General features: G+C 62.8%; 344 protein-coding genes, 3 tRNA genes and 2 pseudogenes (2 of these 349 only partly in view). 154 read left to right on the top strand and 195 right to left on the bottom strand.

All coding sequences use genetic code 11. The annotated features are described in order from the left end of the window. Window positions 1-1,260, top strand: the 3' portion of a protein-coding gene (locus N0P34_RS02890) for a M23 family metallopeptidase (RefSeq protein ID WP_275605527.1). It extends 708 nt beyond the left edge of the window; the window shows 1,260 of its 1,968 coding nt (coding positions 709-1,968); its start codon lies beyond the left edge, outside the window; it ends in the stop codon at window positions 1,258-1,260. Between the two features lie 69 nt (window positions 1,261-1,329). Here the strand turns inward: N0P34_RS02890 and N0P34_RS02885 are convergent, their stop codons facing one another. The 7 genes from N0P34_RS02885 to N0P34_RS02855 form a co-directional block, all read right to left on the bottom strand. Beyond that, window positions 1,330-1,671 (bottom strand): VOC family protein, encoded by a 342-nt coding sequence (locus N0P34_RS02885; RefSeq protein WP_275605526.1) that lies wholly within the window; start codon window positions 1,669-1,671, stop codon window positions 1,330-1,332. 150 nt (window positions 1,672-1,821) lie between these two features. Beyond that, the gene (clpB, locus tag N0P34_RS02880) at window positions 1,822-4,437 is read right to left on the bottom strand and encodes an ATP-dependent chaperone ClpB (protein ID WP_275605525.1); all 2,616 of its coding nucleotides are present in this window, start codon (window positions 4,435-4,437) and stop codon (window positions 1,822-1,824) included. Between the two features lie 200 nt (window positions 4,438-4,637). Beyond that, window positions 4,638-5,291: a DUF4167 domain-containing protein gene (locus N0P34_RS02875; RefSeq protein ID WP_275605524.1), complete on the bottom strand. Its 654-nt coding sequence runs from the start codon at window positions 5,289-5,291 to the stop codon at window positions 4,638-4,640. A gap of 333 nt (window positions 5,292-5,624) precedes the next feature. Further along, window positions 5,625-6,473, bottom strand: coding sequence for a peptide chain release factor N(5)-glutamine methyltransferase (gene prmC, locus N0P34_RS02870; protein ID WP_275607060.1), 849 nt, complete (start codon window positions 6,471-6,473; stop codon window positions 5,625-5,627). 14 nt (window positions 6,474-6,487) lie between these two features. Next, the gene (gene prfA / locus N0P34_RS02865) at window positions 6,488-7,564 is read right to left on the bottom strand and encodes a peptide chain release factor 1 (RefSeq protein ID WP_275605523.1); all 1,077 of its coding nucleotides are present in this window, start codon (window positions 7,562-7,564) and stop codon (window positions 6,488-6,490) included. 69 nt (window positions 7,565-7,633) lie between these two features. Then, window positions 7,634-9,901: a phosphoenolpyruvate--protein phosphotransferase gene (ptsP, locus tag N0P34_RS02860; RefSeq protein WP_275605522.1), complete on the bottom strand. Its 2,268-nt coding sequence runs from the start codon at window positions 9,899-9,901 to the stop codon at window positions 7,634-7,636. Window positions 9,902-9,966: 65 nt separating this feature from the next. Next, window positions 9,967-11,232: an aspartate kinase gene (locus N0P34_RS02855; RefSeq protein ID WP_275605521.1), complete on the bottom strand. Its 1,266-nt coding sequence runs from the start codon at window positions 11,230-11,232 to the stop codon at window positions 9,967-9,969. Between the two features lie 164 nt (window positions 11,233-11,396). Between N0P34_RS02855 and ubiG the strand changes: the two genes are divergently transcribed. Continuing rightward, window positions 11,397-12,134 carry a bifunctional 2-polyprenyl-6-hydroxyphenol methylase/3-demethylubiquinol 3-O-methyltransferase UbiG gene (gene ubiG, locus N0P34_RS02850; protein ID WP_275605520.1) on the top strand — a complete coding sequence of 246 codons (738 nt, stop codon included), beginning with the start codon at window positions 11,397-11,399 and terminating at the stop codon, window positions 12,132-12,134. Window positions 12,135-12,160: 26 nt separating this feature from the next. On the opposite strand, the gene N0P34_RS02845 is transcribed toward ubiG, so the two are convergent. Further along, window positions 12,161-12,532: a hypothetical protein gene (locus N0P34_RS02845; RefSeq protein WP_275605519.1), complete on the bottom strand. Its 372-nt coding sequence runs from the start codon at window positions 12,530-12,532 to the stop codon at window positions 12,161-12,163. 163 nt (window positions 12,533-12,695) lie between these two features. Here N0P34_RS02845 and N0P34_RS02840 point away from each other — a divergent pair, with 163 nt between their 5' ends. From N0P34_RS02840 to N0P34_RS02825, 4 genes are all read left to right on the top strand, one after another. After that, window positions 12,696-13,283 (top strand): hypothetical protein, encoded by a 588-nt coding sequence (locus N0P34_RS02840; RefSeq protein ID WP_275605518.1) that lies wholly within the window; start codon window positions 12,696-12,698, stop codon window positions 13,281-13,283. 84 nt (window positions 13,284-13,367) lie between these two features. Next, window positions 13,368-14,705 carry a hemolysin family protein gene (locus N0P34_RS02835; protein ID WP_275605517.1) on the top strand — a complete coding sequence of 446 codons (1,338 nt, stop codon included), beginning with the start codon at window positions 13,368-13,370 and terminating at the stop codon, window positions 14,703-14,705. Between the two features lie 178 nt (window positions 14,706-14,883). Continuing rightward, entirely contained in the window at window positions 14,884-16,737 is a 1,854-nt protein-coding gene (ilvD, locus tag N0P34_RS02830; protein WP_275605516.1) for a dihydroxy-acid dehydratase, read from the top strand. Between the two features lie 7 nt (window positions 16,738-16,744). Beyond that, window positions 16,745-17,131, top strand: a complete 387-nt coding sequence (locus N0P34_RS02825; RefSeq protein WP_275605515.1) for a GNAT family N-acetyltransferase — start codon at window positions 16,745-16,747, stop codon at window positions 17,129-17,131. A gap of 108 nt (window positions 17,132-17,239) precedes the next feature. Here the strand turns inward: N0P34_RS02825 and N0P34_RS02820 are convergent, their stop codons facing one another. The 5 genes from N0P34_RS02820 to N0P34_RS02800 all read right to left on the bottom strand — a co-directional run bounded on the left by N0P34_RS02820 (window position 17,240) and on the right by N0P34_RS02800 (window position 20,098). Continuing rightward, window positions 17,240-17,608 (bottom strand): MmcQ/YjbR family DNA-binding protein, encoded by a 369-nt coding sequence (locus N0P34_RS02820; protein WP_275605514.1) that lies wholly within the window; start codon window positions 17,606-17,608, stop codon window positions 17,240-17,242. Between the two features lie 68 nt (window positions 17,609-17,676). Next, window positions 17,677-18,099, bottom strand: coding sequence for a DUF1178 family protein (locus N0P34_RS02815; RefSeq protein ID WP_275605513.1), 423 nt, complete (start codon window positions 18,097-18,099; stop codon window positions 17,677-17,679). A 66-nt stretch (window positions 18,100-18,165) separates the two neighbouring features. Further along, a complete protein-coding gene (locus N0P34_RS02810) occupies window positions 18,166-18,996 on the bottom strand; it encodes a carbon-nitrogen hydrolase family protein (protein WP_275605512.1) in 831 nt (276 codons plus the stop codon). Between the two features lie 7 nt (window positions 18,997-19,003). After that, window positions 19,004-19,261, bottom strand: coding sequence for a glutaredoxin 3 (grxC, locus tag N0P34_RS02805; RefSeq protein WP_275605511.1), 258 nt, complete (start codon window positions 19,259-19,261; stop codon window positions 19,004-19,006). A gap of 30 nt (window positions 19,262-19,291) precedes the next feature. After that, on the bottom strand, window positions 19,292-20,098 hold the full coding sequence (locus tag N0P34_RS02800; RefSeq protein ID WP_275605510.1) for a ComF family protein: 807 nt from the start codon (window positions 20,096-20,098) through the stop codon (window positions 19,292-19,294). Between the two features lie 50 nt (window positions 20,099-20,148). Between N0P34_RS02800 and N0P34_RS02795 the strand changes: the two genes are divergently transcribed. Both N0P34_RS02795 and N0P34_RS02790 read left to right on the top strand, forming a co-directional pair. Then, window positions 20,149-20,979 carry an SAM-dependent methyltransferase gene (locus tag N0P34_RS02795; RefSeq protein WP_275605509.1) on the top strand — a complete coding sequence of 277 codons (831 nt, stop codon included), beginning with the start codon at window positions 20,149-20,151 and terminating at the stop codon, window positions 20,977-20,979. Next, the gene (locus N0P34_RS02790) at window positions 20,979-21,521 is read left to right on the top strand and encodes an AAA family ATPase (protein WP_275605508.1); all 543 of its coding nucleotides are present in this window, start codon (window positions 20,979-20,981) and stop codon (window positions 21,519-21,521) included. The genes N0P34_RS02795 and N0P34_RS02790 overlap by 1 nt, the downstream gene beginning before the upstream one ends. Before the next feature lie 51 nt (window positions 21,522-21,572). Here the strand turns inward: N0P34_RS02790 and N0P34_RS02785 are convergent, their stop codons facing one another. From N0P34_RS02785 to N0P34_RS02765, 5 genes are all read right to left on the bottom strand, one after another. Next, window positions 21,573-22,142 carry a CarD family transcriptional regulator gene (locus N0P34_RS02785; RefSeq protein ID WP_275605507.1) on the bottom strand — a complete coding sequence of 190 codons (570 nt, stop codon included), beginning with the start codon at window positions 22,140-22,142 and terminating at the stop codon, window positions 21,573-21,575. Window positions 22,143-22,501: 359 nt separating this feature from the next. Beyond that, window positions 22,502-22,840, bottom strand: a complete 339-nt coding sequence (gene fdxA / locus N0P34_RS02780) for a ferredoxin FdxA (protein WP_275605506.1) — start codon at window positions 22,838-22,840, stop codon at window positions 22,502-22,504. Window positions 22,841-23,018: 178 nt separating this feature from the next. Then, the gene (locus tag N0P34_RS02775) at window positions 23,019-23,429 is read right to left on the bottom strand and encodes an RNA-binding S4 domain-containing protein (RefSeq protein ID WP_275605505.1); all 411 of its coding nucleotides are present in this window, start codon (window positions 23,427-23,429) and stop codon (window positions 23,019-23,021) included. Between the two features lie 3 nt (window positions 23,430-23,432). Further along, window positions 23,433-26,456, bottom strand: a complete 3,024-nt coding sequence (locus N0P34_RS02770) for a helicase-related protein (RefSeq protein ID WP_275605504.1) — start codon at window positions 26,454-26,456, stop codon at window positions 23,433-23,435. 921 nt (window positions 26,457-27,377) lie between these two features. Beyond that, window positions 27,378-28,163 (bottom strand): DUF3108 domain-containing protein, encoded by a 786-nt coding sequence (locus N0P34_RS02765; protein ID WP_275605503.1) that lies wholly within the window; start codon window positions 28,161-28,163, stop codon window positions 27,378-27,380. A 227-nt stretch (window positions 28,164-28,390) separates the two neighbouring features. Here N0P34_RS02765 and rpmB point away from each other — a divergent pair, with 227 nt between their 5' ends. Together rpmB and N0P34_RS02755 are read left to right on the top strand one after the other, a co-directional pair. Then, the gene (rpmB, locus tag N0P34_RS02760) at window positions 28,391-28,675 is read left to right on the top strand and encodes a 50S ribosomal protein L28 (protein ID WP_275605502.1); all 285 of its coding nucleotides are present in this window, start codon (window positions 28,391-28,393) and stop codon (window positions 28,673-28,675) included. Between the two features lie 125 nt (window positions 28,676-28,800). Continuing rightward, a complete protein-coding gene (locus N0P34_RS02755; protein WP_275605501.1) occupies window positions 28,801-29,439 on the top strand; it encodes a VUT family protein in 639 nt (212 codons plus the stop codon). A 49-nt stretch (window positions 29,440-29,488) separates the two neighbouring features. Here N0P34_RS02755 and N0P34_RS02750 read toward each other — a convergent pair whose 3' ends face one another. The 5 genes and pseudogenes from N0P34_RS02750 to N0P34_RS02730 form a co-directional block, all read right to left on the bottom strand. Then, complete coding sequence (locus N0P34_RS02750; RefSeq protein ID WP_275605500.1) at window positions 29,489-30,196, bottom strand: hypothetical protein; 708 nt, start codon at window positions 30,194-30,196, stop codon at window positions 29,489-29,491. A 74-nt stretch (window positions 30,197-30,270) separates the two neighbouring features. Then, window positions 30,271-31,275 carry a murein L,D-transpeptidase family protein gene (locus N0P34_RS02745; RefSeq protein ID WP_275605499.1) on the bottom strand — a complete coding sequence of 335 codons (1,005 nt, stop codon included), beginning with the start codon at window positions 31,273-31,275 and terminating at the stop codon, window positions 30,271-30,273. Between the two features lie 227 nt (window positions 31,276-31,502). Beyond that, window positions 31,503-32,456, bottom strand: coding sequence for an acetyl-CoA carboxylase carboxyltransferase subunit alpha (locus N0P34_RS02740; RefSeq protein ID WP_275605498.1), 954 nt, complete (start codon window positions 32,454-32,456; stop codon window positions 31,503-31,505). Between the two features lie 220 nt (window positions 32,457-32,676). Continuing rightward, on the bottom strand, window positions 32,677-33,582 hold the full coding sequence (locus N0P34_RS02735) for a site-specific tyrosine recombinase XerD (protein ID WP_275605497.1): 906 nt from the start codon (window positions 33,580-33,582) through the stop codon (window positions 32,677-32,679). Between the two features lie 95 nt (window positions 33,583-33,677). After that, window positions 33,678-33,800: pseudogene (locus tag N0P34_RS02730) on the bottom strand (histidine kinase); the annotation flags it as partial. A gap of 181 nt (window positions 33,801-33,981) precedes the next feature. Here N0P34_RS02730 and N0P34_RS02725 point away from each other — a divergent pair. After that, window positions 33,982-34,557 carry a shikimate kinase gene (locus tag N0P34_RS02725; protein WP_345774449.1) on the top strand — a complete coding sequence of 192 codons (576 nt, stop codon included), beginning with the start codon at window positions 33,982-33,984 and terminating at the stop codon, window positions 34,555-34,557. Window positions 34,558-34,571: 14 nt separating this feature from the next. Beyond that, window positions 34,572-35,684, top strand: a complete 1,113-nt coding sequence (aroB, locus tag N0P34_RS02720) for a 3-dehydroquinate synthase (RefSeq protein WP_275605496.1) — start codon at window positions 34,572-34,574, stop codon at window positions 35,682-35,684. A 2-nt stretch (window positions 35,685-35,686) separates the two neighbouring features. Here the strand turns inward: aroB and N0P34_RS02715 are convergent, their stop codons facing one another. Further along, window positions 35,687-35,950, bottom strand: a complete 264-nt coding sequence (locus N0P34_RS02715; RefSeq protein ID WP_275605495.1) for a BolA family protein — start codon at window positions 35,948-35,950, stop codon at window positions 35,687-35,689. Window positions 35,951-35,997: 47 nt separating this feature from the next. Between N0P34_RS02715 and N0P34_RS02710 the strand changes: the two genes are divergently transcribed. The 4 genes from N0P34_RS02710 to N0P34_RS02695 all read left to right on the top strand — a co-directional run bounded on the left by N0P34_RS02710 (window position 35,998) and on the right by N0P34_RS02695 (window position 40,714). Beyond that, the gene (locus tag N0P34_RS02710; RefSeq protein ID WP_275605494.1) at window positions 35,998-36,618 is read left to right on the top strand and encodes a DnaJ domain-containing protein; all 621 of its coding nucleotides are present in this window, start codon (window positions 35,998-36,000) and stop codon (window positions 36,616-36,618) included. A 100-nt stretch (window positions 36,619-36,718) separates the two neighbouring features. Beyond that, a complete protein-coding gene (gene cobS, locus N0P34_RS02705; protein WP_275605493.1) occupies window positions 36,719-37,702 on the top strand; it encodes a cobaltochelatase subunit CobS in 984 nt (327 codons plus the stop codon). A 136-nt stretch (window positions 37,703-37,838) separates the two neighbouring features. Next, complete coding sequence (cobT, locus tag N0P34_RS02700; protein WP_275605492.1) at window positions 37,839-39,728, top strand: cobaltochelatase subunit CobT; 1,890 nt, start codon at window positions 37,839-37,841, stop codon at window positions 39,726-39,728. After that, complete coding sequence (locus N0P34_RS02695; RefSeq protein WP_275605491.1) at window positions 39,725-40,714, top strand: esterase-like activity of phytase family protein; 990 nt, start codon at window positions 39,725-39,727, stop codon at window positions 40,712-40,714. The genes cobT and N0P34_RS02695 overlap by 4 nt, the downstream gene beginning before the upstream one ends. Window positions 40,715-41,003: 289 nt before the next feature. Here N0P34_RS02695 and secA read toward each other — a convergent pair whose 3' ends face one another. Then, window positions 41,004-43,724: a preprotein translocase subunit SecA gene (gene secA, locus N0P34_RS02690; protein ID WP_275605490.1), complete on the bottom strand. Its 2,721-nt coding sequence runs from the start codon at window positions 43,722-43,724 to the stop codon at window positions 41,004-41,006. A 407-nt stretch (window positions 43,725-44,131) separates the two neighbouring features. Between secA and N0P34_RS02685 the strand changes: the two genes are divergently transcribed. Then, entirely contained in the window at window positions 44,132-45,055 is a 924-nt protein-coding gene (locus N0P34_RS02685) for a peptidylprolyl isomerase (RefSeq protein WP_275605489.1), read from the top strand. A 34-nt stretch (window positions 45,056-45,089) separates the two neighbouring features. Here N0P34_RS02685 and N0P34_RS02680 read toward each other — a convergent pair whose 3' ends face one another. Then, window positions 45,090-45,725 (bottom strand): TetR/AcrR family transcriptional regulator, encoded by a 636-nt coding sequence (locus N0P34_RS02680; protein ID WP_275605488.1) that lies wholly within the window; start codon window positions 45,723-45,725, stop codon window positions 45,090-45,092. Between the two features lie 99 nt (window positions 45,726-45,824). On the opposite strand from N0P34_RS02680, the gene N0P34_RS02675 reads away from it, so the two are divergent. From N0P34_RS02675 to mutT, 4 genes are all read left to right on the top strand, one after another. After that, window positions 45,825-46,055 carry a hypothetical protein gene (locus tag N0P34_RS02675; RefSeq protein WP_275605487.1) on the top strand — a complete coding sequence of 77 codons (231 nt, stop codon included), beginning with the start codon at window positions 45,825-45,827 and terminating at the stop codon, window positions 46,053-46,055. Between the two features lie 106 nt (window positions 46,056-46,161). Beyond that, complete coding sequence (gene argJ / locus N0P34_RS02670; protein ID WP_275605486.1) at window positions 46,162-47,397, top strand: bifunctional glutamate N-acetyltransferase/amino-acid acetyltransferase ArgJ; 1,236 nt, start codon at window positions 46,162-46,164, stop codon at window positions 47,395-47,397. 88 nt (window positions 47,398-47,485) lie between these two features. Then, entirely contained in the window at window positions 47,486-48,241 is a 756-nt protein-coding gene (locus N0P34_RS02665) for a GNAT family N-acetyltransferase (protein WP_275605485.1), read from the top strand. A gap of 8 nt (window positions 48,242-48,249) precedes the next feature. After that, the gene (gene mutT, locus N0P34_RS02660; protein WP_275607058.1) at window positions 48,250-48,657 is read left to right on the top strand and encodes an 8-oxo-dGTP diphosphatase MutT; all 408 of its coding nucleotides are present in this window, start codon (window positions 48,250-48,252) and stop codon (window positions 48,655-48,657) included. A gap of 219 nt (window positions 48,658-48,876) precedes the next feature. Here the strand turns inward: mutT and N0P34_RS02655 are convergent, their stop codons facing one another. Together N0P34_RS02655 and N0P34_RS02650 are read right to left on the bottom strand one after the other, a co-directional pair. Then, window positions 48,877-50,355, bottom strand: coding sequence for a M48 family metalloprotease (locus N0P34_RS02655; RefSeq protein WP_275605484.1), 1,479 nt, complete (start codon window positions 50,353-50,355; stop codon window positions 48,877-48,879). Next, window positions 50,352-51,161: a thermonuclease family protein gene (locus tag N0P34_RS02650; protein ID WP_275605483.1), complete on the bottom strand. Its 810-nt coding sequence runs from the start codon at window positions 51,159-51,161 to the stop codon at window positions 50,352-50,354. Before N0P34_RS02650 ends, N0P34_RS02655 begins: the two co-directional genes overlap by 4 nt. A 147-nt stretch (window positions 51,162-51,308) precedes the next feature. Between N0P34_RS02650 and N0P34_RS02645 the strand changes: the two genes are divergently transcribed. Both N0P34_RS02645 and N0P34_RS02640 read left to right on the top strand, forming a co-directional pair. Beyond that, window positions 51,309-52,136, top strand: a complete 828-nt coding sequence (locus N0P34_RS02645; RefSeq protein ID WP_275605482.1) for a DUF72 domain-containing protein — start codon at window positions 51,309-51,311, stop codon at window positions 52,134-52,136. 164 nt (window positions 52,137-52,300) lie between these two features. Beyond that, window positions 52,301-52,801, top strand: a complete 501-nt coding sequence (locus N0P34_RS02640) for a disulfide bond formation protein B (RefSeq protein WP_275605481.1) — start codon at window positions 52,301-52,303, stop codon at window positions 52,799-52,801. Here N0P34_RS02640 and N0P34_RS02635 read toward each other — a convergent pair. The 5 genes from N0P34_RS02635 to N0P34_RS02615 all read right to left on the bottom strand — a co-directional run bounded on the left by N0P34_RS02635 (window position 52,798) and on the right by N0P34_RS02615 (window position 55,362). After that, window positions 52,798-53,088 carry a type II toxin-antitoxin system RelE/ParE family toxin gene (locus N0P34_RS02635; RefSeq protein WP_275605480.1) on the bottom strand — a complete coding sequence of 97 codons (291 nt, stop codon included), beginning with the start codon at window positions 53,086-53,088 and terminating at the stop codon, window positions 52,798-52,800. The two genes, N0P34_RS02640 and N0P34_RS02635, sit on opposite strands and share 4 nt — an antisense overlap. Continuing rightward, window positions 53,088-53,351, bottom strand: a complete 264-nt coding sequence (locus N0P34_RS02630; protein WP_275605479.1) for a type II toxin-antitoxin system ParD family antitoxin — start codon at window positions 53,349-53,351, stop codon at window positions 53,088-53,090. Before N0P34_RS02630 ends, N0P34_RS02635 begins: the two co-directional genes overlap by 1 nt. A 62-nt stretch (window positions 53,352-53,413) precedes the next feature. Beyond that, window positions 53,414-53,971, bottom strand: a complete 558-nt coding sequence (locus tag N0P34_RS02625) for an HNH endonuclease (RefSeq protein ID WP_275605478.1) — start codon at window positions 53,969-53,971, stop codon at window positions 53,414-53,416. 87 nt (window positions 53,972-54,058) lie between these two features. Next, window positions 54,059-54,718 carry a prolyl oligopeptidase family serine peptidase gene (locus N0P34_RS02620; RefSeq protein WP_275605477.1) on the bottom strand — a complete coding sequence of 220 codons (660 nt, stop codon included), beginning with the start codon at window positions 54,716-54,718 and terminating at the stop codon, window positions 54,059-54,061. Then, window positions 54,715-55,362, bottom strand: a complete 648-nt coding sequence (locus N0P34_RS02615; RefSeq protein ID WP_275605476.1) for a DNA-3-methyladenine glycosylase 2 family protein — start codon at window positions 55,360-55,362, stop codon at window positions 54,715-54,717. The genes N0P34_RS02620 and N0P34_RS02615 overlap by 4 nt, the downstream gene beginning before the upstream one ends. 28 nt (window positions 55,363-55,390) lie before the next feature. On the opposite strand from N0P34_RS02615, the gene gluQRS reads away from it, so the two are divergent. After that, window positions 55,391-56,236 carry a tRNA glutamyl-Q(34) synthetase GluQRS gene (gene gluQRS / locus N0P34_RS02610; RefSeq protein WP_275605475.1) on the top strand — a complete coding sequence of 282 codons (846 nt, stop codon included), beginning with the start codon at window positions 55,391-55,393 and terminating at the stop codon, window positions 56,234-56,236. A gap of 78 nt (window positions 56,237-56,314) precedes the next feature. Here the strand turns inward: gluQRS and lysA are convergent, their stop codons facing one another. After that, a complete protein-coding gene (lysA, locus tag N0P34_RS02605; RefSeq protein WP_275605474.1) occupies window positions 56,315-57,574 on the bottom strand; it encodes a diaminopimelate decarboxylase in 1,260 nt (419 codons plus the stop codon). 158 nt (window positions 57,575-57,732) lie between these two features. Beyond that, window positions 57,733-59,181, bottom strand: coding sequence for an argininosuccinate lyase (argH, locus tag N0P34_RS02600; RefSeq protein WP_275605473.1), 1,449 nt, complete (start codon window positions 59,179-59,181; stop codon window positions 57,733-57,735). Between the two features lie 22 nt (window positions 59,182-59,203). Between argH and N0P34_RS02595 the strand changes: the two genes are divergently transcribed. Next, the gene (locus tag N0P34_RS02595; RefSeq protein WP_275605472.1) at window positions 59,204-59,866 is read left to right on the top strand and encodes a TlpA disulfide reductase family protein; all 663 of its coding nucleotides are present in this window, start codon (window positions 59,204-59,206) and stop codon (window positions 59,864-59,866) included. A 299-nt stretch (window positions 59,867-60,165) separates the two neighbouring features. On the opposite strand, the gene N0P34_RS02590 is transcribed toward N0P34_RS02595, so the two are convergent. The 5 genes from N0P34_RS02590 to N0P34_RS02570 form a co-directional block, all read right to left on the bottom strand. After that, the gene (locus N0P34_RS02590; protein ID WP_275605471.1) at window positions 60,166-60,348 is read right to left on the bottom strand and encodes a putative motility protein; all 183 of its coding nucleotides are present in this window, start codon (window positions 60,346-60,348) and stop codon (window positions 60,166-60,168) included. A 68-nt stretch (window positions 60,349-60,416) separates the two neighbouring features. Then, window positions 60,417-61,100, bottom strand: a complete 684-nt coding sequence (locus tag N0P34_RS02585) for a rhomboid family intramembrane serine protease (RefSeq protein WP_275605470.1) — start codon at window positions 61,098-61,100, stop codon at window positions 60,417-60,419. Between the two features lie 32 nt (window positions 61,101-61,132). Continuing rightward, window positions 61,133-61,726 (bottom strand): cob(I)yrinic acid a,c-diamide adenosyltransferase, encoded by a 594-nt coding sequence (locus tag N0P34_RS02580; RefSeq protein WP_275605469.1) that lies wholly within the window; start codon window positions 61,724-61,726, stop codon window positions 61,133-61,135. Between the two features lie 45 nt (window positions 61,727-61,771). Beyond that, a complete protein-coding gene (locus tag N0P34_RS02575) occupies window positions 61,772-61,978 on the bottom strand; it encodes a twin transmembrane helix small protein (RefSeq protein ID WP_275605468.1) in 207 nt (68 codons plus the stop codon). Window positions 61,979-61,983: 5 nt separating this feature from the next. Further along, a complete protein-coding gene (locus tag N0P34_RS02570) occupies window positions 61,984-62,898 on the bottom strand; it encodes a LysR family transcriptional regulator (RefSeq protein ID WP_275605467.1) in 915 nt (304 codons plus the stop codon). Window positions 62,899-62,985: 87 nt separating this feature from the next. Between N0P34_RS02570 and N0P34_RS02565 the strand changes: the two genes are divergently transcribed. Next, window positions 62,986-63,357: a DUF4260 domain-containing protein gene (locus tag N0P34_RS02565; protein ID WP_275605466.1), complete on the top strand. Its 372-nt coding sequence runs from the start codon at window positions 62,986-62,988 to the stop codon at window positions 63,355-63,357. Then, window positions 63,354-64,310 carry an NAD-dependent epimerase/dehydratase family protein gene (locus N0P34_RS02560; RefSeq protein WP_275605465.1) on the top strand — a complete coding sequence of 319 codons (957 nt, stop codon included), beginning with the start codon at window positions 63,354-63,356 and terminating at the stop codon, window positions 64,308-64,310. The genes N0P34_RS02565 and N0P34_RS02560 overlap by 4 nt, the downstream gene beginning before the upstream one ends. A 6-nt stretch (window positions 64,311-64,316) precedes the next feature. Here the strand turns inward: N0P34_RS02560 and N0P34_RS02555 are convergent, their stop codons facing one another. Together N0P34_RS02555 and N0P34_RS02550 are read right to left on the bottom strand one after the other, a co-directional pair. Further along, entirely contained in the window at window positions 64,317-64,727 is a 411-nt protein-coding gene (locus tag N0P34_RS02555; protein ID WP_275605464.1) for a response regulator, read from the bottom strand. Window positions 64,728-64,805: 78 nt separating this feature from the next. After that, window positions 64,806-65,720, bottom strand: coding sequence for a zinc-ribbon domain-containing protein (locus N0P34_RS02550; RefSeq protein ID WP_275605463.1), 915 nt, complete (start codon window positions 65,718-65,720; stop codon window positions 64,806-64,808). Window positions 65,721-65,934: 214 nt separating this feature from the next. Between N0P34_RS02550 and ftsE the strand changes: the two genes are divergently transcribed. From ftsE to N0P34_RS02530, 4 genes are all read left to right on the top strand, one after another. Continuing rightward, window positions 65,935-66,597 carry a cell division ATP-binding protein FtsE gene (gene ftsE, locus N0P34_RS02545; RefSeq protein WP_275605462.1) on the top strand — a complete coding sequence of 221 codons (663 nt, stop codon included), beginning with the start codon at window positions 65,935-65,937 and terminating at the stop codon, window positions 66,595-66,597. Continuing rightward, complete coding sequence (locus tag N0P34_RS02540; RefSeq protein ID WP_275605461.1) at window positions 66,590-67,537, top strand: ABC transporter permease; 948 nt, start codon at window positions 66,590-66,592, stop codon at window positions 67,535-67,537. The genes ftsE and N0P34_RS02540 overlap by 8 nt, the downstream gene beginning before the upstream one ends. A 72-nt stretch (window positions 67,538-67,609) precedes the next feature. After that, window positions 67,610-68,428 carry a lysophospholipid acyltransferase family protein gene (locus N0P34_RS02535; RefSeq protein WP_275605460.1) on the top strand — a complete coding sequence of 273 codons (819 nt, stop codon included), beginning with the start codon at window positions 67,610-67,612 and terminating at the stop codon, window positions 68,426-68,428. A 108-nt stretch (window positions 68,429-68,536) separates the two neighbouring features. Further along, window positions 68,537-68,872, top strand: a complete 336-nt coding sequence (locus tag N0P34_RS02530; protein ID WP_275605459.1) for a hypothetical protein — start codon at window positions 68,537-68,539, stop codon at window positions 68,870-68,872. Here N0P34_RS02530 and N0P34_RS02525 read toward each other — a convergent pair. Next, window positions 68,860-69,420: a gamma-glutamylcyclotransferase gene (locus N0P34_RS02525; protein ID WP_275605458.1), complete on the bottom strand. Its 561-nt coding sequence runs from the start codon at window positions 69,418-69,420 to the stop codon at window positions 68,860-68,862. The two genes, N0P34_RS02530 and N0P34_RS02525, sit on opposite strands and share 13 nt — an antisense overlap. 114 nt (window positions 69,421-69,534) lie before the next feature. On the opposite strand from N0P34_RS02525, the gene N0P34_RS02520 reads away from it, so the two are divergent. From N0P34_RS02520 to fumC, 3 genes are all read left to right on the top strand, one after another. Next, on the top strand, window positions 69,535-70,506 hold the full coding sequence (locus N0P34_RS02520) for a DUF2125 domain-containing protein (RefSeq protein WP_275605457.1): 972 nt from the start codon (window positions 69,535-69,537) through the stop codon (window positions 70,504-70,506). 262 nt (window positions 70,507-70,768) lie between these two features. Further along, window positions 70,769-70,948 carry a 50S ribosomal protein L32 gene (gene rpmF / locus N0P34_RS02515; protein WP_275605456.1) on the top strand — a complete coding sequence of 60 codons (180 nt, stop codon included), beginning with the start codon at window positions 70,769-70,771 and terminating at the stop codon, window positions 70,946-70,948. Window positions 70,949-71,075: 127 nt separating this feature from the next. Next, window positions 71,076-72,476, top strand: a complete 1,401-nt coding sequence (gene fumC, locus N0P34_RS02510) for a class II fumarate hydratase (protein ID WP_275605455.1) — start codon at window positions 71,076-71,078, stop codon at window positions 72,474-72,476. Between the two features lie 166 nt (window positions 72,477-72,642). Here fumC and N0P34_RS02505 read toward each other — a convergent pair whose 3' ends face one another. Together N0P34_RS02505 and N0P34_RS02500 are read right to left on the bottom strand one after the other, a co-directional pair. Then, entirely contained in the window at window positions 72,643-73,122 is a 480-nt protein-coding gene (locus N0P34_RS02505) for a VOC family protein (RefSeq protein ID WP_275605454.1), read from the bottom strand. 100 nt (window positions 73,123-73,222) lie between these two features. Beyond that, window positions 73,223-73,735: an MgtC/SapB family protein gene (locus N0P34_RS02500; RefSeq protein ID WP_275605453.1), complete on the bottom strand. Its 513-nt coding sequence runs from the start codon at window positions 73,733-73,735 to the stop codon at window positions 73,223-73,225. 248 nt (window positions 73,736-73,983) lie between these two features. On the opposite strand from N0P34_RS02500, the gene N0P34_RS02495 reads away from it, so the two are divergent. From N0P34_RS02495 to N0P34_RS02485, 3 genes are read left to right on the top strand one after another with little or no spacing between them, the layout of a single operon-like run. Beyond that, window positions 73,984-74,340, top strand: coding sequence for a metalloregulator ArsR/SmtB family transcription factor (locus N0P34_RS02495; RefSeq protein WP_275605452.1), 357 nt, complete (start codon window positions 73,984-73,986; stop codon window positions 74,338-74,340). Next, window positions 74,337-74,819: an SRPBCC domain-containing protein gene (locus N0P34_RS02490; protein ID WP_275605451.1), complete on the top strand. Its 483-nt coding sequence runs from the start codon at window positions 74,337-74,339 to the stop codon at window positions 74,817-74,819. The genes N0P34_RS02495 and N0P34_RS02490 overlap by 4 nt, the downstream gene beginning before the upstream one ends. 45 nt (window positions 74,820-74,864) lie before the next feature. Then, window positions 74,865-75,269 (top strand): DoxX family protein, encoded by a 405-nt coding sequence (locus tag N0P34_RS02485; protein WP_275605450.1) that lies wholly within the window; start codon window positions 74,865-74,867, stop codon window positions 75,267-75,269. Window positions 75,270-75,307: 38 nt separating this feature from the next. Here N0P34_RS02485 and N0P34_RS02480 read toward each other — a convergent pair whose 3' ends face one another. After that, a complete protein-coding gene (locus tag N0P34_RS02480; RefSeq protein ID WP_275605449.1) occupies window positions 75,308-75,988 on the bottom strand; it encodes a hypothetical protein in 681 nt (226 codons plus the stop codon). 78 nt (window positions 75,989-76,066) lie between these two features. Between N0P34_RS02480 and N0P34_RS02475 the strand changes: the two genes are divergently transcribed. Both N0P34_RS02475 and N0P34_RS02470 read left to right on the top strand, forming a co-directional pair. Beyond that, window positions 76,067-76,543 (top strand): hypothetical protein, encoded by a 477-nt coding sequence (locus N0P34_RS02475; protein ID WP_275605448.1) that lies wholly within the window; start codon window positions 76,067-76,069, stop codon window positions 76,541-76,543. Between the two features lie 113 nt (window positions 76,544-76,656). Continuing rightward, entirely contained in the window at window positions 76,657-77,106 is a 450-nt protein-coding gene (locus N0P34_RS02470; protein WP_275605447.1) for a hypothetical protein, read from the top strand. 39 nt (window positions 77,107-77,145) lie between these two features. On the opposite strand, the gene N0P34_RS02465 is transcribed toward N0P34_RS02470, so the two are convergent. Together N0P34_RS02465 and gloB are read right to left on the bottom strand one after the other, a co-directional pair. Further along, entirely contained in the window at window positions 77,146-77,397 is a 252-nt protein-coding gene (locus N0P34_RS02465) for a hypothetical protein (RefSeq protein ID WP_275605446.1), read from the bottom strand. A 209-nt stretch (window positions 77,398-77,606) separates the two neighbouring features. Continuing rightward, the gene (gene gloB, locus N0P34_RS02460; RefSeq protein ID WP_275605445.1) at window positions 77,607-78,374 is read right to left on the bottom strand and encodes a hydroxyacylglutathione hydrolase; all 768 of its coding nucleotides are present in this window, start codon (window positions 78,372-78,374) and stop codon (window positions 77,607-77,609) included. A gap of 114 nt (window positions 78,375-78,488) precedes the next feature. On the opposite strand from gloB, the gene N0P34_RS02455 reads away from it, so the two are divergent. Then, window positions 78,489-79,244 carry a methyltransferase domain-containing protein gene (locus N0P34_RS02455; RefSeq protein ID WP_275605444.1) on the top strand — a complete coding sequence of 252 codons (756 nt, stop codon included), beginning with the start codon at window positions 78,489-78,491 and terminating at the stop codon, window positions 79,242-79,244. Here N0P34_RS02455 and N0P34_RS02450 read toward each other — a convergent pair. Next, window positions 79,241-79,759, bottom strand: a complete 519-nt coding sequence (locus N0P34_RS02450) for a MarR family transcriptional regulator (RefSeq protein WP_275605443.1) — start codon at window positions 79,757-79,759, stop codon at window positions 79,241-79,243. The two genes, N0P34_RS02455 and N0P34_RS02450, sit on opposite strands and share 4 nt — an antisense overlap. A gap of 176 nt (window positions 79,760-79,935) precedes the next feature. Here N0P34_RS02450 and N0P34_RS02445 point away from each other — a divergent pair, with 176 nt between their 5' ends. From N0P34_RS02445 to N0P34_RS02425, 5 genes are all read left to right on the top strand, one after another. Next, window positions 79,936-81,636 carry an FAD-dependent oxidoreductase gene (locus N0P34_RS02445; RefSeq protein ID WP_275605442.1) on the top strand — a complete coding sequence of 567 codons (1,701 nt, stop codon included), beginning with the start codon at window positions 79,936-79,938 and terminating at the stop codon, window positions 81,634-81,636. 56 nt (window positions 81,637-81,692) lie between these two features. Next, window positions 81,693-82,091, top strand: coding sequence for a hypothetical protein (locus N0P34_RS02440; RefSeq protein WP_275605441.1), 399 nt, complete (start codon window positions 81,693-81,695; stop codon window positions 82,089-82,091). Next, the gene (locus tag N0P34_RS02435) at window positions 82,092-82,667 is read left to right on the top strand and encodes a hypothetical protein (protein ID WP_275605440.1); all 576 of its coding nucleotides are present in this window, start codon (window positions 82,092-82,094) and stop codon (window positions 82,665-82,667) included. It abuts the gene before it with no gap. A 136-nt stretch (window positions 82,668-82,803) separates the two neighbouring features. Beyond that, window positions 82,804-83,895, top strand: a complete 1,092-nt coding sequence (gene hisC / locus N0P34_RS02430) for a histidinol-phosphate transaminase (RefSeq protein ID WP_275605439.1) — start codon at window positions 82,804-82,806, stop codon at window positions 83,893-83,895. After that, window positions 83,895-84,866, top strand: coding sequence for a prephenate/arogenate dehydrogenase family protein (locus N0P34_RS02425; protein ID WP_275605438.1), 972 nt, complete (start codon window positions 83,895-83,897; stop codon window positions 84,864-84,866). The genes hisC and N0P34_RS02425 overlap by 1 nt, the downstream gene beginning before the upstream one ends. A gap of 100 nt (window positions 84,867-84,966) precedes the next feature. On the opposite strand, the gene N0P34_RS02420 is transcribed toward N0P34_RS02425, so the two are convergent. Beyond that, entirely contained in the window at window positions 84,967-85,680 is a 714-nt protein-coding gene (locus tag N0P34_RS02420) for a transglycosylase domain-containing protein (protein WP_275605437.1), read from the bottom strand. Between the two features lie 78 nt (window positions 85,681-85,758). On the opposite strand from N0P34_RS02420, the gene N0P34_RS02415 reads away from it, so the two are divergent. The 6 genes from N0P34_RS02415 to N0P34_RS02390 all read left to right on the top strand — a co-directional run bounded on the left by N0P34_RS02415 (window position 85,759) and on the right by N0P34_RS02390 (window position 89,657). Then, the gene (locus tag N0P34_RS02415) at window positions 85,759-86,661 is read left to right on the top strand and encodes a polyprenyl synthetase family protein (protein WP_275605436.1); all 903 of its coding nucleotides are present in this window, start codon (window positions 85,759-85,761) and stop codon (window positions 86,659-86,661) included. Next, window positions 86,658-87,299: an MOSC domain-containing protein gene (locus N0P34_RS02410; protein WP_275605435.1), complete on the top strand. Its 642-nt coding sequence runs from the start codon at window positions 86,658-86,660 to the stop codon at window positions 87,297-87,299. The genes N0P34_RS02415 and N0P34_RS02410 overlap by 4 nt, the downstream gene beginning before the upstream one ends. Before the next feature lie 7 nt (window positions 87,300-87,306). Then, the gene (locus N0P34_RS02405; protein ID WP_275605434.1) at window positions 87,307-87,774 is read left to right on the top strand and encodes a YbaK/EbsC family protein; all 468 of its coding nucleotides are present in this window, start codon (window positions 87,307-87,309) and stop codon (window positions 87,772-87,774) included. Next, on the top strand, window positions 87,756-88,397 hold the full coding sequence (locus tag N0P34_RS02400; RefSeq protein ID WP_275605433.1) for a 50S ribosomal protein L11 methyltransferase: 642 nt from the start codon (window positions 87,756-87,758) through the stop codon (window positions 88,395-88,397). Before N0P34_RS02405 ends, N0P34_RS02400 begins: the two co-directional genes overlap by 19 nt. Before the next feature lie 121 nt (window positions 88,398-88,518). Continuing rightward, window positions 88,519-88,956 carry a PACE efflux transporter gene (locus N0P34_RS02395; RefSeq protein WP_275605432.1) on the top strand — a complete coding sequence of 146 codons (438 nt, stop codon included), beginning with the start codon at window positions 88,519-88,521 and terminating at the stop codon, window positions 88,954-88,956. 101 nt (window positions 88,957-89,057) lie between these two features. Further along, window positions 89,058-89,657 (top strand): glutathione S-transferase, encoded by a 600-nt coding sequence (locus N0P34_RS02390; RefSeq protein ID WP_275605431.1) that lies wholly within the window; start codon window positions 89,058-89,060, stop codon window positions 89,655-89,657. A 121-nt stretch (window positions 89,658-89,778) separates the two neighbouring features. Here N0P34_RS02390 and ispG read toward each other — a convergent pair whose 3' ends face one another. Beyond that, a complete protein-coding gene (gene ispG / locus N0P34_RS02385; RefSeq protein ID WP_275605430.1) occupies window positions 89,779-91,020 on the bottom strand; it encodes a flavodoxin-dependent (E)-4-hydroxy-3-methylbut-2-enyl-diphosphate synthase in 1,242 nt (413 codons plus the stop codon). A gap of 181 nt (window positions 91,021-91,201) precedes the next feature. Here ispG and N0P34_RS02380 point away from each other — a divergent pair, with 181 nt between their 5' ends. Further along, window positions 91,202-91,501: a DUF1232 domain-containing protein gene (locus N0P34_RS02380; RefSeq protein ID WP_275605429.1), complete on the top strand. Its 300-nt coding sequence runs from the start codon at window positions 91,202-91,204 to the stop codon at window positions 91,499-91,501. Window positions 91,502-91,573: 72 nt separating this feature from the next. Here the strand turns inward: N0P34_RS02380 and N0P34_RS02375 are convergent, their stop codons facing one another. From N0P34_RS02375 to N0P34_RS02355, 5 genes are all read right to left on the bottom strand, one after another. Continuing rightward, window positions 91,574-93,469: an ABC transporter ATP-binding protein gene (locus N0P34_RS02375; protein WP_275605428.1), complete on the bottom strand. Its 1,896-nt coding sequence runs from the start codon at window positions 93,467-93,469 to the stop codon at window positions 91,574-91,576. Then, window positions 93,466-95,322, bottom strand: coding sequence for an ABC transporter ATP-binding protein (locus tag N0P34_RS02370; RefSeq protein WP_275605427.1), 1,857 nt, complete (start codon window positions 95,320-95,322; stop codon window positions 93,466-93,468). Before N0P34_RS02370 ends, N0P34_RS02375 begins: the two co-directional genes overlap by 4 nt. Before the next feature lie 354 nt (window positions 95,323-95,676). Continuing rightward, window positions 95,677-99,117, bottom strand: coding sequence for a pyruvate carboxylase (gene pyc / locus N0P34_RS02365; RefSeq protein ID WP_275605426.1), 3,441 nt, complete (start codon window positions 99,115-99,117; stop codon window positions 95,677-95,679). A gap of 108 nt (window positions 99,118-99,225) precedes the next feature. Further along, window positions 99,226-99,642, bottom strand: a complete 417-nt coding sequence (locus N0P34_RS02360; RefSeq protein WP_275605425.1) for a TIGR01244 family sulfur transferase — start codon at window positions 99,640-99,642, stop codon at window positions 99,226-99,228. A 225-nt stretch (window positions 99,643-99,867) separates the two neighbouring features. Beyond that, window positions 99,868-100,887, bottom strand: a complete 1,020-nt coding sequence (locus N0P34_RS02355) for a glycine betaine ABC transporter substrate-binding protein (protein ID WP_275605424.1) — start codon at window positions 100,885-100,887, stop codon at window positions 99,868-99,870. A 220-nt stretch (window positions 100,888-101,107) separates the two neighbouring features. Between N0P34_RS02355 and N0P34_RS02350 the strand changes: the two genes are divergently transcribed. Further along, the gene (locus tag N0P34_RS02350; protein ID WP_275605423.1) at window positions 101,108-102,316 is read left to right on the top strand and encodes an ABC transporter substrate-binding protein; all 1,209 of its coding nucleotides are present in this window, start codon (window positions 101,108-101,110) and stop codon (window positions 102,314-102,316) included. 75 nt (window positions 102,317-102,391) lie between these two features. Next, window positions 102,392-102,982: a class I SAM-dependent methyltransferase gene (locus tag N0P34_RS02345; RefSeq protein WP_275605422.1), complete on the top strand. Its 591-nt coding sequence runs from the start codon at window positions 102,392-102,394 to the stop codon at window positions 102,980-102,982. A gap of 128 nt (window positions 102,983-103,110) precedes the next feature. Here N0P34_RS02345 and N0P34_RS02340 read toward each other — a convergent pair whose 3' ends face one another. From N0P34_RS02340 to N0P34_RS02275, 14 genes are all read right to left on the bottom strand, one after another. Further along, window positions 103,111-104,430 carry a branched-chain amino acid ABC transporter permease gene (locus N0P34_RS02340; protein WP_275605421.1) on the bottom strand — a complete coding sequence of 440 codons (1,320 nt, stop codon included), beginning with the start codon at window positions 104,428-104,430 and terminating at the stop codon, window positions 103,111-103,113. Continuing rightward, window positions 104,427-105,434 (bottom strand): branched-chain amino acid ABC transporter permease, encoded by a 1,008-nt coding sequence (locus N0P34_RS02335; RefSeq protein WP_275605420.1) that lies wholly within the window; start codon window positions 105,432-105,434, stop codon window positions 104,427-104,429. Before N0P34_RS02335 ends, N0P34_RS02340 begins: the two co-directional genes overlap by 4 nt. A gap of 3 nt (window positions 105,435-105,437) precedes the next feature. Next, window positions 105,438-106,142, bottom strand: coding sequence for an ABC transporter ATP-binding protein (locus N0P34_RS02330; RefSeq protein ID WP_275605419.1), 705 nt, complete (start codon window positions 106,140-106,142; stop codon window positions 105,438-105,440). Between the two features lie 3 nt (window positions 106,143-106,145). Beyond that, a complete protein-coding gene (locus N0P34_RS02325; protein ID WP_275605418.1) occupies window positions 106,146-106,928 on the bottom strand; it encodes an ABC transporter ATP-binding protein in 783 nt (260 codons plus the stop codon). Window positions 106,929-107,030: 102 nt separating this feature from the next. Further along, complete coding sequence (locus tag N0P34_RS02320) at window positions 107,031-107,393, bottom strand: methylglyoxal synthase (protein ID WP_275605417.1); 363 nt, start codon at window positions 107,391-107,393, stop codon at window positions 107,031-107,033. A gap of 26 nt (window positions 107,394-107,419) precedes the next feature. Then, complete coding sequence (locus N0P34_RS02315; RefSeq protein ID WP_275605416.1) at window positions 107,420-109,021, bottom strand: globin-coupled sensor protein; 1,602 nt, start codon at window positions 109,019-109,021, stop codon at window positions 107,420-107,422. 139 nt (window positions 109,022-109,160) lie between these two features. After that, complete coding sequence (locus N0P34_RS02310) at window positions 109,161-110,876, bottom strand: methyl-accepting chemotaxis protein (RefSeq protein ID WP_275605415.1); 1,716 nt, start codon at window positions 110,874-110,876, stop codon at window positions 109,161-109,163. A gap of 314 nt (window positions 110,877-111,190) precedes the next feature. Then, window positions 111,191-113,593 (bottom strand): methyl-accepting chemotaxis protein, encoded by a 2,403-nt coding sequence (locus tag N0P34_RS02305; protein ID WP_275605414.1) that lies wholly within the window; start codon window positions 113,591-113,593, stop codon window positions 111,191-111,193. Window positions 113,594-113,847: 254 nt separating this feature from the next. Beyond that, on the bottom strand, window positions 113,848-115,866 hold the full coding sequence (locus N0P34_RS02300) for a methyl-accepting chemotaxis protein (protein WP_275605413.1): 2,019 nt from the start codon (window positions 115,864-115,866) through the stop codon (window positions 113,848-113,850). A 400-nt stretch (window positions 115,867-116,266) separates the two neighbouring features. Beyond that, a complete protein-coding gene (locus N0P34_RS02295) occupies window positions 116,267-118,777 on the bottom strand; it encodes a methyl-accepting chemotaxis protein (RefSeq protein ID WP_275605412.1) in 2,511 nt (836 codons plus the stop codon). A gap of 219 nt (window positions 118,778-118,996) precedes the next feature. Further along, a complete protein-coding gene (locus N0P34_RS02290) occupies window positions 118,997-119,386 on the bottom strand; it encodes a response regulator (protein WP_275605411.1) in 390 nt (129 codons plus the stop codon). A 114-nt stretch (window positions 119,387-119,500) separates the two neighbouring features. Then, a complete protein-coding gene (locus N0P34_RS02285) occupies window positions 119,501-120,547 on the bottom strand; it encodes a chemotaxis response regulator protein-glutamate methylesterase (protein ID WP_275605410.1) in 1,047 nt (348 codons plus the stop codon). After that, window positions 120,544-121,386 (bottom strand): protein-glutamate O-methyltransferase CheR, encoded by an 843-nt coding sequence (locus N0P34_RS02280; protein WP_275605409.1) that lies wholly within the window; start codon window positions 121,384-121,386, stop codon window positions 120,544-120,546. Before N0P34_RS02280 ends, N0P34_RS02285 begins: the two co-directional genes overlap by 4 nt. A 181-nt stretch (window positions 121,387-121,567) precedes the next feature. Beyond that, complete coding sequence (locus N0P34_RS02275) at window positions 121,568-122,158, bottom strand: chemotaxis protein CheD (protein ID WP_275605408.1); 591 nt, start codon at window positions 122,156-122,158, stop codon at window positions 121,568-121,570. 164 nt (window positions 122,159-122,322) lie between these two features. On the opposite strand from N0P34_RS02275, the gene N0P34_RS02270 reads away from it, so the two are divergent. Continuing rightward, complete coding sequence (locus N0P34_RS02270; RefSeq protein ID WP_275605407.1) at window positions 122,323-122,676, top strand: hypothetical protein; 354 nt, start codon at window positions 122,323-122,325, stop codon at window positions 122,674-122,676. A 140-nt stretch (window positions 122,677-122,816) separates the two neighbouring features. Here the strand turns inward: N0P34_RS02270 and N0P34_RS02265 are convergent, their stop codons facing one another. From N0P34_RS02265 to N0P34_RS02250, 4 genes are all read right to left on the bottom strand, one after another. Further along, window positions 122,817-123,305, bottom strand: a complete 489-nt coding sequence (locus N0P34_RS02265) for a chemotaxis protein CheW (RefSeq protein WP_275605406.1) — start codon at window positions 123,303-123,305, stop codon at window positions 122,817-122,819. Between the two features lie 106 nt (window positions 123,306-123,411). Continuing rightward, window positions 123,412-125,712, bottom strand: coding sequence for a chemotaxis protein CheA (locus tag N0P34_RS02260; protein ID WP_275605405.1), 2,301 nt, complete (start codon window positions 125,710-125,712; stop codon window positions 123,412-123,414). Window positions 125,713-125,742: 30 nt separating this feature from the next. Next, a complete protein-coding gene (locus N0P34_RS02255) occupies window positions 125,743-126,108 on the bottom strand; it encodes a response regulator (protein WP_275605404.1) in 366 nt (121 codons plus the stop codon). Next, entirely contained in the window at window positions 126,105-126,395 is a 291-nt protein-coding gene (locus tag N0P34_RS02250; protein WP_275605403.1) for an STAS domain-containing protein, read from the bottom strand. The genes N0P34_RS02255 and N0P34_RS02250 overlap by 4 nt, the downstream gene beginning before the upstream one ends. A gap of 150 nt (window positions 126,396-126,545) precedes the next feature. Between N0P34_RS02250 and N0P34_RS02245 the strand changes: the two genes are divergently transcribed. Continuing rightward, entirely contained in the window at window positions 126,546-127,862 is a 1,317-nt protein-coding gene (locus N0P34_RS02245; RefSeq protein ID WP_275605402.1) for an NAD(P)H-dependent oxidoreductase, read from the top strand. Between the two features lie 35 nt (window positions 127,863-127,897). Here the strand turns inward: N0P34_RS02245 and N0P34_RS02240 are convergent, their stop codons facing one another. Continuing rightward, window positions 127,898-128,869, bottom strand: coding sequence for a zinc-binding dehydrogenase (locus N0P34_RS02240; RefSeq protein ID WP_275605401.1), 972 nt, complete (start codon window positions 128,867-128,869; stop codon window positions 127,898-127,900). A gap of 120 nt (window positions 128,870-128,989) precedes the next feature. Here N0P34_RS02240 and N0P34_RS02235 point away from each other — a divergent pair, with 120 nt between their 5' ends. After that, window positions 128,990-129,796, top strand: a complete 807-nt coding sequence (locus N0P34_RS02235) for a siderophore-interacting protein (RefSeq protein WP_275605400.1) — start codon at window positions 128,990-128,992, stop codon at window positions 129,794-129,796. Here the strand turns inward: N0P34_RS02235 and N0P34_RS02230 are convergent. After that, window positions 129,754-130,695 carry a PfkB family carbohydrate kinase gene (locus N0P34_RS02230; RefSeq protein WP_275605399.1) on the bottom strand — a complete coding sequence of 314 codons (942 nt, stop codon included), beginning with the start codon at window positions 130,693-130,695 and terminating at the stop codon, window positions 129,754-129,756. The two genes, N0P34_RS02235 and N0P34_RS02230, sit on opposite strands and share 43 nt — an antisense overlap. Then, window positions 130,692-131,615 carry a pseudouridine-5'-phosphate glycosidase gene (locus N0P34_RS02225; protein WP_275605398.1) on the bottom strand — a complete coding sequence of 308 codons (924 nt, stop codon included), beginning with the start codon at window positions 131,613-131,615 and terminating at the stop codon, window positions 130,692-130,694. The genes N0P34_RS02230 and N0P34_RS02225 overlap by 4 nt, the downstream gene beginning before the upstream one ends. A 437-nt stretch (window positions 131,616-132,052) precedes the next feature. Here N0P34_RS02225 and N0P34_RS02220 point away from each other — a divergent pair, with 437 nt between their 5' ends. The 5 genes from N0P34_RS02220 to purU all read left to right on the top strand — a co-directional run bounded on the left by N0P34_RS02220 (window position 132,053) and on the right by purU (window position 137,444). Continuing rightward, window positions 132,053-133,144: a polyamine ABC transporter substrate-binding protein gene (locus tag N0P34_RS02220; RefSeq protein ID WP_275605397.1), complete on the top strand. Its 1,092-nt coding sequence runs from the start codon at window positions 132,053-132,055 to the stop codon at window positions 133,142-133,144. 59 nt (window positions 133,145-133,203) lie between these two features. Further along, window positions 133,204-134,355 (top strand): polyamine ABC transporter ATP-binding protein, encoded by a 1,152-nt coding sequence (gene potA, locus N0P34_RS02215; protein WP_275605396.1) that lies wholly within the window; start codon window positions 133,204-133,206, stop codon window positions 134,353-134,355. Continuing rightward, window positions 134,352-135,308, top strand: a complete 957-nt coding sequence (locus tag N0P34_RS02210) for an ABC transporter permease subunit (protein WP_275605395.1) — start codon at window positions 134,352-134,354, stop codon at window positions 135,306-135,308. Before potA ends, N0P34_RS02210 begins: the two co-directional genes overlap by 4 nt. A 1-nt stretch (window position 135,309) precedes the next feature. Continuing rightward, a complete protein-coding gene (locus N0P34_RS02205) occupies window positions 135,310-136,122 on the top strand; it encodes an ABC transporter permease subunit (RefSeq protein ID WP_275605394.1) in 813 nt (270 codons plus the stop codon). A gap of 470 nt (window positions 136,123-136,592) precedes the next feature. Next, a complete protein-coding gene (gene purU, locus N0P34_RS02200) occupies window positions 136,593-137,444 on the top strand; it encodes a formyltetrahydrofolate deformylase (protein WP_275605393.1) in 852 nt (283 codons plus the stop codon). Here the strand turns inward: purU and N0P34_RS02195 are convergent. The 5 genes and pseudogenes from N0P34_RS02195 to N0P34_RS02175 all read right to left on the bottom strand — a co-directional run bounded on the left by N0P34_RS02195 (window position 137,441) and on the right by N0P34_RS02175 (window position 143,428). Further along, entirely contained in the window at window positions 137,441-137,869 is a 429-nt protein-coding gene (locus N0P34_RS02195; protein ID WP_275605392.1) for an Rrf2 family transcriptional regulator, read from the bottom strand. The two genes, purU and N0P34_RS02195, sit on opposite strands and share 4 nt — an antisense overlap. Window positions 137,870-138,672: 803 nt before the next feature. Then, window positions 138,673-140,448: pseudogene (locus N0P34_RS02190) on the bottom strand (cation:proton antiporter); the annotation flags it as partial. Between the two features lie 154 nt (window positions 140,449-140,602). After that, window positions 140,603-141,691 (bottom strand): AAA family ATPase, encoded by a 1,089-nt coding sequence (locus N0P34_RS02185; RefSeq protein WP_275605391.1) that lies wholly within the window; start codon window positions 141,689-141,691, stop codon window positions 140,603-140,605. Continuing rightward, a complete protein-coding gene (locus tag N0P34_RS02180; RefSeq protein ID WP_275605390.1) occupies window positions 141,691-142,374 on the bottom strand; it encodes a fumarylacetoacetate hydrolase family protein in 684 nt (227 codons plus the stop codon). The genes N0P34_RS02185 and N0P34_RS02180 overlap by 1 nt, the downstream gene beginning before the upstream one ends. Beyond that, a complete protein-coding gene (locus N0P34_RS02175) occupies window positions 142,367-143,428 on the bottom strand; it encodes an aldo/keto reductase (RefSeq protein WP_275605389.1) in 1,062 nt (353 codons plus the stop codon). The genes N0P34_RS02180 and N0P34_RS02175 overlap by 8 nt, the downstream gene beginning before the upstream one ends. A gap of 96 nt (window positions 143,429-143,524) precedes the next feature. On the opposite strand from N0P34_RS02175, the gene N0P34_RS02170 reads away from it, so the two are divergent. From N0P34_RS02170 to N0P34_RS02140, 7 genes are all read left to right on the top strand, one after another. Beyond that, window positions 143,525-143,899 carry a GFA family protein gene (locus N0P34_RS02170; protein ID WP_275605388.1) on the top strand — a complete coding sequence of 125 codons (375 nt, stop codon included), beginning with the start codon at window positions 143,525-143,527 and terminating at the stop codon, window positions 143,897-143,899. 282 nt (window positions 143,900-144,181) lie between these two features. After that, window positions 144,182-145,048, top strand: coding sequence for an EamA family transporter (locus N0P34_RS02165; RefSeq protein ID WP_275605387.1), 867 nt, complete (start codon window positions 144,182-144,184; stop codon window positions 145,046-145,048). Between the two features lie 63 nt (window positions 145,049-145,111). Then, window positions 145,112-145,486 carry a YciI family protein gene (locus N0P34_RS02160; protein WP_275605386.1) on the top strand — a complete coding sequence of 125 codons (375 nt, stop codon included), beginning with the start codon at window positions 145,112-145,114 and terminating at the stop codon, window positions 145,484-145,486. Window positions 145,487-145,603: 117 nt separating this feature from the next. Beyond that, window positions 145,604-146,038: a hemerythrin domain-containing protein gene (locus N0P34_RS02155; protein ID WP_275605385.1), complete on the top strand. Its 435-nt coding sequence runs from the start codon at window positions 145,604-145,606 to the stop codon at window positions 146,036-146,038. Between the two features lie 2 nt (window positions 146,039-146,040). Beyond that, on the top strand, window positions 146,041-147,387 hold the full coding sequence (gene hemN, locus N0P34_RS02150; RefSeq protein ID WP_275607057.1) for an oxygen-independent coproporphyrinogen III oxidase: 1,347 nt from the start codon (window positions 146,041-146,043) through the stop codon (window positions 147,385-147,387). A gap of 291 nt (window positions 147,388-147,678) precedes the next feature. Continuing rightward, complete coding sequence (locus N0P34_RS02145; RefSeq protein ID WP_345774448.1) at window positions 147,679-148,977, top strand: GumC family protein; 1,299 nt, start codon at window positions 147,679-147,681, stop codon at window positions 148,975-148,977. A 132-nt stretch (window positions 148,978-149,109) separates the two neighbouring features. After that, window positions 149,110-150,549 (top strand): oligosaccharide flippase family protein, encoded by a 1,440-nt coding sequence (locus N0P34_RS02140; RefSeq protein ID WP_275605383.1) that lies wholly within the window; start codon window positions 149,110-149,112, stop codon window positions 150,547-150,549. A gap of 20 nt (window positions 150,550-150,569) precedes the next feature. Here the strand turns inward: N0P34_RS02140 and N0P34_RS02135 are convergent, their stop codons facing one another. Then, window positions 150,570-151,499 carry a glycosyltransferase family 2 protein gene (locus tag N0P34_RS02135; RefSeq protein WP_275605382.1) on the bottom strand — a complete coding sequence of 310 codons (930 nt, stop codon included), beginning with the start codon at window positions 151,497-151,499 and terminating at the stop codon, window positions 150,570-150,572. A 105-nt stretch (window positions 151,500-151,604) separates the two neighbouring features. On the opposite strand from N0P34_RS02135, the gene N0P34_RS02130 reads away from it, so the two are divergent. Next, the gene (locus tag N0P34_RS02130; protein ID WP_275605381.1) at window positions 151,605-152,948 is read left to right on the top strand and encodes an O-antigen ligase family protein; all 1,344 of its coding nucleotides are present in this window, start codon (window positions 151,605-151,607) and stop codon (window positions 152,946-152,948) included. A gap of 24 nt (window positions 152,949-152,972) precedes the next feature. Beyond that, window positions 152,973-153,758 carry a WecB/TagA/CpsF family glycosyltransferase gene (locus N0P34_RS02125; protein ID WP_275605380.1) on the top strand — a complete coding sequence of 262 codons (786 nt, stop codon included), beginning with the start codon at window positions 152,973-152,975 and terminating at the stop codon, window positions 153,756-153,758. Window positions 153,759-153,788: 30 nt separating this feature from the next. Here N0P34_RS02125 and nadE read toward each other — a convergent pair whose 3' ends face one another. The 6 genes from nadE to N0P34_RS02095 all read right to left on the bottom strand — a co-directional run bounded on the left by nadE (window position 153,789) and on the right by N0P34_RS02095 (window position 160,459). After that, entirely contained in the window at window positions 153,789-154,754 is a 966-nt protein-coding gene (gene nadE, locus N0P34_RS02120) for an NAD(+) synthase (protein ID WP_275605379.1), read from the bottom strand. 1 nt (window position 154,755) lies between these two features. Then, window positions 154,756-156,291: an AMP-binding protein gene (locus N0P34_RS02115; protein WP_275605378.1), complete on the bottom strand. Its 1,536-nt coding sequence runs from the start codon at window positions 156,289-156,291 to the stop codon at window positions 154,756-154,758. Window positions 156,292-156,308: 17 nt separating this feature from the next. After that, window positions 156,309-156,572 carry an acyl carrier protein gene (locus tag N0P34_RS02110; RefSeq protein ID WP_275605377.1) on the bottom strand — a complete coding sequence of 88 codons (264 nt, stop codon included), beginning with the start codon at window positions 156,570-156,572 and terminating at the stop codon, window positions 156,309-156,311. Between the two features lie 25 nt (window positions 156,573-156,597). Further along, window positions 156,598-158,544, bottom strand: coding sequence for an asparagine synthase (glutamine-hydrolyzing) (asnB, locus tag N0P34_RS02105; RefSeq protein WP_275605376.1), 1,947 nt, complete (start codon window positions 158,542-158,544; stop codon window positions 156,598-156,600). Window positions 158,545-158,640: 96 nt separating this feature from the next. Then, on the bottom strand, window positions 158,641-159,771 hold the full coding sequence (locus N0P34_RS02100) for a hypothetical protein (RefSeq protein WP_275605375.1): 1,131 nt from the start codon (window positions 159,769-159,771) through the stop codon (window positions 158,641-158,643). 34 nt (window positions 159,772-159,805) lie between these two features. After that, complete coding sequence (locus N0P34_RS02095; RefSeq protein WP_275605374.1) at window positions 159,806-160,459, bottom strand: HemK/PrmC family methyltransferase; 654 nt, start codon at window positions 160,457-160,459, stop codon at window positions 159,806-159,808. Between the two features lie 271 nt (window positions 160,460-160,730). On the opposite strand from N0P34_RS02095, the gene N0P34_RS02090 reads away from it, so the two are divergent. Further along, window positions 160,731-161,708, top strand: coding sequence for a glycosyltransferase family 2 protein (locus N0P34_RS02090; RefSeq protein WP_275605373.1), 978 nt, complete (start codon window positions 160,731-160,733; stop codon window positions 161,706-161,708). 32 nt (window positions 161,709-161,740) lie between these two features. On the opposite strand, the gene N0P34_RS02085 is transcribed toward N0P34_RS02090, so the two are convergent. Then, window positions 161,741-162,484 carry a polysaccharide deacetylase family protein gene (locus tag N0P34_RS02085; RefSeq protein ID WP_275605372.1) on the bottom strand — a complete coding sequence of 248 codons (744 nt, stop codon included), beginning with the start codon at window positions 162,482-162,484 and terminating at the stop codon, window positions 161,741-161,743. Beyond that, complete coding sequence (locus tag N0P34_RS02080) at window positions 162,477-163,403, bottom strand: DUF6492 family protein (protein ID WP_275605371.1); 927 nt, start codon at window positions 163,401-163,403, stop codon at window positions 162,477-162,479. Before N0P34_RS02080 ends, N0P34_RS02085 begins: the two co-directional genes overlap by 8 nt. 319 nt (window positions 163,404-163,722) lie before the next feature. On the opposite strand from N0P34_RS02080, the gene N0P34_RS02075 reads away from it, so the two are divergent. Together N0P34_RS02075 and N0P34_RS02070 are read left to right on the top strand one after the other, a co-directional pair. Further along, window positions 163,723-165,087 carry an exopolysaccharide biosynthesis polyprenyl glycosylphosphotransferase gene (locus N0P34_RS02075; RefSeq protein WP_275605370.1) on the top strand — a complete coding sequence of 455 codons (1,365 nt, stop codon included), beginning with the start codon at window positions 163,723-163,725 and terminating at the stop codon, window positions 165,085-165,087. A gap of 40 nt (window positions 165,088-165,127) precedes the next feature. Continuing rightward, window positions 165,128-165,724 carry a YigZ family protein gene (locus N0P34_RS02070; RefSeq protein WP_275605369.1) on the top strand — a complete coding sequence of 199 codons (597 nt, stop codon included), beginning with the start codon at window positions 165,128-165,130 and terminating at the stop codon, window positions 165,722-165,724. 59 nt (window positions 165,725-165,783) lie between these two features. Here the strand turns inward: N0P34_RS02070 and N0P34_RS02065 are convergent. Continuing rightward, a tRNA-Leu gene (locus tag N0P34_RS02065) sits at window positions 165,784-165,868 on the bottom strand. A gap of 57 nt (window positions 165,869-165,925) precedes the next feature. Further along, a complete protein-coding gene (locus tag N0P34_RS02060) occupies window positions 165,926-166,288 on the bottom strand; it encodes a GFA family protein (RefSeq protein ID WP_275605368.1) in 363 nt (120 codons plus the stop codon). A gap of 164 nt (window positions 166,289-166,452) precedes the next feature. Between N0P34_RS02060 and N0P34_RS02055 the strand changes: the two genes are divergently transcribed. The 3 genes from N0P34_RS02055 to N0P34_RS02045 all read left to right on the top strand — a co-directional run bounded on the left by N0P34_RS02055 (window position 166,453) and on the right by N0P34_RS02045 (window position 169,351). Beyond that, window positions 166,453-167,430, top strand: coding sequence for a complex I NDUFA9 subunit family protein (locus N0P34_RS02055; RefSeq protein WP_275605367.1), 978 nt, complete (start codon window positions 166,453-166,455; stop codon window positions 167,428-167,430). 87 nt (window positions 167,431-167,517) lie between these two features. Beyond that, window positions 167,518-168,711: a methyltransferase gene (locus N0P34_RS02050; protein WP_275605366.1), complete on the top strand. Its 1,194-nt coding sequence runs from the start codon at window positions 167,518-167,520 to the stop codon at window positions 168,709-168,711. Between the two features lie 211 nt (window positions 168,712-168,922). Next, window positions 168,923-169,351, top strand: coding sequence for a hypothetical protein (locus N0P34_RS02045; protein WP_275605365.1), 429 nt, complete (start codon window positions 168,923-168,925; stop codon window positions 169,349-169,351). 151 nt (window positions 169,352-169,502) lie between these two features. Here N0P34_RS02045 and N0P34_RS02040 read toward each other — a convergent pair whose 3' ends face one another. The 4 genes from N0P34_RS02040 to N0P34_RS02025 all read right to left on the bottom strand — a co-directional run bounded on the left by N0P34_RS02040 (window position 169,503) and on the right by N0P34_RS02025 (window position 173,825). Then, window positions 169,503-170,327 (bottom strand): sugar phosphate isomerase/epimerase family protein, encoded by an 825-nt coding sequence (locus N0P34_RS02040; RefSeq protein ID WP_275605364.1) that lies wholly within the window; start codon window positions 170,325-170,327, stop codon window positions 169,503-169,505. A 142-nt stretch (window positions 170,328-170,469) separates the two neighbouring features. Beyond that, window positions 170,470-171,639, bottom strand: a complete 1,170-nt coding sequence (locus tag N0P34_RS02035) for a dihydrodipicolinate synthase family protein (protein ID WP_275605363.1) — start codon at window positions 171,637-171,639, stop codon at window positions 170,470-170,472. A gap of 185 nt (window positions 171,640-171,824) precedes the next feature. Then, on the bottom strand, window positions 171,825-172,976 hold the full coding sequence (locus tag N0P34_RS02030; protein WP_275605362.1) for a Gfo/Idh/MocA family oxidoreductase: 1,152 nt from the start codon (window positions 172,974-172,976) through the stop codon (window positions 171,825-171,827). Between the two features lie 102 nt (window positions 172,977-173,078). Next, window positions 173,079-173,825 (bottom strand): sulfite exporter TauE/SafE family protein, encoded by a 747-nt coding sequence (locus N0P34_RS02025; RefSeq protein ID WP_275605361.1) that lies wholly within the window; start codon window positions 173,823-173,825, stop codon window positions 173,079-173,081. A 286-nt stretch (window positions 173,826-174,111) separates the two neighbouring features. Between N0P34_RS02025 and N0P34_RS02020 the strand changes: the two genes are divergently transcribed. From N0P34_RS02020 to N0P34_RS02005, 4 genes are all read left to right on the top strand, one after another. Continuing rightward, window positions 174,112-175,089 carry a tripartite tricarboxylate transporter substrate binding protein gene (locus tag N0P34_RS02020; protein WP_275605360.1) on the top strand — a complete coding sequence of 326 codons (978 nt, stop codon included), beginning with the start codon at window positions 174,112-174,114 and terminating at the stop codon, window positions 175,087-175,089. Between the two features lie 65 nt (window positions 175,090-175,154). Continuing rightward, window positions 175,155-175,679: a tripartite tricarboxylate transporter TctB family protein gene (locus N0P34_RS02015; protein WP_275605359.1), complete on the top strand. Its 525-nt coding sequence runs from the start codon at window positions 175,155-175,157 to the stop codon at window positions 175,677-175,679. A gap of 186 nt (window positions 175,680-175,865) precedes the next feature. Beyond that, window positions 175,866-177,389, top strand: coding sequence for a tripartite tricarboxylate transporter permease (locus N0P34_RS02010; protein WP_275605358.1), 1,524 nt, complete (start codon window positions 175,866-175,868; stop codon window positions 177,387-177,389). Further along, entirely contained in the window at window positions 177,340-178,029 is a 690-nt protein-coding gene (locus tag N0P34_RS02005; protein ID WP_275605357.1) for a TetR/AcrR family transcriptional regulator, read from the top strand. Before N0P34_RS02010 ends, N0P34_RS02005 begins: the two co-directional genes overlap by 50 nt. 409 nt (window positions 178,030-178,438) lie before the next feature. Here N0P34_RS02005 and N0P34_RS02000 read toward each other — a convergent pair whose 3' ends face one another. The 7 genes from N0P34_RS02000 to N0P34_RS01970 form a co-directional block, all read right to left on the bottom strand. After that, entirely contained in the window at window positions 178,439-179,251 is an 813-nt protein-coding gene (locus N0P34_RS02000) for an alpha/beta hydrolase (RefSeq protein ID WP_275605356.1), read from the bottom strand. A gap of 86 nt (window positions 179,252-179,337) precedes the next feature. Then, window positions 179,338-180,393 (bottom strand): sn-glycerol-3-phosphate ABC transporter ATP-binding protein UgpC, encoded by a 1,056-nt coding sequence (ugpC, locus tag N0P34_RS01995; RefSeq protein WP_275605355.1) that lies wholly within the window; start codon window positions 180,391-180,393, stop codon window positions 179,338-179,340. 9 nt (window positions 180,394-180,402) lie between these two features. Then, window positions 180,403-181,488: a Gfo/Idh/MocA family oxidoreductase gene (locus N0P34_RS01990; protein ID WP_275605354.1), complete on the bottom strand. Its 1,086-nt coding sequence runs from the start codon at window positions 181,486-181,488 to the stop codon at window positions 180,403-180,405. Then, a complete protein-coding gene (locus tag N0P34_RS01985; protein WP_275605353.1) occupies window positions 181,485-182,504 on the bottom strand; it encodes a Gfo/Idh/MocA family oxidoreductase in 1,020 nt (339 codons plus the stop codon). The genes N0P34_RS01990 and N0P34_RS01985 overlap by 4 nt, the downstream gene beginning before the upstream one ends. Before the next feature lie 3 nt (window positions 182,505-182,507). Beyond that, window positions 182,508-183,281 (bottom strand): carbohydrate ABC transporter permease, encoded by a 774-nt coding sequence (locus N0P34_RS01980; RefSeq protein ID WP_275607056.1) that lies wholly within the window; start codon window positions 183,279-183,281, stop codon window positions 182,508-182,510. Window positions 183,282-183,393: 112 nt separating this feature from the next. Next, the gene (locus tag N0P34_RS01975; protein ID WP_275607055.1) at window positions 183,394-184,308 is read right to left on the bottom strand and encodes a sugar ABC transporter permease; all 915 of its coding nucleotides are present in this window, start codon (window positions 184,306-184,308) and stop codon (window positions 183,394-183,396) included. Between the two features lie 29 nt (window positions 184,309-184,337). Then, window positions 184,338-185,636 (bottom strand): ABC transporter substrate-binding protein, encoded by a 1,299-nt coding sequence (locus N0P34_RS01970; protein WP_275605352.1) that lies wholly within the window; start codon window positions 185,634-185,636, stop codon window positions 184,338-184,340. A 429-nt stretch (window positions 185,637-186,065) separates the two neighbouring features. Between N0P34_RS01970 and N0P34_RS01965 the strand changes: the two genes are divergently transcribed. The 4 genes from N0P34_RS01965 to N0P34_RS01950 all read left to right on the top strand — a co-directional run bounded on the left by N0P34_RS01965 (window position 186,066) and on the right by N0P34_RS01950 (window position 193,114). Beyond that, complete coding sequence (locus N0P34_RS01965; protein WP_275605351.1) at window positions 186,066-186,989, top strand: LysR family transcriptional regulator; 924 nt, start codon at window positions 186,066-186,068, stop codon at window positions 186,987-186,989. A 72-nt stretch (window positions 186,990-187,061) separates the two neighbouring features. Continuing rightward, entirely contained in the window at window positions 187,062-189,980 is a 2,919-nt protein-coding gene (locus tag N0P34_RS01960; protein ID WP_275605350.1) for an FAD-binding and (Fe-S)-binding domain-containing protein, read from the top strand. 417 nt (window positions 189,981-190,397) lie between these two features. Further along, window positions 190,398-191,120: a PadR family transcriptional regulator gene (locus N0P34_RS01955; protein WP_275605349.1), complete on the top strand. Its 723-nt coding sequence runs from the start codon at window positions 190,398-190,400 to the stop codon at window positions 191,118-191,120. Between the two features lie 92 nt (window positions 191,121-191,212). Continuing rightward, entirely contained in the window at window positions 191,213-193,114 is a 1,902-nt protein-coding gene (locus N0P34_RS01950; RefSeq protein WP_275605348.1) for a hypothetical protein, read from the top strand. A gap of 188 nt (window positions 193,115-193,302) precedes the next feature. On the opposite strand, the gene pepT is transcribed toward N0P34_RS01950, so the two are convergent. Then, on the bottom strand, window positions 193,303-194,535 hold the full coding sequence (gene pepT, locus N0P34_RS01945; RefSeq protein ID WP_275605347.1) for a peptidase T: 1,233 nt from the start codon (window positions 194,533-194,535) through the stop codon (window positions 193,303-193,305). 152 nt (window positions 194,536-194,687) lie between these two features. Here pepT and N0P34_RS01940 point away from each other — a divergent pair, with 152 nt between their 5' ends. Continuing rightward, entirely contained in the window at window positions 194,688-195,446 is a 759-nt protein-coding gene (locus N0P34_RS01940) for an SDR family NAD(P)-dependent oxidoreductase (RefSeq protein ID WP_275605346.1), read from the top strand. Here N0P34_RS01940 and N0P34_RS01935 read toward each other — a convergent pair. Both N0P34_RS01935 and N0P34_RS01930 read right to left on the bottom strand, forming a co-directional pair. After that, entirely contained in the window at window positions 195,404-196,189 is a 786-nt protein-coding gene (locus tag N0P34_RS01935; protein WP_275605345.1) for a DUF1365 domain-containing protein, read from the bottom strand. The genes N0P34_RS01940 and N0P34_RS01935 overlap by 43 nt on opposite strands. After that, the gene (locus N0P34_RS01930; protein WP_275605344.1) at window positions 196,186-197,541 is read right to left on the bottom strand and encodes an FAD-dependent oxidoreductase; all 1,356 of its coding nucleotides are present in this window, start codon (window positions 197,539-197,541) and stop codon (window positions 196,186-196,188) included. Before N0P34_RS01930 ends, N0P34_RS01935 begins: the two co-directional genes overlap by 4 nt. A 216-nt stretch (window positions 197,542-197,757) precedes the next feature. Between N0P34_RS01930 and N0P34_RS01925 the strand changes: the two genes are divergently transcribed. Genes N0P34_RS01925 through N0P34_RS01915 form a run of 3 tightly spaced genes read left to right on the top strand, consistent with a single transcriptional unit; the run spans window position 197,758 to window position 199,414 of the window. Next, window positions 197,758-198,339, top strand: a complete 582-nt coding sequence (locus tag N0P34_RS01925; protein ID WP_275607054.1) for a sigma-70 family RNA polymerase sigma factor — start codon at window positions 197,758-197,760, stop codon at window positions 198,337-198,339. Beyond that, a complete protein-coding gene (locus N0P34_RS01920; RefSeq protein ID WP_275605343.1) occupies window positions 198,336-198,989 on the top strand; it encodes a ChrR family anti-sigma-E factor in 654 nt (217 codons plus the stop codon). Before N0P34_RS01925 ends, N0P34_RS01920 begins: the two co-directional genes overlap by 4 nt. Window positions 198,990-199,006: 17 nt before the next feature. Beyond that, window positions 199,007-199,414, top strand: coding sequence for a DUF2177 family protein (locus N0P34_RS01915; RefSeq protein ID WP_275605342.1), 408 nt, complete (start codon window positions 199,007-199,009; stop codon window positions 199,412-199,414). 226 nt (window positions 199,415-199,640) lie between these two features. Here the strand turns inward: N0P34_RS01915 and N0P34_RS01910 are convergent, their stop codons facing one another. Genes N0P34_RS01910 through N0P34_RS01900 form a run of 3 tightly spaced genes read right to left on the bottom strand, consistent with a single transcriptional unit; the run spans window position 199,641 to window position 202,615 of the window. Then, a complete protein-coding gene (locus N0P34_RS01910) occupies window positions 199,641-200,315 on the bottom strand; it encodes an ABC transporter ATP-binding protein (protein ID WP_275605341.1) in 675 nt (224 codons plus the stop codon). After that, window positions 200,312-201,514, bottom strand: coding sequence for an FtsX-like permease family protein (locus N0P34_RS01905; protein ID WP_275605340.1), 1,203 nt, complete (start codon window positions 201,512-201,514; stop codon window positions 200,312-200,314). The genes N0P34_RS01910 and N0P34_RS01905 overlap by 4 nt, the downstream gene beginning before the upstream one ends. Before the next feature lie 3 nt (window positions 201,515-201,517). After that, window positions 201,518-202,615 (bottom strand): efflux RND transporter periplasmic adaptor subunit, encoded by a 1,098-nt coding sequence (locus N0P34_RS01900; protein WP_275605339.1) that lies wholly within the window; start codon window positions 202,613-202,615, stop codon window positions 201,518-201,520. 217 nt (window positions 202,616-202,832) lie between these two features. Between N0P34_RS01900 and N0P34_RS01895 the strand changes: the two genes are divergently transcribed. From N0P34_RS01895 to glgX, 3 genes are all read left to right on the top strand, one after another. Further along, window positions 202,833-204,629: an alpha-amylase family glycosyl hydrolase gene (locus tag N0P34_RS01895; RefSeq protein ID WP_275605338.1), complete on the top strand. Its 1,797-nt coding sequence runs from the start codon at window positions 202,833-202,835 to the stop codon at window positions 204,627-204,629. Between the two features lie 8 nt (window positions 204,630-204,637). Next, on the top strand, window positions 204,638-205,234 hold the full coding sequence (locus N0P34_RS01890; protein ID WP_275605337.1) for a cysteine hydrolase: 597 nt from the start codon (window positions 204,638-204,640) through the stop codon (window positions 205,232-205,234). 157 nt (window positions 205,235-205,391) lie between these two features. Next, a complete protein-coding gene (gene glgX, locus N0P34_RS01885; RefSeq protein WP_275605336.1) occupies window positions 205,392-207,470 on the top strand; it encodes a glycogen debranching protein GlgX in 2,079 nt (692 codons plus the stop codon). A gap of 232 nt (window positions 207,471-207,702) precedes the next feature. On the opposite strand, the gene N0P34_RS01880 is transcribed toward glgX, so the two are convergent. From N0P34_RS01880 to N0P34_RS01835, 10 genes are all read right to left on the bottom strand, one after another. Beyond that, on the bottom strand, window positions 207,703-208,164 hold the full coding sequence (locus N0P34_RS01880; protein ID WP_275605335.1) for an Rrf2 family transcriptional regulator: 462 nt from the start codon (window positions 208,162-208,164) through the stop codon (window positions 207,703-207,705). Window positions 208,165-208,323: 159 nt separating this feature from the next. Beyond that, window positions 208,324-209,475, bottom strand: coding sequence for a serine hydrolase domain-containing protein (locus N0P34_RS01875; protein ID WP_275605334.1), 1,152 nt, complete (start codon window positions 209,473-209,475; stop codon window positions 208,324-208,326). Window positions 209,476-209,480: 5 nt separating this feature from the next. Beyond that, window positions 209,481-210,527: an extracellular solute-binding protein gene (locus N0P34_RS01870; RefSeq protein ID WP_275605333.1), complete on the bottom strand. Its 1,047-nt coding sequence runs from the start codon at window positions 210,525-210,527 to the stop codon at window positions 209,481-209,483. Window positions 210,528-210,539: 12 nt separating this feature from the next. After that, window positions 210,540-211,592: an ABC transporter ATP-binding protein gene (locus N0P34_RS01865; protein ID WP_275605332.1), complete on the bottom strand. Its 1,053-nt coding sequence runs from the start codon at window positions 211,590-211,592 to the stop codon at window positions 210,540-210,542. Window positions 211,593-211,595: 3 nt separating this feature from the next. After that, the gene (locus tag N0P34_RS01860; RefSeq protein ID WP_275605331.1) at window positions 211,596-212,378 is read right to left on the bottom strand and encodes an ABC transporter permease; all 783 of its coding nucleotides are present in this window, start codon (window positions 212,376-212,378) and stop codon (window positions 211,596-211,598) included. Then, the gene (locus tag N0P34_RS01855; protein ID WP_275605330.1) at window positions 212,378-213,070 is read right to left on the bottom strand and encodes an ABC transporter permease; all 693 of its coding nucleotides are present in this window, start codon (window positions 213,068-213,070) and stop codon (window positions 212,378-212,380) included. The genes N0P34_RS01860 and N0P34_RS01855 overlap by 1 nt, the downstream gene beginning before the upstream one ends. A gap of 390 nt (window positions 213,071-213,460) precedes the next feature. Continuing rightward, window positions 213,461-214,435 (bottom strand): MBL fold metallo-hydrolase, encoded by a 975-nt coding sequence (locus N0P34_RS01850; protein WP_275605329.1) that lies wholly within the window; start codon window positions 214,433-214,435, stop codon window positions 213,461-213,463. A 5-nt stretch (window positions 214,436-214,440) separates the two neighbouring features. Continuing rightward, entirely contained in the window at window positions 214,441-216,486 is a 2,046-nt protein-coding gene (locus tag N0P34_RS01845; RefSeq protein WP_275605328.1) for an ABC transporter ATP-binding protein, read from the bottom strand. Beyond that, window positions 216,483-217,313, bottom strand: a complete 831-nt coding sequence (locus tag N0P34_RS01840) for an ABC transporter permease (protein WP_275605327.1) — start codon at window positions 217,311-217,313, stop codon at window positions 216,483-216,485. The genes N0P34_RS01845 and N0P34_RS01840 overlap by 4 nt, the downstream gene beginning before the upstream one ends. Then, window positions 217,313-218,230 (bottom strand): ABC transporter permease, encoded by a 918-nt coding sequence (locus N0P34_RS01835; RefSeq protein ID WP_275605326.1) that lies wholly within the window; start codon window positions 218,228-218,230, stop codon window positions 217,313-217,315. The genes N0P34_RS01840 and N0P34_RS01835 overlap by 1 nt, the downstream gene beginning before the upstream one ends. Window positions 218,231-218,433: 203 nt before the next feature. Here N0P34_RS01835 and N0P34_RS01830 point away from each other — a divergent pair, with 203 nt between their 5' ends. Both N0P34_RS01830 and N0P34_RS01825 read left to right on the top strand, forming a co-directional pair. Then, window positions 218,434-219,525: a Zn-dependent alcohol dehydrogenase gene (locus N0P34_RS01830; protein ID WP_275605325.1), complete on the top strand. Its 1,092-nt coding sequence runs from the start codon at window positions 218,434-218,436 to the stop codon at window positions 219,523-219,525. A gap of 3 nt (window positions 219,526-219,528) precedes the next feature. Continuing rightward, window positions 219,529-221,022, top strand: coding sequence for an aldehyde dehydrogenase family protein (locus N0P34_RS01825; RefSeq protein ID WP_275605324.1), 1,494 nt, complete (start codon window positions 219,529-219,531; stop codon window positions 221,020-221,022). Between the two features lie 79 nt (window positions 221,023-221,101). Here N0P34_RS01825 and N0P34_RS01820 read toward each other — a convergent pair whose 3' ends face one another. From N0P34_RS01820 to N0P34_RS01795, 6 genes are all read right to left on the bottom strand, one after another. Beyond that, complete coding sequence (locus N0P34_RS01820; protein ID WP_275605323.1) at window positions 221,102-221,794, bottom strand: isochorismatase family protein; 693 nt, start codon at window positions 221,792-221,794, stop codon at window positions 221,102-221,104. A 79-nt stretch (window positions 221,795-221,873) separates the two neighbouring features. Next, the gene (locus N0P34_RS01815) at window positions 221,874-222,536 is read right to left on the bottom strand and encodes a GntR family transcriptional regulator (RefSeq protein ID WP_275605322.1); all 663 of its coding nucleotides are present in this window, start codon (window positions 222,534-222,536) and stop codon (window positions 221,874-221,876) included. Between the two features lie 96 nt (window positions 222,537-222,632). Further along, window positions 222,633-223,541 (bottom strand): amidohydrolase family protein, encoded by a 909-nt coding sequence (locus N0P34_RS01810; RefSeq protein WP_275605321.1) that lies wholly within the window; start codon window positions 223,539-223,541, stop codon window positions 222,633-222,635. Between the two features lie 22 nt (window positions 223,542-223,563). After that, on the bottom strand, window positions 223,564-224,307 hold the full coding sequence (locus N0P34_RS01805) for an enoyl-CoA hydratase-related protein (RefSeq protein ID WP_275605320.1): 744 nt from the start codon (window positions 224,305-224,307) through the stop codon (window positions 223,564-223,566). After that, a complete protein-coding gene (locus N0P34_RS01800; RefSeq protein WP_275605319.1) occupies window positions 224,304-225,686 on the bottom strand; it encodes an AMP-binding protein in 1,383 nt (460 codons plus the stop codon). The genes N0P34_RS01805 and N0P34_RS01800 overlap by 4 nt, the downstream gene beginning before the upstream one ends. Window positions 225,687-225,706: 20 nt before the next feature. Continuing rightward, window positions 225,707-227,299: an alpha/beta hydrolase gene (locus N0P34_RS01795; RefSeq protein ID WP_275605318.1), complete on the bottom strand. Its 1,593-nt coding sequence runs from the start codon at window positions 227,297-227,299 to the stop codon at window positions 225,707-225,709. Window positions 227,300-227,505: 206 nt separating this feature from the next. Here N0P34_RS01795 and N0P34_RS01790 point away from each other — a divergent pair, with 206 nt between their 5' ends. The 3 genes from N0P34_RS01790 to N0P34_RS01780 are packed head-to-tail and all read left to right on the top strand — an operon-like array spanning window position 227,506 to window position 231,378. Next, window positions 227,506-228,369, top strand: a complete 864-nt coding sequence (locus N0P34_RS01790) for an isocitrate lyase/PEP mutase family protein (protein ID WP_275605317.1) — start codon at window positions 227,506-227,508, stop codon at window positions 228,367-228,369. A gap of 32 nt (window positions 228,370-228,401) precedes the next feature. Next, window positions 228,402-229,790 carry an amidohydrolase family protein gene (locus N0P34_RS01785; RefSeq protein ID WP_275605316.1) on the top strand — a complete coding sequence of 463 codons (1,389 nt, stop codon included), beginning with the start codon at window positions 228,402-228,404 and terminating at the stop codon, window positions 229,788-229,790. A 10-nt stretch (window positions 229,791-229,800) separates the two neighbouring features. Further along, window positions 229,801-231,378, top strand: coding sequence for an FAD-binding oxidoreductase (locus N0P34_RS01780; RefSeq protein ID WP_275605315.1), 1,578 nt, complete (start codon window positions 229,801-229,803; stop codon window positions 231,376-231,378). A gap of 139 nt (window positions 231,379-231,517) precedes the next feature. Here N0P34_RS01780 and N0P34_RS01775 read toward each other — a convergent pair whose 3' ends face one another. Both N0P34_RS01775 and N0P34_RS01770 read right to left on the bottom strand, forming a co-directional pair. Then, window positions 231,518-233,023: an ABC transporter substrate-binding protein gene (locus N0P34_RS01775; RefSeq protein ID WP_275605314.1), complete on the bottom strand. Its 1,506-nt coding sequence runs from the start codon at window positions 233,021-233,023 to the stop codon at window positions 231,518-231,520. 296 nt (window positions 233,024-233,319) lie between these two features. Next, window positions 233,320-233,409: transfer RNA gene (locus N0P34_RS01770), tRNA-Ser, on the bottom strand. Window positions 233,410-233,678: 269 nt separating this feature from the next. Between N0P34_RS01770 and N0P34_RS01765 the strand changes: the two genes are divergently transcribed. The 18 genes from N0P34_RS01765 (at window position 233,679) to N0P34_RS01680 (ending at window position 248,254) form a co-directional block, all read left to right on the top strand. Beyond that, window positions 233,679-234,449, top strand: coding sequence for an MBL fold metallo-hydrolase (locus N0P34_RS01765; protein WP_275605313.1), 771 nt, complete (start codon window positions 233,679-233,681; stop codon window positions 234,447-234,449). 233 nt (window positions 234,450-234,682) lie between these two features. After that, window positions 234,683-235,174 carry a 50S ribosomal protein L21 gene (gene rplU / locus N0P34_RS01760; protein WP_275605312.1) on the top strand — a complete coding sequence of 164 codons (492 nt, stop codon included), beginning with the start codon at window positions 234,683-234,685 and terminating at the stop codon, window positions 235,172-235,174. Between the two features lie 11 nt (window positions 235,175-235,185). Beyond that, window positions 235,186-235,452, top strand: coding sequence for a 50S ribosomal protein L27 (rpmA, locus tag N0P34_RS01755; protein ID WP_275605311.1), 267 nt, complete (start codon window positions 235,186-235,188; stop codon window positions 235,450-235,452). Window positions 235,453-235,567: 115 nt separating this feature from the next. Then, window positions 235,568-236,098 (top strand): GNAT family N-acetyltransferase, encoded by a 531-nt coding sequence (locus N0P34_RS01750; protein WP_275605310.1) that lies wholly within the window; start codon window positions 235,568-235,570, stop codon window positions 236,096-236,098. Next, the gene (locus N0P34_RS01745) at window positions 236,091-236,615 is read left to right on the top strand and encodes a GNAT family N-acetyltransferase (RefSeq protein WP_275605309.1); all 525 of its coding nucleotides are present in this window, start codon (window positions 236,091-236,093) and stop codon (window positions 236,613-236,615) included. Before N0P34_RS01750 ends, N0P34_RS01745 begins: the two co-directional genes overlap by 8 nt. Next, window positions 236,606-237,130 (top strand): GNAT family N-acetyltransferase, encoded by a 525-nt coding sequence (locus N0P34_RS01740; protein WP_275605308.1) that lies wholly within the window; start codon window positions 236,606-236,608, stop codon window positions 237,128-237,130. The genes N0P34_RS01745 and N0P34_RS01740 overlap by 10 nt, the downstream gene beginning before the upstream one ends. Then, window positions 237,127-237,666, top strand: a complete 540-nt coding sequence (locus N0P34_RS01735; RefSeq protein ID WP_275605307.1) for a GNAT family N-acetyltransferase — start codon at window positions 237,127-237,129, stop codon at window positions 237,664-237,666. Before N0P34_RS01740 ends, N0P34_RS01735 begins: the two co-directional genes overlap by 4 nt. After that, window positions 237,663-238,706, top strand: coding sequence for a GTPase ObgE (obgE, locus tag N0P34_RS01730; protein WP_275605306.1), 1,044 nt, complete (start codon window positions 237,663-237,665; stop codon window positions 238,704-238,706). The genes N0P34_RS01735 and obgE overlap by 4 nt, the downstream gene beginning before the upstream one ends. Continuing rightward, window positions 238,706-239,854, top strand: a complete 1,149-nt coding sequence (proB, locus tag N0P34_RS01725) for a glutamate 5-kinase (protein WP_275605305.1) — start codon at window positions 238,706-238,708, stop codon at window positions 239,852-239,854. Before obgE ends, proB begins: the two co-directional genes overlap by 1 nt. Beyond that, the gene (locus N0P34_RS01720; protein ID WP_275605304.1) at window positions 239,841-241,118 is read left to right on the top strand and encodes a glutamate-5-semialdehyde dehydrogenase; all 1,278 of its coding nucleotides are present in this window, start codon (window positions 239,841-239,843) and stop codon (window positions 241,116-241,118) included. The genes proB and N0P34_RS01720 overlap by 14 nt, the downstream gene beginning before the upstream one ends. Window positions 241,119-241,178: 60 nt before the next feature. Continuing rightward, window positions 241,179-241,787, top strand: coding sequence for a nicotinate-nucleotide adenylyltransferase (locus N0P34_RS01715; protein WP_275605303.1), 609 nt, complete (start codon window positions 241,179-241,181; stop codon window positions 241,785-241,787). Window positions 241,788-241,969: 182 nt separating this feature from the next. Further along, window positions 241,970-242,362: a ribosome silencing factor gene (gene rsfS, locus N0P34_RS01710; RefSeq protein ID WP_275605302.1), complete on the top strand. Its 393-nt coding sequence runs from the start codon at window positions 241,970-241,972 to the stop codon at window positions 242,360-242,362. A gap of 10 nt (window positions 242,363-242,372) precedes the next feature. After that, complete coding sequence (gene rlmH / locus N0P34_RS01705; RefSeq protein WP_275605301.1) at window positions 242,373-242,855, top strand: 23S rRNA (pseudouridine(1915)-N(3))-methyltransferase RlmH; 483 nt, start codon at window positions 242,373-242,375, stop codon at window positions 242,853-242,855. Between the two features lie 192 nt (window positions 242,856-243,047). Continuing rightward, window positions 243,048-244,406 carry a peptidoglycan DD-metalloendopeptidase family protein gene (locus tag N0P34_RS01700; protein WP_275605300.1) on the top strand — a complete coding sequence of 453 codons (1,359 nt, stop codon included), beginning with the start codon at window positions 243,048-243,050 and terminating at the stop codon, window positions 244,404-244,406. A gap of 7 nt (window positions 244,407-244,413) precedes the next feature. Further along, window positions 244,414-245,805: a S41 family peptidase gene (locus N0P34_RS01695; protein WP_275605299.1), complete on the top strand. Its 1,392-nt coding sequence runs from the start codon at window positions 244,414-244,416 to the stop codon at window positions 245,803-245,805. An 89-nt stretch (window positions 245,806-245,894) separates the two neighbouring features. Then, window positions 245,895-247,013, top strand: coding sequence for a divergent polysaccharide deacetylase family protein (locus N0P34_RS01690; protein ID WP_275605298.1), 1,119 nt, complete (start codon window positions 245,895-245,897; stop codon window positions 247,011-247,013). Window positions 247,014-247,024: 11 nt separating this feature from the next. Continuing rightward, window positions 247,025-247,555 (top strand): RNA pyrophosphohydrolase, encoded by a 531-nt coding sequence (locus N0P34_RS01685; protein ID WP_275605297.1) that lies wholly within the window; start codon window positions 247,025-247,027, stop codon window positions 247,553-247,555. A 12-nt stretch (window positions 247,556-247,567) separates the two neighbouring features. Beyond that, entirely contained in the window at window positions 247,568-248,254 is a 687-nt protein-coding gene (locus N0P34_RS01680; protein WP_275605296.1) for an aspartate/glutamate racemase family protein, read from the top strand. On the opposite strand, the gene N0P34_RS01675 is transcribed toward N0P34_RS01680, so the two are convergent. From N0P34_RS01675 to N0P34_RS01645, 7 genes are all read right to left on the bottom strand, one after another. Continuing rightward, the gene (locus N0P34_RS01675; protein ID WP_275605295.1) at window positions 248,255-250,405 is read right to left on the bottom strand and encodes a methyl-accepting chemotaxis protein; all 2,151 of its coding nucleotides are present in this window, start codon (window positions 250,403-250,405) and stop codon (window positions 248,255-248,257) included. Between the two features lie 214 nt (window positions 250,406-250,619). Then, window positions 250,620-251,045: a F0F1 ATP synthase subunit epsilon gene (locus tag N0P34_RS01670; protein ID WP_275605294.1), complete on the bottom strand. Its 426-nt coding sequence runs from the start codon at window positions 251,043-251,045 to the stop codon at window positions 250,620-250,622. A gap of 70 nt (window positions 251,046-251,115) precedes the next feature. Next, entirely contained in the window at window positions 251,116-252,555 is a 1,440-nt protein-coding gene (gene atpD, locus N0P34_RS01665) for a F0F1 ATP synthase subunit beta (protein ID WP_275605293.1), read from the bottom strand. A gap of 21 nt (window positions 252,556-252,576) precedes the next feature. Further along, entirely contained in the window at window positions 252,577-253,464 is an 888-nt protein-coding gene (locus tag N0P34_RS01660) for a F0F1 ATP synthase subunit gamma (RefSeq protein ID WP_275605292.1), read from the bottom strand. Window positions 253,465-253,487: 23 nt separating this feature from the next. Next, complete coding sequence (gene atpA / locus N0P34_RS01655; protein ID WP_275605291.1) at window positions 253,488-255,023, bottom strand: F0F1 ATP synthase subunit alpha; 1,536 nt, start codon at window positions 255,021-255,023, stop codon at window positions 253,488-253,490. Next, a complete protein-coding gene (locus tag N0P34_RS01650; protein ID WP_275605290.1) occupies window positions 255,023-255,565 on the bottom strand; it encodes a F0F1 ATP synthase subunit delta in 543 nt (180 codons plus the stop codon). The genes atpA and N0P34_RS01650 overlap by 1 nt, the downstream gene beginning before the upstream one ends. Before the next feature lie 276 nt (window positions 255,566-255,841). Beyond that, window positions 255,842-258,010 (bottom strand): primosomal protein N', encoded by a 2,169-nt coding sequence (locus N0P34_RS01645; protein ID WP_275605289.1) that lies wholly within the window; start codon window positions 258,008-258,010, stop codon window positions 255,842-255,844. Between the two features lie 244 nt (window positions 258,011-258,254). Here N0P34_RS01645 and N0P34_RS01640 point away from each other — a divergent pair, with 244 nt between their 5' ends. The 5 genes from N0P34_RS01640 (at window position 258,255) to N0P34_RS01620 (ending at window position 263,784) form a co-directional block, all read left to right on the top strand. Then, window positions 258,255-259,373 (top strand): FUSC family protein, encoded by a 1,119-nt coding sequence (locus N0P34_RS01640; protein ID WP_275605288.1) that lies wholly within the window; start codon window positions 258,255-258,257, stop codon window positions 259,371-259,373. Window positions 259,374-259,406: 33 nt separating this feature from the next. Then, the gene (locus N0P34_RS01635) at window positions 259,407-260,336 is read left to right on the top strand and encodes a tyrosine recombinase XerC (protein WP_275605287.1); all 930 of its coding nucleotides are present in this window, start codon (window positions 259,407-259,409) and stop codon (window positions 260,334-260,336) included. A gap of 233 nt (window positions 260,337-260,569) precedes the next feature. Further along, window positions 260,570-261,517 carry a DMT family transporter gene (locus N0P34_RS01630; protein WP_275605286.1) on the top strand — a complete coding sequence of 316 codons (948 nt, stop codon included), beginning with the start codon at window positions 260,570-260,572 and terminating at the stop codon, window positions 261,515-261,517. Window positions 261,518-261,593: 76 nt separating this feature from the next. Then, complete coding sequence (locus N0P34_RS01625; protein ID WP_275605285.1) at window positions 261,594-263,138, top strand: hypothetical protein; 1,545 nt, start codon at window positions 261,594-261,596, stop codon at window positions 263,136-263,138. Between the two features lie 346 nt (window positions 263,139-263,484). Continuing rightward, a complete protein-coding gene (locus N0P34_RS01620; RefSeq protein ID WP_275605284.1) occupies window positions 263,485-263,784 on the top strand; it encodes a GIY-YIG nuclease family protein in 300 nt (99 codons plus the stop codon). Between the two features lie 457 nt (window positions 263,785-264,241). Here the strand turns inward: N0P34_RS01620 and N0P34_RS01615 are convergent, their stop codons facing one another. The 5 genes from N0P34_RS01615 to sdhC are packed head-to-tail and all read right to left on the bottom strand — an operon-like array spanning window position 264,242 to window position 267,965. Continuing rightward, window positions 264,242-265,024 (bottom strand): succinate dehydrogenase iron-sulfur subunit, encoded by a 783-nt coding sequence (locus N0P34_RS01615; RefSeq protein ID WP_275605283.1) that lies wholly within the window; start codon window positions 265,022-265,024, stop codon window positions 264,242-264,244. A gap of 56 nt (window positions 265,025-265,080) precedes the next feature. Beyond that, the gene (locus tag N0P34_RS01610) at window positions 265,081-265,368 is read right to left on the bottom strand and encodes a hypothetical protein (protein WP_275605282.1); all 288 of its coding nucleotides are present in this window, start codon (window positions 265,366-265,368) and stop codon (window positions 265,081-265,083) included. Beyond that, entirely contained in the window at window positions 265,368-267,179 is a 1,812-nt protein-coding gene (sdhA, locus tag N0P34_RS01605; RefSeq protein ID WP_275605281.1) for a succinate dehydrogenase flavoprotein subunit, read from the bottom strand. The genes N0P34_RS01610 and sdhA overlap by 1 nt, the downstream gene beginning before the upstream one ends. 5 nt (window positions 267,180-267,184) lie before the next feature. After that, window positions 267,185-267,577 carry a succinate dehydrogenase, hydrophobic membrane anchor protein gene (gene sdhD, locus N0P34_RS01600; RefSeq protein ID WP_275605280.1) on the bottom strand — a complete coding sequence of 131 codons (393 nt, stop codon included), beginning with the start codon at window positions 267,575-267,577 and terminating at the stop codon, window positions 267,185-267,187. A 1-nt stretch (window position 267,578) separates the two neighbouring features. Next, complete coding sequence (gene sdhC / locus N0P34_RS01595; protein WP_275605279.1) at window positions 267,579-267,965, bottom strand: succinate dehydrogenase, cytochrome b556 subunit; 387 nt, start codon at window positions 267,963-267,965, stop codon at window positions 267,579-267,581. Window positions 267,966-268,321: 356 nt separating this feature from the next. Between sdhC and N0P34_RS01590 the strand changes: the two genes are divergently transcribed. Next, window positions 268,322-270,355: a methyl-accepting chemotaxis protein gene (locus N0P34_RS01590; protein WP_275605278.1), complete on the top strand. Its 2,034-nt coding sequence runs from the start codon at window positions 268,322-268,324 to the stop codon at window positions 270,353-270,355. A gap of 119 nt (window positions 270,356-270,474) precedes the next feature. Here N0P34_RS01590 and N0P34_RS01585 read toward each other — a convergent pair whose 3' ends face one another. Continuing rightward, window positions 270,475-270,681, bottom strand: a complete 207-nt coding sequence (locus N0P34_RS01585) for a DUF1737 domain-containing protein (protein WP_275605277.1) — start codon at window positions 270,679-270,681, stop codon at window positions 270,475-270,477. 68 nt (window positions 270,682-270,749) lie between these two features. Between N0P34_RS01585 and N0P34_RS01580 the strand changes: the two genes are divergently transcribed. The 3 genes from N0P34_RS01580 to N0P34_RS01570 all read left to right on the top strand — a co-directional run bounded on the left by N0P34_RS01580 (window position 270,750) and on the right by N0P34_RS01570 (window position 272,517). Further along, window positions 270,750-271,388, top strand: a complete 639-nt coding sequence (locus N0P34_RS01580; RefSeq protein ID WP_275607053.1) for a carbonic anhydrase — start codon at window positions 270,750-270,752, stop codon at window positions 271,386-271,388. A gap of 432 nt (window positions 271,389-271,820) precedes the next feature. Further along, complete coding sequence (locus N0P34_RS01575) at window positions 271,821-272,069, top strand: hypothetical protein (RefSeq protein ID WP_275605276.1); 249 nt, start codon at window positions 271,821-271,823, stop codon at window positions 272,067-272,069. Window positions 272,070-272,202: 133 nt separating this feature from the next. Then, entirely contained in the window at window positions 272,203-272,517 is a 315-nt protein-coding gene (locus tag N0P34_RS01570) for a hypothetical protein (protein ID WP_275605275.1), read from the top strand. A 76-nt stretch (window positions 272,518-272,593) separates the two neighbouring features. On the opposite strand, the gene N0P34_RS01565 is transcribed toward N0P34_RS01570, so the two are convergent. The 3 genes from N0P34_RS01565 to N0P34_RS01555 all read right to left on the bottom strand — a co-directional run bounded on the left by N0P34_RS01565 (window position 272,594) and on the right by N0P34_RS01555 (window position 275,447). Continuing rightward, window positions 272,594-273,475 carry an EamA family transporter gene (locus tag N0P34_RS01565; protein WP_275605274.1) on the bottom strand — a complete coding sequence of 294 codons (882 nt, stop codon included), beginning with the start codon at window positions 273,473-273,475 and terminating at the stop codon, window positions 272,594-272,596. Then, a complete protein-coding gene (locus tag N0P34_RS01560; protein WP_275605273.1) occupies window positions 273,475-274,350 on the bottom strand; it encodes an EamA family transporter in 876 nt (291 codons plus the stop codon). Before N0P34_RS01560 ends, N0P34_RS01565 begins: the two co-directional genes overlap by 1 nt. Window positions 274,351-274,412: 62 nt before the next feature. Then, entirely contained in the window at window positions 274,413-275,447 is a 1,035-nt protein-coding gene (locus N0P34_RS01555; protein WP_275605272.1) for an aspartate-semialdehyde dehydrogenase, read from the bottom strand. Between the two features lie 385 nt (window positions 275,448-275,832). Here N0P34_RS01555 and N0P34_RS01550 point away from each other — a divergent pair, with 385 nt between their 5' ends. Further along, on the top strand, window positions 275,833-277,023 hold the full coding sequence (locus N0P34_RS01550; protein WP_275605271.1) for an NAD(P)/FAD-dependent oxidoreductase: 1,191 nt from the start codon (window positions 275,833-275,835) through the stop codon (window positions 277,021-277,023). A 192-nt stretch (window positions 277,024-277,215) separates the two neighbouring features. Here the strand turns inward: N0P34_RS01550 and N0P34_RS01545 are convergent, their stop codons facing one another. Both N0P34_RS01545 and N0P34_RS01540 read right to left on the bottom strand, forming a co-directional pair. Next, window positions 277,216-277,779 carry an acyloxyacyl hydrolase gene (locus N0P34_RS01545; RefSeq protein WP_275605270.1) on the bottom strand — a complete coding sequence of 188 codons (564 nt, stop codon included), beginning with the start codon at window positions 277,777-277,779 and terminating at the stop codon, window positions 277,216-277,218. A 76-nt stretch (window positions 277,780-277,855) separates the two neighbouring features. Next, on the bottom strand, window positions 277,856-278,419 hold the full coding sequence (locus N0P34_RS01540) for an acyloxyacyl hydrolase (protein WP_275605269.1): 564 nt from the start codon (window positions 278,417-278,419) through the stop codon (window positions 277,856-277,858). Window positions 278,420-278,620: 201 nt separating this feature from the next. Here N0P34_RS01540 and N0P34_RS01535 point away from each other — a divergent pair, with 201 nt between their 5' ends. Continuing rightward, complete coding sequence (locus tag N0P34_RS01535) at window positions 278,621-279,631, top strand: LLM class flavin-dependent oxidoreductase (RefSeq protein WP_275605268.1); 1,011 nt, start codon at window positions 278,621-278,623, stop codon at window positions 279,629-279,631. Window positions 279,632-279,710: 79 nt separating this feature from the next. Continuing rightward, entirely contained in the window at window positions 279,711-280,922 is a 1,212-nt protein-coding gene (locus N0P34_RS01530) for a GGDEF domain-containing protein (protein WP_275605267.1), read from the top strand. Here the strand turns inward: N0P34_RS01530 and N0P34_RS01525 are convergent. The 3 genes from N0P34_RS01525 to N0P34_RS01515 form a co-directional block, all read right to left on the bottom strand. After that, a complete protein-coding gene (locus tag N0P34_RS01525; RefSeq protein ID WP_275605266.1) occupies window positions 280,919-281,197 on the bottom strand; it encodes a hypothetical protein in 279 nt (92 codons plus the stop codon). The genes N0P34_RS01530 and N0P34_RS01525 overlap by 4 nt on opposite strands. 86 nt (window positions 281,198-281,283) lie before the next feature. Beyond that, window positions 281,284-282,096, bottom strand: coding sequence for a hypothetical protein (locus tag N0P34_RS01520; RefSeq protein WP_275605265.1), 813 nt, complete (start codon window positions 282,094-282,096; stop codon window positions 281,284-281,286). After that, entirely contained in the window at window positions 282,093-283,433 is a 1,341-nt protein-coding gene (locus N0P34_RS01515; protein ID WP_275605264.1) for a hypothetical protein, read from the bottom strand. Before N0P34_RS01515 ends, N0P34_RS01520 begins: the two co-directional genes overlap by 4 nt. A 211-nt stretch (window positions 283,434-283,644) precedes the next feature. Between N0P34_RS01515 and N0P34_RS01510 the strand changes: the two genes are divergently transcribed. The 4 genes from N0P34_RS01510 to N0P34_RS01495 all read left to right on the top strand — a co-directional run bounded on the left by N0P34_RS01510 (window position 283,645) and on the right by N0P34_RS01495 (window position 286,192). Then, complete coding sequence (locus N0P34_RS01510) at window positions 283,645-284,655, top strand: Gfo/Idh/MocA family oxidoreductase (RefSeq protein WP_275605263.1); 1,011 nt, start codon at window positions 283,645-283,647, stop codon at window positions 284,653-284,655. A gap of 15 nt (window positions 284,656-284,670) precedes the next feature. Beyond that, the gene (locus N0P34_RS01505) at window positions 284,671-285,699 is read left to right on the top strand and encodes an NAD-dependent epimerase/dehydratase family protein (RefSeq protein WP_275605262.1); all 1,029 of its coding nucleotides are present in this window, start codon (window positions 284,671-284,673) and stop codon (window positions 285,697-285,699) included. A 17-nt stretch (window positions 285,700-285,716) separates the two neighbouring features. Next, the gene (locus tag N0P34_RS01500; RefSeq protein WP_275605261.1) at window positions 285,717-286,058 is read left to right on the top strand and encodes a hypothetical protein; all 342 of its coding nucleotides are present in this window, start codon (window positions 285,717-285,719) and stop codon (window positions 286,056-286,058) included. Between the two features lie 58 nt (window positions 286,059-286,116). Next, a tRNA-Ala gene (locus tag N0P34_RS01495) sits at window positions 286,117-286,192 on the top strand. Window positions 286,193-286,222: 30 nt separating this feature from the next. Here the strand turns inward: N0P34_RS01495 and N0P34_RS01490 are convergent. From N0P34_RS01490 to N0P34_RS01465, 6 genes are all read right to left on the bottom strand, one after another. Next, on the bottom strand, window positions 286,223-287,035 hold the full coding sequence (locus N0P34_RS01490; protein ID WP_275605260.1) for a GNAT family N-acetyltransferase: 813 nt from the start codon (window positions 287,033-287,035) through the stop codon (window positions 286,223-286,225). Beyond that, a complete protein-coding gene (locus N0P34_RS01485; protein WP_275605259.1) occupies window positions 287,032-287,766 on the bottom strand; it encodes an aspartate/glutamate racemase family protein in 735 nt (244 codons plus the stop codon). The genes N0P34_RS01490 and N0P34_RS01485 overlap by 4 nt, the downstream gene beginning before the upstream one ends. After that, window positions 287,763-288,581: an ABC transporter permease gene (locus N0P34_RS01480; protein ID WP_275605258.1), complete on the bottom strand. Its 819-nt coding sequence runs from the start codon at window positions 288,579-288,581 to the stop codon at window positions 287,763-287,765. The genes N0P34_RS01485 and N0P34_RS01480 overlap by 4 nt, the downstream gene beginning before the upstream one ends. 1 nt (window position 288,582) lies before the next feature. Continuing rightward, on the bottom strand, window positions 288,583-289,440 hold the full coding sequence (locus tag N0P34_RS01475) for an ABC transporter permease (protein WP_275605257.1): 858 nt from the start codon (window positions 289,438-289,440) through the stop codon (window positions 288,583-288,585). 204 nt (window positions 289,441-289,644) lie between these two features. Then, entirely contained in the window at window positions 289,645-290,934 is a 1,290-nt protein-coding gene (locus tag N0P34_RS01470) for a PotD/PotF family extracellular solute-binding protein (protein WP_275605256.1), read from the bottom strand. A gap of 26 nt (window positions 290,935-290,960) precedes the next feature. Next, window positions 290,961-292,049 carry an ABC transporter ATP-binding protein gene (locus tag N0P34_RS01465; protein ID WP_275605255.1) on the bottom strand — a complete coding sequence of 363 codons (1,089 nt, stop codon included), beginning with the start codon at window positions 292,047-292,049 and terminating at the stop codon, window positions 290,961-290,963. Between the two features lie 249 nt (window positions 292,050-292,298). On the opposite strand from N0P34_RS01465, the gene N0P34_RS01460 reads away from it, so the two are divergent. Next, window positions 292,299-293,021 (top strand): GntR family transcriptional regulator, encoded by a 723-nt coding sequence (locus N0P34_RS01460; RefSeq protein WP_275605254.1) that lies wholly within the window; start codon window positions 292,299-292,301, stop codon window positions 293,019-293,021. A 31-nt stretch (window positions 293,022-293,052) separates the two neighbouring features. On the opposite strand, the gene N0P34_RS01455 is transcribed toward N0P34_RS01460, so the two are convergent. The 12 genes from N0P34_RS01455 to N0P34_RS01400 all read right to left on the bottom strand — a co-directional run bounded on the left by N0P34_RS01455 (window position 293,053) and on the right by N0P34_RS01400 (window position 307,159). Continuing rightward, window positions 293,053-293,820, bottom strand: a complete 768-nt coding sequence (locus tag N0P34_RS01455; protein WP_275605253.1) for a TIGR02186 family protein — start codon at window positions 293,818-293,820, stop codon at window positions 293,053-293,055. Beyond that, on the bottom strand, window positions 293,817-294,743 hold the full coding sequence (locus N0P34_RS01450) for a sulfite exporter TauE/SafE family protein (RefSeq protein ID WP_275605252.1): 927 nt from the start codon (window positions 294,741-294,743) through the stop codon (window positions 293,817-293,819). The genes N0P34_RS01455 and N0P34_RS01450 overlap by 4 nt, the downstream gene beginning before the upstream one ends. A gap of 45 nt (window positions 294,744-294,788) precedes the next feature. Continuing rightward, window positions 294,789-296,147: a guanine deaminase gene (gene guaD / locus N0P34_RS01445; protein WP_275605251.1), complete on the bottom strand. Its 1,359-nt coding sequence runs from the start codon at window positions 296,145-296,147 to the stop codon at window positions 294,789-294,791. Continuing rightward, entirely contained in the window at window positions 296,144-296,953 is an 810-nt protein-coding gene (locus tag N0P34_RS01440) for an ABC transporter permease (protein ID WP_275605250.1), read from the bottom strand. Before N0P34_RS01440 ends, guaD begins: the two co-directional genes overlap by 4 nt. After that, the gene (locus tag N0P34_RS01435; RefSeq protein WP_275605249.1) at window positions 296,953-297,741 is read right to left on the bottom strand and encodes an ABC transporter permease; all 789 of its coding nucleotides are present in this window, start codon (window positions 297,739-297,741) and stop codon (window positions 296,953-296,955) included. The genes N0P34_RS01440 and N0P34_RS01435 overlap by 1 nt, the downstream gene beginning before the upstream one ends. Further along, window positions 297,741-298,538 carry an ABC transporter ATP-binding protein gene (locus N0P34_RS01430; RefSeq protein ID WP_275605248.1) on the bottom strand — a complete coding sequence of 266 codons (798 nt, stop codon included), beginning with the start codon at window positions 298,536-298,538 and terminating at the stop codon, window positions 297,741-297,743. The genes N0P34_RS01435 and N0P34_RS01430 overlap by 1 nt, the downstream gene beginning before the upstream one ends. 96 nt (window positions 298,539-298,634) lie before the next feature. Further along, window positions 298,635-299,666 (bottom strand): ABC transporter substrate-binding protein, encoded by a 1,032-nt coding sequence (locus tag N0P34_RS01425; protein ID WP_275605247.1) that lies wholly within the window; start codon window positions 299,664-299,666, stop codon window positions 298,635-298,637. 442 nt (window positions 299,667-300,108) lie between these two features. After that, window positions 300,109-301,146: a LacI family DNA-binding transcriptional regulator gene (locus N0P34_RS01420; protein ID WP_275605246.1), complete on the bottom strand. Its 1,038-nt coding sequence runs from the start codon at window positions 301,144-301,146 to the stop codon at window positions 300,109-300,111. Window positions 301,147-301,194: 48 nt separating this feature from the next. Further along, window positions 301,195-302,715, bottom strand: a complete 1,521-nt coding sequence (locus tag N0P34_RS01415; protein ID WP_275605245.1) for a sulfatase — start codon at window positions 302,713-302,715, stop codon at window positions 301,195-301,197. Between the two features lie 43 nt (window positions 302,716-302,758). Further along, window positions 302,759-304,072, bottom strand: a complete 1,314-nt coding sequence (locus tag N0P34_RS01410; protein WP_275605244.1) for a sulfatase-like hydrolase/transferase — start codon at window positions 304,070-304,072, stop codon at window positions 302,759-302,761. After that, window positions 304,069-304,959 (bottom strand): formylglycine-generating enzyme family protein, encoded by an 891-nt coding sequence (locus N0P34_RS01405; protein ID WP_275605243.1) that lies wholly within the window; start codon window positions 304,957-304,959, stop codon window positions 304,069-304,071. The genes N0P34_RS01410 and N0P34_RS01405 overlap by 4 nt, the downstream gene beginning before the upstream one ends. 61 nt (window positions 304,960-305,020) lie before the next feature. After that, a complete protein-coding gene (locus N0P34_RS01400; protein ID WP_275605242.1) occupies window positions 305,021-307,159 on the bottom strand; it encodes an arylsulfatase in 2,139 nt (712 codons plus the stop codon). Between the two features lie 197 nt (window positions 307,160-307,356). Between N0P34_RS01400 and N0P34_RS01395 the strand changes: the two genes are divergently transcribed. Then, window positions 307,357-308,331: a nucleoside hydrolase gene (locus N0P34_RS01395; RefSeq protein ID WP_275605241.1), complete on the top strand. Its 975-nt coding sequence runs from the start codon at window positions 307,357-307,359 to the stop codon at window positions 308,329-308,331. A 77-nt stretch (window positions 308,332-308,408) separates the two neighbouring features. On the opposite strand, the gene N0P34_RS01390 is transcribed toward N0P34_RS01395, so the two are convergent. Together N0P34_RS01390 and argC are read right to left on the bottom strand one after the other, a co-directional pair. Continuing rightward, window positions 308,409-308,705, bottom strand: a complete 297-nt coding sequence (locus N0P34_RS01390; protein WP_275605240.1) for a GNAT family N-acetyltransferase — start codon at window positions 308,703-308,705, stop codon at window positions 308,409-308,411. A 24-nt stretch (window positions 308,706-308,729) separates the two neighbouring features. Continuing rightward, entirely contained in the window at window positions 308,730-309,683 is a 954-nt protein-coding gene (gene argC, locus N0P34_RS01385) for an N-acetyl-gamma-glutamyl-phosphate reductase (protein ID WP_275605239.1), read from the bottom strand. Window positions 309,684-309,859: 176 nt separating this feature from the next. On the opposite strand from argC, the gene deoD reads away from it, so the two are divergent. Together deoD and N0P34_RS01375 are read left to right on the top strand one after the other, a co-directional pair. Further along, complete coding sequence (deoD, locus tag N0P34_RS01380) at window positions 309,860-310,570, top strand: purine-nucleoside phosphorylase (RefSeq protein ID WP_275605238.1); 711 nt, start codon at window positions 309,860-309,862, stop codon at window positions 310,568-310,570. Beyond that, a complete protein-coding gene (locus N0P34_RS01375) occupies window positions 310,571-310,933 on the top strand; it encodes a DUF1304 domain-containing protein (RefSeq protein WP_275605237.1) in 363 nt (120 codons plus the stop codon). A gap of 217 nt (window positions 310,934-311,150) precedes the next feature. On the opposite strand, the gene N0P34_RS01370 is transcribed toward N0P34_RS01375, so the two are convergent. Then, window positions 311,151-312,542, bottom strand: a complete 1,392-nt coding sequence (locus tag N0P34_RS01370) for a M20/M25/M40 family metallo-hydrolase (RefSeq protein WP_275605236.1) — start codon at window positions 312,540-312,542, stop codon at window positions 311,151-311,153. Window positions 312,543-312,691: 149 nt separating this feature from the next. Between N0P34_RS01370 and N0P34_RS01365 the strand changes: the two genes are divergently transcribed. Then, on the top strand, window positions 312,692-313,456 hold the full coding sequence (locus N0P34_RS01365; protein WP_275605235.1) for a FadR/GntR family transcriptional regulator: 765 nt from the start codon (window positions 312,692-312,694) through the stop codon (window positions 313,454-313,456). Here the strand turns inward: N0P34_RS01365 and N0P34_RS01360 are convergent. Genes N0P34_RS01360 through ccmA form a run of 6 tightly spaced genes read right to left on the bottom strand, consistent with a single transcriptional unit; the run spans window position 313,453 to window position 316,696 of the window. Beyond that, a complete protein-coding gene (locus N0P34_RS01360) occupies window positions 313,453-313,911 on the bottom strand; it encodes an SRPBCC domain-containing protein (RefSeq protein WP_275605234.1) in 459 nt (152 codons plus the stop codon). The two genes, N0P34_RS01365 and N0P34_RS01360, sit on opposite strands and share 4 nt — an antisense overlap. A gap of 34 nt (window positions 313,912-313,945) precedes the next feature. After that, complete coding sequence (locus N0P34_RS01355; protein ID WP_275605233.1) at window positions 313,946-314,479, bottom strand: DsbE family thiol:disulfide interchange protein; 534 nt, start codon at window positions 314,477-314,479, stop codon at window positions 313,946-313,948. Continuing rightward, entirely contained in the window at window positions 314,479-314,637 is a 159-nt protein-coding gene (gene ccmD / locus N0P34_RS01350; RefSeq protein ID WP_275605232.1) for a heme exporter protein CcmD, read from the bottom strand. The genes N0P34_RS01355 and ccmD overlap by 1 nt, the downstream gene beginning before the upstream one ends. Continuing rightward, the gene (locus N0P34_RS01345; protein WP_275605231.1) at window positions 314,634-315,395 is read right to left on the bottom strand and encodes a heme ABC transporter permease; all 762 of its coding nucleotides are present in this window, start codon (window positions 315,393-315,395) and stop codon (window positions 314,634-314,636) included. Before N0P34_RS01345 ends, ccmD begins: the two co-directional genes overlap by 4 nt. Before the next feature lie 12 nt (window positions 315,396-315,407). Beyond that, window positions 315,408-316,073, bottom strand: a complete 666-nt coding sequence (ccmB, locus tag N0P34_RS01340; protein WP_275605230.1) for a heme exporter protein CcmB — start codon at window positions 316,071-316,073, stop codon at window positions 315,408-315,410. Continuing rightward, on the bottom strand, window positions 316,070-316,696 hold the full coding sequence (ccmA, locus tag N0P34_RS01335) for a heme ABC exporter ATP-binding protein CcmA (RefSeq protein WP_275605229.1): 627 nt from the start codon (window positions 316,694-316,696) through the stop codon (window positions 316,070-316,072). Before ccmA ends, ccmB begins: the two co-directional genes overlap by 4 nt. A gap of 158 nt (window positions 316,697-316,854) precedes the next feature. On the opposite strand from ccmA, the gene acnA reads away from it, so the two are divergent. The 4 genes from acnA to N0P34_RS01315 all read left to right on the top strand — a co-directional run bounded on the left by acnA (window position 316,855) and on the right by N0P34_RS01315 (window position 321,630). Further along, window positions 316,855-319,611 (top strand): aconitate hydratase AcnA, encoded by a 2,757-nt coding sequence (acnA, locus tag N0P34_RS01330; protein ID WP_275607052.1) that lies wholly within the window; start codon window positions 316,855-316,857, stop codon window positions 319,609-319,611. 165 nt (window positions 319,612-319,776) lie between these two features. Then, entirely contained in the window at window positions 319,777-320,514 is a 738-nt protein-coding gene (locus tag N0P34_RS01325; protein WP_275605228.1) for a DUF1223 domain-containing protein, read from the top strand. A gap of 253 nt (window positions 320,515-320,767) precedes the next feature. Beyond that, entirely contained in the window at window positions 320,768-321,166 is a 399-nt protein-coding gene (locus tag N0P34_RS01320) for a DUF2794 domain-containing protein (RefSeq protein WP_345774447.1), read from the top strand. Window positions 321,167-321,207: 41 nt separating this feature from the next. Then, the gene (locus N0P34_RS01315) at window positions 321,208-321,630 is read left to right on the top strand and encodes a GNAT family N-acetyltransferase (protein ID WP_275605227.1); all 423 of its coding nucleotides are present in this window, start codon (window positions 321,208-321,210) and stop codon (window positions 321,628-321,630) included. Here the strand turns inward: N0P34_RS01315 and N0P34_RS01310 are convergent. The 3 genes from N0P34_RS01310 to N0P34_RS01300 form a co-directional block, all read right to left on the bottom strand. Then, window positions 321,627-322,157 carry a GrpB family protein gene (locus N0P34_RS01310; protein ID WP_275605226.1) on the bottom strand — a complete coding sequence of 177 codons (531 nt, stop codon included), beginning with the start codon at window positions 322,155-322,157 and terminating at the stop codon, window positions 321,627-321,629. The two genes, N0P34_RS01315 and N0P34_RS01310, sit on opposite strands and share 4 nt — an antisense overlap. Window positions 322,158-322,169: 12 nt before the next feature. Beyond that, entirely contained in the window at window positions 322,170-322,667 is a 498-nt protein-coding gene (locus N0P34_RS01305) for a GNAT family N-acetyltransferase (protein ID WP_275605225.1), read from the bottom strand. A 97-nt stretch (window positions 322,668-322,764) separates the two neighbouring features. Next, on the bottom strand, window positions 322,765-323,490 hold the full coding sequence (locus tag N0P34_RS01300) for a Bax inhibitor-1/YccA family protein (RefSeq protein WP_275605224.1): 726 nt from the start codon (window positions 323,488-323,490) through the stop codon (window positions 322,765-322,767). Between the two features lie 199 nt (window positions 323,491-323,689). Between N0P34_RS01300 and thpR the strand changes: the two genes are divergently transcribed. From thpR to N0P34_RS01275, 5 genes are all read left to right on the top strand, one after another. Then, window positions 323,690-324,229 (top strand): RNA 2',3'-cyclic phosphodiesterase, encoded by a 540-nt coding sequence (gene thpR / locus N0P34_RS01295; RefSeq protein WP_275605223.1) that lies wholly within the window; start codon window positions 323,690-323,692, stop codon window positions 324,227-324,229. 213 nt (window positions 324,230-324,442) lie between these two features. Continuing rightward, a complete protein-coding gene (locus tag N0P34_RS01290; RefSeq protein ID WP_275605222.1) occupies window positions 324,443-324,964 on the top strand; it encodes an invasion associated locus B family protein in 522 nt (173 codons plus the stop codon). Window positions 324,965-325,065: 101 nt separating this feature from the next. Then, complete coding sequence (locus N0P34_RS01285) at window positions 325,066-325,572, top strand: invasion associated locus B family protein (protein ID WP_275605221.1); 507 nt, start codon at window positions 325,066-325,068, stop codon at window positions 325,570-325,572. Between the two features lie 136 nt (window positions 325,573-325,708). Then, window positions 325,709-326,917: a 23S rRNA (adenine(2503)-C(2))-methyltransferase RlmN gene (rlmN, locus tag N0P34_RS01280; protein ID WP_275605220.1), complete on the top strand. Its 1,209-nt coding sequence runs from the start codon at window positions 325,709-325,711 to the stop codon at window positions 326,915-326,917. A 70-nt stretch (window positions 326,918-326,987) separates the two neighbouring features. After that, window positions 326,988-327,365, top strand: a complete 378-nt coding sequence (locus tag N0P34_RS01275; protein WP_275605219.1) for a VOC family protein — start codon at window positions 326,988-326,990, stop codon at window positions 327,363-327,365. Between the two features lie 6 nt (window positions 327,366-327,371). Here N0P34_RS01275 and N0P34_RS01270 read toward each other — a convergent pair whose 3' ends face one another. Genes N0P34_RS01270 through N0P34_RS01255 form a run of 4 tightly spaced genes read right to left on the bottom strand, consistent with a single transcriptional unit; the run spans window position 327,372 to window position 329,782 of the window. Next, window positions 327,372-328,220, bottom strand: coding sequence for a 23S rRNA (adenine(2030)-N(6))-methyltransferase RlmJ (locus N0P34_RS01270; protein WP_275605218.1), 849 nt, complete (start codon window positions 328,218-328,220; stop codon window positions 327,372-327,374). Beyond that, complete coding sequence (locus N0P34_RS01265) at window positions 328,217-328,867, bottom strand: LysE family translocator (RefSeq protein ID WP_275605217.1); 651 nt, start codon at window positions 328,865-328,867, stop codon at window positions 328,217-328,219. The genes N0P34_RS01270 and N0P34_RS01265 overlap by 4 nt, the downstream gene beginning before the upstream one ends. 59 nt (window positions 328,868-328,926) lie before the next feature. Then, window positions 328,927-329,301: a GFA family protein gene (locus N0P34_RS01260; protein WP_275605216.1), complete on the bottom strand. Its 375-nt coding sequence runs from the start codon at window positions 329,299-329,301 to the stop codon at window positions 328,927-328,929. Window positions 329,302-329,314: 13 nt separating this feature from the next. After that, the gene (locus N0P34_RS01255) at window positions 329,315-329,782 is read right to left on the bottom strand and encodes an Lrp/AsnC family transcriptional regulator (RefSeq protein WP_275607050.1); all 468 of its coding nucleotides are present in this window, start codon (window positions 329,780-329,782) and stop codon (window positions 329,315-329,317) included. A 124-nt stretch (window positions 329,783-329,906) separates the two neighbouring features. Here N0P34_RS01255 and N0P34_RS01250 point away from each other — a divergent pair, with 124 nt between their 5' ends. Both N0P34_RS01250 and N0P34_RS01245 read left to right on the top strand, forming a co-directional pair. Further along, the gene (locus N0P34_RS01250; RefSeq protein ID WP_275605215.1) at window positions 329,907-331,130 is read left to right on the top strand and encodes an argininosuccinate synthase; all 1,224 of its coding nucleotides are present in this window, start codon (window positions 329,907-329,909) and stop codon (window positions 331,128-331,130) included. Window positions 331,131-331,276: 146 nt separating this feature from the next. Further along, on the top strand, window positions 331,277-331,849 hold the full coding sequence (locus N0P34_RS01245) for a chloramphenicol phosphotransferase (protein ID WP_275605214.1): 573 nt from the start codon (window positions 331,277-331,279) through the stop codon (window positions 331,847-331,849). On the opposite strand, the gene N0P34_RS01240 is transcribed toward N0P34_RS01245, so the two are convergent. Continuing rightward, the gene (locus N0P34_RS01240) at window positions 331,850-332,845 is read right to left on the bottom strand and encodes a GlxA family transcriptional regulator (protein WP_275605213.1); all 996 of its coding nucleotides are present in this window, start codon (window positions 332,843-332,845) and stop codon (window positions 331,850-331,852) included. It lies immediately after the preceding gene. A gap of 126 nt (window positions 332,846-332,971) precedes the next feature. Between N0P34_RS01240 and N0P34_RS01235 the strand changes: the two genes are divergently transcribed. Next, window positions 332,972-333,808, top strand: coding sequence for an alpha/beta hydrolase (locus N0P34_RS01235; protein WP_275605212.1), 837 nt, complete (start codon window positions 332,972-332,974; stop codon window positions 333,806-333,808). Window positions 333,809-333,983: 175 nt separating this feature from the next. Beyond that, window positions 333,984-336,110, top strand: coding sequence for an EAL domain-containing protein (locus tag N0P34_RS01230; protein ID WP_275605211.1), 2,127 nt, complete (start codon window positions 333,984-333,986; stop codon window positions 336,108-336,110). A gap of 12 nt (window positions 336,111-336,122) precedes the next feature. Here the strand turns inward: N0P34_RS01230 and N0P34_RS01225 are convergent, their stop codons facing one another. The 7 genes from N0P34_RS01225 to N0P34_RS01195 form a co-directional block, all read right to left on the bottom strand. Beyond that, window positions 336,123-336,674, bottom strand: coding sequence for a dihydrofolate reductase family protein (locus tag N0P34_RS01225; protein ID WP_275605210.1), 552 nt, complete (start codon window positions 336,672-336,674; stop codon window positions 336,123-336,125). Window positions 336,675-337,502: 828 nt separating this feature from the next. Next, entirely contained in the window at window positions 337,503-339,644 is a 2,142-nt protein-coding gene (locus N0P34_RS01220) for a sodium-translocating pyrophosphatase (RefSeq protein ID WP_275605209.1), read from the bottom strand. 175 nt (window positions 339,645-339,819) lie between these two features. Continuing rightward, complete coding sequence (locus tag N0P34_RS01215) at window positions 339,820-340,155, bottom strand: DUF167 family protein (RefSeq protein ID WP_275605208.1); 336 nt, start codon at window positions 340,153-340,155, stop codon at window positions 339,820-339,822. Then, a complete protein-coding gene (locus N0P34_RS01210; protein WP_275605207.1) occupies window positions 340,136-340,438 on the bottom strand; it encodes a YggT family protein in 303 nt (100 codons plus the stop codon). The genes N0P34_RS01215 and N0P34_RS01210 overlap by 20 nt, the downstream gene beginning before the upstream one ends. Window positions 340,439-340,728: 290 nt before the next feature. After that, window positions 340,729-341,337: a DedA family protein gene (locus tag N0P34_RS01205; protein WP_275605206.1), complete on the bottom strand. Its 609-nt coding sequence runs from the start codon at window positions 341,335-341,337 to the stop codon at window positions 340,729-340,731. Between the two features lie 131 nt (window positions 341,338-341,468). Continuing rightward, window positions 341,469-343,283, bottom strand: a complete 1,815-nt coding sequence (gene typA, locus N0P34_RS01200; protein WP_275605205.1) for a translational GTPase TypA — start codon at window positions 343,281-343,283, stop codon at window positions 341,469-341,471. 215 nt (window positions 343,284-343,498) lie between these two features. Further along, window positions 343,499-343,939, bottom strand: a complete 441-nt coding sequence (locus N0P34_RS01195; protein WP_275605204.1) for a MarR family transcriptional regulator — start codon at window positions 343,937-343,939, stop codon at window positions 343,499-343,501. 79 nt (window positions 343,940-344,018) lie between these two features. Here N0P34_RS01195 and N0P34_RS01190 point away from each other — a divergent pair, with 79 nt between their 5' ends. Beyond that, window positions 344,019-344,546, top strand: coding sequence for a cytochrome b/b6 domain-containing protein (locus N0P34_RS01190; RefSeq protein ID WP_275605203.1), 528 nt, complete (start codon window positions 344,019-344,021; stop codon window positions 344,544-344,546). A gap of 58 nt (window positions 344,547-344,604) precedes the next feature. On the opposite strand, the gene N0P34_RS01185 is transcribed toward N0P34_RS01190, so the two are convergent. The 3 genes from N0P34_RS01185 to N0P34_RS01175 form a co-directional block, all read right to left on the bottom strand. Next, on the bottom strand, window positions 344,605-345,498 hold the full coding sequence (locus N0P34_RS01185; protein WP_275605202.1) for a DUF3445 domain-containing protein: 894 nt from the start codon (window positions 345,496-345,498) through the stop codon (window positions 344,605-344,607). A gap of 69 nt (window positions 345,499-345,567) precedes the next feature. Then, window positions 345,568-346,101 carry an inorganic diphosphatase gene (gene ppa / locus N0P34_RS01180; protein WP_275605201.1) on the bottom strand — a complete coding sequence of 178 codons (534 nt, stop codon included), beginning with the start codon at window positions 346,099-346,101 and terminating at the stop codon, window positions 345,568-345,570. A gap of 94 nt (window positions 346,102-346,195) precedes the next feature. Further along, window positions 346,196-346,645, bottom strand: coding sequence for a universal stress protein (locus N0P34_RS01175; RefSeq protein ID WP_275605200.1), 450 nt, complete (start codon window positions 346,643-346,645; stop codon window positions 346,196-346,198). 89 nt (window positions 346,646-346,734) lie between these two features. On the opposite strand from N0P34_RS01175, the gene N0P34_RS01170 reads away from it, so the two are divergent. Continuing rightward, the gene (locus N0P34_RS01170; protein WP_275605199.1) at window positions 346,735-347,298 is read left to right on the top strand and encodes a hypothetical protein; all 564 of its coding nucleotides are present in this window, start codon (window positions 346,735-346,737) and stop codon (window positions 347,296-347,298) included. A 119-nt stretch (window positions 347,299-347,417) separates the two neighbouring features. Here the strand turns inward: N0P34_RS01170 and N0P34_RS01165 are convergent, their stop codons facing one another. After that, the gene (locus tag N0P34_RS01165; protein ID WP_275605198.1) at window positions 347,418-347,870 is read right to left on the bottom strand and encodes a TerB family tellurite resistance protein; all 453 of its coding nucleotides are present in this window, start codon (window positions 347,868-347,870) and stop codon (window positions 347,418-347,420) included. A gap of 238 nt (window positions 347,871-348,108) precedes the next feature. Here N0P34_RS01165 and N0P34_RS01160 point away from each other — a divergent pair, with 238 nt between their 5' ends. The 3 genes in view from N0P34_RS01160 to N0P34_RS01150 are tightly spaced (each overlapping or abutting the next) and all read left to right on the top strand, a layout consistent with a single transcriptional unit that may run on beyond the window. After that, complete coding sequence (locus N0P34_RS01160) at window positions 348,109-348,918, top strand: hypothetical protein (protein WP_275605197.1); 810 nt, start codon at window positions 348,109-348,111, stop codon at window positions 348,916-348,918. Further along, window positions 348,803-350,482 carry a DNA polymerase Y family protein gene (locus N0P34_RS01155; RefSeq protein WP_275605196.1) on the top strand — a complete coding sequence of 560 codons (1,680 nt, stop codon included), beginning with the start codon at window positions 348,803-348,805 and terminating at the stop codon, window positions 350,480-350,482. The genes N0P34_RS01160 and N0P34_RS01155 overlap by 116 nt, the downstream gene beginning before the upstream one ends. Continuing rightward, window positions 350,479-353,110, top strand: partial view of an error-prone DNA polymerase gene (locus tag N0P34_RS01150; RefSeq protein WP_275605195.1) — the 5' portion only. Its footprint extends 821 nt past the window's final position; 2,632 of the gene's 3,453 nt are visible here — the first part of the coding sequence; its start codon is at window positions 350,479-350,481; its stop codon lies off the right edge, out of view. The genes N0P34_RS01155 and N0P34_RS01150 overlap by 4 nt, the downstream gene beginning before the upstream one ends.

Below are 353,110 nucleotides of genomic sequence, written 5' to 3'. Positions count from 1 at the left end.
AGCCTGTCGAGCCTTGCCAGCCAGCCGGCCGGCGCCAACGGGTTGAGCGGCATCGCCGAGAATGTCACGGTCATGCCCAAGACCACCCAATTGGCCGACAAGGGCCAGGGGCGCACAGAACGGTTCATGACCGTGCGCGAACTGGGCCCGCTTGCCGATACGCTGGTGCGAAACGGCTTCACCCGGGCCGAAGTTACCAAGGTAGAGAACACCCTGGCCAATCTCATACCCGCCGGTGGCCTGCCGGCCGGCATTCGCCTGCGCATTCTCTACGGCGCGGTGAGCAATGATCCCAATAGTCTCGTGCCCTATCGCATGTCGATCTACCGCCCGGAAGGCGCGCAGGGCGACCAGCATATTGCCACCGTGGCACTGAGCGACAGCGGCCAGTATGTGGTGGGGCTGCAGCCCGACTGGGTGGAATTCCCCGCCGAGGACGTCGAACAGATCAATGTGGGCAATCTGCCCACCGTCTATCGTTCGATCTGGGAGACCGGTCGCAAGCACGACCTCGACAACGACACGATCCAGCGCATCGTCGCCATGTTTGCCTATGACGTGGATATGACCAAGCGCATCAGCCCGGGCGATACGATCGAATTGCTGTCCACCGGGGCGACTGAAGAAGCCAAGTCCGATCTGCTGTATGTGGCGCTTTCCCTGGGCGGCACGCGACGCCAGCTCTATCGGTTTGCCGCGCCGGACGGAACGGTCGATTTCTTCGACCCGGACGGCGAGACCGGCAAGCGCTTCCTCAATCGCCGACCGCTGGAAGGCGGCGGAACCATGCGCTCGCGCTTCGGCTATCGCGTCCACCCCATTTTCAAGACGCGCCGGCTGCATACCGGCGTCGATCTGGCCGCCCCGACCGGTACGCCGATCTATGCCGGCGGCGACGGCATCATCACCTATTATCGCTGGCAGTCCGGCTACGGCAACAAGATCGAAATCCAGCACGTCAATGGCTACGAAACCGCCTATGGCCACCTCTCGCGCTTCGTCGAGGGACTGGGTGTGGGCAGCCAGGTGCGCCAGGGCCAGGTCATCGGCTATGTGGGATCGACCGGCCAGTCGACCGGGCCGCACCTGCACTACGAAATCCTGATCAACGGCAATTATGTCGACGCACTCAGCGTCAAGCTGCCCAAGGACAATGTGCTGGCGCCCCAGAACCGCGCTGCCTTCGAGCAGACCATGACCCAGATCAACGAATTGATGGCGCGCGAGCCCGCCCCTGTCGCTGTCGCCGCCACCAATTAGAGCGTTTCCAACGCGACATTTGGAGTGATGTCATCGCGTCACCAACGCGGTGAACTGCTCTAGCGCCGTCTAGTCTTCGCGCGCCACCCAGACAGCCAGTTCATTGCCGCCCGGCTCGCGGAAGTGGAAGCGTCGCCCGCCCGGAAAGTCGAATTGCGCGCGGGTGATTACCCCGCCGGCGCTTTCCACCCGGCGCTGGGCCGCATCGATATCATCGGTGCGGATGATGGCCATGGTGGTCTGCACCCGCCCCTCTGCCTGATCGATGCCACCATCGATCCCGGCATCCTCGATACCGTCATAGTCAGGGCCATAGCTGGTCAGCCCCCATCCGAAGGCGGCCCGGAAGAAGGCTCCGCTGCGCGCCCTGTCGGTAGACGGAAACTCGATATAGTCGATCGTATCGGCCATTCCGCCGCTCCTCATTTCGTTCTTTGTTTGTTCTAATACTGCCCTCCCGGCGCTGCAACACAATTTTGGTGGAGCGGGACACAAGGCCAGGGATGGAGGGACAAAAAAACCGGCGCCCGAAGGCGCCGGCCTTATCGGCTGGTTATGACTTCAGGCGGCAGCGCTCGCCTCATTCTTGTCGCTCGGCCGCAGGACGATGCCTGTCTCATCGGCATCGACCACGACCCGGCTGCCGTCCGTGACCCTGCCGGACAGGATCTCGTCGGCGAGCCCATCCTGGACAGACCGCTGGATGACGCGCTTGAGCGGGCGGGCGCCATAGGCAGGGTCATATCCCTCATTGGCGAGCCATTCGCGCGCCTTGGGCGTGAGGTCGAGACTGATGTCGCGATCCCGCAGCAGGCTTTCGAGGCGTCCGAACTGGATATCGACGATCGAGCCCATGTGTTCCCGCCCGAGACGGTGGAACAGCAGGATCTCGTCGAGCCGGTTGAGGAATTCGGGCCGGAACGAAGCCTTGACCATGTCGAGGACCTTGCCCCGCACCAGTTCCACCGATTCCCCGTCCTTGAGGTCGACCAGATATTCGGCCCCGATATTGGAGGTGAGGATGATGACGCTGTTCCGGAAATCGACCGTGCGCCCCTGCCCATCCGTCAGCCGCCCATCATCGAGCACCTGGAGGAGAACATTGAACACGTCCGGATGCGCCTTCTCGATCTCGTCGAAGAGGATGACCTGGTAGGGCCGGCGCCGCACCGCTTCGGTCAGCACGCCGCCTTCGTCATAACCGACATAGCCCGGAGGGGCGCCGATCAGACGGGCCACGGAGTGCTTTTCCATGAACTCGGACATGTCGAGCCGGACCATGGCGGTCTCGTCGTCGAAGAGGAACTGCGCCAGGGCCTTGGTCAGCTCCGTCTTGCCCACGCCGGTGGGCCCGAGGAACATGAACGAGCCGATAGGCCGGTTCGGGTCCTGCAGGCCGGCGCGCGACCGGCGCACTGCCTTGGCCACGGCCGCGACGGCTTCGGACTGGCCGATGACGCGGGCGCCGAGCGAGCTCTCCATATGGAGGAGCTTTTCACGTTCACCCTCGAGCATGCGGTCGACCGGGATGCCGGTCCAGCGCGAGACAACACCGGCGATATCGCTGGGGGTGACCACCTCGGCCGCCATCAGCGGATCGGCTTTGCCATCAGCATTGGTATCGTCGGCCGCCTTGATGCGCTTTTCGAGATCGGGAATGACGCCATAGGCGAGCTCGCCGGCCTTGGCCAGATCACCCTGGCGCTGCGCGATTTCGAGCTGGCTGCGCGCCGCATCGAGTTCTTCCTTGAGCTTCTGGCTGCCCTGCAGGCGCTCCTTTTCCGAAAGCCATTTGGCCGACAGCGCCTGAGCCTGCTCTTCGAGGCCGGCCAGTTCATGCTCGAGCCGCTCGAGCCGCGTCTTGGAGCCGTCGTCGGTCTCCTTGCGCAGGGCCTCGCGCTCGATCTTGAGCTGCATGATGCGGCGATCGAGCTCGTCGAGAGCTTCGGGCTTGCTGTCGACGGCCATGCGCAGCCGCGCGGCCGCCTCGTCCATCAGATCGATGGCCTTATCGGGCAGGAACCGGTCCGTGATGTAGCGGTTGGAGAGCGTAGCCGCGCTCACCAGCGCCGAGTCGGCGATGCGAATGCCGTGGTGCAGCTCATACTTCTCCTTGAGGCCGCGCAGGATCGAAATCGTATCCTCCACGGTCGGCTCGGAGACGAAGACGGGCTGGAATCGGCGGGCCAGCGCCGGGTCCTTTTCGACATGCTTGCGATATTCATCGAGCGTGGTCGCACCGACGCAATGCAGCTCGCCGCGCGCCAGAGCGGGCTTCAAGAGATTGGACGCATCCATCGCGCCATCAGCCTTGCCGGCGCCGACCAGCGTATGCATTTCGTCGATGAAGAGGATGATCTGGCCTTCGGCCGCAGTCACCTCGTTAAGCACACCCTTGAGGCGCTCCTCGAACTCGCCGCGATATTTCGCGCCCGCAATGAGCGCACCCATGTCGAGGGCGAGCAGGCTCTTGTTCTTAAGACTCTCCGGCACGTCGCCATTGACGATGCGGATGGCGAGCCCCTCCGCAATCGCGGTCTTGCCCACGCCCGGTTCACCGATGAGAACGGGATTGTTCTTGGTGCGGCGCGACAGGACCTGGATGGTGCGACGGATCTCCTCGTCGCGGCCAATGACCGGGTCGAGCTTGCCCTCGCGCACGTCCTGGGTCAGGTCGCGGGCATATTTCTTGAGTGCGTCATAGGCGTTTTCGGCCGATGCAGTGTCGGCGGTGCGGCCCTTGCGCAGGGTTTCGATGGCGGTATTGAGCCCCTGCGGGGTCACCCCGGCGGAAGCGAGGATCTTGCCGGCATCGGTATCCTTTTCGACGACCAGCGCCAGCAGCAGCCGCTCGACCGTGACGAAGCTGTCGCCGGCCTTCTGGGCGGCGCTTTCGGCCGTGTCGAAGACCCGCGCCAATTCGCGGCTGAGATAGAGCTGGCCGGCATCTCCGGACACTTTTGGAATCTTGTTGAGCGCAGCCTCGACCCCGGCCCGCGCGGCCTTGGGATCGCCCCCGGCGCGTTCGATCAGGCCATTGGCCATGCCCTGCTCGTCATCGAGTAGAACCTTGAGCAGATGGATGGGCGAGAACTGCTGATGCCCCTTGCCCAGGGCACCGGTCTGGGCGCTCTGGATAAAACCGCGGGCGCGCTCGGTATATTTTTCGATATTCATTCAACTCTCCTGGATCTCGCCCGTCCTGCGGCCCGAAGCGGCACCTGCATGACGGCGGAAGCGTCGCGTGAGCACCGACGCCCGGCTTTCCAGCGCGTCGTCTCACACGAAGATATATGGGGCGGAGCATGCAGAGTTGAAGGGCAGAGACGGGCCAAAATGCAAAAAGGCCAGGCGCTGGGCCCGGCCTTTTGAAAGTCTTATTCGGCGGCGCTGGTGGTGCCGGCCGTAAGGAATGCCGGCAGTTCACCGACATCTGGCTGGGGCGCGCTTGCCGGATCGGCACCGGCTTCCCCTGCGGCGGGACGGCGGCGGCGTGGGCGACGCTCGCGCGGCTTGCGCGGCGCAGCTTCGCCATCACCGGCAGCCTCGGCGGGAGCCGCCTCTTCACCCGAAGCGGCTTCTTCGGCAGCAGCGGGTGCGGCCTCGGCCATTTCGCGGGCGGATGGCCTCGGAGCGGGCGCTGGAGCCGGAGCATCCTCTTCCGCCTCGTTCTGGGTCTGCTGCTGCACAGGCTGGGGCGAGGAAAAGCGGGAGTTCAGTTCCGAGACATCGTCATCGAAATCATCCTCCTGGCTCTGACCATCGCGCTGGCCCGTCAAGGCCTGCTGGGCGGAGGAGACGATGCGGAAATAATGCTCTGCGTGCTGCAGATAATTTTCCGCCATCACCGAATCGCCGGACGATTGGGCATCGCGCGCCAGCTGGAGATATTTTTCCGCGATGTGAGCCGCGTTGCCACGGACTTTCACGTCCGGGCCGTTGCTCTCATAATTCCTCGACAGCGGATTGACGTGCTTGCGCCCGCCATTACGGCCGCGCTGGCGGTTCTTGTTCTGGTTGTTTGGTCTCATCGGGTCGCTTTGTCTAACTCTAGTAGTTAAGCGTCACATATGGGCGGACCGGAACGCGTCCGGCCGGGCCCCTCATTCCTGCAAATTGTCGCTCGGGAATGGGGTTATACTGGTTTCATGAAGACCCAATGCGGTCTGGCAGCGCCCCGGATATGATCCGCCCTGATCAACCCCCGGCCCCTAACTTCAGGACAAGCACGGCATCTAGCCGCAAGATCAACAATCGGGTGTGGTCGCTGCGGCGCCCATGATGCGCCGTTGACAGCAAATTCAAATTAGCGGTTTTCGCCGCCCTTGACCAGCACAAATCTCTAGTTGGCCGGTTTCATGCGCTTATGCACCCCTCAAGTGGTGCGCACAAACCACACGATCAAGCCCGGCAAGGTCTTTGTGAACACGGATTTCGCCATATCCGGCATCCCCGAACAGCGCGCTGACGGCCTCGCCCTGGTCATAGCCGATTTCGACCATCACCGCCCCGCCCCGCTCCAGCCAGTCGCCGGCCTCGCGCGCGATGATCCGGTAGGGTGCAAGCCCGTCCGGCCCGCCATCCAGCGCCAGGCGGGGGTCGAACTCCCGGACCTCGACGCTAAGGTTTTCAACGACATGGCTCGCAATATAGGGCGGGTTGGAGACGATGAGATCAAAGCGACCATCGGCCGGCAAGAGGGCGCCGAACCAGTCGCCCCGGCGGAATTCGAGCCGTTCGGCGACGCCATTGCTGGTCGCGTTTTGCCGCGCCATGTCGAGCGCGGACGGATTGAGATCGGTGGCAATGGCCGTGGCGTCGGGGCGATTGGCGAGGATGGCGATGGGAATGCAGCCAGTGCCGGTACCCATGTCGAGCAGCCGCCCGCCCTTGCCGAGCGCAGGCAGCGCCAGATCGACAAGCAGTTCGGTATCGGGTCGCGGCTCGAGTGTTGCCGAACTGAGCGCGAATTCGAGCCCGTAGAATTCCCTGTGTCCGATGATTCGTGCCACCGAAAGGCCAGTGAGACGGCGGGCGAGGAGCGCTTCGGCCTGCGCCTGCGCCTCGGGGGTGACCGCATCGTTTTCGCGCGAGAAAAGGCCCAGCGCGTCGAGACCGAGCGCGTGACCGACCAGCAATTTTGCATCGAGCGCCGGAGTGTCAAACCCTGCCCGGGACAGCACATCGCGAAAATGCCGCCAGAGCGCGCCGATTGTGGGAGGCGTCGTCAGATCCCGCTCTCCATGGCGGCAAGCTGGGCGGCCTGGTTTTCGGTGATCAATGCTTCGATCAACTCATCCAGCGCTTCGCCAGCCATGACCTTGTCGAGCTTGTAGAGCGTAAGGTTGATGCGGTGATCGGTGACCCGGCCCTGCGGGAAGTTATAGGTGCGGATGCGCTCCGAACGGTCGCCCGAGCCGACCTGGCCCTTGCGCTCGGCGGACCGGGCGCTGTCGCGCTCCTCGCGCTGCATTTCATAGAGGCGGGCGCGCAGAACGATCATCGCCTGGGCGCGGTTCTGGTGCTGGCTCTTGAGCGCCGAGGTCACCACGATGCCGGTGGGCAAATGGGTGATGCGCACCGCCGAATCGGTAGTGTTGACGTGCTGGCCGCCGGCGCCCGAGGCGCGCATCGTATCGATGCGGATATCCTCGTTGCGGATCTCGATGTCGATGTCTTCGACTTCCGGAAGCACGGCGACGGTGGCCGCCGAAGTGTGGATGCGGCCCGAGCCTTCGGTGGCCGGCACGCGCTGCACGCGGTGCACGCCGCTCTCATATTTCATGCGGGCATAAACGCCCTTGCCCGACACATTGGCGATGACTTCCTTATAGCCCCCCATTTCACCCGGGCTTTCCTCCATCAGCGTCACCTTCCAGCCGTGGTTGGCGGCATAGCGCTCATACATGCGCAGGAGGTCACCGGCAAAAAGCGCGGCTTCGTCCCCACCCGTGCCACCGCGAATTTCGAGAATGATGGACTTTTCGTCCGCCTCGTCCTTGGGCAGCAGCAGGATGCGAATGGCCTGCACATGGGCTTCGAGCTTTTCGTCGAGTTCGGCGATCTCGGCTTCGGCCATTTCGATGAGATCCCTGTCGCCGCTCTTGAGCAGCGCCTCGGCCTCGGCGTGATCGCGCAGCGCCTTCTTATAGGCGGTGATTTCGGTGACGATGGGCGTGAGATCGGAATGCTCCTTGGAGAGCTTTGCGAACTCATCGGGGCTCGCCCCGCCCGACAGCGCCGCCTCGATATACTGGAAGCGTGTTTCGAGGGCGTCGAGTTTGTCCTGGGGCAATGCGGGCATGATCAGTCTTTCGCCGGAAGTCAGGTCCTGCGTGTAATGATCCGGACGAGCAACATCAAGGCCGCACGCTCACCCCATGGGCAGGTTCTGCCTGTCCACCCATTCGGTCAGCAGCTCGCGGATCGACACCCCATCGGCGCCATCGCTGAGCGCCGCCGCCACCGAAGCGCGGATAGGCGCCAGATCGAGGTTGAGGATCAGTTCCTTGATCGGACCGATCGAGGCCGGGCCCATGGACAGCTTGGTCATGCCGATCGCCATCAGCGCCAACGCCTCCATCGGCCGGCCCGCGAGCTCCCCGCACATGGTGACCGGCTTGTTGTGCCGGCGTGCCGCATCGACAATGAGCCTTATCGCCCGCAGGCGCGGCATGGCGATCGGATCGTAGTTCTTGGAGACGCGGGGATTGGCCCGGTCGGCAGCGGTCAGGAACTGGACGAGATCGTTCGAGCCGATGGACACGAAATCGGCCACGGGAAGCAATTGGTCCAGTTCGAACAGCAGCGATGGCACTTCGACCATGGCGCCGATTTCGACGCGCGTGGGCAGCACCTGCCCGGCGCGGCGCAGGCGCTCGATTTCCTTGTGGATCACAAGGCGCGTCTGGCGGAACTCGAAGGTCTCGGTGACCATGGGCACGAGGATCTTGAGAGGTTTGCCATTGGCGGCCATGAGCAGGGCCCGCACCTGGGTGCGCAGAAGACCAGGACGGTCGAGACCCAGCCGGATCGAGCGATATCCCATGGCCGGGTTTTCCTCGGCCATGGAGCGCAGATAGGGAACGACCTTGTCGCCACCGATATCGAGCAGGCGGAAGACGATCGGACGTTCGCCCGCCAGCGCGATGGCCTCGGCATAGAGCTCGACCTGCTCCTGCAGGCGCGGCAGCTTGGAGGCGATCATGAACTGCAATTCGGTGCGGAAAAGACCCACGCCCTCCGCACCGGTATCGTCCAGCATGGGCAGGTCTGCCACCAGCCCGGAATTGTGGAGCAGCGTTATGCCAACCCCGTCCCGCGTCACGCTGGGCTTGGTCTTGAGCGCTGCATAATGAGCGCGGCGCTTGGCCGAAACACGCACCTTGTCGACATAGGTCTGCTCGACATCGGGGGTCGGCCGCAGATGCACCTGCCCCAGGGGGCCGTCGATGATGATGTCATCGCCCGTCTCGCACATGGAAACGATCGATTCGGCCTGGCCCACGGCCACGATGCCCAGCGAGCGCGCCACGATGGCGACATGCGCCGTGGCCCCGCCCTCTTCCAGCACTACGCCGCGCAGCTTCTTGCGGTCATATTCGAGCAGTTCCGCCGGACCCATATTGCGGGCGACGAGGATGGCGTTGTCAGGCAGGACGCGCTGGGCCGGCTGGCCGGTATTGGTCAGGACCCGCAGCAGCCGGTTGGCCAGATCATCGAGATCATGCAGGCGGTCGCGAATATAGGGATCGGTCTGGCGCATCATGCGCGCGCGCGTGTCGTTCTGCACGCGCTCCACCGCAGCCTCGGCACTGAGCCCGTTCTCGATCGCCTCGGTCAGCCGGTGCACCCAGCCCCGGTCATTGGCGAACATGCGATAGGTTTCCAAAATCTCGCGATGGTCCGAAGAGGGCTGCATGTCGCCATGATCGAGCATGGCGTCGATCGAGACGCGCATGGTCTCGAGCGCCTTGTCGAGCCGGGACTTCTCCTGCTCGGTATCCTCGGCAATGAAATTGGTGACCACGACGCGCGGATCGTGCAGCACCACAGTGCCCAGCGCGATGCCATCGGTGAAACTGACGCCATTGAACATTCGGGGTCGCCTGAGATCGATATCGGACCCCGGCTTGATCAGATTGTCGAAGTCCGAGGTGGCGATCATTTCGGCCAGGATTGTGGCCGTAGTCAGCATCGCCTCGGTTTCGTCCTCGCCATAATGACGCCGCTCGGCATTCTGGACGACGAGAACGCCAAGGGTCTGACCGGCCCGCAGCACAGGCACGCCAAGGAATGAATTATATTTGTCCTCCCCGGTTTCGGGGCGGTAGGCAAAGCCGGGATGGGAGGGGGCATCGTCGAGGCTGAGCGGCTCCGCCTCGGAGGCGATAAGACCGACCAGGCCCTCGCCCAGCCGGAGCGTCGTCATGTGCACCGATTCGGCCTCGAGGCCCTTGGTGGCGAACAGCTCGAGTGCGCCGTCGTCGCGCAGCACATAGAACGAGCAGACATCGGCCCGCATGTTCTGGGCGATGAGCGATACAATCTTGTCGAGACGCGCCTGCGAAGCCAATGGCTCTGCCATGGTTTCGCGCAATTGCCGCAGCAGAACTCTCGGGCCGCCTATGGTCGTGACCATCTACTCCGGCGACCTGGTGTGGCCGCCCCCCTGTTCGGACGCGGCCCCATTCCCCTCAATCGAGCTCAGGCGTCCTTCTTATCCAAACCGTAATAGGTGTGGAGCGCCCGAACCGCAAGCTCGGCATATTCTTCATCGATCAACACCGAGGTCTTGATTTCCGAAGTGGTGATCAGCTGGATATTGATACCCTTGTCTGCAAGGGCCTTGAACATCGAAGCGGCAACGCCGGCATGACTGCGCATGCCCACGCCCACGACCGAGACCTTTGCCCCGCCGCGCGAGCCGGAAAGCCGGGCATATTCGAAGCGACCGCCATTGTCCTCGAGCGCCTTGACGGCCTTGTCGTACTCGCTGTCGGGCACGGTGAAGGTGATGTCGGTGGTCGCGCCATCGTCGGAAATATTCTGCACGATCATGTCGACGATGATACCCTTGTCAGCCAGCGTGCCGAAGATGGCAGCGGCGACGCCGGGATTGTCCTTGACGGCGCGCAGGGTGATCTTGGCCTCTGCCTTGGCGAGCGTCACGCCCGAAACGATCTGCTTTTCCATGATCTCTTCCTCATCGCAAACGAGCGTACCCGGGACCCCGGGCAAACCATCGGGGCCAATCTGGGCCGCATCCGGGTCATCGAAACTGGAGCGCACAGTCAGGCGCACCTTGTGGGCCATGGCCATTTCCACAGCACGGATCATCAGCACCTTGGCGCCGAGCGAAGCCATTTCCAGCATTTCCTCGAAGGAAATGCGGGTCATGCGCTGAGCCTTTGGCACGATGCGCGGGTCGGTGGTGTAAACACCGTCCACATCCGTATAGATATCGCAGCGATCCGCGCCCACGGCGGCCGCGACTGCAACGGCGGAAGTGTCCGAGCCGCCGCGACCGAGCGTCGTGACCCGGTTATGCGGGGAAATGCCCTGGAAGCCGGTGATCACCGGAACCCAGCCATCCTTCATGCGCTTGTCGAGCTCGGTCGGATCGATCTCGGCGATGCGGGCCGCGCCATGCGCGTCGTCCGTCCGGATCGGAACCTGCCAGCCGGCAAAGGAGCGCGACTGGATGCCCATTTCGGAAAGGACAATGGCCATGAGGCCGGCCGTGACCTGTTCGCCGGAGGCGACCACGGCATCATATTCGCGCGCGTCGTGGAATTTGCTGGCCTCGTTGACCCAGCCGACCAGTTCATTGGTCTTGCCCGACATGGCCGAAACCACGACGGCAACTTCGTTGCCGGCTTCGACTTCGCGTTTCACATGACGCGCAGCCTGACGGATGCGCTCGACATTGGCCACCGAAGTGCCACCGAATTTGACGACGATGCGGGCCATTTTTTCCCCGGTCTTCCGCCGAACCCGGCGGTACGCTCACTTGTTGGGCCGGGAGATGCCACAAAGTGCCGGCGCAATCAACTGTTCTCCCAAGACGCGCGACACTCCCGCGCCTTGCGTCTGGCGCGCCAGCGACGCATATCTCACCGTGAAAGGAGACCCCGATGACCCAGAGCACCATCAACGATGCCGAAGTCGCAAAATTCACGGCCATGGCCGAAGAGTGGTGGGACCCTAAGGGCAAGTTCAAGCCGCTGCACAAGTTCAACCCCGTGCGGCTCGCCTATATTCGCGAGCATCTGATCGGCCATTTTGGTCGGGATGGCAGCTCGATCCGCCCGCTGGAGGGCCTCACCATCCTCGACGTCGGCTGCGGCGGCGGCCTCTTGTGCGAGCCCCTGACGCGGTTGGGTGCGACGGTCACGGGCATCGATGCGGCAGAACGCAATATCGCCATCGCCCGCATTCATGCCGAGCAATCGGGGCTGGACATCGATTATCAGGCGACGACCAGCGAGGCTCTCGCGGCGGCCGGGAAAACTTTCGACGTCGTGCTCAACATGGAAGTGGTCGAGCATGTCGACAACGTCCCGCTCTACATGAAGAGCTGCGCTGATCTGGTAAAACCGGGCGGGCTGATGTTCACCGCCACCATCAACCGCACCGCACGCGCCTTTGCACTGGCGGTCGTCGGCGCGGAATATGTGCTGGGCTGGCTGCCCAAGGGCACCCATGACTGGAAGAAATTCCTCACCCCCGACGAGATCGGCAGCCTTATCTCCCGCAACGGCCTGCGCGTGACCGACCAGATCGGCGTCGTCTATCATCCCATCGGCGATGAATGGCGTCGCAGTCGCGACATGGGCATCAACTACATGATGCTGGCAGCACGGCCCGCCTGAGCGGACCGCGCCTGACGAGAAGGGCCTCAGACGTGCAGAAGGTCGGATTTTTCGACGTTCAGCACTACGCCTTCGGCGGTGACGCGATCGATATGCTCGGGAAAAATATAGCGATCCCGGGCAAAAAACCCATCCGCGTCAAGGCGGATGAAGCCTTCGCGCAGGGCCTTCTCCTGGATTTCCCGCGGCAGTCCGTCATCGGGCGAGAAGATGTCAGCGAGGATCCCCGTCAGCCCTGTCTCGTTTTCCTCCAGCACGGGGCTGACACCCGTCGCCTCGACGCCCGGGATGGATGGGTCCTCGTCGCTGATCCGGAACGTTTCCACGGTGCCGATGGCGTTCATCGTCCGGTCGTAAACCGTCATGCCTTCTTGGATGGAATTGGGAATTGCATGCATGAATTTTCTCCTCTTCGTGTGAAGAAGGAACGACACCGGACCCTGAGACGTTCCGCCCACTAAAGGCGGTGACGGGAAACAACTTTCCGTTTTGTTAACTATAATGAAACGCTGGCCGGATCAGGATTTCGGTCAATGTCCCCGCGCATAATTGAGGGTGCCAATGTCATTTGCGCGTCTTTTATCGATTTTCGCCCTTGGTAGTGCTGCTCTGGCTGGGCCCGCAATAGCGGAATCCGGCAATGAGCAGAATGTCTTCGTCATGGGTGGACCGTTTACGAGCGGTTACTTTTCCGACGCCTTCCTCGTCTGGGAAGACCATTACGAGTCCAATTTCTTTGCCGGGGTAGGCTACCAATATTTCATGTACGAGCACTCCGGTGGCTTCAAGCTGGGCGCCGAGGCGGGCCTGGGCGTCCGCGTCGGAGACCGGTCTTCGGCCGAGCTCTGGGCCGGCCTTGTCGGTCGCGTCGACATGTTCCAGTTCGGCGACATCCGCATTACCCCGTCGATAACCGCAGGCTTTTCGGTTGTCACCGACACGATCGGGGTGGAAACCCAGCGCGCGGACAAACTCGGGCACGATATTCCTTTCCTCTATTACCTTGGGCCGGAAATAGCGGTATCCCATGTCGCCTATCCCGGATTCGAGGCTTTTGGGCGCATTCATCACCGCTCGGGCGGCTTCGGCACCATCGCCGAAATCGATGGCTCCAACGCCGTGGTGCTCGGTCTGCGCCTGAAATATTGAGCGGCACTCTCTGACGGTGCGTTCCGCCCTTGACCCGGCAGACTGGGATTACTCCCTGAAACGAACGCACATGCCGGAGACGCAATGAGCATCCTACTGGGCCTGTTTTTTATTCTTGTGCTCATTGCGATGAGTATCTTCATCGCTCTTTCGGAGATCGCCTTCGCCGCCGCCCGCGAATTGCGCATCCGCACCCTGGCCGAGGCGGGCAACAAGCGCGCCCTTCGTTTCATCAATCTGCGGGCCAGATCCGGCAATGTCATCACCGCATTGCAGATCAGCACCAATGCCGTCGCCATCCTTGCCGGCATCGTCGGATCTGGCGCACTGGGCCCCATTCTCGCCTCCAGCCTTGCGACCTTCCTACCCCTCGACCTCGCCACTCTGACCGCCGACATCATCGCTTTCATCATCATCACCTCGGTCTTCGTCATGTTCGGCGATCTCGTCCCCCGCCGTGTGGCCATGATGATCCCCGAGCGCACGGCCCTGATGGTTGTCGGCTTCGTCGAGATGCAGATCCGCATCCTGCGCCCCATCGTGCTGCTGTTCAGTGCCATCTCGGACTGGATCATCTCGCTTTTGCGCATCGAGCCGGACCGCAGCGACGAGATCACGACCGAAGATTTCCGCATGATCCTGGCCGGCGGCGAGGCCTCGGGCGCGCTGATGAAGCGCGAGCACCAGTTGATCAACAATGTGCTGGCGCTCGAAATGCGCTCTGTCACCTCGGTGATGACCGTTCGCGACGACATCGTCTTTCTAGATATCAACGACACCCGCGAAACCCAGCGCGAAAAGGTCCGCTACTTTCCGTTTTCCCGCTATCCGCTCTGCGACGGGGGGCTGGACAATGTCATCGGCAGCGTCCGGGCCGAGGATGTGCTGGCCGATGCATTCGACACCGCAACAGAGCTTGAGCTTCAGAAGATCCGGCGCGACATGGCCTCCGTCCCCGACAGCCTCAATGTCTGGGAAGTACTGGCCGAGTTCCAGGCGCAGGACACGGGCGTGGCGCTCGTCGTCAGCGAGTATGCCAATGTCGTTGGCATCGTCACCTTCAAGGACCTCATGGCCCCGCTCGTCCTCGGCCTCGCCAATCCCTTCGAGGAACGCCAGATTATGCAGCGCGACGATCAATCCTGGCTCGTCGACGGCGTTACCCCCATTGTCGACGTCATGTCAGCGCTCGGGCTGCACCAGATCGGTTTCGAAGGCTCGTTCGAGACCATTGGGGGCTTCGTGGTCCACCGCCTCCGCCGCGCCGCACGCAAGGGTGATCGCGTCGACGCCGAAGGCTATCGCTTCGAGGTCGTGGACGCCGACAAGATGCGCCTCAACCAGCTTCTGGTCACCAAGATCCCTCCGGTAAAGCCCGCAGGCCCCGGCAAGCCGGCCGCTTCGAGCGAGACCAAGCTCTAGCCTGCAAAGCTCGGCCAAGCTTTTATCGGACAGCGCCCAATTCCCTGCCCGGCCGAATCTGCAGCGCAGCCGTACCCGTCGGTACGGTTTCTTGTTGTCCCCGCGCGCCAATGGGTTTATTGACATAAGATCATAGAAAAACCGGCCCCGACCGGCTTCCCTGCTCGAGGATAGAACCATGCCCGCCTATCGTTCCCGTACCACTACCCATGGCCGCAATATGGCCGGCGCGCGGGGGCTCTGGCGCGCGACGGGCATGAAGAACGAGGACTTCGGCAAGCCGATCATTGCCGTGGTCAATTCGTTCACCCAGTTCGTGCCCGGCCACGTGCATTTGAAGGATCTCGGCCAGCTCGTGGCCCGCGAGATCGAGGCTGCAGGCGGCGTCGCCAAGGAATTCAACACCATTGCGGTCGATGACGGCATCGCCATGGGCCATGACGGCATGCTCTATTCCCTGCCCAGCCGCGACATCATCGCGGACTCGGTGGAATACATGGTCAATGCCCACTGCGCCGACGCCATGGTCTGCATTTCCAATTGCGACAAGATCACCCCCGGCATGCTGAACGCCGCCATGCGCCTCAACATCCCGGTGGTCTTCGTCTCGGGCGGCCCGATGGAAGCGGGCAAGGCCATGCTCAAGGGCAAGCTGCAGGCGCTCGACCTCGTTGACGCCATGGTCATGGCCGCCGACGACCACTATACCGACGAGGAAGTGCAGGCCGTTGAAGAGGCCGCCTGCCCCACCTGCGGCTCCTGCTCGGGCATGTTCACCGCCAATTCGATGAACTGCCTGACCGAAGCGCTGGGCCTGTCGCTGCCGGGCAATGGCTCGACGCTCGCCACCCACTCCGATCGCAAGCGCCTGTTCCAGGAAGCTGGCCACCTGATCGTTGATCTGGCCCGCCGCTATTATGAGCAGGACGACGAAACCACCCTGCCGCGCTCGATCGCGACAAAGCAGGCTTTCGAGAACGCCATGGCGCTCGATATCGCCATGGGCGGCTCGACCAACACGGTGCTGCACATCCTGGCCGCTGCCCACGAAGGCGGCGTCGATTTCACCATGGACGATATCGACGCCCTGTCGCGTCGCGTCCCCGTGCTCTCCAAGGTCGCGCCGGCCAAGAACGACGTGCACATGGAAGACGTTCACCGCGCCGGTGGCATTTTCGCCATTCTGGGCCAGTTGGACCGCGCCGGCCTGATCAATCGCCAGGAACTGACCGTCCACGCCGCCACCATGGGCGACGCCATCGACAAATGGGACATTTCGCGCACCAATTCCGAAAGCGTGCGCAATTTCTATATGGCCGCCCCCGGCGGTGTGCGCACGACGCAGGCTTTCTCGCAGTCCAATCGCTGGACCGAGCTCGATCTCGACCGCCAGAACGGCGCCATCCGCTCGCCGGACAATCCGTTCTCCAAGGATGGCGGCCTCGCCGTGCTCAAGGGCAATATCGCGCTTGATGGCTGCATCGTGAAGACAGCGGGCGTCGATGAATCGATCCTCAAATTCACCGGTCCGGCCCGCGTCTTTGAAAGCCAGGATTCCACCGTCAAGGCGATCTTGTCCAACGAGATCCGCGAAGGCGATGTGCTCGTCATCCGTTATGAGGGTCCGCGTGGCGGCCCTGGCATGCAGGAAATGCTCTATCCCACGAGCTATCTGAAATCGAAGGGCCTGGGCAAAGCCTGCGCGCTTCTGACCGACGGCCGTTTCTCGGGCGGCACATCGGGCCTCTCCATCGGCCATGCCTCACCCGAGGCGGCAGAGGGCGGCGCGATCGGCCTCGTGCGCGAAGGCGACATGATCGAGATCGACATCCCCAACCGCACCGTCAATGTGCTGGTGACCGATGCCGAACTGGCAAAGCGCCGCGTCGAGCAGGACGCGCTCGGCTGGAAGCCGGCCCAGCCGCGCAAGCGCAAGGTGACCACCGCGCTCAAAGCCTATGCGGCCTTCGTGACATCGGCCTCCAAGGGCGCCGTGCGGGACGTGGACGCCATCAACAAGATGATGGACTGATCCCACCGTGCCTCTCTATCGGATCGATCCGTTTCCGACCGATCCGACACTCGACGAACTCTGGCGGCGCGCCTGGAATGCGCCGCTGGGGAGATCCTACCAGGGCATTCTTTCCCGCAGCCTCGGACATCTTTGCGCCTATGAGGCCGAACGACTGGTCGGCTTCGTCAACATTGCCTGGGACGGCGGCGTCCATGCCTTCATCCTCGACACCTGCACGGATCGCGATTTCCGCCGGCGCGGCATCGCCACAGAACTGGTGAAACGGGCTGCCGATCTGGCCCGGGAGCGCGGGGCGGAATGGCTGCATGTGGACTACGAACCGCATCTGCATGAATTCCACAGCGCCTGCGGCTTTGTCCACAGCGCGGCCGGTGTCATGAAATTGTCGTGACAATTCAAACATCGGGTGCTACCACCCGCTCAGCCAGTCAGCGGTCTGCCAAGATTGCTGTCCGGTCAGGTTCGATAGCGGGGATTCCACCCTCCCTATCGGACCGACCTAAATCCCCATGACATCGTCAGTGATCCCCAGCTCGGACCGCAGCTTCCGCGTGAGACCTTTTGCGACCAAGGCATAGGACCGGCCGATATAGGCCATGAGGTCCTCTTCGGTCAGGGGCGAACCCTCGGTGACCTCGACCCACATGCGCTTGGCAAAATAGGGCGCCTGCGCGACATTCTCGAGCTCTGTCAGCAGGTCAAAGCTGGTGTCGCCGCATTTGAAGACCAGGCGGAGCGGCGCAGTGTCGGACAACAGGCAAAACACCTTGCCGCCGACTTTGGCGATATGGGCCTCCCACTGGTCTTCAGTGGTCACACCCGGCCAGGCCAGGGCATCATCGAAACCCTTGCGGTCATAAAGCGACATTGGCACCTCCCATCACCAGACCGGTCATGGCTGCCACAAGCGTCATAAAATGTCAGGAGCCGAAGAGCTTAATTGTCCTCACCCACATCGGGCAGAGGCAGGAAATCCACCCCATCCTCGATGAGGCTGGCGATCTCGTCCTGGCTGGCCTGGCCATAAATGCCGCGCGCCTCCACTTCCTCGAAATGGATCTTGCGGGCTTCCTCGGCGAATTTATCGCCGACATTGTCCGCCTCATTCATCACCTTGCGACGATAGTCGCGCAGCATATCCCGGAATTTTGCCGCATCGGGATGATTGGAGCTGAGCGTGCGCCGCTCATTGTCGGTGCGGGCGACGGCGGGAGCCATCGGCGCCTTTTCGACCTCCGGGTCGCCGCAGATGGCACAGCTGACAATGCCACGCGCCTTCTGCTCGTCAAAAGCGGCCGCGTTCTTGAACCAGGCGTCGAAGCTATGCCCCTTCGCACATTGTAGAGAATACTGGATCACTTTTTCTGTCGTGGTCTGTGGCAGCGCCGACAGGCGCGCCCTCTCAGTGTCATATAGCGTCGACGCCTAGCCCCGCAATGGCTCGGGCGCAGCAAAATCCCGTGCATTGGCCAAAGCCGGCACACGATGGCGGGCTTCGGCCACCATGGCCGGATCGATATCGGCCAGGAGGACGCCAGGCCGGTCGTGGTCGAGTTCGGCGACGATCTTGCCCCAGGGGTCAATGATGAGCGAATGCCCGTAGGTGGCCCTGCCATTGGCATGCTGACCACCTTGGGCCGCGGCAATGACATAGGAGCCGGTTTCGATCGCCCGCGCGCGCAAAAGCACATGCCAATGGGCCTGCCCCGTCGGTACGGTGAAGGCCGCAGGAACAGCCAGCAGATTTGCTCCGGCATTGGCGAGCGCATTGTAGAGCCGAGGGAAGCGCATGTCGTAGCAGATGGAAAAGCCGAGCGTGAAATCGCCCAGCGGCGCCGTCACCGCGCGCTCGCCGCCCTTGTAGGTCGCGCTTTCGCGATAGGCGTTGAGCCCGGCAATATCGGCATCGAAGAGGTGGATCTTGTCGTATTGCGCCACCATTGCCCCATCCGGCCCGAACAGTACGGAGCGATTGGCGAAGCGCCCATCGTCGAGGGGAATGGGCAGCGAACCGATATGGACATGCATGCCATGCTGCCGCGCCAGCACGCCCACCTGCGCCAATTGCGGATGGTTTTCGAAGGGTGCCGCCACCGAGCGCAGCTGATCCCGGCTTTCCGGAAAAATCAGGGTGACTTCCGGCGTCAGCGCATAGGAAGCACCCGCCTCGGCCGCTTCGGCCAGAAGCGGTTCGAGCGCTGCAAGATTGGCATCCGGATCGAGCCCGGACTGCATCTGGATGGCGGCAATTTTCATGGTTCGGCTACTGGGTGGCGAGAAGAGGATCGAGACCGCCTTCGCGGTCGAGCGCTGCCATGTCGTCATAGCCGCCCACATGGGTCTCGCCGACAAAGATCTGCGGCACGGTGCGGCGGCCATTGGCACGCTTGGTCATGGCTTCGCGCAGCTCGGGGTCGAGCACGGTGATCTCGGTATAGTCGACGCCCTTCTCGTTCAGCAGCGACTTGGCCGCATGGCAATAGGGACAGGTGGGGGTGGTGTAGATTTCGACCTTGGCCATTGTCGGGCTCCGGAAAAATTCGTCTCGATCTTATATGGGGAGATCCGCGCCGATGACAACGCGGGCAAAGCTCAAGACGTCGATCCGCCCGGCCCCGCCGCGCTTGAGCGCCCTGGTAACGGCCTTGACGGTCGCCCCGGTGGTGTAGACGTCATCGATGATCACGATGGGGCGACCACCCAACCGGCGCGGGAGATCGCGGTGGGCGACAAAGGCCCCCTGCACATTGCGGGTGCGCGCATCGCCCGACAGCCCCACCTGCTGACGCGTCTGGCGGTGCCGCTGAACCAGATGCGGATCGATCCGGAGGCCGGTCAAGCGCGCGAGCTCTTGAGCCAGGAGGAAGGATTGATTGTAGCGCCGGAAGCGCAGCCTTTGCGGGTGCAAGGGCACGGGAACGAGGACAGTATCGGCAGCGAGCAAGTCGCGCCCTGCACCCGCCATCAGCCGCGCGCAGAGCCGGGCAAGCTCCGGCCGATCGCCATATTTGAGCTGGCTGACCAACGTTCCCACCATCTCGCCATAGGAGAGGGCCGCGCGCGCCCGGTCGAACGGCGGCGGATCGGCAATGGCTTCGGCTGATAGCGCGCCGTCCCCCTGATCACTGTCAAACGGCAACCCCAGCACCGGGCAGAGCGGCTCGGTGATCGGCCGCAATTGGGCAAAGCAGGCGCCGCAGAGTGCATCGCTATGCTCGAGGGGCGCCCTGCACCCGGCGCAAACCGGCGGATAGAGCTGGTCGAGGACAAGTGCGCCCAGCCGGCGCAGACCAGGGCCGAGCCAGTGCCGCTGCGTCCAGTCTTTGACTTCCCCTTCGCCCCTCGCCATAAGACCCATAATGGCACGCCCCGCAGCCGGGGCCAGCCCCCATTCGCGAGCATGTTTTTGTGTCCCACCAGCCCCGTCTTTTCGACACCGAACTGATCGCCCGCCATCTGGCGCGCCGCCGCGATACCTCAAATTTCGTGAGGGATCTGGTGGTGGAGGATCTGGCCGACCGGCTCGGCGCCCATATGCGAAATTTTTCGAGCGCGCTGGTCATCGCGCCCGACGCGCAATGCCTGCCCGAGACAATGGAGACCGGATCGGCGCCCTTACGCTTCACGCGCGTTGAGGCCTTTGCGGGGACAGAAGAGTTTCCCGCCCTGCCCGATGGTGAATTCGACCTCGTAATCTCGCTGCTGCATCTGCAGGCGGTCAATGACGTCCCGGGACATCTGGCGCGACTGCGCGCCCGCATGAAGCCCGATGGGCTGTTCATGGCGGCCCTGATCGGGGGCGAGAGTCTCACCGAATTGCGCGAAGCCTTCCTGTCGGCCGACCTGACGCTTTCGGGTGGCGCTTCGGCCCGTATTGCCCCGATGGTACAGGTGCGCGACGGTGGCGCGCTGCTGCAGCGGGCCGGATTTGCGCTGCCCGTTGCCGATGTCGAAAGTCACAAGGTGCGATACGCCAATCCCTTTGCGCTGATGGCCGAGCTCAAGGCGCTGGGCGCGGCCAACCCGCTGGCCGATCGGTCTCGCCGTTTTGCCACGCGCAGCCTGCTTTCGGCAGCGGCAGGGGCCTACGCGGAACGCGACAGCGACCCCGATGGCCGCGTGCGCGCCACGCTTGAAATCGTCTGGCTGGCCGGCTGGGTACCGCACGAAAGCCAGCAGAAGCCGCTGCGCCCCGGCAGCGCCAAGACGAGCATGAGGGATTTTCTGGAGAAAGACTGATGGACATGCCTGCCGGTCACATCCTGTTGCTCTCCGGCTCGCCCGGATCGGGAAAGACGACGATCGCCGAGCGCCTGGCTTTCCTGCCCGGCGTGCCGAAAGTTCATCTCCATTCCGACGATTTCTGGGGCTACATCAAGACCGGCAAGATCGATCCCTGGCTGCCTCAGTCAGACGACCAGAACCGCATGATCATGGGCATTGCCGCCGATGTCGCCGCAGCCTATGCGCTACATGGCTATTTCGTGGTGCTCGATGGGATCGTCCGCCCCTGGTGGTTGCCGGCTTTCACCGCCCTTGGCCTGCCGCTTCACTACATCATCCTGCGGGTCGGCGTCGCCGAGGCGGTCCAACGCTGCCGCAAAAGGGGCGGCGACAGCCTGACCGATCCCGACATCGTGGCGGCCCTGCATGCAGAATTCGTCGGGCTGGAGGCATGGGAAGCCAATGCACTCGATGTCGATGGCCTCGACCGGGAAACCGCGCTGGCCGCTGTTCGCGCGTGTGTGGCAAGCGGCAGCCACAGGATTGCCGCGCAATAAAAAAGGCCGGCATTGCTGCCGGCCTTGAAATGCTTGCCTTGCGAAAAACGCTTAGGCAGCAGCTTCCTCGTCGCTTTCGGCTTCCGCAGCATCTGCCTTGGTGCGCTTCGGGCTCTTGGCGAGCTGCTTTTCGATCAACTGCACGGCCTCGGTCAGCGTCAGCTTGTTGACGGAGCTGATTTCACGGCTCATGCGATCCATGGCCTGCTCGAAGAGCTGGCGTTCGGAATAGGACTGCTCGGGCTGGTCATCGGAGCGATAGAGATCGCGCACGACTTCCGAGATGGCGATCAGATCGCCCGAATTGATCTTTGCTTCATATTCCTGGGCGCGACGCGACCACATGGTGCGCTTGACACGAGCGCGGCCGGTAACAGTTTCCAGGGCTTTGTTGACCTCGTCCTCTTCGGCCAGCTTGCGCATGCCCACGGACTTGATCTTGGCGACCGGCACGCGAAGGGTCAGCTTGTCCTGCTCGAAGCTGATGACGAAAAGTTCGAGGACGAGGCCTGCGACCTCCTGCTCCTCGATGGCCACGATAAGGCCAACGCCATGCGACGGGTAAACGACATATTCACCCGTTTTGAAACCGAGCCGCTGCTGAGACTTCTTGGCTACCATAAGCTGGAACTCCTTTTTGACGCCCCAAAATGGTCGATTCCTTGCGGCAAGGACCGGCCACTCCTACTCTACTCAAGCCCGAACCACGGGCCTTTGGGCAGCACAAACCTCCTGGCCTTCGGGTCCGCTTCATCCGAAGAAGTGCCAGGCAACAGAGGATGTTATGTCAAAAAAATCGTGCCATCTGGCACGGCTTGGGTGACGGGCTGAGCTGCATATGGAGGGACCATAGCACAAAAATTCAGCAAAATCAAAAGGTACGAATCACGCAAGCAGGAACGGGCTGCTTAAGCCCGTATATCGCCCTTCGCAAGAGAACCCTTGGCTTGTCCAACGGTTCCGTACACCCATTTCCGAGATCAATCGCCCTCGCCGGGCTCCTCGGAAAAATACTTCTCGAGCTTGCCCGATTCGCCGTCGCGGTCCTTGGCCTCGGGCAAGGGATCGCGGCGTTCGGTAAGATTGGGCCAGGCCGTCGAGAATTTGCGGTTGAGCTCCAGCCACGCATCGAGCCCGCTTTCGGTATCGGGCTTGATCGCCTCGGCAGGGCATTCGGGCTCGCACACGCCGCAATCGATGCACTCATCGGGGTGGATGACCAACATGTTCTCGCCTTCGTAGAAACAGTCCACCGGACAGACTTCCACGCAGTCCGTATACTTGCAGGCGATGCAGTTGTCGGTGACGATATAGGTCATACGAAGCGATCCGCGTAAAGGAAGGGCTACCCCCGGAGGGACACGCCAGCCAGTCTCAACGGTCCGGTTGCTAAACCCTTTTGAGCGCCTCTGCAAGGCTGAGACGGGGGACGGATTGGCGCAGCGACGGGCCGCAGGCGAAAGTCTTGCTCACGCGCGCGCTGCAAGCCCAGCAAAGCTAGTCGTCATCGTCGCTGCGGAGCTTGTCGGTCTCCCGGCGCTCCTTCTTGGTGGGGCGGCCGCTGCCCATGGGGCGCTCGGCAATCGCAGCGTCATAGGGCGACATTTCGGCCTTGGGCGTCGGCGGCGGCGACATATCCTCGTAAAGCATGGCCGCTTCGGGCGCCGGGCCGCGACGGCCGCCGCAATCGATTATGCGCCAGACGAGGATGCGCCCATGCAGCGCCATGGTCAGGACGTCGCCCGCCCCGACCTTGTGGTCGGAGCGGTCTGTTTTCTCGGAATTGACGCGGATAGCGCCCGATTCGATGATCTTTTGCGCCAGGGTGCGCGACTTGACGGCGCGCGAGAAGAACAGGAACCGGTCGAGCCGTTCCTTGCGGAGCGGCTCAGCGCCAGTCCCGGCCAAGGCCTAGTCCTTCTTGCCGCGCAGGGCGGCGAGGGCAGCGAAGGGGCTGTCCGGATCGAAAGCCACCTTGCGCTCTTCGCGCTGGGGCGGACGACGATCGTTGCGCTCGGTCTTTTCCGGACGTCCGCGGCCTTCTTCGGCCTTCGGCCGCGTATTGGCAGGACGGGCGTTCTTCGGCCGCTCATTGCCTTCGGGGCGCGTGGCGCCTTCCGGACGCGTCGCGCCCTTGGGGCGCTGGCGATCGTTGCGACGTTCGCGCGCAGGTGCATCGGCATTGGCGCCATCGCGACGGCGCGGCTCATGGCGGCGCTGTTCGTTCTGGCGACGACCGCCGGGGAACCAGATCTCGTCGAACTCGGGCTCGGCTTGAGCCGCCGCAGCATCTGCGGAGGCCACGGCAGCAGGCGCAGCCACTTCTTCCGTCGGCGCCACCTCTTCGGTCGCGACCGCCTCAGGGGCAGCTTCGGCAGCCGGTTCGGCGGTCACAGGCGCGTCTTCCACCGCAGCCTCGACAGCGGGCGCTTCAGCGCTGGCTGCATCTTCAAGCACAGCGGCGTCAGTCGCTGCTACAGCCTCGACGGGCGCAGCCACCTTGGGTGTGCGGCGCAGGCGATAGCCCAACGAGCTCAGGATCGAGGCGAAGTCTTCGCCCGAGCAGCCGAGCAGGCTGGTCATTTCCACCGTCACGCGGAAACCATTGCCCTCGGCCGCGCCATTGGGCAATTCGCCCTGGTAGCGGCTGGGGTCGATTGCGATCAACGGGCGGATGATGTCGGCCAGACGCTCGAGAATGTCGACGCGCACGGCGCGCTTTCCGGCAACCTTGAAGCCGGCGATCTCGTAAAGCCGCGTATCGACTTCAGGATCGACGAGGAACGAGGTGCGGCCCGACAGAACGATATGGGGAATGTCGGTGACGCCCGGCTGGCGGATACCGCCGTTCTTGAGCGCAAACAGGATCAGCGCCAGTTCGCGCGGCGCTGGCTTCAGCGAAAGTGGCAGATAGATGTGGTAGGCGCCGAACTTGATGCCCAGCTTGCGCAGCTTGCCGCGCACGTCCTGGTCGAGCGCCTTGACCTCGTCGGCGACTTCGGCGCGGGGCAGAAGGCCCAGATGCTCATAGAGCCGATAGGCGATGCCACGGGCGCTGCCTTCGATGTCCGCCGGCGCTTCGAGCGACATGACCTGCTCGAGCGTGGTGTTGATATGGTGGCGCAGCCACAGGCTCAACCGATCCTGCACACGCTCCAGATCCGGCCCGGTCAGCGTCTCGTCGGCCAGCATGATGATGCGCGGGCGATAAAGCGTATCGCCCTCGGCCAGTTCCGCCACAATATCGCCGCGCCAGCGCAGGCGTCCATCTGTGGCCAGCACGAATTCTTCGTTGGGCGCACCGGCCAGGCGATCGGCCCGGTTGCTGATCTCGGGCGCGACCGCTTGATCGGCCGCGGCTCGGATGCCCTTGACGTCGACCTCGCCATCGGCGCGGGCGAGGGTGAAACGGAAGCCTTCGAGCGTGCCGAGCAAGTGGCCTTCAAGCCTGACTTCGCCGCGCTCATTGATCTCGGGGGATACCATACGTTTGTCTTTCAGATGGCGGAGCAGCACGCTGGTGCGCCGGTCGACGAATCTCTGCGTTAAGCGCTCATGCAGCGCGTCACTCAGGCGATCTTCAATGTCTCGGGTCTTTTCGCGCCAATGTGAAGGGTCTGCAAGCCAGTTTTTGCGGTTGGCGACAAAGGTCCACGTCCGGATCTGCTTGATCCGGTTGCTGAGCGTGTCGATATCGCCCTCGGAATTGTCGCAAAACCGCACCTGCTCGGCAATCCAGTCTTCATTGGCAGCCCCGTATCGTCGCAGATCGGTAAAAATGCGGGTAATTATTTCGCCATGCGCTGCAGGCGAAATCCCCTGATAATCCGGGGTCTGGCAACATTCCCAGAGCAGTTTGACCGCTTCATGGCCGCGCGCATAATTGGCCGCTTCATTGCGGGAAAGGAACTCGAGGGCCAATTGGTCGGTCGCAACCGGCACCCGCGTGAGAACCTTGTCGGTGGGCGCCACCTCGAGGCTGCGGCGCAAGCGCTCGATGGATGAGAAATCCAGCACGCTGTTGCGCCATTGCAGCACTTTTACCGGTTCGAAGTCGTGGGTTTCGAGCTGGACGACCAGTTCTTCATCGAATCCTTCAGTGCCGCCGGTCACCCCGAACGTGCCATTGCGCTTGTGTCGGCCGGCACGACCGGCAATCTGACCGAGTTCGGAGGGGGTCAGGGGCCGGGATTGGCGACCGTCGAATTTGGTGTCGTCGGCAAAGGCGACGTGGTGGATGTCGAGATTGAGCCCCATGCCGATCGCGTCGGTCGCAACGAGAAAATCGACATCGCCATTCTGGTAGAGCTCCACCTGGGCGTTGCGGGTGCGTGGCGACAGCGCGCCCATGACCACGGCGGCCCCGCCCCGCTCGCGCCGGATCAACTCGGCAATGGCGTAGACCTGGCGGGACGAGAAGGCGACGATGGCGCTGCGCGCCGGCTGGCGCGAAATTTTCTTCGAGCCGGCATAAGTCAGCTGCGAAAAACGTGGCCGCTCGATGATCTGGGCGTGCGGCAGCAGTTTGCGGACGACCCCGGCCATGGTCCAGGAGCCGAGCAGCAGGGTCTCGTAAAACCCGCGCGCCTTGAGGATGCGGTCGGTAAAGATATGGCCGCGGTCGAAATCGACGGCGGTCTGGATTTCGTCCACCACCACGCAGTCGACATGGATGTCCATGGGCATGGCTTCCACCGTCGCCACCCAATAGCGCGGCTTGGCCGGAATGATGCGCTCTTCGCCGGTAACGAGTGCCACCGCGCCCTCGCCCACCCGCTCGACGACACGCGCATACACTTCGCGCGCAAGCAGCCGCAGCGGCAGGCCGATCATCCCGGTGGGATAGGACAGCATGCGCTCGATGGCGAAATAGGTCTTGCCGGTATTGGTCGGGCCCAGAATGGCCTTGACCGTTTGGGAGGGTGCGATGGTCATTGGCGCCAATGTAGGGGCTCGGCAGCGACGATGCGAGGGGCGTTTGCGCTTGTCCCACAAATGAGCGCTTTTCGAACAGGTCGGGATCGCGCCTTAAGCTTTGGAACAGAAGCGAAACGAACAGGGGCAGAATCAGCGCAGATGTTGAAATCACGCTTTGTTCACGGCTAGGTCTTGTGGCCGCTTCTGCACGCAGCCACTAACCCAGCCCGCGATGCCGCCAAGGCCGTCTGAAAAGGGGCGCCGAGCGTTCACACCTCTTTCGATCCGGTTAATTTGGCGCTGGCGGGCCGATTTCCTGACGTCATGTAAATATCGGACATGCCACGAAATTATGCGGAATTAACCGATAGAGGCCCAGCGCCGCTGGGGCGGACGCACCCGATTTTCACACTTTATCTGTTGACGCTCCATTTTGGCACAGTCCGATCCCGCAAGGCCGCGAATTTCGCGCAAAATCCTGAAACGACACAGTTTTCCCGCCACCAGCACATGTCGTTAACACCGAGATCAAACCCGGAACGAACAGCGTTGGAATCAGGACGAAATCAGAAATCCGGCTTTGTTCTCTACCAGATGTGGTGCCGCTCGAACTGCTCACCACAAGTGCCCGAGCGCGCGCGGCAAAACGCTCAAAAATCCGTTCAGCAAGATTGCCAGGTGGTTAAGATGGGCTTGAATGCGCCTTTTCCTGCCAAGACATTAGCGACTGAAAATTCTGCCGGCCCACCGCATTAATTTCTCGACCCCGCCTGCGCCTGACGCGGCACATGCAAAATTGACAAAGTAGCGCTTGACCGTGCCGCTTCGGGACACGCCGTAAGGCACGCATTGGACGCGCCTTACGGCCTGTTAGGCCATGAAAAAGGGCCCGGATGATGTCCGGGCCCGCATAAAGGACGGCAATAAAGCGCTGTGCGCCTAGAGCTTGGTGCCCACCAGAACCATGGACAGATCGCCCATCGACGTCCCCAGCAGCACGCGATAGGGAATGTAGTAGCCGGTGTCACCCAGCGGCGCGTACCAGAGCAGGATGCGGCTGTTCTCAGCCAGATAATTGGTGATCTCCGAGGATGTATAGTGCCCCGAGATCGGCTGGTAATCGAGGCTGCAGGAGACGACCGGGCCCTGATAGCCGGTGCGCGGCGAGGTCGCCTCGTCATTGCGCGCAAAGCTCATGGCGATATTGAAGCGCTCCACCCCGGTGAAGATCTTCAGCCGCCGGTCACAGAGACTCTTGTCGAGCGCCTTGCCCTTGACCACGAAGGCGGAGAGGAAATCGCCGACCCCGCTGAGATGGCCGCGCTCGAGCGGCACCCGGTCATAGCTTTCAAAGACCGGCGGCTCGACCTTGAAGGCGCTGACATTCTGGCCTGCATAGGTAACGTCGACAGTGAAAACCTCGCCATTGGCGCGCGTTTCGAGATCGAACTCGTTCGAAACGAGACTTTGCCCATTGGACGCGCCCCGTGCGACCACCTTGGCCGTGCCGCTCGAAACCAGATTTCCGAGCCCGGCGACCTTGGCCGACAGATCGAGCTCATAGCGGCGCCCATCATCGCTGAGATCGACATCGAGCGTGGCGACATTTATGCCGCCCAGCGTCAGCACATAGCTGGCGCGGGCTTCGACCGGCGCGGCCATGCTCGGCGCCATGCTGGCAAGGAGGGCGGCGGCGACAAGGCTGGTGCGGATCAAAATTGGCATCTCACGTCGTAGGGGCGGCGGCCAGGGAAGGCACCGGCGAATCAGCAAATATGGATCAAAGTGCCGACCTCTTATGTCCCATGCAAGGCGCTCGCGGGCGTTTGAGCGGCCTCTTGGGTTGACTGCGCGGCCCATTTTCTCTAGGAAGCCCGCAGATCTCAACACAACCGAGGCCCGTTGCGGATTTCCCGCCACGCAGGACCTTTACACAAACAGGATATCTCACAATGGCACGTCGCTGCGAACTCACCGGCAAGGGCGTCATGGTCGGCAACAATGTCTCCCATGCTCTTAACCGCACCCGTCGTCGGTTCCTCCCGAACCTCGTCAACGTTTCGCTGATCTCGGACGCTCTCGGCCGTTCGATCAAGCTGCGCATCTCCGCAGCTGCTCTGCGTTCGGTCGAGCACCGCGGCGGTCTCGATGCCTTCCTGATCAAGCAGGCTGACGCCGATCTGAGCCCCCTGGCTCTCGGCATCAAGAAGGAAATCCGCGCAGCTCTCGCCAGCTAAGCGTCTTTCGACTAGAATTCGAGCCGCGTGGAGCACCTGCCCCACGCGGCTTTTCTTTTTTTGTAAGCTTCATCAAACGTCGCACCGGTCTTATGCCGGCCAGCGGCAACTAGAGGTGCATTCTGATGCTGTCTCGTTTCCTGGTGGCCGTGGCCGCCATGGTGGCCATTGTCGCCGCCTCCAATGTGCTCGTCCAGTTCCCGGTGATGACCGAAATCGGCCCGGTCAATCTTGGTGACATCCTCACCTGGGGCGCCTTCACCTACCCGGTCGCCTTCCTCGTCACCGATCTTTCCAATCGCACTTTTGGCCCGGCCAAGGCGCGGCTCGTCGTCGTCGCCGGTTTCGCCGTGGCGGTCGTGCTCTCGATCTGGCTGGCCACGCCGCGCATCGCTATCGCCTCGGGCTCGGCCTTCCTGGTCGCGCAATTGCTCGACATTTCCATCTTCCACCGCCTGCGCAATGCCGCATGGTGGAAGCCCCCGCTGGTCTCGTCGCTGTTCAGCTCGGCCCTCGATACTCTCATCTTCTTCAGCCTCGCCATGGCGCCGGCCTTTGCCGGCATCGACGGCTTCTTCGGCATGGCGGATTCGTCCCTGGCCTTCCCGGCTCCTCTGCTCGGCATCGGTCCTGAGGTCGAGTTGTGGCAGTCCCTGGCGCTGGGTGACTTCCTGGTCAAGCTGGCGCTGACCATTGCCATGCTGGCCCCCTATCGGGGCCTCCGTGACGTGCTGCTGCGCTGGACGGCCCCCAGGGCGGCCTAGCGTTTCAATGATTCCATCGCGTCAATGACGCGGTGGAATGCTCTGGTCGCTAGCAACTGACGCGGATTTCGGCAAATCCGGTCAGGCCTTCATCACCGCCGGAGGTGACCCCCAGCATGCAATTGGTCCCCGCCAGCGGCAAGGTGCCGCCAGAGGCGATGATATTGCCGTCCGACAGCGTCAGATAACCATTGTCCACGGCGCTGACGGTGATCGAGCCGGTCGTGCCGCAGATGTCGTAGCTATCGCCAGAAGCCACGAGGATGCGCATGCCCGGCGGCAGGCAATCGCCATCGCCTTCACTGGTCTCGGCGCCGCCGGTAATGGCAGGCAGGCCCGGCACGGACGGCGCGACCGCCCCGCCCCGCATATTCTGTTCGATGATGGATAGCCTGTTGGAAAGGTCCGACAGCTCGGCGCTGGTCGGCCCGCCCGATGCAGCGGTGGGCGCGGCCCCGCTCCGCTGTGCATAGAGATCCAGGCTGATGCGAAGCTGGGCAACGTCCGTGGCGAGCCGCAGCACCTCGCGATGGGTCTGGCTATACACCCAGCCCGATGCCGCAAGCGCAGCGACACCGACAAGGGCAGACACCATGCTTAGCAGCGTCGACGCCCGCATGCGCCGGCGTCGCCCACCCTTGGCCTTGTCACCCCGGCGTGGCGCGCGGGATTCCTCGGCAGGGCCAAGACGCATCTCCGGGGTCACACCGGGCAGCTGTTCAGCGCCGGGACCGGGTTCGGCGGGCTTGGGCTCCACTTTTGTCCTCCATTGGCGCATTTGGCGAGCCAAGACGACGCGCCTTCGGCAAGTCCCATCAAACTGGGGCCGAACTAGGACCGCGGCAAGGGCGATTGCGGCTGAGGCGCGGACTTGCCCGACATGACCGGGGCCACATTGGCGTCGCTGCTGCCGAACATGTTCCCGATGCCCGAGAAGAATCCGTTCACCGCCTCGCCGCGCGCCTTGATCGCTGCCTCTTCGGCCGCCTGCCGGTCCCGCGCTGCCAGTGCATTGGCCAGCGTCGCGTCATCGGCCTGCTGCTTTGCCATCAACCCCGCATCGGGGGTCGTGGTCGGGCATGGCCCCAGCGGGTTCAGCGGGCCGTTGGCGACGGCGTTGAAGATATAGCGCTTGTCGCAAACGTCCCAGGCCGGCGGGGTCTTGTTCACCTCGAACAGATCGTGGCCCTGCTTGATGTTCTTCCAGAATTCGAGATGCTGGCTGTCGGCATGTTGGGCCATGTTGGTGGCGGTCATGCGGAACGGAAAGATCTGCAGCTGGAAGCTGGGATTGCCGCCCTTGAACGTTTCGCGCGCCAGGGCATAGATTTCGGCAATTCCGGCATCGGTCATGGCGTAGCAGCCCACCGATTTACAATCGCCATGCACCATCAGATTGGACCCGGTGCGCCCATGGGCACGGTCGAACTTGTTGGGAAAGCCGGTATTGAAGGCCAGGTAATAGGCCGATTTCGGGTTCATCAGCCCGGGCGAGATCGTATAGAAGCCTTCCGGGCTCTGCCGGTCGCCTTCCTTGAATTTAGGCCCGAGATCGCCGGAATAGGAGCAGATCTCATAGGTTTTGAAGAGTTTGTACTGGCCCGAATTGGTGCGCTTCCAGACCTCGAGGACCTCTTCCTTCTTGTAGATGCGGACCACCATGCCCTCGCCCGGCGATGAGCCCATCGCCTTGAGCGCCGAGACCATGGAGGCCGGCATGGGAATATTGTGGCGGTTGTCACCACCCTTGATGAAGCCGGAACAGGCAGCCAGGCCCAGTGCAAGCCAGGCAAGGATGATGATGGCACCGAGGCGGTGAAACAATCTTGCGGTCACGAAGGTCAGGCCCGATCGATAAAACAGCCCCCTGTAGGGGAGCAATGGTTACCGCAGCATGATCCGGCTGGGTGAATGAAGCCTTTATCACGACCGTTATTTCCCCGGAAGCAGGGGCGCTCACGCATATTTGTGTGCGCAAACGTCCCTTGCCCCGCAGCCATCAGGCAACAAAAAATCCCCTGCGCCCGGTCCAGGGCGCAGGGGATGGAAATTGGGACCACCAGCTAGATATTGGTGCCGATCGCCAGGAATTTCTCGCGCCGATGCTCGCGCACTTCGAGGCGCGACTTGCCGGCGAATTCGGCGAGGAAATCTGCAATGGCCTGCCGTGTGGCATCCATCACGACTGCCGCATGGCGATGGGCCCCACCGGCCGGCTCGGCGATAATTCCGTCGATGACCTTGAAGCCGAGGAGATCCTGCGCCGTGATCTTCTGGGCTGTCGCCATATCCTGGGCCTTGGCCGCATCGCGGAACAGGATCGAAGCGCCGGCTTCCGGCGAAATCACCGAATAGATCGAGTTTTCCAGCATCAGCACGCGATTGGCCGTGGCGATGGCAATGGCGCCACCCGATCCGCCTTCGCCGATGATGATGGAGATATTGGGCACGCCCAGCTCCAGCCCCTTCTCGGTCGAACGGGCAATGGCCTCGGCCTGGCCGCGCTCTTCCGCACCGATGCCCGGATAGGCGCCGGCGGTGTCGACAAAGGAGATCACCGGGACATTGAACCGATCGGCCATTTCCATGATGCGGACGGCCTTGCGGTAGCCCTCAGGATTGGCCATGCCGAAATTATGCTTGAGGCGGGTTTCGGTCGAATTGCCCTTTTCCTGGCCGATCACGGCGACCGGCAGGCCATTGAAGCGGCCAAAGCCGGCCTGGAGCGCGGCGTCTTCACCATATTTGCGGTCGCCGGCCAGCGGCGTCCATTCGGTGATCAGGCGCTGCACATAGTCGGAAAAATGCGGCCGCTGCGGATGGCGGGCCACCTGTGTCTTCTGCCAGGGCGTCAGTTTTTTGTAGATCTCGACCAGTGCCTCATCGGCACGGGCAGAGAGCCGGTTGACCTCCTCGTCGATGGTGACAGCGGAATCGGTCGCCGCCAGAGACTTGAGCTCGACGATCTTTGCTTCGAGATCGGCGACCGGCTTTTCAAAATCGAGATAAGATTGCATCCCACCGCCCGTAGGGGTCATTGTTGCGGACCCGAAAATTCTCAGGCCTCGGCTCTTGCGCTCTAAAGTGGCCGGAAAGTGGCGGTGGCGCAATCGCAAGTCAACCCACGGGACGAAATTGCCCGGTTTTTTGCGCCCTATCCTTTAAAGGACGTGGACAAAGGCGCGGCACAACCCGCCTGGGCACCGAAGCTTTCGCCAAGCGGAGGGAGCGCGTCGCCTACCTCTGCGCCAGGGGATGATGGGTCTCGACCAGAGTGCGCAATTTTTCGTCGAGCACATGGGTATAGATCTGGGTCGTCGAAATATCGGCGTGACCGAGCAGCATCTGCACCACGCGCAGATCGGCTCCGCCGGCCAGCAGATGGCTGGCAAAGGCATGGCGGAGCACATGTGGCGCGACGCGGGACGAAGAGATGCCGGCGCGCGCCGCCAACCCCTTGAGATCGCGCGCAAAGACCTGACGGGCCAGATGTCCTTCCTCGCCATTGGCGGGAAAGAGGTAGGGGCCGGGCTCGAGACCGGCGATCCAGGAGCGCACGGCATCGCGCGCCCTGTCGTTCATCGGCACGACGCGTTCCTTGCCGCCCTTGCCGCGCACGGTGAGGAAACTGGCCTCGCGCATCACAGAACTGCGCTTGAGTTCCACCAGTTCGGACACGCGCAGCCCGGTGGCGTAGAGCATTTCGAGCAGCACATAGAGCCGCAGCGCCGCCTGCTGCTTTTTCGGCTCCGCGGACAGATTGGCTTCCTCTTCGGCCAGGGTCAGCAATCTGTCGACCTCGGCCACGGAAAGCACTTTTGGCAGCGGGCGCCGCGTCTTGGGGCTGGCAACGATGCGCGTCGGGTCGTCTCCACGTAGACCGTCGGCGCACAAAAACTTGTGGAATTGCCGCACTGCCGAGAGCCGTCGGGCGCTGGAGGAGGCGGACAGGCCCTCCGCCTTGAGCGCATCGAGATAGGCCATCACCGTCTCGCGCGGGCAGGTCAGCAGGGTCTGCTTTTTGCTGGCGACGAAGCCTGCATAGTCTGTGAGGTCGCGCCGATAGGCCGCAATGGTATTGGCTGCGGCGCCGCGCTCGGCGCTCATCATTTCGAGAAAGGCGCCGACCAGATGGGCGCTCATTGCCCTGGCGTCCCGCCCGCCGGCGCGCTGGTGACATTGGGGGTCGGCAGGCCGCCGGGACGGATCGGATCGGGCTCGCCCAGCAAATCCCGGGTCGGGATGCGCACGCTGACCGGTTTCGGTTCGGGCTGGACGAAAGACACCAGTGCGAACATTCCCGCATAGGCGAGGCCGCCCAGAAACAGCACGGTGATGAGAAGCCGGAAGAGAGTGGGCATTGAAATCCTGCTCGGTCGATCCGGACCAAAGGTGGCAGCAAAAGGTTTCGATCCGGTATGGGCCAGTCTTGCGCAAAACCGCCGCCGGGATCAACACCAAGGCGGGAATGGTCCGCACAGCTTCTTGACAGGCGGGGCCTCTACCGGTTCATACCGTTTCCGTGATCGGAGGGCGCAAGCGTTGAACAAGTCGGACAGTGCCGGACGGTCGAACCGCGCCAAGACCCTGATCGAACGCCTCAATGGCAAGCCCCTGGTCCTGGTGGGCATGATGGGTGCCGGCAAGACCACGGTCGGCAGGCGCCTGGCCACGCGCCTTGGCCGCAAATTCCTCGACAGCGACGAGGAAATCGAAAAAGCCGCGCAAATGACCATCCCCGAGATTTTTGCCCAGCGCGGTGAACCCGAATTCCGCGCCGGCGAGACGCGGGTCATTTCGCGCTTACTGCGCGAGACCGATCTGGTGCTGGCCACTGGCGGCGGCGCCTTCGTCAATGCCGAGACCCGCGCCATGGTCAAGGAACATGCGATCTCGGTCTGGCTCAAGGCCGATGTGGATATCTTGTTCGAGCGCGTCTCGCGCCGTTCCAACCGCCCGTTGCTCAAGACCGCCAATCCGCGGGAAACGCTCGAAAAGCTGGTCGAGGAACGCTATCCCATCTACGCCGATGCCGATGTCACCGTGCTTAGTCGCGACGTGCCGCAGGACGCGGTCGCCGCTGACATCATCTCCGCCGTATTGGCCTATCTGCGCTGAAAGGGTTCGCCACCATGGCTCAAATCGACCACACGGTTCACGTCGCCCTGGGCGATCGCGCCTACGACATCCTCATCGGCCCGCATCTGCTCGATGAAGCCGGCGACATCCTCAAGGACAAATTCCCCGGCCGCCGTTTCGGCATCGTCACCGACACCGAAGTCGCCAAGGCCCAATTGCCGCGCCTCGTGGCCAGCCTCGACAAGGCCGGACTGACGCACCAGACGATCACCCTGCCCAATGGCGAGAGCACCAAGAGCTGGGACCATCTTCAGACCGTGGTCGAGGGATTGCTTGCGGCCAGGCTCGAGCGCAATGATATCGTCATCGCCCTGGGCGGCGGGGTCATCGGCGACCTTGCCGGCTTTGCCGCATCCATCACGCGCCGCGGCATGGATTTTGTCCAGATGCCGACCTCGCTCCTGGCCCAGGTCGATAGTTCGGTGGGCGGCAAGACCGGCATCAATTCCCCACATGGCAAGAACCTCGTCGGCGCCTTCCACCAGCCAAGATTGGTGCTGGCGGATCTGTCGACGCTCGACACCCTGCCCGCGCGCCAGTTCGCCGCCGGCTATGCGGAAGTCGCCAAATATGGGCTGATCGACGATCCCGCCTTTTTCGAATGGCTCGATGCCAATCTCACGGAGATTTTCGAGGGCGGCCCGGCGCGCGGCGAGGCCATTGCCCGCTGCTGCGCCCACAAGGCGCGCGTCGTCATCGAGGACGAAAAGGAAATCGGTGTCCGGGCCCTGCTCAATCTCGGACACACATTCGGCCACGCGCTGGAAAAGGACACCGGCTATTCCGATCGCCTGCTCCATGGCGAGGGCGTGGCCATCGGCATGGTCCTGGCGCACCGGTTTTCGACCAAGCTCGGCCTTGCACCCGGCCAGGATGCGGGACGCGTCGCCGCCCACTTGCAGCGGGCGGGCCTGCCCACCACATTGGCTGAAATCCCTGGAACGCTCGGCTCCACCGAGACCTTGATGGCGGCCATCGGCCAGGACAAGAAAGTCTCGCGCGGCGCGCTGACCTTCATCCTCACCCGCGGCATCGGCCAGGCCTTCATCGAAAAGGGCGTCGCCCCCTCAGCGGTGTCGACATTCCTCGACGAGATGCGCGGCTGAACTCAGCCGGCTGGCAGAATTTCGATATTGAGGGCATGAACCCGGCTCTTGAGTTCCTCTGCCAGCGTCTCATTGACGGCGCGATGTTGCGCAATGCGGCTCAAACCGTCAAAGTCGCGGGTCGCGATTCTGACACGAAAATGGGTTTCACCCCCCTCTCGCCAACCGGCATGACCAAAGTGCTTGTTGGATTCATCGATCACTTCGAGGTGGAGGGGTGCAAATCGCTCGGTAAGCTTGGCTATTATCGTGTCCCTCATGGACATGGGTCCGGCTCCGTATTGGCTTTATGCACTAACTAGGCGTTATGAAATTGCAATCCAAGCTCTTCGATAACATCCGCATCCGTCCCCGCCGGGAAGAAAAGCCGGCCGAGATCGAGATCGTCTGTGATTGGGAAGGCTGCGAGCAGGCCGGCGAATACAAGGCGCCCAAGGGCAAGCGCTCGGACGGGCAGTATCACCATTTCTGCCTTGAGCATGTCCGCCACTACAATCAGGCCTTCAACTATTTCGCCGGCATGAGCCCGGACGAACTGGACGAGGCCCTGCACACCCCGCCCAAGGCCGAGTCGCGCTCGACCTTTGCCACCGGCAATCCGAACGCCGCAAAGGCGGCAGGGCGCACGGCCAGCGCAAATCCGGGCGACAAATATGGCGACCCCTTTGGCGTCTTTGCCCGCTATCGCTACCAGCAGTCCAAACGTCCGGCCACCGAGCGGGTCAAGCCGCTGAGCGAGCTCGACCGGCGGGCGCTGGAGACGCTCGGCTTTGCCAAGCACGCCAAGTCCGACGAGATCAAGACCGCCTACAAGAATTTGGTCAAGAAGCATCACCCCGACGTCAATGGCGGCGATGCCTCGTCAGAAGAGCGGCTGCGCAGCGTCATCGCGGCCTACAGCCACCTCAAGAAAATGGGCTTCGTCGTCAGATGACGCAGCCGTGACAACTTGGCTACCGAAGGGGCGACTGCTATAGAGCCCCCGGCGCCAAGCGTCTCCCACCGGAAAAATCATTCATCCACGAGCCCTTGCTATGACCGAATTCACCAATCTGCCCGACACCGAATACAAGGCGAGAGACCTTTTCGGCATCGATACCGACATGGTGGTCAAAGGTTATGCCGAGCGCACCAGCCATGTGCCGCCCGTGGACCCGGATTATCTTTTCGACCGCAACACCACGCTCGCGATCCTGGCCGGCTTTGCCTATAACCGCCGCGTCATGATCCAGGGCTATCACGGCACCGGCAAGTCCACCCATGTGGAGCAGGTCGCCGCCCGCCTCAACTGGCCGCTCGTCCGCGTCAACCTCGACAGCCATGTCAGCCGTATCGACCTCGTCGGTAAGGACGCTATCGTCCTCAAGGACGGCAAGCAGATCACCGAATTCCGCGACGGCATCCTGCCCTGGGCCGTGCAGAACAACATCGCCCTCGTCTTCGACGAATATGATGCCGGCCGCCCGGACGTGATGTTCGTGATCCAGCGCGTGCTCGAGCAGTCGGGCCGCCTGACCCTGCTCGACCAGAACCGCGTGATCACGCCCCACCCGGCCTTCCGCCTGTTCTCGACCACCAACACCATCGGTCTGGGCGACACGTCGGGCCTCTATCACGGCACCCAGCAGATCAACCAGGGCCAGATGGACCGCTGGAGCCTTGTCACCACGCTGAACTATCTTCCCCACGACAAGGAAGCCGGCATCGTGCTCGCCAAGAACAAGGCCTATGGCGAGACCGAAAAGGGCAAGAAGCTCATCTCCAACATGGTGCGCCTCGCCGACCTCACCCGCTCGGCCTTCATCAATGGCGATCTTTCGACCGTAATGAGCCCGCGTACCGTCATCACCTGGGCCGAGAACGCCCAGATTTTCGGCGGCGATATCGGCTTCTCCTTCCGTCTCACCTTCCTCAACAAGTGTGACGAGCTCGAGCGCCCGGTCGTGGCCGAGTTCTACCAGCGCGTCTTCGGCGAGGACCTGCCGGAAAGCTCCGCCAATCTGGCTGTGACGGCGTAATCCACATTCATCGGGTCATTCCCGCGAAAGCGGGAACCTCCGTTTCGGGATGTGTCAGCAAACAGGGGTTCCCGCTTTCGCGGGAATGACGCCGCGATAAAACCGGTGCGTCGGCGTCCGCACAATGGATAAGACCATGGCCACGCCTCCGCGCAACAAGCCGAACAAGCCCGACCAGACCCAGCTGTTCAAATCCGCCATGGGCGCGACCGTGCGCGCGATCGGCGCCAAGCCCGAGCTGGAGGTGAGCTTCACCTCCGACCGGCCGCTCCTGACCTCAGACAAGGCGCGTCTGGCCAACCTGCCGCGCCTGCCCACCCGGCGCGACATTGCCATTGCCCGCGGCCAGGGCGACGCCATGGCCATGCGGCTCGCCAGCCACGACCCCGACACCCATCGCAAGCGCAGCCCCATGGACCCGCAGGCGCGCGCCGCCTTCGATGCGCTCGAACAGGCGCGCGTCGAATCGCTCGGGATCGTGCGCATGCCCGGCATGTCCGGCAATATTGCCGAAATGCTCGAGGACCGGCTGTTCCGCTCCAATTTTGCCGAAGTCAGCGACAAGGGCGACGCCCCGCTGGCCGAAGCACTGGGCCTTCTGCTGCGCGAAAAACTTGCCGGCGTGCCGGTGCCGCCCTCCGGCCATGCCCTGGTAGACCTGTGGCGCGGCGAAATCGAAAGTAAGGCCGCAACCTCCATCGATGCGCTGCTGGGCACCTACGAGAACCAGGAGGCCTTTTCGAAGGCCGCCCGCGCCGTGCTGCGCGACCTCAATCTCATCGCCGAAAGCGAGATGGACGATCCCGACTCCTCGGACGAGGAGAGCGCCGACGACAGCCAGCCCGAGCAGGCCCAGGGCTCCGACCAGTCGCCGGAGCAGGGCGAAGGCGAGAGCGAGCAGGACGACAGCCAGGACGACCAGCAGTCCGGCGAAAGCGAAGAGACCGGCGACGTCGAAGGCATGGAAGCCGACATGGCCGATGTCGACGAGGATGCCGAGGCCGAGGCCGGCGAAGACGCGCCCATGCCCCCGCCCGCCAAGGATGGCGGCGAGCGGCTGACCAACCAGTTTAACTACAAGGTGTTCACCCAGAAATATGACGAGATCGTCAAGGCGGCCGAATTGTGCCCGCCCGACGAGCTCGATCAGCTCCGCGCCCTCCTCGACAAGCAGCTCGAAAACCTGGCCGGCGCCGTGGCACGGCTGGCCAACAAGCTGCAACGTCGCCTCATGGCCAAGCAGAACCGGAGCTGGCAGTTCGACCTCGAAGAGGGTCTGCTCGATACCGCCCGCCTCACCCGCGTCGTTACCGATCCGATGCAGGCGCTGAGCTTTAAGGTCGAGAACGACACCGATTTCCGCGACACGGTCGTGACGCTGCTGATCGACAATTCCGGCTCCATGCGCGGCCGTCCGATCACCATTGCCGCCATCTGCGGAGACATCCTCGCCCGCACGCTCGAGCGTTGCGGCGTCAAGGTCGAGATTCTCGGCTTCACCACGCGCGCCTGGAAGGGCGGCAAGAGCCGCGAAGCCTGGCTCGAAGCGGGCCGTCCGCCCAATCCCGGTCGCGTCAACGACATCCGCCATATCATCTACAAGGCCGCCGACGAGCCCTGGCGCCACGCAAGGCGCAATCTGGGCCTGATGATGCGCGAGGGGCTGCTCAAGGAAAACATCGACGGAGAGGCCCTCGAATGGGCGCGCAAGCGCCTGATGGCACGCCCCGAGCAGCGCCGCATCATGATGGTCATCTCCGACGGCGCCCCGGTCGACGACTCGACTCAGTCGGTCAATGCCGGCAATTATCTCGAAGCCCACCTTCGCCAGGTGATCGAGGACATCGAAACCCGCTCGCCCATCCAGCTGGTGGCCGTGGGCATCGGCCACGACGTGACGCGCTATTATCGCCGCGCCGTGACCCTGCTCGATGCCGAGGAATTGGCCGGCGCGCTCACCGATGAGCTGGCGGCGCTCTTTGACGAGGAAATGCCGGCCCAGACACGGCGTCGCGGCCGGAGATGAGAAGGGCTGCCGCCCTTGCGATCCTCTTGAGCGCCGTGGCGTTTCCCGCCGGGGCGGTGGACGCCACGGTGGCAGCGGCACAGGTGACGCGCTTCAAGGGCGTGGGGCTCGACCAAAGCGTCCAGGGCCTTGTCTTCAGGGGCGGGCTGACGCTGCAGAGCCAGGACGACACTTTTGGCGGCCTCTCCAGCGTCACTGTCACCGGGCCGGACCAGCGCATCGCCTTCGTCACCGACCGGGGACAGTTCGTCTCCGGCAGCCTTGCCTATGACGAGGACACCCGCCTCTTCGGCTTTATCGGCGTTACCATCGAACCCGTGCAGAATTCGGCCGGCGCCCCCCTGCCCCGCCAATATGCGCGGGATGCCGAAGGCATGGACACGGTCTGGCGCGACGGCGTTGCGGCCGCCGTCCGCGTCAGCTTCGAGAACCTCACCCGCGTCGCCGATTTCACCATCACCGATGGCCGTCCCGGTGGGCCGGCGCGCGAGATCGCCATTCCCGACTGGCTGACCGATCTGCGCACCAATGAATCGCTGGAATCGATCTGCATAGCGCCTCCCGCCTCCCCGATTGCCGGCTCGACACTGCTGATCACCGAGGAAGCGCTCGACGATGACGGCAATCATCGTGGCTGGCTGCTGGGCATCAACGACAAGGGCCCGATCGGCTATGTCAACAGCCCCATCGTCAATCCGACCGACTGCGCCTTCCTGCCCAATGGCGATCTGCTGGTGCTGGAGCGCGGCGTGGCGCTCTTCAGCTTCGTGATGAATCTGCGTCGGGTGCCCGCCGCCCAGGTGCGCCCCGGCAATCTCATGGAGGGCGAACTGCTGCTCTCCGCCGAGGGCACCGAGATCGACAATATGGAATCCCTCATGGTGCACACCGCCCCCAATGGCGAGACGCGCATCCTGATCGGCTCGGACAATAATTTCAACGACTGGCAGCGCAACCTGCTGCTGGAGTTCGCACTGCCTGAATAGGCTTTTTCATTCGTATCGCCCGAGTCATCCTATCCTCCCCCCTCCTCGCGGGTGAGTGGTTACAACTGAGCCCTGGCCTTAATCCCGTCCTCCGGACGGAGCTTCCCTCGGGCTTGACCCGAGGGCCTCCCTCCAGGAGCGAGGTACCCTATTGAGACTCTCGCAGTGCCCCTCGGGTCAAGCCCAAGGGAGATGATGGCGGCGCAGCCTCGCGCCCACCTCCGCCCCCCCCCAAAAATACAAAAAAGCCCCGGATCGCTCCGGGGCTTTTTCAATCTATTCAGTCGCCTCAGGCAAACGCGCCGTGGCAGTGCTTGACCTTCTTGCCCGACCCACAGGGGCAGGGCGCATTGCGGGACAGGCCCGCCAGCAATTTGGGATCGAGCGGCGCCAGCGATGGGTCGCTGCCGGTGGCACCGAGCGCGGCGGTCGCGCCATTGCCGGTGCCGGCATCGTTCTCGCCGGTGATCGGGTCGATATGGGTCTGCGCCATGCGCGCGAAATCGGGCGCCGGAGGGGGCTCGGGCTGCCGGATCTGCAACTCGATATGGCTCATCTGGGTGGTGACCAGTTCGCGCAGATTGGCCAGCAGCCCCTGGAACAGCTCATAGGCTTCCTGCTTGTACTCGGTCAGCGGATCGCGCTGGGCGATGCCGCGCCAGCCCACGACCTTGGAGAGGTGGTCAAGCATGACAAGATGCTCGCGCCACAGCCCGTCGATGGACTGCAGGAGGATCGACTTCTCCACCTGGCGCATGACATTGGCCGAGTATTTCTCTTCCTTGGCGGTGATGACGGCATCGGCAGCCTGACGCAGGCGGGTCTCCACCACTTCGGCGTCGATGCCTTCTTCCTTCGCCCACTCGGCGATGGGAGCATCGACATTGAGATAGGTCTTGGCGGCCGCCTCGAGCTGCTCGCTGTTCCACTGCTCGGGATAGGAGCGCGGCGGAATTGCCTTGGCGACGATGGTGTCGACAACGCCGTGACGCATTTCGGCCGTCGTCTCGCTGACATCCTCGGCGTCCATGAATTCGAGACGCTGCTCGAAAATCACCTTGCGCTGATCGTTCATCACGTCGTCATATTTGAGGATGTTCTTGCGGATGTCGAAATTGCGCGACTCCACCTTGCCCTGCGCACGCTCGATGGCCTTGGTGACCCAAGGGTGGGTAATGCTCTCACCCTGCTCGAGGCCCAGCTTGCCAAGCATGGAATCCATGCTGTCCACCGGGAAGATGCGCATCAGGTCGTCCTGAAGCGACAGGTAGAATTTCGAGTGGCCCGGATCGCCCTGGCGACCGGAGCGACCGCGCAGCTGGTTGTCGATACGCCGACTTTCGTGGCGCTCGGTGCCGATGACCATGAGGCCGCCTGCTGCCAGCGCCTTCTTCTTCTCTTCGGCGATAGTGGCCTTGATCTCGGCGATCTTGGCCTCGCGGGCATCGCCCTCGAGATCCTTGGCTTCGCGCTCGATACGCATTTCGAGATTGCCGCCAAGCTGGATGTCGGTACCACGACCCGCCATGTTGGTGGCGATGGTGATGGCGCCCGGCAGGCCGGCATCGGCGACGATGAAGGCTTCCTGCTCGTGATGGCGCGCATTGAGCACGTTCATCTGGCCCACATTCTTCTTGCGCAGGAGTTCGGCCAGCATCTCGCTTTTTTCGATCGATGTGGTGCCGACCAGCACGGGCTGGCCGCGCTCCTGGCATTCCTTGATCAGATCGGCGATGGCGTCGAATTTTTCTTCGGCGGTGCGGTAGATGGCGTCATCTTCGTCGATGCGCTGTACCGGCACATTGGTCGGGATGGTGACCACGCCCAGGCTGTAGATGTCGCCGAATTCCTCGGCCTCGGTCAGGGCCGTACCGGTCATGCCGGCCAGCTTCTTGTAGAGGCGGAAATAATTCTGGAAGGTGATCGAAGCCAGGGTCTGGTTTTCCGGCTGGATCTTGGCGCCTTCTTTGGCTTCCAGTGCCTGGTGGAGCCCCTCCGAATAGCGGCGGCCGGGCATCATGCGTCCGGAGAACTCGTCGATGATGACGACTTCGTCGTTCCGGACGATATAGTCCTTGTCCTTGCGGAACAGCTTGTGCGCCCGCAGGGCCGAATTGGCGTGGTGGACGAGGGCGACGTTTTCCACATCGTAGAGAGAATCGCCCTTGAGCATCCCGGCTTCCGCCAGCGCCGCCTCGAGCTTTTCGATGCCCTGGTCGGTATAGGTTGCGGCGCGCAGCTTTTCGTCGAGCTCGAAATCACCCTCGCCGATCAGCGGCATGAGGCTGTCGACCTTGATATAGAGATCGGAGCGGTCTTCGGACGGGCCCGAAATGATCAGCGGCGTGCGCGCCTCGTCGATGAGGATCGAGTCCACTTCGTCGACGATGGCGAAGGCATGGCCGCGCTGAACCATCTGGGCGCGCGTATATTTCATGTTGTCGCGCAGATAGTCGAAGCCGAATTCGTTATTGGTGCCGTAGGTGATGTCGGCCGCATAGGCGTCGCGGCGTTCCTGGTCGGAAAGGCCATGCACGATGATGCCGGTCTTCATGCCGAGGAACGAATAGATCTGCCCCATCCAGCCGGCGTCGCGCCGTGCCAGATAGTCGTTGACCGTGACGACGTGCACGCCCTCGCCCGTCAGCGCATTGAGATAGACAGCCAGCGTGGCCACCAGCGTCTTGCCTTCACCGGTGCGCATTTCGGCGATGGCGCGGTCGTTGAGCACCATGCCGCCGACCAGCTGAACGTCGAAATGGCGCATGCCGAGCACGCGCTTACTGGCTTCGCGCACGGTGGCGAAGGCTGGTACGATCAAATCTTCGAGCTTGGTGCCCTGGGCCAGCTGCGCCTTGAATTCGTCGGTCCGTGCCCGCAATTGCTCGTCGGTGAGCTTTGCCAGTTCTGGTTCCAGCGCATTGATGGCGGCGACCCTGCCCTGATACCGCTTGACCTGCCGGTCGGACGGTGACCCGAAAATCTTTCGGGCAAGCGCAGCAAGTGCCATTCGTCTGGTCCTTTGTTCTGGGCAGCGGTGCAGAATGAGGCGGCCGGCGTCTGCGGGCGCTCGGCCGGCCTATCCCGCCCCGTCACAACGTCGGAGAGCTCTTTCGGCTCCCCTTGTGAATTGATCCGTGGGCGCAAGGCGCGCGTGTCGCGCTGCTCTGTCCACGCTTTGGAAAAGCGGGTGAGATGTAAGAGTGGGGTCGTATCTTGTCAATGTTGCCCAAATCGGCGACACCTTTCCCGCCTCGAATATTTGGCGGCCAGCAAGTTTGCTGAAGCGGCCGGGTCAGGGCACAATTTGGCCCATCTGTCGTGTGAAGGCAGGGCCAACACTGAGGTGGCCACCGCCACCTGAACCGAACACGCCGGTTTCAGCCCCTGCAACCGGCAAAGGAGTTCCTGGACCCTATGAAGAATTTTACGCTGCGCCTGGTCCGCACCATCAGCCTGGCCGCCCTACTCGCATCCGTGCCTGCAATTGCCAGTTATGCCCAGGATGCCGCAACTCCCGCCGCTGAAGCCGCTGCCGTCACGCCCGAGACCGTCGTCGCCACCGTTGGCGGCGAGGCGATAACCGAGGCCGACCTCAGCTTTGCCGCCGAGGATCTGGCACAGGATCTGGCGCAGATGCCGGCCGAAGAGCGCCGCCCCTTCCTGCTGCGCGTCGTCATCGACATGAAGGTGATGGCCGGCGCCGCCAAAGAGGCTGGCATGGACCAGACCCCGCTCTTTGCCCAGCGCCTCAAATATCTCGAGGAACGCGCGCTGCGTCGGGCCTATTTCGCCGAAGCCATTGCCGGCGCCGTGACCGAGGAGGCCGTCCGCGCCGATTATGACGCCTTTACCGCCCAGTTCACTCCGCAGGACGAAATTCGCGCCAGCCATATCCTGGTTGAAAGCGAAGAAGAGGCCAATGCGATCAAGGCGGAGCTCGACGGCGGTGCCGATTTTGCCGCCATCGCCAAGGAGAAGTCGATCGATCCGGGCAGCGGCGCCAATGGCGGCGACCTTGGCTTTTTCGGCAAGGGCATGATGGTCCCCTCCTTCGAGGAAGCCGCCTTTGCTCTCACCGAGCCGGGCGAAGTCTCCGCCCCCATCCAGTCCCAGTTCGGCTGGCACATCATCAAGCTGGGTGAAAAGCGCCAGTCTCAGCCGCCGACCTTCGAGCAGGTCGCGCCGCAGATCCAGCAGCAGGTGCTGATGCGCAGCTTCAACGAAAAGGTCGAGGATTTGATGAGCGGCGTCGAGATCGACATCGCCGACCCGGCCCTGGCCGCTGCCATGGAAGCCCAGGACGCGGCGGCCCCTGAAGCCGAAGCCGCCGGCCAGTAATCCTTTCGGCCCCGGTTCGTCCGGGGCCGTTTTTCTATGTGGCCCGGTATCCTTCGAGGCCCTGCAGCACCATATCGACGACGATCTCGATTTCGTCCATCGCCGCCTCGATCCGGCCGATCAGCAATTGGTGCCAGGCAAACGAGACCACGAGGTCTATGGCGACAATGGCGTTTACGCCCTTGTCGATTTCACCCCGCCCCTTTGCCCGCTCGACGATCTGCGCCGCAAACGCCTGCCGCTCGCGATGATAGGCCTGCAAGGCCCCCGCTGCCCCCTGATCCACCTGCGCTTCTGCGATGATCGAGCGGTAGACCGTGCCGCAAAGACTGTCTTTCCAAAACCCGAGAAGCTGGTTTTCGAGGAAGCCGACAAGATCCCCCCTCAGCGTGCCCGTGTCGGGAAAGGGCCTCTGATTCTTGAACCGCTTATAGACATCGAGCAGCAGCGCCGCCCTGTTCGGCCACCACCGATAGATGGTCGGCTTGCCGGCCCGTGCCCGCCGCGCAACCGCCTCGATGGAAAATCCGGGAATGCCTTCTTCGCGCAGGATGGCTTCCGCAGCATCAAGGATCGCGTCCTGGCTGGCGGGATTGCGCCGTGCGCCGATAGAGCGGCGAGCAATGTCGCTGCCGTCATCCTCGCGTTCGATATCAACTGGCTGTGTCATGCTTCCAATATGGCCTCAAACAAACGCAAAGAAAAGACTTGAACGAAACGGCTCGTTTCGATTATAACGAAACGTACCGTTTCTATTGGATCATCCCAAATGAGCTTTTCCTCTCGCATCCGCATGGCATTCCTCATGACACTGGCCGTCTATCCCATCGTCGTCATCTATGCGGCGCTGGTCAGTCTCGCTACCCCCGGCTGGGAATTCTGGCAGCGCAGCTTCATTCTCGTGCCGTTCATGGCGTCGACCATCGTCTTTTTCATCGTGCCCTTCATCACCACCCGCTTTGGCGCCTTCATCGCCGGGCGCAAGTCCAATCCGGCCTGAGGCCCCAGGCCAAAGCTTTCGGTTGGCGCGAAACCCCGAACTCTTGCGCCCGCCACACCTTTGAGGCACACCACAGCAGTCATTCTGCCCAACAAGGTCTTGTGCCATGGCTGCTCATCCGGTTTCTCCCCTCGCTCCAAAATCCTATCCGGACCTGCCCCCGATCGCTGGCGTGCGCTTTGCCACGGCCGAAGCCGGCATCAAGTACAAGAACCGCACCGACGTTCTGCTCATGGCCTTCGACGAAGGCACGACTGTCGCGGGCGTGCTGACCCGGTCTAAATGCTCATCGGCCGCCGTCGAACTTTGCCGTGAAAATCTCGTGGGCGGCCTCGCCCGTGGCCTTGTGGTCAATTCGGGCAATTCCAACGCCTTCACCGGCATGAAGGGCCGCGAGAGCGTCCGCTACATTACCAGGGTCGCCGCCGAGGCGCTTGGCTGTGATCCCTCGGAGGTGTTCATTGCCCAGACCGGCGTGATCGGCGAGCTTATCGACGCCTCCAAATTCGATGGCGTCCTCGACGAGACGGCCACCCGCATGACCGCCCTGCCCTGGATCGATCCGGCCAAGGCGATCATGACCACCGACACGTTTCCAAAGCTCTCCGGCGCCGTGCTGGAGATCGACGGCGTTGAGGTCAGGATCAACGGCATTGCCAAGGGCTCCGGCATGATCGCGCCTGACATGGCCACCATGCTCTCCTTCGTGGTCACCGACATGCCCATCGCCGCGCCCGTGCTGCAGGCGCTGCTCGCCAAGCACAACCAGACGAGCTTTAATTCCATCACCGTCGACAGCGACACCTCCACTTCGGACACGCTGTTGGCCTTCGCCACCGGCAAGGCGCCAATCGACCCGATCGAGAGCCTCGAGGATCCCCGTGCCGAGATCTTCGGGCAGGCCCTCTCCGACGTGCTGTTTGAACTGGCCATCCATGTCGTCCGCGACGGCGAAGGCGCCACCAAGCAGGTTTCCGTCCACGTCGAAGGGGCCGTTTCCGATGAAAGCGCCTTCCGCATCGGCAAGGCCATTGCGGACTCACCTCTGGTCAAGACCGCCATCGCCGGCGAAGACGCCAATTGGGGCCGCGTGGTCATGGCCGTTGGCAAGGCCGGCGAGCCTGCCGACCGTGACCTGCTCTCGATCCGCTTTGGCGACCTGACCGTCGCCCGGAACGGCGAACGCGCCGCCGGCTACGACGAAGCCGCGACCAGCGCCTATATGAAGGGCGAGGAACTGGAATTGACCGTCAGCCTCGGCCTCGGCGAGGGCAAGGCTACGGTCTACACCTGCGACCTCACCCATGGCTACATCACCATCAATGGCGACTATCGCAGCTAGACTTCATCGATAGCCACCGGCCCAGTCCTCTTGCCCCTCCGGGGAGAGGATTAGGGTGAGGGGATGTCCCAAAAAGCCGGATGACACTATGTCCACCTCCCTCCCTGATACCGAAGCTATCGAACGGGCCGGCCTCAAGGCCTGGCCCGGCATCGAAGAAAAATGGGACGGCTCGTGGGTGCGCCGCGCTGCCGGCGGCTACACCAAGCGCGCCAATTCCGTCCAATGCCTTGATCCGGATGACTTTGAGGACGCCGACCTGCGTGTCATCTCTGCCTGCACCTGGATGATCATCCGCCAGGTCAAGCCGGTCTTCCGCATCACCCCGCTCGCGCCATATGAGTTGAGCGCCACGCTCGACGAATCCGGCTGGCAAACGATCGGCGCCAGCCATGTCTACGCCATGGCTCTCGACGATCGCGAAGCCGACCCGCAGGCCGAATTCTTGTCACTGGGCGACCCGCGTTTCCTCGCGGCACAGCAGAAATTGCGAGACTATGACGCAGCGACGCTGCAGGGTCTGCAAAACCTCACCGCCGCGATAAAGACGCCGGCCACTGGCATCGTCCTCACCCGCGATGGCGAAGCGGTTGCTTCCGCGATCATGGCAATCGCCGATGGCATCGTTGTCGCTGGCAATGTCATCACCGACAGCACCCGCCGCCGCCAGGGTCTGGGCAAGGCGATGATGAATTCAGGCTTCGCCTGGGCTCGGCGCGAAGGCGCGCATGCAGCCGCTGTCAATGTCGAAGCCGGCAATACCGCCGCGCTCGCGCTCTATTCCGGGCTCGGCTACGCGCATCAATATGATTACCACTACCGCATCCCCGGAGCGCCCAAGTGACTGAGATCGTGACCGACAAGCCTATCCTGCTCGTCGTCGCCTGCGCCCTCGTCGATGCCGATCGCCGCGTACTCATTGCCCAGCGCCCGGAAGGCAAGCACATGGCCGGCATGTGGGAATTTCCCGGCGGCAAAATAGAGCCGGGCGAAACGCCCGAGGCCGCGCTTATCCGCGAATTGCGCGAAGAGCTGGGGATCGAGACCAAGGAAGCCTGCCTGGCCCCGGTGTCCTTTGCCAGCCACTCCTACGAACACATGCATCTGTTGATGCCGCTCTATGCCTGCCGCCGCTGGCAGGGCACGCCCACCGCCAGCGAACACAAGGCCCTTAAATGGGTCCGCCCGCAGACCCTGCGCGACTACCCCATGCCCCCAGCTGATGAGCCGTTGATCGCCGCCTTGTGTGATCTGCTCTAGGACATTTGTCACGAGAGCGGCCCCCCTGTCGGAAGGCCAAATTCACTGTGGCCTTGTGATCCATTTCATTCCCACGCGCCGCGCTGCCCTCGGACTTGATCCGAGGGCCTGTCTCCACGCGTAGATCACTCGATCAGCGGCTCCAGGCCAGGCCCGAGAATAGAACGGCGTTTTGGACGAATATCGAGGCACGGCCAGCGCGGACGACGGCCATCCCCTCTAGTTCAGCGCAACGATCTTGTACTTCTGCCCGGTCGCCACGGGGTCGCCCGGATAGAGATTGTTGAGGATATAGAACAGCTCGCGTCCACCCGGGATATTGGCCATCTGCCGCGCGAGACTATCGGCATTGTCGCCGCTCTTGGCGGTAACGACGCGCGTCGTCAGCTTGCGGATCTGGTTGAGATCGCTTGCATCGGCACGGCGGAAGCTCTGGATCGTCGCCTCCGCGCCACTAGCAAAGCGCGCACTGTCGGCCTTGGCGGCAAAGATGAAGCGATAGACCGCCCCATCGAGCCGCATCACGGCCACGCGGAAAAACCACTGATCGGTCTGCGCCAGGCCCGAGGCCATGTCGATACCGTTGTAATTATGCGCCTTGACCGTCTCCGCCTTGAGCCCGGCGATCCAGCCCGATTTCAGATAATCGGTCAGCGCCATGCTCGGCTGCACATCGGCACTGTCGAACCGCACGGCCTCGCCGTCGCCCGCCACGCCAACCACGGCGCTTTGCGCCGATTGCAGCGTGTAACCCTGCGGCACGGTGAACGAGAATTTGGACCGCGGATGGATGAAGCGCTGCCCCACGATCGAACCCTGCGCCGGGCTGTCGCCGAAGGCCATGCCCGAAATCGCCGCCAGATAGCCGTCACGATCGGTTTCACCAAGGCCCGAGGGGCCGAACATGGATTGCGCCGTGTCCATTGCCTTGCTGATGCGCGCTGGCGTCGAGGGGTGGGAGGACAGGAACCCGTCCTCGCCCGCGCTGGTGCCGGCCGAAAAGGCCGCGAACCGGCTCATGACGCCAAGAAAACGCGCCGCCGCCTGGGGATCATATCCCGCCTTGCCGGCAAATTTGATGCCTTCACGGTCCGCTTCCAGCTCTTGGTTCTGCCCGAAGGCAGCCAGCGACTGACGGGTGCGATTGGCCGTGGCGTCGGTTGAGACGTCGCCGCCGAAAATGCCGGTAATCACCCGGTCGACGATCTGGGTGGTCCGTGTCTTGTCGGTGCGCGCCCGCGCATGGCGCAGCGTCACGTGGGCGATCTCGTGCGCCAGCACCGCAGCCAGCTCGCTCGTATCGGAGGCGAGAGCCAGGATGCCGCGCGTCACATAGATATAGCCGCCCGGCAGCGCAAACGCATTGACCTCGGACGTATCGAGAATCGTCACCTGGAACTGGGCATTGGGCTGGTCGGCGGCCGCCAGCAGCCGCCCGACAATGCGCGCCACCATGATTTCGGCCTGGCGGTCGGAATACACCCCACCATAGGCCGCGATGATGCGCGGATGCTCGCGTCGCCCGATGACCACGTCGTCGGGCTCAGTACCAGCCGGCACGACGGTTGGCGCCGGGCGGTCCCCGGTCTGGCTGACGCTGATGCCGGAGCCTGTCAGCGACGAGCAGGCCGACAGCGCCAGGAGGGACGTTGCCAGGATGCCGACGCGCAGGAATTTATGCAGGGAAAGCGCCGTCATTGCGTCGCCAAGACCTCAATCTGTTCGGGATGGGTAATTTCGATGCGCGGACCATCCCGATCGTCCACCCATCCACGGATACGCACCAGCGCCCCCTCAAGCGCCAATGGATCCAGCTTGTCTGCCGTAAACAGCCGCAACGCCGATGCCTCGATCACGGCCGTGAAGTCCTCTTTCCAGAACCGGCCGAAATTGAGATAGACGCGGCTGCCCTGGCGGTCGGCGAGGAGCACCCGGCCTTCCACCAATTCATAATGCCCTGCGCGTTTGAGCAGATCGTCCGCTTTGTCCGCCGCCCGAACGCTGTAATAGGGATCGGCCCAAATGCCAAGCCGCGCAGAGCGCGCACGGGCCTCGGCCGCCAGCAACACATCGAGACATTTGCGGTTATCGGGGAAAGAATAGACCCGCGCCATGCCTTTTTCGATCATGTGCAACTGCGCCCAGTGTTCCTGCGCGCCTTCGGCAACAAACATATGCGCCAGCACCCGCTCGTGGCGGTCCATTGCTTCGCCGCCAAAACCGAGGCGCACGGATTTGTTGAGGGCCAGCTCCGCCAGCACGTTCTGGGATTGGGGAGCCAGCGGCCAGATATCGAAATCCTCGCGTCCCAGCGGCAGTTTCGGCGCCTGCGTGCCGATCAGCCGCACCCGCCTTCCATCATCGAGCACAACCGTATCGCCGTCGGTCACTTCCACCACGGTTCCACCGGGGCGCATGTCGAGCACGTCGCAAGCCGTCGCGGCCTGCGACGCAGCCGAGACGAAGGCCAGGGCAGCCATGGAAACGAAATCGGGTCTTCGCAATCGAATCTGCCCCCGGCAAGGTTTCGTTCACCATGCACCCAAATACGGCAAAAAATGATTACCGCGCGCGCATGCCCCCCATTCACAACAGCGAGAGCTTGCCAAGGTCACTCCCCTTGTCCAAGCTTGAGGCCAAGGGAGAGCGCCATGACCACCAAGGGCACAATTCGCACAGGAACCGCCGGCTGGGTATTCGAGCCTTGGCGCGGCACCTTCTTTCCCGAGGGGCTGGTGCAGAAAAAGGAACTGCACCATGCCAGCCGCCACCTGACCAGCATCGAGATCAACGCCACCTTCCGCGCCAACCAGAAGCCGGCGAGCTTTGCCAAATGGGCGGGCGAGACACCGGACGGCTTCCAGTTTTCGATCAAGGGCCCGCAACTCGTTACCCATATCAAGCGCTTGAAGGATTGCGCGCCCGCCCTCGCCAATTTCTTCGCCTCCGGCCCACTGGCCCTTGGCGACCGGCTCGGGCCCTTCATCTGGCAATTGCCGCCCAATCTCGCCTTCGACGCGGCAAGCTTTGAGACATTTCTCAATCTCCTGCCACAGGATGTCGACGCCTATCTGCGCCTCGCCGCCGCCGCGGACGGCGTCAAGCAGCCGCCCTATCTCGAGCCAAATGGCGTCACATTGATCCGCCACGCCATCGAAATGCGCCACCCGAGCTTCGATGATCCGTCCGTCGACGCCCTGTTGCGCCAGCACAATATCGCCCGCGTCATTGCCGACACGCCGGACAATCCGCGTCGCGACCTCACCGCCGATTTCGCCTACTGCCGACTCCAGGGCCCAGCCCGTCCCGATGCTGCCGGCTATGAAAGTGCCGACATTGCCGATCTGGCAAAGACCATGGCCGGCTGGCGCGAGGCTGGCCACGACTGCTACGCCTATTTCGTCCACGAGGACAAACTGCATGCGCCGGCCAACGCCATGGCCCTTGCGCAAGAGCTTGGCGTAAGAGCCTATTCCTGATCTCGATCGCGGGCTTCCGTGATCTCGAGCACGGGTTTCCGTGATCTCGAGCACGGGTTTCCGTGATCTCGGGCACGGAGTTTTCGTAATCACGAGCACGTGCCCATCTGGCTTTTGCCTTAGAGCAAGGCTAAGGGCGAAGCAGCGTCACACTGAGGCCGATCATGGCAGCCACTCTCCGTCCCCTTGATAAACTCGCGTCCGGCCTGGCATTTCTGCTGGGTCTGGCAACAATCCTGGGGGCCCTCGCCTCCCAATATATTGGCGGGCTCTACCCCTGCGAGCTCTGCCTCGAGCAACGCATGGCCTATTATATCGGCCTGCCGATCCTTCTGGGGGTCCTGGTCCTGTGGAACCGGCTGCCCCTGGCGCTCTGGTTCGCATTGATGGCGATCGCCACCGCAATCTTTGCCTGGGGCACCTATATGGCGAGCTACCACGCCGGGGTTGAATGGGGTTTTTGGCCCGGTCCCACCGCCTGCACCGGCGTTGGCGAGAGCTTCAGCTTCGACCAGCTCAACAGCATGACCCCCGTCATCGGCTGCGACGTCGTGCAGTTCCGCTTCCTCGGCCTGTCGCTGGCCGGCTACAACGCGCTGATCTCGCTTGCCATCGTTGTCCTCCTCGCCTTCGCCATGGTCTTCCAGGCCCGCCGGAAGGGCTAGTCGATCAGCGCGTCGAGATCGCGTGCCGACGAGACAATCCGGACGATAAACACGGCTTCCGATCCGACGGTGTAGATGATCGAATAGTTTCCATAGGGCCTGCGGCGCAGTTCGCGATCCGCGTATCGATTGAGGACGGCGAACCGCTCCGGCTGATCGGCGAGCTCCTGGCACGCCAGCATCAGTTCGTCGGCAAAACTACTGGCCCTAAGCGAATTGTCCTGGGCGATATAGCGAACAATCTCAAACAAATCTTGCTTGGCGTCACGCGAGAAGCGCAAACGCATCACGACGCCTTCTTCTGTGCCAGCTCCGCGACCAGCAATCTCAACTCGGCAAAAACCTCTTCCGCCGGGATCGTCCTGCCAGCATCAATATCGTCAAGTCCGGCCTGGATCATCGCATCCATCTCGCGCAGCCGCGCCTCGCGCTCCTGCACCAGCCTCACGCCTTCGCGCAGGACTTCGCTCTTGGAATTGTAGCGCCCGTTCTCGACCAGATCGTTCACGACCTTTTCGAGCACCTGTCCCAGATCAGCGCTGATCGCCATGACAAATCTCCTATGACCGGCCCAAGCCAATAATAGTTATTAACGCCGCGACCAACAAGCCCTCAGGGCTCGAGCTCGATGTCCCAGTAGAGATAGTCGAGCCAGCTTTTGTGCAGATGGTTGGGCGGGAAGGCCCGGCCGTTATTGTGGAGATCATAAACCGTCGGCGCGTAGGGCGTCTGGTGCGGGAACATTTTGATCTCGCGCGGCAGCCGGTTGGCCTTCTTGAGATTGCACGGCGCGCAGGCCGCCACCACGTTCTCCCACGTCGTCAGGCCGCCCTTGGAGCGGGGAATGACGTGATCGAACGTCAGATCATCCCGCGACCCGCAATATTGGCACTGGAAGCGATCGCGGAGGAATACATTGAAGCGGGTGAAGGCCGGATGGCGAGCGGGCGTAACATAATCCTTGAGCGCCACGACGCTCGGGAGCCGCATCTCGAAGCTGGGCGAATGCACCACAGTGTCGTAGAGCGAGACGATATTGACCCGCTCCAGGCACACCGCCTTGATCGCGTCCTGCCACGACCATAACGAGAGTGGGTAATAGCTGAGAGGCCGGAAATCGGCGTTCAGCACGAGGGCGGGACAGGCCTCTGGCGACACATGTATGGTCACGAGAGTCTCCCGAAACGGGAAGCAAATAGGTCCATAGCTCGCTTATACTATGCCCTTTGTGTCAGGGCTGTGAAGCGGCTTTGTTAACTATTTCGCGGCTTGGTCGGCCAGGAATTGGGTCGCAAAACCAAGGCCATCGGGGGCGATGCCGTGCCCGACACCGCGGCTGACGTGATAGGCCACATCAACGCCGGCAGCTTTCAGTTCCGCGGCCGCTTCGGCGCTGCGCGCGGGCTCTACGACATCATCCATGTCGCCGTGCACGAGGCAAACCGGCGTGCCATTGGTGGCGCCGGGGCCAAAGCCCTCCGGGGCCAGAAACGCCCCGGAAAAACCGACAACGCCCATCAAACGCTGCGGAAGGGCCATGCCCACATGCAGCGCCATCATCGCGCCCTGGCTGAACCCCACCAGGACGGTCCTCTCCGGCTTGATGCCGGTCTGGGTCCAGAGGTCGTTGAGGAACTCTTCCAGCACCGGCCGAGCCTTCAGCACGCCAGTCTGGCGGCTGGCCAGCCGATCCCCACCAAAATCGATGGCGAACCACTGGAACCCGGCTCCGATCATCCCGGCCGGCTCGGGCGCATGGGGCGAAACGAAGATCGCGCCCGGCAACGCATCCTGCCAGTGTGGCGCGAGCCCGATCAGATCATTGCCGTCGCTGCCATAGCCATGCAGCAGCACCACCGCACTGTCCGGCGCTTCGCCATTGGTCGGTGCCAGCATGGGGCCTGAAAGCTTGGTCACAGCAGAATTCCTTCCCGGTCGCGCAGGGCGGCAAAATAGCGCCAGAACAGAAGCGCCGCCGCCGAACGGTGCGGCGCCCATTCGGCCGCGAGCGCGATCATCTCCTTGATCGTCGGCCGCGCGTCAAGCCCGAGCCCGTGATGCGCCGCCTTGAGCAGCGCCAGATCACCGGCGGGAAACACATCCGGATGCGCGGCGCAAAACAGCAGGTAAACCTCTGCCGTCCAGGGCCCGATGCCCTTGAGCGCGGTCAGCGCCGCAATCGCCTCCTCGGCCGGCAGGGCATCGACGGTGGCAAAATCCAGCGCTCCGGACACCACCGCCTCGGCCACGCCGCGCATGGTGACGAATTTTCCGCGCGAGAAGCCGATCCCGCGGACTTCCTCTTCGCTCAGCGCCAGATAGCCTTCTGGCGCGGTGGCGCCGGGTAGTTTTTCGAATCGCCCCCAGATTGCCGCCGCGCTCTGCACGGACAGCTGCTGCCCGCAGACAACCTTGGCCAGCCCCGCAAATCCGGTGGGATTGACGCGGGGTGAAACCACTCCGACCCTGTCCCGCATCGGCAGGAGGAGCGGCACCCGCTCGACAAGGGCGTCGAGATGCCAGGCCACGCCGTCTTCCGTGTCGATGCGCGGTGACGACACTGGTCCTGCAATGCTAGGGGATAAAATTATGTCCAAACCGCTTCTCCGTTTCGCCCCAAGCCCCAATGGCCGCCTGCATCTCGGCCATGCCTTGTCCGCGCTCATTACCTGGCGCGCCGCCGACCTTTTGGGGGGCACTGCGCATTTACGCATCGAGGACATCGACACCAACCGGTGTAAACCCGAATTTACCGCAGCCATCTTCGAGGATCTGCATTGGCTGGGCCTTTCCTGGCCCGAGCCGGTCATGCACCAGTCGGACCGGTTCGAGATCTATATGGACGCGGCCAATCGGCTACGCGCCATGGATCTGCTCTATCCCTGCTTTTGCAGCCGCACCGACATCGCCGCCCATGCGAGCGAACCCGATCCCGAAGGCGCGCCGCTTTATCCGGGGACCTGCCGGCACCTGTCCAATGCCGAGCGTATCGAGCGGCTCGAGCGCGGCGATCCCGTCCAGTTCCGCCTCGATGTCGAGGCCGCGCTGGAGATGACCCGTTCGCTCTCCTTTTCGGTAATCGGCCCGACAATTCTGGATCGACCGCAAATCCGCTATGCCCGGCCGCAGCGTTGGGGCGATGTGGTGCTGCAGAGGAAAGACATTCCGACGAGCTACCATTTGAGCGTCGTCATTGACGATGCGGCGCAAGGTGTCACCCATGTCACGCGCGGCCGCGACATGGAGGCCGCGACCGATATTCATGTGCTCTTGCAGATGCTCTTGGGCCTGCCCACGCCCTATTATCACTTCCACCGCCTGCTGCTCGATGACAGCGGCCAGAAGCTGAGCAAGTCAAAGGGCTCGCAAACTCTCGCCGACCTGCGCGCCCAGGGTGCCACCGCCGAGCAGGTTCGCCGGCAGCTCGGGTTTTAGCCCCGCCCCGCACACGCGATCGGTTCCTCCCCCTATCAGAGGGAGGTTAGGTGGGGGTTTTCGGTGATCAGGAAGCGCTCAAACCCAGTCTGGCACACTATCCAGCGCCAGCAATTCCTCGATGCTCTTGCGCGGGCGGATGACGTGCCAGCGGTCGCCATCCACCAGCACTTCTGGAATCAGCGGACGCGAATTGTAGGTGGACGCCATCACCGCCCCATAAGCGCCGGCGCTCATCACGGCCAGCAGATCCCCTTCCTTGACCCCGGCAATGGTGCGTCCCTTGGCCAGGTAGTCGCCCGTCTCGCAGACCGGGCCGACAATGTCGCCCGTGATCGGCGGCAGGTTCGACGGATTGACCGGCTGGATCTCGTGATGGGCCTCATAGAGCGTGGGGCGGATGAGATCGTTCATCGCCGCATCGACGATGATGAAATTGCTCTGCCCCTCCTTCACATATTCCACCTTGGTGACGAGAATGCCGGCATTGCCCACGAGCAGGCGTCCCGGCTCGATCACCAGCGAGCAACCCAGCTGGCCGACCCTGTCGCGCACGACGGCGGCATAGGCTTCCGGATGGGGCGGCGCTTCTTCGTCGACATTGTAGGGGATGCCGAGACCGCCCCCGATATCGACGTGATGAATGGTGTGCCCATCCGCCCGCAGCGCCGTCACCAGTTCGGCCATCAGCCCGAAGGCATTGCCGAACGGCTCGAGATCGGTGATCTGACTGCCGATATGCATATCGACGCCCACCGCCTCGATATTGGGCAATTGTGCGATCCGGGCATAAACCTCACGGGCGCGCTTATAGGAAATGCCGAACTTGTTCTCGCTCTTGCCGGTCGATATCTTGGCATGGGTGCGCGCATCGACATCGGGATTGATGCGCACCGAGACTTTCGCGGTCAGTCCCAGATCGGAAGCGACCATGGAGAGGCGCTCCAGCTCCGGCTCGCTCTCGACGTTGAAGCACTTGATCCCCGCCTGGAGCCCCTGCCGCATTTCAGCAACGGTCTTGGCCACACCCGAGAACACGATCTTCTCGGCCGGAATGCCAGCCGCCAGTGCCCGCTGTAGCTCGCCGCCCGAAACCACGTCGGCGCCACAGCCTTCCGAGGCCATGAGCTTGAGCACGGCCTGATTGGAATTGGCCTTCATCGCATAGGCCATCAGCATCGGAATGCCATCGAAGGCCTGGCGCACCACCCGCACATGGCGGCGCAGCGTAGCGCTGGAATAGACGTAAAACGGCGTCCCCACCTTCTCGGCGAGTTCGTTGACATTGACGTCCTCGGCAAAAAGCACGCCGTCGCGATGGTTGAAATGGTGGACCAATTTTTCGCCCCTGATTGGCCCAGCGCCCCAGATATCACCCGGCAAAGGCCGGGCCGATCCCGAGTAGAAGGGGCCGCGTTAAATCTATTTGCGGGCCGCCGCAAAAGCGGCAGCCCCGTTCTCAATGGCTCTAGCGCTCGAATTGAGCGGCAAACGCCCTATTCGATCCCGCCATCGCCATGGCCACCATGCTTCTTGCCCTTGAGGGCACGCGGCTCGTGAGCCTCGCCGGTGAGCAGGCTTTTCCAGCGCGCCGCCTGTGCAAACACATTGGCCGGCGCCGTACCGCCATAGGATTTTCGCGCCGCGACCGAGGCTTCGACGGTGAGAACCTTGTGAATGCGGCTGTCGATGCGCTCGTCGATGGTCTTGAAATCCTCGATCGTGAGGCCTTCGAGCCCGCAATTCTTGGCTTCGGCCAGCGCCACGACCTGCCCGGTAATATGGTGGGCGTCGCGGAACGGAATGTTGAGCTCACGCACCAGCCAGTCGGCCACGTCGGTGGCCGTCGAAAAGCCTGCGGAAGCCGACGCATGCATTTTTTCGCGGTTCGGAGCCATGTCGGCGACCATGCCGGTCATGGCCGCGAGCGAGAGGGACAGGGCGTCGAGGGCGTCGAAGGCGACTTCCTTGTCTTCCTGCATATCCTTGGAATAGGCGAGCGGCAGCCCCTTCATCACCACGAGCAGCGAGGTCAGCGCCCCCAGGATCCGCCCGATCTTGGCGCGGACCAGCTCGGCAGCGTCCGGATTGCGTTTTTGCGGCATGATCGACGAGCCGGTGGTGAACTTGTCCGAAAGCTTGATGAAGCCGAACTGGGCGCTCGACCAGATCACCATTTCCTCGGCAAGGCGGCTGAGATGCATGGCGCAGATCGAGGCGGCAGCAAGCGTCTCGAGGATGAAATCGCGATCCGATACCGCATCGAGCGAATTGGCGGTCGGCCGGTCAAAGCCCAGCGCCTCGGCCGTCATCTCGCGATTGATCGGATAGGGCGTGCCGGCGAGCGCGGCCGAGCCCAGCGGGTTTTCGTTGAGCCGCTTGCGCGCATCGACGAGGCGGCCGGCATCGCGGCCCAGCATTTCGACATAGGCGAGCAGATGATGGCCAAAGGTCACCGGCTGGGCGTTCTGCAAATGGGTAAAGCCGGGCAGGATCGTCTCGGCTTCCTCCTCGGCACGGGTCACGAGGCCAAGCTGCAGCGTTTCGATCTGGGTCACCAGCGTGTCGATGGTGTCGCGCACATAGAGGCGGAAATCGGTGGCCACCTGGTCGTTGCGCGAGCGCGCCGTATGCAGGCGCCCGGCAGCGTCGCCGATCTTTTCGCGCAGCCGGCTTTCCACATTCATATGAATGTCTTCCAGGGCCCGCGAGAATGTGAACGTGCCGTTCTCGATTTCGGAGAGCACCTCGTCTAGACCGGCGAGGATGGCGTCGCGGTCCTCTCGCGTCAAAATGCCCGTGGCTTCGAGCATTGTCGCATGGGCCTTCGATCCGGCAATATCCTGGCGGTAGAGGCGCTGATCAAATCCGATCGAAGCGTTGATCTCTTCCATGATGGCGTCGGGGCCGGTAGCGAAGCGTCCGCCCCACATCTTGTTGCTCATCGGATACCTTTCGGAGAAGTCCATGTCGAAACCCAGCACCACCCAATCAGCCGGTCGGAACAATATGCCGTTCGTCCTGGGGCTGGGTCTGGCCGGAATGGGCGTAGCTATAGCGGCGTGGTTTTATCTCGGCAATGCCGCCTCCGCCAACTCCTGCCCCGCCAATGTCGCAGCAGCCCAGATCGTCGATGCCGCGGCGGTAGGCGAACTGGCCGCGCTCAACGGGACGGGACAGGGCCGTGGCTATGCCGACATGGCGTTCAAGGACGAGACCGGCAAAGAGATGACTCTGGCCGATTTCTCCGGAAAATCGTTGCTGGTCAATTTCTGGGCCAGCTGGTGTGTCCCCTGCCGCGAGGAAATGCCGGCGCTCGACGAGATCGCCACCGATTACAATTCGGATCAATTCCAGGTGGTGCCGATCAACCTCGATATCGGCGAAGGCGGCCTCGCCAAGGCGCAGGAATTTCTGGACGAGGGTCAGTTCAAGAATTTGCCGCTCTATGCCGACAACACGTTCGCCGCCTTCGACAGGCTCAAGCGCGAAGCCGTGGCGGTGGGCCTGCCGGCAACCCTGCTGCTCGATCCCGAAGGCTGCGAACTTGCCGTGCTGCAGGGCCCGGCCGAATGGCACAGCAAGGACGGTCGCGCCGTCATCGAGGCACTGATCGGGTTGCGGGGATAGTTTGGGCGGGCACTTTTTGGCCGAGCACACCGGCCAAGTCCCCTCGCCCCACCGGGGAGAGGGTTGGAGCGTTTCCAGGAAAAGTGGACACCACTTTTCCGGTTCGGAAACGCGACAAAACAAGGACTTAGAGTGATTTCATCGCGTCAACGACGCGGTGAAATGCTCTAGGGTGAGGGGCTTACCGCCGGCCAGAGGCACAATCGCTCCAGTGGAAAGATTCCGGGAGACAAGGCCATGAGCGCTAAGCGCCAATGGCTGCGCCCTCAGACACGCCCCTGGGCGAAAGACCGAAAAACTCAAGCAGTCTTGTCCACATTGCCGCCCTGTCCGGGCGGCAACACCGCCTGGGCGGGCTGCAGCAGCATGTCGAGCAGCTGCGTCTGCATGTCGTGGGCCTTCTTGACCACCGCCAATTGTACGGAATGCTGCGTCATGTTCGAGCGCGCAGCAATAAGGGTCGAAGCGAGATCGGCTTCCATCGGCTATTGGTCCCAACGCAATACTAACTGCGATGAGCCTAGCCGATCGAGGGTAAACAAACCCCCTTCTATCGCCCACCCAGCAAGGGCACGCCCCGCCGCCGCAACACCGTGGCCAGCCCAATCCCGGCCACGAATCCCCCCACATGCGCCCACCACGCCACCGGCTCGTTCGATCCGATGAGGGCATAGAAAAGCTGGCTGGCCACCCAGAAGCCAAGCATCCAGAAGGCCGGCACCGGCAGCGGGATGAACCAGACGATTTTCGCCAGCACGAACACCCGCACATGGGGAAACAGCAGGATATAGGCGCCCATCACCCCGGCGACCGCGCCCGAGGCGCCGATCAGCGGCCCATTGCCGTCGAAATTAAACACCAGATGCGCCAGCGCCGCCAGAACGGCACAGGCGAGGTAAAACAGCAGAAACCGAAAATGCCCCAGCGCATCCTCGATATTGTCCCCGAACACCCAGAGGAACAGCATATTGCTCAGAAGGTGCAGCCAGTCTGCATGGAGGAAGGCGTAGGTGATCAAAGTCGCCCAGTCCGGCAGCCAGGGCAGCGGCTGGGGATAGAGATCCCGCACCACGATGGGGATCATGCCGAATTCGATCGTCGCCCGCTCGAAGCCGGACGGGGGCAGCAGGGACTGGATGAGGAAGACCAGTAACGTGATCCCGATCAACCCATAGGTCACATAGGGAAAATCGACATGACGGTGCGGGTTCAGATCATGCAGGGGCAGGAACAATTCGGCCTCTCCTCACGGGGGCCGAAAGGTGCTCAGCCTTTGTTGACGTCACCATAATTGCCCGGCACCCACAAGACGTCCTTTTCGCCATTGGCATTGGCGACGCGTCCGAGCACGAAGAGCAGATCCGACAGCCGGTTGAGATAGCGCAGGGCTTCCTTGCTCGTGTCCGGCTCCACCTCGACCAGCGCCGAAACCAGGCGCTCGGCCCGCCGCGTAACCGTGCGCGCGATATGAAGCGCCGCCGACAGCGCCGTGCCGCCGGGCAGGATGAAGCTCGTCAGCGGCTTGATGTCGGCGTTGAAATGATCGATCTGCTTTTCGAGCCAGTCGGTCTGCACTGCCCGCACCCGCAGCGAGGGGTATTCGGCGTCAGGCGTATCGGCCCCGGGCGTCGCCAGATCCGAGCCGACATCGAAAAGATCGTTCTGAACACGCGACAGCACATTGTCCACCTTGGGCATGGTGGTGCTGGCCAGCCGCGCATTGCCGATGAAGGCATTGGCCTCTTCTACCGTGCCATAGGCTTCAATGCGCAGATCGTGCTTGGTGCGGCGTGGCCCGCGCACCAGCCCGGTGGTGCCATCGTCTCCCGTCCGCGTGTAGATCTTGTTGATTTTGACCATTGAGCACGAGCGCCTTGACGAGAATGACGGGGGTGGGGAACGGCTTTAGCTGCCGCCGCCACCATTACCGAAAAAGAACAGCGCCCCCATCAGGAAGATCAGGGCGATGCCCTGCCCGATGACGCGCAGTCTCATGAGTTTCTGGCTGGTATTGCCCGGCCCGCCCTTGAGCATGTTCCAAAGTCCCATGCCGAGCACGATGACGACGAACAAAAGGGCGAGGGCAATGGCGATGTTGAGAAGTGTTTGCATAGCGCCTAACGACTCCCGGAGGAGGTTGAACTGTTCTTGATATAGTCGCTCAGTCCCGCCGCGACAGCATCATAGATGGCACGAATCCGATGCGAGGTGAACAACTCCCTGTGCGTGGTCAGCCATAGCGGCAGGGGCGGCACCTTGAGCGCGATCGGAAGCACCACCAGCCCGGGGGTCGCGCGGGCCAGATTTTCCTGCCCGAACCCGATGCCGAGCCCGGCGCGCACCAATTCCCACAAATGAGTCTGGCTGTCCGAACGCAGCGGAAAATTGTCCCGGCCGATGGCGAAGCCGAGGCTGCGGGCATGGGCGATAATGGCGTCCGAGCGGTCGAACCCGATGAGGTCATGGGTCCATAATTCCGCAAGACTGGTCGGCCGGCCGCGGCGCGCCAGATAGCGCTCATGGGCCACCGCCACCATGGCAATATCGCCGATATGGCGTGTCACGAGCTCCAATTGCGTCGGTCGGAACATGCGCAGGGCAATATCGGCTTCGCGCATGAGCAGGTTCTCGGCCGAATCGGAGGGGACGATTTCAAGCGCGATGGAGGGATGGAGCGCCCGCACGCTGACCAATACGCCCGGCAGCACATAATTTGAAATCATGGCGCTGGCCGTCAGCCGCACCGTGCCGCCCATGGCCTGCTGCGCCCCCTGGGCCAGGATCGTCGCTTCGGCCAACGCCGCCTGTGCGGTCTTGACCGGCTCATAAAGCCGCAGCGCCTCCTCATTGGGCTTGAGCCCGGCGAGCGTCCGGTCAAAGAGGGCTAGGCCGAGCTGGCCTTCGAGCGTCTCGATATGGCGTCCGACCGTCGGCTGGCTGAGACCCAGCGCCCGCGCCGCGCCCGAGAGCGAGCCCTGCTCCACGACCCCCGCAAAGCTGCGCCACAGCGCCCAATCCGGCTCCCCATTCATATTTGAATACCCGACACCTGAATTCAGTCAATCGCCATACGCATCTGTAGCGTCGATTATAGGCTTCAGCAATCAAGGGGAACAAAAATGCAATACGCAGTCACCTCGCAGCGCATTGAGGGCGCACTGGTCTTTCTGGCGGGGCTCGCCCTGTTCTGGCACGCCGATTCAGGCCTCCAATGGTGGGCGGCTCTGCTGGTCTTCTTCAGTCCCGACCTCACCTTCCTCGGCTATCTCCTCGGGCCGCGATACGGCGCCGCCTTCTACAATGGCGCGCACATCTATGCCCTCGGCATCGTCCTTCTGGCCCTCGGGATCGCGATCTCCATGCCGCCCCTGGTCGGCGTCGGGGCGCTGGTCCTTGCCCATTCCGGCTTCGACCGCATGCTCGGCTATGGCCTCAAATCTCCCGACAGCTTTTCCATCACCCATCTCGGTCGCATCGGACAGGTAAGATGACCTCATTCTCAGACAGATCCAAAGTCACTATTCTCGGCAGTAACGGTCATCTCGGTCACGCCGCCATGGTCGCTTTCGCCGCGGCGGGCTGGTCCGTCACCGGCCTTGGCCGCGCCAATCGCAAGCCCGTCCCCGGCACGACATTCATCGCCGGCGACGCCAATGACCTCGCCATTGTCCGGCGCGCCATCGCCGATGCCGATGTCGTGGTCCATGGCCTGCACCTGCGCTATGACCAATGGGGCAATGGCCGGGCCGAGGCCCAGCTGCAGGTCGTGCTCGACGCCATGGCCGGCACGGGCAAGACCCTCATTTTCCCAGGCACCATCTACAATTATCGGGCCGCCGACCGCACCATCTCGCCCGCGCTCCGACAGGAGGGCGAACAGCCCCGCGGCACGATCCGCATCCGGCTCGAAACCATGCTCGCCGAGGCGGCGGAAAAAGCCGGCTTCCAAATCCTCATCCTGCGCGCGGGCGATTTCTACGGCGGCGGCAATGCCGACGACTGGTACGGCCAGGCCATGCTGATGCATCTCGCCCGCGATCGCGTCTATCACCTCGGCGCGCTCGATCTGCGCCATTCATGGGCCTATCTGCCCGATCTCGGTCGGGCTTTCGTCACCCTCGCCGAGAAGCGGCAGGCGCTGGGCAAGTTCAAAAACTTCCATTTTGCCGGCCACTGGATTTCCCACCGCCAGATCATGGCGGCCATAGAGGCGGGCCTCGGTCGGCGGCTTTCGGTGAGGCCCTTCCCGTGGTGGATGATCCGCGCTGCGGGCCTCGTCAACCCGGTGATGCGCGATCTCTTCCGCATGCGCTATCTGTGGGACAACGAGATGGAGCTGGTCGATCCGCGGCTCGATGCCATGCTCGGACCCGACGCTACCACGCCTTTCGAGCAGGCCGTGGCGGAGACCGTGCACGCCCTGGCGACCGCCAGGGCAGCGTGACCGGCGCTAGTGCTCCAGCCCCTTGCGGGCAATCGAGACAACTTCCACCGGCCGCCCCTCGAGCGCGTCCTCAACCTTGGCCAGGAGGTCGGCCAGGGTGAACGGCTTGGTGATCACGTCATAGATCAGCGCGTCTAGCCCATGGGCCCGCTCGCGCTGGTCGGCAAAGCCGGTCATCAGCACGATGGTGATCTCGGGATAGGCAGCGCCCACATGCAGGGCCAGCGCGATCCCGTCCATCACCGGCATCTTGATGTCGGACAGCATGAGGTCGAACCGGCCGTTTTCCGCATCCGCGGTTTCGGCCGCCAGGCCACCATCTTCTTCGGCCACGACCTCATGGCCCTTCATCGTCAGCGCAGTGACCACGAAGGCGCGAACCGACGGATCGTCTTCTGCAACAAGAATGCGGGCCATGGGGTCTCCTGAAAAAATGCGTGCGTCCCGCAGGCCGCAAAATCATGCCATCATGCGGCCCGCATGGGCCACCAAAACTCAGTGCGCTGGAATTTGCGGCTGCGAGGAAACGGCCGGAGCGTGTTGGGGAGCCGCGCTGTCCTCGCGCGGACCGGCCTGGTTGGGTTCGTTGGCAGAACCACGCGCGGCCCGGCCATTGGTAAAGCTGAGGCGCACCCGCACCGCCTCACTCGGCGGCAGCGACAGGCGTGTATCGAACGTCGCCCGCTCCCCCGCCATCAGGTCGCGCACGCGCGGCGAGACGATCCACTCATAGACCGTGCGATCCTCGGCATCGAGCAGGCTCACCAATACGGGCGGCACGGCCACCGGGTCGGACATCATCCCCACGATCTGGGCCGAAACGGCGAGCGCTTCCTTGCCCTCGGCAACGCTGCGGCTCGATTGCAATTGCGCCAGGTCCAGCCCCACCACATTGACCCCCAGCCCCACGGCTGAATAGAGCCCCGCCAGGTCCGGATAGCGCTCCACGATCTGCACCCGGCCGAAAAAGCCGAGACCCACTATGCAGGCCAGGAGCCCGCCGGCCACGATCCGCGCCGTCCGGCGCATGCGCGCCATGGGCAGGCTCGAGAACATGGCGGTCTGGCGCCGCGAAAAGGCCTGCTGGCGCTTGCGCAACTCGGCCGCGTCGGCGGTCTTTTTCTTTTTTTCCGGTTCCTGGGCTCTTTCGGCCAATCTGCGGGCGCGCCGCTCCTCGGCCTCCTGCTGTGCCGCTTCGCGCTGTTCGGCCTGCAGCGCCTCGTCGAGCGCATCTTCGGCGATTTCCTCGAACAGCTGATCCGATTCGGGCTCTGGCGAGACCATCGGCGCAGGCGGCCGCTGCTGCCAGGATTGCTGACAGCTGGCGCACTGCACCTTGCGCCCTACCGAGCCGATGGCTTCGTAGGTCACCTGATATTTCGTCTGGCAATTGGGGCAGGTGATAATCATTGGATCGGAGAAACAGGTCCCGTTAACAGGCCCCAACCCTATCCCCGGTCCGGTTAATACTCCTCAAACCGACCCCACGATCACAATTGTGCCGCTTTCCCCCGTCCAAAGCGGCAGGCCGATGCCGCGATGGCGGCCCGTCGCTGCTATGATGGGCGCCACCTGATTCGCGCACGGCGCCAACACCACCGGACAAGCTGGGGAGCACCCGTCCTTGATCGAATTTTCCGACGTGGGCCTGCGTTACGGCAATGGCCCGGAGATCCTGAGGGACCTGTCCTTTTCCATCGAGCCCGGCTCGTTCCACTTCCTCACCGGCCCGTCCGGCTCGGGCAAGACCAGCCTGCTGCGCCTGTTGCTGCTGTCGCTGAAGCCCAGCCGCGGCAATGTCACCATGTTCGGCGAGGATGTCGGCCAGCTCACCCATGACCAGCTCCTGCAGATGCGCCGCCATATCGGCATCGTCTTCCAGGAATTTCGCCTTCTCGATCATCTGACCACTTTCGAAAATGTGGCGCTGCCCCTGCGCGTCCTTGGCCAGCCGGAGAGCGAATACCGGCCCAATGTCACCGAGCTGCTCGAATGGGTTGGCCTCGGCGAGCGCATGCACGCCCTGCCCACGGTTCTCTCCGGCGGTGAAAAGCAGCGCGCCGCCATTGCCCGCGCCGTCATCGCCCGCCCCAAAGTGCTGCTCGCCGACGAGCCTACCGGCAATGTCGATCCCGATCTGTCGAGCCGGCTGGTCCATCTCTTTGCCGAGCTCAATCGCACCCTGGGCATGACCATCATTCTGGCCACGCATGAACTGCCCCTGCTCGATCGCTTCCCCTATCCGCGCATGGTGCTCAACAAGGGGGAGTTGACCATTCATGACTAAGACCCTGCTGTCGCGACTGCCCCATTGGCTGCCCATCCCGCGTCGCAGCGGCGGCGCCCCCATCGTCCCCGAAAAAAGCGTCGCCGGCCGCACGCTCCTGCTGCTCATCACCATTATGAGCTTTTTGTCCGCCGTTACCCTGGGCGGCGTCGTGCTTGTCCAGAAATCGGCCATCGCCTGGTCGGCCGATGTCGGGCGCGAACTCACCATCCAGCTGCGCCCCGTCGAAGGCGAGGTGATGGAAAGCAATCTGCGCACCGCCGTTTCCCTCGCCCAGGCCACGCCCGGCGTTTCGGGCGCGCGCGCCCTCACCATCGAGGAGAGCCAGGCCCTGCTCCAGCCCTGGCTCGGCGCCGGCCTCGACCTTTCCGTCATTGCCATCCCGCGCCTTGTCGTCGTGCAACTGGCCGATCCGGTCGATGCCGATATCGCTTCGCTGGAGCGCAATCTGGGCGCCATCAAGGGAGCCAGCCTCGATACCCACGCCGCCTGGCGCCAGCAGCTCAACACCATGGCCGGCACGGTCGTCTTGTCCGGCCTGCTCGTCCTCGGGCTGATCGGAGTGGCCACCGTCCTCGCCATCGTCTTCGCCACGCGCGGCGCCATGGCCTCGAACCGCGAAATCGTCGACGTGCTGCACTTCATTGGCGCCTCCAACAAATTCATTGCCGGCGAGTTCCAGGGGCGGTTCCTGTCCATTGGCCTGCAGGGCGGGCTTTTGGGCGCAGTATTGGCAACGCTTTTCTTTGCGGCCATCGGCGCGGCCGCCGGCAGCGTCCTGCCCCACGAGGCGACGGCCCAGATGGGCGTGCTCTTCGGCCAGTTCGTGCTCGGGGTGGATGGCATGATCCTCACCGCCCTCGTCGTGCCGGTGATCGCCGTCCTCACCGCAATCACCTCGCGCGTTACCGTTCGGCGCTATCTCAGCGAAGCCTCCTGAGCCCTCCCCGCTCTCGCCAAGCCGAAATGCTGAGGCTATGAAAAGGGGCGCCCCAGGGTGTCGGGAGGATATATGACCATCAAGACGGCTATCCAGGCGATACGGACCGCCCTTTTCTACCTGGTCTTTATCGGGCAGACGGCGATCATCGCCATCATCATCGGAACGATCGGCCTCGTGGCGGGCCGCACCCGCCTCAGCTGGCATCTGGCGCGCTATTGGTGCGCCTCCAATATCGCCTTCCTGCGCACCATAGCCGGGGTCGGCACCGAAGTGACAGGTGTCGAGAACATCCCGGAGGGCGGCTGCATCATCGCGGCCAAGCACCAGTCCGATTGGGACGTCTTTGCCATCTTCCCCCACACTGGCCGGCCCGCCTATATCGTCAAGAAGGAGCTGATGCGCATCCCCTTCTTCGGCTGGGCCGCCCGTTCGCTCGACTGCATCGAGGTTGACCGGCAGCGGGGCTCGGAAGCCATCCCCCTGATGATGGCGCAGGCCCACAGCGCCATCGAGCGCGGTTGCCGCATCGTCATCTTCCCCGAGGGCACGCGCAAGGCCGCCCTCGCCCCACCGGACTACCGGCAGGGGATCGTCCGGCTCTATCGCGAACTGAACGTGCCGGTCGTGCCTGTGGCGCTCAATTCAGGCCTTTTCTGGGGACGCAACTCCCCCGTGATCTGGCCCGGAAAAGCCAAGGCGCGCTTCCTGCCGCCGATCCAGCCCGGCCTTGCTCCCGACATATTCCTTCTCCAATTGCGCGCTGCGATCGAAGAGAGCACTGACGAATTAGTGCTCGAAGCGGTGGAACAAGGACTCGATCGCCCCGTTGATCCCGGCCTCGCCGAGCGCATTCAGGCGCTCAAGGATCGCCAGACTACTAAATATTGACATAAATTGTATGAGACACCATACATCTAGTGCGCTAGCGAAGTTGTCTTGACTGATTCGCTTTTCCGTTCCACTTTTGTTCCGCTCCATCAAAGGAGGAACAGCCCGATGCCAAATAGCGACGCCCATTCCGCCGACCACGCCACGAGCTGGCAAGGCGTTTCCGGCCGCCTCTATGGCATCGTGTCGGAAAGCCTCGACGGCTTTACGCTTCGGGAAAATCATCTCTACCTGATCGCTGGCGCCAAGGCGGTGCTGTGGGTGGGATCGACAGCCGAACTTGTCGCCGATCCGCTCAGCCGTACCCGGTTCCGCCGCGCCCTTGGCGAGGCGCAGAGCATCATCCGCCTCACGGCCCCGACCGAAGAGGGCGAGCGGCTTTCGACCATTGTTGATCTTGAAGGCGGCGGCCCCGCTGCTTCGGCCTCGGCTCAGGCGGCCTGACCTTCGGCCGCCTTTTCTCCCAACTGCGCCACCAGTTGATCGAGCATGCGATCGCGAATGCCCAATAGTTGCAGATGCCGGGCCGTATTGACCACATAGTCGACATTGCGCCCGGAGATCCCTACCCCTGCCAGCACCATCTCTGCCTGCTGCTCGAGGCTGAGCGCCCCGGCAAACTGCGCGTGCCGTTCATCCACCAGAAAGGCCAGCGCGGATACCCTTCGGCCGTCATCGAGCCGAACCGGCCGCATCACGTCGCGATAGACCGAGGTCACCTGCTCACGCTCTTCGAGATAGGCCCGTACCGCCGGCCAGTCAGCCGCCGCCACCTCGAAAACCATGCCGCGGCACGAGCCGCCCCGCGTCAGTCCGAACACGAGCCCCGGCCGCTCCTGGGTGCCGCGATGATGGTGCGAAATGATCGAGAGCGAGCGATGCGCGCCACGCAGCAATCCCAATTGCGCGCTTGTGTGCACAAAGCCCGGATTCCAGATCAGCGATCCGTATCCAAACACCCAATGAGACTGGTTTTCGGTAAAGTCCTGCATCACAAATCCATGCCAGCCTGGTCCTGGCCCAACGGGCGCCTGCCAGTTTGCGCCCGAACCGCTGCGTCAAGCAATCCGCTTTTGCCCCGGCGTCCGCAAAGATAGAAGAGAACGATGAAGAAGCGAATCATTATTCTGGGCTCGATCGTCCTCCTCCTCGTCATCGCCTGGACGGCAGGCTGGTATTTTGTCACCGGCCAGATCCGCCAGCAGGTCGAGGCCCTCGCCTTTGCCGATGGCGAAACCAGTCCCCAGCTCACCTGTGCCACACTGGGCATGGGCGGCTATCCCTTCAATATCGACATTGATTGCACCGACGCCGTGATCGTTTCGGGCGATGTCATGGTCGAAATCCCCGAAGTGCGCGCCAGCGCGGTCGTGTACCGCCCCACCCATCTGATTGCGTCGGCGCGCGGTGCCGCCGAGATTTCGGACGCCTTCACCGGCCAGCGCTCCGCCCTGTCCTGGGATGGTCTCGAAGCCAGCCTGCGGGTCGACAATTGGCGCATTGCCCGCCTGTCCATCGTCGGCACCAATGTGAGCTGGAACGATTTGCTCTTCGGCGATGCGCTGATCGCTCGCGCCGGCACTGTGGAAATGCATCTGCTCGACATCCCCGAGCGCCACGACGCCCAAGAGGGCCTGGCCGATCTTGCCCTCTACGCCCGCACCACCGCCCTCGATTTCCCCGGCGCCGCAGTCCAGGCCGCCGATATCGAGCTTGAGAGCGAAATCACCCGCCTCCCGGACGATCTGCGCGACATCGACACCGCAACCCTGCTGCCGACATGGCAGCGCGCCGGCGGCCGGCTCGACGCCATCGCGCTGCGCTCCAAGGACGCAGGCTCCGATCTCGAAGCCAATGGCAACCTCATGCTCGACGAGGCCGGCCTGCTCAATGGCCAGATCGACATCACCTCCCATGGCGTTGCCGAGCGCATCGGCCCGATGATCGAGGAGCCCTGGCGCACCCTCGTGCTCGGCGTTCCCGGCAATGATGGGCGCCACGTCAATCAGGTCAATTTCCGCGCCGGGACAGTCTCTTCCGGCCTCGTCCCCCTCGGCGCCATCCCGCCTCTGTTCTAGGCCAAGGATCGCCCTGGGCAAGGGTGGCAAGCCACCAAAGGTCATCCCCCTCCTCCCGCGCGAATTGGGGGATGACCGGCACGACGGAGCCGGCCGCCGGAAAAAGGCGCAGCGCCTGTCGCGCTCATCGCAAATCCCGCACTGACTCGTGTTGCCAAAACCCGGCAAGTCATCTATAGACCGCGCCAATCCCCCATCAGAGACGAGATCTCTGAGCCGTCTCGCGGCGGCGGAAAATAATTGAATTCGGAAGGACCGGACCATGGCAGTTCCAAAACGCAAGACCTCGCCGATGAAGCGCGGCTTCCGTCGCTCGGCTGACGCTCTCGCAAACCCCACATATGTGGAAGACAAGGATTCGGGCGAGCTGCGCCGTCCGCACCACGTCGATCTCAAGACCGGCATGTATCGCGGCCGTCAGATTCTCGCCGTCAAGAAGTAAGCCCCGGGGCTTGCGGCGCTGATGCGCTCGAATTGAAAATTTCGCGGCCGATCCTGCACAAGGGTCGGCCGTTTTGTTTTACCCTCCCCCCGCCAAAAGAAGCGGCAGCAGCTTTGGAGAGCCAGGCATGACCACGCGCGTTGAATCGGACACCATGGGCACCATCAATGTGCCGACCGACAAATATTACGGCGCGCAGACGGCCCGCAGCCTGATGAACTTCGACATCGGCGGGGAAAAGATGCCCACCGAGATCGTCCGCGCCTTCGGCATTCTCAAGAAGGCCGCAGCCCTCGCCAATACCAAGCTCGGCCTCATGGACGAAGCTACCCGCGACCTCATCGTCGCCGCCGCCGACGAAGTGATTGCCGGCAAGCTCGCCGATCATTTCCCGCTGGTCGTCTGGCAGACAGGTTCGGGCACCCAGTCCAACATGAACGTCAACGAGGTCATCTCCAACCGCGCCATCGAGATGGCCGGCGGCACCATGGGTTCGAAAAAGCCCGTGCACCCCAATGACCACGTCAATATGAGCCAGTCCTCCAACGACACCTACCCGACCGCCATGCACATCGCGGCCGTGGAAGCGGTGGAAAACTATCTCTACGAACGCGTTGGCCTCCTACGCGACACGCTGGCCGCGAAGTCGGAAGAATTCATGGATGTGGTCAAGATCGGCCGCACCCATCTCCAGGACGCGACCCCGCTGACCCTGGGCCAGGAAATCTCCGGCTGGGTGGCTCAGATCGACTACGCGCTGGCCGCCATCAAGGCCAGTATGCCCCAGCTCAAGGAACTGGCCCTCGGCGGCACCGCCGTCGGCACGGGCCTTAATGCCCATCCCGACTATGCCGTGGCCGTGGCCAAGGAAATCGCCGACCTCACCGGCCATGACTTCGTCACCGGCCCCAACAAGTTCGCCCTGCTCGCCGGCCACGACGCCTTCGTCGGCACCTCGGGCGCACTGAAGCAACTCGCCGTAGCTTTCATGAAGATCGCCAATGACGTGCGCTGGCTCGCTTCCGGCCCGCGTTCGGGCCTCGGTGAAATCACCATTCCCGAGAACGAGCCCGGCTCTTCGATCATGCCCGGCAAGGTCAATCCGACCCAGTCCGAGGCCATGACCATGGTCGTCGCCCAGGTGATGGGCAATGACGCCGCCATCGGCTTTGCCGCGTCCCAGGGCAATTTCGAGCTCAACGTCTTCAAGCCCGTCATCGCCTATAATTTCCTGCAGTCCGTCCGCCTCCTCGCCGACGCGGCCAAGTCGTTCAACGACAATTGCGCCATCGGCATCCAGCCGGACCACAAGCGCATCAAGCAGCTGGTCGACCAGTCGCTCATGCTGGTCACCGCGCTCAACCGCAAGATCGGCTACGACAACGCCGCCAAGATCGCCAAGACCGCCCACAAGAACGGCTCGACGCTGCGCGAGACGGCAATCGAGCTGGGCCTGCTCACCGGCGAAGAATTCGACGCCGAGGTCAAGCCCGAACAGATGGTCGGCCCGCTCAACCTCAAGAAGTAGTTTGTGCTCAGACGGAGCGCATGACTGATGCTGTCGTAAAACACCTCCCCCCGGGGAGGTGTTTTCACATGTGCCGTCGTCTGAAGGGCCTATCGGCTCTAGCGCCTCCCTCCCCCTTGTGGGGAGGGATTGAGGGTGGGGGCTTCGCCCGGCAAAAACCCTGCCGCTACCCCCGCCGCGCAGCCTCGATCGCTGCGACATCGATTTTCTTCATATTCATCATCGCCTCGAAGGCCCGCTTGGCCTCCGCGCCGCCCGCCGCCATGGCTTCGGACAGGGCGCGCGGCGTGATCTGCCAGGAAATGCCCCATTTGTCCCGGCACCAGCCACACATGCTCTCCTGCCCGCCATTGCCCACAATGGCGTCCCAATAGCGGTCGGTCTCTTCCTGGCTGTCTGTCGTCACCTGCATTGAAAAGGCTTCGGTGTGCTTGAAAGCCGGGCCGCCATTGAGCCCGATGCAGGGTATGCCCATGACCGAAAACTCGACGGTCAGCACGTCCCCTTCCTTGCCCGAGGGATTGTCGCTGGGAGCCCGGCTGACCTTGCCCACATGGGTGTCGGGGAAGGTCTGGGCGTAGAAGCGGGCGGCCTCCTCAGCCTCCTTGTCATACCAGATGCAGACGATGTTCTTGGCCTGTTGCATGAATTCCTCCACTGCGCTGCCCGGTCCATCGCGTCCGGGCTTCGTCTACATGACGATCCAGCACGCCCCGATTGAACACCCCTCGAAGGGATTGGGCAAATCACCTGCTCTCATCCTCAGCCATGGCGGCTCCCGGAAGCTTCTTCTTCGCCGCCCCGATGACCGACAGCGTGATCAGCACCAATACACACGCCATCACCGCGAGCCCGATCTTGCCGATGCCACAGGCCAGCCCGATCGCGCCGGCCATCCACATGCCCGCCCCCGTCGTCAGTCCCATGACCTTGCCACCGGAAACGAGGATCGAACCGGCTGCCAGGAACGCCACGCCGGAGGTGACCGAGCTGATGAGTCGCAGCGGATCCGCCGAGTGCTCGCCCTCGATATCGGCGGAAAATTCGATGATCTCGAAGGCCAGCAGCGCAAAGAGGCACGCCCCCATCGAGATCAGGATATGGGTCCTCAGCCCCGCACTGCGGGAATTGGCCTCCCGCTCGAGCCCGATCAATCCACCCAGCACAACCGCCAGGATCAGCCGCGCTGCCGCCACCAGCGGCGGCGTCGCCTCGAACGAGGTCGCCACATCATTCCACACATCGACAAACGGGTTCATCCGGCTCTCCTGGTCATCACCTCTGGGGAACACCCCCGTGAAGACGAGGGTTCCGTCAGGCCCGGCCTGACGAGAGCTCTGTCGGGCCCGGCCGGCGAGCGCAGCCGCCAACGCTCCTGACGAAGTCCAGGAGCTTTCGCGCTCCACCCTCAGAACCCAAGGCATCAACGGCGATCGCGGCAAACACCGCACTTGCTTATATAACCGATTTGCTATATATTGTTCTTATTCTATAACGGATGTGCGATATGTCTGACCTCGATCGATCCTTTGCCGCCCTTGCAGATCCGACGAGACGCGCGCTCATCGAGAGGCTCGCCCAAGGCGAGGCCTCCGTCCAGGATCTGGCGCGTCCTTTTTCCATCAGCCAGCCGGCGATCAGTCGGCATCTCAAAGTGCTGGAAGAGGCCGGGCTGGTCCAGACCCGCATCGATGGCACCGCCCGCCCCCGCAGCCTCAACCCCGCCGCCGTCGCCGAACTGTGGGACTGGTTGGGCCGCTACCGTGCCCTGTGGGAGGCACAGTTCCAAAAACTCGATGCCGTACTAGATGCGCTCCCCGAGGATGACGGGAGTGCCGGGGACGCAGAAAGGAGCCAGGAATGAACAAGCAATTGGACATCGCCCCTTTGCAGGTGAGCCAGGTCGGCGAGACCGATATTATCGTCCGCCGCAGTTTTTCTCATGCGCCGGCCCGCGTCTGGCGCGCCATGACCGACCCGACGCTGATCCCGCAATGGATGGCCTCGAAGGACACCATGACCCGCTGCGAGATGGATCTGCGCCCCGGCGGCAGCTTTCACTACGAGTGGTCCGGCCCCGAGGGCGTCCTGTTCTTCTTTTCCGGGCCGATCATCGCCGTCGACGCGCCCCGGCACATGACCCATGTCGAATATTTCAACGGCGACGAAACTTCGGGCACGACGATCACCACCGATCTCGTCGCCCATGAGGGCGGCACGCGCATGACCATGGTGATGCGCTATGCCGACGCCGCTGCTCGCGCCGCTGCCATCGAGATGGGCATGACCGACGGTTTTGAAATCGTCTATGACAGCCTCGAGGCCTTGCTCTCAAATAGCTGATGCCGCACAATAAATACCGGCACGACAGCCAAAGGAAACAGCGCGATGAATTTTGCCAGGATAGCCTATTGGATCAGCACGGCTCTGTTGTGCCTGATCTATGCCTCCGGCGCGGTGATGTATCTGCTCCAGCGCCCGCTCATCGAAGAGGGTTTCGCCCATTTCGGCTATCCCGCCTATCTGGTGACCGTGCTGATCGTGGCCAAAATCGCCGCGCCACTCGCCATTCTCAGCCGCGTCTCGGTCCGCCTGAGCGACCTGGCTTATGCCGGCATCCTGTTCCACCTGCTGCTGGCCGCGTCTGCCCATCTCAATGTCGGTGATGGCGGCTACTTCCCTGCCCTGCTGGGCCTTGTCCTCGCGGCGATCTCCTTTCTCACCCAGAACGCCGCCCGCAGGAAACCCTCGCCCAATGTGCCGTCACTCCCGGGGGCCGCGGTTCAGGGCTGAGAGTAGGGCGGGCGCCGGCGATGGCGGCGCCCAATTGCTCATGCAGGCCAGATGGTGAGAAGAAGCGCAATCAGGGTCAGAACCTGCAGCGGTGCGAGTTCGGCCCCCGGCTGACTGAGAGGCGGCCAGCCGCTCGACCAGCGCCCCCGCATTCTCCGGGAAAACAGCCGCAACAGCATATGGCCGGAAAGGCCCGCCAGGGCGCCCACACCGGGATCGGCAAACCAGAGCGCGCCGGTCGCCGCGAGGACGAACATCGTCGCGCCGATTTCAACCGGCCGCAGCGCCCATATCCATTTGCCTGGCCTGATCTCGGCGTGGCAGCAGCCCGCAAGGGCGCAACTCACCTTGACGGCGAGATAGGCAAAGTTGATGGCGAGCGCGTAGCCGAGCAGCAGTCGCGCAGGGTCATGGCCGATCGCCATCAAACCCAAGGCGCCAAGAGTGCAGGCGATGGCGGATGCCGCAGTGGCGCCGGACCACGAAGCGGGCGCGGCCACGAGCGCGCGCATCCATACGGCGCGGATGATCCGATAGCCGGTGCCCCCGACAAAAAAAACACCGAAGACCAGGCCCGCCAGAATGGCCGCCGGCAGGTCGATTCCGGCCGCGTCGCTGGTCACGACCAAGCCGAAGATTGCCGAAGAGCCTATGGCTGCCAGTGCGCGCAGGCCGAAAATCACCCATGCCGTTGACGGGCTGCGGAAAGGCTTGGTCATGAATGGATTGCCAAAATTTGTGATATGACAGTGCTTTATATTCATGTATCCCCGCGGGCAACCGCAAGGAATGACACCATGAATAACGACAATGCAAAAGCCAGCCCGGTCCCCACCGGAGCCAAACTGCTCGCAATCCTTGCCATCGGCGCGGCCGGAGGCGGTTGCTTCCTGTCGGAGCCGGGCGAAACCATATTGAACCTTCCCGAGGAAAGCTTGCGGCTGATGGCCGAGACCGAGACGGAGGCTGAGTCACGATCGCCGAGCATCGAGGGGAGCGCCCCGGTCGTTGACAATGGCAGCGGGACAGGCGCCGGGACCGGCACGGACCCAGTACCGGAACCGGAAGCCGAGCCGGTAACCGAAACTGAAACTCAACCTGGTCCCGGGACTGGCACCGTGACCCCGCCGGATCCCGACACTGGCACTGGCACTGGCACCGGAACGGACACAGGGGCTGGAACGGGCGCTGGCGGCGGCGGCAATGGTGGCGGCGGCAACAACGGCAGCCAGCAGGGTTCCCAGGACCAGGGCAACCAGCAGCAACAGCAATAGGTCGATACCACCTCAACCCGCAGGGGCCGGACTGCAGCAACCCGCTCTGGCCCCTCCCCTTCCGCCCGCCAAATTCCTCTGGCATGGTGAGGCTCCATTCGGAGAGTTCGAGCATGACCGAGACCGTGATCCTGCCCAGCCGTCCTGCCCCACGGCGCAGCAACGGCTTCATCGTGCCCCTGCTGGTGGTGCCGCTGGTGCTCTATAATCTCGTGGTATTTCTGTTCTTTGGCGGCAATCCCGCCAATTGGGCCTTTGGCATGTTCTCGCTGCCCATGCCTTCGGGCATGCCATGGGCCATTACCGCCGGCGATCTGCTGCTGGTGGTCGGCATCGTGCTCTTGTTTTTCGAAGTGCTGAAGTCCACCGGCACGGCGCGCAATTCCATCATCGAGCACATGCTCTCAATGGTGGTCTTTGTGGTCTTCCTGGTGGAATTCCTGCTCGTCGGCGCCGCCTCGAGCTCGGTGTTTTTTCTTCTGATGGTAATGAGCCTGATCGACGTGGTCGCCGGCTTTACAGTGTCCATCACCAGCGCCAGCCGCGACGTGTCGATGAATTGAGCCGTTCCCGGTCGCCTCTCCGGCGACCAGGACCTGCCCTCAGGCCACGATCATCTTTCGAAAACCCTGCGGCATCCGGCGCTGGGTGATTCGCCCACCCTGTGCATAGGCGCCGAGTGCCCGGTCGAGGCTCGCCATCCGACGATCGCGCTGCGGCGGCAGCCGATCACGCGCCGCGAGCAATTGGCTGACAAATGCCGCGCTGGGTGCGGTGCGCACCAGCGAAGGCCGCTCCAGCGTGATGGTCAGCGGCACGGGCATTCCTGGACGATCTGTTTCGAAGTCGGGCATTCCTGGGCTCGCCTGTCCTGTTTTGGCTCGACCGTCCCGCTTTGGAACACTCGAACCATCCCTATGCCCCTTAAGGAGCAAGGCGCGTGCCAGATGTTAACATTCTGTTAACGAAATGCGACCCCAAAGTTACAAAATCGGCACCACGCCAGGACCAACGCGGCCCTTGCATCGTGGTTGCCGATTGTCAGTGATTCGTCTGGCGGACCTCAGAAATTATCCTTGCCCTTGCGGATGGCGCCGAACACCTCTCCGGCATCTTTGCCCTCGAGCCCGTAAAAGCGAGCCAGCTCCGGAGCATCGGCTCGCAGGAACGGATTGGCCTTTTTATCTTCGCCCAGATTGAACGGAATGGTCGGCTTGCCCTCGGCGCGCAATGCGCCCACCTCGGCCGCCCGGGCCTGCAGCGCAGTATTGTCAGGGTCGATGCTCAGGGCAAATTTGGCATTGGATTCAGTGTATTCGTGCCCGCAATAGACCATGGTTTCATCCGGCAGTTCGCGCAGGCGCCGGACCCCTTCCCACATCGGGCCAGGGGTTCCCTCGAACATCCGCCCCACGCCGAGCGAGAACAGTGCATCGGCCGAGAACAGTCGCTGTCCCACCGCATCGTGAAAAACGATATGGCCCAGCGTATGGCCCGGGGCGGCCATCACCGCAAACTCGGTGTCCCCAATTCGAACCCTGTCGCCATCCCCCACCAGCTCATCGAGGCCCTCGATCTTGTCTGCCTCCGCCCGGGGCCCGACCACCCGCGCACCGAACGCCGCCTTGAGTTCGGCAATGGCCTCGACATGATCGACGTGATGGTGGGTGATCAGGATATCGGTCAGCGTCCAGCCGCGGCGCTGCAGGGCGTTGCGAATGGCTGCGGCCTCGGGCGCATCGATGGCAGCGGTGCGTCCGCTGGCCTCGTCATGCACCAGATAGCCATAATTGTCGCTGCGCGCGGGAAACACATCCACGATCGAGGCCATAACCAAACTCCTGTCTTTCAAACTCATTTTTCGATTGGCCAGAAGCTAGGCAACCGTCTCGGCGAAAACAACCTCCCATTGGACAAGCCCCGCAAGCTTTGGCTAGATTGAGGCATGACCAGCGATGTCACGCGCCTGATTGCTTATTACCGATCACCCCTGGGCAGGATTTCGCGGGCCCTTGTGCGCGAACACGTCATGACCCTGGCCGGCGATCTCAGGGGCAAGCGCGTCATGGGCCTCGGCTTTGCCACACCCTATATGCGCTTTGCGCTCGAGCGGGCGGAACGGGTCCTGGCCTTCATGCCCGCCCGTCAGGGGGCTTCGGCCTGGCCGCGTGAGGGGCCGTCCCATACGGTCCTCTGCGATCCCCTGGAAATGCCGCTGACCGATTCGGCGATCGACCTGACCATTGCCGTTCATGCGCTCGAACACGTCGCCGACGCCGAAGAACTGATGCGCGAACTCTGGCGCATCACCGCGCCCAACGGTCATCTGCTGCTGGTCGTGCCAAGGCGCCGCGGCATCTGGGCTCAGCGCGACGACAACCCGTTCGGACAGGGCAATCCCTACTCCGCCGGCCAGCTCGAAAAGCTGCTGCGCGACCACAGTTTCGTGCCCGAAGCCTGGCGCGATGCCCTCTTCGTGCCGCCGGTGCAGATGTCACTCGTGCTGCGATCCACCCGGCTCTTTGAAAGGCTGGGGCGCCTGCTTGGCCCGGCCATGAGCGGGGTCATCTGCGTTCGGGCCCGCAAGGAAGCCTTCCCGGCCATCCCGCGCCGCAAGCGGGCAGAGCGTTTCGTGCGTCTTCCGGGCCTGTCCACTGCCACCGCGCGACAGGCCGAGGCCGGCCAGTCCGGCTCGGCCTAGTCGTCCTGTTCCGGGGCGACGGCGCCATCCTTGCCGAGCGCCCTGTTGCCATTGTCCCGCATCTGGATAAGCGCGGAGTAGAGCATCTCGATCTGCTCCTCGCTCATCCCCTTGTAGAACTCGTCATAAAGCTGGCCTGCCGCCTCGGGTATGAAGCCGAGCAGCACCTCGGTGGCCTCCGCCGAATAAACCCGGCGCAGGCGACTGTCGTTTTCATCCGCGCGCCGCTCGATCCAGCCCTTTTCCTCAAGGCGATCAAACATCTTTCCCGCCGCCGCACGCCCCAACTGCATTATGGCCGCCAATTCGGTTTGCGTTGAGCCAGGGTTCTGGCTCACATGCATAATTGCGGTCCACTGGGCCCGCGTAATTCCTTTCATGGCCACGAGCCGATCGAAGTAAACACTGATCAGCCGCGACACCTCGTGGATGCGATACATCGTGTCCGCGCGCCGATCCAGCGGGGCAATCTGGGGCTCATTACCTCGATTGGTATTCGCGTCTTGGTCGGCCATGGCACCCCCTGGAGCGATTGCCCGCCTCTACTAACCGCTAACGGAAAATTTTCCAAACGCGCCATGCCGCACACGCACGATCAGAAACTTGTTTCCTTGCATACAAGTTTGGACTAGATGTTTTGTATCCTATGATACAACACGCACGTCCAAGTGCAGTCCAAGGAGGAAAGTTCGTGTCTACTGAAAAGAGTCGCGTGTCCCGTCGCGGGTTCATGAAGGCCGCCGGTCTCGGCGCAGCAAGCACTGCACTCGGTGCGGTTACCGTGACCAGCGCCCAGGCGCAGGAATGGGACGAAGAGTTCGACGTCGTTGTGGCGGGCTCGGGTGGCGCCGCTCTCGCCGGTGCCATTGGCGCACTGGACAATGGCGCAAGCGTCGTCGTTCTCGAGAAGGCGGCCTTCATCGGCGGCACCACCGGAAAGTCTGGCGGCGGCTCCTGGGTCCCCAATAACCGCTGGATGGAAGCGCACGGCTATAAGGACAACAAGGAAGACTTCCTGCGCTACGTATCGCGCGTGTCCTTCCCCGAACTCTACCGGGACAACCACCCCCAGTTCGGCATGACCGATCACCATTGGGCCCAGCTCAATGCATTCTGGGACAATGCCGCCCGGGTGTTCCACACACTCAACGACGAAGGCGCGCTGCCTGTCTTCACCTTCCTCTCCTGGGACGGCAAGCCGGCCCCCGACTATCATGGCCAGATCGCCGAGAATAACGACATCCGTGGCCGCCAGATCGCCGTCAACAATGACGGCCAGACCGGTTTTGGCGCGCACATGATCGAGTTCATGTCGGCCTATGTCGAGGAAAAGGGCGGCGACATCCGCACCGAGAACCGGGTCAGCCGCATCATCAAGGATGACACCGGTCGCGTCGTCGGCGTCGAAGTCGACACTCCCGAAGGCACCACCCGCATCCGCGCCAAGAAGGGCGTGATCTTCGGCACGGGTGGCTTCACTCACAACCATCACATGCGCACGCAGTTCCTGCGCACCCCGGTCATGGGCGGCTGCGCCGTGCCGACCAATGAGGGTGACCTCATCAACATGTCGGCCGAACTGGGCGTCAAGCTGGGCAACCTCAACGAAGCCTGGAACCAGCAGGTCGTGCTCGAAGAAGTGCTTCAGTTCTCGAGCGTTCCGTCGGGCGTGTTCTTCCAGGGCGGCGACAGCTCGATCTCGGTGAACAAGTACGGCAAGCGCATGTATGACGAGAAATACGTCTATCCGGAGCGTACGCGGTCGCACCAGGTATACGATCAGTGGCGCGGCGACTATCCGAACCTCTACCAGATCTTCATCTTCGACGAAGAAGCCCGCAAGATGCCGGGCAACATGATCCCCAAGGTTGGCGCTGACCTGCCGGCCTATGTGATCACCGGCAATAATCTCGAAGAGCTGACCGCGAACATCCAGGCGCGCTTCGACTCGCTGGCCGAGCAGTTGGGTACCTACAAGCTCGCCGACGACTTCCTTGAAAGCCTCAAGGCCACCATCGAGCGCTATAACGGGTTTGCCATCGCCGGCAAGGACGAGGACTTCCACCGCGGTGAAGCCCCGATCGATGCCTACTTCCACGCCGTTCCATACGATCGCGGCCTGCCAAGCCCCTACATGGCGCCGATTGCAGACGAAGGGCCGTACTACGCGGTTCTGCTCGGCGCGGGCACACTGGACACCAAGGGTGGCCCGGTATTCGACGTCAACGCTCAGGTTCTGAACGTGCGCGACGAGCCGATCCCCGGTCTCTATGTCGCCGGCAACGCTTCGGCCTCGCCCTCGGGCAAGAGCTATCTTGGCGGTGGCGGCACGCTCGGCCTCGGCATCACCTTTGGCTACATAGCCGGCGAACACGCCGCCAAGCAGGCTTGAGACAAACCAACCTCCGGGGTCGGCCGGTCCGGCCCCGGATCACCAAGGAGCAGAAGATGAAGACGCTTCGCCTGGCGGCAACCACCGCGTTCATGATCATCGGCAGTTCGGCCGCCTTTGCCGCAACATGCCTCGAAACCTATACCGCCGAGGCCGAGCCGGTCTTGTCCAAGAAGTGCGTGGCTTGCCACAACAATGCATCCCCCGGCTCCGGCGTTTCGTTCCAGAAGGGCTCGGGCTACGACTATCTCGTCAATATCGCCAGCGCCGAGCTGCCGGACATGCCGCGCGTCACGCCCGGCGACACCGAACTCAGCTATCTGGCACACAAGCTTCTCGGCACCCACGAATCCGTTGGCGGTGTCGGCACACAGATGCCGCCCGCCGGAAGCCTGAAGCAGGCCGAGATCGACGCGGTCCTGGGCTGGATCAGCGCTTGCGAGGTCACCGAGTAAGTGTCCCGCAGCTTTCTCCACACAATCCGGACAGGCGCGCCCGACGGCGCGCCGTTTCTCATCCTCCATGACCGTTTTGAAGTCATGGAAAGCGCCGAGGCTCTCGGCGAACTTCTGGGCGACGAAACCACGAAAATCGCCATACGCTCGCCGCGTGCCCAGTCCGCTGGCGGCAGTGGCATCACCAAGGGCTATTTCTGGTACATCGGCCCCCTCGACCAGCCGGAATTGTCGACCCTGGGCGACGGCCTCTATCAGCTTGAACTGCTGATCGAGGAGACGTTCGAGCGCTATGGCCAGCGCAAGATCGGTCTGCTCGGAGCGGGCGAAGGCGGTTTCGTGGCGCTGATTGCCGCGTCGTTTTTCCCCGACAAGGTGCAAAGGGTCGTAGCCATTGACGCCACCCTGCCGCAAAACCTCAAGGATATGCCCTTCGAGCCATCACTGGCCGGCGTCGAAACCGTGCTCGCCTATCGCGACATGCCCTCAGCCGATCGGTTGGCGCAGCTCGAGCAGCTTGGCGCCTCGGTGACGCTTGTGCCCGAACCAGAGCTCGCGGCTTTCCTCCAATCCTGACGATACTCCAGCCCCCCGGCCAACCGGGGGCTTTTGCAAAAGCGTTGCACTCGCCTCGCGCCGCATAGAAGTTTTGCCTTTGGCTTCGGCTTTCACTATGGTCCGCCCGGCTTTTCCTTGCCTGCGCGAACCAGACATGTCCCTTCCGAACCATCCCCAGCCGCAGCCCGGCATCCTCGACATTGCCCCCTATGTGCCGGGAAAATCCGCCGCACCGGGCACCCATGCCGTCAAGCTCTCGTCCAATGAGAGCCCGCTGGGCGCCAGCCCCAAGGCTATCGAGGCCTATTCCGGCGTCGCGACCAGGCTCGAGATCTATCCCGATGGTGGGTCCCGTCTCCTCCGCGAAGCGCTGGGCGAAGTGCATGGCCTCGACCCCGCCCTGATCGTCTGCGGCAATGGATCGGACGATTTGCTGCACCTTCTGGCCCAGTGCTATCTCGGCGAGGGCGACGAGGCGGTCATGAACCGCTACGGCTTTTCGGTCTATCCCATCGTTACCCGCGCGGCCGGTGCGAGCATCGTGCTTGCCGACGAGAACGACTACACCGCAGATGTCGACGCTCTGCTCGCAGCGGTGACGCCGCGCACCAAAATCGTCTGGCTGGCCAATCCGAACAACCCTACCGGCACCTATATTTCCGACAGCGAAGTCAGGCGGCTCCATGCCGGCCTGCGCCCGGACATCCTTCTTGTCGTCGACAACGCCTATGCCGAATATGTCACCGCCGCCGATTTCTCCATCGGCGCCGACCTCGTCGCCGAGGCGAATAACGTCGTCATGGTCCGCACCTTCTCCAAGATGGGCCTCGCAGCCCTGCGCATTGGCTGGCTCTACGGGCCGGACCATCTGATCGACGCGCTGAACCGCATTCGCGGGCCCTTCAACGTCAATCTGCCGGCCCAGCTGGCGGGTGCGGCGGCGGCACGGGACGTCGAGTTCACCGTCAAGCTGCGCGAGCACAATGCAAGCTGGCGCGACTGGCTGGTTGCCGAACTCAATTCCAACCAGATCCGCATCGTGCCCAGCCAGGCCAATTTCGTCATGGCCCTCTTCGCCGATGAAGCCCTTGCCGCAAAAGCCTTCTCGACACTGATGGACGCCGGCTACATCGTCCGCGAGATCGGCCAGTCCTATTCCATTCCCACGGGCCTGCGCATCTCCATCGGCACCGAGGCAGACATGCGCGCCGTGGCGACGATCCTCAAATCCATGGTGGCTGGCTGATGAGTGCACATTTTCGCAAGCTGGCGCTGATCGGCATCGGCCTTATCGGCTCCTCCATCGCCCTGGCCGCCCGTCGTCAAGGACTGGTCGAGACCATTTCCATCGCTACCCGCCGCCAGGAAACGCTGGACGAAGCCCGCGAACTTGGCCTGGGGGACATCTACACGCTCGATGCGGCCGAGGCGGTTCGCGGTGCCGACCTCGTGATTCTCTGCGCCCCGGTCGGCGCCTATGACAGCCTGGCGAAGGCAATTGGCCCTGCTCTGGAGCCGGGCGCCATTCTTTCCGATGTCGGCTCGGTCAAGGAGCATGTGCTCAAGGTCGTCGGCCCACACGTCCCCGCCGGCGTTCATTTCATTCCCGGCCATCCCATAGCCGGAACCGAGCATTCCGGCCCTTCCGCCGGCTTCCCTGAGCTCTTTGCCGGCCGTTGGTGCGTGCTCACGCCCGGCCCGGAAGTGCCGCCCGAGGCAACGGAAAAGCTCGTCGCCTTCTGGAAGGCAATGGGTTCGATGGTCGAATGCATGGAAGCGGGCCATCACGACATGGTTTTGGCCATTACCAGCCACATCCCCCATCTCGTCGCCTATAATATCGTGGGCACCGTGGCTGATCTCGAAACCGCTACGCAGTCCGAAGTCATCAAGTTCTCCGCATCGGGCTTTCGCGATTTCACCCGCATCGCCGCCTCCGATCCGGTCATGTGGCGGGACATTTTCCTGACCAATCGCGATGCGGTTCTCGAAATGCTCGGCCGCTTCCTCGAGGATCTCTCCATGCTGCAGCGCGCCGTGCGCGTGGGCGACGGTCCTGCCCTGGAAGACCTCTTCACCCGCACCCGCGCCATCCGCCGCTCGATCATCAATGCGGGCCAGGAAACGGCCGCCCCTGATTTTGGCCGCCCCCATGAGCAGCCGCCGGCCCCTCAAACCCCAATCGTGCGCGAACACGGCGGCGGCGACGACGCCTAGAGCGTTTCCAGGAAAAGTGGACACCACTTTTCCGGTTCGGAAGCGCGACAAAACAAGGACTTGGAGTGATTTCACCGCGTCAACGACGCGGTGAAATGCTCTAGAGCGCCAGCCGTCCGTTCTCGCCGACACAGGACGCCCGCTCCCCATATTGGCGAGCCCGATCCTCGACGATCCCCGCGATCCGGCTAAGCCCATTATTCGGCCGGGCCGGGTTGCGCAGAAGCGGATTGGGCAATGTCACCGCCAGAAGCGACGCCGTCCGCCAGTCCAGATTTTGCGGCTCGCGCCCGAACGCCCTTCGCGCCCCTGCTTCGATCCCGAACTCTCCCTCTGGCCCCCATTCGGCGATGTTGAGATAGATCTCCATGATCCGCTTCTTGGGCATGACGAGGTCGATATAGAGCGCCAGCGGGATTTCCAGCGCCTTGCGAAAATGATTGGGGTGGTTGGTGAGAAAGAGATTTCGCGCCACCTGCATGGTGATGGTCGAGGCCCCGCGCGCCGGCCGGCCCCTGAGCACATTGTCCAGCTCTTCCCGAAGGGCGCCCACATCTATCCCCCAGTGCCGGCAGAACTGCCCGTCCTCGGAGAGAATGATCGAGGCCTTCAGCCGGTCGGAGATTGCATCGATATCGCGCCACTGGCGCACCACGGGCCGCCCGGTGAGATAGCGCTCTATCATCGGCACCGAGACAGGGTCGATGAAGATATAGGCCGGCGTCAGCACCAACGGAATTGCCCCCAGCACGGCGAGCGCGCCGATCAAAATGCGGATCGCCCGCCAAATTCCGCGTTTGCGTGCTCGTGCCATGCAGTTCTGATAGCCTCAGAAGCGCCAGCGGCCAAGTCCACCCTTGTCGCCCCCGTGCCAATTGGCTAGCAACATCTCATGTATGATTTTGCCGCCGACAGTGCCGATTGTGCTCGCGCCGTGGAAGCCGGGCTTTCCGAAATCCTGAGCGGACCCGGCCTGTCGGGCCCCGGTCCTGTCGCCGAGCGCCTAGTGGCCGCCATGCGCCATGGCAGCCTCGAGGGCGGCAAGCGGCTGCGCCCGCTGCTGGTTCGCCAGGCCGCAGCCATATTTTCGGTCCCGCGCGAGGCGGCCCTCCGCGCCGGGCTCGCCATCGAAATGGTTCATTGTTATTCGCTGATCCACGACGATCTGCCCGCCATGGATGACGATGACATGCGCCGCGGCCGCCCGACCGTGCACAAGGCCTTTGATGACGCCACCGCCATTCTTGCCGGTGATGCCCTGCTCACCCAGGCCTTTGCCATCCTCGCCGATCCCGCCACGCATCCCGACCCCGCCGTGCGCATTGCCCTTGTGACAGAACTGGCCTCCGGCAGTGGCTCGGGGGGCATGGTGGGCGGGCAGATGCGCGACATCGAGGGCGAACAGGGCGGTTTCTCGGAAGGCGACATCGCCATCATGCAGTCGATGAAAACCGGCGCTCTGATCCGCGCCAGCGTCCGCATGGGGGCAATCCTCGGCGGCGTCGAGCCACGTCCCCTCTCCGCCCTCACCGCCTATGCCGAAGCCGCCGGGCGCGCCTTCCAGCTGGCTGACGACATTCTGGACGTTACCGCCACGCCGGAGGCCATGGGCAAGGCTACCGGCAAGGACGAGGGCAAGGGCAAGCAGACCCTCGTGGCGCAGTTGGGCGTCGACGGCGCCCGGAAGCGGCTCGACGCCATCATCAACGAAGCTCTGGGATATCTCCGCACCTTCGGCCCCCGCGCCGACGGCTTGCGCGCCACCGCCCGCTATTTCGGCAGCCGCGAAAAATGAGCACCGGCCAGCTGATCGGCGTTTCCATCGGACATCCCCGGCCCATTCCCGGCCACCAGGCCAAAACCGGCATCTTCAAGGAGCCGGTCGCCGGCCCGGTCGTCATCACCGCGCAGGGCATCCCTGACGACGCTATCCTCGATCGCCGGCACCATGGCGGCCTCGATCAGGCCATCTATGTCTATTTCCAGGATGATTATGATTTCTGGGCAGGCGAACTCGGCTATGCGCCGGCTCCCGGCCATTTCGGCGAAAACCTCACTATTTCGGGTGCCGACAGCGCCACGATCTGCATCGGCGATCGCTTTACCATCGGCGAGGTCCTGCTCGAAGTCACCTATCACCGTACCCCGTGCATGACCTTTGCCGCCAAGATGGGCGATCCGCGCTGGGTCAAGCGCTTCCATCGTGCCCTGCGCCCCGGCGCTTATTGTCGGGTTCTCGCCCCTGGCCCGGTCGAGGCCGGTATGGCGGTGGATATCCTTCCCTATGGCGGCGAACGCATCAGCGTGGCCGAACTCATGTCCTATGATGTCGTCAAGGATATCCCCCTCGATTTCCTGCGCCGCGCGGTCACGACGCCAATCCGCGAGAAAACCCGCTTCAAATACGAAACCCGCCTTTCCAGCCTTTTCTGAGATTGTCATGAGCCTTCATTCCGTCCGCGACGACCTTGCCGTGCGTGCGCCCGATCTCGCAGTCATCACCACAGATGCCTCCACGGCCACCGTCCCGCTGGCGGCCGAGGTCCATGGGGTCGAGCCCGGCCAGATCGCGAAAACGCTCTGCATCCGTGTCCGCGACGAGGAATTTCTCCTGGTCACCCGCGGCGATGCGCGCCTCGATAATCAGAAATCGAAATCGGCCTTTGGCGGCCGCCCCCGCATGCTGGGCGCCGAGGATGTCCTGAGGCTGACCAGTCACGCGGTCGGCGGCGTCTGCCCGTTCGGCCTGCCTGCCCCTTTGCCGATCTTTCTCGACACGTCTCTCAAGATCTATGATCTTGTCATCCCGGCCGGCGGAGACACTCATGCCTCCGTAAAGCTCAGCGTCGAGCGGCTGGCCCAACTATGCGGCAACAAATGGGTGGATGCTTGCCAGCTGCCCGAATAGGCCTCTCACCGGACAATTTCATCCGCCAGCGCCTGAAACTGACGCCACTCCCCTTTCGCCCGGACATTTCGCTTTATCGCCCCACGCCACAGAGCCGGATCACAACCTGGTTGGGCGAACAGGGCCGGGAAGATATCGCGCCCTATTGGGCCTATGCCTGGGCAGGCGGCTCGGCCCTCGCCCTCTACCTCGCTGACCATCCAGAAGTCGTGGCGGGGAAGACAGTGCTCGATTTCGGCGCCGGATCGGGGCTGGTGGGCATTGCCGCCGCCAAGGCCGGCGGATCGGTCAGCGCCTTTGAGCCCGACCCCATCGGACGCATCGCCTGCCAGTTGAACGCTAAGGCCAATGGCATCGCCCTAACCTGCGTCGATGACCCGCTGGCCGAGGCGGACATCGTTTTGGCCGGCGATGTTTTCTACGATGCTGCGGTGGCCGCCACATCCCTGCCCCTCCTCCGCCAACACGCAGGGCGTGGCACAATAATTCTCATTGGTGATCCGTACCGCCGCGATCTCCCGCGCGATGACCTGACGCTGCTTGCCGAATATGAGGTGCCCGACATGGGCGCGCAGGCCCTTGTGCCGGCCGGTATCTTCGCCCTGCATCCCCAGACCATCTGACATGCCAAGCCCGGTCTTGCCGCCAATCTTCCCCCGTCCTATATGGTCCTGACAAGCGAGGACGACCTCCCCCATAGTGGGTAGCATCCCCGGGACGGCCCGGAAAACATGGAGCATTTCCATGCGGACCACCGCCGACCGTATCCGTCACGCCATTTCCTTCGAGCTTATCGGCATTCTGCTGGCCACGCCGCTTGCCGCCTTTGCCTTCCATCTGGAAGGCGGCGACAGCGTTGTCGTCGTGGTCGCCAGCGCCACCGTCGCCATGCTCTGGAACTATGTCTACAACCTCGGCTTCGATCATCTGATGCAGCACTTCCGCGGCACCACCGAGAAAACCAGGACGATCCGCGTCTTCCACGCCATCCTGTTCGAGCTTGGCCTTCTCGCCATCATGCTGCCGATGATCGCATGGTATCTCCAGATCGGAATCTGGCAGGCCTTCATCATGGATCTGGGCCTCGCCATTTTCTACATGGTCTACGCCCTGGTATTTAACTGGGCCTATGACCGGGTCTTTCCCTTGCCCGAATGGCACCAGGACAAGGCGGGGGCCTGATCACGCGACCTTGTGCCGCGATGGTGCTCTAGCTTGAACCTGCCCGATGACATATCTAGTCCGTGCCGCTCGCGCGGCTCGGACTTTCAGTTAGGTAGATTATGAAGCTCTTCTACTCTCCCGGCGCCTGCTCGCTGGCCTCCCACATTATTCTCCACGAAATCGGCAAGCCTTTCGAGATCGAGAAAGTCGATCTGCGCGCCAAGACCACCGAAAGCGGTGCTGACTTCTTCGCGATCAATGCGCGTGGCGCCGTTCCGGCCCTCCAGGTCGCCCCCGGCACTGTTGTGACCCAGGGCCCCGCCATTCTCCAGTATCTCGGCGACACCTCCGACAATGCTGCGCTCAAGCCCGCCCCCGGTACTGTCGAACGCGCCCGGCTCCAGGAAGCGCTTGGCTTTGTCGCCGACGTGCACAAGGCCTTTGGCGGCCTGTTCAAGCCGAACCTGTCGGACGAAGACAAGGCGGTCGTGATCGGCGAGATCAATCGCCGCGTCGGCCAGCTGGAAGCCATGCTGCCCGAAGACGGTCCCTACTTCCTCGGTGAGTACAGCCAGGCCGACGCCTATGCCTTCACCGTTGTCGGCTGGGGCCGGCAGTTCCTCGATTTTTCGAAGTTCCCGCGCGTTGCGGCACTGCTCGAAGCCGTCGGCGCGCGCCCTGCCACCCAGGCTGCCCTCAAGGCCGAAGGCCTGATCTAAATAGCGAAGGGCGCCGCCGAGGCGCCCCTCTTTACCCGAGCTGGCCGGTGAGCTTGAGGCCGCCCAGAACGAGAATGAGCAGGGCGAGCCAGAAAAAGCGCCGTTGGTTTCGCTCGTTCATTTATTCCGCCGCGTCCTGTTTGCCGGTGCCGAATTTCTTCTCGATATAGTCGGCCACCATGACCTTGAACTGGTCGGCCACGTCAGCGCCGCGCAGGGTCGCGACCTTATGGCCATCGACGAACACCGGCGCCGCCGGCGTTTCCCCTGTCCCCGGCAGCGAAATACCGATATTGGCGTGCTTGCTTTCGCCCGGTCCATTGACGATGCAGCCCATCACGGCGACCGAGAGCGTTTCCACACCCGGATAGCGCTCGCGCCATTCCGGCATCGAGACATTAAGGTGGTCCTGAATGTCCTTGGCCAGGGACTGAAACGTCGTCGAGGTCGTGCGGCCGCATCCCGGGCACGCAGCAACCACCGGCAGGAATTGGCGGAAACCCATGGTCTGCAGCAATTCCTGCGCGACCTTTACCTCTGTGGTGCGATCCCCGCCCGGCTCTGGCGTCAGTGAGATACGGATCGTGTCGCCAATGCCCTGCTGGAGGAGAATGCCCAGCGCGGCCGAGGACGCGACGATGCCCTTCGAGCCCATGCCCGCTTCGGTGAGGCCCAGGTGCAGGGCGTAGTCGCAACGCGCCGCCAGGTCCTGATAGACGGCGATGAGATGCTGAACGTCGGACACCTTGGTGGAGAGAATAATCCTGTCGCGACCCATGCCCAACTCTTCGGCGCGGGCCGCAGAGAGCAGCGCCGACTGGATGATCGCCTCCCGCTGCACTGCGGCGGCGGAAATCGGATTAGTCGAGACGGCGTTCTCGTCCATGAGGCGTGTAAGAAGCTCTTCGTCGAGCGAGCCCCAATTGACCCCGATGCGCACCGGCTTGTCATAGCGGTTGGCGATATCGATCAGCGTCGAAAACTGCGTGTCGCGCTTCGCCTTGAAGCCGACATTGCCCGGATTGATGCGATATTTCGCCAAGGCTTCGGCACAGGCCGGATGATCGGTGAGCAGCTTGTGGCCAATATAGTGAAAATCACCCACCAGCGGCACGTCATAGCCCATGAAGGCGAGACGATCGCGAATGATCGGCACCGCCGCCGCGCTCTCGTCCCGGTCCACCGTTATGCGCACGATCTCCGAGCCGGCCCGGGCCAACTGCATCACCTGCTTGACCGTCGCATCGATATCGGCGGTATCGGTATTGGTCATGGATTGCACCACGACCGGGGCACCCCCGCCAACGACGACGCCGCCCACATTGACACCCACCGATTGCCTGCGCGGCATTGGACCGGCCATGATCATCCCCGGAAATTCGCTTTCATTTTGAGATAGGCTTTCCCTTCTACGCTGGCAACTGAACATTGGCGTGACGTCTGGCGCGAAAAAATATCGCGTTCGCCGCCGACGTCCTTACAGGCCGAAAATAATGTGATCGCGCTCACCTTGAACCGGCTGAATTCAAGGCCATTTATAGGTCATGATCAACATGCTGCTTCCCCGCCTCGTCCTCTTCCGCAAGGAAGTTGTCCAGCTCTGGAAAGCCTTCTGGGCGCCCCAGACCCCGTTTTACCTGAAGGCGGCGACGCTGTTTGTTGCCTTCTATCTGTTCAACCCGTTTGACGTCGTGCCCGACTTCATACCGCTTTTGGGCTGGGTCGACGACATCGTTCTCGTGCCCCTGATGGTGAGCTGGATCGTCAGCCGCCTGCCCGTGCCGGTGCATGTCTATGCCGGTAAGCATGGCAAGACCGTCGACGGCACCGCCCGCCGCCTCTAGGCGGTATAGCCCAGAATTGAGAAAGGCGCCCGATGGGCGCCTTTTGTGTTTTCTGACAGCCTGCGCGAGGACTCAGGTGCTCGCGGCCTTGGCATTGGCCTGGGCCACCAGGTCGTCGGGAATATCGTCGAAACTGGCATAGTTCATGTTGTAGAGGCGCGAATAGAGCCCGCCCAGTTCCATGAGCTGGTCGTGATTGCCCTCTTCGATCTTCTCGCCGTTCTGTAGCACGATGATGCGGTCGGCCCCTCGGATCGTGGCGAGCCGATGGGCAATCACCATGCCCGTGCGCCCCTTGAGGAGAATTTCCAGCGCCTTCTGGATCTGCCGCTCGGTATAGCTGTCGATATTGGCCGTTGCTTCGTCGAGAACCAGGATTTTCGCATCCGCCACCAGAGCACGGGCAAAGCTCAGCAATTGCCGCTGGCCGAGCGACAAATTCGAGCCGCGCTGTTCGAGCACGCTGTCATAGCCATTGGGCAGCTTTTCGATGAATTCGTGCGCGCCGACCGCCTTTGCGGCCGCCACGATGTCCTCGCGGGTGGCAGACGCCTTGTTGTAGCGGATATTGTCCAGCACCGAGCCGGTGAACAGGAATGGCTCCTGCAGCACCATGGCGACCTGCTCTCCCAGGCTCTCCTGGGTGATGTTGCGCACATCGTGCCCGCCGACCAGGACGGCACCACCCTGCACCTCGTAGAACCGGTGCACCAGCGCCATGGCGCTGGTCTTGCCTGAACCGGTGGGGCCGACAACCGCCACCGTCTCGCCCGGATTGACCCGGAACGACACGTTCTTGAGCACAGGCCGATTGGGATCATAGCCGAACACCACATCGTGGAAGGCCACCGAGCCATCCATGTCGCGCGTCAGCTCGATCGCATCGGGCTTGTCCGAGATCGCCACGGGCAGATCCAGCACTTCGGTGATGCGGCGACCAGAGGTCATGGCCCGCTGCATGATCGAATATTGCATGGTGAGCGAGCGGATCGGGTCAAAGAAGCGCTGGATGTAGAAGAGGAACGTCACGATGACGCCAACTTGCAGCGATCCGTTGAGCACCAGCGAGCCGCCCACCAGTACCACAGTGGCCATGGAAATGCCGGTGAGGCTATCGACGATCGGCACCATCACCTGGGCGAATTTCGAGCCCGTCAGCTGCGTTTGCAGGTTGTGGTATGCCTTGTCGTCATAAAGGTCGAAATTGACCTTCTGGCGCTCGAGGTTCTGCACCGTGCGCACGCCATTGATGCCTTCGGCCATGGCGCCATTGGTCAGAGAATTGGTCTCATGCGCCGCCCAGAAAGCGCGCTTGGCCGGTGGCAGCCAGAAGATGCGCACGATGAACAGGATCGGCATGGTGACAAGTGTCAGCAGGCCCAGCCAAGGGTCGAGGGTCAGGATGACGACGATAATGCCGCCCAGCAGCACCAAATCGCCCACCGAAATGACGGAGGTTTCCAGGAATTCCTGCATGGAATTGACGTCGCCCTGCAGCCGGCTCATCAGCCGGCCAACTTCGGTCTTGTCCATGAAGCTCAGCGACACGCGCTGCAATTGGGCAAACATGGCCCGGCGCATGTCGAACAGCACGTTTTCGGCAACTTGGCCAACCTGGGTTTCCTGTATGTAGGAAGCGCCGAAATTGAGCAGCACAGCGACGGCAAAGGCGACGACGGCCCAGATCAGATTGGTGGTGTTCCCACCCGCCACCATGCCCCCGTCAATGGCCCAGCCAATGATCAGCGGAATGGCCAATTGCGTGGCGGTAAACACCAGGACGGCTGCGACCGAGAGGAAAATCTTGGTCCGATAGGGATGCACGAACGCCCAGATGCGCCGCACGGTCTGCGGATCATAGGCCTTGCCGAAAACCTCTTCCTCGATGCGATGGCTACCGACGCTCGCTCGCGGCGGGCGCTGGCCTGGAATGGTGGCTTCGCGCTCGTCTTCCTCGATCACGCTCATTGCACCGCCCCTTCGGTTTCGATGTCTTCGGTCGGTCTGGTCTGCAAATCGTAGAGCGCCTTGTAGCGTCCCCCCAGCGCGAGCAATTCTTCATGGCTCCCCTCTTCGGCAAGCTTGCCGCCATCGAGGAACAGGATGCGGTCGGCATGCATGAGCGAGCTCAGGCGATGGGCGATGATGATGGTGACGCGATCGCTGGCAAAACGCCTTATGGCGCTGCGAATGCGGTGCTCCGTGCCGGCGTCGATAGCCGCGGTGGAATCGTCGAACACCAGTACCGCCGGCCGGGTGACGAGGCTGCGCGCAATGGCGAGACGCTGGCGCTGGCCGCCTGAAAGCGAGACGCCCCGCTCTCCCACCACCGTGTCATATTCGGCCGGCAGGCCGATGATGTAATTGTGCAGCTGGGCGCTTTCGGCCGCCTTCTCGATCTTGGTTTCCTTGGCCCAAGGATCGCCATAGGCGATGTTGTTCTCGATCGTGGTGGTAAACAGGAAACTATCCTGCTGCACCACGCCTACCTTGCGCCGCAGGGACTGGACCGTGAGGTCGCGGATATCCTGCCCGTCAATGGTGATGCGCCCGCCATCGACATCGTAAAAACGGGGGATGAGATGGGCGAGCGTCGACTTGCCGCTGCCCGGGGCACCGACAATGCCGATGGTCTCACCCGCCCTTGCCTCGAAGCTCACGCCGTCCAGCGTCGGATGGTTGGCACCCGGATAGGTAAAGCGCACATCCTCGAACCGGAGTACGCCCTCGCTCAGCTCAAGCGGCTTGGCGCCCGGACGATCCTCGATCTCGATCGGCTCATCGATGAAGGCGAAAAAGCGCTCCCCGCAGGTCGAGGCGCGGGCAAAGCCGTTGACCATCATGCCGAGCTGGCGCACCGGCATCTGCAGAATAGTCATGAAGGTGAGAAAGCTCGCCAGCGTCCCGATGCTCATTTCCCCGGCAATGACCTTATTGCCCCCAACCCAGAGCACGAGGCCCATGGCGGCAAAGAACGAGAAGGTCATGATCGAGGTATTGCTGACGCGCACGATGACGCGCCGATGCGCCAGTTCGAGGGCAGCCTTCGACGCCCGGTCGAATTTGGCCAGCTCGAAGGCCTGTCCGGCAAAAGCGCGCACCACGCGAATGCCACTGAGATTTTCGTCCATCACCCGGGTCAGGATGGATAGCTTTTCCTGCAGCACATACCAGGTGTTTCGAAGGGTAAGTTGGGCCGCCGAAGATCGCCATGCCACGAATGGCACAAAGCTCAGCGCCAGCACGGCCAAGAGGGCGTCGGTGGTGAACAGCATATAGGCGCCCACCCCGATCAAGACGGTGAGCAGCACGACGCGCACGAGGCCGGTGGCAAAAAACATGCGCACGCCATCGAGGTCGAGAAGCCCCAACGTGATCAGATCGCCCGAATGCACACGGTCATGATAGGAATAGGAGAGCTTTTGCACCTTGTCGTAAAAGCCCAGGCGCAGCTCATAGCCGACATGATGCCCCACCGATTCCGAAAAATAGTTCTGAATCAGCGTGAAAAACCCGCGCGCCACCGAGACGCCGAGCAGCGTCAACGCAGTCCACATCAGGGCCTGTTCCGCCCCCTCTGCAGCCACGCTCAGCACATTCTGGGCTTGATCAACCGCCTGGCCCAGCAGGCGCGGGATCATCAATTGGAGCACCGACGCAACGATCGCGCCGCCAACGGCAAGACCGACCTGCCAATAATGCCGCAGGGAATAAAGCGTTATGCGAAGAAGGGGGCCCTGCCCCTTGCCACGATGGATGGCAGCAAGGTGGGCATTTGCATCGCCGCGCGAACGTTCGCGGCCAGCCTTGAGGGTGATCAAGGGAGTATCCAGACGTCAATAAGTGTGGGGCCCATCGGGGAGGCGGAGGTCCGTCGACCGGCGATCGGGCAAATCAAATCTCGCGGAGCTATAAAAGGCACAATCACACTGCCATTCAAGGTGCAATCTGCGCAAATATCGCAAGTTTTTCGCCGCTGTGCCTCGGCTTAGCGTTTTTGACGCCCAAAAGGCCGGAAAGCCAAGCGCCCGTACCCTAAACACCCTGCCCTTGGAGTGCCGGCAGTTGGTGACGTACCGGGTCCCCCCGATTGGGGGAGTTGCCGTCTCCCCGCCGAGCTTCCCTCGGATCAAGCCCGAGGGAAGATTGGCGCACAATTGAATGGGAAATCCCGCCTAGTCCAGCCGGACCAGAAGGTCCTTGGCGTCGATCTGGTCGCCCGGCTTGATCAGTAGCTCAGCCACCACGCCGTCGATTTCGGCATGGATTGCCGTTTCCATCTTCATGGCTTCGATAGAGCACAGCACGTCGCCAGCCGAGATCTTCTGGCCTTCCTTGACGGCGAGCGTCGAGATGACCCCCGGCATGGGCGCACCGACCTGCTTGGGATCGCCCTGAGCGGCCTTGGCGCGAACCTTGACCTCGCCCGCCTTGAGACGATCGGGCACGGTAATGGTGCGCGGCTGGCCGTTGAGGTCGAAGAACACGCGGACCTCGCCTTTTTCATTGGTCTCGGCGCGCCCCTGATAGGTCACGACCAGGGTTTTGCCCTTCTCGATGTCGACCAGCAGTTCGTCGCCTTCATCGAGGCCATAAAAATAGACCGGCGTGGGCAGCACTTCGGTCGGGCCGTAGCGCTCTTGGGTCTTTTCGAAATCCGAATAGACCTTTGGGTACATAAGGTATGAGGCAAGCCGGTAGTCATCGACCGGGTGGCCGACTTCTTCGGCAATCTTCTTGCGCTCGGCCTCGAGATCGACATCCTGCAAATAGGAGCCAGGCCGCTCGGTCAGGGCCGTCTTGCCCTTGAGAACCTTTTTCTGCAGGGCCTGGGGGAAGCCGCCGGGGGGCTGGCCGAGATCGCCGGCAAAAAAGCCGACGACCGAATCGGGGAAGGCGATGTCCTTGGCCGGATTCTCGACATCGGCGCGGGTAATTCCGGCCGACACCATGGCGAGAGCCATGTCGCCCACCACCTTGGAGGACGGCGTGACCTTGACGATATCGCCGAACATCTGGTTGACGTCCGCATAGGTCTGGGCGACCTCATGCCACCGGGTCTCGAGACCCAGCGAGCGCGCCTGTTCCTTGAGATTGGTGAACTGTCCACCCGGCATTTCGTGCAGGTAAACTTCCGAAGCACCGCCCTTGAGATCGCTCTCGAAAGCCCGGTATTGGGTGCGCACGGCCTCCCAGTAGAACGAGATCTGGCGAATGGCCCTGGCATCGAGCTGGGGATCGCGATCCCCACCGGAGAGCGCTGCGACCAGTGACCCCAGCGTCGGCTGGCTGGTGGTCGAGGACAGCGCGTCCATGGCCGCGTCGACGGCATCGACGCCCGCTTCCACTGCGGCCAGTACCGTCGCCGCCGAAGCGCCCGACGTGTCGTGGGTATGCAAATGGATCGGCAGGCCGATTTCCTGCTTGAGCGTTTCGACCAGTTTCTTGGCCGCGGCAGGCTTGAGCAGCCCCGCCATGTCCTTGATCCCGAGCACATGCACGCCGGCCGCCTCAAGCTCCTTGGCGAGGCCAACATAATATTTGAGGTCGTATTTGGACCGGTCGGCATCGAAGAGATCGCCCGTGTAGCAGATCGCGCCTTCAGCGACCTTGCCCTCTTCGGCAACCGCGTCGATCGAGACGCGCATATTCTCGACCCAGTTCAGGCAGTCGAAAATGCGGAAGATGTCGACGCCACCCTTGGCGGCCTGCCGGACGAAGAATTTGACGACATTGTCCGGATAATTCGTATAGCCGACGCCATTGCTGCCGCGCAGCAGCATCTGGGTGAGAATGTTTGGCGCGCTGGCGCGCACCTTGCTCAGACGCTCCCAGGGATCCTCGTTGAGGAAGCGCATCGAGACGTCGAAGGTCGCCCCGCCCCAGCATTCAAGGCTAAAGAGATTGGGCAGGCCGCGCGAATAAGCCTGGGCAATCTGGGTGATGTCGAAGCTGCGCATCCGGGTGGCGAGCAGGCTCTGATGCGCGTCGCGCATGGTCGTGTCGGTAAAGAGCACACGGCTCTGTGCCTTCATCCAATTGGCAAGAGCCACCGGCCCGTCTCGGTCCAGAATCTGCCGGCTGCCCTCGATGGCAGCAAGGGGAGCGAATTCCGGCACGATCGGGGCTGCTGCACCTGCAGGCGGGCGCGGTCGGTCGCGCACTTCGGGATGCCCGTTCACCGTCACGTCGGCAATATAGGACAGCAGCTTGGTAGCCCTGTCCTTGCGCGGCTTGAAGTTGAACAAATCCGGCGTCGTATCGATAAAGCGCGTCGTATAGCGGTTCTCGACGAAATCGGGATGGGTGATGATGTTTTCGAGGAAGGCCAGATTGGTCGAGACCCCGCGGATGCGGAATTCGCGGAGCGCGCGGTGCATCCGGGCAATGGCCTCGTCGGCGCTCGGCGCCCAGCACGTGACCTTTTCCAGCAGCGGATCGTAATAGCGTGTGATGATGGCGCCGGCATAGGCCGTGCCCCCGTCGAGACGCACGCCAAACCCGGTCGCGCCGCGATAGGCGGTGATGCGACCATAGTCCGGAATGAAATTGTGCTCGGGGTCTTCCGTGGTCACGCGGCACTGGATGGCGTTGCCGTTGAGGCGGATGTCCTGCTGCAGCGGCACACCTGATTCGGGCGTTCCGATCACGGCGCCATCGAGCAGATGGATCTGCGCCTTAACGATATCGATGCCGGTCACCTCTTCGGTGACGGTGTGCTCGACCTGGATGCGCGGGTTGACTTCGATGAAGTAGAACTTGTCGGTGTCTGCATCCATCAGGAATTCGACCGTGCCGGCGCCGCGATAATTGGCGGCATTGCCCAGGCGCACGGCCGCGTCGGTCAGGTCCTTGCGCACCGCATCGGAAAGGTAGGGCGCAGGCGCACGCTCGACCACTTTCTGGTTACGACGCTGCACCGAGCAGTCGCGCTCGTAAAGATGCACGAGATTGCCGTGATCATCGCCGATCAGCTGCACTTCCACATGGCGGGCGCGCTCGATCAGCTTTTCGAGATACATTTCGTCCTTGCCGAACGCCGCCTTGGCCTCGCGCTTGCCTTCCGAAACCTCGGCGATCAGGCTTTTTTCGTCCATGATCCGGCGCATGCCGCGCCCGCCGCCACCCCAGGAGGCCTTGAGCATCAGTGGATAGCCGATTTCGGCGGCGAGGCGCTTGATCGCTTCGGGGTCGTCGGGAAGCGCATCGGTGGCCGGAACCACCGGAACCTTGGATGCGATCGCCATGTTGCGCGCGGCAACCTTGTTGCCGAGGTCGCGCATGGTTTGCGCCCGCGGGCCGATAAAGGTGATCCCCGCATCCTCGCAGGCGTCGACGAATTCCGGGCTCTCGGACAGCAGCCCATAGCCGGGGTGGATGGCATCGGCGCCCGAAATGCGGGCAATCCGGATATATTCCTCGATCTGCAGATAGGCTTCGACGGGCCCCAGGCCCTTGCCGATCAGATAGGCCTCGTCGGCTTTGAACCGGTGCAGGGCCAATTTGTCTTCTTCGGCATAGACCGCAACGGTCTTCAGCCCGAGCTCATTGGCCGCCCGAAACACGCGAATGGCGATCTCGCTGCGATTGGCGACGAGGATTTTCTTGATTGGCATCGATTGTATTTCCGAGCGGGAGGGGTGGAGGACCGTTCATGCGGTCCGGCTCAGCACAGAGTCCGACTTCTGGTACGACTGCGCGTCCAGGCGTCACTTTGATAATATTCAGTTTCGGCCGAGATAGCCGGCCAGATGGCTCATGTCGTAGCCGGCCTCGGCCGCCTGCGAGATGATGTCCTTGGCCTCCGCCTGGCCAGCCTGGCTCAACGCCCACAGCGTGGTCGAGCGCGTACCCGAACGACAAAAGCAGAAAACCGGGCCATCGCTCCCCTCGATGACGGCCCGTGTCCGCTCGACCAGGTCGGGATTGACCCCTTCCCGTCCCAGCGGAATGGCGTGATAGGCAAGTCCGGCAGCCTCGGCAGCCGCTTCGATTTCGGCGCCTGCCGGTTGATCGGGAGATTCCCCGTCCGGCCGGTTATTGACGATGGCGACAAAACCGAGGGATTTGAGCGTTGCGACGTCCTCGGGCTGAATTTGCCCGGAAACGCTGACATGTTCATTGATACGCTTCAAGTCCAAGGTGCTACTCCCCACCGCGGTCCGACAGACTTCCGGCCACGTTTATATCCACCCGCTCGCCCCGCATGCAACTACGACATCCAGCTTGCGACCAAAGTCGCGGCGTAAAGCGCTGTGGCGGGGTCGAAAATAGGGCAATAAACTTGTGTCCTGGCGCCATTTTGCCGTTTTGGGCCGCAGTACGGCAAGAATTTTTCTCATCAGGAACCGCCCGACTCCCGCCGATCACTGTGGTTCCGCGACCCATTTGCTCCAGATATCGCGCCGCGTCGCCACGAACTGGTCGGCAACGCTCTCGATCGTGGCGCCCGGCTCGCTCGTCTGGGCGAGCAATGCGTTCATCTCGGAAAGGGGAAGGCTGGAGCGCTGGAAATAACTTGCGACCTGCGGCGCCTCCGAAAACACCCAGTCACTGAGCGCCACCACCACCATCTCGCTGGGATAGGCGCTGGGCCTGGGGTCGACGCAATTCTGGCGCGCCAGGCACTTGGCCGCCTCTTCGTCGAACGCTCCCATGTCGAGCGCCACGAAATCGAGCTGTTCGAGCACCGCATTGGGCTGCCAGTAGTAGAAAAAGAAAACGTCGCGCCGGTTGACCGCCTCGCCGATCAGCGTGTCCATCTCGAACCGGTTCGCCGGCTCGATCACCTCCACCCTTTGCTCCAGACCATACGCCTTGAGCAAATTGCGGTTGATCAGCGCACAGGCCCAGTCGGCAGGGCAGGAAATGAACCGCGTACGCTCGCCGGTTCCTTCAGCCGGAAGCGAACCGGCCAATCCTGCCGCCGATGGCACCGCCCCCGTCACCGAATAGCCCGGCATGAACCAGCCCTCGAAGGTGGTTTCGACATAGGTGGGGGCCGCGCTGCGCACCATCTGCGCCTCTATCGCGCCGTTCCACACATCGGCGATGCGCGTTACCCACATTTCCGGCGCCACGGCCGGCTGGCCTGACGAGCCCATGGACGATGTCGTCGCCGGCATGTCGCCGGGAGTGACACGCACCTCGCAGCCATATTCGCTGGCCAGTAGCCTTGCGTGGATTTCCGCAAGAAGAGCCGCCGAGGGCCAGCTCATGCGGGCGATGGCAATTGGCTGGGTGCCACAGGGAAGCGGCGCCTCCTGCTCGGCCGCGTTGGCGCCTGCCCCGGCCGGCCGGTCATCGAGAATTGTGAACTGGGCCATGGCGGGCTGGCCGGCCAAAGCCAACATCGCGCCGAGATAAGTCCACCGCACAAGCCGCATGCTGATCCCTTCCGTAACCGGCTCAGTCTATGCGCAAACCACCTGTGTTAAGCAACCGAAACGGCTTGCGGAATTGTCGCGCAAACCCCGGTGACTTTTAGTCGCAGAATGTGCAACAGTCCGGTCCAGAGAGGCGCGGGTCGCGCCTCCACATTCCGTTGCCGGTCGCAAGAGCGGGCCTTCAAGCCGCCCGGCAGGCAACGCAAGCAGAGGGACGTCTATGCGCAATTTCAAGAATACCCTGACCCTGGCTGTCGCCGCCGCAACCCTTGGCCTGGCGGCCCCGGCCCTTGCTCAGGAAGTCAAGATCGGCTTTCTCGCCGACGTGACCGGTCCGATCGCCGGCTTTGCTCCGGGCATGGTCGATGCCGGCAATCTGGCCATCGCCAATGTCAACGACCAGGGCGGCATTCTCGACGGCCAGACCCTGGCTTCGGTGCTTGCCGACTCGGCCTGTGACGGCGGTGCAGCCGGTCCGGCCGCCGACCGTCTGGTCAATGCCGAAAATGTCATCGCCATCTTTGGCGGTTATTGCTCGGGCGCAACCATTGCCGGTGCCAATGGCTCGGCCATTCCTGGCAACGTCGTCATGATCTCGCCCGCTTCGACCGCTCCGGCCGTTGCCGAACTCGCTGACAACGATCTCGTGTTCCGCGACGTGGTTCCCGACAGCATCCAGGGCGTCAAGGCCGCTGAACTGCTGATCGCCCAGGGCGTCACCGAAGTCGGCGTGACCTATGTCAACAACGACTACGGTTCGGGCCTGGCCGGCGCTTTCGAGGAAGCCTTCAAGGCCAATGGCGGCACCGTGCTTGCCAGCGTTGCCCATGAAGACGGCAAGGCTGACTACCGTCCGGAAATCGGCCAGATCGAAGCTGCTGGCGCCACCACCCTGGTGATCTACGGCTACGAAAACGCCGGCGGCGGCGCCATCCTCAACCAGGCTGTCGAAGCCGGTTCGTTCGACCTCTTCGTCGGTGGCGACGGCATGGCCGGTGAAGCCCTGCTCGCTTCGCGCAACGGTGCCGACCTCGAAGGCATGATCCTGACCCAGGCGGCTCCCGCTGCAGGTCCGGCTTTCGACGCGCTCGTCGCCCTTACTGCTGCCGCCGGCCAGGACGCCAATGGCACCTATGTGACCAACTCATACGATGCCGTGTTCCTCTTGGCTCTGGCCATCGAGAAGTCCGGCTCGGCTGATCGCGACGGCATCTCCGCCGCTCTGCGCGAAGTGTCCAACGCTCCCGGCGAAACCATCCTGCCGGGCGAATGGTCCAAGGCCAAGGAACTGATCGCTGCCGGTACCGACATCAACTACGAAGGCGCTTCGGGCACCGTCGAGTTCGATGACGTCGGCGACGTCGCCGGCGCCATCAACTACTTCGTCGTCGAAGGCGGCGCCGTGGTGAACAAGGGCCTGATCGACTGATCACGCGCCGGTCCCACAGACCAAAACAGCGGCCCGGGAGCGATCCCGGGCCGTTTTCATTTTCAGGAGGGTGCGATGGCCGACGACGACACGCTCAGATTCTACGCCGAAAATGCCGCGACCTATGTTCGGCATGCGAGCGGCTTGCCCTCGGAACAGCTCGTCGCTTTTGCCGATGCCCTGCCCCCCGGGTCCGCTGTGCTGGAACTGGGCACGGGGAGCGGCAAGGACGCGGCCTATCTGCTCTCACGGGGCCATGATGTGCACCCCAGCGATGGCTCGCCCGAGTTGGCCGCAGAGGCCGAACGTCTGCTCGGACGAACGGTGCGCATCATGCGGTTCGATCAGCTCGAGGAGGACCAGGCCTATGACGGGGTCTGGGCCAGCGCCAGCCTGCTGCATGCACCCGCACATGAGCTGACCGCTGACCTCACCCGCATCCATCGAGCGCTGCGAACCGGTGGCCTTGTGGTCGCCAGTTTCAAGTCAGGCTCGGGCGAGGGGCGCGACATGTTCGGCCGCTACTACAACTATCCCGATGCCGAGACGCTGGTGGCCCATTTCCGCGATGCCGCCGCCTGGGCCGACCTGTCCCTGAGCACACACATGGGTGGAGGCTATGACGGCAAGCCGACAGAATGGCTCTGGGTGACGGCACGGCGCTGAGGCATGCTGTCTTCGACGCCTCGGGCTCGTATCTCTGGTTTTAGGCCGGCATCCCATCGCAGCAGGACGGTGCACCACCCGGATGGACCGGGTGGTGATACTGGGAAAACGCCGTAAGGCGAAACCGCCTAGCCGCGCTTGACCACTTCGGGGATCAACCCCTTGGGGGCATAGCGCAGGGCGATGGTGATGACCACGCCGAGGACAAAGACGCGCATCTGCAGGGCACGACTGTCGATCTCGGGGATCGCACCCCAGCCGAGATTACTGGTCAATTGCGAGAGGTTGAGGAAGATCAGCTGCGCCAGCGGATCGGAAATGATCCAGACGATATAGATGAGGAATGCGCCCAGCACGACGCCCCAATTATTGCCTGCGCCGCCAACAATCACCATCACCCAGATCATGAAGGTGTGGTTGATCGGCTGGTAGCCGGAGGGGTCGAATATCTGCGAGAAGGTGGCCAGCATGGCCCCGCCGATACCCATCAGGATCGAGCCGAAGATAAAGAGCTCGAGCTGACGTCCGGTGACGTCCTTGCCCATGGAGCCGGCAGCGATGTGATTGTCGCGAATGGCGCGCATCATCCGGCCCCAAGGCCCGCCATAAGCCCGCTGGACGATGAGGAATGCCACAACCAGGATGATGACGGAGAGGACGAGGAAACCGAGGCGCGCATAGATGAAGCTCTCGGGAATCGAAAAGCCCATCGCCTGCAAATGCTGCGGCAGCGGTGTTGGCCAGGGCATGGGCGACACGGTCATGGTGCCGCGCGTCAGCCAGTCCATGTTCTTGATCAGGGCCCGCAGGATCTCGGAAATGCCGATCGTGGCAATGGCGAGATAGTCGGTACGGAGGCCAAGGCTGATCCGGCCGATGTAAAAGGCAATGACGGCCGAGACGAGACCGCCAAAGGCCCAGCCGAGCACGGGATTGAGGCCCAGTCCGCCGACAAAGCCGGCAGTGGATTCGATATAGGCGGCGGCCGGGTCGATCTGGCTGCGATAGATGACATAGGCGACGAACCAGGCGAGCACGACCAGCGCCGTGCGGGCCTTGTCGGTAATGCCGATGCGGTCGCTCTTGCGGGCAGCCATGACGAGGAGCAGCCCGAAGATGAAGGCGATCAGCACCCGCCCCAGCATCATCGGCCCTTCGCTGGCCCAGAAGGCCGGGTTGACCGGATAGGATAGGAAGACGGTCGAAGCCCCACCCACCATGAGGAAGCCCATGATGGCGAAGTTGAACAGCCCGCCATAACCCCACTGGATATTGAGCCCCAGTGCGATCAGCGCAAAGGCCGTCGCCTGGGTCAGGATCAGCAGGATCGAGGCGCCGCCCTGAACCATGCCCGTGATGACAATGATCACGAACATGGCGACAAACAGCGCTATGCCCCGCCGAAGCGGGCTCTGCAGGCTGGTCGCAATGGAAGAGGCCAGGCTCATGTCGAGGCTCCCTTGAAGATACCGGTGGGCCGGACGAGAAGCGTGACCACGAGGATGACGAAGGCGACGGTCAGCTTGTATTCGGTCGGAACGAGCGCCAGATTTGCCGGCAGGGCCATGCCTTCGGGCAAGATGGCATTGAGCGGGCGCAGCACCGCGGTCCAGTTGAAAACCGCCAGCGTTTCGGCAAAGGCGATGAGGAACCCGCCGACAATGGCGCCATAGGCATGGCCGAGGCCGCCCACGATGGCCGCCGCGAAGATCGGCAAGACGATGTTGAAGGCGAGGTCCGGCATCAGCGCCACGTCGAGCGCCAGCATGGTGCCGGCCACGCAGGCCAGTGCACCGGCAATGATCCAGGTCACACGCACGACCAGCGCTGTATTGATGCCCGAAACCTGCGCCAGCGCCGCATTGTCCGCCATGGCGCGCATGGCCTTGCCCAGCCGTGAGCGGGTCAGGAAGATATGAAGAGCTACGACGATCAGCGCGGTAACCACGAACATGATCAGCTGCGGCTCGGTGATGGAAATGGGGCGACTGCCGCCGGCCCAGCTCATGTCGATGCGGAAAATGTCCTTGGACTCCCCGGCGACATAGATCGATTTCGTGCCGGACCCGAAAATCAGGCGTAAAAGCCCCTGCATCATCAGGGTCACGCCGATGGAGGCAATCAGAAGTGTGACCGGCTTGGCGCCACGGGCGCGCAGTGGCGCATAAAAGCCTTTGTCGATCCCGAGTGCGAGGAGCGCCGTGATAATCATCGCGACGGGCAACACCACGAACGCCATGGGCAGTGGCAGGATAATGCCGGATGCGGCGAGTGCAGTCGCGAGCACGAAGGCGATAAAGGCTCCCATGGTCATCATGTCGCCATGGGCGAAATGGGCAAAGCGCAGAATGCCGAAGATCAGCGTGATGCCGATGGCACCCAGCGCATAGATCGACCCCAGCACCGTGCCTGAGATCAGCACGCGGTTGATAAAGAAAATAAGCTCGTCCAAGCCCTAGCCCCCCAGGAAACTCTTGGCCACTTCAGGATCGTCGATCAATTCCTGCCCGGTGCCGGTGAAACGGTTCTGGCCCTGGGCCAGCACGAAGCCTTTGGAGGCAAAGGCAAGGGCCTGGCGCGCATTCTGCTCGACCATCAAAATACCCACGCCCTCCTTGTTGACGCGAACAATGGTCTCGAAGATCTCGATGACGTAGCGCGGAGACAGCCCTGCAGAGGGCTCGTCGAGCATCAGGAGGGTCGGTTTGCTCATCAGGGCGCGGCCCATGGCCACCATCTGGCGCTGTCCGCCCGAGAGCTCACCCGCCGGTTGGCGCCGCTTTTCAGCCAAGACCGGAAACATCTCGTAGACCCAGTTCATGGTCCCGGAGAAATCGTCGGTACGGGTAAACGCGCCCATCTCGAGATTTTCTTCGACAGTCATCGAGGTGAAGACGTTCTTCTCCTGCGGCACGAAGCTGAGGCCCTTGGGCACCAGCTTGTCGGGGAGCGAATTGGCGATGTTCTCGCCGCCGAATTCGATCGTGCCGCCAGTGACTTTCAAAAGCCCGAAAATGGCTTTCAGCGTCGTCGATTTGCCAGCGCCATTGGGCCCGACAATGACGCCGATATCGCTCTTGTCGATGGCAATGTTGACGCCATTCAAGATCGGGGCGCCACCATATCCGCCGACCACATGCTTGAGTTCGATCAATGCCATTGTTTATGCGACCTCGGCCGGCGAGCCGAAATAGGCTTCGACGATAGCGGGATTGGCGCGGATTTCGGCCATGGGCCCCTCGGCGATCTTTTCGCCCTGCGCCATGACGATGACCGGATCGCAGAGCCTGCCGATCAGGTCCATGTCGTGCTCGATGACGAAGAACGTATAGCCCAGTTCCTTGTTCATCCGCTCGATATTGCTGGCCAGATCATTGAGCAGGCTCTTGTTGACGCCGGCGGCGACCTCATCCAGCAACACGACCTTGGCATCGACCATCATGGTGCGACCGAGCTCGAGCAGCTTTTTCTGTCCGCCCGAAAGATTGCCGGCCAGCTCATTGCGCACGTGGCCAAGCTTGAGGAAATCGATGACGTCGAGCGCCTTCTTGCGCACTTCGGTTTCCCGGCTGCGCACGAGTCCCGGCCGGAACCAGGTATCGAGCAGGCGCTCCCCGGGCTGGTCGCCCGGCACCATCATCAGGTTTTCGAGCGCCGTCATCTGCGAAAATTCGTGCGCGATCTGGAAGGTCCGCAACATGCCGATGCGGAAAAGACTGTGTGGCGGCAGGCCCGTAACGTCCTGACCGTCAAAGATTACGTGTCCGCCGTCGGGCACAATATTGCCGGCCACCATATTGAACAGTGTCGACTTGCCGGCGCCATTGGGCCCAATCAATCCGGTGATCGAGCCCCGCCTGACGGACAGAGAGCAATTATTGACGGCCAAAAGCCCGCCAAAGCGTTTTGTGACGTTGCGAACGTCAATAACCAAGTCGGTCGACACCGGTCCGCCCCGAGTTTCCTGAAGATACCATGGCGCCCGGTTGGTCCGGACATTTTGGCGGCATCTGTTCACAAGCAGGCGAAGCGGTCAACCGGAGGTGCGTCAAATGGAAGCCAAAACCGCGTCCGCTGTGGATTTGTTATTGGCGAACGGCACGTCGTAGAGCGTGGCCAGCCGGGTCAGCGCCTTGATGTCGACGTCATGGGGCTGGGCAGAGAGCGGATCGATAAAGAAGATCAGCATATCCAACCGCCCCTCGCAGATCATGGCGCCCAATTGCTGGTCACCGCCGAGCGGGCCACTCTTGAGCAGTGTCACCTGCAGTCCCGTAGCCGCGGTGATGCGACTTCCGGTCGTGCCGGTGCCCCACAATTGGTGCTGGCCAAGCTTGAGCTTATGCCGCTCCGCCCACGCGCAGAGATCGTCCTTCTTCTCGTCATGAGCCACAAGGCCGATATGGGCCATTGCTGTTCTCCCTGGCCGGCGTGACCCTAGAATTCGTTCCAATCCGACGAGATGCCGCCATTGACCGTGCGCAGGCCGCGCGCTTCCGCCGGACGGGTCGCGGGACGCTGGCTCGTCCCGATCCTATCTTGCCCAGAAATCTGGAACACGTCGACGATCCTGTCGAGCTGGCCGACCTGTCCATCGGTCTGTTCGATGGCGGCGTTGGTCTCCTCGACCAGTGCAGCATTGTGCTGGGTCATCTCGTCCATCTGACGCACCGCAACTTTGACCTCCCCGAGCGACAGCGCCTGGTTTCGGCTTGCCTGTGCAATGCTGTCGATCAAAACGGCGCTTTCGCGCGCGCCACCCAGAATGTCCAGCAACACTTCCGATGCGCGCGACACCAATTGGGCGCCCTTGCGCACTTCGGACGCGCTCGCTTCGATCAGTTTCTTGACTTCCGAGGACGCATTCGCAGCGCTCTGGGCGAGGCGGCGAACTTCGACCGCCACCACGGCAAAACCCTTGCCGGCGTCGCCTGCGCGCGCCGCCTCGACCGAAGCATTGAGGGCCAGGAGGTTGGTCTGGAATGCGATATCGTCGATCAGGCCGATAATGTTCGAAATCTTGGCAGACGAGGTTTCGATAGCGGTCATCGCCTCGTTGGCCGCCTCCATCGCTTCCCCGCCACTTGTAGCGTTTCGCGCCACGTTCTGAGCCTTCTCGCTGGCCGTGGCAGCGCGGCCGGCATTGTCATCGACAGCGCTCGCCAATTGCTCGATTGATGCGGTGGTCTGCTCGATCGTCGCAGCCTGGCGCGTGGTGCGGTCCGCCAGATCGTTGACGCCGGAAAGAATTTCCGTGCTGGCGACCTTGATGGAGCGGGAGGTTTGTTGGAGCTGCGAAACAATGGTGGTCAGGCGCTCGGCCACCGCATTGGTATCGTGCTTGATCTGCTCGAATTCTGGGTCAAGATTCTCTTCGACGCGTGAACGCAAATCGCCGCGGGCCACGTCCTGGAGCACGGAACCGGTCGCCGAAACGGCCTGCTGGATCTTGGCCCGAGCGCCGGCACTGGCCGCTTCAGTCTCTTGGCTGACCTTGGCGAAATAGGCGGACACGCCAATGTCGACATCGAGCATGATGGTCTTGAGGACGCTGATCAGCGTCTCCGAGAACGCGGCCATCTTCGTCTCGATCTCGGCCGAACTGGGCGGCACCGAGCGGCCGAAGGCGCCCTTTTTGGGTGTGAGAATCTCGGCAACCCCGTCAGCCATCAGGCCGCGGACCAGCGTTTCCATGATCAGGCTGTAGCCGCCGATATGCCAGCGTGGCTCAAGCCCAATGCGCGCGTGCACGAGGCCGACCTTGGTGCTTGCGGCGAAGTAGTCGTCGTCGAGCCGGCCCTCGGCGATCGCCTGCCAGTGGCCGACCTGCTTGGACTGTGCCCTGCCGACCTGGCTTTCGCTGCTGAAAAAACCGGCAACCGCCGGCTCTTCCTTCAGTTTCGAATAGAACCTGTCCAGCGCCGGTTCGAGATGGGACTTGATGCTGGCGCTGGCCGCGGAGAGACGATGGCGAGCGACCTCATCCAGACCGACGAAATCGAGGCGGGTCTGAAGATCGTTTTGAGAAAGTGCAGTCATGGTCCGTTCCGGAAGGGCACAAAGTCTAAGTCAGCTGATCCCGTCCACGGGCGGCACTGCCCCCCGGACCAAACTTTCCCTATCTCTATTCGGCTGTGGTTAACACTGCGTCTATTCGGCAGGGCCAGCGCTCTCGCGCCTACCCAGCCACCCTGAGAACCGGCGTTCGATGGCCCCGGCGGCCCGCCGTCGCATCGGCCTGGCGAAAGACATCGACGATCTGGTCGAGCTTGGTCGCCTGAGCCTCTGTCTGTTCTATGGCTGCGTTGGTCTCTTCTACCAGCGCCGCATTGTGCTGGGTCATTTCGTCCATCTGCCGAACTGCGACAGCAACTTCATCAAGGGCGCTGGCCTGCTCGCGATTGGCGCGGGCGATTTCCTCGATTAGGGTCGAGCTCTCTCCGGCCCCATCCAGAATCTCGCCCAGCTTGTGCGCGGCTTGACCGACCAGCTGCGCTCCATTGCGCACCTCATCCGCGCTCGCCTCGATAAGCACCTTGACCTCCGCGGAGGCCTGGGCGGCCGATTGTGCGAGCCGCCGCACCTCCACGGCCACCACGGCGAAACCCTTGCCCGCATCCCCCGCCCTGGCCGCTTCCACCGATGCATTGAGGGCAAGCAGATTTGTCTGGAAGGCGATATCGTCGATCAGTCCGATGATGTTGGAAATCTTGGCCGACGAGGTCTCGATGGCGGACATGGCCTGCGTTGCAGATCCCATCACCGCCCCGCCGTCCGCCGCATTGCTGGCCAGTTGGCGCGCCTTGTCGTTTGCCGTCCCGGCGCGGCGGGCATTGTCCGCCACCGTGCTTGCCAATTGCTCGACCGCGGCGGACGTTTCCTCGATCGTGGCTGCCTGGCGCGTTGTGCGCTGGGAAAGATCATTGGCACCGGTGAGGATTTCAGCGGTGGCGATCTTGAGCGACCCGGAGGTTTCCCTCAGTCCGCTGACAATATCGTCCAGCCGCTCGAGCGACTGGTTGAAGGCCTGGCGCAATTGCTCGTATTGCCCGGTGAAGCCCGTGTCGATACGCCCACCCAGATCCCCCTCGGCCATGCGGTCGAGACTTTGCGTGAGCAATGACAGAATGCCCTCCGCCCGCTTGCGCTCGGTGATATCGGTGGCGAATTTGACCACCTTGATCACCCGCCCGTTGGCATCAAAAATGGGATTATAGGAGGCCTGGATCCAGATTTCCCGACCGCCCTTGCCGAAGCGCTGAAACTCCGCCGCCACATATTCCCCAGCGCGCAGCTTGTCCCAGAACATCCGGTAGTCGGCACTCGCCGCGTAGGCAGGGTCGCAGAACATGGCATGCGGCCTGCCGATGATTTCATCCAGCTGGTAGCCCACCGTTGCGAGAAAATTGTCATTGGCCGTTATGACGCTGGCATCAAGATTAAAGGCAATCACCGCCTGAACACGCGAAATGGCGGCGACCTGGGCCGCGTGGTCGGCAGCGGTCAATACCTGACTGGTGACATCAGTTGCGAACTTGATGACTTTGGACGGCCTGCCACGCGCATCGAGCACAGGATTGTAACTGGCCTGGATCCAGACCTCACGCCCGCCCTTGGCTATCCGGCGATAGACCTGCGAGTGAAAATGACCCTGGCGAAGCTCCTGCCAGAATTGCCGGTATTCGCTACTCTGGACATGGGCAGGATCACAGAACAGGGAATGGTGCTTGGCGACGATCTCGGTGAGGTCGTAGCCCATGGCCTCGAGGAAGTTATCGTTGGCCCAGAGGATGTTACCGTCGAGATCGAATTCGATGACGGCTTGACTGCGCATCATGGCCGCCAGCTTGGCCTTCAACTCGTGCTGAGATCCGCCGAACGCTCGTGCCCACATGATGTTGCCCCTCTCCGGCCATCCGCATAAGGCCGTGCACAGTCAGGCTGTACGTTCGTGGCTAACAAAGACTTAACGAACCAATAATAACGGATACTAACAAAGCATGCGGGAAATTGAACACTCAAACATCGGGATCGAACCAAGCATCCACGCCACTGTCGAGAAAAACGTAAAAATACAGATGCAACAATTGTGTCGAGTTTAACGAGTCTTGTCCGATCTTGAGGCGTCGCTTCAGGCGGCGGGCCCCCCTACTCCTCCCAAAGGGGCTGAGGCGCAGAAATGCCCTCAGCCCCCGAGATGATCTCTTCTTAGAACTCGTCCCAATCGGCGGCCACAGCAGCGTTGCCGTGGCTGAGATAAGCCTGGGCCGCGGAAGGACGCACCGCGGGCCGACGGGCTGCGAGCTGGGCCTTCACCATCGATGCAGCGCCATCCCTTCCATCGGTGCGGAACACGGCCACCACGCGATCGAGTTCGCTCGCCTGTGCCTCCGTCTGCTCGATGGCCGCATTGGTCTGTTCGACCAGCGCTGCATTGTGTTGGGTCATCTCATCCATCTGCCGGACGGCGACGGTGACTTCCTCGATGGCAGCCGCCTGCTCACGGCTGTCACGCGCCATGCTCTCCATCAGCAGCGAATTGGACTTCGCGGCCTCGACCATGGCAGCAAGCTTGCTGGCCGCTTCTTCCACGAGGCGGGTGCCGGCGCTGACTTCGCCGGCCGAAGCCTCGATCAGCACTTTTACGTCCGACGACGCCTGTGCGGCCGATTGGGCCAGGCGCCGCACTTCGACAGCCACCACCGCAAACCCCTTGCCGGCGTCGCCGGCGCGGGCCGCCTCGACCGAGGCGTTGAGCGCCAGCAGATTGGTCTGGAACGCGATGTCGTCAATCAGCCCGATAATGTTGGAGATCTTGGCCGAAGAGGTTGAGATCTGCTCCATGGCCAGTGTGGCGCGGGACATCACCTCGCCGCCCGCTTCTGCGGTGCGACTGACCAATTGGGCGTCGTTATTGGCATCGCGCGCCCTTTCGGCGTTCTGGATGACCGTCTGTGCCAACTGCTCCATGGCCGCCGAAGTTTCCTCGATGGTCGCCGCCTGCCGCGTCGTCCGCTCCGACAGGTCATTGGCACCGGAGAGGATTTCGCCCGTCGCCGTCTTGATCGAAGAGGATGTGCTCTTGAGCTGGTTGACCACCTCGCTCAGCGTATCGGCCACGCCGTTTGCGTCGTTCTTGAGCTTGGCGAAAGCCCCGCGATAGTCACCCGTCATCCGCACGGTCAGGTCGGTGCGCGCCAATGCGCCGAGGACGGTTCCGGTTTCCGCAATGCCACGGTCGACGGTCTCCACCAGCGAGTTGATCCCCCCTGCCAGACTGTTGAGCTCGGGATCGGGGAACTGGGCATGCACGCGCTTGGAGAAATCGCCGTCAATCGCCGCGTCCACCACTTCGCCGAAAGCGGCCTGCAGATCGGTCATCATCGCCCGACGCTGTTGCTCGTCGCGAACGATTCGAGCAGCCTCGGCCTCGGTCATCTGGCTGATTTTGAGGCCGTTTTCGCGAAACACCTCAACGGCCCGGGCCATGTCGCCGATCTCATCCTTGCCGGACTGATTAGGCACATCGATGTCGTATTTGCCCTGCGCCAGCTCGCGCATGACCGCCGTCATCCGCACAATGGGCTTTGCCAAAAGGCCTGCCCCAAGCCAGACGAGCACCAGTGCCATTGCAAGCAGGACGCCAGAGGCCGCCATGGCCAGCGAACGCATGCGATCGATCCCCGCATATATGGTCGCCGATGGCACCTCCATGATCATTGACCACTGCTCGGCGACCCCGGGGAACTGGACGCGGGTGGTGATGACAAACTGCTCGACGCCCTCTGGATCGACATAGGTCATGCCCTTCATCAGCAGCCTTTCGTCCAGCAGTCCCGATGCAAATTCGGCAGGCATGGCCTGGCCCATTTGGGCGGGATCCCAATGGGCAACCCATTGATTGTCGTGGCTGACCAGCATGACCCGGCCGTCGCCGAACGGTTTCATGGCACTGATCATTCCCCCGATCGTCTCGAGGCTGATGTCCGAGGTGAGGATACCCGCAGGCTGGTTGTTCCTGTGCACGACGACGCTCACCGTGGTGAGCAGGACAGTCTTGCCATCGATCGGGTAGGCATAGGGTGGCGTCAGCACATCCCGGTTTTCCCGCATGGGCAGGTCATACCAGCTCTCCGTGCCGTTTTCGGGCGACATGTCGAGCAATTGCGTGTCTACGCCATTGGCGCCATTGGTAAAATAGGGAACGAAACGCCCAGATGCGTCGGAATAGGCGTGCCCGAGGTAAAGGTCGTCGAGACCGTCGAGGGCATTGGGGTCAAAGGCAAGCGTCATGCCGGTGAGCGAAGGGCGGTTCCCGAGGACGGAGATGACCATCTGGCCCAGCTCGTCTCGATCCACCTCGCCTTGGGCAATAGAGCCCTCAAGCGCCGATGCTACGCCCTGCGTGAGGTTGATGATCGAACCGAGTTCCCCGGCCGTCATCTGCGCGTAGGACGTCATCAACGCCCGCGCCCGCTCCTCGGCCTCCTCGCTGGCGGTGTCGTACATCAATGATGTGCCGCCCAGAACCACCGCGGCAAGGCTTGCCGCGAACAGGATGCCAGCTCCCGCCACCAGCTTCGTCCGAATGGATAGATCAGAAAATTTCATAATTATTCACTGCCCCCTGGGCCCAGATTTGTATGACCCACGCTCCGCCGAACAAAAGGAGGCGGATGACCGCTTGCCTGGATGCCTCCCGCAGACTTGTCGCCAAGTTGCATCCCATCCCTTTTCCTGCGGAAGCAAGCTGATCACGCCCGACCTTAAGCTCCGGTAAAGCACGCAGACCCCCGGACTGGGAAAATGCGCAAGGGGGCGCATGCGCCCCCTTGACAGATCCTCATTCGGACAGAAACAGCCTGCTAGAACTCGTCCCAATCCGCGGCAATGGCGGCATTGCCTTGCGATTTGAAGACCGGCGCTGGGCTGCGGCGCGCGGCCTGGCGGGTCAGCTCGGCCATTGCAGACCGCTCACGCCCGTCCGAGATCCGGAACACATCGACAATCCGGTCAAGCTCACTCGCCTGGGCTTCCGTCTGCTCGATTGCGGCATTGGTCTCTTCCACCAGGGCCGCATTGTGTTGGGTCATTTCGTCCATCTGCCGGACGGCCACGGTGACTTCGTCGATGGCACCGGACTGGTCACGGCTATCGCGGGCTATGGCCTCGAGAGACAGCGTGTTTTCCCGGATCGCGACCAGTACGCTGGCCAGCTTGCTGGCAGCTCCGTCGACAAGCTTTGACCCCGAAGAAACTTCGCCCGCGCTCTGCTCGATCAGTGCCTTGACGTCGGCTGAAGCGGTGGCTGCGCTTTGCGCGAGGCGCCGCACTTCCACGGCCACCACTGCAAAGCCCTTGCCCGCTTCCCCCGCCCGCGCCGCTTCGACCGAGGCGTTGAGGGCGAGCAGATTGGTCTGGAAGGCGATATCGTCAATCATGCCGATGATATTGGAAATCTTGGCAGAAGACTGTGTGATCCGCTCCATGGCCCGCGTCGCTTCTTGCATGGCGACCCCGCCCTCTTCGGCAGTCCGCGTCACCTGGGCGGCATTTGCGCTGGCATCGCGGGCCCGCTCTGCGTTCTGCATCACCGTGCGCGCCAATTGCTCCATTGCCGCCGAGGTTTCTTCGATGGTTGCAGCCTGCTTAGTCGTGCGTTCGGACAGATCGTTGGCGCCTGACAGAATTTCGCCTGTCGCCGCCTTGAGCGAACCGGACGTGTGCCGCAACTGGCCGACGACACCTGTCAGCTTGTCGGCCACGGCATTGATATCGTCCTTGAGTCGGGCAAACGCACCCTCGTAATCGCCTTCCATGCGATGGGTCAGGTCGGTATCGGCGAGAGCGCCGAGCACCTCGCCGATCTCGCTGACGCCGCGATTGAACGTGGCGACGAGCTTGTTGACGCTGCCGGCCAGACTGTTGAGTTCTGCATCCGGGAAGCGTGCCGGAACCTGACGCGAGAAATCGCCTGCAATGGCTGCGTCCACCACGTCGCCAAAGGCACTCTGCAATTCCGCCATCATCTGCTGGCGGGCATCCTGCTCGGCAATGATCCGCGCCGCTTCAGCCTCAGTCATCTGGCTGACGCGCTGGCCATTCTGTCGGAAGATTTCCACGGCGCGCGCCATGCCGCCCATTTCGTTGCCCAACTGCGTATAGGGGACTTCGGTGTCGTACCGGCCCTCGGCGATTGCCTCCATCGCATTCGCGAGGCGCGGCAAGGGTCGGGTGATAAGGCGGGACGCCACAAAGCCTATAGCGCCAAGCACGACGGTGACTGCAAGGCCAACGATCGCGATCAGGCTGAGGGCGCTGTTGGCGGCCGCTTCAACGCTCTTGAGCGTCTGGCCGACAAAAATGGCGCCCATGGCCTCGCCGCTCATCTTGACGATCGGCTGCAGCGCGGTGAAGTAGGACTGGCCTGCCAGCGTAATCGGGCCGATATAGGTTTGGCCGCTGGACAGGGCCTGGAAGGCTGCGGCGCTGTCAGGGCCAATGCGCAGATCCTCGAGACGCGTACCGTCCTCGCGCATCACGCTGGTGGTCTTGGATACGAACTCACCGCTCGCCGGGTCCATGACGAGAATGGCGGCGCCCTGCCGGGTGACGCGGGAGACGGAATCGATGATTTCGGTATCGTAGAAGGGCGGGATGGCCCAACTCTGGAATTTGGCGATCGAGCCATCCTCGTTCCATTCCAGCACGGAGCCAGAGATGCGACGCTCGAGAATGGTTGCGGTAACACCCAAATTCGTCTCCTGCTGCGCAACGCTGCTCTCCAGCGACTGCGCACGCAGGTTGAGATAGATCGACGCCGAGACCGCGCCGATTGAGGCGATAATCGCACCCATGACCAGAACCAGAATGGTCGTGGTCATGCGAATATTGCCCAAGGCCTTTCCCAATCTTCCCATTAGATTCCCCCTCTCATGCTTTTCCTCAGACCTTTTGGCCTGGCGCATGGAACGCGAATCCTAATGAAAAGCGGTTAACCGAACGTTTTTTTGCGATCGTTGCTCCGCATATTTACTGACTATCTCAGTAATACTTCAAGACTAGATCTTTGAAGTTGTCATATCTTCAGACAATTCCGCATGTGCCTGGAGTCGCACACTTCACATTTATCTACCGTGACGGCCGAGCACGGCCTCTGGATCCTTTTCGCGACGCACATGTCCAATCGGAATGCGCCCCTTGCCAATATTCCCCGCTGTCACACTCTGCGGCCAGGGGACAATATCGGTCTTCTCGGCCGCGGCCATCGTTAGCGGGCCAGTTTCAAAACTCCGACCAATCATCCTTTGGTACTGCGTTTCCCTGGCCGAAATAGCCCTGGGTCCCATTCTTGAGCTTTTTCTGCAGGCCGCGGGCACCCGAGGCGATGGCCGCGAGGGGGGCTCGTCCGAGCGCTCCATTGGATCGCTCCTCGATGGTGAAGACATCCACGATCCGGTCGAGCTTGTTGGCCTGGGCCTCCGTCTGCTCGATCGCCGCATTCATTTCTTCGACAAGCGCCGCGTTGTGCTGGGTCATCTCGTCCATCTGGCGGACTGCACTGTTGACTTCGTCGATGGCGGCGGCCTGCTCTCGGCTTTCGCGTGCGATTTCGCCCATCTGTGCATTAGAGGCGCGCGCGGCCTGAAGCATGGCTTCAAGCTTTCCGGCCGCCTCCGCGACGAGCCGCGATCCACCCCTGACTTCAGCAGCGCTCTGTTCGATAAGCTGCTTGACGTCGGCAGATGCGCTCGCAGCGGACTGCGCCAGGCGTCGGACTTCCACGGCAACCACGGCAAAGCCCTTGCCCGCCTCTCCTGCCCGCGCAGCCTCGACCGAGGCATTGAGCGCAAGCAAATTGGTCTGGAAGGCAATGTCGTCGATCATCCCGATGATGTTGGAAATCTTGGCCGAACTTTGCGTGATCCGCTCCATGGCGGTGTTGGCGTCGGCCATGACCTGACCACCCTCTTCTGCCGACCGGGTCACCTGTTCGGCGGTGCCGCTGGCATTCTGGGCGCGCTTGGCGTTTTGCATGACCGTCACCGCAAGCTGCTCCATTGCCGCCGAGGTTTCCTCGATGGTGGCGGCCTGCTTGGTGGTGCGTTCGGACAGATCATTGGCGCCGGAAAGGATTTCTCCGGTAGCGGTCTTCAGCGTGCCCGAGGTCTGCTGGAGATCGCTGATCACTTCGCTCAGCTTGTCAGCCACGGCATTGGTATCATCCCGCAGACGCGCGAAGGCACCCTGATAGTCGCCCTCTACGCGAAGGGTCAGGTCTGTATGGGCCAGGGCCGAAAGGACCGCGCCGGTTTCCCCCACACCACGATCGACCGTCTCTACCAACTCGTTCACCGAGCGCGCCAACCGGTTCAGCTCCTCATCGGGGAAGCTCATATCCACGCGGCGCTGGAAATCCCCGGCAATTGCAGCATCGACCACCACGCCGAAAGCGCGCTGCAATTGCTGCATCATCACGGCGCGTTCTTCCTGGTTTGCGACAATGCGGGCGGCCTCGGCCTCCGTCATCTCGGTCACCTTGAGCCCGTTTTCGCGGAAGACTTCCACGGTCCGGGCCATGGCGCCGATCTCGTCGCTGCGGCCAGTACCGTCCACCGCAATATCGTGGTCCCCATCGGCAAGGGCCTGCATGGTTTCTGTCAGGCGCGAAATTGGGCGACTGACCGTGCGGGCGAAGAAGTAGCCGACAAGGGCGGCGATTGCCATCAGCGCTGCAGCCATGGCCAAGATCATGTTGCGCATGTCGGTGACGGGTGCGTTCGCCTCCGCCTCCGGCTGCGCGGCAACGATCGCCCATTCCACATTGCCGACATTGACCTTGAGAGCCCGCACCAGCATCGTTTCGTTGCGGAAATCCTGGCTGACCCCTTCGCTGGCGAGGCCCGCCAACGCAGCGCCAACCGCCTCTGATGTCAGATTGGTCCGGAGCACGTCCGCGGCCTCGGTGCGCGGCGTTTCGGTGCGCAGCAGGCCATCTGCTCCCACCACCACCACCTCGCCGTTCCGACCCAGGCCGGAGAGCGCTGATATGCGTTCGCTGACAGCGTCAGGCGATATGGCGAGAACCATGACGCCCAGCCGGCTGTCCTTCTCGAAGACCGGCATGGCCATGAAGCTGAGGGCCTGACCGCCCGGCGCATAATCGGTGAAATCGACAAATGCCGCCGCGTTCGGAGCGAGATCCATGCCCAGGGCAAAAGCCTGTCCGAGGCCGGAGCTGGCCATGTTCGACCCTGATCCGACATTGGCGGCAAAATCACTATTCTTGACGACGGAATAGACGACGTCGCCGGCCAGGTTGAGCAGCAGCACGTCGCTATAGCGACGCTCGTTCATCAGGGTCCGGAAGCCCGGATGATAACGTTTGTGCGGCGCATCATAGGTGCCCGCCTGGCCGTTGGTGCTGTCCAGTTGCTCTCGCGCGGCTGGATTGGGATTGTCCGTCACATAGGCCTTCTGCAGAATCGCGCTGGCCCCGTCACCCATGCCCATGCGCAACTCGCTGAGGCCGCGATACAGGTTTTTCATCGCGGTGACGGTGTCCGCCCGTTCGACGAACAAGCGCAAATCGACTTCGACGTCGCCATAATAGTCGGTGATCATTGTCGCGCCGGAATGGAGCGCTGCCTGCATCGACTGCTCGCGCTGCTCGAGCACGGTGGCCTGTCCAATGAGGTAACTGGCGACACCCACGCCTGCGCTGACGATCAGCGCAGTCCCCATCAGCGCAAGAGGGAGTTTTTGGGCAATCTTGAGCCGCGGCAACAAAGGCATATTCATCCCCCCAAACAAAAACCGCACGCTTTACGGCGCATGCCGAAATGCGTCAGGTTAGCCCTCCCGGCAAAACACCAACGCAGCAGACGGATTATTTGACCGAAAAGGTATAGACTTAAGTTTAACTACTTATTACCCGTTGCTGCCCTGAAACACCGGCAAATAAAAAGGCGCCCTGGAAGGGCGCCTTGGACAATTCGTAGAAGAGAGTGGGCCCTAGGTCAGGGCACCGATCACAGCCTCGATGCGCTTTTTCATTGTCGAAACGTCGAACGGCTTGATGATGTAATTGTTCACGCCGGCAGAAATGGCTTCCTTGACCTGCTCGGCGTCGGAACGGCCCGTGGCCATGATAAACGGCATGGCCTGGGTGCGCGGATGCTTGCGGATCACCTTGAGCAGCGTCAGTCCGTCGATATCGTCCATGTTCCAGTCGGAAATAATCAGATCGACATTGGCCTGCTCGAGCTTGCCCAGCGCATCGCGCCCGCTCTTGGCTTCGATGATATCCTTGAAGCCCAGCTGGTTGAGAATGTACTTGCAGATGCCGCGCATCGACTGCTGGTCATCGACGATCAAAACGCTGACAGCGCTTGCTTTTGGCATAGACTTCTTACCCTTTACGCGCCCGGAACCTTGGCTCCGTTACTCTGGCTGCCATCCTAGGCAGCAAGCGTTACAATTCCCTCAACCCAGACTTGCGGATTTTCGAGGTTGGATTTACGCGGCGGACCGCATTTTGACGAGGGCATTGGCCAGCTTGGCGGCGATCTGCTCGAGCGGCGCCTGCTCGACGACGGCCCCTTCCTCGAAAGCGACGCGCGGCATGCCGTAGACGAGTGCGGAAGCCTGGCTCTGGCCTACTGTATAGGCGCCGGCATCGCGCATCATCTTCAACCCGCGCGCCCCGTCTCGGCCCATGCCGGTGAGGATGGCACCGACCGCCATGGGGCCGACGGCACGTGCAACGGATTCGAACAGCACATCCACGCTCGGGCGATGCCCGCTCGCCAGTTCGTCCTGGCTGAGACGACATTTGAGCTGCCCGGATGATCGCTCGACCCGCAGATGATAATCACCGCGAGCCACATAGGCATGGCCGGGTCGAAGCACGAGGCGGTCCTCTGCCTCGACAACTTTGAGCGTGCACAATTCATCCAGACGCGACGCGAAGCGCGCGGTGAAACCGGGCGGCATGTGCTGGGCAATCACGACGGGCGGGCAGTCCGACGGCATACCGGTCAGCACGGCGCGAATGGCCTCCACGCCGCCGGTCGATGCGCCGATGGCGATGAGGGCACCCTCGGGCGCTGCGGCGGTTCGAACCGCAACCTTGGGCGCCTCGGTGCGGACGGCCGCGCCCCGCACATCGGTGCGGGATGCAGAGCGGATCTTCTCGCGAAGATTGGCGCCGAAGGCGTCGAGGCCACCGGCAAATTCGGCGCTGGGCTTGGCCACGAAATCGACAGCGCCCAGTTCCAGCGCGAGCAGCGTCTCGCTGGCGCCTTTTGTCGTGAGGGTAGAGACCATCACCACCGGCGTCGGGCGCAGGCGCATGAGCTTTTCGAGAAAGGCCAGCCCGTTCATATTGGGCATTTCGATATCAAGCGTCACCACGTCGGGGTTCAATTGCTTGATCTTTTCGCGTGCGTCGATGGGGTCGGTGGCCGTTCCAACCACGTCGATATCCCCATCGCGCGTCAGCATGCGGGCCAGAACCTCGCGGATAAGCGCCGAATCGTCGACGACAAGGACCTTGATACTCATGCTGCTTCTCGCTTGGCCCCTGTACGGGACTGATAAATGGTTTTGCCGACAAGGCGGAAGCCGTCACCGCCCGAGCCCAGATTTTCCGAATGGCCGATATAGAGGAAGCCTTCCGGCGCCAGGAGCTTGCCGAAGCGGCCGAACACCATACCCTGGGTCGGCTTGTCGAAATAGATGGCCACGTTGCGGCAGAAAATGGCATCGAACGGCCCCTTCATGGGCCAGTCCGTGATCAGGTTCAGCTGCTTGAACGCCACCAGTTCACGGACGGCGGCCGGCACACTTACCGTGCCATCGCCCAGATGCTCGAAAGGTCGGGCGCGCGCGGCGCTCAGCCCGGTCAATTCGCTTTCCGGATAAATGCCACGTGCCGCCTTGCCCAGGACGGCCGTATCGATATCGGTGCCGAGGATCTTGAAATCCCAGCGCTTGAGTTCGGGATAGGCGGCCAGCAGATCCATCCCGATCGTATAAGGCTCGGGCCCGGTCGAGCACCCTGCTGACCAGATGCGCAAACGGGTGCCGCGCGGCTTTGTGCTGATCAGCGTTCCGACATAGTCGCGCAGATGATCGAAGTGATGATCCTCGCGGTAAAACCGCGTGAGGTTGGTGGTCAGGGCGTTGACGAAGTCCTGCTCCTCGATGGAGCTGGCGCCCTTTTCGAGATAGTCGACATAGGCGTCAAAGCCAGGCAGGCCTAGCGCCCGCACGATCTTGGAGAGCCGGGAAACGACGAGAGTGCGCTTGGCGTCACTGAGCGCGATGCCGGCCACCCGGTAGACGCGTTCCTTGATCCGTGAAAACTCGCGCTCGCTGAGGGAATATTCTCCCTGTTCCATATCTTGTTCCCTGACGACCACGGCCTTTGGCCTTATCTGGTCCCTGCACCACTATTCGGTTGGCCGGACGGCCTTTAGAGACCGGCCGATCTTGGTATTTGCATTCCTTAGATTGCGTAAATTCCGCGCCCGTATCCGGCGCGATATTTCGCCTCGCCGGCTTTTCCGGCGCCGCGGACGCCTAAAACAACTCGATATCGTTCGCCACGGATGGCAGCACGACGCGGCGCTTGGCCAGCGCCAGTTCCTGCGTCGCCACGCTCACGCCCACATCGCTGTCGAGGCGCTTGACGAAAGCGCGTCCGGAATGCGGCTTGAACAGAACCCGTCGCGCGTAGTTTCCCCCCAGATCCTCGCTGGTCGCCAGATAGCCTTCATCGGCCAGGAATTGCCGGACGAACTCGATGTTCTTGGCGCCCACATCATCGAGCGCCGAGTTGATCTTGCCGCCGCCGAAAATCTTGATTTCCAGATTGGCCTTGTTGCCCGAGCCCTGCGACAGCACCTTGTTGATCAACTGCTCCATGGCAAAAGCGCCATAGCGTGCCGAGGCGCCATATCGATCCTTTGCCGCGCCCGATTGCTCGGCGAGCAGAAAATGGTTCATGCCGCCAACCTTGGCGACCTTGTCCCGGACGCAGGCCGAGATGCAGGATCCCAGCACGGTCGAGAAGGTGATGTCGGCAGCCCCAGACACGTGGCAATCGCCCTGGTGGACGGTGGTCACGACGCCGCGGTCGAACTCGGGGGGCAGCGAGCTATTCAGGGCCATTTATCGTAATATACCTTTGACGGGCCTTAGGAACGCAACCCTATCGGCTGAATGTTAGCCAAACGCTAACCACGACCTACAACGGGGACCTTACCCAGATCGCTGGCAACACCCGGTTTAGGAATAAGGCGATAGTGTGTAGCGAGTTGTATGGGGTCACGTGCATGTCTTTGCAGAAATTGGCGAGAGAACTAGACGAAACTGCCCGTCAGTCTGCTGCCATGCTCGAAGGCATAACCGACGCGCTCGAACTGCTTTCCGACAGCGCCACGGCCACGGACGCCTCGACGCGCCAGGCCATCATGATGATTATCACTGCGTTGCAGGGGCAGGACCGCATCGAGCAGCGTTGCCGCAACATGGCCCTGGCCGCACGGCAATTCTCGCTGCTGCCACCGACCGCTCCCGAAAGCGTCTATGACGAGATCTGGGCGGGTTTGACCCTCGATGAACTGCGCGTGCCGGCCCTGTCGGGCGTTGCCAAACGCCAGGCGCATGGCGAGATCGAGCTTTTCTAGCCCAACACAACCAGATCACCAGACACAAAAAATGGCGCCCCTGGGCGCCATTTTTGTTGTCCCTTCGCCTTTCGACCCTGGCGCCAAATGAAAAGGACGCCTTTCGGCGCCCCCTCATTTCGCAATGTAGGAATTTTGGATCAGGCGTCGAGCTTTGCGCCGCTGACAACCGCGTGCAGATCGATCAATCCGACCATCCGGCTATCATGGGTGACGATGCCGTTGAGCAATTCGGTATCGATCGCGTTGCCCTCGGGAACATTGTGGATGTCGTCCCGCGACACGGTGAGGATATCCGACACCGCATCGACAAGGATGCCGACCCATTTGTCGCCGACACTCATGACCACCACGACGTGGTTCTTGGTGGGCGAGGTCTGACCGTCGCCGAAGCGCGCACGCAGGTCGAATATCGGCACGATCGTGCCGCGCAAATTGATGACGCCGCGAACGAATTCGCGCGTATTGGGAAGGGGCGTCGCGCCGTTCCACGCACGGATTTCCCGCACGGTGGTGATTTCGACTCCGTAGGTCTGCTCGCCGATGGAGAAAGCGATGAGCTGGAGCGTATTGGCGCCGACAAGCGCCGTCTTGTCCCCCATGTCGTCCCGGATCGCAAGGGCTTCCATTTGGTGCCTTTCTGCCGCCCCGTGGGCCGGCCTTACTCTAAACGCGGCTGGCGGCCGCTTTACTGGTTCTTGCGGGCGGCTGGCCAGAACCGCCCGTTATGGCCCCCTAGGCCGCGTTCTTGTGGAATTGCGTGACCTTGAGGCCCTGCACGTCCACGATCAGGGCAACATTGCCATCCCCGAGGATGGTGCCGCCCGCAATACCGTCCACCCGCTCGAAATTCTCTTCAAGACTCTTGATGACCACCTGCTGCTGGCCGATGATGTCGTCGACCACCAGGGCCACCTTTTGGCTGCCCTCGGTCTCGCACAACACCACGAAGCGATCGTCGGGCGCCTTGGTCGAAGTCATCTCGAAGCGCTGCGCCACATCGATGACCTGGACATACTCGCCACGCACCTGCAGCACCTGGCCACCGGATGGCACGCGCTCGAATATGGCGCCCGAGCATTGCATGGTTTCCACGATCGAAGAGAGCGGCACCACATAGGGGTTCTCGCCCACTTTGACGAGCATCACGTCGAGCACGGCCAGGGTGAGCGGCAGGCGCAGGGTCATGCGGGAGCCCTTGCCCGTCCAGGATCGGACATGCACCGAGCCGCCGATTTTCTTGATGTTGGACAGGACGACGTCCATGCCAACGCCGCGGCCGGAAATATCACTGACTGCATCAGCCGTAGAAAAGCCCGGAGCGAAGATCAACTGGTCGATCTGCTCGTCCGTCGGGGTGATATCGGGAGCGACAAGGCCCTTGTCCCGTGCCAGTTGCAGCACGCGCTCGCGGTTGATGCCGGCACCGTCGTCTTCGACGATGATGAGGATGTTTCCGCCCGCCTGCTCGGCCGAGAGACGAATAGTCCCCGTGTCCGACTTGCCGGCAACACGACGTTTATCCGGGCTCTCGATACCGTGGTCGGCCGAGTTGCGGATCATGTGGGTCAGTGGATCGGACAATTGCTCGATCACCGTCTTGTCGATTTCGGTGTTCTCGCCAATGGTCTCGAGCTTGATTTTCTTACCCGTCTTCGTCGCGAGTTCGCGGACGAGGCGCGGCATGCGCGAAAATACCGACTTTACCGGCTGGGCGCGAATGGCCATGACCGAGTCCTGCAGTCCGCGCGTCGTCTGCGCCAGCACTTCGAGGCCCCGCACCAATTCGGTGTACCGGGCGCGCAGCGTCTCATCCATCTGCTGGGTGAGCATGGACTGGGTAATCACGAGCTCGCTGACCATGTTGACGACACGATCGACCTTGTCGAGATCGACGCGGATCGACTGGACGCCCACCGAACGCCGATCGCCTTCTTCGCTCTCGCCGGCGGCCTTGGGCGCAGCGGCGGGAGCCGCCTTCGGCGCTTGGGGTGCAAGCGGAATGCGGGGGGGCGTTGCCGCGCTGATTTCTTCGGCAAGGTCGGCAAAGCTCAGGCTCGGCTCCTCGACGACGGGAGCGACTGGAGACACTGCCGGACGCGCGGCCACCTGGGCCACCTCGTCATCGGTCAGCGCCAGCAGATCGGCAGGCGCCGATACCGGCTCAGCTGCGTTGCTTTCGGGAATGGGCGCGTGATTGAGCGCTGGCAGAGAAAATGCGTCACCCAGCGGCACGATGGTGATCTCGCAATCACCCTCCACAAATTCAAAGACCTCACGGATCGCTGCCTCGGAGAGGTCAGGCGCCGAAAGCGTGATTTCCCAGGAGCAATAAACGCCGAATGGCTCGAAGTCCCCCAGCGCCGGCACATCCGTCAGCACTGCGCGGACATTCATTTCGCCGAGCACGCCAAGTTCGCGCAACAGCAGCAGCGGATCATTGGCCCGTGCATAGAGCTGGCGGAAGGGGGTGAAACGCACTTCCCAACTGCCCGGAGCAACCTCGAGCGGCAAGGCGTCGAACGTGTCCTCTTCGACGCTTTCCTCCGGCTCGTCGAACTTGAGCTCGACGCGTACCGGCGTAAAATCGATATCAAATTCCTCGATGACCTCTCCGTTGAGATCATCGTCTTCGCTGCCGGCGCCACTGCCGCCGCGCGCGATCAGGTCAAAGCGCGATTTTTCTTCGTGACCATAGTCCGCAGGCAATTCCTCGCCGGTCTTTGCGGCGTTGACATGGTCCGCGACAATGTCATTGGCCTTGATGCAAAGCGTGACGACATCGTCTGTCAGCTCGACCCGGCCATCGCGCACATAGTCGAGCAGCGTTTCATAGGCATGGGCAAACCCCACCAATGCCGAGAACCCGAAAGCACCCGCGCCGCCCTTGACCGAGTGAATGGCACGGAAGACCGCATTGAGGCGGTCGGCATCGCGCTCTCCGGCCTCGATGGCAGCAAACTGCTCCTCGAGTTCGGTCAGCAGCTCCGAACACTCGTCGAAATATGTGGCCTTGAAATCGTCCAGGTCGCTCATTTTTGGCTGACCAGCCCCGTAGTTTGATTGTTAGTGGACGACGCGGTGAATGACGCTGATCAGCTTGTCCGGATCGAAGGGTTTGACGATCCAGCCCGTGCCGCCTGCGGCCTTGCCCTGGTCGCGCTTGTCCTGACTGGTTTCAGTGGTCAGGATCAGGATCGGCAGGCTTTGATATTGTCCGCTGGCGCGCACATTCTTGATAAATTCGATACCGTCCATGACGGGCATGTTGATGTCGGTGATTACCACGTCGACATCCTGGCTCATGAGGACGTCGAGCCCCTGCTTGCCGTCTTCGGCCTGCAGCACCTCGAAGCCGGCATTGCTCAGCGTGTGATGCAGCATGGCCAGGATGGTCCGCGAGTCATCGACGGTCAGTACGCGCAATGTCATTTTCTTATCATCCCTGAAAACTGGCCTGCCAGGCCTAGGCGCTCAATGGCGGCCATCATCGAAGCGCTGGGGGCTTCGATGGCAAATTCGAAGTGGTTTCTCCGCGCCGTTTCCGCCGCGCTGACCAGCATGAGCAGCGCATTGGTCGAAACGCGCTCCACGGCGCCGGCTGCGACGGTGACCGGCCCCTCCTCAATGGCGTCGATCAATTTGTCGCGGATGGCATCAAGCGCGTCTAGATCGATCACCTCTGGCAAGGTAATCGAGTGTCTGTCTTGATTGGCCATGATCTGGCGTGCCCCCGGAGTTTTTCTCCAGCGCCATAATCAGCCGCAACGGTTTAAGAAGTGCTAACCCTGAACCGGCGGCAGACGCCAGCTTGCAGCGGAATGCTGCAGCCTGTAACCAGACCTGACCAAACTGACCGGACTGATGCCATGACCACCAAAATCGCCTTGACCGGACTCGCCCGCGATCTCGCTGCCCGGGCCGAGGCAGGCAACCCAATTCGGGTTGGTGTCATCGGTTCCGGCGAGATGGGAACCGACCTCGTCACCCAGATGAGTTTGATGGAGGGCATCGAGATGGCGGCCATCGCCACGCGCCGGCCGCACACGGCCCTCGATGCGATGACGATTGCCTATGGCGACGACAGCCGGGGCAAGGTTGCGGAGACGCCGAGCCAGGCCACTGCCGCCATCGAGGCCGGCAAGATCGCCATCACCTCTGCCGAAACCTTGGTCACCACACCAAATATCGATGTGGTGATCGACGCCACCGGCAAGCCCGGCGTGGCAGCAGACTATGACCTCACGGCCATGGAGCACGGCAAGCATCTGGTGATGATGAATGTCGAGGCGGACGTCACTATCGGAGCCTATCTGAAGGCCCAGGCCGACCGGCTCGGTGTGGTCTATTCCGTGGGTGCCGGCGACGAGCCTTCATCCTGCATGGAACTGATCGAATTCGTTTCTGCGCTCGGTCTCGATATTGTCGCTGCAGGCAAGGGCAAGAATAATCCGCTGAGGCACGACGCCGTCCCCGATGAATATCGGGAAGAGGCCGCCCGCCGGAACATGAACCCGCGCATGCTGGTGGAATTCGTCGACGGCTCCAAGACCGCCGTGGAAATGTGCGCCATTGCCAATGCCACCGGCCTCCTGCCGGACATTCCGGGCATGCACGGCCCCAGGGCCGATCGCGATGACATGGCCAAGGTGCTCATTCCAAAGGCCGACGGCGGCATCCTCAACTCATCGGGTGTGGTCGATTTCACCATCGGCAAGGGCGTTGCGCCGGGCGTGTTCGTCATCGTCAAGGCCGAGCATCCGCGCATTATCGAGCGCATGGACGATCTTCATATCGGCCACGGGCCATACTACGCCTTCTTCCGCCCCTATCATCTGACCAGCCTTGAAGTGCCGCTGACCTGCGCCCGCATCATGCTGACGGGCAAGCCGGACATGGTACCGCTGCCGCGCCCCGTCGCCGAGGTCTGCGCCGTCGCCAAGCGCGACCTCCTGCCCGGCCAAACCTTCGATGCCATCGGGGAAACCTCCTACCGCTCCTACACCATGACCGTCACCGACGCCCGTGCACGCGGCGCCGTCCCGGTTGGTTTGCTCGAAGGTGGAAAGGTCACGGCGCCCGTGGCGAAGGGCGATCTGCTGACCTTGGCCAACAGCCAGCCCGACACCACCACACGCCTTTATGCGCTGCGCCAGGAACAGGACCGGATGCTGCAAGGCCTGTAGGCCCCGACCGCCCCGGCGGTCAGGACGCGTTCAGGTCAGGCGCCGCGAAGGGCGATCTTGCCCTTGCGGCCTGGCTCGCCGCTGGCGCGCGCCGCCTCGGCGACCTGCTCGATCCCATAACTCGCCTCGATGGGCAGAACCAGCTTGCCCGATGCTGCATCCCGGATCAGCTCGCCCAGCAATTCACCAATCCGCTGCGGCTTGACCGGCGGCTTGGACCCCCAGAACCCTTTCACGGTAATGCCGCGAAACAGCAGGTCCGCCGCCGAAATCGACAGCGGCCGCTCGGTCATGGCCCCAAAACTGATGAGCTCTGCACCGTCACTGGCAATTTTGAGCAAGTGCTGTGGGCCGTCTCCACCGAGGGAATCGATCGCCCGGACAATCGGCGCTCCGCCTGTCAGCCCGCGCGCCGTTTCGACCCAGTCTGGGCTATCGGTTGCCACGACATTGTCGATACCCAGCGCCTTGAGCTCTTCGACTGCATCCTGACGCCGGACCAGGCCCAGAACCTTGATGCCACGCTCGGCGCCATAGCGTGCCACGAGCTTGCCCACGGCGCCATTGGCGGCGTTCTGGACGATCCACTGGCCTGCCGCGATGCCGAGGCTTTCGAGCAGCATCTTGGCGCTGAGCGGCATCGACACCAGCTGGCACGCGGTTTCGTCATCCACGCTGTCCGGCACCGGCACCAATCGTGACGCGTCGGCGAGATAATATTCCGCCCAGGTGTGCATGGCCCCGCCCGCGACCCGCTGGCCAATCGCCAGATTGCCGACGCCCTCGCCGAGCGCTTCGACAATTCCGACCGCTTCCGTACCCGGCACCGCCGGCAGACTTGGTCTATGGGCATACTGACCGGCAATGGTCATCAGGTCGTGATTGTGAATTGGCGAGAGCACCATCTTCACCAATACCTGGCCCGGCCCGGGTTCAGGCTTGGCGCGCTCCTCGCTGAAGAGAACATCTGCGGGCGAACCGATTTGCGAATAGACGGCGCTCTTCATGGAACGAGGCTCCTTGTGGCTGAACATCTGAGATAGGCCGATGACCACACGGATCAAGCCCTGCTTGCCATGAGGCGTCGCTGCCGTTAATTGCTGACAAAGCCATTCAGGAATATCCACATGACCGAAACGCTTGATCCCCGCGCGCCCATCCGTCAACGCCACGAGACCAGACTGCGCCTTCTCACAGTCGCCAATGTGACGGATATCACACCACTGATGCGTCGCGTTCGCCTGACCGGCGACATGGAGAACTTCGTCTCGCCCGGCCATGCCGACCACATCAAGGCGTTCTTCTTCCCCGAAGGCGTGGCGCCCAAACTGCCCCCGGTCGGCCCCAATGGCGCCGAATTCGCCCCCGGCGAGCGTCCGGAAATGCGTGATTACACGCCGCGTTTCTGGAATGTGGCGGAAGGCTGGATCGATCTGGACTTCGTCCTGCACGGCGACGGCCCCGCCGCGAGCTGGGCGGCAGCAGCAGCGCCGGGAAAGACGCTGGTGATCGGCGGCCCGCGCGGCTCGATCGTCGTGCCCATGGCCTATGACTGGTATTTGCTGGTCGGCGACGAGACCGCCCTGCCCGCCATCGGCCGGCGCATCGAAGAATTGCCCGAAGGTGCCAGGGTGCTGGCCATTGTCGAGGTCGACAATCCCGCCGAAGAGCAGCGCTTTGAGACCAGGGCTGAGCTGACGCTCACCTATCTGCACCGCAGCGGGGCCCCGGCGGGCACGACCACGCTGCTGCACGATGCGGTCGCCGCCGCCCGGTTCCCGCAGGGCGATGCCTATGCCTATATCGCCGGCGAAAGCCAGATGAGCAAGGCGGTGCGCGCCCATCTGACCGAACAGCGCGGCTTCAATCCCGAATGGGTCAAGGCCGCTGGCTATTGGCTGCTTGGCGTCGCCGATGCGCACGAACCGCATTGATCGTCCCGGGCAGCCTGAACGGGCTGCCCGCCGATCGTTTGTACCGCGGCCGCACCCTGGGCGATGCCTGCCGCAAGGCACTGGTCCATGCTCGCGCCGCGGACCAGACCAGCAACAAACCCGCCTGCAAAGGCATCGCCCGCTCCGGTGGAATCAACCACCCGCACCTTCGGCGCCGCCTGCTGATGGCTGATGCCGTCACGACCGCCCAGCGCCGCCCCCAGCCGACCGCGCTTGATGACCACGTGCTCGAACTGCTCGCCGAGAACGCGCATCTGCGTCGCGAGATCGCCTGAACCGGTGAGGGTTTTGGCCTCATCCTCATTGGCAAAGATCCAGTCGAGCGGGCCGATCCAGTCGCGAAAATTCTGCGCGCCGACGTCCTCGAGAAAACCCACCGATGCCGGGTCGATGCCAGAGGCTATGCCGCGCCGCCGCGCCTGCGCCATCAGCGCCTGCACCGCCGTGCGTGGCCCCGGCGCAAAAAGGCTGTAGCCCGAGACCATGACGAAGCCGACGCCGTCCAGCAGGGCGGGCGGAAGATCGTCCGCACCAAGGTTGAGATTGGCGCCCCGATCGGTGAGAAAACTCCGCTCGCCATCGGGCGCGACAATGGTGACCAGTACCCCGGATGGGAGGTCGGCATCGCCCGAAAGGGCAGGCGTTACCCCGAGTTCGCGGAAATGGCGGCCCAGATTGTCCACATCGGACGCCCCTACCCTGGCCGCAAAGACGACCTCTGCGCCGGCTGCACCGAGCCAGACGGCCTGGTTGGCGCCCGACCCGCCGGGCCGGGTGCGGATCTGGGCCCGACGGTCCGATCCCATCACGATCGGCCCCTCGGGCTTGACGATGATATCGGTCATCACGTCGCCGACGACGAGGACCCGGCTTTTCATACCCGTTGATTGACCAGTGCCACGGCGATATCGGCGGCAACCCGGGCATTGTTCTTGACCAGCGCAATATTGGACTGGAGCGACTTGCCCTCGGTCAATTCGAATATGCGCTGCAACAGGAAGGGCGTCGTCGCCTTGCCCGAAATGCCATTGGCGTCGGCATCGGCGAGGGCCTGGGTGATGAAGCGCTCGATGGCGGCGGCTTCCCAGGCGTCTTGCGCGGGAATGGGATTGGCGATGAGCACGCCGCCCATGCCCAGATCGTTCTGGATAGTAAGCATGCGCGCGACGCCCGCTGCATCATCGAAACGATGGTCCACCTTGAAGCCACTTTCGCGGGCCCAGAACGCGGGAAAATCGTCGGTGCCGAAGCCAAGAACGGGCACGCCGTTGGTCTCGAGCACTTCGAGCGTCTTGGCGATGTCGAGGATGGATTTGGCCCCAGCGCAAACCACGGCCACCGGGGTGCGCCCCAACTCCTCGAGGTCGGCGGAAATATCAAAACTGTCTTCGGCGCCGCGATGCACCCCGCCAATACCGCCCGTGGCAAAAACCCGGATACCGGCAAGCGCTGCGATCTGCATGGTCGTGGCGACGGTCGTGCCGGCCATGGCGCCATTTGCGAGGAGCGCCGCAAGATCGCGCCGGCTGGCCTTGGCCGCCTTGTGCCCCTCGCGCGCCAGAATCTCGAGATCGGCATCGCTGAGGCCGACCTTGAGCTGGCCGTCCATCACCGCAATGGTGGCCGGGACGGCGCCCTGCGCCTTGATGACGCTCTCGACCTCGCGTGCCATGGACAGGTTCTGTGGATAGGGCATGCCATGGGTGATGATGGTGGATTCGAGCGCGACGACGGGCGCGCCTTTTTCAAGCGCCGCCGCCACCTCTGCTGAAACGGACAGATAGGTCTTTTCGCTCATCGAACGGGTAACTCCTCGTCGCCATTTGCTGCCCCTGGCAGCTGCTTGGCCTCGGGTTGTGCGATGCGGCAATAGCTGTGGTCAAGTGCGCAAAATCTTCCGCGCCACTGCCTTGCCGCACCTCGCATTTGGCTATAATTTGCCGCGCACTGAAGAAGGAAAGGGCACTTCGCTGACTAGACCCACTGTTGATGGTGCTTGGTTTGTGCCTCGATGTGAGCCCGGACTCGGGCAAATTGCTGCGAAGATACCGGCCGCCCCAGGGCGCGCTTCCGTGACGCTCCCTCAGACCTCAATTTTTGATATTCCGGGTACTCAAAGATGAGCCCCCGGCACTGAGCCGCGGCTCCTTTCCGCGTCGGGGCACATTGCGCCCTGGAAGTCGTCTTTCGGGACGCTATTGCCTCCACCAATTATCCGCTGCAGGAGACACCCAAATGAACAAGTCGCTCGCCATCGCTCTGGGCGCAGTGCTGGCCGCCGGCCCCGCCCTCGCTCAGGAAGAGCCCGTCCTGAACGTCTACAATTGGTCCGACTATATTGCCGCTGATACCATCGCCAATTTCGAGGCGGAAACCGGCATCAAGGTCAATTACGACGTTTATGACAGCAACGAGATCGTGGACGCCAAGCTTTTGGCCGGCAATTCGGGCTACGACATCGTCGTGCCGTCGGGCAATTTCGTCGAGCGCCAGATCAAGTTCGGCCTGATTGCTCCGCTCGACAAGTCGAAATTGACCAATCTGGGCAATCTCGATCCCACGGTGATGGAAGCGGCGGCCCAGCATGACCCCGACAATGCCCACGCCGTGCCCTACATGATCAATACGATCGGCCTGGGCTACAATGTCGAGAAGGCCAAGGCCGCGCTCGGCGAGGATACGCCGCTCGACAGCTGGGACCTCCTGTTCAAGCCCGAATTCGCCGAAAAGCTCGCCACTTGCGGCATCACCCTGCTCGACAGCCCTTCCGAAGTCATGGGCATCGCGCTGAACTATCTGGGGATCGATGCCAATTCGGAATCGAGCGAGGATCTCGCCAAGGCCGAAGCCCTGTTGAACTCCATCAAGCCCTATGTCCGCTATTTCCATTCCAGCCAGTACATCGATGATCTGGGCAATGGCGAAGTCTGCCTGTCGCTGGGCTATTCGGGCGATATCTTCATCGCCGCCGATGCGGCTGCCGAAGCCAATCAGGGCGTTGAAGTCCAGTACATCATCCCCAAGGAAGGCGCCGCGACCCTGTTCGACTTCCTCGCCATCCCGGCCGATGCGCCGCACAAGGACAACGCCCACAAGTTCATCGACTACATCCTGCGCCCCGAAGTGGTAGCGGCGATCACGAACTATGTGTACTACGCCAACCCGAACATTCCGGCCACCGAGTTCGTGGATGAGGAAGTCAAGTCGAACCCCGGCATCTATCCGCCCGCGGATGTGCTGGCAAAAGCCTTCGTGATGTCGGCCCATTCGCCGGAATACGAAGAAGTCTTGACCCGCACCTGGACCCGCATCAAAACCGGTCAGTAGTAACAGGCATGAAAGGGGCGGCCGAAATGCCGCCCCTTCACCCATTTCAAGAGTCAGACATGGCCAAGAAGCCGCAGCTTGCAGTTGATACGCGCCCATGGCGTGACCCAGGCAACAACAAGCCGTTCGTGCGCATCAAGAACGTCACCAAGAAATTCGGCGATGTCACCGCCGTCCATGACGTTTCGCTGGATATCTATCGCTCGGAACTGTTCTGCCTGCTGGGCGGATCGGGCTCGGGCAAGTCGACGCTCCTGCGCATGCTGGCCGGTTTCGAAACACCCACATCCGGCGTCATCGAGATCGATGGCCAGGACATGACCGATGTGCCGCCCTACAACCGGCCGATCAATATGATGTTCCAGTCTTATGCGCTGTTCCCGCATATGACGGTCGAGCAGAACATTGCCTATGGTCTCAAGCGGGACCATTTGCCCAAGGCCGATATCGCGGCCCGCGTCGCTGAACTCCTGGCGCTGGTCAAGCTGCAGGACTACGGCAAGCGCAAGCCGCATCAACTCTCTGGCGGCCAGCGCCAGCGTGTCGCTCTCGCACGCGCCTTGGCCAAACGCCCCAAATTGCTGCTGCTCGACGAGCCGCTGGGCGCCCTCGACAAGAAACTGCGTGAAGAAACCCAGTTCGAACTGGTCAAGATTCAGGAACAGCTGGGCGTTACCTTCATCGTCGTGACGCACGACCAGGAAGAAGCCATGACCCTGGCGACGCGGATCGGCGTGATGAACCAGGGCGAAATCGCCATGATCGGCGAGCCCACCGACATCTATGAATTCCCCAATTCGCGCTTCGTCGCCAATTTCATCGGCTCCGCCAATATGGTCGAAGGCGTCGTGACGGCGGACGAGCCCGATCACATCCGCATCCGCTCAAGCGAGCTGGGCAGCGACATCTATGTCGGTCACGGCGTCGATTGCGCCCCCGACCAGATCTTGTGGTGGGCCATTCGCCCTGAAAAAATGGTGCTGAGCCGGGAGCGACCGGAAAGCCCATTCGACGCCAATGTCACCAGGGGCGTGGTCGAGGAAATCGCCTATCTCGGCGATATTTCGCTCTATCAGGTCAGGCTCGAAAGCGGCAAGCGCATCAGGGTCAGCCAGACCAACTCCGTGCGCGGCAATCCCGACGCCATCACCTGGGAAGAAGATGTCTATGTCTCCTGGCATGACAATGCCGGCTCGGTGCTGACAGTATGACCACGACCCACGAGCCCACCATCCCACCGCCCCGGCGCCTCCGCCCCTGGAACGTGGTGGAACGCCGCCTGGCCAAGGTCGGCATTTCGGGCCGCTTCCTGGTGTTGATCGCGCCGGTTCTGTGGCTGTTCGTGTTCTTTCTCGTGCCGCTTGCCGTGGTCTTCGGAATCTCGCTGGCCACCAAGCAATTTGGCCGCCCGCCCTATTCTCCCCTCCTCACCACCACCGAGGAAGGGACGGTGCAGCTGACCCTGCATCTGTCGAATTACATCCGCCTGTTCTCGGACAATCTTTATGTAGCGGCCTATCTGTCCTCGATCCGCATCGCGGCAATCGCCACGGTGATCACGCTGGTCGTGGGCTATCCCATGGCCTATGCGATTGCGCGGGCGCCGGACAAATGGCGCAACGCGCTGCTGATGCTGGTCATCCTGCCCTTCTTCACCTCATTCCTGCTGCGCGTTTACGCGCTGTCGGGCTTCATGCGCGGCAATGGCGTCATCAACCAGTTCCTGGGCCTTTTCGGCATGCAGCCTTTGGTGATGATGCAGACCGATTTCGCGGTCTATGTCGGTATCGTCTATACCTATCTGCCCTTCATGATCCTGCCGCTCTATACGACGCTGGTGAAGCTGGATGTATCGCTGTTCGAGGCGGCGGCCGATCTCGGCGCGCGTCCGTTGCGGACCTTCCTTTCTGTTACCCTGCCGCTGTCGCTCCCGGGCATCATCGCCGGCTCCATGCTGGTCTTCATTCCGGCGATCGGCGAATTCGTCATTCCCTCGCTTCTGGGCGGGCCGGAAACGCTGATGATCGGTCGCGTCCTGTGGGACGAGTTCTTCAGTGCCGCCAATTGGCCGCGCGCCGCCTCCGTCGCCGTTGCCATGCTCGTCGTTGTGGTCGTGCCGATCATGCTGCTGCAAAAGGCGCAGGGCGCCGTGGTGGAGAAGTAAGATGTTCTCTCGTGGCTGGTTTCTCCCCATTGCGGCGGCCCTGGGCTTTTCCTTCCTCTATGCGCCCATCATTTCGCTGGTGATCTTCTCGTTCAACGAGTCGAGCCTGGTGACGGTCTGGTCAGGTTTTTCGACGAAGTGGTACAGCGCCCTTCTCAACGATCCGCAATTGCTGGGGGCCGCCTGGCTCAGCCTCCAGATTGCCGCCTTGAGCGCCACAATCGCCCTGGTCCTCGGCACGCTGGCGGCAGTTGCCCTCGTGCGCTTCCGGCGCTTCAAGGGCCGGACCCTGTTTGCGGGCATGGTGTCCGCGCCGCTCGTCATGCCGGACGTGATCACCGGCCTCTCGCTGCTCCTGCTCTTCGTGGGCATGGAGAGCCTCCTGGGCTGGCCGCAGGGCCGTGGGATGATGACCATCGTCATTGCCCATGCCACCTTCTGCACCGCCTATGTCTGCGTCGTGGTGCAGTCGCGCCTTTCCGATTTCGATCGCAGCCTCGAGGAAGCGGCGATGGATCTCGGCGCTTCGCCGGTGCGCACCTTCTTTGACATCACCTTGCCGATAATCGCCCCTGCATTGGTGTCGGGCTGGCTCCTGGGTTTTACCCTCTCGCTTGACGATCTGGTCATCGCCAGCTTCGTATCCGGCCCGGGCTCCTCGACGCTGCCCATGGTCATCTTCTCGAAAGTCCGGCTCGGCGTGTCTCCGGACGTCAACGCCCTTGCGACCATCATTATCGGCATCGTGGCGCTCGGTGTCCTGGCCGCCACGCTCATCCAGCTCCGCGGTAGGCCAAAAAAGGCCCGCGCCTGAGCTCATCATTCCGCACTCCGGGACACCGGGGTGCGGAATTCTTTTCCGCCCAAATAGGGTCTCAAAACTCCTTCGCCGGCACGCCTTTCGCCCCCGCAGCATCGCCTCGCCGACCGCCCGCCCGACCCAGAATCGGCGTTGCAGGGATCGCCAATATTGGTCCTCGCAAACAGCGTGACTGTTTTGTGACTAGACAAGGACAGTCTTCGGGCTCAATCTGAGCCCATGTTCAACCAACGAAAAGGAGGTGTTCCAGTGTCTTATGAGATTTTGGTGCTCGAAGAAGGTCTGGGGTTCAAGGTGTTGATTGGGAGTGATCTCGGCTAGCACCCACCTCCTGTGCCCTCGAGGCCACTGACTCAGGGAAGGGCTGTCCATCGCGGGCAGCCCTTTTCTGTTTTAGTGTTACCCCTTGACGAAACTACCCAAGGCCTTGATACCGCTGGGCAGAATTCAAGGGAGCTGCCTGCATGTCGGCCAATTTCGTTCTCACCCTGTCCTGCACTGACCGCCCCGGCATCGTGGCGGCCATCACGACCGAACTGGCGGCGCTGAAAGCCAACATCGCCGAATCAAATCAGTTCTGGGACAAGGAAACGGGTCGCTTCTTCATGCGCCTCGCCTTCACCGCCCCCGGCGGTGTGGATCGCGACATTATCGAGAAAGCGCTGAAGTCCCCTATCGCCCGCTTCGACATGCAAACGGCACTGACCGACCAGAGCCAGCGCAAGCGCATCGTCATCCTGGTCTCCAAATTTGACCATACCTTGCTTCATCTGCTCTACCAGATCCGCGTTGGGTGGCTGGACGCCGATGTCGCCGCGGTCATTTCCAACCACGAAGATGCGCGCAAGATTGCCGAAGATGCCGGCATCGCCTTCCATTATCTGCCGGTGACCAAGGACACCAAGGCCGAGCAGGAGGCGCGCGTTCTTGAGATCGTCAAGCAGTCCGGCGCGGACCTCGTGGTTCTGGCCCGCTATATGCAGGTGCTTTCGGACAATCTCTCCACCCGCCTCTTCGGGCAGGTGATCAACATCCATCACTCGTTCCTGCCCAGCTTCAAGGGCGCAAAGCCCTATCACCAGGCCCATGAGCGCGGGGTCAAGATCATCGGTGCGACCGCGCACTACGTGACGCCCGACCTCGACGAGGGTCCGATCATCGAGCAGGAAACCGCCCGGGTGACCCATGCCATGAGCCCCGACGACCTCGTTGCCGCCGGCCGTGACATCGAAAGCCGCGTCTTGGCGCGGGCCGTAAAGCTGCACCTCGAAAGCCGGGTCATGCTCAACGGCAAGAAGACAGTGGTCTTCGGCTAAACCGGTAAGTCTTCGAGCCGCAGCGAATCGGCGAGGCTGGTGCGATCGAGCACGTCGCGGGTGGCCAGGGTCACCCGCTCGAAGACATGGCGGATTTCGCATGACGCCTCGTCCTGGCAGTCCGCGCATTTGCGATAGGCAATCTTGGAGAGGCAGGGAAGCGGGGCGATCGGCCCATCGATCAGCCGCAGCACTTCGCCATACATGATTTCTTCAGGCGCCTTGACCAGCTCATAGCCGCCCATGCGACCGCGCCGGCTCGAAACATAGCCGGCGCGCTTGAGCTCGAGCAGGATTTGCTCGAGGAATTTCTTGGGGATGGCCTGGTCCCGGGAAATCTCGCCGATCATTCGGCTCTCCCCCCGCCCGGCGCGCGCCAGCGATACCAGTGCCCGCAGCGCATATTTGGCCTTTTGCGAAATCATCGGTCCTCACACGGCCCAGCCCAAACCTAGGAAGGCTTGGGCTCAGGCATGACGGGCGGCACGTCCGCCCCGCTCTTGTTCTTTTCTTCGTCGGCAGTGCCCGGCTCTGTACCGCTGCCTTCAATTTCCTCTGGCGTGTCTTCGGACGCTGCGATCTCTGTCTCTGGCGGAGCTTCGGCCTCGGCAGGAGCCGATTGCTCTTCCTGCGGCACGGCGACCGAGGGTTCCGGCGCAGCCTCTGTGGTGGTTTGAGGCGCTTCGGGAACGACTGGCGGCACGACCGCCTCGGCATCCCCCTCGGCCTGAATTTCCGCTGCCGGATCGCGATTTTCCTCCGCGGGCAGGCTGTCGGGCGTCGGCGCATCGGCTTCTGCCGCTGGCGCAATCGGCAAGTCCGAAGCCGGCACAACCAGTTCATCGATCTCGGCCGGCGCTTCTCCGATGGAAGGGACGGGTTCGACCGCAACGATCTCGGCCTGCAACAGCACTTCGGCCTCGGCGTTGGGTGCCAAGGACGGCGTATCGTCCACAATTGGCGCGTCCAGCACCGTGATTGGCGCCATAGGGGCTGTTTCCGCCTCGGAAATCGCCTCCGGAGCGCTCTCCGGCACTGCTTCATCGGCAGTGTCTTCCGCAACCACCGCGACGGTCTCAACCGGCGCCGGCGCAGCGTCGATGGGCTCGCTCACCGCCACCGGCGCAATTACCGACGCGGCCGCCCGTGCCACAAGATTGTCCGAGGCCGGCAACCGGATCTCCGGCTCAGCGACGACTTCAAGGACCGGTTCGTCCTGGAGATGGGACAATATGCCCTTGCCGATCTCCTGCTCGCCGCGAATGACTGTGGTGGCGCCCAGATTGCGCAGGAAATCTTCCTCCTCGGCCGAATAGGCGCGCGCCACGACGGCGATGGAGGGATTGAGCTTGCGGCTCGTCTCAACGACCGAGCCCGCCTCGAAGGCGTTGGAAATGGCGATAATCAGGCTCTTGGCGGCCTCGAGATTGGCCAGCCGCAGCACCGGGGCACTGGCGGCATTGCCATAGACCACCTCAAAGCCTTCGGCACGCGCCGCGGCAACGTCATGGTCGCTATCCTCGATGACGACCACGCCGGTCCCTTCGGTCTTGAGCCCTGCCGCAACGATGCGCCCGACCTGGCCATAGCCCACCAGAACGGTGTGGCCGGTCAGGCTGGACGGCTCCCCAGTGTCGTCATCGGCACCCAAAGCACCGCGATCCACGGCGGCACTTGTTGGGATATCGGTCGTTGCCGGGCCTTCCGCCGCGCGTGAAAGCTCGCCCGGCTCGATCCGGCCCTCGCCTTCCGCTGCCCGCTTCTGGCCGTAGCGCGCTTCAAGTCCGGGCCGCATCGCCTCGGCCACCCAGAACACCACCGGGTTGAGCACGATGGAAATCAGCGCGCCAACGAGGATCAAATCCTGTCCTTCCTGCGGCAGGATGGCCAATGCAACGCCCATGCTGGCGAGGATGAATGAGAATTCGCCGATCTGCGCCAGGCTCGCCGAGATGGTCAGCGCCGTCGACACCGGTCGACGGAACAACAGCACGATACCAAAGGCCGCCAAGGACTTGCCGATGACGATGATGAAGACCGTGGCCAAGACCAGGAGCGGCTGGTTGAGCACGATCATCGGGTCGAACAGCATGCCGACCGATACGAAGAACAGCACCGCAAAGGCGTCGCGCAGCGGCAGGGTTTCGTTGGCGGCACGATGGCTGAGTTCGCTTTCCGACAGGATCATCCCCGCAAAGAAGGCGCCGAGCGCCAGCGAAACGCCGAAGAGCACGGAGGACCCGAGCGCCACGCCCAGGGCAATGGCCAGAACGGCGAGGCGGAACAGTTCGCGGCTGCCGGTATGCGCCGTGGCATGCAATGCCCAGGGGATGATCCGCCGCCCCACGATCAGCATGAAGCCGACGAAGGCGGCAACTTTGACCAGGGTCAGCGCCAGCACGCCCCAGATACCGATGTCGGTGCCCACAAGGCGCTCTACAAAGGAAACGAAGGGATCATGGATGCCCGTATCAGTGCCATAGAGGCTGGCAATGGCCGGCACCAGAACGAGGGCGAGGACCATGGCAAGGTCCTCGACGATCAGCCAGCCGACCGCGATCCGGCCGCGCTCGCTTTCGATGAGCCGTCGGTCCTGCAGGGCCTTGAGCAGGACAACCGTGGACGCCACTGACAATGCAAGGCCAAACAGCAGCGCCGCGCCGAGCGTCCAGCCGAGCAGCAGCCCAAGCCCGGCACCAAGCAATGTGGCAAAGCCGATCTGGACGATGGCACCGGGAATGGCGAGCGCGCGCACGCTCATCAAGTCCTTGAGGGAAAAATGCAATCCGACGCCGAACATGAGGAGGATCACCCCCAGCTCGGCCAATTGCGCGCCCAGTTCCTGGTCTGCGACAAAGCCCGGCGTATGCGGACCCACCAATATGCCGGCAAAGAGATAGCCCACCAGCGGCGGCAAACGCAGCCTATTGGCGATCATCCCGAATATATAGGCCAGCACCAGACCAGCGACGATTGTCGTGATCAGGGTGGTGTCGTGATGCATGGTGGGACTCCGGCCCGGGCGGGCAATGTCGATCATGATGATGTGGTATCGAAGCGCCCTGCGCAAGCGCTTCAAGCGCTTGGGACATCAGTCTTTTGCAGGGCGACTTCGCGCCATCTCTACAGAGCCGGTCAAGTTTGGCGCAATCGTGGCGTCAGCTGATGATCGTGATCTTCTCTGCCGCCCGGGTAATGCCCGTATAGAGCCAGCGCGCCCGCTCCTCGCGGAAGACGAAGCTTTCGTCGAAGAGATAGACATTATCCCACTGGCTGCCCTGCGCCTTGTGGACGGTGAGACAATATCCGAAGGTAAATTCATCGAACTGGCGGCGTTCCGGCCAGCTCATGGCATCCTCTTCGCCCGAGAAAAACGCCTTGTGCGTCATAACCTTGGCTTCACCCTTGCCCTCGTCGTCGGCCAGCATGAGCGACCATTTGCCATTATTGCGCTTGAGCGCCTCGGTGACGATCCAGATCTGGCCGTTGAGCAGGCGCTTTCGCGGATTGTTGCGGAGACACACCATGCGGTCGCCGACCACCGGCTCGTGGAAAGGCAGGCCCTTCAATTCCCGCAGCCGGTCATTGTAGGTGAGGCGGGTTTTGTTCCGGCCGACGAGGACCTGGTCGGCCTCGAGCACGGCGTCGCGATCAACCTTGTCGCGCCCGACAACCACGGATTCGCCGTAGCGGCCATGTTCGAGGAAGCCGCCCTCCCGCACTGCCATGGAAAGCTGGATGATCGGATTGTCCGCCGCCTGCCGGTGGATTTCGGTCAGCATGATGTCCGGCTCTTCGGTGGTGAAGAAGCCTGCCCCCTGCACCGGCGGCAGCTGGAACGGATCGCCCAGCACCAACACCTTGGTTCCAAAGGATAAGAGGTCCGCGCCCAATTGTTCGTCGACCATCGAGACCTCATCGATGACGATGAGATCAGCGTCGGCGGCCGGGCTTTCGGAATCGAGGACGAAGCGCGGTTCGCCCTCTTTTTCCGAGACCAGCGTGTAGATCAGCGAATGGATCGTCTGGGCGCCCTTGCAGCCGCGTTTTCGCATCACGAGGGCCGCCTTGCCGGTGAAGGCTGCGTATTTGACTGAGCGGATATCCTGCGCCAGATGCACGGCGAGGGTGGATTTTCCCGTTCCGGCCCAACCGAAGAGCCGGAACACCTGGGGCCCGTTCCGATCCTTGAGCCAATTGGACACGGCGACCAGCGCCGCATCCTGTTGGGACGACCAGACCGGCATCAGCCGATCCTCGCCGTGACCGTTCCGATGCCCTCGATGCGGCCTTCGAGGAGGTCACCGCGAACCACCGCACCTACCCCGGCAGGCGTGCCGGTCATGATGATATCACCCGGCGCCAGGGTCACGTAACGTGACAGATCGGTCAGCACACTATTCACATCCCAGGTCATTTCCGACAGCATTCCGCGCTGCCGGTTAACACCATTGACGTCGAGCGTGATCGCCCCATCTGCCGGATGACCGATGGACGAAACTGGCGCGATATCGCCGATGGGCGCGGAAGAATCAAAGCCCTTGGCCATGTCCCATGGGCGGCCCGACTTCTTGGCGAGCGCCTGGAGATCGCGCCGCGTCATGTCGAGCCCGGCGGCATAGCCGAAAATATGCCCTTGGGCATTTTCGGGGGCGATATTGGCCCCGCCCTTGCCGATGGCGACGACCAGTTCGATCTCGTGATGAAAATCGCTCGTCTGGGGTGGGTAGGGGATATCTTTTCCCCCTGTCACCACCGCATCGGCGGGCTTGGTGAAGAAGAAGGGCGGATCGCGCTCGTCATTGCCCATCTCGCGGGCATGCTCGGCATAATTGCGACCGACGCAGAACACGCGGCGAACGGGGAACAGCCCGCCACCCGCAACGGGAATGGTTACCACGGCGGGAGGGGAAAAGACGAAATCAGCCACGCTTGAATTCCTCTGCATAGGGAGCGATGAGATCGCGGTCCGCCGGACCCAGACGGTCCTGGGCGGAAAAGGATTGATGCCAATATGGATAGAGCAGCGGCGGGCGGCTCACGGCGTCCAGTCTTGCCCGCTCTTCGGCGCTCAGCACAAGACTTGTTGCTGCGATATTGTCGCGGAACTGCTCTTCATTGCGCCCTCCAATGATCGCCGAGGTGACGCCGGGCCGCCCCAACAGCCAGCTCAGCGCGATCTGCGCGCCCGACACGCCGCGGTTCTCGGCTATGCCGACGATTGCGTCGATGACGTTGTAGAGTTTTTCCCAGTCATAGACCGGCGGCTCGCGGAACCCACCGACATGCCGCCCGCTCTCGGGCCCGCCATCGCGGCGATATTTCCCCGAAAGCAGCCCGCCCGCCAACGGCGACCAGATGAGGATACCCAGGCCCTGGTCCTGCGAAATGGGCACCAGCTCATATTCGGCGTCGCGACTATGGAGCGAATAATGGATCTGCTGGGAGACGAAGCGCTCGCCCTGCCGCCTGTCGGCCGCCATCAGCGCCTTCATGATATGCCAGCCCGAATAGTTCGAGCAGCCGATATAGCGGACATGGCCATGGCGCACGAGCGTATCGAGCGCTTCCATCGTTTCCTCGATCGGCGTCATCCCATCCCATTCATGGACCTGATAGAGATCGATGACATCGGTCTGGAGGCGCTTGAGGCTGGCTTTGCATTGCTCGATGATGTGGTGACGCGACAGCCCGATCTGATTGGGCCCCTCGCCCATCTTGAAACGCACCTTGGTGGCGACCAGCGCCTTCTGCCGCCGCCCGTTCTCCTTCAGCACGGCTCCGAGAATTTCCTCGGAGACCCCGGCGTTATAGACATTGGCGGTGTCGTAGAGATTGATGCCGGCATCGAGGCAGAGGTCGACCTGGCGCGCCGCGCCCGCCAGATCGGTGTGGCCGATCCGCTCGCTGCCGCCAAAAGTCATCGTGCCCATGGTGAGAACCGAGACTTTCAGGCCTGAACGGCCGAGATAGCGATACTCCATCGGGCATTCCTCCTTTGTTCTTCTCTACAGGGCTAAAGAATTGCGCCATTTGGGTCAATCTGGCTTTATGGCTTGGACACCATCGGGAGGATTTTCATGGCGCAATCGGACGAGGAAGAAGGCATCTCCGCCACCTGCCATTGCGGAGCGGTAACGCTGCGCCTCTCCCGCGCACCAGCGGAAGTCACTCACTGCAATTGCAGCCTTTGCCGGCGCTATGGCACGCTCTGGGCCTATTATACAAAGGCCGAGGTCACCATCCTTTCGGCCCAGCCGACCGACACCTATGCCTGGAACGGCAGGCACATCGATTTCCACCGCTGCGCCCATTGCGGCTGCGTCACCCATTGGTACCCCCGCGCCGAAAGCCGGGACCGCCTGGGGATCAATGCACGGCTGCTCGAGCCTGCCGTGCTGGACCGGGCGCGGGTAAAGCAGGCGGATTCGGGCGGGACGGGGCTGTTTCACTAGGCAGGCCTGCGTGAGGGTAGACCCCCACCCGGCCTCCCCCTGGGAGGGGGAGGAGCCCGTCCGTGGGTGGGGCAACTTCTCGTCAAGAGAACCGGCCGGCCTCCCTCCCCCTCGCGGGGAGGGATTGAGGGTGGGGGGATGGGAGCCAGGATGGATGGGGGCCGCTCCGACACTTCCTCTCCATCCCAGACCTCTTCGCCGTAGAACCCCCGCTGTCGGACCAATGGGCATTCCCTCAAAACCCTGATAGAGCCTGCCTGTCCCTTCCTTCGAGCCCAAGCCGTGCGGCCCCAGACCATTCTTGTTCCCGTTCTTCTCGTCACGCTCGGCATGGTTTTCACCCAGACCGGGGCGAGCTTTGCCAAAATGCTGTTTCCGCTGGTAGGGGCATCCGGGGCAACGGCCCTGCGCCTGACCCTTGCCGCACTGGTGCTGGTCATCGTCTTCCGTCCCTGGCGATATCGGCCGGACGGACGGCAAAAGCGCGCGGTGCTGCTCTATGGCGTGGCCATGGGCTCGATGAACCTCTTCTTTTACTCCGCCCTCTTCCATATTCCGCTCGGCCTGGCGGTGGCACTGGAATTTACCGGCCCACTGGCCGTGGCGCTGTTCGGGGCGCGGCGCCCGCTCGACTTTTTCTGGATCGTGCTGGCCGTGGGCGGTTTTGCCCTGCTGCTGCCCTGGAGCGGCTTTGATGGCGATGTTTCCCTCATCGGCATTGTGCTGGCGCTCTGCGCCGGCGCCTGCTGGGCCGGCTATATCGTCTTCGGCCAGCGCGCCGGGACGGGCGGCGGCCCCCATATCGCCGCGCTCGGCGTCGGCACGGCCGCCATCATCGCCCTGCCCTTCGGCATTGCCGAGGCCGGAACGGCCCTCCTCGATCCGGCCATCTGGCCGCTCGGCCTCGGCGTCGCGCTGCTGTCGAGCGCCATTCCCTATGCGCTCGACATGGTCGCGCTGCCCAAAATTCCCTCGCGCCTCTTCGGCATTCTGATGAGCGGTCAGCCGGCCCTCGCCGCCCTGTCCGGCCTCGTCATTCTGGGGGAGCGGCTGAGCGCCATGCAATTGGCCGGCATGGCCGCGATCATCTTCGCCTCAATCGGCGCCACGGCCACCATCGCACGGCCAAAGGTGACGCCCGAGCCGTGATCGGACTGGATTTTCAGCCTTCTATGACGCAATAGTTCCCTCTCAAATCGGAGGAGGGGCCCCATGCTCTATGCCATTTTGTGCTACAATGACGAGAGAGCCGTCTCCCGGTGGACACCGGAGGAAGACGCGGCCTGCATGGAACGCCTCGGTGCGGTACAGTCGCGCATGAGCGAAAAGGGCAAGCTGGGGCCAGTCGTGCGGCTCTGGAACACCGACGAAGCCAAGACCCTGCGCAAATCCTCGGGCGAGCCTGTGGTCTTCGATGGCCCTTTCGCCGAGACCAAGGAACAGTTTTTGGGCTTTTACGTCGCCGATTGCGCGAACATGGACGAGGCGCTGGATTTCGCGCGCGACCTGGCCAAGGCCAATCCCGATGGCGGCTCCTATGAAATTCGACCGTTGCGACTCTACAATCCGAGCGGGCTGACCGAGTAAATCCCCGGCGGCGCTGCCCGTCGCGATGACCTCCTCGCGGCTTGATCCTGGTCAAGGGCCGCTCCTCAGGCCCGTGTTAGCTGAGCATCAGGAATTGTCCTGGTGCGGAGCACGAGAATGGCCATGCCTGGGGCCGATAGAGGCGCGCTGAACGCAGCCTATGATGACATGCTGGCGCTCTGCGAGGGGCTCGAAACCCTGGCCGATGCCCTGCCCAGCCGGATCGATGCCGCCCTTTGCCATCATCTCATCGAGCGGCTCGAACCCTCTTTGAAAAAGCTGCAGGCCGCCGAGCGCGTCCTTCTCTTTCCCCTTTTGGCCAGCGCCCCCGAAGCCGTGGAAAGGCGCGGGACGGCTCACGCGATAGACGCCGCCGCCGCCGCGGAAGTTGCCGACGCTCTGCGCGCCATGATGCGCGGCGAGGCTCGGCCTTCTCCCGATGCGCTCGGCTATCTGCTGCGGTCTTTTTTCGACAGCATGCGTCGCCACGTGGCGACCGAGCGCGAATGGCTGCGTCTCTTCGCACCCCCTCAGGGAAGGATCGCCAATTGACCATTTCGACCGACCTCATCGCGCGCTATTCGACGCCCGTGCCGCGCTATACCAGCTACCCCACCGCGCCCCATTTCCATGCCGGCGTGACCAATTCGACATATGCCGGCTGGCTGAAAGGCCTGCCTGCGGAAGCGACGATCTCGCTTTATCTGCACATCCCCTATTGCGACCGGCTGTGCTGGTTCTGCGGCTGCCACACCAAGCACACGCTGCGCTATGAACCGATCGCCGACTACCTCGTCGCGCTCCACGCGGAGATCGACTGGGTGTCGGCCCAGCTTGAGGGCCGCGGATTGATGACCGCGATCCACCTCGGCGGCGGCTCGCCAACGCTGCTCAGGCCCGCCGACCTCCTGGCGCTACGCACGCGGCTCGATGAGCGCTTCACCCTCGCAAGTGACGCGGAAATCAGCATCGAGATCGACCCCAACGACATCGACGCCGGGCGCTACGATGCCATGGCCGCGTTCGGGCTGACCCGCGCCAGCATCGGCGTGCAGGATTTCGACCCAAGAGTGCAAAAGGCCATCAATAGGCTGCAGAGCTTTGAGGACACGCGTGGCGTGGTCGAGGCCATGCGGGCGCGCGGCGTGCGCTCGGTCAATCTCGACCTGCTCTATGGCCTGCCCTTCCAGACCGAAGCGGGTCTCGCCAGGACCATTGAGGCTGCGCTGTCGCTCAATCCCGACCGGGCAGCGCTTTTCGGCTATGCCCATGTGCCCTGGATGAAAACGCACCAGAAAATGATCCCGGAAGAAGCGCTGCCCGACAAATTTGTCCGCTTCGCCCAGGCGCAATTGGCGGCTAACCTCTTGGCCCAAGGTGGCATGGAGCCGATCGGCTTCGATCACTTCGCAATGCCTGACGACAGCCTTGCCATCGCCGCGCGCACCGGAACACTCCGGCGCAATTTTCAGGGCTACACCGACGATGCCGCCGATGCGCTGATCGGTCTGGGCGCCTCGGCCATCGGGCAATTGCCGCAGGGCTATATCCAGAACATCACCGCCACGGGCGACTATTCCCGCGCCGTGCGCGACGGCGGCGTGGCCGTGGCGCGCGGCTTTGCATTGAACCCGGTCGACCGGCTGCGCGCGGAAGCCATATCCGCGCTTTTGTGCCGGTTCACACTCGCCCCCGGCGATGTCTCCCGCTTCGGCGCGGCCGGCAAGGCGCTGATGGACGAAGCGCGGCTGCTCGCACTGACCGATAGGGATGGCCTCACCGCGATGGCGGGCGACCGCTTTGTGGTGACCGAAACGGGAAAGCCCTTCGTCCGCACGATTGCCGCCCTGTTCGACACCTATCTCGCCGCCGGCACCGCAAGGCACTCGCTGGCGGTGTGATCGAGCTAAGGAAAGCATTAACGACGATGGCTAAAGATAGTCCTATCTATCTACGCCTTGTTAAATCTCATGTGGCATAGACACAGACGTAATGCACTGAACGGCATTAGTCGCACTCTGCGGCGCCTGCCGATGTGTTGAAGGTTAGGCCCCATGACTGTGAATGGAATTGGCTGGCAGACAACTGACAGTGCCAACTCCTGGCCTTATGTCCTGAGACGTCTTTACCAGGAAGCACTGGGGCTCATAGTCCCGATCTTTTTCTTGGTCCTGGCCTGTGCATGTCTCGCCATGCTGATCCGCACCGTCTCGCCCCAGACCTATCGCGCAACCGCCGAGATATTCGTCGATCCCCGCGGCCTCCAGGTATTCGAGAACGAATTGGTCAACGGCCAATATGACGCCAATGCCGGCGTCAACTATGTCGAAAGCCAGATGCATGTCCTCCTGTCCGGCCAGGTCCTGACACGGGCATTTCGCGCACTCGAGGCCGGTGGCAACCCGACGCCATCGGGCGCCGACAGTGCGACACCCGCGCCGAGCCTTTCTGCTACCGAACTCGATGCGCTGCGTCGGCGGATCAGCGTATCCCGGGCAGAGCGCAGCTATATCATTTCCGTGGTCGCGCGGGCGGACTCCCCTGAGGGCGCCGCGCAGCTGGCCAATGCCGTGGTCCAGGCTTATCTCGATGAAGACGTGACCAGCCAGACCAATATCGCGACGCGGCTGACCGACAATCTGCAATCCCGCCTCGAGCAATTGCGCCTGCGTCTCGCCGCCTCCGAGGAGCGCGCGGAAGCCCATCGGCGCCAGTACAACCTGGTCAGCACCGATCAGCAATTGCTGGTGGATCAACAACTGACCGCCGCCGTCCGGGCGCGGGGAGAAGCCGAGGAACGGCTCTCGGCGGCGCGCGTCCGGCGCGAACAGCTGATCGGCGCCGAACCGGCAACGATCATGACCCTGGCCGATATCAATGACCAGGCCCGGCTCAGCACCTTGATGGACCGGCTGAACGCGGCCCGCGAGGAATATGCCAGCCTTGCCACGCGCCTCGGCGCCATGCACCCCACGCTCCAGAGCGTTCAGGGGCAGGTCGCAGAGCTCGAACAGCGCCTCCGCGCAGAAATCAGCCGCATGCGGGATGCGGGGGCGATTCTCCTCCGTCAGGCCGAGCAGGAACTCGCCAGCGCCACTGCGGCGGTGGACAGGCTGATCGCACAAAGTGCGGAAGCGCGGGAATCCTCCATCGAACTGCGCACACTCGAAGAGCAGATCCGCTCGGACCGCGAATTGCTGGCCTCGTTCGAGACGCGCAGCCGCGAAATGTCGGAATTCGCCCGCATCGATTCGACCAATATTCGCGTCCTCTCCATGGCTTATGCGCCAGAACCCGGCCCCAGTGTCCTTGGCGTGATCCTGTGGGGCGTGGCCGGCGCCTTCGTCGCCGCCCTGTTCGGATTTGCTCTCGTCGTGTTGCGGGTTATGAAGGATTTGATATTTCCCTTTGGCGAGCGCATCGAAGCCGGCCCGCGCCCGGGCTCTCTCAATGCTCCCCGGGTCATTGGTCCCGAGAGCGCCTCCCCCTAGGGTCGACATGATCGCAAATCAGAGCCTGGTGCCCGAAGATCATAGAGGCACCGATGTCGCGCGCCAATTCTTGTGCCGGAGAGGCCAGCGCCTCTCCAGCGCCTTTGCCTGCTTTCTAGGCGCGTAAAATCCATGGCGAAGCCAAATCACATCCTTAAATGGGTCGGTTGGGCGGGGGCAGACGCCCTCGTTCGGCTTTTCTGTCTGGGTGGCACCACCATCGTCCTGTCGCGTCTGCTCGACCCGGCAGATTTCGGCGTCGCGGCCATCGTACTCGCGACGGCCGCCGCAGCCGGGCTTGTTGTCGGCGCCCCCTTTCAGGATGCGCTGGCGCAAAGACGTGTCCTGCGCAAGCTGCACCTGCAATCGGCGCTGGGCGTAAGCCTTGCCGTTGGCTTGGCGCTGATCGCCGCTTCGCTGCTTGTCGCCCCCATTCTGGCGAAAGCCTATGCCGCTCCTGAAATCCAATATCTCCTCCCCGTCACCATGCTGTCGATCCTCTTCAGCGGTCACGGTGAACTGGTCGGCGCGCGGGCCCGCCGGCAAAGACGCTTCACCGAAATTGCCGGGGCCGATCTGGTGAGCCATCTGGTCTCGGCGCCATTGGCCATCGCGGCGGCCCTGCTTGGCGCCGGCGTCTGGTCGTTGATCGTCTTGCGTCTGGCCGGCGTGGTCGTGCAATCGCTCATGCTGCAGACCCGCGTCGGCTATCCGCTCATGCCGCGCTTTTCCGGCCCCCATCTTGCCGATCTGCGGCGGATTGCCAGCATCGCCTCGCTCGACCGGATCACCGACAATCTGACCTATCTGCTGTTCAGCAATCTGGTGGCCAGCTTTTTCGGTCTTGCCGTGCTCGGGCAGATGAACATGGCCATGCGCGTGATCGAGCCGGTCCGTGGCGCGGTCATGGGCGCCCTCCACAATTTCACCTTCCCGACCTTCCGACGCATAGCGCTTCAAAAAGCGCCCGACAGCGAGCGCGACCAGCCGGTTCGGCTCCTGGCCAATGTCACGGCCCCGATCTTTGCCGGCCTTGCCTGCGTCATTCCCCTGCTACTGCCCCTGGTCACCGGGGCGGGCTGGGAAGATGCCGTTCCCATCGCCATTGGCCTGGCCATCGGCGCCGCGCTCTCCATGCCGGCGCAGCCAATCTTTACCGCCCTCTCCGCCCAGGGCGCGCCCGAATATGGCTTGCTGGGCAGCCTCGCCCGGCTTTCCATGACCGGGCTGGTCCTGGTGGCCCTGCGCGACTGGCCGATTTTGGCCGTCTGCCTGTCCCGGCTGGCCGGCGATGCCGCCGCCGCATTCCTGGCGCTTCTGTTTCCCCTCGGCCGCCGGCAATGGCCCGCAAGCGTGCGGATCATGCTCCTGCTGCCCGCCTGGGGCGTCACCGGGCTGATGAGCGCGGCCACCATGGCAGTGATTTTCTGGCTACAACCGATCAGTATCTGGGCGGCGCTGATCGGAGGCATTGCGACCGGGATCGTCACCCAGGCCATGCTGTTGCGCCTGCTGCGCCCGGAGGTCCTGACCCAACTCCTCGCGGCCGTGCGCCCGGCCCGAAACGCCTGACATCTGGCGGGATCGACCTGTCAGGAGACGAGGCCCCTGCCATAAAGGCGGGGCCGAAAGCGCCTTGCCCAGAACAGCTTGCCCCACCCGCCCCAGGCTTTTGAACGCGCCTCTTGGGCTTTGTTGCGATCACGGGAGATCAAGCCAAGAAGCGACCAGCACATGCCCTGCACAGCGCCTGCCAGCATCCAGAAGACGATGCGATCCCAGCGCGGCGGCTGGAGCATGGATTGCACGAAAGTCCGGATCTGCCCGCTGAGGAAACGCCGGCGCGTGACATAGTCCCAGTTGAGCCGCTTCTCGGGCACGAATTCGGTGACCGCGGCCTCGGCTGCCCAGGCAAAGCGACGCCCCTGCTTCACCAATTGCTGGAGCAGGAGGCTGTCTTCCCCGCCGGTCTCGTTGAGTGAAATGTCGAAGGGATTTTCTGCCCCGAGACAGGTGGCGCGCGCGAAAACCGAATTATTGGTGCCCAGATAGGCGGCCCTTGCAGTGATGTCGCTGCCCGGAGGCAAATCCATCCGCCGCTCGAAAAAGGCGATAATCGACGGGTCGCTGCTCGCGCCTGCCCCTTCCGCACGCGCCACGACCGGGCCAAAACTGCCATCGGCACCGCTGCGCCGGAGAGTGTCCAGATGCCTGGCAATCCAGTCCGGCGCGGCTTCCTCGTCGTCATCGAGAAAGGCGACCCAGTGCCCCGTCGAGCCATTGACCCCCGCATTACGGGCATTGGCGACGCCGGGGAGCGGCTCGGAGAGATAGCGCATCTGCGGAAAACTCTCGGACACCCACTGCGCCGAGCGGTCGGGCGAATTGTCCACCACCACAACGTCGAGCCCGATGCCCTCGGGCAGGCGCTGCGCCGCAACGCTGGCAAGGGCCCGGCGCAGGGGCTGCGGGCGGTTCAGGGTGGGAATGATGATCGAAACGCTTTCGGTGTGCTCTGCCATTCGCCTCTCAGCCCGCCTTCCCCGCTTAAAGGTCAGGGGTACACGAGAAATTATAATTTTCCAGCTATTTGCGGTGGGACGCCCGGCCCACGGAAATGCGCTAAAATGGACGTGCCATTCACCTCATCGGCTGTTCCACAGGAGAACCCGCAGGCGGGCGCGGCTGTTGCGCGCCTCAGCGCGGTCCTCCACGCAATCCTCACCGCCGCTTTCCTCGTCTTTGCGTTCATCGGCACCAGTCCGCTGAGCACGAATTCGCTCACCGATCGCGTTGATGGCAACCCGCTCAACCGCGCCCTTCTGCTCTCGATGGCAGCCCTCGCCGTCATGGTGCTGCTCCTCAACTATCGCGCCCTGCCCAGCCTCCTGTGGCGCGCGGCGGGCACCTGGGCGCTGGTCGCCTTCGCGACACTGAGCTTCCTGTGGTCCGATTTTCCGGACCTCACCCTGCGGCGCACCATCGTCCTCGCCTGCATGACCCTCACCGCCGCCGGCGTCGCCGTCGGCATCCACGATCTGCGCCGGGCGACAAAGATTTTCTGCCTCTTCGCCGCAGGCGTGATCCTGATCAATCTGGCGTCAATCGTGCTCGTTCCAGCGCGCGCCATCACCGAGATTGGGGTGCAGGGCATATATGCTCAGAAGAACGAGGCCGGCACCGTGGCCATGATCGCCGCTCTGGCCAATGCCGCCTGGCTCTTCGGCTGGAAGCACAGGCGGACAGAGGCTCTGGGCGCCATCGCCATGCTGGGCCTGTCCATGGCCTTCCTGGTCCTGAGCCAGAGCAAGACCTCGCTGGGTCTGGCGCTTCTGGGCATTGTCATGTTCGTCGGCTATGTCCTCGTGGCCAGGGGCGGTCCGATAGTGCTGCTTGCAGCGCTCCTGGCGGGCCTTGCAGCCTCCATTGGCCTCGTCATTGTTCTCACGCTCAACGAGTTCGACATCATGGCCGTCATCGGCCTCGTCCTCGCCGACACCTCCCTCACCGGGCGCGACGAATTGTGGGCCTTCGCCACCCGGGTGGCCATGGAGCGACCCTGGCTAGGCCATGGATATGCGGCCTTTTGGGACGTCGGGCCCGGTGCGGATCCCCTCTTGCGCGCCGACCCGGGAAGCTGGCTGGGCGATATCGAGGCCGGGATAATCAATCAGGCCCACAATGGTTATCTTGAGCTTTGGCTGCAGCTTGGCCTGCCCGCGACGATATTGGCCACTCTGGTCTTCTTTGCACTTTTTGCCAGAAGCCTCTTGCACTCTTTCATCAGCAATGTTGAATGCAGGCCCGCATTCGCGTTATTTGCAGTCATGGCTTTGATCTTCATTTTACACAATATCACAGAAGCATCTTTATTCATTCGCGGCATCCTTCTGTTCAGTGTCATGCAGCCGTTGATCTTCCTGGTGGCACGCGCCGACACGCTCCGCGCGACCCCGGCGGAAACGGCCTGACGCCTGGACGAAGGACGAGGATCCATGACCATCCTATTGGAGCAGGACGACCTGCTGACCGGCAGACGACTGCGTTTCCTGGGCGTGCACTATGACGCGCTCGAAGAAAGCGACATCCTCGACATCCTCATCCGCCGGAACGAAGGCGCCCCCTTCGCCAGCCTCGTGACGCCCAATGCAGACCATCTGGTGCGCATCGACAGGTCCGCCGAAATCGCGCGCGCCTATCACGAAGCCGATTTCTGCCTCAATGACAGCCGCGTGGTTTCCATTCTCGCCTGGCTGCGAGGGCTGGAGCTGACGACCACGACGGGCGCGGACCTTGTTCGGGCCCTGTTTCACGCGCCCGATTTCGATCCCGATTGGCCGCTGTTGCTTGTGGGCGGCGACCAGGACATCGCAGCCGCCTTGACCCGTCAATTCGGTCTCACCAATCTCACCCACTACGACGCCCCCATGGGCCTTCTGGCCGATCCGGAAAAGCGGGCGAAAATCGTCCGCTTCATCGAGGATCATCCGGCCCGCTTCACTTTCCTCGCCGTGGGATCGCCGCAGCAGGAACTGATCGCCCATGCCGTGGCCCAGCGCGGCAGCGCGGTTGGCGTCGGGCTGTGCATCGGCGCAGCGATGGAGTTTCTGGTCTACCCCGAGCGCCGGGCGCCGCAATGGGTGTCGCGCATCGGGCTTGAATGGCTGTACCGGCTCCTGCGCGAGCCGCGCCGGCTGTGGCGGCGCTATCTCGTGCACAGCCCCAAAATGCTTGGGCTGGCAGCGCGCGAATGGGCGACCGAGAGACGCGGCCGCAAATAGGCCGCCGCCCGGCTCGCCGTCGCCGGAAAACTACTCCACCAAGAGAGGCGGCAGGCTGAGATAGCGTGTTGCCACGCGCTTGCGGGCGATGTCGGCCCAGACGGCGTCGACCTGGTCTGCCGTCAGCCCCGCCGCCTCCGCCACTTCCTCACGCGGCAGATCGTGGCTGAGGCCATAAAGGCAAAGATCCATCCGGTCATAGGGAAGCGCGAAGTAAAACTCTTCCTGGCTCTGCGCCATCGACCAGGTGTCGGTGGTCGGCGGGCGCCGGCAGATGGCTTCAGGCACGCCCATATGGGCGGCCAGCTGATAGACCTGGGATTTATAGAGATGGGCGATGGGTTTGAGATCCGCCGCGCCATCACCGTTCTTGACGAAGAACCCCTGATCATATTCGAGCCGGTTCGGAGTTCCTATGACGGCATAATTGAGCCGGTCAGCGTGATAATATTCCATCTGCTTGCGGGTGCGCTGCTTCATATTGGTGGCAGCGATGATCCCCTGATAGGCCTCGGCCGTGAGCCGGATTTTTTGCATCTCGCCAGTGGGCGATTGCACCACCAGCGAGGAAATGGCGATGCCGCCGCCCGAGAGCGGATCGGCAATGACCACCTTGCAGCCCCAGCCGTCCCCGAACTCCGGGACCAGCGTGCGGATAAAGGTATCGCGGCGCGCGTAGCATCCCATCGCAGCCAGCGCCGGGCCGATGTCTTCCACCTCTGCCGCAAATCCGAATGTCTCGGCCACGGCCCGACCCAACTCGAGGCTTTCGGGGTCGGAGTCATTTTCCGGCATAAAAATCCCGAACACCCGCTCTGGCCCCACCGCCTTTACCGCCAGCGCGGCGCAGAGGCTGGAATCGATGCCGCCCGAGAGGCCCAGCACGAAGCCGCGCCGCTTGAGGTCGGTGCGCAATTGGCTGCGCATGGCGCTGGTGATGCGCGCGATTTCGGCCTCTGCGTCGATGAGCAGGGTTTGGGGTGAAAAGCGGCTCATCTCAGGACGTCTCCAGGCTTTCAGCGGCGAGCCGGCGACTGACCTTACCCGTATCGGTCTTGGGCAGGCTGTCACGAAACTCGATGGATTTGGGCACCATGAAATCTTCGAGGTGCCTGGCGCAGTGGCGGATCACATCCCGCTCGCCGAGATCGGGATCGGATTTCACCACAATGGCGTGGATGGCGTGGCCCAGCACGGGGTCGGCCCTGCCGACTACCACCGCTTCAACCACGCCCGGGCAGGAGACGAGCACCGCCTCGACCTCCTTGGGCGCAACCTTCTCGCCGCGCGTCTTGATGATGTCGTCAGTGCGCCCGACGAAATACAAAAAGCCCTCGTCATCGGCGTAAAAGAGATCGCCGGTATAGAGCACCTTTTCCCAGGGGTTCGGGCCCGGACGCAGCGCCTTCTCGGTCGCTTCCGAATTCTGCCAATAGCCCTGCATGACATGCGGTCCGCGAATGACCAGCTGGCCAATTTCGCCCGGCGCAACGCGCTGGCCATTGTCATCGACAACAAAGGCTTCGGTATTGGGAATGGCAATGCCCACCGAGCCCGGCTTGTCGTCCAGCCGCGACGGCGGCAGATAGGTGCAGCGCTTGCATTCGGTCAGGCCATACATCGAAAAAATGGTCGTGCCCGGCAGCAGCACGCGCAGCCGCTCGATATGGGCCGGCGGCAGCGCTGCGGCGGTATTGGAAATATAACGCAGATCCGGGAAGGAGCCGGGCACCAGATCCTTCATGGTAAGGATCATCGCCGCCATGGTCGGCACCAGCGGCAGACCTGTCACCTTCTCGCGCCGCATGATCTCGAAGATCGCAGCCGGGAAGGCGAAGGATTTTTCGATGATGAGCGTGGCGCCCAACTTGACCGCCATCAAGAGCTGATAGAGCCCATAGTCGAAGGCCAGCGGGAGCACATTGAGGATGATGTCGTGCTCGGTGTTTTCCAAATAGGTGGTGATCGAAGTCGCCGCCGCCTCGATATTGCGGTGGTTCATCATCACGCCCTTGGGCCGGCCGGTCGAGCCGGAGGTATAGATGAGCATGGCCAGGTCACTGTCGATGCCGCCATGGATCGGCGCCTCTACCGGGGCGGCGAGCAGCGTCTCGAGCTGCACGACCTCGGACAAAAGAGCACTGTCTCCAGCAGAGATGATCGCCGAAAACTGCGCCCCTTCCACAATCGCCTGCGCCACGCCCCCCGCGAGCCGGGACTGGGTGATAATGGCGCGCGCCTCGCAATTGCCGGCGATGAAGGCCAGCTTGTCCGGCTTGGTCGAGGGATTGATCGGGCTGAACGTCGCGCCGGCCTTGAGCACGGCAAAGATCGCCACGGCCGCTTCCCAGCCATTGTCGAGATAGATCAGCACCCTGTCATCCCGGCGCACGCCATTGGCCGCAAGTCCGGCCGCAAGGGACGTGCTCAGCCCATCCAGCTCGGCATAGCTGATCCGGCGCTCGCCGACGACAAGGGCGGTCTTGTCCGGCAGGCGAGCGGCGCTGTGGCGCAGGAAATCCTCGACGCGCATCGAATGGCCTTCCCGCCTCAGGCGGCAGCGCTTTGCTGCTTTTTCTCGATATAGGCCGCGATGGCGCCGACGCTGTCGAGATTGGCCGGCACGATCTCATTGTCGGCGACCTTGATCCCAAAATTCTGCTCGATGTGGAAGACAAGCTCGAGCACGCCGGTGGAATCCACATAGCCATTGTCGATCAGCGAGGTCGTGTCCTCGATGGGCTGGCTGGTGTCGCCGAAGAGGAAATTCTCGATGATGAAGCTGCGGATATTGGCCTTGATGTCGTCGCTCATATTGTTCTCATTCGCCGCTGGTTAATCACTCGGCCGCCTGGGCGGCATTGGCGCGCCGGGCAAATTCCCGGTGCCAGATCTGGGTTGAAAGCACCCCTACATAGGCGGTGTTGTCGCGAAAGCCCTCGACGCCGGACGTGCCGGCCTTGGCCACGAGTTTTGCCACTGCCTGGGGATTGAACAGGCCGGTTTCGGCGATGGCCTCGGGCGAGAGGCATTCGCCCACATAGTCCGGCGCGTTGGTCGTCGCAAAAGCCTGGCTGTCGGGTGCGCGATAGGGCTGCTTGGTGCGATTGCTGATCGCCTCGGGCAGCAAATGCCGCGTCGCGCGCCGCAAGATGTGCTTTTCGACGAGCCCCTTGAGCGTCACCCTTGGCGGCAGTTTCGCCGCCAGCGCCATCAGCCGGTGGTCGAGGAAGGGGAAGCGCCCCTCGATCCCATGGGCCATGGCCATACGATCGCCCTGGGAGGAAAGAATATAGCCGGGCAGGAGATAGCGGCTCTCCAGATATTGCGCCTGGTGCTGGGGATGCCAGCGGCCAAATCGCTGGGGCAGTGTTTCGGCCAGCGCCGCTGCGGCATCATAACCCGCGAGCGTCGCGCGCAGATCGCCCGAAAAGAAGATTTTTGCCGCTGACGTCGAGCGGAAACGCGGCCGATGCGAAGCCAGTGGATCGTTCAGAAGATCCGGCGTCACCCCGAAAAACGCGGTGAGATAATCGGCCGACTGGTTCTGGAGGCCCGGCAGATAGGGATAGAGCCGCTTGAACAGCAGCGGCCGCCGCGCCGAACCGGGCTGGCGGGCGGCAAAGCGGCGGACCTTGTCTTCCTTGAAGATGTCGTAGCCGGCAAAGACCTCGTCGGCGCCCTCCCCGGTCAGCACGACCTTGATGCCATTGTCCCGCACGAGGCCGGAGAGCCGAAACAGCGGCGCCGGCGCCGTGCGCACGATCGGGCGCTCGGTATGGGCGATGACGGCGGGGAAAGACGCTGCGATGTCGTCATTGCTGCAGGAAATGGAGCGGTGATCGGTGCCCAGCGCCGCCGCCATGATATTTTGAAATTCGGTTTCGTCATGTTCGGGGCTGTCGAAGCCCACCGAAAAGGTCGATAGCTTTTGGCTCGTATGCCTTTGGGCCAGCGCCGCGGTGATGGCCGAATCGAGCCCACCCGACAGATAGGCCCCCACCGGCACGTCGGCGCGCATGCGAATGCGGGTCGCGTCATCGAGCAACGCCAGCACTTCCTCGGCCATCGCGTCTTCCGAGCGCGGATCAGAGCCATCGGCCATATCGGGAAATTCGAAATCCCAATAGCGCTGGATACGGGTCTGCCCGTTCTCGACCACCATGAAATGGCCCGGCGGCACCTCGAGAATACCCTGGAAGCCGGTCAGCGGCGCCAGCGGCGCCCAGAGGGTGAAGATTTCATCGAGCGCATAGGGGTCGATCTCGGCTTCGATGCCGGGAACGGCGAGCAGCGCCTTGATCTCGGAGGCGAAGTAGAGCGCCCCCGACCGCCTGGCATAAAAGAGCGGCCGCACGCCGACCCGATCGCGGGCGAGGAACAGGCGCCTGCGCGCGCCATCCCAGAGCGCGAAGGCAAAATCGCCATTGAGCTTTTCGAGGCAATCGACGCCATGCTCGGCGTAAAGGTGCAAAAGCACCTCGGTGTCGCTGCCGGTGCGGAAGACGCGTCCCCGCGCCTCGAGATCGGCCCTGAGCTCGACGAAATTGAAGATCTCGCCATTATAGGCGAGCATCAGATCGTGGCCTTCCAGCCCCATGGGCTGCTGCCCATCGGCAAGCCCGACGATGGAGAGCCGCCTGTGCCCCAGCCCGATGCCGGGCGCGGCCCAGACCCCGCTCGCATCCGGCCCGCGATGGGCGATACGATCGGTCATGGCGTGGAGCAGCGCTTGCCCTTGTTCAGGGGCAAAATCGGTCCCGCAATATCCTGCAAGCCCGCACATGGGAATTTGCCTCGCGTTCCGCAATGGAGTGACAGAGCGCACGCCCCCTGCGCCAATGCAACAACTGCGCAGGACTGTTGCGAAGTGCAAACGACATTAAAGTTTAGGGTTAAGAAACTCGTCCCCGACAAGTCTAGACCACCTCTCGCCCACCACTCCATTGAAATGGGCATCACCCTTCTGGAAACGGGCGACCAAATCCCTGTCCGGGCTGGAAATGACGCTGGCGCCATGGCGGAACATCAGGCAGCGCCGCTCCAGCAAGGCGTCGAAAAGCGCCGGACTGGTCCGCCCACGGACGGCCACCGCGCCGCGCCCTGCTGCATCCTTGAGCAGGCTGTCAATGACCAGTCCCGCATTCCGGGGTGCAGCCAGGATATCGAGGACGCGCGCCGTTGCCCCCGCCCGCTCGTAATAGGCGAAGGCGCCGAGACGCATCCCGCCGCGGGCCACCACAGCCCCGAGACGCAACGCGCCCTGCGCCGATTTGCAGCCGATATCATCGCTCAATTGCGCCAGCGCCGCCGCGCTCCAGTCCCGGCTGATGGGAAAGCGCTCGGTAAACTCCTGCACTTCGGCGACGAACGCCGCGCGTGACAGCTCTTCGACGCCGATATTGCCCGGCAATTTGAAATCGTCCGGAAACGTCGCCCAGCGCAGATCATTCTTGCCCGCCCGCGAGCGGCGCAACTGCCCATCCACCCATCCCGTCACCCCGGACATGATCCCGAGGGCAGACATACGCTGGCGCCCGGTTTCGAGCGCGAAGCCGCCTGGCCGGATCACCCGGAGCCAGTCGAGGCTGTGCTGCGAGAGAACATCACCGCGCAATTGGCGCCACATAGCCAAAGTGGCGTCCCCCGCCGTTTCGCTGAGCGAGAGATCCTGGCTTCCCGAAAGAAAGGATTTCAAAAGCCGCGCGCCTGCCAGGGGATCGGCCTCCCGCCCATCCACCATCAGGGCGCCGCACACGGCTACATTGAGGGAATTCTCCCCGATTTTCATCGGCTGGGACGTAACCCCGATAAAGCCCGAGATCGCGCCATCCGGCCGCACATGCACAAGCGAGGGCATGGCCGGGTCGGCAAAAGGCCCCGACGAAAAGAGCTGGTCAAGATAGACGATCAGTTCGTGGGGCGGCTCCTGCGAAGACTTTCGAAAGTGCCGCATGAACAATTGCCCGACGGCCTTGATGTCATCCGCATCGAGCGGGCGAATTGTCGCCACTTCCATCATCTTCTCTTCGACCCATGCCGATGCGTTAGTTGAGCCGGGTATAGGCAACCCGGGGCCGTCCGAGATCGTCATTGGCAAAAGAGATGTCCCCAAATCGCCCGCTTCGCTTAAGCAGCAGGGCCACCTGCCGATCCTGGCCCAGCCCGAATTCAAAGGTCAGCCAGCCGCCCGGCTTGAGATAATTCGGCGCCTCGCTGACAAGGCGCTGGTGCACGGCAATGCCGTAATCGCCGCCGTCAAAGGCCTCTCGCGGCTCTCGCTCCAGCAAATGGGCCGCATCCCCAACCAGCTTGCTCGTCGAAATATAGGGCGGATTGCACACGATCAGGTCGACGCCTTGCCCTCCAAGCAGATCGGCGACACCGGCGAAGAGATCGCCCTGCCCGATCCGGACACGCGGCGACAGGCCCAAGCGATCCGCATTGCTCCGCGCCTGGGCTACCGTCTCATCGGTCAGGTCGGTGAGGTAGACTGTTGCATCCGGCCGGGCATGGGCGATGGCAAGGCCCAGATTGCCGGAGCCGCAACACACATCCACCACCACCGGTTCACCGATATCGGCCAGGAGCTCGATCGCCGTCCGGCCCAGCAATTCGGTTTCCGCACGCGGCGCCAACACCTTCGGCCCTGCGGCAATGTCTATCGACAGGAACGGATGGAGTTCGGAAGCATTCGACACGGAACCAATCCTTGCAAAGACCCTGGGCGTCACCGCCATCGAAATCGCCACCGCGCTTGTTGGGGGCATTGCCGGACTGCAGGGATGGACTCGTCCCTAGGCCTGCCTGGATGCCCAAACCCATTCGACGGTGCGACCCGAGATATAGGGCACAGTTCTTAGATTTGATTTACGATCAGCCCGGGAAAAAGCAGACAAACCCGTCGTTTTTCTTCACAGAGCATCATGCCTTCCGCGCGAGGGTGGCGCCCGGTCATGTGGAGACAAGCCGTTGAGCGATCAAAGCCCTCTCGATCTGACGATCGTGATCTGCACCTACAACCGCAATGCGCTCCTGGCCAAGACGCTGGAGAGCATCGCGGCGCTCCGCGATCCGGGCGGCGTAAACCTCTCCATTCTCGTCGTCGACAATAGCGATGACGGCAATGCGCTGCAGCGGGTCGAGGACATGCGCAGCGCCATGCCCTGGCCGCTCTCGGCCCTGTCTGCGCATCCCGCCAATATCTCGATTGCGCGCAATGCGGGTATCGCGGCCGCCCGATCCGAATTCATCGCCTTTATCGACGATGACCAGCAACTTGATCCGGGTTGGCTGGAAGCGGTGGCCAGGGCGCTGGCAACGCAACCATACGACGCCTTTTTCGGCCCCGTCGTGGCGCTCCACGAATGCCCTGAACAAGCCGATCCAACCATCGAAAAGCTCTTCTCCCGCACCCTCGATGCCCCGGACGGACACGAGCTCTACGCCATGGGCCCAAGACAAACGCGGAATATTGCCCTGGGAAGCGGCAATTCGATATTTCGGCGCAGCAGGGCGCTGACCGACCCGGCCCCGTTCGATCCCGCTTTCGGCAATAGCGGCGGCGAGGACAGCGATTTCATCTGCCGGCTGCAGCAGCGGGGCCTGCGTTTCGGCTGGATTGCGGCCGCCAGGGTCACCGAATTCGTGCCGGTTTCCCGCTACGACCCCGACTATCTGGAAAAGCGTCACTTCGCCGGGGGGCAGTCCTATGCGCTTGCCGTGTCCCGAAACAGCAAATGGCCCGCTTTGGCACGGTGGAGACAGCGCGCGATCGCCCTCATCCAGCTGATCTTGCTTCTGCCCCGGCAAGTGCGCCCCGGGCAGGATGAAGCCGAGCGCGCGGCCATTCGCTACCGGCGCGCCTCGATCTCGGGCAAGCTGTCCTTCGCGGACATGAGGCCGCTTTACCTGCAGGAGGCGCGCGAAGCGCGTGTCCAGAAGGCCTGAAACGCCCTGGCAAGATCCTCCGAGGAAATGTCTCAGCCCGCCTGCGTCCGGGCATAGGCCTCGGCGACGGGCAGGATTTCGACGCCCCCCGCCTTCAGCGTCGTGATCGCATGCTCCAGCATGTCGGGGCGCACCCCATAGGGCGTAGGATTGGCCGTGACATCATGGGTAAAGAAGATGAGCCAGGCGTTCTCGGCGATGGTCTGGCCGATGATTTCTTCGATGGCGCCGCTGGTCCAGGACTTGATCTCGAGACTAACGGCCTTGAGCTGCGCCGCATCGAACCAGCGTCCATTGACGCCTCGCCTGATGCCGCGCGCGGTCGGATAGAGCCGGCCATAGAGCATTTTGGTACGCGGAGACACTTCCCCATAGGGATAGGCAAAGCTGGTAATCGGCATGCTGGGCAGATGCGCCGAGAAAAAGCGCGCATTCTCGGCCTCGCCCGCGACAATCGCCGGATTGCTGAGGTCATAGACGCGATTGTGCTCGAAACTGTGCGAGGCAATTTCGTGGCCCTCATCGGCCGCCTCCGCCAGATCCTCAATGCGATATTGCTCGACCCCTTCGAAGGTGCCATCGGCGAAACCGCCCACGGTATAATAGGTCGCGCGGACCCCATGGCGGCGCAATATCGGCCCGCCTTCAATCCATGCCGAGCGCGGAAAATCATCGAAACTGATGCTCGCCATAGGGGCCCGGTGGCGATTGAACTTTGGCTTTACAGGCAGGCGCGCCGTAATCCGCCGGTTCCAGCGCGCATGGAACTCATGCATCGGAACGCTTCCTGTCCTGCCGCTCGGCCATCCCGGTCACCCTCTCGAACACCTCCCGCCGCCGCTCGATACTTTCAGCCAGTGTGGATTGGATAAGGCACGCGGCATGCTGCGGCTCGAGCGCATCGACGAAAGCGTCAATGGCGTCGTCGTTCTCGAAACTGCCGCTCCACATCGGATGGGAGAGGGACTGGGTTTCCGGCACATGGCCGGCCGCGTCCAAACCCAGGATCTTGTCTGCATAGACGCCGTAGAGAACATATTCGGCAAAATGCTGCGTCCGCGCGAGGGTCGCGACCCAATTGCGCCCCGATATTTCCTCTATCCTGCGCACAAGGCCACGGGCGACATCGGGCCGCCAGGTCACGAGCGGATCGATATATTCGCCCCCATGAAACCCAGTGTCGGGCAGACCCAGCAAGCGCCCGGCCGCGCGCTGCCAGCTTTGATGACTGGCCAGGCCACTCGGGACGGGATCCCGGTAGAGCCGGACGGAACCGCCCTTGAAAAGGCTGTCCCGTGAGAAGGGGCGAACGAAGGCGTTGTCACTATCGACATGGACGAGCACATCGGCGTCACTTTCTGCCGCAGCAGAAATTTTCATGATCTGCTGGGCGATCCAGCCGCGCACGGGCAGGCTGAACGGGGTCAGGTAGAGGTTTCGGCGCAGCCGCACGAGCCGCACCAGCCATCGTGGCACCGGCACGAACCAGTTCGGCAGCAAATCCTCCTGGGCAATCAACCTGCGCCGGCTATTGGCGAGGGAAGCGAACAGGTCGAGATCGGCCCGGGGCACGGCGAGCCGATGCTCGATATCCGCCGGCACGAAGCGGTCGACACTTTCGCAGAGCAGACGACAAACCTCGTAGTCGCCGCGATAGGACAAAGTCAGGAGTTCGACCTTTTCGAGAGCTTTCATTCGCCCACCTGTTCCGCGGCCCGTTGCGATCTGCAAATTGTTGCCCGCAATCAACTGAAGAAAGCAACAATCAAGAAAATGAGCGCCTTCAGGGGTTACCCTGCAGGATCCGGCGATACCGCTCCACTCATATTTGGCGTCTTGGCGTTTCCTTTTTGCGCCTTCTACAACGGGAAGCGTTAACACAGATTTCAGCCGGCGCTCCGCCAGCTGCACAAAAGATGCTAACAGTTCATCAGGGCCCTCCAGACTCGGCACAACGCTAGGTATGACCATCACTTTACGACCTGCCGACCTAAGGCGTCGAAGGCGCTTCCGGATGCCGGGGCGGGCGACGCTGGGAAATGGCATCGGCGCTTTTGAAGGCCTCGCGGCCGCGGCACTCAGCTTGATGTTGTCCTATGCGCACGATGCGCTGGTCGTCATGGCCGTGGCGGCCACGGCGGGGGTAATCTACGGCGTCCTCGCGGCCCGTGCGGCGCGCAAATTCGTCGGCTATGCCGATCTGCGCCAGCCCTATCTGCTGCATGCCGTGCTCAGCTGGCCGGTGGCGGCGGCCATGGCGTTTCTGGTTGCCCTCGCCGCGTCGCGATGGAATCTGGTCTGGGGCCGCACATTCTGGGTCTGGGTCTTCATCACACCCGTCTTGCTGACCATTCTGCGCGCCACGCTCTACGGCCAATTGGCAAAAATGCTGTCGCGCGGCCAATTGCAGGTCGAACGCATCGGCATTATCGGCGATGAAGCCGCCGTTACCCAGCTGCGCAGCGACCCCCGGATCTGGCAGCAGGGCGGCCAGGTCGTGACCAGCCTGACATTGCCCGAGGGCATTGGCGGCACCCTGCCCCCCAGCGAAGTGGTTGCCAGCTTCGCGCGCAATTGCGTCGACAAGAAATGCCAGCACGTCCTCTTGGTGGCCGATCTCGACAATCTGCAGGCCGTCGGCGAGCTCGTGGCCCCATGCCGGCCCTTCGACCTCAACGTCCTGCTCTATCCCCGCGCCGTGGCGACAGGCAGCAAGATCAATCTGGTCGATATTGTCCCGCTTGGCGCGGTCAATTCGCTGCGCGTGCTCAGCACACCGCTCGATGACACGGCGCGCCTGCTCAAGCGCAGTTTCGATATCGTCCTGTCGGGCCTCGGTCTTGTGCTGCTGTCGCCGATCTTTCTTGGCGTCGCCCTTGCGATCCGGCTCACCAGCCCCGGCCCGGCCCTTTACCGGCAGGAGCGGCGCGGCTTTAACGGGCGCAATTTCTACATCTACAAATTCCGCTCCATGCGCGTCATGGAAGATGGCCGCGCCATGCGCCAGGCCCAGGCGGACGATCCGCGCATTACCCCGATGGGCCGCTTCATCCGCCGCACCAGCATCGACGAACTGCCCCAGCTGCTCAACGTGCTCACCGGCGAAATGAGCCTTGTGGGCCCCCGCCCCCATGCCATTTCCCATGATGACGAGCTCTCTGGCAAATTCGAGCTCTACGCCCAGCGCCAGCGCATCAAGCCCGGCATCACCGGCTGGGCCCAGGTCAATGGCTATCGCGGCGACACCTCCACCCAGGACAAGATCGAAGGTCGCACCCTGCACGATCTCTATTATGCGGAGAACTGGTCGCTTCTGCTCGATTGCTGGATCATGCTGCTCACCGTGTTTTCCCCACGCACGCGCCAGAACGCGCACTGAACCGACGCCAGCGCCGCGCGGCCCGTGCTAAAGAGCGCCTATGAGCAATCTGAGCACACTCCTTGCGCCAGCCGAGGCAAGGCAGGAGATCAAGAAGAGCCGCTTTGTCGCCCATGCCGGCCCCGTCGGCGATGAGGCCGAGGCGAAAGCCTTTATCCTCGCCCATTCGGACGCCACCGCCGGCCACAATTGCTGGGCCTGGCGGCTGGGGCAGAACTATCGCTTCAACGATGATGGCGAACCCGGCGGCACGGCCGGAAAACCCATCCTCCAGGCCATCGAGGGCCAAGGCATCGACCGCGTCGCCATCGTCGTCTCGCGCTGGTTCGGGGGCATCTTGCTGGGCAGCGGCGGGCTCATGCGCGCCTATGGCGGCACCGCGGCCATCTGCCTGCGGGGCGCCGAGACGGTGCCGCTCATCGAAACCATTGCCGGGCTGGTCGATTGCTCCTTCGCCGACCTCGCCCTCGTGCAGTCCCGCCTCGCGGCACTTGCCGGCGTCCAGATCGGCGCGCCAGCCTTTCACGACCGCGGCGCAACGCTGTCCCTGGCAATCCCGAAGGCTGATCTGGAGAGTGCCGCTCGCCTCGTCACCGACCTCACCAGCGGCCGGGCCTGCCTCAAGTTTCCTGACTGAGGCCCAGAAACGCAAAAGCCGCGCTGCCTCGAATGAGGAGCGCGGCTTTTGCGAGAAATTGGTGCCCAGAAAAGGACTCGAACCTTCACACCTTGCGGTACACGGACCTGAACCGTGCGCGTCTACCAATTCCGCCATCTGGGCGACGGGTGTGTAACTAGGGGGCTCCCCGATCAATGTCAACGGGGCTAGCGAACGATTTTAGAAGTTTGCCCCATCCCAGTGTTTAATCGCGCTGCGATCCACAGCTACGGGCGGCTCGAGACAGTTAACATTGACCATGTAAAGGGTTTTCCCGCTCCCGTCCGAGCCGCGCGCAAACGATTCGATGCCGCAATTGCGGCAGAAGAGATGGTCGATCTTGTCGGTGTTGAACCCGTAGCGCACCAGCGCCTCCTCGCCCGAGTGCAGCGTGAACGCGCTCTCCTCGACCGATTTCATCACCCAGCCGAGCCGTCGGCAGCGCGAACAATTGCAGTCGGCCAGTCCTGAGAGATCGGTGTGAACCGTGTAGCGAACGGCGCCGCAATGGCACTGTCCCTCATAATCGGCTGCTTCTGTCATGTCATATCCTCCACGATAGATTGAACAAAAGAAGAACAACTACCCTTCAGAGTCAAGCGTCACCCCGCAGCATTGCCGGGCCGCCGGCACTCGACACGGCCCGCCCCCCTGCGCTAGAAGCGGAGCCAAACGCAAAGCCAGCCTCGCCCCTCTCGGAGTTCGTCATGGATCGCTTTTCCCCCAAGCTCGTCACCGTGTTCGGCGGTTCGGGGTTCGTCGGCACGAGTGTGGTGCAATTGCTGGCGGCCAGGGGATATCGCATTCGCGTCGCGGTCCGCCGTCCTGATCTGGCCGGTCCGGCCACGATGCTCGGCACGGTCGGGCAGATCGTCCCCATCCAGGCCAATCTGCGCAATGCCGCCTCGGTCGAGCGCGCCGTCGCCGGCGCCGATATGGTGGTCAATCTGGTTGGCCTCGGCATTGAATCGGGCAAGCAGAAATTCGCTTCCGTCAACACCGAAGGCGCCGCCACCGTGGCGCGCGCCGCCAAGGCTGCCGGCGTCAAGTCGCTGGTGCATATGTCCGCCCTCGGCGCCGACACCGCAGCCAAGGTCAGCGCCTATGCCAGGACCAAGCTTGAGGGCGAAAACGCCGTCCTTGCGGCCTTCCCTGAGGCGATCATCCTTCGTCCGTCGCTGATTTTCGGCCAGGGCGACGGCTTCTTCAATCTCATGGGCACGCTGGCGCGCATGTTCCCAATCATGCCGCTGATCTCAGGCACTTCGCGCTTCCAGCCGGTCTATGTCGGCGACGTGGCCGAGGCGATCGTCAAGGCGCTCGACGGCACGGTCCAGACCGGCCGTGTCTACGAGCTTGGCGGCCCGGAGGTGGAAACCCACCAGCAATTGCTCGAGCGCATCCTGCGTGAGGCCGGCCGCAAGCGGCCCCTGCTGCCGTTGTCCAACGGCATTGCCGGCATGTTTGCCTCGATCCTGTCCTTCCTGCCCTTCAAGCCGCTGATCACCAGCGACCAGGTCGCGCTTCTGGGCAAGGACAATGTCGTGTCCGAGGCGGCCATCAGCGAAAATCGGACCCTTGCGGCCTTCGGCATCACCCCGACCAGCATGGACACCATCCTGCCCAGCTATATGTGGCGCTTCCGCAAGCACGGGCAGTTCGATCGCGACAAAGTGGTCGCCTGAGCCCGCGCTCCTCTCGCCTGCGGCGAAAACCGCTTTGCACTTGGCAGAGCGATGGACTAAGTCCGGGACAGCAAGCCCCGGACCCTCATGACCCACACCATTACGATTTCGAGCCTCGGCCATAAGGGCGAGGGCATCGCCCTTATCGAGGACAAGCGCGTTTTCGTGCCCCTGGCCCTGCCGGGCGAAACCGTCGTGATCTCGGCCGAGGGCGAGCGCGGCACGCTGATCGACATAGTCGAGCCTTCGCCAGAGCGGGTGGAGCCTTTTTGCCCCTATTTTGGCGCCTGTGGCGGCTGCCAGATCCAGCATCTCGGCCCTGAGCTCTACCGTGCCTTCACGATCGGCCTCGTCGAAAACCCGCTGCGCCAGGCGGGTCTCGACGCCAGCGTCAGCCGCTTCATCGATGCAGCGGGCGCCGGACGGCGGCGCGCCACGCTCCATGCCCGCAAGGATGCGGCCGGCTATATGCGCCTGCGCAGCCATGACCTTCTCGACATCGAAGCCTGCCCCATTCTCGTGCCCGCGCTCGCCCGGGCGCCCGACATCGCCCGCGCCATTGGCGGGGCAATCGGGGACTGCGATGTCAGCTTCACCGCCAGCGATGCCGGCATCGACGTAGCGGTGCGCAATGCCAGGAAAGGCATCAAGGGCGAAAAGCTCATCGCCCTGGCGGCAAGACTGCCCGTCACGCGCCTCTCCTTCGACGGCCAGATGATGTTCCAGCGCCAGACGCCCAATATCACCATGGGGCGCGCCCAGGTGGAAATCCCCATCGGCAGCTTCCTGCAGGCGACCGCCCAAGCCGAAGCGGCGCTGGCCGATTATGTCGTCACGGCTGTTGGCAAGGCCAAGCTGGTGGCCGACCTCTTCTGCGGCATGGGGCCCTTTGCCCTGCGCCTCGCGGAAAAGAGCCCGGTCTTTGCCGTCGACAGCGACAAGGCGGCCCTCCAGGCGATGGACAAGGCGGCCCGCCACGCCAAGGGCCTCAAGGCCATCACCAGCAGGGCGCGCGATTTGTTCCGCGATCCGATGACCCAGTTCGAGTTCAATTTCGACGTCGTCGTGCTCGACCCACCCCGCGCCGGCGCCCTGGCCCAGGTCAGGGAGATTGCTCTCTCCAAGGTCCGGAAGGTGGTGATGATCGCCTGCGACCCCGCCAGCTTTGCCCGCGACGCCGCCATATTGGTCAAGGCCGGTTTTGCCATGCGCGACCTCGTCGCCGTCGATCAATTCGCCTTCTCGACCCATATCGAAGTGGCCGCGACCTTCGAGCGCTAAAACCCTTCTCCAGTCGCCAAAATGCGCCCTCTTGTCCGGCATTACGGCCGGACAAGGCCCGTTGACCAACTTTCCCATTCCACGAAACGGTGAAGCCCGCTCGACGCTCACAATGTCGATTGGGTGCAACCGTGGCCGCGTCGGCCCGTTACCTCTCCGTCAACAATGAAAAAGCGACTGCGTTGGGCGGGCGTCGTCGCGTGGAGAAACCATGCGAAATACGAATTATCTCTTTGCCATCGGGGCCCTCTGTGCAGGTCTTGTGGCCCCGGTCATGGCCCAGGAAGCCGTTACGGAAGCAGCACCGGGCGCCGAGCAGGCGGCACCTAATCCCGCCGGCACCTTCGTCGACGAATACGGCACCACATTCACATTCAGCCTCTGCGGCGAGAGCGGCACCGATCTTTGCGGCGTGCTCGATGTCCTCATGGGTGATTCTGCGACCGAAGAAAACCTCGCCTTTGTCGGCACCCAGATCATGCAGGCCGCCCAGAGCGCGCCCAACCAGTGGAAGGGTGCGATTGCGGCAGGCGGGCTCAGCGCCGATGCCACCATCACCCAGACGGGCCCTGATACGATCGAAATCGAGGGTTGCCGCGTCGGCATCCTTTGCCAGACGCTGGCCTATAACCGCGTCTAGAGCGTTTCCAGGAAAAGTGGACACCACTTTTCCGGTTCGGAAACGCGACAGAACAAGGAATTAGAGTGACTTCATCGCTTCAACGACGCGGTGAAATGCTCTACCAAAAAAAGAACCCCGGGCAGGACCCGGGGTTTTTTCTTATCTGGCCTCAGCAGACCGTCGCGACACGGTCCTTGATCACCGCCAGCACCTCATCGCCCGACCGCTTCCACCAATTGTCCTGGCTGAAGATCTCCACTTCCTGCGGCCCGTAAAAGCCCGCATCCTCGATCATCTTGCGGATCGCCGGCAAATCGATGACCCCATCGCCCATCATGCCGCGATCGAGCAGCATATCTTTGGTCGGCACCAGCCAGTCGCAGATATGGTGCGCAAAAATCCGCTTCATCCGCCCGGCCCTCGCAATCGCCTGCGCCAAATTCGGGTCCCACCACACATGATAGACGTCGATGGCAACGCCCACCGTCTCGCCCAGCATCTCGCAGATATCGAGCGCCTGATCGATCGTGTTCACGCAGGCCCGATCCGCCGCATACATCGGATGCAGCGGCTCGATGGCGATTTTCACCCCTGACGCCTTGGCATGCGGCAGCATGGCGGCAATGCCATCGGTCACCATCTGCCTGGCGCCGGGCAAATCCTTCGAAGATCCCGGTAGCCCACCCACGACCAGCACAAGGCAATCGGCATTGAGCGCCGCCGCCTCATCGATGGCCCGCAGATTGTCGTCGATCTGCTTTTGGCGTCCCTCGGCCGTCTCGGCGGGGAACATGCCGCCGCGGCAGACACCGGTCACCTGCAGCTTGTTTTCGCGCACGATCCGCGCCGCCTCGTCGAGCCCGATGGCGGCAATCTGGTCGCGCCAGGGCGAAATGGCGGTGATCCCGGCGCGCAGGCACCCATCCACCGCCTCGGCAAAACCCCATTGCTGGCGCGTCGTCGCCAGATTGAGGGAAATTTTGCGCTCGCTCATATTTTGTCTCCCCCCATCAGTTCATTTCCTCCCACCGCGTCATTCCCGCGAAAGCGGGAACCCCTGTTACCAAGGTGGGGAATTGAAACGGAGGTTCCCGCGTTCGCGGGAATGACATCGCGGAGGTGGCTGGCCGTGACGCTCATGCCCTCACCCCATGCACCGCCAGCACATCGCGCATCCGCGCTGTTGCCAGCTCCGGATCGGCAAGCACCCGCGCCTTGTCGGCGAGACGGAACAGTTCGGCCAGATGTTGCACGGAACGCGTCGATTGCTGACCGCCAATCATGGCGAAATGGTCCTGCAGCCCATTGAGATAGGCGAGGAACACCACCCCCGTCTTGTAGAACCGGGTCGGCGCGGCAAAGATATGCCGGCTCAACGGCACGGTGGGTTCGAGCAGCTCGAAAAACTCATTATTGTTCCCGCGCCCAAGCGCGGCCAGCCCCGCCGAGGCAGCCGGCGCGATGGCGTCGAAAATACCCAGCAGCGCGTGCGAAAAACCCTGATCGTCGCCCGCAATCAGCTCGGCATAGTTGAAATCGTCGCCCGTATACATCTTCACATTGGCCGGCAGGCGCCGGCGCATGGCGATTTCCTTTTCCGCCGAAAGCAGGGAAATCTTGATGCCGTCGACCTTGTCGGCATTGGCCGCAATGACGTCAAGGCACACATCCATGGCCGCGTCGTGATCGATATTGCCCCAATAGCCCTGCAGCGCCGGATCGAACATTTCGCCCAGCCAATGGAGGATCACGGGCTGCTTCACATTACTCAGCACATGGCCATAGACCCGCGCATAATCATCGGGTGATTTGGCCGCAGCCGCCAGCGCCCGGCTGGCCATCAGGATCACCCGGCCCCCCTCGCCTTCGACGAAATCGACCTGCTCGTCATAGGCGCGCAGAATGTCGTCGATTGTGACGTCCGGGCCCGGCGCGAGGTGATCCGTGCCGGCCCCATAGGCGATCAGCGCATCGTCGCGCGTCCGCGCCTCCGCCTGCGACCGGCGGATCAGCTCCTTGGCCTCGGCCCAGGTGAGGCCCATGCCGCGCTGGGCGGTATCCATGGCCTCGGCCACGCCAAGCCCCAGATCCCACAGGCGATGGCGGAATTTCAGCGTCGTCTCCCAGTCGATCGCCGGCGTCAGCCACGGATCATGCTCGGCCAACGGATCAGCCACCACATGGGCCGCCGCATAGGCGACGCGGGAAAAATCACGCGCCTTGAATTTGACGAAGGGGATCGGATCGCCGCTCAATGTGTAGGGCGTGATCGAACGATCCGGATTGGGCAGATTGATGGTCGGCATGGAAGGGTCCCCTCATCCGGCGCTACGCGCCACCTTCTCCCTCAAGGGGAGAAGGAAGCACCGTGCGCGTCAAATACTCGATGTCCCCCTCTCCCCTCGTGGGAGACTTCAAGGCGCAAGCTGGCGCTCCAGTGGAGCGATAGCGGCAGACGAAGGCCCGAAGGGCGGGTGAGGGGGACTGCGGATCAAAACTCCAGCTTCGGCACATCGAGCCAGCGCCGTTCGGCCCAGCTCTTGAGGCCGAGCTCGGCCAGCTGCACGCCCTTGGCGCCCGCTTCAAGCCCATATTCCCAGGGCGCGTCCTCGGCGACGTGGCGGAGGAACATCTCCCACTGCGCCTTGAACCCGTTATCGGACGGCCAATTGTCCGGAACCTCTTCCCAATCGTTGAAGAAATTCATCGTCTGCGGCTGGTCCGGGTTCCACACCGGCTTTGGCGTGTTGACCCGGTGCTGGGTCCAGCATTTGTGCAGCCCCGCCACGGCCGAGCCATGCGTGCCATCGACATGGAAAGTCACGAGGTCGTCGCGGCGTACGCGCGTCGTCCAGCTCGAATTGATCTGCGCAACAATCCCGCCTTCAAGCTCGAACGTGGCATAGGCCGCATCATCCGTATCGGCCTTGAAGCGCTTGCCATTCTCGTCGACACGCTCGGGAATATGCGTCGCACCGAGGCACGACACCGCCTTCACCTCGCCGAACAGATTGTCGAGCACATAGCGCCAGTGGCACAGCATATCGAGGATGATGCCGCCGCCATCGGCCTTGCGATAATTCCAGCTCGGGCGCTGCGCCTTCTGCCAGTCGCCCTCAAAAACCCAATAGCCGAACTCGCCGCGCACCGAGAGGATGTCGCCGAAAAAGCCCGAGTCCTTCAGCATCTTGATCTTCTGCAGGCCCGGCAGGAACAGCTTGTCCTGCACGACGCCGTGCTTGAGGCCGGAGGCGCGGGCCGTCCTGGCGAGGTTGAGCGCAACTTCCAAATCATCCGAAGTCGGCTTTTCGCAATAGACATGCTTGCCGGCAGCGAGCGCCTTTTCCAGCAGCCCCGCGCGCATCAGCGTTGTGCCAGCATCGAAGAACACCGTGTCATCGGGATTGGCCAGCGCCGCGTCGAGATCGCTGCCCCAGCGGGCAATATTGTGCTTTTTGGCCAGCCGCTCGATCTTGTCGGCGTCCCGGCCGACGATGATCGGGTCGACCACCAGCCGGTCGCCATTGGCGAGCGCGATGCCGCCCTGATCCCGTATGGCGAGGATCGACCGCACCAGATGCTGATTGTACCCCATGCGCCCGGTGACCCCGTGCATGATGATGCCAATCCGTTGTTCCGCCATATTGCCCTCCCCAGGCCGCAAATGTTGTAACTGGTTGGTTACTTCCTAGCCATAATGGCCCGGACGCGTCAAGCCCGCAGCATCAGGCATTTGGTGGGTAGGCTAGAGGCCAAGCACCATTTTGAGGCCGACAAGTCCGAGGAAGACGAGGATCATCCGATCGAAGGCCTGCCGGCTGAGCCGTCCTGCCAGCGCCTGTCCAACCGGCATGAACATCATGATCGGAACGAGCGCAAACAGCGCCTCCACCACCCAGATCGGCTGCATCACGCCGGAGACAATCAGCGCCGGAAGCTGGACGATGCCGAGCACCAGGAACATGGCCGATACGGCGTAGAGATGCGCGTCGCGCCCCAGCCCCATGGCATGGATGAAGGTCACGCCGATGGGCGCCGAAATGCCGGTTGCCCCTTGCAGCACCCCGCTCCCCAGCCCCGCTATCGGGCCATAGCGTCGCGCCGCCACCGGCCCCACAACGAGGTGCGGCTTGGTCAGTTTCAGTACGAAATAGCCAATCATCAGCAGGCCGAGCGCCAGGATCAGCACCCGCTCGGGGAGGTTCGTCAGCAGCCATGTCCCCGCCAGCACGCCGATAGCCCCGCCCACGAGAAAGAGCGGCAGGAAGCGGGTCGCATCGCTCCGCGACGCCGCCCGGAACTGCCAGGTCTGCAGGCTGTTGGTAACGATCTGCACCACGACCATGATGCCCACTGCATGCTGCAGCCCCAGCGTCGAAGCCAGCACCGGCAACGCGATCAGCGGCAGCCCCATTCCGGTCGCGCCCTTGACCACAGCCCCGGCCGCCAGCGCCGCTGCCATGATGGCGTAGCGGCCAATATCGATCTCCAATTCCTGTCCCCCAAGCCAAGCCCACCGCGACGACCCATGATCGTCCCACCCGAAACTGTTAGCATCGATTTAACCCCGGCAAACCGGTATTTTTGCCCTCGCCCGTAGCGAACACAAAATCACCGCACGGTTACTTCAGGCTTGACAGCGTTCAAACGCAATCGCAAGTTCGACACTCGAGGGCCACAAAAATCGGCCCCAAGCCACATTTTGGGAGGATGGACGATTGCAGAAATTGCATGGCGTCCTGGCAATGGGAGCTTCGCTCCTGGTGCTCGGGACTTCTTTGACTTTCGCTCAGGACTGGAAGCCGGATCGCCCGATCAATCTGATCGTGCCCTGGGGCGCGGGCGGCTCCACCGACCAGGTGACGCGCGTCACCGCGCCCATCCTCGCCGAGGCGCTTGGGGTCGAAGTGGTGGTGGTCAACCAGCCCGGCGCATCCGGCGCCATCGGCACCCAGGAAGTGCTCAACGCCCCGCGCGACGGCTACACCTGGACCGCCAATGCCATCGCCAATAATGCCACCTATGCGGTGACGGGCCTGCTCGAAGACACCGACATCGGCGATTGGCACATCTATCTCTCCGTCGCCAACGTGCCCGTGGTCTCCGTCCCCGCCGACAGTGAATTCACCGATTTCGGCCAGTTGCTGGAAGCCTTCAAGACGCGCGGCAATTCCGTCACCGTCGCCACGGCGGGCATCACCTCGTCCGGTGGCACCGCCATCGCCGCGCTCTCCGGCGCCGCCGACGGCTTTGACTACAACATGATCACCTATGACGGCGGCGGCCCCGCGGCCATCGCCACCGCCTCGGGCGAAGCCATGGTCACCACCCAATTGGCCGTCGAGCAGACGGAGCTGATCCGCGGCAAGCGCCTCCGCGCCCTGGCCGTCCTCTCCAACCAACCGCTGGTCCTCGATGGCGCGGATCCGATCCCGCCAATCACCAATTGGCTGCCCGACATGGAACTGGCGCCCGATTATTTCGGCATTTTCGTGCCCACCGGCGTGCCCGAGGAAGTCGTGGCTACGCTCGACAAGATCTGGGCCGAAAAAATTTCGACCTCCGAGGCGATCAAGACCTATGCCGAAACCTTCGGCGCGGTCTTTGCCCCATCCTATGGCGCCGAAGCCCGCGCCCTGGCCATGCCGGTCGTGATCCTCGAAGCCTGCGACGCCGTCGAACGCGGCGAGGCGGTCAATGATCCCTCCACCATCGGCATCGACTGCGCCACCCGCACGGAAGTCGGCGCGCAGTAAAGCCCTGGGGTGGCGGTCCCTCCCGGCCGCCGCCCCGTTCTGACGATGAAAGTCCCTCTGCCGTCATGACCCATCCTGCCTCCACCGAAGATGCCATGCGCGTCCGCGCCGATCTCATAACCTCAATTGTGCTGGTCGCCCTTGGCCTGGCGATCGTCTACGCCTCCTGGACCATGGATCGCCTCGAAGTCAGGCGCATTCACCCCGCCACCATTCCCGGCCTCGTGCCGCTGATCCTGGGCTGTGCCCTCACCCTTTGCGGCTCGCTGCTGTTTTTCCGCTCATCCCGCCTCGACCAGCGCGGCAGCGGCGCGACCCTTGCGCGCACGCTTGTGTCCTGGAGCGCCATCCGCGTTATCGCTGCGCTCGGCCTAGCGCTCGTCTATACGTTGCTGCTGGTCGGCAACCTGCCCTTCTGGCTGGCCTCGAGCCTCTTCATCTTCACTTTCACCACCCTCTTCGAGACCGTTTTGGCCGATCACCCCGGCTCGCTGGTCCGCACGCTCATCTGGGCCGCCATCGTCGCCCTTATCGGCGGGCTCGGCGTCTATTTCGTCTTCGAGCGCATCTTCCTCGTGCGCCTGCCATGAGGATGTCCATGACCAGTTTCAGTCCCTCTGTGGCTCGCATCCCCCCTCCCCACCCCTCCCCTCAAGGGGGAGGGTGTCTGGCCGGAGGCAGGGGCACGATTGACGCCAAAACCACAAATCGGCACCTCCCCCTTGAAGGGGGAGGCTGGGAGGGGGTGACCCCACTCCTCTGCCCGGAGCGCGCCCATGTTTGACGGCCTCATCCTCCTCGGCCAGGGCGTCGCCCATTTCCTCACGCCGGCTGGGCTCTTCAACGTCGCCTGGGCTACCCTCCTCGGCGTCACCATCGGCATCCTGCCCGGGCTCACCGCCACCATGGGCGTCGCCCTCTTGGTCACCCTCACCTACAAGATGGCCCCCGACCAGGCGATCCTGACCCTGATGTGCGTTTATCTCGGCGCCATCTATGGCGGCAGCCGCACGGCCATCCTGCTCAACATCCCCGGCACGCCGGCCAATGCCGCGGCCACGCTCGATGGCCATCCGCTGGCGCAACAGGGCAAGGCCGGGCTCGCCATGGGCCTTGCCACCACCTCGTCCACCCTTGGCACGCTGGTCGGCATTTTCTTTCTCGCCATCATCGCCCCGGTCCTCTCCGAAGCGGCGCTCAAATTCGGCTCCTATGAATTTTTCTGGCTGGCGCTCTTCGGCGTCGTCATTTCCGGCCAGATGAGCGGCACCGATACGCCGCTGAAAGGCTATATCGCCGGCATTCTGGGCCTGATGGTCGCCATGATCGGCATGGAGACGCTCCACGCCCACCAGCGCTTCACCTTCGGCATCCAGGGTCTCGGCGGCGGCATCGATATCATTCCGGCCATGGTCGGCGCCTTCGGCCTGGCCGAAATCCTCTCCACCATGAAGCGCACCGCAATCCCCCATATCGCCTCTGTCGAGGACCGCGTGGTGCCGCGCCTCAAGGAAATCTTCCGCTATTGGAAGACCATCCTGCGCTCCGGGCTGATCGGCACCTTTGTCGGCATCATCCCCGGCGTCGGCGAAGACGTGGGCTCATGGAGCTCTTATGCGGCAGCCAAGAAACTTTCCAAAAACCCCGAAGAGTTCGGCAAGGGCAGCCAGGAGGGCCTGATCGCCGCAGAAACCGGCGATAACGCCGTGGTGTCGGCCGCCATGATCCCGACCCTCACCCTTGCCCTGCCCGGTTCGGCCGCCGCAGCCGTCCTGATTGCCGCCATGATGATCCACGGCATCCGCCCCGGTCCCATGCTGATGGTCGAAAATCCGGCCTTCCTCTACCAGGTCGTGGCCATGCTGTTGCTGGCGACCCTCGCCAATCTCATCTTCGGCCTGTCGCTGACAAAGCTCTTCATCAAGGTGCTGACCGTGCCGCGCGAACGGCTGATGGCGGTGATCTATGTGCTCTGCGTCGTCGGCTCCTTTGCCATCACCCAGCGCATGTTCGACGTCTATGTCATGCTCGCCTTCGGCATTGTCGGCTTCATCCTGCGCGAGATGAAATACCCCATGGCCCCGCTAGTCCTCGGCATTGTCCTGGGCGATCTCCTCGACCTCAATCTGCGGCGCGGGCTGATGCTGACCAATGGCGATCCGACCCCGTTCTTTACCAGGCCGATCAGTGCTGTTATCTGCCTTGTCATCGTCCTCACCATCCTGATGTCCATTCCGGCGGTATCCAAGCGTGTCAGAGCCCTCTTCACCCGTGGCGGCCGGGCCCAAGCGCGCGGTTGACGCCGCGACGCGGCGACCGCGCAATTCGGTCAAGACCAAGGCCTCGATCCTTGCCGCCGGGCGCGTGGAATTTGCCGATCGCGGATTTGAAGGGGCGCGGGTGGACGCCATCGCCGAACGGGCAGGCGCCAATAAGCGCCTGCTCTATCATTACTTCGGCAATAAGGAGGATCTCTACCGGGCGGTTCTGCTCGACGCCTATCAGGAGATCCGCAAGGGCGAACGGGCGCTGAGCCTCGACCAATACGATCCCGCCCAGGCCATGGACCGGCTGGTGCGCTTCACCTTCCGGCACTTCCTCGCCAATCCCTGGTTCACCCGCCTCCTCGGCACGGAAAACATCGAGAACGCGCGCTTCTTAAAGACCCTGCCCGACATCAAGGCGCTGCATTCGCCCCTCGTCGGCCAGATCGAAGCCATCATCACCCGCGGCAATGAAGCCGGCATTTTTCGCCGCGACGTCGACCCGGTCCAACTCTACATCTCCGTCGCCGCGCTCGGCTTCTTCTACGTCTCCAACACCGCCACGCTTTCGGTCATCTTCGAACGCGATTTGACCAGCGTCGGCATGGTCCAGGAACGCGAAGCCCATGCGGTCCAGATGGTGCTCGATTATTTAAAGACCAAGCCGGTCGGCTAAAAACCCCCACCTAGCCTCCCCCTGAAGAAGGGGGAGGGACCCATCGAGTTTGGCAAGCCGCTTGAGAGCCACCGCCCTTCTCCTCCCCCTTCTTCAGGGGGAGGCCGGGTGGGGGTTGAGAGCCACAGATCTAGCGGCAATAGCTAAACCTGCATTGGCACACAGCCCGCCCAGAATACCGTCCTTCCCTCGGGCCTGACCCGAGGGCCAGCCTGAAAGCCCCGAATTTGATAGATAGCGCGCTGGGAGTGGCCCTCGGCCGCGCCCGAGGCTAGCGCGGTGCTGAAGCATACCCCCACCTAGCCTCCCCCTGAAGAAGGGGGGGACAGATCGAGTTTGGCAAAGAGCCGGAGAGCCACCGCCCTGCTCCTGCCCCTACCAGGGGGAGGCCGGGTGGGGGGTAATCCCCTCAGTGCACCACCACGCTGCCCATCTGGAAAAACACATTGAGCAGCGGCGCCAGCACCAGTGGATCGACATCATGGCTCTGGTCGGCCAGCGTGATCCGCTGCCCATTGTGGAGCCCCGAGGCCACCCAATCCGCGCCCGCCGCCATGAATGGAAAACTCTTGTCTCCGTCGATGACCAGCACCGGCATGATGGCGTTCTGCCAGCGCTCCGGCGGCGTATCGCCCTGCCGCGCATCGGCGAGAATGCGATAATCATGCTCGATGGTCAGCCCCACCGCCTCGAAGGCCGGCCAGGACGGGCTCTGTTGAAAGCCCGCGAGCGCCTCGGGGGACATGCCCACGGAGCCGAGGAAATTGCTCATCATCTCCCGGCCCTTCCCTTCGGCGGCGAGTTCGGCCATCTCTGCATGGTCCTGCTGATAGCTGGCAGCGCTGCGCGCGGGATCGATAGGCGGCTCATAAAGCGCCAGGGCCTTGACCGCGCGAGGCAGAATCGCCGCCGCCTCCAGCGCCAGCACCGCGCCCGAGGACATGCCGAACAGATAGGCCTCGCCCCCCATTGCATCCATCAGCGCGGCGATGTCTTCCACTTCGCGCTCCACCGCGTAGGGCCATGTGTCATTGGATTCGCCGCGCCCGCGCCGGTCAAAGGTGACGACGGTAAAATCGCTCGCCAGCGCCTGCACCATGTTCGGCGTGCGCATGTCGACGGCTCGATATTGCGTCGCTCCGCCCACGAGGATGACCAGCGGTCCGCTGCCCTGCCGCTCATAGCCGATATGGGTGCCGTCGCGCGAAATCACCTGGGGCATGAAAAATCCTCCGTTCGTCCCACCATGAGCACGACGAACGAAGGATCACAATTGCGACCGGCCGCTATCCTGGGGACCAGGCGATTTTACCGGATGGCGAGGCCCTCGGCGTTGAAGATATGGGCCTTGGCCGGATCGAGATAGGCCGAGACGGTCGAGCCCAGCTCGACCTGCCGCTGGCCTTCGAGCACGATATTGAGCCCCTGCCCGTCATTGGTCGTGGCGTAGACCACGGTCTGGCCACCGAGGTTTTCGACGAGGTCGACGCGCACATCGGCAAATTTCACCCCCGAACCCTCGGTGATGGTAATGTGCTCCGGTCGTATACCCAGCGTTGCGGCGCCGCTCGACGGACGGCCCAGAGACAGCGCATTGCCGGCAGTGTTGAGCTCCCCATTGGCTTCGGTCACGCTAAGGAAGTTCATCTTCGGCGAACCGATGAAGCCAGCCACGAAGAGGTTTTTCGGATTGTTGTAGAGCTCGAGCGGCGCGCCGGCCTGTTCGATGACCCCTGCCCGCAGCACCACGATCTTGTCCGCCATGGTCATGGCTTCGACCTGGTCGTGCGTCACATAGATCATGGTGTTCCCAAGATCATTGTGCAGCTTGGCGATCTCGACGCGCATGGCGACGCGCAGTTCCGCATCGAGATTGGACAGCGGCTCGTCAAAGAGGAAGATCTTGGGTTCGCGCACGATCGCGCGGCCGATGGCGACGCGCTGGCGCTGCCCGCCGGAAAGCTGCTTTGGCTTGCGCTTCAGCAACGGCTCGATTTTGAGAATTTCCGCGGCGCGCTGCACGCGCACCTCGATCTCGGCCTTGGGCATTTTCGCCGTTTCGAGGCCAAAGGCGAGGTTTTGGTAGACCGACATATGCGGATATAGGGCATAGGACTGGAACACCATGGCGATGCCGCGCTTGGCCGCCGGCACGTCGTTCATGCGCTGCCCGTCGATCAGCAGATCGCCGCCGGTGATCGGCTCGAGGCCGGCGATCATGCGCAGGAGAGTCGATTTCCCGCAGCCCGATGGTCCGACGAACACGGTGAAATCGCCGGGCTCGATGGTGAGGTCCACCCCGTGGATGACCTGGATTTCGCCATAGGCCTTTTCAAGTTTTCTCAGCTCGATACTGGTCGCCATGTCGGTCTCCTAGCTTTGCCGGAATGCGGCCGGCACCCAGCTCTGATAGAGCGGATGATCGGCCCCGAGCGGCAGGGCCACATCCTGGTGGGTGGTCGAAGAATGATAGAATGCGGTCACCAATTCCAGCGAGCGGCGCGAGTCCGCCGAGGTCACCGGCAGTTCCCCATCGCCGTTTAGCGCATCATAAAAGCGCGCCATCTGGGTCTGGAAGCGCGAGGGCACATGGGTCCAATTGGCCAGCAGCGCCTCGATTTTCGCCGCCGTCTCGTCATTGCGCGGCAATATTTTCCAGGGCTTGTTGCCCGGATTATAAGGCGCGTGATCGCTCTCGAAGGTGACGTTTTCGAATGACAGGCGAATGCGGCTGATCTCGTCGGCCGAGCCCAGCGTTGCCGTGAGGCTCGCCAGCGCGCCGCTCTTCATTTCGAGCGAGGCCGAAATCGTATCTTCCACCTCGATATCATTGACCCGCGTCGCCACGCGCCCGAACACCCGGGCAATATCGCCCATCAGATAGGTAAAGATGTCGTGCGGGTGGATGGCATGGCCCATCAGCACGCCGCCAAGCTCGGTCGCCCATTTGCCGCGCCACGGCACGGAATAATAGGCCGCCTCGCGCCGCCACATTGTCTCAACTGTGCCGACATAGGGCTTTCCGGCAATGCCGGCATCGATGATCGCCTTGGCCTGCTCGATGCCGTCGCCAAACCGATACTGGAACACTGGCATCAGCTTGCCGCTGGAGCGCTTCTCGGCCTCCATGACGGCGTCGACATCCTTGAGCGAGCCGACCAGCGGCTTTTCGCACACCACATGCTTGCCGGCCTTGAGCGCCGCCATCACCATGGAAAAATGCACGCCGGGCGGGGTGCAGACGTCGATCACGTCGATATCGTCCATGCCCAGCAGATCGTCGAAATTGACGACCCGGCGCTCGATGCCGAACTCCTCGCCGATCTTGTCGAGCCGCTCGGGGTTGAGGTCGCAGATAGCCGCAACCTTGAACTTGTCGGCATTGGGCAGATAGCCCTCGACGATATGGCTGCGCCCGATACCCCCGCCGACCACGGCAACATTATAGATCCGGCTCATTGGCCCCACTCCGTACCCTGCTCGCCCATGGCCTGCGCCGTCAGTGCCATCTTCATGGCGTTAAAGCACCGCTCCTGCGGCATCGCCGTCTCGGTGCGATTGCGCACGTCGTCGAGGAACTGACGCCCGAACGGCAGATCGACAGCCGAGCAATCGATATGGCGCGTGCCCTGTTTGTCGACGAGGAAGAGATGGTTCTCGCCCGGCCGTCCGGCGATATCGACATATTTCCGAAGCTCGATGAAGCCTTCGGTCCCCAGGATCGTCAGGCGCCCATCGCCCCAGGTCGGCAGGCCTTCGGGTGTAAACCAGTCGACCCGGACATAGCCGGTCGTCCGCTCGGTGCGCATATGCGCGTCACCCACATCCTGCAGCCCCGGCCGGTGCGGATGGTTGCGATTATAGACATTGGCCGAGAGCACCTCGCCATCCATGGCGTTCGCAAAGAACAGGAACTGCTCGAACTGGTGGCTGGCGATGTCGCACAAAATGCCGCCATAGCGGCTGCGGGTGAAAAACCAATCCGGCCGATTGTTGAGCCGCAGCGAATGCGGCCCGAGCCCCACCGTATTGACCACTTCGCCAATGGCGCCGGCGGCAATCAGATTGCCCGCCTCCACCGCCGCAGGCACCTCGAAATGCTCGGAATAGAGCACCGAGAAGATGCGGCCGGTTTCCTTCTGGACCCGCTTGATCTCGTCAAGCTGGGCAAAGGTGGTCATGCCCGGCTTGTCGGTCAGCACATCCTTGCCATGGCGCATGGCGGCGAGCGCGATTTCGGCGCGATCACCCGGAATGGCGGCCGTGACGATGATGGCAATGCTCTCATCCTCGAGCAGCACGCGCGGATCGCTCACGCGCGGCGCCTCGGGATATTTCGCCCCGAATGCGGCAGCGAGATCGTCTTCCACCGCATAAAAGCCGACAAACTCGGCTCCGGCGCGTTTGAGGCAATCCACCTGCCCATAAATATGGGCGTGGTTGATGCCGATGGCGGCAAATTTTATCTGCGTCATGGTCTAGCGTTTCATACCGGTGGTGGCGATGCCCTCGATGAGGAACCGCTGGAAGATGAGGAAGAAGAGGAAAATCGGCACGATCGAGAGCACGCTCATGGCAAACAGGCCCCCAAAGTCGCTTTCGCCGGTCGAGTCGACGAAGGTCCGCAGACCCAGCGTCACCGTGTAGTCCTGCATGCGATTGAGGAAGATGAGCGGTCCGAAGAAATCGTCCCAGGTCCAGATGAAGGTGAAGATGGCCGCCGTCACCAGCACGGGCGTCGACAGCGGCAGCATGATCTTCCAATAGATGCGCCAGGGCCCGGCGCCGTCCATGCGCGCCGCCTCGTCCAGCTCGCGCGGAATACCGCGGAAGAACTGCACCATCAGGAAGATGAAGAAGGCATCCACCGCGAGGAATTTCGGCACCACCAGTGGCAGGATGGTGTTGATCCAGCCCAGATCGCGGAACAGCACATATTGCGGGATGATGGTGACCTGGCTGGGCAGCATCAGCGTCATCAGCATCATGGCGAACCAGAAATTCTTGAACTTGAATTCCATGCGCGCAAAGGCATAGGCCGCCATCGAGCAGGCCATCAGATTGCCGATAATGCTGAGGATGGCGATGACGAAGGAGTTCATGAAGAACACCGAGAAGCTGACGCGCATGGCGTTCCAGCCTCGGAAATAGGCGTCGAGACTCCAATCCGCGCTCGGCCAGATGCCGGTGTTGAATATCTGGTTGTCCGGCTTGAACGACGCCGCCAGGAGCCAGAGCAGCGGATAGAGCATCAGGATCGAGGCGCCGATCAGCAGGGCATGGGCAAGCACCGAGAAGATGCGCTTGCGCAGGCGGGCCGCCGGGTCGTTCTCGGCCCCGGTCACCACCGTCAGCGTGTGTGCATCAGTCGTCATAGTGCACCCAATATTTGCTGGTGAGGAACGAGAAGGCGGTAAAGCACGCGATCAGGAACAGGAGGAACCAGGCGAGTGCGGAGGCATAGCCCATGCGGAAGAAGCTGAACGCCTCGTTGTAGAGATAGAGCGCGTAGAACAGCGTCGAGTTGATGGGCTGGCCGGTGCCGTTCGAGATGATGAAGGCCGGCGTAAAGCTCTGGAACGAGTTGATCGTCTGGATGATGGCGTTGAAGAACACGACCGGGGTCAGGAGCGGCAGCGTGATCTTCCAGAACTGGCGCCACTTGCCCGCGCCATCGAGGCTTGCCGCCTCATACATGTCCTGCGGAATCTGCCTGAGCCCGGCGAGGAAGATGATCATGGGCGAACCGAACTGCCAGACCGACAGGATGATCAGCGTCCACAGCGAATAATTCGGATTGGAAATCCAGCTCGGCCCGACAATGCCGAAATTGGCCAGGAACTGGTTGACGAGGCCGCTGCCCGAGAAAATCTGGCGCCAGAGGATGGCGATGGCGACCGAAGCGCCGAGCAGGCTCGGCAGGTAAAAGAGCGCCCGATAAAGCGGCAGGCCCTTCATGCCCCGATTGAGCAGGATGGCGATGACGAGCGCGAAGGCGAGCTTCAGCGGCACCGAGAACAGCACGAAGGTGAACGTCACCCGCAGCGAGGCCGCAAAATTGCGGTCATTGGTGAACATGCGCTGGTAGTTTTCGAGCCCCACCCAGCGCGCCGGCGTCAACAGGTCGAAATTGGTGAAGCTGAGATAGAAGGAAGAAATCATCGGCCCGACCGTGAGGCCGATAAAGCCGATCAGCCAGGGAAGCAGGAAGAGATAGCCGGGGGCGTGGTTTTCCCACGCCCTCGACCAGATCGACCTGCGGGATGCGGCATTGTGCATGGCCGCGTCTGCCGCATGTACAGTCATAGTCAGACAGCCGCCCGGTTGAGGATAGCAGTTGCTTCTTCGACGAAGAATTTGCCGGCGTCTTCGGCGGAACGGCCCCCGAAGGCCACTTCCTGGCTGAGGACACGCAGCAGCGACGTGTCGATTTCGCCGGCCGCATTCGGCGGGGAAGCCGGCAGCGGTCCAAGCAGATCGCCGAGATTGGCCACGAAATTGAGCGCGATCTGGTCCTGCGGGCTCAGCGTCGGAGCGACGGCGTCGCGTACCTTGGCCGAGCAGGGAATCCCGCGTTCGACGCCCAGGATCTTGCCGGCTTCGGTATCGTTGATGAAGAAGCTGAGGAATTCGGCAGCCGCTTCCTTGTTCTGCGAGGAGCCGGCGAGGGACCAGAACTGGCTGGGCTTGCGATAATGTCCGCCACCCACGCCCGCCGCGATGCGCGGATAGGAGGTGATGGTCAGATTGTCCTTGCTGACGGACTGGTGGATGACCAGCTGGTTGGAGTTGGACGGCAGCAGGGCCGCCTTGTTCATCGCAACCATGGAGGTTTCGGGTGCGCCGGTATCGAGGGCGTTGTCCTCTGCCGTCACGATATAGCCGGCGTCGCGGAACTCGTTCCACATGGTGAACCACTCGACCATGTCGTCGGCGTCGGGGCCCAGCTTGCCTTCGGGCGTATAGAGCGCCTTGCCGCGCTGGCGGATCCAGTTGTCCAGCATAGGTTCTGCGCCCGAGCCGTCCGACATGGCCCGCATGCCGCCGCGAATATTGGCGGCCTTGAAGCCCTCGCCGAGTTCGCGCAGCGTGTCATAGGTCCAGTCCATGCCCGGAACGGCAAGGCCGGCTTCTTCGAACGCGGTCGAATTGGCCAGCATGGCCACCGAATTGGCGCCGAGGCTGAGGCCATAGAGCTTGCCGTCCACCTTGCCGCCTGCGAGCTGGTCCTCGTCGAAATCGCTGAGGTCGAGCACGCCGCCGACATATTCATCGAGCGGGGCGATCGCATTGCGCGAGGCGTATTCGACGATGAAACGATAATCCATCTGCAGGATATCGGGGGCGGTGCCACCGGCCGTCTGGGTCGCCAGCTTGGGCCAGTAATCGTTCCAGCTGAGGAATTCGCCTTCCAGCGGCGTGATGCCCTTGGCGTCGGCATAGGCGTCCGCCACCGCCAGCGTGCGGTCGGCGCGGGCCTGGCCGCCCCACCAGATCATGCGCAGGGGGCTGCCCTGGGCGAAGGCCGGGCTGAAACCGGCGGCGCCGGCTGCGATAAGCGCCGAGCTTCCCATCAGGAACTGCCGGCGACCGATACGAAATGTCATGTCAAACCTCCCAAAGATTGTGCGTCCGGCCCTGCCGGCACGAGACGAAACAGCGACCTCCCCGTCGCTAAATCACCAACTGGTTACTAATGAGCCCAGGGCGCTCATTCATGGTTTATGCCCTGGACAGGCGTCGGCAGATGCCGAGTGCCCTCTAAATAACCAGCCAGTTACCCAACACCATATAGACGTACAATACCGCAATCAAGCTTGTATGGAAGACTGGAAAAGTTGATTTCTGGTCGCCGGAAACCGGCTCGCCGCCCTGGTGATGAAATGATTCCTCTGCGTTCGCGCCCCTCCGCTGACCCCCTCCGGCATGGCGTAGTGCGACTGTCGTGGCATCAGATTGGACCAAAAACACTCGTTGGAAAACTATGAAATTGCCGCGATATTATAGAGGCAATCTATAGCTGAGCGATTTTGCCCATGGACAAGCTGTTATCCCAATTCCTGGCCGTGGCCGATGCGGGCACGCTGAGCGGCGCCGCCACCGCGCTGCTCATCACCCAGCCCACGCTGACCATCAATATGCGCAAGCTCGAGGAGCATATCGGTGCGCCGCTATTCGAGCGCTCTTCCCGCGGCGTGACGCTGACCCGCTATGGCGAAACGCTCTATGAAAACGCCCGCCTCATGCAGCGCCTCTATGACAACACCCTCACCGCCATTATCGACCAGCAGCATGGCGCCGAACGGGGCCTCGCCATCGGCTCGGGCTATTCCTGGTGGAACATGTTCCTGCGCGACCTCATCGTTCGCTATCAGGGCGAATTTCCGAGGGCCCCGGTGCAGGTCAGCCTCGGCAATCAATTGCGCCTGATGGACCAGATGCTTTCGGGCGATATTTCCATGTTTCTGGCGCACGAGATCGACGGGCTGAGCCCCAATCTCGGCACCGATTTCGTGCCCCTCACCAGGGTCTACAATGCCTTCTTCGTCCATGCGGGCCATCCGCTCGCCGGCGCCCCGCGGACCCAGGCCGAAATCGACCGCTACCCCCGCGTCATCTCATCCCTCGCCGAGAGCCGACACGACCGCTTCTTCGACCCCTCCCGACGGCGCACCCGCGTCGAAACCGTGTTCGACCGCACCCATTTCGCCTTCCGCTCCAATTCGCTTGCGGCCTGCGTCGACTACACCCTCGCCACCGCCGCGGTGCTGATCCACACCCATGTCATGCGCGACATCTTCGCGGCCGATGGGCTGGTCGAGATCATCCAGAGGCAGGATCCCCGGCCGGCCATCGCCGGACTCTATGTGCTCAAGGACAGGCGCGGCGAAGACCGTATCGAGGACCTGATCGATCGCATCTCGCACGCCGCCAGGGCCACCCTGCCGCCGCTCCAGTGAAGGGGCTGCCGATTTCGCCTCTCGGAACGGGATTATCTCGCCACGCCGCTACTAACATGTTAGTATGGCGGGATGCAGCAAGCCCTTCTTTATTCGACTCAGCCCAAGGCGCCCGCGCCTGATCGTCAAGCCGCCGGTGAGCGCGTTGCCGCGCGCCTCAAGGGCCAGATCTCCGGTGCCATCCATACCGACCCGCTCATGACCTATGCCTGGAGCGGGGACGCCAGTTCCTATCGGCTCATTCCGGCCGTGGTCGTCTTCGTCAATTCCGAGGACGATGTCCGCGCCGTGTTCAAGGCCGCGCGCGCCGAGGGCTTGCCCGTCACCTTCCGCGCCGCCGGCACCTCCCTCTCCGGCCAGGCCGTCACCGATGGCGTCCTCGCCGTGCTGGGCGATGGCTGGCGCAAGATGGAGATCCATCCGGGCGCTGAAAAAATCACGCTTGGCCCCGCGATCATCGTCGCCGAAGCCAACAAGGCCCTCAAACCCTTCAACAAGAAGATCGGCCCCGACCCGGCCAGCCAGGCGACCTGCAAGATCGGCGGCGTGGTCAACAATAATTCGTCCGGCATGTGCTGCGGTGTTGCGCAAAACACCTATCACACCATGGCGCGGCTGCGGATCGTGCTGACCGACGGCACCATGCTCGACAGCGGCGATCCCGCCAGCTGCGACGCCTTCCGCATCAGCCACGCTTCCATGCTCGAGGAGCTGCACCGCCTCCACCACGAGATCATGGCCGATGCCGATCTCGTCGCCCTCATCCGCCACAAATACCGGATCAAGAACACCGTCGGCTATTCGCTCAATGCGCTGGTCGATTATCACGACCCGCTGGATATCCTGATCCATTTGATGGTCGGCTCGGAAGGCACGCTCGGCTTTGTTTCCGAGGTCAGCTACAACACCGTGCCGGAACATCCGTTCAAGGCAACGGGCCTCATCCCCTTCCCCAATCCGCAGGCTGCCGGCCGCGCCATTATCGAAATGGCCAATGGCGGCGTGCAGGTGACAACGGGCGTCACCGCCGCCGAATATATCGAGCGCCGCGCCCTCGCCACCGTCGAGCATCTCGGCCCCATGGCCCCGCTCCTGCCTTGGCTCACCGAGGATTCCCCGGCCGTTCTCATCGACGTCACCGCCCCCGATGCGGAAACCCTCTCCGCGGAAGTCGCCAAGGCCGAGGATCTCCTCCGTCGCCACGGCGCCACCCATATCGATCTCTCGACCGACGAACATCGCAGCCACGCGCTCTGGGATATCCGCAAGGGCTTCTTCACCTCCGGTGGCGCCGCCCGTCCCAAGGGCACATCCATGCTCACCGAGGACGTTGCCGCCCCGATCGACCGGCTGGCCGAATTCGTCGTCGACATGCGCAATCTCCTCGACGCGCACGGCTATGAAGACGCCATCATTTTCGGCCACGCGCTCGCCGGAAACCTCCATTTCCAGATGAGCGACGATTTCTCAAAACCCGGCGCCGCTCAAAAATTCGACGACTTCAACCAGGAACTCTCCGAGCTCGTCTCCGTCCGTTATGGCGGCTCGCTCAAGGCCGAGCACGGCACCGGCCGCGCCATCGCGCCCTTCGTCGAGGCGGAATGGGGATCCAAGGCCTATGGCATCATGCATGCCATCAAGGCCGCCTTCGACCCCGAGCGCCTGCTCAATCCCGGCGTGCTGCTCAATGACGACCCCAAGATTCACGTCAAGAATCTGAAGGTCATGCCGCTGGCCGACGAGCTTGTCGACCTCTGCATCGAATGCGGGTTCTGCGAGCCGGCCTGCCCCAGCCATCACATGACGCTGACCCCGCGCCAGCGCATCGCCGTCACCCGCGAACGCGCCCGCCTGCGCGAAAGCGGCGAGGATCCGGAACGCCTGGCCCGGTTCGAGGCCGATTTCCAATATGCGGGCATGGACACTTGCGCGGCCTGCAATCTGTGCTCCCTGCGCTGCCCCGTCGGCATTGAAACCGGCACCATGATCATGGGCGAACGCGCCCGCCGTCGCGGCAACACCGCCCAGTCGGTCGCCCGCTTCACCGCCGACCACACCGGCACCATCGAGAGCTTCATGCGCGGTGGCGTGGCGCTGGCTGACGCGGCCCGCACCATCATCCCGGCCCCGGCCGTCGAAGCCATCACCGAGACGGCTCGCCGCCTCACCAACAAGGCCATCCCGCGCGTTTCGCGCACCCTGCACCACGGCCCGGGCACGCCAAAAGTCCGCGACACTCGTCAGGACCCCAAAAAGTCCGGCTTCCCGGTGCCCATCGCCCAGACCGGCCGCGAGCAGATCGTCTATTTCCCGGCCTGCCCCAGCCGCATGTTCGGCGCGCCGAAAACCGAGCACAACCTGCTCGATACGCCCAATGCCATGGTGGCCCTGCTTGAACGCGCCGGCTACGAAATCATCATCCCGGAAAATCTCAACGGCCAGTGCTGCGGCCAGCCGTTCCAGTCCAAGGGTTTTCCGGAACAGGCCGCTGAAGTCGGCGGCGCCTTGGCCAAAAACCTCTCGGCCGCCTCAGACGCGGGCCGCCTGCCCGTCGTCACCGACGCTTCCACCTGCGCCAAGCACCTCAAGGACGTGCCGGGCGATGCGACTGTGACCGACTCGGCCCAGTTCCTCGTCACCCATGTGCTGCCGAAACTGAAGCTGACGCAAAAGCTGCCGGTAATTGCCGTGCACCACAATTGCTCGGCCCAGCGCCTCTTCGAACAGCCGGCCACCGAGACTATTGCCCGCGCCTGTGCCGAAGAGATCGCCGTGCTCTCCTCGATCACCTGCTGCGGTTATGCAGGCGACAAGGGGCTCTTCATCCCCGAGCTCAACGCCCACGCCACCCGCCGGGTCGGCAAGGACGTTCCGGCCAATTGCCAGCTGGGCGTTTCCACCGTCTCCACCTGCGCCTCCGGCCTCAGCGAACACGCCGGCATCCCCTTCGTCGGCCTTGCCAGCCTCCTCGAATGGGCCAGCCGCCCGTAATCCGGGCCTCGTAACCGCAACCACCCCCACCTAACCTCCCCCTCTCCAGGGGGAGGGACCGATCGCGCCCATGGCCGCTTCGGCGCAAAGCCTCCACCACCCACCGGCCCCACTCCTCCCCCTCCTACAGGGGGAGGCCGGGTGGGGGTCTGGGCCATCAGCTATCCCACATCCCTCAATCACCCACCGCGCTTCCCTCGGGCCCGACCCGAGGGCCATGTCGCGAGCCCCAAACTGACAATTTGCACCTTGGCCAGAGACCCTCGGGTCAGGCCCGAGGGAAGCACCGTGTGGCGCGGAGCGGTCCACACCCCTCGATCACATTTTCGAAACCACTCATAAGATATATCTTGAATCCCCTCTTACTCGCCCCAATCTCCTGATTACGGAAACAAAGACCTATCAGGAGATACAATCATGTCTTCCTACTGGCGCAATGGCGAACCCAATTGGCGGCGTTTTGAGCAGATGGCGCGCAAGGGCTGGGGACGCGTCCAGAACATCGACGATGAGATCGGCAATCTCGGCGGCAATTTTCGCATTGGCCGCATGCTGGCCTCGGGCGATGTGCGTCTCGTCGCCCTCTTCCTCATCGATCAGCAGCCCCGCCACGGCTACGATTTGATCAAGGCCGTCGAAGAGCGGTCCGGCGGCGTTTATTCGCCCAGCCCCGGCATCGTCTATCCGGCCCTCACCTATCTCGAGGAAGCCGGCTACGTCACCTCTTCCGCCGAGGCCAACAAGAAGCTCTATACCATCACCGATGAGGGCCGCACACATCTGGCGGAAAACCGCGAAGCCATTGCGGCTACGCTCGATTTCCTCGCCCGCACCGGAGAGCAGTTCAACCGGTTCCGCGAGTTCGTCCGGGCCGATTGGCCCTTCGGCGGTCAGCCGGAAGACGGCAATACCCGCCCCGAGCCGCCCCGCGCCCATGGCGGGGAACATGGCAATCCCTTCGAGCATGATCGCCCGATGAAGGATGCCATCCCCGAACTCGACGCCGCCCGCAAGGCGCTGAAAGCCGCCCTCAAGAAGGCTCGCCACGGCTCCGAGGAACAGCAGACCCGCGCCGCTGACATCCTCCGCCGCGCCGCCGCCGATCTCGACGGTCTGGCCGACGACGACATCGACCTCTAGCGGAACCCCACCCCGCGCCCCGTCGCAAATTGCGACGGGGTTTGCATAAAATTAACTACGTTGGCGCATTCTGACCGCTCAAAGAGGCGGCGATGCAGACCACATTTTTTCAGCGCAACGGCGCAATCGACTTTATCGGGTCCTTCGTCGCGGCCGTGGCGCCGCGCCTGCCGCGCATAGCCGGCATCACCCTTCTCGTCATGGGCCTCGCCTTTGTCGGCGTCCATCTCCAGCCGGCCAAATATCAGGCCCGGCTCGATCTGCCCTATAGTGGCGACGTGCCGGCCGACGAGCAAATCGCCGAGTTCCTCGATCCTGTCCACCTGGCCGATATCGTCGCGCGCCTGCCCCAGTCCGCCGTGCAGGAATTGCGCAGCGCCGATGCATCGCTCGACAGCATCACCCTTCTGCGCCGCACCCTGACCATTTCCCCCGGTGCCGATGGCAAGAGCCTCCGCGTCGAGGCGGTCGCGAGGACCGAGGCCAATGCGCGCGCCATCGCTGCAGCCATAGCCGCCAGCCACGCCCTCGCGCAGCCCATATTGGCCGCGCCCCCGATTGCCGAAACCCCGCAGCCCAGTGCCACGCCCGCAAATACCCCTCTGCCTCGGGCGCAGCTTGTGCCCCGGGCGCAGCTTGGCGATGCCGATATCGGCGTTCTCCAGCAGCGCATGACCCTGGCTTGGGAAAACCGCGTCACCCTCGAAGAAAAGGCGCGGCGCATCGAAAGCCTCGTCGCCAGCAATGATTACGCCGCGCTGGGGCTCCATGCCGAGAGCCTGCCCGCCCTCGCCCGCCGCCTCGATGATCTCCTGACGCTCGAGGCCGATCGCAAGAAGCTGGCGGTAACGCTCCTGCCCAATCACCCCAATATGCGCGCCCTTGCCGAGGAGATTGCGCTGGCCAATGCCGAAATCGGCGAGCAGGCCGGCCAATTGGTGGCCATGATGCGCGCCGATAGCGAGGCGGCCAGGAAGCTCGAAGCGACGTTGCGCGGCGAATATGAAGCCCAATTGGCCAGCCGCACCGTCGACGACACCATTCTCACCGGCTCGACCAATGGCGATCCCGCCCCCAGCGTCACCGCCTTGTCGCGCCCGGTCAGCACCACGCTGGCGCTCGGCCTTGCTGGCGGCTTCGCGTTTTTCGGCCAGCTCGGCCTGATTGCCCTGCAGCAGCCGGTCGCCGCCAGTGCGCCCCTGCCCGTCCGTGCCCCACGCGCACCGCGCCGGAAAAAGCAAATCGACCGGACCCTGGCAATTGCTGTCGAACCAAACGACGCCATGGCACCGGCGCCGATAATGCATGCCGTCGAACTGCCGCCCGCGCCGGCGCCCCAGGCCGAACGCCCACAGATCGCGCCCGAGCCGGTTCGTGCCGTCCCGAGCCCCGAGCACAATTGGTTCTCCGGCGATCTCTCCCAACCCCAGATCGCCATCGCGGCCAGCTGGATCGGCACGCCCGCCACCGAGCCGACGCGCGTCGAACGGGCAAGGCCCGCACCCGAAACTGCCCCTGCCGATAGCTACGAGCGCGTCGCCGACCTCCGCCTTGCCGATGCGCGCATTGTCGCCATCCGCTCGCGCGGCACGCCAGGGGACACCCGCGCCAAGGCGCGCGAACTGCTCGAGACCTATGCCGAGGATGGAAAGCGTGTGGTCTTGATCGACGCGGCCAGCCGCCGCCGTGGCAGTGCCCCCGGCATCAGCGATCTTTCCATGGGCAAGGCGCGCTTCGCCGACATCATTCACGGCACAGGCGCCGAAGAGGCAGCCCTCATTCCCTGGGGCCGTCAGGACATGCTCGATGCGTCGGCCCGGCCGGTCCGCACCCTGCTCCTCGCCCTTGTCGAACTCTACGATGTCGTCGTCATCACGCTCGATGCCGAGGCCGGTGGCTCGTCCCATCTCGCCGCCATGGCCGATCTGGTGCTGACCGCCACGCCGGCCCCAGAAGCACCGCGCCGCAAGCAGCGCGTCGCGCACTGGCAATAGGGCCCGACGACAAAGCGCCCCCTTTTGGGGACGCCTGGTTTTCCCGCATCACTCACCATCATCGGGCTTCCCTCGGGCTCGACCCGAGGGCCAATTCGCGCGCCCCACACCGACGATTGACACGGGGACGCAAACCCTTGGGTCAAGCCCGATTGTAGCTCTGGGGGTGACAGAGAACCCCTGGCCCCCTACGCCCGCTCTTCCCAGATCTTTGCCAGTTCAACGATCGTCGCTGCGGCCTTTTCCATGTCCTGCCGGCTCACCCATTCGAGCGGCGAGTGGAAGGCATGCCCGCCGGCAAAGATATTGGCGCAGGGCAGGCCCATGAAGGACAATCGCGATCCATCCGTACCCCCACGGATCGAGCCCTTGATCGGCTCCATCCCGGCCCGCCGCACCGCTTCCACCGCGTTCTCGACAATCTCGGGGTTCTGGTCGAGCACCTGCTTCATATTGCGATACTGCTCTTTCACGGTGATCGCATGGCTCGAGCGCGGATATTTCGCCAGCACCTCGCGGGCGATCTTTTCGACCATGCCCCGCTTTTCGACGAGGCCATCGTCGACAAAGTCGCGCACGATCATGCTAACGCTGGCCCGCTCCATCGAGCCGGAAATCCCCGTCGGGTGCACAAAACCCTGCCGGCCATCTGTCCCCTCGGGAGAGACCGCACGCGGCAGCAGCGCCACGATTTCACTGGCGATCTTGATGGCGTTTTCCATCCGGTCCTTGGCAAAGCCCGGATGCATCGCCGCCCCGGTGATCACCAGTTCCAGCCCGTCGGCCGAAAAGGTCTCGTCCTCGATCGTGCCGGCGGTCTCCCCATCCATCGTATAGGCGAAGCGGGCCCCGAGCCGGGCCAGGTCCACCTTGTCGACACCGCGCCCGATTTCCTCGTCTGGGGTGAAGAGGATCTTGATCGTGCCATGCTTGATCGAAGGGTCATCGACCAGCATCTTTGCCGCACTCATGATCTCGGCAATGCCGGCCTTGTCGTCTGCGCCCAGCAGCGTCGTCCCATCCGAGGTGACGATGTCATTGCCGATCTGGTTGGCCAGTTCGCCATGTTCGGACACGCGGATCACCCGGCTGGCATCGCCGACAAGGGTAATGTCCCCGCCCTGATAATTGGCCAGCACCTGCGGCTTGACGCCGGTACCGGAAAAATCGGGCGCCGTGTCCATATGGGCGCAAAAGCAGATGACCGGCACGTCCTTGTCGGTATTGGACGGGATGGTGGCGTAGATATAGCCATTCTCGTCCATGGCCGCGTCGGACAGCCCGATTTCGAGCAGTTCCTTGACCAGCAAATGCCCCAGATCCTTTTGCTTTTCGGTGGAAGGCTGGGTGGGCGAGGACCCGTCCGACTGGGTATCGATCACCACATAGCGCAGGAAACGGTCGAGAACAGTGTCGGTCATGGTCCTATCCGGAAACGGGAAAAAATCGTTCCCATCCTTAACCCGCCCGGCGCGGCGGGAAAATGGCCTTATCCACCGCCTTTCATCGGCCGCGCCCGATCCGATCGGCTCGCCCCTGCGTAGCAAAGGCGGAACAGTGTTTTGGAAGCGTCATGAGCAGATCGACAATATGGATCACCGGTGCCGGCAAGGGCCTTGGCCGGGCCCTCGCCCTCGAGCTGAGCGCGCGCGGCCATACCATCGCCGCCAGCGCACGCACCGAGGATGATCTCACAAGCCTCGCCGCCGAAGCCGCGGCAAAGGGCGGCGTGATAAAACCCTATGTGCTCGACGTCACCGACAAGGACGCCGTGCCATCCGTTGCCACCCAGATCTTCCGCGATTTCGGCGTGCCCGATCTCGTCATCCTCAACGCCGGCACCCATTCGGAGGTGACCGCCACCAATTTCGACCTCGCCGAGTTTACCGGCGTCATCGACACCAATGTCATGGGCGTCGCCAATTGCCTCTCGGTGATCCTGCCCGCCATGATCGCCCGCAAGACCGGGCGCGTCGCCCTCATGGCCTCCGTCGCCGGCTATCGGGGCCTGCCAACGGCTTCGGCCTATAGCGCCAGCAAGGCCGCGCTCATTGCGCTGGGCGAAGCCCTGAAGCCCGAGCTAGAGCCACACGGCGTCGGTCTCCACCTGATCAGTCCCGGCTTCGTCGACACCCCGCTCACGCGGCGCAATACATTCCCCATGCCCTTCCTGATGCAGCCCGACCAGGCAGCCCGCATCATGGCCGATGGGCTAGAGGCCGGCAAAAAGTTCGAGATCGTCTTTCCCTGGCCGATGAAGCTCGCCATGAAGTTTCTGGGCATCCTGCCCTATCCGCTCTTTTTCGCCATCACCCGGCGGCTGGTGCGCTGAGTTCGCGGCGCGACGGGAATGTGCGGGAAAATCCGAAACCCCTTGGCGACCAGCTTGATCGCCTCCCAGTAAATCCCGGCGCTCACCTTCAGCGTCATCAGCGGGTGCGCCAGCAGCGCCCGCAACAGTCCCCTGTCGGTCAGGGGGCTGAACGCCCCGGCAAAACTCGCGGTAAGAAGCGTGCCCGCCTCATCGGTCTCACGAATGCCAATGGACACCTTTTCCCCCGGCGGCAGGATGGAGAAATGATAGGTGCACTCCATCGGCATGAAGGGGGAGACGAAAAACGCCTTCTCCGCCGCCTGCTGCATCCTGCCCTCGGCGCTTTCCCCCGCCGGCAGCACATAGGCATGCCGCTCCTGGTGCGTATTGTGCACCTCGTAGATCATGGCTTTCAAACGGCCATCCTGCCCATGGCAGAAAAACACCGTCAGCGGATTGAACACATAGCCGAACATAGCGGGATAACAGAGAACCCGGATCGCCCCATCGGCGACGATCCCCGCCTCGCCGAGCTTGCGCGCCACCCAATCCTTGAGCGGCCCGCCGTCGCCATGGTCCTTCTCACGAAAACTCAGCACACCCCAGCGGTTGAACGCGAAGAGCTTCAGCCCCCGGTCCAGCGCCTCGAGCCTGTCGAGGTCGAGCAGCAGGCAAAATACCTTATAGTCCAGCTTGTGCGCCTTGGGGCGCAGCCGGGCGTGCACCACATGTCCGGTATAGATGCCGCTCTCCGCGTTCATTCCGCCGCCATTTCCGCCACCGGCTCGAGGCTGATGCGCCCCGACGCATTGGGCACGTCCCAGGGCCGCCGCACGCCGAAATTCTCGGCCACCGCGAGCCCGGACTGCAGCGCATCCTCGTGGAACCCATAGCCGAAATAGGACCCGCAGAACCAGCTGTTGCGCCGCCCCTGCAATTGCCAGAGCTGGCGCTGCGCCGTCAGCGCCGCCTGGTCGAACAGCGGATGGGTATAGTGGAATTTCCGCTTCATGGCGCTCTCGCGCGGCTCGCGGCCCGGATTGAGCGTCACGAACACGTTCTGCCGCTTGTCGAGCCCCTGCAGCCGGTTCATCCAATAGGTGACGCAGAGCTGGCTATCGGCTTCGGGCGCCCCATTGGCCACATAGTTCCAGCTCGCCCAGACATGGCGACGCTTGGGCATGAAGCTCGGGTCCTCGTGCAGCACCGCGACATTGTCCGTATAGCCGAACGAGCCCAGCAGGTCCTGCTCCAGCGGATCGGCGTCCCCCAGGAGCTTGAGCGAAATATCGGCATGGGTGGCCATCACCACATCGGTAAAGACGTCGCGCTCGCCCGTCTCGTCCTCGACGATCACCAGCCCGTTTTCGCGGATGACGCGCTGCACGCCCCTGCCCCGCTCCACCTGCGCGCCGAAGCGCTGCTCCAGCGCCTTGACATAGCTCTGGCTGCCGCCCTTGACGGTGCGCCAATTGATCCGCCGGCCCAGCGCGAACAGCTGGTGGCTCGAAAAGAAGCGCACGAAGGCCTGCATCGGGAAGGCGCGGATCTGCTCTGTCGAACTCGACCAGATGGCCGCGCACATGGGCAGGATATGGTGGTCCACCAGCGCATCGGAATAGGCATGGCGCTTGAGGAATTCGCCCAGCGTCATTCCGGCAATGTCCGGGCTGTCCAGCATCGAGGCCGCGTGGGTATAAAAGCGCGCTATATCGGCCAGCATGCGCCAGAAGAACGGCCGGACGATATTGCGTTTCTGCCCAACGATACCGACCAGATCGCTCGAATATTCGAAATGCCCGTCCCCGATCGACGCGGCAAACGACATGTTGGTCTCGACATTGTCGACCCCCAGATGGTCGAGCAGCGCCACGAAATTGGGGTAATTGGCCTCGTTATAGACGATGAAGCCGGTATCCACGCCGACCGGGCCGGCGGGCGTATCGACCGAAACACTATTGGCGTGGCCCCCGATCCTGTCCTCGCTCTCATAAAGGCGCACGGGAAAGCGCTGGCTGAGGAGCCAGGCGGCCGAGAGCCCGGCAATACCCGCACCGATGACGGCGATCCTGCGGCCTGTCGCGTCGTGAAGGCTGTGCGGATGGTGAAACAATTTGCAGGCTCCCTGTTGCCTCCTCTAATACGGGGTCGAGTACGGAGTGGATGTTGTGTCGAGGTTTTTTTCGTATCCGGTGATCCGGCCCGTCGGCCCTTGCGTAATCAGGGCATGTTGTCACCTGTGGTCCATATCGAGCGCCCGGCGCTCCCAAAGAGCGAAGGCACCGGCAAAAGCCGGAAACGCCGCGCTGGGAGACCTGTCGTGGGCGTGATGCCAGGGAGCAATGGCGAAAGTGAACGGGATGTTTTCGTCGCCCATATCCGCGCCATAGCAGAACGCGCCGACCGCGCCGCCTTCGAAATTCTCTTCGATCACTTCGCCCCGCGCGTAAAATCCTATCTCATGCGCCTGGGCGGCGGCGAGTTGATGGCCGAGGAACTGACGCAGGAGACCATGGTCCTCGTCTGGCGCAAGGCTGCGCTTTACGATCCGGCCAAGGCCAGCCCCTCGACCTGGATCTTCACCATCGCCCGCAACAGGCGCATCGACGCCTTTCGGCGCGAAAGCCATCCCGAGCTCGACGCCGACGAACCGGCGCTTCAGATCAGCGCCGTGCCGACCGCCGACCAGGCGCTCGAAACCAAGCAATCCAGTGCTCAAGTTGTCGAGGCCATGTCCAAATTGTCGGACAATGAACGGCAATTGCTGAACCTGGCCTATTACGAAGACAAGTCGCACAGCACCATCGCCACTGAACTCAAGATTCCTCTCGGAACGGTCAAATCGCGCCTGCGGCAAGTCTTCCGCAAATTGCGCTCCGATCTTTCCTCCAAACTGGGGCCACAGCTATGACCCACAGTCACCACGTCAGCGACGAACTTCTTTTGAGCTATGAGGCCGGAAGCCTTGCCGAAGGCTGGAGCCTTGCCGTCGCCACCCATCTTCATTCCTGCCCCGAATGCCAGACGCGCGCCCGTGCCGCCGCCAGCATTGGTGGCGCCATGCTCGAAGCCATCGACATCGCCCCGCTGCGCGCCGGCGCGCTTTCCGCCGCGCTCAAGGCGATCGATGCACATCCGCTCGAAACGGGAGAGAGCGTGCGGCGTCCGCCGGTCGCCGGCGACGTCCCTGCGCCCCTCCGCCGCTATATCGGGCCCAGCCTCGACACTGTCGCCTGGCGCAAGCTCGGCACAATGGCCCAGCAATTCGTCATCCCCACGGGCGACAGCGAGACCTCGGTCCGGCTGCTCCGCATTCCGGCCGGCACCCCCGTGCCCGAGCACGGCCATCGCGGCCTCGAGCTCACCGTTGTCCTGCGCGGCACCCTCGTCGACGAGGATGATCGCTTTGCCGTCGGCGAGATCGAGGAAGGCTATGACGGGCTCGAACACCAGCCTCGCGCCGGCGAAGAGGGCGAGTGCATCTGCCTCGCCGTCACCGACGCGCCGCTGCGCTTCAAGAGCCCGCTCCTGCGCCTCTTGCAGCCCATCTTGAAAATCTGACCCCAAGGGAGAGTGGAATGCCAAATTTTGCCATTGCCTATTTGAGTTCCGCTCTCGTCTTCTTTGCCGTCGATTTCGTCTGGCTGACGCTGGCCACGCGCTTCCTTTACAAGCCCCAGCTCGGCGATCTGCTCGCCGACAGCCCCAATCTCCTCGTCGCCGCGACCTTCTACCTCGTCTATCTCATCGGCCTCGTCGTCTTCGCCATCCTCCCTGCCGCCAACGCCAATTCCTGGGCGATGGCACTTGGCCTCGGCGCCCTTCTGGGCCTTGTCGCCTACGGCACCTATGATTTCACCAATCTCTCCACCATCCGCGACTGGCCGGTCCTCGTCACAATGGTCGACCTGGCCTGGGGCACCTTCCTCAGCGCCCTCGCCGCCACCGCCGGCTTCTGGGCCGTCCGCCACTGGGGCAATTTCTAGATTTATCCCCTCTCCCCGGCGTCATTCCCGCGAAAGCGGGAACCCCTGTTGACCGGCTTCCGAGCAGGACCTCCGCTCCATCGCGTCTCAGGACAGAAGGCGTGGTGAGGGGTGCGCGGAGCCCCTCCCTGGGGATCACGGACAAATAATTATCCGCCCAAATTCGGGAGCCACCATGCCTCCCTCCCTCGACCAGGGGGAGGCTGGGAGGGGGTCTCCCTAAAAACTAAGTCACCGCCCCATCCGCCACCAGCACCTGCCGGCGACAGGTCTGGGCGATCTTCTCGTCATGGGTCGAGATCAGAAACGTCGTCTTCTCGTTCTCGTTGATCTCCTTGATCAACTCCATCACCTGCGTCGCCGATTCCCGGTCGAGATTGCCCGTGGGCTCGTCGGCCAGCACCAGTTCGGGCTGGTTCATCAGCGCGCGCGCAATGGCCACGCGCTGCTTCTGCCCACCCGAGAGCGCGGTGGCCAGAAAATCCATGCGATGGCCCAGCCCAACCCGCTCCAGCAGTTCCTCGCCGCGCCGACGCGCCGAAGCCGTCTCCCGCCCTTCGCGCACTGCCATGGGAAAGATGACATTTTCGAGCGCGGAGAAGTCGGGCAGCAGATGATGGAACTGGAAAACAAAGCCGACGTGCCGGTTGCGAAACTCGGTCAGCGCCGCATCGGACGCCCGCGTCAGTTCTTCCCCCAGCATGGTGTAGGAGCCCGAAGTTGGCCGCAGCAGCGTCCCCAAAATCGTAAGAAGCGTGCTCTTGCCCGAGCCGGACGGTCCCAGCAGTGCCGCGAGTTCCCCCTCGTCGAGCGTCAGATTGAGCCCGCGCAACACGCGCGTTTCCGCCTCCCCCTCGCCATAGGTCTTGACCAGATCGCGGACCTCGATCAGCGCACTCATTGGCCGATCACCGAAACCGGATCGACCCGCGCTGCAGACCGCGCCGGCAGGATGGAGGCAAGGATCGCCCCGATGGCGGTAAGCGCAATGGCGAGCCCATAGGCCCCCTGCCGCACATCGACCGGCAATCCGCCGGGCGGGGCCAGTTCGGGCACCGGAAACGGCGACAGCGCTGCATAGCCGAGACCCGCCCCGATCAGCCCGCCCAGAATGCCGATCAGCGCTCCCTGCGTCACGAACACGAAAATGACGAACCGCCGGCTGGCCCCGAAGGCCCGCATGATCCCGATCTCCGGCCGCCGCCGATAGGTCGAGAGCAAGAGCGCGCTGGCCACGCCGATGACGATGGTGATCAGCGCAAAGGCCTTGATGAGATCGCCCGAACTGGCCTGCGCCCGCAGCCCGTCGAGCAATTGCGCATTGCCTTCCGTCCAGGGCGTTGCGTCGAGCCCGGTTTCGGCCTCGATCCGCTGCGCATAGGCCACCGCCGCATTGAGGTCGGTCAATTTGACCTCGATCCGCGAAATCCCCTGCGGCATCTCGAACAGGGTTCGCGCCGCCGCGATACTGACAAAGGCCGCACGCCGGTCGAGTGCATCGACGCCCAGCTCGAAAATCCCCGAAATCACCAGCGAGCGTTCCTCGCCCCGGTCCGACTGCATCCGCACGACCTGGCCGACGCCGATACCGAGATCGTCGGCCAGCGCCTTGCCCAGGATGACGCTGTTATTGGCCAGGAGCGTATTGCCCGCCACCAGCCCCTTTTCGAGATTGGCGATAGCGGAAACCTTGTCCGGCTCGACCCCGGTCACGCCCACCGGCGCGGTGACCTGGCCGCGCACCAGAAAACCATTGCCCACGATCTGTGGCGAAACGGCCTTTACTCCATCCATGCGCTCGATCAGCGGCAGGAAGGCCCCGGCCGTGCGCAATTGCTCGCGCTGGTTGGACGCCTGTTCGACCACGAGATATCCCGGATCCTCGGGCAGGATCAGCCCGGCGCTGCGGCTCGGCGCTTCGACGGTCACATGGGCAATGTCGCCCACCGTGCGCTGCACCAGAAACACCGCCAGCCCGCCGATCAGGGCGCTCATGAAGATGAAGACGAAGACGCCCACCGCCACGCCGGCGATGAGCAGGCCCGTCTGGGCCTTGTTGGCGGTGAGATAGCGCATGGCGATCTTGAGCCCGTAGAGCATGGCCTATTCGACCTTCACTTTTTGGCCCGCCGCCACCGCGCCCGGCTCGAGCACCACGAGATCGCCTGCGCTCAGCCCCTCGGTCACCATCACCCGCTCCGCCGGCCAGTCGGAGAATTCGATTTTGCGCGCCACCACGACATCGCCCTCGACGACGAAGACATGGCTCTCGGTCGCTTCGGTGATGATCGCCCCGCGCGGAATGGACAGGGCCTCCTCCACCTCGGCGACGATGATATTGGCATTGACCGTCAGGCCCACCGGCAAATTGGTCGGATCGTCAAAGGCGATCTTGACCATGCGCCCCCCGGTCGAAATGTCGACGCGCGGGGCCGCGAACACCACGCTGCCATGGCTGGGGACGCTATTGCCCACCGGCTGCAGCAGCACTTTGAGCCCCTCCTCGATGCGCGACGAATAAAGTTCGTCCACTTCCGTATCGACCAGCAGGGTCTCGATATCGGCGATGGTGAAGAGTTCGGATTGCAGGTCCACCAGCTGCCCCCGCTCCACCGAACGCGACAGCACCACGCCACTGAGCGGTGCGGTAATCGAATATTGCTTGAGCGCGGTTTCGGCCTCGTCGAGCGCGGCGCGCAGCCGGCTGACCTCGGTCGCAGCCGCAGTGAGTGCCAGATCGGCATCCTCACGGGTCGAGCGCGAGGCATTTTCGCCCAGCGCCGTGGCGCGATCGGCCGTCGCCTGGGCCTGCTGCTGGCGCACGATGCCGGCCTCGAGCGCCGCGCGCGCCTGGTCGAGCAGCGCCTTGGGCCGCGCCACATCGAGCTGCACCAGCACCTCGCCGGCCTTGACCACGTCACCCTCGGAGACATTGACCAGCAGCGCCGGTGCCGAAACCGCCGAGCGCACCTTGACCTCCTCGCGCGGCACGACCCGGCCATTGACAGCCAGAAGCTGGGACATCGGCCCCATTTCCAGCCGCTCCACCGCCACGCTGAGGGGCTTTTCCTCCCACGGCCGCGCGATGAAACCATAGACCGCACCCGCCGCCAGCACGAGGACCAGCACAAGCCACTTGCCCCATTTCCGCTTGCGCCGGGAGGATGGGCGAGAGGATTCCGCTTTCGAAGGTGCCGCCATGGCCTGACTATCTCACTTGTAACGCTGCTCTTGATACGCCGCCCGGGCTCAAACGGTTCTCGCCATCGGCAAAATCCCGCGGTCGCGCGCCTCCTGATTTCTATCACACGAAGGTGTGATTGCTATCATAGGAAGTCGCTTCCGCAGCCGGCCTGCTGCCCCATAACCGTTCGGAACCGAAATGGTCCGCTGCCGTTGCGGGCCTTGGAGGTATGCTATGGAACTGATCTTGGACACCGCGCCACCGGCCCGGACAGAGGAATTGACGCGCCACGGCCCGCTGCTTGGCGCCGATGGCACCACATTCCGCCTCTGGGCCCCCGGCGCAAAGGATGCACATCTCGTGCTTCGCGGCAAAGAGCCCATCCCCATGTCCCGCGCCGGAGACGGCTTCTGGCAGGTCACCGCCCCCGGCATCGGCCCGGGCACGCGCTACAAATTCCAGATCGGCGATCTCACTTTCCCCGATATCGCTTCCCGCCAGCAGGATGGCGACGCCACCGGCTGGTCCGTGGTCCGGGCTCCGCTGCCGCCCTCCCCGCGCAAAACCCCGCTCCGCCCCTGGCACGAAACCATCATCTGCGAAATCCATGTGGGGACCGCCTCGCCGGAAGGCACCTTCAAGGGTCTCGCCCGGCGCCTCGAGCATTTTCGCGATGCCGGCTATACCTGCCTTGAAATCATGCCGCTCAACGAATTCCCCGGCAAACGCAATTGGGGCTATGACGGCACGCTGATCTTTGCCCCCGAAAGCGCCTATGGCACGCCCGAGGACCTGCGCGCCCTCGTCGATCGCGCCCATGCGTTGGGGCTCTGCATGGTGCTCGACGTGGTCTACAACCACTTCGGCGAAAACGATAATTTCGTGCCCAGGGTCGCCCCCGAATTCCTCACCGACGAGATCGAGACCCCCTGGGGCCCCGCCGTCGATTTCACCCGCCCTATGGTCCGCCAGTTCTATTACGAGAATGCCCGCATGTGGCTCGAGGAGTATGATTTCGACGGCCTGCGCTTCGACAGCGTCCACGAAATGGGCACCGAGTGCCGCGATCTCTTCCTCATCGAGCTGGCGCACCACGCCCGGCAGGCCAAGCACCACGCCAAGCTCATCCTCGAAAACATGGACAATACCGCCACCTGGCTGGCGCGCACCCCGGACGACGAGCCGACGCTCTATGCCGCCCAGTGGAATGACGACATCCACCATGTGCTCAACCATCTGGTCACCGGCGAGCAGAAATATGGCTATGACGATCCGGCAAAGGACCCTTATGCCGATCTCGAAAAGGCTCTTGCCGATGGCTTCGTCCATGATGGCGAAGTGGACGGGCAATCCGATGGCACGACGCGCCACGAGCCGGCCAGCGTGCTGCCGCCCGATGCCTTCATCACCTATGTCCAGAACCACGACCAGATCGGCAATCGCGGCGATAACAAGCGCCTGCCCGAACGCATCTCGGCCGAAAAACTCGACTTCCTCTATTTCGTGACCCTGCTCGCCCCGCAGATCCCGCTGCTGTTCATGGGCGAGGAAGCGAGCCTGCGCACGCAGTTTCCCTTCTTTGTGGATCTGCCGGAACCCGCCGCCCAGGCGGTCCGCGACCAGCGCAACCGGCAGATGAAGGACATGTTCAAGGAAAAAACCCCGCCCCAGGGCCTGCCCGATCCCAACGCCGTCCAGACATTCGAGATGGCGCAGATCAATTGGAACGATTTTTCCGCGCCCGAGGCCGTTGCCGCATTGGAGCGGTTCCGCGAACTCGTCGCCTGCCGCCGGCACAAAGTCTGGCCCCTTGCCGCCAGTGTCTGCCTCGACGCGCGCACTGCCCGCCAGGGCAATGGCTTTATCGTCACCTGGCAATTCGAGGCCGGAACCTATGCCATGGCGCTCAATCCGCAGGACCAGCCGATCAGCCTTGCCTGCACGGTCGATCGGCCCGAAGTCAGCACCGGCACTTATGAGATCGAGGGGAATACCCTCCGCCTCGGCCCGTGGTCAGCCATTGTCTGGTAGGGGGCCAGATGGCTGAGGCCGCTCCCCGCCGGGTCCATCTTTGCATCGACGTCCAGACCATGTTCGCCACCGACACCGAATGGCACGCGCCCTGGCTCGACCGTACCCTTCCGGCCATCGAGGCGCTGGTCGAGCGCGACCCCGCGCGGACTGTTTTCACCCGCTTCATTCCCGCCCGCCGGCCCGAGGAAGCCATTGGTGCCTGGCAGGATTATTATCGGCGCTGGCCATCGATGACGGGGGAAAAGCTTTCCCCCGAAATGATCGATCTCGTCCCCAGCCTGAAAAGATATCTGCCGCCCGCCCATGTGCTCGACAAATCGGTTTATTCGCCCTGGCTCGGCACCCCGCTTCACGCGGCCCTCCAGAAGCGTGGCGTCGATACGCTGATCATCTCGGGCGGGGAAACCGATGTCTGCGTCATGGCGGCCATCATTGGCGCCATCGATCTGGGCTACCGCATCATCCTGCCCAGCGACGCCGTCTTCGGCTCGGCCGACGAGACCCACGACGCCGCCCTCACCCTTTTCCACTCCCGCTTCGGCCAGCAATTGACCACCTGCTCCACAAGCGAGTTGCTCGACAACTGGAAGGAATTTTCCTGACCGGCACCGGCGCGCGCCTCCCCTTCGCCATCGGCGCCTCTGACGCACCGCTCCCCCTGCTGGCTACTGACGCGGATTAGCCCGGTCCGGACAGACACAGAGGCGTGCAACCAAGCCCGATCCCTGTCCGTTGTCGGCGGGCAACGGAGACACATTCATGTCCACCAAGAAATCGCGGCACGCGGTCCTCCCCGGGGACCATCGTCGTCTGGGCGCACACTGGGACGGCGAGGGCACAAATTTTGCCCTGTTCTCCGCCTATGCGTCCCGGGTTGAATTGTGCCTCTTCGACAGTACCGGTCAGATCGAAATCGAGCACATCACCCTGCCTGAATATACCAATGAGATCTGGCACGGTTACGTTCCCGGTGTCGGGCCGGGCACGCTCTACGGCTATCGCGTCCATGGCCCCTATGAGCCCGCACATGGGCACCGCTTCAACCCCAGCAAGCTCCTGCTCGATCCCTATGCGCGCGAGATCGTCGGCGACGTCCAGTGGAACCCGGCCCTCTTCGGCTACAATGCCGATGCCGAGGACAAGGACCTCTCCTACAACGATGCCGACAGTGCCCCCTTCATGCCCAAGGGTCGGGTCATCGATCCCAGGGCCTATGATTGGGCCGGGGACACCAAGCCGGGCATAGAATGGGCGAAGACCATTTTCTACGAGACCCACGTCAAGGGTTTCACCCATCTCCATCCGGCGATCCCCGAGGAACTACGCGGCAAGTTCGAAGGCCTGGGCCAGAAGGAGATCATCGACTACATCAAGTCCACCGGCGTCACCTCGGTGGAACTTCTGCCCATCCACGCCTTCCCCGACGATGACTTCCTGCTGCAGAAGGGCCTGCGCAATTTCTGGGGCTATAACACGCTCGGCTTCTTCGCCCCGGCCAATCGCTATTACGGCCCCGATGGGCTCAATGGCCTGCGCAACACCATCCGCGCCTTCCACGATGCCGGATTGGAAGTCATTCTCGACGTGGTCTACAACCACACGGCCGAAGGTAATGAGATGGGGCCGACGCTCTCCTGGAAGGGCATCGACAATTTCTCCTATTACCGCACCATGCCCGGCGATCCGCGCTATTACATCAACGACACCGGCACCGGAAATACCGTCAACACCAGCCATCCGCGCGTATTGCAGATGGTCACCGACAGCTTGCGCTATTGGGCCGAGGACATGCATGTCGATGGCTTCCGCTTCGATCTCGGCACCATTCTGGGGCGCGAGCCCGAAGGCTTCGACCAGCGTGGCGGCTTCTTTGACGCCGTTGGCCAGGATCCCGTCCTGTCCCAGGTCAAGCTCATCGGCGAACCGTGGGATATCGGCCCCGGCGGCTATCAGGTCGGCGGCTTTCCGCCCGGCTGGGCCGAGTGGAACGACAAATATCGCGACACCATCCGCGACTATTGGAAGGATTCCGATCACACCGCCCAGGATTTTGCCGCCCGTTTCACCGGATCGGGCGATGTCTACGATTTGCGCGGCCGCCGGCCCTGGGCCAGCGTCAATTTCCTCACCGCCCATGATGGCTTCACCCTGCATGACCTCGTCTCCTATAACGACAAGCACAACGAGGCCAATGGTGAGGACAATAACGACGGCCACAACGACAATCGCAGCTATAATTACGGCGCCGAGGGCGAAACTGACGACGAGAACATCGTCGCCATCCGCGAGCGGCAGAAGCGCAATTTCCTCGCCACCCTCTTCCTCTCTCATGGCACGCCCATGCTGCTGGCCGGAGACGAGTTCAGTCGCACCCAGTTCGGCAACAATAATGGCTATGCCCAGGACAGCGAGATCAGCTGGGTCCATTGGGACCATAGCGACAACGCCAGATCGCTGACCGATTTCGTCCGTCGTCTCATCGCCATCCGCCAGGCCCAGCCCCTGGTCCACCGCGAGAACTGGCGCGATATGATGAGCGTCACCTGGTACAATCCGGGCGGCGGTGAACAGCAGACCGCCCATTGGCTCGATGGCGGCGCCACGACACTCGGCCTCCGGCTGTCCCGCGACGACCTCAAAGGTCAGGACGGCATCTGGTGGGAAGTGGTGATCCTCTTCAACCCCCATGACGGCGAAGTCGACTTCGTCCTGCCCGAGCGCGCCGACAAATCAGACTGGATCACCGAGATCGACACCGCCGCCCTCGAAGACCACCGCGCCACCCCCACCCGCGGCACCATCAAGATGGCCCCAAGGTCGCTCCTCCTCCTCCGCTGACATTTACTTGGGACGAAAACCCGTCCCCACCCCACCCACCGGCAGATCCCTCCCCCTATCAGGGGGAGGCCAGGTGGGGGTAAAGCCGCACCCACAAACCATTGGCCCTCTGCCAAGTCATGACCACGCCGTGGAAACTCATCCCCTCCCACCCACCGGCAGATCCCTCCCCCTACCAGGGGGAGGCCAGGTGGGGGTAAAGCCGCACCCACAAAAGCGGTGTCGCAAAACCTCAGGCGCTCGCCGCGTCCGGGGCGGCCACACCCGGCAGCGCACCCACGCCACCCATGGCTTGCATGTCGACGAGGCTGGTCTTGTCCAGCACCTCGGCAATGGCGTTTCGCACTTCGAGCATCAGATGGCGCACCCGGCAGGTGTCGACATCGCAATCATGGCAGGGTTGGAAGCGGGTCTTGCTGGCGCAGGGGATCGGGGCCAGCGGCCCGTCGAGCACGCGCACCACATGGCCGATCATGATCTCCTCGGCCGGACGCGCCAGATAATAGCCGCCATACTTGCCTTTTCGCGAATAGACGAAACCGGCATTGCGCAGCTCGGCGAGGATCGCGTCGAGGAATTTTTTGGGGATCGCATTGGTGGCGGCGATATCGCCGACCATGGCAAGGTCGCCCGGCTGGAGACCGGCAAGATGACCGAGGGCCTTGAGCCCGTATTTTCCCTTATTGGTCAGCATGTCTGGGGACCCTGCAAACAGACGCCGCGCAGGTTCTGCGCAGCGTGTTCATAATGTCCATTGAACTGCTGGACAAGGGTGTGCCCGATTTCGCAACCGACGGGTCGCAAATGCTAACAGTCTGCTAACCAACGCGCCCGTGATGCGACACTTTGCGGATCACGCAATCGAAGCGTAAGCCGCCTCGATGATCGCTGCCGCACGCGGCCCGATATCGCCGCCATCATGCATCTTGTTGGTCGTCCAGCACAGCGACAGACCCGCCACCGGATCGGCAAAAGCCTGCGAGCCACCGGCCCCGGAATGCCCGAAAGCCTCGGGATTGGGGCCCATTGGCCGATGCGGCGGGGAGTTGAGCATGAAGCCAACGGCCATGCGCAGCCGGCCCTTGTCGGCATTCTCGCCCCGCGCCCGTTGCTCGGTCACGAATTGCGCCAGCATCTCCTTGCTCACCAGCGGCTTTTCGCCATTGGGCCCAGGAGAGATAACGGCATTGTAAATCCCCGCCACGGCCCGCGCCGTGCCATGTCCGTTCACGGACGGAATTTCGTTTTGGCGCCAAAGGGTTGAGTTATAATCCTCCTCGACAGGCACCGCCTGCCACATGCGGTAGGCCACCGAATCCCGGGGCTCCCGCTTGGCGGCGTTGACCACATTATTGGCCGAAGCCACGATCGTCGCACAGCGCGCCCGCTCGGCCTCGGACATGCCGATGAAATAGTCAAACCCGCGAGGCGCACAGATTTCTTCCCGGAGGAAAGTGCCCAGCGTCTTGCCCGTCACCCGGCGGATCAGCTCACCGGCGATAAAGCCCAGCGTCGAGGAGTGGTAGACCTGCTGCTCGCCCACCGGCCAGAGCGGCTTCTGGTTGGCGATGGCTGGGATCATCCGGTCCCAGTGATAGAAATCACCGGGCTTGGCGAGATCGGTGACAGGGATCCCCGCCAGATGGCTAAGGGCTTCCCGCACCGTCACTTTTTCTTTGCCCTCGGCCGCGAACTCCGGCCAGTACTGGCTGACCGGGGCATCGAGCGAGAGCAATCCGCGATCGGCCACCATGGCCACGCAGATCGCGGAAATCCCCTTGGCGACCGACATCATCAGCGTGATGGTATCGGCCTGCCAGGGGGCCTTGCTTGCGGCGTCCCGGGTTCCCCCCCACAGATCAACGACAAGCCTGTTGCCGTGGTAGATCGCCACGGCGCCGCCAAGCTCTTCACGCTGCGTGAAATTTTCGCGAAAAGCTCTGGCGACCGGGGCGAAGCGGTCATCGGCAAAGCCGCTGATCATGGGAAGAGAACCGTTGGACATGGCGATTAACCCGAGATCACTTCCTGCTGCATGCGCTGGGTAATTTCGGTGAACTGGCTCTGGATCGACGGCCAGTCGATGCGCAGCAGCTGGTCCGCCGGGGCAATCTTGCTGGCCACGGCCGGGTCGAGAACCGCCTTGGAATTGGTGACGCCGGTCGGCATGGCATTGCCGAAGGCAGCCTGCTGTTCGGGCGCCAGGGCGAAATTGACGAACTCGAGCAGGAGGTCGCGGTTCGGGTGGTTCGCCGGCACGTGGTAGGACAGGACGCCCATCGGTGCGCCTTCAGACGGAATGACGAACTTGCCCGGCACGCCGCCATCGATCAGCGCATGGGAGCGGAAGCCGCCAAAACCGGCAGCCACACCGGCTTCCTTGCGCTGGATCAGGCCGTCGACTTCGTTCGAGGTGTTGAACCAGCGGGCGATATTGGGCTTGAGTTCCTTGAGCTTTTCGACGCCCTTGGTCCAGTCCGAGCCATCGCCGGCGAGCTTTGCGGCGATCATCACGAATTCATACATCGAGCCGGCCGAAGCGGCAGGCGCGAGGATCTTGCCGGCCAGGGACGGATCCCACAGATCGGCCCAGGACGTGATCGGCTTTTCGACCATGTCTTCGCGGTAGAGGATACCGTAGTCGACATAGTTGAAGCCGACGGCCTTGTTCTCATAGACGTCCCGGAAGATCGGGTGCACGTCTGCCAAATTCGGCACGTCGTTCGGGGTCAGCTCGAGGAAGAGGTCCGGCACGCGGATGGCGCGCATGGCGACCGGCAGCGAGAGGAACGGCAGGTCGATTTCGGGATCGTTGCGATTGACGATCGCATTGTTCAGCCATTCATCGGCCGAGCCGTATTTGATGACGAATTCAACGCCATGCGCGGCGGCAAACGGATCGAGCACGATGCGGCGATAGTGCTCTTCATAAGCGCCACCGAACAGCGTCGTCACGATGGTCTTGCTCTGCGCACGCACGATTGCGGGGAAGCCGGTGATGAGGCCCGCAGCAGCGGTCGTTGCCAGGAAATGGCGACGGGTCAATGAGATAGGCATTATTCTTCTCCCTTAAATATTCAGTAGTCGAATGGCCGAGCGATCGAAGGTCACAAAAACCGCGTCGCCGGGCTTGAAGCTGTCGGCCGAGGTGGAGATGCGGGCCACAATCGGCCCCACCGAAGTGTCGACAACAAAGGCGTTCTGCTCGCCAAGATAGGTCAGCGAATTGACCGTGCCGGCGATCCCCTCGCCCTCCTGCGCGCGCTTGAGCGCGACCCGCTCTGCGCGAATGGCAAAGCGGGTAGGACCAGTCCCCGATGGCGCGCGTGCATCGGCAAGGACACTCGTGTCGCCGATACGCAGGCGTGTCTGCCCATCGGCAACGCCTTCGATCGTGGCATCGAGAATGTTCTGGAACCCCATGAAGCTGGCCACGAACTCATTGGCCGGGTTCTCGTAGACCTCATTGGCCGGCGCGATCTGCTGGATCACGCCACCCTCCATCACCGCGACCCGGTCGCTGAGCACCACGGCCTCTTCCTGGTCGTGGGTGACAAAGATCGCGGTAATGCCGAGCTCCTTGGTGACGCGGCGCAGTTCCACCTGCAGCGCCTCGCGCAGCTTGCGGTCGAGCGCCCCAAAGGGCTCGTCGAGCAGCAGTGCCGTTGGGTTGGTGACGATAGCGCGGGCGATGGCAACGCGCTGCTGCTGACCGCCGGACAGCTCGTGCGGCATGCGGCTGACATAGGCATCTAGCCGCACCAGCGACAGCGCCTTCTTCACCCTTTCCTCGCGCTCGGCGCGGGCAACACCCTGCATCTTGAGCCCGAAGGCCACATTGTCCGCCACGCTCATATGCGGAAACAGCGCATGGGACTGGAACACCATGGCGATATGGCGCTTGTGGATCGGCGTGCGCGTCACGTCCCGCCCTTCGAGGACAATGCTGCCCTCGTCGATATCGGCGAGCCCGGCTATGGAGCGCAGGAGGGTGGTCTTGCCGCAGCCGCTGGGGCCGAGCAGCGTGACCAGCTCACCCTTGTTGATCGAGAGCGAGACATTGTTGAGCACTTTGAGGCGCCCATAGCTCTTGGAGATGTTCGAACAATTGAGTGCAGTCACGGACTATGCTCCCAGCGTCTTGCGCAGACCCGCAAAGCGCTCGAGCGCAATTGCGACGACAAGAGCCATCACGATGAGGAGGGTGGAAACCGCAGCAACCGACGGGTCGAGATTATATTCGACATAGCTCATCAGGCTGAGCGGAAGGGTGTTCATCCTGGCATTGGCCAGGAAGAGCGAGATCGACACATTGTCGAACGAGATGACGAAGGCAAAGACCATGCCCGCGATCAGGCCCGGCGCAAGGCCTGGCAGGGTGACCAGAAGGAAGGTCTTGATATTGTTTGCCCCGAGGGTCCGCGCGGCCTCTTCAGCCAGGGGATCAAGCCGCATCAGGCTGGCACTGACCGTGCGCAAGAGATAGGGCAGGACGATCAGCACATGCGCCACGATCAGGCGGGTGCTGCCGCCGCCAAAGCCGATGCGCGACGTCGCCAGGAGGATGGCCAGGCCGATGACGACCGATGGCACCACGAGCGGGGCGAGCAGGATCGTCTGGAACACCTCGCGACCCCTGATCGTGCTGCGGGTAATGGCCAGTGCGGCGACAATGGCGAGTGGCGTCGCGATTGCGGTCGAGACGACGGCCAGCCACAGCGAATTCCACGCGGCAGACAAGAACTCGGGCTTGGCGAGCGCGAAGAAATACCAGCGCAGCGTAAAATTCTGCGGCGGGAATTCCAGGATCTCGCTGGTGCCGAACGAGCTGAGGGCGATGACCACGGTCGGCGCGAGGATGAAAGTGAACAGCAGGGCGACAACCACCCCGAAAAGGATGCGGCCCATTATGCACGCCTCCGTGAAGGAGCCAGAAGATTGGTCAGCGCCCCCAGGCCGAAGACGGCACTGGCCGCCACGACCAGCAGCAGGAACGCCATTGCCGCGCCTGCGCCCCATTCATAGAGGCTGACAAAATTCTGGTAGATCAGGGTGGTGATGAAGTTCGGCCCGCTCGGCCCAAGCACGGCTGGCGTCACATAGGCCGAAATCGACAGTGAGAAGCAAAGGGTGACACCCGCCCCGATCCCCGGAACGCAGAGCGGCAGCAGCACGTGCCACCAGATGCGCGCCCGGTTCGCCCCGAGAGACGCCGCCGCTTCGCTGACGGCCATGTCGATGCGGTCCAGAGCCGCCACCAGCGACAAGACCATGAATGGCAGGACCACGTGCACAAGGCCGATGCCGATGGCGAGATCGGTGTAGAGCAGCTTGATCGGCGACTGGATGATGCCAAGGGCGATGAGCGCGTTGTTGATCACGCCATTCTGCCCGAGGATGACGATCCACCCATAGGAACTCGCCACCATGCTGACCAAGAGCGGGGACAGGACGACGATGGCGATCGGCGAACGCCAGACAGCCGGCGCGCGCCACATCAAGGCGGCCAGAGGAAACCCAAATACGAGCGCGGCCGCCGTTACGCCCAGCGATATGAGAAATGTCTTACCGGCAACGCCCAGAAAAAAAGAATCTGTCAACAGGTCAGAGAAGTTGCTCAGGGTTGGTCCCTGCAAGTCCTGAACTGCAAAGTCGCCGGTTAGCGTGCTGAAATTAAGTAGGTAATATAGGGGTATAGCCAAGCACACGCCGAGCAGCGCCATTGCGGGCACGAGCAAGACCGCGGCAAGGCGGTTTGACAAAAATGGCATTAGGGACTCCTCGACACCGAAGTTTCCCTATCAACAGTCATCTGTCAACAGTTTTCATGTAATCCTTTGTGACGCCCCGAAATTCGAGCAGGTGACGATGTCAGACCTTGCTGCAGCCCCTCATGCCTCCGCATGAACGAAAAACGGGCCCGAATAGCGTTTCGGGCCCGTCAAAGCTAACAGTCTGCTAACCAATTCGCCGCCAATGCGACACTTCTGTCAAAGCCCCTGGACGGGACCATAAAGGACAATTCCCGCGTCATTCACACGACGGGACAATTGCCCGCGCAGGGCCAGATAATTGGCCAGCGCCGGCATCATGTGGGGCATGCGGCTGCGCAGATGGGCCAGCGCCCTGTCGGAAAAGACGAGCGGAACCATGTCTGCGCAGCTCATCCACTCGGTCACCACAGCCTTGACGCGCTCGAGCCGCGCCAGATGGCCCTGGCGGATCCGGGTGATCGTCGCGCCGAGCGGCAGCTTCTGGCCATGCCCGGGCAGAACCATGGTGTCCTCCGGAAGGGCCTGCATTTGCTCAAGAAAATCGAGATAGGCGCCCATGGCGTCATAGTCGGGATCATCGCTCTGGACCACGATTTGCGGTCCCGACCCGGAGAGCAGCTGATCCCCGGCAATGAGGATTTTCCGCCCGCGCGAATAGAAACAGGCAGGCGCCAGGGAGTGCCCGCCGCCGATATGGACCTCAAAGCCAATGCCCCCGAGATCAACCTGGTCGCCATGGGCAAGAGGCTGGAAGCTGGTCGGAAAGGGCGCCATGACCGAATAATCCGACGGCAGCCGCGCGAGGCTGGCATCAAAGCCATTCCGGGCCCAGAGAGCCTGGAGTTCCACCAGTCGCTGGGCCGGCGTCATCCCGGTCAGCCGCACGGCATCGGCATGTTCAACCGCATTCATCAGGAAGCTCGCACCACTGCGCGCCAGCAGCGGGCCGGCCTGGCCAATGTGGTCGATATGCATATGGGTGCAGACGATCTGGCGCGCCCCACTGGCCCAACCCTCGTCTATCTGAGCCCAGACCTGTGCCGTTGCCGCATTCGGCAAGCCGGTATCGACAATGGCATGATTGCCCTTTTCGCCGATGAGCAGCGCGTTGACGCCGCCAAAGGCCGGCATGGGCAGGCGAAGGCTTCTTATGCCCTCGCCCCATTCTTCGACGCCCTCTCCCCCCGACACGCCCTCTATGCCCGGGCGAAGTGGCAGGCCGCCAGATGGTCCGCCTTGCCATGGGCCACAAGGGCCGGCTCGGACTGGGCGCAAAGTTCGACGGCCATCGGACACCGGGTGCGGAAAGCACAGCCGGATGGCGGGTTCATCGGATTGGGCAAATCGCCCTTGGCGATCAGCCCGTCAGTATCAGACCTGCCACCGATCTGCGGGATCGCGGCGAGGAGCGCCCGTGTGTAGGGGTGGGACGGGCTGTCGAACACGTCCTCGGTCTTGCCCTGCTCGATGATCCGCCCAAGATACATCACCACCACCTCGTCGGAGATGTGACGCACCACGGACAGATCGTGCGAGATGAACACATAGGTCAGTCCGAGGTCTTTCTGGAGCTTCATCAAGAGGTTGATGACCTGCGCCTGGATCGAAACGTCCAGCGCCGACACCGCTTCGTCCAGAATAAGCACATCCGGATTAAGCGCAAGCGAGCGCGCAATGGCGATACGCTGGCGCTGTCCGCCGGAAAATTCGGGCGAACGGCGCAGACCGGCCTCAGGCGGCAGACCCACATATTCGAGCAGCTCGTTGACCCGCGCACGGCTGTAATTACCCGAAATCCGCAGCGGCTCGGCGATCACGTCATGAATGGTCATGCGCGGATCGAGCGAGGAATAGGGGTCCTGGAAGACCACCTGCAGTTCCTTGCGCTTGTTACGCAGGGCCTGTCCGCGGAGCGTGAAGAATGGCTCGCCGTTGAGATAGACCTCCCCGCCACTGGCCTCGGCCAGGCGCAGCAGCACGCGCGCCAACGTGGACTTGCCGCAACCGGATTCGCCCACAATCCCGAGCGTCTTGCCGCTCTTGAGATCGAAGGAAATGTCGCGCAGGGCATGCAGCTTGTGCGGGCGGAATGCCTTTCCGCGCACGTTGAAGACCTTGTTGAGGTGCTCGACCTTGAGCGCCGATTTCAGCTGGGTATCCGCATCGTTTGCAGCGACATGATCGACCGGCGCGGCACTCAGTGCCCGCTGTTCGGCCAGCCAGTCAGGGGTCACCTCGGCGAAATGGCACGCCACGTTGCGATCACTGTCGGTGGCGCGCAATGCCGGGTCCGACGCGCTGCATTCGGGCCGGTTCTGGCCGATGGCGCAACGCGGCTGGAACGCACAGCCCTGCGGACGCTTGCGGGGATCGGGAACAAAGCCCGGGATCGAATAGAGCGCGGAAACCTTTTGGTCGACCTTGGGCAGGCTGGCGATCAGGCCCGCGGTATACGGGTGCTCAGGCGTATCGAACAGCTTGCTGCCGGGCGCCTGTTCGACGACGCGGCCGGAATACATGACCGCGAGGCGATCCGCATATTCGGAGACGAGTCCAAGGTCGTGGGTGATCAGCACCATGGCCGCGCCGGTACGGGCGCGCACTTCGGCCAACACTTTCATCACCTGGGCCTGGATAGTGACGTCGAGCGCCGTGGTCGGCTCGTCGGCAATCAGCAGGTCCGGCTCATTGGCCATGGCCATGGCGATGACCACGCGCTGGCGCATGCCGCCCGAAAACTCGTTCGGAAACTGGGTCGCACGGCGTTCGGGGTTGGGGATACCCACGAGCGACAGCAACTCGATGACGCGCGCCTGGATCTCGGCGCCCGATTTTTTCGGATTGTGCAGCCGGATCGCCTCGGCGATCTGGTCGCCGATCTTGAGCACCGGGTTCAGCGTGGTCAGTGGGTCCTGGAAGATGATCGAGACCGACTTGCCCCGGACCTTGCGCAGTTCGGCAAAGCTGAGGCTCGTCAACTCCTGGCCGCGCAGTACGATGCTGCCTCCGGCAATGCTGAGGCCGGGGCCAAGCAGGCCGAGCACGGCCAGCATGGTCAGGCTCTTGCCCGAACCGGACTCGCCGACAATGCCGAGGACTTCGTTCTCATAGACGTCGAAGGAGACATCGCGGACCAGTTCGATGACGCCGCCATCGGCCGCTTTGGCGTTGATGGAGAGGTTTCGAACGCTCAGGACGGTAGCAGGAGCCGTCGAAACGGCAGGCGCTGTTGCAAGCGTCATGACACCATCTCCAGATCGTTTTCCTTGGTGAAGGCCTGGGACAGGAACTGGAATCCGGCGACCAGAATGAACAGGGCGATACTCGGGAGCATGGCCAGGTGCGGCGCGAGGGAAAGATAGTTCTGCCCTTCCGAAACCATCATGCCCCAACTGGGGAGTGGCGGTTGAACACCGAGACCGAGATAGCTGAGAGAAGCCTCGAGCACAATGATCATGCCGAATTCGTAGGAGCCCACGATCAGCATTTGTGGCAGCACATTGGGCAGCAGATGCTGGCGTATGTTCCAGGTCGCGGACGCCCCCTGGACGCGGGCAGAGAGAATGAACTCACGCTCGCGCAGGCTCAGGGTCATCCCGCGCGCCACGCGGCCATAGGCGACCCAACTGGTCAGGCCAAGCAGAATGGCCAGGTTGAAAACACTCGGCCCGACGATGGCGGTAACAGCGATGAGCAGCAGCACCCGCGGGATGGAGAGCTGGAGGTCCGCAAGGCCCATGATTACGGCTTCGACAGGACCGCGAAAATATCCAGCGATGAGGCCGAGGGTGACACCCAGGACCAGGCTCACGGCCACGGCGCCAAGACCGATCAGCGTGGACACCTGACCGGCAAGAGCCAGCCGGGAAAGAAGATCGCGGCCCAGCGTGTCGGTTCCCAGCAGGAAGGTCTTCCCATCGAAGGAAGTCCCGCCCATGGGCAACAATGTCGCTCCCAGATCCTGGGTATAGGGATCATAGCCCGGCAGCAGCGGAATGAGGATGACCAGGATGGCCATAACAAGCAGCAGCACGCCGGCCGTCGCCTGGGAAAATGAAATTCGGGCCATCAATTGAGCCTCACGCGGGGATCGAGAAATCCGTAGAGGATATCGACGATCAGGTTGATGACGACAAAGACGAGCGAGATGAGGAACACCCCGGCCACAATGACGGGGAAGTCGCGCTGGCTGACCGATTGCACGATCAGGCGGCCGACGCCGGGCCAGCTGAAAACGGTCTCTGTAACCACCGTCCCGCCCAGCAGCATGCCCAGATTGATGCCGGCTACGGTGATCAGGGGCAGCAGGGCATTGGGCAGCATGTGCTTGAGAAGGACCTGGATGCGCCCCTGCCCCTTTGCATAGGCGGTGCGGACATAGTCGTTGCGCTGCTCGGCCGAGAGGGAGGCATTGAAGAGGCGCAGATAGAGCGCCAACTCGTACGTCCCCAGGGTCAGCGCCGGAAGTATGAGGTGCGCAAATGTACCGCGTCCGTAGGACGGCAGCCACCTGAGCCAGACCGAGAATATGAGGATCATCACCAGGCCGAACGAAAAGACCGGAATGGCCTGCCGCCCAAGCGCCGCCCAGGTAATGACGTCACGCACCCATCCCTGGCGCGTCAATCGCATCAAAATACCGAGGACAAACGCCAATCCGATGCCGACTGCAAATGATGCGACGGCGAGTTCCATGGTTGCCGGGACACGCTCGAGTACCAGATCCATGGCGGGCACGGCTTGTCGTAAGGACATGCCGAAATCACCGGTCATCGCATTTCCCATGAACAGCAGGTACTGGATGAACAGCGGCTGATCGAGGCCGAGCGCCGAGCGCAGTCGCGCGGCGTCTTCCGGCGATGCCTCCGGCGGCAAGAGCAAAACGGACGGATCGCCCGCCAGTCGCGTCAGGAAAAACGCCGCGGTAATCACTCCCGCTATCGTCAGAACTGACTGCAACAGCCGCTTGAAGATAAAGCCTGCCATATCGCCTCCTACACGCCAGCTGGACCGAAATTGCCTTTGCGCAATTCACTCCATGCCAAGCTGAACATGAGAAAGGCTAAAACGCGATCCGAAAACTGTCAACAGTAGACAATGACAGGTTTCGCCTTTAGCGTATTCCGGAGTGGTGAGCTGCCCCACAGGGGCATCGCTCAGAGCGACGGTCTACAGAAAAAGGACAGGACATGAAAGCAGCAGTCGTTTGGAAAGCTGGCGAGCCGATGACGATCGAGAACGTCACGATCGAGAAGCCGAAGAGCCGTGAAGTGCTTATCCGCACAGCTTACGCCGGCATCTGCCACTCAGATCTTCACTTCGCTGACGGCACCTATCCTCATCCAATGCCCTATATTCCTGGTCACGAGGCGTCGGGCATCGTGGAAGCGGTGGGCGAGGATGTTACCCACGTGAAGCCGGGCGATCATGTCGTTGGCTGTCTCTCTGTCTTCTGCGGCACCTGCGCGCAGTGCACCACCGGCCACCCCAGCCTGTGCGAATCCGACACACCCAAGCTGCCCGCCGGCGTTGCCCGCCGCATGTTCCTCAATGGCGAGGTGATTCATCAGTCCTCCAACCTCTCCGCCTTCGCCGAGCAGATGCTGGTGCATGAAAACGCCGTGGTGAAGATCGACCGTGACCTGCCGCTCGACCGCGCTGCCCTCGTCGGCTGCGGTGTCCTGACAGGCGTTGGCGCCGTGATCCATGCCGCCAAGGTGAAGCCCGGCTCGACTGTCGCCGTGATCGGTTGCGGCGGCGTTGGCCTCTCCGTTATTTCCGGTGCGCTGCTGGCGGGTGCCGGACGCATCATCGCCATCGACCGTCTGGACAGCAAGCTCGAGCTCGCCAAGCAGCTCGGCGCGACCGACGTTATCAACGCCACCGACATTGACCCCGTCGGCCAGGTGATGGAATTGACCAAGGGCGGCGTGCACTATTCGTTTGAAGCACTTGGCCTCCAGGTCACTGCGGACCAAGCCTTCCGCATGCTGCGCATGGGCGGCACCGCCACGCTGCTCGGCATGTTCAAGCCCGGCTCCAAGCTTGAGTTCGAAGGCTCGCTGTTCATCAAGGACCGGAAGATCCAGGGCTCGTCCATGGGTTCGAACCAGTTCCGCGTCGACATCCCGAACCTGCTCAACTTCTACAAGCAGGGCCGCCTCAAGCTCGATCACCTGATCAGCGACCGGATCGAACTGGAGCAGGTCAACGATGGCTTCAAGAACCTCTATGGCGGCACGCCTGTGCGCCAGATCATCGACTTTCACGCCGAGGTCTAATCCATGACTGCACAACTCCCCGAGTTGCAGCCGGCAACGCGCGCCTTTCTGGCGCGCCAGCTCGGCCACTTCATCAACGGCAAGATCGTCATCCCCGCCGGCGCAGCCCAGTCCAACGTCATGGATCCGGGTCGCGGCAGCCTGCTGACGCAGGTTCCGACCGGCACCAGCTCCGATGTCGACAGCGCCGTCAGCGCAGCGCGAGCCGCCTTCACCAAGGGCGCATGGCGGGATATGAAGCCCAACATGCGCTCGCGCGTGATGTGGAAATTCGCCGATCTCATCGAGGAACACACCCAGGTCCTGGCGGAACTGGAATCACTTAACGCCGGACTGCCGATCGGCGCCGCCAAGCTCGGTCACATCGGCACATCGGTGGACCTTCTCCGATATGCTGCCGGTTGGCCGACAAAGCTGCTGGGCCGCACCATTCCAGTGTCCGCTCCGGGCGAATGGCATGCCTATACGCTACGGGATCCCGTGGGCGTCGTCGCCCAGATCGTGCCGTGGAACGGCCCGCTCATGATGGCGGCGTGGAAGCTCGCGCCCGCGCTGGCAACCGGTTGCACCATTGTGCTCAAGCCGGCAGAGCAGACACCTCTTACCGCCATCTATCTGGCTGAACTGGCCATCGAAGCCGGCATTCCCGAGGGTGTGTTCAACGTCGTCCTCGGCGGCGCCGAAGTGGGCAGCGCCCTGTCGTCGCATCAGGACGTCGACAAGATCGCCTTCACCGGGTCGACCGGGGTCGGCCGCGCCATCGCCGTTGCGGCAGCGCAGTCCAATTTCAAGCGCGTCACCCTTGAACTGGGCGGCAAGAGTCCGGTCATCGTCTTTCCCGATGCCGACCTCTCAGCCGCCATCCCGGCCATCGCCGCGGGCATCTTCTCCGGCGCCGGCCAGATCTGCACCGCCGGTTCACGCCTTTACGTGCACGAGAAGGCCTTCGACCGCGTGCTGGAAGGCGTTGCAGAAGCCGCTGGCAAGCTCAAGGTCGGCTACGGCCTCGATCCCGCAACCAATATGGGCCCGCTGATCACTGCGGCGCACCGTGACCGCGTTGCCGGCATGACCGAGCGCGCGGTTCGGGATGGCGCTTCGGTTATCACCGGCGCATCCGCCATCGAGGGCGACGGCTATTACTATCAGCCGACCATCCTGGCCAATCTGACCCCTGACTCGAGCATTGTGCGCGAAGAAGTGTTCGGTCCGGTCCTATCGGCACTGCGCTTTGGCGACGACGATCTCGACGCCATCGCCGCAGAGGCCAACTCCAGCGTCTATGGCCTCGCTGCCAGTATCTTCACCAAGGATTTCTCCCTGGCACACAAGATGGCGGCACGGGTCCGCGCTGGCACGATCGGTATCAACCGGCACTTCGTCGGCGACAGTGCGCTGCCATTCGGCGGCTTCCGCCAGTCCGGCTGGGGGCGCGAGAAGGGCGAAGAGATGTTCAACGCCTATCTCGAAACCAAATCCGTGGCGGCGCCGCTCTAATCGGATCGGATCTCCAGTATGACAAAGGGCCCGGCAGATCACTCTGCCGGGCCCTTTTTATTTACTGTGTCCGCAAATGTTACGAGGCGGCATCGACCTTGGACAGGGCGGAAACAGCTTCGTCTGTCGACATGACGTCGGCATATTTCGCGTTCATGTCGAAAAGATTGACCTTATGAGATGTCAGCGAGCGGTCATAGACGGCGTCGTGTGGCACGACCACGCGATAATTATAGGCGAAGCCGTCGACTACGCTGCCGCGCACGCACCCGCTGGTGGTGCACCCGGTCACGACCAGCGTGTCGATGCCGCGCTCCACCAGATAGCTCACGAGAGGCGTGCCAAAGAAGGCGCTGGGGTGACGCTTGGGAAGGAGAATATCGCCGGGCTGAGGCGCCACTGGCGGCACGAATTCGTAGCCCTTGGCGGCAACACCCATCAGGGCAGGCACCTTGGCAGCGAGGCGACCGGTGTCGAAGTTCTCTTTTGGCGCAACATAGGGATAGATGATCGGCCAGCCCTTTTCGCGGAACTGGGCAACCAGCTTTTCGATCTGCGCGACGGCTTGCCAGCCGACTTCACCGCACGAGGTCGGGAATTCCTTGATCGATTCCCAGAACGGCTTTGGTTCGGTGCCGACGGTGCGGTACTGCACGTCGATAATCAGAAGCGCAGGCTTGCTGCCCACGCCACTCGCCCGTCCGAAGCCGGCGGCCTCATAGGCGTCGACTTCGTCCTGTGGAATGACCCCGTCCCAGATATTTTCGCTCACTGCTGACTCCATGAAATCGCGGCTAATGACTTGCCCGATTCAAGTGCCAAAAGTGTGAACTGTCAACAGTTATCAGGCGCTACTCGAACGCCGCCATGGCGCTCAGGCGGGCGTTGCGAAGATGCGTGCGCATCGCCTTCTCGGCCTGGTCGGGATCACGGGCTTCCATCGCCATGACGATATTCTCGTGCTCCACCAGGGCGGCACGCGCACGGCCCGGAAGTGTGCTCGATTTGCGGCGATGAATGCGAAGCTGATAATAGATCTGATCCATCAACAAGCGTTCGATCTGATCGCACTCCGCCGCTTTGATGATGGAGAGATGAAAATCGTCGTCCAGCGAGCGCGGCGAATAGGCGGCACCCGCGGCAACCTCTGGCTGCGCCCGATCCGTATTGAGCAATTCCCGCAATTTGGCGATCTCGTTGTCGGACAAGCGCTCGCACGCAAGCCGGGCACCCATCCCTTCAAGCGCCTCGCGGGCATAGAAAAGATCGATGATATTCTGCTTGGACAACTCGATGACCCGCACGCCGATGCGGGGCGTGCGCGTGACCAGACGACCTTCGAGACGACCGAGAGCCTCGCGCAGAGGTCCCCGGCTAATCCCGAGGCGCCGAGCCAACTCAGCTTCTGACAGGCGAGCCCCAGGAAGGAACTCGCCCGACGTGATCGCGGCAACCACCATGTCCAATGCCTCTGAACTCAGCGAGGCACCTACAATCGGTTGTATCGTACTCATACTTGCTCCCCCGATGGCAGCGCTTTTACGGGCGGCGCCATTTCCTGGCAGACTGTTTACTACAATCTATGGCGCCACCAAGTACAAAGTGTGGCGTCAGGCGACATCACCTGGCAAGTTGAAAACCTTCAAGGCGTTGTCGCGCATAACTTTTCGCTTGGAATGCGGCCGAAAATTCAGCTCGTCCACTTCCTTGACGGCACGTTCGGGGTCAATAACCCACCAATCTGTGCCGAACAGGAATTTGTCTTGGCCAAAAGTATTGGCAAAATGCACAGCCGACGCGCCCCAATGCTTGGGCGCATAGGCATCACCCGCCATATAGACATTCTTGTGCTTGGTCGCGACCGAGATCATCTCTTCGGTCCATGGGTAGCCCAGATGAATGCCGATAATGGTCAACTCGGGGAAGTCGATGGCAATCCGGTCGAGCATCATTGGCTTTGCGACCGTGGCAAGACGGTTATCCGTGCGGTAGACGAGGCAGTGCCCCACCTGCATCATGATCGGAATGCCCAGCTCGGCACAGCGCGCGTAATAAGGGTAGTAGATGGCCGCATCCGGCGCCTGGCCGAACCAATGCGGATAAAGATGAGCGCCGACAAAGCCGAGCTCGTTGACCGCGTAGTCGAGTTCCTTGAGTCCGGCGATACCAAGCAACGGATTGATGCCGGCGACGCCGGAATAGCGATGCGGATACTTCTGCACCGCCTCATGGACATATTCGTATGGGATCTCGGTGGAAGTGCTCATGCGGCGATCACCGCAACGGGCAGCGATCAGCAGCGAGCGCTCGATGCCTGCACGATCCATCTTTTCAATGTATTGCTCTGGCGTCAGGCCCCGGCGATGGTCGTCGGCCATGCGCACTTGGTCGCGGAAATTCTCGTCCGTCGGAACGCGCTTTTCCGCAATCACCTGCGGCGTGTAGAAATTGACCACGATGTCGATGGCCCCATAGCCGTCTTGGGTGGTGCTGGGGTCAAACTGGTATGTATCTGCCAAAGTGGCCTCCTATAAGCCGAAACTAAGAAATATCATCAATACTGTCGACTGTCGACGATTTAGCACTCAAGCGTGCTGCAAGATCGGCAGCTGCAAGCCGGTCGTGCACGCCAACCATGTCCGCAGCGAGCCGCCGCTGCATTCGCACCGGCGTCAATCCGGCGAGGACTGCGGTCAAGAACATGTCGATTGCAGCGTCCAGCTCTTGGCGCTCGCACAGCTCGTCGATCAATCCGGCAGTCAGCGCGGTGCGGGCGTCGATCAGGTCACCGGTACGGGCGCATTCGTCGAGAAACTCGTCCCGCGCCCGCCCGCGCAGCCCGGCGAGGGCCACATGCGGGATCATGCCATGGTGGATTTCAGGCAGGCCGTAACGCGCCGTCGGAACCGATATCGCATAGTCGCATGCACCCAGAAGCCCCATGCCCCCGGCAACGCACGAACCATTGAGACGCGCGATCAACGGAACCTCGAGACCAAAGGCAACGCGCAGGACCGCCCCGAGGCCTGTCGGCCCAGCCGACGCAATATCGGCCCGGATCGCATCCCGATCGGCCAGATTGAGGCCCGCACAAAACGCACGTTCCCCCTGCCCCGTCAGCACGACGACTTTAACATCGGGATCCGCCCCCACTGATTGCAGAAGCGCAGCCAGAGCATGAAATTCGCCGGGGTCGAGCGCGTTGGCGCGCTCGGGATGATTGAGGGTGATGGTGGCGACGGGGCCCTGCCGCCTCAGCAACAGGGCATCGCTTGGTGCGCTCATCGACCCTGACGGCGGTCGAGAATGCGGCGCGGCTTGGCCATCGTCACAGGATCGAAAATCTCGTCACGGGTTGCCAGCTCGATGCGGGGCCGCAGGTTTGTCAGCTTGGTGACCAGCGTTGCGATCTCGGAGCCAAAATTTTCGGCCGAACCCGCCACCGGGGCAAGGCGCACCAACAAGACGTCAGGAGAGAACGGATCGGTTTCCGACTCCGAAGTGACGACGATCTGGTACTCCTCAAGCTGCTCGATCTTGTCGAGCTCGGCTTTGAGATTGCCCAGATTGACCAGCGCGCCCTTGATCTTGATGATGTCGCCGGTGCGAACCGGCTTGGACGACAGGCGAACCGTGGTGCGACCGCAATGCGGACAGGCGGTGTGGTCGAGAGCACCCATATCGCCAACCTTGTAGCGCAGGAACACCGTGCCGCGGCGGTTGAGATGCGTGATCGCCAGCATGCCGTTTTCGCCATCGGGAAGGCGCGCGCCGGTCTCCGGATCGACCACTTCGTGGAAGACCTGATCGGGCAGCGAGCTATGGAAGCCCGAGCCATCACAGCATTCCACCATGGTGCCGCCCTGTTCGGTCGAGCCGTAGCGATTGACGATCAGGGTATCGGCGCAGTTGAGATTGCGCATGCGCAGACGGAGGTCTTCGCGCATCGCGGGAGAGGCGGCCTCGCCCGTGGTCATGACCATGCGGACATTGGTAAAGTCGGCCCCCAATTCTGCCGCGCGCAGCAGCACGCGGCGGACGAAGCCGGCAACACCCCAGACGACGGTCGCCTTGTGACGGGCGATGGCTTCGACAGCCTCGTCCGTGCTCCGGTTGACCGGGTAATAGTGGTCGACACGACCGGTATTGGCGATCAGCATCGCCGCACCGACTGCAGCCGCCTCGTCCGGGCCGCGCGAATAAGCGCCCATCGGGAAAGAGGTCTGGGGGAAGAGGTTGGCGATCAAATCGGTATTCTTGAGGCCGATCAGATCCTGCCGCGTGCGGAACAAATCCTGGTAGGCGAAGTGGTCATGGTTGGTCACGAAGATCGGCGCCGGACGGCCAGTGGTGGTGCCGGTGGTATAGATGATCTTCCACAAGGTCGCTTCGGAGGCCGGAAGGCCCTCGGGGCGTAGACGAAACGCTTCAGGGTCGGCGAGGAAATCGGTCTTCGAGGATGGGGGGAGCTTTTGCAGGTCATCGACATTCTGGATGTCGGCGGGCGTCAGTCCCAGATCACGCATCTGCTTGGAATAGAAGGGATGATGCTCGTAGCAAATCTCGACCATCTGGCGCAGCAAACTGTTCTGCAACGCACGCACTGCCTCCAAAGGCTGCCGCTGGATATCCGGCAATGTGTAGTTAGAGGCATCGATGGTCATGATATTCTCCGATGAAATTTCTATTCTGAAACGGCCGCGGGCACAGACCCGCTTGCAAGGCCGGCAGCAGTGCCGGCGAAAATGTCGCTGGGATCGACGATCACACGCACAGGCACCGAGATGCCGCCGAGTGCCGCACCCAAATCATGACCAAGCACAGCCTGCCAGATCGGCGCGTAATGCTCAGGCTGCTTGAGCAGGGTCACCGCCCGACGGGTGAGCCATGCAGGATCGATACGCGGCGGCGCGGTGCGGCGTGACGCATGATCCCTGCGGAAATGCGGATACCACAATTCCTGGTCGCGCAGATGGTGCCAGAGACGCAGCAAATAGCCGCCATCCTCACTCGGGGTGATATCGGGCGCATACTGGGCGCTGAACAGCGCGCGCTCGTCGGCAGAAAGAACTGGCGGCGAACGCAGGATGAGTTCTCCAACCTGATCGGCATGCCGACCAGCGAAATCGAGGGCGAGGGCCGCAGACGTCCCATGCGCATAAAGCGCCACTTCGCCCCAACCAAGGGTGGTCCGCACATCCTCGATCTGCTCGAGCCATATTGCATGGCTGGGCGCGCTTGCCACGAAGGACTCGCCATTGCCCGCCAGTTCCAAGGCAACCACCGGACGATCCTCGGCGAGGCGCTCGATTTCTTCGCGGTGCAGGTCAATGCCGCCCGGCAGGTCGTGCAGAAAGATCAGCGGCACGCCATCGCGCTGCAATCCGGCGCCAATGACCCGGACACAGCCGTGACGGGTAACGATATAGTCCTCAAGAGACATTGGCAGCGCCGAAGCCTCGAAGCCCGAGAAATAATCTGGAACGACACCTGCGGCCTTGTGCAGGCGCAGCAATTCGAGTTCCTGCTCAAGGGCAATCTTTGGATCCCGGTCCATGACATGGATGGGTGCGGCAGCGGGATAACGCGGAATGGTCTTGAACTGGCTATCCCCCGGGCGATTGCCCCAGAAGACGGGCACGTCCACCTTGTCGACCAAGGGTAAGGTCTCGTAGCGGAATGCGGCCTGATAGGTCTGGGCATAGGTATCGGCGGCCTCGAGCAACTCCACTGCACCGCGATGCAGGAACTGGACATCGGGCAGGTCGGCGTCGGCGCGGTGCTCCAGGACCGAATAATCCCACGGCCAGAACATGTGCTGCTCGCGATAGCGGAAATAGGCCCAGGTGAGATGCCCACCATCCCAACGCGGTTCGATCGGAGGAAGATATTGGGCAAGCCGCTCGTCGGTATAGGGCGCTGCAAAGATCGGCAGGCCGTCAGTCAGCAGCATGGAAACCATCGCTGGGTGGTTCACTGCCATCTCGAGGCAAACGCTGGCGCCGGTGTGCCGCCCGTACAGAGCAGCCTGCTCGATGCCGAGCGCGCGCATTCCAGCGATGATTATCTCGGCAAGAACCGGGATGGTGATATGCCCGTCTGGAGGCTGAGACAGTCCGAATCCCGGGAGGTCGAAGGCAAAGGTGGTGAACTCGGCTCCCCAGCGCAGCTGCAGGTCCGACATGACCTTTGCCGAACAGGGGCTGGCATGCAGCATGACAATTGCGGGGCCATTGCCCTGACGGATGTAGTGGAGGCGACGGCCATCGACCGTCACGAATCCTCGCACGGCGGATGCGGAGGCCCGAGGGTGCATCTCTAACACAGTCATGCGCTATTCCTCCGAAATTCGCCCTCACAAGGACCTCATGCGCCATCAACTGTTGACAGTTTACAACATACGTCAGAGATTGTGTCTAGTCATATCTAGATCGGATGCGCCGTTGTGGGAACGGCTCATTATGCGGACGCAAGGAGACAAGCGTGACCAAACCAGCGACACGGCTCAAAAGCATTTTGGCTCGCCGAGAAGCCGTGCTTATGCCGGGAGCGCCGAATGCGCTTTTCGCCAACGTAATCCAAGAGTTGGGTTATGAATGCGCCTATATCACCGGCGCTGGTGTTACCAATATGTATCTCGGTGTCCCTGACGTCGGACTCATCACCATGTCGGAAATGGCGCAGCACATCGCCGTCATCGCCGATACTGTAAACATCCCCTTGCTCGTTGACGGTGACACCGGCTTCGGCAATCCGGTGAACACCTACCGGACCGTGCGCACCTATGAACGCGCAGGTGCCGCCGGCATACAGCTCGAAGACCAGAACTTCCCCAAGAAGTGCGGGCACTTCTCCGGCAAGGGCGTCATTCCTGCCGATGAGATGATCCAGAAGATCAAGGCCGCCGCTGACGCCCGTCAGGACGGTGATTTCCAGATCATCGCGCGCACCGACGCGATCGCGGTCAACGGCATCGAAGATGCGATGGACCGTGCACACCGCTATATCGAGGCGGGTGCCGACGTAACCTTCGTCGAGGCCCCCGTGAACCTGCAGGATATCGAACGCGTGGCCCGCGAGCTTCCGGTCCCACAGATCTTCAACTACGTCTTTGGCGGCAAGACGCCCCCGGTCGACCAGGCGAAACTGAAGGAATACGGCTTCGGCGCCGGGCTCTATGCCAATGCCGCACTGCAGGCAGCGCTTTTGTCCGTGCACAATGTCCTGGGCGAATTGCTCAAGACCGGATCGCTGGAAACCGTCAAGGACCAGCTCGCAAGCTTTGAAATGCGCCAGAACGCCGTCCGCAAGGGCGACTTCGACGAAATGGAGAAGCGCTACACCTGAAGCGCAGGCAGTGGCCAGTTGAGGAGAGACACATGTATGATTTGATTATTCATGGCGGCATGGTTGCCTTGCCTGGCCAGCCTCCTGCCCTGCTCGACATCGCCGTGAGGGATGGTCGCGTGGCCGCAATCCTCGAGCCCGGCGGCGACGCGCAGGCAAGCGACCGCCTCGATGCCACCGGCCGCCTCGTGCTGCCAGGGGCGCTCGACGTTCACGTGCATCTCGGGCATGGCAACGACATCTCGTTCCCGCGCGAAGCCGCAGACGCCCAGAGCGAAACGTCCGCCGCTGCCAGCGGCGGCGTGACCACCATCATTCCCTACATACTCTCGGCCAAGGAACATTCGGAGATCTTCGACGAGATCCGGACTGTGACGGAAGCAGGCAGCCATATCGATTTCGGCTACCACCTGATTATTTCCACCGAAGAACAGCTGGCGCAGATCCCGGCCTATATCGCCGATTACGGCGTCCCCAGCTTCAAGATCTTCATGAACAATCGCGGCGGCGAGGGCCAGCGCCTCGGCCTGCCCGACATCGACGACGCCTTCCTCTTCCGTCTCGCCCAGGCCTGCGCCGAGCACGGCGGCCTCGTTTGCCCGCATCCCGAAAACATCGAGGTCGTGCACTTTCTGCGCAATCAGGTGATGGCAAAGGATCCTGAGGGCACCAACGGACTGGCATCGTGGAACGAGTCCCGTCCGCCCTTCGTGGAGGCCGATGCCATCCAGCGCTCCGCACGCCTCGCCCATGCCGCCGGCGCGCCGATCTATATGGTGCACACCTCTTCGGGCGAGGCCCTCGACGCAGCCATCGCAGCCCGCAGGGATGGTGTCGACATCACCGTCGAAACCTGCCCGCACTACCTCACCCACGACACATCCTGGGAAAAGGGCAGTGTCGGCAAGATCAACCCGCCGCTTCGCGAGGCAGAAGATTGCGATGCCCTGTGGCGGGGCATCCAGTCCGGCGCGATCGACACCATCGCTTCCGACCACGTCCATCGCGGCTTTGCCAGCAAGGAGGGCGGCATCTGGAAGGCCTCCCCCGGCTGCCCGGGCGTCGAGACTATCCTGCCGGTCATGCTGACCGAGGGACACCATCGTCGTGGCGTCTCCATCGAGCGCATCGTTTCGCTGGTCAGCGAAAAACCCGCCAAGGCAATGGGCCTCTGGGGCCGCAAGGGCGCCCTGGCACCGGGCTTTGATGCCGATATCGTGCTGGTCGATCTTGAAGCGACCTATACGCTGCAGCGGGACGACGTGAAGAGCAACGCCGGATACAGCATCTACGAGGGGCGCGAATTCACCGGCCGGGTCACCAACACGCTCGTTCGGGGCGTCGAGGTCTACCGTGACGGTCAAATGGTCGGATCCACCGCCGGACATGGGCGCTATTTGCGCCGCAGCCTCAACACCTAGGAAATCCTTCGTGAGCACCACCCCTGCCCCCGTGGCTCGCTTGATCGCCAGCCTGTCTAATGTTCCGGTCGTTACGGAAGATTTGGCGCTATACGCCACCGACGTCTTCTATAATGCCCCCCACGCCCCGGAAGCTGTGTTCCGCCCGCGTGACGAGGACGACGTCGTAAAGCTGGTGAGCGCCGCGCGGGATCTTGGCGTCGGGCTCTATGTCAGGGGTGGCGGTCTGTCCTACAGCTCGGGCTATCTGCCGAACCGCCCCGGATGCGCGCTCATCGACATGTCGGGGCTCGATGCCATCATCGAGCTCAACGCGACAGACCGCTATGTAACGGTGCAGCCCGGCGTCACCTGGTCCGCCCTGCGCGAAGCCCTGCGCCCTCTGGGCCTGACGACCCCGTTCTGGGGCACGTTCTCCGGACGCCACGCGACTATTGGCGCCTCGGTCTCGCAAGGCGCAAAATTCTTCGGCTCTGCCTCTCGCGGCAGCTCTGCAGAATCCGTCATCGGCATGCGGGTTGTCACAGGCGCGGGCGAGGTGGTGGTGACCGGATCCGCAGGGGGCGAAAACACCGGCCCCTTCTTCCGGAACTACGGCCCCGACATCACCGGCATCTTCCTCGGAGACTGTGGCGCCTTCGGCATCAAGACTTCGATCACCCTGCAGCTCATCCCAGCCTCGAAAGGCGAGGCTTATGTCAGCTTCTCCTTCGACGACCCGGCCGCCCAAATGGGCGCGATGGGCCAGATCGGGGCCGAAATGCTGGCCACCGAATGCCAGGGTATGGATCCGTTCTCGGCCCAGTCCCGCATGGTCAGCGAAGGCCTGATCGCTGACATCAAGATCGCTCTCGAGGTCGTCAAGGGCGCGTCCAGCCTCACCGCCGGCGTGCGTGACGCAACGCTGATCGCCTTGCACGGCCGGCGCTTTGCCAAGAAAATTGGCTACCTGATGAATACCGTGGTCGAAGGTGGCGACCAGCACGATGCAGATCGCCGTGCGCGGCGCGTGCGCGCAATAGCCCGCGATGCCGGTGGTCGGGAGATCCCCGCCTCTATCCCGCGCATCATGCGCAACATGCCTTTTCCGCCCATGTCGGGGCTCCTGACACCGTCGGGCAAGCGGATGGCGTGGTTGCACACAGTCGTGCCCAATTCCTCCGGGGGCGAGTGCTTTAACCGCACCGAAGCGATCTTTCAGCGCGACGCGGCAGACCTCAAGGCGCACGGGATTTCACACGGCTACCTGCTGTCGACCCACGGCCCCTCCGGCGTTGGGGTTGAAACTCTGATCCGCTGGTCGGACGCGCCACTGCCACTTCACCTCAGCTTCATGAGCGAGGCGCAGAAAGCTGCCCTGCGCCAACGGCCCGACAACCCAAAAACGCGCGAACGGCTGAAAATCCTGACCAAGGACATCTTGGCGGAATGGCGCCAGCTTGGCGGTGTGCACATGCAGATCGGCCGCAAATATCCCTTCATGGAGACGCGCTCTCCCGCTGTCCGGACGCTGTTCGACGCTCTCAAGAAGCAGTTTGACCCCAGCGGCATTATGAGCCCTGGCAATCTCTTCACCCTCGATCAATAGCTTCATCTTGATATCAAAAAGCCCGGCTCAGCCGGGCTTTTTTGTTTTTGTAAGCACGTGGCCTTTGCCACCCTCAAGGACCCCAAAGAAAAATGGGCTGGCACACGGCCAGCCCATTCGAGATCCAATTCGAGCAGAACTACTCGAATGTATAAAGACGCACGACCTCATCGGGGTAAGGCGTGTATTCGATGTCGGCCTTGACCGCGTAGACCTGCTGCATCTCGTAGAGCGGGATGAATTGACGCTCTTCGGCAGCGATCTGCCAGATCTGCGAGATCATCTCGTTCTTCTTGGTCTCGTCGAGCTCTTCGCGCTGCGCTTTGACGAGGACGTCGATCTCCGGGTTGATGCGACGGAGATGGCCGCCGGATTCGAACACGGTTGCGAGAATGTTCTCGGCGTGGAACTGCGACGAGCCGTAGGCAAAGTAGTAGATCGGGCTCATCTTGTTCTGGACCCAGGCGGGGAAGAACGCCGTGAACTCCATCGGGTTGAGCTGGACCTTGAGCCCTGCCTCGGTCAAATAGCCCGCAATGGCCTGCGCCACTTCATTGGCCATCGGATAGTTGTTGTTGGGGTAGTCGAGCGGGATGGGCGTGCCATCATAGCCGGCTTCCTGGACGAGCTGCTTGGCGAGTGCCGGATCATAGGCAGTCGGCTCGAGCGAGGCGTCGAAACCACCATTGGAGCTCGGGATAAGGCTGCCGGTTGCCTTGCCGGTGCCGCGCATCAGACGCTCGGCAATAGCCTGCCGGTCGATGGCAACGTCCACGGCCTGACGAATCTTGGCATTGTCGAACGGGGCCAGATCCGGGTTCATTTCAAGGAAGGTGACGCGGTAGCCCGGTGCAATGGCAACGCGCACATCCGGGTTTCCACCCACCATGTCCATCAGCGACGGCGCAATGCTAGGCACCAGGTCGATTTCGCCGGAGAGGACGGCATTTGCGCGGGCTGCGTCGGACGGGATTGGACGGAAAATGCCCTTCTTGACCGCTGGCTCGCCGCCAAAATAGTCCGGGAAGGCTTCCAGGACCATGCGGTCATCCTTGACCCATTCAGCCAGGCGGTATGGGCCGGTGCCGATCGGAGCGGTTGCGTAGCCGGTATCGCCGACCTTGTCGAAATAGGCGCGCGACATGACGTAGAGATATTTGATCTGGCGATCGAACATCGCATAGGGCTGGGTCAGCGAGAACTTGACGGTGTTCGCGTCGACGGCCTCGACGGTCTTGACCAGGCGCAGGAACGATCGCACCGGAGACGTGTCGTCGGCCAGCACCTTCTCCGTGGTGAAAACCACGTCGTCGGAGGTCATCAACGAGCCATCGTGGAACTTGATGCCTTCGTGCAGCTTGAAGGTCCACTCGATCAGATCGTCGCTGACGGTCCAGCTTTCGGCCATCTGGGGGATGACTTCGCCGTTGCGGCCGATTTCAGTAAGCGCGTTGAACACGTTCAAGCGCATGTTCAGCCCGATCGGCGATGTGTCCTTGCTCGGGTCGAGCGTCGGCATGTCACCGGAAAGCGCGATGGTGAGTTCTTCCGGCGCGGCAGATGCCGCTGCCGTCAGGGCCAGGAGAGACGAGGCGCCAAACAATGCTGCTACGGCCAGGCCGTGGATTCGCCCAAAATGCTTCATTTACGACATTCCCTTTGGTTTCGTGCACAGCCGGCCCGTCTGCTCCTCGCAGACCGCGACACCCCTCTCAGAGGACGTCCCAGCAAGTATGCAACTAAACTGATAACTGTCAACAGTTGACGAATATCCGCCAGAGTACGTGGCGCCGTTCAGGACGCTTCGCCCTTACCGATGCGAGGATGCAGAGCGTCCGGTCGTCAAAACCGTTGGCCGCGCCTCCTATGGGAATAGCAGAGCGCAACAGCATGACCCGGCCACGAGGCCAGGATAATCTGAAATTAAACAGGGAGGATAAGTGGCGGAGAGAGAGGGATTCGAACCCCCGATAGAGTTGCCCCTATGCCGCATTTCGAGTGCGGTGCATTCAACCGCTCTGCCATCTCTCCGCGAGATCGAAAGCGAACCCGAAAAAGGGATCGCGGCTGGTCGATACGGCGGGGCTTATGACATAGGGATGGACAGCCTGCAACACCCCTTGTGCGCGCTCGTCACAGGAAAAACGACATCTTTCCACTTAATCCCTGCGCGTTCGCTTACAGCAGGGGCGCCTGTCCTATCCTCGATCGCCCCTTCGCCTCACAATTGCGTGCAGCACCGTGCCAATGCCCACGCTTGGGCTAAGGTGCCGAACTGCATGCAAAACGGGAGATTTGTTGTGGTTACCAGACGCAGCCTTGTTGCCGGCCTGGCCGGCTTGCCTATTGTACTGTCAATAAGCCGCGCCGGGCCGGTGCTGGCACAGGAGACGGGCGTGTCCGACACGATTTCGACGAGCGCAGGAGACCTCATCATCCATCCGGTCGACCATGCGAGCCTGGTACTCGAATGGGGCGAGAAGGTTCTCTATGTCGACCCGGTAGGCGGCGCCGAACGCTATTCCAACCTGCCCGCACCGACAGCGATCCTGATTACACACGGCCACGGCGACCATTTCGATGTGCCGACCCTCGAGGCCATCGGCGGCTCTGTGCCGCTTGTCACCAATGCCGATGTCTTCGAGAAACTGCCCGAGGTCCTCAAGGCAAATGCCACCGCCATGGCCAATGGCGATGAGGGTGAAATCGACGGCGTACCAGTCAAGGCCGTGGCCGCACACAATACCACCGAGGACCGGATGCGTTATCACCCGGTTAACGTTGGCAACGGCTATGTGCTAAATTTCGGCGACAGCAAGATTTATGTCGCGGGCGACACCGAGCCGACCGAGGACATGCTGGGGCTGACGGACATCGCGGTGGCCTTCCTGCCGATGAACCTGCCCTTTACCATGACGCCCGAGCAGGCAATCGAGGCGGTCAATGTCTTCAAGCCCAGAATTCTCTATCCCTATCATTATGGCGAGAGCGATCTGTCACCGCTCGAAGCCGGCATCGGCGACCACACAGAGCTTCGCCTGCGGAACTGGTATCCGGACGGCCAGGGCTGAGCCCGCCGCAAGCGCCACGAACGGCCCGAAAGACCTTGACTCTCGGGCCCGTTTTCCCGATAAGCGCCCGATCCATGTGCACCGGTCCGTCCGGCGCACTGGTTTTGTTTGAAAACGCTGCTCGAGGCTGCCGGCCATTTGGCCCATCCGAGAAACCGCAACAGGCAGGCAAGCCGCGGTGCCGCAGGGCGCGACAGAAAAGGGACCGGATGTTTGAACCATTCGGTGTACATATGACTTTCGCTGTCATCAAGACGGGCGGTAAGCAGTACAAGGTTGCTGCGAACGACGTCATCAAGATCGAAAAACTCGACGCTGCCCCAGGTGACATCGTCACCTTCGACCAGGTCCTCATGGTTGGCGACACCATCGGCGCTCCGCTGGTGGAAGGCGCTGTGGTCGCTGCAGAGCTGGTTGAGACCAAGAAGCAGAAGACCGTCATCATCTTCAAGAAGCGTCGTCGCCATAATTCGCGTCGCCGCAACGGTCACCGTCAGCAGCTGACGACCGTTCGCATCACCGAAATCCTGACCGGCGGCGCAAAGCCGACCATTCAGGCCGCTGCCGCCAAGGCAGAAGCTCCGGCTGCTGTTGCTGACGAAGCTCCCGCCAAGAAGGCTGCTGCCAAGAAGCCAGCTGCGTCCAAGACCGACGACGCTGCCGCTGAAAAGCCGGCAAAGAAGGCCCCGGCCAAGAAGGCCGCCCCGAAGGCCGATAAGGAATAAGGAGCTAGACAATGGCACATAAGAAAGCAGGCGGTTCATCCCGCAACGGTCGTGATACCGCCGGCCGTCGTCTTGGCGTGAAGAAGTTTGGTGGCGAAGCTGTCGTCGCCGGCAACATCATCATCCGCCAGCGCGGCACCAAGTGGGCTGTTGGCAACAATGTCGGCCTGGGCAAGGATCACACGATCTATGCCCTGATCGACGGCAATGTTGCGTTCCGCACCCGTGCGAACAATAAAGTTCACGTGTCTGTCGTCCCGGCAGAGGCCGCCGAGTAACCCGGCAGGCCACAACCCGCCGGAGACCTTGTTCCCCGGCAGCGTTTGGCACAACCGAATAGCGAAAAGGGGAACCGGTCGTCCGGTTCCCCTTTTTCCGTTCTGGAGTTTTGCCGTGACCATCGCCAAGGACCGCCTGCCCCTCCGCATCGTGACGGACCGTCTGGTCCTCGCCACGCCGACCACAGCGGATATCCCGGCGATCGCCAAACACTGCAACAACAAGAACGTCCACAAATGGATGGCTCGCCTGCCATTCCCCTATGCGGAGGCCGATGCCCGCTTCTTCATCGAAGAGATCGTGCCCAGCGCCGAGGAGTTCTGCCTTGGCATCTATCATCACCACGTCCTGACCGGGATCGTCGGCCTGCACTTCTCCCAGAACCAGGCGCCCGAGCTGGGCTATTGGCTCGCAGAGGAGCACTGGGGACGCGGGTTTGCCACCGAGGCAGCAATCGCACTTGTTGCTGCCGCAAGGTCTGCCGGCGCCTCCGCGCTGCGGTCCCGCGCGCTGACCGACAATCTTGCCTCGCGCGCCGTGCTGCGCAAAGCCGGGTTCAAAGAGACCGGAACAATCGTCGAAAAGGAAAACAATCTCGCCGGCCGCGAGATGGTGACCCTGTTGCTGGAGTTCGACGATGATTGAGTTGCGCACCGAGCGGCTGACATTGCGGGCCGCCCGCCCCGAGGATGCGCCCTGCTATGCCTTGGGTATCGGCGAATATGCCGTGGCGCGCTGGCTGACCGCCCTGCCCTGGCCCTACACGCTGGGCATGGCTATCGATTGGCTGCGCCATGCCGCCGCGGCGCGGCCGGATTGTCCATTCCTCATTATCGAGCACCCTGAGAGGGGATTGATCGGGAGTGTCTCGCTGAACGAGGAACTCGGCTTCTGGATCGCCAGGCCCCATTGGGGGCGAGGCTATGGCAGGGAGGCGGTGCGTGGCCTCATAGACTGGCATTTTGCCGAGGGCGGCACGGAGATCATCGCCAGTGCCCAGCACGATAACGGCGCGTCCCTCCATTTGACGAACCAACTCGGTTTCCAGCCGGTGGCGCGGCAATATCGTTTCTCCCATGCGCTTCAGCACAATGTGGACCATATTGTCAGCAAGCTGGATCGTGCGCACTGGACAGCCGGAGACAAGCGCCGATGTGCCTGAGAGATGCCTTGCCCGCCGTGATCGAAACCGAACGGTTGCGCCTGCGCGCGCCCGTATCCAGTGATCTCGACGCCATTGTAGCCGGCGCCAACAACTGGAACGTCATCGAGCCCACCGCGTCCCTGCCCTTCCCCTATCTTGCCGAACATGGCCGCGCCTTTATCGCCAAGGGTGCGGCGCGGCGCCAGCAGCACCCCTATGCCATAGCCCTTGGCGAAAGCGACGAAGTGATCGGCATAGCGGGCCTTTACTTCGTCAGTGGAGTGCCCGTGGAGCTCGGCTACTGGCTGGCCGAACCGCAATGGGGCAAGGGCTTTGGCGCGGAATCGGCGGGCGCCTTGGTCGAGGCGGCGGGCCAGAGCGGGATCGACACCATCCGGGCCCGGGTTCTGGCCCACAATCAGGCATCGGCGCGGGTGCTCGAGAAAATCGGCTTCGTGCTGGTCGAGCGGACGCAGAGCATCGTGGAGCGGCATCGCGGCAAGCCTCTGCTCGTACTGGAGTGGCGGCGATGATCCTGCCGGTCTTGCGCGGCTCCAAAGTGTGCCTGCGGGCGCCCAGAGAGGATGACGCCACCCTTCTGGCGCGCTACCTCAATGATTTCGGGGTCTCGGGAAATCTTGCCCGCGTGCCGTTCCCTTATCACCTGGCCGATGCCCGCGCCTGGTTGCACTCACGCCGCCCCGATATTGCGCCCGATGACGCCAATTTCTCCATCGAGCTTGAAGGAGCGGGCTATGTGGGCCATATCGGCTTTCATCCCGGAACTGACGGCCCTGTCATCGGATACTGGCTCGGGCGCCCGTTCTGGGGCCAGGGACTGATGAGCGAGGCCGCCCAGATGTGCGTCGACTGGTTCTTCGAAAAGACCCAGGCGCCGGCGATTTACTCGGGCGCATTTCGTTTCAACGCCGCTTCCCTGGCGATCCAGGGCAAGCTTGGCTTTACTGAAACCGGCCGTTCCTGGCTTCTCTGCCTTGCGCGCGGCGCCGAGGTAGAGCATATCGACACAAAATTGACGCTTGGCGTCTGGAAGGCACGACGCACATGAAATTTCTCGATCAGGCCAAGGTCTATATTCGATCCGGAGCAGGCGGCGGGGGCTCGGTGAGCTTCCACCGTGAAAAATTCATCGAATTCGGCGGCCCCGACGGCGGCAATGGCGGACGCGGCGGCGATGTCGTGGCGGAGTGCGTCGATGGGCTGAACACGCTTATCGACTATCGCTACCAGCAGCATTTTCGCGCCGAGGTCGGCATTCACGGCATGGGCAAGAACCGGACGGGCGCCAATGGCACCGACGCGGTGTTGCGCGTTCCGGTGGGAACCCAGATTTTCGAAGAAGACCAGGAAACGCTGATCGCCGACTTCACCGAAGTCGGCCAGCGCGTCGTGCTGCTCAAGGGCGGCAATGGCGGTTTTGGCAATGCCTATTTCAAGACCAGCTCCAACCAGGCCCCCCGCCATGCCAATCCCGGGCAGGAGGGCGTGGAAAAGGGCATCTGGCTGCGGCTCAAACTGATCGCCGACGCCGGTCTTGTCGGCCACCCCAATGCCGGCAAATCAACTTTCCTCGCCGCTGTCTCGGCGGCCAAGCCCAAGATTGCCGACTATCCCTTCACCACCCTGGCACCCAATCTCGGCGTCGTTCGGGCCGGCGAGCGTGAATTCGTTCTCGCCGATATTCCGGGCCTCATCGAAGGCGCCAGCGAGGGCATCGGTATCGGCGACCGCTTCCTCGGCCATATCGAGCGTTGCGGCGTGCTGATCCATCTGATCGACGGCACTGACGAAGACGTCGCCCACAATTACAAGGCGATCCGCCATGAACTGGCGGCCTATGCCGATGTGCTGGCGGAAAAGCCCGAGATCGTCGTGCTGAACAAGATCGACGCGCTCGACCCCGAGGAGGTCAAGGCCAAGATCAAGGCGATCAAGAAGGTGAGCAAGGCCGAAGTGCGCGCCATTTCGGGCGCCACGGGCGAAGGCGTCCAGCAGATCCTGTTCGACGTCCTGGCCGTGATCGACGCCGAAAAGGCCGAAGAAGCGAAAGCCCAGACGAACAAGATCCAGGAAAAATGGACCCCCTGATGCGTGCCAATGCGCTGGCGCCATTCCGGCGCATTACCATCAAGATCGGCTCCGCGCTTCTGGTCGACAAGGTCGGGAAGTTGCGCAAGGCCTGGCTTGATGGACTGGCCGAGGATATTGCCGTTCTCAAGGAAGGCGGGCGGGAGATCGTTATCGTCTCCTCAGGCGCCATTGCCCTGGGGCGGGGCATCCTCGGACTTTCGGCCGTCGCGCTCACCCTTGAGCAATCTCAGGCGGCCGCCAGCGCCGGGCAAATTGCCCTGTCCCAGGCCTGGGCGGAGGCGCTCGGCCGGCAGAACATCGTCACCGGCCAGATCCTGATCACGCCCAATATCACCGAGGAACGCCGCTACTATCTCAATGCGCGCACCACGATAGCGACGCTTCTGAGCCTGGGCGCCATTCCGATCATCAACGAAAACGACAGCGTCGCCACGGCGGAAATCCGCTATGGCGACAACGACCGGCTTTCGGCGCGTGTCGCCACCATGATCGAGGCGGACTGCCTCGTCCTCCTCTCCGATATCGACGGGCTCTATACGGCGCCACCCGCCAAGGACCCGTCGGCAACCCATATTCCCGTGGTCGAGCGCATCACCCCTTCCATCGAGGCCATGGCGGGCGGAGCGGCCAGCCATTTGTCGCGCGGCGGCATGACCACCAAGGTGGAGGCCGGCAAGATCGCGACCCAGGCCGGCACTGCGATGATCATCGCCAAGGGCACCGAGGCCCATCCGCTGCGGGCGCTGATCGAAGGTGGCACCCACACCCTGTTTCTCCCCGCAACCACGCGCGCCCAATCGCGAAAACGCTGGATCATGGGCACGCTGGCCGTCTCGGGCACGGTGCAGGTCGATGCCGGCGCCGCAGGAGCCTTGCAGAACGGTCGCTCGCTGCTGCCGATCGGCGTGACCCGGATCGGTGGAGAGTTCGAGCGCGGCGACACCATTTCGATCCTCAATCCCGACGGCCGCGAGATCGCCCGCGGACTGGCCGGGCTCGACAGCGCGGATGCGCGCCTTGTCATGGGCAAGCGCAGCGATGTGAGCCAGGAGCTTCTGGGGACGGGCAACCGCACCGAAATGGTGCACCGCGATAATATGGTGCTGCTCGGCGCCAAGGAGGAGGCGAGCCATGAGCTTGGCTGAAGCCATCAATATTACCGATGTGATGGGCCAGATCGGCCGCCAGGCCCGCTCGGCCGCTCGGGCCCTCGCCAGCGCCACCGCCGAGCGCAAATACGCGGCCCTCATCGGCGCGGCCCACGCGGTGCGCGAGCGGCGCGACGAGATTCTGGCGGCCAACGCCATCGACATGGCCAATGCCAGGGCTAAGGGCATGACATCGGCATTCCAGGATCGGCTGCTGCTGACCGAGGCGCGGCTCGACGCCATTGCAGACGCGTTGCGCGCCATTGCCGAATTGCCGGATCCGGTGGGGCGTATCATCGCCGAATGGGACCGGCCCAATGGCCTCCATATCGAGCGCGTGCGGACGCCGCTCGGGGTCATCGGCGTCATCTATGAAAGCCGGCCCAATGTGACGGCCGATGCTGGGGCCCTATGCCTCAAATCGGGCAATGCCGTCATCCTGCGCGGCGGCAGCGACAGCGTGCACTCCTCCCGGGCGCTGGTCGAGTGCCTGCGGCTGGGCCTCAAGCAGTCCGGCCTGCCGGAGGACGGCGTGCAATTGGTGCCGACCACCGACCGGGAGGCCGTAGGCGAAATGCTGCGCGGCCTGTCGGGCAATATCGACGTCATCGTGCCCCGAGGCGGCAAATCGCTGGTGGCGCGCGTACAATCCGAGGCGCGGGTGCCGGTCTTTGCCCATCTCGAGGGCCTCGTGCATGTCTATATCGACCGCTCGGCCGATCTCGACAAGGCCGTGTCGGTGACCCTCAATGCCAAGATGCGCCGGACTGGCATCTGCGGTGCTGCCGAGACGCTGCTGGTGCACAGGGACGTTCTCGACACGCATCTCAGGCCCATCCTCGAGGCGTTGGCCGCCAAGGGCTGCGAAATCCGCGGCGATGCCGTCGTCCAGTCCATGATGGCAACTGTCCTTCCCGCCACCGAGGAGGATTGGAAGACCGAATATGAAGACGCCATCATATCGGTAAAAATGGTGGACAGCATCGAGGCGGCCATCGACCACATCGAGCATTATTCGAGCCACCACACCGAGGCGATCATCGCCGAGGACCCCGCTGCTGTCGAAAAATTCTTCAACGAGATCGACAGCGCCATTCTCGTGCACAATGCCTCGACCCAGTTCGCCGATGGCGGTGAATTCGGCTTCGGCGGCGAGATCGGCATTGCCACGGGCAAGATGCATGCGCGCGGACCGGTCGGGGTCGAGCAGCTGACCAGCTTCAAATATCGCGTGCGCGGCAATGGGCAATTGCGGCCGTGATGATGAAGCGCGTCCCGGCCTGACGCCGCAATGGTGAAGCGGCGGCGCCCGAAAGCAGCGATGGCGGGGATAACGGATTTGCCGCCGTCGGCCTCCGGCATGCGTATCGGCCTTTTCGGGGGGAGCTTCAATCCAATCCATGACGGGCATGTGCTGGTCATGGAGGAGACGCTGCGCCGGCTCGGCCTCGATGCGCTCTGGGTGCTGGTGACGCCCGGCAATCCGCTCAAAAATCACAATGAGCTGCAGCCACTGGACCAGCGCGTGCGGGCGGCGCGCGAAAAGATCGCCGATCCGCGCATTCGCGTCACCGGTTTTGAAGCGGCACACGGCTTTACCTACACATTCGAGACGCTGCACTTCCTTGCCGATACCATGCCGGATCGGAAATTCGTCTGGATCATGGGAGCCGACAGCCTGGCGGGCTTTCACCGCTGGGAGCGCTGGCGCGATATCGCCCGAACCATGCCGCTGGCCGTCTATGTGCGCCCGGGCGTCTCCACCCGGGCCCTGGTCTCAAAGGCCGCAATCGCCATGTCCCGCAGCCGTATCGACGAGGATCAGGCCGGCTGCCTCGCCGATCGCATACCCCCGGCCTGGGTCTTCCTGCGCGGACGCCAATCGAGCCTGTCTTCCAGCGCCATTCGGACCGGAAAACAGCCCCTCTAGCCCATCTTCGTCCTTGACCTTGCGAAAATCCCGCAGAAAGCGCATATTGGCCTCAGATCGCTGTCTCCGGAACGGAACCATAGCTTGCCGTTTGCCTGGGTACTGCAATATTTCGAAAAACAACCAAGGATGCTTACTCTGCGCATGACTCATGCAAGTGCATGGGCAGAAGGCCATTTGTGATGACCGTGCTGCCAGAAAATAATGTGTCTTCCGCCGCGGCTCCTGCCGCCACCTCCAACAAGCCCCTCATCGATCTCATCCTCGACATTCTCGAAGATGCCAAGGCCGAAGAGACCATTGCCGTCGACCTGACCGGCAAGTCCTCGCTGGCCGACCATATGGTCGTGACTTCCGGCCGCTCGCAGCGCCATGTTGGCGCCGTGGCCGACCAGATCATCCGGGCTCTGCGCGACAATGGGCACGGCAAACCCCGTGTAGAGGGCCTTCCGTACTGCGACTGGGTTCTGGTCGATGCCGGCGATGTCATCGTCCACATCTTCCGCCCGGAAGTGCGCGAGTTCTACAACATCGAGAAGATGTGGCAGGCCGACTTCACCGCCGACGCCCACTAATAGACAGGCGATGCGCGTTACCCTTGCTGCCATAGGGCGGATGAAATCCGGGCCCGAGCGAGAGCTCGTGGCCCGTTATCTTGACCGTGCAACCGCAAGCGGCAAGCCTCTTGCCCTGACCCATTTCGATTGTATCGAGCTGGCGGAATCGCGTGCGAGCTCCGCGCCGGCACGCAAGGCGGAAGAGGCCAAGGCGCTCAAGAGTGCCCTGCCCTCCGGCATCATCGTCTCGCTCGACGAGAGGGGAAAGGGCCTGGGTTCAGAGGCCTTTGCGGCGCTGCTCCTGCGCTGGCGCGACGAGGGCCGCCCGGCAGCCAGTTTCGTCATCGGCGGCGCCGATGGCCTCGATCCCGACTTCACCCGCGCCAGCGACCTCATGCTCAGCTTCTCGCCCATGGTGTGGCCGCACCAATTGGTGCGCATCATGCTCGCCGAGCAATTGTACCGGGCAACCACTATCCTTTCCGGCCACCCCTATCATCGCGGCGATTAACGTGCGCCAGGTCACAGTTTGGACCCAGCCAGGCTCTAATCGGCTCAGGCCTGATGCGCAAATTTATGGTTAAGCGGAATTAACCAGCGGTTTGCCGACCTGTTGGTAAGGTGCGCTGAGATGATTCGGGCCCTTTGGCCCCTGTAAGGAGTTGCCATGCCGGCAGGACCGGGAAGCATAGTCAGAGCTGCCTTGGCAGGCCTTGCCCTGTTCACGCTTGCCGCTCTGCCGCTTCTGGCCCAGACCGAGACGGCGCCGGCACCCGATAGGGCCGCGCCGACTGGCGATGTGCCCGAAACTGCCACCCAGGGCGCCACTCCGGACGCCGTCGTTCAGGAAGATATGGCTCAGGATGCCGGGCAGGCGACTGTCTCGGCCAGCGCAACCGATCTGGAAGAAGTTGAAGCGTCCCTGAACCTCAGCCGGGAGCGGATCGAAGCGCTCAAGGCCGAAATCGCGGAGATGGAAGGCGACCGCACCCAGCAGAATGCCGCTCTGATCGCCGCCGGGCAGCGGGTCAAGATGGCCGAAATCGAAGTTGCCGATGTCGAGGAGCGCATCTCGGAGCTGATCGTGGCCGAACTCGGGGTACGCGGACGCCTCGATGGCGCGGACGCCGAGATCGCCAACGTCCTGGCCGCTCTGCAGCGGATTTCCCTCAATCCCCCGCCCGCCCTTATTGTCGACCCCAGCGACGCCCTTGGCTCGGCTCGCGGCGCCATGCTGATCGCCGCGATCGTTCCTCAATTGCGCGCCAGAGCCGATAGCGTCGCTGTCGACCTCAAGGAACTGACCTCGATCAAGGAGCAGGCCCTGGCCGAGGAGGAAACGCTCAAGGCCAACCACGCCGTGCTCGAAGAGGAGCAATTGCGCATCGCCACGCTGATTGCAGCGCGTCGGCAGGGCATTTCCCAGCGCGGAATCGAACTGGACAGCCAGGAGCGCGAAGCGGTTGAACTGGCCGAGCGCGCCGCCACTCTGCGCGAATTGATCGATGCGCTCTCGGCACGGGCGGCCAATAGCGCCACGCCGCAACCGGCAGAAGACTTACCCGGTCTCTCGCCCGAGGCCATCAGGGTGGCGCTGGCCAATGCGGCGCGAACCGAACCGGCCGTGCCCTTCCCGCTGGCGCGCGGCTATCTCTCCCAGCCGGCCAATGGCGTGACCGTGCTCGAATTCGGTTCGGGCGATGGTCGCGGCGGTATTTCCCAGGGCCAATCGGTGGTTACCCGGGCCGAAGCGCAGGTCGTGGCGCCGGCAGATGGCTGGGTGCTCTATAAAGGCCCTTACCTCAATTACGGCCAGATCATCATCTTAAATACCGGACAGGGCTATACGGCCTTGCTGGCCGGCCTTGAAACCATCAGCGTGGATATCGGTCAGTTTGTGCAAATGGGGGAACCCCTGGGTCAGATGGGTTCACGCACAATTGGACGAACCGTGACGACCAGCGCTGGTAACGCCCAACCGACCCTTTATATTGAACTTCGACAGAACAACCGGCCTTTCGACCCGGATGGGTGGTGGGCTCCGAACGAACAGACGGGATAGAAAATCCATGCGCTTGTCCACACTCCGCGCTGCCGCTCTTGGCGTGGCGCTGCTCGTGCCGGCAACCGTGCTGATTGCACAGGATCAGACACCGGCCCCAGAGGCTCCGGTGGAGGCGCCGAACCCTAGTGGCGAAGAACCCGAGCCCACGGCCGCAGAGCGCAACGCCGCGCCGCGCGATCCGCTCGAAATCTATGCCGATCTCAATCTCTTCGGAGAGATCTTCGACCGTATCCGCGCCGAATATGTGGATCCGCCCGATGAAGAGGAGCTGATCCGCGCCGCCATCCAGGGCATGCTGACGTCTCTCGATCCCCATTCGGGCTATCTGCCGCCGGCCGATTACAACGACACGCGCGAAGATATTTCGGGCCAGTTCGGGGGCCTCGGGATCGAGGTGACGATGGAAGAGGGCGTCATCAAGGTGGTGTCGCCGATCGACGACACGCCGGCCGCCCGGGCCGGGATCATGGCCAACGATCTGATCGTCGAACTCGACGGCACCTCGGTTCAGGGTCTGTCGCTCGACAAGGCGGTCGACACCATGCGCGGCCCCATCGGCACCAACATCAAGGTCACGGTCGTACGCGAAGGCGTGGCAGAACCCCTGACCTTCGATCTGACGCGCGCGACCATTTCGATGCGCGCCGTGCGCTGGTCGATGGAGGGTGATGTCGCCCTGCTCAGGCTTTCCCGCTTTTCCGCCCAGGCCTTTGTGGGCATCGAAGCGGCCATCAAGGAAATCTACGAGGAGCGCGATGACGTCGCGCCGAAGGGCATCATCCTCGACCTTCGCAACAATCCGGGAGGCCTCGTCGATCAGGCCGTCTATGTTGCCGATGCCTTCCTCAACCGCGGCGCGGTCGTGTGGACGCGCGGTCGCTCGGAGCGCGAGAGTGCCCGTTACGATGCGCAGTCCGATCCGCTCGACAAGCGCCTGACCGACGTGCCGCTCGTCGTTCTGATCAATGGCGGCTCCGCCTCGGCCTCGGAAATCGTCGCCGGCGCCCTCCAGGATCACAAGCGCGCAACGCTGGTCGGGACGCGCTCCTTTGGCAAGGGATCGGTGCAGTCGATCATTTCGCTTGGCCCAGACGGGGCTATGCGGCTAACCACGGCCCGGTATTACACGCCGGACAACCGCTCGATCCAGGCACTGGGCATTACGCCCGATATCGAAATCAAGCAGGTGGTGCCTGAAGAATTCCAGGGTCGCGACGAAATCATCGGCGAGGCCGCCCTCGAAGGACACATCACGATCGAGGGCCAGGAAGAGACCAGCGTCGGCTCCTCGGTCTACGTGCCGATCGAAAAGACGGAGGACACTCAACTGCAATACGCCCTCCGCCTGATCAACGGCCAAGAAACACACGAGGCCTTCCCGCCCAAGGCCGAGTGACCGTTCACCTGTGCTAGACTTTCTGGCGTGGCAGCGTGATTCGCTGTCACGCCATTCTTGTAAGCATTCTCCAGGACCGCGCAGACCCGATGGCCAATGATCTCAGTACACCGCTGACCGGCCGGAGGCGCCTGAGGCGCGGTTCGGGCCGGCCGCACTTTCCGGTAGCCCGCCTGCTTTTCGGGGTCATCACGCTCATCGCCATTGGCGTCGTGCTGCGCCTGGTTCTCGTCGAGGAGCCCAATGGCGGCTTGCCCAGCATCGAGGCCGGTATCACCAATACCCAAACCGGCAACAGCGTGGCCGACAGCGCCGCAAGCGGACCGGTGACATTGACCGCGGACCCCGTCCAATATCCGGCCGGCGCCGCCGCACCATCCGGAGCCGCCCCCGCAGACAATGCCGGCGCGCCGACTACGGACACGACCATCCTTGCCGATCTCAGCGAAGAGACCAGCAACGGCCCCATACCCCGCATGTCGAGCAGCGGCGAAACCCCCTTTGCCGCCTACCGCTATCCATTCGACCTCGCCGCGGCCCCGGGGCCAAAGATTGCCATCATCGTGACCGGTCTCGGCATCAACGCGCAGGGATCGTACGACGCCATCAGCCAATTGCCCGATCTTGTCACCCTGGCCTTTGCCCCTTACGGCAAGGCGCTGGAGCGTACGGTTTCGGCAGCGCGCGGCGGCGGGCATGAAATCATGCTCGAAGTGCCGCTCGAGCCCTTCGACTACCCGCAGAACGATCCGGGCCCGCACACACTTCTCACCGGCGAACCGCCGCGGCAGAACCTCGACAAACTGTTCTGGCTGATGTCCCGTTTCGGCGCCTATACCGGGCTGATCAACAATATGGGCGCGCGGTTCACCGCCTCGGCGGCAGACTTCGCGCCGGTGATGGAGGAGCTCGGCTCACGCGGGCTGGGCTATATCGACGACGGTTCTTCAAACCGCTCCGTCGCCGAGCAATTGGCCGGGGCCAACAAGGTGCCATTCGCGCGCGCCGGCATGGTCATCGACGCCAATCCCGCCCGCGCATCCATTCTCTCAGCGCTTGCCAGCCTTGAAGCCCAGGCTCTGGACCAGGGCAGCGCGATCGGTATTGTCAGTGCTCTCCCCATTTCCGTTCAGGCCCTTTCCGAATGGGCAGCGGAACTGGATTCCAAGGGTATTGCGCTGGTTCCGGCCAGCGCCCTGATGAAATAGAGAAGCGCTTCATGTCTGCTGCACTCGATCGAGACGCCATGCCCTATCGCGATTGCGTGGGCATAGCGGTGTTCAATTCCACCGGGCAGGTGTTCGTCGGCCATCGCAAATCGGAAGGCGATCCCGACCAGTCTGCCGCGCGCGGCTTTGCCTGGCAGATGCCCCAGGGCGGCATTGACGACGGCGAGGACCCGTTGCGCGCCGCCCTGCGCGAACTGCACGAAGAAACCAATATCACCTCGGTGAGCCTGCTCGCCGAAGCCCCCGAGTGGATCTACTACGACCTGCCCGACGAAGCCCTGGGCGTCGCCTTCAAGGGAAAATATCGCGGGCAGCGCCAGCGCTGGTTCGCCTTCGCCTTTACCGGCCAGGAGAGCGAGATCGACGTCCATACCCCGGCCGGCGGCAAGCATGGCGCCGAGTTCAATGCCTGGCGCTGGGAACGGCTGAGCCGCACGCCTTCGCTGATCGTGCCATTCAAGCGGCCGGCCTACGAGAAGGTCGTGGAGGCCTTTGCCGAGATCCCGCAGCGCTTTGCCTGAGGATTTTTTGCGATGAAGACCATTGGCCTGATCGGCGGCATGAGCTGGGAATCCACGGCCCACTATTATCGTGTGCTGAACCAGGAAACGGCGCGCCGGCTGGGCGGCCTCCATTCCGCGCCGCTCCTCATCCACTCGGTTGATTTCGCGCCCATAGCGGCGATGCAGGCGGCCGGGGACTGGGACGGCGCCGGCAAGCGCCTCAATGGGGCTGCCAGGGGCCTGGTGGACGCCGGAGCCGAAGTGCTGGGCCTAGCCACCAACACCATGCATGTCGTTGCCCAAACCATGCTGGACGGGATCGATGTGCCCTTTGTCCACATCGCCGATCCCACAGCCGATGCCCTTCTGGCCGACGGCTTCGATACGGTGGGGCTTCTGGGCACACGCTTCACCATGGAGATGGGGTTTTATCGCGACCGGCTGACGGCGCGCGGGTTGGGCAACCTCATCCCCGAGGTGGATCGCACAAATCTCAATGGCATCATCTATGAGGAACTCTGCCGCGGCATTATCCGCGACGAGTCGCGCCGGATCTATGTCGGCGCCATCGAAAAGCTCGCCGCGCGCGGCGCCCAGGCGGTGATCCTGGGCTGTACCGAAATCGGCATGCTGATCGACGACGATGTCAGCCCGCTGCCGGTCTACGACACGACCGATCTCCACGCCAAGGCGCTGGTCGACGCGGCCCTTTCCTGATCACGCGGCCCGCGCCGGTGCCAGCGGCGGTTCATGCACATGAAAGATGTCGACGATCTGGTCCAGCGTATGGGTCTGCGCCTCGGTCTGCTCGATTGCGGCATGGGTTTCCTCGACCAGTGCCGCATTGTGCTGGGTCACCTCGTCGAGGAGCCGCATTGAGGCCGTGACCTCGCCGATGGACGCGGCCTGCTCGCGGCAGGCCCTGGCGATGGCGCGCACCAGATTGCTGTTCTCCTCGACCACGGCAAGCATATTGGCGAGTTGATCGCCGGCCGCCGCCACCAGCCCTGCCCCGCCTTTGACCTCGACGCCGCTCTGCTCGACCAGCGCCTTGACGTCGGCCGAGGCCTGAGCCGCGCTCTGGGCAAGCCGCCGCACCTCGACAGCCACCACGGCAAAGCCCTTGCCCGCCTCCCCCGCTCGCGCGGCTTCCACCGAAGCGTTGAGTGCAAGCAGATTGGTCTGGAAGGCGATATCGTCAATGAGACCGATGATGTTGGAAATCCGCGCGGAGGATCGAGTAATCCGCTCCATTGCCTCGGTAGCCTGGCCCATAAAGGCGCCACTCGCCGCAGCAACGCCCGAAACCGCCTCCGCCTTTTTCGCCGCGTCTTCGGCTCGACCGGCATTTTCCCCCACTGTATCGGCCAGGGCCTCCATGGCCGCGGAGGTCTGCTCGATCGTCGCGGCCTGCCTCGTGGTGCGGTCGGAGAGATCGTTAGCCCCCGACAGCAGTTCGCCCCCGGCGACACGCAGCGAACGCGCCGTGGTCTGGAGCTGGCCGACGACATCGGAAAAGCGCTCTATCGTCCCATTGAGGGCGATGCGAAGATCGTCGAACTCGTCCGGGAATGGCTTGCTGATGACCCCGGTCAGATCGCCCTCGGCCAGCCGCTTCAGCCCCGCGCCGATCGCAGCGACCGATTTCTTGCGGTCGGTCACGTCGCTGGCGAACTGCACCACCTTATAGGGCTTGCCCTCGGCATCGGCGATCGGCGTAAAAGTGCTCTGGATCCATACCTCACCGCCATCCCGCGTGCGGCGTCGATATTCACCGGTCTTGAAGGCGCCTCCGGCCAGGTCGATCCAGAACTGCCGGTAGTTCATGGTCGACGGGTCCACATCGAAAAGGAAGAGGGCGTTCGGCCGGCCGATGACCTCGGGGGCTTGATATCCCAGCAGGGCGAGAAAATTGTCGTTGGCCCGCGTCACGATACCCTCGAGGGTGAACTCCACCACCATTTGCGAGCGCGAGATCGCCTCGAGCTGGCCGGTGTGATCGGCAACTTCGGCGAGGTGCTGTCGAGCCTGGGCGTCGAGCGCTGCTTTCTCAAGACCATTTCGCCGAAAGATATCGACCGCGCGCGCCATGGCGCCGATCTCGTTGCGCCGGTCCCTGAAGGGTACGGCGAGGTCGAGATCGCCCTCGGCAATAGTCTCCATGGCGTTCGACAACTGCGGTATCGGGCGGGTCAGCAGGCGCGAAAGGCCGAAGGCAAGAAGCCCGAAGACCACCAGCGCCACACCACCAATGCCAAAGAGGATGAGCATCGAGCGCCCCAGTACCGCTTCGATGGGACCGCGATCGACCGCAACCATCATGGCGCCGAGGACAGTGCCATCCGCACGCGCAATGGGCTGGAAGCGGCGGATATAGTTGACGCCCTCAAACGCCCAAGGCTCTTCGAGGACAGTCTGCGCAAGCAGGGCGCGATGCGCGGCGGAGCCAGCGACAAGAGCATCGTCGAGCAGCCGCTCCCCCTCCGCATCGATGAGGCTCGTCGTGCCGATGGTGAAGTCGGGTGAAACTTCGGGGTCGTAGACATAGATCGCGACATCCTGGCCCGAAACGCGGGCAATGGCGTCGATGACCTCGTGACTGCGGAAGCGCGGCATTGAGCGAAGGTTCAGCGCAGCCACATTCCCTGTCGCGTCTGGCACGACTTCAAGGCTCGGCAGATTGACCCGCAGGATCTCGGCAGAAATCCGGGTGGCGGATGAAATTGCGGTTCTGGTGTCGGTCTCGACCGTGGAAGAGAGGCTGAAGAACAGCCCCGCGAGGACCGTGACAATGGCGATGGCAGTAGCCGCTACCGACATGGCGGCAATGGCAAAGGTCATGTTCAGATTTCGTAAGAAAGTCAGCATAGTCCCGGACCCCGCAAGTAACGGCGATGCAACAACTGCATTTTCTGGGGATAGACTGACGAACAAGGGTTAACGAGCCGTTGATCGACATGAAAATATAAGCATTGTCAGAGGCTTGCCTAAATTGTTGGCACGGCGCGGACAGAATAAGCAAAAAGGCCGCCTCCTTTCGGAAGCGGCCTTCAGATCGTTGATTTCCCCCGAGAGGGAACGATTAATGGATATGCGCGCCGCCGAGCTGCTGGGCTTCGATGGCGAGGTTCAACAGACCGGACACGAACTGCTGAGCGTAGGATTTGTCATCCGGCGTCGCGGCGCGCGCCAGCTCTTCCTCCGCCGACTTGATCTGCGCCTGCAGATCGGCATGGTCGAATTCGCTGAACGGAACGGACTCTTCGGCAAGAATCGTGAGGCCCGAGGTCGAAACGTCGACGAACCCGCCGCGGACGAAGTAGATTTCGGCCGGCCCACTGTCCTTGGTGACGGTGATGAAACCCGGACGCATCGTGGTCATGAAGGGCGCGTGGTCAAACATGACCGTGAAATAGCCCTCGGAGCCGGGCACCGTGACCGACTGCACGATTTCCGAAACCAAAAGCCGCTCTGGCGACACGATCTCGATCTTGAGGCCTTCAGCCATTTTTTGGGTCCCTTAGCATCAGATGGGGGACCCGCCTTACGGGCGGGTCCGACACGCAAAAAGGCGTGGCTTAGGCGGCCTGAGCGGCCAGCTTCTGGGCCTTCTTGACGGCATCTTCGATGGTGCCGACCATGTAGAAAGCAGCTTCCGGCAGGTGATCGTACTCGCCGTTCACCAGGCCCTTGAAGCCCTTGATGGTGTCTTCGAGCTGAACGAACACGCCAGGCGAGCCGGTGAACACTTCAGCCACGTCGAAGGGCTGGCTCATGAAGCGCTCGACCTTACGGGCGCGGGCCACGGTGAGCTTGTCCTCTTCGGACAGCTCGTCCATGCCCAGGATCGCGATGATGTCCTGGAGAGCCTTGTACTTCTGCAGCACTTCCTGAACGCGACGGGCAACTTCGTAGTGCTCCTGGCCAACAACGTTGGCGTCGAGGATACGCGAGTTGGATGCCAGCGGGTCAACGGCCGGGTAGATGCCCTTTTCCGAAATCGCGCGGTTCAGCACGGTCACGGCGTCGAAGTGGGCAAAGGACGTTGCCGGAGCCGGGTCGGTCAAGTCGTCGGCAGGCACGTACACGGCCTGAACCGAGGTGATCGAGCCCTTGTTCGTGGTGGTGATGCGTTCCTGCATCGCGCCCATGTCGGTCGCCAGCGTCGGCTGGTAACCCACAGCGGAGGGGATGCGGCCCAGCAGAGCCGACATTTCGGCGCCGGCCTGGGTGAAGCGGAAGATGTTGTCCACGAAGAACAGCACGTCCTGACCCTGGTCGCGGAAGTTCTCTGCGACGGTCAGACCGGTCAGAGCAACGCGGGCGCGGGCACCGGGGGGCTCGTTCATCTGGCCGAAAACGAGGGCGCACTTGGAGCCGGCGGCAGAACCACCATGTTCCTTGGGGTCCTTGTTCACGCCCGATTCGATCATTTCGTGGTACAGGTCGTTGCCTTCGCGGGTGCGTTCACCCACGCCAGCGAACACCGAGTAACCACCGTGCGCCTTGGCGACGTTGTTGATCAGTTCCTGGATCAGAACGGTCTTGCCAACGCCGGCGCCGCCCATCAGGCCGATCTTGCCGCCGCGAGCGTAGGGAGCGATCAGATCCACGACCTTGATGCCGGTGACCAGAACCTGAGACTCAGGGTTCTGCTCGGCGAAGGCGGGTGCCTCCTGGTGGATTTCGCGCGAAGCTTCGCCAACGATCGGACCGGCTTCGTCGATCGGCTCGCCGATGACGTTCATGATACGGCCGAGCGTGGCTTCGCCGACGGGAACGGTGATAGCAGTGCCCAGGTCGAACACTTCGGCGCCGCGGACGAGACCTTCGGTCGTGTCCATGGCAATGGTGCGCACTGCGTTTTCACCCAGGTGCTGCGCCACTTCCAGCACGAGACGCTGGCCGTTATTGGTGGTCTCAAGGGCATTGAGAATGGCGGGCAGGTGATCGTCAAACACGACGTCGACGACGGCGCCGATGACCTGCGATACGCGACCGGCCTTTTTATCTGCCATTTGTTCGTCCTCGCTGTGCGGTTAGAGCGCTTCGGCGCCCGAGATGATTTCGATAAGTTCTTTGGTGATCTGGGCCTGGCGCTGACGGTTGTAGCTCAACTGCAGCTTGCCGATCATTTCGCCGGCGTTGCGGGTGGCGTTGTCCATTGCGGACATCTGCGCACCGTAGAACGAGGCGTTATTCTCGAGCATGGCGCGGAAGACCTGAACCGAGATGTTGCGCGGCAGGAGATCTTCGACGATGGCCTCTTCGCTCGGCTCGTACTCATACGGCACGGTCGACACTGCGGCCTGGCCTTCGCCGGCGACAGCCTCGATGCGGGCCGGAATGATCTGCAGGGCCTGCGGCACCTGGCTGATCACCGAATTGAACTTGGCGTAGAACAGTGTCGCCACGTCGAACTCGCCGGCGGCGAACAGCGACTGCACCTTCTGGCTGATCTCGCTGGCCTGGGCGAAGCCGATATTCTTGACTTCGCGATAGCTCACCGTGTCGATGATCTTGTCGGCATACTGGCGCTTGAGAATGTCATGCCCCTTGCGACCAACGGTCAGGAACTTGACGGTCTTGCCTTCAGACAGAAGCTTGTTGGCATGATCGCGCGCCAGACGCGCGATCGAGGAGTTGAAGCCGCCGGCAAGACCACGCTCGCCGGTTGCAACGATCAGAAGGTGCACCTGGTCGCGGCCATTGCCGGCCAGCAGCACAGGGGCGTCGGTCTGGCCGTCATAGACGGCGGCCAGGCTCGCCAGCACCTGGCCCATGCGCTCGGCATAGGGACGGGCTGCCACGGCTGCTTCCTGGGCGCGACGGAGCTTAGCCGCCGCGACCATCTGCATGGCCTTGGTGATCTTCTGGGTCGACTTGACCGAGTCGATACGGTTCTTGAGGTCCTTTAGCGACGGCATGAGCCTAAAGTCTCCTTACCGGCTCAAGCCGCGTAGGTCTTCTTGATCTCGTCGAGAGCCGACTTGAGCTTGGAACGGGTGTCGTCGCTCAGGGCCTTTTCGGTGGCGATGGTCGACAGGATTTCAGCATACTTGCCACGCAGAGCGGACAGGATGTGCTTTTCGAAATCGCCGACCTTGTTCACCGCAACGCTGTCGAGATAGCCATTGGCGCCGGCAAAGATCACCGCAACCTGCTCTTCGGTCTTGAGCGGGCTGAACTGGGGCTGCTTGAGCAGCTCGGTGAGACGGGCACCACGGTTCAGCAGGCGCTGGGTCGAGGCGTCGAGGTCCGAACCGAACTGGGCGAAGGCGGCCATTTCGCGGTACTGCGACAGCTCACCCTTGAGCGAGCCGGCAACCTGCTTCATCGCCTTGACCTGAGCCGAACCACCCACGCGGGAAACCGACAGACCGACGTTCACGGCCGGACGGATGCCCTGGAAGAAGAGGTTGGTTTCGAGGAAGATCTGGCCGTCAGTGATCGAGATCACGTTGGTCGGGATGTAAGCCGAAACGTCGTTTGCCTGGGTTTCGATAACCGGCAGAGCGGTGAGCGAACCAAGACCATGGTCTTCGTTGAGCTTTGCAGCGCGCTCGAGCAGGCGGGAGTGCAGGTAGAACACGTCGCCCGGATAAGCTTCGCGGCCCGGCGGACGGCGCAGCAGCAGGGACATCTGACGGTAGGCAACGGCCTGCTTGGTCAGATCGTCATAGGCGATAACGGCATGCTTGCCATTGTCGCGGAACCACTCGCCGATGGCGCAGCCGGTGAAGGGCGCGATGTACTGGAGCGGAGCCGGGTCAGAGGCGGTCGCAGCGATAACGATCGAGTACGGCAGGGCGCCGGATTCTTCGAGCTGCTTGACGAACTGAGCGACGGTCGAACGCTTCTGACCGACGGCCACATAGATGCAGTAGAGCTTGTCGGTGTCCGACGCGTTGGCGTCGTGGGCCGGCTTCTGGTTGAGGAAGGTGTCCAGAATGATAGCCGACTTGCCGGTCTGGCGGTCGCCAATGATCAGCTCGCGCTGGCCACGGCCGATCGGGATCAGGGCGTCGATGGCCTTGAGGCCGGTGGACATCGGCTCGTGAACCGACTTGCGCGGCAGAATGCCAGGCGCCTTGACGTCGACGCGGCGACGCTCGGTGTGCACGATCGGGCCCTTGCCGTCGATCGGGTTGCCGAGGCCGTCGACCACGCGGCCGAGCAGGCCCGGACCGACCGGGGTATCCACGATGGCGCCGGTACGCTTGACGACGTCGCCTTCCTTGATCGAGCGGTCATTGCCGAAGATCACGACGCCGACATTGTCGGTTTCGAGGTTCAGCGCCATGCCCATCACGGCACCCGGGAACTCGACGAGCTCACCGGCCTGCACGTTGTCGAGGCCGTATACACGGGCAATACCGTCACCGACGGAGAGCACCTGACCAACTTCGGAAACCTGGGCTTCCTGGCCGAAATTCTTGATCTGGTCCTTGAGGATCGCAGAGATTTCCGCGGCTTTGATGTCCATTATCCGACCTCTTTCATGGCGATTTTCATCGCGGCGAGTTTTGTCTTGAGGGAAGAATCGATCAGCTGACTGCCGACCTTCACCTGAAGGCCACCGATCAGCGAGGGATCGACGAATTGATTGAGCGTGACGGTCTTGCCCAGCTTGGCCTTAAGCGTCTCGGCGAGAGCCTTAGCCTGATCGGCGCTCAGCGGGGCAGCGGAAGTCACTTCCGCAGTCGTCTCGCCGCGATCGGCTGCTGCCAGCTCGCGGAACACGACGATGATCTGATCCAGCGCGAAAAGACGTCCGTTCTGGGCCACGATGCGCAGGAAATTGGCAACGAGGCCATTGATCGACGTCTTGGCAAGGATGGCGTCGAGCGCCTGTGCCTTGACCTCGACATTGATCACGGGAGACCGAAGATAGCGCGAAAATTCTTCGCTTTCACCGATCAGCCGTGAGATGTCGGAAAGACCGGTTTCCACCTGGGCCAGCTGGTTCTCGCTCTTGGCGAGATCGAACAGCGCCGACGCATATGGCCGCGCGATCTGGGTAAGCACTGAATTCTGCGCTGCCAATGCCGCTTCACCCTCTCTTGGACCGGCCCTCTGGATGGTTCCTGTGGGGAACCTGGCCGGTGTGTCAACGTTGCGAACGTTTGTGGAAGAAGGGCCCAATTCGGACGATTCCTATCCGGACCCCTTTAAGTTGGGCTCGCTCTAACACAAGCCAAGCGGCCCTTGCAAGGCTGCCGGGCCGGATTCAATCGCGGTGAAAATGTCGCAGGATGCGCCTCCAATTGCCGCTTTTGCCGGGCGAGCCAGTGCAAAGGGCGCTTACATGAAGCTCATCGGGTCGATATCGACCTGTAACTTTATGTCGCCCTTGGGTTTTTCGCCGCTCGAAAGCCAGAAGCGAACATAGCCGGACAGATCGAAATCCTTGCCCGCCTGCGCCAGCAGCCGCACCCGGTGCCGCCCCCTGATCATGGCCACCGGCGCATCGGCCGGTCCGAACAGGCGCACCCCCTCCGCCATAGGCGCAAAAGAGAGCAGGCTGCGGGCGTAGGCCATGGCGGTCTGCTGCTCATTGGCCGAAACGATCAAGGCCGCCAGCCGACCGAACGGGGGCATGCCGCCGGCTTCCCGGGCGAGCAGCTCCTGGGCGTAAAAGGCCTCCCTGTCGCCCGAAACCATGGCTTTCATCACCGGATGCTCGGGATGATAGGTCTGGAGGAATGCCTTGCCGTGCTGGCTGGCGCGGCCCGCCCGGCCCGCCACCTGGGTGAGGATCTGGAAGGTTTTTTCGGCCGCCCGCGGGTCACCATGGGCAAGACCCAGATCGGCGTCGAGCACGCCGACCACCGAGAGCTTTTCGAAATGATGCCCCTTGGAAACGAGCTGCGTGCCGATGATGAGGTCGAACTCGCCCCGCTCGACCTCGGCAAAGCGCTCGCGCAGCTGGGAATGGCTGCCCATGTCGGTGGAGAGCAGCACGCGCCGGGCATCGGGAAAACGCGCCGCCGCTTCCACGGCCACCCGCTCAATGCCGGGGCCGACCGCCACCAGCGTGTCTTCCTGCCCGCAGGCGCCGCACACTTTTGGGACCCGCACTTCATGGCCGCAATGGTGGCACATGAGCACGCCGCGGAACCGGTGTTCGACCATCCAGGCCGAGCAATCCGGGCATTTATACTGGTGACCGCAGGCATTGCAGAGGGTGAGTGGCGCATAGCCGCGCCGGTTGAGGAACAAGAGAGCCTGCTCGCCCCGGTCGAGTGCCGCGAACACTTCCCGCGCCAGGCTCGGGGCAATCCACTGGCCCTTTTCCGGGCCGTCGATCCGCATGTCGATGGCGGTGATATCGGGCATGGCCGCTGCGGCGAAACGGCTTTCGAGCCGGACATGGGCATAGCGGCCGGTATTGGCATTGTTGCGCGATTCGACCGAGGGGGTCGCCGAGGAGAGGATGACCCGCGCCTTGGCCAGATGCGCCCTGACGATGGCCATGTCGCGGGCATGATAGGTGAACCCTTCGGACTGCTTGTAGGCGCCGTCATGCTCCTCATCGAGCACCAGCAGGCCCAGCTCGCGGAAGGGCAGGAAAAGGGCCGAGCGGGCGCCGACAAGGGCCCGGACCGTGCCATCGAGCACGCCGCGCCAGATTTTGGCCCGCTGCACCGGGGTCATGTCGGAGTGCCATTCGGCCGGGCGGGTGCCGAAGCGCTTGGTGAAGCGATCGATGAAGGTGTTGGTGAGCGCGATTTCGGGCAGGAGAATCAGCGCCTGTCGCCCGGCCCGAAGCGTGTCCGCCACCGCCTCGAAAAACACTTCGGTCTTGCCGCCACCGGTGACGCCATCGAGCAGGGCAACGCCGAAACTATTGGGATCTATGGCTAAAATCTGGTCGAGCGCCGCCTGCTGCTCTTCATTGAGCGTGGCGGGAAAGGCATCGGGATCGGGTGGCAGCACCACGGGCGGCGGCGGCATTTCGAGTTTTTCGAGCGCCCCGCATTTTTCGAGACCATCGATGACGGAGGTGGACACCCCGCTGGCGCCGACCAGCGCCGCCTTGGGCCAGGCCATGTCGTCATTGAGCGTATCGAGCACCCTGAGCCTGGCGGGCGTCAGCTTTTCCGGCTCAAAACCGGTCCGTCGATAGGCGACAACCGGACGGGGGGCATCGAGCGCCTCTGGTGAGCGCAGGACACCGCGCAGCACCTGGCCAGGCGCGGCCAATGTATAGCGGGCAACCCACTCGACCAGCTTTAGCAATTCCTCGCTGAGCGGCGGCACCTCATAGCAAAAGCTGATGTCTCTCAGGCGGTTATGGCCGATCTGCTCGCTCGGCACGCCCCAGACCACGCCAAGGGTTAGCCGGGGCCCGAGCGGCACGGCGACAATGGACCCGCGCTGGACCTCCATGTCCCTGGGCACGCGATAGGAATAGGGGCCCTCGACGGCGACCCCCACCATTACCGCGACGATTTCCCCGGGACCAAACATGTTTGTGCGCGTTCCGTTCTCATGCTCCTTAGATAGGATCGAGAAGCGATTCGGCTAGGGCAGGCATTGTCCCAACTGTCCCCCTTATCCCCAATCAATGCGAAATTCGGGGCTCGCGCCTGCGCATCGAATGCATCACCCCTGGGGTAGAGCGATGACGCAGATGTTACGGCCGCTTCTTGTGCCGGGGATAAGATGGGCCCATTACTGCCCCGACGATCATTCAAGCGACGCACGACCTCCAATGGACGACGAGCCTGACGACGCCCCGACGCCCCATGTGCGTCGCAGGGACGCTGCACGACATCTTTTTCACCCTGGGACGCTCAAGGGCGGCTTCCAGCTCAGTCCGCAGCCGCATCTTCATGTCTCGGCGCTGGCGGGGATTCAGGCCGGCCTGACGGCTGCCATCGCCCTGCCGCTTGTCTATCTGTCGCCGTTCGCTCATCTGATCGGCTTTGCCGCCCTCGGCACGCTGATCGCGCTGTTCGGCCGCTTTGCGCCGCCACGCCAGAGAAACCGCATCCTGTTCTCCTGCCTCGTAACGCAGACAATGACGGTTTTCGTCATGTCCACCCTCGCCTGGCTTGGGGTGTCGGAGCCGGTGCTGCTGGCCATTTTGTCCCTGGCTTGCGGTGTGCTCTATTTCATTACCGTCACCGCAAAATTCGGGCCGCCGGGGGTGTTGCTCTTCGTCTTCGCCGGTGGCGCAGCGATGGCGCCCCCGTCCAGCTTCGAAGCTGTGCTCGAGCGGACCATCGCCGTGATTGTGGTGGGGAGCCTCGCCTGGGCCATCTGCGCGGTGACCGAGCCGTTGCGGAGAAAAAAGCAAGCGGCCATCCCTTTTCCCGTGGAGCCAAGCCGTCCGCTCAGGAACCGTATCTTTGCCTGCATCGGGCTGGTCTTGGGTTCTGCCGCAGCCATTCTGGTCTCAAAATTAGCCGGCGCGGAGCATCCCTCCTGGGCCGCCATGGGCGCGATCGCCGTGATGACGGGGGCCCATCTGCGCATCTCCATGCATCGGGCCGCCCAGCGCATGGCGGGCACAGTGGTGGGCGCCCTGCTGGCCTGGGCCGTGCTGTCGCTCCACCCCGACACTTTCGTACTGATCGGCTTGATCGTTCTCCTCCAGATCGGCACCGAAGCGATCATCGGCTTCAACTACGGGCTGGGACAGATTCTGGTGACCCCAATGGCCCTGCTGATGACCTATATCGCCCTTCCCAGCGGCGCCGGGGCGGCCATGGCCCATGAGAGAATTCTCGACACCATGCTGGGCGCGGTGATCGGCATCCTGGCCGCGCTGGCCCTGTCGAGCGTGCGGGACCGGGACAAACTCGTCGACCATGAGAACAAGGGCTAGAGATTGCTAACCAGAGGGCGGTAATCTCAAGCCATGACCGACGCAGCCTTTGCCACCGATGCCTTCATTCAATCCCAGATCGCCGGCTGGATGCGGGAGCTTGGCTCGGTCAAACGCCTCGCGCCCAAGACGCTGGAAGCCTATTCGCGCGATCTCTCGCAGTTCATGAGCTTTCTGGCCGGCCATATGGGCGGGCCTATCACCCTGCAATCCTTGAAGGAATTGCGCGGCGCCGATATCCGCGCCTTCATGGCCCAGCGTCGCGAGGAAAGCCTCGGCTCCCGCTCGCTGGCGCGGGTTCTTTCGGCCATCAAGAGCTTTTTTGGATTTCTCGAACGGGAGAATATCCTCGCAACCGAAGCCCTGAACGTCATCCGCACGCCCAAGGTCGGGCGGTCCCTGCCCAAGGCGCTGACGGTGATCGAAGCCCGGCAAACCATTGCCGCCACGAACGAAATGGAAGAAGAGCCCTGGGTTGGCGCCCGCGATATGGCGGTGATTTCGCTCTGCTACGGGGCCGGGCTGCGTATTTCCGAGGCGCTGGCGCTGACCAAGGCCGATCTCGAGGCCGATGTGCTGCGGGTGACCGGCAAGGGGGGGCGGGTGCGCATGGTGCCCCTGATCGCGCCGGTGCGTCAGGCGATCGACACCTATCTCAAGCTAAGTCCTTATAAAACATGGGATGAAGACCCGATCTTTCGCGGGGTGAAGGGCGGTGTCCTGTCGCCGCGACTGATCCAGAAACGGATGGAATTGCTGCGCTCGGCCCTTGGCCTGCCGCCCTCGGCGACCCCCCATGCGCTGCGCCATTCCTTTGCCACCCACCTTCTCGGCAAGGGCGGCGACCTCCGCTCGATCCAGGAATTGCTGGGCCATGCGAGCCTTGCCACCACCCAGATCTATACCGCCGTCGACACCGAGCGCCTGCTCGAAAGCTATGCCAAGGCCCATCCGAGGGGGTGAGTGCAGCCGCCTGCGATCGACAGCATCAAGTGGCTATTGGTTAGCAGACTGTTAGCATTTGGACGGCCTTATTGCGCAAAGGGGAACACTTTGCCGCCGCGCGGACTTGCCTCGTCCGGACTTTCGAGATTGAGTCGCGCCCGCGCCGCAGGCCGGCCTCCAACCCCTGGTTGCATCGGCCCGCCGGGCGGGGCCAATCCTCGCCATGCGACGAGGAACAAGTAGACCCCACCATGACGACTGCCTCCAGTGAAAACGCCCCTGCCCCCTTCGACATGGTGGGCTATGGATATGCCCTTGCCGGGGCCGTGCTGTTTTCCACAAAGGGGATTTTTGCCAAGCTGGCCTATGCCGAGGGCGCATCGACCGAGATGGTGATGGCCCTGCGCATGCTGATCGCCGTGCCGGTCTATCTCGTCATCCTGGTCATGCTGCTGCGCCGCGGGGACAAGCGGCTTGGCCTTTTGACGCCGAAGCGCATCCTGCCCTGCATGGCCGTGGGAACCATGGGCTATTATGTCTCGAGCTATCTTGATTTTGCCGGCCTGGCCTTCGTCGACGCCCAATATGAGCGACTGGTGCTGTTCACCTATCCCTTCTTCGTCTTCTTCTTCGGGGTCTGGTTTTTCGGCGACCGGATGAAGTGGCGGCTGATCCTACCCATGCTCATCACCTATTCGGGGCTGCTGGTGATCTTCGGCTGGAGCCTTGCGGTGCGGCCCGATGGCCTGATGATCGGCACGCTGCTCGTCCTGGGCTCGGCCATTGTCTTTGCGCTCTACCAGCATCTGGCGCGGCGCGAGATGCTGATCGTCGGCTCGGCGCTGTTCACCTGCGTCGGCATGGCCACCGCCGGTGTCTTCGCCATCGGCCAGAGCCTCGTCATCTCGGGTGTTTCCGGCTTTACCGAACTCTCGCCCAGCATCTGGTTCTATGGGGTCATGCTGGGAGTGTTCGGGACCATATTGCCCTCCTTCCTGCTCAATGCCGGCATCGCCCGGATCGGGGCACGGGCGACCTCGTCGACCGCCTCGTTCGGCCCCATAGCCACCATCGCGCTGGCCGTCATCATTCTGGGAGAAGCCTTCACCATCTACCACGCGATCGGCACGGCGCTGGTGCTGCTGGGCTCCTCGCTCTTTGCCGGCAGCGAGAGGAAGGCAGCCTCGACGGGCAAATAATTCTGCTCTTGCACGCTCATGGCGGTCACAAAGCCGCTATAGTGTGCTTCCACAACACCAAGCGGGAGGACAGTCCATGCGCTTTTCAAGCAGGGTCATCGCCGGGTCGCTTCTCGGCCTGTTGCTGGCGAGTGCCGGCACTTTACCGAGCACGGCACAAACAAACGCCCCTTCCGCAATCGATTTTGGTGACGACAGCTCTCCCTGGGCCAAGGACGGAGAATGCGACGACCCGCGATTCGAAGGCTCGGGCGTTGCCGATGAAGTGGTCGACGCCGATCTCTTGAAGGACGCCACCGATTGCAGCGCCGCTTTTGATGCGGGCACGGCAATTCTGAAGGCCGAAGACGGGACCGCGCGGCCTCCCGCGCCGACCGCGACACCCTCGGCCCCGACCGCACCGGTCGCCCGCGCCGAGATCGATTTTGGCGACGACAGCTCGCAATGGGCCAATGATGGCGAATGCGACGATCCCCGCTTCACCGGGGCCGGCGCCGCGGCCGAGTTGGTGGACGAGGACCGGCTGAAGGACGCCACCGACTGCCGCGCCGCCTATGAGGCCGGGACCGTGATTTTTGGCGAACAAAGCGATGGCGACACGGCCGCCCAGCCCATGGTTCGCCCCGAAATCGACTTTGGCGACGACAGCTCCAAATGGGCCAATGACGGCGAATGCGACGATCCCCGCTTCACCGGAGCTGGCGCGGCCGCCGAGCTGGTGGACGAGGACCGGCTGAAGGACGCCACCGATTGCCGCGCCGCCTATGAGGCGGGGACCGTGACTTTTGGCGAGCAAAGCGATGGCGACACGGCCGCCCAGCCCATGGTTCGCCCCGAAATCGACTTTGGCGACGACAGCTCCAAATGGGCCAATGACGGCGAATGCGACGATCCCCGCTTCACCGGTGCTGGCGCCGCCGCTGAACTGGTAGACGAGGACCGGCTGAAGGACGCCACCGATTGCCGCGCCGCCTATGAGGCCGGGACCGTGACCTTCAGCGACGAGGCCGATGGGGGCGTTGCTGCGCAGCCGCTCGCCGACGCTGACATCGTATTCGGCGACGATTCCTCGGAATGGGCCAATGACGGGGAATGCGACGATCCCCGCTTTACCGGAACCGGCGTGGCCCGGGAAACGCTCGCGGCCGATATCCGTCGCGACGCCAGCGATTGCCGCGCCGCCTATGAAGCCGGCACCGCCCAGTTCCAGGGCGAAAAGAGCGCCATGGCCTTCGATTTCGGCTCGGACTTTTCGCGCTGGGCCAATGATGGCGAATGCGACGATTTGCGCTTTACCGGCCCGGGCGTCGACAAGAAGCTGCTCGCCGAAGACCTTATGGGCGACGCAACGGACTGCAAGGCCCTGCTCGATGAGGGCCAGATCTCGATCCGCGCCGTCTATTCGCCCGAATATGCCGCCGGCGCACCCTATGACAGCTCGGAGATCGACTTCGGCGACAATTCCTCGAGCTATGCCGATGACGGGGAATGCGACGATCCGCGCTTCGAAGGCCCGGGCACGGCCACGACCCTGCTGGAAAGCGACCGCCTCGCCGACGCCAATGACTGCAAGGCCGCCTTCGAGGCCGGCACCATCATGCTGGTCGACAGCGAAAGCTGAGGTTTTTGGGTTTTTGAGGAATTTGGGCGGCGGGGTGAAAGCTCCGCCGTTTTTTTGTGTGCTCGGCGTCATTCATAAGGACGCGGGAAGCTTTGGTTCGGGGCGGCTCAAAGATGAACAGAGGTCCCCGCCTTCGCAGGGATGACATCGTGGGGAGCTGATGGTTGAATGGTCGCATCCGGAGATTGCGGCACATGAGGGGGTATCTTTCGCTGTGTCATTCCCGCGAAAGCGGGAACCTTTGTTTTATGCTGCACAAATGAAAGCTCGGCTCCCCGCTTTCGCGGGGATGACATGGTGGGGAACTGATGGTTGAGTGGTCGCACCTTGAGTGACCGAGTGGCCAATGACCAAGGTCTACTACGTCTATATTCTCGCCAGCCGGAAATACGGTGCGCTCTATATTGGCGTCACCGGAAACTTGATCGGCCGGGTGTACATTCACCGCGAAGAACTCGTCCGCGGACAGACCAGCTGGTACCACATTCATCGGCTGGTTTACGTTGAAGTCCACGAAGATGTTGAGGCGGCAATTCTGCGGGAGAAGCGCCTCAAGAAGTGGCGGCGGGACTGGAAGATCGCGCTCATTGAGCAAGAGAACCCGGACTGGCGCGATCTTTATCCTGAGATTGCGGCACAGGGGTGAAGTCTCGCGCGGTGTCATTCCCGCGAAAGCGGGAACCTCTGTTTCAATCGGGAGCAAGGTAACGGAGGTCCCCGCTTTCGCGGGGATGACATGGTGGTGGAGCGGCCATAGGTGCACAAGGAACAAACAAGCCCGCGGCGGAACCGCGGGCTTCTTAGATCTGGAACCAGAGAAATTAAGCCGCCTTGCGTTCGACCATCATCTTCTTGATCTGGAAGATCGAGTTGATCGAGATGGAAAACCCGGAGTGGCGTGATCTTTATCCGGAGATTGCTGCACAGGGGTGGAGTCTCGCGCGGTGTCATTCCCGCGAAAGCGGGAACCTCTGTTTTCAATCGGGAGCAAGGTAACGGAGGTCCCCGCTTTCGCGGGGATGACATGGTGGGTGGGGCGGGCGTCTGCACAAAAAAAAGCCCGCAGCGGCACCGCGGGCTTCTTAGATCTGGGACCAGAGAAATTAAGCCGCCTTGCGTTCGACCATCATCTTCTTGATCTGGGCGATGGCCTTGGCGGGGTTGAGGCCCTTGGGGCAGACCTTGGTGCAGTTCATGATCGTGTGGCAGCGATAGAGCTTGAAGGGGTCTTCAAGATTGTCGAGGCGCTCATTGGTGGTCTCGTCGCGGCTGTCGATGAGCCAGCGATAGGCCTGGAGCAGCGCTGCGGGGCCGAGATATTTCTCGCCATTCCACCAATAGGACGGGCACGAGGTCGAGCAGCAGGCGCACAGGATACATTCGTAGAGCCCGTCGAGCTTGGCGCGGCTTTCCACCGACTGCGTCCATTCCTTTTGCGGCGTGGGCGAAGTGGTCTTGAGCCAGGGCTCGATGGCGCGATGCTGGGCGTAGAAATTGGTGAGGTCGGGGACGAGGTCCTTGACCACCGGCATATGCGGCAGCGGATAGATTTTTACCGGGCCGGTCGAATCGTCCATGCCCTTGGTGCAGGCCAGCGTATTGAGCCCGTTGATGTTCATCGAGCACGAGCCGCAAATGCCCTCGCGGCAGGAGCGGCGCAGGGTCAGGGTCGGATCGATATTGTTCTTGATATAGAGCAGCGCATCGAGAACCATCGGCCCGCAATTGTCGAGATCGACGAAATAGGTGTCGATGCGCGGGTTCTCGTTCTTGTCCGGGTCGTAGCGATAGATGTGGTATTCGCGCAGGCGCGTTGCGCCTTCCGGCCTGGACCAGGTCTTGCCCTTGTGCGGCTGATCGGCCTTGCGCAATGTCAGTTCGGCCATTTTATCCTCATGTTGCGCCTCTCAACCGGCGCGGTAGGGGTCGATGGGCGGCGGCCTCAATAGTTGGGCTTGCACACCTGGTTCGATTTGGCGACGTAGGTATTGTAGGCATTGTAATCGGCCGCAGCGGGCGCGCCGCCTTTCATCGAGGCGATGACGACGCCCATGAAGCGCTCGTCGATCAGCGTCATGGCGGCATCGGCCTTGCAGGCGCACAATTCCTGATTTTGCGAGATGCCCACGCAGACCTCGAAGAATTCCTGCTTTTGCGACGCCGTCGGGGCAGCGGCAAAGGCGGGGCTGACGAGGGCCAGCGCGGTAAGGGCGATAGAAAACCTGCGCATCAGTACACTCGCGCCTTGGGGGCGATCTTCTTGAGATCGATGCCACCCTGGTCTTCAGGGGTCAGCGGATCGGTAATGACCGGGCGATAATCGAGGCGCACGGCGCCGGTGGCGACGTCGAGATGGCTCAGCGTGTGCTTGCGCCAATTGGCGTCGTCGCGATTGGGGAAATCCTCATGCGCATGGGCGCCGCGGCTTTCCTGGCGGGCTTCGGCCGAGACCACAGTGGTCATGGCGCAGGCCATGAGGTTTTCGAGCTCGAGGGTTTCCACGAGATCCGAATTCCAGATCAGCGAGCGGTCGGTGACCCTAACGTCATGGAGGCGCGAGTAGATTTCGCTCATTGCCTTGACGCCCTGCTTGAGCGAGGCATCGGTGCGGAACACCGCCGCATCGGCCTGCATGGTGCGCTGCATTTCGTCTCGCAGTTTTGCGGTGGGCTGGGACCCATTGGCATTACGCAGGCGATCGAAGCGGGCGAGGATCTTGTCATCCTGGGCCTTGTTGATGCCGGGGACAGGGGCGCTCTTGTCGAGCACCTTGCCGGCACGCAAGGCGGCGGCGCGGCCGAAGACCACGAGATCGGTGAGCGAATTGGAGCCCAGGCGATTGGCGCCATGCACCGAGGCGCAGGCGGCTTCGCCCACGGCCATCAGGCCCGGCACGATGCGGGTCGGATCGTCGGCCGTCGGGTTGAGGACTTCGCCGTGATAGTTCGCGGGAATGCCGCCCATATTGTAGTGCACCGTCGGCAGCACCGGGATCGGCTCGCGGGTGAGGTCGACGCCGGCAAAGATTTTTGCCGATTCGGTAATGCCCGGCAGGCGCTCATGCAGCACCTTGGGGTCAAGGTGATCGAGGTGGAGATAGATGTGGTCCTTGTTGGGACCGACACCACGACCCTCGCGGATTTCGAGCGTCATGCAGCGGCTGACGACGTCACGGCTGGCGAGGTCTTTCGCGTTGGGCGCATAGCGCTCCATAAAACGCTCGCCTTCCGAATTGGTGAGATAACCGCCCTCGCCGCGTGCGCCCTCGGTGATGAGAACGCCGGCACCATAAATGCCGGTGGGGTGGAACTGCACGAATTCCATGTCCTGCAGCGGCAGGCCGGCGCGGGCCACCATGCCATTGCCGTCGCCGGTGCAGGTATGGGCCGAAGTGGCGGAGAAGTAAGAGCGGCCATAACCGCCGGTCGCCAGCACGACCATTTTCGCGCGAAAACGGTGCAGCGTGCCGTCGTCGAGCTTCCAGGCGATGACGCCCTGGCATTCGCCATTCTCGCCCATGATGAGGTCGAGCGCGAAATACTCGATGAAGAACTGCGCGTCGTTCTTGACCGACTGGCCATAGAGCGTGTGGAGGATTGCGTGGCCGGTCCGGTCAGCGGCGGCACAGGTGCGCTGCACCGGCGGGCCATCACCGAATTCGGTCATGTGACCGCCGAACGGACGCTGATAGATTTTGCCGTCCTGGGTCCGGCTGAACGGCACGCCATAGTGCTCGAGCTCGTAGATGGCGGCCGGGGCCTCGCGCGCCAGATATTCCATGGCGTCGTTGTCGCCGAGCCAGTCCGACCCCTTGACGGTGTCGTACATGTGCCACTGCCAGCTATCGGGCCCCATATTCTGGAGCGAAGCGGCAATGCCCCCCTGGGCCGCCACAGTGTGCGAGCGGGTGGGAAACACCTTGGTGATGCAGGCGGTATTGAAACCCTGCTCGGCCATGCCGAGCGTGGCGCGCAGGCCCGCGCCGCCGGCGCCGACCACCACCACGTCAAATTCGTGGTCGATCAGTTCGTAATTGGCCATTGTGATCAACCCCAGAAGACGATCTTGAGCACCGAGCCGATGCCGGCCAGCGCGATAATCAGGCAGAAAAGCGTATTGAGCATCATGGCCAGGCGATACATGGCGTCGTGGAGATAATCCTCGAGCGTATCGCGCATGCCGTTGCGCATATGAATGGCGACGATGCCGATGAGGACGGCCAGCGGAATGCCGATCCAGCCATTGCCGATGACGGCGACGAGATCGGTGCGGTCCTGTCCGGCCACGCGCACCACGATGTAGAGCAAGAGGCCGATGAAGAGGACATTGATCAGCCCGGTGACGCGCTGGGTGATGAAATGGCGCGTGGAGGCCTTGGCGTCACCATAATGGCTGCGCGGATTGGCGATCACGTCCGTGGTGATGATTTGTTCGCGCATGTCAGGCGGCCCACACAAAGACTGTCCAGATAAGAAGGGTGATCAGCACCGAGCCGATGATCGTCGCCCAGGCCATGGCTTCGCGCTGGCCCGGCTCCATCATGGCGGCGAAATCCCAGACCCAGTGGCGCAGGCCCCCGAGCATGTGGTGCACAAGGCTCCAGGTGAAGCCGAACAGCACGATCTGGCCGAACCAGCTGCCGAAGATGAAATTGACCGACATCAGCGCGTCCTGCCCGAACGCGGCGGCGACCAGCCAGATCACGAACAGCGCCATGCCCGCGTAATTGGCGATGCCGGTGGCGCGGTGAAGGATGGACATCGTCATCGTGACGGTCCAGCGATAGATCTGCAAATGCGGGGAGATGGGGCGGGCTCTAACCGACATGGGCTCTAATCCGGGGCCTTACGGAGATGGCACATGCCGCCTCCAGTTTGGAATGGTTCGCGTTTTAACGCCCAAACCCTAAGAAATCCAAGCCCCCGGACGGTCGCGAGCTCCAACTTTTGGCGCATCACGCACTTTGTTCGCAGAGCGCACAGACTGTTCGAATGGCGGTGAGGCGGAGAAGACGAGGCCGGAAGTACAATCGCCAAGCAAAACTCAAGTAGATGGAAGCACGATCAAGTCAGACAAAAAGTCAAATCACTTCTAAGTCTTACGTGATTTTACGATTGGGGGACAGAAAATAAAAAAGTAACGACACCATGAGAAGCTTTCTACCAGCAACAGGGGGCATTCTTATGACTATGTTTCGCAGCGTCAAGGCGCGCATCTACGGAGCATTCGCCGCGCTCAGTATAGTCCTGACGGTCATAGGGGGCGCTTCAATATATTTGATGTCCAATGCAGAACATCTCTTTGCCGACTATCGCAAAGTGGCGCGCCAATCCCTTATCCTCGACGAATATCTGCGCGACATATCCCTGCTCAGGATCGACTTTCTCAACTATCTGCTGACCCCGACCAGCCAATGGGCCGATGCAGTGCGCGCACAGGCCAAGGCACTGGCCGAGGCCAAGCAATCCGCCCCGACTTATTTTGGCGATGACCGCGCGGCAATGGATGTCGTGGCCGATGCCTCGGAGCTGCTGACCCAGTATTCGGCCGGCTTTGAAACCCTTGTCACCGCCGTGGGCAGTGGCGCCGATCCCCGCACGCACAGCCAGACCGCGCTCCTGACCTCCAAGGGGCCGGCGATGTTCGCGCTGTTTTCAGACCTATCGAGCAAGGCGCATGCCCGCCAGAACGCCCTTGGCCCAGTCATCGCCCAGCAGGAAACGCTGCAATTGATGATCGTCGCGGCCATCAGCCTGATCGGGCTGATCATCGGCGTGACATTGGCCGTGCTCACCGGGCGCTGGCTGACCGGCACCTTTACCCACCTGACCCAGACCATGGGCCGGCTGGTCGAGGGCCAGTACGACACCAATATCGCCGGAACCGAGGCGCAGAACGAGCTCGGCGAAATGGCCCGGGCGCTCGAAACCTTCCGCGTCAACGGGCTCGAAGTCCGCGCCGCCGAGACGGAAAAGCAGCGTCGCGCCGGCGAGATGGCGGCGCGCGCCGAAATGATGGCCCGCTTCCAGGCCGCCTTCGACCGGGTGATCGAAAGCGCCATGAACGGGGATTTCAGCGCCCGCATCGCCAATCAGTTCGGGGAGCGCGAGATCGACCGCATCGCCGGCAATCTCGACGGGATGATGGCCGCGATCGAGACCGCGCTCGACGAGGCCGACCGGGTCCTCGGCGCCATGGCCCGCGCCGATCTGCGGGACCGCATGCGCGGCGAATATCGCGGCGCCTTCGCCCAGCTCAGGCAGAGCACCAATAGCGTCGCCGACAAGATCGAGGAAATCATCCTGCAATTGCGCGACACGTCGCGCAATCTCAAGCAGGCGACCGGAGAAATCCTGGCCGGGGCGAACGATTTGTCCGAACGCACCACACGCCAGGCCGCCACGATCGAGGAAACCTCGGCGGCCATGGATCAATTGGCCACCACGGTGACCAGCAATGCCGAACAGGCCCGCAAGGCCAGCGACGGCGCCGGCCGCATGACCCATGTGGCGGAAGCCTCGAACGCGGTGATGCAGCAGGCCACCCAGGCCATGGAGCGCATCTCGACCTCGGCCACCAAGATTTCCAACATTATCGGGCTGATCGACGACATTGCCTTCCAGACCAATCTCCTGGCCCTCAACGCGTCGGTCGAGGCCGCGCGCGCCGGCGAGTCGGGCAAGGGCTTTGCCGTGGTGGCGGTCGAGGTCAGGCGCCTGGCCCAGAGTGCGGCCCAGGCATCGGCCGATATCAAGCATCTGATCGAGCAGAGCGGGGGCGAGGTGCGCAATGGTTCGCGGCTCGTTGCCGACGTGGCCGGCCGCCTCAGCGAGATTATCGAGGGCGTGCGCAACTCGGCCGCGCTGATGAGCAATATCGCCAATCACAGCCAGGCTCAGGCCGCCGGCATCAGCCAGATCAATGTCGCGGTGCGGCAGATGGACGAAATGACCCAGCACAATGCGGCGCTGGTCGAGGAAATGAACGCCTCGATCGAACAGACCGAGGGCCAGGCCAGCCGCGTCGACGGCATCGTCGAGACGTTCACCCTGCGCGACCCGTCGGCGGCGGCGCGAAGCCCGGTCATGGACATGGCCGAGCTGGCGCGGTCCGAACGGGCGGGCGGCGCGCGCGGACTGATCAAATCGGTACAGAAAGCGGCCAAGACCTATTTCGGTGGCGCCGCAGCGACTGCCGAAGACTGGAGCGAATTCTGATCCAATTCACCGGCGTGGTCCGATGGGCCCGATGGTGAATAAAGCCCCGCCCCCCGGGGCCTGTCTCCCGGCACAAAGGCGAGAGCCTGTGCCGGGAGACAGAGTTTCAGGCCGGGACGCTAATAATCGACGAGCTTCTTTTCCGGGTCGTAAGGCTGGTTGGTGACGACCTTGGTGACGGCCTGACCGCACCGCATCTTCTTGCTGACAGCGTCATAGGCATAGGTTGGACTGCCGTGCAGTTCCCAGCCTTCGCTCAGCGCCTTGGTGACCTTGTGGCAGAACGCTGCATCGTCCTCCCCACTCAAAAATCGGTAGATGAGCATAACTGCTCGTGCCCCCACACATACGATCATTATTGATCTTGCTGGCTCTAGCAGATATTTCCATGCCTATGCATTCCTTTCCACAATACCTGCTCGACGGACACGCGAACTTCATGGCTGGGCGCTATGCCCGAGAGAAGGAGCGTATTCGCGACCTGGCCACAGAAGGCCAGAAGCCCACCACGATGATCATTGCCTGCTGCGACAGCCGCGCGGCGCCCGAGATGATCTTCGACTCCGGGCCCGGCGAGCTTTTCGTGCTGCGCAATGTCGGCAACCTCGTGCCCACCTACCAGCCCGATGGCGGCCAGCACGGCACTTCGGCCGGCATCGAATATGCGGTCAAGGCCCTCGGCATCGCCAATATCGTGGTCATGGGCCATGGCCGCTGCGGCGGCATCCAGGCCGCGCTCAATCCCTCTTCCAAGCCGCTCGACAGCGGCGATTTCATCGGCAAATGGCTGACCATGCTGGGCGACCTGCCCAGCCAGGTCGGGCAGAACAGCCTGATGACCCCGGCCGAGCGGCAAACCGCAATGGAACGGATCTCCATCCGCAATTCCATCTTCAACCTGCGCACCTTTCCCTATGTGGCTTCGCTCGAGGCGGAAGGAAAACTGGCGGTTCACGGCGCCTGGTTCGATATTTCGACCGGCGAATTGTGGGTCATGAACGAGGCCGGCGACTTTATCCGCCCCATCCTCTAGTCAAACCGAGTTCCGGCCCGCCGGAAGACTGTCCCAGATCGATCGCAGGGCGGCGCGCATGGAACCATGGGCGCCGTTCTTCTGTATTCGGGCGCTGTTTTCGCGCCTCTGGACTTTTGCCCGACCAGTCATCCCAGACCCGCCACGAAATTGATCCTGCTCCGCCGCAATCGTGATCAATAGAACGTAAACGGGCATGCCTAATCGTTGATGACCGGGGAAATTGCCCGCCCGATTGACTTGCCGCGCCAGCGCCTCCGGGCTTTTTCAGATGCCCGGATTTTGCCCCGACAAGGGTCCTTTCACGCCCTTGTGTGGGCTGATGATCACCACATTGGGGGGTCAGTCTCTGTCTCACGGATCGCCGGAGAGCATCCGTCGGAAGCGGACAAATCCGCTCCCGCAATTCCCAATCACATGGAGCTAAATGCCATGAAGAAGATCATTCTTTCCTCGCTCGTCGTCCTCGGTCTCTCGACCGCTGCATTTGCGCAGGCCGCAACCGATTTCGCATCGGTCGACACGGACACCAGCGGTGGCATTTCCCTGGCCGAAGCGCAGGTCGCCTGGCCCGACCTCACCGAAGAGGCGTTCACCGCCGCCGATACTGACGGCAATGGCGAGCTGAGCGTTGCAGAATATGACGCCCTGGTGGCAGCGAGCGCCGCCCCGGCCAACTAATCCTGCCGCCTGTTTCAGGCAGGCCCAGAGCCACCCCGCTGTTTCGGGGTGGCTTCTTTTGCGTCGAACCGGGTGCGGGGATCTTCCTGTCGGTCGTGTCCCGGCCGCTCCCGGACCAAAACGGAGAACCAAGATGCCTAGACTTGCATTTTCCCTCGTCGCCCTCGGCCTATTGGCCGCCCCTGCCCTCGCCCAAACCCCGATGAGCTTTGCCGACGTGGACACGGACGGGAACGGGGAGCTGAGCTATACCGAGCTGCTGGTTGCCTGGCCCGACATCACCCAGAGCGAATTCGATGTCGCCGACGTCGATCTCAGCGGTGGCCTGTCGGCCAATGAGCTGAACAGCCTGCAGCCCGCCAATATGGCGATCCCGGCGCCGGCCGCACCGGCCGCTTCAACGGCTGTTCCAGTGCCCGAAACACTGTCGAACACCAAGAAGGACTGATCCAGCAAGGGCCGCTCCAGCGGCCCTTTTGCCGTCTCCGAAGCGCCTCTCCGTTTCCACCTTTGCTGGAAACGCGCTAGTCCACCGCGGCGCGCGGCAGGCTCTTCCGGCTTCCGGCAATGGTCACCCCCAGGCCGGAGATGACGATGGCTGCGCCCAGAATTTCGACCAGCGTGATGGTTTCGCCCAGGATCAGATAGCCCGACAGCAGGCCCGTTATCGGCACGAGCAGGGTGAAGGGCGCGACAACCGAGGTCGGATGCCGGCCGAGGAGCCAGCTCCAGATCGCGCCGGCCAGCAGCGTCGAGACATAGGCGAGGAAGGCGATGATCCCCGCATCGGCCCAGGTGAAATGGGTCATCGCCTCGACGATGGCCGGCCAGCCCTCGGTCAGCAGCGACAGGCCTAGCAGCGGCACGGGCGCGGCCAGCGCACCCCACACATTGAACGAGAGCGCATCGACCTTGCCCGCCTTCTTGGTGAGGACATTGGCCATGCCCCAGCTGGCGGCGCCAAAAATGGTGAAGGCCAGCGGCAGGAGGCTCGCCCCCTCGAGACGCTCGAAGGCGATGACGGCGATACCGGCAAAGGCGATGGCCGCGCCCATGAGCTGGAACTTCCCCGGGCGGTCGCCCAGCAGGGGGAAAGCCAGGGCCATGGTGAAAAAGGCCTGGGTCTGGAGCACGAGCGAGGCGAGGCCGGCCGGCATGCCCCAGGCCAGGGCCAGGTTGAGGAAGGCGTAGAGCAGGAACCCCAGGCATAGCCCATAGCTCACCACGATCCAGAACGGCGCCTTGGGCGGCTTGACGAAGAGGATCGCCGGAAAGGCGGCGGCGGCAAAGCGCAGGGCCGCGGCCAGGATCGGCGGCAAGGCCTCGACACTCCACTTGATGATGACGAAATTGAAGCCCCAGATGGCGACGACCACCAGGGCAAGAAGCAGATGACGGATCGGCATCAGGCCGGCCTTTCCCGACGAAGCAGACGCGGGCCGAAGACATTGAGCGCGATGCCGACAAAGATCAGCGCGCTGCCTGCGATTTCGAGCGGGGTGACGACTTCGCCGAGGATCAGCGCCGCCGCGGCAAAGCCGACCAACGGCACCAGCATGGAAAAGGGCGCCACGACGCTGGCCGGATAGCGCCCCATAAGTACCGCCCAGAGGCCATAGCCGATCAAGGTCGATCCATAGGCGATAAAGAGGACCGCGCCGAGGGCGAGCGGGCTGATGCCGAAGAGCCCCACAATCGCCTCCGGCCCTTCAAAGACCAGTGACAAGGCCAGCATCGGCAGGGGCGGCACGAGGCTCCCCCAGACGACGAAGGCGAACATGTCGACCCGTCCGGCCTGCTTGTTGACGATATTGGAGCTGGCCCAGAAAAACGCCGCGCCGAGGGTCATGAGCAGGGGGATGATGGTCGCCGCGCCCAGATGTTCGCTGCCGATGGCGGCCAGGCCGACAAGCGCCAGCGCGGCACCACCCAATTGCACCGGCAGGGGCCGTTCGCCGAGGAAGAACACCGCCAGCCCCATGGTGAAGAAGACCTGCATCTGCATGACGAGGCTGGCGAGCCCCGCCGGCATGCCGAGGCGTATGGCGGTGAACAGGAAGCTGAACTGCAGCACGCCCACGGTCAGCCCATAGGCGATGAGGATGCGCCAGGAGACATTAGGGCGACGCACGAAGAATATCGCCGGCAGCACGCAGCCGATATAGCGCAGCGCGGTCAGCAGGAAGGGCGGCACTTCGGCCACGCCCCATTTGATGGCAACGAAATTGAGCCCCCAGATCACGATGACGAGGAGCGCCAGGCCGATATCGCGGACGGTCATGAAGAGACTCAGGACGGGCAAAAAACTCCGGGGCCAGGCCCCGGAGTTCAATGCTTTAGCGCTTAAGCGCGGGGCTTGTAACCCTTTTCGATCAGCGTTTCGGCGATCTGGATGGTGTTGAGCGCCGCGCCCTTGCGCAGATTGTCCGAGACGATCCACATGGCGAGGCCATTTTCGACGGTCACGTCTTCGCGGATGCGGCTGACATAGGTGTCGTAATCGCCCACCGCCTCGACCGGGGTCGCATAGCCACCGGGCTCGCGCTTGTCGACCACGGAAATGCCGGGCGCCTCGCGCAGGATATCGCGGGCTTCGTCAGCGCTGATCGGATTGACGAATTCGAGATTGACCGCTTCGGAATGGCCCACAAAGACCGGCACGCGCACGGCGGTGCAGGTGACCTTGATCTTGGGATCGAGAATCTTCTTGGTCTCGGCCAGGACCTTCCACTCTTCCTTGGTGTAGCCGTCTTCCATGAACACATCGATGTGCGGGATGACGTTGAAGGCGATCTGCTTGGGGAACTTTCCAGGGGTCGGGCTGTCGTTGACGAAAATGCCCTTGGTCTGGTTCCACAGCTCGTCGACGCCTTCCTTGCCGGCGCCGGAGACGGACTGGTAGGTCGAGACGACGACGCGCTTGATAATGGCGGCGTCATGGAGGGGCTTCAGCGCCACGACCAGCTGGGCGGTCGAGCAATTGGGATTGGCAATGATGTTGATGCGGTTGGCATCGGCCAGCCACCGATCGAGCACATGGCCGTTTACTTCCGGCACGATCAAGGGCACGTCGGAATGGTAGCGCCAGAACGAGGAATTATCGATGACAATGGCGCCGGCTGCCGCGATCTTCTGCGCCCATTCCTTGGAGATGGAACCGCCTGCCGACATGATGGCGAAATCGACAGTGGAAAAATCGAAGTGCTGGAGGTCCCTGGCCTTGAGGATCTTGTCGCCAAAGGAAATTTCCCGGCCGATCGACTTGGACGAGGCAAGGGCAAACACTTCATCAGCCGGAAAATTACGCTCGGCGAGAATATTGAGAACTTCGCGGCCCACATTGCCTGTGGCTCCGACGACAGCGACGCGATAACCCATTCTTGGAACTCCGGTTCCTGACCATTTCCGCCCCCGCGCATCGCCCTGGCGATGCGGTTGCTGGTTTGGCGCCTCTCCCCGTCGGGAGACGACCCGGGGAAAAGCGTCAGGCGGTTTTGCTGGTTTTTGTCATGACGACGCCACCGCCGGCAAAAGTGCCGGTTATTTTCGGTGTCGCGAAGCGGCCTGTGCAGCCCATGACCTAATTCCCTATTGGAAAGCAGGACTTTTCATACTCTCAAATAGGAAAGAGTCAAATGATTTGCGCCGGCCGGCAACAAGGCGACACTTTTACGCCATCTCGGGACGAATCGGGCCCTGCCCCTTGTGGCACGGGGCCAGAGGGAGATAGGGAAGGCCAAAGAGAATGCCTCCAGGACCGAAAATGACCGATTTTGACGTAGTAATTCTGGGGGCCGGTGCGGCCGGGCTGATGGCGGGCATCGAGGCCGGCCAGCGCGGGCGGCGCGTCCTCGTCGTCGATCACGCCCGCGATCCCGGTGAAAAGATCCGCATTTCCGGCGGCGGGCGCTGCAATTTCACCAATGTGAATGCCACCCATGTGCTGGGGCGCGAGCGCTTCCTGTCGCAGAACCCGCGCTTTGCGCTCTCGGCGCTGTCGCGCTTTACCCCCGAAATGTTCATCGAACGGGTGAAAAGACGCGGCATCTCCTACCATGAAAAGACGTTGGGACAGCTGTTCTGCGACGGTTCGGCCACCCAGATCGTCAATATGCTGATCGAAGGCCTGCGGGCCGCCGGCGCCACCATCTGGACCGGGCGCACGATCGGCTCCGTCGAAAAGACCGCCGATGGCTTCAAGCTGCTCGTCGGCGACGGCTTTGTGACGACCGTTAGCATTGTGGTGGCCACGGGCGGAAAATCCATCCCCAAGATGGGCGCTACCGGCTTTGCCTATAGTCTGGCGCGCCAGTTCGGCCTCGACGTGACCGATACCCGTCCCGCTCTCGTGCCGCTGACCTTTGAAGAGGGGGCGCTCGAGACCCTCAAGCCCCTCGCCGGCGTGTCGACCGATGCCGTGGTCAGCCATGGCAAGACGCGCTTCGAGGAAGCGCTGCTCTTTACCCATCGCGGCCTTTCGGGCCCGGCAATCCTGCAGATCTCCTCCTATTGGCGCGAAGGCGACCCGATCGTCGTCAATCTCCTGCCCAAGGAGGATGCGCTCGATTTCTTCAAGGCGGCGCGCAAGGCGACCCCCCGGCTGCATATCCAGACCGTTCTGGGCGAACGCCTGCCCAAGCGCCTCGCGCAACTGATCGGCGAAACCATCGACCTGCCCGGCATGATCGGGGATTTTTCCGACAAGAAGCTCGCTGCGGCAGCCGATGGGGTCAATCGCTGGAGCCTCAAGCCGGTGGGCTCGGAAGGCTATCGCACCGCCGAGGTGACGCTGGGTGGTGTCGACACCCGGGGGCTCGACGCCAAGACCATGGAGGCCCGCACCGTGCCGGGGCTCTATTTCGTCGGCGAGGCGGTGGATGTCACCGGCTGGCTCGGCGGCTATAATTTCCAATGGGCCTGGGCGTCGGGCTATGTGGCGGGACAGGCGGCGTAATTTTTTGGGACTTGCGTCAACAGCATGACTAGGTCCTGCCGTTGGCCCCTCGCCTGTTTTCCATCCACGGCGTCATTCCCGCGCAAGCGGGAACCCCTGTTTAACGGAGGTCCCCGCCTGCGCGGGGATGACCCGGAGACAGAGTGTTGATTTCGAGGAAAAACGGACACGGCAGCGCGCTCTGAGGTGAACCTAAAACCGATAGCCGAAGCGGATGCCCATATTGGTCAGGCCGCGATTGCCGTTGTCGCAGAGATTGGCGTTGGAGGCGTGTTCGGCGGTGGCCATGATCGCGGCATTGTCGTTGAGCTTGACCCCGAGGCTGACCGATTCCCGGAACACCAGCCCGCAGCCGAGATTGCGCGCGGGATAGACTGCATTGCCCTGCGTATTGCCATTGTGCAGGGCGCCGCCGAAACTGGCTTCGACAAAAACCGGACTATCGGCTATGGGCACGGTCCAGCTCACGCCGCCATAGACCATGCTTTCGAGCCCCTGGAAATTGACCGTGGCGCCCAGATGCGGGCGCAACTCGCCCCAGGCGAGCCATGAACTCATGCCAGGCACATCGAAGAGCAGCTCGACATTGACGTCCTGCATGCGCTCGACGGAAAAGACGCCGAAGAGATCGCCGGGCTCGTCGGCACTATGCACGAAGACGCCGCCGCGGATTTCTGAGAGCCCCAAATCCTGCGCCAGTGCCGGCGCGGTGAAGACGAGGCCTGCAAAGACCAGTGCAGCGATGGATTTAGACATGGGCGTCTCCCGACAAGCAGGAATATAGCGACCAATTGCGGTCGCGGGTCAAGAACCGGGCGGCACTATTGATCGACTAGAAGCGAATGCCGAGGCGGAGACCCGCACTGGTCATGCCGCTATTGGGCGTATTGCAGAGGCCGAAATCGGTGGCATGCTGCACCGTGGCCATAAGTGCGGTGCGCGGCAGGAATTCGACGCCGACACTGGCCTGGCCCTGCGCCAGCACGGCGCAGCCAAAGCGGGTGGGCGTGTCCGAAAAACTGCCGCTGTGAAGCGCCGCACCACCGCCCACTTCCGCAAAGATGGGAAGGAGCGGCGGCCGGAACGTCCAGCTGAGGCCGGTATAGACGAGATTTTCCCCGCCATCGGTATTGAAGGTGGCGCCCAGATGCGGGCGCAATTCGCCGGCCAGCGTCCAGGCATTGAGATCGGGCACGCTGAACAACAGCTCGGCGTTGAAATCGCGGATCCGGTTGCCATCGAAGAGATTGCCGCCAGGCTCAAAGGCATCGCGGGCAAAGATGCCACCCCGCAATTCCGGCGCAAACGGCACCTGCGCCTGAGCCGGACCGAGCGCGGCGAAACCGAGCAGAAGCCCCAGACAGGCAATGAGCAGGCGGGAAAATGCGATGCGCATAAAAAAACCTCGGCATTTTCGGCGGGGGAAGCTGAACCTCCATTGGGCGCGCGCGGCCGCGATGGGACAAGGTTTGATTAAAATTGTCCCTAATGAGGGGTTAAGCCGGATGTCGCGCTTGAAAAAAAGCACGGCCGGCCCTTGACCTCACCCCCTTTCATCGTGATCTACCGATAAACGACAATAGAACAAGGTTTTTCCATGCCCGCTCCGTTTGCTCTGTCCCTGCAGGATCTCGCCCCGATCGCCCAAGGCAGCTCGACGCAGGAGGCAATGGCAGAAACGATCCTCCTGGCGCAGGCAGCGGACAGGCTGGGCTATGAGCGGCTCTGGTATGCCGAACACCACGGCATGCCCTCCATTGCCTCCTCGGTGCCCGAAATCCTGATCGGCAGCGCCGCGGCGGCGACGAAGAATATTCGCGTCGGCTCGGGTGGGGTGATGCTGCTCAACCATGCGCCGCTGCGCATCGCGGAAGCCTATCGCACGCTCGAAGCCCTGCATCCCGGACGCATCGATCTCGGGCTCGGCCGGGCACCGGGTGGGGACGGCTATGCCATGCGGGCGCTGCGCAGTGGCGGCGGCGAGGAATTTTCGGCCTATCTGGCCGAGCTGATGGCCTTTGACGAGGACGGTTTTCCCCCCGACCACCCCTATTCGCGCGTGCCGGTATCGCCCGGCGGCGTCCGTCTGCCGCCAAAATGGCTGCTCGGCTCCTCGGGGGCCAGCGCCCAGGCCGCGGGCCAGATCGGCTTCGGCTATGCCTTTGCCGCCCATTTTTCCCATACCCCGGCCGCCCCGGCTTTCGCCGCCTACAAGGCAGCCTTCGAGCCGTTGGAAGATTTCCCCGAGCCACGCACCATTTTGTGCCTGTCGGTCATCGCCGCGCCGACCGAAGAGGAAGCAAAATATCTCTCGAGCTCGCAGGCGGTGAACTGGGCACGCTTCCTCACCGGCGAACAGCGTCATTTGACCCCGCCGGAAGAGGCGCTGGCCCACAAGCTGACGCCCCAGCAGGAGCAGATCATCGCCCATCAATCGACCCTCTGGCTGATCGGCTCGGCCGAGCAGATGGCAGAAACCATCGCCCAGAAGGCAGCCGAAGCCGGTGCGGACGAAGTGATGCTGACCACGACGATCCATTCCTATGATCTGCGCCGGCGCTCCTTTGCGCTGATCGCCGAAGCCCTGGGCATATCCCCCCGGAATTAAAACCTTTGGCTGCGGGCGTTTACCCTTCGTTACGCCCACCCAACGTAGAATGCCGCATCGCTGTATCTGAGTAATTTCCATGAGCGCCGCGGCTTTCGTGCTTGCCATCAATCTTTTCGTGGCGGGCATGTTTGCGACCGCTTTCGGCGTGCTGGCCGCCTATCAGCGTTCGGCCGTCGGCGCGCGCTGGATTGCGCTCGGCTACGCCTTGGGGGTCGTGACCTCAATCCTCGAATTCATGCTGCCCTTCCAGGTGGATGCGCGGCCGGTCTCCTTCGGGCTCGTGGCATGCTTTCTCCTTGCCCTGGCCTTCATCCTCGTGGGCATTTCGCGCCACTATGGGGCAAACCTGCCCAAGCGTCTGGTCATCGGCATGGTGGCCGTGTCGCTCGTCTCCGGCCTGATCATCATCGACATGCCCCGGGATTCCCTGCTGCGCGGTATTCTCTATCAAGCGCCCTATGGGCTGATCATGATGGTCGGCCTCGCCATGATGCTGACCCTCAAGCAGCGACGCCCGCTCGACATCGTGCTGATGGTCATTCTCGCAGTCATCTCCATCCAGTTCTTCACCAAGCCATTCCTGGCGCAGATGATCGGCTCGGGCGGTGCGCCGCAGGGCTATCTCGGCTCGACCTATGCCGCCATTTCCCAGACAGTGGGCGCCATCCTGCATATCAGCATCGGCATCGTGGTCCTGCTGATCATGGTGCGCGACGTGATGGCCGAGATCACCGCCAATTCGGAAACCGACAAGCTTTCGGGCCTGCACAACAGGCGCGGTTTCGAGAACCGCTGCGAACGCGCCCTGGCGCTCTCTCGGCGCTCCGGCGTGCCCGCGGCGATGATCGTTGCCGATCTCGATCACTTCAAGCAGGTCAATGACAGCCATGGCCACGCCATGGGCGACATGGTCATTACCGCCTTTGCCAAGACCCTGCGCGAGGGGGCCAGCGACCAGGCGGTTCTCGGGCGCACGGGGGGCGAGGAATTTGCCGTCTTCCTGCCCGGCACCAATCTGGCCAGCAGCCGGCTCTATGCCGAAATGGTGCGGGCTGCATTTCCGGCCAATGCCGAACTGGTGCTCAACGGGCGGCCGCTCTCGGCCTCGTTCGGCGTCGCCATGCTGGAGGCGGGAGACACGCTGTCCGACCTTCTGCGCCGCGCCGATCTGGCGCTCTACGCGGCCAAGACCCAGGGACGCGACCGTGTGGTGGTCGCAGATGCGCCGCCCCCGGCGGTCAAAGCCGAGGACGGCGCCTTGTCATGGGCCGATAGGGGCAGGAACTAGTGCAGCGTCGAGCGCGACACCAGTTCATATTCGCCACTGGGATCGATACGCAAAGCCAGCTGCTGGCGATCGAGCTCGGCCAGCCAGGCGCTCCACGAGCACGGGCTCATCCCGTCATCGTCGGTAATGGCCTGGCTTCTGGCAAAACGCAGCATCAGCTGGGCACGCCGCGTGCCAAACCGGTCGGGCACCAGCGCCACGGCCGGACTGCCCTTGCGGCCGATAACCCAACTCTGGATATCGCGGTGACGCGTCAAGGTATGCGTATGAGACATGGTCGATGTGGCCTCCCCTCCACTGCAGATTTCAGGTGATCTCAGGCAAAACGACCGGAATTGTGTCCAGTTCCGGACGCTATCGTTCAACTCTCCTCGAATTTGGTAACAAGCTTGAGACGCTCCATCTCCTCGGGCGATAAATAATAGAGCCGGTCGGGCGGGGTCTCGAGCGCGTGCAGCCACAGCGCTGGATCGACCCCGTTGAGGGAGAGATGGCGGGTAATCTCCGCCGTGATTTTCTGGGCGTCCGACATGGCGGCCCCGGCAATGCGCAGCGCATCGACCGCATCGGCGCCAAGGCTGGCCGCGTAGACCTGATGAACCCCGATGGCAGCATCCTTGCTGGCGCGGCGTTCGGCGCCAGAGGCGAAAATGATGGGGCAGGAAGAGGCACACATGTGCCCGGCGGCGATTTTGGTCGCCAATGCCTTCTCGTGGATAAGGGCGCCGATCTCCAGCGCGTCCATCACTGAACCTCCGGGCGAATCGAGAACCACAGTCTGGACGTATTCCCCCCGCGCGGCAATCTCAGTGGCAAAACGGATGGCGGCACCCGGATCGATGGTGCCGGTGAGGCGCAATTCGCCTCCCTGGGCCAAGACGATGCTGAGCGGGGCCTCGAGCAGATCGGGCGCCGTGGTAATGGCGGGCATGGGCCGGCCATCGACCCCATCGCTCGGCTGGGCCGGCGGCAATATGGGCTGGGGTGCATATTGAACCGCAAGGCCCTCATCGGCCGTCAGCTCGGTATAGTCGACGTAAAGCACGCTGGCCGTGCCGGCGAGCAGGGCAAAAAAGGCAAAGCGCAGGATCGCGCCGTCCTCAATGCCAGCCAGCATCCCGACCAGGCCACGCGACGACCGGCTCTGATTGCGCGCATTGGCCGCCGTCTTCATGCCGGACGCTGTCCCTCGCCCCGTTTGCGCTGGGCAGCGTCGATCGGGGTGACGATACCCTCCTCGGCAACAAGCGGGGGATTGGCCTCCTCGGGCTGTGGCGCGTTTTCGGGCGGGGCCGGATGTGGCGGCGTGGCAGGGGCGATCCCGGCGGCTTCCATGCGCCGGTAGAGCGCCATGGCGCGGATCATTTCGGCGGCGGTAATGGTGTCGTCCTCATCGAGCGAGCCCGCTTCGCGCCGCATGGCGTCATGGACGATCATCAGCACGAGGACGAGAACGACCGGCAGGAGATCGATGGAAATGGCGCCGGCCCAGGATGGGATGAAATCGCTCCAATAGCGGATGACAGCTTCAGCCGAAGAGAGCGGCACATAGCGGCGGGGTTCGACCGCCGGGGTGGCGAGGATCTCGTCCGCGGCCGTGGTGAGCGCCGCAGATTGGGCGGCGACGGAGGCGCGCACCGTCTCCATGACCCGGTCCTGCCGGTTGGCGAGATCGGCCGAACGCCCATCCGCGACCGGGGCAATGAAGCCGGCGGTCAGATCGGCCGAAGCGCGTTTGACCGAGGCGGCGACATCGGTCTGTTGCAGCGCGGCGATGACGGCGGAGAGCTGCACCGCCTCGGCCTGGAAGCCGTCGGTGCGGGGCTCGATCGTGCCGGGCGTCGACACCAGCTCCCGCATGGTCGCCAGCCGCTCGGAGCCTTGGGCGAAAAGGCTCGCCACTTCACTGCGGGACCCCGAAATCGTGGTGCCCAGCTGGTTCATCTGCGCGCTCATCTGGGTGAGCAATTGCACGACGCTGCCCGAGCCCTGCGTACCGGTCAGCGCGCCGCTTTCGCGCTCATTCTGGGCGAGCCCGGCAAAGCGCTCGGCGGCGCGCTGCACGTCCGGAAGGAGGCTCTGGCTCGCCAGCGCATTGGCATGGGCCTTGTCGAGGTCTTCGGCATAACCCTGGAGGGTGACGGCCATGTGCTGCTCGAGCGCGGCCGAGCCGGCGAGTGCGGCGGCATTGAGCCAGGAGCTCATGGCGATGATCATGCCGCAGCCAATTGCCATGGTGGCAAAGAGCGCCAGGCGCTGCGCCGCGCTCGTCACCAGCGGCACGAAGCGCATCATATAGGTCCAGAAGGCGTAGATCGCGACCGAGACGGCGGCCGAATAGATGATGGCGGCGAAAAACACGAAAGACGCCGATCCGTCGAGCAGCCCCCTGACCCCCAGATAGGTGTAGACGCCGGAGGCCAGCGCCAGGACGGCCAGGGCAAATCGCGACATCGTCTCGACCCCGCGCACCGTTTCCTGGAGGCGATAGGCATTTGGCTTGAGCTGCATGGTTTTGGAGCGCCCCCGTCGCTTCTGGCCGGTCCCTCCCGGTTAAGCGGACGTTAACATAAGGATGCAGGCAAGAAGGAGGCAGATTGAACGCGGGGTTAATGGCGCGGGCTGACACTTGCGTGAAGGCCATGGCGCTTTTCGCCGGCCCGGACTTTCCACAGCGCCTGCGGGCTTGTACACCCGATGGGCTGATGAGGGAGAAGCGGCCATGACGCAGAAGAAGATTCGCTGGGGCATTTTGTCGACGGCCAATATCGGGCTGCAAAAGGTCATCCCCGCCATCCAGAAATCGCCGAGCTCGGAAGTCGTGGCCATTGCCTCGCGCGATCTCGGCAGGGCCGAAGCCGCGGCCAGGGATCTGGGCATCCCGAGGGCCTACGGCTCCTATGAGGCACTGCTGGCCGATCCTGACATCGACGCCATCTACAACCCCCTGCCCAACCATCTGCACGTGCCCTTGACCGTGGCTGCGACCAAGGCCGGCAAGCATGTGCTGTGCGAAAAGCCCATTGCCATCACCGCCGCCGAAGCCGAGGGGCTGCGCGACTGCGCGCCGGACAGAATAGTGCTCGAAGCCTTCATGATCCGCTTCCACCCCCAATGGCTGCGCGCCCGCGAGATTATCCGCTCGGGCGAATTGGGCGATATCCGCGCCATCAATGCGGTGTTTTCCTATTTCAACGCCGACCCGAACAATGTGCGCAACATGGCCGATATTGGCGGCGGGGGCCTGCTCGACATCGGCTGCTATCCCGTCACCACCGGGCGGTTCCTCTATGAAAGCGAGCCTGAGCGCGTCGTGTCGCTGGTCGAACGCGACCCCCAGTTCGGCACGGACCGGCTGGCCAGCGTGATGATGGATTTCGGCGGCGGGCGGCACTTGAATTTTACCTGCTCGACCCAGGCGGCAGGGCACCAGCGCGTGCAGGTGCTGGGCAGCAAGGCCAAGCTCGAGATTGTCATTCCCTATAATGCGCCGCCCGATGAGCGCACCGCCATCACCATCGACACCGGCGCGCCCTTCGACGGCTCGCTGGCGCGGCGCGAAATTCTGCCCGCTTGCGATCAATATACTGAAGAAGCCGAGGCCTTTGCCCAGGCCGTTCTGGGCAACAAGCCCCTGCCCTGGGGCATCGATGACGCGATCGCCTCGATGAAGGTGCTGGACGCCATCTTCGAAAGCGAAAAGTCCGGCGCCTGGGCGCGCGTGGCGCGCTAGGGGATGACGGAAGGGATGGCGCCTGGACCGAGCAATCGCGTGCTGCTGACCGGGATTTCCGGATTTCTGGGCGGTCATATTGCGCTCGCTCTGCTGCATGCCGGCTACGAGGTGCGCGGCAGCGTCCGGCATCTCGACAAGGCGGAGAAGGTGCGGCGCACGCTGGCTGCGGCGGGAGCCGATGTCAGCCGCCTCGACTTCGTAACGCTCGACCTGCTCTCGGACGCCGGCTGGGACGAGGCCATGGTCGGGTGCCATACGCTGCTGCACTCCGCCTCGCCCTTTCTCATCCAGACCCCGCGCGATCCGATGGACCTCATCCGCCCGGCAGTGCAAGGTACCGAACGCGCACTCAACGCCGCATTGCGGGCGGGGGTGGACCGGATCATCCTCACCTCGTCCATGGCGGCCATCGCCTATGGACACCCAAGACGCCGGACGGCAGCGTTCGGCCCCAAGGAATGGACCGATCTCGAGGGGCGCGCGGTCACCCCTTATCAAAAATCCAAGACCTTGGCCGAAAGGCGGGCCTGGGAAATCATGGACGCGGCCGGGCGCCGGCACGATCTCGTGGCGATCAATCCCAGCATTATCCTTGGGCCGCTGCTCGATGAAGATCCGGGCACGTCCGCCACCATTGTCCAGCGCCTGCTTTCGGGCTCCGTGCCGGCCGCGCCGAACATTGCCCTGACCATTGTCGATGTCCGCGACGTCGCAGCGGCCCATGTCGCTGCCATTGCCGCGCCCGAGGCGGGGGGACGCCGTTTTCCGATGGGGGCACAAACCGTTTCCCTGCTCGATGTCGCGGGAATGCTGCGCGAAGATTATCCTGGACGCCGCCTGCCGCGCTTCGGCCTGCCCGATTGGGCGGTGCGCCTCTATGCGCTGTTCGATCGCGACGTGCGGGACAATGTGGGCGAATTGAGCCACCCCAAGACGCTGGATTCGTCCGCCTCCATTGCCCTTCTCGGCCGCTCGCTCCTGTCGGCCCGGCACGCCCTCCTCGCCACCGCCGCTTCTCTCCTCCAGCGCGGACTTGCCTGAGCGCATATGATGGCCCGATGAACACACGCCTTTTCCGGATCGCCGCCTGGCTGGCCCTGGCCGTCATCGTCTTCGCCACGCTCTCGCCCATCGGCCTGCGGCCCCAGACGCATCTGCCGGTCAATCTCGAACGCTGGGCCGCCTATTTCCTGGCCGGGACGCTGTTCGGGCTCGCCTATCCCAAACATATCATCTGGGCGGCAATTCTGCTCGCCCTGGGCGCTGTCGGGCTCGAACTGGCGCAAATGCTGCGGCCCGGGCGGCATGGGCGCGAACTCGACGCCCTGTTCAAGCTCGGTGGCGCCTGGCTTGGCCTGGGGCTCGGCTGGCTCTGCGCGCGGCTTTTCAAGCCGGGCTGACACCGGCGCAAGACCCTTGCAAGACGCCCGGAAATCGCGTCATATTTTGTTCCGGTGAGGGGCTGTAGCTCAGTTGGGAGAGCGCGTCGTTCGCAATGACGAGGTCAGCGGTTCGATCCCGCTCAGCTCCACCATTTCTGAATGCGTCGTGCGTGACGGGCGGGCTAGCCGAGTTCCAAAGTGGTTACGCCGAAGACGCGGCTGAGGTCCATTTGGGGTGGCGATCCGCGATACATCCGGCGTGTGCTGAAGCCCGGGGTGAAACCGAGCTGCCTGAGCGCCGCCAGCCAATCGGTGTGCATAGCGGGGACGTCGATATGGACCGGCCCGGACAGTGACGACACCAGTTCGAACGCCATTGGCGTCGTGCCCGCGAAGAGCGGGCCGATCTTGGCGCCATCCCGGCATGGCCTCAACACGGCGTATGCCTGCATATGTCCGGCATCGGCGTGAAAGATGCTTCTATGCGGCGGGACCAGCCAGTGGCGCAGGAACTCGTCCCGGCGGGCGGGGAAACAAGCCCGGTCGAGCGCGGCGATATCTGTGAGCCCGGGCTGGCCTCTTGCGCCCGCCGCCCCGGCGACGGGGCCGAGCACGCCGCTCATGCGGATGGTGTCGTAGGCGCCGACAAAGCCCATCCGTGCGTAATTGGCCTGCTGTTCGGGCACCCCGTCGAGCCCAATGGTACGGCTGCCGAGATAGGCCATGCCCGCATCCCAGACCGCCCTGCCATGGCCCTTCCCGCGCCAGTCGGGATGGCAGATATAGAGGCCGATAAAGCCAAAGCAATCATCATAGGCGACGGCGGAAATGCCGGCGACCATCACGCCATCGACAAAGGCGCCGAAAAATCCATGTGGATCGGCGGCATGAAAGGCGACGGCATCATCGAGGCCGGGATTCCAGCCTTCGGCCGCGGCCCAGTCGAGCAGGGTGCCGATTTCGGCAAGGCCGAGATTGCGGATGGTGCGGCTCATGCCGGGGCGAACCCGGCCAGGGCACCGGAATAGGGCTTTGCAATGGGGGCAGCGTAGGCGCCCCGCTTGCTGGTGGACAGGCCCAGCGCCACCAGCGCTTCGGCCTGCTTGACCGCCGCGCCCACCCCATCGATCACCGGCAGGCCGAACTCGAGGCTCAATATGCGCGCCAGATCCGCCATGCCGGCGCAGCCCAAAACGATGGCCTCCGCATTGTCCTCGGCAATGGCGCGCACGATTTCGTTGCGCAGCCTGTCCCGGGCCCCCGAATTGGGATCTTCCAGCGACAGGACCGCGATATTGGCGGCCCGGATCTTCGCGCGTCCGGCCATGCCGTAGCGCTGCGCCAATTCCTCGATCGGCACGCGGGATCGTTCGAGGGTGGTCACCACGGTAAAGCGCTTGGCAATGAGGGCCGCTGTCGCCAATGCGGCTTCGCAGATGCCGATAACGGGAACATGGACCATGGCTCGGGCCGCATCGAGCCCGGTATCGTCAAAGCAGGCGATGACCGCGGCCCCCGCCCCGTCGCGCTCGGCCTCGCCAATTGCACGCAAAAGGCCCGGCAAGGCAAAGGCCTCGTCATAATAGCCCTCGATGGATACAGGCCCCATGCTCGACGTCACCGGCACGATCTCGGTGGTGGGCGAAGCCACCAGGCGCGCCGCATGGGCGATGGTCGCCGTCATGCTGGCCGTGGTGTTGGGATTGACGATGGCGATACGGGTCATGCGCGGGCCCTTCGGCGATTGACCATCAGGATGATGCCCAGAGTGGCGAGGATGACGAGGAAGGAAAAGAGCGTCGTCACCGTGCCCAGCGCGTAGAGAACCGGGGTCGTGACATTGGTGGTCATGCCGTAGATTTCGAGCGGCAGGGTGTTGGAGCTGCCCGACGTCATCAGCGTGCGGGCGAATTCGTCATAACTCAGCGAAAACCCGAATAGGCCGACGCCGATCAGGCTGGGCGCGATCATCGGCAGCAGCACGTGATAGAAGGTCTGCCAATTGCTGGCGCCGAGGTCGCGCGCGGCTTCCTCGTAGGACGGCGAGAAGCGGTTGAACACCGCAAACATGATGAGGACGCCAAACGGCAAGGTCCAGGTGAGGTGCGCACCATAGGCCGAGCTGAACCAGGCCGGCCGCCAGCCGATCTGCTGGAACAGGACACCAATACCCAGCGAGACGATGATGGACGGGACGACCAGGCTTGCAACGGTGAGATAAAACAGCGGACTGGCCCCGATGAAGCGGCGCCGGAAGGCGAGGCCCGCAAGGAGCGACACCAGCACCGTCGCCGCCATAACCATCAGTCCCAGCAGGAAGGACCGCCCGAAACTGGCGCCGAAATTGCCGACCGCCTGCGTCTCGAACAGGTTCTGGAACCAGCGCAGCGACACCCCATTGAGCGGGAAGGTCAGCCCGCCCTGCGGACCCTGGAAACTGAGGATGAATACGGCCGAGAGCGGGCCATAGAGAAACAGCACGAAGAGGGCGAAGAAGCCGGCGAGGATGTAAAAGCCGGCAGAGCGTTTCTCGCGGCCCATTTCAGAGCTCCTTGCGAATATCGACGATGCGGAGGATGCCCGCGACCATGAACAGCACCAGCACCAGCAGCACGATGGCATTGGCCGCGGCGGCCGGATATTGCAGCAGGCTCATCTGATTGCGCATCATCAGCGCCACCGAGGCGGACTGACCCCCGCTCATCACCTGCACGGTGGAAAAATCGGCCATGACCAGCGTGACCACGAAGATGGTGCCGATGGCGATGCCCGGCTTGGCCAGTGGCAGGATGACGTTCCAGACGATCTGCCAGTCCCTGGCGCCCGCATCGCGCGCCGCCTCGATGAGCGATTTGTCGATGCGCATCATGGTGTTGAAGATCGGCGTGACCATGAAGAGCGTATAAAGATGCACCATGGCCAGCACGACGGCGAAATCGGAATAGAGCAGCCACTCGATCGGCTCTTCGACCAGCCCCGCCCCCACCAGCCCCGAATTGATGAGCCCGTTGCGGCCGAGCACCGGAATCCACGAGATCATGCGGATGATGTTGGAGGTGAGAAAGGGGACGGTGCAGACCAGGAACAGCACCATCTGCGTGGTGGCGCTGCGCACGTGGAAGGCCAGGAAATAGGCGGCCCAGAAACCGATAAAGGCGGTGATGGCCCAGACGATGGCGGTAAATTTGAGTGTATTGCCATAGGTCTTCCACGTGACCCAGGATCCCAGTGTTTCGGCATAGTTGAGGGTGATGAAATCGGGATACATCCCGGCAAAGTCATAATCCCAGAAGCTGACCACCAGGAGCAGCAGGATCGGCACGGCGAGGAAAAAACCGAGGATCAGCAACAGCGGCGTCGCCTGGATATAGGGCGTGGGGCGCGTGAGTAGGTTTTGCATTGCTTCTGGCTCCGCGTGGTCAGTCGACACCGTCCCCTTTGCGGGGCTTGTGAGCGTCCGTCAGGAAAATCGCTCCGGCGGAGCGATCTAAGCATCAAGGCCATGAGAACTGCGCTCGAATGGCTGGATCACACCCTCTCCTAACCTCCCCCGTCAGGGGGGAGGTACAGTTCGGTGTGCGGCGCATCAGCGCCTCAATCGATATCAGGCCGCGATGAACTCGTTCCAGCGGCGGACCATGTAGCGGTCCTCGTCCATCACCGAATTCCAGCAGGCGACCTTGCCCATGCGTTCCTCGAAGGAGCCACCGTCGCGGACGGCGCCGGCCTTTTCCATCACCGTACCGTCGGGCGCGAGAATGTCCCCCTTCGCCGGCTTGCCCTCGATCCAGAAGCCCCATTCGTCGTCCGACATATGCTTCTTGGCCGTCTCCATATTGGCCGAATAATAGCCCTGTCGATTGAGATAGCCGCCGACCCAGCCGGATGTGTACCAGTTGATATATTCATAGGCCGCGTCGAGCTGGGCGCCGCTGAGATGAGCGGCGAGACCCATGCCGCCGCCCCAGGAGCGATAGCCTTCCTTGAGCGGCTGGTAGGTGCAGGCAATGCCCTTGGAGCGCACGGCGGCAACGGCCGGCGACCACATGGACTGGATCACCACCTCGCCTGAACTCATCAGGTTGACGCTCTCGTCAAAGCTCTTCCAGAAGGCGCGGAACTGGCCGTCCTGCTTGGCCTTGATCAGGAAATCGATGGTCTTGTCGATTTCCTCCTGGGTCATGTTGCCCTTGTCGCCATAGGTGATTTCGCCCATGGCCTCCATGATCATCGCCGCGTCCATGATGCCGATCGAGGGCACGTTGATGATGGCGGTCTTGCCCTTGAAGGCGGGGTCCATGATATCGGCCCAGGACGAGATTTCGCGCCCCACGAGGTCGGGCCGGATCCCCAGCGTGTCGGCATTGTAGATGGTGGGTACCATGGTGAACCAGCCGGTCTCGCCCTTGGCGAAGGTCTTGCTGTCCGGTCCATCGACAAATCCGACCGTGTGCGGCGCCGTGCCCTGGGCAATGACGCTGTCGGGGAGCAGCTTGCCGGTTTTGAAGAGCGGCACGATCTGGTCGTAATATTTGAGCCGCGAGGTATCCATCGGCTGGATCACACCCGAGGGAAACACCTTTTTGAGGATCCAATATTCGATATCGGCAATGTCATAGCTGTCCGGCTGGGTGACGGCGCGCTGGGCGGCAGCATCGGAATCCGTCGCCGTCATCTCCAGCGTGATGCCGAGGTCTTCCTTGCACTTTTCGGCAATGGCATTGAGGTTGGACACGCCGGTGCCGAACTGGCGCAGGGTGATCGGGTTTTGCGCCCAGATGGTGGGAAAGCCGGTAATGGCGCCCGAACCGATGGCGGCGCCCGCCATTGCGGCGGCGCTACCCTTGAGCATGCTGCGGCGGGAAATTCCGGTGTGCTTGATGGTCTCGGTCATAGCCTGATGTCCCTGTTGCTGGCTGGTTATCGATTGGAGGTGCCGAGGATGATCGCGTCCTCGACAGCCCAATGGAGGGGCACCGCATCGCCGACCGCGACCGAGGTCGCGTAAAAGGCGGTGTCGGTGATGATGGCGGTGAATTCGGCAATGCCGGCACCTTCGATGGTGAGCTTCACCGTCGCGCCGCGATATTCGATGTTGGAAATGAGGCCGGTGAAGCCCAGGCCAGGAACCGGGCTCTCCCCGATCCGGACATGGTCGGTGCGAATGGCTGCATCGACGCTCGACCCGACTGGCTGCGCTGCGCCCGACGCCAGGAAACGGCCGCCTCCGGCAACTTCGAATGTCGTGAGCCCTTCGGCGATGGCGGTGACCCCACCGGAAATGACATTGTGATCGCCCATGAAGCGGGCGACGAAAGCGGTGGCCGGACGCTCGAATACGTCGCGCGGGCTCGCTGCCTGCTCGATGCGACCATCGCTCATCACCACGATGAGATCGGCCAGCGCCATGGCCTCTTCCTGGCTGTGCGTCACATGCACGAAAGTGATGCCGAGCTGCTTCTGCAGCTTTTTGAGCTCGGCCCGCATGCGGATCTTGAGGAAGGGGTCGAGTGCGGACAATGGCTCGTCGAGCAGCAGCGCCTCGGGATCGGTGATGAGTGCCCGGGCCAGCGCCACCCGCTGCTGCTGCCCACCCGACAGCTGCGCCGGACGCCGGTCGGCATAGGCGTCCATCTGCATCAGCCGCAGCATTTCAAGGGCACGCGCCCGCCGCGTCTGCCTGTCGACTCCGGCCATGCGGAGGCTGAAGGCGACGTTGTCAACGAGATCGAGATGCGGAAAGAGCGCGTAGGACTGGAACATCATCGCCGTGCCGCGCCGGGCGGGCGGCAGATCGGTGACCACGTCCTTGCCCAGAACGATGTCACCAATCGACACACTTTCGTGCCCGGCAATCATCCGCAGGGTTGAAGTCTTGCCGCACCCCGAGGGTCCCAACAGGCAGCAATAGCTGCCGGCAGGGATCTTGAGGCTGATGGCGTCCACGGCAATTGTCTTGCCGTAGATCTTGGAAACCGAGGCGATGTCGATTTCGACTGCTTTTGACATCCAGAACCCCCCGTTTGTCAGGGGACAACTATGCATTCGCCGTGCCAGACTGGATTTTTGCTCGTTAAGCCGTTGCGATTGCTCACTTATGCTTGGACTTACGCGCGGTGTCAAAATAGAGGCACTACCAGATGCTGCACGCTTTATAGGCATGTAACCGCAATACCCGATGAGATTGTATGCAATCTGGCGGTGGTTTGTATGCGACTTCGCCCTTTCGCAATGGCGCGAATTTTTCTAAGAAGAACCATGACCCCAATTGAGCAAATCGCGGCACCAGTGGCGGTGGAGGATCGCGCTGCCATGATCCGCGATCATCTGCGGGACGCGATCATCGATCGTCGTCTGGCCCCGGGCACCAAGCTCAATGAAGTGGAAGTGGGCCGGCTCTTCAATGTGAGCCGGACCGTGGTGCGGGAGGCCCTCCAGGCGCTGGCCTTCGAAGGACTGGTCAGCACCGAGCGCAACCGGGGCGCCTTCGTCGCGAGCCCCACGCCGGAAGATGCCCGCCAGGTCTTCGCGTCCCGGCGCCTGATCGAGCCGGGCCTGGCTCTGGCGGCAGCCGAACGCATCACGGCTCACGATATCGAGGACTTTCGGCACCGGCTGCGCCATGAAAGCCAATTGCTGGCCGAGCGCGGCCCCAGTGCGCGGCGCGCCGAAATCCATGCCTCGGGGGATTTTCACCTGCTGCTCGCCCGGGTGGCCGGCAATGCCGTGCTGTCGCGCTTCATGGAGGAATTGGTCGCCCGCTCATCCCTAGTCATCGCGCTTTACGGGCGCTCGGGCACCTCCAGCTGCGGGCACGCTGACCATGGCAGCATCCTCGCCGCCCTCGAGCAGCGCGACGGCAAGCTGGCCGGACGCCTGCTGCTCCACCATATCGACCATATCGAGACCGATCTCGACATCCGCGACACCGAGAACCTGCCCTTGCGCGAGGCCCTGGCGATCGCCCCGCGGGAGGCATGAAGCCACCCATGGGGGGCGGCGCGCACACGCCCTAGCGCCTGAATAAAACGCCGCCGAGCCAGCCGGTGAAGAGGGCGAGGATGACGCAGCAAATGCCGTAGATCAGCGGATATTGAGTGGCCGACTGGGCGAGGAAGCGCTCGAAGCCGATCTTGCGCACGGCAAAGCCTTCGGATTTGCGGGCGATGATCTCGCCATTCCGGAACACATAGGTCTGGGCGATATAGGGCCCGGGCGGGGCGTTGCTGGGCAGGATCAGCTGCGCTGAATAGAAGGTGTCGGAGAGGAAATTGACGCCGTTTTCCTGCACCCCGAACAGGTTTTCCTCGGTCATCAGGCGAATGAGTTCGCGCCCGAACACCAGGGTTTTCCACCAGCCGGCCGGATTGGGCACCATGGCATGGGCCTCGGGCAGGATGAAATTGCTGGTCAGGGTGGTGGCATCGGAAATCTCGCGCAGCCGCCCGCTGGCCAGCACGTGGAAATAGCTGGGAAAGCGCGGGAAGGCCACTTCGTCGGTGTTGAGCCAGATGCCGAAATTATGCGTCATCTGCCGGGCCACAAGGTCCTGGGTGGGGCCGAGAATGACGACGATGACGTGGAACGGCCCCTCGATAAAGCGCTGCCCCGAGCCGGCCTCGGGGGCGATATTGCCGAAAAAGGTCATCCGCTCGCCATCAAAGCTCGAGGTGATCTCGATCGTGTCATTGGAGAGGGTCGAGACCAGCCGGGCGTTCTGTGCCGCCGCCGGCGTCAGAAGGGCGAGACAAAAGCCAATGATGACAAGAAATTTGGTCATCGCGCCGCCCCCATGACCGCCATGGAGAAGACATCGGACGGGGTCAGCACCAGCGAGAGACCAAAGCGGATGGCGACGGCCAGCACAAGGAGGGCGAGCAGGCCGCGCAGCTGTTCGCCGCGCAGATGTTTACCCGCCGCGGCGCCGAACTGGGCCCCCGCCGTGCCGCCGACCATCAGGCAGAAGGCGAGCAGGATATCGACGCTCTGGCTCTGCACGGCGTGCAGGATCGTGGTCGCCGCCATCATCGCCACCACCTGGGCCAGCGAGGTGCCGATCACCACATTGCCGGGCACGCGCAACAGATAGACCAGCGCCGGCACCATGATGAAGCCGCCACCGACGCCGAGCAGCGAGCCGACAAAGCCGATGAAGAGGCCGATGGCGAGGACCGGCAGCACCGAGATATAGAGCCGGCTTTTCTTGAAGCGGACGCGCCAGGGCAGGCCATGGATCCAGCTGTGCTGGTGCGGCATGCGCTCGCGCACCACGATCCCCTGGCGCTGCTTGAGAATGGCGCGCACCGCCTCCTGCAGCATCAGAAGGCCGACAAAACCCAGCAAAATCAAAAAGCCGAGGGCAATGACGAGATCGAGCTGGCCGGCCTGGCGCAGCAGCGAGAAAGCGGCGACGCCGCCAAAGGCCCCCAATATGCCGGAGAGCACGAGATAGAGCGCGAGATGCAGGTCGATGCCGCCGCGCCGATAATGGCTGAGCGCCCCCGAGGTCGAGGCGGCCACCACCTGGCCGGTCACCGAGGCCACCGCCACCGAAGTCGGCACGCCCGAAAAGATCAGCAGCGGGGTCAGCAAAAACCCGCCGCCCACCCCGAACAGGCCCGACAAAAACCCCACCGCCCCTCCGATCCCCACGAGAAAGAAGAGGTTCACGGAAAGCTCGGCGATCGGCAGATAGACATTCATTATATGGGGCTTTTCTGGACGGCCTGCCGATCCTGTTGGGCAGTCCTAGACCGGCTGTCCACCCACCCAGACCGAGCCGATATTGGCACGGGAGGCGGTATAGATGATCTTTTGGAGGATGAGGTCGGGATCGGTTTCGCCAAAAATGCGAATTCCCCCTTCGGGAGCGGCCGTGTCGATGCGCAGGGCATCGAAATGATAGCCCGGCGCGAACTGGCCGATGGGCAGGTCGAGCGCGATGCCGCCCCCCGCCGTCGCCACATGGAAGGCGGTGCGAAAATCGATGCGGGACGCGGGGCGCTGGCGCGCCTCGGGCGGACGATCGGGATCGGCGCCGCTTTCCAGAATGCGGGACGCGGCAATCGCCATGCGGGCGGTTTCGAGCACCGAGGCGGACGGTCCGCCGGAAATATCGGTGCCCATGCCCACATGCATGCCCTTTTCGAGCGCGGCGCGCAGCGGAAACACGGCGTCCCCAAAATACGCATTGGACAGCGGGCAGTGCGCGACGGCGGCGCCAGCGGCAATAATGCTGTCCTTGTCATCCTCGGTGAGACGGGTGGCATGGGCAAGGACGCTGCGCCGCCCCAGAAGCCCGAAGCGATCGAGACTCGCCGTATCGGTCATGCCATGGCGGTCGAGCACATAGGAATGCGCCCAATCGCTTTCCGAGCAATGGGTCTGGACATGGCAGCCAGAGTCGCGGGCAAGGTGGCCGAGCCCCTCGAGCAGCTCATCGGTGCAAGAGGGAATAAAGCGCGGGGTGATGACGGGCAGCACCCTGCCCTCGCCATTGTCCGCATGGGCGCGGACATAGTCGATGATCGCCCGTGTGGCCGCAAGCGCCCCGGCTGCCGAGGCGTCGCGATAATAGTCTGGGCAGGTCTTGGGATTATCCATGGCCACCTTGCCGACAAGGGCCCTCTGCCCAAGCGCGAGGCAAAGATCGACGAGCAGCTTTGTTGCCTCCTCGTGCACGGTGGCGAAGTAGAGCGCGGTGGTCGTGCCGTTGCGAAGGAGATCGGCTACCAGCGTCGAATAGCTTTGGCGAGCGAAGTCGAGGTCCGCATAGCGCGCTTCGAGCGGGAAGGTGTATTTGCCGAGCCAGACTTCGAGCGGCACGTCGAGCGCGAGGCCGAGCTGCGGATATTGCGGCGCGTGCACATGCAGATCGACGAAGCCGGGAAGGATGTAATCGGCGGACCCGAAGCTGACGAGCTCGCCGTCTGCCGTGGCCTTTGCCTCGACCGCCCCGCGGTCCGGATGCCCCGTTGGGTAGAGAGCGGTGATCGTGCCATCATTGCCGACCACCATGAGCGCATCGAGAACCGTCTCCACTTCGCCCGGCAGGGGCGCGTGGATGAAATTGCCCCGCAAAACCATGCCGCGCAGCGACTTGCTCATCGCTTGCTGTCCACGACACGCTTTTCGAACCAGACGACAATGGAAAAGGCGGTCAGCGTCGTCACCGTCGCGAGCACCACGATCTGCCACACCAGAATGAACTGGAACCGGCTGTAGCCATCCTGGATCAGATAGCCGAGCCCGGCATTGGAGGCGACATATTCCGCCAGCATGGCACCACCAAACGCCGCCGGCGCGGTAATGCGCAGGGCAGTGAAGAGGTAGGGAAGCGCATAGGGAAGACGCAGCTTCCAGAAGGTCTGGACCGGGTTGGCATCAATGATGTGGAAGAGGTCCATCGCCCCGCGAGGCGCCGCCTTCAAGCCGCGGCTGACATTGACCAGCGTCGGAAAGAAGCAGACCAGCGCCGCAACGGTCACCACCGTCGCGTGGCCGAAGCCGACCGACAGGGTGATCAGCGGCGTGATCGCCACCATGGGGACGCTCTTGATGGCCAGGGCAACAGGCATGATCCCTGCCCGGGCCGTGCTGGACACGGTAACGAGGAAGGCGACAGCGATCGAAAACACATTGCCGATGATGAAGCCGGCGCTGGCCTCCATCATGGTGACGGCCCAGCCATTGAACAATGTCCGGCCCGTTGCCGGCAAGGCAGTGATCAGATTGACGGGCTGGGGCAGAATGTAGACCGGAATGGCAAAAGCCATGGCGATCAGCTGCCAGATCGCCAGCAGGGACAAGACCACGAGTGGCGAGGCAAAACGGAACAGGAATTCGCGCAGCCGCGCGCCCGAGCCTGGCCGATCGCCGGCCGGGCCGACAGGAACAATATCCATGGTACTCATCAATCTTCAGCCTTTAGGGGTTCGGCACGCCGCCCGATGACGAGATATTCAATCGCGACAATGATGCAAAAACCCAGCGCCGCCATCACCGCGCACAGCACCATGCAGGCCCAGAGCAGGGGCACGTCGTAGTTCAGCAAAGCCATCAGGATCTGCGAGCCAAGGCCCTCGCGAGAGCCGATCCATTCCGCCACCGTGGCGCCCAGTACGGCTTGCGGCGCCGCGATCTTGAGGCCGGCAAAGATGTAGGGAAGGCTGGAGGGAATGCGCACCTTCAGCAGTGTCTGCATGCCGGTGGCATTGAGCAGGTGCATGAGCTCGAGCGTGCTGCGATCGGCAGATCGAAGGCCGCGCAAGGCGCCATTGAGCACGGGGAAAAAGGTCGCCAGCGCCGCGACGACAATCTTGGGCGTATAGCCGATGCCGAACCAGATCACGAGGAGCGGAATGATGGCCAGCATGGGCAGGCTATGGATCAGCACCAGCGTATTGGAGAGGGCCGCCTCGACACCCCGATAGCGCACGAAAATGGCGGCCATGACGATGGAGAATGCTGCGCCGATACAGAAACCGGATACGGCTTCGATGAGCGTCGGCCGCACCACGACCGCCAGGAGGCCCAGATGGTCCGCGACATAGGTGACGAGGATCGTCGGCGGCGGGATGATCGGCGTCGGCCCGGGCGCGAAAAGGCGTGCCGCAAGCTCCCAAACGGCAAGAACAAGCAGCACCGCCGTCAACGAACGCAGGCGTCCCGAGGTCTTGGGAGTGATAGCAATGGCGGACATCACGCCGCTTCCCCGTCGGCGTCGCTTTCGAAGGGCGAATAGAGCGCTTCGCCTGTCCGCGCGACGATATCGAAGAACTCGGGCGAACGCTGCATGCCGGCCGTTCGCGGGCGGGGCAGATCGACGGGGACGACGGCGGTAATCCGGGCCGGACGGGGCGACATGACGAAAATTCGATCCGACATCATCACCGCCTCGGCGAGGGAATGGGTGACCAGCACCGCGGTGATTCCCACCTCGGTCCAGATCTTGAGCAGATCGATGTTGAGCCTGTTGCGCGTAATCTCATCAAGGGCGCCAAAGGGTTCGTCGAGCAGCAGCACGTCCGGATTGAGAACCAGGGCGCGGGCAATGGCCACGCGCTGCCGCATGCCGCCGGACAATTGCCAGGGCAGCGCATTGGGAAAGTCCGAGAGCCCCACCAGCGCCAGCAGGTCGTCAATATCGCGTGCGCTCGTTCCGGCACTGTTGCCGGCAATTTCGAGCGGCAATGCGATGTTCTCGCGGACCGTGCGCCATGGCAGCAGATTGGCATCCTGAAACACCATGCCGATGCGGCGCTGGCGGCGCAGATCGGCGGGGGGTGATCCCGCAATGGTAACCGCACCGGCCGTGGGATGTTCGAGATCTCCCAGCATGCGCAGCACGGTGGACTTGCCGCAGCCCGAGGGGCCGATCAGCGCCACGAACTCACCCTTGTTGATGCTGCAATTCACGTGATCGACGGCGCGCACATCGCCCGATGGAGACGAAAACGTCTTGGAAACGCCAATTAGTCTGATTTCACCACTGTCCATCAGCTCTCTCCCTATCTTCCGCGGCCCGGCGCCCTCGGCGCTTCAAAACCACGGGTCTTGCCGGAGGGAGGCGGATCGCCGCCTCCCCGGTTTGGTTCAACCTAGAACCGCATAGGCTTCATCGAGCAGGCTGCCATCCAGCAGATCTGCCAGCGACACGGGGGACGGCAACTGGCCCTGTGCATCGAGCTGGGAGATCGCCTGCGCGCCCCCTTCCTCGTCGAGGCGCAGCAGGGGCAAGTCCTTGCCGGGTACATTGATGAAGGAAATTATGGCGGCGGACTGCTCCCGCAGCTGCTCGGTATTGAGCTGCAGGGCCGGCGAACGCGCCACGATGTGATCGGCGACGATATCGCTGTTACCCATATAGTAGCGCTGCCCCTCGACCAGCGCCGCCAGCCAGGCGACGATATCGTCGCGGCGTTCGGCAAGCGTGCTTTCGAGCGCGAACAAGACGCCGAAATGCTCGGGCGCCCCGACTTCGCTTCGGGTCATGATGTGGTTGGGCACACCCGCGCGGGCCAGCGAGATGTGCTGGTTGACCGCCGACCCCCAGAAACCATCCACCTGCTTTGAAACAAGCGGGCTGACGTCGCCGGCCACCGGAACGATGGTCATGTCACCCTCGGACAGCGCATTTTCCTTGAGGATGATCGACCATGCGAGGCGCGCCCCGCCCTGGAGGCCAATTCGTTTTCCGACCGCATCTGCGGGCGTCGTGATCGCATTTTCGGCAAGACTGATGAGCCCGATCGGCGATGTCCGGTTGAATGCGCCGAAGATCTTGATCGGAATGCCACTGGCCCGCGCCAGGGCGCATTGGCCGACGCTTGCGGCAAACCCCACAGGGGCAGAGCCACCCGCCACGGACTGGATCGGATCGATCTGCGGCCCTCCCGGCACGAAGGACTGACGAATGCCGTGCGCGACATCGTATCCCATCATTTCGGCGGCGAAGGCGGGGGCGAAATCGGCGGTCTCCAGCCAATTAAGCTGCACCGCCAGGTCGGTCGGCTCGGCCTGCGCGAACGCCCGGCCGGAAAGACCGGCTGCCACCGTGCCGGCGCCGGCCAGCGCCATGAAATTGCGGCGCGACAAGCCAGCCAGTGAAAATTTCGAGATCGTCATTCTGCGCTCCATCCGCTCAAGCGGCCCTTTTCCCCATCAGGCGCCGTTCCCTCAGGCGCCCGGCTCCTGCACCGAACCATCCGGTGCACCACAGTGGACGTTGACCCTCCAACGTCGCTCTGTAATCGATTTCAGTAAAAAACGTCTCTAAGGCGGAGTCAACTGCGATCTGTGCATTGCGAATTATATTCCGCGCGACCAGCGCGTGCTGCCCATTTTCCGGGCAGGGAAAACGGCCGAACAGGGTCAGCGGCCCACAAATCCATACATCTAAAGCACTAGTATCAAACGCTTTTCTTATCAACGATTCGGACATCGCCGTTTGTCTGTCGTGACCGTGGCCATTGCGCAAACGAAGGGCATGATGGTGCTCTAGTGCTCAAATGCACAGATCCGCGAACTGAAATTTCTGAAACAGGCATTTCAGACTGCCGGCAAAATGCTAGCCCTGATCGGGCTCGGCGATGCGACTGGAATTTCTCACCGTGATCTTGTGGGAGAGATAGGTAACCGGCGGAGCGTCCTTGCCGGCGACGAGACTGGCAAAACAGGCCTCTGCCAGCACCGCAAAATCAATGCCGACGGTGGTTACCGAGGGGCGCCATTCGGATGCCAGCGGCAAATCCTCGCAGCAGACCAGCGCCACGTCCTGGGGCACAGAAAGGCTGCGGTCCGTTATCGCCTGCAACGCGCCGATCGCCATGCGCATATTGACCGCGATAATGCCGAGCCGCGATGCGTCGAGGCGAATTCCCTTGCCGAGTTCGCGGGACAGCAGGGCGTCGACCTGGTGGCGGCTTTCATCCACCGCGAACTGCCCGTCGAGCATCCAGCGCGCGGCATCGTCATGCCCAAGTTCGGCGCTGGCGCGCTCGAACCCTTCGCGCCGCTCCCGCGACAAGGGCGAGCTGTCGCTTCCGCCCAGAAAGATGATCGGCCAGACGCCGGCCGTGGCCAGATGCACGGTGGCGAGATGGGAAATGGCCTGGTAGCGCGGCACGATGGAGGGGACGCTGTCATCGACGATCTGCGCGCTGGAGACGACGAACAGGCCCCGCTCCTGGGCGGTCGCGATGGCCGCGCGGACCCGTGGCACGCTGAGATCGTCAGCGGTCGCGATGACGACGCCATAAGTGTCGCTGGGCCGCAGCTCGTTCAGCACGCGCACAAGGCGGTCTTCGCTGTGATCGAGGTCCCGCAGCAGCACGTGATAGCCGAGGCGCTCGCCCACCTTGTCGATGGCCTTGGCGAAGGCGCCATGAAATGGCTGGGAAATATCGCCGACGAGCAGGGACACGGTCTTGACCGCCCCGGCCCTCAGCCCGTGGGCCAAGGTATTGGGCGAATAATTGAGCGCCCGGATGGCCGCCAGGACGCGTTCGCGCTTCTCCGGCACGACGATGTCGGGCTGGTTGAGCACCCGCGAAACCGTGGCAGGCGATACATTGGCAGCGCGTGCGACGTCAGTGATGCGAACCATGGGAGCCCATTCTTTTCAGTCTGTTTCAGATGTGCCCCATTGGCAGCCTCACTGCAAGGCCGCGGCCGGGCGGAGCCCGAAACGCTGGTACATTTCGGGGGGCGCATCGAGCGCATCGAACATCCGCACCATCTCGGCGAGGAGCCGCCCCTCGATTTCGGGATCAACGATGGGGACCAGCTGGCCGGGATCGGCCTCGGTGTCGTACAGCACGGTGGTGGTGCCGATATAGTCCCGCCCCTCCATTACCCCCGGCCGCCCATTCTTGTTGGCCGCCGGCTTCACCTTGAGGGTGGAGATATTCTTGGTGAAATCGAACGGCGGGTGGAGGGTCATGTCAGCGAGTTGCCCCAAGGGGAAACGCTGGTGCATGCGCGTCGGCATCAGGGTGTATTCGTAGAGCGCATCGGCCGACATGTCTTCGGGATAGCGGAAATAGGTGTAGCGCCCGTCGGTTATGTTGCAGGCGGCACCGAAATAGCCATACAGCACGGCCTCGTGCAGCGGGGCATCAGTGTCCATGAGCGGCAACAGCGATTTGCCGCGGACCTCGTCGGGAACGGGGAGCTCATAGAGGTCGAGGAATGTAGGCATCAGGTCGACCGTCTGCGTCAGGGCCGCGCGCCGCTCGCCGCCGCGCTGGGCATGGCGGGGATGATATATCATCAGTGGAATGCGCGCCTGTTCGTCGAATACCGGCATCAGATTCTTGCCCCAGCATTCATGCTCGCCGAGCAGGAAGCCGTGATCGGTGGAGACCACCAGCGCCGTATCGGCCCAGAGGTCGTGCTCATCGAAAAAGTCGAGCAGGCGCCCGAAATAGTCGTCGCACATGGCCACCAGCGCCGAGTAATTGGCACGGATTTCGGCCACTTCCTCGGGACCTTCCGTAACCTTGCCATAGGTCGGCCAATCGATGATGGGGCCGCTATAGCCGGTCGGATACTGGTCCCGGAAGCGCTGCGGCGCGAAGAACGGCTCGTGCGGATCAAAGCTCTCGATCTGCAGAAACCAATTGTCCGATCGGTGATTGGTTTCGAGGAAATCCAGGGCATGGCCGAACACCTGCGGGCAGGAAAAATCCGCCTCGGCGCGGATATGGTCGCGATTGACCATGTAGGGCGCAAGATAGGGACGCACCTGCCCCGCACCAAACTGGCGCCGATAGCGCTCCATGTCAGGCTCGACCACCGCTTTCCAGTGATCGGCGCCATTGCCGCGCACCATCTCCCAGCTCGAGAAACGGTTGTGATAGGTCGCCCCGCCATCGGCGAAATAGTGGTGATGGTCGGTGATGATGTGAGAATAGATGCCCGCCTGCTTGAACAATTCGGGGAAGGAATTGTCGAAGGGCTCCAGCGGTCCCCAGCTGCGGTGCAGGAAACTCGGCCGCCCCGTATGCATGTCGCGCCGCGCCGGCATGCACGGCAGGCTGCCGACATAATGGGTGTCGAAGGTCACCGCGCGCTCGGCAAAGCGGGCGAAATTGGGCGTTTTCACCTCGTTGCCGCCATAACATTCCATGGCCTTGCGATTGAGCGAGTCGAAGAGAACGAACACAGTTTTCATTGCTGGATATCCCGCGCCCTGGCGCTTGCAAACCTGGCGGTCTTCATGCGCGCGGCACGAAGGAATCCCAGGCCTGGTTATGATTGTACCGCCCCTGACGGAGCGCCTCCGGCCCGCTGCGCGAGGGATCGGAATGGTGATCGAAGAATGCCGAAACCGCTTGTTCGAGCGCGCGCACAAGGGGCTCCAGTGACGGATCGGCTGCGGGATCAAGGCGCAATTCGCCGACCTCCCCGACCTGGTAGAGCTGGGAAGGCGACCCATTGGTCCAGGTGACCAGCTTGTGGCTCTTAGTGCGCACCATCCGCGCCGTGCCATATTCGCAGAACTGCAGGGCCTTGTTTTCAGGCAGGGCGCGATGGCCAAGCCCTGCCGCAGCAAGAATCATCTGGTGCGTGTCCGTATGGTCGAAAAATCCGGACACTCGCTCTCCCGGCGCCACGCCCGGTCCGGCGACGATCAGCGGTATCCGGATATTGTCGTCGAGCAGATTTTGCGGCCGTGTGGCATTGCCCTTGCCGAATATGCCGTGCTGGCCAAGGCTGAGGCCATGATCGGCGGTATAGATGGCGAGCGTCCGGCTCCCGTCCACGGCCGCCAGGACCTGCCCCACGCCCTCATCGATATGGCTGACCGCGGCATAATAGTTCTGCCGCGCCGCCCGACGGCCCGCTTCGTCCGCACCCGCCAGCTCGACATTGAGCAGCCCCGGCGCGATTGGCCCCTTCTGATCGATCTCGACGAAATCATGCGTCGCATAAAGATCGACCAGTCGCGAAGGCTGGTCGCTCCAGGGCGAGTGCGTGGCATAATAGCCGACGATAAGGAAATAGGGGCGATCGTCCGCCTCTTCGAGGAAGTCGAGAGCCCCCGCAGTTATGGCGTCGGTCAGATTGCCGACGACCCGCTCCTGCACCCCGTTGCGGCTGAAACCGTTGTCCCCCTCGTGGTGGATCGGGTATTCGCCGTTGAGCGCGTACCAGGACTCGAACCCCGCGGGGGGCGTCGAGTCCATGGCAAGGTGCCACTTGCCGACGAGGCCGCAGCGATAGCCCGCCGCACGCAGCGCTGTTGCCAGTGTGGGAATGCCCTCGAGCCAGTTATGGCCGTCGAATTTCGGGTTGGAGGCGAGGAAATCGTGCACCCCATGCTCGGACGGCATGAGCCCGGTGAGCAGGCTCGCCCGCGCCGGCGAGCAGACGGGAGAGGCCGTATAGGCATCCTCATAGACAATGCCCCGCGCCGCCAGCGCCGACAGGTTCGGCGCATGGACGGCCCCATTGCCATAGCTCGGCAGGGCCCAGCGCGCATGGTCGTCCGTGAGGAACAGGATAATGTTTGGGCCGGTCTTGCTCATGCGTCGAAAGCCAGGCGAAAGCCGGTATGTCCGGTGGTTGAATCGGGTGTGTTGCCGATCCGCGCCGCGATGCGGTAGCGGTAGCAATAGCTCTTGTGGCAGAGATAGGATCCGCCCTTGAGCAGGCGATGGTTTTCAGCCGCCGCGCGCTCATTGCGCTCCCTGGCCTGTTTCTTGAGCGAGCGGATGCGGAAGGCATCGGCCGCCCATTCCCAGCAATTGCCGCTCATGTTGAAGAGCCCATAGCCATTGGGCTGGAAGGATCGAGCCGGCGCGAGACCGACGTGACCATCGGCCGCCGTATTGCGCATCGGAAACTGCCCCTGCCAGATATTGCAGGGCATGACCTGCTCGTCATCGGGTTCATCCTCGCCCCAGGGATAAATCGCCCCTGCAAGACCCCCGCGCGCGGCATGTTCCCATTCCACTTCGCTGGGCAGGCGACCGCCGGCCCATGCCGCAAAGGCGACGGCATCGTTCCACGACACATGGACGACAGGATGGTCCTCGCGCCCCTCGAGATCGCTCGCCGGCCCTTCCGGCCGGTCCCATCCGGCGCCCTCTACCGCGCGCCACCATTCGGTGCCCACCACGCCCCTGGTCGCCAAGGTCTCGGGCACGAAAAGATGGAACACGTAGGACCAGCCGAAGCGCTCGGCCTCGGTCTGGTATCCGGTTTCGGTGATGAAGGCGGCGAATTGTGCATTGGTCACCGCCGTTTCACCCAGCCGGAATGGCTTTATGGCGACGGTCCGACGCGGTCCTTCCCCGTCCTGCGGCAAGGCGGGGTGATCGGTGCCGATTTCGGCCTTGCCGCCTGGAATGAGCACCGTACCCGCCACCAAAGCGTCCCGAGGCGAGGCGGCGCAGCACTTTGCCGCCAGCAACGCTCCGCTCCCCTTCGGGGCGCAACAGCTTCCTCCAGTCAACGCCGTCACCTCGTCCATGTCATTCACCCTGCGCGATAAGCTCGGCCAGATCTTCGCTGGTCATCTCCTCGAGGAAGGTAAGTGTGACAGTGTCGAGTACGCCATCGGAAAACCGGCCAATCTCGGCATAGGCTTGGGAAAAAGCGGTCGCTGCGGCCGCTCCAACGTCGAGCCCCCAAAAGGAGGGGTGCGATATCGCCATGGGAAGCGAGCCCTCGCTCACCACCCTGTCGCCAAGCGAGAGAATCGCATTAGCCCCGCTATCGCCATGGCGCACCTCCAGCTGGACGAGCGCGTCGCCAGCAGGAATGGCTCCCGAGAAGCGTGCCCTTTGCCCCAGGGCCATATGCTCGAAGACGAGAGCATCGCCATCGACATAGATCGCATAGCCCCCCTGCCGCGCCCCTGAAACGAGGATGATCCCGCCCTCGCCTGCTCTTCGTCCGCGCAGCCTTGCGGTGACGCGCAGATCGCGCCCGGCGGCCGCGACGCCGGTGGGCACGGGCACATGGCTGTTTTCCGGAACCAGCACCAATTGCCGGCGATTGGCCAATTGGTACGGCGTCTTCGTTTCGTTGAGCAATTGCACCAGGGTGCGATCGTCGAGCGGCAAGACCTGATTGCGCTCGGCTTCCCGCCACCATGTGGCGATCAGCTCAGCCAGCATTTCTGGATGATCGCCGGAAACGTCGACATTTTCAGCGAAGTCGGCCCTCGTGTCATAAAGGCGCCAGACATCGTCGCCGTAATCGGCGCCGCGCAGATGTTCCGCCACGGCTTTCCACCCATCCTGCCAGATGGCGCGATGGCCGAACATTTCCCAATATTGGGTCGTCCGCGGTGCCGGGGCTTTGGCCGACGCGAAACTGTTGCGCAGGCTGCCGCCATCCATGGCGACGCGGCTATAGACCCCGGCGGCATCCATCACCGTGGCCGCAATGTCGATCGCATGGGCGAACTGGGTGCGGACGCCGCCCTGATCGGCAATGCCCCTCGGCCAGTTGACGATGAGGGGCGAGCGCACGCCACCCAATTCCACCGACTGCTTGTAGCGGCGGAAGGGCGTATTGCCCGCCATTGCCCAGCCTTCGGGATAGTGGGCCGGCCCATCGGGCCCACCAATATCATCGATGCGCGCCAGTTGCGCCGCGAGCCCTTCCGGTCTGCCGCTATAGGGACCGTTGATATCCACGGCCCCATTGACCCCGCCTTCCCGGCTGGCGCCATTGTCCGCCATGACCAGCACCATGGTATCCTCGCGCATGCCGAGCTTTTCGAGATGGCTCAGGATGCGCCCGATCTCGGTGTCGGTATGCTCGAGGAACGCGGCAAAGGCCGCCTGCTGGCGCACATAGAGCCGCTTTTCGTCGGCGGTGAGATCATCCCAGGCGCGCACGCCCGGATTGCGCGGGGTCAATTCCGTGCCGGCAGGAACCAGCCCCTCGGCAATCTGGCGGCCCAGTCGCCGCTCTCGCGCCAGATCCCAGCCGCCTTCGAAAATGGGCACATATTTGTCGATCAGGGCCCGAGGCGCCTGCAGCGGGGCATGCGTCGCCCCGGGCGCAAAGGTCATGTAGAAGGGATCGTTCGGCCGATAGAGCGCGTGATCGGCGAGGATCTGCATGGCCCGATCGGCCAGCTCGGTATTGAGGTGCTCCGCACCCATGCCATGCCGGAGAAAATGGTTGTCCTCGAACAGCTCGGGAGAGAACTGGTCGGTGCAGCCATCGAGAAACCCGAAGAAGCGATCAAAGCCGCGCGCAAGCGGCCAGTGCCGGAACGGCCCCGCCGGCGTGATTTCATGCTGCGGCGCCAGATGCCATTTGCCGATCAGATATGTGCCATAGCCCGCCTGCTGCAGCTGCGCCGGCACCATGGGCAATTCGGGGTCGATGCGCCCGCGGGAATTGGGGAACCCGGTATCGATGTCAGCCAGGAACCGCATGCCGACGCGGTGGTGGTTGCGCCCCGTCATCAGGCACGCCCTTGTCGGCGAACACAGCGGCGTCACATGGAAATTGGTGTAGCGCAAACCGCCCGCGGCAAGTGCGTCGATGAACGACGTTTCAATGTCGGAGCCGAAACATCCGAAATCGGACCATCCCGTATCGTCGAAGATGACCTGCAGCACATTGGGTGCGCGCGGCGCAGAGCTCACCCGTGGCGGCCACCATGCCGTTGATTCATTGACTGTTTTCCCAAGGCGTCCGCCAAAGTTGGCTTCTAGCGTTTCCACAAGACATTCCGGTTCATCTGAAATCGTTTTCAGATTATCGCGTTTTGCACTTGGGTCAAGCGCCCAAAGCCATTATGACTGCCTGCAAACCGAAAAGTCCTTCGTCTGGAAAGCTCTCAATGCGCCTCATCATCGATACCGACACTGCCGGAGACGACTGTTTTTCCATGTTGCTCGGCATGCTGCAGGGTAAAGCGACGGTCGAGGCCGTAACGATCTGCAATGGCAACATTCCCTTCCCACAGCAGGCTGAAAATGCGCTGAAAACGATCGAAATTGCGGGCCTGGCGGGCCAGGTGCCCGTCTATGAGGGCTGCACGCTGCCGCTTTTGCGGCGCCCGGTGGATGCCGCCTATGTCTTCGGCGCCGACGGCATGAGTGACGCCAACTATCCAAAGACAGCGCAGCGCCCTGAGCCCGGCCATGCCGTCGACGCCATGATCGACATCGTCATGCGCCACCCCGGTGAAATCACCATCGTCGCCCAGGCGCCGCTGACCAATATCGCCATGGCCGTTCGCAAGGAGCCGGGCTTTGCCAAGGCGGTGAAGCATCTCTGGATCATGGGCGGCACCGACAACGCCATGGGCAACGTGACGCCGGCGGCCGAATTCAATTTCTACGTCGACCCCGAAGCCGCAGCCATCGTCCTCAACGCCGGTTTCGAGGCCTCCCTCGTCACCTGGACCCTCACGCTGGTGGATTCCGAAATCACGGAAAAAGAACTCGCCGAGATTGAAGCGCTCGACACGCCGCTTTCCCGATTTTTCCATCAGGTCAATTCTGCCGCGGTAGCGTTCAGCCTCGCCCGCTATGGCAATGGCGCCACGTTCCACCCGGATGCCCTGACCTGCGCACTGGCGCTCGATGAAAACCTGATCGTCGAAAGTGAGATGTGTCGGGTGGATATCGAAACCGAAGGCCGCCTCACCCGTGGCTATTCGAGCGTCTCCTCAAGCCGCCTGCCCGACCAGGACGTCGCCGATCCCGAGCTTGGAGCGGCCCTGCCCGCAAACATTCGCGTCATCCGCAAGGCAGACCGGCAGGGATTTCGGGACATGCTCGTCGCGGTGCTGGGCAAAGAGCGGCAATAGCAAGGATTGGTGGCACCAGCGCTTCGGGTGCCACCAACAAATGTGCGTCTTTAGGGGGATCTGTCTGCGATCCGGGTCTAGCCCAACAGATGCGTCCATTCGGGATGGCGGCGGAACTGGACGACCACATAGGGGCAGACCGGCTTGATCTTGAAGCTTTGCGCCTCGGCGTCGGCTATGGCCGCCTTGACCAGCTGGAGCGCGATGCCGCGGCCCTCATATTCGGGAGGAACGCCGGTGTGATCGATGATCATCGGGCCGGCACCCTCCTTGCGATAGGTCATTTCCGCCTCGGCGCCGGGCGCCAGGTGGATGACATAGCGGCCCCGCGTGGGGCCCTCCTCGCGCTTTATCCTCAATTCCGTCTCGGCCATTTTAATGCGGCCCTTTCTCCTGCCTCAGGCGGCAAGGCTTTCGCTGGCGGAAACACCCAGCATCAGATTGAGATTCTGGACGGCGGCTCCGGAGGCACCCTTGCCCAGATTGTCATAGACCGCCAGGATCGCGGCCTGGGCCCGGCTGTCATTGGCAAAGACATGCAAGGTCAGCGTATTGGTGCCGTTATGCGCCTGCGGATCGAGCGCCGGGGTCTTGCCCAGCGCGGGATCATAAGCCGCAACCCGCACAAAACTGTCCGGAATGGCGGCGAAATAATCGGCGAGCGCAGCGTGAATCTCGGCGCCGGTCGGCACCTTTGCGAGACTGCCCAGTTGCAGCGGAAGGGACGTGGTCATCCCCTGCGCGAAATTGCCCACCACCGGCTGGAACAGCGGCGCCGATTTGAGGCCGGAATAGGCCGTCATCTCCGGCAGATGCTTGTGCGCGAAGGTGAGGCCATAGGGCATGAACTGGCTGGGCGTCGTACCCTCGGCCTCATATTCGGCAATCATCTGCTTCCCGCCGCCGGAATAGCCGGAAATGCCATGATAGATGGCCTGGAAATCGGCGGGGATCAGACCAGCGGCGATCAGCGGGCGGAGGCCGGCGATAAGACCCTGCGGCCAGCAGCCGGGATTGGCGACAAAGCGGGCCCTGGCGATGGCTTCGGTCTGGCCCTTGTCCATTTCGGCAAAGCCATAGGTCCAGTTGGGATCGACGCGATATGCGGTCGAGGCATCGATGACGCGGGTGGTGTCATTGTCGATCAGCCCGACGCTTTCCTTGGCTGCCTCGTCGGGCAGGCAGAGGATGGCGACATCAGCGGCATTGAGCAGGCGCTTGCGCTCGTCCTGGTCCTTGCGCTTGTCAGCGGCAATGGACAGCACTTCGAGGTCGCGACGACCGGCAAGGCGTTCCCGGATCTGCAGACCCGTTGTACCCGCTTCCCCGTCGATGAAGATCTTGGCGACCATATGTGCCTCCTCAGAAAACTGTGCGGGTCGTAGATGGGGCCAGCAGGTCCGCCCGTCAAGCACTAGCTACAGACAGGCAATGCGCCCTGCCTGCCTGCCGTTCCCTGGCGGGATTGTCTTTGCCGCTCGGCCACGGGTAAGCTTGCCGCCAGAATGAGGACTGTCGGGGACGAAAAATGACGCCGCACAACCATGCCAAGCCGGGCGACTACGCCCAAGCCGTGCTGCTGCCGGGCGACCCGCTGCGGGCCAAATGGATTGCCGAGACTTTTTTCGAAGCCCCCCGCCTCGTCAACTCCGTGCGCAATTGCCTTGGCTATACCGGGACATGGAAGGGCAAGCCAATATCGGTACAGGCGACCGGCATGGGCCAGCCTTCGCTGTCGATCTATGTGCACGAACTGATCAATGTCTATGATGCCAGGACCTTGATCCGCGTCGGCACCTGCGGCGGGCTCAATGTGAAAGTGAAGGTACGCGACATTATCCTTGCTCAGGCCGCCTCCACCGACAGTGCCATCGTCAAGGATCGGTTCGGGGCCTTCAATTTCGCGCCCATCGCCGATTTTGCCCTGTTGCGGTCAGCGGCTGACAAGGCCGACGCAGCGGGGCTGCACTACCACGCCGGCAATATGCTGTCCTCGGACATTTTCTATCACGCGTACGGCTTTGAGGGGTATGACCAGCTGCCCGCCCATGGCGTGATCGGGGTCGAGATGGAAGCGGCGGCGCTCTATACGCTGGCGGCTCGGTTCGGGGTCAGCGCCCTGACAATCTGCACCATGACCGATTGCCTGATCACCAAGGAAGAAATCGACGCCGAGGCCCGCCAGAGCTCACTCAAGGAAATGGTCGAACTGGCGCTCGACGTGGCGGTGGAGGCATAAATGCCGGCGATTGCAGCAATACTGGTGGCGCTGATTGCGCTCCTGCACATCTATATCATGCTGCTCGAAATGGTGTGGTGGGATAGTCCGCGCGGGCGAAAGGCCTTTGGCCTGACCCCGGAATTTTCCAAGGCGACCAGGGCGCTGGCCGCCAATCAGGGGCTCTATAACGGCTTCCTGGCGGCCGGGCTGATCTGGGGGCTGGTTCACCCCGACCCGGCCTTCGGCTGGCAGGTACAGATCTTTTTCCTGGCCTGCGTGGGGGTGGCGGGGCTTTTTGGCGCGGCGACGGCGGGGCGGAAGATCCTCTTCATCCAGACCGTGCCGGCGGTGATCGCGCTGCTGGTGGTGGTGTTGGGGTAAGCCTACCCTCCTAGCCTCCCCTTGGAGGAGGGGGACAGACGGATCGCGTTTGTTTGCGCTGTGTCGCCCCTCTCACAGATCTTCCCTCGGGCTCGACCCGATGGTCTCTATCCACCAGCGCGATACCCATTGTATGGGCTCCCGGAGTGGCCCTCGGGTCAAGCCCGAGGGAAGCGAAGAGGTCTGCCGGTCTCTTATGGTGGACCACCCGAAGCGCTTATTCCGCCAGTGCGGCCAGGACGCGGACCCAGGAGCGGATGCCGCGGTGGAAGCTTTCGAGGTCGTATTTCTCGTTGGGGCTGTGGATCTGGTCGTCGATCTGGGCAAAGCCGATGAGCAGCGTGTCGAGACCGAGAATGGACTTGAACTCGCCCACGACTGGAATGGAACCGCCCGAGCCGGTGATGACGGCCTGTTTGTTCCACTCATTCGAAAGGCCGGCGAGAGCCTTGCGCACGAACTCGCCGTCGGACGGCACGGTGATGGCGGGCGAGCCGCCATGGGGCGTGTAGCTCACCGTGCAATCGGCCGGCAGGCGCGCCTCGACGTGGGCGCGGAAGGCGGCGCGGATTTTTTCGGGGTTCTGGCCGGAAACGAGGCGGAAGGAAATCTTGGCGCTTGCCTTGGCCGGGATGACGGTCTTGAACCCGTCGCCGATATAGCCGCCGCTCATGCCGTTGATTTCGCAGGTCGGGCGCGCCCAAAGCGTTTCGAGCACGCTGCGGCCTTGTTCGCCGGCCGGCACGGAAAGGCCGACATCGCCGAGGAACGCCTTTTCGTCAAAGCCAAGGCCCGCCCATTGCGCCTTGATCTCGGGCGAGAGCTCGGCGACATCGTCATAAAAGCCGTCGACGGTGACCGAGCCATCGGGAGCGCGGAGGCTGGCGATGATTTCGGCCAGGACCTGGTTGGGATTGCGCGCCGCATTGCCGAACATGCCGGAATGCAGATCCTTGTTGGCGGCGGTGATTTCGATTTCGTCGGCGACGAGGCCACGCAGCATAGTGTTGATCGAGGGCGTCTTGCGATCCCACATATCGGTGTCGCAGACGAGCGCAATGTCGGCCTTTAGCTCCTCGGCGTTTTCACGCATGAACGGCGGCAAGTTCTTGCCACCGGATTCTTCCTCGCCTTCAAGCATGAGCGAGACGCGTAGCGGCAGCGAACCGGTGGCGGCCTTCCAGGCGCGGCAGGCCTCGATGAAGGTCAGCATCTGACCCTTGTCGTCCGAAGCGCCGCGCGCCACGATGATCTTGCGACCCTTTGCATCTTCCTTGAGCTGTGGCTCGAACGGATCGGTATGCCACAGATTGAGCGGATCTACCGGCTGCACATCGTAGTGCGCGTAGAACAGCACATGCGGCCCGGCTTGCTCCGGCCCGTGGGCGACGACGACCGGGTGACCGGGAGTGGGGCGCGCCGCGGCCGAAAAGCCGAGATCGCCAAGTTCGGCCACGAGCCAGTCGGCGGCGCGCTGGCATTCGGCCGCAAAGGCAGGATCGGTGGAGATCGACTTGATGCGCAGGAGTTCGAACAGCCGCGACAGGCTTTGCTCGAGCCCGGCATCAACCTGGGCGAGAACGGCATCAATCTGGGCGGAATTAGGCATTTTCTGGTCCTGCGACGAATCCGGTAGGGTGCCGCACCATGACGCAGGGATAAGCGCCATGTCCACCCTTCGCAGGGGGGTGTTTATTGTCATACTAATGCGCCTATGATGAGCCTAGAAAACCACTTTACGGTGCAAGGATGACGGACATGGACCGATCGAGTGGGCGAGCACGACACTCGGGCGATTTGATCGCATCGCTCTCCGGTCGAAACCCCGCCCGCAATCTGCACTCCGATGTCCTCTGGCACCTCGGTTTCGCCATCGTCTCGGGGCGTTATGCCGAAGGCACGATCCTGCCATCGGACGGTGAACTGCTCGAGCAGTTTGGCGTATCGCGGACCGTGCTGCGGGAGGCGCTGAAGACGCTGGCCGCCAAGGGGCTGATCGAGGCGCGAGCGCGCATCGGCACGCGCGTGCTGCCGCGCAATCGCTGGAACCTGTTTGATGCCGACGTTCTGGCCTGGCACTTCGAGCTCGGCCCCGAAGTCAGCTTCCTGCGCAGCCTTGCCGAAGTGCGCATCGGCATCGAGATCGAAGCTGCGGCCCTCGCCGCCCATCGGCGCACCGACGAGCAGGCCGAAGCCATGGCCGAAGCGGTGAGCCAGATGGAAGCATCGACCACGCCGGAAGATTTCGCTCGGCACGATCTGCAGTTCCACCGGCTGGTCGCCGAAGCATCGGGCAATCCCTTCATGGCCTCGATCAGCGCATTGGTGGAAATGGCGCTGACGGCGGCTTTCACAATTTCCTCGCCGGTCAACGAGCCCACCGCACTGGCACAGACCGTGACCGTCCATGGCGCCATCGCAAAGGCGATCAGCGAAGGGGATGCCCAAGGCGCCCGGGATGCCATGCGCGTCGCCATTTCCGATGGCTTTGCCCGCGCCGCCGGCCGGATGGACCAGGGCTAGCCGGCAAGGAAGCGCTCGAGATTGTCGAGCGACGCATTCATTCCCGCGAGATGATCGGCCTGGGAAATGCCCTCGGGAACGTCATGGGCTTCCATGGTGACTTCCGTGCCCTGCGGTACTGCAAGAAGCTTCCAGTGCATCACCATGGTGCCGGCAAAGCGGGGATCGTCGGAAACGAAATCGACGGACTGGGACACCAGCGAGCCCGGGACAAGGTCGAGAAAGCGCAGATCCGAAATGTCCTCATTGTCCCCGCTCTTGCCGGATATGGCCGGATCGCAATAGCGCAGCACCATGCGGCAATGGCCACCGGGACGCAGATCGAACTGGAGGATTTCCCCGCTCATGCCGTCGGGCGGCAGCCAGTCGACGAGCGCGTCAGGATCGGTCATGGCGGCATAGACGGCCTCGGGCGAGGCCTCGATGATGCGGCTACAACGGTCGATGCGGGACATTTGGCGCCTCCTCAGACAGAGACGCCATTCTCAACTAGAGACCAGCCTTTTCCAAGGCAGGAAGCAATTGTGTGGCGACAGCATCGGCCGTAAGCGGCCCGACATGCTTGAAGGTGATGACGCCGTTTCCGTCGACGACGAAGGTTTCCGGAACGCCATAAACGCCCCAATCAATAGAGACGCGCCGGTCGCGATCGGCGCCTATGGCGTCATAGGGATTGCCGAGTTCGGCCAGAAACGCGCGTGCATTCTCCGGGGCATCGGAATGGTTGATGCCGAAGAGACGCACATTGGTCTGTGCCTTGAGGGTTTCAAGCAGGGGATGCTCGGCCCGGCAGGGAATGCACCAACTGGCGAAAACATTGACCACTGTGGGCTCGCCCTTGAGGGCGGCCGTATCAAAACCGGGAACGTTCATGCCCTCGACCGGCGCGAGGGTGAATTCGGGCGCCGGCTTGTCGATCAGCACCGAGCGGACGAGACTTGGATTGCGATCCATCGAGGTGGCGAAAATCGCCACCAGCCCGACCAGTGCCAGCAGCGGCACGAGGAACAGCGCATAGCGCATCAGCGCGTTCCGCCGCGCTTGGTGTCGCCAAGCTCTTCGAGCCGGCGCTTGGTGCGCCGGGCATCGATCAGTGTCCAGGCGACAAGCGCCGCCAGCCCCCCGAAAACCCCCACATAGGCGCCGACGATGAATTGGGCATGTTGGCCAAGTTCGATCATGCGGCCTCTCCCCGTGCGGCGCGGCGCTCCAGCGTTGCAACCCGGCGCTTGCGCACTTCGGTGCGCATGGCGACCAGCTGCAGAGTGACGAAGAAAAAGGTGAAGGCGAAGAACATGATGAACAGCGGCGTCAGGATCGAGCCTGCAACCGTGGGGCCATCGGCCCGGAAGACACTGGCCGGCTGATGCAGGGTCGACCACCAGTCGACCGAAAACTTGATGACCGGAACGTTGATTGCCCCGACGAGCGTGAAGATGGCGACGACGCGCGCGGCGCGTAGTTGGTCATCGAAGGCGCGCCACAGGGCGACGATGCCGAGATAGATGAACAGCATGACCAGCGTCGAGGTCATGCGGCCGTCCCATTCCCAGAACGTGCCCCAGGTCGGCCGGCCCCAGAGCGAACCGGTAAACAGGGCCATGGCGGTGAAGGCGGCGCCCAGCGGCGCTGCGGCCTTCATCGACACGTCGGCCATGGGATGGCGCCAGACCAGCGTGCCGAGCGCCGAGACGGTCATGGTGCCATAAACGAATTGGCTGAGCCAGGCGCTGGGGACATGCACATACATGATGCGCACCGTGTCGCCCATCTGGTAGTCGGCGGGCGAACTGAAGAAGGCATAATAGAGCCCTGCCAGGAACAGCGCGCCGGTCAGGACGGCGAGCGGCAGGATGAAGGGGCGCGACCAGATGACGAACTGGCCGGGATGGGCCAGCCGGCTCCACCAGCTTTGTTTTGGACTTGTCTCGATGCTCATGGGCCTAGGGCTTTAATCTTCTCCCCAGTCTATCGCAAGCGCCGCCGCAAAGGGAGAGAGCGCAATTACCATGAGACTGAGTGCCGCAAGCAGCAGCAAGGCCGCCCCGGCCTGGTCGGGTCCACCCTGCGAGGAAATGGCGCCGACCCCGAAGATCAGCACCGGCACGCAAAGCGGGGCGATAAGGATCGGCGCGATAAGCCCGCCCCGGCGCGTTGCCGCGGTGATTGCGGCGCCAATGGCCCCGAAAGCGGCCAGCGCCGGCGTGCCCACGAGCAACGACAAGATGGTGCGAATAAGCGTCGGCCCGTCCATGGCGAGGAGCAGGGCAAGGAAGGGTGAGGCGATGATGAGCGGCAGCGCGGCAGTCAGCCAATGGGCGATCACTTTTGCGCCAACCATGGCCGAAAGCGGCAGGTCTGCAAGCCGATAGAGGGCCAGGGTGCCGTCCTCGCGGTCTGGCCTGAACAGGCGATCGAGCCCGAGCAACATGGAAAGAAATGCCGCGATCCAGACGATGCCCGGTGCAATGCGCGCGAGCAACTCCTTGTCCGGCCCCACGGCAAAGGGCACGATTGCGCCGACAATGATGAAAAACAGCAAGAGCGTGAGAATTTCACCGCCCCCGCTGAGCGAGAGGCGAATTTCGCGCCGGAGGACGGCAGAGAAACCGGTCATGCCGTCGCTCCCAGCGTGAAGGCGGTGAGGCCAGGCACATCGATGGCGTCGTGGGTGGCGATGACGGCGAGCCCGCCACTGGCGAAATGTTCGGCCAGGAGCCGGACAAGCAGCCCCTGCCCCTCCGCATCGAGCGCAGCCGTCGGCTCGTCGAGCAGCCAGACCGGTCGGATGGACACGAGGAGGCGCGCAAGGGCGAGGCGCCGCTGTTGCCCGGCCGAGAGATAGCCGGCATCGACGCGAGCCAGCCGCCCCAGCCCGACCTGGTCGAGCGCTTTTTGGGGCGCAATGCCGGTCGCCCCGTTGATGCCCATCCAGAATGTCAGGGTATCGAGAACGCTCATGCGGGGCCGAACGGCGTTGCGGTGGCCGCAATAATGGATCGCCGGGCCGGCCTCTTCCGCATGTCCTTCAACCGAGACCTCGCCCTCGATGGGATCGAGTAGGCCGGCCAGGGTAAGCAGCAGGGTCGATTTGCCGGCCCCATTGGGTCCGCGCAGCAAGAGGCCGCTGCCGGAGGCGACGCTCAGCGTCAGCCCGCGCGCCAGAATTGTGTCACCCCGCCCGACGCTAAGCGACTGGGCGTTAAGGCGAAGTGGAGAAAAGACTTGCCGTTGCGTCATGGCCCCATCTCGTATTGAAGCCAAGGCAAGGCTGGCAAGGGCAATCTTCTTTCACTATAAGCCATCTAGATTGGATTCATTCCAGGAAAAGCGGCTTTTCCGGCGGCCCCATGTGGCCGGGCACCCCGCGTCCAGCAGCAAATTTTAGAGGGCGGAGCATCATGGCCTCACGAGACAGCTTCAAATCCAAGTCGACTTTGACGGTCGGCGGCAAGACCTACACCTATTATTCCCTCGCCGAAGCGGAAAAGAACGGCCTCACCGGCATTTCCAAGCTTCCCGGCTCGATGAAGGTGGTCCTGGAAAATCTGCTGCGCTTCGAGGATGACCGCACGGTCAAGAAGGAAGACATCCAGGCCATCGCCAAGTGGCTGGTGACCCGCACCTCCGACCACGAAATCCAGTATCGCCCCGCCCGCGTGCTGATGCAGGATTTCACCGGCGTTCCCGCGGTGGTCGACCTGGCCGCCATGCGCGACGCCACTGCCAAACTCGGTGCCAATCCGCAGAAGATCAACCCGCTGGTTCCCGTCGATCTCGTCATCGACCACTCGGTGATGGTCGACAGCTTCGGCACCCCGCTGTCCTTCGAGCAGAACGTTGAGCTGGAATATGAGCGCAATGTCGAGCGCTATGAATTCCTGCGCTGGGGCCAGTCGGCCTTCGACAATTTCCGCGTTGTGCCCCCCGGCACCGGCATCTGCCACCAGGTGAACCTCGAATATCTGGCCCAGACCGTCTGGACCAAGGATGAGGACGGCGAAACCGTCGCTTACCCCGACACGCTGGTGGGCACCGATTCGCACACCACCATGGTCAACGGCATGGCCGTTCTGGGCTGGGGCGTAGGCGGCATTGAAGCCGAGGCAGCCATGCTCGGCCAGCCGATCTCCATGCTGATCCCCGAAGTCGTCGGCTTCAAGCTGACCGGCAAGATCAATGAAGGCATCACCGCCACCGACCTCGTGCTGACCGTCACCGAGATGCTGCGCAAGAAGGGCGTGGTCGGCAAGTTCGTCGAATTCTACGGCCCGGGCCTCGACTATCTCAGCCTCGAAGATCAGGCGACCATCGCCAATATGGCGCCCGAATATGGCGCCACCTGCGGCTATTTCCCGGTCGATGCCGATACGCTGAAGTTCCTGGCCACCACCGGCCGCGATCCCGACCGCGTTGCGCTTGTCGAAGCCTATTCCAAGGCCCAGGACATGTTCCGCACCACCGAGACGCCCGATCCGGTGTTTACCTCGACCCTCGAGCTCGACCTCTCGACCGTCGTGCCCTCGCTCTCGGGCCCGAAGCGTCCGCAGGACCGCGTTGCGCTCAACGCCGTCAAGTCGTCCTTTGCCGCCGCCCTGCCCGAACTTTCCGGCGGCCGCATCGACCGCACCAAGCTGCCTGCCGACAAGCAGGAAAGCCGCTATGTGGACGAGGGCGCAACAGGCGTCGACGACATCCCCGAGGAGGCCGCCTACCCGGTTCAGGGCGCGGACTACCAGATCACCGACGGCTCCGTTGTTATCGCCGCGATCACCTCCTGCACCAACACGTCGAACCCCTCGGTTCTGGTGGCTGCCGGTCTCGTGGCCCGCAAGGCCCGCGCGCTTGGCCTCAATTCCCAGCCCTGGGTAAAGACCTCGCTGGCCCCCGGCTCGCAGGTTGTGACCGATTACCTCACGGCCGCGGGCCTACAGGACGATCTCGACGCGCTCGGCTTCAACCTCGTGGGCTATGGCTGCACCACCTGCATCGGCAATTCCGGCCCGCTGCCGCAGGCCATTTCCGACTGCATCAACGAGCACAAGCTGGTTGCCGCCTCGGTGCTCTCGGGCAACCGCAACTTCGAAGGCCGTGTGAACCCCGACGTGCGAGCGAACTACCTCGCCTCCCCGCCGCTGGTCGTCGCCTATGCCATCGCCGGCTCGCTCAATATCGACATCACCTCCGAGCCACTCGGCACGGGCAGCAATGGCCAGCCGGTCTATCTCAAGGACATCTGGCCCTCCAACCACGAAGTGGCCGAGATCGTGCGCGAGCACGTCAATGCCGACATGTTCCGCAAGCGCTATTCGGACGTGTTCAAGGGCGACAAGCACTGGCAGGCGATCACCGTCGAAGGCGGGGAAACCTATGGCTGGAACTCGTCCTCGACCTATGTCCAGAACCCGCCTTACTTCGAAGGCCTGACCATGGAGCCCAAGCCGGTCACCGACGTGGTGTCGGCCCGCGTCCTGGCGCTCTTCCTCGACTCGATCACCACCGACCACATTTCCCCGGCCGGTTCGTTCAAGTCGACGACCCCGGCTGGCAAGTACCTGACTGAACGTCAGGTCGCGCCGAAGGACTTCAACTCCTACGGCGCCCGTCGCGGCAGCCACGACGTCATGATGCGCGGCACCTTTGCCAATATCCGCATCAAGAACATGATGCTCGACAATGTCGAAGGCGGCTACACGCTCGGGCCCGATGGCTCGCAGATGGCCATCTATGATGCCGCCATGGCTTACCGCGCCCAGAACACCCCGCTGGTGATCTTTGCCGGCAAGGAATACGGCACCGGCTCCTCGCGTGACTGGGCGGCCAAGGGCACCAATCTGCTCGGCGTCAAGGCCGTCATCGCGCAGAGCTTCGAGCGTATCCACCGCTCGAACCTGGTCGGCATGGGCATCATCCCGCTGCAGTTCAAGGACGGCGAAAGCTGGCAGACCTTGGGTCTCGACGGCAGCGAAACCATCGACATCGCCAATGTCGAGCAGCTCGTTCCGCGCGCCACGGTCACCGTCAAGATCACGCGTGCCAATGGCGACGTGATCAATGTCGAAACCCTGTGCCGCATCGATACGGCCAATGAGCTCGACTACTACCGCAATGGCGGCATCCTGCACTACGTGCTGCGCAACCTCGTGGCTGCGTAAGCGCTGATTACATGGCCTTCTGATCTGATGGCGGTCCCTTTTGGGGCCGCCATTTTTTGTGTGCACACAGCACGCTGGGCCGCAGAGATCAGCACTGAAAAAACTTTGCGAGTCTCACCCTCTTTTGACTAGGCAGGCAATCGGGCCCCGGCTTACAACTTTGCCATGTTTCCGAGACCATTTGCCGGCCCCCTTCTCGGCCTTGTCGCCAGCCTCGCCCTCACCTCTGCCAGCCCTGCGGAAACCATCCGCACAGGGGCCAAGGCTGTCGTCGAGCTGTTCACCAGCCAAGGCTGTGTATCCTGTCCGCCCGCTGACGCCCTGCTCACCAGCCTAGCCGAACGCAAGGACGTCGTCGCACTCGCCTATCACGTCGACTATTGGGACTATATCGGCTGGGAGGACACGTTCGGGCACGAGGCCTTTTCGGATCGCCAGCGGGCCTATGCAAAGAGCTGGGGGTCCTCGCGCATCTACACCCCGCAAATGGTGGTCAACGGCTCCAAGGCCGTTGTTGGCTCCCGCCGCACCGAGGTGCACGATGCGGTGTCCGAAGCCGCCCTACCGCTTTCGGTCAGTCTTCACCGCAGTGGCGACATGCTCAAGATCTCGGTGCCGCCCGATGCCAGGCTGCCCAATGCGGTGGTGTGGCTCGTCACCTATATCGACCGGGCAGAGATCAGCATTGATCGCGGCGACAATGCCGGTAAATCCATGGTCTACACCCAAGTTGTGACGGGCCGGCAGATTCTGGGCATGTGGGAGGCCCATAGTGGCGCGGAACTGAAACTGCCGCTGACCGAGATGCTTGGTGCCGGCAATACCGGTCTTGCCGTGGTCGTGCAGCAGGAGAGCAAGGGACTGCCCGGCGCCATTCTCGCAGCGGCAACCTACGAACCATAAAAAAGGCCCGCTCCTTGGGGGAAGGAACGGGCGTGACTAACGTGGTCAACTCTAGATAGTTGGCTGGCAACCGGGCTTCATGGTTTGGGGGCTCGATCCGCCCGGCTGCCAGCCGCTGGAGGCAATGCTTGTATCCTGTCGAGGCAATGGGGCGCCTTGAGGGACGAAACATGGCCGAAATGGGGTATTTTGCCGGCCTTGCCATAGGCGCCAAATGCGGGGATCATGACGCTGTGTTGACCAAGTTCGGGCAGTGGAGAAACGCGTGCAGGGCCGTCCGCCAAACCAACTGAACGCTGGGCTATCCTTGGTCCATGTGGGCGAAGCCCCTGGCCAGCCGCCCCGTCAGCCGCAGCCCATAATTGCTTTTGATCGTCGGGAATTGATGCAGATCCTCTCGGTCTATGGCCGCAAGGTGAGCCAGGGCGAATGGCGCGACTACGCCATGGATTTCCTCAAGGACCGGGCGCTGTTCTCCATCTATGCCCGCGTCTCCGAACGTCCACTCTATGTGGTCGAGAAAAATCCGAAACTGCGCAACCGGCAGGGCCAGTACATGGTGGTCAACCAGGAGGGGCGCGTGCTCAAGCGCGGCCACGATCTCGGCCAGGTGCTGCGCGTGCTCGATCCCGATCTCGTGGTGGTGGGGTGACCATCCGGGTTCGCCCGGCGAGGACGAACGATGCGGCGGCCATGAGCGACGTGCTCGTCGCCTCGATAACCGAGCTCTGCAGTCTCGACCACGGAAATGACCCCCGGATCATTGCGGCCTGGACGGCGAACAAGACGCCGGAAGGCGTTCTCGCTATGCTCGCCAGCCCTGAGACGAGCATGTTCGTGGCCGTGCGCGATGGCCAGATTGTCGGCGTCGGCGCGCTGACTGACAACACGATCAGCCTGAACTATGTGAGCCCCAAGCATCAGCGAACCGGCGTCAGCAGCGCGGCGCTGGCGGAACTGGAGAGGATCTTGGCCGGCCGCGGCGTGGAGGTGGCCCAGCTCAAGAGCACGGCAACAGCACGCGACTTCTATCGGGCAATGGGCTGGAGCGAAATGGCCCCGCCCCGTGAAGGCCGGTTCATCACCTCGGTCGAGATGCAGAGGAAGCTGCGTTAGGGTCGTGGCGAAGCCAGGAGAGACTTCATTGCCGCAATGGCCCCGCCCTTGAGACGGTTGTACTCCAGCCGGCTGTCCGGCGCCTGAGCAATGGCAGCAGTTTTCACCGCGAGATAGCGCTGCCGCAGCGCTTCATCAGCGCGGAGCGCATCGCGAAATGCCAGATTGGACGTCCAGCTCACGCCGCCATGTTCGACCACATGAACCAGATGCGTCCGCTCAGTGAGATCCCGCCCCCGGCCAAAGATGTGGTGGCCGGGCACACCGGCCTGGGCCGCATAGTCGTATCCCAGCCCGATGAGCGGGTCGTGGCACTGTTGCCAGCCATCGAGCTCGCGCACCCCTAGCAGAATGTCGAGGATCGGCTTGGCGCTGAGGCCAGGGACCGCGGTCGAGCCATAATGCTCGATGGCGACGGCGAGGGGGCCAAGCGCCTCGGCAAGTCTTTGCCGCTCCGCCTCGTAGGCCAATGGCCAGCGCGGATCATATGGCACCATAATATTGCGGTCATGGGCCAGGCCGAGCATTTTTCGCCTTTGCTAGAGAGCCATCTGCAGGTGGACGATATCGTGCCAGCGGTCAAATTTGTAGCCGACCGCCTTATAATAGCCGACGCGTTCGAAACCGAACTTTTCGTGGATGGCGATGGAGTTTGCCGTGTCGGCGGTGATCACGGCGAGCATCTGCTTGAAGCCGAAGGCCTTGGATTGCGCAAGCAGTTCGGTGAGCAAGACGCGGCCGAGCCCCTTTCCCGTTTCATTGGGGTCGAGATAGAGCGAATCTTCGCAGGTGAACCGATAGGCGGCGCGGGGGCGGTAATAGCTGGCATAGGCATAGCCCAAAACCTGCCCGGCGCGCTCGGCGATGATCAGCGGATGGCCCAGCCGTGTCAGCGCCGCATATTTTTCAGCGATCGCGGTCTCGTCCGGCGCTTCGGTATCGAAGGTGATGGCGGTGTGATCGACATAGTGCCGGTAGATACGCGTGATGGCGGGAACGTCTGACCAGGCGAAGGGACGCAGGACGGTGTCTGACATGACAGAAAAACCAAAAAAAGGACCGCAGCCCTTGTAAGCTGCGGTCCCGAATTTCGTCCAACCAAATCGTTTGATCAGACCATCATCACTGATGCTGTTACTCGCGGTTGCCGAAGAGGCGCAGCAGCATCATGAACAGATTGATGAAGTCGAGGTAGAGGCTCAGCGCGCCCATGATGGCGTTCTTGGCCATGACGTCGGCACCAAAATGCTCGGAATAGCTTTCCTTGATCTTCTGCGTGTCATAGGCGGTCAGGCCCGTGAAGATCAGCACGCCCACGACCGAGATGATGAAATCCATCATGCTGGACTGCATGAAGATGTTCACGATCGAGGCAATGATGATGCCGATCAGGCCCATCATCAGGAAGTTGCCCATGCCGGTCAGGTCACGCTTGGTGGTGTAACCATAAAGGCTCATCGCGCCGAAGGTCGCGGCGGTGATGAAGAACACCTTGGCGATCGAAGCGCCGGTATAGACCAGGAAGATCGACGAGAGCGACAGGCCCATGACGGCCGCGAACGCCCAGAACACGCCCTGTGCTGCCGGTACGGACAGCTTGTTGATGCCGAAGCTCAGCACCAGCACGAAGGCCAGCGGCGACAGCATGAGAACCCAGGCAAGCGGGCTGGCATAGAGCAGCTCGGCATTGGCCGGGCTGGACATGGCCCACTGGCTGGTGAAATAGGCGACGAGACCCGTGACCACGAGGCCCAGGCCCATATAATTGTAGACGCGCAGCATGTAGCTGCGCAGGCCCTCGTCGATGGCTACGGCCGAGCCGGCCCGCGCATTGAGGGTCTGACGGTCATATTCAGCCATTGTCGGTTTCCTTTCCCTTGGAAGACTGCGGTCTTGTCACCGCCGGGGGCAATTGGCGTTGCCACTTGTTCGCAAATATGGAGACGGAAGCCTTGAGTTACAAGGCAAAATGGAACGAAGCGACGCCCGGGCTGGCCGATTCCCGTCATTGTGCTAGGCTCGCCGAACCGTTCCTACCTTCCGCCAGGGAGATCTTGCCATGCCCCGGCTCTTCACAGGCCTCGAGATTCCGCCCGATACCGGGTTTACCCTCTCACTCAAGCGCGGGGGCCTTACCGGCGCGCGCTGGATCGATCCGGAGGATTATCACGTTACGTTGCGTTTCATCGGCGATGTCGATCGCAACCGCGCCGAAGATGTGGCCGACAGCCTGGATTTCTTGTCCAACTCTCTGCGCTTTACGCTGCGGCTGACCCATCTCGGCGCTTTTGGCGGCGACAAACCGCGTGCACTTTACGCCGGTGTCGAGCCCAATGAGGCCCTGATCCGCCTGCAGGCAGCCCATGAGCGCATGCTCCAGCGCGCGGGTTTGCCGCCAGAGGGCCGCAAATTCGTTCCCCATGTGACCCTGGCCCGATTGCGCGGAATCAATGCCGGGGATGTAGCGCGCTTCATTGCCGAGGCGGGTCGGTTCGAGCCGATCACATTTTCGGTATCGCGCTTCGTGCTGTTCTCGAGCAAGGAGGGCGTAGGCGGGGGACCCTATGTGGTCGAGCATGCCTATCCCCTCGCAGCGTGAAGGCGATCACGCCAGTGTTAGCCTGGTTTTAACCGTATCCCTGCAAACCCACCCTATCGGTGGGGTTGGTGTCAAATTGCCGCCGCCTTTGCCGCGCATTTGACGCAAAAGCCGCCAATTTTGCGGGATTTGACGGCTTGGTAACCATGTCCGCGCCATGTTGAGCGGAAAGCATTCCGCGGACGGTCAGCTTTACAAGAGGATGAATTGGCAATGATGAACAAGACCGGTGGCCTCGCAATCGGGATCGCGATGGCAGCGGCCATCAGCTTTGCACCTGCCGTACAGGCACAGCAGGCAACCGAACTGGGCACGTTCAACGCATGGACGGCATGGCAGGCGACGGATGCCAGCGGGGTCATGTGCTATATTTCGGCGCAGCCGCAGAAATCTGAGCCGGCTGGCGCCAACCGTGATCCGATCCATTTCATGATCATTCATCGCAAGGGCCTGGGCACCAAGAACGAAGTGCAGACGCTGATCGGCTATCCGTTCAATGCCACCAGCGCAAATGCCAGCGCTGCCATTGACGGCAAGTCCTATCCGATGGTGACCGAAGGCTCCGCCGGCTGGCTGGCCTCGACCGGCGACGAGACCGGTTTTGTGACCGCCTTCAAGGGTGGTAGCCAGATGCTCGTGCGTGGCACCAGCCAGCGCGGCACCAATACGATCGATACTTATTCGCTCTCCGGCGCCACCGCCGCGATGAACGCCATCGACGCCGCCTGCAAGTAATTGAGGGCTTGCCCCTCGGCCCGGAACCGCCATAACTGGGCGCCGGGCCGAGGGGCCCATGCCCGACTGCCGTCAAGAGCCTGACCCAAGAGCCCGATTTTATGACCTATTTGCCCAAGCCCTTATTTGCCTTTGCCCTGATCCTCGCCGCAACGCTGCCGGCACAGGCGCAGTCGGCACGGGTTCTGGGTGATTTTCGCGACTGGTCGAGCTACGCGGCCGATGACGGCGCCGGCACGGTGTGCTTCGCCATGACCAAGCCGAAATCGGTCGACCCCGCGCCTGTGGGCGGTGGCCAAGCCTATCTCTACATCACCAATCGCCCCGGCGAGGACGTGGTCAACGAGTTCAATGTCGTGGCCGGCTACAATTTCCAGACCGGATCGCGCGCAACGGTCAATATTGGCGGGCAGAGCTTTACCCTGTTTACCCAGGGCGATGCCGCCTGGCTCGACGATAGCGCGCAGGAGGCAAACCTGGCGGCCGCCGTTCGTGCCGGCTCCTCGATGAGCGTGACCGGCACGGACTCCGCCGGGACGACCATCATCCAGAACTATTCGCTTTCCGGCGCCACTGCCGCGCAGCAGGCGATCGGCGCTGAGTGCTGACACGCCGCGGCACGGACGCCGATATTTCTCCTGCGGCTGACGCAAGGCACCTTCCCGACGGTGTTATTTTGCGCTTTGCCGCACCATATGCTATTGGCCGCCCACATCCTGCATTACCGGACACCCTTGGCCTGCCATGAGCATTGCGCTGAACCTCGACCATTCGACTGCCATCCGGCCCGCCATGGCCACAAGGCCGTCCCTGATCGGCCTCTCCAAGCAGCAGCTCGCGGAGACTTTGACGAGCCATGACGTGGTCTCGGAAAAGGAAGGCCGCATGCGCGCCAGCCAGCTCTGGAACTGGCTCTATGTCAACGGCGTCACAGATTTCGACCGCATGACCAATGTGGCCAAGCCGGTCCGCCAGAAACTGGCGGATACTTTTGTCCTCGATCGGCCCGAGATCGTCTCGGAACAGATTTCGACCGATGGCACGCGGAAGTGGCTGTTCCGCTTTCGCGATCCGCAGAACCCCAACATGCCGGCCGTAGAGGTCGAAACCGTCTATATCCCCGAAAGCGATCGCGGCACGCTCTGCGTTTCCTCGCAGGTGGGGTGTACGCTGACCTGCTCGTTCTGCCACACCGGCACGCAGAAGCTCGTGCGCAATCTGACCGCCGGCGAAGTCCTCGGCCAGATCCTCATGGCCCGCGAGCGTCTCGGCGATTTTCCAGGCGGGTCGCGTCCCGATGATGGCGGCCTCGTTCCCGGCGGGGAAAGCCGCGCCATCACCAATATCGTCATGATGGGGATGGGCGAGCCGCTCTACAATTTCGACAACGTCAAGCAGGCGCTGCTGATTGCCTCGGCGGGCGACGGCATGTCGATTTCGAGGCGCCGTATCACGCTTTCGACCTCCGGCGTCGTGCCCTATATCGAGCGCACCGGCAGCGAGATCGACGTGATGCTGGCCATTTCGCTGCACGCCGTGCGCGACGATCTGCGCGACGTGCTGGTGCCGATCAACAAGAAGTGGCCGCTCAAGGACCTGCTGGAAGCCTGCCGCAATTATCCGGGCCTTTCCAATGCCCGCCGGATCACCTTCGAATATGTGATGCTGGACGGCATCAATGACAGCGACGCCGAGGCCAAGGAACTGGTGCGCCTGCTCGCCGGCATTCCGGCCAAGATCAACCTCATCCCGTTCAACCCCTGGCCGGGTTCGAACTATGGCACCTCGCCATCGAGCCGCATCGAGCGCTTTGCCGACATCGTCAACCGCGCCGGCTATGCCTCTCCCGTCCGCACCCCGCGCGGCCGCGACATTTTTGCAGCCTGCGGCCAGCTCAAGAGCGAGAGCGAGCGGCTGACCAAGAAGGACCGCGACGCGCTGCTGACACTTTGACCGCAGAAGCGCGCCCACTGGCGAGCCCGACCCGATCTTGATATTCTGGCCTTCCTCCTGGGAGGCCAGAATGACACCCACCCCGTTCGGCAGCATCGGCCAGATCAGTCGTTCCGTTTCCAGCATCGGCGCCGCCGAGATCTGGTGGCGCGATGTCCTCGAAATCCCGCATCTCTACACCTTTGGCCCCCTCGCCTTTTTCGACTGCGGGGGTATTAGGCTGATGCTGAGCGCGGAGCCCCGCCAGGCCGAGCAGGCCAGCCTTCTCTATTTTCGGGTCGATGACATTCAAGCCAGCTATGCCAGCATGCGCGAGCGCGGCATCCATTTTCGCGAAGCGCCACACCTGATCCATCGCCACCAGGACGGGCTCGAGGAATGGATGGCGTTTTTCGATGACAATGAGCATCGGCCCCTCGCCATCATGAGCCAGTTCCGCCCGGGCTAGGAGACCCTATTCGCCCGCCACCCAGTCGACGCTCCAGCTGCCCCTGCCCTCATCGGCGAGGACATTGGCAAGAAGCGGCAGCAGGGTGCGCATTTCGTCTTCGAGAACATAGGGCGGGTTGACCACGATCATGCCGGTGCCATGCAGGCGCGGCGGGAAGGACGGCGCACGGATGGCAAGCTCTATACGGAGGATTTTCCTGATCCCCGTGGCCTCAAGCGCGGCGACATAGGCGCTCACCTCGTCGGGGTCCTTGATCGGATACCAGAAGGCATAGATGCCGCCGGGCCAGCGAGCATGGGCTTTTACGAGGCCCGCCACCATGCGGGAGAACTCACCCTTTTCCTCGAAGGGCGGATCGACCAGAACGAGGCCGCGCTTTTCCTTGGGCGGAAGATGGGTGCCCATGGCCGCCCAGGCATCGAGATGGGTGACCCGGGTCTGGACATCACCGGCAAAGTTCTCGCGGAGCTCTTCGACATCCTTGGGATGCAGCTCGAGCGCCATCAACCGGTCCTGCGGCCGCAGCATCTGGCGGATGATGAAGGGCGAGCCGGGATAATAGCGGAGCGAACCGTCCGCGTTTTGTGCTTCGACCGCATCGAGATAAGGCGCGAGCAGATCGGACACAGCCGGCGGCAAGTCGCGCTCGGTGAGCCGCAAGATGCCGTCCTGCCATTCGCCGGTCCGCTCCGCCTGATCGCCGAAGAGATCATAAATCCCAACGCCAGCATGGGTGTCGATGACCCGGAACGGCGCGTCCTTGCGCATCAGATAGGCGAGGATACGGGTGAGAATGGTGTGCTTGACCACATCGGCAAAATTGCCGGCGTGGAAGGCGTGGCGATAGTTCACTTGCGGCCCTCGGCAAACAGAATGGTGGCCGCAAAGGTCATGAACACGGCAGCAAAACTCCAGTTGAGCGCCTTGCCGACCCAGGCCTTCTCCTTGAGCGTGCGGGTCAGCCATTCGGCAAAGAGGACAGTTGCCACCACGACCGGGATCGAGACAATGACGAATTCGATACCGAGGAAGATCAGTTTGGCCGAGGCAGACGGGTCATCCGCGGAGACGAACTGGGGCAGGAAGGTCACGAAGAACAGCGCCACCTTGGGATTGGTGAGATTGATGCCAAGACCGGTGAGATAGGACTGCGCCCAGCTTGGCTGCTTGCCGCCCTGCTTGTTGACCACGAGGATCCCACCGCCATCGCGGATCGCCTGGATCGCCAGCCAGACAAGATAGAGCGCGCCGACGATTTTCAGCGCCCAGAAGGCGGCCGGGGCGGCAATGATCAGCACCGAAATGCCGAAGGCCACCAGCATGGTGTGGACGGCAATGCCCGTGAGCGCACCCATGACCGTGGCGAAGCCGTGGTTTCGCCCCCAATTGATCGTGCGCGACACAAACAGCGCCATGTCCGGCCCCGGCGTCACCGCCAGCACGAAGGCGGCAAGGGCAAAGGTGGCGATGACGGAGATGTCGGGCAGGAAGCTGGGCATTGAAATGTCTCGCGGCAAAGGGCGCAGGCCTTGCTCATAGCGTGCCAGTGCGGCCGGGACTAGGGCTCGCGATTGCGCTGGTACGGGATCATGTGCGGGAAGGCCGGTAGCCAGGCCTCGCGCCGAACCGTCCAGAGTTCGTAAGTCGGGACGAACATATCCGGTGCGTCCAGCGCACCCAGGCTGATCTCGATCTCATCGCCGCTGCGGGAGAATACGGGAGAGCCGCAAAGCGGGCAAAAACACCGCCCGTCAAATTCCCCGACCGGCCCGCTGATCGTGACCGCCTCGTTGGAAAATATCGCCGAGGCATGGAACAGGGCGCCGTGATATTTGCGGCAGTCGAGGCAATGGCAGATGCCGACGCGATCGGGCTCCCCCCGCGCCACTATCCGCAGCGCCCCACAACTGCATCCGCCTTCCACCTCGCTCATGACACCCTCCTCCTCAGGGCAGCGGCAGCTCGTGGCTGCGCTTGATGGTTTCCATCGGCACGTCGGTCTTGACGCTCTGCACGGAAGGGATGCGCATGAGATAATCGGACTGGAAGCGCCAATAGGCGTGCAAATCCGTCGTCACCACGCGCAGGATGGCGTCGCATTCTCCGGTGGTGAGATAGCATTCCATCACCTCGGGGAATTTGCGGACGGTTTCGGCAAACTGGTTGGTGGTTTCGGCATCCTGGGTCTTGAACCAGACGCGGGCGAAAACTGTGAGCCCGAGCCCGAGCCGGGGGGCATTGAGCACGGCGATATAGCGGTCGATGATGCCCTTTTCCTCGAGCAGCTTGACCCGCCGGAGACAGGGCGAGGGCGACAGACCCACCGCATTGGCCAATTCGACATTGGACATTCGCCCATTGCGCTGCAACTCTCTAAGGATACGGCGATCGACGGGATCAAGAACTTCTGACAGTTTCTGGCACTCTTCGATAAGATTTTGGCAGATCGTGCCAAAGAATGCGCCATGGGCGCGATGATCGCAAGATTATTGCGCATAGGGTGGCTTATCCTGTCACCATCAACCTTGGGATCAAGCAATGGCTAAAGAGATCAAAAAAGTCGTGCTCGCCTATTCGGGCGGCCTCGACACGTCCATCATCCTGAAATGGCTGCAGGAAACCTATAATTGCGAAGTGGTGACCTTCACCGCCGATCTCGGCCAGGGTGAAGAACTCGAGCCGGCGCGCAAGAAGGCCGAGATGTTCGGCATCAAGGACATCCGCATCGAAGACTTGCGCGAGGAATTCGTTCGGGACTTCGTCTTCCCGATGTTCCGCGCCAATACGGTCTATGAAGGCCAGTACCTGCTCGGCACGTCCATTGCCCGCCCACTGATCGCCAAGCGCCTCGTCGAGATCGCCCAGGAAGTAGGCGCTGACGCCATTTCCCATGGCGCCACCGGCAAAGGCAACGACCAGGTCCGGTTCGAGCTGACCGCCAATGCGCTCGACCCCTCCATCGCCGTCATCGCGCCCTGGCGCGAATGGGACCTGCGCAGCCGCACCCAGCTGCTCGAATATGCGGAAAAGAACCAGATCCCGGTATCCAAGGACAAGCGCGGCGAGGCTCCATTCTCGGTTGACGCCAACCTCCTGCACACCTCGTCCGAAGGCATGGTGCTGGAAGACCCCGCGATCCCCTTCCCCGATTACGTGCCACAGCGCACGGTCGATCCGGAAAAGGCCCCGGACGAAGCCGAAATCATCACCATCGGCTTTGAAAAGGGCGACCCGGTTTCGATCAATGGCGAAAAGCTGAGCCCGGCCGAACTGCTGACCAAGCTCAATGAGCTCGGTGGCAAGCACGGCGTCGGCCGTCTCGACCTCGTGGAAAACCGCTTCGTCGGCATGAAGTCGCGCGGTCTCTACGAGACGCCGGGTGGCACCATCATTCTCGTTGCCCACCGCGGCATCGAGTCGATCACGCTGGATCGTGGCGAAGCCCATCTCAAGGATGAGCTGATGCCGAAATATGCCGAGCTGATCTACAACGGCTTCTGGTTCTCGCCCGAGCGCGAAATGCTGCAGGCCCTGATCGACAAGAGCCAGGACTATGTGACCGGCGACGTGCAGGTGAAACTCTACAAGGGTTCTGCCACCGTCATCGCCCGCTCCTCGCCGCACAGCCTCTACTCCATGGACCTCGTGACCTTCGAAGAAGGCGCCGTGGCCTATGACCATAAGGACGCCGCCGGTTTTATTCGCCTCAACGGCCTGCGCCTCAAAACCTGGGCCGCACGCAACAAGAAGGCACAGGGCTGATTCTACCCCGGTTCTGGCCTTCGGGCATAAGCCGAATCGAGTTTGGGGGAGGCGCTGCACATGCAGCGCCTCTTCTTTTGCACTTCGTGCCATTGTGAAGGCACCGCCGGACGGCTAACTCTGGGCGACAGCCGCGGGAGCATGCCATGACCGGACGCATCGTCATCCTCAACGGCGCCCCGCGCTCGGGCAAGACGATGCTGGCCCGCGCAGTCCAGGCGCATGTGCCGGGACGCTGGCTCAATTTTGGCGTCGACGCCTTCAATGCCACCCTGCCCGCGGCGCTCCTGCCCGGCATTGGACTTCGGCCCGGCGGCGAGCGGCCTGACCTCGAGGCAAACCTACCCGCGTTGTTCGGCGCCTGCTTTTCGGCAATGGCAGATTTCGCTGGCCATGGCTTTGACGTGGTGGCCGATCTCGGCCTTCACACCCATTACGCCCGCCCCTTCGACCCCATGGCGCTGCTGACAGACGAGCTTGCCGGCTTGTCCCTGCTTTTCGTCGGCATCCATTGCGATATCGAGACCATCATGGCGCGCCGAAATGCCGATCCGCAGGGCGGGTTTTACGCCTCTGGTCCCGGTATTCCGGCGCCGGTGCAGAATTGGCAGGACGCGGTTCATGCCGGCAAGGATTATCACCTCGAACTCGATATGGGCCGCCTTACGCCGGAGGATGGCGCAGAGCGCATCGCCAAAGCCCTCGGCACCGCCGCCTGATCAGTTCTCGTCCCCGTTCATCGCCCGCCCGAAGCGTTGCCGATAGTGGCGCGGCGACACCCCCGCAAGCCTCTGGAAGATTTTTCGGAAGGCGGCGGGATCGGCATAGCCGACGCTCCAGCCGATCTGGTCGACCGGGCGATTGGTGGTTTCAAGCAGATCGCGGGCCTTCAGCACGCGCAATTGCTGGAGATATTCGGTCGGGGTCAGGCCCGTCGCCTTCTGGAAGCGGCGGAGGAAGGTGCGGTCTGCGAGGCCCGCCAGCCTTGCCAATTCGGAGATGGAATGGGCATCCGCCGCGACGGCATGCAGATGCTGCTGCACTTTCAAGATCTCGGCATCGCCATGGTCGAAGCGCGGCACGAAAATCCGATAGGGATCCTGAAGACGGCGAGGCGGATCGACCAAGAGGAAACGCGCCGTCGCCAACATGGTGCCGACGCCGAGGAACCGCTCGACGAGGGTAAGGCCGAGATCGGTCCAGGCGAGGATGCCGCCCGCTGTCATGATGTCGCCCTCGTCGACCACCATGTGCTCGGCCGCCAGTTCGATCTGGGGAAAGCGCCGCGCCAGCTGCTCGGCAAAGGCCCAATGTGTCGTCGCCCGACGCCCATCCATCAGACCGGTCTCGGCCAGAACGAAAGCCCCTGCACAGACCGAGCCCACCGTCACCCCTTCCCTATGCCGCTCCGCCATCCAGGCGGATTCGCGTGGCATCGGCGCCATGCTTTCGGGCATGATGATGCTCGGCGGCGCGATCACATGGGTCAGCTTGTGCGGCCGGCCGGGATGACTGTCCCAGACACACGCCATGTCGTCGCCCGCGATCTGCCAATGGCTGACGCGTATACGCCGCGCTGTGTTAGGCTCCTCGAGCGGCCCCGCCCATTCTCCGGCGATCCGGAAGAGATCGGTCAGCCCATAGACCGCTGCGAGCTGGCAGTTTGGATAGAGCACGAGGCCAATTTCGGCTGTAAGCGTCTCGTTGACGGCCATATTGTCACTATCGCCCCGTTCAATGTCATTTCTGCCACGTCTTTTTCGACCTGACTATCCCTAGATTGCAGTCATCGGCGCTGGACACGGTTCCGGCACAGCAAAAGCAAAGCAAGGAGACAGAGATTGAGCTCGAACTTCATCACCACCAAGGACGGCACACGCATTTTCTTCAAGGATTGGGGTCCAAAGACCGCCCAGCCCATCGTCTTCCATCACGGCTGGCCGCTCAGTTCCGACGACTGGAACAACCAGATGCTCTATTTCCTCGAAAAGGGTTTCAGGGTTGTCGCCTTCGACCGGCGCGGTCACGGCCGCTCCGATCAGACGGACATTGGCAATGACATGGACACCTATGCCGCCGACACGGCCGAACTGGCCAAGGCGCTGGATCTGAACAATGCCGTCCATGTCGGGCACTCCACCGGTGGTGGCGTCGTCACCCGCTATGCGGCCAAGGCCGCTGAAGGGCGTCTCGCCAAGGCCGTGCTGATCGGCGCCGTGCCGCCCATCATGGTCGCCAGCGCCTCCAATCCCGATGGCGTGCCGATGGACGTCTTCGACGGCTTCCGCAAGGCGCTGATCGCCAACCGGGCCGAGTTCTTCCGCGGCATTCCTGCCGGACCCTTCTACGGCTTCAACCGCCCCGGCGCCGAAGTCAGCCAGGGGCTGATCGACAATTGGTGGCGCCAGGGCATGAACGGCGGGGCAAAGGCCCACTACGACAGTATCGAGGGGTTTTCCGAAACTGACTTTACCGAGGACCTGAAGGCCATTCGGCAGCCGGTTCTGGTGCTGCATGGCGAAGACGACCAGATCGTGCCGATTGCCAATTCGGCACACAAGGCCATCAAGCTTCTGCCCAATGGCACGCTCAAGACTTATCCGGACCTCAGCCATGGGCTTTTCGCCACGCACCCCGATCTGATCAACGCCGATATCCTGGCTTTCATCCAGGCCTGATATGACTTCGGCGGGGCGAAACCCTTGCTCGCCCTGCCCTTCATTCGATCGCCCCTAAGCCTTGTGAGCGCTCGAGAAACGCGCGCGATGCCGCCCAATGAAATCGATGCACTTAACGCCCCTTTAAGTGACTGCACGTAGGCTTCCCCGGTCCGAGAGGGCAGGGGGACGTCTGATGGGCTCGGAGAAAACCACGCAGATGGGGGATGCAGCGGCTTTATTGCTTGATGCTGCGCTGGAGAGCATTCCCTACGGCTTTTGCGTCTGGTCACCGCAATTCCGCCTGGTCATGTGGAACAAGCATTACCGGGAACTCTATGGGTTCAGTGCGGACGCGATCTACAAGGGCATGACCCTGGAAGAGGTCGTGCAGCTCTCCCACAGGCTGGGCAATCATTCCGACCAGACACCCGAGCTTTTTTACGAGAATTACACCAGCGAACTGCTGTCCAACCGCTCCGGAGCCCGCGCCAAGGCACAGGAAATCGTGCATGGCGGCCGCGTGGTGGAGACCGCCCATGTCTATACCGACGTGCTCGGCTGGGTGGTGACGCACGAGGACATCACCGACGCCATCGCGCGATCCGAATCTGTCCAGAAGCGCCGCATGGAGCTCGAACGGCAGAATTTGCGGCTCGACGCCGCCGTCAACAACATCTCCATCGGCCTGTGCATGATGGACGCGCGCGGCCGGCTGGTGATCTGCAACGAGCCCTATGCGCGCATCTACAGCCTGCCACCCGACTATCTTCGACCCGGCACCCAGCTCGAGGATATTCTCGGACACCTCTTCGATTTCGGCATGAGCGCGGGCGGCACGCGGGAAGACTATATCGCCTGGCGTCGCGAGATCATCGCACGGGGCGAATACGGCAAGAATATCCACGAGCTCAACGGCCGCATCATCATGATGCAGCACCATCCGATGAAGGATGGCGGCTGGGTTTCGACCCATGAAGACATTACCGAGCAGCGGCAGAACGAAGCGCGCATCCAGCATCTGGCGCGCCATGACGCGCTGACCGACCTGCCCAACCGCATCGAATTCCTCGAGCAGATGGCCCGTACCGAGGCGGCGCTCAAGCGCGGTGAAATGGCGGCGGTGCTCTATATCGACCTCGACCATTTCAAGGCAGTCAACGACACGCTCGGCCATGCCGTCGGCGACGAGGTGATCAAGCAGGCCGCTGTGCGCCTCTGGGGCACGACGCGCGAAAGCGATCTGCTGGCCCGGTTGGGCGGGGACGAGTTCGCCCTGCTGCTGCGCCCGGTCGACAGCGCCGACACCGCTGCCAAGGTTGCCGACCGGATCATCAAGGCCCTGTCGGCCCCGATGAATATTGGTGGGCAGCGGATCGAAATCGGCGCCAGCGTCGGCATCGCCGTCGGTCCGGGTGACGGGGTCACCACCGACACGCTGGTCAAGAACGCCGATCTGGCCCTCTACAAGGCCAAGAGCGAAGGCCGATCGACCTATCACTTCTTCGAAGCCGGCATGGACGCCGAATTGCAGCAGCGCCGCGCCATCGAAGCCGGCCTGCGGGTCGCCCTTGCCCAGAACGAATTGCGGCTCGTGTTCCAGCCCTTGCTGGGCCTTGAGGAGAACCGGGTCACCTGCGTCGAAGCGCTCTTGCGCTGGGAGCATGGCGGCAAGACCATATCCCCCGTCGAGTTCATTCCCGTGGCCGAGGAAACGGGCCTGATCAGCTCGATCGGGCAATGGGTGCTGCGCGAAGCCTGCCGCGCCGCCGCAACCTGGCCCGGCCATGTGCGCGTGGCGGTCAACCTTTCTCCCGTGCAGTTCCGCCAGCGCGACCTCGTCGCCCAGGTCCGGGCCACGCTTGCCGAGGCCAAGCTCGACCCGTCGCGGCTGGAACTCGAGATCACCGAAAGCCTCTTGCTCAATGACAGCGAGAGCACCTTGCGGGCGCTGCACGAACTGCGCGCCATGGGCGTCCGCATTTCCATGGACGATTTCGGCACCGGCTATTCTTCGCTCTCCTATCTGCGCGCCTTCCCCTTCGACAAGATCAAGATCGACCGCTCCTTCATGCGCGATCTGGCGAGCCGCGCCGACAGCCAGGCCATCATCCGGGCCGTCATCGGGCTGGGCCAGTCGCTGGGCATGTCGACCACCGCCGAAGGCATCGAGACCGAGGAGCAATTGGCGATGGTGCGCGAACATGGCTGCTCGGAAGTGCAGGGATTTCTGTTCTCCCCGCCCCTTCCCCCCGCCGCGCTCGCCAGCCTGCTTCATTCCGAAGCGGCAAAGGCTCAGATTGCCCGCATGAAGGCCTCCTGAGCCCAGCCCGGCTCAGTCCTTGCGCCGATAGACCTGGATGACATTGCCCTTGGAGGTCGTGCGGCCGCGCACGAGCTCGAGGCGGGTGGTGGGATCGCCCGGCTCGAAGAGGTGCCGCCCCTCGCCGGCGATGACGGGGTGGGTGATGAGGACAAGTTCGTCCATCAACCCGGCAAAGAGCAGTTCGCGGACAAGCGAAATGCTGGCCATGGAAGCGATATCCCCGCCCGAGCCGGCCTTGAGGCCGCGCACGAAATCGAGGAAGTCGCCCTCGATCAGCTTCGAATTGGCCCAGGTGATCTGTTCGGGTTTGAGGGTTTCCGAGGCGACGAATTTTTCGACGCCGTTGATGAAGCCGGCGAAATCGAGGTCCTGGGTGGCATTGGGCCAATATTGGGCCCATTCGAGGTAGCCCACCCGGCCGAGAAGTGCCGTTTCGACATTGGCCAAAGTGGTCATCATTTCCTCGCCCAGCTCGTCATCGAAGCTGTCGAACTGCCAGAGGTTCGGGCTTTCCACCACGCCATCGAGGGAATGAAAGAGGCCGGCTGTGACTTTGCGCATGTTTTCTCCTTTGGTTCTTCGGGATCCTGGCCCTGTTGTCCCTGCGACGAATGGAACGTGACGGGTTCGACATTTTTGCGGTGCGGTAAGGGCGACCCCCTCCTAGCCTCCCCCTGGCCAGGGGGAGGGACAGGACGGAGTTTTGGCCGCGTCTTGCGTTTCCTTTCCTTCTCCTCCCCCTCGCGAGGGGGAGGCCGGGTGGGGGTCTGATTTTTCCCGCATCACGCAATCGAGCGCCAGGCCTCCCTCGGGCTTGACCCGAGGGCCACTCCGCGAGCCCGACACCGACAATTTTGACGTGGATGGAGGCCCTCGGGTCAAGCCCGAGGGAAGCTCCGTGCAGGGGCGGAGGCATCTAAGCTTCACAAGTACCAACGCCCTCCCCGGGGGAGCGTCGGGAGGGAATGACATCGTGGATGGGGTGACAGGCGTGCAAGCACCCCTGCCCTGCCCGCGTTTCCGCGTCAGGTTTTGGCACATGGGAACGGACCCCGAGGCGGTTTCGCCCCTGAGAAATTGTAAAAGAGTGAGACGAAACCGCCTCGGGGCGCCGAGTTTTTGGACAGCACCGGTTTCGCGCCCATCGATCGCTCGCGTCAGGGTCGGCCGGCGCCTGAACCCAGGTGGAGATCGGTCCACCCAAATCGGCCTCCCCGCAGCCGTCCGTCTCGACTCCGTCCCGTGCGGGGAATTTTTCGATTTTATCGCAAGGGGAACAGGCGGGGATAAGTTTCTGGAACGGCCCTGCCCCATTCCTACATCTCATGGAGACAAAAAGGCCCGGGATTGCTCCCGGACCTTCTTCAATTCAGTCCAGACGACGTCTGGTTACCCCCAATGGGCCAGGACGGCGAGGAGCAGTAGCGCCACGATATTGGTGATCTTGATCATCGGGTTGACGGCCGGGCCGGCCGTGTCCTTGTAGGGATCGCCGACGGTGTCGCCGGTGACGGAGGCCTTGTGGGCGTCCGAACCCTTGTAGTGTTTTACGCCGTGGCTGTCGGTAAAACCGTCTTCAAAGCTCTTCTTGGCATTGTCCCAGGCACCGCCACCGGCGGTCATGGAGATCGCGACGAATAGGCCCGTGACGATGACACCCATCAGCATGGCGCCGAGGGCGGAGAAGCCCGCGGCGGGACCCGCGATCCAGTTGATGAGGAAGAAGACGACGATCGGGCTGAGCACCGGCAGGAGCGAGGGCACGATCATTTCCTTGATCGCGGCCTTGGTCAGCATGTCGACGGCCCGCGCATAATCGGGTTTGGACGTGCCGGCCATGATGCCCGGATCGGCCTTGAACTGGCGGCGGACTTCCACCACCACGGACTGGGCCGCGCGGCCGACCGCCGTCATCGACATGCCGCCGAAGAGGAAGGGCAGAAGGCCACCAAACAGGAGGCCCACCACGACATAGGGATCGGCCAGCGAGAAGGTGAGCGCGCCCATGCCGGCAAAGATCGCCGGGGCATCGGGCAGATTGGCGAAGTAGATGAGGTCCTGCGTATAGGCGGCGAAGAGGACCAGCGCCCCAAGACCGGCCGAGCCGATGGCATAGCCCTTGGTGACGGCCTTGGTGGTGTTGCCCACCGCATCGAGCGCGTCGGTATTGTGACGCACGGAGGCATCGAGACCGGCCATTTCGGCAATGCCGCCGGCATTGTCAGTGACCGGGCCGAAGGCATCGAGCGCGACGATGATGCCGGCCAGAGCCAGCATGGTGGCCACGGCAAAGGCGATGCCGAAAAGGCCCGCCAGCGAATAGGTGACGATGATGCCGGCGATGATGACGAGGGCCGGCAGTGCCGTCGATTCCAGTGAGACCGCGAGGCCCTGGATGACATTGGTGCCATGGCCGGTAACCGAGGCCTCGGCAATGGAATTGACCGGGCGGCGATTGGTGCCGGTGTAATATTCGGTGATGACGATGATCAGCCCGGTGATGACGAGGCCGACCACGCCGCAGGCAAACAGCGCCCAGGGGGTGAAGATCTTGTCACTGGCCTTGATGGCGAGGTTCATGTCGCCGAACATCAGCCAGAGCACGGGCAGAAGCGCAACGAGCGAGAGCACGCCGGTGGCGATGACGCCCTTGTAGAGCGCACCCATGATGTTGTTGTCGGTGCCGAGTTTGACGAAATAGGTGCCGATGATGGAGGTGACGACGCAGGCCCCGCCAATGGCGAGGGGCAGCACCATGCCCTGGAGTTTGAGAGCCTCGGGCAGGATGATGGCCGCAAGAACCATGGTGGCGACGATGGTGACCACATAGGTTTCAAACAGGTCGGCCGCCATGCCGGCGCAGTCGCCGACATTGTCGCCGACATTATCGGCGATTGTTGCCGGGTTGCGCGGATCGTCTTCCGGAATGCCGGCTTCGACCTTGCCCACCATATCGCCGCCGACGTCCGCACCCTTGGTGAAGATGCCGCCGCCCAGACGCGCGAAGATGGAAATGAGCGAGGCGCCGAAGCTGAGCGCCACGAGGGAATCGATGACGACGCGGCTCGTGGGCGCATTGCCCATGCCGGTGAGAACAATGAAATAGAGCGTGATGCCCAGGAGGCCGAGACCGGCCACCAGAAGGCCGGTGACGGCGCCGGACTTGAAGGCGAGATCGAGCCCCTTGGCCAGCGACCCGATGGCGGCCTGCGCGACGCGCACATTGGCCCGCACCGACACATTCATGCCGATGAAACCGGCGGCGCCCGAAAGCACCGCGCCGATCAGAAAGCCGATTGCGGCATGTGCGCCGAGCAGCAGCCAGGCCGCCACGAGGATCACCACGCCGACAATGGCGATGGTGGTATATTGCCGTTTGAGATAGGCCGACGCCCCCTCGCGCACGGCCGCCGAAATTTCCTGCATGCGGGGCGAGCCGGCATCGGCTGCGAGCAGCCCCTGCGTCGTCACCACGCCATAAACGATAGACAGACCGCCACAAGCGACGATCAGCCAAAGTGCCAAATCCATGAAACCAGTTCCTCGAATGTCAAGATTCGAGGTCCGCCCCGGTCTAGGCCAGCTCTTGATGTCCGGTCCGCAACCGCCCTCCGGCGGACCTCCTCCCGCCAACGAGATTAGCGGGATTATCTCGTTAAGCAATTGGAAAGTGTGGCGCTTTGTCGCGGAATGCGGCGATGGCCGCTCAGGCGGGGATCAGCGCATCGAGGCGCGAGGCAATCTCGCCGCTCTCGCCGGCAAGGCGAAGCGTCTTGTGGCGGGAGGTCTCGCCGGAAACGAGGCTGATCGAGGATTTGGAGAGGCGCATCGCCTTGGCGAGAAGCGCGATGACGGCCGCATTGGCCTTGCCCTTGTCGGGCACGGCAGAGACGCGGATGCGCAGGACGATCGAGGCGTCGTCGCGGGTCTCGATGCCGTCAAGACTGTCCCGGCCGGCATTGGGCGTGACGCGCAGGAAGAGCAGAACCCCTTCCGGCGTCACGCGCCAGGGCTTTGCCGGGCTAGATGCCGGCTCGGGCAACGGCGGGATAGATGTAATAGCCGATGATCGACTGGATGAAGAAGATCAGGAGGAAGGCGATCAGCGGGGAGAGGTCGAGCCCGGAGAAATTGGGCATGAAGCGGCGAATGGGCCGCAGGACCGGCTCGGTGAGCTGGTTGATCACCTGCCAGACCGTGGCGACGAACTGATTGCGGGTATTGATGACGTTGAACGAAATCAGCCAGCTCATGATGATCATGATGAGCAGGACCCACCAATAGAGCTGGAGCAGGATGAGGATGATGTCGAGAACGGCGCGCATCGGCGTCTCCGCGGGAAAAAGTCCCGTTTATCTAAGGGCAGGACGGAGATAGGGCAAGCCCGGGGGCCAAAAACACCGGGACCCCGCACCGGGCAAGCGATGCGAGGTCCAAATGACTGACATCCGGTAAGCAGAACAAGGGTCCGGATAATCCAAGCATTGCACGAAGCGTGCCAGTTCGCGGCCGCCCGGAAAGCGGGCCTCGGAAGTTAAACTATTGTAAATTATTCGCTTTTGACGCGCGACCTGCCTTGCAGATTGCAAGGCGCGTTGCAAATTGCGAGGCAGGATCAGCCGATGGTCTTGATCGGCTTCCAGGTGACGAAGCGCCAGAGATAGATGACTACGGCCAGGATGACGACGCCGGTGGACACCGGATCGACCCAGGCTTCGACGACCGAATAGCTCTCATGCAGCAAAAAGCCGGCGGCCGTCAGGATGCCGGTCCAGGCGATCGTGCCGATTGCGGAGATGGCCAGGAAATTCCACACGGGCATGGCGGCAAGACCCGCCGGGACTGAGATCAGCGTGCGGATGGCCGGAATGAGGCGGCCGACCAGCACCGCCAGGGGGCCATAGCGCTCGAACCAGCGCACGGCGAGGTCGATATCGGCTTCGCTGAGCGTAGCGATGCGCCCAAGCTTGTTGCAGAGCCAGGTGAACCGGGCGAGCCCGAGAAGGCGCGCGGCGACATACCAGGCGGAGGTGCCGATGAGCGAGCCGGCGGCACCGGCCAGAAGCACGCCGAACGTGTTCAACTGCCCATTGGCTGCCACATAGCCGGCAAAGGGCATGATCAGTTCGGAGGGAATGGGGGGAAACAGATTTTCCGCCACCATGAGCAGGAAGATGCCGAGATAGCCCCATTCGGTGATGAAACCGATGATGAACTCGCTCATGGGATTTCTCCTCGCTGACCCCCACCTGGCCTCCCCCTGAGGGGGAGGAAGAAAGTGGAGGATTTGCCCAATCGAACCACGCCGCTGATGTGGTCCCTCCCCCTAGCAGGGGGAGGTTAGGAGGGGGTCTATCAGGAGGCCTTCGAAGCCCGGCTCATGCGCTTGCGATCATTGGGATCGAGCCACATCTTGCGCAGGCGGATCGACTTGGGCGTCACCTCGACATATTCGTCGTCGGCGATGTAGCCGAGGCTCTGTTCGAGCGTCAGCTTCTTGGGCGTCGTCAGGCGGACCGCTTCGTCCTTGGACGTGGTGCGGATATTGGTCAGCTGCTTGCCCTTGAGCGCGTTGACCTCGAGGTCGTTCTCGCGGGAATGCTCGCCCACGATCATGCCTTCATAGATGTCGACGCCGGCATCGATCATGATCGGGCCACGGTCTTCGAGGTTCCACAGCGCGAAGGCCACGGACTGGCCGGTGCCGTTGGAGATCAGCACGCCCGTGCGACGGCCCGGAAGCTCGCCCTTGAACGGCACGAAGGAGTGGAACAGGCGGTTGAAGATGGCCGTGCCGCGGGTGTCCGAGAGCAGTTCGGCCTGGTAGCCGATCAGCGAACGGGTGGGGACCAGCAGCTTGATGCGGGTACGGCCAACGCCGGACGGACGCATGTCGGTGAGTTCACCCTTGCGCTCGGTCAGCTTCTGCACGACGGCGCCGGTGTGCTCGTCATCGACGTCGATGATGACTTCTTCGATCGGCTCGAGCTTGACGCCGTTTTCTTCCTTGTACAGCACCTTCGGGCGACCGATGGTCAGCTCGAAGCCTTCGCGGCGCATGTTTTCGATTAGCACCGCCAGCTGCAATTCGCCACGACCGGCGACGTCAAAGCTGTCATTGTCTTCGCCCGGGGTCACGCGGATGGCGACGTTGCCTTCGGCTTCGCGCATCAGGCGCTCGCGGATGACGCGGGACTGAACCTTGTCGCCTTCACGGCCGGCCAGCGGGCCGTCATTGATGCGGAAGGTCACCGACAGGGTCGGCGGATCGATCGGCTTGGAGGGGATCGGGGTCAGGTTCTGCGGCACCGAGATGGTGTCGGCCACAGTGGTGGTCTCGAGGCCGGCAATGGCCACGATATCGCCCGCCATGCCCACATCGATCGGGTTGCGCTCAAGGCCGCGGAACGCGAGCACCTTGGAGACGCGGCCCTTTTCGACGATCTTGCCTTCACGGTTGAGCGTATGAATACTCTCGCCGGCCTTGACCGAACCCGAAAAGATGCGGCCGGTCAGGATGCGTCCGAGGAAGGGGTTGCGCTCGATGGTGGTGACCAGCATGCGGAACGGGCCTTCTTCGACCTTTGGCTCGGGAACGTGCTCGATGACCTTGTCGAGAAGCGGGGCGAGGCTGACGCGCGGGCCATCGGGCTCGTTCATCATCCAGCCCTGCTTGGCAGCGCCGTAGAGAACCGGAAAATCGAGCTGTTCGGGCGTGGCATCGAGCGCGATGAAGAGGTCGAACACCTCTTCGAGCACTTCGAGATGACGCTCGTCGGACTTGTCGATCTTGTTGATGGCAACGATCGGCTTGAGGCCCTGGGCGAGGGCCTTGCCAAGCACGAACTTGGTCTGGGGCATCGGGCCTTCGGCCGCGTCGACGAGGAGAACCACGCCGTCGACCATGGACAGGATGCGCTCGACTTCGCCGCCGAAATCGGCGTGGCCGGGCGTGTCGACGATGTTGATGCGGGTATCATTCCACATCAACGAGGTCACCTTGGCCAGAATGGTGATACCGCGCTCGCGTTCGATGTCGTTGGAGTCCATCGCGCGCTCTTCAACGCGTTCGTTCTCGCGGAAGGAGCCGGACTGCTTGAGCAGGACGTCGATGAGGGTCGTTTTGCCGTGGTCGACGTGGGCGATGATGGCAATATTGCGCAGGGACATGGGCACCGGGGCGTTGGGGCATGGTCCAGCGGCAGCAGGAGGGCAAACAGCCAAGACATGCAAAGAAACGGGAAACGCCAGCTGCATCCGGCAGACTGGCGCTTTTCGGGCTGGCTCTTACAGAAAAAACGCGGGTTTCACAAGCGCCCCTCACGCAAGGGGGGCCTGCGCGACGGGCGGATCACGGAAGCGAAAAAGCAAAAAATGCTGGAAAGCTAGGAGGAAGCCTGCATTTCCAGGCTCGCGATAATCTTACCCATGACGCTAAAAAAGCTGCGCCGTTCCGCCTCGCTGAGGGTTTGAAGGGCCATTTGGTTGATGGTGGAGACGACGCGCTGCACCTGCGGAACCCCCTCAAAGCCGGTCTCCGAGAGGCGGACGAGGACGCTGCGACCATCTTCGGGATTGGGTTCGCGCCTAATGAAACCGTCGCGCTCCATGCGGCCCAGCGTGGCCGTCATGGTCGGCTGCTCGACCGTCGCCCGATCGGCCAGCTCTTTCTGGGTCAGGGCCGAGCCATCGCTCAGGGCGAACAGGACCGGCATATAGGCGGGATTGATGCCGAGCGGGGCCAATTGCTTTTCGAGTTCTCGAAAAAACAGCCGCGCGGCCCAATTGGTCATGTAGCCGGCCGATTCTTCCCGAATAAGGGTCATTTACTTAGTATGCTCATTAGTTATATAGTAGGCTAAGGATATCGGGTGCAGCGCATGGAACCAAGGGGGATTTTTCATCATGCTCAAGAGTAGGCCGGACCGCTATGGCACCATGGCGGCAAGCATTCACTGGATTTCCGCCATCGCCATCATCCTCATGCTGACAAGCGGCCTGATCCTGGACGGCGCCGAGGATCCCGAACAGGTGCGAACGCTGCTGCGCGTCCATGTCCCGCTGGGGATTTGCGTGGGCCTGCTGACCCTGCTGCGGATCGTGTGGTGGCTTGCCTTCGACAAGCACCCCGACGCGCCACGCGATCTCAGCACGACCCAGCAATGGGCGGCCCGCCTTGTGCATCTGGGGCTCTATGGCGCCATAATAATCATGGTTGCCTCGGGAATTGCCATGGTGGTGCTGACCGGAGCCATGCCGCAGATCTTTTCGGGCGGCGCCTTGCCGGAGTTTTCCGAAGCCCCACCCTCTTTCGTCCACGGCCTGATGGGACGCCTGCTGCTGGTGCTGGCGGCCGGCCATATTCTGGCGGCGCTCTATCACCAGCTGGTGCGGCGGGACAATCTGATCGGCCGCATGCGGGTTGGCGGCTAGGCCACAAATTCCTCACCCGCCTCGCGCTGCCGGGCCTTGCGCAAGCTAGGTTTGGCCCTCAGGCCCTCATTTCATCCAGACGGGCAAGGATCTGGTCGCGCTCGCGGGCAAGACCCTTATAGGCGAGCTGTTCCGGCGTCAGGGCCGACACTTCGGTGTGGAGGTGAGCGGCGATGGCGGCGGCTTCAGGATGGGCGGCGAGATCGTCGAGCTTTTGCAGCGAAATGCGGATGGCAAAGACGATGGCGCCGGTTTCCGGCAGTTTTCGCAACACCTGACGCTCGACCCGCAGATAGACATTTTCCGCACGCGGGCCGGCGCCGAAACGGGGCTGGTCGGCGCCAGACACGTCCGGGTGGAAGAGAGTGTCATCGCCATAGAGCGACCAGTTCCAGCGGATCATCGGGGTTTCGGGGCGCATGGCGTCGAACATGCGCGCCATGATCTGGGCCGGCCGCGTGCCGGGACCAAAGCCGGGCACGGGATCGTGGATGGCATCGAGCCCCTGCCCGATTTTCTCCGACAGCGTCCAGGAGGAGGGAAAGCTGAGGCTGGCCGCAGTCAGTCGCCAGAAGGTTTCGGCGCCGCGCTCGAGGAGCAGGAGATCGTCCTGCACCAGTCTTGCGGCAATGGCGAGCGGAGCCTCTGGGTCTGCAAGACCGATGGTTTGACCGCTGGGAACAATGGAGATCGCCTCGGCATCCCGCCGCCAGAGTGCGGGAAAGCGCTGCGGCAGATAATCGGCGAGCGTCGCCAGAAGCTCGGCCTGGGCAGGACGGCTGCCGGCAATCTGGGCAAAAATCTCGGCCGGATGGGAGACGCGCAGCCGCGCCTTTTCGGCCAGCTGGGAGACGAGCGCGCCATCGGGAGCCAGCCAGTCATTCGGATCAAGCGGGCGGGTGCCGATCTGGAAAAGCCTGGCCGTGCCATCGTCGGGGAAGGGTCTGGACATGTTTCCGATTTCCCAAACGGTCCCGCGCCAAAGGGAAAGGCGGAGAAGATCCCCGCCTTTCTCAAGAAACTACTTGGCGTTGTTGGCCATCTCGATGGACTGGAGAATGACGCGGCGCGCATCTTCGAGGCCACCGACGCGGTCGATCTTGGCCCACTTGCCGGGCTCGAGATCCTTGTAGTGGGTGAAGAAGTGCTTGACGCGCTCCACCTGGATTTCCGGCATGTCGGCGATATCGAGGATATGATCGTACATGCGGGTCAGCTTGGAGACGGGCACGGCGATGATCTTTTCATCCTGGCCGCCATCATCTTCCATGAACAGCACGCCGACCGGGCGCGAACGCACAACGGCGCCGGGCACGAGCGGACGGGAGTTCATGACGATGACGTCGAGCGGATCGCCATCGCCGCACAGCGTATGGGGCACGAAGCCGTAATTGCCGGGGTAGCGCATGGGCGTATAGAGGAAGCGATCGACGAACAGGGCGCCGCTGTCCTTGTCGATCTCATATTTGATCGGCTCGCCGCCCAGGGGGACTTCAATGATGACATTGAGCTCGTCGGGCGGGTTTTTGCCGGTGGGGATCGCGTCGATGTTCATGGGTTTTCGGGTCCGGGTTCATCAAGGGGGAGCGGAACGGGGGCGTTCTGCCGCCATCCCGCCCCGAAGGCAAGCCGGAAAACCGCCGCAGCCCCTACTTGACGATCAGAACCGGTATGTCGGCATGCGACAGGACCTCCGACGCCTGGCTGCCCAGCAGCAGGCGCTTGAAGCCGCGGCGGCCATGCGAGCCCATGATGATGGTGTCGGCGTTTTCCCCTTTTGCCGCTTCGAGAATGGCATCGGCCGGGCGGGTGCGCGCCACATGGATCGTCTTTGCCGCGATGCCGGCGCCATCGGCCACGGCCTTTGCGGCCGCAAGGGTTTTGGCAGCCTCCTCGGTATAGGCCTCCTCCAGCCGTGCAATGACCGGGCCGGCGTCGATAGTGCCAAATCCGCCGCTGCCAATGCCCGTCGCCACAGGGTCGGTGGCGGTGATGATGGTGACGCGCGCGCCATAGGTCTTGGCAATGTCGATGCCGGCCGCGACCGCCTTGTTGCCCAGTTCGGAACCATCAGTGGCAATGAGCAGAGATTTGAACATGGTGAAGCCTCCTTGTTATGGACACCATAGCGCGTTCAGGATCCGGGGCAATTGATCTGGATCACGGGTTTGGCTGCAGGAGGACGGCAATGCGGATGGCGGTTTGGATGGCAGGAGGGCTGGCGGGCCTGTCGATGATGATTGCGCCGGCGCTCGCGCAATCGGGCTTTACCAGCGCCTATACCGATTTCGACCTTGATGCCTGCCTCGTGCTGGAGGCGGACGATTTCGGCGCCCAATGGGCCTGCCCCGGCTATAAGGGATTTCCCATGCTGGTGCGCGAAGGCGATCTGCGCTTTTCCGTTGCCTTCGGGTTTAACCCCGACGCCAATGTCGTTGGTTTCCAGACCCTGCCGCCGTTCAATTATATTCGCGGCAAGGTCGAGTGGCGCCTCTCCAATGCCGCGGGCCGCTGGATGCCCATCGCCACCATCATGCGCTATTTCACCGACGGGGCCGAAGAAAACAGCGATGACGGGCAGGTTTTGGTGGTGACCCAGATCGCCGACGGCAATTCCTGCCACATCGCCTATGTGGATGCGCTGGCCAATGAGAATGCCAATGAACTGGCGCGGCAAGCCGCAGACGCGGCCGGCGATTTCGACTGCGCCAGCGATGAGGTCGAGATCATCGGCGCCTTCGCCGCCTACTGATCCGACGAGGTCGAGATCATCGGCGCCTTCGCCGCCTACTGATCCGACGAGGTCGAGATCATCGGCGCCTTCGCCGCCTACTGATCCGACGGGCTCGAAATCATCGGCGCCTTTGGCGCTTATTGATCCTCGGCTTCGTTGGCCTGGCCGCGCACCTGATTGCGCAAAATGGTGCGGTCGCGGCTTGATACGCCGATGAGCTCGGCAATGCGCCAGACCATATTGTCCTCGAGCTCGTGATTATTGCGGTCGGCAAAGACCACGCTCCACATCATGCGGATGATCTCGATCCGGTCTTCCATCGGCAATTGGGTAATGCCCGAGGTGAAGCGGTAGAAATCAACAGCCTCCGCATCCCGCTCGGCAGCCTGCTTGATCAGCTTGTCGACCGCCGCCTCGTCGAGATCGTAATGATCCATCAGGGCCCCGCGAATGGTGCGGGTTTCCTCTTCCTTCATCGAGCCGTCAACGGCGGCAAGGTGCACCAGAAGGGCGGCCACGGAGAGTTTTGGGTCGTTCCGGTCTGCCGGTTGCTCGGGCTTGGCGAACAAACGGGTGAGGGCCTCGAACATGGCTGGCAGCCTTTAATCGGGGTGAAAGAGGAAAACGATCAATGTGATGCGCGCCGGTGGCAGGCCTTCAAATATTTAGTCATTGCGCCGCTGAGCTCAATGGCCAGCGATCGCTGTCACGCGGTCTTGACCGGCATTGATGCGTCTCGGTCACACTGTGAACAAGCCGAAAGGGACTCGACTCTCGCCGGATTAGGAGTCAACATGTTCCTGTTTTGTTCATGTAGACGGTCCCATCATGCAGGCCCCCGATCGCCAACAGCGCCTCTCCGCGCTGCGCGACATCATTGCCGATATCGAGCGAAAGCCGGCCCTGGCCGAGGCGCGCCAGAGCGTGGTCACGGCGGAACGGGACAGCTTTCCGAGCCTCGCGCCGGGCCTGTTCCAGGAGGTGTTCACCGATTCGGCCCGCAATGGCGGCGCCAGTTTCGGCTTTGCCCTCAGCCAGTCCAAGACCCTGCTCACGCCCCGCCGCCCGGTCATCGTCTACCTGCAGCTTTTTTCCGACAGCCAGTTCTTCGGCCTGCCCTATGGGCCGGGCCTCGTCGCGGAGGATTTTGATCCGGCCTGCCTCATCATGGTGCGCCCCCGCACCATGGCCGAACTGCTCTGGGTGGCCGAGGAGGCGCTGAGCTGCCGGGCCGTGGCGGGGATTGTTGCCGATATTGGCGGGGCCCCCAAACTGCTCGATTTCACCGCCAGCCGGCGCCTCGCCATGCGGGCCGCCGAGAATGGCACTTCGCTTTTCCTTTTGCGCTATGGCACCGCCCGCGAAGCCAGCGCCGCCCATCTGCGCTGGCACCTCACTCCGCTGCGCTCGGCCCGGCAGGATTTTGACCCCGGCGCGCCCGGGGCCGCCCGCTGGCGGCTGGCGCTCGAGCGCGGCACGACGATGAAGCGCCCCGGCGCCTGGTTCCTGGAGTGGACGAAAAATGGCTTTGCAACCCTTCCTGCCGGGCCCCATGGCGCGCCTCGATTTGCGCCGGAACCGGCGTTTCCTGGCGCTCTACCTGCCGCACTGGCCGACGGATTATCTCAAACGGCGTAATCCCGCCCTCAAGGGCCCCATGGCGCTGTTCGAGCGCATCAAGGGCGGGTTGCGCCTCGGCGCACTCGACAGCGACGCCATGCGCGAGGGCCTGCGGATCGGACAGAACTTGGCCGACGCCCGCGCCATCCTGCCGACCCTCACCGTCGAGGAGCTCGACCGCCCCCTGCTGGCCGCCGCCTTCGAGGATTTTGCCGACTGGCACTCCAATGCCAGCCCCATGGTTTCGGTAATGACCGATATCAGCCCCTATGGCGATCTCGTGCTCGACATTACCGGGGTGGATCATCTCTTCGGTGGGGAGGCAAAGATGCTGCGCACCCTGCTCAGCCGCCTGCGCGCGCTCGATTATACCGTGGCCGGTGCTATAGCCCCCACCATCGGCGCGGCCTGGGCGGTGAGCCATTTCGCCCGCAGCCAGATCGTGGCGAACGATAATCTGGTGCCGCTACTCGACACAATGCCGATCGGGGCGTTGCGGCTGACAGCGCAGCAGATTTCCACCCTCGCCCAGATGGGGCTCACCACCATTGGAAGCCTGCGCGAAAAACCGCGGAAATCGCTGCAGGCCCGGTTCGGGCAAAGCCTGCTGCTCCGGCTCGACCAGGCCTATGGAGAGATCGAGGAGCGGATGACGCCGCGCCTGCCCCAGGCCGACTATAATGTCGAGCGCCGCTTTGCCGACCCGATCGCGCTGATGGACGACGTGCTGGCCACCACCCATGATCTGGCCGTGCAATTGGGCTGTACGCTCGAAAAGGACAATCTGGGGGCCCAGAGCTTTCACCTCTTTCTCTACCGGGTCGACCACAAGGTGATGACCCTCTCGCTCAATGCCGCAAGGCTGACGCGCGACCCCAGCCACATCACCGATCTCTTCCGCAACCGCGCCCAAAGGCTCGAAGCCGAATATGATGCCGGTTTCGGCATCGACATGGTGCGGCTGGCCGCCGGCTCCATCGACCGCATGGATGCGGTGCAGATGGGGGTTTTTGCCAAGGCCAGTGGTGAGGAGGATGTGAGCCGTCTCCTCGACCGCATCGGCAGCCGGCTGGGTGTGGAGGCGGTGCTGCGCAACCAGATGATGGCGAGCCATATTCCCGAACGCGCAGTGCGGCTCGTGCCGGCCATGGCGATTCCGGCGCAAAGCCAATTGCCGCCCGGCCTGCCCAAACGGCAAAGACCCCTGCGCCTCTTGCCCGCGCCCGAGCCGGTGGCCATCAATGCCGAAGTGCCCGATGGCCTGCCCGCCTCGATGATCTGGCGGCGCGACAGCTATCGGCTGGTCAAGGGCGCCGGGCCCGAACGGCTGGGCGCCGAATGGTGGCGCAGCGGCGAACGCCTCAAACTGGTCGAACCGCCAAAACCAAAACCGGCCGAACCCGGCGAGGCCCCACGGCCACCACCCTATGTGCCCGAGCTCGACCTCTTCGATCCTGAGGCCAGAACGCGGGACTATTACGTGGTCGAGGATGAGGAAGGCCGCCGCTTCTGGGTGTTCCGCCTCGGCTTTTATGGCGGGCCGACCCCGCCGATCTGGTATCTGCACGGGTTCTTTTCATGAGCCAGATTGTTCCCCTTGTCGGGCAGCGGCCGAGCCGGCCGGCGCAAAAAAGCCCACCGACCCCCCATGCCGAGCTGATCACCACCAGCAATTTTTCCTTCCTGCGCAGTGGCTCGCACCCGGAAGAACTGGTGGCGGCGGCCATGCAGATGGGATTGTCCGGGCTCGGCCTTTGCGACCGCAACAGCTTTGCCGGCGTGGTGCGCGCCTATGTGACCGCGAGGGACAACAGGGAGAATTTTCCGTCCTTTCGCTATCTGGTCGGCGTGCGGCTGGTGTTTTCCGACGGCACGCCCGACATCATCGCCTATCCCACGGACCGCACGGCCTATGGGCGGCTCTGCAAGCTTCTTACGCTCGGCAATAAGCGCGGCGAAAAAGGCAATCCCGATCTGCGCTTTGAAGATTTGTTTGGACGCAACGACCCCGTGTCGGACATCGAACACGGGCCCACGGAAAATTTCGGCCAGGGGCAGCTTTTCATCCTTGTGCCCGATGAGGGGGATTGGGGCCACACCGAAGCGACGCTCTCGCGCCTTTCCCAAGCTGCACCGGGCCGGGTCTGGGTGGCTGGAACGGCAAAATTCGACGGGGGGGATCGCGCCCGGCTCAATCGCATCGACATTCTGGCGCGCCGGCATGGCGCGGCCATGATCGCCAGCAATGACGTGGCCTATCACGAGCCCGACCGGCGCATGGTGCTCGATGTGGTGACCTCCATCCGCGAGCATGTCACCCTCGACGAAGCCGGTTTTCTGCTCTCTGCCAATGCCGAACGGCATCTGAAGACGGCGCGGGAAATGAACCGGCTTTTTGCCGAGCATGCCGATGCCATTGCCCAGACGATGATCTTCATGGGCCGGATCAGCTTCTGCCTCAGCCAGCTCGAATATAATTACCCCGAAGAAACCGTGGGCGATGGCGAGACGGCGCAGGAAACGCTCGAACGCCTGACCTGGGCGGGCGCGGCAAAACGCTTTCGCGACGGGCTGACCGACGCGATAAAACGCTCGATCTGGTCCGAGCTGAGCCTGATCGGCTACAAGGGCTATGCCGCCTATTTCCTGACCGTGCACGACATCGTCCAGTTTGCCCGTCACGAAAAAAACATTCTGTGCCAGGGGCGCGGCTCGGCGGCCAATTCGACGGTCTGCTATTGCCTCGAGATCACCGAGGTCGACCCGCGAAAAGCCAATCTCGTCTTTGGCCGCTTCATCTCCACCGAGCGCGACGAACCGCCCGATATCGACGTCGATTTCGAGCATGAGCGGCGCGAGGAAGTGATGCAATATGTCTACAACAAATATGGCGGCCGCCGCACCGGGCTGACCGCCAATGTCATCTCCTATCGTTCGAAAAGCGCCATTCGCGAGACCGGCAAGGTGTTTGGCGTTTCCGACGATGTGATCGGCGCTTTCAACCAACTCCATTGGGGCTGGGGCGCGGGCGTTGACCTGCGCAGCGTCGCCAATATCGGCCTCAACCCCGATGACCCCATCCTCGCCCAGATGTTCGAGGTGGTAAAAGTCCTGCGCGGCTTTCCCCGGCACCTCTCCCAGCATGTGGGCGGCTTCGTCATCACCCGCGATTCGCTGGAAAGCCTCGTGCCGATCAGCAAATCGGCCATGGACAGCCGCACCATCATCGAATGGAACAAGGACGACATCGACGCGCTGAAAATCCTCAAGGTCGATATCCTGGCGCTCGGCATGCTGAGCTGCCTGCGGCGCGCCTTCGAATTGATGGATGAGCACTACGACCATCAGGTCACGCTGAGCGAGCTGCAGAACGAGGAGTTTGCCGACCCCGAAGGGGCCAAGCCGGTCTATGAAATGACCCACCGCGCCGACACGATCGGGGTGTTCCAGATCGAGAGCAGGGCGCAGATGTCCATGCTGCCGCGCCTCAAACCCAAGGAATTCTACGACCTCGTCATCGAGGTGGCGATCGTCCGGCCAGGGCCGATCCAGGGCAATATGGTCCATCCCTATCTGCGGCGGCGGCAGGGTCTGGAGAGGGTGGACTATCCCAGCGAAGCCTTGCGGGCGGTGCTCCACCGCACGCTGGGCATTCCGCTGTTTCAGGAGCAGGCGATGCAGATCGCCATTGTCGGGGCCGGCTTTTCACCGGGCAAGGCCGACCAGCTGCGCCGCGCCATGGCGGCCTGGCAGCGCACCGGAAAACTCGCCCAGTTCCACGACGATTTCATCGGCGGCATGATCGGCAATGGCTATACGCCCGAATTTGCCAAGCAGAGCTTTGCCCAGATTCAGGGCTTTGCCGAATATGGTTTTCCCGAAAGCCATGCGGCCAGCTTTGCGCTTTTGGTCTACGCCTCGTGCTGGCTCAAATGCCATTATCCCGATGTCTTCGCCTGCGCCCTGCTCAATTCCCAGCCCATGGGCTTTTATGCGCCCAGCCAATTGGTGCGCGACGCCGTCGAACATGGCGTGACGGTGCGGCCGCCCGATATCAACGTCTCCGATTATGACAGCACGCTCGAACCCGATATCGGCTCTGCCCCCGATCGGGTCTGGCCGCGCCACCGGGAAATGGCGCCCCATGTCTGGACCGCAAAGGCCATGCGGCTCGGGCTGCGGCAGGTGGAGGGGCTGGCCAAGAAAGATA

This window comes from Devosia sp. FJ2-5-3 (genome assembly GCF_029201545.1).
Classification (GTDB): Bacteria; Pseudomonadota; Alphaproteobacteria; order Rhizobiales; family Devosiaceae; genus Devosia.
This window is presented reverse-complemented; position numbering and strand designations above follow the sequence as displayed.

What these genes read in the sequence shown, in the direction of transcription:
- N0P34_RS02310 (WP_275605415.1), bottom strand. Translation starts at nt 110,876, where the DNA reads ATGTGGGCACGAGCGTTCGGCGGATCTCAGCACGAGTTGAAGGCCAAG.
- N0P34_RS01260 (WP_275605216.1), bottom strand. Translation starts at nt 329,301, where the DNA reads ATGAGCGAGGTGGAAGGCGGATGCAGTTGTGGGGCGCTGCGGATAGTG.
- sdhA (WP_275605281.1), bottom strand. Translation starts at nt 267,179, where the DNA reads ATGGCCAATTACGAACTGATCGACCACGAATTTGACGTGGTGGTGGTC.
- aroB (WP_275605496.1), top strand. Translation starts at nt 34,572, where the DNA reads ATGGCTCAAATCGACCACACGGTTCACGTCGCCCTGGGCGATCGCGCC.
- N0P34_RS01785 (WP_275605316.1), top strand. Translation starts at nt 228,402, where the DNA reads ATGTATGATTTGATTATTCATGGCGGCATGGTTGCCTTGCCTGGCCAG.
- N0P34_RS02155 (WP_275605385.1), top strand. Translation starts at nt 145,604, where the DNA reads ATGGCCATGCCTGGGGCCGATAGAGGCGCGCTGAACGCAGCCTATGAT.
- N0P34_RS01695 (WP_275605299.1), top strand. Translation starts at nt 244,414, where the DNA reads ATGCGCTTGTCCACACTCCGCGCTGCCGCTCTTGGCGTGGCGCTGCTC.
- N0P34_RS01170 (WP_275605199.1), top strand. Translation starts at nt 346,735, where the DNA reads ATGCGGATGGCGGTTTGGATGGCAGGAGGGCTGGCGGGCCTGTCGATG.
- N0P34_RS01310 (WP_275605226.1), bottom strand. Translation starts at nt 322,157, where the DNA reads ATGCTCGGCCTGGCCCATGACCGCAATATTATGGTGCCATATGATCCG.
- N0P34_RS01225 (WP_275605210.1), bottom strand. Translation starts at nt 336,674, where the DNA reads ATGCGCAAAGTCACAGCCGGCCTCTTTCATTCCCTCGATGGCGTGGTG.
- typA (WP_275605205.1), bottom strand. Translation starts at nt 343,283, where the DNA reads ATGTCCCTGCGCAATATTGCCATCATCGCCCACGTCGACCACGGCAAA.
- ccmD (WP_275605232.1), bottom strand. Translation starts at nt 314,637, where the DNA reads ATGATCGAACTTGGCCAACATGCCCAATTCATCGTCGGCGCCTATGTG.
- N0P34_RS01745 (WP_275605309.1), top strand. Translation starts at nt 236,091, where the DNA reads ATGATTGAGTTGCGCACCGAGCGGCTGACATTGCGGGCCGCCCGCCCC.
- N0P34_RS01800 (WP_275605319.1), bottom strand. Translation starts at nt 225,686, where the DNA reads ATGACCATCGATGCCTCTAACTACACATTGCCGGATATCCAGCGGCAG.
- N0P34_RS01485 (WP_275605259.1), bottom strand. Translation starts at nt 287,766, where the DNA reads ATGACCCGTATCGCCATCGTCAATCCCAACACCACGGCCAGCATGACG.
- cobS (WP_275605493.1), top strand. Translation starts at nt 36,719, where the DNA reads ATGACCGAATTCACCAATCTGCCCGACACCGAATACAAGGCGAGAGAC.
- N0P34_RS01355 (WP_275605233.1), bottom strand. Translation starts at nt 314,479, where the DNA reads ATGCGCTATGCGCTGTTCCTCGTGCCGCTGCTGGCACTGGTCGGGCTG.
- N0P34_RS01640 (WP_275605288.1), top strand. Translation starts at nt 258,255, where the DNA reads ATGGACGACGAGCCTGACGACGCCCCGACGCCCCATGTGCGTCGCAGG.
- N0P34_RS02275 (WP_275605408.1), bottom strand. Translation starts at nt 122,158, where the DNA reads ATGGCCCTGAATAGCTCGCTGCCCCCCGAGTTCGACCGCGGCGTCGTG.
- obgE (WP_275605306.1), top strand. Translation starts at nt 237,663, where the DNA reads ATGAAATTTCTCGATCAGGCCAAGGTCTATATTCGATCCGGAGCAGGC.
- argJ (WP_275605486.1), top strand. Translation starts at nt 46,162, where the DNA reads ATGGCTGCTCATCCGGTTTCTCCCCTCGCTCCAAAATCCTATCCGGAC.
- N0P34_RS01645 (WP_275605289.1), bottom strand. Translation starts at nt 258,010, where the DNA reads ATGTTTGGTCCCGGGGAAATCGTCGCGGTAATGGTGGGGGTCGCCGTC.
- N0P34_RS02315 (WP_275605416.1), bottom strand. Translation starts at nt 109,021, where the DNA reads ATGACTGCACTTTCTCAAAACGATCTTCAGACCCGCCTCGATTTCGTC.
- hisC (WP_275605439.1), top strand. Translation starts at nt 82,804, where the DNA reads ATGTCCCTTCCGAACCATCCCCAGCCGCAGCCCGGCATCCTCGACATT.
- N0P34_RS02345 (WP_275605422.1), top strand. Translation starts at nt 102,392, where the DNA reads ATGGCCGACGACGACACGCTCAGATTCTACGCCGAAAATGCCGCGACC.
- thpR (WP_275605223.1), top strand. Translation starts at nt 323,690, where the DNA reads ATGCCCCGGCTCTTCACAGGCCTCGAGATTCCGCCCGATACCGGGTTT.
- N0P34_RS02250 (WP_275605403.1), bottom strand. Translation starts at nt 126,395, where the DNA reads ATGGCCAATCAAGACAGACACTCGATTACCTTGCCAGAGGTGATCGAT.
- N0P34_RS02665 (WP_275605485.1), top strand. Translation starts at nt 47,486, where the DNA reads ATGTCCACCTCCCTCCCTGATACCGAAGCTATCGAACGGGCCGGCCTC.
- N0P34_RS02285 (WP_275605410.1), bottom strand. Translation starts at nt 120,547, where the DNA reads ATGAGTATCAAGGTCCTTGTCGTCGACGATTCGGCGCTTATCCGCGAG.
- N0P34_RS02595 (WP_275605472.1), top strand. Translation starts at nt 59,204, where the DNA reads ATGTCGAAACCCAGCACCACCCAATCAGCCGGTCGGAACAATATGCCG.
- N0P34_RS02340 (WP_275605421.1), bottom strand. Translation starts at nt 104,430, where the DNA reads ATGAGCCTGGCCTCTTCCATTGCGACCAGCCTGCAGAGCCCGCTTCGG.
- N0P34_RS01530 (WP_275605267.1), top strand. Translation starts at nt 279,711, where the DNA reads ATGAGCGCCGCGGCTTTCGTGCTTGCCATCAATCTTTTCGTGGCGGGC.
- potA (WP_275605396.1), top strand. Translation starts at nt 133,204, where the DNA reads ATGGCCAAGAAGCCGCAGCTTGCAGTTGATACGCGCCCATGGCGTGAC.
- N0P34_RS02645 (WP_275605482.1), top strand. Translation starts at nt 51,309, where the DNA reads ATGACCACCAAGGGCACAATTCGCACAGGAACCGCCGGCTGGGTATTC.
- grxC (WP_275605511.1), bottom strand. Translation starts at nt 19,261, where the DNA reads ATGGCCAAGGTCGAAATCTACACCACCCCCACCTGTCCCTATTGCCAT.
- N0P34_RS01220 (WP_275605209.1), bottom strand. Translation starts at nt 339,644, where the DNA reads ATGGATTTGGCACTTTGGCTGATCGTCGCTTGTGGCGGTCTGTCTATC.
- N0P34_RS02045 (WP_275605365.1), top strand. Translation starts at nt 168,923, where the DNA reads ATGCGAAATACGAATTATCTCTTTGCCATCGGGGCCCTCTGTGCAGGT.
- N0P34_RS02260 (WP_275605405.1), bottom strand. Translation starts at nt 125,712, where the DNA reads ATGAGCGACCTGGACGATTTCAAGGCCACATATTTCGACGAGTGTTCG.
- N0P34_RS01830 (WP_275605325.1), top strand. Translation starts at nt 218,434, where the DNA reads ATGAAAGCAGCAGTCGTTTGGAAAGCTGGCGAGCCGATGACGATCGAG.
- N0P34_RS02800 (WP_275605510.1), bottom strand. Translation starts at nt 20,098, where the DNA reads ATGGGTCTTATGGCGAGGGGCGAAGGGGAAGTCAAAGACTGGACGCAG.
- N0P34_RS02290 (WP_275605411.1), bottom strand. Translation starts at nt 119,386, where the DNA reads ATGCCAAAAGCAAGCGCTGTCAGCGTTTTGATCGTCGATGACCAGCAG.
- N0P34_RS02330 (WP_275605419.1), bottom strand. Translation starts at nt 106,142, where the DNA reads ATGGCATTGATCGAACTCAAGCATGTGGTCGGCGGATATGGTGGCGCC.
- N0P34_RS01610 (WP_275605282.1), bottom strand. Translation starts at nt 265,368, where the DNA reads ATGCGCAGGTTTTCTATCGCCCTTACCGCGCTGGCCCTCGTCAGCCCC.
- N0P34_RS01460 (WP_275605254.1), top strand. Translation starts at nt 292,299, where the DNA reads ATGACCCCAATTGAGCAAATCGCGGCACCAGTGGCGGTGGAGGATCGC.
- N0P34_RS01275 (WP_275605219.1), top strand. Translation starts at nt 326,988, where the DNA reads ATGACACCCACCCCGTTCGGCAGCATCGGCCAGATCAGTCGTTCCGTT.
- N0P34_RS02060 (WP_275605368.1), bottom strand. Translation starts at nt 166,288, where the DNA reads ATGACAGAAGCAGCCGATTATGAGGGACAGTGCCATTGCGGCGCCGTT.
- N0P34_RS01635 (WP_275605287.1), top strand. Translation starts at nt 259,407, where the DNA reads ATGACCGACGCAGCCTTTGCCACCGATGCCTTCATTCAATCCCAGATC.
- N0P34_RS02560 (WP_275605465.1), top strand. Translation starts at nt 63,354, where the DNA reads ATGACCTCATTCTCAGACAGATCCAAAGTCACTATTCTCGGCAGTAAC.
- N0P34_RS02280 (WP_275605409.1), bottom strand. Translation starts at nt 121,386, where the DNA reads ATGGAACAGGGAGAATATTCCCTCAGCGAGCGCGAGTTTTCACGGATC.
- N0P34_RS02440 (WP_275605441.1), top strand. Translation starts at nt 81,693, where the DNA reads ATGAAGACGCTTCGCCTGGCGGCAACCACCGCGTTCATGATCATCGGC.
- ccmB (WP_275605230.1), bottom strand. Translation starts at nt 316,073, where the DNA reads ATGACCGGTTTCTCTGCCGTCCTCCGGCGCGAAATTCGCCTCTCGCTC.
- N0P34_RS02375 (WP_275605428.1), bottom strand. Translation starts at nt 93,469, where the DNA reads ATGAGCGTGATCGAGGAAGACGAGCGCGAAGCCACCATTCCAGGCCAG.
- N0P34_RS01155 (WP_275605196.1), top strand. Translation starts at nt 348,803, where the DNA reads ATGGCTTTGCAACCCTTCCTGCCGGGCCCCATGGCGCGCCTCGATTTG.
- N0P34_RS02765 (WP_275605503.1), bottom strand. Translation starts at nt 28,163, where the DNA reads ATGCCAATTTTGATCCGCACCAGCCTTGTCGCCGCCGCCCTCCTTGCC.
- proB (WP_275605305.1), top strand. Translation starts at nt 238,706, where the DNA reads ATGCGTGCCAATGCGCTGGCGCCATTCCGGCGCATTACCATCAAGATC.
- N0P34_RS01290 (WP_275605222.1), top strand. Translation starts at nt 324,443, where the DNA reads ATGATGAACAAGACCGGTGGCCTCGCAATCGGGATCGCGATGGCAGCG.
- N0P34_RS02770 (WP_275605504.1), bottom strand. Translation starts at nt 26,456, where the DNA reads ATGACCATCGCACCCTCCCAAACGGTCAAGGCCATTCTGGGCCCGACC.
- N0P34_RS01550 (WP_275605271.1), top strand. Translation starts at nt 275,833, where the DNA reads ATGACCGATTTTGACGTAGTAATTCTGGGGGCCGGTGCGGCCGGGCTG.
- N0P34_RS02115 (WP_275605378.1), bottom strand. Translation starts at nt 156,291, where the DNA reads ATGCGCGTCGAGGATTTCCTGCGCCACAGCGCCGCTCGCCTGCCGGAC.
- argH (WP_275605473.1), bottom strand. Translation starts at nt 59,181, where the DNA reads ATGAGCAACAAGATGTGGGGCGGACGCTTCGCTACCGGCCCCGACGCC.
- rlmH (WP_275605301.1), top strand. Translation starts at nt 242,373, where the DNA reads ATGCGCGTTACCCTTGCTGCCATAGGGCGGATGAAATCCGGGCCCGAG.
- N0P34_RS01375 (WP_275605237.1), top strand. Translation starts at nt 310,571, where the DNA reads ATGCCGGCGATTGCAGCAATACTGGTGGCGCTGATTGCGCTCCTGCAC.
- N0P34_RS02680 (WP_275605488.1), bottom strand. Translation starts at nt 45,725, where the DNA reads ATGACACAGCCAGTTGATATCGAACGCGAGGATGACGGCAGCGACATT.
- N0P34_RS01300 (WP_275605224.1), bottom strand. Translation starts at nt 323,490, where the DNA reads ATGGCTGAATATGACCGTCAGACCCTCAATGCGCGGGCCGGCTCGGCC.
- N0P34_RS02740 (WP_275605498.1), bottom strand. Translation starts at nt 32,456, where the DNA reads ATGCAATCTTATCTCGATTTTGAAAAGCCGGTCGCCGATCTCGAAGCA.
- clpB (WP_275605525.1), bottom strand. Translation starts at nt 4,437, where the DNA reads ATGAATATCGAAAAATATACCGAGCGCGCCCGCGGTTTTATCCAGAGC.
- N0P34_RS02170 (WP_275605388.1), top strand. Translation starts at nt 143,525, where the DNA reads ATGGCGCAATCGGACGAGGAAGAAGGCATCTCCGCCACCTGCCATTGC.
- N0P34_RS02540 (WP_275605461.1), top strand. Translation starts at nt 66,590, where the DNA reads ATGACTAAGACCCTGCTGTCGCGACTGCCCCATTGGCTGCCCATCCCG.
- rpmF (WP_275605456.1), top strand. Translation starts at nt 70,769, where the DNA reads ATGGCAGTTCCAAAACGCAAGACCTCGCCGATGAAGCGCGGCTTCCGT.
- N0P34_RS02470 (WP_275605447.1), top strand. Translation starts at nt 76,657, where the DNA reads ATGACCGAGACCGTGATCCTGCCCAGCCGTCCTGCCCCACGGCGCAGC.
- purU (WP_275605393.1), top strand. Translation starts at nt 136,593, where the DNA reads ATGTCGGCCAATTTCGTTCTCACCCTGTCCTGCACTGACCGCCCCGGC.
- N0P34_RS01875 (WP_275605334.1), bottom strand. Translation starts at nt 209,475, where the DNA reads ATGTCCAACGGTTCTCTTCCCATGATCAGCGGCTTTGCCGATGACCGC.
- N0P34_RS02415 (WP_275605436.1), top strand. Translation starts at nt 85,759, where the DNA reads ATGTATGATTTTGCCGCCGACAGTGCCGATTGTGCTCGCGCCGTGGAA.
- N0P34_RS01570 (WP_275605275.1), top strand. Translation starts at nt 272,203, where the DNA reads ATGCCTAGACTTGCATTTTCCCTCGTCGCCCTCGGCCTATTGGCCGCC.
- N0P34_RS01185 (WP_275605202.1), bottom strand. Translation starts at nt 345,498, where the DNA reads ATGTCCAGACCCTTCCCCGACGATGGCACGGCCAGGCTTTTCCAGATC.
- N0P34_RS01365 (WP_275605235.1), top strand. Translation starts at nt 312,692, where the DNA reads ATGGACCGATCGAGTGGGCGAGCACGACACTCGGGCGATTTGATCGCA.
- N0P34_RS01230 (WP_275605211.1), top strand. Translation starts at nt 333,984, where the DNA reads ATGGGCTCGGAGAAAACCACGCAGATGGGGGATGCAGCGGCTTTATTG.
- N0P34_RS01285 (WP_275605221.1), top strand. Translation starts at nt 325,066, where the DNA reads ATGACCTATTTGCCCAAGCCCTTATTTGCCTTTGCCCTGATCCTCGCC.
- N0P34_RS02185 (WP_275605391.1), bottom strand. Translation starts at nt 141,691, where the DNA reads ATGCCGGTCTGGTCGTCCCAACAGGATGCGGCGCTGGTCGCCGTGTCC.
- N0P34_RS01480 (WP_275605258.1), bottom strand. Translation starts at nt 288,581, where the DNA reads ATGGGCCGCGAGAAACGCTCTGCCGGCTTTTACATCCTCGCCGGCTTC.
- N0P34_RS01805 (WP_275605320.1), bottom strand. Translation starts at nt 224,307, where the DNA reads ATGAGCGCACCAAGCGATGCCCTGTTGCTGAGGCGGCAGGGCCCCGTC.
- N0P34_RS01720 (WP_275605304.1), top strand. Translation starts at nt 239,841, where the DNA reads ATGAGCTTGGCTGAAGCCATCAATATTACCGATGTGATGGGCCAGATC.
- N0P34_RS01190 (WP_275605203.1), top strand. Translation starts at nt 344,019, where the DNA reads ATGCTCAAGAGTAGGCCGGACCGCTATGGCACCATGGCGGCAAGCATT.
- N0P34_RS01195 (WP_275605204.1), bottom strand. Translation starts at nt 343,939, where the DNA reads ATGACCCTTATTCGGGAAGAATCGGCCGGCTACATGACCAATTGGGCC.
- N0P34_RS02840 (WP_275605518.1), top strand. Translation starts at nt 12,696, where the DNA reads ATGTCATTTGCGCGTCTTTTATCGATTTTCGCCCTTGGTAGTGCTGCT.
- N0P34_RS01545 (WP_275605270.1), bottom strand. Translation starts at nt 277,779, where the DNA reads ATGTCTAAATCCATCGCTGCACTGGTCTTTGCAGGCCTCGTCTTCACC.
- N0P34_RS02550 (WP_275605463.1), bottom strand. Translation starts at nt 65,720, where the DNA reads ATGATTATCACCTGCCCCAATTGCCAGACGAAATATCAGGTGACCTAC.
- N0P34_RS02590 (WP_275605471.1), bottom strand. Translation starts at nt 60,348, where the DNA reads ATGGAAGCCGATCTCGCTTCGACCCTTATTGCTGCGCGCTCGAACATG.
- ilvD (WP_275605516.1), top strand. Translation starts at nt 14,884, where the DNA reads ATGCCCGCCTATCGTTCCCGTACCACTACCCATGGCCGCAATATGGCC.
- N0P34_RS02570 (WP_275605467.1), bottom strand. Translation starts at nt 62,898, where the DNA reads ATGAATGGGGAGCCGGATTGGGCGCTGTGGCGCAGCTTTGCGGGGGTC.
- N0P34_RS01970 (WP_275605352.1), bottom strand. Translation starts at nt 185,636, where the DNA reads ATGACATTTCGTATCGGTCGCCGGCAGTTCCTGATGGGAAGCTCGGCG.
- prfA (WP_275605523.1), bottom strand. Translation starts at nt 7,564, where the DNA reads ATGCCCGCATTGCCCCAGGACAAACTCGACGCCCTCGAAACACGCTTC.
- N0P34_RS01450 (WP_275605252.1), bottom strand. Translation starts at nt 294,743, where the DNA reads ATGAATGTCTATCTGCCGATCGCCGAGCTTTCCGTGAACCTCTTCTTT.
- N0P34_RS01630 (WP_275605286.1), top strand. Translation starts at nt 260,570, where the DNA reads ATGACGACTGCCTCCAGTGAAAACGCCCCTGCCCCCTTCGACATGGTG.
- N0P34_RS02580 (WP_275605469.1), bottom strand. Translation starts at nt 61,726, where the DNA reads ATGGTCAAAATCAACAAGATCTACACGCGGACGGGAGACGATGGCACC.
- N0P34_RS02820 (WP_275605514.1), bottom strand. Translation starts at nt 17,608, where the DNA reads ATGTCGCTTTATGACCGCAAGGGTTTCGATGATGCCCTGGCCTGGCCG.
- N0P34_RS01490 (WP_275605260.1), bottom strand. Translation starts at nt 287,035, where the DNA reads ATGAGCCGCACCATCCGCAATCTCGGCCTTGCCGAAATCGGCACCCTG.
- N0P34_RS01560 (WP_275605273.1), bottom strand. Translation starts at nt 274,350, where the DNA reads ATGACCGTCCGCGATATCGGCCTGGCGCTCCTCGTCATCGTGATCTGG.
- N0P34_RS01240 (WP_275605213.1), bottom strand. Translation starts at nt 332,845, where the DNA reads ATGGCCGTCAACGAGACGCTTACAGCCGAAATTGGCCTCGTGCTCTAT.
- N0P34_RS01835 (WP_275605326.1), bottom strand. Translation starts at nt 218,230, where the DNA reads ATGGCAGGCTTTATCTTCAAGCGGCTGTTGCAGTCAGTTCTGACGATA.
- N0P34_RS02305 (WP_275605414.1), bottom strand. Translation starts at nt 113,593, where the DNA reads ATGAAATTTTCTGATCTATCCATTCGGACGAAGCTGGTGGCGGGAGCT.
- N0P34_RS02530 (WP_275605459.1), top strand. Translation starts at nt 68,537, where the DNA reads ATGCCAAATAGCGACGCCCATTCCGCCGACCACGCCACGAGCTGGCAA.
- N0P34_RS01815 (WP_275605322.1), bottom strand. Translation starts at nt 222,536, where the DNA reads ATGAGTACGATACAACCGATTGTAGGTGCCTCGCTGAGTTCAGAGGCA.
- N0P34_RS01475 (WP_275605257.1), bottom strand. Translation starts at nt 289,440, where the DNA reads ATGCAAAACCTACTCACGCGCCCCACGCCCTATATCCAGGCGACGCCG.
- N0P34_RS01425 (WP_275605247.1), bottom strand. Translation starts at nt 299,666, where the DNA reads ATGACGATCTCGAAATTTTCACTGGCTGGCTTGTCGCGCCGCAATTTC.
- N0P34_RS02265 (WP_275605406.1), bottom strand. Translation starts at nt 123,305, where the DNA reads ATGGAAGCCCTTGCGATCCGGGACGACATGGGGGACAAGACGGCGCTT.
- sdhD (WP_275605280.1), bottom strand. Translation starts at nt 267,577, where the DNA reads ATGCGCGAACAAATCATCACCACGGACGTGATCGCCAATCCGCGCAGC.
- N0P34_RS02505 (WP_275605454.1), bottom strand. Translation starts at nt 73,122, where the DNA reads ATGCAACAGGCCAAGAACATCGTCTGCATCTGGTATGACAAGGAGGCT.
- N0P34_RS02145 (WP_345774448.1), top strand. Translation starts at nt 147,679, where the DNA reads ATGCTGATCCGCACCGTCTCGCCCCAGACCTATCGCGCAACCGCCGAG.
- N0P34_RS02735 (WP_275605497.1), bottom strand. Translation starts at nt 33,582, where the DNA reads ATGAGCGCCCATCTGGTCGGCGCCTTTCTCGAAATGATGAGCGCCGAG.
- N0P34_RS01680 (WP_275605296.1), top strand. Translation starts at nt 247,568, where the DNA reads ATGAAGACCATTGGCCTGATCGGCGGCATGAGCTGGGAATCCACGGCC.
- N0P34_RS02010 (WP_275605358.1), top strand. Translation starts at nt 175,866, where the DNA reads ATGTTTGACGGCCTCATCCTCCTCGGCCAGGGCGTCGCCCATTTCCTC.
- N0P34_RS02035 (WP_275605363.1), bottom strand. Translation starts at nt 171,639, where the DNA reads ATGCCGACCATCAATCTGCCCAATCCGGATCGTTCGATCACGCCCTAC.
- N0P34_RS02640 (WP_275605481.1), top strand. Translation starts at nt 52,301, where the DNA reads ATGGCAGCCACTCTCCGTCCCCTTGATAAACTCGCGTCCGGCCTGGCA.
- N0P34_RS01395 (WP_275605241.1), top strand. Translation starts at nt 307,357, where the DNA reads ATGCGCCTCATCATCGATACCGACACTGCCGGAGACGACTGTTTTTCC.
- rpmA (WP_275605311.1), top strand. Translation starts at nt 235,186, where the DNA reads ATGGCACATAAGAAAGCAGGCGGTTCATCCCGCAACGGTCGTGATACC.
- N0P34_RS02205 (WP_275605394.1), top strand. Translation starts at nt 135,310, where the DNA reads ATGTTCTCTCGTGGCTGGTTTCTCCCCATTGCGGCGGCCCTGGGCTTT.
- N0P34_RS02575 (WP_275605468.1), bottom strand. Translation starts at nt 61,978, where the DNA reads ATGCAAACACTTCTCAACATCGCCATTGCCCTCGCCCTTTTGTTCGTC.
- N0P34_RS01305 (WP_275605225.1), bottom strand. Translation starts at nt 322,667, where the DNA reads ATGTCAGACACCGTCCTGCGTCCCTTCGCCTGGTCAGACGTTCCCGCC.
- N0P34_RS02015 (WP_275605359.1), top strand. Translation starts at nt 175,155, where the DNA reads ATGACCCATCCTGCCTCCACCGAAGATGCCATGCGCGTCCGCGCCGAT.
- N0P34_RS01420 (WP_275605246.1), bottom strand. Translation starts at nt 301,146, where the DNA reads ATGGTTCGCATCACTGACGTCGCACGCGCTGCCAATGTATCGCCTGCC.
- pepT (WP_275605347.1), bottom strand. Translation starts at nt 194,535, where the DNA reads ATGACCGACACTGTTCTCGACCGTTTCCTGCGCTATGTGGTGATCGAT.
- N0P34_RS01325 (WP_275605228.1), top strand. Translation starts at nt 319,777, where the DNA reads ATGTTTCCGAGACCATTTGCCGGCCCCCTTCTCGGCCTTGTCGCCAGC.
- N0P34_RS01895 (WP_275605338.1), top strand. Translation starts at nt 202,833, where the DNA reads ATGGAACTGATCTTGGACACCGCGCCACCGGCCCGGACAGAGGAATTG.
- N0P34_RS02875 (WP_275605524.1), bottom strand. Translation starts at nt 5,291, where the DNA reads ATGAGACCAAACAACCAGAACAAGAACCGCCAGCGCGGCCGTAATGGC.
- N0P34_RS01690 (WP_275605298.1), top strand. Translation starts at nt 245,895, where the DNA reads ATGGCCAATGATCTCAGTACACCGCTGACCGGCCGGAGGCGCCTGAGG.
- asnB (WP_275605376.1), bottom strand. Translation starts at nt 158,544, where the DNA reads ATGTGCGGGCTTGCAGGATATTGCGGGACCGATTTTGCCCCTGAACAA.
- N0P34_RS02235 (WP_275605400.1), top strand. Translation starts at nt 128,990, where the DNA reads ATGACCGAAACGCTTGATCCCCGCGCGCCCATCCGTCAACGCCACGAG.
- N0P34_RS02465 (WP_275605446.1), bottom strand. Translation starts at nt 77,397, where the DNA reads ATGCCCGACTTCGAAACAGATCGTCCAGGAATGCCCGTGCCGCTGACC.
- N0P34_RS01685 (WP_275605297.1), top strand. Translation starts at nt 247,025, where the DNA reads ATGTCTGCTGCACTCGATCGAGACGCCATGCCCTATCGCGATTGCGTG.
- N0P34_RS01980 (WP_275607056.1), bottom strand. Translation starts at nt 183,281, where the DNA reads ATGCTCTATCCGCTGCTCTGGCTCCTGGCGGCGTCGTTCAAGCCGGAC.
- N0P34_RS01935 (WP_275605345.1), bottom strand. Translation starts at nt 196,189, where the DNA reads ATGAACGCGGAGAGCGGCATCTATACCGGACATGTGGTGCACGCCCGG.
- N0P34_RS02055 (WP_275605367.1), top strand. Translation starts at nt 166,453, where the DNA reads ATGGATCGCTTTTCCCCCAAGCTCGTCACCGTGTTCGGCGGTTCGGGG.
- N0P34_RS02295 (WP_275605412.1), bottom strand. Translation starts at nt 118,777, where the DNA reads ATGCCTTTGTTGCCGCGGCTCAAGATTGCCCAAAAACTCCCTCTTGCG.
- N0P34_RS02685 (WP_275605489.1), top strand. Translation starts at nt 44,132, where the DNA reads ATGAAGAATTTTACGCTGCGCCTGGTCCGCACCATCAGCCTGGCCGCC.
- N0P34_RS01740 (WP_275605308.1), top strand. Translation starts at nt 236,606, where the DNA reads ATGTGCCTGAGAGATGCCTTGCCCGCCGTGATCGAAACCGAACGGTTG.
- N0P34_RS01960 (WP_275605350.1), top strand. Translation starts at nt 187,062, where the DNA reads ATGCAGCAAGCCCTTCTTTATTCGACTCAGCCCAAGGCGCCCGCGCCT.
- N0P34_RS02535 (WP_275605460.1), top strand. Translation starts at nt 67,610, where the DNA reads ATGACCATCAAGACGGCTATCCAGGCGATACGGACCGCCCTTTTCTAC.
- ugpC (WP_275605355.1), bottom strand. Translation starts at nt 180,393, where the DNA reads ATGGCGACCAGTATCGAGCTGAGAAAACTTGAAAAGGCCTATGGCGAA.
- N0P34_RS02350 (WP_275605423.1), top strand. Translation starts at nt 101,108, where the DNA reads ATGCGCAATTTCAAGAATACCCTGACCCTGGCTGTCGCCGCCGCAACC.
- N0P34_RS02655 (WP_275605484.1), bottom strand. Translation starts at nt 50,355, where the DNA reads ATGACGGCGCTTTCCCTGCATAAATTCCTGCGCGTCGGCATCCTGGCA.
- N0P34_RS02270 (WP_275605407.1), top strand. Translation starts at nt 122,323, where the DNA reads ATGTCTTTGCAGAAATTGGCGAGAGAACTAGACGAAACTGCCCGTCAG.
- N0P34_RS01870 (WP_275605333.1), bottom strand. Translation starts at nt 210,527, where the DNA reads ATGCCTATCTCATTGACCCGTCGCCATTTCCTGGCAACGACCGCTGCT.
- N0P34_RS01265 (WP_275605217.1), bottom strand. Translation starts at nt 328,867, where the DNA reads ATGCCCAGCTTCCTGCCCGACATCTCCGTCATCGCCACCTTTGCCCTT.
- N0P34_RS02075 (WP_275605370.1), top strand. Translation starts at nt 163,723, where the DNA reads ATGCCGGGGCGGGCGACGCTGGGAAATGGCATCGGCGCTTTTGAAGGC.
- N0P34_RS02130 (WP_275605381.1), top strand. Translation starts at nt 151,605, where the DNA reads ATGGACGTGCCATTCACCTCATCGGCTGTTCCACAGGAGAACCCGCAG.
- N0P34_RS01470 (WP_275605256.1), bottom strand. Translation starts at nt 290,934, where the DNA reads ATGACCGAGACCATCAAGCACACCGGAATTTCCCGCCGCAGCATGCTC.
- N0P34_RS02480 (WP_275605449.1), bottom strand. Translation starts at nt 75,988, where the DNA reads ATGACCAAGCCTTTCCGCAGCCCGTCAACGGCATGGGTGATTTTCGGC.
- N0P34_RS01245 (WP_275605214.1), top strand. Translation starts at nt 331,277, where the DNA reads ATGACCGGACGCATCGTCATCCTCAACGGCGCCCCGCGCTCGGGCAAG.
- N0P34_RS01555 (WP_275605272.1), bottom strand. Translation starts at nt 275,447, where the DNA reads ATGGGTTATCGCGTCGCTGTCGTCGGAGCCACAGGCAATGTGGGCCGC.
- N0P34_RS01165 (WP_275605198.1), bottom strand. Translation starts at nt 347,870, where the DNA reads ATGTTCGAGGCCCTCACCCGTTTGTTCGCCAAGCCCGAGCAACCGGCA.
- N0P34_RS01670 (WP_275605294.1), bottom strand. Translation starts at nt 251,045, where the DNA reads ATGGCTGAAGGCCTCAAGATCGAGATCGTGTCGCCAGAGCGGCTTTTG.
- N0P34_RS02070 (WP_275605369.1), top strand. Translation starts at nt 165,128, where the DNA reads ATGAGCAATCTGAGCACACTCCTTGCGCCAGCCGAGGCAAGGCAGGAG.
- N0P34_RS01880 (WP_275605335.1), bottom strand. Translation starts at nt 208,164, where the DNA reads ATGCTGACCAATAAGGGAAAATACGGGCTCAAGGCCCTCGGTCATCTT.
- gloB (WP_275605445.1), bottom strand. Translation starts at nt 78,374, where the DNA reads ATGGCCTCGATCGTGGATGTGTTTCCCGCGCGCAGCGACAATTATGGC.
- N0P34_RS01905 (WP_275605340.1), bottom strand. Translation starts at nt 201,514, where the DNA reads ATGCTCTACGGGCTCAAGATCGCCATGCGCTATCTCACCGCCAACAAG.
- N0P34_RS02845 (WP_275605519.1), bottom strand. Translation starts at nt 12,532, where the DNA reads ATGCATGCAATTCCCAATTCCATCCAAGAAGGCATGACGGTTTACGAC.
- N0P34_RS01955 (WP_275605349.1), top strand. Translation starts at nt 190,398, where the DNA reads ATGTCTTCCTACTGGCGCAATGGCGAACCCAATTGGCGGCGTTTTGAG.
- N0P34_RS01965 (WP_275605351.1), top strand. Translation starts at nt 186,066, where the DNA reads ATGGACAAGCTGTTATCCCAATTCCTGGCCGTGGCCGATGCGGGCACG.
- N0P34_RS01565 (WP_275605274.1), bottom strand. Translation starts at nt 273,475, where the DNA reads ATGCCGATCCGTCATCTGCTTCTTGCCCTGGTGGTCGTCGCCATCTGG.
- N0P34_RS01845 (WP_275605328.1), bottom strand. Translation starts at nt 216,486, where the DNA reads ATGACGCTTGCAACAGCGCCTGCCGTTTCGACGGCTCCTGCTACCGTC.
- N0P34_RS02195 (WP_275605392.1), bottom strand. Translation starts at nt 137,869, where the DNA reads ATGATTTCGCAAAAGGCCAAATATGCGCTGCGGGCACTGGTATCGCTG.
- N0P34_RS01515 (WP_275605264.1), bottom strand. Translation starts at nt 283,433, where the DNA reads ATGCAGCTCAAGCCAAATGCCTATCGCCTCCAGGAAACGGTGCGCGGG.
- atpD (WP_275605293.1), bottom strand. Translation starts at nt 252,555, where the DNA reads ATGGCAGATAAAAAGGCCGGTCGCGTATCGCAGGTCATCGGCGCCGTC.
- N0P34_RS02140 (WP_275605383.1), top strand. Translation starts at nt 149,110, where the DNA reads ATGGCGAAGCCAAATCACATCCTTAAATGGGTCGGTTGGGCGGGGGCA.
- N0P34_RS02080 (WP_275605371.1), bottom strand. Translation starts at nt 163,403, where the DNA reads ATGAAAGCTCTCGAAAAGGTCGAACTCCTGACTTTGTCCTATCGCGGC.
- N0P34_RS01920 (WP_275605343.1), top strand. Translation starts at nt 198,336, where the DNA reads ATGACCCACAGTCACCACGTCAGCGACGAACTTCTTTTGAGCTATGAG.
- ptsP (WP_275605522.1), bottom strand. Translation starts at nt 9,901, where the DNA reads ATGGTCACGACCATAGGCGGCCCGAGAGTTCTGCTGCGGCAATTGCGC.
- N0P34_RS01840 (WP_275605327.1), bottom strand. Translation starts at nt 217,313, where the DNA reads ATGGCCCGAATTTCATTTTCCCAGGCGACGGCCGGCGTGCTGCTGCTT.
- gluQRS (WP_275605475.1), top strand. Translation starts at nt 55,391, where the DNA reads ATGTCCAAACCGCTTCTCCGTTTCGCCCCAAGCCCCAATGGCCGCCTG.
- rsfS (WP_275605302.1), top strand. Translation starts at nt 241,970, where the DNA reads ATGACCGTGCTGCCAGAAAATAATGTGTCTTCCGCCGCGGCTCCTGCC.
- cobT (WP_275605492.1), top strand. Translation starts at nt 37,839, where the DNA reads ATGGCCACGCCTCCGCGCAACAAGCCGAACAAGCCCGACCAGACCCAG.
- N0P34_RS01915 (WP_275605342.1), top strand. Translation starts at nt 199,007, where the DNA reads ATGCCAAATTTTGCCATTGCCTATTTGAGTTCCGCTCTCGTCTTCTTT.
- sdhC (WP_275605279.1), bottom strand. Translation starts at nt 267,965, where the DNA reads ATGTCGGTTAGAGCCCGCCCCATCTCCCCGCATTTGCAGATCTATCGC.
- N0P34_RS01455 (WP_275605253.1), bottom strand. Translation starts at nt 293,820, where the DNA reads ATGACCAAATTTCTTGTCATCATTGGCTTTTGTCTCGCCCTTCTGACG.
- N0P34_RS02675 (WP_275605487.1), top strand. Translation starts at nt 45,825, where the DNA reads ATGAGCTTTTCCTCTCGCATCCGCATGGCATTCCTCATGACACTGGCC.
- N0P34_RS02125 (WP_275605380.1), top strand. Translation starts at nt 152,973, where the DNA reads ATGACCATCCTATTGGAGCAGGACGACCTGCTGACCGGCAGACGACTG.
- N0P34_RS01410 (WP_275605244.1), bottom strand. Translation starts at nt 304,072, where the DNA reads ATGAGCAAGACCGGCCCAAACATTATCCTGTTCCTCACGGACGACCAT.
- N0P34_RS02410 (WP_275605435.1), top strand. Translation starts at nt 86,658, where the DNA reads ATGAGCACCGGCCAGCTGATCGGCGTTTCCATCGGACATCCCCGGCCC.
- N0P34_RS01390 (WP_275605240.1), bottom strand. Translation starts at nt 308,705, where the DNA reads ATGGCCGAGACGGAATTGAGGATAAAGCGCGAGGAGGGCCCCACGCGG.
- glgX (WP_275605336.1), top strand. Translation starts at nt 205,392, where the DNA reads ATGTCCACCAAGAAATCGCGGCACGCGGTCCTCCCCGGGGACCATCGT.
- guaD (WP_275605251.1), bottom strand. Translation starts at nt 296,147, where the DNA reads ATGAGCAAGTCGCTGCGCGGCATGGTTTTGCGGGGCAATTTCATCCAC.
- N0P34_RS01900 (WP_275605339.1), bottom strand. Translation starts at nt 202,615, where the DNA reads ATGGCGGCACCTTCGAAAGCGGAATCCTCTCGCCCATCCTCCCGGCGC.
- N0P34_RS01525 (WP_275605266.1), bottom strand. Translation starts at nt 281,197, where the DNA reads ATGTCTCATACGCATACCTTGACGCGTCACCGCGATATCCAGAGTTGG.
- N0P34_RS01440 (WP_275605250.1), bottom strand. Translation starts at nt 296,953, where the DNA reads ATGAGTACCATGGATATTGTTCCTGTCGGCCCGGCCGGCGATCGGCCA.
- N0P34_RS01540 (WP_275605269.1), bottom strand. Translation starts at nt 278,419, where the DNA reads ATGCGCATCGCATTTTCCCGCCTGCTCATTGCCTGTCTGGGGCTTCTG.
- N0P34_RS02635 (WP_275605480.1), bottom strand. Translation starts at nt 53,088, where the DNA reads ATGCGTTTGCGCTTCTCGCGTGACGCCAAGCAAGATTTGTTTGAGATT.
- N0P34_RS02225 (WP_275605398.1), bottom strand. Translation starts at nt 131,615, where the DNA reads ATGAGCGAAAAGACCTATCTGTCCGTTTCAGCAGAGGTGGCGGCGGCG.
- N0P34_RS01315 (WP_275605227.1), top strand. Translation starts at nt 321,208, where the DNA reads ATGAGCGACGTGCTCGTCGCCTCGATAACCGAGCTCTGCAGTCTCGAC.
- N0P34_RS01500 (WP_275605261.1), top strand. Translation starts at nt 285,717, where the DNA reads ATGAACACACGCCTTTTCCGGATCGCCGCCTGGCTGGCCCTGGCCGTC.
- N0P34_RS02555 (WP_275605464.1), bottom strand. Translation starts at nt 64,727, where the DNA reads ATGGCCCGCATTCTTGTTGCAGAAGACGATCCGTCGGTTCGCGCCTTC.
- atpA (WP_275605291.1), bottom strand. Translation starts at nt 255,023, where the DNA reads ATGGACATCAAAGCCGCGGAAATCTCTGCGATCCTCAAGGACCAGATC.
- fumC (WP_275605455.1), top strand. Translation starts at nt 71,076, where the DNA reads ATGACCACGCGCGTTGAATCGGACACCATGGGCACCATCAATGTGCCG.
- N0P34_RS01160 (WP_275605197.1), top strand. Translation starts at nt 348,109, where the DNA reads ATGCAGGCCCCCGATCGCCAACAGCGCCTCTCCGCGCTGCGCGACATC.
- N0P34_RS01435 (WP_275605249.1), bottom strand. Translation starts at nt 297,741, where the DNA reads ATGTCCGCCATTGCTATCACTCCCAAGACCTCGGGACGCCTGCGTTCG.
- N0P34_RS01175 (WP_275605200.1), bottom strand. Translation starts at nt 346,645, where the DNA reads ATGTTCAAATCTCTGCTCATTGCCACTGATGGTTCCGAACTGGGCAAC.
- N0P34_RS01860 (WP_275605331.1), bottom strand. Translation starts at nt 212,378, where the DNA reads ATGGGCCGCATCCTTTTCGGGGTGGTTGTCGCCCTGCTGTTCACTTTC.
- deoD (WP_275605238.1), top strand. Translation starts at nt 309,860, where the DNA reads ATGACGCCGCACAACCATGCCAAGCCGGGCGACTACGCCCAAGCCGTG.
- N0P34_RS02695 (WP_275605491.1), top strand. Translation starts at nt 39,725, where the DNA reads ATGAGAAGGGCTGCCGCCCTTGCGATCCTCTTGAGCGCCGTGGCGTTT.
- argC (WP_275605239.1), bottom strand. Translation starts at nt 309,683, where the DNA reads ATGGTCGCCAAGATCTTCATCGACGGGGAAGCGGGTACAACGGGTCTG.
- N0P34_RS02000 (WP_275605356.1), bottom strand. Translation starts at nt 179,251, where the DNA reads ATGCCCCAGGTGATTTCGCGCGACGGCACCCATATCGGCTATGAGCGG.
- N0P34_RS02420 (WP_275605437.1), bottom strand. Translation starts at nt 85,680, where the DNA reads ATGGCACGAGCACGCAAACGCGGAATTTGGCGGGCGATCCGCATTTTG.
- N0P34_RS01520 (WP_275605265.1), bottom strand. Translation starts at nt 282,096, where the DNA reads ATGAAGACGGCGGCCAATGCGCGCAATCAGAGCCGGTCGTCGCGTGGC.
- N0P34_RS01345 (WP_275605231.1), bottom strand. Translation starts at nt 315,395, where the DNA reads ATGAGCATCGAGACAAGTCCAAAACAAAGCTGGTGGAGCCGGCTGGCC.
- N0P34_RS02525 (WP_275605458.1), bottom strand. Translation starts at nt 69,420, where the DNA reads ATGCAGGACTTTACCGAAAACCAGTCTCATTGGGTGTTTGGATACGGA.
- N0P34_RS02495 (WP_275605452.1), top strand. Translation starts at nt 73,984, where the DNA reads ATGTCTGACCTCGATCGATCCTTTGCCGCCCTTGCAGATCCGACGAGA.
- N0P34_RS01210 (WP_275605207.1), bottom strand. Translation starts at nt 340,438, where the DNA reads ATGCGCGCCGTTCTCGACATCATCCTCATCCTGCTCCAGCTCTATTGG.
- N0P34_RS02810 (WP_275605512.1), bottom strand. Translation starts at nt 18,996, where the DNA reads ATGAAAATTGCCGCCATCCAGATGCAGTCCGGGCTCGATCCGGATGCC.
- rplU (WP_275605312.1), top strand. Translation starts at nt 234,683, where the DNA reads ATGACTTTCGCTGTCATCAAGACGGGCGGTAAGCAGTACAAGGTTGCT.
- N0P34_RS02230 (WP_275605399.1), bottom strand. Translation starts at nt 130,695, where the DNA reads ATGAAAAGCCGGGTCCTCGTCGTCGGCGACGTGATGACCGATATCATC.
- N0P34_RS02030 (WP_275605362.1), bottom strand. Translation starts at nt 172,976, where the DNA reads ATGGCGGAACAACGGATTGGCATCATCATGCACGGGGTCACCGGGCGC.
- N0P34_RS01910 (WP_275605341.1), bottom strand. Translation starts at nt 200,315, where the DNA reads ATGAGTGCGCTGATCGAGGTCCGCGATCTGGTCAAGACCTATGGCGAG.
- N0P34_RS01675 (WP_275605295.1), bottom strand. Translation starts at nt 250,405, where the DNA reads ATGCTGACTTTCTTACGAAATCTGAACATGACCTTTGCCATTGCCGCC.
- N0P34_RS01360 (WP_275605234.1), bottom strand. Translation starts at nt 313,911, where the DNA reads ATGTCCCGCATCGACCGTTGTAGCCGCATCATCGAGGCCTCGCCCGAG.
- ppa (WP_275605201.1), bottom strand. Translation starts at nt 346,101, where the DNA reads ATGAACATCGACGCGATCCCCACCGGCAAAAACCCGCCCGACGAGCTC.
- N0P34_RS02210 (WP_275605395.1), top strand. Translation starts at nt 134,352, where the DNA reads ATGACCACGACCCACGAGCCCACCATCCCACCGCCCCGGCGCCTCCGC.
- N0P34_RS01940 (WP_275605346.1), top strand. Translation starts at nt 194,688, where the DNA reads ATGAGCAGATCGACAATATGGATCACCGGTGCCGGCAAGGGCCTTGGC.
- nadE (WP_275605379.1), bottom strand. Translation starts at nt 154,754, where the DNA reads ATGAGCCGCTTTTCACCCCAAACCCTGCTCATCGACGCAGAGGCCGAA.
- N0P34_RS02715 (WP_275605495.1), bottom strand. Translation starts at nt 35,950, where the DNA reads ATGTCCATGAGGGACACGATAATAGCCAAGCTTACCGAGCGATTTGCA.
- N0P34_RS02175 (WP_275605389.1), bottom strand. Translation starts at nt 143,428, where the DNA reads ATGGAGTATCGCTATCTCGGCCGTTCAGGCCTGAAAGTCTCGGTTCTC.
- N0P34_RS01415 (WP_275605245.1), bottom strand. Translation starts at nt 302,715, where the DNA reads ATGAAAACTGTGTTCGTTCTCTTCGACTCGCTCAATCGCAAGGCCATG.
- N0P34_RS02520 (WP_275605457.1), top strand. Translation starts at nt 69,535, where the DNA reads ATGAAGAAGCGAATCATTATTCTGGGCTCGATCGTCCTCCTCCTCGTC.
- N0P34_RS02475 (WP_275605448.1), top strand. Translation starts at nt 76,067, where the DNA reads ATGAATAACGACAATGCAAAAGCCAGCCCGGTCCCCACCGGAGCCAAA.
- N0P34_RS01580 (WP_275607053.1), top strand. Translation starts at nt 270,750, where the DNA reads ATGCATTCCTTTCCACAATACCTGCTCGACGGACACGCGAACTTCATG.
- N0P34_RS02885 (WP_275605526.1), bottom strand. Translation starts at nt 1,671, where the DNA reads ATGGCCGATACGATCGACTATATCGAGTTTCCGTCTACCGACAGGGCG.
- N0P34_RS02785 (WP_275605507.1), bottom strand. Translation starts at nt 22,142, where the DNA reads ATGGTAGCCAAGAAGTCTCAGCAGCGGCTCGGTTTCAAAACGGGTGAA.
- N0P34_RS02255 (WP_275605404.1), bottom strand. Translation starts at nt 126,108, where the DNA reads ATGACATTGCGCGTACTGACCGTCGATGACTCGCGGACCATCCTGGCC.
- N0P34_RS01205 (WP_275605206.1), bottom strand. Translation starts at nt 341,337, where the DNA reads ATGAGCGAGTTCATCATCGGTTTCATCACCGAATGGGGCTATCTCGGC.
- rpmB (WP_275605502.1), top strand. Translation starts at nt 28,391, where the DNA reads ATGGCACGTCGCTGCGAACTCACCGGCAAGGGCGTCATGGTCGGCAAC.
- N0P34_RS02500 (WP_275605453.1), bottom strand. Translation starts at nt 73,735, where the DNA reads ATGAACCCGTTTGTCGATGTGTGGAATGATGTGGCGACCTCGTTCGAG.
- N0P34_RS02490 (WP_275605451.1), top strand. Translation starts at nt 74,337, where the DNA reads ATGAACAAGCAATTGGACATCGCCCCTTTGCAGGTGAGCCAGGTCGGC.
- N0P34_RS01825 (WP_275605324.1), top strand. Translation starts at nt 219,529, where the DNA reads ATGACTGCACAACTCCCCGAGTTGCAGCCGGCAACGCGCGCCTTTCTG.
- N0P34_RS02835 (WP_275605517.1), top strand. Translation starts at nt 13,368, where the DNA reads ATGAGCATCCTACTGGGCCTGTTTTTTATTCTTGTGCTCATTGCGATG.
- N0P34_RS02755 (WP_275605501.1), top strand. Translation starts at nt 28,801, where the DNA reads ATGCTGTCTCGTTTCCTGGTGGCCGTGGCCGCCATGGTGGCCATTGTC.
- N0P34_RS01950 (WP_275605348.1), top strand. Translation starts at nt 191,213, where the DNA reads ATGCAGACCACATTTTTTCAGCGCAACGGCGCAATCGACTTTATCGGG.
- N0P34_RS01990 (WP_275605354.1), bottom strand. Translation starts at nt 181,488, where the DNA reads ATGAGCCGGATCTATAATGTTGCCGTGGTCGGCGGGGGTATCGGGCGC.
- N0P34_RS01585 (WP_275605277.1), bottom strand. Translation starts at nt 270,681, where the DNA reads ATGCTCATCTACCGATTTTTGAGTGGGGAGGACGATGCAGCGTTCTGC.
- rlmN (WP_275605220.1), top strand. Translation starts at nt 325,709, where the DNA reads ATGAGCATTGCGCTGAACCTCGACCATTCGACTGCCATCCGGCCCGCC.
- N0P34_RS01620 (WP_275605284.1), top strand. Translation starts at nt 263,485, where the DNA reads ATGACCAAGGTCTACTACGTCTATATTCTCGCCAGCCGGAAATACGGT.
- N0P34_RS01370 (WP_275605236.1), bottom strand. Translation starts at nt 312,542, where the DNA reads ATGCCTAATTCCGCCCAGATTGATGCCGTTCTCGCCCAGGTTGATGCC.
- N0P34_RS01985 (WP_275605353.1), bottom strand. Translation starts at nt 182,504, where the DNA reads ATGACGCAGATAAAATTTGCCGCCATCGGCATCAACCACGCCCATATT.
- N0P34_RS02040 (WP_275605364.1), bottom strand. Translation starts at nt 170,327, where the DNA reads ATGAGCGAGCGCAAAATTTCCCTCAATCTGGCGACGACGCGCCAGCAA.
- N0P34_RS01430 (WP_275605248.1), bottom strand. Translation starts at nt 298,538, where the DNA reads ATGGACAGTGGTGAAATCAGACTAATTGGCGTTTCCAAGACGTTTTCG.
- N0P34_RS02300 (WP_275605413.1), bottom strand. Translation starts at nt 115,866, where the DNA reads ATGACCACGACCATTCTGGTTCTGGTCATGGGTGCGATTATCGCCTCA.
- N0P34_RS02790 (WP_275605508.1), top strand. Translation starts at nt 20,979, where the DNA reads ATGGACATGCCTGCCGGTCACATCCTGTTGCTCTCCGGCTCGCCCGGA.
- N0P34_RS02110 (WP_275605377.1), bottom strand. Translation starts at nt 156,572, where the DNA reads ATGAGCGACGACATCAAGGCCAATATCCGCAGCTTCATCATCGAGAAT.
- N0P34_RS02455 (WP_275605444.1), top strand. Translation starts at nt 78,489, where the DNA reads ATGACCAGCGATGTCACGCGCCTGATTGCTTATTACCGATCACCCCTG.
- N0P34_RS01735 (WP_275605307.1), top strand. Translation starts at nt 237,127, where the DNA reads ATGATCCTGCCGGTCTTGCGCGGCTCCAAAGTGTGCCTGCGGGCGCCC.
- N0P34_RS02395 (WP_275605432.1), top strand. Translation starts at nt 88,519, where the DNA reads ATGCGGACCACCGCCGACCGTATCCGTCACGCCATTTCCTTCGAGCTT.
- N0P34_RS01715 (WP_275605303.1), top strand. Translation starts at nt 241,179, where the DNA reads ATGGCGGGGATAACGGATTTGCCGCCGTCGGCCTCCGGCATGCGTATC.
- N0P34_RS02085 (WP_275605372.1), bottom strand. Translation starts at nt 162,484, where the DNA reads ATGCATGAGTTCCATGCGCGCTGGAACCGGCGGATTACGGCGCGCCTG.
- N0P34_RS01615 (WP_275605283.1), bottom strand. Translation starts at nt 265,024, where the DNA reads ATGGCCGAACTGACATTGCGCAAGGCCGATCAGCCGCACAAGGGCAAG.
- N0P34_RS02135 (WP_275605382.1), bottom strand. Translation starts at nt 151,499, where the DNA reads ATGGCAGAGCACACCGAAAGCGTTTCGATCATCATTCCCACCCTGAAC.
- N0P34_RS02630 (WP_275605479.1), bottom strand. Translation starts at nt 53,351, where the DNA reads ATGGCGATCAGCGCTGATCTGGGACAGGTGCTCGAAAAGGTCGTGAAC.
- N0P34_RS01250 (WP_275605215.1), top strand. Translation starts at nt 329,907, where the DNA reads ATGGCTAAAGAGATCAAAAAAGTCGTGCTCGCCTATTCGGGCGGCCTC.
- N0P34_RS01505 (WP_275605262.1), top strand. Translation starts at nt 284,671, where the DNA reads ATGGCGCCTGGACCGAGCAATCGCGTGCTGCTGACCGGGATTTCCGGA.
- N0P34_RS02855 (WP_275605521.1), bottom strand. Translation starts at nt 11,232, where the DNA reads ATGGCCCGCATCGTCGTCAAATTCGGTGGCACTTCGGTGGCCAATGTC.
- pyc (WP_275605426.1), bottom strand. Translation starts at nt 99,117, where the DNA reads ATGCCAATCAAGAAAATCCTCGTCGCCAATCGCAGCGAGATCGCCATT.
- N0P34_RS02050 (WP_275605366.1), top strand. Translation starts at nt 167,518, where the DNA reads ATGACCCACACCATTACGATTTCGAGCCTCGGCCATAAGGGCGAGGGC.
- fdxA (WP_275605506.1), bottom strand. Translation starts at nt 22,840, where the DNA reads ATGACCTATATCGTCACCGACAACTGCATCGCCTGCAAGTATACGGAC.
- N0P34_RS01465 (WP_275605255.1), bottom strand. Translation starts at nt 292,049, where the DNA reads ATGTCAAAAGCAGTCGAAATCGACATCGCCTCGGTTTCCAAGATCTAC.
- ubiG (WP_275605520.1), top strand. Translation starts at nt 11,397, where the DNA reads ATGACCCAGAGCACCATCAACGATGCCGAAGTCGCAAAATTCACGGCC.
- N0P34_RS02160 (WP_275605386.1), top strand. Translation starts at nt 145,112, where the DNA reads ATGCTCTATGCCATTTTGTGCTACAATGACGAGAGAGCCGTCTCCCGG.
- N0P34_RS02320 (WP_275605417.1), bottom strand. Translation starts at nt 107,393, where the DNA reads ATGGCCCATATCGGCCTTGTGGCTCATGACGAGAAGAAGGACGATCTC.
- ccmA (WP_275605229.1), bottom strand. Translation starts at nt 316,696, where the DNA reads ATGACGCAACGGCAAGTCTTTTCTCCACTTCGCCTTAACGCCCAGTCG.
- N0P34_RS01535 (WP_275605268.1), top strand. Translation starts at nt 278,621, where the DNA reads ATGCCCGCTCCGTTTGCTCTGTCCCTGCAGGATCTCGCCCCGATCGCC.
- N0P34_RS01590 (WP_275605278.1), top strand. Translation starts at nt 268,322, where the DNA reads ATGACTATGTTTCGCAGCGTCAAGGCGCGCATCTACGGAGCATTCGCC.
- N0P34_RS02425 (WP_275605438.1), top strand. Translation starts at nt 83,895, where the DNA reads ATGAGTGCACATTTTCGCAAGCTGGCGCTGATCGGCATCGGCCTTATC.
- N0P34_RS01925 (WP_275607054.1), top strand. Translation starts at nt 197,758, where the DNA reads ATGCCAGGGAGCAATGGCGAAAGTGAACGGGATGTTTTCGTCGCCCAT.
- N0P34_RS01660 (WP_275605292.1), bottom strand. Translation starts at nt 253,464, where the DNA reads ATGCCGTCGCTAAAGGACCTCAAGAACCGTATCGACTCGGTCAAGTCG.
- N0P34_RS01575 (WP_275605276.1), top strand. Translation starts at nt 271,821, where the DNA reads ATGAAGAAGATCATTCTTTCCTCGCTCGTCGTCCTCGGTCTCTCGACC.
- N0P34_RS02390 (WP_275605431.1), top strand. Translation starts at nt 89,058, where the DNA reads ATGAAGCTCTTCTACTCTCCCGGCGCCTGCTCGCTGGCCTCCCACATT.
- N0P34_RS02565 (WP_275605466.1), top strand. Translation starts at nt 62,986, where the DNA reads ATGCAATACGCAGTCACCTCGCAGCGCATTGAGGGCGCACTGGTCTTT.
- ispG (WP_275605430.1), bottom strand. Translation starts at nt 91,020, where the DNA reads ATGGCCGGTCCAATGCCGCGCAGGCAATCGGTGGGTGTCAATGTGGGC.
- N0P34_RS01775 (WP_275605314.1), bottom strand. Translation starts at nt 233,023, where the DNA reads ATGAAGCATTTTGGGCGAATCCACGGCCTGGCCGTAGCAGCATTGTTT.
- N0P34_RS02485 (WP_275605450.1), top strand. Translation starts at nt 74,865, where the DNA reads ATGAATTTTGCCAGGATAGCCTATTGGATCAGCACGGCTCTGTTGTGC.
- N0P34_RS01625 (WP_275605285.1), top strand. Translation starts at nt 261,594, where the DNA reads ATGCGCTTTTCAAGCAGGGTCATCGCCGGGTCGCTTCTCGGCCTGTTG.
- N0P34_RS01510 (WP_275605263.1), top strand. Translation starts at nt 283,645, where the DNA reads ATGACGCAGAAGAAGATTCGCTGGGGCATTTTGTCGACGGCCAATATC.
- N0P34_RS01975 (WP_275607055.1), bottom strand. Translation starts at nt 184,308, where the DNA reads ATGCACAATGCCGCATCCCGCAGGTCGATCTGGTCGAGGGCGTGGGAA.
- N0P34_RS02245 (WP_275605402.1), top strand. Translation starts at nt 126,546, where the DNA reads ATGACCACCAAAATCGCCTTGACCGGACTCGCCCGCGATCTCGCTGCC.
- N0P34_RS02355 (WP_275605424.1), bottom strand. Translation starts at nt 100,887, where the DNA reads ATGCGGCTTGTGCGGTGGACTTATCTCGGCGCGATGTTGGCTTTGGCC.
- N0P34_RS02450 (WP_275605443.1), bottom strand. Translation starts at nt 79,759, where the DNA reads ATGGCCGACCAAGACGCGAATACCAATCGAGGTAATGAGCCCCAGATT.
- N0P34_RS02405 (WP_275605434.1), top strand. Translation starts at nt 87,307, where the DNA reads ATGAGCCTTCATTCCGTCCGCGACGACCTTGCCGTGCGTGCGCCCGAT.
- secA (WP_275605490.1), bottom strand. Translation starts at nt 43,724, where the DNA reads ATGGCACTTGCTGCGCTTGCCCGAAAGATTTTCGGGTCACCGTCCGAC.
- N0P34_RS01890 (WP_275605337.1), top strand. Translation starts at nt 204,638, where the DNA reads ATGGCTGAGGCCGCTCCCCGCCGGGTCCATCTTTGCATCGACGTCCAG.
- N0P34_RS02220 (WP_275605397.1), top strand. Translation starts at nt 132,053, where the DNA reads ATGAACAAGTCGCTCGCCATCGCTCTGGGCGCAGTGCTGGCCGCCGGC.
- N0P34_RS02380 (WP_275605429.1), top strand. Translation starts at nt 91,202, where the DNA reads ATGATCAACATGCTGCTTCCCCGCCTCGTCCTCTTCCGCAAGGAAGTT.
- N0P34_RS02240 (WP_275605401.1), bottom strand. Translation starts at nt 128,869, where the DNA reads ATGAAGAGCGCCGTCTATTCGCAAATCGGTTCGCCCGCAGATGTTCTC.